This is a genomic window from Pseudomonas sp. NPDC078700 (assembly GCF_044542375.1).
In the GTDB taxonomy this organism is placed as follows: Bacteria; Pseudomonadota; Gammaproteobacteria; order Pseudomonadales; family Pseudomonadaceae; genus Aquipseudomonas.
In genome coordinates this window covers 1-461,373 of record NZ_JBITUI010000004.1, presented here as the reverse complement: position 1 = coordinate 461,373, position 461,373 = coordinate 1, and the positions used below count along the sequence as shown (strand labels likewise).

At 55.0% G+C, this 461,373-nt stretch carries 393 protein-coding genes, 1 other RNA gene, 5 pseudogenes and 1 riboswitch (1 of these 400 only partly in view); of the genes and pseudogenes, 209 read left to right on the top strand and 190 right to left on the bottom strand.

Features of this window, described 5'->3' with window-relative positions:
- Positions 1–389 carry the 5' end (the start) of an aminopeptidase gene (locus ACIGCM_RS16235; RefSeq protein WP_397503103.1) on the bottom strand. The gene continues 685 nt to the left of window position 1, outside the view, so 389 of the gene's 1,074 nt are visible here — the first part of the coding sequence; the start codon lies at positions 387–389; its stop codon lies beyond the left edge, outside the window.
- A 115-nt stretch (positions 390–504) separates the two neighbouring features.
- Between ACIGCM_RS16235 and ACIGCM_RS16230 the strand changes: the two genes are divergently transcribed.
- Entirely contained in the window at positions 505–921 is a 417-nt protein-coding gene (locus ACIGCM_RS16230) for a hypothetical protein (RefSeq protein ID WP_397503102.1), read from the top strand.
- Positions 922–973: 52 nt separating this feature from the next.
- Positions 974–1,390 (top strand): hypothetical protein, encoded by a 417-nt coding sequence (locus ACIGCM_RS16225; RefSeq protein WP_397503101.1) that lies wholly within the window; start codon positions 974–976, stop codon positions 1,388–1,390.
- Between the two features lie 29 nt (positions 1,391–1,419).
- Here ACIGCM_RS16225 and ACIGCM_RS16220 read toward each other — a convergent pair whose 3' ends face one another.
- The 5 genes from ACIGCM_RS16220 to ACIGCM_RS16200 form a co-directional block, all read right to left on the bottom strand.
- Complete coding sequence (locus tag ACIGCM_RS16220; protein ID WP_397503100.1) at positions 1,420–1,845, bottom strand: OsmC family protein; 426 nt, start codon at positions 1,843–1,845, stop codon at positions 1,420–1,422.
- Between the two features lie 107 nt (positions 1,846–1,952).
- Positions 1,953–2,948 (bottom strand): LLM class flavin-dependent oxidoreductase, encoded by a 996-nt coding sequence (locus ACIGCM_RS16215; protein ID WP_397503099.1) that lies wholly within the window; start codon positions 2,946–2,948, stop codon positions 1,953–1,955.
- Positions 2,949–3,058: 110 nt separating this feature from the next.
- Complete coding sequence (locus tag ACIGCM_RS16210) at positions 3,059–3,991, bottom strand: autotransporter domain-containing protein (protein ID WP_397503098.1); 933 nt, start codon at positions 3,989–3,991, stop codon at positions 3,059–3,061.
- Positions 3,992–4,161: 170 nt separating this feature from the next.
- Positions 4,162–4,374, bottom strand: a complete 213-nt coding sequence (locus ACIGCM_RS16205; protein WP_397503097.1) for a dodecin — start codon at positions 4,372–4,374, stop codon at positions 4,162–4,164.
- Positions 4,375–4,491: 117 nt separating this feature from the next.
- Positions 4,492–5,379, bottom strand: coding sequence for a LysR family transcriptional regulator (locus ACIGCM_RS16200; RefSeq protein ID WP_397503096.1), 888 nt, complete (start codon positions 5,377–5,379; stop codon positions 4,492–4,494).
- A 137-nt stretch (positions 5,380–5,516) separates the two neighbouring features.
- Between ACIGCM_RS16200 and trpB the strand changes: the two genes are divergently transcribed.
- The 5 genes from trpB to recD all read left to right on the top strand — a co-directional run bounded on the left by trpB (position 5,517) and on the right by recD (position 16,410).
- Positions 5,517–6,737 (top strand): tryptophan synthase subunit beta, encoded by a 1,221-nt coding sequence (trpB, locus tag ACIGCM_RS16195; protein ID WP_397503095.1) that lies wholly within the window; start codon positions 5,517–5,519, stop codon positions 6,735–6,737.
- The gene (gene trpA, locus ACIGCM_RS16190; protein WP_397503094.1) at positions 6,737–7,546 is read left to right on the top strand and encodes a tryptophan synthase subunit alpha; all 810 of its coding nucleotides are present in this window, start codon (positions 6,737–6,739) and stop codon (positions 7,544–7,546) included. The genes trpB and trpA overlap by 1 nt, the downstream gene beginning before the upstream one ends.
- Before the next feature lie 175 nt (positions 7,547–7,721).
- Positions 7,722–10,994 (top strand): exodeoxyribonuclease V subunit gamma, encoded by a 3,273-nt coding sequence (gene recC / locus ACIGCM_RS16185; RefSeq protein ID WP_397503093.1) that lies wholly within the window; start codon positions 7,722–7,724, stop codon positions 10,992–10,994.
- Positions 10,991–14,566, top strand: coding sequence for an exodeoxyribonuclease V subunit beta (gene recB, locus ACIGCM_RS16180; protein WP_397503092.1), 3,576 nt, complete (start codon positions 10,991–10,993; stop codon positions 14,564–14,566). Before recC ends, recB begins: the two co-directional genes overlap by 4 nt.
- Entirely contained in the window at positions 14,566–16,410 is a 1,845-nt protein-coding gene (recD, locus tag ACIGCM_RS16175) for an exodeoxyribonuclease V subunit alpha (protein WP_397503322.1), read from the top strand. The genes recB and recD overlap by 1 nt, the downstream gene beginning before the upstream one ends.
- 3 nt (positions 16,411–16,413) lie before the next feature.
- Here recD and ACIGCM_RS16170 read toward each other — a convergent pair whose 3' ends face one another.
- Positions 16,414–17,319 (bottom strand): AEC family transporter, encoded by a 906-nt coding sequence (locus ACIGCM_RS16170; protein WP_397503091.1) that lies wholly within the window; start codon positions 17,317–17,319, stop codon positions 16,414–16,416.
- A gap of 105 nt (positions 17,320–17,424) precedes the next feature.
- On the opposite strand from ACIGCM_RS16170, the gene ACIGCM_RS16165 reads away from it, so the two are divergent.
- Entirely contained in the window at positions 17,425–17,829 is a 405-nt protein-coding gene (locus ACIGCM_RS16165) for a GFA family protein (protein ID WP_397503090.1), read from the top strand.
- Here ACIGCM_RS16165 and ACIGCM_RS16160 read toward each other — a convergent pair.
- From ACIGCM_RS16160 to ACIGCM_RS16150, 3 genes are all read right to left on the bottom strand, one after another.
- Positions 17,826–19,778, bottom strand: a complete 1,953-nt coding sequence (locus ACIGCM_RS16160; RefSeq protein WP_397503089.1) for a DUF4105 domain-containing protein — start codon at positions 19,776–19,778, stop codon at positions 17,826–17,828. The genes ACIGCM_RS16165 and ACIGCM_RS16160 overlap by 4 nt on opposite strands.
- On the bottom strand, positions 19,775–20,095 hold the full coding sequence (locus tag ACIGCM_RS16155) for a DUF2388 domain-containing protein (protein ID WP_397503088.1): 321 nt from the start codon (positions 20,093–20,095) through the stop codon (positions 19,775–19,777). Before ACIGCM_RS16155 ends, ACIGCM_RS16160 begins: the two co-directional genes overlap by 4 nt.
- Before the next feature lie 183 nt (positions 20,096–20,278).
- Positions 20,279–20,596 (bottom strand): DUF2388 domain-containing protein, encoded by a 318-nt coding sequence (locus ACIGCM_RS16150; RefSeq protein WP_397503087.1) that lies wholly within the window; start codon positions 20,594–20,596, stop codon positions 20,279–20,281.
- A gap of 546 nt (positions 20,597–21,142) precedes the next feature.
- Between ACIGCM_RS16150 and ACIGCM_RS16145 the strand changes: the two genes are divergently transcribed.
- The 12 genes from ACIGCM_RS16145 (at position 21,143) to ACIGCM_RS16090 (ending at position 34,971) form a co-directional block, all read left to right on the top strand.
- Positions 21,143–22,582 (top strand): glycosyltransferase family 1 protein, encoded by a 1,440-nt coding sequence (locus tag ACIGCM_RS16145; protein ID WP_397503086.1) that lies wholly within the window; start codon positions 21,143–21,145, stop codon positions 22,580–22,582.
- On the top strand, positions 22,579–24,030 hold the full coding sequence (locus ACIGCM_RS16140; RefSeq protein ID WP_397503085.1) for a glycosyltransferase: 1,452 nt from the start codon (positions 22,579–22,581) through the stop codon (positions 24,028–24,030). Before ACIGCM_RS16145 ends, ACIGCM_RS16140 begins: the two co-directional genes overlap by 4 nt.
- A complete protein-coding gene (locus tag ACIGCM_RS16135) occupies positions 24,027–24,902 on the top strand; it encodes a methyltransferase domain-containing protein (RefSeq protein ID WP_397503084.1) in 876 nt (291 codons plus the stop codon). Before ACIGCM_RS16140 ends, ACIGCM_RS16135 begins: the two co-directional genes overlap by 4 nt.
- Positions 24,903–24,935: 33 nt before the next feature.
- Positions 24,936–25,793, top strand: a complete 858-nt coding sequence (locus ACIGCM_RS16130; protein ID WP_397503083.1) for a class I SAM-dependent methyltransferase — start codon at positions 24,936–24,938, stop codon at positions 25,791–25,793.
- The gene (locus ACIGCM_RS16125; RefSeq protein ID WP_397503082.1) at positions 25,790–26,701 is read left to right on the top strand and encodes a GDP-mannose 4,6-dehydratase; all 912 of its coding nucleotides are present in this window, start codon (positions 25,790–25,792) and stop codon (positions 26,699–26,701) included. Before ACIGCM_RS16130 ends, ACIGCM_RS16125 begins: the two co-directional genes overlap by 4 nt.
- Before the next feature lie 148 nt (positions 26,702–26,849).
- Positions 26,850–27,821: a GDP-mannose 4,6-dehydratase gene (gene gmd, locus ACIGCM_RS16120; RefSeq protein ID WP_397503081.1), complete on the top strand. Its 972-nt coding sequence runs from the start codon at positions 26,850–26,852 to the stop codon at positions 27,819–27,821.
- Positions 27,822–27,825: 4 nt separating this feature from the next.
- The gene (locus tag ACIGCM_RS16115; RefSeq protein WP_397503080.1) at positions 27,826–29,265 is read left to right on the top strand and encodes a mannose-1-phosphate guanylyltransferase/mannose-6-phosphate isomerase; all 1,440 of its coding nucleotides are present in this window, start codon (positions 27,826–27,828) and stop codon (positions 29,263–29,265) included.
- Positions 29,265–30,062, top strand: a complete 798-nt coding sequence (locus ACIGCM_RS16110) for an ABC transporter permease (RefSeq protein WP_397503079.1) — start codon at positions 29,265–29,267, stop codon at positions 30,060–30,062. Before ACIGCM_RS16115 ends, ACIGCM_RS16110 begins: the two co-directional genes overlap by 1 nt.
- Positions 30,062–31,315 carry an ABC transporter ATP-binding protein gene (locus tag ACIGCM_RS16105; RefSeq protein ID WP_397503078.1) on the top strand — a complete coding sequence of 418 codons (1,254 nt, stop codon included), beginning with the start codon at positions 30,062–30,064 and terminating at the stop codon, positions 31,313–31,315. Before ACIGCM_RS16110 ends, ACIGCM_RS16105 begins: the two co-directional genes overlap by 1 nt.
- Before the next feature lie 8 nt (positions 31,316–31,323).
- Complete coding sequence (locus ACIGCM_RS16100; protein WP_397503077.1) at positions 31,324–32,712, top strand: glycosyltransferase family 4 protein; 1,389 nt, start codon at positions 31,324–31,326, stop codon at positions 32,710–32,712.
- Positions 32,690–33,832: a glycosyltransferase family 4 protein gene (locus tag ACIGCM_RS16095; RefSeq protein WP_397503076.1), complete on the top strand. Its 1,143-nt coding sequence runs from the start codon at positions 32,690–32,692 to the stop codon at positions 33,830–33,832. Before ACIGCM_RS16100 ends, ACIGCM_RS16095 begins: the two co-directional genes overlap by 23 nt.
- The gene (locus ACIGCM_RS16090; protein WP_397503075.1) at positions 33,832–34,971 is read left to right on the top strand and encodes a glycosyltransferase family 4 protein; all 1,140 of its coding nucleotides are present in this window, start codon (positions 33,832–33,834) and stop codon (positions 34,969–34,971) included. Before ACIGCM_RS16095 ends, ACIGCM_RS16090 begins: the two co-directional genes overlap by 1 nt.
- Before the next feature lie 91 nt (positions 34,972–35,062).
- Here the strand turns inward: ACIGCM_RS16090 and ACIGCM_RS16085 are convergent, their stop codons facing one another.
- On the bottom strand, positions 35,063–35,278 hold the full coding sequence (locus ACIGCM_RS16085) for a DUF1127 domain-containing protein (protein ID WP_397503074.1): 216 nt from the start codon (positions 35,276–35,278) through the stop codon (positions 35,063–35,065).
- A 561-nt stretch (positions 35,279–35,839) separates the two neighbouring features.
- Between ACIGCM_RS16085 and ACIGCM_RS16080 the strand changes: the two genes are divergently transcribed.
- Complete coding sequence (locus ACIGCM_RS16080) at positions 35,840–36,391, top strand: cytochrome P460 family protein (RefSeq protein WP_397503073.1); 552 nt, start codon at positions 35,840–35,842, stop codon at positions 36,389–36,391.
- A gap of 141 nt (positions 36,392–36,532) precedes the next feature.
- Here ACIGCM_RS16080 and ACIGCM_RS16075 read toward each other — a convergent pair whose 3' ends face one another.
- On the bottom strand, positions 36,533–36,934 hold the full coding sequence (locus tag ACIGCM_RS16075) for an acyl-CoA thioesterase (protein WP_087518792.1): 402 nt from the start codon (positions 36,932–36,934) through the stop codon (positions 36,533–36,535).
- Between the two features lie 268 nt (positions 36,935–37,202).
- Here ACIGCM_RS16075 and ACIGCM_RS16070 point away from each other — a divergent pair, with 268 nt between their 5' ends.
- The 6 genes from ACIGCM_RS16070 (at position 37,203) to ACIGCM_RS16045 (ending at position 45,353) form a co-directional block, all read left to right on the top strand.
- Positions 37,203–38,171 (top strand): phosphate ABC transporter substrate-binding protein PstS family protein, encoded by a 969-nt coding sequence (locus ACIGCM_RS16070; protein WP_397503072.1) that lies wholly within the window; start codon positions 37,203–37,205, stop codon positions 38,169–38,171.
- Positions 38,172–38,328: 157 nt separating this feature from the next.
- Complete coding sequence (locus ACIGCM_RS16065; protein WP_397503071.1) at positions 38,329–40,614, top strand: phosphate ABC transporter permease; 2,286 nt, start codon at positions 38,329–38,331, stop codon at positions 40,612–40,614.
- Positions 40,615–40,641: 27 nt separating this feature from the next.
- Positions 40,642–42,312, top strand: a complete 1,671-nt coding sequence (gene pstA / locus ACIGCM_RS16060) for a phosphate ABC transporter permease PstA (RefSeq protein ID WP_397503321.1) — start codon at positions 40,642–40,644, stop codon at positions 42,310–42,312.
- Between the two features lie 211 nt (positions 42,313–42,523).
- Positions 42,524–43,357 (top strand): phosphate ABC transporter ATP-binding protein PstB, encoded by an 834-nt coding sequence (gene pstB / locus ACIGCM_RS16055; protein ID WP_397503070.1) that lies wholly within the window; start codon positions 42,524–42,526, stop codon positions 43,355–43,357.
- A 235-nt stretch (positions 43,358–43,592) separates the two neighbouring features.
- The gene (gene phoU, locus ACIGCM_RS16050; protein ID WP_087518788.1) at positions 43,593–44,324 is read left to right on the top strand and encodes a phosphate signaling complex protein PhoU; all 732 of its coding nucleotides are present in this window, start codon (positions 43,593–43,595) and stop codon (positions 44,322–44,324) included.
- 135 nt (positions 44,325–44,459) lie between these two features.
- A complete protein-coding gene (locus ACIGCM_RS16045) occupies positions 44,460–45,353 on the top strand; it encodes a response regulator (protein ID WP_397503069.1) in 894 nt (297 codons plus the stop codon).
- A gap of 39 nt (positions 45,354–45,392) precedes the next feature.
- Here ACIGCM_RS16045 and ACIGCM_RS16040 read toward each other — a convergent pair whose 3' ends face one another.
- A complete protein-coding gene (locus tag ACIGCM_RS16040; RefSeq protein ID WP_397503320.1) occupies positions 45,393–46,886 on the bottom strand; it encodes an acetyl-CoA hydrolase/transferase family protein in 1,494 nt (497 codons plus the stop codon).
- A gap of 226 nt (positions 46,887–47,112) precedes the next feature.
- On the opposite strand from ACIGCM_RS16040, the gene ACIGCM_RS16035 reads away from it, so the two are divergent.
- Complete coding sequence (locus ACIGCM_RS16035) at positions 47,113–48,009, top strand: peptidoglycan DD-metalloendopeptidase family protein (protein ID WP_397503068.1); 897 nt, start codon at positions 47,113–47,115, stop codon at positions 48,007–48,009.
- 15 nt (positions 48,010–48,024) lie between these two features.
- On the opposite strand, the gene ACIGCM_RS16030 is transcribed toward ACIGCM_RS16035, so the two are convergent.
- From ACIGCM_RS16030 to glcC, 6 genes are all read right to left on the bottom strand, one after another.
- Positions 48,025–49,377 carry a hemolysin family protein gene (locus ACIGCM_RS16030; protein ID WP_397503067.1) on the bottom strand — a complete coding sequence of 451 codons (1,353 nt, stop codon included), beginning with the start codon at positions 49,375–49,377 and terminating at the stop codon, positions 48,025–48,027.
- A gap of 117 nt (positions 49,378–49,494) precedes the next feature.
- Complete coding sequence (gene phoR, locus ACIGCM_RS16025) at positions 49,495–50,802, bottom strand: phosphate regulon sensor histidine kinase PhoR (RefSeq protein WP_397503066.1); 1,308 nt, start codon at positions 50,800–50,802, stop codon at positions 49,495–49,497.
- An 84-nt stretch (positions 50,803–50,886) separates the two neighbouring features.
- Positions 50,887–51,576 carry a phosphate regulon transcriptional regulator PhoB gene (gene phoB / locus ACIGCM_RS16020; RefSeq protein ID WP_087519238.1) on the bottom strand — a complete coding sequence of 230 codons (690 nt, stop codon included), beginning with the start codon at positions 51,574–51,576 and terminating at the stop codon, positions 50,887–50,889.
- A gap of 116 nt (positions 51,577–51,692) precedes the next feature.
- Positions 51,693–52,601 (bottom strand): 4-hydroxybenzoate octaprenyltransferase, encoded by a 909-nt coding sequence (gene ubiA / locus ACIGCM_RS16015; protein WP_397503065.1) that lies wholly within the window; start codon positions 52,599–52,601, stop codon positions 51,693–51,695.
- Positions 52,602–52,654: 53 nt separating this feature from the next.
- A complete protein-coding gene (locus ACIGCM_RS16010; protein ID WP_397503064.1) occupies positions 52,655–53,224 on the bottom strand; it encodes a chorismate--pyruvate lyase family protein in 570 nt (189 codons plus the stop codon).
- Positions 53,225–53,276: 52 nt separating this feature from the next.
- Entirely contained in the window at positions 53,277–54,050 is a 774-nt protein-coding gene (gene glcC / locus ACIGCM_RS16005) for a transcriptional regulator GlcC (RefSeq protein ID WP_397503063.1), read from the bottom strand.
- A 261-nt stretch (positions 54,051–54,311) separates the two neighbouring features.
- Between glcC and glcD the strand changes: the two genes are divergently transcribed.
- The 11 genes from glcD to ACIGCM_RS15950 all read left to right on the top strand — a co-directional run bounded on the left by glcD (position 54,312) and on the right by ACIGCM_RS15950 (position 66,498).
- The gene (glcD, locus tag ACIGCM_RS16000; protein WP_397503062.1) at positions 54,312–55,811 is read left to right on the top strand and encodes a glycolate oxidase subunit GlcD; all 1,500 of its coding nucleotides are present in this window, start codon (positions 54,312–54,314) and stop codon (positions 55,809–55,811) included.
- Positions 55,811–56,875, top strand: a complete 1,065-nt coding sequence (glcE, locus tag ACIGCM_RS15995) for a glycolate oxidase subunit GlcE (RefSeq protein WP_397503061.1) — start codon at positions 55,811–55,813, stop codon at positions 56,873–56,875. Before glcD ends, glcE begins: the two co-directional genes overlap by 1 nt.
- Positions 56,876–56,878: 3 nt before the next feature.
- Positions 56,879–58,096, top strand: coding sequence for a glycolate oxidase subunit GlcF (gene glcF, locus ACIGCM_RS15990; RefSeq protein ID WP_397503060.1), 1,218 nt, complete (start codon positions 56,879–56,881; stop codon positions 58,094–58,096).
- A gap of 10 nt (positions 58,097–58,106) precedes the next feature.
- Entirely contained in the window at positions 58,107–58,508 is a 402-nt protein-coding gene (locus ACIGCM_RS15985; RefSeq protein ID WP_397503059.1) for a heme-binding protein, read from the top strand.
- 59 nt (positions 58,509–58,567) lie between these two features.
- Positions 58,568–60,733 (top strand): malate synthase G, encoded by a 2,166-nt coding sequence (locus tag ACIGCM_RS15980; RefSeq protein ID WP_397503058.1) that lies wholly within the window; start codon positions 58,568–58,570, stop codon positions 60,731–60,733.
- Positions 60,734–60,920: 187 nt separating this feature from the next.
- Positions 60,921–62,621 (top strand): L-lactate permease, encoded by a 1,701-nt coding sequence (locus ACIGCM_RS15975; RefSeq protein WP_397503057.1) that lies wholly within the window; start codon positions 60,921–60,923, stop codon positions 62,619–62,621.
- Between the two features lie 225 nt (positions 62,622–62,846).
- A complete protein-coding gene (locus tag ACIGCM_RS15970; RefSeq protein ID WP_397503056.1) occupies positions 62,847–63,014 on the top strand; it encodes a rubredoxin in 168 nt (55 codons plus the stop codon).
- A gap of 286 nt (positions 63,015–63,300) precedes the next feature.
- Positions 63,301–64,449: an NAD(P)/FAD-dependent oxidoreductase gene (locus ACIGCM_RS15965; protein ID WP_397503055.1), complete on the top strand. Its 1,149-nt coding sequence runs from the start codon at positions 63,301–63,303 to the stop codon at positions 64,447–64,449.
- Between the two features lie 185 nt (positions 64,450–64,634).
- The gene (locus ACIGCM_RS15960; RefSeq protein WP_010487690.1) at positions 64,635–64,907 is read left to right on the top strand and encodes an HU family DNA-binding protein; all 273 of its coding nucleotides are present in this window, start codon (positions 64,635–64,637) and stop codon (positions 64,905–64,907) included.
- Positions 64,908–65,247: 340 nt separating this feature from the next.
- Positions 65,248–65,640, top strand: a complete 393-nt coding sequence (locus tag ACIGCM_RS15955) for a helicase (protein WP_397503054.1) — start codon at positions 65,248–65,250, stop codon at positions 65,638–65,640.
- 120 nt (positions 65,641–65,760) lie between these two features.
- Entirely contained in the window at positions 65,761–66,498 is a 738-nt protein-coding gene (locus ACIGCM_RS15950) for a hypothetical protein (RefSeq protein ID WP_397503053.1), read from the top strand.
- Positions 66,499–66,626: 128 nt separating this feature from the next.
- Here ACIGCM_RS15950 and ACIGCM_RS15945 read toward each other — a convergent pair whose 3' ends face one another.
- From ACIGCM_RS15945 to ACIGCM_RS15935, 3 genes are all read right to left on the bottom strand, one after another.
- Positions 66,627–68,033 carry an HDOD domain-containing protein gene (locus ACIGCM_RS15945; RefSeq protein WP_397503052.1) on the bottom strand — a complete coding sequence of 469 codons (1,407 nt, stop codon included), beginning with the start codon at positions 68,031–68,033 and terminating at the stop codon, positions 66,627–66,629.
- Positions 68,034–68,158: 125 nt separating this feature from the next.
- On the bottom strand, positions 68,159–70,234 hold the full coding sequence (gene recG, locus ACIGCM_RS15940; protein WP_397503051.1) for an ATP-dependent DNA helicase RecG: 2,076 nt from the start codon (positions 70,232–70,234) through the stop codon (positions 68,159–68,161).
- 8 nt (positions 70,235–70,242) lie between these two features.
- Complete coding sequence (locus ACIGCM_RS15935) at positions 70,243–71,169, bottom strand: LysR substrate-binding domain-containing protein (RefSeq protein WP_397503050.1); 927 nt, start codon at positions 71,167–71,169, stop codon at positions 70,243–70,245.
- A gap of 98 nt (positions 71,170–71,267) precedes the next feature.
- Between ACIGCM_RS15935 and ACIGCM_RS15930 the strand changes: the two genes are divergently transcribed.
- Positions 71,268–72,131, top strand: a complete 864-nt coding sequence (locus ACIGCM_RS15930) for an SDR family oxidoreductase (protein WP_397503049.1) — start codon at positions 71,268–71,270, stop codon at positions 72,129–72,131.
- A gap of 57 nt (positions 72,132–72,188) precedes the next feature.
- Here the strand turns inward: ACIGCM_RS15930 and ACIGCM_RS15925 are convergent, their stop codons facing one another.
- The 5 genes from ACIGCM_RS15925 to ACIGCM_RS15905 form a co-directional block, all read right to left on the bottom strand.
- Complete coding sequence (locus ACIGCM_RS15925) at positions 72,189–72,569, bottom strand: RidA family protein (protein WP_397503048.1); 381 nt, start codon at positions 72,567–72,569, stop codon at positions 72,189–72,191.
- A gap of 65 nt (positions 72,570–72,634) precedes the next feature.
- Complete coding sequence (gene spoT / locus ACIGCM_RS15920; protein WP_397503047.1) at positions 72,635–74,743, bottom strand: bifunctional GTP diphosphokinase/guanosine-3',5'-bis pyrophosphate 3'-pyrophosphohydrolase; 2,109 nt, start codon at positions 74,741–74,743, stop codon at positions 72,635–72,637.
- Positions 74,744–74,803: 60 nt separating this feature from the next.
- Positions 74,804–75,067, bottom strand: coding sequence for a DNA-directed RNA polymerase subunit omega (gene rpoZ / locus ACIGCM_RS15915; RefSeq protein ID WP_010489179.1), 264 nt, complete (start codon positions 75,065–75,067; stop codon positions 74,804–74,806).
- 117 nt (positions 75,068–75,184) lie between these two features.
- On the bottom strand, positions 75,185–75,805 hold the full coding sequence (gmk, locus tag ACIGCM_RS15910) for a guanylate kinase (protein ID WP_397503046.1): 621 nt from the start codon (positions 75,803–75,805) through the stop codon (positions 75,185–75,187).
- A gap of 87 nt (positions 75,806–75,892) precedes the next feature.
- The gene (locus tag ACIGCM_RS15905; protein WP_397503045.1) at positions 75,893–76,756 is read right to left on the bottom strand and encodes a YicC/YloC family endoribonuclease; all 864 of its coding nucleotides are present in this window, start codon (positions 76,754–76,756) and stop codon (positions 75,893–75,895) included.
- 141 nt (positions 76,757–76,897) lie between these two features.
- On the opposite strand from ACIGCM_RS15905, the gene rph reads away from it, so the two are divergent.
- Both rph and ACIGCM_RS15895 read left to right on the top strand, forming a co-directional pair.
- Complete coding sequence (rph, locus tag ACIGCM_RS15900) at positions 76,898–77,620, top strand: ribonuclease PH (RefSeq protein WP_397503044.1); 723 nt, start codon at positions 76,898–76,900, stop codon at positions 77,618–77,620.
- A gap of 20 nt (positions 77,621–77,640) precedes the next feature.
- The gene (locus tag ACIGCM_RS15895) at positions 77,641–78,006 is read left to right on the top strand and encodes a DUF4870 domain-containing protein (protein ID WP_397503043.1); all 366 of its coding nucleotides are present in this window, start codon (positions 77,641–77,643) and stop codon (positions 78,004–78,006) included.
- 57 nt (positions 78,007–78,063) lie between these two features.
- On the opposite strand, the gene ACIGCM_RS15890 is transcribed toward ACIGCM_RS15895, so the two are convergent.
- Positions 78,064–78,843 (bottom strand): exodeoxyribonuclease III, encoded by a 780-nt coding sequence (locus ACIGCM_RS15890; protein WP_397503042.1) that lies wholly within the window; start codon positions 78,841–78,843, stop codon positions 78,064–78,066.
- 92 nt (positions 78,844–78,935) lie between these two features.
- On the opposite strand from ACIGCM_RS15890, the gene pyrE reads away from it, so the two are divergent.
- Complete coding sequence (gene pyrE / locus ACIGCM_RS15885) at positions 78,936–79,577, top strand: orotate phosphoribosyltransferase (RefSeq protein ID WP_397503041.1); 642 nt, start codon at positions 78,936–78,938, stop codon at positions 79,575–79,577.
- Positions 79,578–79,600: 23 nt separating this feature from the next.
- The gene (locus tag ACIGCM_RS15880) at positions 79,601–80,191 is read left to right on the top strand and encodes a DUF4124 domain-containing protein (protein ID WP_397503040.1); all 591 of its coding nucleotides are present in this window, start codon (positions 79,601–79,603) and stop codon (positions 80,189–80,191) included.
- Positions 80,192–80,371: 180 nt separating this feature from the next.
- Here the strand turns inward: ACIGCM_RS15880 and argB are convergent, their stop codons facing one another.
- From argB to coaBC, 4 genes are all read right to left on the bottom strand, one after another.
- A complete protein-coding gene (argB, locus tag ACIGCM_RS15875; protein ID WP_339513758.1) occupies positions 80,372–81,277 on the bottom strand; it encodes an acetylglutamate kinase in 906 nt (301 codons plus the stop codon).
- Positions 81,278–81,293: 16 nt separating this feature from the next.
- Complete coding sequence (gene algC / locus ACIGCM_RS15870; protein ID WP_397503319.1) at positions 81,294–82,688, bottom strand: phosphomannomutase/phosphoglucomutase; 1,395 nt, start codon at positions 82,686–82,688, stop codon at positions 81,294–81,296.
- Between the two features lie 1,307 nt (positions 82,689–83,995).
- Positions 83,996–84,451 (bottom strand): dUTP diphosphatase, encoded by a 456-nt coding sequence (gene dut, locus ACIGCM_RS15865; protein ID WP_397503039.1) that lies wholly within the window; start codon positions 84,449–84,451, stop codon positions 83,996–83,998.
- Between the two features lie 28 nt (positions 84,452–84,479).
- A complete protein-coding gene (gene coaBC, locus ACIGCM_RS15860) occupies positions 84,480–85,688 on the bottom strand; it encodes a bifunctional phosphopantothenoylcysteine decarboxylase/phosphopantothenate--cysteine ligase CoaBC (protein ID WP_397503038.1) in 1,209 nt (402 codons plus the stop codon).
- Positions 85,689–85,847: 159 nt separating this feature from the next.
- Between coaBC and radC the strand changes: the two genes are divergently transcribed.
- Positions 85,848–86,522, top strand: coding sequence for a DNA repair protein RadC (radC, locus tag ACIGCM_RS15855; RefSeq protein WP_397503037.1), 675 nt, complete (start codon positions 85,848–85,850; stop codon positions 86,520–86,522).
- Positions 86,523–86,570: 48 nt separating this feature from the next.
- Here the strand turns inward: radC and ACIGCM_RS15850 are convergent, their stop codons facing one another.
- Positions 86,571–88,160: an ABC transporter substrate-binding protein gene (locus ACIGCM_RS15850; RefSeq protein WP_397503036.1), complete on the bottom strand. Its 1,590-nt coding sequence runs from the start codon at positions 88,158–88,160 to the stop codon at positions 86,571–86,573.
- Positions 88,161–88,525: 365 nt separating this feature from the next.
- On the opposite strand from ACIGCM_RS15850, the gene rpmB reads away from it, so the two are divergent.
- Together rpmB and rpmG are read left to right on the top strand one after the other, a co-directional pair.
- A complete protein-coding gene (rpmB, locus tag ACIGCM_RS15845; RefSeq protein ID WP_010489195.1) occupies positions 88,526–88,762 on the top strand; it encodes a 50S ribosomal protein L28 in 237 nt (78 codons plus the stop codon).
- Between the two features lie 11 nt (positions 88,763–88,773).
- Entirely contained in the window at positions 88,774–88,929 is a 156-nt protein-coding gene (gene rpmG / locus ACIGCM_RS15840) for a 50S ribosomal protein L33 (protein ID WP_002551515.1), read from the top strand.
- A 156-nt stretch (positions 88,930–89,085) separates the two neighbouring features.
- On the opposite strand, the gene ACIGCM_RS15835 is transcribed toward rpmG, so the two are convergent.
- Positions 89,086–89,451 carry a cupin domain-containing protein gene (locus tag ACIGCM_RS15835; protein WP_397503035.1) on the bottom strand — a complete coding sequence of 122 codons (366 nt, stop codon included), beginning with the start codon at positions 89,449–89,451 and terminating at the stop codon, positions 89,086–89,088.
- Positions 89,452–89,694: 243 nt separating this feature from the next.
- Here ACIGCM_RS15835 and ACIGCM_RS15830 point away from each other — a divergent pair, with 243 nt between their 5' ends.
- Positions 89,695–91,188 carry an aldehyde dehydrogenase gene (locus tag ACIGCM_RS15830; protein WP_397503034.1) on the top strand — a complete coding sequence of 498 codons (1,494 nt, stop codon included), beginning with the start codon at positions 89,695–89,697 and terminating at the stop codon, positions 91,186–91,188.
- A 164-nt stretch (positions 91,189–91,352) separates the two neighbouring features.
- Complete coding sequence (locus ACIGCM_RS15825; protein WP_397503033.1) at positions 91,353–92,495, top strand: MFS transporter; 1,143 nt, start codon at positions 91,353–91,355, stop codon at positions 92,493–92,495.
- A gap of 20 nt (positions 92,496–92,515) precedes the next feature.
- Here the strand turns inward: ACIGCM_RS15825 and ACIGCM_RS15820 are convergent, their stop codons facing one another.
- Positions 92,516–93,937 (bottom strand): PLP-dependent aminotransferase family protein, encoded by a 1,422-nt coding sequence (locus tag ACIGCM_RS15820; protein WP_397503032.1) that lies wholly within the window; start codon positions 93,935–93,937, stop codon positions 92,516–92,518.
- Positions 93,938–94,129: 192 nt separating this feature from the next.
- Here ACIGCM_RS15820 and ACIGCM_RS15815 point away from each other — a divergent pair, with 192 nt between their 5' ends.
- Positions 94,130–94,369: a DUF1127 domain-containing protein gene (locus ACIGCM_RS15815; RefSeq protein WP_397503031.1), complete on the top strand. Its 240-nt coding sequence runs from the start codon at positions 94,130–94,132 to the stop codon at positions 94,367–94,369.
- 24 nt (positions 94,370–94,393) lie between these two features.
- Positions 94,394–95,008 carry a DJ-1/PfpI family protein gene (locus ACIGCM_RS15810; RefSeq protein ID WP_397503030.1) on the top strand — a complete coding sequence of 205 codons (615 nt, stop codon included), beginning with the start codon at positions 94,394–94,396 and terminating at the stop codon, positions 95,006–95,008.
- A 47-nt stretch (positions 95,009–95,055) separates the two neighbouring features.
- Here ACIGCM_RS15810 and ACIGCM_RS15805 read toward each other — a convergent pair whose 3' ends face one another.
- Entirely contained in the window at positions 95,056–96,369 is a 1,314-nt protein-coding gene (locus tag ACIGCM_RS15805) for an NAD(P)/FAD-dependent oxidoreductase (RefSeq protein ID WP_397503029.1), read from the bottom strand.
- A gap of 161 nt (positions 96,370–96,530) precedes the next feature.
- Between ACIGCM_RS15805 and ACIGCM_RS15800 the strand changes: the two genes are divergently transcribed.
- Positions 96,531–96,884: a YkgJ family cysteine cluster protein gene (locus ACIGCM_RS15800; RefSeq protein WP_397503028.1), complete on the top strand. Its 354-nt coding sequence runs from the start codon at positions 96,531–96,533 to the stop codon at positions 96,882–96,884.
- A 5-nt stretch (positions 96,885–96,889) separates the two neighbouring features.
- Here ACIGCM_RS15800 and ACIGCM_RS15795 read toward each other — a convergent pair whose 3' ends face one another.
- On the bottom strand, positions 96,890–97,378 hold the full coding sequence (locus ACIGCM_RS15795) for an Lrp/AsnC ligand binding domain-containing protein (protein WP_339488959.1): 489 nt from the start codon (positions 97,376–97,378) through the stop codon (positions 96,890–96,892).
- A gap of 156 nt (positions 97,379–97,534) precedes the next feature.
- Here ACIGCM_RS15795 and dadA point away from each other — a divergent pair, with 156 nt between their 5' ends.
- From dadA to ACIGCM_RS15765, 6 genes are all read left to right on the top strand, one after another.
- Positions 97,535–98,833, top strand: coding sequence for a D-amino acid dehydrogenase (gene dadA / locus ACIGCM_RS15790; protein ID WP_397503318.1), 1,299 nt, complete (start codon positions 97,535–97,537; stop codon positions 98,831–98,833).
- Positions 98,808–99,161 (top strand): RidA family protein, encoded by a 354-nt coding sequence (locus tag ACIGCM_RS15785; protein ID WP_397503027.1) that lies wholly within the window; start codon positions 98,808–98,810, stop codon positions 99,159–99,161. The genes dadA and ACIGCM_RS15785 overlap by 26 nt, the downstream gene beginning before the upstream one ends.
- A 97-nt stretch (positions 99,162–99,258) precedes the next feature.
- Positions 99,259–100,332, top strand: a complete 1,074-nt coding sequence (gene alr, locus ACIGCM_RS15780; protein ID WP_397503026.1) for an alanine racemase — start codon at positions 99,259–99,261, stop codon at positions 100,330–100,332.
- 125 nt (positions 100,333–100,457) lie between these two features.
- Entirely contained in the window at positions 100,458–101,006 is a 549-nt protein-coding gene (locus tag ACIGCM_RS15775; RefSeq protein WP_397503025.1) for a cupin domain-containing protein, read from the top strand.
- A gap of 227 nt (positions 101,007–101,233) precedes the next feature.
- On the top strand, positions 101,234–101,656 hold the full coding sequence (locus ACIGCM_RS15770; protein ID WP_397503024.1) for a c-type cytochrome: 423 nt from the start codon (positions 101,234–101,236) through the stop codon (positions 101,654–101,656).
- Between the two features lie 124 nt (positions 101,657–101,780).
- Positions 101,781–103,916, top strand: coding sequence for an acetyl-CoA hydrolase/transferase C-terminal domain-containing protein (locus ACIGCM_RS15765; RefSeq protein ID WP_397503023.1), 2,136 nt, complete (start codon positions 101,781–101,783; stop codon positions 103,914–103,916).
- A 42-nt stretch (positions 103,917–103,958) separates the two neighbouring features.
- Here ACIGCM_RS15765 and ACIGCM_RS15760 read toward each other — a convergent pair whose 3' ends face one another.
- Both ACIGCM_RS15760 and rep read right to left on the bottom strand, forming a co-directional pair.
- On the bottom strand, positions 103,959–104,531 hold the full coding sequence (locus ACIGCM_RS15760; protein ID WP_397503022.1) for a xanthine phosphoribosyltransferase: 573 nt from the start codon (positions 104,529–104,531) through the stop codon (positions 103,959–103,961).
- Positions 104,532–104,770: 239 nt separating this feature from the next.
- Positions 104,771–106,780 carry a DNA helicase Rep gene (gene rep, locus ACIGCM_RS15755; RefSeq protein ID WP_397503021.1) on the bottom strand — a complete coding sequence of 670 codons (2,010 nt, stop codon included), beginning with the start codon at positions 106,778–106,780 and terminating at the stop codon, positions 104,771–104,773.
- A gap of 369 nt (positions 106,781–107,149) precedes the next feature.
- On the opposite strand from rep, the gene ACIGCM_RS15750 reads away from it, so the two are divergent.
- The 3 genes from ACIGCM_RS15750 to ACIGCM_RS15740 all read left to right on the top strand — a co-directional run bounded on the left by ACIGCM_RS15750 (position 107,150) and on the right by ACIGCM_RS15740 (position 110,758).
- On the top strand, positions 107,150–108,826 hold the full coding sequence (locus ACIGCM_RS15750) for a putative bifunctional diguanylate cyclase/phosphodiesterase (RefSeq protein ID WP_397503020.1): 1,677 nt from the start codon (positions 107,150–107,152) through the stop codon (positions 108,824–108,826).
- A 140-nt stretch (positions 108,827–108,966) separates the two neighbouring features.
- Positions 108,967–109,797 carry an oxidoreductase gene (locus ACIGCM_RS15745; RefSeq protein WP_397503019.1) on the top strand — a complete coding sequence of 277 codons (831 nt, stop codon included), beginning with the start codon at positions 108,967–108,969 and terminating at the stop codon, positions 109,795–109,797.
- A gap of 22 nt (positions 109,798–109,819) precedes the next feature.
- Complete coding sequence (locus ACIGCM_RS15740; protein ID WP_397503018.1) at positions 109,820–110,758, top strand: AraC family transcriptional regulator N-terminal domain-containing protein; 939 nt, start codon at positions 109,820–109,822, stop codon at positions 110,756–110,758.
- Positions 110,759–110,831: 73 nt separating this feature from the next.
- Here the strand turns inward: ACIGCM_RS15740 and ACIGCM_RS15735 are convergent, their stop codons facing one another.
- Both ACIGCM_RS15735 and ACIGCM_RS15730 read right to left on the bottom strand, forming a co-directional pair.
- Positions 110,832–112,220 (bottom strand): NorM family multidrug efflux MATE transporter, encoded by a 1,389-nt coding sequence (locus tag ACIGCM_RS15735; protein WP_397503017.1) that lies wholly within the window; start codon positions 112,218–112,220, stop codon positions 110,832–110,834.
- A gap of 11 nt (positions 112,221–112,231) precedes the next feature.
- Positions 112,232–113,560, bottom strand: a complete 1,329-nt coding sequence (locus tag ACIGCM_RS15730) for an NAD(P)/FAD-dependent oxidoreductase (protein WP_397503016.1) — start codon at positions 113,558–113,560, stop codon at positions 112,232–112,234.
- Between the two features lie 100 nt (positions 113,561–113,660).
- Here ACIGCM_RS15730 and ACIGCM_RS15725 point away from each other — a divergent pair, with 100 nt between their 5' ends.
- The 3 genes and pseudogenes from ACIGCM_RS15725 (at position 113,661) to ACIGCM_RS15715 (ending at position 116,666) form a co-directional block, all read left to right on the top strand.
- Positions 113,661–114,581 carry a LysR substrate-binding domain-containing protein gene (locus tag ACIGCM_RS15725; RefSeq protein WP_397503015.1) on the top strand — a complete coding sequence of 307 codons (921 nt, stop codon included), beginning with the start codon at positions 113,661–113,663 and terminating at the stop codon, positions 114,579–114,581.
- A gap of 108 nt (positions 114,582–114,689) precedes the next feature.
- A pseudogene (locus tag ACIGCM_RS15720) lies at positions 114,690–115,808 on the top strand (Cache 3/Cache 2 fusion domain-containing protein); the annotation flags it as partial.
- Positions 115,806–116,666 (top strand): methyl-accepting chemotaxis protein, encoded by an 861-nt coding sequence (locus ACIGCM_RS15715; RefSeq protein ID WP_397503317.1) that lies wholly within the window; start codon positions 115,806–115,808, stop codon positions 116,664–116,666. The pseudogene ACIGCM_RS15720 and the gene ACIGCM_RS15715, both read left to right, overlap by 3 nt.
- Positions 116,667–116,680: 14 nt before the next feature.
- On the opposite strand, the gene ACIGCM_RS15710 is transcribed toward ACIGCM_RS15715, so the two are convergent.
- The 3 genes from ACIGCM_RS15710 to ACIGCM_RS15700 all read right to left on the bottom strand — a co-directional run bounded on the left by ACIGCM_RS15710 (position 116,681) and on the right by ACIGCM_RS15700 (position 122,540).
- On the bottom strand, positions 116,681–118,177 hold the full coding sequence (locus tag ACIGCM_RS15710; protein WP_397503014.1) for a YifB family Mg chelatase-like AAA ATPase: 1,497 nt from the start codon (positions 118,175–118,177) through the stop codon (positions 116,681–116,683).
- 157 nt (positions 118,178–118,334) lie between these two features.
- Positions 118,335–121,946, bottom strand: coding sequence for an autotransporter outer membrane beta-barrel domain-containing protein (locus ACIGCM_RS15705; RefSeq protein WP_397503013.1), 3,612 nt, complete (start codon positions 121,944–121,946; stop codon positions 118,335–118,337).
- 318 nt (positions 121,947–122,264) lie between these two features.
- Positions 122,265–122,540 carry an accessory factor UbiK family protein gene (locus tag ACIGCM_RS15700; protein ID WP_397503012.1) on the bottom strand — a complete coding sequence of 92 codons (276 nt, stop codon included), beginning with the start codon at positions 122,538–122,540 and terminating at the stop codon, positions 122,265–122,267.
- 397 nt (positions 122,541–122,937) lie between these two features.
- On the opposite strand from ACIGCM_RS15700, the gene glnK reads away from it, so the two are divergent.
- The 4 genes from glnK (at position 122,938) to sutA (ending at position 126,668) form a co-directional block, all read left to right on the top strand.
- Positions 122,938–123,276, top strand: a complete 339-nt coding sequence (glnK, locus tag ACIGCM_RS15695) for a P-II family nitrogen regulator (RefSeq protein WP_003096476.1) — start codon at positions 122,938–122,940, stop codon at positions 123,274–123,276.
- 37 nt (positions 123,277–123,313) lie between these two features.
- Positions 123,314–124,630, top strand: a complete 1,317-nt coding sequence (locus ACIGCM_RS15690) for an ammonium transporter (protein ID WP_397503011.1) — start codon at positions 123,314–123,316, stop codon at positions 124,628–124,630.
- An 83-nt stretch (positions 124,631–124,713) separates the two neighbouring features.
- On the top strand, positions 124,714–125,964 hold the full coding sequence (locus tag ACIGCM_RS15685; protein WP_397503010.1) for an ammonium transporter: 1,251 nt from the start codon (positions 124,714–124,716) through the stop codon (positions 125,962–125,964).
- A 365-nt stretch (positions 125,965–126,329) separates the two neighbouring features.
- Positions 126,330–126,668: a transcriptional regulator SutA gene (gene sutA, locus ACIGCM_RS15680; protein WP_397503009.1), complete on the top strand. Its 339-nt coding sequence runs from the start codon at positions 126,330–126,332 to the stop codon at positions 126,666–126,668.
- 67 nt (positions 126,669–126,735) lie between these two features.
- Here sutA and ACIGCM_RS15675 read toward each other — a convergent pair whose 3' ends face one another.
- The 6 genes from ACIGCM_RS15675 to ACIGCM_RS15650 are packed head-to-tail and all read right to left on the bottom strand — an operon-like array spanning position 126,736 to position 131,293.
- Positions 126,736–127,437 carry an HAD family hydrolase gene (locus ACIGCM_RS15675; protein ID WP_397503008.1) on the bottom strand — a complete coding sequence of 234 codons (702 nt, stop codon included), beginning with the start codon at positions 127,435–127,437 and terminating at the stop codon, positions 126,736–126,738.
- Positions 127,434–128,330, bottom strand: a complete 897-nt coding sequence (xerC, locus tag ACIGCM_RS15670; RefSeq protein WP_397503007.1) for a tyrosine recombinase XerC — start codon at positions 128,328–128,330, stop codon at positions 127,434–127,436. Before xerC ends, ACIGCM_RS15675 begins: the two co-directional genes overlap by 4 nt.
- A gap of 49 nt (positions 128,331–128,379) precedes the next feature.
- Positions 128,380–129,078 (bottom strand): DUF484 family protein, encoded by a 699-nt coding sequence (locus ACIGCM_RS15665; protein WP_397503006.1) that lies wholly within the window; start codon positions 129,076–129,078, stop codon positions 128,380–128,382.
- Positions 129,075–129,905, bottom strand: coding sequence for a diaminopimelate epimerase (dapF, locus tag ACIGCM_RS15660; protein ID WP_397503005.1), 831 nt, complete (start codon positions 129,903–129,905; stop codon positions 129,075–129,077). Before dapF ends, ACIGCM_RS15665 begins: the two co-directional genes overlap by 4 nt.
- 5 nt (positions 129,906–129,910) lie before the next feature.
- On the bottom strand, positions 129,911–131,158 hold the full coding sequence (lysA, locus tag ACIGCM_RS15655; protein WP_397503004.1) for a diaminopimelate decarboxylase: 1,248 nt from the start codon (positions 131,156–131,158) through the stop codon (positions 129,911–129,913).
- Positions 131,159–131,167: 9 nt separating this feature from the next.
- A complete protein-coding gene (locus ACIGCM_RS15650) occupies positions 131,168–131,293 on the bottom strand; it encodes a lipoprotein (RefSeq protein ID WP_397503003.1) in 126 nt (41 codons plus the stop codon).
- Positions 131,294–131,593: 300 nt separating this feature from the next.
- Between ACIGCM_RS15650 and ACIGCM_RS15645 the strand changes: the two genes are divergently transcribed.
- The 4 genes from ACIGCM_RS15645 to rnk all read left to right on the top strand — a co-directional run bounded on the left by ACIGCM_RS15645 (position 131,594) and on the right by rnk (position 134,035).
- Positions 131,594–132,631 (top strand): AraC family transcriptional regulator, encoded by a 1,038-nt coding sequence (locus tag ACIGCM_RS15645; RefSeq protein ID WP_397503002.1) that lies wholly within the window; start codon positions 131,594–131,596, stop codon positions 132,629–132,631.
- Between the two features lie 186 nt (positions 132,632–132,817).
- Positions 132,818–133,150 carry an iron donor protein CyaY gene (gene cyaY, locus ACIGCM_RS15640; RefSeq protein ID WP_339488917.1) on the top strand — a complete coding sequence of 111 codons (333 nt, stop codon included), beginning with the start codon at positions 132,818–132,820 and terminating at the stop codon, positions 133,148–133,150.
- Complete coding sequence (locus ACIGCM_RS15635) at positions 133,074–133,340, top strand: DUF1289 domain-containing protein (RefSeq protein WP_397503001.1); 267 nt, start codon at positions 133,074–133,076, stop codon at positions 133,338–133,340. The genes cyaY and ACIGCM_RS15635 overlap by 77 nt, the downstream gene beginning before the upstream one ends.
- A 287-nt stretch (positions 133,341–133,627) precedes the next feature.
- On the top strand, positions 133,628–134,035 hold the full coding sequence (rnk, locus tag ACIGCM_RS15630; protein WP_397503000.1) for a nucleoside diphosphate kinase regulator: 408 nt from the start codon (positions 133,628–133,630) through the stop codon (positions 134,033–134,035).
- A gap of 66 nt (positions 134,036–134,101) precedes the next feature.
- Here the strand turns inward: rnk and ACIGCM_RS15625 are convergent, their stop codons facing one another.
- The 5 genes from ACIGCM_RS15625 to ACIGCM_RS15605 form a co-directional block, all read right to left on the bottom strand.
- Positions 134,102–136,954: a class I adenylate cyclase gene (locus ACIGCM_RS15625; protein WP_397502999.1), complete on the bottom strand. Its 2,853-nt coding sequence runs from the start codon at positions 136,952–136,954 to the stop codon at positions 134,102–134,104.
- A 127-nt stretch (positions 136,955–137,081) separates the two neighbouring features.
- Positions 137,082–139,100, bottom strand: coding sequence for an EAL domain-containing protein (locus tag ACIGCM_RS15620; RefSeq protein ID WP_397502998.1), 2,019 nt, complete (start codon positions 139,098–139,100; stop codon positions 137,082–137,084).
- Between the two features lie 438 nt (positions 139,101–139,538).
- Positions 139,539–139,784, bottom strand: a complete 246-nt coding sequence (locus tag ACIGCM_RS15615; protein ID WP_397502997.1) for a TIGR02647 family protein — start codon at positions 139,782–139,784, stop codon at positions 139,539–139,541.
- Between the two features lie 166 nt (positions 139,785–139,950).
- Positions 139,951–140,709: a substrate-binding periplasmic protein gene (locus tag ACIGCM_RS15610; RefSeq protein WP_397502996.1), complete on the bottom strand. Its 759-nt coding sequence runs from the start codon at positions 140,707–140,709 to the stop codon at positions 139,951–139,953.
- Between the two features lie 99 nt (positions 140,710–140,808).
- Positions 140,809–141,078 (bottom strand): hypothetical protein, encoded by a 270-nt coding sequence (locus ACIGCM_RS15605; RefSeq protein WP_397502995.1) that lies wholly within the window; start codon positions 141,076–141,078, stop codon positions 140,809–140,811.
- 136 nt (positions 141,079–141,214) lie between these two features.
- Here ACIGCM_RS15605 and ACIGCM_RS15600 point away from each other — a divergent pair, with 136 nt between their 5' ends.
- Entirely contained in the window at positions 141,215–141,889 is a 675-nt protein-coding gene (locus ACIGCM_RS15600; protein ID WP_397502994.1) for a glutathione S-transferase family protein, read from the top strand.
- Between the two features lie 48 nt (positions 141,890–141,937).
- On the opposite strand, the gene argH is transcribed toward ACIGCM_RS15600, so the two are convergent.
- On the bottom strand, positions 141,938–143,332 hold the full coding sequence (gene argH / locus ACIGCM_RS15595; RefSeq protein WP_397502993.1) for an argininosuccinate lyase: 1,395 nt from the start codon (positions 143,330–143,332) through the stop codon (positions 141,938–141,940).
- Positions 143,333–143,647: 315 nt separating this feature from the next.
- Between argH and ACIGCM_RS15590 the strand changes: the two genes are divergently transcribed.
- From ACIGCM_RS15590 to ACIGCM_RS15550, 9 genes and pseudogenes are all read left to right on the top strand, one after another.
- Entirely contained in the window at positions 143,648–144,730 is a 1,083-nt protein-coding gene (locus tag ACIGCM_RS15590) for a sensor histidine kinase (RefSeq protein ID WP_397502992.1), read from the top strand.
- Positions 144,727–145,473 (top strand): LytR/AlgR family response regulator transcription factor, encoded by a 747-nt coding sequence (locus ACIGCM_RS15585; RefSeq protein WP_397502991.1) that lies wholly within the window; start codon positions 144,727–144,729, stop codon positions 145,471–145,473. The genes ACIGCM_RS15590 and ACIGCM_RS15585 overlap by 4 nt, the downstream gene beginning before the upstream one ends.
- 105 nt (positions 145,474–145,578) lie before the next feature.
- Positions 145,579–146,517, top strand: a complete 939-nt coding sequence (hemC, locus tag ACIGCM_RS15580; RefSeq protein WP_397502990.1) for a hydroxymethylbilane synthase — start codon at positions 145,579–145,581, stop codon at positions 146,515–146,517.
- Positions 146,514–147,266: pseudogene (locus tag ACIGCM_RS15575) on the top strand (uroporphyrinogen-III synthase); the annotation flags it as partial. The gene hemC and the pseudogene ACIGCM_RS15575, both read left to right, overlap by 4 nt.
- 36 nt (positions 147,267–147,302) lie before the next feature.
- A complete protein-coding gene (locus ACIGCM_RS15570; protein ID WP_397503316.1) occupies positions 147,303–148,442 on the top strand; it encodes a uroporphyrinogen-III C-methyltransferase in 1,140 nt (379 codons plus the stop codon).
- A complete protein-coding gene (locus ACIGCM_RS15565) occupies positions 148,439–149,686 on the top strand; it encodes a heme biosynthesis HemY N-terminal domain-containing protein (protein WP_397502989.1) in 1,248 nt (415 codons plus the stop codon). The genes ACIGCM_RS15570 and ACIGCM_RS15565 overlap by 4 nt, the downstream gene beginning before the upstream one ends.
- Before the next feature lie 201 nt (positions 149,687–149,887).
- The gene (locus tag ACIGCM_RS15560; RefSeq protein WP_397502988.1) at positions 149,888–150,379 is read left to right on the top strand and encodes a disulfide bond formation protein B; all 492 of its coding nucleotides are present in this window, start codon (positions 149,888–149,890) and stop codon (positions 150,377–150,379) included.
- A gap of 299 nt (positions 150,380–150,678) precedes the next feature.
- Complete coding sequence (rsd, locus tag ACIGCM_RS15555; protein WP_397502987.1) at positions 150,679–151,152, top strand: sigma D regulator; 474 nt, start codon at positions 150,679–150,681, stop codon at positions 151,150–151,152.
- A gap of 364 nt (positions 151,153–151,516) precedes the next feature.
- Positions 151,517–152,776 carry an AlgP family protein gene (locus tag ACIGCM_RS15550; protein WP_397502986.1) on the top strand — a complete coding sequence of 420 codons (1,260 nt, stop codon included), beginning with the start codon at positions 151,517–151,519 and terminating at the stop codon, positions 152,774–152,776.
- 4 nt (positions 152,777–152,780) lie between these two features.
- Here the strand turns inward: ACIGCM_RS15550 and ACIGCM_RS15545 are convergent, their stop codons facing one another.
- Positions 152,781–153,245 carry a TIGR02444 family protein gene (locus ACIGCM_RS15545; protein WP_397502985.1) on the bottom strand — a complete coding sequence of 155 codons (465 nt, stop codon included), beginning with the start codon at positions 153,243–153,245 and terminating at the stop codon, positions 152,781–152,783.
- 50 nt (positions 153,246–153,295) lie between these two features.
- On the opposite strand from ACIGCM_RS15545, the gene ACIGCM_RS15540 reads away from it, so the two are divergent.
- The 5 genes from ACIGCM_RS15540 to ACIGCM_RS15520 all read left to right on the top strand — a co-directional run bounded on the left by ACIGCM_RS15540 (position 153,296) and on the right by ACIGCM_RS15520 (position 159,101).
- Positions 153,296–155,212 (top strand): ATP-binding cassette domain-containing protein, encoded by a 1,917-nt coding sequence (locus ACIGCM_RS15540; RefSeq protein ID WP_397502984.1) that lies wholly within the window; start codon positions 153,296–153,298, stop codon positions 155,210–155,212.
- A 103-nt stretch (positions 155,213–155,315) separates the two neighbouring features.
- Positions 155,316–155,948 carry a homoserine/homoserine lactone efflux protein gene (gene rhtB, locus ACIGCM_RS15535; protein WP_397502983.1) on the top strand — a complete coding sequence of 211 codons (633 nt, stop codon included), beginning with the start codon at positions 155,316–155,318 and terminating at the stop codon, positions 155,946–155,948.
- Between the two features lie 81 nt (positions 155,949–156,029).
- Positions 156,030–156,371, top strand: a complete 342-nt coding sequence (locus ACIGCM_RS15530; RefSeq protein ID WP_397502982.1) for an enhanced serine sensitivity protein SseB C-terminal domain-containing protein — start codon at positions 156,030–156,032, stop codon at positions 156,369–156,371.
- Between the two features lie 297 nt (positions 156,372–156,668).
- Positions 156,669–158,570 (top strand): FTR1 family protein, encoded by a 1,902-nt coding sequence (locus tag ACIGCM_RS15525; protein ID WP_397502981.1) that lies wholly within the window; start codon positions 156,669–156,671, stop codon positions 158,568–158,570.
- Between the two features lie 75 nt (positions 158,571–158,645).
- Positions 158,646–159,101, top strand: a complete 456-nt coding sequence (locus ACIGCM_RS15520; RefSeq protein WP_397502980.1) for a YaiI/YqxD family protein — start codon at positions 158,646–158,648, stop codon at positions 159,099–159,101.
- Positions 159,102–159,198: 97 nt separating this feature from the next.
- On the opposite strand, the gene ACIGCM_RS15515 is transcribed toward ACIGCM_RS15520, so the two are convergent.
- Positions 159,199–159,669, bottom strand: coding sequence for a thioesterase family protein (locus tag ACIGCM_RS15515; RefSeq protein WP_397502979.1), 471 nt, complete (start codon positions 159,667–159,669; stop codon positions 159,199–159,201).
- Positions 159,670–159,799: 130 nt separating this feature from the next.
- The gene (gene elbB / locus ACIGCM_RS15510; protein WP_397502978.1) at positions 159,800–160,471 is read right to left on the bottom strand and encodes an isoprenoid biosynthesis glyoxalase ElbB; all 672 of its coding nucleotides are present in this window, start codon (positions 160,469–160,471) and stop codon (positions 159,800–159,802) included.
- A gap of 316 nt (positions 160,472–160,787) precedes the next feature.
- Here elbB and ACIGCM_RS15505 point away from each other — a divergent pair, with 316 nt between their 5' ends.
- Entirely contained in the window at positions 160,788–162,023 is a 1,236-nt protein-coding gene (locus ACIGCM_RS15505; protein ID WP_397502977.1) for a sterol desaturase family protein, read from the top strand.
- 15 nt (positions 162,024–162,038) lie between these two features.
- On the opposite strand, the gene ACIGCM_RS15500 is transcribed toward ACIGCM_RS15505, so the two are convergent.
- Entirely contained in the window at positions 162,039–162,638 is a 600-nt protein-coding gene (locus ACIGCM_RS15500) for a DedA family protein (protein ID WP_397502976.1), read from the bottom strand.
- A gap of 271 nt (positions 162,639–162,909) precedes the next feature.
- On the opposite strand from ACIGCM_RS15500, the gene hemB reads away from it, so the two are divergent.
- Complete coding sequence (gene hemB, locus ACIGCM_RS15495) at positions 162,910–163,923, top strand: porphobilinogen synthase (protein WP_397502975.1); 1,014 nt, start codon at positions 162,910–162,912, stop codon at positions 163,921–163,923.
- 18 nt (positions 163,924–163,941) lie between these two features.
- The gene (gene ppk1 / locus ACIGCM_RS15490) at positions 163,942–166,152 is read left to right on the top strand and encodes a polyphosphate kinase 1 (protein ID WP_397502974.1); all 2,211 of its coding nucleotides are present in this window, start codon (positions 163,942–163,944) and stop codon (positions 166,150–166,152) included.
- Here ppk1 and ppx read toward each other — a convergent pair.
- Positions 166,139–167,641, bottom strand: a complete 1,503-nt coding sequence (gene ppx / locus ACIGCM_RS15485; RefSeq protein ID WP_397503315.1) for an exopolyphosphatase — start codon at positions 167,639–167,641, stop codon at positions 166,139–166,141. The genes ppk1 and ppx overlap by 14 nt on opposite strands.
- 518 nt (positions 167,642–168,159) lie before the next feature.
- On the opposite strand from ppx, the gene trxA reads away from it, so the two are divergent.
- The 4 genes from trxA to ACIGCM_RS15465 all read left to right on the top strand — a co-directional run bounded on the left by trxA (position 168,160) and on the right by ACIGCM_RS15465 (position 172,750).
- Positions 168,160–168,486, top strand: coding sequence for a thioredoxin TrxA (gene trxA / locus ACIGCM_RS15480; RefSeq protein ID WP_339488867.1), 327 nt, complete (start codon positions 168,160–168,162; stop codon positions 168,484–168,486).
- A 235-nt stretch (positions 168,487–168,721) separates the two neighbouring features.
- A complete protein-coding gene (rho, locus tag ACIGCM_RS15475) occupies positions 168,722–169,981 on the top strand; it encodes a transcription termination factor Rho (protein WP_397502973.1) in 1,260 nt (419 codons plus the stop codon).
- A gap of 308 nt (positions 169,982–170,289) precedes the next feature.
- Positions 170,290–171,756 (top strand): 4-hydroxy-3-polyprenylbenzoate decarboxylase, encoded by a 1,467-nt coding sequence (ubiD, locus tag ACIGCM_RS15470; RefSeq protein WP_397502972.1) that lies wholly within the window; start codon positions 170,290–170,292, stop codon positions 171,754–171,756.
- 25 nt (positions 171,757–171,781) lie between these two features.
- Positions 171,782–172,750, top strand: coding sequence for a CDP-6-deoxy-delta-3,4-glucoseen reductase (locus tag ACIGCM_RS15465; protein ID WP_397502971.1), 969 nt, complete (start codon positions 171,782–171,784; stop codon positions 172,748–172,750).
- A 63-nt stretch (positions 172,751–172,813) separates the two neighbouring features.
- Here the strand turns inward: ACIGCM_RS15465 and ACIGCM_RS15460 are convergent, their stop codons facing one another.
- Positions 172,814–173,791 carry an NADPH:quinone oxidoreductase family protein gene (locus ACIGCM_RS15460; RefSeq protein WP_397502970.1) on the bottom strand — a complete coding sequence of 326 codons (978 nt, stop codon included), beginning with the start codon at positions 173,789–173,791 and terminating at the stop codon, positions 172,814–172,816.
- 194 nt (positions 173,792–173,985) lie between these two features.
- On the opposite strand from ACIGCM_RS15460, the gene ACIGCM_RS15455 reads away from it, so the two are divergent.
- Complete coding sequence (locus tag ACIGCM_RS15455; protein ID WP_397503314.1) at positions 173,986–174,363, top strand: flagellar basal body-associated protein FliL; 378 nt, start codon at positions 173,986–173,988, stop codon at positions 174,361–174,363.
- Positions 174,364–174,386: 23 nt separating this feature from the next.
- Here the strand turns inward: ACIGCM_RS15455 and ACIGCM_RS15450 are convergent, their stop codons facing one another.
- Together ACIGCM_RS15450 and ACIGCM_RS15445 are read right to left on the bottom strand one after the other, a co-directional pair.
- The gene (locus ACIGCM_RS15450; protein ID WP_397502969.1) at positions 174,387–176,228 is read right to left on the bottom strand and encodes a diguanylate cyclase; all 1,842 of its coding nucleotides are present in this window, start codon (positions 176,226–176,228) and stop codon (positions 174,387–174,389) included.
- A 26-nt stretch (positions 176,229–176,254) separates the two neighbouring features.
- Complete coding sequence (locus tag ACIGCM_RS15445) at positions 176,255–176,704, bottom strand: EVE domain-containing protein (RefSeq protein WP_397502968.1); 450 nt, start codon at positions 176,702–176,704, stop codon at positions 176,255–176,257.
- 225 nt (positions 176,705–176,929) lie between these two features.
- Between ACIGCM_RS15445 and ACIGCM_RS15440 the strand changes: the two genes are divergently transcribed.
- Complete coding sequence (locus tag ACIGCM_RS15440; protein WP_397502967.1) at positions 176,930–177,061, top strand: hypothetical protein; 132 nt, start codon at positions 176,930–176,932, stop codon at positions 177,059–177,061.
- 43 nt (positions 177,062–177,104) lie between these two features.
- Here the strand turns inward: ACIGCM_RS15440 and ACIGCM_RS15435 are convergent, their stop codons facing one another.
- The 4 genes from ACIGCM_RS15435 to ACIGCM_RS15420 all read right to left on the bottom strand — a co-directional run bounded on the left by ACIGCM_RS15435 (position 177,105) and on the right by ACIGCM_RS15420 (position 178,487).
- The gene (locus ACIGCM_RS15435; protein WP_397502966.1) at positions 177,105–177,701 is read right to left on the bottom strand and encodes a 5-formyltetrahydrofolate cyclo-ligase; all 597 of its coding nucleotides are present in this window, start codon (positions 177,699–177,701) and stop codon (positions 177,105–177,107) included.
- Between the two features lie 55 nt (positions 177,702–177,756).
- Positions 177,757–177,935, bottom strand: a non-coding RNA gene (gene ssrS / locus ACIGCM_RS15430) — 6S RNA.
- Between the two features lie 31 nt (positions 177,936–177,966).
- The gene (locus ACIGCM_RS15425) at positions 177,967–178,281 is read right to left on the bottom strand and encodes a cell division protein ZapA (RefSeq protein WP_397502965.1); all 315 of its coding nucleotides are present in this window, start codon (positions 178,279–178,281) and stop codon (positions 177,967–177,969) included.
- On the bottom strand, positions 178,278–178,487 hold the full coding sequence (locus tag ACIGCM_RS15420) for a TIGR02449 family protein (RefSeq protein ID WP_397502964.1): 210 nt from the start codon (positions 178,485–178,487) through the stop codon (positions 178,278–178,280). The genes ACIGCM_RS15425 and ACIGCM_RS15420 overlap by 4 nt, the downstream gene beginning before the upstream one ends.
- A gap of 296 nt (positions 178,488–178,783) precedes the next feature.
- On the opposite strand from ACIGCM_RS15420, the gene ACIGCM_RS15415 reads away from it, so the two are divergent.
- From ACIGCM_RS15415 to gcvP, 10 genes are all read left to right on the top strand, one after another.
- Positions 178,784–179,338, top strand: a complete 555-nt coding sequence (locus ACIGCM_RS15415) for a YecA family protein (protein ID WP_397502963.1) — start codon at positions 178,784–178,786, stop codon at positions 179,336–179,338.
- Positions 179,339–179,370: 32 nt separating this feature from the next.
- Positions 179,371–180,702, top strand: a complete 1,332-nt coding sequence (pepP, locus tag ACIGCM_RS15410) for a Xaa-Pro aminopeptidase (protein ID WP_397502962.1) — start codon at positions 179,371–179,373, stop codon at positions 180,700–180,702.
- Entirely contained in the window at positions 180,695–181,894 is a 1,200-nt protein-coding gene (gene ubiH / locus ACIGCM_RS15405; RefSeq protein WP_397502961.1) for a 2-octaprenyl-6-methoxyphenyl hydroxylase, read from the top strand. Before pepP ends, ubiH begins: the two co-directional genes overlap by 8 nt.
- Positions 181,891–182,379, top strand: a complete 489-nt coding sequence (locus tag ACIGCM_RS15400; protein WP_397502960.1) for a DUF4442 domain-containing protein — start codon at positions 181,891–181,893, stop codon at positions 182,377–182,379. Before ubiH ends, ACIGCM_RS15400 begins: the two co-directional genes overlap by 4 nt.
- Positions 182,380–182,388: 9 nt before the next feature.
- Complete coding sequence (locus tag ACIGCM_RS15395; RefSeq protein WP_397502959.1) at positions 182,389–183,609, top strand: 2-octaprenyl-3-methyl-6-methoxy-1,4-benzoquinol hydroxylase; 1,221 nt, start codon at positions 182,389–182,391, stop codon at positions 183,607–183,609.
- A 145-nt stretch (positions 183,610–183,754) separates the two neighbouring features.
- Complete coding sequence (locus ACIGCM_RS15390) at positions 183,755–184,756, top strand: extracellular solute-binding protein (RefSeq protein WP_397502958.1); 1,002 nt, start codon at positions 183,755–183,757, stop codon at positions 184,754–184,756.
- Positions 184,757–184,833: 77 nt separating this feature from the next.
- Positions 184,834–186,453 (top strand): ABC transporter permease, encoded by a 1,620-nt coding sequence (locus ACIGCM_RS15385; protein ID WP_397502957.1) that lies wholly within the window; start codon positions 184,834–184,836, stop codon positions 186,451–186,453.
- Between the two features lie 215 nt (positions 186,454–186,668).
- The gene (gcvT, locus tag ACIGCM_RS15380; RefSeq protein WP_397502956.1) at positions 186,669–187,751 is read left to right on the top strand and encodes a glycine cleavage system aminomethyltransferase GcvT; all 1,083 of its coding nucleotides are present in this window, start codon (positions 186,669–186,671) and stop codon (positions 187,749–187,751) included.
- Between the two features lie 139 nt (positions 187,752–187,890).
- Positions 187,891–188,274 carry a glycine cleavage system protein GcvH gene (gene gcvH, locus ACIGCM_RS15375; protein ID WP_397502955.1) on the top strand — a complete coding sequence of 128 codons (384 nt, stop codon included), beginning with the start codon at positions 187,891–187,893 and terminating at the stop codon, positions 188,272–188,274.
- Between the two features lie 170 nt (positions 188,275–188,444).
- Positions 188,445–191,321 carry an aminomethyl-transferring glycine dehydrogenase gene (gene gcvP, locus ACIGCM_RS15370; RefSeq protein ID WP_397503313.1) on the top strand — a complete coding sequence of 959 codons (2,877 nt, stop codon included), beginning with the start codon at positions 188,445–188,447 and terminating at the stop codon, positions 191,319–191,321.
- A gap of 40 nt (positions 191,322–191,361) precedes the next feature.
- Here the strand turns inward: gcvP and ACIGCM_RS15365 are convergent, their stop codons facing one another.
- From ACIGCM_RS15365 to ACIGCM_RS15350, 4 genes are all read right to left on the bottom strand, one after another.
- Positions 191,362–191,811 carry an NfeD family protein gene (locus tag ACIGCM_RS15365; RefSeq protein WP_397502954.1) on the bottom strand — a complete coding sequence of 150 codons (450 nt, stop codon included), beginning with the start codon at positions 191,809–191,811 and terminating at the stop codon, positions 191,362–191,364.
- A complete protein-coding gene (locus ACIGCM_RS15360; RefSeq protein ID WP_397502953.1) occupies positions 191,811–192,734 on the bottom strand; it encodes an SPFH domain-containing protein in 924 nt (307 codons plus the stop codon). Before ACIGCM_RS15360 ends, ACIGCM_RS15365 begins: the two co-directional genes overlap by 1 nt.
- Positions 192,735–192,884: 150 nt before the next feature.
- Complete coding sequence (locus tag ACIGCM_RS15355) at positions 192,885–194,669, bottom strand: GspE/PulE family protein (protein ID WP_397502952.1); 1,785 nt, start codon at positions 194,667–194,669, stop codon at positions 192,885–192,887.
- Positions 194,670–194,923: 254 nt separating this feature from the next.
- The gene (locus ACIGCM_RS15350; protein WP_397502951.1) at positions 194,924–196,288 is read right to left on the bottom strand and encodes an inorganic triphosphatase; all 1,365 of its coding nucleotides are present in this window, start codon (positions 196,286–196,288) and stop codon (positions 194,924–194,926) included.
- Between the two features lie 110 nt (positions 196,289–196,398).
- Between ACIGCM_RS15350 and ACIGCM_RS15345 the strand changes: the two genes are divergently transcribed.
- The 4 genes from ACIGCM_RS15345 to argA all read left to right on the top strand — a co-directional run bounded on the left by ACIGCM_RS15345 (position 196,399) and on the right by argA (position 201,266).
- The gene (locus ACIGCM_RS15345; RefSeq protein ID WP_397502950.1) at positions 196,399–197,076 is read left to right on the top strand and encodes a TIGR00153 family protein; all 678 of its coding nucleotides are present in this window, start codon (positions 196,399–196,401) and stop codon (positions 197,074–197,076) included.
- 38 nt (positions 197,077–197,114) lie between these two features.
- On the top strand, positions 197,115–198,383 hold the full coding sequence (locus tag ACIGCM_RS15340) for an inorganic phosphate transporter (RefSeq protein ID WP_397502949.1): 1,269 nt from the start codon (positions 197,115–197,117) through the stop codon (positions 198,381–198,383).
- A 270-nt stretch (positions 198,384–198,653) separates the two neighbouring features.
- Positions 198,654–199,820: an acetylornithine deacetylase gene (argE, locus tag ACIGCM_RS15335; protein ID WP_397502948.1), complete on the top strand. Its 1,167-nt coding sequence runs from the start codon at positions 198,654–198,656 to the stop codon at positions 199,818–199,820.
- A 147-nt stretch (positions 199,821–199,967) separates the two neighbouring features.
- A complete protein-coding gene (gene argA / locus ACIGCM_RS15330) occupies positions 199,968–201,266 on the top strand; it encodes an amino-acid N-acetyltransferase (protein ID WP_397502947.1) in 1,299 nt (432 codons plus the stop codon).
- Positions 201,267–201,926: 660 nt separating this feature from the next.
- Here argA and ACIGCM_RS15325 read toward each other — a convergent pair.
- From ACIGCM_RS15325 to ACIGCM_RS15295, 7 genes are all read right to left on the bottom strand, one after another.
- Entirely contained in the window at positions 201,927–203,315 is a 1,389-nt protein-coding gene (locus ACIGCM_RS15325) for a nucleobase:cation symporter-2 family protein (protein ID WP_397502946.1), read from the bottom strand.
- Between the two features lie 162 nt (positions 203,316–203,477).
- A complete protein-coding gene (gene ilvD, locus ACIGCM_RS15320) occupies positions 203,478–205,325 on the bottom strand; it encodes a dihydroxy-acid dehydratase (protein ID WP_397502945.1) in 1,848 nt (615 codons plus the stop codon).
- 314 nt (positions 205,326–205,639) lie between these two features.
- Positions 205,640–206,491: an ABC transporter permease gene (locus tag ACIGCM_RS15315; RefSeq protein WP_397502944.1), complete on the bottom strand. Its 852-nt coding sequence runs from the start codon at positions 206,489–206,491 to the stop codon at positions 205,640–205,642.
- A 3-nt stretch (positions 206,492–206,494) separates the two neighbouring features.
- Positions 206,495–207,727 carry an ABC transporter permease gene (locus tag ACIGCM_RS15310; RefSeq protein WP_397502943.1) on the bottom strand — a complete coding sequence of 411 codons (1,233 nt, stop codon included), beginning with the start codon at positions 207,725–207,727 and terminating at the stop codon, positions 206,495–206,497.
- 73 nt (positions 207,728–207,800) lie between these two features.
- Positions 207,801–208,874 carry an ABC transporter substrate-binding protein gene (locus ACIGCM_RS15305; RefSeq protein ID WP_397502942.1) on the bottom strand — a complete coding sequence of 358 codons (1,074 nt, stop codon included), beginning with the start codon at positions 208,872–208,874 and terminating at the stop codon, positions 207,801–207,803.
- 66 nt (positions 208,875–208,940) lie between these two features.
- Positions 208,941–210,074, bottom strand: a complete 1,134-nt coding sequence (locus ACIGCM_RS15300; protein ID WP_397502941.1) for an ABC transporter ATP-binding protein — start codon at positions 210,072–210,074, stop codon at positions 208,941–208,943.
- 354 nt (positions 210,075–210,428) lie between these two features.
- Positions 210,429–211,625 carry a class I SAM-dependent rRNA methyltransferase gene (locus ACIGCM_RS15295; protein ID WP_397502940.1) on the bottom strand — a complete coding sequence of 399 codons (1,197 nt, stop codon included), beginning with the start codon at positions 211,623–211,625 and terminating at the stop codon, positions 210,429–210,431.
- Between the two features lie 195 nt (positions 211,626–211,820).
- Between ACIGCM_RS15295 and mutM the strand changes: the two genes are divergently transcribed.
- Positions 211,821–212,633 carry a bifunctional DNA-formamidopyrimidine glycosylase/DNA-(apurinic or apyrimidinic site) lyase gene (gene mutM, locus ACIGCM_RS15290; protein ID WP_397502939.1) on the top strand — a complete coding sequence of 271 codons (813 nt, stop codon included), beginning with the start codon at positions 211,821–211,823 and terminating at the stop codon, positions 212,631–212,633.
- Between the two features lie 194 nt (positions 212,634–212,827).
- Positions 212,828–213,175, top strand: coding sequence for a multidrug transporter (locus tag ACIGCM_RS15285; protein WP_397502938.1), 348 nt, complete (start codon positions 212,828–212,830; stop codon positions 213,173–213,175).
- Positions 213,176–213,648: 473 nt separating this feature from the next.
- Here ACIGCM_RS15285 and ACIGCM_RS15280 read toward each other — a convergent pair whose 3' ends face one another.
- From ACIGCM_RS15280 to doeA, 9 genes are all read right to left on the bottom strand, one after another.
- Positions 213,649–214,419 carry an aspartate/glutamate racemase family protein gene (locus ACIGCM_RS15280; RefSeq protein ID WP_397502937.1) on the bottom strand — a complete coding sequence of 257 codons (771 nt, stop codon included), beginning with the start codon at positions 214,417–214,419 and terminating at the stop codon, positions 213,649–213,651.
- Position 214,420: 1 nt separating this feature from the next.
- Positions 214,421–215,365, bottom strand: coding sequence for a cyclodeaminase (locus tag ACIGCM_RS15275; protein ID WP_397502936.1), 945 nt, complete (start codon positions 215,363–215,365; stop codon positions 214,421–214,423).
- On the bottom strand, positions 215,352–216,347 hold the full coding sequence (gene eutB, locus ACIGCM_RS15270; protein WP_397502935.1) for a hydroxyectoine utilization dehydratase EutB: 996 nt from the start codon (positions 216,345–216,347) through the stop codon (positions 215,352–215,354). The genes ACIGCM_RS15275 and eutB overlap by 14 nt, the downstream gene beginning before the upstream one ends.
- A 55-nt stretch (positions 216,348–216,402) precedes the next feature.
- The gene (locus ACIGCM_RS15265; RefSeq protein ID WP_397502934.1) at positions 216,403–217,809 is read right to left on the bottom strand and encodes an aspartate aminotransferase family protein; all 1,407 of its coding nucleotides are present in this window, start codon (positions 217,807–217,809) and stop codon (positions 216,403–216,405) included.
- A gap of 47 nt (positions 217,810–217,856) precedes the next feature.
- Positions 217,857–219,329 carry an NAD-dependent succinate-semialdehyde dehydrogenase gene (locus tag ACIGCM_RS15260; RefSeq protein WP_397502933.1) on the bottom strand — a complete coding sequence of 491 codons (1,473 nt, stop codon included), beginning with the start codon at positions 219,327–219,329 and terminating at the stop codon, positions 217,857–217,859.
- A gap of 197 nt (positions 219,330–219,526) precedes the next feature.
- Positions 219,527–220,003 (bottom strand): Lrp/AsnC family transcriptional regulator, encoded by a 477-nt coding sequence (locus tag ACIGCM_RS15255; RefSeq protein WP_397502932.1) that lies wholly within the window; start codon positions 220,001–220,003, stop codon positions 219,527–219,529.
- A 76-nt stretch (positions 220,004–220,079) separates the two neighbouring features.
- Positions 220,080–221,114 carry a DctP family TRAP transporter solute-binding subunit gene (locus tag ACIGCM_RS15250; protein ID WP_397502931.1) on the bottom strand — a complete coding sequence of 345 codons (1,035 nt, stop codon included), beginning with the start codon at positions 221,112–221,114 and terminating at the stop codon, positions 220,080–220,082.
- A 38-nt stretch (positions 221,115–221,152) separates the two neighbouring features.
- Complete coding sequence (doeB, locus tag ACIGCM_RS15245) at positions 221,153–222,220, bottom strand: N(2)-acetyl-L-2,4-diaminobutanoate deacetylase DoeB (RefSeq protein WP_397502930.1); 1,068 nt, start codon at positions 222,218–222,220, stop codon at positions 221,153–221,155.
- Position 222,221: 1 nt separating this feature from the next.
- Positions 222,222–223,409, bottom strand: coding sequence for an ectoine hydrolase DoeA (gene doeA, locus ACIGCM_RS15240; protein WP_397502929.1), 1,188 nt, complete (start codon positions 223,407–223,409; stop codon positions 222,222–222,224).
- A 270-nt stretch (positions 223,410–223,679) separates the two neighbouring features.
- Between doeA and ACIGCM_RS15235 the strand changes: the two genes are divergently transcribed.
- From ACIGCM_RS15235 to ACIGCM_RS15225, 3 genes are all read left to right on the top strand, one after another.
- Positions 223,680–225,080: a PLP-dependent aminotransferase family protein gene (locus ACIGCM_RS15235; protein WP_397502928.1), complete on the top strand. Its 1,401-nt coding sequence runs from the start codon at positions 223,680–223,682 to the stop codon at positions 225,078–225,080.
- Between the two features lie 146 nt (positions 225,081–225,226).
- On the top strand, positions 225,227–225,763 hold the full coding sequence (locus ACIGCM_RS15230; protein ID WP_397502927.1) for a TRAP transporter small permease: 537 nt from the start codon (positions 225,227–225,229) through the stop codon (positions 225,761–225,763).
- 16 nt (positions 225,764–225,779) lie between these two features.
- Positions 225,780–227,057, top strand: coding sequence for a TRAP transporter large permease (locus tag ACIGCM_RS15225; RefSeq protein WP_397503312.1), 1,278 nt, complete (start codon positions 225,780–225,782; stop codon positions 227,055–227,057).
- A 177-nt stretch (positions 227,058–227,234) separates the two neighbouring features.
- Here ACIGCM_RS15225 and ACIGCM_RS15220 read toward each other — a convergent pair whose 3' ends face one another.
- From ACIGCM_RS15220 to ACIGCM_RS15175, 10 genes are all read right to left on the bottom strand, one after another.
- A complete protein-coding gene (locus ACIGCM_RS15220) occupies positions 227,235–227,558 on the bottom strand; it encodes a DUF3392 domain-containing protein (protein ID WP_397502926.1) in 324 nt (107 codons plus the stop codon).
- A 37-nt stretch (positions 227,559–227,595) separates the two neighbouring features.
- Positions 227,596–228,798 carry a radical SAM family heme chaperone HemW gene (hemW, locus tag ACIGCM_RS15215; RefSeq protein WP_397502925.1) on the bottom strand — a complete coding sequence of 401 codons (1,203 nt, stop codon included), beginning with the start codon at positions 228,796–228,798 and terminating at the stop codon, positions 227,596–227,598.
- Positions 228,795–229,388: an RdgB/HAM1 family non-canonical purine NTP pyrophosphatase gene (gene rdgB / locus ACIGCM_RS15210; RefSeq protein WP_397502924.1), complete on the bottom strand. Its 594-nt coding sequence runs from the start codon at positions 229,386–229,388 to the stop codon at positions 228,795–228,797. The genes hemW and rdgB overlap by 4 nt, the downstream gene beginning before the upstream one ends.
- Positions 229,385–229,804, bottom strand: coding sequence for a DUF4426 domain-containing protein (locus ACIGCM_RS15205; RefSeq protein WP_397502923.1), 420 nt, complete (start codon positions 229,802–229,804; stop codon positions 229,385–229,387). Before ACIGCM_RS15205 ends, rdgB begins: the two co-directional genes overlap by 4 nt.
- Positions 229,805–229,835: 31 nt before the next feature.
- Positions 229,836–230,456, bottom strand: coding sequence for a methionine biosynthesis protein MetW (gene metW / locus ACIGCM_RS15200; RefSeq protein ID WP_397502922.1), 621 nt, complete (start codon positions 230,454–230,456; stop codon positions 229,836–229,838).
- 7 nt (positions 230,457–230,463) lie between these two features.
- Complete coding sequence (locus ACIGCM_RS15195) at positions 230,464–231,603, bottom strand: homoserine O-acetyltransferase (protein WP_397502921.1); 1,140 nt, start codon at positions 231,601–231,603, stop codon at positions 230,464–230,466.
- A gap of 141 nt (positions 231,604–231,744) precedes the next feature.
- Positions 231,745–233,727: a dynamin family protein gene (locus tag ACIGCM_RS15190; RefSeq protein WP_397502920.1), complete on the bottom strand. Its 1,983-nt coding sequence runs from the start codon at positions 233,725–233,727 to the stop codon at positions 231,745–231,747.
- A gap of 433 nt (positions 233,728–234,160) precedes the next feature.
- Positions 234,161–234,751, bottom strand: coding sequence for a YggT family protein (locus ACIGCM_RS15185; RefSeq protein ID WP_397502919.1), 591 nt, complete (start codon positions 234,749–234,751; stop codon positions 234,161–234,163).
- A 10-nt stretch (positions 234,752–234,761) separates the two neighbouring features.
- The gene (gene proC / locus ACIGCM_RS15180) at positions 234,762–235,580 is read right to left on the bottom strand and encodes a pyrroline-5-carboxylate reductase (protein ID WP_397502918.1); all 819 of its coding nucleotides are present in this window, start codon (positions 235,578–235,580) and stop codon (positions 234,762–234,764) included.
- Positions 235,577–236,284 (bottom strand): YggS family pyridoxal phosphate-dependent enzyme, encoded by a 708-nt coding sequence (locus tag ACIGCM_RS15175; RefSeq protein ID WP_397502917.1) that lies wholly within the window; start codon positions 236,282–236,284, stop codon positions 235,577–235,579. Before ACIGCM_RS15175 ends, proC begins: the two co-directional genes overlap by 4 nt.
- Before the next feature lie 192 nt (positions 236,285–236,476).
- Here ACIGCM_RS15175 and pilT point away from each other — a divergent pair, with 192 nt between their 5' ends.
- The 6 genes from pilT to ACIGCM_RS15145 all read left to right on the top strand — a co-directional run bounded on the left by pilT (position 236,477) and on the right by ACIGCM_RS15145 (position 242,346).
- Positions 236,477–237,511 carry a type IV pilus twitching motility protein PilT gene (gene pilT / locus ACIGCM_RS15170; RefSeq protein WP_397502916.1) on the top strand — a complete coding sequence of 345 codons (1,035 nt, stop codon included), beginning with the start codon at positions 236,477–236,479 and terminating at the stop codon, positions 237,509–237,511.
- A gap of 130 nt (positions 237,512–237,641) precedes the next feature.
- The gene (locus ACIGCM_RS15165; RefSeq protein WP_087515258.1) at positions 237,642–238,790 is read left to right on the top strand and encodes a PilT/PilU family type 4a pilus ATPase; all 1,149 of its coding nucleotides are present in this window, start codon (positions 237,642–237,644) and stop codon (positions 238,788–238,790) included.
- A 112-nt stretch (positions 238,791–238,902) separates the two neighbouring features.
- Entirely contained in the window at positions 238,903–239,301 is a 399-nt protein-coding gene (locus ACIGCM_RS15160) for an NINE protein (protein ID WP_397502915.1), read from the top strand.
- 276 nt (positions 239,302–239,577) lie between these two features.
- Positions 239,578–240,633 carry a haloacid dehalogenase-like hydrolase gene (locus ACIGCM_RS15155; RefSeq protein ID WP_397502914.1) on the top strand — a complete coding sequence of 352 codons (1,056 nt, stop codon included), beginning with the start codon at positions 239,578–239,580 and terminating at the stop codon, positions 240,631–240,633.
- Positions 240,634–241,003: 370 nt separating this feature from the next.
- On the top strand, positions 241,004–242,155 hold the full coding sequence (locus tag ACIGCM_RS15150; protein ID WP_397502913.1) for a PepSY-associated TM helix domain-containing protein: 1,152 nt from the start codon (positions 241,004–241,006) through the stop codon (positions 242,153–242,155).
- Positions 242,152–242,346: a hypothetical protein gene (locus ACIGCM_RS15145; protein WP_397502912.1), complete on the top strand. Its 195-nt coding sequence runs from the start codon at positions 242,152–242,154 to the stop codon at positions 242,344–242,346. Before ACIGCM_RS15150 ends, ACIGCM_RS15145 begins: the two co-directional genes overlap by 4 nt.
- Before the next feature lie 261 nt (positions 242,347–242,607).
- Here the strand turns inward: ACIGCM_RS15145 and ACIGCM_RS15140 are convergent, their stop codons facing one another.
- Together ACIGCM_RS15140 and nadE are read right to left on the bottom strand one after the other, a co-directional pair.
- On the bottom strand, positions 242,608–244,266 hold the full coding sequence (locus ACIGCM_RS15140) for a Na/Pi cotransporter family protein (protein ID WP_397502911.1): 1,659 nt from the start codon (positions 244,264–244,266) through the stop codon (positions 242,608–242,610).
- A gap of 273 nt (positions 244,267–244,539) precedes the next feature.
- On the bottom strand, positions 244,540–245,370 hold the full coding sequence (gene nadE, locus ACIGCM_RS15135) for an ammonia-dependent NAD(+) synthetase (RefSeq protein ID WP_397502910.1): 831 nt from the start codon (positions 245,368–245,370) through the stop codon (positions 244,540–244,542).
- A gap of 317 nt (positions 245,371–245,687) precedes the next feature.
- Here nadE and ACIGCM_RS15130 point away from each other — a divergent pair, with 317 nt between their 5' ends.
- Positions 245,688–248,042: an arylsulfatase gene (locus ACIGCM_RS15130; protein ID WP_397502909.1), complete on the top strand. Its 2,355-nt coding sequence runs from the start codon at positions 245,688–245,690 to the stop codon at positions 248,040–248,042.
- Positions 248,043–248,122: 80 nt separating this feature from the next.
- On the opposite strand, the gene egtB is transcribed toward ACIGCM_RS15130, so the two are convergent.
- The 8 genes from egtB to gshB all read right to left on the bottom strand — a co-directional run bounded on the left by egtB (position 248,123) and on the right by gshB (position 256,808).
- Positions 248,123–250,270, bottom strand: a complete 2,148-nt coding sequence (egtB, locus tag ACIGCM_RS15125; protein ID WP_397502908.1) for an ergothioneine biosynthesis protein EgtB — start codon at positions 250,268–250,270, stop codon at positions 248,123–248,125.
- Between the two features lie 374 nt (positions 250,271–250,644).
- Positions 250,645–251,916: a dihydroorotase gene (locus ACIGCM_RS15120; RefSeq protein ID WP_397502907.1), complete on the bottom strand. Its 1,272-nt coding sequence runs from the start codon at positions 251,914–251,916 to the stop codon at positions 250,645–250,647.
- A complete protein-coding gene (locus tag ACIGCM_RS15115) occupies positions 251,916–252,926 on the bottom strand; it encodes an aspartate carbamoyltransferase catalytic subunit (RefSeq protein WP_397502906.1) in 1,011 nt (336 codons plus the stop codon). Before ACIGCM_RS15115 ends, ACIGCM_RS15120 begins: the two co-directional genes overlap by 1 nt.
- A gap of 13 nt (positions 252,927–252,939) precedes the next feature.
- Positions 252,940–253,446: a bifunctional pyr operon transcriptional regulator/uracil phosphoribosyltransferase PyrR gene (gene pyrR, locus ACIGCM_RS15110; protein WP_397502905.1), complete on the bottom strand. Its 507-nt coding sequence runs from the start codon at positions 253,444–253,446 to the stop codon at positions 252,940–252,942.
- Positions 253,447–253,474: 28 nt separating this feature from the next.
- Positions 253,475–253,906, bottom strand: a complete 432-nt coding sequence (gene ruvX, locus ACIGCM_RS15105) for a Holliday junction resolvase RuvX (protein ID WP_397502904.1) — start codon at positions 253,904–253,906, stop codon at positions 253,475–253,477.
- Positions 253,906–254,475, bottom strand: a complete 570-nt coding sequence (locus ACIGCM_RS15100; RefSeq protein ID WP_397502903.1) for a YqgE/AlgH family protein — start codon at positions 254,473–254,475, stop codon at positions 253,906–253,908. The genes ruvX and ACIGCM_RS15100 overlap by 1 nt, the downstream gene beginning before the upstream one ends.
- Positions 254,476–254,569: 94 nt before the next feature.
- Positions 254,570–255,466 (bottom strand): energy transducer TonB, encoded by an 897-nt coding sequence (locus ACIGCM_RS15095; RefSeq protein ID WP_397502902.1) that lies wholly within the window; start codon positions 255,464–255,466, stop codon positions 254,570–254,572.
- Between the two features lie 382 nt (positions 255,467–255,848).
- Positions 255,849–256,808, bottom strand: a complete 960-nt coding sequence (gshB, locus tag ACIGCM_RS15090) for a glutathione synthase (protein ID WP_397502901.1) — start codon at positions 256,806–256,808, stop codon at positions 255,849–255,851.
- 392 nt (positions 256,809–257,200) lie between these two features.
- Here gshB and pilG point away from each other — a divergent pair, with 392 nt between their 5' ends.
- From pilG to ACIGCM_RS15050, 8 genes are all read left to right on the top strand, one after another.
- Positions 257,201–257,608 carry a twitching motility response regulator PilG gene (gene pilG / locus ACIGCM_RS15085; protein WP_339489693.1) on the top strand — a complete coding sequence of 136 codons (408 nt, stop codon included), beginning with the start codon at positions 257,201–257,203 and terminating at the stop codon, positions 257,606–257,608.
- Between the two features lie 47 nt (positions 257,609–257,655).
- Positions 257,656–258,021, top strand: a complete 366-nt coding sequence (gene pilH / locus ACIGCM_RS15080; RefSeq protein WP_010485677.1) for a twitching motility response regulator PilH — start codon at positions 257,656–257,658, stop codon at positions 258,019–258,021.
- Positions 258,022–258,065: 44 nt separating this feature from the next.
- Positions 258,066–258,602 carry a chemotaxis protein CheW gene (locus ACIGCM_RS15075; protein WP_397502900.1) on the top strand — a complete coding sequence of 179 codons (537 nt, stop codon included), beginning with the start codon at positions 258,066–258,068 and terminating at the stop codon, positions 258,600–258,602.
- Positions 258,603–258,687: 85 nt separating this feature from the next.
- Entirely contained in the window at positions 258,688–260,733 is a 2,046-nt protein-coding gene (locus tag ACIGCM_RS15070; RefSeq protein ID WP_397502899.1) for a methyl-accepting chemotaxis protein, read from the top strand.
- Between the two features lie 51 nt (positions 260,734–260,784).
- Positions 260,785–261,666 (top strand): protein-glutamate O-methyltransferase, encoded by an 882-nt coding sequence (locus ACIGCM_RS15065; protein ID WP_397502898.1) that lies wholly within the window; start codon positions 260,785–260,787, stop codon positions 261,664–261,666.
- Between the two features lie 11 nt (positions 261,667–261,677).
- Positions 261,678–269,225 carry an Hpt domain-containing protein gene (locus ACIGCM_RS15060; protein WP_397503311.1) on the top strand — a complete coding sequence of 2,516 codons (7,548 nt, stop codon included), beginning with the start codon at positions 261,678–261,680 and terminating at the stop codon, positions 269,223–269,225.
- A complete protein-coding gene (locus tag ACIGCM_RS15055) occupies positions 269,222–270,247 on the top strand; it encodes a chemotaxis protein CheB (protein WP_397502897.1) in 1,026 nt (341 codons plus the stop codon). Before ACIGCM_RS15060 ends, ACIGCM_RS15055 begins: the two co-directional genes overlap by 4 nt.
- Before the next feature lie 13 nt (positions 270,248–270,260).
- Entirely contained in the window at positions 270,261–270,734 is a 474-nt protein-coding gene (locus ACIGCM_RS15050; RefSeq protein ID WP_397502896.1) for a chemotaxis protein CheW, read from the top strand.
- A gap of 52 nt (positions 270,735–270,786) precedes the next feature.
- Here ACIGCM_RS15050 and ACIGCM_RS15045 read toward each other — a convergent pair whose 3' ends face one another.
- Positions 270,787–271,506 (bottom strand): 16S rRNA (uracil(1498)-N(3))-methyltransferase, encoded by a 720-nt coding sequence (locus ACIGCM_RS15045; protein ID WP_397502895.1) that lies wholly within the window; start codon positions 271,504–271,506, stop codon positions 270,787–270,789.
- 311 nt (positions 271,507–271,817) lie between these two features.
- Here ACIGCM_RS15045 and ACIGCM_RS15040 point away from each other — a divergent pair, with 311 nt between their 5' ends.
- A complete protein-coding gene (locus ACIGCM_RS15040) occupies positions 271,818–272,156 on the top strand; it encodes a hypothetical protein (protein WP_397502894.1) in 339 nt (112 codons plus the stop codon).
- Positions 272,157–272,474: 318 nt separating this feature from the next.
- A complete protein-coding gene (locus ACIGCM_RS15035) occupies positions 272,475–272,726 on the top strand; it encodes a hypothetical protein (RefSeq protein ID WP_096480655.1) in 252 nt (83 codons plus the stop codon).
- Positions 272,727–272,782: 56 nt separating this feature from the next.
- Here ACIGCM_RS15035 and ACIGCM_RS15030 read toward each other — a convergent pair whose 3' ends face one another.
- On the bottom strand, positions 272,783–273,124 hold the full coding sequence (locus tag ACIGCM_RS15030) for a helix-turn-helix domain-containing protein (RefSeq protein WP_397503310.1): 342 nt from the start codon (positions 273,122–273,124) through the stop codon (positions 272,783–272,785).
- Between the two features lie 277 nt (positions 273,125–273,401).
- Between ACIGCM_RS15030 and ACIGCM_RS15025 the strand changes: the two genes are divergently transcribed.
- From ACIGCM_RS15025 to ACIGCM_RS14990, 8 genes are all read left to right on the top strand, one after another.
- Complete coding sequence (locus ACIGCM_RS15025) at positions 273,402–273,770, top strand: hypothetical protein (protein ID WP_397502893.1); 369 nt, start codon at positions 273,402–273,404, stop codon at positions 273,768–273,770.
- A 167-nt stretch (positions 273,771–273,937) separates the two neighbouring features.
- Entirely contained in the window at positions 273,938–274,084 is a 147-nt protein-coding gene (locus ACIGCM_RS15020; RefSeq protein ID WP_397502892.1) for a hypothetical protein, read from the top strand.
- Between the two features lie 10 nt (positions 274,085–274,094).
- Entirely contained in the window at positions 274,095–274,544 is a 450-nt protein-coding gene (locus tag ACIGCM_RS15015) for a DUF2247 family protein (protein WP_397502891.1), read from the top strand.
- 287 nt (positions 274,545–274,831) lie between these two features.
- Positions 274,832–275,386: a hypothetical protein gene (locus ACIGCM_RS15010; protein ID WP_397502890.1), complete on the top strand. Its 555-nt coding sequence runs from the start codon at positions 274,832–274,834 to the stop codon at positions 275,384–275,386.
- Between the two features lie 1,341 nt (positions 275,387–276,727).
- A complete protein-coding gene (locus ACIGCM_RS15005) occupies positions 276,728–277,426 on the top strand; it encodes a transposase (RefSeq protein ID WP_397502889.1) in 699 nt (232 codons plus the stop codon).
- A gap of 451 nt (positions 277,427–277,877) precedes the next feature.
- A complete protein-coding gene (locus ACIGCM_RS15000) occupies positions 277,878–279,302 on the top strand; it encodes a YfcC family protein (protein ID WP_397502888.1) in 1,425 nt (474 codons plus the stop codon).
- A 20-nt stretch (positions 279,303–279,322) separates the two neighbouring features.
- The gene (gene argE, locus ACIGCM_RS14995) at positions 279,323–280,510 is read left to right on the top strand and encodes an acetylornithine deacetylase (protein WP_397502887.1); all 1,188 of its coding nucleotides are present in this window, start codon (positions 279,323–279,325) and stop codon (positions 280,508–280,510) included.
- A gap of 24 nt (positions 280,511–280,534) precedes the next feature.
- Entirely contained in the window at positions 280,535–281,362 is an 828-nt protein-coding gene (locus tag ACIGCM_RS14990) for a phytanoyl-CoA dioxygenase family protein (protein WP_397502886.1), read from the top strand.
- An 82-nt stretch (positions 281,363–281,444) separates the two neighbouring features.
- Here ACIGCM_RS14990 and ACIGCM_RS14985 read toward each other — a convergent pair whose 3' ends face one another.
- The 6 genes from ACIGCM_RS14985 to ACIGCM_RS14960 all read right to left on the bottom strand — a co-directional run bounded on the left by ACIGCM_RS14985 (position 281,445) and on the right by ACIGCM_RS14960 (position 286,784).
- Complete coding sequence (locus ACIGCM_RS14985; protein WP_397502885.1) at positions 281,445–281,747, bottom strand: hypothetical protein; 303 nt, start codon at positions 281,745–281,747, stop codon at positions 281,445–281,447.
- Positions 281,748–281,943: 196 nt separating this feature from the next.
- Entirely contained in the window at positions 281,944–282,633 is a 690-nt protein-coding gene (locus ACIGCM_RS14980) for a DUF899 domain-containing protein (protein ID WP_397502884.1), read from the bottom strand.
- 137 nt (positions 282,634–282,770) lie between these two features.
- Positions 282,771–284,549 (bottom strand): S8/S53 family peptidase, encoded by a 1,779-nt coding sequence (locus tag ACIGCM_RS14975; RefSeq protein ID WP_397502883.1) that lies wholly within the window; start codon positions 284,547–284,549, stop codon positions 282,771–282,773.
- Positions 284,550–284,733: 184 nt separating this feature from the next.
- The gene (locus tag ACIGCM_RS14970) at positions 284,734–285,018 is read right to left on the bottom strand and encodes a type II toxin-antitoxin system RelE/ParE family toxin (RefSeq protein WP_397502882.1); all 285 of its coding nucleotides are present in this window, start codon (positions 285,016–285,018) and stop codon (positions 284,734–284,736) included.
- Entirely contained in the window at positions 285,008–285,247 is a 240-nt protein-coding gene (locus ACIGCM_RS14965) for a CopG family ribbon-helix-helix protein (RefSeq protein ID WP_397502881.1), read from the bottom strand. Before ACIGCM_RS14965 ends, ACIGCM_RS14970 begins: the two co-directional genes overlap by 11 nt.
- Before the next feature lie 130 nt (positions 285,248–285,377).
- Complete coding sequence (locus ACIGCM_RS14960; protein ID WP_397502880.1) at positions 285,378–286,784, bottom strand: adenosylmethionine--8-amino-7-oxononanoate transaminase; 1,407 nt, start codon at positions 286,782–286,784, stop codon at positions 285,378–285,380.
- A gap of 291 nt (positions 286,785–287,075) precedes the next feature.
- Between ACIGCM_RS14960 and ACIGCM_RS14955 the strand changes: the two genes are divergently transcribed.
- Entirely contained in the window at positions 287,076–287,624 is a 549-nt protein-coding gene (locus ACIGCM_RS14955) for a cytochrome b (protein WP_397502879.1), read from the top strand.
- Positions 287,625–287,713: 89 nt separating this feature from the next.
- On the top strand, positions 287,714–288,292 hold the full coding sequence (locus ACIGCM_RS14950; protein WP_397502878.1) for a YceI family protein: 579 nt from the start codon (positions 287,714–287,716) through the stop codon (positions 288,290–288,292).
- A 142-nt stretch (positions 288,293–288,434) separates the two neighbouring features.
- On the opposite strand, the gene ACIGCM_RS14945 is transcribed toward ACIGCM_RS14950, so the two are convergent.
- The 3 genes from ACIGCM_RS14945 to ahcY all read right to left on the bottom strand — a co-directional run bounded on the left by ACIGCM_RS14945 (position 288,435) and on the right by ahcY (position 293,002).
- On the bottom strand, positions 288,435–290,330 hold the full coding sequence (locus tag ACIGCM_RS14945; protein ID WP_397502877.1) for a DEAD/DEAH box helicase: 1,896 nt from the start codon (positions 290,328–290,330) through the stop codon (positions 288,435–288,437).
- Between the two features lie 355 nt (positions 290,331–290,685).
- Positions 290,686–291,531 (bottom strand): methylenetetrahydrofolate reductase [NAD(P)H], encoded by an 846-nt coding sequence (metF, locus tag ACIGCM_RS14940; RefSeq protein ID WP_397502876.1) that lies wholly within the window; start codon positions 291,529–291,531, stop codon positions 290,686–290,688.
- A 61-nt stretch (positions 291,532–291,592) separates the two neighbouring features.
- Positions 291,593–293,002: an adenosylhomocysteinase gene (gene ahcY / locus ACIGCM_RS14935; RefSeq protein ID WP_397502875.1), complete on the bottom strand. Its 1,410-nt coding sequence runs from the start codon at positions 293,000–293,002 to the stop codon at positions 291,593–291,595.
- 23 nt (positions 293,003–293,025) lie between these two features.
- A riboswitch (S-adenosyl-L-homocysteine riboswitch) is annotated at positions 293,026–293,119 on the bottom strand.
- A gap of 140 nt (positions 293,120–293,259) precedes the next feature.
- Here ahcY and ACIGCM_RS14930 point away from each other — a divergent pair.
- Entirely contained in the window at positions 293,260–293,880 is a 621-nt protein-coding gene (locus tag ACIGCM_RS14930) for a TetR/AcrR family transcriptional regulator (protein WP_397502874.1), read from the top strand.
- A 158-nt stretch (positions 293,881–294,038) separates the two neighbouring features.
- Here ACIGCM_RS14930 and preA read toward each other — a convergent pair whose 3' ends face one another.
- The 3 genes from preA to hydA form a co-directional block, all read right to left on the bottom strand.
- Positions 294,039–295,316 (bottom strand): NAD-dependent dihydropyrimidine dehydrogenase subunit PreA, encoded by a 1,278-nt coding sequence (preA, locus tag ACIGCM_RS14925; RefSeq protein WP_397503309.1) that lies wholly within the window; start codon positions 295,314–295,316, stop codon positions 294,039–294,041.
- A complete protein-coding gene (locus tag ACIGCM_RS14920; protein WP_397502873.1) occupies positions 295,313–296,680 on the bottom strand; it encodes an NAD(P)-dependent oxidoreductase in 1,368 nt (455 codons plus the stop codon). The genes preA and ACIGCM_RS14920 overlap by 4 nt, the downstream gene beginning before the upstream one ends.
- A gap of 199 nt (positions 296,681–296,879) precedes the next feature.
- Positions 296,880–298,319, bottom strand: coding sequence for a dihydropyrimidinase (hydA, locus tag ACIGCM_RS14915; RefSeq protein WP_397502872.1), 1,440 nt, complete (start codon positions 298,317–298,319; stop codon positions 296,880–296,882).
- A gap of 617 nt (positions 298,320–298,936) precedes the next feature.
- Between hydA and ACIGCM_RS14910 the strand changes: the two genes are divergently transcribed.
- The 4 genes from ACIGCM_RS14910 (at position 298,937) to ACIGCM_RS14895 (ending at position 302,826) form a co-directional block, all read left to right on the top strand.
- Complete coding sequence (locus ACIGCM_RS14910; protein WP_397502871.1) at positions 298,937–300,427, top strand: NCS1 family nucleobase:cation symporter-1; 1,491 nt, start codon at positions 298,937–298,939, stop codon at positions 300,425–300,427.
- Positions 300,428–300,456: 29 nt separating this feature from the next.
- On the top strand, positions 300,457–301,740 hold the full coding sequence (locus tag ACIGCM_RS14905; RefSeq protein WP_397502870.1) for a Zn-dependent hydrolase: 1,284 nt from the start codon (positions 300,457–300,459) through the stop codon (positions 301,738–301,740).
- Positions 301,741–301,837: 97 nt separating this feature from the next.
- Complete coding sequence (locus ACIGCM_RS14900; RefSeq protein WP_397502869.1) at positions 301,838–302,224, top strand: MAPEG family protein; 387 nt, start codon at positions 301,838–301,840, stop codon at positions 302,222–302,224.
- A 152-nt stretch (positions 302,225–302,376) separates the two neighbouring features.
- On the top strand, positions 302,377–302,826 hold the full coding sequence (locus ACIGCM_RS14895) for a c-type cytochrome (protein ID WP_397502868.1): 450 nt from the start codon (positions 302,377–302,379) through the stop codon (positions 302,824–302,826).
- A gap of 40 nt (positions 302,827–302,866) precedes the next feature.
- Here ACIGCM_RS14895 and ACIGCM_RS14890 read toward each other — a convergent pair whose 3' ends face one another.
- The 4 genes from ACIGCM_RS14890 to ACIGCM_RS14875 form a co-directional block, all read right to left on the bottom strand.
- Positions 302,867–303,268, bottom strand: coding sequence for a DUF1090 family protein (locus tag ACIGCM_RS14890; protein WP_397502867.1), 402 nt, complete (start codon positions 303,266–303,268; stop codon positions 302,867–302,869).
- A gap of 95 nt (positions 303,269–303,363) precedes the next feature.
- On the bottom strand, positions 303,364–305,046 hold the full coding sequence (gene ligB, locus ACIGCM_RS14885; RefSeq protein WP_397502866.1) for an NAD-dependent DNA ligase LigB: 1,683 nt from the start codon (positions 305,044–305,046) through the stop codon (positions 303,364–303,366).
- A 318-nt stretch (positions 305,047–305,364) separates the two neighbouring features.
- Positions 305,365–306,555, bottom strand: coding sequence for a methionine adenosyltransferase (gene metK / locus ACIGCM_RS14880; protein WP_397502865.1), 1,191 nt, complete (start codon positions 306,553–306,555; stop codon positions 305,365–305,367).
- Positions 306,556–306,567: 12 nt separating this feature from the next.
- On the bottom strand, positions 306,568–307,605 hold the full coding sequence (locus ACIGCM_RS14875; RefSeq protein WP_397502864.1) for an ArsR/SmtB family transcription factor: 1,038 nt from the start codon (positions 307,603–307,605) through the stop codon (positions 306,568–306,570).
- Positions 307,606–307,975: 370 nt separating this feature from the next.
- On the opposite strand from ACIGCM_RS14875, the gene tkt reads away from it, so the two are divergent.
- The 9 genes from tkt (at position 307,976) to ACIGCM_RS14830 (ending at position 316,640) form a co-directional block, all read left to right on the top strand.
- Positions 307,976–309,973, top strand: a complete 1,998-nt coding sequence (tkt, locus tag ACIGCM_RS14870) for a transketolase (RefSeq protein ID WP_397502863.1) — start codon at positions 307,976–307,978, stop codon at positions 309,971–309,973.
- A gap of 75 nt (positions 309,974–310,048) precedes the next feature.
- Positions 310,049–311,107 carry an erythrose-4-phosphate dehydrogenase gene (gene epd, locus ACIGCM_RS14865; RefSeq protein WP_397502862.1) on the top strand — a complete coding sequence of 353 codons (1,059 nt, stop codon included), beginning with the start codon at positions 310,049–310,051 and terminating at the stop codon, positions 311,105–311,107.
- Positions 311,108–311,111: 4 nt separating this feature from the next.
- Positions 311,112–312,290 carry a phosphoglycerate kinase gene (locus ACIGCM_RS14860; RefSeq protein ID WP_397502861.1) on the top strand — a complete coding sequence of 393 codons (1,179 nt, stop codon included), beginning with the start codon at positions 311,112–311,114 and terminating at the stop codon, positions 312,288–312,290.
- 70 nt (positions 312,291–312,360) lie between these two features.
- Entirely contained in the window at positions 312,361–312,555 is a 195-nt protein-coding gene (locus ACIGCM_RS14855; protein WP_397502860.1) for a hypothetical protein, read from the top strand.
- A gap of 268 nt (positions 312,556–312,823) precedes the next feature.
- Positions 312,824–313,147, top strand: a complete 324-nt coding sequence (locus tag ACIGCM_RS14850) for an MliC family protein (RefSeq protein WP_397502859.1) — start codon at positions 312,824–312,826, stop codon at positions 313,145–313,147.
- Between the two features lie 72 nt (positions 313,148–313,219).
- The gene (gene fba, locus ACIGCM_RS14845; protein ID WP_397502858.1) at positions 313,220–314,284 is read left to right on the top strand and encodes a class II fructose-bisphosphate aldolase; all 1,065 of its coding nucleotides are present in this window, start codon (positions 313,220–313,222) and stop codon (positions 314,282–314,284) included.
- Positions 314,285–314,487: 203 nt separating this feature from the next.
- Positions 314,488–314,931, top strand: coding sequence for a hypothetical protein (locus tag ACIGCM_RS14840; RefSeq protein ID WP_397502857.1), 444 nt, complete (start codon positions 314,488–314,490; stop codon positions 314,929–314,931).
- A 26-nt stretch (positions 314,932–314,957) separates the two neighbouring features.
- The gene (locus tag ACIGCM_RS14835) at positions 314,958–316,088 is read left to right on the top strand and encodes a PQQ-dependent sugar dehydrogenase (protein ID WP_397502856.1); all 1,131 of its coding nucleotides are present in this window, start codon (positions 314,958–314,960) and stop codon (positions 316,086–316,088) included.
- 45 nt (positions 316,089–316,133) lie between these two features.
- Positions 316,134–316,640: a M48 family metallopeptidase gene (locus ACIGCM_RS14830; protein WP_397502855.1), complete on the top strand. Its 507-nt coding sequence runs from the start codon at positions 316,134–316,136 to the stop codon at positions 316,638–316,640.
- Positions 316,641–316,797: 157 nt separating this feature from the next.
- Here the strand turns inward: ACIGCM_RS14830 and ACIGCM_RS14825 are convergent, their stop codons facing one another.
- The 4 genes from ACIGCM_RS14825 to ACIGCM_RS14810 form a co-directional block, all read right to left on the bottom strand.
- Positions 316,798–317,421: a hypothetical protein gene (locus ACIGCM_RS14825; protein WP_397502854.1), complete on the bottom strand. Its 624-nt coding sequence runs from the start codon at positions 317,419–317,421 to the stop codon at positions 316,798–316,800.
- Complete coding sequence (locus tag ACIGCM_RS14820) at positions 317,418–318,197, bottom strand: DUF2092 domain-containing protein (RefSeq protein WP_397502853.1); 780 nt, start codon at positions 318,195–318,197, stop codon at positions 317,418–317,420. The genes ACIGCM_RS14825 and ACIGCM_RS14820 overlap by 4 nt, the downstream gene beginning before the upstream one ends.
- 88 nt (positions 318,198–318,285) lie before the next feature.
- Positions 318,286–318,519, bottom strand: a complete 234-nt coding sequence (locus tag ACIGCM_RS14815) for a DUF2789 domain-containing protein (RefSeq protein WP_397502852.1) — start codon at positions 318,517–318,519, stop codon at positions 318,286–318,288.
- Between the two features lie 81 nt (positions 318,520–318,600).
- Positions 318,601–319,083, bottom strand: a complete 483-nt coding sequence (locus ACIGCM_RS14810; protein WP_397502851.1) for a GreA/GreB family elongation factor — start codon at positions 319,081–319,083, stop codon at positions 318,601–318,603.
- Between the two features lie 169 nt (positions 319,084–319,252).
- Here ACIGCM_RS14810 and ACIGCM_RS14805 point away from each other — a divergent pair, with 169 nt between their 5' ends.
- Positions 319,253–319,483, top strand: coding sequence for a hypothetical protein (locus tag ACIGCM_RS14805; RefSeq protein WP_397502850.1), 231 nt, complete (start codon positions 319,253–319,255; stop codon positions 319,481–319,483).
- Between the two features lie 42 nt (positions 319,484–319,525).
- Here ACIGCM_RS14805 and yccS read toward each other — a convergent pair whose 3' ends face one another.
- A complete protein-coding gene (yccS, locus tag ACIGCM_RS14800; protein WP_397502849.1) occupies positions 319,526–321,706 on the bottom strand; it encodes a YccS family putative transporter in 2,181 nt (726 codons plus the stop codon).
- A gap of 218 nt (positions 321,707–321,924) precedes the next feature.
- Between yccS and ACIGCM_RS14795 the strand changes: the two genes are divergently transcribed.
- The 4 genes from ACIGCM_RS14795 to ald all read left to right on the top strand — a co-directional run bounded on the left by ACIGCM_RS14795 (position 321,925) and on the right by ald (position 325,190).
- Positions 321,925–322,458, top strand: a complete 534-nt coding sequence (locus tag ACIGCM_RS14795; protein WP_397502848.1) for a TetR/AcrR family transcriptional regulator — start codon at positions 321,925–321,927, stop codon at positions 322,456–322,458.
- A gap of 49 nt (positions 322,459–322,507) precedes the next feature.
- Positions 322,508–323,188, top strand: coding sequence for a glutathione S-transferase N-terminal domain-containing protein (locus ACIGCM_RS14790; RefSeq protein WP_397502847.1), 681 nt, complete (start codon positions 322,508–322,510; stop codon positions 323,186–323,188).
- A gap of 18 nt (positions 323,189–323,206) precedes the next feature.
- The gene (locus ACIGCM_RS14785) at positions 323,207–323,941 is read left to right on the top strand and encodes a glutathione S-transferase N-terminal domain-containing protein (RefSeq protein WP_397502846.1); all 735 of its coding nucleotides are present in this window, start codon (positions 323,207–323,209) and stop codon (positions 323,939–323,941) included.
- 127 nt (positions 323,942–324,068) lie between these two features.
- A complete protein-coding gene (gene ald, locus ACIGCM_RS14780) occupies positions 324,069–325,190 on the top strand; it encodes an alanine dehydrogenase (protein WP_397502845.1) in 1,122 nt (373 codons plus the stop codon).
- A 24-nt stretch (positions 325,191–325,214) separates the two neighbouring features.
- On the opposite strand, the gene ACIGCM_RS14775 is transcribed toward ald, so the two are convergent.
- The 9 genes from ACIGCM_RS14775 to ACIGCM_RS14735 form a co-directional block, all read right to left on the bottom strand.
- Positions 325,215–327,068: an SLC13 family permease gene (locus ACIGCM_RS14775; protein WP_397502844.1), complete on the bottom strand. Its 1,854-nt coding sequence runs from the start codon at positions 327,066–327,068 to the stop codon at positions 325,215–325,217.
- 260 nt (positions 327,069–327,328) lie between these two features.
- Positions 327,329–328,513, bottom strand: coding sequence for an NAD(P)/FAD-dependent oxidoreductase (locus ACIGCM_RS14770; RefSeq protein WP_397502843.1), 1,185 nt, complete (start codon positions 328,511–328,513; stop codon positions 327,329–327,331).
- A 97-nt stretch (positions 328,514–328,610) separates the two neighbouring features.
- A complete protein-coding gene (locus ACIGCM_RS14765) occupies positions 328,611–329,072 on the bottom strand; it encodes a DUF302 domain-containing protein (protein WP_397502842.1) in 462 nt (153 codons plus the stop codon).
- A 103-nt stretch (positions 329,073–329,175) separates the two neighbouring features.
- Complete coding sequence (gene dbpA / locus ACIGCM_RS14760; RefSeq protein WP_397502841.1) at positions 329,176–330,555, bottom strand: ATP-dependent RNA helicase DbpA; 1,380 nt, start codon at positions 330,553–330,555, stop codon at positions 329,176–329,178.
- 128 nt (positions 330,556–330,683) lie between these two features.
- Entirely contained in the window at positions 330,684–332,105 is a 1,422-nt protein-coding gene (gene mdtD, locus ACIGCM_RS14755) for a multidrug transporter subunit MdtD (RefSeq protein WP_397502840.1), read from the bottom strand.
- A 123-nt stretch (positions 332,106–332,228) separates the two neighbouring features.
- Positions 332,229–333,926, bottom strand: a complete 1,698-nt coding sequence (gene betA, locus ACIGCM_RS14750; RefSeq protein WP_397502839.1) for a choline dehydrogenase — start codon at positions 333,924–333,926, stop codon at positions 332,229–332,231.
- A 124-nt stretch (positions 333,927–334,050) separates the two neighbouring features.
- Positions 334,051–335,523, bottom strand: coding sequence for a betaine-aldehyde dehydrogenase (betB, locus tag ACIGCM_RS14745; protein ID WP_397502838.1), 1,473 nt, complete (start codon positions 335,521–335,523; stop codon positions 334,051–334,053).
- Positions 335,524–335,773: 250 nt separating this feature from the next.
- The gene (gene betI / locus ACIGCM_RS14740; protein WP_397502837.1) at positions 335,774–336,364 is read right to left on the bottom strand and encodes a transcriptional regulator BetI; all 591 of its coding nucleotides are present in this window, start codon (positions 336,362–336,364) and stop codon (positions 335,774–335,776) included.
- 131 nt (positions 336,365–336,495) lie between these two features.
- A complete protein-coding gene (locus ACIGCM_RS14735) occupies positions 336,496–336,804 on the bottom strand; it encodes a putative quinol monooxygenase (protein ID WP_397502836.1) in 309 nt (102 codons plus the stop codon).
- Positions 336,805–336,974: 170 nt separating this feature from the next.
- On the opposite strand from ACIGCM_RS14735, the gene ACIGCM_RS14730 reads away from it, so the two are divergent.
- Positions 336,975–337,565, top strand: a complete 591-nt coding sequence (locus ACIGCM_RS14730; RefSeq protein WP_397503308.1) for an NAD(P)H-dependent oxidoreductase — start codon at positions 336,975–336,977, stop codon at positions 337,563–337,565.
- 110 nt (positions 337,566–337,675) lie between these two features.
- On the opposite strand, the gene ACIGCM_RS14725 is transcribed toward ACIGCM_RS14730, so the two are convergent.
- The 3 genes from ACIGCM_RS14725 to ACIGCM_RS14715 are packed head-to-tail and all read right to left on the bottom strand — an operon-like array spanning position 337,676 to position 343,443.
- A complete protein-coding gene (locus tag ACIGCM_RS14725; protein WP_397502835.1) occupies positions 337,676–339,100 on the bottom strand; it encodes an efflux transporter outer membrane subunit in 1,425 nt (474 codons plus the stop codon).
- The gene (locus ACIGCM_RS14720) at positions 339,097–342,234 is read right to left on the bottom strand and encodes an efflux RND transporter permease subunit (protein ID WP_397502834.1); all 3,138 of its coding nucleotides are present in this window, start codon (positions 342,232–342,234) and stop codon (positions 339,097–339,099) included. Before ACIGCM_RS14720 ends, ACIGCM_RS14725 begins: the two co-directional genes overlap by 4 nt.
- A gap of 12 nt (positions 342,235–342,246) precedes the next feature.
- Entirely contained in the window at positions 342,247–343,443 is a 1,197-nt protein-coding gene (locus ACIGCM_RS14715) for an efflux RND transporter periplasmic adaptor subunit (protein WP_397502833.1), read from the bottom strand.
- 206 nt (positions 343,444–343,649) lie between these two features.
- Here ACIGCM_RS14715 and ACIGCM_RS14710 point away from each other — a divergent pair, with 206 nt between their 5' ends.
- The gene (locus ACIGCM_RS14710) at positions 343,650–344,024 is read left to right on the top strand and encodes a MarR family winged helix-turn-helix transcriptional regulator (protein ID WP_397502832.1); all 375 of its coding nucleotides are present in this window, start codon (positions 343,650–343,652) and stop codon (positions 344,022–344,024) included.
- A 134-nt stretch (positions 344,025–344,158) separates the two neighbouring features.
- Here the strand turns inward: ACIGCM_RS14710 and ACIGCM_RS14705 are convergent, their stop codons facing one another.
- The 4 genes from ACIGCM_RS14705 to ACIGCM_RS14690 form a co-directional block, all read right to left on the bottom strand.
- Positions 344,159–345,016: a glycine betaine ABC transporter substrate-binding protein gene (locus ACIGCM_RS14705; RefSeq protein WP_397502831.1), complete on the bottom strand. Its 858-nt coding sequence runs from the start codon at positions 345,014–345,016 to the stop codon at positions 344,159–344,161.
- Positions 345,017–345,220: 204 nt separating this feature from the next.
- Positions 345,221–346,165 carry a choline ABC transporter substrate-binding protein gene (locus ACIGCM_RS14700; protein WP_397502830.1) on the bottom strand — a complete coding sequence of 315 codons (945 nt, stop codon included), beginning with the start codon at positions 346,163–346,165 and terminating at the stop codon, positions 345,221–345,223.
- A 37-nt stretch (positions 346,166–346,202) separates the two neighbouring features.
- Positions 346,203–347,087 (bottom strand): ABC transporter permease, encoded by an 885-nt coding sequence (locus ACIGCM_RS14695; RefSeq protein ID WP_397502829.1) that lies wholly within the window; start codon positions 347,085–347,087, stop codon positions 346,203–346,205.
- Between the two features lie 2 nt (positions 347,088–347,089).
- Positions 347,090–348,289, bottom strand: a complete 1,200-nt coding sequence (locus tag ACIGCM_RS14690; RefSeq protein ID WP_397502828.1) for a glycine betaine/L-proline ABC transporter ATP-binding protein — start codon at positions 348,287–348,289, stop codon at positions 347,090–347,092.
- A gap of 1,031 nt (positions 348,290–349,320) precedes the next feature.
- On the opposite strand from ACIGCM_RS14690, the gene ACIGCM_RS14685 reads away from it, so the two are divergent.
- Positions 349,321–350,700 (top strand): L-serine ammonia-lyase, encoded by a 1,380-nt coding sequence (locus ACIGCM_RS14685; protein WP_397502827.1) that lies wholly within the window; start codon positions 349,321–349,323, stop codon positions 350,698–350,700.
- A 516-nt stretch (positions 350,701–351,216) separates the two neighbouring features.
- A complete protein-coding gene (locus tag ACIGCM_RS14680) occupies positions 351,217–352,320 on the top strand; it encodes a GlxA family transcriptional regulator (RefSeq protein ID WP_397502826.1) in 1,104 nt (367 codons plus the stop codon).
- A 113-nt stretch (positions 352,321–352,433) separates the two neighbouring features.
- Here the strand turns inward: ACIGCM_RS14680 and ACIGCM_RS14675 are convergent, their stop codons facing one another.
- The 8 genes from ACIGCM_RS14675 to ACIGCM_RS14640 form a co-directional block, all read right to left on the bottom strand.
- Positions 352,434–352,685 (bottom strand): hypothetical protein, encoded by a 252-nt coding sequence (locus tag ACIGCM_RS14675; protein WP_397502825.1) that lies wholly within the window; start codon positions 352,683–352,685, stop codon positions 352,434–352,436.
- A gap of 26 nt (positions 352,686–352,711) precedes the next feature.
- Entirely contained in the window at positions 352,712–353,500 is a 789-nt protein-coding gene (locus tag ACIGCM_RS14670; RefSeq protein WP_397502824.1) for an electron transfer flavoprotein subunit beta, read from the bottom strand.
- On the bottom strand, positions 353,490–354,713 hold the full coding sequence (locus tag ACIGCM_RS14665; RefSeq protein ID WP_397502823.1) for an electron transfer flavoprotein subunit alpha/FixB family protein: 1,224 nt from the start codon (positions 354,711–354,713) through the stop codon (positions 353,490–353,492). Before ACIGCM_RS14665 ends, ACIGCM_RS14670 begins: the two co-directional genes overlap by 11 nt.
- Entirely contained in the window at positions 354,710–356,659 is a 1,950-nt protein-coding gene (gene dgcB, locus ACIGCM_RS14660) for a dimethylglycine demethylation protein DgcB (RefSeq protein WP_397502822.1), read from the bottom strand. The genes ACIGCM_RS14665 and dgcB overlap by 4 nt, the downstream gene beginning before the upstream one ends.
- Before the next feature lie 221 nt (positions 356,660–356,880).
- Entirely contained in the window at positions 356,881–358,941 is a 2,061-nt protein-coding gene (gene dgcA / locus ACIGCM_RS14655; protein WP_397502821.1) for a dimethylglycine demethylation protein DgcA, read from the bottom strand.
- Positions 358,942–358,980: 39 nt separating this feature from the next.
- The gene (locus ACIGCM_RS14650) at positions 358,981–359,511 is read right to left on the bottom strand and encodes a DUF5943 domain-containing protein (RefSeq protein ID WP_397502820.1); all 531 of its coding nucleotides are present in this window, start codon (positions 359,509–359,511) and stop codon (positions 358,981–358,983) included.
- Between the two features lie 93 nt (positions 359,512–359,604).
- Positions 359,605–360,582, bottom strand: a complete 978-nt coding sequence (locus ACIGCM_RS14645; RefSeq protein WP_397502819.1) for a dipeptidase — start codon at positions 360,580–360,582, stop codon at positions 359,605–359,607.
- Positions 360,583–360,836: 254 nt separating this feature from the next.
- A complete protein-coding gene (locus ACIGCM_RS14640; RefSeq protein WP_397502818.1) occupies positions 360,837–361,778 on the bottom strand; it encodes a GlxA family transcriptional regulator in 942 nt (313 codons plus the stop codon).
- Positions 361,779–362,047: 269 nt separating this feature from the next.
- Between ACIGCM_RS14640 and choX the strand changes: the two genes are divergently transcribed.
- The 5 genes from choX (at position 362,048) to ACIGCM_RS14615 (ending at position 366,098) form a co-directional block, all read left to right on the top strand.
- The gene (choX, locus tag ACIGCM_RS14635) at positions 362,048–362,983 is read left to right on the top strand and encodes a choline ABC transporter substrate-binding protein (RefSeq protein WP_397502817.1); all 936 of its coding nucleotides are present in this window, start codon (positions 362,048–362,050) and stop codon (positions 362,981–362,983) included.
- A 76-nt stretch (positions 362,984–363,059) separates the two neighbouring features.
- A complete protein-coding gene (locus tag ACIGCM_RS14630) occupies positions 363,060–363,944 on the top strand; it encodes a 3-keto-5-aminohexanoate cleavage protein (protein WP_397502816.1) in 885 nt (294 codons plus the stop codon).
- A 38-nt stretch (positions 363,945–363,982) separates the two neighbouring features.
- Positions 363,983–364,948, top strand: a complete 966-nt coding sequence (locus ACIGCM_RS14625) for an L-carnitine dehydrogenase (protein ID WP_397502815.1) — start codon at positions 363,983–363,985, stop codon at positions 364,946–364,948.
- Positions 364,949–365,017: 69 nt separating this feature from the next.
- Positions 365,018–365,491, top strand: a complete 474-nt coding sequence (locus tag ACIGCM_RS14620; protein WP_397502814.1) for a thioesterase family protein — start codon at positions 365,018–365,020, stop codon at positions 365,489–365,491.
- Between the two features lie 376 nt (positions 365,492–365,867).
- A complete protein-coding gene (locus ACIGCM_RS14615) occupies positions 365,868–366,098 on the top strand; it encodes a DUF3079 domain-containing protein (protein WP_397502813.1) in 231 nt (76 codons plus the stop codon).
- A gap of 102 nt (positions 366,099–366,200) precedes the next feature.
- Here ACIGCM_RS14615 and gbcA read toward each other — a convergent pair whose 3' ends face one another.
- Positions 366,201–367,493, bottom strand: coding sequence for a glycine-betaine demethylase subunit GbcA (gene gbcA / locus ACIGCM_RS14610; RefSeq protein ID WP_397502812.1), 1,293 nt, complete (start codon positions 367,491–367,493; stop codon positions 366,201–366,203).
- Positions 367,494–367,857: 364 nt separating this feature from the next.
- Here gbcA and gbcB point away from each other — a divergent pair, with 364 nt between their 5' ends.
- A complete protein-coding gene (gbcB, locus tag ACIGCM_RS14605; RefSeq protein ID WP_397502811.1) occupies positions 367,858–368,961 on the top strand; it encodes a glycine-betaine demethylase subunit GbcB in 1,104 nt (367 codons plus the stop codon).
- A 23-nt stretch (positions 368,962–368,984) separates the two neighbouring features.
- On the opposite strand, the gene ACIGCM_RS14600 is transcribed toward gbcB, so the two are convergent.
- Both ACIGCM_RS14600 and ACIGCM_RS14595 read right to left on the bottom strand, forming a co-directional pair.
- Positions 368,985–369,767, bottom strand: a complete 783-nt coding sequence (locus ACIGCM_RS14600; RefSeq protein ID WP_397502810.1) for a 3-hydroxybutyrate dehydrogenase — start codon at positions 369,765–369,767, stop codon at positions 368,985–368,987.
- A 25-nt stretch (positions 369,768–369,792) separates the two neighbouring features.
- Positions 369,793–370,197, bottom strand: a complete 405-nt coding sequence (locus tag ACIGCM_RS14595) for a GFA family protein (RefSeq protein ID WP_397502809.1) — start codon at positions 370,195–370,197, stop codon at positions 369,793–369,795.
- 290 nt (positions 370,198–370,487) lie between these two features.
- On the opposite strand from ACIGCM_RS14595, the gene aspT (ACIGCM_RS14590) reads away from it, so the two are divergent.
- From aspT (ACIGCM_RS14590) to ACIGCM_RS14580, 3 genes are all read left to right on the top strand, one after another.
- Complete coding sequence (gene aspT, locus ACIGCM_RS14590) at positions 370,488–372,188, top strand: aspartate-alanine antiporter (protein WP_397502808.1); 1,701 nt, start codon at positions 370,488–370,490, stop codon at positions 372,186–372,188.
- 37 nt (positions 372,189–372,225) lie between these two features.
- Positions 372,226–373,911 carry an aspartate-alanine antiporter gene (gene aspT / locus ACIGCM_RS14585; RefSeq protein WP_397502807.1) on the top strand — a complete coding sequence of 562 codons (1,686 nt, stop codon included), beginning with the start codon at positions 372,226–372,228 and terminating at the stop codon, positions 373,909–373,911.
- Between the two features lie 81 nt (positions 373,912–373,992).
- On the top strand, positions 373,993–375,744 hold the full coding sequence (locus ACIGCM_RS14580; RefSeq protein ID WP_397502806.1) for a bifunctional aspartate transaminase/aspartate 4-decarboxylase: 1,752 nt from the start codon (positions 373,993–373,995) through the stop codon (positions 375,742–375,744).
- A 145-nt stretch (positions 375,745–375,889) separates the two neighbouring features.
- Here the strand turns inward: ACIGCM_RS14580 and ACIGCM_RS14575 are convergent.
- Positions 375,890–376,147, bottom strand: a pseudogene (locus tag ACIGCM_RS14575) (threonine aldolase); the annotation flags it as partial.
- Here ACIGCM_RS14575 and ACIGCM_RS14570 point away from each other — a divergent pair.
- Positions 376,142–376,452, top strand: a pseudogene (locus tag ACIGCM_RS14570) (2Fe-2S iron-sulfur cluster-binding protein); the annotation flags it as partial. The pseudogenes ACIGCM_RS14575 and ACIGCM_RS14570 overlap by 6 nt on opposite strands.
- A gap of 342 nt (positions 376,453–376,794) precedes the next feature.
- On the opposite strand, the gene ACIGCM_RS14565 reads toward ACIGCM_RS14570, so the two are convergent.
- The 3 genes from ACIGCM_RS14565 to ACIGCM_RS14555 form a co-directional block, all read right to left on the bottom strand.
- Positions 376,795–377,940 (bottom strand): prenyltransferase/squalene oxidase repeat-containing protein, encoded by a 1,146-nt coding sequence (locus ACIGCM_RS14565; RefSeq protein WP_397502805.1) that lies wholly within the window; start codon positions 377,938–377,940, stop codon positions 376,795–376,797.
- A gap of 918 nt (positions 377,941–378,858) precedes the next feature.
- Positions 378,859–379,905, bottom strand: a complete 1,047-nt coding sequence (locus tag ACIGCM_RS14560; protein ID WP_397502804.1) for a low specificity L-threonine aldolase — start codon at positions 379,903–379,905, stop codon at positions 378,859–378,861.
- Positions 379,906–380,100: 195 nt separating this feature from the next.
- Entirely contained in the window at positions 380,101–380,979 is an 879-nt protein-coding gene (locus tag ACIGCM_RS14555; RefSeq protein ID WP_397502803.1) for a DMT family transporter, read from the bottom strand.
- Positions 380,980–381,498: 519 nt separating this feature from the next.
- On the opposite strand from ACIGCM_RS14555, the gene glyA reads away from it, so the two are divergent.
- The 7 genes from glyA to fdhA all read left to right on the top strand — a co-directional run bounded on the left by glyA (position 381,499) and on the right by fdhA (position 390,284).
- On the top strand, positions 381,499–382,752 hold the full coding sequence (glyA, locus tag ACIGCM_RS14550; protein ID WP_397502802.1) for a serine hydroxymethyltransferase: 1,254 nt from the start codon (positions 381,499–381,501) through the stop codon (positions 382,750–382,752).
- A 39-nt stretch (positions 382,753–382,791) separates the two neighbouring features.
- Entirely contained in the window at positions 382,792–384,042 is a 1,251-nt protein-coding gene (locus ACIGCM_RS14545) for a sarcosine oxidase subunit beta family protein (protein WP_397502801.1), read from the top strand.
- A gap of 14 nt (positions 384,043–384,056) precedes the next feature.
- A complete protein-coding gene (locus ACIGCM_RS14540; RefSeq protein WP_397502800.1) occupies positions 384,057–384,383 on the top strand; it encodes a sarcosine oxidase subunit delta in 327 nt (108 codons plus the stop codon).
- Complete coding sequence (locus ACIGCM_RS14535; RefSeq protein ID WP_397502799.1) at positions 384,380–387,397, top strand: sarcosine oxidase subunit alpha; 3,018 nt, start codon at positions 384,380–384,382, stop codon at positions 387,395–387,397. Before ACIGCM_RS14540 ends, ACIGCM_RS14535 begins: the two co-directional genes overlap by 4 nt.
- Positions 387,390–388,019 (top strand): sarcosine oxidase subunit gamma, encoded by a 630-nt coding sequence (locus tag ACIGCM_RS14530; protein ID WP_397502798.1) that lies wholly within the window; start codon positions 387,390–387,392, stop codon positions 388,017–388,019. Before ACIGCM_RS14535 ends, ACIGCM_RS14530 begins: the two co-directional genes overlap by 8 nt.
- A 54-nt stretch (positions 388,020–388,073) precedes the next feature.
- Positions 388,074–388,931: a formyltetrahydrofolate deformylase gene (gene purU, locus ACIGCM_RS14525; protein WP_397502797.1), complete on the top strand. Its 858-nt coding sequence runs from the start codon at positions 388,074–388,076 to the stop codon at positions 388,929–388,931.
- 153 nt (positions 388,932–389,084) lie between these two features.
- On the top strand, positions 389,085–390,284 hold the full coding sequence (gene fdhA / locus ACIGCM_RS14520; RefSeq protein ID WP_397502796.1) for a formaldehyde dehydrogenase, glutathione-independent: 1,200 nt from the start codon (positions 389,085–389,087) through the stop codon (positions 390,282–390,284).
- A 69-nt stretch (positions 390,285–390,353) separates the two neighbouring features.
- On the opposite strand, the gene ACIGCM_RS14515 is transcribed toward fdhA, so the two are convergent.
- Positions 390,354–391,250, bottom strand: coding sequence for an acyltransferase (locus ACIGCM_RS14515; RefSeq protein ID WP_397502795.1), 897 nt, complete (start codon positions 391,248–391,250; stop codon positions 390,354–390,356).
- Between the two features lie 151 nt (positions 391,251–391,401).
- On the opposite strand from ACIGCM_RS14515, the gene ACIGCM_RS14510 reads away from it, so the two are divergent.
- The 7 genes from ACIGCM_RS14510 (at position 391,402) to ACIGCM_RS14480 (ending at position 398,964) form a co-directional block, all read left to right on the top strand.
- A complete protein-coding gene (locus tag ACIGCM_RS14510; protein WP_397502794.1) occupies positions 391,402–391,923 on the top strand; it encodes an ATP-dependent zinc protease in 522 nt (173 codons plus the stop codon).
- A 163-nt stretch (positions 391,924–392,086) separates the two neighbouring features.
- Positions 392,087–392,797, top strand: coding sequence for a hypothetical protein (locus tag ACIGCM_RS14505; protein WP_397502793.1), 711 nt, complete (start codon positions 392,087–392,089; stop codon positions 392,795–392,797).
- Between the two features lie 125 nt (positions 392,798–392,922).
- Positions 392,923–394,953 carry a methyl-accepting chemotaxis protein gene (locus ACIGCM_RS14500; protein WP_397502792.1) on the top strand — a complete coding sequence of 677 codons (2,031 nt, stop codon included), beginning with the start codon at positions 392,923–392,925 and terminating at the stop codon, positions 394,951–394,953.
- A 114-nt stretch (positions 394,954–395,067) separates the two neighbouring features.
- On the top strand, positions 395,068–395,754 hold the full coding sequence (creB, locus tag ACIGCM_RS14495; protein WP_397502791.1) for a two-component system response regulator CreB: 687 nt from the start codon (positions 395,068–395,070) through the stop codon (positions 395,752–395,754).
- A gap of 22 nt (positions 395,755–395,776) precedes the next feature.
- On the top strand, positions 395,777–397,204 hold the full coding sequence (creC, locus tag ACIGCM_RS14490; RefSeq protein ID WP_397502790.1) for a two-component system sensor histidine kinase CreC: 1,428 nt from the start codon (positions 395,777–395,779) through the stop codon (positions 397,202–397,204).
- Between the two features lie 102 nt (positions 397,205–397,306).
- Positions 397,307–398,659 carry a cell envelope integrity protein CreD gene (gene creD, locus ACIGCM_RS14485; RefSeq protein ID WP_397502789.1) on the top strand — a complete coding sequence of 451 codons (1,353 nt, stop codon included), beginning with the start codon at positions 397,307–397,309 and terminating at the stop codon, positions 398,657–398,659.
- Positions 398,660–398,661: 2 nt separating this feature from the next.
- Entirely contained in the window at positions 398,662–398,964 is a 303-nt protein-coding gene (locus ACIGCM_RS14480; RefSeq protein WP_397502788.1) for a hypothetical protein, read from the top strand.
- Positions 398,965–399,097: 133 nt separating this feature from the next.
- Here ACIGCM_RS14480 and ACIGCM_RS14475 read toward each other — a convergent pair whose 3' ends face one another.
- Complete coding sequence (locus ACIGCM_RS14475) at positions 399,098–399,727, bottom strand: glutathione S-transferase family protein (RefSeq protein WP_397502787.1); 630 nt, start codon at positions 399,725–399,727, stop codon at positions 399,098–399,100.
- 244 nt (positions 399,728–399,971) lie between these two features.
- Between ACIGCM_RS14475 and ACIGCM_RS14470 the strand changes: the two genes are divergently transcribed.
- Together ACIGCM_RS14470 and ACIGCM_RS14465 are read left to right on the top strand one after the other, a co-directional pair.
- On the top strand, positions 399,972–400,238 hold the full coding sequence (locus ACIGCM_RS14470; RefSeq protein ID WP_397502786.1) for a DUF4212 domain-containing protein: 267 nt from the start codon (positions 399,972–399,974) through the stop codon (positions 400,236–400,238).
- A gap of 10 nt (positions 400,239–400,248) precedes the next feature.
- Positions 400,249–402,015, top strand: coding sequence for a sodium:solute symporter family protein (locus ACIGCM_RS14465; protein ID WP_397502785.1), 1,767 nt, complete (start codon positions 400,249–400,251; stop codon positions 402,013–402,015).
- 180 nt (positions 402,016–402,195) lie between these two features.
- On the opposite strand, the gene ACIGCM_RS14460 is transcribed toward ACIGCM_RS14465, so the two are convergent.
- The 5 genes from ACIGCM_RS14460 to ACIGCM_RS14440 form a co-directional block, all read right to left on the bottom strand.
- Positions 402,196–402,375, bottom strand: a complete 180-nt coding sequence (locus ACIGCM_RS14460; protein ID WP_397502784.1) for a hypothetical protein — start codon at positions 402,373–402,375, stop codon at positions 402,196–402,198.
- Positions 402,372–403,502, bottom strand: a complete 1,131-nt coding sequence (locus tag ACIGCM_RS14455; protein ID WP_397502783.1) for a PepSY-associated TM helix domain-containing protein — start codon at positions 403,500–403,502, stop codon at positions 402,372–402,374. The genes ACIGCM_RS14460 and ACIGCM_RS14455 overlap by 4 nt, the downstream gene beginning before the upstream one ends.
- Before the next feature lie 52 nt (positions 403,503–403,554).
- Positions 403,555–405,957: a TonB-dependent siderophore receptor gene (locus ACIGCM_RS14450; RefSeq protein ID WP_397502782.1), complete on the bottom strand. Its 2,403-nt coding sequence runs from the start codon at positions 405,955–405,957 to the stop codon at positions 403,555–403,557.
- Positions 405,958–406,055: 98 nt separating this feature from the next.
- Positions 406,056–407,036, bottom strand: a complete 981-nt coding sequence (locus ACIGCM_RS14445) for a FecR domain-containing protein (protein WP_397502781.1) — start codon at positions 407,034–407,036, stop codon at positions 406,056–406,058.
- Positions 407,033–407,551, bottom strand: coding sequence for an RNA polymerase sigma factor (locus tag ACIGCM_RS14440; protein WP_397502780.1), 519 nt, complete (start codon positions 407,549–407,551; stop codon positions 407,033–407,035). The genes ACIGCM_RS14445 and ACIGCM_RS14440 overlap by 4 nt, the downstream gene beginning before the upstream one ends.
- 258 nt (positions 407,552–407,809) lie before the next feature.
- On the opposite strand from ACIGCM_RS14440, the gene yegQ reads away from it, so the two are divergent.
- On the top strand, positions 407,810–409,234 hold the full coding sequence (gene yegQ, locus ACIGCM_RS14435) for a tRNA 5-hydroxyuridine modification protein YegQ (protein WP_397502779.1): 1,425 nt from the start codon (positions 407,810–407,812) through the stop codon (positions 409,232–409,234).
- Here the strand turns inward: yegQ and ACIGCM_RS14430 are convergent.
- From ACIGCM_RS14430 to ACIGCM_RS14385, 10 genes are all read right to left on the bottom strand, one after another.
- The gene (locus tag ACIGCM_RS14430) at positions 409,194–409,901 is read right to left on the bottom strand and encodes a PolC-type DNA polymerase III (RefSeq protein ID WP_397502778.1); all 708 of its coding nucleotides are present in this window, start codon (positions 409,899–409,901) and stop codon (positions 409,194–409,196) included. The two genes, yegQ and ACIGCM_RS14430, sit on opposite strands and share 41 nt — an antisense overlap.
- Positions 409,898–411,826, bottom strand: coding sequence for a putative nucleotidyltransferase substrate binding domain-containing protein (locus ACIGCM_RS14425; RefSeq protein ID WP_397502777.1), 1,929 nt, complete (start codon positions 411,824–411,826; stop codon positions 409,898–409,900). Before ACIGCM_RS14425 ends, ACIGCM_RS14430 begins: the two co-directional genes overlap by 4 nt.
- A gap of 74 nt (positions 411,827–411,900) precedes the next feature.
- Positions 411,901–412,386 (bottom strand): poly-beta-1,6-N-acetyl-D-glucosamine biosynthesis protein PgaD, encoded by a 486-nt coding sequence (gene pgaD, locus ACIGCM_RS14420; protein WP_397502776.1) that lies wholly within the window; start codon positions 412,384–412,386, stop codon positions 411,901–411,903.
- Positions 412,383–413,723: a poly-beta-1,6-N-acetyl-D-glucosamine synthase gene (gene pgaC, locus ACIGCM_RS14415; protein WP_397502775.1), complete on the bottom strand. Its 1,341-nt coding sequence runs from the start codon at positions 413,721–413,723 to the stop codon at positions 412,383–412,385. Before pgaC ends, pgaD begins: the two co-directional genes overlap by 4 nt.
- Positions 413,720–415,726 carry a poly-beta-1,6-N-acetyl-D-glucosamine N-deacetylase PgaB gene (gene pgaB / locus ACIGCM_RS14410; RefSeq protein ID WP_397502774.1) on the bottom strand — a complete coding sequence of 669 codons (2,007 nt, stop codon included), beginning with the start codon at positions 415,724–415,726 and terminating at the stop codon, positions 413,720–413,722. Before pgaB ends, pgaC begins: the two co-directional genes overlap by 4 nt.
- 11 nt (positions 415,727–415,737) lie before the next feature.
- Entirely contained in the window at positions 415,738–418,230 is a 2,493-nt protein-coding gene (gene pgaA, locus ACIGCM_RS14405; protein ID WP_397502773.1) for a poly-beta-1,6 N-acetyl-D-glucosamine export porin PgaA, read from the bottom strand.
- A 429-nt stretch (positions 418,231–418,659) separates the two neighbouring features.
- Positions 418,660–419,688 (bottom strand): hypothetical protein, encoded by a 1,029-nt coding sequence (locus tag ACIGCM_RS14400; RefSeq protein ID WP_397502772.1) that lies wholly within the window; start codon positions 419,686–419,688, stop codon positions 418,660–418,662.
- 131 nt (positions 419,689–419,819) lie between these two features.
- Positions 419,820–420,602, bottom strand: coding sequence for an OmpA family protein (locus tag ACIGCM_RS14395; protein ID WP_397502771.1), 783 nt, complete (start codon positions 420,600–420,602; stop codon positions 419,820–419,822).
- Positions 420,603–420,667: 65 nt separating this feature from the next.
- A complete protein-coding gene (locus ACIGCM_RS14390; RefSeq protein ID WP_397502770.1) occupies positions 420,668–426,466 on the bottom strand; it encodes a YadA-like family protein in 5,799 nt (1,932 codons plus the stop codon).
- A gap of 1,306 nt (positions 426,467–427,772) precedes the next feature.
- Complete coding sequence (locus ACIGCM_RS14385) at positions 427,773–429,950, bottom strand: malate synthase G (RefSeq protein ID WP_397502769.1); 2,178 nt, start codon at positions 429,948–429,950, stop codon at positions 427,773–427,775.
- Between the two features lie 446 nt (positions 429,951–430,396).
- Between ACIGCM_RS14385 and ACIGCM_RS14380 the strand changes: the two genes are divergently transcribed.
- A complete protein-coding gene (locus tag ACIGCM_RS14380) occupies positions 430,397–430,849 on the top strand; it encodes a GNAT family N-acetyltransferase (RefSeq protein WP_397502768.1) in 453 nt (150 codons plus the stop codon).
- 74 nt (positions 430,850–430,923) lie between these two features.
- Entirely contained in the window at positions 430,924–431,442 is a 519-nt protein-coding gene (locus tag ACIGCM_RS14375) for a glycine cleavage system protein R (RefSeq protein WP_397502767.1), read from the top strand.
- Positions 431,443–431,808: 366 nt separating this feature from the next.
- On the opposite strand, the gene rarD is transcribed toward ACIGCM_RS14375, so the two are convergent.
- From rarD to ACIGCM_RS14350, 5 genes are all read right to left on the bottom strand, one after another.
- Positions 431,809–432,702: an EamA family transporter RarD gene (rarD, locus tag ACIGCM_RS14370; RefSeq protein WP_397502766.1), complete on the bottom strand. Its 894-nt coding sequence runs from the start codon at positions 432,700–432,702 to the stop codon at positions 431,809–431,811.
- A gap of 156 nt (positions 432,703–432,858) precedes the next feature.
- Positions 432,859–433,833 (bottom strand): serine/threonine protein kinase, encoded by a 975-nt coding sequence (locus ACIGCM_RS14365; protein WP_397502765.1) that lies wholly within the window; start codon positions 433,831–433,833, stop codon positions 432,859–432,861.
- A gap of 148 nt (positions 433,834–433,981) precedes the next feature.
- Positions 433,982–435,895, bottom strand: coding sequence for a PhoX family protein (locus ACIGCM_RS14360; protein ID WP_397502764.1), 1,914 nt, complete (start codon positions 435,893–435,895; stop codon positions 433,982–433,984).
- A gap of 94 nt (positions 435,896–435,989) precedes the next feature.
- Positions 435,990–436,754, bottom strand: coding sequence for a TOBE domain-containing protein (locus ACIGCM_RS14355; protein ID WP_397502763.1), 765 nt, complete (start codon positions 436,752–436,754; stop codon positions 435,990–435,992).
- A gap of 49 nt (positions 436,755–436,803) precedes the next feature.
- Positions 436,804–437,550: a ComF family protein gene (locus ACIGCM_RS14350; RefSeq protein ID WP_397502762.1), complete on the bottom strand. Its 747-nt coding sequence runs from the start codon at positions 437,548–437,550 to the stop codon at positions 436,804–436,806.
- A 173-nt stretch (positions 437,551–437,723) separates the two neighbouring features.
- Here ACIGCM_RS14350 and bioB point away from each other — a divergent pair, with 173 nt between their 5' ends.
- From bioB to ACIGCM_RS14315, 7 genes are all read left to right on the top strand, one after another.
- The gene (bioB, locus tag ACIGCM_RS14345) at positions 437,724–438,779 is read left to right on the top strand and encodes a biotin synthase BioB (RefSeq protein ID WP_397502761.1); all 1,056 of its coding nucleotides are present in this window, start codon (positions 437,724–437,726) and stop codon (positions 438,777–438,779) included.
- An 82-nt stretch (positions 438,780–438,861) separates the two neighbouring features.
- Positions 438,862–440,037, top strand: a complete 1,176-nt coding sequence (gene bioF, locus ACIGCM_RS14340; protein ID WP_397502760.1) for an 8-amino-7-oxononanoate synthase — start codon at positions 438,862–438,864, stop codon at positions 440,035–440,037.
- Positions 440,030–440,761, top strand: a complete 732-nt coding sequence (locus ACIGCM_RS14335; RefSeq protein WP_397502759.1) for an alpha/beta fold hydrolase — start codon at positions 440,030–440,032, stop codon at positions 440,759–440,761. Before bioF ends, ACIGCM_RS14335 begins: the two co-directional genes overlap by 8 nt.
- Positions 440,754–441,569, top strand: a complete 816-nt coding sequence (bioC, locus tag ACIGCM_RS14330) for a malonyl-ACP O-methyltransferase BioC (RefSeq protein WP_397502758.1) — start codon at positions 440,754–440,756, stop codon at positions 441,567–441,569. The genes ACIGCM_RS14335 and bioC overlap by 8 nt, the downstream gene beginning before the upstream one ends.
- Positions 441,566–442,255, top strand: coding sequence for a dethiobiotin synthase (gene bioD, locus ACIGCM_RS14325; RefSeq protein ID WP_397502757.1), 690 nt, complete (start codon positions 441,566–441,568; stop codon positions 442,253–442,255). The genes bioC and bioD overlap by 4 nt, the downstream gene beginning before the upstream one ends.
- A gap of 217 nt (positions 442,256–442,472) precedes the next feature.
- On the top strand, positions 442,473–442,757 hold the full coding sequence (locus ACIGCM_RS14320) for a hypothetical protein (RefSeq protein WP_397502756.1): 285 nt from the start codon (positions 442,473–442,475) through the stop codon (positions 442,755–442,757).
- 426 nt (positions 442,758–443,183) lie between these two features.
- Positions 443,184–444,989, top strand: coding sequence for a phenylacyl-CoA dehydrogenase (locus ACIGCM_RS14315; protein WP_397502755.1), 1,806 nt, complete (start codon positions 443,184–443,186; stop codon positions 444,987–444,989).
- Positions 444,990–445,175: 186 nt separating this feature from the next.
- Here ACIGCM_RS14315 and rmf read toward each other — a convergent pair whose 3' ends face one another.
- The 4 genes from rmf to ACIGCM_RS14295 form a co-directional block, all read right to left on the bottom strand.
- Positions 445,176–445,382, bottom strand: coding sequence for a ribosome modulation factor (gene rmf / locus ACIGCM_RS14310; RefSeq protein WP_397502754.1), 207 nt, complete (start codon positions 445,380–445,382; stop codon positions 445,176–445,178).
- Positions 445,383–445,540: 158 nt separating this feature from the next.
- The gene (gshA, locus tag ACIGCM_RS14305) at positions 445,541–447,136 is read right to left on the bottom strand and encodes a glutamate--cysteine ligase (protein ID WP_397502753.1); all 1,596 of its coding nucleotides are present in this window, start codon (positions 447,134–447,136) and stop codon (positions 445,541–445,543) included.
- Between the two features lie 193 nt (positions 447,137–447,329).
- A complete protein-coding gene (locus tag ACIGCM_RS14300; protein ID WP_397502752.1) occupies positions 447,330–447,716 on the bottom strand; it encodes a PaaI family thioesterase in 387 nt (128 codons plus the stop codon).
- A complete protein-coding gene (locus ACIGCM_RS14295) occupies positions 447,713–450,037 on the bottom strand; it encodes a Tex family protein (RefSeq protein WP_397502751.1) in 2,325 nt (774 codons plus the stop codon). The genes ACIGCM_RS14300 and ACIGCM_RS14295 overlap by 4 nt, the downstream gene beginning before the upstream one ends.
- A 339-nt stretch (positions 450,038–450,376) precedes the next feature.
- On the opposite strand from ACIGCM_RS14295, the gene ompR reads away from it, so the two are divergent.
- Positions 450,377–451,114: a two-component system response regulator OmpR gene (gene ompR, locus ACIGCM_RS14290; RefSeq protein ID WP_339489500.1), complete on the top strand. Its 738-nt coding sequence runs from the start codon at positions 450,377–450,379 to the stop codon at positions 451,112–451,114.
- A 72-nt stretch (positions 451,115–451,186) separates the two neighbouring features.
- Positions 451,187–452,500 (top strand): ATP-binding protein, encoded by a 1,314-nt coding sequence (locus ACIGCM_RS14285; RefSeq protein WP_397502750.1) that lies wholly within the window; start codon positions 451,187–451,189, stop codon positions 452,498–452,500.
- A 114-nt stretch (positions 452,501–452,614) separates the two neighbouring features.
- Here ACIGCM_RS14285 and rimK read toward each other — a convergent pair whose 3' ends face one another.
- Positions 452,615–453,520 carry a 30S ribosomal protein S6--L-glutamate ligase gene (rimK, locus tag ACIGCM_RS14280; RefSeq protein WP_397502749.1) on the bottom strand — a complete coding sequence of 302 codons (906 nt, stop codon included), beginning with the start codon at positions 453,518–453,520 and terminating at the stop codon, positions 452,615–452,617.
- Positions 453,517–453,918, bottom strand: a complete 402-nt coding sequence (locus ACIGCM_RS14275) for an ATP-dependent zinc protease (RefSeq protein ID WP_397503307.1) — start codon at positions 453,916–453,918, stop codon at positions 453,517–453,519. Before ACIGCM_RS14275 ends, rimK begins: the two co-directional genes overlap by 4 nt.
- 161 nt (positions 453,919–454,079) lie before the next feature.
- Between ACIGCM_RS14275 and ACIGCM_RS14270 the strand changes: the two genes are divergently transcribed.
- The 6 genes and pseudogenes from ACIGCM_RS14270 to ACIGCM_RS14245 form a co-directional block, all read left to right on the top strand.
- Positions 454,080–454,478: an RNA-binding S4 domain-containing protein gene (locus ACIGCM_RS14270; protein ID WP_397502748.1), complete on the top strand. Its 399-nt coding sequence runs from the start codon at positions 454,080–454,082 to the stop codon at positions 454,476–454,478.
- A 128-nt stretch (positions 454,479–454,606) separates the two neighbouring features.
- Positions 454,607–455,494 (top strand): Hsp33 family molecular chaperone HslO, encoded by an 888-nt coding sequence (hslO, locus tag ACIGCM_RS14265; RefSeq protein ID WP_397502747.1) that lies wholly within the window; start codon positions 454,607–454,609, stop codon positions 455,492–455,494.
- Between the two features lie 159 nt (positions 455,495–455,653).
- Positions 455,654–457,195, top strand: coding sequence for a phosphoenolpyruvate carboxykinase (locus ACIGCM_RS14260; protein ID WP_397502746.1), 1,542 nt, complete (start codon positions 455,654–455,656; stop codon positions 457,193–457,195).
- 213 nt (positions 457,196–457,408) lie between these two features.
- On the top strand, positions 457,409–459,208 hold the full coding sequence (locus ACIGCM_RS14255; protein WP_397502745.1) for an acyl-CoA dehydrogenase C-terminal domain-containing protein: 1,800 nt from the start codon (positions 457,409–457,411) through the stop codon (positions 459,206–459,208).
- Between the two features lie 170 nt (positions 459,209–459,378).
- Positions 459,379–461,157, top strand: a complete 1,779-nt coding sequence (locus ACIGCM_RS14250) for an acyl-CoA dehydrogenase C-terminal domain-containing protein (RefSeq protein ID WP_397502744.1) — start codon at positions 459,379–459,381, stop codon at positions 461,155–461,157.
- A 113-nt stretch (positions 461,158–461,270) separates the two neighbouring features.
- Positions 461,271–461,373 (top strand): annotated as a pseudogene (locus ACIGCM_RS14245) (IS110 family transposase); the annotation flags it as partial.

The window sequence follows — 461,373 nt, the reverse complement described above, 5'->3', positions numbered from 1 at the left end:
CCGCGATAGGCCACACAGCCGGCGATGGGGAAACAATGCAGTTCAGGTTTTAGCGAGAACTCAGGCGTGGCAAAGACATTCCAGACAACGAATGGCCGCTGCACATCGGCATAGACCCGGTAGCTTTGATTATCGGGCAGGGCCAGTTCTTGGCTGGCAAAGCTGCGCGCCTGCTGCGACAAGGCCAAGCGCTTGCGTAGTTGCGCATCGGTATTGGGGTCGCTGATGAGCTGAGAAACAGCCTGGCGACGTTGCAATACATCCACTTGGCCGTCGAGCAATTGGCTGTAGTAATCAATGCTGGAGCAACCGCTCAGCAGAGCAATGAGCAGTAATGGAACCCAGCTTGGTCGGACGCGGTCGAGTACAGAGCGATAAATAGGTGGCATGGCAGGACACTACTGCATCCGCCGGGTCGTCCGCCAGCCCCTTTATTAGAGGCATTTCAGCTTAAACCCAGCTGGTACTAATCCAGCGCTCAATAATTAGAATCGGAGCCCAAGCATGCGTGCATTATTGGCTGTCAGCAGTCTGGCTTTACTCAGTGGTTGTTCGATGCTTATGCCCAGCCACGATCCCAGCGAAGCCTGGGTAGACCTGCAAGCCGATGAAGATATTCAGCTACTTGCCAGTAAGGTCGATAGCAAAGCTCTGGAGGACGACCGCTTCTTTCAAGTCAGCCCCGGTACTCATGAGTTGCATGCACAGGTGCGTTTCAACGTGGCCGCCACCAATATGGGCGGTGATGAACCGGACTTACCGCGAAGCTGCGAGTTGACTGTTAAATACAATGACTTTGTTGCCGGGCAGACCTACCGCCTTGAGGCGGGCTACGTGGGTTTTCGGCCCTGGGCCAAACTATTTGATACAAATGATCAATTGATAGGCACCGCCCGCGAAGGCCGTTGTGGGCAAATATGAAGAAAACGGCGCTATGCTCAGTGCCTTACTCACGCATTGACGAGGTGATGTCATGCATCGAATAGCACTCACTGCCTGCACGCTTGCGCTCACCGCCTGCGCATCTGATCTACCTGCGCCATCGCCTGATCAGGCCTGGGTCGATTTGTATGCCAGCGCTGGTTACATGCTGATGGCCGATAAGCTTGATGATAAACGCCTCAATGATGGACGTTATTTCCAAGTGCCACCGGGTGCCCATGATCTGACTGCGCGATTTATGTTCGACGTACCCGGTGGCGGCAGCTCGGGCATGGCTGAGCCGATTCAGGTGACTTGCGAATTACGTTATCGCTATGACAACTTCGAAGCGGGCAAGCGCTACCAAATGCAGGCTCGCCCGTTGATGCGCGAAGCGCAAGGCTGGCTGTATGACGAGCAGCGCAATGTCGTTGCCAAAGCAGACGTCATGCGCTGCGGTACTTTCTAGCAAGCCACCCTGCGGACATCTAATCGTTGTTAGGTGTCGAGCGTTGCTTCAAGGGTGATGGTCGCATTCAGCACTTTCGAAACCGGGCAACCGGTTTTAGCGTTCTGTACCGCTTTTTCAAAAGCGGCGCGATCAGCACCTGGGATTTTTGCGTGCAAGGTCAGGTGAACAGCGGTGATCGAGAAGCCGTCACCGTCTTTATCCAGGGTCACTTCTGCTTTGGTGTCGATGCTCTCAGCGGTCATCCCTGCCTCGCCAAGCTGCAGCGACAGCGCCATAGAGAAGCAGCCAGCGTGGGCGGCACCGATCAGTTCTTCTGGGTTGGTTCCCGGCTCATTTTCGAAGCGCGTGTTAAAGCCGTAAGGTGTTTTTGACAATGCCCCGCTCTCAGTTGAGATGGTGCCTTTGCCCTGTTTGATACTGCCCTGCCAATGGGCCGATGCGGTCTTCTTCATCAAACGTCTCCTGCTTTATGGGATACCTAGTTGAGAGTGCCGCCTCGCCAACAAGTTCGTTTGTTGGCGGGGGATATCGGTTAATTAAACGCCGGTAGTACGTGTGGTTAGCGCAGGCCTGCGAGAATCTCGAACGAGCGCTTGCGGTCAGTGAAGTCATAGAGATCACTGGTGAACATCAATTCATCGGCGCCAGTTTGCTCAAGCAGTACTTCGAGTTTGGCGCGTACCTTTTCCGGGCCGCCAACCATGGCCAAACCAAAGAACTCACCCACAGCGTTACGCTCGTGAGGCAGCCACAAGCCGTCCATGCTCTCGACTGGCGCGCGCTGAACCAGGCTCTGCCCGCGAATCAGCGAAAGAATCCGCTGGTAGGCCGAAGTCACCAAATATTCAGCCTCCTCATCGCTAGGGGCGGCCACTAAGGGGACACCGAGCATCACATAAGGTTTGTCGAGAACATCCGACGGTGTGAAATGGTCGCGGTAGATACGAATGGCTTCGTGCATCATCCGTGGCGCAAAATGCGAAGCGAAGGCATAAGGTAAGCCTTTCTGTCCTGCCAATTGGGCGCTGAACAGGCTCGAGCCGAGCAGCCAGATTGGCACATTGGTGTTGCTGCCAGGCATGGCGACTACACGCTGATTAGGTGTGCGTGGGCCGAGGTAGCCTTGAAGCTCTTCAACATCGCGTGGGAAGTCATCGGCACTACCGCTGCGGTCACGGCGCAGGGCGTGGGCGGTGTACTGATCGGCACCGGGTGCGCGGCCCAAGCCCAAGTCAATCCTGTCTGGGTAAAGCGTGGCCAGTGTGCCGAACTGTTCAGCGATAACCAGCGGTGCATGGTTGGGCAGCATCACCCCGCCTGAGCCCAAGCGAATGCTTTGGGTGTTGGCCGCCAGATAGCCCAACAGTACCGAGGTCGCCGAGCTGGCGATGCCGTCCATATTATGGTGTTCGGCCACCCAAAACCGGTTAAAACCAAGTTGCTCGGCATGTTTGGCCAGTGCCAACGAGTTACTCAAGGCTTGCTTGGCATCGCCGTCGTCGCGAATAGGGGCTAGGTCGAGGATAGAAAATTTAGTGTTTGCTAAAGCGGTCATCTGCTGTGCCTATTTATCAGCTCAAATGTCCGACGCATAAATGCGCCAATACTTGAGTTTAATAGTGGGGATTAACTTATCGATTCCAACCCCTTGGGCAGTGAACGCGACTAAAAGCTAACGGCTAGCCCGAGTGACAAGCCTGAGACGTCGTCGCCGACCATATGCCGCAAAACCAGGCGGGTGCGGGTGATAAACACGTCATAAGCGCTGGAGTCGAACTCAACACCGAGACCGAATGTCGACAAACGGTCAAAACCCAAAGCGCCGCGTTGCTCGCCGAGGTATTCAGAATGAGAGAACTCCAGCACATAGCGCAGTGGCCGCTGCATCACCACCCAGCCAGTGGGGGCGCGCCAGCGTGACCAAATGTTAGCTGTTTCGGCGGTAACTTCGCCGGTAATGGCATCATCGCCCGCGATCCGCTGTAAATTCATGTAGCTGTAGCGCAATTCAATATCGGCTTCGTAATCGGGGCGTACACGTTCCCAGTCGACCATCATTGCGCCGCCGAGGCCCAGTGCAGTCATCTGCCCGTCGTCGAGAAATTTGATTTGTTTATCGGCTCTGCGGTTGATGAATATTCGCGCTGCATTGAGGTCGCTGGTCATGTAGCCCAAGCCCACACTGGCAATTGGGCGGAGCACCACTTCATCACTGATGGGGAAATCCCAGCCGATCCCGCCGGTTGCGGACACTGAGTTCCATTTAACCGGCAGGGCACGTTCCTCAGCGCCATCGGTGGCGACGAAGCGTGGGTCATACCGGCTGTAGGCCGCTGCGCCTTCCAGGTACAGCGGGAATGACTTGCTCATTGTCGCGCCGCCGCCAAGCTGAGTCATCTTGATGCTTGGGTTGCCACTGTTGCCATCTTTGATTTGCAGCGAGCTGGAGGCCAGGTCGGGCGTCATCGAGTAGGACATCAAAGACAGCACCCCATTGACGCGATCTTCCACCTCGCCACGGTCTAGCATGAGTTCAGCGTGAGCAACAGGTGCAGTGATGAGCGTGAGCAGGGTAAATCGGCAAGCGAGTTTGGCCATGGTCGAGGTTCAATAATCCATTCGCCTGAATTCTAGACGGGATTAAGCGCAGGGAGTAACTAATTACAGGCTATTGGACAGCCCAGCAGGTCAGCGCATAGCGCCATGCTAGACACATCACTCACTGAGGTGGTTTTGTGCAGGCGAGAGCCGCCTGCACCTATTGGTAGTTAGCTACTGCTCAATCGGAAGCCGACCTTTAGGGTCACTTGGTAGTGACAAACCTTGCCGTCTTCGATGTGTCCGCGGGTCTCGATCACCTCAAACCAGTCGAGGTTGCGAATCGATTTAGCGCATTCGGCAATCGCGTTATTAATCGCATCGTCGATGCTGGTTTTGGATGATCCAACAACTTCAACTTTCTTGTAGATATGATCTGACATGGTCCACTCCTTAGTGAAATCGGGGCTCAATCAGGCGGTAACTCAATCAAGCACTTATCAATACTGATGTCGCTATCACCGTAATGTTCACTTTAAGCCTAGGCAAGAACCGTCAAATCAGTTGGATAATTCTTGCTCCAACCACTGCGCCAAGCGTTCTGCGCGCTTATCTAACTGCCGCTTCGGCACCCATAAAGCCAAGCGTGCCGAGGTTTCGACAAAGCCCCAAGGTGCCAGCAAGCGCCCGGCGGCTAAGTCATCCGCTACTAACTGTTGCGGGGCGATAGCAACACCGAGTCCAGCTGCTGCGGCTTCCAGTAGATAGTACAAATGCTCAAAGCCTTGGCCCAAACGCAGGCTGGCAGGGGCGATTGCATTGCTCTGTGCCCAGCTTGGCCACGCCTGTGGGCGTGAGGTGGTGTGCAGCAGCGGCTCTTTGAGCAGGTCTTCGGCTGTGCCCTGGTTTAGGTGTTTAAACTGGCTATAGCGTGGGCTGACCACCGGACCGATTCGTTCCGCTGCCAGCTCGAAAACGCGCATATCTGCAGGCCACGGGGGCTCGGCAAACCATAGCGTGGCATCCACCGTTGCGCCGCGTGGGTCCAAATCACCTTCACTGGCCGAAAGTTGCAGGCGTAAGTCAGGAAGTTCGCGATTGAGGCGGTCGAGGCGCGGAATAAACCAACGGGCTAATAAGCTGCCGGGGCAAGCCAAGACAAAAGGTGCTTCGGTTTGGCTTTGTTTGAGTTCGGCGCAGGTCTGACGCAGTCGTCCAAAAAGCTCTGAGCTGGTGTCACGTAAACGCGTGCCTGAATCTGTGAGTTTAAGGCCGCGGCCTTCTTTGCTGAACAAAGCAAGACCCAGGTGCTCCTCCAAGGTCTTTATTTGCCGGCTCACAGCGCCATGGGTTACGTTTAGCTCATCCGCGGCAGCACTAACGCTGTTTAAACGAGCAGCGGCTTCAAAGGCGCGCAGGGCATTTAAGGGCGGAAGGTCTTGGTTCATCTGTGAGTTTTCCTAACAGGTTTCGGCAATCTTATCGCTTTTTTCCTGAGTCACACAGCCTTATCCTGTGTCCATTGTCCCAGTGGTTGCAGCATTTGCTTGCAGTCGAGGCGCTTCGATTAGTTTAAGGAGAAATCATGAGTTCATATCGCAATGGTCCTGACGCCAACGGCCTGTTTGGCGCGTTCGGCGGTCAGTACGTCGCAGAAACCTTGATGCCATTGATTCACGATCTGGCTGACGAATACGAAAAAGCCAAGCAAGACCCTGAATTTCTCAAAGAGCTGGCTTACTTTCAGCGCGACTACGTCGGTCGTCCAAGCCCGCTGTATTTCGCTGAACGCCTGACTGAGCATTGCGGCGGCGCGAAGATCTATTTCAAGCGTGAAGAGCTTAACCACACCGGCGCGCACAAGATTAACAACTGCATCGGCCAGATTCTGCTGGCGCGGCGCATGGGTAAGAAGCGCATCATCGCTGAAACCGGCGCGGGTATGCACGGCGTTGCCACTGCAACTGTCGCGGCGCGTTTCGGCCTTGAATGCGTGATTTTCATGGGCACCACTGATATTGATCGTCAGGAAGCCAACGTCTTCCGCATGCGCTTGCTTGGGGCCAAGGTGATTCCGGTGGTTGCCGGCACCGGTACGCTAAAAGATGCGATGAACGAAGCCCTTCGCGACTGGGTGACCAATGTTGACAGCACCTTCTATCTGATCGGCACTGTTGCCGGGCCGCACCCCTATCCAGAGATGGTGCGTGACTTCCAAGCGGTGATCGGCAAAGAAACCCGCGAGCAAATGCAGGCCCAAGAAGGTCGTCTGCCAGACAGTCTGGTGGCGTGCATCGGCGGCGGCTCGAATGCCATGGGCTTGTTCCACCCGTTCCTTGATGACAAGTCGGTTGAGATTATCGGCGTTGAAGCGGCCGGTCACGGCATTGAAACCGGCAAACACGCTGCCAGCCTCAATGGCGGCGTGCCGGGCGTGTTGCACGGTAACCGCACCTACTTGCTGCAAGATGACGACGGCCAGATCATCGACGCCCACTCGATCTCAGCCGGTCTCGATTACCCAGGCATCGGCCCAGAGCACGCCTGGTTGCATGAGATTGGCCGCGTGCAATACACCTCGGTCACCGACAACGAAGCACTCGATGCCTTCCATAAATGCTGCCGCCTAGAGGGCATCATTCCCGCACTGGAAAGCGCCCACGCACTGGCTGAAGTATTCAAGCGTGCGCCGAGCCTGCCAAGTGATCACCTGATGGTTATCAACCTTTCAGGTCGTGGTGACAAAGACATGCAAACTGTTATGCATCACATGGCTGATGCCGTAAATCAGCAGGAGAACAACTGATGAGCCGCCTGCAAGCTCGCTTTGCCGAACTCAAGCAACAAAACCGCGCCGCGTTGGTGACCTTCGTGACGGCGGGCGACCCGGGTTATGACACCTCGTTGGCGATCCTTAAAGGCTTGCCGAAAGCCGGTGCGGATGTCATCGAACTGGGCATGCCCTTTACCGACCCAATGGCGGACGGCCCGGCTATTCAGTTGGCCAATATTCGCGCCTTGGCTGCCAAGCAGGACTTGGCCAAAACCCTGAAAATGGTCCGTGAGTTCCGCGAAGGCGAACAAGATACCCCGCTGGTGTTGATGGGCTACTTCAACCCAATCCACAAGTACGGCGTTGAGCGTTTTATCGCCGAGGCTAAAGAGTCCGGTGTTGATGGTTTGATCGTGGTTGACCTACCGCCAGAGCACAACGTCGATCTGTGTGATCCGGCGCAAGCGGCGGGTCTCGACTTCATTCGCCTGACGACCCCAACCACCGACGACAAGCGCCTGCCGAAAGTGCTTAACGGCAGTTCGGGTTTCGTTTATTACGTCTCGGTTGCTGGGGTAACTGGCGCTGGCGCGGCCACGTTGGAGCACGTTGAACAAGCGGTGGCACGTTTGCGTCGCCACACCGATCTACCAATCAGCATTGGCTTTGGTATCCGTACGCCTGAGCACGCGGCAACTATTGCCCGCTTGGCTGACGGTGTTGTGGTGGGCTCGGCGCTGATCGATCAAATCGAAAAAGCCGACAACAGCGAGGCGGCGGTAAAAGGCGTGCTCGACCTGTGCAGTCAGTTGGCTGAAGGCGTGCGCAGCGCACGTAAATAACACTGTCGCCGTTGCTTCCTGAAAAGCCGCTAACAGGTTTCTGCTAGCGGTTTTTTGTTTATGGGTATGAAGGACTGGTTCGGTTTTGCACAAGCCAGCAAAGATTAGGGCTGTGAATCTGTTGTCAGCATGCTGAACTGGTAATCTACGATGATTGCCCTGATGTGATGTGACCATGCTGACTCTGTATCACGCGCCCGACTTAGAAACCCTTGGCGAACTGGCGACTACGCTGCTCGCTCAGCCGCTGCGTGACCCGTTCGCCGCAGTCAAGGTGGTGGTGCCGAGTCAGGGCATGGGCCGCTGGCTGACCCTTGAGCTGGCGCGCAAACAAGGCATTGCCATGCAGTTGGATGTTCAGCTGCCAGCCAAGTTTGTCTGGGATTTATCGCGTCTGGCGCTCGGTCAGTTGCCCGAGCAGTCGGCGTTTTCACCGACGACCCTGAGCTGGCGCTTGTATGACTGGCTTTGCGAGCCTGAAAACCTCATCCAAACCCCGCGTTTAGCCCACTATCTGGACGGTGGTGACGAGCGTCGTCGTTTATCCCTCGCTGCAAAGATTGCCGACGTCTTCGATCAGTACCTGCTGTACCGAGATGATTGGCTCGCCGCATGGGAGCGCAATGAGCTGCTTGATCTGGGCCCGGATGAAACGTGGCAAGCCTTGCTCTGGGGCGAGCTGACTAAAGATGGCCACCCACACCGCGCCCGTTTGCTCGATGACTTGCTCAGCCGCCTATACAGCGGTGATGAGATTGCCGATCTGCCTGAGCGCTTGCTGGTGTTCGGCATCAGCAGTTTGCCGCCGCACCATATGCGTGTACTCGACGGTCTGGCCAGGCACACCGAGGTGATCATCTTTGCGCTCAATCCCTGCCGTGAGGCGTGGGGCGAGATTCGTGATATCCGCGAGCTGGCGCGTCAGCCTGAGCTGAGTCCGGATGACTGGTATTTGGATGTTGGCCATCCCTTGTTGGCGAGTTTGGGTAAGCAGGGGCGTGATTTCTTCGACAGCTTATTCTCGCTGGCAAGCAGTGAAGGCAGCCAAGAGATTGGCTTGTATTCCGAAGACGATGCCTTGCACGACGACAGTTTGCTGCGCGCATTGCAGAACGACATTTTGCGCTTGCACACACGCACGCCAGAGCAACGCTTGCTGCTGCGGGAAGACGATCGCTCGCTCGAAGTCCACGTTGCTCATTCACCGCTGCGTGAAGTGGAAATCCTTCACGACCAACTGCTCGCGCGCTTCCAGGCAGATCCGGCGTTAAGCCCTGACCAAGTGGTGGTGCTGACGCCGGATATCGAGCGTTATGCGCCTTATATCGAAGCGGTATTCGCGCCGCGAGAAGGTGTGCCGCGCATTCCGTTCAGCCTTGCCGACCGGAGCATGCGGGCAGAAATCCCCTTAATTGAAGCCTTTATTGGCCTGCTCGGCTTACCTGACAGCCGTTTTGCCGCCGAAGAAGTGTTGAGCTGGCTTGAGCAGCCTGCAATCGCCCGCAAAGCCGGGATTGAAGCAGAAGATTTACCACTGATTCGCGACTGGCTGCACGACGCCGGGGTGCGCTGGGGGCGCGACAGCAGCCACCGCAAACAGCTTGGCTTACCGGCCGACGGCGCATTCACTTGGCGGCAAGGGCTGGACCGTTTGTTATTGGGCTTTGCTGCACCGCCGCAACTCGCGGGTTTGGCTGCGCCCTTGCTGGGTGAAAGCTGGCCGCTGGATGCGCTTGAGGGTGCGCGCGGCCAATTGCTCGGGCGTCTGGCGGGTTTTGTTGAGCGTCTTGCCGGGCTCGCACAAAACATGCAGCGCCCGCGTTCATTGAGTGACTGGGCGCAAACCTTACTTGAGTTGATCGATAGTCTGTTTGATGAGCGCGAAGCAGGCGACACTTTATTGCTGTTATCCAAGGCCTGTGCGGCTTTGGATGAGCAGGCACAAGCCTCTGGAATCGAGCGACCGCTAGAACTGGCGCTGATTCGTCAGCAACTGAGCGCGGCATTGGAACTGGGCAGTGGTGCATCAGGCTTTTTAACCGGCGCGGTGACCTTCTGCACCATGGTGCCGATGCGCAGTTTGCCATTCAAACAGGTTTGCCTGCTGGGCCTCGATGACGGTGCATTACCAAGGCGAACGCCGGCGGCTGGCTTTGATTTAATTGGCCAGAAGCCGCGACGGGGTGATCGGGCGCGGCGTTTGGATGACCGTTATTTGTTGCTCGAAACCCTGCTCAGTGCGCGCAGCGGTTTATACCTAAGCTATGTTGGACGCGACCCGCGCAGTAACGCCGAGTTACCGCCATCGGTATTGATCAGCGAGTTGCTTGAAGTGGTTGATCTGACGGCTGTGTGTGCCGGAGCGGAGCATGCTTATGCGCAAACGGCGAGCAAGCACATCGTCCTCCATCACCCATTGCAGCCTTTTGCTCCAGCCAACTTTCAGGGTGAACGCCATGCTGGCTTTGCGGCACCCTGGTTTCGCGCCGCGCAGCGTCTGGCTGAACCGGTCAATATGCGTGCTCAGCCCTTTGTAGAGCGTTTGCCAGAGCCGGATGAAGAGTGGCTGACGCTTGAACCAAGCCAGTTGGTTCATTGTTTTAAACACCCGGCGCGTTACCTGCTGGAGCAGCGTTTGGGCCTGCGTTTGGCGCAAACTGAAGATGCACTGGCGGGCGATGAACCCTTCAGCGTTGAGTGGACATCAACCCACGGCTTGCGCCAATTGGCCTTGCAGGCGATAGAGCGCAACTGGAGTGAGACCGAAGAGCGCGCGGTCGCGGCAGCGTCGGGCTGGTTGCCGGTAGGCGAGTTGGGACAGGCGTATTGGGGGCAGATTCGCGGACCGATTCGGGCCTTTGCGCCCACCTTATTTGCCGAACGTCCGGATGACGCGCCACAACCGGTGTTGGTCGATATCAAACTGGCCGGTGTGCGGGTCTATGGTTGGTTGGAGGGCGTCAGCCAGAGTGGTTTGTTTGATTATCGCTTGCGTGATCTGGGGGCGTGGGAACTGGCACCGTTTTGGTTGCGCCATTTGCTACTTAATTGCAGCAGTGACCCAAGGGTTTGCCGTGAAAGCAGGTTGTTATCCCCCAAAACCGAATGGCGTCTTGGTGCGCTTAACAATGCACCTGAGTTGCTTGAGCCTTGGTTGCAAGCTTATCGCTCGGCCCTGTGTGAGCCACTGCCAGTATTGGCCAAGTGCAGTTATGGCTTTGCCAAGAAGTGGCGCAAGCCGGGGCGCAAGGAGCCGATTGATGCCGCCCGCAGCGAGGCGCGCATTCTGTGGGCCGGGAACGACTTTATGATCGGTGATAGTCAGGACCCTTGGAATGCCTTGGCGTTTCGTGATCGGGAGGCTCTGGATGAGCGCTTTGAAGCCTTGGCCGAGCAGCTCTATGGCCCGGCGTTGGATGCCTTGCAAGGCGATGAGGATGAACAATGAGCGGCGCTAAGTTAGACCTGCTGCACGACAGCTTTAAAGGTCGCTCACTGATCGAGGCCAGTGCTGGCACCGGTAAAACCTTCACCCTGACCTTGCTCTACGCACGCCTGTTGCTGGAGAAGCAGCTATCGGTTGCACAGATTCTGGTGGTGACTTACACCTCCGCTGCCACGGCAGAGTTACGCGAACGCGTGCGTAAGCGCTTGGCTGATTTGCTGGTGGTTTACGAGCAAGGTCATGGCGATGATGCCCTGCTCAATTCACTGCACGATCAATACCCGGACCCCGCCAGCCATCGCCGTTTGTTGCTGGCAGTACATGGTTTTGATCAGGCAGCCATCTTCACTATCCATGGGTTCTGTCAGCGTGCCCTGCAAGATGCGGCGTTCGAAGCCGGTGGCGATTTTGATAACGAGCTGACCCAAGATGACCGCGAACTGCTCGATGCACTGATCGCCGATCTCTGGCGCATTGAGTTGGCCAACGCAGAACCCGAATGGGCTGCGTTTTTGGTCCAGCAAAAGATAACCCCGCAGGTGTTGCGCCAACGTTTGCGCAGCCACTTGGGCAAACCCTATTTGCGCATTGAACCTGTACCCAGCGCACCTGCTGAACTGGCAGAGCTGCGTAAGGCTTGGTTGCATGCCAAGGACTTCTGGTTGCGCCAAGGGGCAGGCTGGATTGAGCAACTGAAAGGCTTTACTGGATTTAACAAACGCAGCTTCAGTACCGAGAAATTCGATTTCTGGCAGCTTGATTTGGATGGCTATTTCAGTGATGCAGCCGGTCTGTTTGGCAAGGTCGAAGGCCTGCGCAAGTTGGCCCGCGAATCACTGATCAAGGGCACCAATAAAGGTTTTGACGCGCCCTTAGAAGCCGTCGCCGATGCGTTGCAGGGATTGTGTGATGCACTGGATGCGGCGCAGCCTGAGGCGGAACAACGGCTGATCGACTTGCAAGTGCGGATGATCGGTCAGCTCAATGAGCAACTGCCGGCCCGCAAAGCGGCGCAACGCATGTTGGCGTTTGATGATCTGCTCAATCAGCTGCAACAAGCCTTGTATGGCGAAGGCGGCGAGCACTTGGCTGCCACCTTGCGCGAACAGTATCCGCTGGCCCTGATTGACGAGTTTCAGGACACCGATCCGATTCAGTACCAGATATTCCGCCGCATCTACGCTGAGTCGACAGCTGGTGAGGTGGGGAGCGACGCTGATTTGTGTTTCGTCGGCGATCCCAAGCAGGCGATCTACGCCTTTCGCGGTGCGGATCTGGCGACCTATTTTACCGCCCGAAGTGAGGCCGCTCGACAATACAGCTTGGCCACCAACCACCGCTCGACGCCGCAATTGATTAGCGCGCTTAACCAAGTATTTGATAGGCCGCAGCCATTTGCCGTCGAGGGTCTGGATTATCCGCCAGTGGGTGCCAGCGATAAGTCGCGGGCCAAGCTGGTGCTGCCAAGCGTCGATGGACAAAGCGATGCATCCTTAGCGCTGGTGTGGCTCGGCGATGACTATTTGAGCAAAGGCGAGGCAGGCAGTTTGGTCGCCACGGATACTGCTCGTCGTATCGCCAGCTTCCTGGCCGCGAGTGGCCGGGGCGAAGCCTATTTCGAGCATGATGCGGTGCATACCCCGCTCAAAGGCGGTGACATTGCGGTACTGGTTGCCAGTCATCGGCAAGCGGCTGAAGTCGCTGCTGAACTGGCTGCACGAGGTGTGCCGAGTGTGCGACGGGGCAAAGAAAGTGTTTGGCACAGTGAAGAGGCCGAGGCCTTGGCTGCGGTGTTGGCCGCATACGCAGAGCCGGGCCGTGAAGGTGCTTTGCGTTATGCACTGGCCACGCGCTTACTGGGACGAAGTGCTGCCGACTTGGCGGCGTGTCAGGACGATGCCCGGGCTTGGGATCAGGAGCGTGAAGCCGCTGAGCGTTATCATCAACTCTGGCAGCAACAAGGGTTTATGCGTGCGTTCCGCGCTTGGCTAGATGAGCAAAACGTTGCTCAACGCTTGCTTGCAGTGGTCGATGGCGAGCGGCGTTTAACCAACCTGCTGCACCTGGCTGAACTGTTGCAAAGCGAAAGTCTGCAGCGCCCGGGGATGGAGCAATTGCTGGCGTGGTTCAATGCCCAGCGCACGGTGGATAACCACGGTGAAGAGGCATTATTACGCCTCGAAAGCGATGCTGAACGGGTGCAGATCGTCACCATTCATACCTCCAAAGGCTTGGAATACCCCTTGGTGTTTTGTCCCTATCTGTGGGACGGCGCGCTATTGCGCAAGAGCGAAGATATAAGCTGTCATGCCCAAGACGGTACGCCGCTGCTGGACCTTGGCGGAGAGCAATTTGATCAGCATCGCGAGTTGGCGCGGCAGGAGCGATTTGCTGAGCGCCTGCGCCTGACGTATGTCGCCATGACCCGCGCGGCTGTGCGCCTTTGGTTGCATTGGGGGGCAGTCGACTGCAAGCCGAAAAAAGATGGCACGCTGAGCGAAGATGGGCTGCACAGCAGTGCCTTGGCCTGGCTGTTACAAGGGCGTGAGCTACCCGGCAAGGATCCGTTGCAAGAGATGGCCACTCATCTGCAAACCCTGACGCCACAGGGTTTGCATGCAGAGCTTAAAACGCTGACCGCAAGCAGCCAAGGTCATATCGGCCTGACGCCATTGCTTGAAACAGAAGCCAGTGCTGCCGGAGAGCACCGAGCCCCGGCACCTGAACAACTCGCGCGCTTGCAACGCAACCTGCACAGCAGTTGGCGTATCGGCAGCTTCTCCGGTTTATCGGCCGGAATGCACATGGAAGCACCCGACCGTGATGGTTTGGTCATTCCAGATGCCAGCGAGCCGGGCAGCGGGTTTTATGGATTTCCTAGGGGCGCGCGAGCGGGTACCTGCTTGCACGCAATTCTTGAAGACTGGGCGCATAACAAAGCCCCGCTGGCTGAATTGGTCGAACCAGCCCTAAGCGGCCACGGGATTTCCAGCGACTGGAGCGAGGTTGCGCTCAATCATCTGCAACAAGTACTCGATACGGACTTGGACGGTAGCGGGCTGACGCTGACAACACTTGCTGGCGCTCGTCGCTTGCCAGAGCTTGGCTTTACCTTCCCGGTGACGCGCTTGGATGTGCAGCGCCTGCGGGCGATTCTGACCGACCCTGCTTATGGTCTGGCCGAGCCCATGCGTGAGGCCGCAGCGCGGCTTGAGTTCGACAGTCTGCAGGGCTTTCTGAAAGGTTTTATCGACCTGACATTCGAGTATCAAGGACGTTGGTATATCGCTGATTACAAATCCAACTGGTTGGGGCCTGATGCCAGTTTCTACAGCGGCGAACGGCTGGTGCAGGCTTTGGCCCGAGAACATTATTATTTGCAGTACCTGATTTACTTGGTCGCACTGCGACTCTTTCTGCGTCAGCGCTTGAGCGACTTTAGCAGTGAGCAAATAGGTGGCGCTTATTACTTGTTCCTGCGTGGCATGCCGAGCGCCGGGGTGTATTTCTCGCGGCCCAGTGATGAGCTGCTTGATGCGTTGGACCTGTTGTTCAGCAGCGAGGTGCCAGCATGATTGATCTGACGCAATTAGCCTTGGGGGCGCTGGAACGTGCCTTGGTGCAGAGCCTTCAGCGTTTGCAGCCCGATGCTGATCCCTGGGTGCTGGCATCTGCAGCATTGACCTGTGCTGCGCTGGAAAAGGGCGATGTCTGCATTGATCTGTCGCGCATGGCGGGCCAGCGTCCTTGGTCAGAAAACACCACGCAACTGCCTGCACTGGCTGATTGGCTGGATATTTTGCGGGTCTCGCCCTTGGTTGGCGAGGCGGGTGACTTCGCACCGTTGATTCTCGATGGCCAGCGTTTGTATTTGGCGCGTTATCAGGCTTACGAGCAGCAACTTGCCGAGCAATTGCTGAGCCGCTCTGCGGCGCTGCCAGCCGTTGATGAACAGGTGCTTGGGCAAACGCTTGAGCGTTTGTTTGCCTTTAACACCCAGCAACCTGACTGGCAGTGTCTCGCTGCCGCGCAAGCGGTGCGGCGTAATTTAGCGGTAATCTCCGGTGGGCCCGGCACCGGTAAAACCACCACTGTGGTGCGTTTGCTGGCGGCGTTATTGGAACAGCCGGATGGCGCGCAATTGGCGATCGGCCTCGGTGCACCCACCGGTAAAGCTGCAGCGCGAATGGCTGAAGCAATCCGCAACGCCAAAGCATCATTGCCGGTCAGTGATGCCGTCAAACATATGCTGCCGGAAGAAGCGCGCACCTTGCACCGCATGCTCGGCAGCCGAGGCGATAGCCCGCACGTGCGGCATACAGCGGCCAATCCTCTGCCGCTGGATGTGTTGGTGGTCGATGAAGCCTCAATGGTCGATTTGGCGCTGATGGCCAAGTTGGTCGATGCCTTGCCGCCTAAAGCCCGGCTGATTCTGCTGGGCGATAAAGATCAGTTAGCGGCGGTGGAAGCAGGCGCTGTGTTTGCTGAGTTATGCGAAGGTCGCGGATTTGATGCCCAAGCAGCAACAGATTTGCAGCGAATAACCGGTCAAAAAGTTGAGGTGCAACCGCCCCGCTCAAAACTAGGCGATGCCGTGGTGTTGTTGACCCACAGCCATCGTTTTGCCGGAGACAGCGGTATTGGCGAGTTAGCGCGGCGGATTAACAGCGGTGACGTGCCTGGCACCTTGAGTTTGCTCAGAGAATCGCGAGCGGACCTCGCGTGGCAAGCTCAGCCAACAGCGTCAGATTTGCTTGAACGATTAATGCAGGGCTACAGCGGTTATTTCGATGCAGTCAAAAGCGCTGAGCCAGAGGCGGTTTTTGCTGCCTTTAATGATTTTCGTGTGCTCACCGCCCAGCGTGAAGGCGCTTGGGGTGTTGCCGGTATCAACGAAGCCTTGGAGGCGCGTATCCGGCGTCGCCAACAAGTCGCCAGCCGCGAGCGTTGGTATGCAGGGCGTGCGGTGATGGTCCGGCAAAATGATTACGCGTTGGGCTTGTTCAATGGTGACATCGGCATCTGCTTGCCGACCGAGCATGGTTTGCGGGTGTTCTTTGAGGGCGAGCAAGGCTTCAGGCCGTTTGCACCGGCGAGGCTTCCCAGTCATGACAGTGCCTTCGCCATGACGGTGCACAAAAGCCAAGGCTCGGAGTTCAGCGAAGTGCTGTTGGTGCTGCCCGAGCAACCCAGCCCGCTGCTCACGCGCAGCCTGTTTTACACCGGTATCACCCGAGCCAAACACAAGGTCGAAATCTGGGGGCTGGCGCAGCGACTGGCCGAGGCGGTGGCGACGCGTGCTGAACGCGCCGCTGGCTTGGCTGAGCGATTGGCATGTGTGCCGACCGACAAGGTCGAGCAGATGCCGAGCCCGGAACCAGCCAGGCCAGGGAGCCAGGGCCAGCTGGATTTATTTTGAGCGCTAAGCCAGCAGCGTCAAAATAATCGGCAAGCTAGCAGCTGCGAGTAGCGTTTGCAGGGTGATTGCGCCTGCCATGAGCTGGCTGTCACCACCCAAGTGTCGAGTCAGTACATAGGCAGTGGGCGCAGTTGGCAGGGCAAAGAACAACACCAGTACTGTGGTTTCCATCGCTGGCAGCCCCAGCACCTGCGCAATCACCCAGGCCAACAGTGGCATGCCGACTAACCTGGCGACGCTGCTCCAGACCAGCGCCGGAACTTCGCCACCGAGTTCTTCTGGTTTCAATGCCGCGCCAACGCAAAGCAAGCCTAAGGGCAAGCTGGCAGCGGCGAGCATGCTAAGTAGTCGATCCGTACCGCCAGGCAGACCAATGCCACTGAGGTTGATAAGCGCGCCACCGAGGCAGGCGAGAATCAGCGGGTTCTTGAGGATTGGCAAGAGCAGGCTGCGCATATTGACGCCGCGTTCAGCGGTCAATGACCAGACCGACAGCACGTTAACTGTTGGCACCATCAGCGCCAGCATCAACGCGGCCAAGGTCAGGCCTGGTTGACCAAATAAGCTACCGACTGCAGCAAGCCCAAGGTAGGTGTTAAAGCGCAACGTGCCTTGGGTGAATACCCCAAACCGTGCGGCGGGCCAGCTGCGAAGGCGGCGCATTAGCAGCAGTGCCAACCAGCCGATGCCAAGCCCAAGCATCACCGCCAGTGCAAGCTGCTTGAGTGCAGGGTTATCTAAAGGCGCTCGGGCTAGACTGCTAAACAGCAGGGCAGGAAACAGTACGAAGTAGTTGAGGCGCTCGGCACCCGGCCAAAATGCTTCATTGGGAAAGCTCCAGCGCCGTAGGTAGAAACCCGCCACAATCAAAGCAAATAACGGCCACAAGGCCAAGAGCAGCTCAAGCACGGCAATCTCCTGCGATAGATAGGACGCTATCTTGCGCAGTGGCCGGTTAGAGTGCAAGGCTGGCGTTGTTGTTAGGGCAGGCAGCACCATTGAGCGGAGGTGACGATGAGCAATCTACACAGCGGCGGTTGCCAGTGCGGCGCTATGCGCTATCAGTTTTATGCGCCGTTGCATGACATCGCACATTGTCATTGCGCAATATGCAGGCGTTGTAGCGGCGCAATTGTGACGACCTGGATTACAGTGCCGCTGGCAAGTTTTGTCTGGCTTAAGGGCGTGGCTAAAAACTATGCGTCTTCAGCCAGTTGTACTCGTTACTTCTGTGCAGACTGTGGCGCTCAATTGGCGCTGTTAACCACGCTCAGCCCAGGTACTCTCGATGTCACCATTGCCACGCTCGATAACCCTGAGCTAGCACCGGCTGACCGACATATCTGGGTGCAAAGCCGCTTACCTTGGCTACGGCTTAATCCCGAGTTACCTGAAGAGCAACAAGAGTTTATCCCTTAAGGCAGCATTAAGCCGCCACTGGCCTTATGCATCTCGCGTAAGTGAGTGCCCAGTAGCTTGAGGTTGTTTTCAATGGTTTCCAGCTCTGCCAACCGTTCGGGTTCAAGCAGGCTGCGCACTTCATTGTCGAGCGAGCCACGCAGTTTTAACAGGTACTGTTGACGGGTACTGCTCTCTGTTTCAAGGCGCTGCCATTCGGCCTCTTGGGGCAAGCCGTAACCACTTTCGAGCATCTCAGCGGGCCTGCTTAAAAAGCCGCTATTGGCGAGGATCTGCTCCAGGGCATTACCGGCTTTGTCGAGACCGTGGTCGGGTACTTCACGGCCGCTGAGGTAGCGTTGCTTGAGTTCTTCCTGAGCAACCAGTATCTGCTTACGCTGTGCGGCTTTTTCCAGGAGCATCATTGCTGCTGTGGTGCGAATATCGGCTTGGGCAAACCACTGCTGGCGCTCTTTTGCAGGCAGTTCTAGCCACTCTTCTACGGTTTCCTGTTTGATCGGCAAGTGCTTACGCAATACATCAAACATGGCTTGGTAACGGTCACGGTAAGAGTCAAACAAATAACCCAGGCGCATGGCTTCTTTGCGGTTTTTGAGCATGCTGGAGTCAGCCAGCCCGCGACCCTCAAGGACTTCCAACAAGCCATTAGGCATGATGTTATCGAGGGTTTGAAGTTTGGGGTTATTGGTGCCGGCGCGCAGTAATTTCAAATTCTCGACGGCACAGTTGTTCGACAGGAAGTAGTAGTTGCCGTCGTAACTCCAGTGCTGCTCGATGGAGCGGGTCACGAAATCATTGATCTCTTGCCGGTCGAGAGTCATAGGCACTGAGATCAGGCTGCGCAGTTCAGTTTTAGTGTACTCATCAACTACCTGCGCCAATGGCAGAACGAACAACCGCGACGGGTAGGCGCCAATCATCGCGCCCCAGCTTGAGAGCTGCACATCGCCAATAAATGCACGGTAAGACAGTACCAGGCTCTGATCCAAGTCGAGCCGGCACGCCGGGCCACGAGGGCGGCCCGGTGCACAGATAACCAGGCGTATCATGCTGTGGCCCCAACGACTGGCGAGCTGGTCGTTGGCCTCCGCTAGCAGGTAATCGACCTCATACACGCGCTCTGGATCGATCTTGCCCAGAGGTTCCTTGGCAAAGTCATTGCCCGCATTGAGATAGGCGAGTGTCGTGTCGCAGGTGTTCTGGTCAGGGGGTGTCCAGGAAAACTGTTCGCGGTAATAGGCCGCTAATGTTGGGCGGCGACAAGCGAAGTCCGGGTCGAGCAGGAAATATTCCATATTGACCGCTACAAATTCGCGCGAGTTTTCCAGCTCATACAGGTCCGGGCTGCGGGCAACCTGATGGTTCTCTTGTTCGCGCACGCCGCGACGACCGACGTATTGAGGCCAGCCTGCTATATCCAGCAGGCGCGGATCATCGCTGAGGGTAAAGCGCCTCGCAGTTTCGCCGCGACAATTATCCGGCAAGCCAACAAGCCCGCTACTGCTGGCGCGGTTTTGACAGCGGCTCAGACGAATCCTTTCTGTCGCGGGCCACAGTTGTGCGCGGTCGTAGAGGTGAGTCAGTTCGTGAATGACCGTTGCCAGCAATTCCTTGCGGACAGTGCCATGGGGGCGGTTGGTCTTCTCGGCCTGCGCGCTGCCATCAACCAGAGATGGCAGCAGTCGGCGGTTAAGCCAGATTTGTTCGGTCTTTACCGTGCGGCCATAAACCTGATGTGGCAGTTTGTGCCAGCTGAAATTGACCTCGCGATCAAGCCGCTGCCGAAAGCTGGGGGGCAGTACTTTCAGCGCATCGTTGAGCAGCGTCTGGCTGGCAGTGAGTTCGGCAGCGTTTAAATCATCGCTGCCAACCTTCAGCCGTAACTGCGCATAGCCACTCGTTGAAGCAAGTAGCAGGCATAAAATCAGGCAGGTACGCGCCAGACTCACAGAGCGAGAATGGCTTCTGCTAGCGTCAGGTCGGAGGCATTTTCGGCTTCAGGTACGCGGCTACGGATAGTCGTTATCGCAGCTTCAAGATTGGCACCACGGATTTCACCTTGAGTGGCGACAAAGCTGGCAGCGTCATCATGGGCTTCACGCACAACTTTGGAGTCGCGGATTGAAGTGGTGGTGTCTGAGGTGAAATCAAGAGTGCGATCAAGCGCGCGGACGATGATATTACTGGTCGCAACCAGCGTCTGGGCTTGAGCAGTGCCAGCAATAAGCGCCGTAGTGGCGATGGTGGCGAACAAAATGCGACGCATAGAAATCTCCGAAATACAGTTTGATAGCGTTTGGACGAGCAATGCTCGGCCCAGTTCCGCTACACAAGCAGCAGAGTGGTATGCAGATTTTGACTCACAGAGCGGGCAGATAGCCAGTGATACGTCGCGAATGAATAACGCCACGATCAACTCGTGGCGTTATATGCAGCGTTATGGCGTTGCTTACAGGCTGATAATTGCCTGAGCAAGTTGCAAGTCGTTGGCTTGCAGGCTTGGAACGGTAGTACGGATGTGGTCCAGAGCGGCTTCTAAGTGAACACCACGAATGGCGCCATTACTGGCAACGAAACTGGCAGCATCATCGCGCGCAGCCAAAACCACTTTGTCGTCTTTGAAAGACGAGCTGACATCGGATGTCGCATCGGTTGTCGCCGCAACAGCGCCAACAATGGCATCGGTCGTGACAACAAAACTGGTGGCTGAGGCCTGTGCAGCCAGAGCCATAAGAGCGACGAAGCTAAGTGTGCGTAATGGGTTCATCCTGAAAACTCCAAGCTGTGGGTAAAAATACGGCATAAGGCACGTTGGGTAAGTATAAGCCTAGCCCGCTGATTATGCAGCGCGGGCAATGTTCGCGAATAAATATCTATAAAAATAAGCAACCACTGCTGCGCAGATTATGAACCTCGCCGCTGTATGAACTTGTATTGCTCTTAAAGTTGCGTGTCGTAAGCCTTTGGCTTTTTTTTTTCGCATTTTGTCTCGATTTCAGTCCAACCCCCGCAAACATTGGGTCAGCGCTAGGTGTCTAGCCTGCACCTTGCACAGGTTACAAAAAATTTCACATATCTATGCGGCTAGCTCTTGCAACCCTATCTAAAGACTGGTGATATTGAGGGGTAATCAAAAAAGCTGCTTGACCAAAATTGCCGCCATATTTCATGAAAAACCGCTAAAAATTGCGAATTAAGTACCTTTTAATCGTGCGGTTTTTCGGCGAAAGGTCAAGTCAGACTTAAAAATAATAACAATTTGGCTTGGTTGCTTGCAGCCAGGTATCTGACGCTAAAGGCTTGCAAGCCGTACATGATTATTCTCATCAGTTCGAAAATTACCCAGTCAAATATCCAGGCCTCCTTGGGTAAGGCGGAGTACAGCTATTTCTTTTTGCTGAAAGAATTTATGCCTGCTTTGCAAGCGTTTGCGGAGGTCATTAACGTTGAGTCGGCAGATCAGGTTGATAGCCTGTATCAGCAGTACCGCGAAACTGACGAGCAAGTTGTATTTCTTAGCGTTAGCCCGCCACAACAAACGCCTATTGGTCTTGCTTGTCCAACGATTTGTTTGTTCGCCTGGGAATTCGATAACGTCCCGGATGAGCCCTGGGAAGGTGAGCTGCGCAATGACTGGCGTTATGTCTTAAAAGGCATTGCCGGTGCCATAGCCTGCAGTCGTGAGTCTGCTGATGCCGTGCGTAAAGCAATGGGCAATGATTATCCCGTTACCGCGATCCCTGCGCCTGTTTGGTCTCGATTCCAATTGCTGATGCCAGAGGGCGGTTGGTTGCCATGCCACCCAGAGCGCTCAATGGAGTTCACGGGTCATGTCATCGACAGCCCGCTATTGGGACTTTCTGCCGATGGTTTGGTACAGCACATGCCTCGCCCAGAGCCTCCTGTGCTTATTTCTGCGACAAAGCCTGGTGCGAGCGTCGGGCGGACTCGGGCGATTTATCAAGCGTGGCGCGAAGCATTGGGCAATAGACCCAGTGCAATAGCCAGACGTGGCAAGCCCGCCGTCCCTCCGCAAAGTACCCTCGGCGCGCAACCTTTGCAGGCATGTCAAATTGAAGTGTCCGGGGTGGTTTTTACCACGGTATTGAATCCGCGGGATGGCCGGAAAAATTGGATCGATATCGTCACTGCATTCTGTTGGGCATTTTCTGAAACCACTGATGCGACGCTGGTTTTGAAGATGACACACCATGATTTGGAGCATTACCGAATCCCCCTACTGACCTTGTTGTCGCGGCTAGCACCATTCAAATGCCGGGTATTGGTACTGCACGGCTTTCTCGATGACCAGCAGTACCGCCAGTTAATTGAAGTCAGTGATTTTTATGTCAACGCATCAACCTGCGAAGGGTTATGCCTACCTTTGATGGAGTTTCTAGCTAGCGGAAAACCTGCTCTAGCTCCTCGGCACACGGCAATGCTCGATTACCTAGATGAGCAAATGGCCTATGTGGTGAAAACAACAGTCGAGCCATCATGTTGGGCGCATGATCCTTGTGGGATTTTCCGCACCCGTAAATATCGTTTGAACTGGCAATCGCTGATGGAGGGCTATCGCCATTGCTATCGGGTTGCTCGCGATGATGCTGAGCTTTACCAGCGAATGTCCCAGCATGCTTGGCAGCAATTGCGTGAGTTCTCTGATACCCCTGTGGTTGCTACGCAGTTGCAAAATTTCTTGCACGGAGTGATTGCTGGTGTTGAGCAACCCGTGGCGAGGGCGCAGGCATGAAGTTTTTGCTCTATAGCGCCATGAACGCTGAAACCGTAGTGCAAAATTTGGGTGAACCCGAATACAGCTACTTTTTTGTGCTGCGCGAGTTTTTGCCGCTATTAAAGACCCTCGGTGAAGTGGTTTTAATTGCTAATCCGACTGTTGAGGTTGATGTGCATTACTCGGCGGCTCAAGCCAAGGGCGAGGACTGTGTGTTTCTCAGCTTCACGCCACCTCATCTGACGTGTCGCGACTTAGCTTGCCCAACGATTCCTGTGTTCGCATGGGAATTCAGTAGCATGCCGGATGAAACTTGGTGGGCAGATCGACCAGAAAATGACTGGCGTAGTTGTCTCGCACAGTGCGGTACTGCAATCGTCCACTCAGCGCAAAGTGTGCGGGCAGTCCGCCAGATCATGGGTGAAGCATTTCCAGTGGTTTCTATCCCTGCGCCTGTTTGGGATCGACTTGAACCCGTGCGCAGGGCTTTGCAAGCAGCTCCAGCCGCTCGAACACAGCCATTGGCGATCGAGCGCGGGGTGGTTTTTGATAGTCATGATGCAGATTTTGCTCGCTTGCTGCCCACCGCAGAAGATATTGAGCGTGAGGTGGCTGAGTCCCGCGGCATTATTCCAATCGAGAGTCATCTTGGGTATAGACGCCGCCCGGGGACCATCGTTGGGATTACTCAATATTATTTGCGGTATTGGTATCAGCAGGTAGTGGCTCCAGCTCTACCCGCGTCGTTTATTGCTGTGTTGGACCGTTTTATCGAGAGCATTGACCCGTGGCAGGCCGGTGCACGCCAACTTGAGTTAAGTGGAGTGGTATTTACCAGTTTATTTAATCCCCAAGATGGCCGTAAAAACTGGGTGGATATGCTGACTGCCTTTTGCGCAGCCTTTAAAGATGAGCCCAATGCGACGCTGGTCTTCAAATTAGGCCACCACCGTTATGAGGATGCTGTAAGAGGAATCCTGATGGCAATGTCGCGGCTGGATCCGTTTCAGTGTCGGGTGGTGTTGGTGCATGGCTATTTGAGTGGTGATGGCTACACCCAATTGATTCAGGCCACACACTACATCGTGAATGCATCTTATGGTGAAGGCCAATGCCTGCCACTGATGGAATATTTGTCCTGTGGAAAGCCGGCCATTGCTCCTCAACATTCGGCAATGGCCGACTACATTGACGACAGCGTTGGTTTTGTTGTCGACAGCTGGGCGGATGCGACAGCCTGGCCCCATGACCCGCGTATAGCCTACCGGACACTGCGTCAGCAAATAGATTGGCAGTCCCTGAAAGAAGCCTACAGCGCAGCATATCGCTGTGCCCAAGAGCACCCGGAGCGCTATCAGCAGTTGGCGCAAAATGCGATCAACCGCATGAAAAAACATTGCTCTTACTCGGTGGCCAGCGAGCAGGTAATTGGCTTTCTTCAAGCTGAAGAGCAGGTGTCAGCATGAAGATTTTGCAAAAACTTTTTCAGCGTCTCAATTCATCGACGGCACCTGAAGTAGCTGATAGTGAGGCACAGGCAGCGACTGATTATGTCGATGCACGTGATTGCGGGTTGGTTGATGCCGTACAAAGCGGCTGGTTTCAGAACGCCACCGATGAATTGTTCACAGGGTTTGCAATCTCAGCTGAGGATGTGGTGCTTGATATAGGCTGCGGGGCTGGTGGAGCCACGCTGTTCTGCGCCAATCGCGGTGCGCACGTGGTGTTCACTGACGTAATTGCCGACAAAATTGAAGCGCTTACTGACAAGCTCGCCCAAACGCCTGCGCGAGCTGTTGAGGGCATGGTTTCTGACAGCCTGCCGCTGCCATTGGCTGATGACTACGCCACACGGATTATCGCTCTTGAGGTGCTTGAGCATGTCGAAGACCCTGCTCAGGTCTTGGGTGAACTGGTCCGTGTCGCCCGTCCGGGGGCGTTATTCCTATTGGCTGTGCCCGATCCAGTTGGCGAACACATCCAAAAAGACTGCGCGGCACCGCATTACTTCAGTCATCCCAATCACATTCACATCTTTGAACGTGAAGCTTTCGCCGAGCTGGTTAAGGGAGCCGGTCTAGTCATTGAGCGTCGCGCCTCCTATGGCTTCTTCTGGACCATGTGGATGCTGATGTATTGGACGCAACAAAAACACAGTGGTGAGCACGACTCAGGGGAAACCCATGATGTTGTGCACCCGCCTTATAGCGCGCTGGTCGAGGATTGGTCGAGCCTGTGGCGTCGCCTGATTGATATGCCGGAGTTCTCACCGGTGAAGCAGAACCTGGACAGTTTAATGCCGAAAAGCCAGGTAATTGTTGCACGCAAACCCAGCTAGCAAGCCCGCCACGAGCCAATAATAGGAATAAAAATGCTCAGTCAATTTAAGCGCTTTTTTAAAGCCGAGCCAGTTGAAAGCATCGCCCCAGTTGTGGCGGTAGTTGCTGAACCGGTAGCTGCTCCGCCACCGGTGCAAATGCCAGAAGTAGATGTTGGCTTGGCTGACAGCTATATGAGTGGCTGGATGCGTGGGGACACCGGTGAGTTAATTGAAGGGTTCGCCATTACAGCTGCAGACACACTCTTAGACATTGGCTGTGGTGATGGTGGCTATGCGGGCTTTAGTGCTCGTCAGGGTGCAGCCATTATTCTGGCGGACGTTGATGCCGAAAAAATTGAATCGGCGCGACGCCATGTTGAGGCCTCTGGCGCAAGAAGTGTTCAGGCGCTGGTGACTGATGCAAATCCGCTGCCGTTACCTGACGCTCATGTCACTCGTGTTGTCGCCATGGAAGTGCTTGAACATGTTGATGATCCAGCACAGTTTATGGCCGAGCTCGTGAGAGTTGCGGCTCCTGGTGCACTGTTTTTACTGACGGTGCCGGATGAGTTGATTGAGACAATACAAACCCATATTGCGCCGCCCATCTATTTCGAAAAGCCCAACCACATCCGTATTTTCAAACGTGGTGAGCTTGAGCAGTTGGCAAAGGATGCCGGGCTTACGATCGAGCGCACGACGCAATACGGCTTTTATCACTCAGTTTGGTGGTCGCTGTATTGGGCTTGTGAGAATCAGCCTCTTTCGCCACCTTGGCATCCATTGATTGAAAACTGGAGGCAAACCTGGTCAACCCTTTTATCTCTGCCTCAAGGCAAGCAGATTAAGTTGGCACTGGATGCCGCCATGCCGAAAAGCCAAGTCGTTATTGCGCGTAAACCCTTATGACCCGTCTTTTTGTCACGGGTCGCAGTGGCTTTGTTGGCCAGCATTTGCAGGCAGCGCTAAAGGCAATGCCATCAACTAAGTGGCAACTTATTGAGTCGGCCAAGTTTGATTTGCTTGACCCTGTATCGCTGGATGCTGCACTTGCTGAGCAGTGCCCAGATGCGGTCATCCATCTTGCCGGGCAAACTTTTGTTCCAGAGGCATTTCGTGATCCTCAGAAAACATTTGAAGTGAACCTGCTGGGCACATTGAACCTACTGCAGGCACTCAAACGGCGTGGTTTTAACGGCACCTTTTTGTACGTCAGTTCGGGCGATGTATACGGGCGGGTTGATGATTCGGACATGCCTATAACCGAGGCCCGGTTGGTGACGCCGCGTAATCCTTATGCGGTGAGCAAGGTTTCTGCTGAACTGCTGTGCCTGCAGTGGGGTTACACCGAGTCCTGGCGAGTGTTGATTGCCCGCCCGTTTAACCATATTGGCAGTGGTCAGAATGAAACCTTTTTAGTGGCTGACATGGCGCGCCAACTCGTACGTATCCAGCGTGGGCAGCAGCGGCCTGTGTTGACCGTGGGCGACGTTGATGTCACCCGTGATTTTCTCGATGTTAGCGATGTGGTGGACGCGTACTTGCTCCTGCTTGAACACGGCCAAAGTGGAGAGGTTTACAACCTGTGCTCGGGGCAGGAGCGAAAGATCCGCGACGTGATCAATCAGATGGCGCATTTGGCTGGGGTTGACGTGACGCTTGAGCAAGACCCTGCACGTTTCCGTCGAGCGGAACAGCGCAGGGTAGTTGGTTGCTCCGAGAAACTTCAACAACAGACGGGCTGGAAGGCGTGTGCAGGTTTTTCCCAGACGCTGGTCAATGTCCTCAGGGACTGGGAGGGTCGAGAGCACCATTAATATAAACCCCGATAAGGTTTGATTGGCGAGTCCAACCAAGGGTTGCAGCTAGCTCTGAAGAACAGATGAGAAGACTGGGTGTAAACCCGGCGATAACTTTCCAGAGGCCCTGCTCAGAGTCATCTCTGAGAGAAGTAAGAGAACAATAATGTATAAAAAAGCGCTTATTACAGGTTTAACCGGCCAAGACGGTGCGTACTTGGCCAAACTGCTTCTAGATAAAGGTTACGAAGTGCACGGCCTCGTTGCCCGGCGCAGTACTGATACCCGCTGGCGCTTGCGCGAGCTTGGGGTTGAGTCGCGCATTATCTATCACGATGGTGACTTGGCGGATGCATCTTCTGTGCAGCGCGCTGTGCTCAAGGCTCGTCCTGATGAGGTGTATAACCTCGGAGCACAAAGCTTTGTCGGTAGTTCGTGGGATCAACCTATTACCACAGGCATTGTGGATGGTTTGGGCGTCACCCATATGCTCGAAGCCATTCGCCAGTTCAGCCCTGAGACGCGCTTCTATCAAGCATCGACCAGCGAAATGTTCGGGTTGATACAGGCTGAGCGTCAGGATGAAAACACACCATTTTATCCGCGCAGTCCATACGGTGTGGCCAAATTGTATGGTCACTGGATCACCGTTAACTACCGCGAAAGCTACGGCTTACACGCCTCCAGCGGGATTTTGTTCAACCACGAATCGCCGTTGCGCGGTATTGAGTTTGTCACACGCAAAGTGACCGATGCGGTGGCCCGCATTAAACAAGGTAAACAGCGTGAACTGCGCTTGGGCAACATTGACGCTCAACGCGACTGGGGTTTTGCTGGCGATTACGTTGAGGCTATGTGGCTGATGCTGCAGCAAGACCGGGCGGATGACTTTGTGATTGCGACGGGCATCACCACCACGGTGCGTGAGATGTGCCGCATCGCGTTTTCGTATGTGGAGTTGAATTATCAGGATCACGTAGTGATTGATCCTGAGTTCTTCCGTCCCGCCGAAGTCGAAGTGCTATTGGGTAACCCGGCCAAAGCTGAGCGAGTGCTTGGCTGGTCCCCCAAGACCAACCTCGAAGTCTTGATTCAATCGATGGTCGAAGCTGACCTTAAGCGTGTAGCCAAGGAGTGATCTGATGATAGTTCCTGTGATTTTGTCCGGTGGTGCTGGAACACGCTTATGGCCAGTCTCGCGCGAGGGGCAGCCTAAACCCTTTATGCTTATGCCAGACGGCGAATCCTTGCTGGCCAAGACCTACCGCCGTGCTGCTGACTTGGTTGTCGATGGTGGTGAAATCGTCACGGTGACCAATCGTGATTACTACTTTCAAAGCAAGGATCACTTTTTAGCCGCAAAGCTGCGACCACGCCGTCCTCATTTTATTCTTGAGCCCGTTGGACGCAACACTGCGCCTGCGGTCGCAATTGCGGCGCTGACGCTGGCGCACAATCACGGTGACGACGTAGTGATGGTGGTGATGCCTGCTGACCACCTAATTTGCGATAGCGCGGGTTTTCAGGCCTCAGTCAAGCATGCCGAGCAACTTGCGTTGGAAGGATACTTGGTGACGTTCGGGATTCCTCCTACTGGGCCTGAAACCGGCTTCGGCTACATTGAGACCGGCGAAGCACTCAACGCTAACGGTGCCGCTCGAGTGGCACGATTCGTCGAAAAGCCAGATGCCAGTACTGCTAAAGTCTATTTAGATAGTGGCAAGTTTCTTTGGAATTCGGGGATGTTTTGCTTCACCGCAGGTACTTTTATTGCGGAGCTTGAGCGGTATGCTCCTGAGATGCTGGAGCGAGTGCGCGAATGCGTTGAGCAAAGCCCTGCGCAAGAGGTTCCAACATTGGTTCAGCGTGAGCTGGATATAAAAACCTTCTCTGAGATGCCCGATATTTCCATCGATTACGCATTGATGGAGGTCTCGGAGCGCGTGGCTGTGATACCGGCAACCTTTGACTGGAGCGATATTGGGTCGTGGAATGCCATGAGCCAGTTGGTTGAGCCGGATGCACACAATAACAGGACGACCAGCAATGCCTTGTTTATTGATAGCCACAATAATTATGTGCAGAGCGATGGTCGGATGGTCGCAACAGTCGGTTTGGATAACCTGATTGTGATTGATACCGATGATGCCTTGTTAGTCGCCCATGCAGACCGTGCCCAAGATGTCCGGCTAGTGGTGAAGCAACTCAAAGATAACAATCATGACGCCTATCGCTTGCATCGGACCGTGAGCAGGCCGTGGGGAACCTTCACCGTGCTTGAAGAGGGCCCGCGTTTCAAGATCAAGCGCATTGTGGTCAAGCCGGGGGCCTCGCTGTCGCTGCAAATGCACCATCACCGCAGTGAACACTGGATTGTGGTTAAGGGCATGGCCAAGGTTACCAACGGCGATGGTGCTCGACTGGTTAACAGCGATCAATCGACTTATATCGCTGCAGGTCACAAACACAGGTTGGAGAACCCGGGAGTTATTGAACTGGTGATGATTGAGGTGCAGAGCGGTGAGTACCTTGGTGAGGACGACATTGTGCGTTTTGAAGACCAGTACGGCAGGGTGGTCTGATGGCTTTGAGTATGGCGCGCTCGGTATGGAATTACCGCGGCTTTGTCGTCGGCAGTGTTAAGCGTGAATTTCAGACCCGCTACCAGAACTCACTATTGGGGGCTGCTTGGGCCGTGCTAAATCCGCTGTCGATGATCATCGTTTACACGGTGATTTTCTCGCAGTTAATGAAAGCACGGCTGCCCGGGGTTGATAACGGCCTCGCCTATGGGATCTATCTCTGTGCGGGGATCCTCACGTGGGGCTTTTTTGCCGAGGTCATCGGTCGTAGCCAATCAGTTTTCCTTGAGCACGCAAATCTGATCAAAAAGCTCAGTTTTCCACGAATCTGTTTACCGCTAATTGTGGTACTCAATGCCGGGGTGAACTTTGCAATCATCTTTGCCATCTTCTTGAGTTTTTTGCTCGCCACCCAGAATTTTCCCGGCTGGGTTGTGGTAGCAGTGATTCCGCTGGTGATGATTCAGGTCCTGTTCTCGATCGGTCTTGGCATCATGCTCGGCGTACTCAATGTGTTCTTTCGCGATGTCGGTCAATTCGTCGGTATATTCCTGCAGTTCTGGTTCTGGTTCACGCCTATTGTCTACCCGGCCTCAATTCTTCCAGATTGGGTTAAGCCGTTATTGGCTGCTAACCCGATGGTGCCATTGATTAGTGCCTATCAAGGCATCTTTGTTTATGGCCGTTGGCCTGAGTGGTCGTCGCTTATTCCGACGCTGATCATCGCCGGGGTTTTGTGCCTTTTGGCAATGCGCTTATTTCGAAAGCGCTCAGGTGAAATGGTGGATGAACTCTAATGGGGAGCATTCAAGTCAGCCAACTGGGCAAAGCATACAAACAATACACCTCTCGCTGGGCACGTCTGGCCGAGTGGTTTATTCCTTTTTCACCACCCAGACACCAACTTAAGTGGGTGCTTCAAGATCTGTCTTTTACTGTTAATCCGGGTGAAGCGTTGGGCATTATTGGCGTCAATGGAGCCGGTAAAAGCACCCTGTTAAAGATGATCACCGGAACGACTCAACCCAATGCCGGGCGTATTCAACTGCATGGCCGCGTCGCCGCGTTGCTGGAACTAGGTATGGGGTTTCACCCTGACTTTAGTGGTCGGCAGAATGTGTTTATGGCTGGGCAGCTACTGGGTTTAGGGATGGATGAGCTACATGAGTTGATGCCGGAGATTGAAGCATTTGCTGAAATCGGCGAGTACATCGATCATCCGGTCCGCACCTATTCCAGCGGCATGCAAATGCGCTTGGCATTCAGCGTTGCAACCGCACGCCGACCGGACGTATTGATTGTCGATGAAGCCTTATCGGTAGGTGATGCGTATTTTCAGCATAAAAGCTTTGCGCGCATTCGTGAGTTTCGCAAAGCAGGCACCACATTGTTGATTGTGTCCCATGACCGTCAGGCAATACAGAACCTCTGTGACCGGGCAATTTTGCTTGCTAACGGTAAGCTGGCGCTTGAAGGATCGCCTGAAGAGGTGATGGATTTTTACAGTGCAATGCTGGCTGAAAAAGAGCAGCAAACCGTTCGCCAAGAACGCCTTGAGAGCGGACAAGTCAGAACCATTTCTGGGACTGGTGAAGCAGGTTTTGCCGATATCGCCCTGATCAACGATCAGGGGCAGCGAGTAGAGGTTATTTCTGTCGGAGCTATGGTTACGCTTGAAGTGACCGTTGATGTTCGGGCAGACGTACCAAGATTGGTTCTGGGCTTCATGATCAAGGACCGCATGGGTCAAGCGATGTATGGCATCAATACCCATCGCCTTAACCAGCCAGTAGAAAACCTGAAGGCAGGCGAGCAAGTGGTTTATCGCTTCAGGTTTCCTGCTCGTCTTGGTAAAGGTAATTATTCAATTGCACTGTCTTTGTCACGCTTCGACTCGCACCTCGATACTAACTACGAATGGCGTGATTTTGCGCTGGTGTTCCATGTCATCAACATCAAACAGGCTGATTTTGTCGGCTGTGCCTGGCTTGATTCAGATGTGTCTATCGAGCGCAGCGAAGCTGTAGTTGCGACAACTGTCGAGGGTTAAGGATGACGATGCGATTTCTAGTTGAATGCACCTATGTATTTGAACACCCGAATGACAACTCGGGGATCCAGCGCGTTGTGCGTAATGTGATCAACCAACTGTCTGCAGTTGATGCTTCTGTAGAGTGCATCCCGATCATGATGCAGGCGGGCGAGATACACCAGGTGCTCAGTTTGGCTCCTCTGCCGACGCAGCAGCTTTCATGGAAGCATAAGCTTCAGGTCAAGCTTGAGCATTGGCGAAATCGCTTCTGGTATTTACATGCGCAGGTTGAACGACGGACGCTTTTGCGTTATTCGCATACATTGCGTCGGATCTTTTATGTGCTTTGCCGCTTGGCGGGTCTGAGTTTTAGCATTCCGATCCGATTGCTTGATAGCTTAACTAATGACAAGCCTGCGCCAGAGCGTGCGGTCGTCTTTGAGTGTCGAAAGGGTGACCAGCTATTGCTGCTCGACTCATCGTGGCATGCGGACTTCTTTCCACTGGCTGAGCGATTGAAGCGTGAAGGCGTGGGTATTATTTCGGTGATTTATGACCTTATCCCGCTAACCCATCCGCAGTTTTGTGATGCCGGCTTGGTCAAAGTATTTGATCGTTGGTTTGACTGGATCTCGCAAACCGCTGATGGGTTTATCGCAATCTCCTCTACCATCAGCGAGCAAGTTAAAGCTGAAGTGACTAGCAGAATTGGTAAGGTCGAAGCAGGAGCGCGTTGGTTCGATCATTTTCATCTGGGCTCCGAGCTTGATCTGGTAGTCGCTAATACAAAACTCGAGAGCAAGCTGCTTACTCTATTTGACGGCACTGCCCCGGTTTACCTGATGGTCAGCACCATCGAACCGCGCAAGAATCATGCGTACTTGCTTGATGCTTTTGAATTGCTATGGCAAAAGGGCTCGCCTGCGTGCCTATGCATTATCGGTAAAGTGGGTTGGAAGTGTGATGCATTGATTGAACGCATTGCGTCTCATCCTGAGCTGAACCAGCGCTTATTTATGTTTAACGAGCTGGACGATGCCGGGCTCGAATATGCCTATAACCATTCTCGGGCGTTAGTGTTTCCTTCATATGTTGAAGGCTTTGGACTGCCCTTGGTGGAAGCAATGCAGCGGGGCTTGCCAGCAATGGCCAGTGCCATCCCAGTGTTTGAGGAAATTGGTGGTGATTTTATGGCTTACTTCAAGCTTGATCAGCCCGCCTCTCTCGCTGCACTCGTCGAGACCTTCGAGCAAACTGGGCGCTTTCCGGCTTCCAATGACTTACAGCAATGGTCTTGGTTGAGCTGGAATGATTCAACTCGCCAACTGATTGGTCGTACCGTTAGCCATGTTATGCAGGCGAAATCGAGCGACAGAATATTGAGTGGGTTTGATGCCAAAACGCATAGTGCTTAACGCAGGCATTTTGCGGGCGCCACGTACTGGTATTGGTCAGTATTTGGCTGAGCTCGCCAATGAGCTGTCCAAGCAAGATGATCTCCAGTTACAGTTTTTTACTGGCTGGGGCTGGAGTGAGCAATTGCCTGATACGCCTATGCCAGGCTATTCACGTTGGAGCAATCTGATTAAACGCTGGGTACCTGGTGCTTACCCATTACGTCGTGCGTTAGAACAGCAGCGTTTTACACAAGGTTTACGCAAGCAACCCGCGAGCCTGTATCACGACCCCAGTCTTTGGCCGTTTGAGTTTGATGGGCCCATGGTGATGACCCTGCATGACCTCACGCATTTGCATTACCCGCACACGCAACCGGCTGATCGGATTATTGAAATAGAGCGTCATACTGCGAGTGCAGTGCAACGCGCCGCTAGGATCCTCGTTGATTCCGAGTTCATTGCCGCTGAAGTCATAAAGCATTACGGGCTAGCTAAAGACAAACTTGTCGTCGCGCCTTTGGGGTGTTCTGAGCGTTTTAAACCTCGTGTTGCTGAGGTTTTACTCGAACCTTTGCAATCATTCGGGTTGAGCCCAGGGCAGTATTTGCTGTGTGTCGGGACGCTTGAGCCGCGTAAGAACTTACAGCTGGCGTTGAGTGCACATCAGCGGTTACCCGAGCCGGTGCGTAAGCGCTATCCCCTCGTTATTGCTGGGATGGCTGGCTGGCTTCCTGACAGTTACTCCGAGTCTTTGCAGCAGGCATTATCGGGTGGCTATGCCCATATGTTGGGTTATCTGCCTGATGCTTTGCTTGCGCAAATCGTATCGGGCGCGAGGGTGCTGATATTCCCGTCGCTCTACGAAGGCTTTGGTTTGCCGGTGCTCGAAGCAATGAACAGTGGTGTACCTGTTGTTCTGAGTCGAAGAGCTTCATTACCGGAGGTTGCCGGTGGTGCAGGGAGCTATGTTGATGTGGACGATGCGACAGCCTGTGCAGAAATAATCACTCAATTGCTGGAGGATCAACAGCTTTGGCAGGCAAAACGCGATGCGGGGCTAAAGCGTGCTCAACAGTTTTCTTGGCAGCGCTGCGCAGCGATCACGGCTGATGCATATCGACAGGTAATGGTGGATTAATGCGTGTTTTACATTTTTTTAAAACTTACCTGCCTGAGTCTATGGGCGGTATTGAACAGGTTATCTATCAGCTATGCCAAGGCAGTGCTGCGCAAGGCATTGATAGCCATGTGCTGACATTGAGCGCCGAAAAAGAGCCCAAGGATTTTGCGTTAGGATCGCATCAAGTTCACCGTGCAAATTTGGACTTTTATCTCGCGTCTACGGGCTTTTCATACAGCGTTTTTAAGCGTTTCCGTGAGTTGGCGGCAGAGGCGGATATTATTAATTATCACTTTCCGTGGCCCTTTATGGATGTGGTGCACTTTGCGTCTTCAGTGAATAAGCCAACCGTTGTCACCTATCACTCGGACATTGTTCGTCAACAAGGCTTACTGCAGCTTTATAAGCCAGTAATGAATCGCTTTCTCAGCAGTGTCGACAGAATCATTGCGGCGTCACCTAATTACATGCACACCAGTGAGGTGCTGACACGTTTTGCTAATAAGACGCGAGTGATTCCCTACGGGCTCGATAAAGCAACCTACCCAACACCTGATCTTGAGCGTTTGGGTCATTGGCGAAAGCAGTTTGGCCCGCGTTTCTTTCTCTTTGTTGGAGTTATGCGTTATTACAAAGGGTTGCATATTTTGCTGGATGCCTTAGCGGGTACAAATTATCCAGTGGTTATTCTTGGAGCTGGCCCATTGGAGCAGGAGCTTCGCGCTCAAGCTCAACGGCTGGGCCTGAATCACGTACATTTTGTTGGCCGTTTGGGGGACGAAGATAAGGTGACATTGCTGCAGTTATGCAGTGCGATCGTATTCCCCTCTCATTTGCGCTCGGAGGCTTTTGGCATTTCTTTACTCGAAGGTGCGATGTATGGAAAGCCAATGATTTCCAGTGAAATAGGCACGGGGACCAGTTATATCAATATTCATGGAGAGACAGGTTTGGTGGTCCCGCCGAGTAACCCTCAAGCTTTTCGTGAGGCCATGCGCATGCTATGGGACAACCCCGAACTTGCTGCGCAAATGGGTGTTCGCGCATTGGAGCGTTATGAGCGAGTGTTTTCTGCCCAGCGTATGTGCGAACAAACAGCTGAGCTGTATCAAGAGTTACTCGATGCTCCACAGCAGCGAGCAGAGCCCTGCGCCTGAGTGGAAGTTTAACCGTTCAGAACGATTCAGCTTTACCCGCCCACAAAAAAACCGCCAAGCTTAGCTATGGCGGTTTTTTAATGACCTGAATTTAGCGCCAGAAAGGCTTCTTCAGCTCTGAGTGGCGCTGGCTTTCAGTAATGCCTGCGTCGGCCAGGAGACGCGCATCGAGTCGAGCCAGTTGACGTCGGCTGACGATGCGGCGCTGCCACAACAATAATGTGGCAGCCATACGCAGCGGAGCACCGCTGATAATAGAAGTTGGTTTTGCTTCAAACAACAAGTCGGAACTGAGGGTACGTTCCATGATGTGTATCCTTCCGCTTGTGGCGGTGTGAGAGAGTATTTTGCTTGGTACTAATGATCGCTGATTTACAAATTAGGCAGTAGTGACAGCTGATATGAATTGTTGTGTTAATAGATAGGATGCTTTGTAACTGTTCATGTGTTTTTTTAGAAAACTGTACTGCATAAAAGTCATTTGGCCATGTTTGCCGTGATTTGGCAGGTAATTTAACTGCTATTTCTCAGGATTACAGAATAAAGCTACCGGTACAGTTGTAAATTGATCGCGAATTATTGTTGACCTGTTTTTCAGGTTATATGGATATTCTGGCTTGTTTTAAGTGATCTGTACTGGTTCTAGGCTTTGATTGATTCGCACAGTTTGCCTGGCTTAAACCTCCACTGTTTATTCTCAGGTGATACGGCGGATTGGCAAGGCAGAGCAGCGTCACGACCCTATGCCGTATAAAGATGGCGGGTACTTGTAATAGTTGTGTCCTCTAAGCGTCTTTACTTGCAGATGCCTGTCGCGACTCTGGCCAAGGATGCGCAGGTGTGACTCAAAAAAGGTGAGGAAACAGCTGTGAACAAAATAGGTGGATTTACTGGTGCCGCACTAATTGCGTCTTGCGCAGTGCTCTCGGTGCAGGCTGACGAGAAGTTTTCAACGCAGGTTGATGCCAAGGGCACCATTGCTTTGCCTGAGGATTTCCGCGCGACAATGTCGCATTTAGGATCATGGTTTGTGCCTAGCGGTGAGGCCAGTGGCTTTCATGATGTATATCTAGACTCAGAAGCCGTCACAGCATTTCGCAAGACGGGGAAATTCCCGGATGGTGCGGTGATGGTCAAGGAGTTACGCCATGCCAAAGTTGGTAACTACACCACGGGTGCCGGGGTCAGCCACGCAACGGATATCAAACAAACCTTTGTCATGGTCAAAGACAGCACCAACCGTTATGCCGGGAAAAATCCCGCATGGGGCGAAGGTTGGGGATGGGCGCTGTTCACACCGGACAGTGCAGGTAAGAGTGTGGTGACTGACTACAGAATTGACTGCTTAGGCTGCCATGCCCCCGCCAAAGCTAAGGACTGGATTTACACTGAAGGTTATCCAACCCTGGGTGCTAAATAAGCAACTGCTTGCATAACGCTTAGCCTCTGCAGGCACAATTAAAAAGGCCCAAGCTGGAGATCAGCTTGGGCCTTTTTATGCCGCTGTTGCGCATAAGTCATGATGGGTACGCTTGGCGCTATCACCGCTTATTTACGGGGTCTAGCGCCGTGGTGGAACCGGGCGAGTTCGTCCACTGCCATCAATGGCAACGAAGACAAATACGGCTTCGGTGACCTTACGCCATTCACTGGAGAGTGGGTCGTCGCTCCAGACTTCTACCAACATCTGGATCGAGCTGCGGCCGATTTCAAGCTCTTGTGTGTAGAACGACAATTGCGCGCCAACAGCGACTGGGACCATAAAAGCCATGCGGTCTACCGCTACGGTCGCGACGCGCCCGCCAGCAACTTTGCTCGCCATGGCGGTGCCTGCGAGATCCATTTGGGATACAAGCCAGCCACCGTAAATATCGCCAAAACCATTGGTTTCACGGGGCAGCGCAGTGATTTGCAGCGCTAAATCACCTTGCGGAATCGGGTCATCCTGTTCGAAGTCATTCATAGACGTAACAGCTCGCGGCGCAGTTGTTGTTTTGGGGCGCTAAAGACAAGCGCAGGGCGAGTATACCGACTGAGTGGTCGTTGAGCGACCGCAGCCATCGATTAGCCACAATATAAGCAAAATAAGCAAATTTCAGCGTTTGGCAGCCATACAGGCAAATTAATGGCAAACGTCATCTAACTGTCACATTGTTTTCATAGATTGGTCACACGGCCTGCAGATACTTGGGCCCGTTCCATCCAACACTACCTTCTGCTAGGAGCAAGGCATGAAATTCAAGCGTTTGATGGCGGCCATGACTTTTGTCGCCGCTGGCGTTACTGCCGCTAGCGCGGTTGCCGCTATCGACCCGGCTCTGCCGACCTATGAAAAAACCTCCGGTGTATCCGGTAACCTGTCGAGCGTCGGCTCTGACACCCTGGCTAACCTGATGACGCTTTGGGCAGAGAACTACAAAAAGTTCTACCCGAACGTGAACATCCAGATTCAGGCTGCTGGTTCTTCTACTGCGCCACCTGCTTTGACTGAAGGCACTGCTAACCTCGGCCCAATGAGCCGTAAGATGAAAGATGCCGAGCTGCAAGCATTCGAAGAAAAATACGGCTACAAGCCGACTGCAGTTCCAGTGGCTATCGATGCCTTGGCTGTATTCGTACACAAAGATAACCCAATCAAGAGCCTGACCATGGCTCAGGTTGACGCGATCTTCTCGGCGACCCGTCTGTGCGGTGAAGCCAAAGAAATCAAAACCTGGGGTGACGCAGGTATGACCGGTGAGTGGGCGGGTAAGCCAATTCAGTTGTTCGGTCGTAACTCGGTATCCGGCACCTACGGTTACTTCAAAGAAGAAGCCTTGTGCAAGGGTGACTTCCGTTCAAACGTCAACGAACAACCTGGTTCGGCCTCAGTGGTTCAGTCGATCTCCAGCACTGTTAATGCCATCGGTTACTCGGGCATTGGCTACAAAACTTCCAGCGTTCGCGCTGTAGCTCTGGTCGACAAGCAAGGCAATGCTGAGGAAGCCACTGAAGCCAACGCTTTGGCAGGTAAGTACCCACTGTCGCGTTTCCTCTACGTTTACGTAAACAAGGCGCCAAACAAGCCTTTGAGCCCGCTCGATGCACAGTTCCTGAAAATGGTTCTGTCTAAGCAGGGTCAAGAGGTTGTAGTGAAAGACGGTTATATCCCGCTGCCGGCCAAAGTGTCTGAAAAAGCCATGAAGGAACTGGGTCTGTAAGCGACCCCGGTATCGCGAAAGGACAGCGCCCGCACTCAGAAACGAGCGCGGGCGTTGTCATGTCACCGAGCTGTAACCTTTCTGTCATATAAGACCGTTAGATTTGTGCCTCCGCTGACTCAAGGCGCGCGTGCAAAAACCGCCCAGAGATCCTCGTATGAACGACTTGGCCAATGAATCCATGACTGCATCCACCGACAACAGCCAAAGAATCGACTTCAATACGCCAGCTTTGCTGCGTAAGCGTCGTAACCGAGCGCTCAAAGACCGCATGGCGCGTTGGTACGTGTCGATTGGTGGCTTGGCGGTACTGGCAACCATTACCCTGATTTTCTTTTACCTCGCCTACGTGGTGATGCCGATTTTCTCCGGCGCAGATATAACTGCGCATAAAGCTCAGCAACCCGCTTGGTTGGCGGAGCAAGGCGATGCACTGATGCTCGCTGTTGAAGAACAAAACAAGGTCGCGATGCGTTTGAATCGCAACGGCCGTGTGCAGTTCTTTACCCTTAAAGATGGGGCTGCATTGACTAGCATTGATCTGCCGATTCCGTCAGGTGTCAGCATCTCCTCATTCAGTGAAGATCAACCCGGTAGCCGTCGCACCATCGTCGGTTTGTCTGACGGCACTGCGTTGGTCTTCAAGCAAAATTACAACGTCACTTACCCGAACAACGTTAAAACCATCACCCCGGTGATTCAGTACCCGTTCGGTGAAACGCCGATCAAGCTTGACCCCCAGGGGCGTCCGTTGGAGCACGTGGCGGTGAACGTCAATGGTGACAACGTGCTGTTAACCGGGTCGGTTGGGTCTGAACTGCGCGCCATGTCGATTGTGAATGAGGAAAACGAGTTCACCGGCGAATCCAGCCAAGAGCAACAAGCGCTAAACCTGCCGCAGATTGCTGAGCCGATTAAAGCGCTGCAGATTGATCCGCGCGGGCAATGGTTGTACGTGTTCAACGGCAAAGCCACTGCCGATGTTTTCGACCTGCGCAGCAAAAGCCTGAATGGCCGTTACACATTGCTTAAAGGCGATGCACAAGTGACTGCTGTGAGCCCATTGCTGGGCGGTATTTCATTGTTGATTGGTGACAGCAAGGGCGGCATTGGTCAGTGGTTCATGGTGCGTGACAACGACGGCAAGTCGGTTCTGACCCATATTCGCGGCTTCCAGATGAAGGACAGCCCGGTGACTCAGTTTATGCCTGAGGAGCGTCGCAAAGGCTTTATGGCCATGGATACCCAAGGCAATCTGGGCATATTCCACAGCACGGCGCATCGTACCTTGCTGGTTGACCCAGTGGCCAAAGGTGCCAGCATTGCCGCCTTGTCACCGCGGGCAAACCGCCTGTTGGTTGAGTCGGGCGGCCAATTGCAAACCTACACTGTTGATAACCCACACCCTGAGGTTTCTTGGAGTTCGCTGTGGGGCAAGGTTTGGTACGAAAGCTACGACGAACCTAAGTACATCTGGCAATCAACTTCAGCCAACGGCGACTTTGAACCCAAGCTGAGCTTGGCACCTTTGACCTTCGGTACGCTCAAGGCCGCGTTCTACGCCATGCTGCTGGCGGCTCCACTGGCCATCTGCGCGGCGATCTACACCGCTTATTTCATGGCCCCGGCCATGCGCGGCAAGATCAAGCCGGTTATTGAGCTGATGGAAGCATTGCCGACCGTTATTCTGGGCTTCTTCGCCGGCTTGTTCCTGGCACCATATGTCGAAGGGCATCTGCCGGGGATATTCAGTCTGCTCCTGCTTACGCCCATAGGCGTGCTGCTGGCTGCGTTTCTTTGGAGTCGTCTGCCGGAGCGCGTTCGCCTAGTGGTGCCAGATGGTTGGGAAGCGGCGCTGCTGATCCCGGTAATTCTGCTAATCGGTACTGTTTCGCTGTCGATGAGCGGGCACATGGAGAACTGGCTATTTGGCGGCGATATGCGCCTTTGGTTGAGCAATGATCTGGGTATCGCCTTCGATCAGCGCAACGCCTTGGTGGTGGGATTGGCCATGGGCTTTGCGGTTATCCCCAACATCTATTCGATTGCTGAAGATGCTGTGTTCAGTGTGCCTAAGAGTTTGACCTTTGGTTCGCTGGCACTGGGTGCAACCCCGTGGCAAACCCTGACTCGCGTTGTGATTCTGACGGCCAGCCCCGGCATTTTCTCAGCGTTGATGATCGGTATGGGCCGTGCCGTGGGTGAAACCATGATCGTGCTGATGGCCACAGGCAACACGCCGATTATGGACATGAACATCTTTGAAGGCCTGCGCACACTGGCTGCTAACGTTGCGGTTGAGATGCCGGAGTCGGAAGTGGGCAGCAGCCATTATCGAATCTTGTTCCTCTCGGCGTTAGTGCTGTTGAGCTTCACCTTCGTGATGAACACGCTGGCTGAAATCATCCGAACCCGCCTGCGTAAGAAATACGCCTCGCTCTAAGACTCAGGAAGGTAGACGTCCGTGAAGGTGAAAAAGCAAAACCTCAAATCCTGGTTCCAGAGTGGTTCACCCTGGGTCTGGTTGACCGCCAGCGGTGTATCGATCGCAGTGATCATGACCGTGGGTCTGCTCGCGGTAATCGCTACTCGCGGTCTGGCGCACTTTTGGCCAGCCGATGTAATTCAAGCCACTTATCAAGTACCGGGCGAAGCGCCGCGCTTGATGGCCGGTGAGTTAGTTCAGGCAGAACAAGTCCCCCGCGCACGTTTGGCATCTGCAGGCTTGCCTGTGGATGTGAACGGTGGCGAGTTTATGACCCGTGAGCTGTTCAAGGTCGGTAACCGTGACCTCAATGGCGCAGACTTCAGTTGGGTGGTCGATGAGTGGATGAACGGCCAGCAGACGCCCACCGACATGGTTGCCATGGAGCGCCGTGAGTGGGGCAATTTCTACGGTTATCTGGTCAACGTCAAAGAGAGTGGCAAGCTGGTTGCCGAAGGTGACGGCGCCTGGGATGAGTTGCAAAAACGCATCGCTCGTGTCGATGATCTGCACGCGAAAATTGCCAAGCTTGAGAAAAAGGACATAGGCCGCATCAACTACGGTCTGGAAGGTCTGCGTTTGAAGCAGCGTAAGCTGGAGCTGAACAAGCAACTTGATGCTACCGCTCAGGCTGACATTGATGCAGAGCGTGCACAGTGGGATGCCGAGTACAAAGTGCTGGAAGCTCAGCTGCTTGATCTGCACAACCAGTTCAACCGTGACAGCGTGACGCTCAAATCGGTAGACGGTACCGAGAAGGAAATGAGCCTGGGTACTGTGGTTCGGGCCTACATGCCCAACGCCATGGGCACCACCGAAAAGCTCGGTTTCTACTTTGCCAAAATGTGGGAGTTCGTCAGCGACGAGCCCCGTGAGGCCAACACCGAAGGCGGTATTTTTCCGGCTATATTCGGTACGGTGATGATGACCTTGATCATGGCGGTGATCGTTACGCCATTTGGTGTTCTGGCTGCGATCTACCTGCGTGAATACGCCAAACAGGGGCCGATGACCCGGGTCATTCGCATCGCGGTAAACAACCTCGCCGGTGTACCGGCAATTGTTTACGGGGTTTTTGGTCTGGGTTTCTTCGTCTACGTATTGGGCGGCTCTCTCGATAAAATATTCTTCCCTGAAGCAGCGCCAGCCCCCACTTTCGGTACGCCTGGCTTGCTCTGGGCTTCACTGACGCTGGCGATTCTGGCTGTGCCGGTGGTGATTGTCGCTACAGAGGAAGGCTTGGCGCGTATCCCACGTGCCTTGCGTGAGGGCTCGTTGGCGCTGGGTGCAACCAAAGCCGAAACCCTCTGGAAAGTGGTGCTGCCAATGGCCAGTCCGGCCATGATGACGGGTTTGATTCTGGCTGTGGCGCGCGCTGCCGGTGAAGTTGCGCCATTGATGCTGGTGGGTGTGGTTAAGTTGGCTCCAGCGTTACCGCTTGATGGCAACTACCCCTACTTGCACTTGGATCAGAAGATCATGCACTTGGGCTTCCACATCTATGACGTAGGTTTCCAGAGCCCTAACGTTGAAGCGGCGCGGCCTTTGGTCTACGCCACGGCGTTGCTGCTGGTGCTGGTAATTGCCTTGCTTAACCTCAGTGCAGTGTTTATCCGAAACCATCTGCGCGAGAAGTACAAAGCGCTGGATCATTAAGAGTTTTGGGCAGGCTGTACACAAAGTGTGCAGCGCCTGATCAACCAACTATCGGGAACCTTCTGAAACGTAGCGAGCAAAGGTAGTGCAAGGCGAAAAGATACGAGAACGCGCAGTTTAGTGGTCCTAAATGAGCATTTTGAGTAGCTTTTCAACACAGCAATACCGAGCGCAGTAGTTTTCAGTGGTTTCGTAGCGTAGGGAGCATCCCATGCAGCACAGTACACCGACCCATGGTATCGACATCTCCGCCCTTGGCCGTGAGAAGCAGAGCCTTGATCTGAGCAAAGAAACCACCGCCATCCAAGTGCCGGGCCTCAACCTGTACTACGGTGAAAAACAAGCGCTGTTCGATGTCAAAATGAACATCCCCAAGCAGCGCGTTACCGCATTTATTGGTCCGTCTGGTTGCGGTAAGTCAACCCTGCTGCGCACCTTTAACCGGATGAACGATTTGGTTGATGGTTGCCGCGTTGAAGGCGAAGTGAACCTTGATGGCACCAATATTTACCGTAAAGGTGAAGACGTTGCCGACTTGCGTCGTCGTGTCGGCATGGTGTTTCAAAAGCCAAATCCATTCCCGAAAAGTATCTACGAGAACGTGGTGTACGGCCTGCGTATTCAAGGCGTTAACCAGAAGCGTGTGCTTGATGAAACCGTTGAGTGGGCACTGAAAAGCGCCGCTTTGTGGGATGAAGTCAAAGACCGTTTGCATGAGTCGGCCTTGGGTATGTCCGGTGGTCAGCAGCAACGTCTGGTGATTGCCCGTACCGTTGCCGTTCAGCCTGAAGTGTTGCTGCTCGATGAGCCCTGCTCGGCGCTCGACCCGATTTCGACACTGAAAGTTGAAGAGCTGATCTACGAGCTGAAATCCAAATACACCATCGTCATCGTGACTCACAACATGCAACAGGCCGCGCGGGTTTCTGATTACACCGCGTTTATGTACATGGGCAAACTGATTGAGTACGGCGACACCGATACGCTGTTTACCAACCCGGACAAAAAGCAGACCGAGGATTACATTACCGGTCGCTACGGATAATTGCTTCGACCCCCGCCAAGCGCACTGAACTGCGTCGGCGGGCCTTGCCGTACAAATCGTACTGTCTATGGCCCGCCTTCTTGTTCAGCACTGCCCGGCAGGGCTCGACCGCCGAAAGATTGAATGAAGCGGTTTGTTGAATTGGCTTGATCAGGCGTCCGGTTCGCTGGGGGCGTGGCAGCAAAGATTTACAGGTTTTTGTATTTAACTAATTTCGCGTCGCAAGGGCTTGAGCATGATTAATAAAGACAGTCTTACTCATCACATTTCTCAGCAGTTCAATGCCGAGCTGGAAGAGGTGCGCAGCCATCTTTTGGCCATGGGCGGTTTGGTTGAGAAGCAAGTTAATGATGCGGTCAACTCGCTGATCGAGGCTGACTCGGGTCTGGCTCAGCAAGTGCGCGAAATTGATGACCAGATCAACCAGATGGAGCGCAATATCGACGAAGAGTGCGTACGCATTCTGGCCCGTCGTCAGCCAGCGGCTTCTGACCTGCGCTTGATCATCAGTATCTCCAAGTCGGTGATCGACCTTGAGCGTATTGGTGACGAAGCGACCAAAATCGCCAAGCGTGCCATTCTGCTGTGTGAGGAAGGTGAGGCACCTCGTGGTTACGTGGAGGTGCGCCACATCGGTGGTCAGGTGCGCAAGATGGTACAGGAGGCGTTGGATGCCTTTGCTCGCTTCGACGCTGACCTTGCGCTATCCGTAGCGCAATACGACAAGACCGTCGACCGTGAATACAAAACTGCGCTGCGAGAGCTGGTCACTTACATGATGGAAGACCCGCGTTCTATCGCACGCGTCTTGAATATCATCTGGGCTTTGCGCTCGCTGGAGCGCATTGGCGACCACGCACGCAACATCGCTGAACTGGTCATCTATCTCGTGCGCGGTACCGACGTTAAGCACATCGGTTTGAAGCGTATGCAGGAAGAAGTTGAAGGCACCGGCAAAGATAAGTAATTGGCTCGGTTTTCGCCCTCAACCCGCCTTCTGGTCGGGCGTTAAACCCTTGTGGGTTGGGTCACTGGACAATTGTCCGTTGGCCTTTAGCCACCTACCCGGACTATGCTAGTTGAGATAGAGGGGGAGTGGTTGATGAGTAAAGTCCGCGTACTGATAGTTGATGATGCAAGCTTCATTCGTGATTTGGTCAAGAAAGGTCTGCGTGATCACTTTCCCGGCGTGCAGATCGAAGAGGCCGTGAACGGCCGTAAAGCCCTGCAACTACTGACCAAGCAAAGCATCGACTTGATCCTCTGCGACTGGGAAATGCCAGAGATGTCTGGGCTTGAATTGCTCAGTTGGTGTCGTGAGCAGGACAGCCTCAAGACCACGCCATTTATCATGGTCACCAGCCGCGGTGACAAAGAAAATGTGGTGCAAGCCATTCAGGCGGGCGTATCGGACTTCATCGGCAAGCCATTCTCCAATGAGCAATTGGTCACCAAGGTCAAAAAAGCCCTGCATCGCGCTGGTAAACTTGAGGCTTTCGCCCCGAACCAAAAACCTGCCGGCAATGCCTTCGCCAATGACTCGCTTGCCGCGCTAACCGGCGGTAAAGCCGAGGTGATCAAACCGGCTGCGCCAGCGGCTCCGGTGGCAAGCTCTGCGACAACTCCTGCTGCCAGCCCTAAGCCTGCTGCAGCGCCTTCAGGGCGCGGGCAAGGCAGCTTGCGATTGCCCGGCGGCAGCATGGCCTGTGTGATCAAGGCATTGAGCCTCAAAGATGCGCAGTTGCTGGTTAAGCGTGGCCAAATGTTACCCCAGGTGTTGGAAAGTGCTGTGCTTGATTTGGAGCAGGGTGAAAGCTCAGAAGTGGCCCGGCTCAACGGTTATTTGCATGCAGTTGCAGCGTTCGAGCCAAAGCCCGACAGCGAATGGCTGCAGTTGACCTTGCGCTTTGTCGACAGTGACCCGCAAAAAATGGATTACCTGTCGCGCTTGATTGCCCGCGGCACCGCGCAAAAACACTTCACCCCCGGCGGTTAAAGCCGGCCAAGACCAAGTGGCTTGGTCTTGGCTCCGGATTTAGCTGGCGAGCATACGCCCGCATTCTTCCAAGTTGATATGCCAGCTCATGGCTTCGCGCAACAGGTGCGGTGTGTGGCCACCCTTGGCGCAGGCCCGCTCAAAGTAGTCGCGCAGCGGTGCGCGAAAATCTGGATGTACGCAGTTTTCAATGATCACTTGAGCGCGCTCACGCGGTGCTAGGCCGCGTAGATCAGCTAGACCCTGCTCGGTTACCAGAATGTCGACGTCATGTTCGGTGTGGTCAACATGGCTGACCATAGGCACCACACTAGAGATCGCCCCAGCTTTGGCAATCGATTTGGTGACGAAGATCGCCAAGTGCGCGTTGCGTGCGAAGTCGCCCGAGCCGCCAATGCCATTCATCATCTTGGTGCCGCCCACGTGAGTGGAATTGACGTTGCCGTAGATGTCGAATTCAAGCGCGGTATTGATACCGATAATCCCTAAGCGGCGAACCACTTCCGGATGATTGGATATTTCCTGCGGACGCAGCACCAGCTTGTCTTTGTACTTTTCCAAATTGCCGAATACATCAGCATTGCGCCGCCCCGACAAGGTGATCGAACTGCCGGAGGCGAAGCGCAGCTTACCTGCATCAATCAGGTCGAATGTAGAGTCCTGCAGCACTTCGGAGTACATGCTCAGGTTCTCGAACGGTGAATCAATCAGGCCACACATCACCGCATTGGCGATGCTGCCAATCCCGGCTTGCAACGGGCCTAACTCATTGGTCATGCGCCCAGCGGCGACTTCACCTTTGAAGAACTCGATCAGGTGATCGGCAATGCCTTGGGTTTCGGCATCCGGTGGCAACACGGTAGAGGGGGAATCGGGCTGGTTGGTCAGCACAATCGCGGCGATCTTGGCCGGGTCTATGGCGATGGCGTTGGCACCGATGCGTTGTTCTACGTTGACCAGCGGAATGGGGGTGCGAGTTGGCCGGTAAGTCGGAATATATATGTCATGCAGCCCCTCTAAATTGGGGTTATGCGCCATATTGATTTCGACAATTATACGCTTGGCAAATATCGCAAAACTGGCGGAGTTACCGACTGAGGTTGTCGGCACGATGTGGCCGTCTTCAGTGATGGCAACGGCTTCAATGACGGCGATATCAGGCAATTTAAGCTGGTGGTTACGCAGTTGCTCGACCGTTTCTGAAAGGTGTTGATCGATAAACATCACCTGGCCCGCATTGATTGCCTTGCGCAGGGTTGAGTCGACCTGAAACGGCATGCGCCGGGCCAGTACGCCAGCCTCGGTCAGCTGTTTGTCGAGATCGTTGCCCAGGCTTGCGCCCGTCATCAGGGTAATTTTCAGGGGTTGCACGCGGGCGCGTTCGGCCAATGCCTGTGGCACGGCCTTAGCTTCGCCTGCGCGGGTGAAGCCGCTCATGCCAACCGTCATTCCGTCCTCAATTAAGAGCGCGGCATCCTGCGCACTCATTACTTTGTCCAGTAGGGCAGGTAGGCGAACACGATTCATGCAAATCCTCAGAACAAGCCTAAATTAAGGGGCCGCAGTCTAGGCGCACACGGTATTAAAGCCTCTAGTACCAAAGTCGAATAGCGGGCTCTATCTTCGGGGTTGTGGTGACCGGTCGTCGGTTTTGGTCGAGAAATAGAGCACATCTTTGGGCAAAGCATCTCGTCGCCTGCCAGCTCGGCTGCTAGTCTGCTGATTCCGGACATTTAGAAATTATAAGATCCGAATCGATATGCTAGGGCGTTTACTACTTCTCTTCAGTTTTATGACTGTGGCCTTTAATGCTGCGGCCATGACCATCTACAAGTACACCGATGCCAATGGTGTGGTGACCTACACCGACCAAAAGGCCGCCGGTGCGCAGGTGTTTGTGTTCCGTGACCGCATGGTTGAGAGCCTCGACAGCGAGGTTAAGCTGGAAACCCTCAAGCATGCTGCCGGTGAAACCCTGCAAGTTCGTAATGACCTCTATGCGCCGGTGCAGATTGAACTGAGCGTCAATAATGCCGAAAACGTCGTGGGTGCGCCTGAGAAGCCGATCAGCTGGATTCTCGCGCCGCGCAGCAAGATCCGCCTGGCTACGCTGGCACCTATGGATGCCAGCAAGCCGCTGCGCTATAAAACCAAGTTGCGCTACGCCATGGGCGACCCTCGGTTAATTCCGACACAAAAAAACTACCCGCTGCCTTGGCGCGGTGGCCCGTTCAATTTAAGCCAAGGTGCCAATGGTAAGTACAGTCACTTTGGTCCTAAAGGCCGTTACGCCTTAGACATTGCCATGCCCGAAGGCACACCTATTGTTGCCGCGCGCGCTGGGGTCGTGGTCAAAATTGAGAATCAACAGAACGGACGGGGTAATAACCCGGCCGGTAACTTTGTGCGGATTTTGCACAAAGACGGGACCATGGGTGTGTACCTGCACTTGATGAAAGGCTCGGTCAAAGTGGCCGAAGGCACTCACGTTAAAGTGGGTACGCCACTGGCGTTGTCAGGCAATACCGGCAATAGCACCGGTCCGCACTTACACTTCGTTATTCAACGTAATGTCGGCCTGGCGCTGGAGTCGATTCCTTTCGATTTCTCACAGCCAGTCAATACCCTGCCGAACTTCGCTGTAGGCGGGGACTAAGCGCCGCTCCCGGCGCTACTCCTGCAAGTCCTTCAGCATTAGCACTTTAGCCAGGATGATCTTCGGCCCTTTCATTTTTTTGACGATGATGCGCAGGCCTTCCACTTCAAGCACTTCTTCCTCTTCCGGCATGCGCTTGAGCGTTTCGTAGATCAGTCCGGCCAGGGTTTCGGCTTCGATATGGTCAAGGTCGATGCCGAGCAAGCGTTCGACTTTGAACAGTGGTGTGTCGCCACGCACCAGCAACTTCCCGGGTTGATAAGCGAGGATGCCGCGTTCGGTTTTGCGGTGTTCGTCTTGGATATCACCCACCAAGGCTTCGAGTACGTCTTCCATGGTCAGGTAGCCGATGACCTTGGCATCTGCTTCTTCGACCAGGGCGAAGTGGGAGCCGCCCTTACGGAACTGCTCCAGCAGGTCGGAGAGCGGCATATGACGGCTGACGCGCTCGAGCGGGTGCATCAGTTCGCCAATATTCAATGCTGAAGGCAGCATTTCCAGTAATGACAAATGCAGCAGTAAATCTTTGATATGCAGTACGCCAACAAACTCGTCCTGAGTTTCATCGAATACCGGATAGCGGCTGTACTTATGGCGGCGAAATACGCTGAACACTTCGTCCAATGGCGCGTTGAGATCAATGTAGACCAGGTCTTCCCGGGAGTTTGCCCAGTCGACAACTTCCAACTCACCAAGCTCAACGGCTGAGGCCAGGACGCGCATGTCTTGATCGTTCGGATCGCTGGCGCGGCTTGAATGCAGAATGAGCTTTAGCTCGTCGCGGCTGTAATGATGTTCATGGTGTGAGCCAGGTTCGCCTTGGCCTGCAATGCGCAAAATAGCGTTGGCACTGGCGTTCAGCAAGAAGATGGCCGGGTACATCGCCCAGTAGAACAGGTACAGCGGTCCCGCTGTCCATAACGACAACAGCTCGGGTTTGCGGATGGCCCATGATTTCGGGGCCAGTTCACCGATGACAATGTGCAGGTAAGAGATGATGAAGAACGCACTGAAAAAGGCGATACCGCTCACCAGTTTCGGGGAGTCGATACCTAGATTCGCCAATAAGGGTTCGAGTAGGTGCGCAAATGCGGGCTCACCCACCCAGCCAAGCCCCAGTGAGGCGAGGGTAATGCCCAGTTGGCAGGCTGACAGGTAAGCGTCTAGCTGGTTATGCACGGTGCGTAGGATATGCCCACGCCAGCCGTTTTTGGCTGCGAGTGTTTCAACCTTGGTCGAGCGCAATTTGACCATGGCGAATTCTGCGGCAACGAAGAAACCGTTGAGCAGAACCAGAAACAAAGCGAACAGAATGAGGCCGAAGTCGGCGAAGTAGCTTGCAGCAGAATAACCAGTCGAGGGGTCCATATAGGGTTCAGGTAACGAATGACTGCTAAAGGTTGGGGGCAGACGAGCCGCTTTGCAAGTCTGCCCTTTGGCTAATTGCGTTGCAGCGTGTTAGGGCTGTAGCTGGACACCAGGGTACTAGCGGTTGCTACGCACCACCTGCATGGGTGGGAAGTTGCAGGTGAAGTTACTGCCTTTGCCCATCACACTGCTGATATCGAGCAGCGCCCGATGGCGCAGCAACACGTGTTTGACGATAGCCAGCCCAAGGCCGGTACCGCCGGTATTGCTGGCGCGGCTGGAGTCCACCCGATAAAAACGCTCAGTCAGGCGCGGTATATGTTTGGCCTCAATGCCATTGCCGGTGTCTTTCACCGATAAATGGGCACCGCTGATATCGCCCCACCAGCGGATATGAATCTCGCCTTGAGCCGGGGTGTATTTCACCGCATTGAACACCAGGTTGGAGAAGGCGCTGCGCAATTCAGCCTCGCTACCCTTGAGTTTGAGACCGGGGTCTGCCTCCAAGGTAATTCGGTGCTGACGTTCGCCAGACAGGGCCTGCGCATCACTCTTGATCGACTCCAGCATCAAATCCACGGCAACGGGCTGATTGTCTGATGGATAGTCGGTGGCTTCCAGCTTGGCCAGCAACAGCAAGTCATTGAGCAGGCTTTGCATGCGCCCACCTTGCTCCTGCATCTGTTGCAGCGCGCGGACCCAGCGTGGGTTCACGGCCTCAACGTTGTCGAGTAAGGTTTCTAGATAGCCGGCGATAACCGTCAGTGGCGTGCGCAATTCATGGGAGACGTTAGCCACGAAGTCTTTGCGCATCTGCTCAAGCTGGTGCAGACGAGTGATATCACGGACCAGCAGCAAGTGTTCTTGATTACCGTAACGGGTGATCTGAAATTGCAGACGGCGGCGATCCGTCAACGGTGAGGGCAATTCGAGGGGGTCATGAAAGTTATTGCCCTCGAAATACTCTTTAAAGCGTGGGTCACGCACAAGATTGGTGATCGGCTGGCCACTGTCTTGCGGTGTTTTCAAGCCCAGCAGGGTTTCGGCCGCGATGTTCCACCAGTCCAGATTGCCCTGGCTATCGAGCATGATCACCGCGTCTTTTAAGGCACCGGTGGACTCTTGCACTCGATCGATCACCGCTTGCAGGCGGCCACGAACCTTCTGGTCGCGGCGTTGCAGGTGATAAATACTGTCGAAGACTTCACCCCACATGCCGTAGCCATCCGGAGGTGGCTCGTCAGGTTTGTGCTCCTGCAGCCATTTGTGCAGGCGCAGCAGTTGGCTCAAGGTCCAGCCCAGGTGGCCAGCAAGGCCTATGACCAGAGCCCATGCATATTCGCCAGTCACCAGACCGACCAATAAGCATGCGCTGACCAGTAACAGCAGGCGGCGCACTACAGCGCCTTGCCAGTTTCTATTCACCTAGTGCTCATCCGCCAAGCAATCCTTTTACTTGTATCGCTAATCAGTATTTGCCAGCGACGTGGTTGATCCCGCTATCTGGGCTCAGCTTTTGGTGGAGAAACGATACCCGGTGCCACGCACGGTTTGTACTAGATTTTCGTAGACTTCGCCCAGCGCTTTGCGCAGGCGGCGGATGTGTACGTCAACAGTGCGCTCTTCAACATAGACGTTGCCGCCCCAGACTTGGTCAAGCAACTGACCGCGGGTGTAAGCGCGCTCTTGGTGAGTCATAAAGAATTGCAGCAGACGGTATTCGGTCGGGCCCATTTCTGCGGGCTTGCCGTCAATGGTTACGCGGTGACTGACCGGGTCAAGCAGCAGGCCGCCAATCTCGATCGGGCCTTCATTGTCGCTTGGCCCTGCGCGGCGCAGCACGGCCTTGAGACGAGCAACCAGTTCGCGAGGTGAAAAAGGCTTGGTGATGTAGTCATCTGCGCCGACTTCAAGGCCCTGGATCTTGTTGTCTTCTTCACCTTTGGCGGTGAGCATGATGATTGGGATATCCCCCGTCATCTCGTCACGCTTAAGGCGTCGAGCCAACTCGATACCTGATGTGCCCGGCAGCATCCAGTCGAGCAAAATCAAATCAGGTTTACGGTCAACGATGATGCTGTGGGCCTGCTGGGTATTCTCAGCTTCCAGGCATTCATAGCCGGCCATTTCCAGAGCGACCGCAATCATTTCGCGGATCGGAGCTTCGTCATCGACGATCAGGATATTCTTGCCAACCATGGTTCCTGCCTCGGTAGGTTCAACTGTCATGCGCTGCATTAGATAACGGAATTATTGCAGTCATATGACAGATAAACGCAAGGTGCCGATAAATCAGCTATTTATCGCGCTTTTACTCAGGCCGGTATTGGCGCTGCGCGCAACCCATAGTCGGCAACCAAACCGATAAAAATTGCCAGCCCGGCCCAGTGGTTGTGTAGAAACGCTTTAAAGCAGGCCATGGGCTCACGCTCGCGGGTGCTCCAAAACTGCCAAGCAAAGCAGCCGGCGGCCACCAACAACCCTAAGTGGAAATAAACCCCCAGGTGGAAGCGCGCTGCGGCCATCAGTAGGCAGAGTAAAGCCAAGCCTTGCAGCGTCAGGATGATAATGCGATCTGCATCGCCGAACAGGATGGCGGTGGATTTAACCCCGATTTTCAAATCATCGTCGCGGTCGGCCATCGCGTAATAGGTGTCATACGCCACGGTCCACAATAGATTGGCGATATACAGCAGCCAGGCTTCGGCTGGCACGCTACCGGTTTCAGCTGTGAAGGCCATCGGCATGCCCCAGGAAAACGCAGCGCCAAGCACCACCTGTGGATAAAAGGTGTAGCGCTTCATGAAGGGGTAGAACGCCGCGAGCGCAACGCCGCCGAATGACAACCAGGTGGTGGCCGCGTTTGTGAACAACACCAGAATAAAGCTCAGCGCTACCAGCACGGCAAAGAAGATCAGCGCCTCACGTGGTTTGATTGTGCCGCTGGCCAGTGGCCGTTGCTTGGTGCGCTTAACATGGCCGTCGAAGTCGCGATCAGCGTAGTCATTAATGACGCAGCCCGCAGCGCGCATCAAGATGACGCCAAGCACAAAGATAAACAGATTTTTCAGGCTAGGTACGCCTTCAGCCGCGACCCATAGCGCCCACAAGGTTGGCCAGAGCAGCAAGTAAATGCCGATTGGCTTGTCCATCCGAGTTAGCTGAATAAAGTCCCAGCAGCGCGGGTGCAGGCGATTGAGTGATTGCAGCAGGCGGCTATACATCGGGCGCTTTCTCCGTGGCAGTTGCGCGGATTATACGGAAATGCCCGAATGACTTAGCGTTCGATTTGCGTAGCCGCCCAGAAAGCCGGCAAAAATACTTCAGCGACTAAAATCGCCAGTTTGCCGCGACTAAAACAGGAGCGCCTTGCCCATAAGTGCTCTGCCTGTACATCGGCAGGCAGGCAAGCTGCAGGGTAGTGGCAAGCTTGCAACTCGCCACGATCAAAGGCTTGATCACTGAACAATAGCTCGCCCAGTGAACGTGTACCCAGTTGCGCCAGCTCCAGCCCGGAGCCTTCAAGGGCGCTGCGGGCGCTGACACTGCGGGCAAATACCCAGGGTTGACCATGGCCGCGCAAGTAAACCTCGCGAACCCAGCCTTGGCTGCCATCGGCAACATTCAATGCCGCGCACTCATCACTGCGCATCGGCTGCCAGCCTTCGCTGATGGGCGTCACACTGAAGTTGTTGGCAGACAACGCAATCAGGCGCTGTGTCAGCGAGTCCTGATTAACAAACAGCCAATCATGCACCTGAGCGCTGGGTGACGGTTGTAGTTGGCTGGCGGTAAACCAGCACTGCGCAGGGACGGGTGTGGCTTGGGGTGCGTGGTTAATGGGCACGGGGTTAATTCACGAGTGCTTTTGAGAGGCGCGAGTTTATCACGCAGCGCAGTTATGCCCAGCCTTCAAGGCGCATGGTTGCACGGACCAGGCGTTGTTCTTCAAGCTCAATATCTTGCAGGTTGTCGCGGATACTGTGGATATGCTCTCGTGCAGCGCGTTGCGCTTGTTCTGGCAGGCGTTCGATCACCGCGTGATACAGGCGCGAATGCTGACGGTCGATTTGACGCTTTTGCAGCGGGCGGTGATAGAGGTTGTTGACTGAGGCAAACACCGAATTCAGCATCAAGTCAGTCAGTGATTGCAGTGTGTGAAGCAGCACGGGATTGTGTGATGCCTCGCAAATGGCGAGGTGAAACGCATGGTCGAGCCGTGCATGCTCGCGGGCATCAATGGCACGTGTGTCGCTGTGTGCCGCGAGCATTTCTTCATAGCGCCGGGTCAGCAATACAAAGTCTGCATCGGTGCCGCGCAGGGCGGCCAAGCGCGCAGACTCAGCCTCAAGCAGGCTGCGTACCTCAAGCAGATCGAACAAGGTGCGTGGTTGTGAGCTGAACAGATGCATCAGCGGGCTGGCATCGCGCATGCCAGTCAGTTGCGCCACGCGTGAATCGCGGCCTTGCGCGGTTTCAATGATGCCGCGTCCGCGTAACACTTTTAATCCTTCACGCAGGGCTGAGCGGGAGATTCCGAGCTTCTCGCACAGGCGTCTTTCTGACGGCAGCGGCTGGCCAACCTTGAGCACGCCATCGACGATAAGGCGTTCAATTCGTTCGGCCACCACATCGCAAACCTGACGTCGGGTTGTGCTGGATTCAACAGCCATACTTCTCCTTGTTCACTGGTAGGACCAGTTTAAGCTGATTGTTGAAGTGGTCATCAATATAAACCTTATAGCCAATGATTGCGGGCTTTATAGGTTGATATCAATCAGACCAATAGCTAACAAACTGGTCGTACCAGTGGTTACGGCGCTAGACGGCCATGTGCCAGAAGCTTAAACATAGATGCCATAACTAGTCTGTGCGCTTTCTATGTATCTCGTGCACCGGCAATAACAAAATACTGCTGTTGAAATGAGCCTGCTATGAGCATTGTTTACGACGAGCGAGTTGATGGTGTACTGCCGAAGGTTGATAAGGCGGCACTATTAAATGAACTGCAAACACGTCTGCCTGATCTCGACGTATTGCACACTCAAGAAGACCTCAAGCCCTATGAGTGCGATGGCCTGTCGATGTACCGCACCACACCGATGATGGTGGTGTTGCCTGAGCACATTGAACAGGTCGAGACCTTGTTGAAAATATGCCATCAGCGTCAGGTTCCAGTTGTTGCGCGCGGCGCTGGCACTGGCTTGTCTGGCGGCGCGTTGCCCTTAGAGCAAGGCATTTTGCTGGTGATGGCGCGCTTCAATAAAATTCTCGAAATAGACCCCGCAGGACGCTCCGCCCGGGTACAGCCCGGTGTGCGTAACTTGGCCATCTCGCAAGCCGCTGCGCCCTATGATCTGTATTACGCCCCCGACCCTTCTTCGCAAATCGCCTGCTCAATTGGCGGCAACGTGGCCGAAAATGCCGGTGGCGTTCATTGTTTGAAATACGGCCTGACTGTGCACAACCTGCTCAAAGTCGAAATCCTCACTGTAGAAGGTGAGCGTATGACGCTGGGCAGTGATGCGTTGGACTCTCCTGGTTTTGATCTGCTGGCGTTATTCACCGGTTCCGAGGGCATGCTTGGAATTGTCACTGAGGTGACGGTCAAACTGTTGCCCAAGCCGCAAGTCGCCAAGGTGCTATTGGCCAGCTTCGATTCGGTTGAAAAAGCCGGTCGTGCCGTAGGCGACATTATCGCAGCCGGTATTATTCCGGGCGGTCTGGAGATGATGGATAACTTGGCAATCCGCGCCGCCGAAGACTTTATTCACGCTGGCTATCCCGTCGATGCCGAAGCCATCTTGCTCTGTGAACTTGATGGCGTTGAAGCAGATGTTCACGCTGACTGCGACCGGGTGAACCAAGTGCTTGCGGCAGCAGGTGCAACCGAAGTCCGCCTCGCCCGCGATGAAACCGAGCGCGTTAAATTCTGGGCCGGGCGCAAGAATGCATTCCCGGCTGTTGGGCGAATCTCGCCAGATTACTACTGCATGGATGGCACCATTCCACGCCGCGAACTGCCCGGCGTACTTAAAGGCATTGCCGATTTTTCCGACGAGTACGGTCTGCGCGTGGCCAATGTGTTCCACGCCGGTGATGGCAACATGCATCCGCTGATCCTGTTCGATGCCAACCAACCGGGTGAGCTTGAGCGAGCCGAGGCGTTGGGCGGTAAGATTCTTGAGTTGTGCGTGAAAGTGGGCGGCAGCATCACCGGCGAACATGGCGTTGGCCGCGAAAAAATCAATCAAATGTGCTCGCAGTTCAACAGCGATGAACTGACTTTGTTCCATGCCGTGAAAGCAGCATTTGACCCCAGTGGCTTGCTCAATCCGGGCAAGAACATTCCCACCTTGCACCGTTGCGCCGAGTTCGGCTCGATGCATGTGCACCACGGTCAATTGCCATTCCCTGAACTGGAGCGTTTTTGATGGTTGTGCGCCACGATGCAGACGCCAGCAATGCACTGCTTGAGCAAGTCAATCAGGCCCTCAACAGCGGTTCCAAGCTGCGTATTCAGGGCTCCAACAGCAAAGCCTTTCTGGGTCGCAAGAGCGAAGGCGAGGTGCTTGATACCCGTGCACATTGCGGTATTGTCAGCTACGACCCTACGGAGCTGGTGATTACTGCCCGCGCCGGTACGCCACTGCTTGATTTGCAAGCCGCATTGGATGAAGCCGGGCAGATGCTGACGTGCGAGCCGCCGCATTTTGCCGAAGGTGCAACTGTCGGTGGAATGGTCGCGGCGGGGTTGTCCGGGCCGCGCAGACCGTGGTCGGGCGCAGTGCGCGACTTAGTACTGGGCACTCGGGTGATCACCGGTTTTGGCAAGCACCTGCGTTTTGGTGGCGAAGTCATGAAAAACGTCGCCGGTTACGACGTTTCGCGGCTGATGGCTGGCAGCCTTGGTTGTCTTGGCTTGATGACTGAGGTTTCCCTCAAAGTTCTACCCAAACCTCGCGAGTGCGTCAGCCTGCGCTTTGAGGTTGATGTTGAGACGGCGCTTAAAAACTTGGCGCAATGGGGCCAGCAGCCGATCCCGATCAGCGCCGCTAGCTATCACGATAACGCGCTGCATCTGCGCCTTGAGGGCGGTGAGGGTTCTGTAGCCTCGGCACGTGAGCGATTGAGTTGTGAACTGTTGGACGGTGGTTACTGGCAGCAGCTCAATGAGCATCAGTTGCCTTTCTTTGCCGGTGATAAGCCGTTGTGGCGCATCTCAGTACCGAACAATACCGGCCCGCTTGCGCTTGAGGGTGAGCAACTGATCGATTGGGGTGGGGCGCAGCGCTGGCTGAAGTCAGACAGCGATGCCCAGTTGATTCGCCAGATTGTCAGCGAAGCCGGCGGCCATGCCACCTGCTTCACTGCGGATGCTTGCGACAGCCCGATGCCACCGCTAAGTGCGCCGCTAATGCGCTATCACCGTCAATTAAAGGCTCAGTTGGATCCGCAAGGGATCTTCAACCTGGGCCGCATGTACTCCGAGGTTTGAGCCATGCAGACAAACTTAAGTGAACAAGCCAAGCGTCTGCCGCGTGCTGAAGAAGCCGAAAGCATTTTGCGTTCCTGTGTGCATTGCGGCTTCTGCAATGCGACCTGCCCGACCTATCAATTATTGGGTGATGAACTTGATGGCCCGCGTGGGCGCATTTACCTGATCAAGCAAGTGCTTGAAGGCAATGAGGTCACGGCGAAAACCCAACAGCACCTGGATCGCTGTTTGACCTGCCGTAACTGCGAAACAACCTGTCCTTCTGGTGTTGATTATCACAACTTGCTGGATATCGGGCGCGCGGTAGTGGACGCCGCAGTGCCACGCCCCGCGGGTGATCGCATGTTGCGTGAGGGCCTGCGCTTGCTCACCCCGCATCCGGCGTTGTTTAAATCCCTGACTCAAGTGGGGCAGGTGTTCCGACCGCTGTTGCCTGAAACCCTGAAAAACAAATTACCGCGGCAGGTGCGTCCGGCCAAAGCGCGCCCTGCTGTTAGCCATGGGCGCCGGGTATTGATGCTTGAAGGCTGTGTGCAGCCCGGCTTGTCACCCAATACCAATGCCGCAGCCGCCCGAGTGCTGGATAAGCTGGGCATCAGCGTTACACCTATTCAACAAGCCGGTTGCTGTGGTGCGGTGGATTACCACCTGAATGCGCAGGAGGCCGGTCTTGATCGCGCCCGGCGCAACATTGATGCCTGGTTACCTGCAATAGAGTCTGGCGCTGAAGCGATTGTGCAAACCGCCAGCGGCTGCGGCGCGTTCGTTAAAGATTACGCGCACATGCTTAAGCACGACCCGGCATACGCTGCCAAAGCCGAACGGGTGAGCGCCCTCACCAAAGACTTGGTTGAGGTGATGCGTGATGAGCCGGTTGAGAGCCTTGGCGCGGCTTCTGAAACGCGCTTGGCCTTTCATTGCCCCTGCACGTTGCAACATGCGCAGAAGCTTGGTGGTGCCGTTGAAAATGTACTTCAACGCATTGGTTTCAACCTCACCAGCGTGCCTGATAGCCATCTTTGCTGTGGCTCGGCGGGAACCTATTCCTTGACTCAACCGCAGCTGTCGAAACAGCTGCGGGACAACAAGATGAATGCCCTTGAGAGTGGTAAGCCCGAGGTCATCGTCACCGCTAACATCGGCTGTCAGACCCATTTGGATGGTGCAGGACGCACGCCAGTTAGACACTGGATCGAACTGGTCGAAGAAGCCCTTAATTAGGATCTATGTCATGCAAAGCAAAGCTATTTTGAGTCAACAGGAAGTGAGCCAGATTATCGCAGCAGCGCGTAAGGAAGCTCAGCAAAACCAGTGGGCAGTCAGTATTGCTGTCGTCGACGATGGCGGTCACCCGCTGGCGCTGGAGCGGCTGGATGGCTGCGCGCCAATTGGTGCTTATATTGCCACTGAAAAGGCCCGCACCTCGGCGCTGGGACGACGTGAGACCAAGAGTTACGAAGACATGGTTAATGGCGGGCGCAATGCATTTCTCTCGGCCCCGCTGCTGACCACATTGGAGGGTGGGGTTCCGGTGATTATCGATGGCCAGGTTGTTGGTGCAGTTGGTGTTTCAGGGGTTAAAGCCGACCAGGACGCCCAAGTAGCCAAAGCTGGCGTACAAAGCCTGATTTAAATTGATTTTAGGGTGTGGCGCTAGAGCGCCGCCCCAGTCGCAATTAGTGGAGTTTGATGATGAGTAACCGCCTGCAAGTAGCCGCCAACCTGCAACGCTTTGTCGACGAAGAAGTGCTGCCGGGCACGGGGATTGAGTCTGTCGCGTTTTGGGCGGGTTTTGATGAGTTGGTGCATGATCTGGCGCCAATCAATCGCGAACTATTAGCCCAGCGTGATCGCTTGCAGGTCGAACTCGATGACTGGCACCGTGCCAATCCTGGCCCGGTCAGTGATATGCCAGCGTATCGCAAATTCTTAGATTCTATTGGTTACTTGCAAGCGCAGCCGGAAACGGTCAGCGTCAGTACTCGCAATGTCGACAGCGAAATCAGCAGTCAGGCAGGCCCGCAACTGGTGGTGCCGGTGATGAATGCGCGGTATGCGTTGAACGCTGCCAATGCACGCTGGGGCTCGTTGTACGACGCACTCTATGGCACTGATGCAATCTCTGAGGCTGACGGTGCCACTAAGGGCCCGGGTTACAACCAGGTGCGGGGTGCCAAGGTCATTGCTTTTGCACGTAATGTGTTGGACCAGGCTGCGCCATTAGCCAATGGCTCTCACGTTAATTCGGTACGCTACACAGTGGTCGGCGGCCAGTTGCAGGTTGGTCTTGAAGACGGTTCATCGGTTGGCTTGCAGGCGCCAGAGCAGTTTGTAGGCTTGCAGGGTTCGGCCGACTCACCGACGGCCATCCTGCTGAAAAACCATGGCCTGCACATCGAAATTCAGATTGATCCCAGCAGCCCAATCGGTAAGACCGATGCGGCTGGGGTTAAAGATTTGCTGATTGAGGCGGCGCTATCGACCATTCTTGATTGCGAAGACTCGGTGGCGGCTGTCGATGCTGACGATAAGGTGGTGATTTATCGCAATTGGCTCGGCTTGATGAAAGGTGATCTGACTGAAACCTTGGAGAAGGGTGGTAAGCAGATTGTTCGCCGACTCAACCCTGATCGTCAGTACCAGACCGGCGCAGGTGCCGAGTTGACATTGCACGGTCGCTCTCTGATGTTCGTGCGTAATGTCGGCCACTTGATGACCAATCCGGCGATTCTCGATGGCCATGGCAACGAAATTCCCGAAGGTATCCTCGACGGTGTGATGACCAGCCTGATTGCCTTGCATGACCTGCAACGCAAGGGAAACTCACGCACTGGCAGTGTCTATATCGTTAAGCCCAAGATGCATGGTCCGGCAGAAGTCGCATTTGCCGATCAGTTGTTTGGTCGTATTGAGTCCCTGTTGGGCATGGCCAAGAACACCTTGAAAATGGGCATCATGGATGAGGAACGTCGCACCAGTGTTAACCTCAAAGCCTGTATTGCTGCGGCCTCTGAGCGCGTGGCTTTCATCAACACGGGCTTCCTTGATCGCACCGGTGATGAAATGCACACGGCGATGGAAGCCGGGCCAATGTTGCGCAAGGGCGATATGAAGTCGACGCCATGGATTCAAGCCTACGAGCGTAACAATGTGCTGGTCGGCTTGGCCTGTGGCCTGCGTGGTAAAGCGCAAATCGGCAAGGGCATGTGGGCCATGCCGGATTTAATGGCCGATATGCTGGTGCAAAAAGTCGGACATCCAAAAGCCGGCGCAAATACTGCGTGGGTGCCTTCACCCACTGCCGCAGTGCTGCATGCGCTGCATTACCACCAAATTGATGTACAAGCGGTGCAGCGTGAGTTGGAGTTGATCGACCTTAATGCGCAACGCGACAGCCTGCTTAAAGACTTGCTCAGCGTGCCGGTGGCGGTTGAGCCAAGCTGGACTGAAACCGACATTCAGCAAGAATTGGACAATAACTGCCAAGGCATATTGGGTTACGTCGTGCGCTGGGTTGAACAGGGCGTTGGTTGCTCGAAAGTGCCGGATATTCATAACGTGGGCTTGATGGAAGATCGCGCTACTTTGCGTATCTCCAGCCAACACATTGCTAACTGGCTGCGCCACGGGATTGTCAGCCCACAGCAAGTTGAAGCGAGCTTGCAGCGCATGGCGGCAGTGGTTGACCAGCAAAATGCTGGCGATCCACTCTACCAGCCGATGGCACCTGATTTTGCCACGTCGGCAGCGTATTTAGCCGCCAGTGATCTAGTGTTTAAAGGTCGCGAGCAACCCAGCGGTTACACCGAACCTTTGCTGCATGCATGGCGTCAGCGTTTCAAGCTGAAACATGCCTGAGAAACAACCGTAATACCTGGCCCCGACCGTTTTTAGCGATCGGGGCTTTTGAGCATTGGCGTCGCCTTCGGTTATACGCTGGAGTTGGCGTCATCTAGTCTTGGGTAGACCACCCAAGACTGAGTGCGTGGCGCCGGGTAAGACCCGGAAAATATGTGGTTCACAAAAAGAACAAGGAACCAAGCTAATGAGTCAAACACTGTTGTCCATATTGGCCTTTGTGCCATTGATACTCGCGGGCGTATTACTGATTGGCTTTCGTTGGCCAGCCAAGTACGCGATGCCCGTGGTCTTTATCCTTACCGCAATTATCGGTCTTTCGGCGTGGGATATGTCCCTGGTCCGGGTTGTTGCCTCAAGCTTGCAGGGGTTGATTCTGACTGCTGCAATCTTGTGGATCATCTTCGGCGCAATTCTGCTGCTAAACACCCTGAAGCATTCGGGTGGTATCAGCGCGATTCGCCGCGGCTTCTCGGGCATTAGCCCAGATCGTCGGGTGCAGGCGCTGATTGTTGCTTGGCTGTTTGGTTGCTTTATCGAAGGTGCATCGGGTTTCGGTACACCAGCAGCTGTGGCAGCTCCCTTGCTGGTCGCACTAGGCTTCCCGGCATTGGCAGCAGTGGTTTTGGGCATGATGGTGCAGTCGACACCAGTATCCTTCGGTGCAGTGGGTACGCCGATGCTGGTGGGTGTTGTCGGTGGTCTGGACAAAACCGGTATGACTGAGCAACTGGCCGCAGTGGGCAGCAGCTGGGACATCTTCTTTCAGATGATCGTTTCTCGTGTGGTTATCATGCACGGCCTGATCGGGATTCTGATGCCGCTGTTTATGCTGGCAATCATGACGCGCTTTTTCGGCAAGAACCAATCGTGGAAAGAAGGCCTGCAAATGGCTCCATTCGCGATCTTTACCGGTTTAGCCTTCTCGCTGCCCTACATGGCTGCAGGCGTTTTCCTCGGGCCAGAGTTCCCCTCGATGATCGGTGCGCTGGTCGGCTTGGCAATTGTGATTCCAGCTGCAAAAGCAGGCTTCTTGCTGCCTAAGCAAACCTGGGACTTTGCCGATGCCAAAGACTGGCCAGCCGAGTGGATGGGCAAGATCGAGATGAAAATCGACGATATTGCCGGCAAAGCCCCGATTTCAGTACCTATGGCTTGGGCGCCTTACTTGCTGTTGGCGGTGTTTCTCGTGGCTTCACGGGTATTCCCTGAGCTTAAAGCAGCGCTCAGTGCAGTCAGCTTTGGCTGGACTGATATTCTCGGTGAAACAGGTGTTTCGGGCTCCATTCAACCCTTGTTTCTGCCAGGCGGCATTCTGTGTATCGTCGTGCTGGTGACTTTCTTCCTGCACCGTATGCGCCTCTCCGAATTGGGCGCTGCTATCAGTGAGTCGAGTCGCACCTTGCTCGGCGCTGGTTTTGTGTTGATCTTCACTATTCCGATGGTGCGAATTTTGATCAACTCAGGCGTCAATGGCTCAGACCTGGTGTCGATGCCAGTGGCAATGGCGCAGCTTGTAGCGGATAGCGTGGGCGGGATTTATCCGCTGTTCGCGCCTGCTGTAGGTGGTCTAGGGGCCTTTATTGCGGGTTCTAACACCGTTTCCAACCTGATGCTGTCGCAGTTCCAGTACAACGCGGCTGGCTTGCTTGGGGTTTCCGGGGCGATGATGGTGGCTGCGCAATCCGTCGGTGCTGCTGCCGGTAACATGATCGCCATTCACAACGTCGTGGCTGCATCGGCGACCGTCGGCTTGCTGGGTCGTGAAGGCATCACCTTGCGCAAAACCATGTTGCCGACGCTTTATTACCTCTTGGCAGCCGGTAGCTTGGCGCTGATTGCGATGTACGGCATGAACATCAGTGACCCATTGCATGTTACTGGCTAAAACCTGAAGCAGACCTGCTATTGCCCGTCTTGCGGCGGGCGATACTCATTTTAAAACCTAGAGGCTGTTGATGTTTCTCGAGTCTCATCTCGCGCCAGAGCAGGCTCCGGCGCGACTGTGGACGAAACATCAGCAGTCCCGAGTATTCGTCGTTAGATGGCTTGGCGCACGGGCACAATTACGGTAGCGTTCCGCGCATAACCGTGAGATTCACCTGAGGTTGATATGAAGAAGTGGCAGTGCGTGGTATGTGGTCTTATTTACGATGAGCGCTTGGGCTGGCCAGATGACGGCATTGCGCCGGGAACGCTATGGCAAGATGTACCAGAAGACTGGTTGTGCCCAGACTGTGGCGTAGGAAAGATGGATTTCGAGATGATTGAAATCGGTTAATCTGCCGCTCACGTGGAACAACCTTGTTGGTTATACACTGGCCAGGTTTTATCAAAACGGTGACCCTTTCGGTCGCCGTTTTTTATGGCAATTTTTAGGCACTGCTGGGTTTGATTTGGCGCATGAAGAATAATTGGTTAAGGTCGTTTGGCATTAATCCTTTGCGCACCTCATCTGTAAACGCTATGCGCAATTGGCAATTTGTTGCCTGCAGCCTTTTCATCACCCAGCTGCAACCCGCTGTGGCGCCAGTGCGCGACAGGCATCTACTCAAAGGAAACAACGTATGAGCGCACCTGTAGTCATCGTCGGTACTGGTTTGGCCGGCTACAACCTGGCCCGTGAATTTCGTAAGCTCGACAGCGAAACACCGTTACTGCTGATTACTGCCGATGACGGGCGTTCGTACTCAAAACCGATGCTGTCGACCGGTTTTGCAAAGAATAAAGATGCCGATGGCTTGAGCATGGCGGAGCCAGGGGCGATGGCTGATCAGCTCAAGGCAGAAGTGCGTACCCATACCCGTATTACTGGGATTGATGCGGGTCACAAGCAATTGTGGGTCGGTGAAGAAGCGGTTCCCTATCGCGACCTGATTCTGGCGTGCGGTGCACAGGTGATTCGGGTACCGGTTGAGGGTGACGCCCAGGATGCGATTTTCCCGATCAACGATCTTGAAGATTATGCAAAGTTTCGCAGCGCCTCTGTGGGTAAGAAGCGTGTGCTGTTAATGGGTGTGGGTTTGATTGGCTGTGAGTTTGCCAATGACCTGACGCTGGGCGGTTATCAGGTTGAATTGGTCGCACCCTGTGAACAAGTGATGCCAGCTTTACTGCATCCCGCAGCTGCCACAGCCGTACAGACTGCGCTTGAAGGCTTGGGCGCACGTTTTCACTTAGGCCCGGTACTGGCTAGTCTCAACCACAAGGGGGAGGCACTTGAGGCGCATTTATCCGATGGTACGGTCATCGAGTGTGATCTGGTGCTTTCCGCAATCGGCCTGCGTCCGCGAACCGAGCTAGCAACTGCCGCTGGGTTGCAGGTTAATCGCGGGGTCATGGTTGACCGCCAGTTGGCTACCTCTCACGCCAATATCTATGCCTTGGGTGATTGCGCTGAAGTCGATGGCCTGAACTTGCTCTACGTCATGCCACTGATGACCTGCGCCCGTGCATTGGCCCAGACGCTGGCTGGCAATCCGACAAGTGTCAGTTACGGTGCCATGCCCGTGACCGTTAAAACCCCGGCTTGCCCATTGGTGGTTTCACCACCTCCGCTTGGTCAGCATGGTGAGTGGACAGTTGTAGGCAGTGGGTCTGACATCAAGGCACTCTGTCATGATGGCTCTGGCGCACTACTGGGTTACGCGCTAACAGGTACGGCCGTCCAAGAAAAACTCGCTCTAAATAAGGCACTTCCAGCCCTGTTGGCGTAAATAGCAGTTGATCTGTCGGTTACGCCACAAAATTGCCTGACTTAACTGCCGATCAGTACTGGCGCTGCACCTAATCGCGTGCCATTCTCCTTCAGTCTGCCGCAGCGCAGAGCTGTTGCGGCGCCTTGGGCGTTGCTCTTGGAGCAGCACGGACACAACAAAAACAAACCGTCAAAGGGGCAATTATGCGTAAACCAGAACTCGCCGCCGCAATCGCGGAAAAAGCTGATCTGAGTAAAGATCAGGCAAATCGTGTACTAAACGCCGTACTGGAAGAAATCACGGGTGCACTCAATCGTAAAGACAGTGTGACCCTGGTTGGCTTCGGTACTTTCATACAGCGCCATCGCGGTGCTCGTACGGGTAAGAACCCACAAACCGGTGAACCAGTAAAAATTAAAGCCAGCAACACAGTGGCGTTCAAACCGGGCAAGTCCCTGAAAGACGCGGTGAACTGAGTCGTAATCGTTTCACTTTATGTGGATAGATTCTGAAAAGCCCCGTACTCCGGGGCTTTTTGGTTTTTGCTGAAAAGCATTTCCCTCTGGCACCTGTAGCAAGGCCGCCCGATCCGTTATTGAAGCCTTAGCTGCGCCTAGACTGAGCGGTTATGGCGCTGTATGGGGCTGCTCAGAAAGCCCTGTCCACTTGAGCTGATTTTGTCGAGGTTCTCCGTACCCGCGCCTCTTATTGGCGGCAATAGGCACCTGTTCTCACAACGCTTTAGGCTGGATGTAGTCCTTGCGTCAAACCGCTACAATGCGCCGCCGTATCCTATTCTCTGTCGAGGCTGTGCACATGAAGTTCCGTTTTCTCCTGTGGATGTTGGGCCGTCTGATGGCTAAGGCGAGCCGTGAAAATCCCAAGTTTCAAGAACAGCTTGTTGACCGCGACATGGTCTTTCAACTGCATACCCTTGACGGCAAAATTGCGCGCCACTTCATTGTTAAGGATCAGCGCATCAGCAGTAAACGTGGCCCAGCGGTAGAGCCTGCATTTGCTCTCGGTTTCAAAGATGGTGCCTACGGCTTCGCAACCATGAATGCCAAGAACAAGCAGTTGGCCTTTATGCAAGGTATTCAGAACAAAGACATTCAGATTCAAGGCAACCCAGCGTTGGTGATCTGGTTTCAAGGTCTGACTAAATACCTGGTGCCGAAGAAATCAGGTAGCGCAAAAAAGGCAGCTTAGCGCGCATTTGTCGGTGCTGAGACTGTTCGGCACTGGCAACATTGGGTAGTGTGCAGGCATTGTTTTCAAGTCACCAAGCCTTCGCTTGAGCTTTAAACCTGTACTCTCGGAAGCTGATTAATGCGTATTTTGCTGACTTTGCTGATCTTGGCTATTGCCCCTTTGACTCAGGCCGCATCTTCCAAGGTTGAGGACTTCGCTGCTGTATTTGAGTTGTCTGGCGTGTGTTTGCTCTGTGATCAAACATTGCCTTTGGTACAGCGAGGGCTGGATGACCAGCAGCGCGCCCAAGTCGACAAGCTATTTGCTGGGGACAAGCTCTGCAGCGATCTGGCCAAAGCGCTTGCACCGCAGATTGATCAGGCCCAGTTAGAGCAGGCGCGGCAGCTGCTGAGCAGCCCATTGGCGCAACATTTCACCCTGGCTGAGCGGGCAGTTGCGGGCGATGGTGCGCAGCAGCTTACAAGCTATCGCAAGCAGCTTGCGGATCGGCCGCCTAGAAAAAGTCGGCAGGAGTTGGTGCAGCGCCTTGATAAAGCCGCCCGGACCACACAGATGGCGACCTTGCTACGGTATGAGTCGGGTAAGACGCAGGCGCTGATGGCGCTGAAGTCACGCGGAGAAACACTCGATGAGCAGGCCTTGAGCGCCAAAACGGTTGAACATCAGCAAGCGCTGCATGATTCAAGTCAGCAAGCAGTCGAGAGTTATATGCTGTTTGCCTATCGGCGCATTCCCAGTGACCAACTTATTGAATACGCCGCTTTGTATGAGCAACCGTCAGTCAAGCAGTTGCTCGACCTTAGCTTACAGGCATTGCCTGCGCTATTTGCTGAGCGCAGAGCGCAGCTGCCTTGAAAACCCTGTTTGTCCCACAGCCATAGATCAAGCAGCGATGGGCTGGTGAGTCAATAGATGGGCATGTGTCGCCATTAGTGGTGGCTGAAAAAGCGTCAGCCACCCGACGAGACCTTGGACCGAGCCGCTTAATGAGTTGGGTGGATCAATGATGCCAATTCGCGCAACGCCACTTCGGCGGCGAGTACTTCGCTGACCACAGCTTCAGCTTTATCGCGATTAATCTGCAGGGAGTCGAGCAGGCTCTGCGGTACATCGGAACATGGCCCGGAGCCTATTCCGCGGTTGCGCAGCAAGTGAACGGCAAGGTTGACTAACCTTGGATACGCCGCATTCACGTCGTTGTAGTCAGGGTCATTCTGAAAGCGCAGCGCGTTTGCCAATTCTTCTGGCATGTCCCATGAGCGCATCAGCCATGCACCGATTTGATCACTGCTGATGCCCAGCAGGTGATGCTCGATGTAGTTGTGCGTCAGGTGTGGGTTGGCCTCAATGTGCCGGCAAATCAGCGACAGGTGCGGAGGGAAAACGTGGGCCAAAACCAAGTAACCGAAGTTATGCAGCAAGCCTGCAAGGTAGGTCAAGCCTGCTTCTGGACGCTCCGCGCGAGGCATGCTGCGGGTCAGTCCCTCAATTACTGCGGCGGTATAAATTGCTTGGTGCCAGTAAGGTGTTGATTGCTGTGGCTGATCTTTGGGTAGGCTCAGGGTTTTGCCCATGGCCAGGCCCAGCGCTAGGTTTATCACCAGGTCAAAGCCAAGCACGCGGACAATGGCATCTTCAACTGAGCGGATCTTGCCGGGTGCTGCGTAATAGGGAGATGCAGCCCAGCTGATCACTTGTGCGGCGAGTGCCGGGTCTGTTTCGACAACGCCGGTGATGTCGTCGATTGTGGCATTGGGGTCAACACGCAATTTGATGATTTTTTGCGCGGACTCAGGCAGCGGTGGAATCTCGATGGCTTCTTCAAGGCGTTGTTGGATACGCCTTGCGGTAAAGGCTTGTACGGCGTGAGTGATTTCACGGCGGTCATCGTCTGGGCGATCGAGGTTAAGCTTGATGTTCTTAAGCGGCTCACCGAGTAAGGCTGCGCTGGACTTGTTCAGCAGTACCTGGAAATCGGCACTGGCGATTTCCAGCAGGAGACCACTTTGTCCCGACTCAATGAACACTGAGGGCGCTTTGAGTAAGCGGTCATCATAAAGGCATGGTGAGTTGAGCAAGGGAGGCAGAGCAGGCAACTCTGATAGGTCGTGCTTGCTGAGCATGCGTTGCTGGCGTTCTGCTGTGACCGTAACCAGCTTGCGCCCTGTCAGGTCTGCAAGGCGGTTCAGGTCAAGTAGCTGGTCTTGGCTGAACAGTACCAGCAGCGGCCCGACAGCATCTTCAAGCATCACCGCTTGCACACATTGCGCCGCAGGCAGGTTGTTGTGTTTACGGCGAACGCTGAATGTCACCCCAAGCTTTTGCAGAAATTGCCCAATAACCAAAGGCGGTTGCAGTGGGTTTTCAAGTGCGGTGTTGGCTTCATTCATTAGAAAATCCGACGTTAATGCGCGAGTAAAAACAACAAACCTAGTTCAAAAAAGTTAATGCGGGTTGCTGACGGCGTCTAGGGCCATTGTATCGGCCGCATAACAACAAGCTATACCGCTGGTCGTCAAACCTGGCCGTATTGCTGACCATGACGAAGCCAGCGGTGCAGGAGTGGGCTGACATGATCCGGCCAATCTTGCAGCAATTGTTGGGCAGCATCTCTGACCGCAGGCAATAAATCTGCATCTCGCATTAGGTCGGCAACCTTGAATTGCAGCAAGCCAGTCTGACGAGTGCCGAGCATTTCACCTGGGCCGCGTAATTCCAAGTCTTTTTCGGCGATTATAAAGCCATCGCTGGTCTCTCGCATGATGCCCAAGCGCTGGCGACCAATCTGCGACAGGGGCGGATGATAAAGTAGTACGCAATGACTTGCCGCGCTGCCGCGCCCGACCCGGCCACGCAGTTGGTGCAATTGAGCAAGGCCAAGGCGTTCGGGGTTCTCGATAATCATCAAGCTTGCGTTGGGCACATCGACGCCGACTTCAATCACTGTTGTGGCGACCAGTAACTGTAATTGGCCCTGTTTGAAGCGGTCCATCACCGCAGCCTTTTCTGCGGGCTTCATACGGCCGTGAATCAAGCCAACATGCAAGCCGCCGAGTGCTGCGCTCAGGTCTTCAAAGGTGGTTTCTGCGGCCTGACAGGTCAGTTCCTCTGATTCCTCAATCAAGGTGCAAACCCAGTAGGCTTGGCGACCTTCATTGCAGGCTGAGCGAACCCTGTCGACCACTTCAAGGCGGCGGCTATCGGCCACCAACACGGTATTGACCGGTGTTCTCCCTGGCGGTAATTCGTCCAGGATAGAGGTGTCGAGGTCAGCGTAGGCGCTCATAGCCAGCGTGCGGGGGATGGGCGTTGCGGTCATGATCAATTGATGCGGGCACATGCGCCCGCCAACACCTTTTTGACGCAAGGCCAAGCGTTGCTGTACGCCAAAACGGTGCTGTTCGTCGATGATCACCAATGCCAGGCGAGCGAATTTCACTTCATCCTGAAACAGTGCGTGTGTGCCGACTACCATGGGCACGCCACCGGCTATTTGCTCCAGCGCTGCGGCTCGGGTTTTGCCCTTGAGCTTACCGGCCAGCCAGGCGACATCAAGGCCCAGCGGTGCAAGCCATTTGCTGAAGTTAATGAAGTGTTGCTCGGCTAGAATTTCGGTCGGCGCCATCAGTGCAACTTGATAACCCGCCTCTAATGCTTGCAGCGCAGCAAAGGCGGCGACCACGGTCTTACCCGCCCCGACATCGCCCTGAACCAGCCGTAGCATCGGTTCAGGTTGGGCCAGATCATAGGCCACCTCCGCGCCTACGCGACGCTGAGCACCTGTCGGTTGAAAGCCCAGGTGATCGAGAAACAGTGCGGGCAAGCGAGATGCGACGGGTAATTCGGGCGCTTTTTGAGCGCGCAGACTTTCGCGCAGACGTTGCAGAGATAATTGGTGGGTCAGCAGTTCTTCAAATGCCAAACGGTGTTGCGCCCAGTGTCGGCCTTCAGCAAGTTCCTCAAGGTCGGCATCTGGCGGTGGCCGGTGCAAGTAGCGGATTGCTTGATCCAATGGCTGGAGCTGATATTCCTCGGCGAGTGCTGCCGGCAACCAATCGGGCAGGCTGTGTGGGCCAAGGCGAGCAAGGGTTTGCTCACTGAGTTGGCGCAGGCGTTGTTGAGTCAGCCCCTCAGTCGTCGGGTAGATGGGCGTTAGGGTTTGCTCGACAGCAATAGGCTCTGTGCCGGAGGTGGCGCGGTATTCCGGGTGGTAAATTTCCAGCCCTGATGAGCCTGGGCGGACTTCGCCGTAGCAGCGCACGTGAGTACCGCGCTTGAGGCCTTCTTTCTGCGCTTGGCTGAAATGGTAGAAGCGCAGGCTTAAGGTTCCGCTGCCATCTTGTAGACGGACAAGCAAACTGCGCCGACGGCCCATGACGATATCGGCGCCCGCTACAACGCCTTCAACTACGGCATCCTGACCGGGACGCAATGCACCAATTGGCACGATGCGAGTACGGTCTTGGTAGCGCAGGGGCAGGTGGAACAAGACATCTTGGAGCGTTTCCAGTCCGACTTTTGCCAGCTTCTCAGCCAACGCCGCGCCAACGCCTTTCAGCGCGGTGACTGAAACCGCTGCTAACTCCGTCATGCCAATCCTTAATCGTTTGGCGTCTGTGGTTTTACCACTGAGCAAAGCCGAATCGAGTCTGCCAGAATTTCAATCGCTTTTGGCCGTGGAAAACTGGCGCGCCAGGCAATTGCAACCGTGCGAAATGGCGTGGGAGCTGTCAACGGTCGTACTTCAATCACACCCGGTGCGTAATGATGGCTGTTGACTGCCGAGAGCGGCAAGATCGACACACCCAGGCCGGATGCAACCATGTGGCGGATGGTTTCCAGCGAGCTGGATTCAACCGTGGTGTGCTTGGCGTTGTTGTCGCCACCCTTGCGCAGGGCGGGGCATGCTTCCAGCACTTGGTCACGGAAGCAGTGGCCTTCGCCCAGCAGCAACAGGCTCTTGTCGTTAAGCAACTTGCTGTCGATGCTTTTCAGCTCAGTCCAGGGGTGCCCAGCTGGGAGAAGCGCATAAAAGGGTTCATCGTAGAGCGGCAGCGTCAGTACATCCGCCTCCTGGAAAGGCAGCGCGATAATGACGGCATCCAACTCCCCGGTGCGCAGTTTATCGCGCAGCACATGGGTGAAGTTTTCTTCGATGTACAAAGGCATCTGCGGTGCAACGCGATGCAATTGCGGGATAAGGTGCGGGAACAGGTAAGGTCCGACGGTGTAGATGGCACCAATTTTCAACGGCGCGGCCAGTTGGTTTTTACCGGCTTGGGCCAGCTCACGGATGCCTTGAGCCTGTTCAAGCACCTTTTGCGCTTGGGTCACAATGCCTTCTCCGACAGGGGTCAGGCGCACTGCACTTTTACTGCGCTCGAATATCAGAACGCCGAGCTCATCTTCAAGTTTCTTTACGCCAACCGACAGTGTTGGCTGGCTGACGTGGCAGCGTTCAGCCGCACGGCCGAAATGCTGTTCATGAGCCAAGGTGACTATGTAGCGCAGTTCAGTCAGAGTCATAGTATTTATCCATTGAGTTGCGGCTAAGCATAGCCTTTGCAATGCGTGGAACCAACAGCGCTAAACTGTAAGGCAAATAAATAGTGGGGGTTTTGGTGATGACAGGGTCACAGGTATTGATTGCTGGCTGCGGTGATGTCGGCACGCGGCTGGGCCTACAACTGGCTAACGAGGGCTGGACAGTCTACGGTCTACGCCGTTCGGTGCAGGAGCTTCCGGTCGCTATAACCCCCGTCGCCGGTGATTTGAGTGCCTCCCAATGCCCTGCGGACTGGCCACAGGGGTCGCTTGATTATGTGGTGTACAGCGCTGCGGCCACTGTGCACGATGAGGCCGGGTATCGCACTGCCTATTTGGATGGCCTGCGTCATGTTTTGGCATGGTTGGTTCAACACGGGCAAACCCCCAAGCGCCTGCTGTTTGTGTCGAGCAGTGGGGTGTATGGCCAGCAAGAGGGTAATTGGATAGATGAAACCTCTGCTGCAGAGGCGACAAGTTTTTCCGGCAGGATCATGCGAGAAGCTGAGCAGTTGGCGCTGAACTCGGGTTTTGGCGCAACGGTGGTGCGTCTAACTGGAATCTATGGACCGGGCCGTGAATGGTTACTCAATCAGGTACGCCAAGGCTACCGCGTTGCCAGCGAGCCACCCCTGTATGGCAACCGTATACATGTTGATGATGCTGCTGGTTTGCTTGCGTTTCTATTGCAGGCCGACGCTAAGGGTGTGGCACTGCAGGATTGTTATATCGGTGTTGATGATGCACCTGCACCGTTGCATGAAGTGGTGGCATGGTTGCGTGAGCAGCTTGGGGTTAGCCATTGGGACGAAGCGTCAACGGTACGTCGGGCGGGGAGCAAGCGTTGCAGTAATGCACGCGCTAAAAAGCTGGGCTGGACCCCCAAATACGCAAGTTATCAACAGGGCTATGGGGCGATACTGCAGGGCGTGGCTAAGAACTGATCAGCTGAGGCGCTACTTATGGCCAGCGCGATTGCTGGCCATAAGTTGGCGTTGGACTTATTCGATAACCAGAATCGCGTCCATTTCTACCTGCGAGCCTTTTGGCAGCGCGGCAACACCAATCGCTGCACGAGCCGGGTAAGGTTGTTCAAAATAACGGCCCATCACTTCGTTCACTGTGGCGAAGTGCGACAGGTCGGTGAGGAAGATGTTGAGCTTGACGATGTCTTTAAATGAGCCGCCAGCGGCTTCGGCAACAGACTTCAGGTTCTCGAACACCTGAACGGTCTGGGCTTCGAAGCCTTCAACCAATTCCATGGTTTTAGGGTCGAGTGGGATCTGGCCGGACATATACACGGTGTTACCCGCTTTGATCGCCTGCGAGTAAGTGCCGATGGCTGCTGGTGCTTTGTCGCTGGTGATTACGCTTTTGCTCATGGAATGCTCCTTGTGAGTGAAAGGCAGGCTGGTGCCTCTCAGAGTTAGCTATTTGCGAGCTGCGCTTAGGCCTTGACGCGGGTGATGCGCATCACACCTTTGAGTGCGCGCAGCTTTTTAATGACGCGGGCCAGGTGCACGCGGTCATGCACGCTGACCACAAGCTGTACCACGCTGATACGACCGTCGCGTTCGTCCATGCTGATCTTCTCGATATTGCCGTCAGCGCCATTAACACTGCTCGCCAGCAAGGCAATCAGGCCGCGTTGATGCTCAAGCTCAACACGCAGTTCAACATTGAATTCGCCGGTGACATCTTTGGCCCACGACAACTGAATGCATTTTTCCGGATTGTTGCGCACATCGCCGATATTACGGCAGGTTTCGAGGTGCACAACCATGCCTTTACCGGCTGAAAGATGGCCGACAATTGGATCGCCTGGAATCGGTGTGCAGCACTTGGCATAGCTCAACACCAAGCCTTCAGTGCCGCGAATCGCCAGCGGGCTTTCAGTATTGGGCAGCTCTTCGCCTTCAGTGGCCAGCAAGCGGCGCGCGACCACGTAGGCCATGCGATTGCCCAGGCCGATGTCTTCGAGCAGGTCTTCAATAATTTCCAGCTTGTACTCATTGAGTGCATGCTGAATACGCTCGGCCGGGATCTTCTCCAGGCTAAATTCGAAGCTGGCCAGTACTTTATTGAGCAAGCGCTCGCCAAGGTTGATCGACTCGGAGCGGCGTTGCTGCTTGAGGGCGTGACGAATATGGGTCCGGGCTTTGCCCGTGACCACAAAATTAAGCCATGCCGGGTTCGGGCGTGCACCAGGGGCGCTGACGATCTCTACCGTCGAGCCACTTTCAAGCGCCTGAGACAAGGGTGCGAGGCGGCGATTGATACGGCAGGCAATACAGGTATTGCCGACGTCAGTATGCACCGCATAAGCGAAATCGACCGCGGTGGAGCCTTTTGGCAGCTCCATGATGCGACCTTTAGGGGTGAAGACGTAGACCTCATCCGGGAACAGGTCGATCTTCACGCTCTCGATAAATTCCAGCGAGTTGCCCGCACGCTGCTGCATTTCCAGTACGCCTTTAACCCACTGGCGAGCACGTGCATGCGTACCTTTGGGTTGTTCGTCGTCATTGGATTTGTACAGCCAGTGAGCTGCAATCCCGTTATTGGCCATCTCTTCCATTTCGCGGGTGCGGATCTGGATTTCGATGGGCACGCCGTGCATACCGAACAAGGTAGTGTGCAGCGATTGGTAGCCGTTGGCCTTGGGGATCGCGATGTAGTCTTTGAAGCGTCCGGGCAAAGGCTTATATAAGTTATGCACGGCGCCGAGCACGCGATAGCAAGTATCGACTTTATCCACCACGATCCGGAACGCATAAACGTCCATGATTTCGTTGAAGGCTCGGCGTTTGCCGCGCATTTTCTGATAAATGCCGTAAAGGTGCTTCTCGCGCCCAAGCACACCGCCTTCGAGGCCTTCGCGCTCGAGGCAGTGAACCAGCGACTCTTCAATCTTGTTAACAATCTCTTTGCGGTTGCCGCGCGCGCGTCTTACGGAGGCGCGAATCAGCTCAGAGCGCATCGGGTGCATGGCTTTAAAGCCAAGATCCTCAAACTCCACGCGCATGCTGTGCATGCCGAGACGGTTGGCAATGGGGGCGTAAATTTCCAGGGTTTCTTTGGCGATGCGTCGGCGTTTTTCGCCACTCAACACTTCAAGCGTGCGCATGTTGTGCAAGCGGTCGGCGAGCTTGACCAAAATCACGCGAATATCGCGGGCCATGGCCATGGCCATTTTCTGGAAGTTTTCAGCCTGAGCTTCAGCTTTGGTCTCGAAGTTCATCTGGGTCAATTTGCTGACCCCGTCGACCAGTTCCGCTACGGACTCGCCAAACTGCGCTTGCAGGGCTTCCTTAGCGATACCGGTGTCTTCGATGACGTCATGCAGCATCGCGGCCATCAGGCTTTGATGGTCCATGTGCATTTCAGCAAGGATGCAGGCGACTGCCAGCGGGTGCGTGACGTAGGCTTCGCCACTGCGGCGGCGTTGACCGTCGTGGGCTTGCTCAGCGTAGAAATAGGCTCGGCGGACCAAGTTGACTTGGTCGGGGCCGAGGTAGGTCGAAAGTCGCTCGGCGAGGGCGTCTAGGCTCGGCATGAGATTTTCTCCTGCTGAGCGTTGTGACCCTGCGCCTTGCGACGTCGACCCGGCATAGGCTTACTGAGACTCGTTAGCCTCGTCCTCGAAGGCGGCAAATAGCGGCTCTTCTTCGACGATCTCGTCTTGGGCAATAACGTCGTAATCAACCAGGCCAGCAGCAATTTCACGCAGCGCAACTACGGTTGGCTTGTCGTTTTCCCAAGCCAGTTTTGGCTCTTTGCCGCCAGTGGCGAGTTGACGCGAACGCTTGGTGGCCAGCATGACCAGCTCAAAGCGGTTATCAACGTTGTCCAGGCAATCTTCAACGGTAACGCGGGCCATGGTGTTCCTCGTAACAAATGCAAGTAAAGCTGGGCCCGAAAATGGGCAAGCGGACTCAATAGTCTAAAAAATCACCAGCATTAAGGGAAGCTTTAGTTTTGTTGAGCGCTGTATGGCTCAAGCCAGCAGTTCACTGAGCAGGCCAGCGTGGCGCTGCTGTTGTGAATTCTGCTGGAGCTGATTGGCGCGGAAAATCGCTTTCAGGTCGCTCAGCGCATGGGCAAAGTCATCGTTGATGATCAGAAAGTCATACTCAACATAGTGGCTCATCTCGCTCACGGCTTCACGCATGCGCTGTTCAATAATCTCACCGCTGTCCTGGCCGCGATTGGTCAGGCGATGACGCAACGCTTCTTGAGTCGGCGGCAGAATGAAAATTGAACGCGAGTCGGGCATCAACTTGCGGACTTGCTGTGCGCCTTGCCAATCGATTTCAAGGATCAGGTCGTAGCCTTCGGCCAGGGTTTTCTCAACCCAGGTCTGCGAGGTGCCGTAGAGATTGCCAAACACTTCGGCGTGCTCAAGGAATTCATTTTTGTCGAGCATGGCGTGGAACTGCTTGCGATCGACAAAGTGGTAGTTCTCCCCGTGAGTTTCGCCTGGTCGCATCGTCCGGGTGGTGTGCGAGACCGAGACACGAATCATCGCCTCGCTGTCGATCAGCGCCTTGACCAAACTGGTCTTGCCGGCGCCGGATGGGGCGGAAATGATGTAAAGGGTGCCGGTGGTAAGGCTCATGATTGCATCCTAAAAAAGCGGTTTGCCAAGCGTAGCAGCGTCTGGCGGCACATTATAAATATGTTGCCAGCGCCTGTATCCGCCACGTCACTCAATGTTTTGTACCTGTTCACGCATCTGCTCAATCAGCACCTTAAGGTTAACCGCGGCCTGTGTGCTGCGCGCATCGAATGCCTTGGAGCCAAGTGTATTGGCTTCACGGTTAAGCTCTTGCATTAGAAAATCTAGACGCCGACCGGCTGCGCCTGGCGTTTTCAGGACCCGGCGCACTTCTGTCACGTGGGTGCTGAGGCGGTCGAGCTCTTCGGCTACATCACTTTTTTGCGCGAGTAGCACCATTTCCTGTTCCAGGCGCTGCGGGTCCAGTTCGGCTTGCATCTCTTTGCAGCGGTCAAGGATCTTCTGCCGCTGAGTGCTTAGCATCAACGGGACCAATTCGCGCAGCGCTTCGACCTCACTGGTGATGCCGTCCAAGCGGTCGCTGAGCAACTTGGCCAGCTCTTCGCCTTCGCGTGCGCGGCCTTGTTTCAGTTCATCAAGGGCCTGCTTGAAGCTGCTCATGGCTGCTTTATTGAGCGCCTGCGGATCTGCCGAGTCAGCAACCAATACGCCTGGCCAGCCAAGCACTTCAAGAGGGTTGAGGGGGGCCGGTTGTTTGATCAGCCCGGCGACCGTCTCGGCGGCAGCAATCAATTGTGCGGCGCGCGCCTGGTCCAGCTGCAGGGGTTTGCCGCTGCTTTCCTCGGTAAAACGCAAGGTGCATTCCAGTTTGCCGCGCGAAAGCCCTTGGCGCAGCGATTCACGCACGGCGCCTTCAAGGTCGCGAAACGCTTCCGGGAGCCTCAAGTGCGGCTCAAGGTAACGGTGATTGACCGAGCGAAGCTCCCAGCTGAGGGTTCCATGGGCCGTCACCTGTTCGGTGCGGGCGAAGGCAGTCATGCTGTGGATCATGCGCGAACCTCTAAATGAGTTGGGCTGGAAAGGTGCGAGATTGTAGCGCAGTGCGTCGATCCGACCCAATTGGTCATGTCGTCGTAGCCCCTGGCGTCTTATACTGTCGGACAGATTTCAATACAGAGCAGGTATTCCTTGATGAAACGTCCAAGTGGCCGCGCCGCTGATCAACTCCGTGCAGTCCGTATCACCCGTAACTACACCAAGCACGCGGAGGGTTCCGTGTTGGTTGAGTTTGGTGATACCAAAGTGATTTGTACGGTCAGCGTCGAGTCTGGCGTACCGCGCTTCCTCAAAGGTCAGGGCCAAGGTTGGTTGACGGCTGAATACGGCATGCTGCCGCGCGCCACTGGGGATCGCAATCAGCGTGAAGCCAGTCGTGGCAAGCAGGGTGGTCGCACCTTGGAAATTCAGCGCCTGATCGGCCGTTCGCTGCGGGCTGCGCTGGATATGTCCAAGTTGGGCGAGTTCACCTTGTATGTCGATTGCGACGTGATTCAGGCCGATGGCGGGACTCGCACGGCTTCGATCACAGGCTCCATGGTCGCTTTGATTGATGCGCTGAAGATGATCAAGAAACGTGGCGGCCTTAAAAACGGCGACCCACTCAAGCAAATGATTGCGGCGGTGTCGGTTGGCATGTATCAGGGTGAACCTGTGCTCGACCTCGATTACCCTGAAGATTCAGCCGCCGAGACTGATCTGAACGTGGTCATGACCAACGCTGGCGGCTTTATTGAAGTGCAAGGTACCGCTGAAGGTGCACCATTCCAGCCGCAGGAACTCAATGCCATGCTCGAATTGGCGCAAAAGGGTATGAACGAGCTGTTTGCTATTCAGCAAGCGGCGTTGGCTGACTAAACTCAAGCGCGGAGGCCATGATGGAAGAGCACGCACCCGTACCGACTCCAAGCCAGGACGCGCGTCAGTGGGCTATGTTTTGTCACTTCGCAGCCTTTCTTGGTTTCGTTTTCCCGTTCGGTAATCTGATCGGCCCGTTAGTGGTCTGGCAGATCAAAAAGGACCTTGATCCTTTTGTGGATGAGCAGGGCAAAGAAGCGCTGAATTTTCAGATCAGTATCAGCATCGCGTTTGTGATCAGCATGTTGTTGATGCTGGTGGTGATTGGCTTTGTGTTGACCACGCTGGTGGCAATTGTTGGTTTTGTGCTGGCGGTCATCGCCGGGGTCAAGGCGAACGAAGGCCAGTCATACCGCTACCCCTTCTGCTGGCGCATCGTTAAATAGGCGTCAGTCAGGCACAAAAAAACCGGCATTAAGCCGGTTTTTTTGTACCTGATGGTGTTACACGCTGAGAATCCAGTCGTAATCAACCATCAGTGGCGCGTGCTGCGAAAAGCGTGGTTGACGCGGCAGGCGGGCACTGCGAACGGTGCGGCGCATGCCAGATGTCAGCAGTTGATAGTCGAAGCGGTAGCCCAGGTTAAGCATTTCAGCTTGCTCGCTGTCAGGCCACCAACTGAACTGCTCACCCTCACGGCTAACCTCACGCAGGGCATCGACATAGCCCATGGTGTTGGTTATTTCGTCCATCCACGCTCGCTCAGGCGCCATAAACCCCGGCGACTGTTGGCAGTCGCGCCAGTTTTTGGCGTCGAGCTTCTGATGCGCCACATACAGCGAGCCACAATAAATGTACTCGCGGCGCTTGCGACGCTGCTTGTCTAGGTAACTGGTAAATTCGTCCATGAACTTGAATTTTTGATTCAAGCTCTCGTCCCCGTTGAGCCCCGATGGCAACAACAAGGTGGCGATACTTACTTTGTCGAAATCTGCTTGCAGGTAGCGCCCATAACGATCGGCTGCTTCAAAGCCTAAACCGCTAATCACCGCCTTGGGTTGTAACCGCGAATACAGCGCCACACCACCTTGGTCTGGAACTTCTGCGTCGCATGCATAGAGGAAATAGCCATCCAATTGGAAGGCTTGGTCGTCCAGCTCAAAGGCGGAGGCGCGGGTATCCTGCAGGCAAATCACGTCGGCATTCTGTGCTTGCAGCCAACTGAGCAAACCGCGCTCGACTGCAGCATGAATACCATTCACGTTCACACTGATGATCCGCATAAATGGCCCCCAAAAACACGTGGGTGTATGATACCCGAGGTCGCCATTTTTAGCTAAATTACTAGCCTCATCTGTGTATTTCAGGACAATTAATGCAAGCCTACCAGCGCGATTTTATTCGTTTTGCCATTGAGCGCGGTGTTCTGCGCTTTGGGTCGTACACCCTTAAATCGGGGCGTACAAGCCCATATTTCTTCAACGCGGGCTTATTTGACAGCGGTTTGGCGCTGGCTCAGTTGGGGCGTTTTTATGCCGCAGCCGTAGTGGATAGTGGCATCGATTTTGACGTGATTTTTGGCCCGGCTTACAAAGGAATCCCTCTGGCAGCCACAACGGCGGTCGCCTTGGCCGAGCATCATCAGCTTGATAAACCCTGGTGCTTCAACCGCAAAGAGGCAAAAGACCACGGCGAAGGGGGGACTTTGGTTGGTGCCCCGCTGGCTGGCAAAGCACTGATTATTGATGATGTGATTACGGCCGGTACGGCGATCCGTGAAGTCATGCAAATCATTAAATCGCAGAACGCACACTGTGCTGGCGTATTGATTGCATTGAATCGCCAAGAGCGCGGCCAAGGTGAGCTTTCGGCCATTCAAGAAGTTGAGCGAGACTTTGCAATGCCTGTGGTCAGTATTGTTTCGCTGGAGCAGGTACTTGAGTATCTGGCAGAAGATGCTGAACTTAAACAGCACCTGCCTGCGGTAGAAGCCTACCGTGCTCAATACGGAATCTAAGACCAATAATTAAGGACGTGATTGTGCTGAAACCGGTTTTGCGTTGCTGTTCGCTATTTCTATGCTTACTGCTATCGGTTGCGGCCAATGCAGGCGATTTACTGTATCGCTACACCGATAGCCAGGGTGGCGTGGTTATAAGCCGTCAGGGCGTGCCGCCGGAATCTATTGGTCGGGGTTATGAAGTCCTTAATGATCAGGGCCGCGTGGTGCAGGTGATTGCACCTGCGCCAACCCTTGAAGAGCGCCAGCGGCTGCTCAAGGAAAAGGCGCGGGCCAGTTCTGACGCCCAGCTAAAACGGCTCTACAGTACGCCTGAAGATATTGATCGCGCGCGTGATCGTAAGCTGGCCGAGCTTGATGGAGTCATTAGCGTGGCCCGCAGCAATCTGCAATCCGTGCGGACTCAGCAGGCTAACTATCAAGCGCAGGCCGCTGATTTCGAGCGCAGTGGGCGCGATGTCCCTGAAAGTTTGCTGGTGCAGATCAATAACCAAAAGGTCGAGCAAAAGCGTTTGATTAGCGATATCAAGCGCTATGAAACCGTTCGTAAGCAGTCTGAAGCCAGCTTCAATGCAGACCGTGCGCGGTTCGCGGAGATTATGTCACGCTGATAGGCATGGCGCTGAGTCGGGTGGGCGGTTGACTCGTTTCAGGCCTGGTATTCCAGCGGGCGGACACGCTTCGCGGAGTCCAGCCTGGTAAGCCACTTTGGCAAAAAACGTCTTTTATCGCCCTAAAGTGTCAATTGCGCAGCCGATCAGCACAAGCAGTGCTGACCGGCTGGCATGCCTTTAATGGCGTTTGCGGTTGCAAATCTGGGTGCCGACACCGCTGTCGGTGAAAATTTCCAGCAGCACTGCATTGGGTACGCGGCCATCGATGATGTGCGCGCTGGTTACACCGCCTTGCACCGCTTCCAGTGCGCAACGAATCTTCGGCAGCATGCCACCATAGATGGTGCCATCGGCAATCAGCTCATCCACTTGCTCGGTGGTCAGGCCTGTCAGCACTTCACCCTGCTTGTTCATCAGGCCAGCGATGTTGGTCAGCAGCATCAACTTTTCAGCTTTGAGTGCTTCGGCCACTTTACCGGCCACAAGGTCAGCGTTGATGTTGTATGACTCGCCATCGGCACCCACGCCGATTGGGGCAATTACCGGAATAAAGTCACCTTTGACCAGCATGTTGAGCAGGTCAGTGTTGATCCCCGTAACTTCACCAACGTGGCCGATATCAATGATTTCAGGCTTGGTCATTTCCGGGGTCTTGCGTTCAACGGTGAGCTTTTTCGCACGGATTAACTCAGCATCTTTACCGGTCAGGCCAATAGCGCTGCCGCCATGACGGTTGATCAGGTTGACGATGTCTTTGTTCACCTGACCGCCGAGCACCATTTCAACCACGTCCATGGTCTGGGCATCGGTGACTCGCATGCCATCGACAAAGTGGCTTTCAATCGACAGGCGCTTGAGTAAGTCACCAATCTGCGGGCCACCACCATGCACCACCACCGGGTTAATACCCACGGCCTTCATCAGCACGATATCGCGAGCAAAGTTGGTTTTTAACTCGTCGCTTTCCATGGCGTTACCGCCATATTTCACCACGAGGGTCTTGCCGACAAAGCGGCGAATGTACGGCAGTGCTTCAGAAAGTACTTTTGCCACTTGGGTAGCGGCATCACGCTCAAAGGTCATGCGGGACTCCATCGCGTTAAAACGGCAATTTGATGTCGGGAGCGAGTGCAGTCATTTGCTCGCGGAAAACCACTTTAATGCGCTCCAGCTCGGCTTCGGTCTCTGCTTCGAAACGCAGTACCAAAACCGGTGTGGTATTGGAGGCGCGCACCAAGCCCCAACCTTTCGGATAATCAACACGTACACCGTCGAGTGTGGTGATGTTGGCATCACCCCATGAGCCTTCACGCTGCAGGCGCTCGATGATCTCGAACTTGTTCTCTTCGGTAACCTGAATATTGATTTCCGGAGTTGAGACGTCGCTTGGGAATGCAGAGAACACATGTTCGGCATCACGTTTGTCCTGGCTGAGGATTTCCAGCAGGCGTGCGGCGCTGTAGATGCCGTCGTCAAAACCGAACCAGCGCTCTTTAAAGAAGATGTGGCCGCTCATTTCACCGGCCAGCAGGGCACCGGTTTCCTTCATCTTTTTCTTGATCAGCGAGTGGCCGGTTTTCCACATTACCGGGCGACCGCCATATCCGCTGATCAGCGGGGTTAAGCGTCGTGTGCACTTAACGTCGAAGATGATATCGGCGCCCGGGTTGCGCGAGACAACATCCTTGGCAAACAGCATCAACAGGCGATCCGGGTAGACCATGGTGCCGGTATTGGTCACAACACCCACGCGGTCGCCATCGCCGTCAAAGGCCAGACCAAGGTCGGCGTTCTCGGATTTAACCTTGGCGATCAGGTCGACCAGGTTCTCTGGCTTGCCTGGATCAGGGTGGTGGTTAGGGAAGTTACCATCGACGTCGCAGAATAGCGGGATAACGGTACAGCCGAGGGCTTCGATCAGTTGCGGGGCGATGACCCCTGCTGCGCCGTTGCCGCAATCAACCACTACTTTGAGGGGCTTGGCGAGGGCGATGTCGTCGCGAATCTGCTTGAAATAGCGATCCAGGACATCAACTTGCTCAACGCTGCCAACACCGCTGGTGAGGTTATTGGTGTCGATACGGGTTTTCAGCGCCAGAATTTGCTCATTGGCCAGAGTATCCCCGGCGATCACAATCTTGAAACCGTTGTAATCAGGTGGATTGTGGCTGCCAGTCAGCATCACTGCGGATTTACCGCTGAGGATATTGGCGGCGTAATACACCACAGGCGTTGGCACCATGCCGACATCGCTCACCGTACAGCCGCTGTCGACCAAGCCTTGAATCAACTGCTCGACCAATTCAGGGCCAGACAGACGGCCATCACGGCCTACCGCGACATCTGGCTCGCCCTTGGCGAGGCTTTCAGAGCCAACCGCGCGGCCAACCCAATAAGCGGTTTCTGCGGTGAGGGTGCGACCGACAACGCCACGGATGTCATAGGCGCGGAAGATATCAGCAGGAAGTTTAGGTGCGGCTTGGGAAGTGCTCATAAAAGGTGACTGCTCCAATCCCAGGAGATCCTGGTCTTCATCGAGAATGTCGATATCGAGAATATCGGTGTCTTGAAATAGCGGGTCGACAAATGTTGCCGGGTTTTCTGCCGCACTTTTGGCCTTCTCAGGCTTGCCGGGCATTGCAGCCGCAACCTTATCAGTTGCACTGCTTTCAGCACGGCGTGGCATTCTGGCCAATGTTTTTGCCAGATTATTCAGGGCTGGCAGGCTCAGGCTAAAGGCTTTGACGCTTTTGCCCGCCGAGAGTTCTTTGACCAGTTGCTCGAGCTGGTCAATATCGCCTTCAAGGTGGTTGTTAAAGCTGCGATGAACCAGGTAAAAACCGATCAAGGCCCCGGCGAGTGCCAATAGCCCAGCCAGCGCCAGGAGCAGCGGAGAGAATGCTGCGCCGTTAAGTGCGGGGCCTGGGGTGAAGCTCAGTTTCCAGTTGGGATTACCACTATTGAGCTGTTGTGGGTTGCCCTGCGCCGTGCCGTGTTGAGCCAATACTTGTGCGCCAGCCGTACCAAATTGCTGGCTGAGTTGGATTGCTCCGACCTCAGCAGGCAGTGGCGGCAGGCTGGCCAGCAAGCGGTTCAGGTCAAACGCTAGCAGCAGCGTGCCTTGCACCGGCTGATCTTTGCCTGGGCGCAAGGGGGCAACGCTGTAAGCCAGCCACTGCTGCCCAACCTTGTAGGCTTCAACGGCGGGTGTCTGGCCATTTTCTACCCGGCGCAATAAGTCCAGTGCAGCAAAGTTCATCGGCGCGGTGCGGCCCATGTCTTGTACCGCTTGGCCGCGCAAATTGATTTGCGCATCGGTTACGCCGTTCCAGTAACTCAATGAACGTTCAGTTGCCCGTACCTGGGTAATATCCGCACTTTGCAGCGCCGCCAAGAGCGCTGGGTTTTGTGCTGCCGCCTGGGTGTCGGCGGCAAGTTGCTTCAAGGCTTGTTGCAGCGCTGTCGCCTGGCTTTCGCCCCAAGCCTTGCTCAACGCTTGCTGTTGCTGTTGTTGGGCGCTGCTGAGCATGCCGAACCAGAGCACGCACCCAGCCAGAACTAAGCCGATGACGGTGGCCACCAAGCCGGGTTTAAGTGCTTCTAGTGTGTTTTGCTTATTGCTCGATGCCTTGGCCGCCGCCTGTTTGATCATCTCATTGGACAACTCGTCCTTGGCGGCGCGTTTGAACAACTTCATCGAACATCTCCCTGACCCGTTATTCTTAGTATTAGCACCTACCTGCGTTACAAAATCGCGCGGGTAGGTTCAAGGTAGTGCAAAAAAAGCTGCAGCACTGCCGCTTAGTTGGTCCCCGAGTGACCAAAGCCGCCGGCCCCACGCTGGCTTTCATCAAAATCTTCAACCATCTCGAAATGTGCTTGCACAACCGGTACCAGAACCAATTGTGCAATGCGCTCGCCAATGCTGATGGTGAAAGCGCTTTGGCCGCGGTTCCAGCAAGAGACCATCAGTTCGCCTTGGTAGTCCGAGTCGATCAGTCCAACCAGATTGCCAAGCACGATGCCGTGCTTATGGCCGAGCCCTGAGCGCGGCAAAATCATTGCAGCCAGACCTGGGTCGCCAATGTAGATCGACAATCCAGTTGGAATCAGTACGGTCTGGCCAGGCTCAAGGGTCAGCTCTTGCTTGAGCATTGCGCGCAGGTCAAGGCCTGCGGAGCCAGGGGTGGCGTACTGTGGCAATGGAAATTCGTTGCCCAGGCGTGGGTCTAGGATCTTGGCTTGTAAGGCGTGCATGTCAGGTTTGGTTATCCATCAATAAAGTTCAGGTGCGATTCATGCGTTGAGCGATGACATCGATCAATTGGCGGGCAATTTTACCCTTGCTGGTTTGAGCGAAGCTGCTTTGCTGCAATTCACGGTCAATGATGGTGATTGCGTTCTCTTCACTATTGAAGCCGATAGTGGGGTTGGCCACATCATTGGCGACGATAAGGTCGAGGTTTTTATCTTTGAGCTTGCGTGACGCGTATTCCAGCAGGTTTTCGGTTTCTGCGGCAAAGCCGACACTGAATGGCCGGTCTTCACGGGTCGCCAGAGTGGCGAGGATGTCCGGGTTGCGGACCATCTGCAGCAGCATGCCTTCGCCGCTGGTAGGGTCTTTTTTCAGCTTATGCTGGGCAATCACCTCAGGGCGGTAGTCGGCGACAGCTGCGGCGGCAATCAAGAGGTCGCAAGGCATTGCCGCCTCACAGGCCGCCAGCATGTCCCGAGCGCTGACCACATCAATACGGGTAACGCGCTCTGGCGTGGGTAGATGCACAGGTCCGCTGATCAGGGTGACTTTAGCGCCAGCCTCCGCTGCCGCTTCGGCAAGTGCAAAACCCATTTTCCCCGAGCTATGGTTGGTGATGTAGCGCACCGGATCGATATTTTCTTGGGTTGGGCCTGCGGTAATCAGTACATGTACGCCGCTCAGGCTTTTGCGTTCAAAGCAGTCAGCAGCCAGTTGGGCGAGGTCGTCAGCTTCCAGCATGCGCCCCAAGCCCACGTCACCACAGGCTTGGCTGCCGGATGCCGGGCCAAATATAAGCAAGCCGCGCTGGCTGAGAATCTGTGCGTTAGCCTGAGTGGCTGGATCGCGCCACATGGCTTGGTTCATCGCAGGGGCCAAGGCAACTGGCGCGTCGGTGGCCAGCACCAGTGTCGTCAGCAGGTCGTTGGCAACACCTTGGGCGAGGCGCGCCATCAGATCGGCCGTGGCGGGTGCGATCAGGACCAAGTCTGCCCAGCGTGCCAGCTCGATATGGCCCATGGCGGCCTCGGCGGCTGGGTCGAGTAGTTCTTGGTGAACAGGGTTGCCGGAAAGCGCCTGTAAGGTCAGAGGAGTAATAAATTCGCGGCCACCGTGGGTCATAACCACACGGACTTCGGCGCCTTGATCCTTCAGTCGGCGTACCAGTTCTGCGCTTTTATAGGCTGCAATACCGCCGCCCACGCCAAGAATGATGCGTTTCCGATAAAGACGCTGCATAGGCCTGCCTTGCTCAAGGTGAATGTACGACGCGGTGATGACGCCTCCCCAGGCCGGTCACCACGAAAAAAGGTAGGCTACGATAGCACAGAGGCAGCTACGGAACAGCGGCCTTGAGCCCGCTTGCGCAGCTTTCAAGCATGACAGGGAGGTGTGGGTATGAGCATTCGCGATTGGCCGGCAGCGGAACGCCCGCGAGAAAAGCTATTGGCCAGCGGGGCTGAAGCCCTGACGGACGCCGAATTACTGGCGATATTCCTGCGAACAGGGGTCGCTGGGCGCAGCGCGGTGGATCTGGCGCGTCACCTGTTGGTCGATTTTGGCAGCTTGCGTTGTCTATTGCAGGCCGATCTTGCGGCGTTTAGCCAGCACCTAGGCTTAGGCCCGGCCAAGTTTGCGCAATTGCAGGCTGTATTGGAAATGGGTCGCCGACACTTGGCTGAAGAGTTGCACCGAGACTGCGCGCTGGAAAGCCCCAAAGCGGTTCGCGATTATTTAAAAGCCGTGTTGCGCCATGAGCCGCATGAGGTGTTCGGTTGTTTATTTCTGGATGCCAAACACCGGGTGTTGGCCTACGAGTCGCTGTTTAGCGGGTCAATCGACAGCGCCAGTGTTTATCCCAGGCAAGTGGTTAAGCGTGCGCTGGCGCACAACGCGGCAGCACTTATTTTGGCGCACAATCATCCCTCTGGGGTCGCCGAGCCGAGTCAGGCCGATAAGGTGCTGACCCAGCGATTGAAGGCTGCGCTGGAGCTGGTTGAGGTGCGTGTGCTGGATCACTTCATCGTCGGCGAGGGCGAGCCGTTGTCGATGGCGGAATATGGCTGGATGTAGCCGAGCTGCTGAGCAGGCACTGGGTCTTGTGCCTGCTCAGCATTGCGCTTATTTGCTGACACTGACCTTGGAGAAATCCTGGCGGCCAAACGGGCTGACCTTATAACCGCTAACCGTGCTACGCGTCAGGGCGGTGGCAGTTGGGTGTGCCAGCGGCACCCACAGCGCCTGCTGCTCAATAATGGCTTGGGCCTTGTGGTAGATCTCGCTGCGTGCAGCTTGATCACTCACGGTTTTGCCGTCGCTGATCAGTTTATCCAGTTGCGGGTCGCAGTAGCGCGCAAAATTCAGCCCCGACTCAACGGAGGCGCAGGAAAACTGCGGCGTCAGGAAGTTATCCGGGTCGCCATTGTCGCCGGCCCAGCCCATAAACAGCAGGTCGTGCTCGCCCGCTTTGGCGCGGCGGATCAGCTCGCCCCACTCAATCACTTTGATTTCTGCAGTGATGCCAATTTTGGCCAGATCAGCTTGCAACAGCTGTGCGCCCAGTTTGGGGTTTGGATTGAGCAGGCTGCCGCTTGGGCGGGTCCAGATCGTGGTTTTGAAACCATCAGCAAGGCCGGCTGCTTTGAGCTTGGCTTTTGCTTGTTCTGGGTCATAGGCATAGCCGGGCAGGTCTTTGGCGTAGCTCCAGGTGTTGGGTGGATACACCCCATTGGCCGCTTCAGCGCTGTCTTCAAACACGGCCTTGAGGTACGTGGCTTTATCGAAAGCCAGATTTATCGCCTGGCGTACTTCCGGCTTGTCCAGCGGTGGGTGCTGGCTGTTGATGCCGATAAAGGCGGTCATAAAGGCGTTGGTCTTGACCACTTTCAGGGCGGGGTCTTTGACTGCAACTGTGACATCAACCGGTTTTGGCGACAGGGTGATCTGGCACTCGTTATTACGCAGTTTTTGCAGGCGTACGTTGGCGTCCGGGGTGATGGCGAAGATCAACTTGTCGACCTCGGGCTTACCTGCGAAGTAGTCCGGGTTGGCGCTGTAGCGGATCACCGCGTCTTTCTGGAAGCGCTTGAAGACAAAGGGGCCGGTGCCGATCGGCTGGCTGTTAAGGTTGTTCTGTTTGCCCGCTTTAAGCAGTTGGTCAGCATATTCGGCTGAGTAAATGGAGGCGAAGCCCATGCTCAACGTTGCTAAAAAGGTCGCATTTGGTTGATTGAGATTGAAGCGCACAGTATTGGCGTCAGGTGCTTCAATGTTTTTGATCAGGCCGGGTAGCTGCATCGATTGCGCGTGCGGGTAGCCACTCTGGGCGAATGCATGCCAAGGGTGCTTGGGGTCAAGCATGCGCTCAAAGCTAAACACCACGTCGTCAGCATTCATGCTGCGGCTGGGCTTGAAGTAGTCTGTGCTATGAAAGCTGACATCGGGGCGCAGTTTGAAGGTATAACTAAGGCCATCGTCGCTGACTGTCCAGCTCTGGGCTAGGCTGGGAACGACTTTGCCGCTGTCGGCATCAAAGTCTACGAGGCGGTTCATTAGTACATCTGCTGAGGCGTTGGTGGTGGTCAGCGAGTTGTATTGCACGACGTCAAAACCATCGGGGCTGGCTTCAGTGCATACGCTTAGCGTCGATGCGTGCGCTAACACTGGGCTTAGCAGCGGTAATAAAAATAGCGATAACACTTTACGGCGCATGGGCATATTCCTTGACTGTGGCGTGTCGCGCATCCATCGGCGCGTAGCAATGACTTACCCTAGTTCATAATGCTGCTGTAAAACAATCAGTCTTGGCGACGAGCGGTAAATCGTCATTAAGCCCCACAGCGCAAGCCTAACGCGGTAGAATGCGGGGTTCAGCGTTGTAGCAGAAAGTACGTTTAGTGTTGTTGTACGATAGCCTTTCTGGTATAAAGCAGCGCTCTTTTCTAGGGGCCCGGTTGTTGCGCTATTTGGTGTGGCCGGTAAGACCCTCGAGAAACGCGGCGCATTGCGCCATTGGACACTGAATTTAAGCGGCCAACCCATGCCGGGTTGGGCATGTGGTTTTAGAGGGCTGAGGCATGTCAAGAGTCTGTCAAGTTACCGGTAAGGGTCCGGTAACCGGGAACAATGTTTCCCACGCACACAACAAAACCCGTCGTCGTTTCCTGCCAAACCTGCAGCATCACCGCTTCTGGGTTGAGTCTGAGAATCGCTTTGTACGTCTGCGCGTATCTGCCAAAGGCATGCGTTGCATCGACAAGCGTGGTATTGATGTAGTGTTGTCCGAGCTTCGTGCTCGTGGCGAAAAGGTTTAAGGAGCTAAATCATGCGTGAATTGATCCGTTTGGTGTCGAGCGCCGGTACTGGCCACTTCTACACCACCGACAAGAACAAACGCACTACTCCGGACAAAATCGAAATTAAAAAATTCGATCCGGTTGTGCGCAAGCACGTGATCTACAAGGAAGGCAAGATCAAGTAATTGATCAAGCATCCTTGCAGCACAAGCTTGTTGAAAAAGCCCGCTATTATGGCGGGCTTTTTCTTGCCCCGAGTTTTGTTTAGGCCGGCCTCGGGCGTTGGACAATAAAAAACCGCACGTAGCGGTTTTTTGCATTGTGATTCGCTGCGCTGGGCGTTACTCGCCCGCTTGCTCGAAGATCACATAAACCTTGCGGCAGGCTTCGAGCACTTCCCAGGTGCCGGAGAAACCTGCCGGGATGACGAAACGGTCTCCTGCGCGCAAGGTTTTCGCATTGCCATCTTGGTCACGTAGGACTGAAACACCTTGCAGGATTTCGCAGTATTCGTGCTCGCTGTAATTGACAGTCCACTGGCCGACGGCACCTTCCCAGATACCTGTGTTGAACTGACCGCAAGGGCTGGCGTAGTGATTACGTACGCTTTGCGCAGGGTCGCCCTTGAGGATTTTTTCAGGGGCTGGGTGATAGTTTTCTAAGGGGGTGTTGGCTTGGGCGAAGTCGACAATCTGCTCAATTTTCATCTTTGGCATCTCTGCGTATTGGCTTGTTGTGCGTGTCAGGCGCGGCGAACGCCGGGAGAAGAGTCTATGTTTAATAAAACGAACATGACAAGGCCGTTTACGGCTAATTTGTCAAATATATTGAAAATGTAGAGCCCTCTGGTTTAGTGTTGCGGGCAGGATATGGCCGTTGTTGGCCTCGCAGAATTATTGACAGTGCGCGCACAAAATGTGCGGCACTCTTTACCGATAGAGGATGCTTGCATGACTAGCCTGACTCGCGCCGACTGGGAACAGCGCGCCAAGACGTTGAAGATTGAGACTCGTGCGTTTGTACATGGTGAGTACTGCTCGTCCGAGTCGGGTGAAACCTTTGAATGCATCAGTCCAGTAGACGGCCGCTTGCTGGGCAACGTTGCCAGCTGCGACCTTGCTGATGCCGAACGCGCTGTACGTGATGCGCGCGCCACCTTTAATTCGGGTGTGTGGTCGCGCATGGCCCCAGCCAAGCGTAAGAAGATCATGATTCGCTTCGCTGATCTGATCCAGGCGAATGCTGAAGAGCTGGCGCTGCTGGAAACCCTCGACATGGGCAAGCCAATCAGCGATTCGCTTAATATCGACATGTCGGCTGCAGCCGGTGCGATTCGCTGGAATGGCGAAGCCATCGACAAGATTTATGATGAAGTTGCGGCTACGGCGCACAACGAGCTGGGTCTGGTGACTCGCGAGCCAATTGGTGTTGTAGCGGCTATCGTGCCGTGGAACTTCCCATTGCTGATGAGCTGCTGGAAGCTTGGCCCAGCGTTGGCTACGGGTAACTCGATCATCCTCAAACCGTCTGAAAAGTCACCGCTGACCGGCATTCGTGTTGCGCAACTGGCTGTTGAGGCCGGTATTCCGGCGGGCGTATTCAACGTACTGCCAGGTTTTGGCCACACTGTGGGCAAGGCGCTGGCCCTGCATATGGACGTCGACACACTGGTGTTTACCGGTTCGACCAAGATCGCCAAGCAGCTGATGATTTACGCTGGCGAGTCGAACATGAAGCGCGTTTGGCTGGAAGCGGGCGGCAAGAGCCCGAACATCGTCTTCGCTGATGCCCCGGATCTGCAAGCGGCTGCTGAGTCGGCTGCTGGCGCAATCGCGTTCAACCAAGGTGAAGTGTGCACCGCAGGCTCACGTTTGCTGGTTGAGCGTTCGATCAAAGATCAATTCTTGCCGCTGGTGGTTGAAGCCATCAAGGGCTGGAAGGCAGGCAACCCACTGGACCCGGAAACCAATGTGGGTGCACTGGTTGATACCCAGCAAATGAACAACGTGCTGCGTTACATCGATGCCGGCCATAAAGACGGTGCCAAGTTGGTTGCCGGTGGTAAGCGAGTGATGGAAGAGTCGGGTGGCACCTACGTTGAGCCGACCATCTTCGATGGTGTGAACAACGCAATGACTATCGCCCAAGAGGAAATCTTTGGTCCAGTGCTGTCGGTTATCGCCTTTGATGATGCCGAGGAGGCGATTGCTATCGCCAACGACACTATCTACGGCCTGGCCGCAGCCGTGTGGACCAGCAATCTGTCTAAGGCCCACCTGACGGCCAAGGCGCTGCGCGCCGGTAGCGTTTGGGTTAACCAGTACGATGGCGGTGATATGACTGCGCCATTCGGTGGTTTCAAACAGTCGGGTAATGGTCGCGACAAGTCGCTGCACGCATTCGACAAGTACACCGAACTGAAAGCTACTTGGATCAAGTTATAAGCTGACGCAGGGCGTTCGCGCACTGCTTAAGGTCCGTCCTTTATCTAAGGGCCGGCTCGGATGAGCCAAACCTGCGGCCGGGTTTCCCAGAGACGTTTTTGCTCTGGGAGCCTGGCCGTTTTGCTTTTTGCCGCGCAAACAAGATAAAAACAGGGAGTTTGGTAATGCGTTGGGGTACCTATTTCGCCGTTTCCATGGCGGTGATCAGCATCGGCTTGGCGCTGGGTGTCACTATGCCATTGGTGTCGCTGCGTCTTGAAAGCTGGGGTTATGGAACATTCGCCATTGGTGTAATGGCTGCCACTCCGGCTGTGGGCGTACTGCTGGGTGCTTCACTTGCTGGGCGTCTCGCAGGGCGACTGGGTACCACGGTGTTAATGCAGACCTGTCTACTGGTCGGTGCGCTTTCGGTGGCAATGCTGGCCTTGGTGCAAAGTTATGCTGTTTGGGTGGTGCTGAGGTTACTGCTGGGTGTGGCACTGACCATGGTGTTTATTCTCGGCGAAAGCTGGATTAATCAGCTTGCAGTGGAAAAGTGGCGTGGACGTCTCGTTGCGCTTTATGGCACGGGTTACGCGCTGAGTCAGTTATCCGGGCCTTTGTTGTTGCATGCGCTGGGCACCGATGGGGGTCGAGCATTTTGGACGGGTACCGGGCTGTTGATAGGCGGTTCGCTCATTTTGCTGGGGCGCACCGGGGCACCCAAGGTTGATGGCCATAGTGCTTCGTCAAAGGGTTTGTCGGTGTTTTGTCGCAAGATGCCAGCGATTGCTTGGGCGGTCGCGCTATTCGCTGCTTTTGAATCGATGATGCTGACGCTATTGCCGATTTACAGTTTGCGACAGGGCTTCACTCAGGACGTTGCGCTGTTCATGGTCAGCGTGGTGGTGGTCGGTGACGCCGCTTTGCAGCTTCCCATTGGCTGGCTGGCGGACATGATGTCACGGCGCAACTTGTTCCGTGGTTGCGGTGTGGTGTTGCTGTGCTCAAGTCTGGGGATTCCGCTGTTGCTGCATACGCCTGCGATCTGGCCGGTGCTAGTGCTGTTTGGTGCCAGTGCGGGCGGTTTATTTACCCTGTCGCTGATTCAGATTGGCGAGCGCTACCGTGACGATGAATTGGTGCGCGCCAACGCGCATGTTTCGCAGTTGTGGGGCATTGGCTGCCTGCTTGGGCCATTGCTCACGGGGGCAGCCAGCCAGTGGGTCAGCGGCCACGCCTTGCCAATGCTGATGGCCCTCGGGGCGGCAGGCTTCGTGGTGCTGGCCTGGCGTCCAGAGCCGCAGGAACTCGCCGTCACGCCCTGAGGTGCGAGTGCCGAGCCGCACTAAGTGGGCGTGCTAAGCAACCGCGCAACGGTTTCGCCAACCGTGCGTACTGCATTTTCAATCTCGGCACTGGCTTTGCTGGCGTAATTCAGGCGCAGGCAATTACGGTACTTGCCCGTGGCTGAGAAGATGCTGCCTGGCGCAATCTGGATCGCGTGAGGCAGCAGGGCGCGGTTAAGGCTTTGGCTGTCGAATTGGCGGTCAAGCTCGATCCACAACATAAAGCCGCCCTCGGGGCGACTCACGCGCGTACCCGGTGGGAAGTAGCGGCTCACCCAATCCGTCATCAGATCACGATTTCGCGCATATTGGCTGCGCATGCGGCGCAGATGAGGCTCGTAATGGCCTGCGCTTATGTATTCAGCCAAGGCCAGTTGTGGCAGTTGTGCAGCCATGCCGGTGCCGATGTATTTCAGGTGGAGAATTTTCTGTAGGTAACGACCGGGCGCGATCCAGCCGATACGCAGGCCTGGGGCAAGGGTTTTAGAGAACGAACTGCAAAGCAGCACCCGGCCGTCTTCGTCGTAGGACTTGATTGTGCGTGGGCGTGGGTAGCTGTAAGCCAGCTCACCGTAAACGTCATCCTCAATTATCGCGACGTCATAACGCTGGGCAAGAGCGATGAGCGCGCGTTTGTTGGCCTCCGGCATGATGTATCCGAGCGGGTTGTTGCAGGTCGGGGTCAGCTGGATAGCCTTGATGGGCCATTGCTCAAGCGCCAACTCCAGTGCTTCAAGGTTGATGCCGGTGAGTGGGTCTGTGGGCAACTCCAGTGCCTTCATGCCAAAGCCTTTGAGTGCCTGCATCACGCCATGAAAGCTGGGTGAGTCGACGGCAACTACATCGCCAGGTTTGCAGGTCGCGCAGATCGCTGTGGATAACGCCTCGTGGCAACCCGTGGTGGTGACGATGTCTTGTGCGGGGATCTGGCAGCCGGAGTCCAGCATCAACCGCGAAATTTGTTCGCGCAGGGCCGGGTCGCCATTGATGCAGCCATAACTCAGCTCTTGCACGCTCTGGCGGCGACTCAGTCGCGACATCGAACGCAGCAGCGGTTTTAGCGTCGGGCTGCTGATGTCAGGCATGCCGCGACCCAATTGCAGGATTTTGCTACCGGGAGCAATGCTGATCAGCTCAAACACGTTGTCCCACTGTGAAACGTCAAGAGGGCGCTGTGCAGCACGGTTGACGATGGGTAGCTCAGGTTTTTTGCGGCTTGGCGGTACGAAGTAGCCTGATTTTGGGCGCGGCGTCGCCATGCCCTGATCTTCTAGGTGGCGATATGCCTGCTGTACGGTGCTCAGGCTGACGCCATGTTCACTGCTCAATGCGCGCACCGAAGGCAAGCGGTCGCCGGGTCGATACAGGCCTTGTTCGATACGTAAGCTGATCATGCTGGCGAGATCAATATAAAGGGACATAGGTACTCTCGCTGGGCGTGGGTCGGTGTCGATTGGTGAGTTAAAACCAGTACAGTTGCCGGTGAATTTTATAATTCAGTGGCCAGTTTGGGTTATCTGTATGGATTTAATATGCATTTTTTGAGTCTGTCATGCTCTTTTCGTTCACGTCATTATTTGCTCTCGAAATGATTAATCTTCAGGAGCAAGGAGATGAATGGTTTAAGCGATGTGCGGTTGACTCTCGGTCAGCAAGAGCTGCAAGACACTGCATTGCAGCGCCCTTTAGCTGATGCTGTGTATGGTCCGCCAGCGTCACGCTGGACGCTGCTGTTGCGCCGAATGACGACCCGACGGGCATTATTGAAGCTTAATGATCAGCAGTTGGCTGATATTGGGTTGACTCGGGCCCAGGCTCATCGCGAAGCTAATTTGCCGTTTTGGAAGCTCTGAACTCGCAGTCAGGAGGCATGCAGCATGAATATCGCAATTTTGACTTTCCAAGGTTTTAACGAGCTGGATTCTTTCATTGCTGCAGGTCTGTTGAATCGAATGAAAGGCCAGGGTTGGAACGTGCAGATTACTTGCCCCGAGGATCATGTGACGTCAATGAATGGGGTGACTATTGCCGCGCAACAACCTTTGGAGTTTGCCAACACTGCCGATGTAGTGCTGGTGGGCAGTGGTATCTACACCCGCGATATTGCCAAGGATAGAGCCCTACTTGGTCGGCTCAATTTGGATCCGGCAAGGCAGTTGGTGTGCGCACAGTGTTCAGGCACGTTGTTGCTGTCTGTATTGGGTATATTGAATGGTCTGCCAGCCTGCACTGATTTAACCACCAAGCCTTGGGTGGTGGAGGCGGGGGTTGAAGTACTGAATCAGCCATTTTTTGCCGAGGGCAATGTCGCCACGGCGGGTGGCTGTATGGCTTCGCAGTATCTGGCGACCTGGATTATCGCCAAGTTGGCAGGCACAGATGCCGCAGCAGCGGCTGTTCATTATGTTGCGCCGGTGGGCGAAAAAGACGACGCGGTTGCCCATAGCCTTTCAGTCGTTCAGCCCTATATTGAGCAGCAAGCGCTCATTTAGGCCAAAAATTGCGGGGTGATCGTTACGAGAACCTCGCGGATGCAGGTTTAGAGAACCTCTTTCATGCGGTGCCAGAGCATTCCCAGTGCGAGCAAGGGGGAGCGTAGATATTTCCCGCCTGGGAAAGTCATGTGTGGCACTTTGTCGAACAGGTCAAACCCTGTGCTGGATTGTCCGGCAATTGCTTCAGCAAGCAACTTGCCCGCTAAGTGGGTCGCGTTAACCCCATGGCCGGAATAGGCTTGAGCATAAAACACATTGTTCTGGCCTTTGAGGCGGCCAATTTGTGGCAGGCGGTTAGCGCCAATGCCAATCATGCCGCCCCATTGGAAGTCGATTTTGGTGTCTTTGAGGTGCGGGAATACTTCCAGCATTTTAGGTCGCATATAGCCGCTGATATCTTCAGGATCACGGCCTGAATAGTGGCAAGCACCGCCAAACAGTAAGCGGTTGTCTGCAGAGAGGCGGTAATAATCCAGTGCCACGCGCTGATCACACAGCGCCATGTTCTGCGGAATGATTGCGTGTGCCTGTTCGGCACTCAATGGCTCTGTGGCAATGATGTAGCTGCCTGCCGGAAGCACTTTGCCGCCAAGGTTGCTGTTCAACTCGCCAAGATATGCGTTGCACGCCAATACCAGGTTGCTGGCACGAACGACACCTTGCGCCGTATGCACCTTTACCTCGGCACCATACTCGATGCGGGTGACAGCTGAATCTTCAAAGATCTGCACGCCCAAGGTCTGGGCTGCAGCCGCTTCACCCAAGGCGAGGTTGAGTGGGTGCAGGTGACCGGAACCCATATCGATCAAGCCGCCAACATAACGGTCGGAACCGACCACTTCGCGCATTTCGTTCGATTGCAATAAACGCAGTTCATGCCGGTAGCCAAGGCTTTTGAGCTCTTGCGCATCTTCAATGAAGCCATCGAGGTCCCGTGGCTTGTTGGCCAGGTCGCAATAGCCCCACGTCAGGTCGCAGTCAATATTGAACTGCTCAACGCGCTTACGCACAATTTCAACGGCTTCCAAGCCCATCAGTTTCAGTTCGCGCACACCCTCGGCACCAATCACCGATTCAAACTGTTCGACGCCGTGGCCGACGCCGCGGATTAACTGGCCGCCATTGCGGCCACTCGCACCCCAGCCCACCTTGCGGGCTTCGAGCAGTACGACGCTAAGGCCTTTTTGTGCCAGTTCAATTGCTGTGTTCAGGCCCGAGAAACCACCACCGACAATGCACACATCAGCGCTCAGCTCACCCCCCAAAGGTTGGAACGCAATCGCGCGATTAGCGCTGGCGGCGTAGTAGGAGGCTGCATGCTTGTTAGTGTGAACCGGTTGGTGAACGCGGGCGTTCATGTGCGAAATCCTGTTTATTGTGTTTGGAAAATTTTACGAAGAATAAGCGCCAACTTCCTTGATCGCCAAGCGCCATACACAAAAAATGATAATTGATTTGCTAACCCAGGGTTATTCAGCGCTAAACAGTTACCATGAGTGACCCAACGCCGAGGCACGTTATGAGTTGTACCAGCCGTAAAATTGACCACCTGCGCCTGCATATTCCGCGCTTTGACTGTATTCCCGGCTGTCATGACTGCTGCGGGCCGGTAACCGCCTCATCTGAAGAAATGTCGCGCCTGCCGCACAAGAGTGATGCTGAGCATGAAGCGGCTCTGGATGAGCTGAACTGTGTACACCTGGGGCCACAAGGCTGCCAAGTGTACGACCAGCGTCCGTTGATTTGCCGACTGTTCGGCACCACGCCGCGCTTGCCGTGCCCCCACGGGCGTGGCCCACAAGAGCCGATAGACCCTCAGGTTGAGCGACAGGTGCATAACTTGATCGCAACCACACGCCAGGTGTTGGTTTAGTCGGGTTATTCGGGAATCGGCAAGGTGAGGCTTTCCTTGACCTCTTCCATGACGATATAGCTCTTGGATTCGCGAACGTGCGGCAGCTTGAGGAGGATGTCCCCCAATAACTTGCGGTACGACGCCATCTCATTAATCCGTGCTTTAACCAGGTAATCGAAGTCCCCCGACACTAGATGGCACTCCAAGACGTGCGGCAGCTTGAGCACCGCGCGGCGAAACTCCTCGAAGGTGTCACCCGACTTGTAGTCCAGGCTGATCTCGACAAACACCAGCAGACTGGCCTTGAGGTTTTGCGGGTTCAGGCGCGCATGGTAGCCCATGATGATGCCTTCACGTTCAAGTCGCCGTACCCGCTCGGTGCAGGGCGTGGTCGATAGACCCACTCGTTCGCCGAGCTCGGTAAAGGAGATACGCCCATCCTCTTGCAGGATGCGCAGGATGTTGCGGTCAATCTTGTCTAGATCGCGGCGGGATTGATGCTGAGTGCGCATAAGAAATACTCCTCCGTCTAAGCGGTTTTTTCCGAGAGTTATTACTAAATATAGGCTGATGTTTAGTTAATTGCACTGCTCGATGATTCATATACTAGCCGCAACTACTCTCATGACAAAAAACGCCAGTGCATAGTCTCGGCGAGGAGAAAAATGATGCGGGTTCTGGTTCTCGGTAGCGGTGTGATTGGCACTGTCAGCGCTTATTATTTGGCACGTCAGGGTTTTGAGGTGGTCGTCGTCGATCGCCAAGATGGCCCTGCGCTGGAAACCAGTTTCGCCAACGCTGGCCAGGTTTCACCTGGCTACGCCTCTCCTTGGGCTGCACCGGGCGTTCCGCTCAAAGCCATCAAGTGGTTGTTGCAAAAGCACGCGCCACTGGCTATCAAGGCCACTGCTGACGTTGACCAGTATTTGTGGATGGCGCAGATGCTGCGCAATTGCACGGCCAGCCGCTATGCGGTGAACAAAGAGCGCATGGTGCGCTTGTCTGAATACAGCCGTGATTGCCTCGATGAATTGCGTGCCGAAACCGGCATTGCCTACGAAGGCCGCAGTCTTGGCACCACTCAGCTGTTCCGCACCCAGGCGCAACTCGATAACGCCGCTAAAGACATCGCCGTTCTCAAGCAGTCGGGCGTGCCCTATGAGTTGCTTGACCGCGATGGTATTGCGCGCGTTGAGCCAGCACTGGCAGGCGTTACCGACAAGCTGGCGGGTGCTCTTCGCTTGCCGAATGACCAAACTGGCGACTGCCAGATGTTCACCACCAAGTTGGCCGAGATGGCGCGCAACATGGGTGTTGAGTTCCGCTTTGGCCAAAATATTCAGCGTATCGAAGCGCTGGGTGACCGAATCAACGGTGTGTGGATCGACGGTAAGCTGGAAACCGCTGACCGCTACGTGCTTGCCTTGGGTAGCTTCAGCCCGCAATTGCTTAAGCCGCTTGGCATTCGTGCGCCAGTCTATCCGCTCAAAGGTTACTCACTGACCGTGCCTATCGTGAATCCGGATATGGCGCCCATGTCGACCATTCTTGATGAAACCTACAAGGTGGCGATTACCCGTTTCGACCAGCGCATTCGGGTCGGCGGTATGGCTGAAATTGCCGGTTTTGACATGACTTTGAACCCGCGCCGGCGTGAAACCTTGGAAATGATCGTGGGTGATCTTTATCCACAAGGTGGTGATCTGGCCCAGGCTGATTTCTGGACGGGCTTGCGCCCTGCGACTCCAGACGGCACGCCGATTGTTGGCGGCACCCGGTTTAGCAATCTGTTTCTGAATACCGGTCACGGTACATTGGGTTGGACCATGGCCTGTGGCTCAGGCCGTTTCCTGGCTGACACCATGGCGTCCAAGCGCCCACAGATCAGTGCTGAAGGCCTGGACATTTCTCGTTATAGCCGTTCCAAGGAAGCTGAAAAACATGGCTCTACAGCGCCTGCGCACTGAAACCCGTCACAGCGAAATAGTTATCCACAATGGCACAGTCTATCTGGCTGGCCAGTTGGCGGATGACTACAGCGGTGACGTGGTTGAGCAAACTAAACAAACCTTGGCCAATATCGATTTGATGTTGGGCGAGGCGGGCACAGACAAAAGTCAGATTTTGTCAGTGACCATTTATCTCAAAGACATGGCACGCGATTACGTTGGCCTTAACCAAGTATGGGATGCATGGGTCGAACCCGGCACTGCGCCAGCGCGCGCGGCAGTCGAAGCCACTATGTACACCCCAGATGTGTTGGTTGAGATGACCGTAATTGCTGCCCTGCCATAAATTGGCGAAGTGTCTTCAACCGTCATGTTTCACCTCCTAGCCCAGCACTGCTGGGCTTTTTTTAACCCATTCAGTCCTCTGCCAAGAAGCTCAACTTATGCGTCCAGCCCGTGCTCTGATTGATCTAAATGCTTTGCGTCATAACTACCGTTTGGCCCGCGAAATATCGGGAACCAAAGCCTTGGCCGTGGTTAAGGCCAATGCCTATGGGCATGGCGCTGTACGCTGTGCGCAGGCGCTGGCTGAGGACGTTAACGGGTTTGCGGTGGCCTGCATTGAAGAAGCCTTGGAGCTGCGCGAGGCGGGTATTGACCAGCCAATTTTGTTACTTGAAGGCTTTTTTGAAGCGCAAGAGTTGGCGTTGATTGAGCAACACCAACTTTGGTGTGTGGTGCACTCCATGTGGCAACTGGAGGCGCTTGAGCGTGCGAACATCAGTCTGCCACTGACCATTTGGCTCAAGCTGGATTCGGGCATGCACCGCGTTGGCTTGCATCCGGAAGAGTACGCCGCGGCTTACCAGCGCCTCGCAAGCTGTCCGAACGTTAACAACATTGTATTGATGAGCCACTTTGCCCGTGCGGATGAACTGAGCTGTACCGGCGTTGCCGATCAAGCCGCGGTATTCGCCCAAGCGCGTAAAGAAATCAATGTCGAGGTCAGTATGGGCAATTCGCCGGCCATACTGGGTTGGCCAGACTTACACAGCGACTGGGTGCGCCCGGGCATCATGCTGTATGGCGCGAGCCCTTTCGAGCAGGCGCATGAGATGGCCGCGAAACTGCAGCCTGTCATGACCCTTGAGTCGAAAATTATCAGTGTGCGTGAGCTGCCTGTTGGCGAACCTATTGGCTATGGCGCGCGGTTTATCACCGAGCGGCCAACGCGGGTTGGCGTGGTTGCGATGGGCTATGCCGACGGTTATCCACGGCATGCACCAACCGGTACACCAGTGATGATTGACGGCAAAATGAGCCGTTTGATTGGTCGTGTATCGATGGACATGCTCACAGTCGACCTGACTGACTTGCCGGACGCGGGGCTTGGCAGCCATGTCGAACTATGGGGAAAACAGGTGCTTGCCAGTGATGTTGCTGCACATGCAGAGACGATTCCTTATCAACTGTTCTGCAATCTGCGCCGTGTGCCACTGCTCTATCTTGAGGGTTAAAATGGTAATAGCACTGCGCTAATCATTCAGCTGGGCAATATTTAGGCACAAACTGTTGTAAATACTGAACGCTATTGCCATGATACGGCCACATTTTCCGTATCTTCCCGAGGGGGACGCAAGCATTGGACGTCGGTGTACGACTGCAATCCATCCGTAAGTTGAAAGGCCTTTCCCAGCGTGAACTCGCAAAGCGTGCGGGCGTCACTAACAGCACCATTTCGATGATTGAGAAGAACAGCGTAAGCCCCTCAATCAGTTCGTTGAAAAAGGTGTTGGCGGGTATCCCAATGTCGCTAGTGGAGTTTTTCTCCCTCGATGCCGATCAGGACAGCAACACTCAGGTCGTTTACAAAGCGAATGAGTTGATTGATATATCTGATGGGGCCGTGACCATGAAGCTGGTCGGCAAGGCTCATCCCAGCCGTGCCATTGCCTTTCTCTCAGAGACGTATCCACCAGGTGCAGATACAGGCGACGAGATGCTCAATCACGAAGGTGAGGAAGCTGGGATCTTGGTCGAAGGTCGGCTGGAACTGGTGGTCGGTACCGAAACCTACACCCTCGAAAAGGGCGATAGCTACTACTTTGAGAGCAGTAAGCCACATCGTTTTCGTAATCCCTTCGATGAGCCAGCCAAGCTTATCAGTGCGACAACCCCAGCCAACTTCTAAGTAATGGCTGAAAGGATTGCGTGGAGTTTCAGTAAATTTTCAGGGCTTGTGGTGGTTAAACTGGCGAAAATGCAGCCTTTGTAAGGCTGTTCGCATCGTTCAGTTACAGGCTTGGCTGAAGCTGCGGCATTTTGATGTGTTTCAGCTTGTTGGGCTTCTCGTTATACTTAGCGCCCGCTCGCGTAACCGTGGCCGCGGGCGAACCAAGCCACGATGAGGGTGTAAGCGTGAATATGATTAAAAAAATGCTGGTTGCTCCTGCAGCCGTGTTAGCTATCTGGGCAGCCTCTGCTCATGCAGCGACTGATGATGCTATTGCTGCACGTTTGAAACCAGTAGGTGAAGTTTGCGTTCAGGGTGAAGAGTGCAAGGGGATTGAGGTTGCAGCTTCTGCTGCAGGCGGCGGTGCCAAAACTCCGGATGACATCATTGCTGGGCATTGTGGCGCTTGCCACTCTACAGGCGTATTGGGTGCACCAAAAATCGGTGACACCGCTGCCTGGAAAAAACGTGCTGACGAGCAGGGCGGTATAGACGGCTTGCTGGCTAAGGCCATTACAGGTATCAATGCCATGCCGCCGAAAGGCACCTGTGGCGATTGCTCTGATGACGAGCTCAAAGCGACCATTGAGAAGATGTCTGGCCTGTAAGCCGGTAACTTCTAAAAACAAAAGAACCGCCTAAAGGCGGTTTTTTTGTTTTTATCCCTCGGGGCGTAATTCTGATGCGGGTATAGTCAAACCGGAGTGATCTGCAAAGCGCAAGGAGTGCTTGATGCCGCAATTGTGTTCGATTGATGACGCTGTAGAGCGAGTTCTAGAAGAGATCGAAGGGCCAATACACCTCGGTCTCCCGCTGGGGCTAGGCAAGCCCAATAGCTGGGTCAATGCGCTGTATCAGCGTTGCAAAGCGCTGCCAGAGCGCGAGCTGAATATCTACACCGCTTTGTGCTTGGGGCGTCCGCATGCGGATCAGGGTTTGCAGCAACGCTTTTTGCAGCCGTTCGTAGAGCGTGTGTTTGCGGATTATCCGGAGTTGGACTTCTTGATCGACCTGCGCCGTGGCGAGTTACCGGCCAATGTACGAGTTGAACAGTTCTTTATGCAGCCTGGCAGCTTGCTGCACAGCGACGTGGCCCAGCAAAACTATGTCAGCAGCAACTACAGCCATGCCGCCCGCGATATCAATGCGCGGGGTCTCAATGTCCTCGCTCAACTCGTCGCCAGTGATCCGCAACGGCCTGAGCACTTCAGTCTGAGCTGCAACCCGGATATCACCCTTGATATCTTGCCGATGCTGGATAAGCGTCGGGCCAACGGCGAGAAAATCCTTTATCTGGCTCAGGTCCACAGCGCGCTGCCGTATATGGCGGGTGATGCCGAGATTGCCTGTGAGCGTTTTGATATTCAGCTGCAAGCGCCTGATACAACGACCTTGTTCTCAACGCCCAATATGCCGATCAGCCTACAAGACCATTGCATTGGTCTACACGCCAGCACCTTGGTGCGTGATGGTGGCACCCTGCAAATTGGTATTGGTTCGATGGGCGATGCATTAACGGCCGCTCTATTGGCGCGTGACAGCAATAATAGCGAGTATAACGCTCTGCTTGATGCACTGAGTTGCCCAGCCGACTGGCGTCAGTGGGTGGAAAAGGTTGGCGGCACTGAGGGGTTTAGTCAGGGCCTATACGGCTGCAGTGAAATGTTCGTCAACGGCATGCTGTTACTGGCTGACGCGGGCATTATCCGTCGTGCGGTTTATCCGGATTTGCTGGTGCAGCAGTTGGCTTCTGCCGGTGCACTGGATAGCAACGGTCAGCTGCTAAGCATCCAGCTGTTGCTGGATGCGGGGCTGGCATCCAAGCTTGATGATCAAGGCTTGGCTGAGCTCCAGGCGTACGGCTTGCTTGCAGAAGGCATCAACTGGCTTGAGGGGCAGTTAAATTTACCCTGCGGACGTCAAGTGCCGGCCGATCTGGCTGACCCGCAAACCCAACAAGCCTTGACACCGTATTTGCGCCCGGCCAGCAACTCAGTGGTGGTGCATGGCGGTTTCTTTCTTGGGCCACGGTCATTCTACGACCGTTTGAACGCGCTGAGCTTCGAGCAGCGTAAGCGCTACGCCATGACCGGTATCTGCTTTATCAATGAGCTCTACGGGCAGGAAGAGTTAAAGCGTTTGCAGCGCCGGGATGCACGGTTTATCAACACGGCGTTTACCGTGACCTTGATGGGCGCTGCAGTTTCTGACCAGTTGGAAAATGGCCGCGTGCTTAGCGGTGTCGGCGGTCAATACAACTTTGTCGCTCAAGGCCATGCATTGGAGGGTGCGCGTTCGATATTGCTGCTGCGCAGTTGGCGCGAGGCTGACGGTGAGGTGCGTTCCAATATCGTCTGGGAGTATGGCCACACCACGATTCCCCGGCACTTGCGCGACATTGTTGTCAGCGAATACGGCGTCGCAGACTTACGCGGCAAGAGTGACTCACAGGTGATTGAGGCGCTGCTCAATATCAGCGATTCGCGTTTTCAGGATGAGTTAATCAGCCAGGCGCAAGAAAACGGCAAGCTGGATAAGGGTTTCCAGCTCGACAGCCGTTACAGCAATAACCTGCCCGAGCGCCTTGAGGCATTACAGGCAGAGCACAGCGGCATGTTCGATGAGTTTGCCTTGGGTTGCGACTTCACCTCAGAGGAGCGCGACCTGCTGCGTGCTCTGACGTGGCTTAAGCGCAAATTCAAGCTCTCGGAGATATTGCGTCTGGGCAAGGCAACCCTTGATGCACCTGAACCAGAGGCATTTATGCCGCATCTGCAGCGCATGGCCTTGGCTGAGCCGGACGGCTTGCGCGAAGAGTTGTATCAGCGGCTGGTGCTGGCGGGTTTGCAAGCTACGCAAACCGCTTAATCAACCGCGCACTGGATGTGCGCCGTTGATTAAACCCAAGGCTTACTCCAGGAAGCTGACTTTGCCATCTGCCAGTGAGCTGATGCGTGCCAAGGATTCAACGCGGAAACCTTGATCATCCAGCTCGCTGCGGCCAACCTGAAACGACTTTTCGATGACAACGCCAATCCCGGCGATGCTCGCGCCAGCTTGCTGAATTACATCGATCAGCGCTTTTGCTGCCCGCCCATTCGCCAGGAAGTCATCAATGACCAGTACATGGTCATCGGCCGTCAGGTGTTTAGCTGACACCGCGATGGTGCTCTCGGTCTGCTTGGTGAAGGAGTAAACCTTCGAGGTCAGCAGGTTGTCTTTGAGCGTCAACGATTGATACTTACGGGCAAAAATAACTGGAACCCCGAGCTCAAGGCCCGCCATCACTGCAGGCGCGATGCCGGAGGCTTCGATGGTGACGATCTTGGTAATGTTCTGGTCGCGAAAGCGAACCGCAAACTCATGGCCAATCTGTTGCATCAGCTTAGGGTCAATCTGATGGTTCAAAAAGGCATCGACCTTGAGTACTTGCTCTGAGAGGACAATGCCTTCTTCGCGAATTTTTTGTTTCAGCGCTTCCACGCAACAGCCCTCATATAGTGTGAAACCCCAATTTTTCAGGCAGTGTGAAAACTACTACGCTCGGCAATACTGCGTTATAAACAGGCGAAAAATGCTCATTTAGAACACCTAAACTGCGCTTTTTCGCCTGTTAAAGCCTTGTCTTGCCTTTGCTCGTGACGTTTTCACACATCCTGCTTTGCTGGGGGCTTTGTCAGTCGCTGGGCAAAAATGCCAACAACTGAGCGATAGTTAACCGTCTATTTTTTCAGCATTGCCCTTAGGTCCGCTAGTGCCGCATTGCCACGGGCTGCTTTTACTTCAACGGGAGCCTCTTCCAAGCCTTCCCATTGCAAGTCCTCTGGCGGCAATTCATCGAGAAAGCGACTAGGCGTACAGTCGATTATCTCACCGTATTGCTTGCGCTTGGCTGCGAAGGTAAAGGCCAGTGTTTCGCGCGCGCGGGTAATTCCAACGTAGGCTAAGCGACGCTCTTCTTCAATGGTGTCCGCTTCAATACTGGAGCGGTGCGGTAGAATTTCTTCTTCCATGCCGATGATAAATACATAGGGAAACTCCAAGCCTTTGGAGGCGTGCAAGGTCAGCATCTGCACGCCGTCGGCACCTTCTTCTTCCTCTTGCTGGCGTTCCAGCATGTCTCGCAATACCAGCTTGCCGATCGCGTCTTCGATGGTCATGTCGCCGTCTTCATCGCGCTCCAAGGTGTTTTTCAACGCCTCAATCAGGAACCAGACGTTGCCCATGCGCGCATCGGCGACTTTATCGTTGGACGCGTTCTGGCGTAGCCAGTTTTCGTAATCAATATCCATGACCATGCTGCGCAGCGCTGCAATGGGGTCATTTTGCGCGCATTGTTGGCGAACGCCATCCATCCAGCGAGTAAAACGCGCTAAACGGTCGGTGAATCGGCTATCCAGGTGTTCGCCAAGGCCCAATTCGCCTGCAGCCTGGTACATGCTGATTTTACGGTCGGTGGCGTAGTTGCCCAGCTTTTCAAGGGTGGCCGAACCGATCTCTCGGCGCGGTACGTTGATCACTCGTAGAAAGGCATTGTCGTCATCTGGATTGACCAGCAGACGGAAGTAAGACATCAAATCCTTAACTTCCTGCCGAGCAAAGAAGCTGGTGCCACCGCTGAGGCGGTAAGGAATCTGGTGATGCTGGAGCTTGAGCTCCATCAACTTGGCCTGATAGTTACCCCGGTAAAGAATCGCGAAATCGTTGTAGGGACGGTCAGTGCGCAAGTGCAGCGTGAGGATCTCCATCGCCACGCGTTCGCACTCGGCATCTTCATTGCGGCAGCGGATCACGCGGATCTCATCGCCGTGGCCCATTTCACTCCAGAGCTGTTTCTCGAAGGCGTGCGGGTTATTGGAAATCAGGGTGTTGGCGCACTTGAGGATGCGGCTGGTGGAGCGGTAGTTCTGCTCCAGCATGACAATCTTCAGCGAAGGGTAGTCTTCCTTGAGCAGCATCAGATTTTCTGGCCGCGCACCGCGCCACGCATAAATCGACTGGTCATCGTCACCGACCACGGTGAACTGGTTACGTGTGCCCACCAGCAGTTTCACCAGCAAATACTGGCTGGCGTTGGTGTCTTGGTATTCGTCGACCAGCAGGTAGCGAATGCGGTTTTGCCACTTTTCCAGAATGTCCGCATGTTCCTGGAACAGCTTGACCGGCATCAGGATCAAGTCATCGAAGTCGACTGCGTTATAGGCTTTTAAGGTGCGCTGGTAATGCAAGTAGACGATGGCGGCGGTTTGCTCTTTAGGGTTGCGCGACTCGGCCAGGGCTTGATCGGGCAGGATCAGGTCGTTCTTCCACGAGCCGATGTAGTTCTTAATTTCATCAATGCCATCATCGCCGGCATATTCTTTTTGCATGATGTCGCTGAGCAGGGCCTTGATGTCACCTTCATCGAAAATCGAGAAGCCCGGCTTATAACCGAGACGCGCGTATTCCTTGCGGATGATATTCATGCCCAGATTGTGGAAGGTCGACACGGTCAAGCCCCGAGCTTCGGCCCCTTTGAGCAGGGTACCGACCCGCTCTTTCATCTCGCGAGCAGCCTTGTTGGTAAAGGTCATGGCGACAATGTGCTGAGCGCGTATGCCGCAGTTCTTCACCAGATGGGCAATCTTGCGGGTGATTACGCTGGTCTTGCCGGAGCCAGCACCGGCGAGCACCAAAAGAGGGCCGCCGACGTAGTTCACGGCTTCCTGCTGCCGAGGGTTCAGTCGGGACATTACAGTTATCACATGGAGAGTGGGCGCGCATTTTAGCAGGCTCAGCGCTTTATGCCTTGACCATCTGGAAGTGTGTGTTGGTGCACGTAGTTAGACAAGGCAGGCTTGGTTATTTGACGAATTACAGTAATCTCAGATGCCATTTCATACATCGGATAGTGGCAAAAAGCCTCTTTGTATGAAATGAGCCGTTGATTAGAATCAATTGAGAGCGGCGGATAAGCCGTTAGCCTGATAAGTACGGCACTTGTCGAAGGCTCGACTTTAGAGCAGGATGCGTCAGCGCAGCAGGGATGTGCAGATTAGACGCCGATAACGGCGCATTTGGCGGAGGAACCGCCGCATCATTTTTGTTTTTGGGGAGGTTGTTTGTCTGCGTTCGTCGAGCCCTTAACGCTGATCCTGCTTGCCGAGGACTCTGCCTGGCCTGCGTTGTTGCATGAATGCCTTAAGCCTATGGATGGGGCGTACTCGCTTGTATCCGCACCCTCATGGGACATTGCGCGCAACCTATTTGCTAGCCACATTAACGCTGTATTGCTGACCACACGCAGTCACCAGCCAGCGCTTGGCGCTTGCCCATTACCGATTATTTTGTTGCTTGAGCAAGAGCCTGACGATGAACCGCAAGGCATTAACGATTGGCTGGTCCGCTCACAACTAACCCAAGACGTGTTGCGCCGCTGCCTGCGCTACGCACGTGAGCAAGGCTCGCTCAAGCACACCCTTAACCGGTTGGCCGAACAAGATGCCTTGACTGGCATTGCCAATCGCCAAGGTTTTCAGACCCTGCTTTCCGCACGTTTGGCAGCCGCCGAAAGCCGCGGCTTGGCGCTCGGTCACCTGGACTTGGATAACTTTCGCCACGTTAACGACGCTTTGGGCTTTCAGGCGGGTGATAATTTAATCCTGCAGGTGGTTGCGCGGCTTAAGTCGATTCTGCAGTCGGGCGATCAACTGGCTCGCTTAGGCAGCGATGAGTTTGCACTGCTGCTTGATACCCGGCGTGATGTGCTGCGAGCTGAGCGTTTCGCTGAGCGCTTGACCGAAGTCTTGGCCGAGCCTTACTGGGTCGATGGCGAGAGCCTGATGCTCGGCTGTAGCCTTGGGATTGCCCATGCTCGCGCCAATGCTGGGCCTGACCCTTTGATGTGGCATGCACACATTGCCATGCAACAGGCTAAGAATCATCAGGGCTGCACGTCGTACATCTATGATGAGCGGATCAATCACAATGCGCGCAGCCAAGCAGACCTCGAAAGTGAACTGCGGCGGGCACTGCGTCGCGATGAGCTGGAATTGCATTATCAGCCGCGTTTGTGCCTGAAAACCGGCTCGATTGTTGGGATCGAGGCGTTGGTGCGTTGGCGTCACGCAACCCGCGGCTTGCTCTCGCCCAATGAGTTTGTACCGCTGGCCGAAGAAAGCGGCCTAATCGTTCCACTGGGTTACTGGGTCATTTCCCGCGCGCTGCGGGACATGCAATGGTTAAGAGGGCGGGGGCTTGAGCCGCTGCACATGGCGGTCAATCTGTCCTTCCGGCAGTTCCAGGACAGCCAGCTATTGCCAACGCTCAAGCGTTTAATTGATGAGCGTGGGATTGATGCGCAGTGGCTGGAGTTTGAACTGACCGAGACCGCTATCATGCGTCGTAGCGACCATGTGCGTCAGACTATGCTGGCGCTGGGTGAGCTCGGCGTGCGCTTCTCGCTGGATGACTTTGGCACAGGGTTTTCGTCATTCGTGCACCTCAATAGCCTGCCGATCACGTTGTTGAAGATCGATAAAAGCTTTGTCGGTGGCATGTGCGATCGCGCAGAGAACCGCTTATTGGTGCGGGCAATGATCAATTTGGCGCACAACCTCAATTTGCAGGTGGTCGCCGAGGGGGTTGAAAACACCGAGCAGCTGGCAATGTTACGCCAGTTCGGGTGTGACCAAGCCCAAGGCTTTTTGATCAGCAAGGCGATTCCACTGAGTGAGCTGGCGAAGTTTCTGGTTTACGGTGTGCGGAATGTTCTGCCAGGCATTAGTCAGAAAAAATAAACAACAGGCCCTTCCGCGGCAGTCAGTGAATGCCCCCTCTTGGGCGTGATAGGAATAGGCAATCCTCGCAGATTATCCGGCATTGGTCGGCGTGGTCTGGCTTATTACCATGGTCGCCTGTCAACCGAGAGGACACGCGCATGAGCAACCCTAAAACCTTGTTTATCACGGGCATCAGTAGTGGTTTCGGCAAAGCGCTTGCAGCTGAGGCGCTGGCTGATGGACACCGGGTCGTGGGTACGGTTCGTGATGCTGCTGCACTGCATGCTTTCGAGGCGCTTTCAGCCGATGCCCACGGCGTCATCCTCGATGTCACCGACTTTGACCGGATCGACGCCGTGGTCGCTGAGGTCGAGGCGCAATATGGCCCGGTGGATGTTCTGGTGAACAACGCAGGCTACGGCCATGAGGGTATATTCGAAGAGTCGCCACTGGACGAAATGCGACACCAGTTCGACGTTAATCTGTTTGGCGCAGTAGCGGTTACCAAGGCATTTGTGCCTTACTTTCGTCAGCGCCGCAGTGGGCATATCATCAATATCACCTCCATGGGCGGCACCATCACCATGCCCGGTATCGCCTATTATTGTGCAAGCAAATTCGCACTTGAGGGCGTCTCCGATACGTTGAGCAAAGAGCTCAAGCCTTTCAATATCTTCGTCACTGCTGTAGCACCAGGCTCGTTTCGCACCGATTGGGCGGGCCGCTCGATGCAGCGCACCCCGCGCAGTATTGCCGACTACGATGAAAGCTTTGACCCGGTGCGCAAAGCGCGTGAAGAGAAAAGCGGCAAACAATTAGGCGACCCGCAAAAGGCTGCGCGAGCCATGCTGCAACTGATCGCCAGTGCCTCTCCACCCGCCCACTTGCTGCTCGGCAGCGATGCGCTGAACCTGGTGCGCGACGCGCTTGTACAGCGTCTGGGTGATATCGAACACTGGGAAACACTGGCCCGCTCTACAGATGGTTGAGCTTCGCTAGAAGGGGTTGCATATGAGTCATGGTGCATCGCGTACTCGGCGCATGGTGCAACTGATGGAGCAGTTGGCGCCGCTGGAAGGTTACAACTTGAGTCCGCTGGAAGACATACGCTTCCTGCGCTCTAATCGGCCCCTGAATCGCACGCCAGTGCTCTATGATCCAGGCATTGTCATCCTGTGCCAGGGCTGCAAGAGAGGCTACCTGGGTGACGATGTCTATGTGTACGACGCCCAGCACTATCTTGTGGTGTCCGTACCTGTGCCTTTTACCATGGAGACAGACGCCAGTGAGCTGGAGCCGATGCTTGCGGTGTATATGCGCTTGGATTTCAAGCTCGCCGGCGAGTTGATTCTGGAAATTGACGAGACATTTGGTCCTACACAGGCGCAGCCAAAAGGCATGTATTCATCGCCAATGGATGACATGTTGCGCGACTCAACACTGCGTTTTCTCGAGGCGATGAACCATCCGGTCGAGGCACAGATCCTTGGTCCATCGTTGGTGCGGGAAATCTACTACCGCATAATTGCGGGTGAGCAAGGCGGCTCGATGCGAGCGGCGTTGAGCAGGCAGGGGCATTTCGCAAAAGTGACTCGAGCCATTCGCAAGATACACAGCTGCTACCAGCAACGGCTGGATGTCGAGGCCCTGGCGCAGGAGGCCAGTATGAGTATTGCCAGTTTCCATCTGCATTTCAGAGCCGTCACCGACTCCTCGCCCATGCAATACCTGAAATCGACACGCTTGCATCAGGCTCGGTTGTTGATGCTGCGTAACGATATGTCCGCGGCATCGGCGGCCTTCGACGTGGGGTACGAAAGTCCGTCGCAGTTCAGTCGGGAATTTAAGCGTTTTTTCGGGCGCACGCCCCATGCAGAGGTCGAGTGGATGAAGGCAGCGTATGCGCTGCCTGCACCTGTCATGCCTTCTATCTACGTGTCTTCACACTAGTTTTGCCTTGCCGCTGGTATTGGCTGAAGCCCTCGTTCCATGTTGCAGTCGTTGGCCGCGATGAGCGAACGGGCTAAACCGGCTTACTGCAGGCGGCTTGCAAACTGTCTCGTTCCAGCATCCGTGCGGTTTTCCATTCAAAGCCCAGGCTCAGGCCAATCGCCGCACAGGCAAGGCCGCTGGCCAGTCCCCACCACACCCCTGCTGCCCCCCAGTTGAAGACGAATGTCAGTGTCCAGGCCATGGGTGCACCAATTAGCCAATAACAAACAAGGCCGGTGTAAAAGGTGGTTTTGGCATCTTTTAGGCCACGGATCGCGCCCATGGCGATGGTTTGAATACCATCAAACAGTTCAAACCAGGCGGCAATGGCCAACAGGCTTATGGCGAGCGCGATAATCGACTGGAACGCGGGGTCATGGCGGTCGAGAAACAAGCCAATGACCCATTGTGGTGCCAGCCAAAACAGCAAGGCGAAGCCGAGCATGCAGGTGGCACCGAACATCAGGCCCAGCCGACCACTGCGCCGCGCCTCAAGTAAGCGCCCTGCGCCATAATGCTGGCCTATCCGAAAGGTGACCGCATATGAAATGCCGACCGGTACCATAAACGCGACATACACCGATTGCAGGGCAATTTGATGCGCGGCCATCTGCGTGCTGCCCAGCGCACCCATGCACAGCGCAGCAAAGGCAAATAATCCTGACTCAACCGCATAGGTGCCGCCGATGGGTAAGCCAAGACGGATCAGCTCTTTGAGTTCTTGCCAGTCGGGCTGCCACAAGCCGCGTTGCAATGGATAGGCACCGTAGGCACTGTGGTGCATCACATGCCTGGCCAGCAGCAAGGCCATGGCACTCATCACAATCGCGGTGACCAGGCCAATACCAGCTAAACCCATGGGTGGCAGACCAAACCAGCCTTTGATCAAGGCGTAGTTGAGGATAAAGTTCGCCAGCGCGCCCCCAATACTGATGGCCATGACCGGTCCAGGCCGACCGATTGCACTGGTAAAGCCGCGCAGCGCCATAAAGGTCATGTAGCCGGGCAGGGCAAATACCACGGTCGAGAGAAAATGCATGGCGCGCTCAACGTTCTCTGGTGTTTGTTGAGCGTGTTCCAAGGCGGGTTCAAGGTTCCACAGAATAAGCCCCGCGATTAAGGCCAGGCCCCAGCCCATCCATAAGCCGTTTTGAGTCAAGCGAGTAACGCCAGCTGCATCCGCAGAACCATGACGGATGGCGACAAGGTTACCGACTGCGCCAATCGCGCCGACGCAGAAAATCGAGACAAATGAGTAGCACGCCGCGCCGAGCCCACCACCCGCCAGCTCTTCCGGGCCAAGCAGGCCCATCATTACGGTGTCGGTAAATACCATTAAAACATGCGCCAACTGGGCAGCGATAAGCGGGCCAGATAGACGCAGGATAGCCAACAGTTCAATACGGTTAGGGCTCGACATGCGCGGGTTCTTTAGAAAAGTGAGTAAGGTTTGCCTGCGCTGCCGTCAGCAAAGCGACTGCTGCGAAACGCGCTTAGATCCAGGGCAGTAGCGCCTTGTGTCAGCCATTGCGTCATCAATTGCCCAACAATCGGCCCCATGGCGAAGCCGTGACCGCAAAAGCCGGTGGCAATCAGCAAGCCGGGTATGTGGCTAGGCGCATCAAGTACGGGTATGCCATCGGGCAATACGTCGATAAATCCGGCCCAGCTTTCGATCACGCGCACCTCGTGCAATGCCGGAAAGGCTCGTGCCAGGGCTTTTTCAGCCGTGCGTATACGACTGGTCTCGGGTCTGGCGTGCGGGTCGCGCTCGCCGAGGGCGTTATTTTCGCCGCGCAGACGCAATTTTAGGTCGTGCAACAGCGCCCCGTTGAGGTGGAAGCGAAAGCTACTATGGTGCTCTGGCAGCAGCGGTAAGTACCAAGAGGCACCCCGCAAGAAGTCCAGGCTCAGGTCGATATCTGCCTGGGCTTCATCCGCAAGATTCAAGCTGCCATCCATGCGTTGCCGAATGCCAATGCCATGGCCGATAAAACTGCAGCCACCAATATCTGGAACCGCGCTAGTGCGCGATACAGTGCTGCGCAGCGCCTGCTGTGGGATCTCCAGCCCAAGCGGTGCCAGCAAGCGCCAACTGCTGGCACCTGCAGCAATCAGTACGCGTGAGGTTTTTACATAGCCGCGTTCAGTTTGTACGCCACAGATGGCACCGCCTGCCCGCTCCACTGCGGTGACGCCGCAGCCTTCGGCAAATACGACGCCTGCCTCGGCAGCGCGCAATGCATAGCCTGGGGCGACCCGACGCGGCTCTGCCTGACCGTCGCTGGCGGTGAATAATCCACCTTTTGCTGGGTTAGCCAGGCTCGGCAGCTTGGCGGCGACCTCACGACTACTGAGCAACTGGGTGTCGAGACCATGGCTGGCTGCAACATCGAGCCAGTCATGGTACTGGTTCAGATGCTGATCATTTTCGGCCAGATACATACAGCCGTCTTGTCGCCATTCCAAAGGTAACTGCAACTCATGCTCAAGCTGTTTCCACAGTTCAATCGAGGCCATCATCAAGGGCACTTCGGCCGGATCGCGCGCTTGCTGACGAACAAAGCCCCAAGCCCGGGTAGACTGCTGGCTGGCCAACCCTGCTTTGTCGCAGACCAGCACCGACAAGCCTTTCTGACGCAGATAGTACGCGCTTGCACAGCCCATAATGCCAGAGCCAGCTATGACAATATCGACTTCGCGCGGCAACGCCGCAGCGTGGCTAATAGCTGGATGGAGGGGGTAGCTGCCATGTGACATAAAAGGTGCCAGATTAAGTATTCAGGCTTTCAGTATGGGAAATTGCAGCCGCTTACTGCAAAATGAAAATACCCCTGCTTAGTATGAGTTTTAGTTATCCATGAGCCGAAAGTTAGCGCCCTTATACGCACTGCGTGCCTTTGAGGCTGCTGCGCGCCACTGCTCATTTACTCAGGCGGGCGAAGAACTTGCTATCACCCAAAGTGCGGTCAGCCGACATGTCCGTACGCTTGAGGAGTATTTCGACTGCCGTCTATTTGAGCGCAGCGGGCGTAGCCTTAAGCTGACAGAACCCGGTCGGACCTTGCTCCCCGGCTTGCGCGAGGGTTTTGATGCCCTTGAGCGATCATGTGCCCCCCTGCAGGCCGATGATGGAATATTGCGTTTAAAGGCGCCGTCGACCCTGACCATGCGTTGGTTACTCGCTCGGCTTTCGCGGTTCCGCGCGCAAAGTGATGACATCGAGGTGCAATTGACCAGCGCTTGGATGGATGTCGATAAAGTTGACTTCCTGCATGAGCCTTTCGATTGTGCCGTACTGCTGAGCAACGGAAACTTTGCCGATGACTGGGAAAGTGAATTGCTATTTGCCGAGTGGCTGATCCCCGTATGCGCCCCTGATGCTGCGCGCAACGGTGTTTGGGACTTGGCGCAACTGCAACATGCAGAGTTGTTGCATCCGACCCCGGACCGCCGCGATTGGCGTCAGTGGTTGCAGGCGATGAATCTAATTGAGCAAGTCCCCCTGCGCGGCGGCCAGGTGTTTGACACGCTGGAGTTGGGGATGGTGGCGGCTGCGCGCGGTTATGGTGTTTCAATTGGCGACCTGGTGATGGTCGCTGAGGATGTCGAACAAGAGCGTCTTGGTTTGCCTTGGCCGACAGCTGTACCGAGTGGCTTTAGCTACTACCTTGTATGGCCCAAGGCGCGGCGAAACCAAGAGCGGTTTAAACGCTTGCGTGACTACCTTGTCAGCGAAGTTTCCGCCATGCGTCTACCGCAGGTCGAATGGATTAAGTAATCGGCTAAGCAGTACTTAAGTTCTGTAACACCGGGCCGATGAAGCCGATACAGCGATGTTGACTCCGATGGTTTGGGGCGCATCAGTGTTCGTATTCTCGGAGCTTTTATGAATCCATCCCGTTCCTCGATCACTCGACAACTTGCGTTGGCCTTGGCGATTATCCTGACTGTATTGATTAGTCTCAGCACAGTATTTGCTTTGCGCTCCTTGAGTGATGCCAACGTGGCGATTCGTGAGGAGCACTTGGCCAGCGAGTCGCGCTTGATGGCCGATCAGTTGAACACGTTCAACACCAGTTTGCTTGAGAGTACCCAGCGTCTGGCAGGGCTATTCGAGAAACGCTTTGACTCGGGGATAGTCATCAAACCCGAGGAGCGAGTCGATGTGGTTGGCGTGCAGACGCCAGCGTTATATGCCGGTGATGAGCGGCTCAATAATGCCTTTGAGCGGGTCGATGAGTTTAAAAATCTCACCGCTGGCGTGGCCACGGTGTTTGTCCGTGACGGCACTGAGTTCGTGCGGGTGACCACATCGCTCACTAAGCAGGATGGCAGTCGTGCCATTGGCACTGCGCTGGATCACAACCACCCGGCTTATCAGCGCCTGTTGCAAAACCAGAGCTATGTGGGCCGGGCACTGCTGTTTGATCGCGCTTACATGACCCAGTACACGCCAGTCACTGATGGCCAGGGTCAGGTGATTGCTGTGCTGTTCGTCGGCTTTGATTACACCGATACGCAAAACAGTCAGTTTGCTGCTCTGCAGGATTTCCGTATCGGTAAGTCTGGATCCCTGGCGATTTTCGATGCAAGCGGCAAATGGCTGGTTGCCCCCTTCGCCGCCAAAAACTCGGATTCGGCGCCGGCGAAATTGATTGAGCGCGCATCAACCCCTAGCCAGGGCATGATCTGGAATGACGGCCAGCAAGATTTTTACAGCGTCACAGCCCCGTTTGCTGCTGGCGGTTGGCAAGTGGTTGCAAGCATGCCGATGGCTGAGATTCAGGCAGTGACTTGGTCCCTTGGCTGGCAATTGGCGATTGGTAGCCTGATCGCCTTGGTTTTGGCTGTTGCTGCGGTGATCTGGCTCCTGCAGCGTAAATTGCAGCCACTGGGTCAACTGGTTAAACAGGCCCAGGCGCTGGGTGCTGGCGATTTAAGTGCGCGCTCGACGATCAAGGGCAATGATGAAATCACTGACCTTGCGAGCAGCTTCAACCAAATGGGTGAGGCACTGGCGAGCATGGTCGAGCGTATTCGCAGTTCAGCTCAGGCAGTAAGCAGCCGCGCCCAAGCGCTCTCGGGGCTTTCCAGCGGTGCCTATGAGGGCATTGAGCAGCAGTCAGGCGAGATCAGCAGCATGGCAGGTGCAGTTGAGGAATTCAGCGCAACCTCCTTGGACATCGCCGACAATATGCGTCATACCGAGCGCCTCGCCAATGACAACGCCAAGCAGACCGGCATTGGGCGCAGCTCGATGGATGAAGCATCAAAGGCTCTTGAGCAAATTGCTGGCTCGCTGGACGGGACATCGACGGTTATCAATAGCCTAGGCAAGCGCTCGCAGGAGATTGGCGGCATTGTCAGCGTGATCACCTCCATTGCCGAACAAACCAATCTGCTGGCCTTGAATGCGGCAATTGAAGCTGCACGGGCCGGTGAGCAAGGCCGAGGCTTTGCTGTGGTTGCTGACGAAGTTCGCAGTCTGGCCGGGCGAACCCGCGATGCGACGACTGAAATATCGAGCATGATTGGCAGCATTCAAACCGAAACAGCCAGTGCTATCAGCACCATGGAGCAAGGTCAGTTACTGATGAGCGAAGGCTTACTGCTTAACACCCGGGTGGTTGAGGCGTTGGCGCAAATTGCTGAACAAACGCGTATGGCGGGGGATCAGTTTGCGTCAATTACCACTGCAACTTCAGAGCAAAGCAGCACCGCGACAGCCTTGAGCAGCAACTTGCAAAGTATTGCCCTGGCCAACAGCGAGCAGCATCAAGTCATCGCCAACTTGGCAGAGACTGCCCGCGAGCTCGACAGCTTGGCAGGTGAGTTGCGCAATGAAGTTGGACGCTTTCAATAATTCGGATGGTGGTATCAGTTCTGGCTATGTCCGCGGTACTGCATCGCTTCAGCCAGATGCAGGCGGCTGATGTCAGTATTGTCCTCAAGGTCGGCCAAGGTTCGTGCGACCTTGAGCACCCGATGAGCAGCGCGTAGCGATAAGGCTAAACGCTCACATGCATTCTCCAGCCAGCGCTGATCATCTTCTGGCAATGGGCAGTGCTGGCGTAGACCGGCTAGATCAAGGAAGGCATTGGCGCAGCCTTGACGCTGCATTTGCCGCCGGCGGGCGCTGGCTACATGGGCGGCGCTGATTGCGGTTTCACTGCCAGTGCTCTCTGGTACGTGCAGGGCCGTCGCCTCCCGGGCTACTGTGACTTGCAAATCAATACGATCAAGTAGCGGCCCGGATAGCTTTGCCCGATAGCGTTGTATCTGTTCACTGCTGCAGCGACAGCGTCCGCTTGGATCGCCGAGAAACCCGCATGGACAAGGGTTCATGGCTGCCACCAGTTGAAAGCGCGCAGGGAAGCGCACCTTGTCGCGGGCCCGGGCAATCACAATATGGCCACTTTCTAGAGGCTCGCGCAGTACCTCAAGCACCTTGCGGTCAAACTCAGGCAGCTCATCAAGAAACAACACCCCATGGTGGGCCAGGGTAATCTCTCCTGGCTGCGGGCGTGAGCCTCCACCGACCAAGGCCGGGCCGGATGCGCTGTGGTGCGGCGTTCGAAAAGGTCTTTGTGGCCATGCCGTTAGCGGGGTATGGCTGGCAACGGAATGAATCGCCGCCACCTCCAGCGCTTCTTGTTCATTCAAGCTTGGCAATAATCCGGGAAGGCGGCTGGCGAGTAAGGTCTTGCCGGTTCCAGGTGGTCCACTAAACAAAAGATTATGTGAACCGGCCGCCGCCACTACCAGTGCCCGTTTAGCGGCTAATTGGCCCTGTACTTCGGATAAGTCCGGGTAAGGTTGGCTATGGCGGAGCAGGCCTTGGGATTGATAGGGTTCAATCACTTCCAAGCCATTAAAATGTGCCGCCAATTGCAATAAATGATTCGCTGCAATCACCTTCAGTCCGGAGGCGAGACTGGCTTCTTCGGCATTTAGGCTGGGCACTACCAAGGTGCGTCCACTGCCACGTGCCGCCAGTGCCGCTGGCAATACACCTTGTATTGAGCGAATTTCGCCCGACAATGCCAACTCGCCTAGGCATTCAATGTGCTCAAGTGACGTCGCCGGGATTTGCCCACTCGCGGCCAAGATGCCTAGCGCGATGGCTAAATCAAAACGACCGCCGTCTTTAGGTAGGTCAGCGGGTGCTAGGTTGAGCGTAATGCGCCGAGCAGGGAATTCAAAAGCACAGTTGAGGATGGCGCTGCGTACCCGGTCTTTACTTTCCTTGACCGCTGTTTCTGGCAAGCCGACTAGGGCCAGCGATGGCAAGCCATTGGCCAGATGCGCTTCGACGGTGACGGCTGGGGCATCAACCCCCACTTGGGCGCGACTGTGAACTATGGCCAGCGACATTCTTCGTTCCTTGTATTCAACTCATCGCTTCCTGCGATTTCATCAGAGTAACAGCATCGTTTGAGGGGGTTGGCAATCGCTAGTTGTGTCATGCCCTGTTAGGGGCAATAAAAAACGGAGCCACAAGGCTCCGCATTCGAGTCAGCCCGTGCGCGAATCAGAACTTCACGCGCACCCCGACCGTGCCATTTACAGCGGTGCTGTCACCGAAGTTATTAACTGATGAGTCCACCGACACTTCGCCGTAGAGTGAAAGTTTATCTTCATTCCAGTTATAGCTACCGCCGACACCAAGCCCTGTCCAGAGTCGTTCTGGACGATTTTTGAATTTAACGTCGGCCACATCCACTTGAGTGCCGTCAAGGAACTCGTAGTAGAGGTTGCTGATTGCATAGACGTGGCTGCGCCGGATTTTGTTGGTGTCATCCAGCCAGCGGCTGTCATGATCCAAAGCAAGACCAACTCGCGAGCGCAAGCTGTCGGCATCATCCAGTGAAGCGCGGGTGTTGAAGGCATCGGTAAAGCTGTCGAAATCTACTTTTGAGTAAATCAACTGCGCTTGAGGCGTCAGGGTCAGGCTGTCGTTGAGTTCAATTTGTTTGCCGCTTTCCACCGAGAAGGCGTAGCCAAATCCGTTGTTATCGGTGGCCAGTTGGCGATCGGTTGCGTCAGAGTCGATATCTGTTTTGTACCAAGTCGCCGAGGCTTGAGAATCAATATAGACGCCATTTTCCTGCAGCCAGGTTAGGGTCAAACCGACGCCATAGCCGCGGCTGTCGATGTTGCCGTCACCGAAAAATGAATCAACCTGTGATGCTGATGTACCGTAGTGCGCTGTCACGCCGCCAATCAGCTTATTGCCCTGTTGGTCCTCGTTTAACAACGCGTCGAGTCCGGCCTGCATTTTCCAGCGGTTGGTGACTGCGTCGGTATCAATGGTCCCTGCATTGCTGCGGCTACGTTGATAGGTGCCTTCAACCCGGGCCCAACCTGCACCGTTCTCGATGTAGGTTTGCTCGCCGTCAATTGTCGATGTGGTGCTGCTTTGAGTCGCGCCGCTGGCGGCATTCCAGTAGCGGTTGCCGACGCGTTGCTGCATGGTTGGCAAGCTGTTCATGTCGAGCAATGCCTGGCCATATTGCTGATAGAGCGGGGCAGCAGGGCTGTAGCGCGGCGACGACGGTGCTATTGGAGCTGTGGGTTCGCGTGGGGATAGAGGTGTTGCGTCCTCAATTGTCGAGTTTAGGTACCAATCGCCGTCTGCTGCTTGGTTCAGCGTATAGGCATAGGCACCGGCAACAATTGCTTGGCGATTGTCCTTGGTCTGAATGTCCCCATTTAGCGAGAAGGTGCCAGCAGAGTTGCCGTCCACTTGCACCAGATTGATGCCGGTGTCCGTCAGGGCACCGGTGCCACCAAGGTTGTTGATGCGGATGTCTGTATTGCCTGTGGCGTTGCCTTGAATCACTAGCTTATCGGTTGGCGAATTATCATCGTCGAGCACGCTGTCGATTTTCAGGCCGGCATTGTCCCCATAATAATTGCCGGATGCGCCGTCAGGGTTGGTCGCGACAACAAACCGGTCGGTAGCGCTGTCGTTCTGAAGGTCGATGTCGCCGTGGTTGTTAACGTCGCCGGTGACTACAAAGTTTGCCTGGCTGGTATGCACAGCCGCGCCCTGACTGATCACCAAACCGCGCTCCATTGCATCATCGCTACCGCCTACCCTGAGGCCTGTACCGCTAAATCTGATGTGAGTGCCGGGGTCGAGCACGACTTTTTCCCAGTTTTGCAGGCTTTCGGCTGCTACCGCTTGATTGCTAGCGGTAAAGGTCAGGATATCGCCGCCACCTTGGAGGTTGTCATATACAGTGCCGCCACCATCCAGCAGATTGATCCCGGTAATATCTGCGTTGGCATCAATTATTGCCCGGTCGGCACCCATGCCCAGCAGAACCTCGCCGCGGGTGGTGCTGCCAGATAACAATTGCAAACGGTCATTCCCGCCGTTGGTCTGGATATCGCCGATTATGTTGCCGGCACTGGTGATCTGGCTGTCGCCATTGCCATCGATAATTGCAACGCCTGAGGCCGCACTTACAGTGGCGGTTGCCGCGAGGTCAACCGTGCCATTGGCTTCAGTACTGGTTCGAATACCGGCCCCTTGGCCGCTACCGCCACGCAACTGGCCGGCGACATTAATGCTGTAGCGTTGTTCGGCTGAGACGGCTTGGGCAACCAGTGCCGAAGCATCCTCACCGTCTGCCCGAGCGCTTGCCATAGGACCTTGATTTACCTGGACATCACCACTAATTGAGTAACCATAGAGGCCGTGACTGCTATTGCCTGTTGTCGTCACAGTGCCGCCTGACTGATTGATCAGACTATTACCCGATCCTGTCGCCTCTGCCAGAATACCGTGGCTTAGCTGCTGAAAGTCCCCGGTGCCGCTGGTGCTAATAGAGCCGCCGGACTGATTAATAGTGACGTTGCCTTTACTCAGTTCATCGCTCTGAGCGAGTAAGCCGACGGCACTGTTGCCGAGGGTGGTGACGCTACCGCCGCTGAAATTGATGATGCTGTTGTTATCTATGCGGCTAGGGCGAAAGTTACTGGCCTGAACTGCGATGCCTTCAGCCTCTTCTGCAAACGTGGTGATGCTGCCGCCACTCACGTCAATTTGAGCAACACCCTGGCCGCCGCGAACCAAAGCGAATGCGCCTTCTGAATCAAAACCGCTGTTGGCCGTGCCAGTACTGATTGTGCCGCCAGCAATAGTGATGCGTGCATCCCCTCTGCTGTTCTGTACTCGCAATGCATCAGACCTGTCGCCAAGGGTGGTCAAGGATGCCTCGGGGTTGTTGAACACAATGGTTGAGTTTGCGCCGTTGCGGGTATTGCCACCTGCCGGGTCGATAATCACATCGGCGCCATTGCCGACGAAAATACCTTCGTTGTTGTCCCCGCTAACGCTGATAGCAACTTGCTGGCCGGTGATAATCACAGCGTTATCCTGACCGGTGGCAACAATGCCAAAGCCCGCTGAGTTGCTGATGAGGTTATTCAACTCAATGTTTGAACCGGCGGTGCCATTAGCTTCGATTGCACGGCTGATTGTCTCGAGCATGGTAGTGCCTTGGACTTCGATGGTTGCTCCATTGCTTGCCCGTAAACCCCGCTCAAGCTTAACCGCTGGGTTATTGCTGGTGCCTGCTGGGCCGCGGGAGACAGCATCTAGGTTGCCTTTAAGCAAAATGCTGCCGCGATTGGCGTCCAGGCCTATGGCATTTGTTTGTGTCGTGACCAGGCGCGTATTACCGCCAACAATAATTGAGCCAGCGCCTGTGCCTGTACTCACCGCGCGCAGGAGTTGACCGGTTTCGGTGCCGCGCGCGCCATTCAATATGCTGGTCAGGTTACCCTCAATACTCAACGCGGCATTGCGGGCATATACCACTTCGCGGTTGCCGTTGGGTGTGCTCGGTAATACTTCGGCAGTGACGTTGGGCGCTGTCAGCGTTAGTGAACTGTTGGCGTTGCTGCGAATCGGTACATTGATTGTGTTTGAGGCAAAGTTGCTGTCTGCGCTGGTACAAACTGAACCTTCAATAGCGCCCACGCCATTGCGGGTAACGCAAGCTGCTTGTGCCTTGTTGGCACCGCTAATGGTAAGCACTAAGAGTGCAGTGAATGAGAGGCTTTGTAGTTGCCATCCTGCTCGCAGGGGAAAGGCTGGAATGGAGGATGGGCTTTGCTTGATCCACTTCATGATCGACGTCCTTTGTCGTATATCTTCGAGGCGCATCGGGGCCGCAGGAATCCGTCTGCTTGGAAGGCCTGATGTTGCTGCTAGGATTTTATCCCTGGGAATCGTGCTCAAAGACACCTGCAAGAATTGTTTAGATTCTTAGGGCGTAGAGCTTTGTGCTGGCATCAGCTAGGTGGTTGGGCTGGCGGCTCGTTAGGCGAGCGCAGGCTGTCGACGTGCTGTTTTAGCCGTCGATCGGATGCCCTTAAGTGGGTTGGTTGATATGTGGGTACTGGGTTGCGGTCACCTTTGTGACCGCGGTCCTAGACTGCGGGCCTGTTACTGGCCGGGCTCTGTGGCGGGTGCTGGCTGGTTATGAGCTTCAAGTTCAAGGACTTTGGCTTCGAGTGCCTCCAAACGTGCACGTGTGCGCGCTAAAACAACCATCTGGCTATCGAATTCTTCGCGGCTCACCAGATCCAACTTGCTGAATCCGCTTTGCATCAGTGCTTTGAACTGCGCCTCAAATTCAGCGCGGGGCAGCGGTGTATCACCGTTGAACAGGCGTGAAGCACCGGCGGTGAGGGCGTCGAGCAGAATTTTTGGTGGCAACATAACAAGCTTCCAATAGCGATAGGCCCAAAGTGTAACACGCAGCGTCGAGCGTACTGGCTGTGAGGTCTGCACGATAATTGCGCGCTGCGCACGATGGCGATGCACCGTTGTTGTGCATTAAATCCTGGCAAACGCGCTTGATACCTTGGCTCTAGCGCCTAAGTGCATGAAATAAAGCGGCTTTACGATGTTTGGCAAGGTTTCTGCTTAGGTCAAAGTGAGACAGGCACTGATGCCGTTAGACGGGGCACAGGAGTGTTCCGTCAGGAGCGGTGGGTGGGTATTGGAATTGCTAAGTTAGAGCAGCCAATGCATTACAAAAGCCAGACACTGCGCTTAGACTTGACCTGGGTTTGCAATTCCTGGGGCAAGTCCACCTTACACGGGAGAGAGTTACATGAAGCTAGTTACTGCCATCATCAAGCCGTTCAAGTTGGACGATGTCCGTGAGTCACTGTCGGAGATCGGCGTGCAGGGCATCACTGTTACTGAAGTCAAAGGCTTCGGTCGTCAGAAGGGCCACACCGAGCTGTACCGTGGTGCTGAATACGTAGTCGACTTTTTGCCAAAAGTGAAAATCGACGTGGCCATCGCTGACGATCAACTGGATCGTGTCATCGAGGCCATCACTAAAGCTGCTAACACCGGCAAGATTGGTGATGGCAAAATTTTCGTAGTCAACCTGGAACAGGCGATTCGTATCCGTACCGGCGAAACCGATACCGACGCGATTTAAGCCACCCAAAACCAAACCCCGCCCCAGGAGTTAAACCATGACTCTGCGAAAGATCGCAGGGCTAGGAGCCCTTTTGTCCCTTGTTTTGCCTAGCGTTGCTATGGCTGACGAGGTTGTACTGAACAGCGGCGATACCGCGTGGATGATTGTTGCCACCGCATTCGTGCTGTTTATGACTATTCCAGGCCTGGCACTTTTCTATGGCGGCATGGTGCGTTCCAAGAACGTACTGTCCGTAATGATGCAGTGCTTTGCGGTTACCTGTTTGGTCAGTCTGCTGTGGGTTATTTATGGCTACAGCATGGCGTTTGACACCACTGGTATGGAAGAAGGTGTTGTTAACTTCAACTCCTTTGTGGGCGGCTTGTCTAGAGCATTCCTCAGCGGTTTGGGGACTGACAGCCTGGTAGCAGCGGTTCCTGAAAGCGTGTTCATCACGTTTCAGATGACCTTTGCGATCATCACTCCTGCACTCATTGTCGGCGCCTTCGCTGAGCGCATGAAGTTCTCCTCAATGCTGGTCTTCATCACTGCCTGGTTCACCTTGGTCTATGCACCAATGGCGCACATGGTCTGGGGTGGCGTGGGCGGCTTGTTGTGGGATTGGGGTGTACTTGATTTCGCAGGCGGTACTGTCGTGCACATCAACGCCGGTGTGGCCGGTCTGGTGGCGTGCTTGGTACTGGGCAAGCGTAAGGGTTATCCAACCGCAGCAATGGCTCCGCACAACTTGGGTTACACCTTGATTGGCGCGGCAATGCTTTGGGTCGGCTGGTTTGGTTTTAACGCGGGTTCAGCAGTGGCGGCGAACGGCACGGCGGGCATGGCCATGTTGGTCACCCAAATTGCCACGGCTGCTGCGGCACTGGGCTGGATGTTTGCTGAGTGGCTGACACACGGCAAGCCAAGTGCACTGGGGATTGCCTCCGGTGTGGTTGCTGGTCTGGTGGCAATTACTCCAGCTGCGGGAACTGCAGGCCCAATGGGCGGGCTAATCATCGGTCTGGCCGCAGGCGTAATTTGCTTCTTCTGCGCAACTAGCTTGAAACGCAAACTCGGTTACGACGATTCACTGGACGCTTTCGGCGTACATGGTATCGGCGGCATCGTTGGTGCATTGCTCACGGGTGTCTTTGCAGCACCTGCACTGGGCGGTTTCGGTGAAGTTGAAAACATCGCAGCGCAACTCTGGATCCAGTTTGAAGGCGTGATCTTCACCGTGATCTACACCGCAGTTGTGACCTTTGTGATTCTCAAAGTGATCGACGTGGTGATGGGTCTGCGGGTCAGTGAAGAGGAAGAGACTGTCGGTCTCGATCTCGCCCTGCATAACGAGCGTGGCTACAACCTGTAAGCACACAGAGTGCGCCCGGATCCAACACCCGGGCGCCTTAACCGAATAGCGCTATTGATAAAGCGCACGGCACGAGGTGACATATGGACAACACAGCATTGACAGCATTGACGTACGGGTTTGATACCTTCTACTTCTTGATATGTGGCGCATTGGTAATGTGGATGGCAGCGGGTTTTGCCATGCTCGAATCCGGTCTGGTACGCGCCAAGAACACCACTGAAATTTTGACTAAGAACATCGCGCTGTATGCAATTGCGAGCGTTATGTATCTGGTCATCGGTTACCACATCATGTACTCCAGCCCTGAAGGCGGCATTCTGCCGAGCTTCGGCTTCCTGATTGGTAGCGAGCACACTCCTGAGGCCGTTCTGGCTGGTGGAGATGACGCCCCTTATTACTCGCTGCGTTCGGACTTCTTCTTCCAGGTGGTGTTCGCTGCTACCTGTATGTCGATTGTTTCCGGTGCAGTAGCTGAGCGCATGAAGCTGTGGGCTTTCCTGGCCTTCGCCGTGGTGATGACAGGTTTCATTTACCCCGTTCAAGGTTTCTGGAAATGGGGCGCAGGCTTCCTTAACTCTGCTGGTTTCCTCGACTTCGCAGGTTCTGGCGTTGTGCACATGGCGGGTGCTGCTGCAGCTCTGGCGGGTGTTCTGCTGCTGGGTGCTCGGAAAGGCAAATACGGCGCGAACGGCCAAATCAACCCGATTCCTGGTGCTAACTTGCCAATGGCAACGCTGGGTACATTCATCCTGTGGATGGGCTGGTTTGGTTTCAACGGTGGCTCGCAGTTGAAGATGAGCACCATTGAAGATGCCAACGCTGTGGCTCAGGTGTTTGTGAACACCAACATGGCCGCTGCCGGTGGTTTGATTGCTGCGTTGCTGGTTGCTCGCATTCTGTTCGGTAAGGCTGACCTGACGATGGCCCTTAACGGTGCCTTGGCCGGTCTGGTTGCTATCACTGCTGAGCCGCTGACCCCTGGTGCCCTGCAGGCCACTCTGATCGGTGGTGTGGGTGGCGTACTGGTGGTGTTCGCCATCATCGGCCTCGACAAGCTCAAGCTTGATGATCCTGTCGGTGCCATCTCGGTACACGGCGTATGCGGCATATGGGGTCTGCTGGCAGTCTGCTTGACCAACCCTGATGCATCACTGGGTGCTCAGTTGCTGGGTATAGCTTCGATCTTCGCTTGGGTATTCATTGCCAGCCTTATCGTTTGGGCCATCATCAAAGCCGTCATGGGCCTGCGTGTTAGCGAAGAAGAAGAGTACGAAGGTGTAGATATCGCTGAATGCGGTATGGAAGCCTACCCAGAATTTACTAAGTCTTAATTTTCTGGAAAACCTGAGCGCCATTGCAGGTTGAATAATAACGGCGCTTGCTTCACCCGTAACACCACAGCCCAGCTAGCGAATCTACTTTGGTAGATAGCGCAGTTGGGTTTTTTTCCAGTTTTTTAGCAGGGTTGTTAAATCAGCGATAACTGCTACTTTTACTTTGTTTTTTCTGGAGTCACGCTAGAATGCGCGCCGTTGAGCACAGTGTTTTGGCAGTGACTGGGCTCGGCCCGAGCGAGCTGAGGTAAGACGCGTAGGCGACTTGATCAGGCAAGGGCATTTGAATTTTTGCTGGTGGTGTACGAAATTCACACCGCTGGGCTATAACTAATCTGCTTTCGCATTTCATGAGGTTGAACATGAGCGACGAAGATCTCGAACAAGAAGAGTTGGATGGAGCTGACGAGGACGATGGTGAGGATCTTGCTGCGTCTGACGATGGTGACCCAAGTGTTGACGACGATAGCGATGACGACGTTGCCAGCCCTTCCAGCAAAAGCAAAGGCAAAAAAGCTAAAGCTGCCGTAGATCCTGAAGATCTTCCGAGCGTCGAGGCTAAACAAAAAGATCGTGATTCTCTGGCGCAAGCCATGGAAGAATTTCTGGCACGGGGCGGTAAAGTGCAAGAAGTTGAACCAAATGTGGTTTCTGATCCGCCGAAAAAGCCTGACAGCAAATACGGTAGCCGTCCTATTTAATCGGGCGTGCCAGCAAAAAAAACCTGCCGAGTGCAGGTTTTTTTGTGGTCGAACGTCCCGTAGAAACTTAGCGTGCTGGCCAACTGCTCAGCAGATCGGGTAACTGCGCCAAGCTGCTGACTTCACCGTCAGGCGGCGCTTGGTCAGGCCATGTCCGGTTGAGTGGGTTAAACCAAATCGCACGCATGCCAGCCGCTTGCGCACCGGCGATATCATCACTTGGGTGGTCGCCGATATGCACCGCATGCTCGGCACTGACATTTGCGTGCCTAAGGGCTTCTTGGAAAGGTTTAGGGTCAGGCTTACCAATTCCCAGGTCTTCGGCGCACAAGGCAAACTGAAAGTAATCGGCCAAACCCAGGCGGCGGACATCCGCATTGCCATTGGTGATTACGCCGAGCTGGAACCGAGTGGCCAGGGCTTCAAGCGTTGGATGCACCTCAGCAAATAGTTCGACTTGATGGCGAGCCGCCAAAAACACCTGAAATCCGGCCTCAGCCAGCGCTGACGCTTCTTTCTCGACATAACCGGCACCTTGTAGGGCCGTTAGCAAAATGCGTCGACGTAGCTCGCTTAGGCGATGTTTAAGCGCAGGCTCTTGCTCAAGTAGCTGATTACGAATTTGCCAAAGATGTTCGACCGGCACCGCGCCTAACTTGGGCGCATACATGGTTAACCAGTTACGCAAGGCGGCTTCGGCGTCTTGCATCACCGGGGTCACATCCCAGAGGGTGTCATCGAGGTCAAACGTGATCAGCTTGATGGTCATTCACTACTGCCTTTGCGTTTAGCCCGTGGGTGGGCGCTGTCGTACACCGTGGCCAAGTGTTGGAAGTCTAGATGGGTATAGATCTGTGTTGTGGCAATATCGGCGTGGCCCAGTAGCTCTTGGACCGCACGCAGGTCTTGCGACGACTCCAGCATATGACTGGCAAACGAGTGCCTGAGCATGTGCGGGTGAAGGTTCTGGCCGAGCTCACGAACCCCGGCTTGTCGTACGCGCAATTGCACGGCGCGGGCACCAATGCGCTTGCCCTTTTGACTGACAAACACCGCGCCATCCGCTGGCGCGCTCAATGCACGCATTGGCAGCCAGTTCTCCAGTGCTTGGCGGGCCATGCGTCCGACTGGCAACTCGCGGGTCTTGTTGCCTTTGCCCTGCACCCGAACCAATCCGTCAGCTAAATCAAGGCCGTCCAAGTTGAGGCCGACCAGTTCCGATAAACGCAGGCCTGAAGAGTAAAACAGTTCGAGCATGGCTTGGTCGCGCAGGGCAATAAAGTCGTCTTCTACCGCACCGTCTAGCAGTTGTCCGGTACGGTCTGCATCCAAGGTTTTGGGCAGGCGACGCTCACCTTTAGGCGGCATTAAACCACTGGCGGGGTCGTGCTGGCAGTGGCCTTCGCGAATCAAGTAACGATAGAGCCCGCGAGTTGCCGAAAGCAGGCGTGCCAGGCTGCGGCTGGACTGACCTTGCATGTGCAGATGGGCCACCAGCCTGCGCAATCGCGAGGTGTCGAGTTGGTTCCAGTCACTTAAATGCTCACGCTCACTGAAAGCGAGCAGTTTGCTCAAGTCGCGACTGTAACCGTCAAGCGTGTGGGCCGAAACCTGACGTTCGCTGCGCAGATGTTCGAGGTAGGCGTCGATGCGAGTTTGCATGGTGACTCCTGATGCGCCGAAGCACCCTGCGGCTGCAGCCGCAGGTCAGTTAGCGAACCGAACGTAGCGGGGTGGCGAAGCGTGGCAGCACGCGCGCAAGCACTTCGGCAATGTAGCCGAGGAATAACGTACCCAGCGAGCTTTTGTAATGCTGCGGATCGCTGCTGCCAATGGCCAACACGCCGTGGGTGCCTTGATGGGTGATCGACACCACTGCGGCCGAGCCGACATTGCCGGCTTCACTCTTGCCGAACAAGAATGCCAGCTCGTGTTCACGCAATACACCGCAAATGGTTTTACCCCCGGCAAGCAGGCCGCCAATGGCTTGATGCGCTTCAGAGCTGCTCATCGACCGACCGACCGGTAGCGGGTTGTCGCTGAACAGGATGAGGCTGACAAACGGCACCTGAAACTCACTGCGTAAGCTGTCTTCAACACAGCTGACAAGCTCTTCAAGACTGGCCGCATCAAGCATGTCGAGGACCAGACGGCGCGTCTTTTCGAACAAACGGTCATTGTCACGAGCCACGTCCATCAGTTGTGACAGGCGGTGGCGCATGTCGATATTGCGCTCACGCAGCAGGTTTACCTGACGCTCGACCAAAGACACGGTGTCGCCCCGTTGGTGCGGAATGCGCAGCTCTGGAATCAAATCATCGTGGTCGATGAAGAACTCCGGGTGCAGGCGCAGGTAAGCGGCCACAGTGGCTGAATCGAGGGTTTTCGGTGAATCCTGCTGGTCACTCATAAGCGAACTTGTCCTTCGTATACGCGTACGGCGGGCCCGGTCATCATAACGGGCTGGCCAGTACCTGCCCATTCAATTAACAACTTGCCGCCAGGCAGTTCTAGTTGCACTGGTGAATCCATCCAGCCTTGGCTGATCGCAGCCACTGCGGCCGCGCAAGCCCCGGTACCGCAGGCTTGGGTTTCGCCTGCACCACGCTCCCAAACACGCAATTTACCGCGTTGGCGGTCAATCACCTGAAGGAAACCGACGTTAACCTTTTGCGGAAAGCGTGGGTGGTGCTCGAGTTTCGGGCCTAAGCCGTGAACTGCAGCGGTCTCAACGTTATCTACGCGCAGTACCGCATGGGGGTTGCCCATCGACACCGCAGCCAGCTCGACGGTTTCACCATCGACCTCAACTGGGTAGCTTAATGCTTGTGAGTCGGCCACAAATGGGATCTGTTCAGGAGCCAGGCGCGGCGGGCCCATGTCGACGGTGATCTGCCCATCGTTGCGCACGTTAAGCTCAATGATGCCGCCTTTGGTCTCGACCCGAATCTGCTTTTTAGCCGTCAGACGTTTATCCAGCACAAAACGCGCAAAGCAGCGTGCACCGTTGCCGCATTGTTCAACTTCGCTGCCGTCTGAGTTGAAGATGCGGTAGCGGAAATCAACATCGGGGTTGCTCGGCGGTTCAACCAACAGCAGCTGATCAAAACCTACACCAGTGAAGCGGTCGCCCCATTGCTTGGCGTTTTTGGGCTGAATATGCGCATGCTGGCTGACTAGGTCGAGGACCATGAAGTCATTACCGAGGCCGTGCATTTTGGTAAAACGCAATAACATTGAGGTTACTCCGGCAGACGGCTTTCGCCCGCATAGAGTTCGCTGAATGTCTCACGGGCACGCACTTCAACCGCGCGCTGATGATCCACCATAATCTCGGCAGCACGACCACGGGTGTTGTAGTTGGAACTCATCACAAAGCCATAGGCACCCGCGGAGCAAACGGCGAGCAAATCACCCTCGGCCAGATTCAGTTGGCGATCTTTAGCGAGAAAATCACCCGTTTCACAGATCGGACCGACGATGTCGTAGTTACGGCTTTGACCTTCACGCGGTTTAACCGGGACAACATCCATCCAGGCTTGATAAAGCGCTGGGCGGATCAAGTCATTCATCGCTGCATCGACGATGGCGAAATCTTTGTGCTCGGTATGCTTGAGGTATTCGACCTGAGTCAGCAATACGCCTGCGTTTGCAACAATCGACCGGCCTGGCTCAAATACCAACGCCAAATCACGCCCGGCAATGCGCTCGCGTACCGCGCTGATGTAGTCGCCCGCCAGTGGCGGTTCTTCGTCGCGGTATTGCACGCCAAGGCCACCACCCAGATCCAAGTGCTTGAGGCTAATGCCGCGCTCGGCAAGCCGATCAACCAGTACCAGCAGGCGGTCTAGCGCGTCGAGGAATGGCGGCAGCGTGGTCAACTGGGAACCGATATGGCAGTCGACCCCAATAATCTGCAGGTTTTCTAACTCGGCTGCGCGGGCATAAACGGCCTCGGCGTCAGCGATGGCGATACCAAACTTGTTTTCTTTGAGGCCTGTGGAAATGTACGGGTGAGTACCCGCGTCCACATCTGGGTTCACCCGTAAAGAAATGGGCGCAGTCACATTCATCTGCGCGGCGACTTCTTGTAGGCGCTCTAATTCATCGGTGGACTCAACGTTGAAGCAATGCACGCCAACGCTCAGGGCGCGGTGCATGTCTTCACGGGTCTTGCCGACGCCGGAGAACACGATTTTCTCGGGGCTGCCGCCCGCTGCCAGAACCCGCTCCAGTTCGCCACGCGAGACGATGTCAAAGCCTGAGCCCATACGTGCCAAGACGTTCAGCACGCCCAGGTTGGAGTTGGCTTTCACCGCGAAACAGACCAAATGCTCCATGCCTTCTAAGGCATCGGCATAGGCTTTGTATTGCGCTTCAATGTGCGCGCGGGAGTAGACGTAGGTCGGCGTACCGAAACGTTCGGCAATGGCGGACAGCGCCACGCCTTCCGCGAACAGTTCACCGTCGCGGTAGTTGAAGGCGTTCATAGAGCGTCCTTATTGAGTTTGCGCTGAAGGTTCTTGGGTGTCGTCTGGCAGGTAAAGAGGGCCCTTTTGGCCACAACCTGAAAGCACAGAACTGACAGCGACAATCGCGATAAGGGCAGTAATCAGCCGCTTCATGTGGAAATCCTTGTAAAAAAACACTATTGAACAGGAGTATACCGGCCCCCCGGCGGCTTGCCTATGCGCTAAAAATGCCATCAGAAAACGTCACAAGCGAAGGCAAGACAAGGCTTTAACAGGCGAAACAGCGGAGTAGAGGTGTTCTAACTGAACATTTTCCGTCTGTTTATAACGCTGTATTTTCGAGCGCAGTAGTGTTCATGTGCTCTGAAATGGGCTTGCCTAGTTGGGGTAATAGGCTTGGTCAACGCCAAGCCAATGGGCTTAGGCTGCTTTCGTTCAGCCACAGGAGTCATAATGGAAACCCTCGCAACGCTCAGCAGTTCCGTGTCCGTTGCCTATTTGCAGGGGCTGCTGGATTACCTTGAACGCCAAGGTCAGCCTGTGGATAAGTTGCTTAAGCAACTTAAGCTGAACCCGCAGATACTGGCCCAACGCGACCAGCGGATTGATGCGCAACTCTATCTCGAACTCCTTGATTCTGGCGTTAATGCGACCGGCGATGACTGCCTTGGTCTGCACCTCGGTGAATCGGTTCGCCCCGGCTATTATGGGGTTTTGGGCTACTTGATCATGAGTTGTGCGACTTTGGCCGACGCCCTGCACCGACAAGCGCGGTATGCCTCGTTGGTGGGCAGCCTGGGACAAGTTGACCTCGCTGATGAGCCGCCGCGCGCAGGCCTGGAGGCCCAGGTTGCTCACAGCTGGCAACCGCTGTTTAAGCAGCAGTCACGGCAGCTGAGTGAGGAAACACTGGCGGGTTGGATGACTTTTGGCCACTGGATCAGCGGTTTACAGATTCCTCCGACCGAAGTGCGATTTCAGCACAGTGCGCCGGCTGATACCCAAGAACATCAACGAATTTTCCGATGCCCGGTCTTGTTTGATCAGGCGGATAACGCACTGGTATTCCCCAAGCGTTTGCTCAATACGCCATTGAGCCAGGCTGATGTTCAAGTGCGCAGTATGTTTGATGCCTACGCGGATCGGTTACTGACAGACCTTAGGCAAGGTAATAGTGTGCTCGATCAAGCACGTTTACAGTTGGTCAGGCAGTTGCCGCAAGGCACGCCTGAACTGGCCCAGATTGCCGAACAACTGGCCATGAGTCCGCGTACTTTGCAACGGCGACTGAGCGATGCAGGGTTGTCGTTTAACCAATTGCTTGAGCACACACGGAAGCATTTGGTGTTGCAGTATTTGGCTGATCCGCGGCTGGAGCTTAGCGAAATAGCCTATCTGGTTGGGTTTAGTGAGGCGGGATCACTGGCACGAGCATTTCGCCGCTGGATGGGCCTTAGTCCCCATGAATATCGAGCAGCCCTCAACAAATGAAGCGCGTAATGTGCCGGCATTGCTGACAGGCATACAAAACTGGCAGAACACACCGTACACTTGAATGTCTTAAATAATTGCAGCGCCAGATTCAGCGAAGCCGGTTCGACATGCAGGACGCACGTTACGTCGAATTTTCCACCGTAGTTCGTTCTGCACGCTCCGAATTTACTGAGGTAATTTGCAATGAGTTTGACCGAAGCCCGCTTTCACGACTTGGTTGATGCCACGCAGCAAGCGGTGGAAGATATTTTTGATGACAGCGACCTGGACATTGATCTGGAAAACTCCGCTGGTGTCCTGACCGTACGTTTTGAAAATGGCAGCCAGTTGATCTTGAGCCGCCAGGAACCGATCCGTCAGTTGTGGGTAGCGGCTAAATCGGGTGGCTTCCACTTTGACTACGACCAGCCTAGCGAGCGTTGGATTTGCGACACCAGTGATGAGCTGCTTGGCGAGATGTTGGTGCGTATTACTCAAGAGCAGTCTGGCGCAGACCTCGAGTTCGATGAGCTCTGAGATCAGATCACCTACGCCTGTGCGAGTGGAGTCGCCCTGTCAGCGCCGTTGCTGTCTGGATGCTGACGATACCTGTGTAGGCTGTGGTCGGAATTTGGATGAGATTCTTTCCTGGAATGAGGCTGATGCATCACAGCGATTGGCCATTTGTCAGCGCGCCAGCCAGCGTTTGATAGCGCGAAATAACTGACTCAGGCTGTGTAAAACAGTCTCGAGCGAAGGCAAGACAAGGCAAAACAGGCTGCAAAGTGTGTACAGATGTTCGAAATGGGCATTTCCCCCTGTTTCCAACGCCATATTGCCGAGAGCAGTCGTGTTTACATAGTCTGTTGGAGGTCTTGTTTATTTAAATGGCTGTGTTACGTTCAGCTTCAGCACTTGTTAAAAACCCCGTCTTTCTGGCGGGGTTTTTGCTTTTTTAGCCATAGTCCCAACGACTCATTTACGATCCGTATTTCAAGGAGAACTGCCTTCACCATGAGCAGCGCACCGGCAATCACCATTACCCGCCTCGATATGCAGCGTCTTGAACGCCTGCTCGACGACCTCGACGACTTTGGCCCAGGTGCTGTCGCGTTGCAGGCTGAACTTGACCGTGCCGAAGTAATTGGTCACGACGAAGCACCTGCGGGTTTAGTTACCATGAATTCGCGTGTGCACTGCCGTGAAGAAAGCAGTGGCAAAGATTACCACCTGACATTGGTGTATCCGCAGGATGCGGGCGGTGAAGGCAAGGTTTCGATTCTTGCCCCAGTGGGCAGCGCCTTGCTGGGCCTCAGTGTCGGCCAGCACATCGATTGGGCCGGCCCTAACGGTAAGGTGCTTAAACTGACGTTATTGGCCGTTGAGTATCAGCCCGAAGCCGCAGGGGAATATACGCGCTAAACGCTGCTTTGGCGCTTGAAGAAAACACTGAGGCTTGTTGAGCGAAGTCTCGGTGCTCTCTGTGCTTCAAGCGTTTTGCAGGGCCATGTTCAAGGCCGCTTCCAAGGTGGTTTTGTAGCGCAAATAGTGCAGGGTCTGAATCTTCTCTTCGGCGACAATCGCCGATAAATCAATATCAGTGATGTAGCACGGGTAGCGCTCACTGCCGCGCCGATGAGCAAGAATATGTTGCGCTACGGCTGCATATAAATCGCCAGCATATTGCAGCTGAGAAAACTCCTGATGGTTGCAGTAAAGCGTCACATGCACCCGCTTGCCCCCTGCCGGGGTGATAATTGCCTGAACGTCATAAAACGGATGGTTGATCGGTGACTGCGGTGCCTCGCATGTGATCAAGGATTTGGCGTTGCCGGGGGCGTCAGGCAGCACTTGGTAATAAAGTATCTCAGGCAGGGTTTGCAGCTGCTCAGCCATGACCAGCAGCGCATTGCGACGATACAACAAGGATTGTAAAAACCGCTGCATGGGGGTTAGCAGGCAGTGCTCGTCGGTAAAGGCTAGACGCTGGCGCCAAAGCGCATTGCGTTCATCTAAGACGCTGAGTTCAGCCTCTGCACCATTGTTGAAAATGCGGTAAAACACTTGGATGCAATCGGCCTTTGCCGCTGGCAAAATCAGGCTCAGGTCGTCGTTTTGCAAAGCGCTTCGGTCAACATGCAATGTGCTGGCCCGGCCTTGGGAATTACCCAGGTGCTCGACCAACTGTTCTGTGCCGCTCAAGGTCGTGTGGCTAACCGGGTTCGAGCCTAATTCAAGGACGTGGTAAAGCTGCTTGGTTTGTATGACATAGCGCTGGTCCAGCGGTGCTGCGTGGATGCTTTGTACCTGGTTGAATAGTTCCTCTACGCGCTCGGCGATTGTCATTGCCCTGTTACGGCAATAACAACGTATTTGCAGGTCTGGAGCCGGTGCGTCTTTGGGCAAGCGATTGAGGTAATCGCGCAGGCAGTCAATCAGTGCGCTCTGCCCGCTATAGCGATGTACGCTTAGTTCGTTCCAACTGTTGAGGCTCACTTGATCAATGCTCTGCACCAAGTTTTCCCGTACGCCTGAATAACCCAGCGCATCGATACGCTCGGTGGTCATATGTACGTTCATTTGGCTGTGCTGCTTGAGCGGGTCGAGACCTACGTTTATTAACAGCAAAACGGTGCTCGGGTAGCTATTTTTACGCAGAGTCGCCTCACCAACGGGAAGCAGTGGCAAGCTTACCGATTGCCGCAGGCCGAGCAGCAGGTTGGACAGTTCAAACTCAGTCAGATCCGTGTTGCCAGGATGCAGAGATATTCGCGTGCCGCTGTCGATCACCCCATTGAAATGACTCCACGCAAGGAGCTCGATTAATTCTCGGGTGCGTTTGAGGGGGGCAAAGTTTGACCAGTGTTGGGCACTCAGGCTGCCGCTAAAGATGGCCCACTGTTGTTCATCGGGTGCCTCAGGGCTCGGCGAATTGACGAGAGTGATGGTGTCTTCACCCAGGTCGGGGGCGATACCGGGATTAATAAATTCAATCTTGGCTGCTTTGCGTTCGAAGGCGGCATACAGGCGTCTGCCAAGAATGGCCAGGTCCTGCTGGCTTACCGTACTTGCGCCGCGTAGGTTGCGGCTGAACTGCACAAGGAAGCGGTAACTGTAAGTCAGTTCATTGACCAACATATGGCGCTCGCTCTTGACCTGGCGCACTTTCCACTGGCTGCGACTGTCAAGGAGCACCAGCTTGCGCCGATCCCATTGCCACTCGCCACACAGGCGTTCGAGCAGCTTGCGCTGCCAGCTTTTGATCCCGCTGCGAGGAGGACGACTGAGCTTTTTATTGGCCTTTAGGTACACGCAGCGCCGAATCAGCTCAAGGCGTTGATGCTCGTTACGCTCCAGCAGGTACTCTTCAATGCGCCGGTATACCACGATGTACGGGTCAAGCTCATCGAGCTCTAGTTTGTTGGCAAACACCGCATATTTGAAGCGCAGAGACAAGCATTCAACCCGTGGATGTTCGCTGGCGTAGACCTCCGTCAGAAGCAGTTTAAGCACAGATTTGTAGGGTGATTTTATGCCCTTATAGAGCTGCCACATGCCCGCGCCAATAAACTCCCCCGGGGGGATGTGTGCCAGGCTGCCAAGGTCCAAGACTTCTTCGCTGCGGACAAAGCGCTTGTCGAGCAGCGTCTGTGCATAGACTTGGTAGCGTGACTCTTCGAATGCAGGCACCAGCCACCACATTGGCGTACGCCCGCCGAGCCATATGGCGGTGCGATAAAACTCATCGAGCAACAAGTAATGTTGGGTCGTGCCGCAATCATCAGAGGTTAATTGCGAGTCGCGTTCGCCGAGGCGGAACCGCGCAGGGTTGATCAGAAAGAAGTGCACCTCGCTGCCTTGGGTTGCCGCCCAGCTTTCCAGTAGTGCGCACTTCTTGCGCAACTCTGTCAGAGATTGTTCAGCAAGGTCCGGGGCGTGGCACAGCCATAAATCCATATCACTCTGGTCGGCTTGTGCCAGCGTGCCAAGGCTGCCCATCAAGAACAATCCATGCAGCGGTAATTGCTGTTTGCCGCGCTGTGCTTTGTAGGTGAATGAGCGGGTCAGGCGCTGCGCCTCAGCGAGCACAGCCTCTTCAGGCTCAAAACCACAAAGCCCCGCAGGTGTGGAGCTGGAGACAAAACCGGGCAGTAGGGGATGATTTACATGAAGCAGCAGCGGCAGCAGTTTCAGAACGAACTGTTGGCGGCTTGAAAGGGCTTGGTTGGCACGCAACAGGCGGCCTTGATTGACCCGGATAAAGCGTTTACGCAGCTGTGTAAGTGCTTTGCGGTCGATGCCGTCGTCAAGGTCAGGGCGAATTTCTTGATTTGCGGGCATGCTGTCAGTCTGCGATAAGGGTTGCGATCACTGGCAAAAGCTCGCAAGCACTATTTTAGCTTGTATCGGCGATACCGATGTTTTCTTGAGCCTGCTGCGGCTGAATTATCTGCCTGTTGGATCAAGGCTATGGATTATCTGCATGGTGAAGTGAAAACGCTTTGGCTTCGGCGGCAGGCAATGCTTTGGCGTATAACCAGCCTTGGACATATTGCACGCCTGCAGCTTTTACAAACGCGGCTTGTTCAGCGGTTTCAACGCCTTCGGCAATTAGATTAAAACCCAGGCTGCGACACAGGTAGCAGGTCTGCCGGTAGAGAATGCGACCTTTGTGCTCATTGGCATTTTCCAGGATGCTGCGGTCAAGCTTAATGCCGTCAACGCTGATGCGGCTCAACAGGCTAAGGCTGGAAAACCCAGTACCAAAGTCATCTAGCAAGAAGCTAAAGCCCAGGCTTTTTAATCGACCCATGCAGCTTTCGACTTGGTTGAGTTCGAGCATAAAAGCAGACTCAAGGATCTCAATTTCAATGCGTGGCCCGTAGCTGCCAAGACGGTCAATCAGTGTGCTTAGTAATTGCGGGTCGGTCATGTTGTTGGGGTCAAGATTGATGCTGACCTTGGGGGTAAAACCCTCCAACTCCCACCTGGCGATGTCTTCTGCCACGGTGTCGATGACGAAGCGGTCGATGATGTGTGAATAGCCTGCGCGTTGGAAGGCATCGACAAAATAAGGACCTTTAAGCACCCCGGTTTCGTCGATGATGCGCAGCAGCGCTTCGAAGCCAACAACCTGATTGGTTTCGAGTGACAACTTGGGCTGGTAATGAAGTTGTAAGTCACCCGCGAGCACGTCTTTGATGGTTTTCTCTAGGTCCATCTCAGCCCGCAACGACTCAGACTGCTTTTGCGCATATTTTTGCTCGATGCTACGGCCGATATCATCGTTGAGCTGTACGCGTTTGACCAACTCCTTATCAAAGTCATGGCGTTCAGACGCCAGCGAGAGGCGTTTGACGAAAGGTAAATAGATACAGGTGCCGAGCGCAATTAAGGCGACCTGAAGCAAGGTGCTGGCGATGTGGCCGCTGGCGATGTAAGCATTGATAAGCGGCGGCGTGATCCAGGGGAATGTGTGGCCGTTGAAACTAAAATAGCCGGTTGATATTGCCGCATAGGCAATAAGTAAATTGATCAGGGGTACGGCAATAAATGGCACCAGTAGGCGCGGGTTAAAGACGATGGGCAGGCCATAAATCAAGAGTTCGTTAATATTAAACACGGCAAAGGGTGCGGCAATTTTTGCCAGGCGGCGTGACGTTGGGTCATGCGTACCAATAAGAATCGCAATGATCAGTGACAGGGTTGCGCCGCTGCCACCGAAGATAATGAATAAGTTTACAAACTGGCCCACGCTCAGCTCGGGTGCGATGAGCCTGGCGTCACTCTCGGCGCCGGTTAACAACAAATAAGCATTGTCGCCATGGACACCTATCGCCCAGAGCAGATGGGTTAACAAGGTGCGCATAAATAGCTGCAGGCTTACATCGGCCTTGATAAAGATGTCGAGCAGTGGGTTTAGCAACCCGTGCGCCATGAGTGTGAGCAGTGAGCCAGCAGCAAACAGCAATGCAAAGCAAAAGAGGGTGGGCAAGAAACTATTGAGGTGCTGTTTTAAATAACTGCTTAACAGTTTTCCCCTGACCAGTTGCAAGGCTTTTATGGCGATTAACGGCCTTAATAAATAGGCAGCAAGAATAGGCAGAATAACGGCGCGTGGGTCACCGAGAACACTTGCTACATAACTCAGGTTGGCCCCTTCAGTCAGGGCCGGTATATGCAGCGCCAGTAAGCAACTGAACGCCAGTGTGCAGACCACTATCGCCGAAAGGTGTAAGTGTTTGGCGAAGTGAAACGACAGTGAAATAAGCGCGAGCAGCGGGAACAGTTGCTCAAGTTGATAGCTGAATACCGACAACCAGTGGGCGGTTTGGCTAATAAGCGGGTAAGTAAGGGGAAGTGCGTCAGTTAATGCAAGCGTCAGTGAAATGAGCGACTTTGCCAGAATAAATGGCAAGAGTGCGATAAAGGACTCTCTAATTGAGATAAGAAAGCTGCTACCCAGCGGCTTACGGAAGTAGGACATTGTTATTATTAGCCATGTCTCGGTGCAGGTTCGCAGTCTAACCCATACTTTGGATAGCGCATAATGTGATTGTAGAGCGGTTTCACAAACCGCTTAATAAGCCAAAGAGCGGTGTGCAGACACGGCAATCCGGGTGAAGGGATACCCGTACAAAGTTGCCCAGAGCTGCGACGCAGAACACTGGGTCGTGCTCGATTAGGGAACCTCTGAAAAAGGTAGCGAGCGAAGATAGGACAAGGCAAAAAACTGCGAAAAAGCGACCGGGGTCGCGCTCGACTTTAGTTGACCTAAATGAGCATTTTGAGCCGTTTTTAACGCAGTAATATCTAGCGCAGTAGTTTTTCAGAGGTTCCTTAGCGAGGGGTTAATGAGTTCAAACTGGCCGTGTGCAGGCGATGCGGCCATGGTGGTGACCGTCCCGCCTGCTTGGCGTCGTGATCAAGCAGGCTGTGGCTCGGAGAGAATGCCTAACAGCACTTGCGTGTGTTCGACCGCATCCAGCCCAAGGCTGGTCAGGTAGCCACCGTCATCGAGCGAAATCAAGCCTTTTGCATGCAGGCGCTGAGCAGCCGCTATCGCTGCTGGCGATGCGGTGTGGTGCACTTTGAGCCCTTCTTTAGTGTTACCCAGGTTGTACATCGATAGGATTTCGAGTTCGGCAATAAGATCGGGGGTAAAGGCCATAAGTACTCCAGCTATTATTTTGGGGAACTGCTGAAAACTACTGCGTTAACATTCCGAGGCCGCGCTTGCGGCGTATGACAGATGTGCATGTGTTTGCACTGGTTTGCCTTTGCTACTGTGACAGAGATTGCGTGCTCAGTGTGAACTCAGTGTAGCCAAGGGTTTTTCAGTCTGCTGCGACCTGATGATGCCAATGGTCGAGTATCTGTTGATATTTGCCGTTGCTGTGGATGGTTTGCATGCCTTGATCAAAACGGTTGATCAGGTCTTGGGCGCGCGAGTCCCTGCGGGTGAAGCTTAGGAATAGCTGTGCATGGGTCAATGTGGCAACGGGTGTGAATGCATTTTTAAACTCAGGTCGTTCGGCAAACAACGCCTCAGCTGTCCCCCGGTAGGCGGCGGCGTAGGTAACCCGGCCACGCTGTAACATCAGGAAGCCATTGAGGTCGCGCCTTACCGGCACCCGATGCATGCCCGCCAAACCATCGAACTCGGGCCCGTACTCATAGCCGATAGTCACGGCAACCGATTGCTCGGCAAGCTCAGAAAGATCGAGTAATGGTTTAGCCGTTTTGCTATTAGCCCACAAGAGGATGTCATCCTTGAACAGTGGGTAGGTCGGCAACAGGTATTGGTCGGTAATCTGCTTATTCGGTAAGGTGTTGAAGCAGGCCATGACTTCACCGCGCAGGGCTGTGTCCATACAGCGCGAGTATGGGTAGGGCATCAGTTCTATATCGGTGTGGCTGGCGGCAAATGCTGCGCGGACGATATCCACCGACATGCCCTGGATTTTGCCGTTACGCAGTGCGGTGTAGGGAAACCAATCGTCTTCAGCGCCTATGCGAAACGTCTCTGCTTGCACCGGGTTCTGGCCGAGGCAGAGCAGTAAGCATAGCGTTGCGATGGGTAGCCTATAGCTCACTCGATTGCTACCTCCTGGGCTTGATCATGAATGCTGCCGGCACTGGCCAATTCAACTGTAAATCACCCCGCTGATCGCAACAACCATGGCGCACAGGCTTTACTCAGGTAGCTCTGGCAGCGCTCTTAATGCCAACTCATAGTGTTGTAGGTTAAACGGCTGGTCAGTTTCGAGCATGTCGTTGATTTCAAATGCCAGCACCTGAGCCATCAACTGCAAGATCTCCCCGCGCTCATATCCCACCAGTGTCAATTTGTTCAGGGTCGCAAGAGCCGCTGCAGGTTCACCGGCCGCAATCTGATTTTCGACAGCCTCTATCAAGCGCTCTTCGGCAAATGTTTCATCTTGATTGTCTTCAATATCGCTCATGTCAGTCTAGTCCGCAGGTTGAGTTTGCAGTGTGCCAGTGTGCTGAGGCTTTCGCCATTCACTGCTCTGATAAGGCTGGCAGCTCGTGCGGTGCAGGTCTATAACTTTTGCTTGGAAAACTTGTGAGCCTGCCGAAATGCTGAAACTTTATGGATTCGCCGTTAGTAATTATTACAACATGGTCAAGTTTGCCCTGCTGGAAAAAGGCATGGCGTTCGAAGAAGTGATGTTTCACCCTGACCAGAGTGAGCAGAGCCTGACGATTAGCCCGCGCGGCAAGGTTCCGGCGCTGGGCACTGAGCAGGGTTACATGAGTGAAACCAGCGCTATCCTCGAATATATCGAAGAGATCGAAAGCGCAAAGCCGTTATTACCCAGCGAGCCGTTTGCGCGGGCCCAGGTTCGTGCATTGATGCGCGAGATCGAGTTGTACATCGAGTTGCCAGCGCGATTGGGTTATCCACAGGCATTTTTCGGCATGCAGATTGCGCCGCAGCTGAAAGAAAAATGCAAAGTCGAGTTATTGGCAGGGGTTGCCACGCTAAAGCGTCACGGTAAGTTTGCGCCGTTCGTGGCTGGTGACAGCCTGACCTTGGCTGATGTGTATTTCTTGTACAGTTTCGATCTGGCTTGCGCAGTTGCTGCCAAGCTGTTCGATCTGGATTTGCTGGCTGATTTCCCGCAAGCGGGCAAATTGCTCGCACAGCTTAATGAGCTGGAGCACGTGCAGAAAATTGCGGCGGATAAAGACGCCAACATGCCAGTGTTTATGGAAATGATTAAGGCCCGCGCACTGGCGGCAGCCAATTAGATGAGCGGCATTCAGGCGATGGGCAAAGCCATCGCCTGAATTCAGATTTTAGCGGCTGGCCAGCAAGGCTTGGCCCCGCTTAACAGCTGCCCTTACTTGCGCAGGTGCGGTGCCACCAATGTGATCACGGGCGTTGACTGAGCCTTCCAGCGTCAGCACATCAAATACGTCGGCGTCGATCTGGTCGCTGAACGTGCGCAATTCTTCCAAGGTCATTTCGGCGAGGTCTTTGCCGCTATCAACACCGAATTTAACCGCATGGCCAACAATTTCGTGGCAGTCACGGAATGGCAGGCCCTTGCGCACCAAGTAGTCAGCCAGGTCGGTGGCCGTGGAGAAACCGCGCAAGGCCGCTTCACGCATGATTGCATGCTTGGGTTTAATGGCCGGGATCATGTCGGCAAAGGCGCGCAAGCTGTCGCGCAGAGTATCGGCGGCGTCGAATAACGGTTCTTTGTCTTCCTGATTGTCCTTGTTGTAAGCCAGCGGCTGGCCCTTCATCAAGGTCAGCAGGCCGGTCAACGCGCCAAACACGCGGCCAGTTTTGCCGCGCACCAGTTCTGGAACATCCGGGTTTTTCTTTTGCGGCATGATTGAGCTGCCGGTGCAGAAGCGGTCTGGCAGTTCAATGAATTGGAACTGCGCACTGGTCCACAGCACTAACTCCTCCGAGAAGCGCGACAGGTGCATCATTGCAATGCTCGCTGCTGCGCAGAACTCGATGGCAAAGTCGCGATCGGACACGCCGTCCAGTGAATTGCCGCCAACGCTATCAAAGCCCAGCAGTTCGGCCGTTACTTCACGCTGAATCGGGTAGGTGGTGCCAGCCAGGGCAGCGGAACCCAGCGGCATGCGGTTGGTGCGCTTGCGGCAATCCACCAGACGCTCATGGTCACGTGAAAGCATTTCAAACCAGGCCAGCAAGTGGTGGCCGAAGGTCACCGGTTGTGCAGTTTGCAAGTGGGTGAAACCTGGCATGATGGTTTCGGCTTCGCGCTCAGCTTGCTCAAGCAGGCCCTGCTGCAAGCGTGAGATTTCGCCGAGGATGATATCGATCTCATCACGCAGCCACAGACGAATGTCGGTGGCGACCTGATCGTTGCGGCTACGACCGGTGTGCAGTTTTTTACCGGTGATGCCGATTAGATCGGTCAGGCGTGCTTCGATGTTCATGTGCACGTCTTCGCGCTCGATGCTCCAGTCGAACTGGCCTGCTTCGATTTCGTGCTGAACCTTGGCCAGCCCCTCGATAATGGTGTCACGCTCTGCTTCACTGAGCACACCCACTTTAGCGAGCATGGTCGCATGGGCAATAGAGCCCATAATGTCGTGACGGTACAGGCGCTTGTCGAATTCGACAGAAGCGGTAAAACGGGCGACGAAGGCGTCGACTGGCTCGCTGAAGCGGCCGCCCCAGGATTGGTTGGTCTGTTCAGTGCTCATGAGTTCGCTCGGCTGGTGCGCTAGTTCGGCCAGAGCGCGGCCACACATGCTCAATGTCTTTAACAGGCAGCTTGAAGGCACCTGAAAGCAGCTTGAAACAGCGGGTCGCGACCGGCGTGACGGAATACTTGGGCCGATAATAACAGGGCTGACCGGCAAAATCCCCGGCGGCGGATATCGTTGAGTATTGATTGTGCGTCCCTGGACAATGTCGCCCGGATCACAGTTTGCAGGGTTAGCCGGCTTTTCGAGGCACTATTTCAACCGTATGGAGCATGCCCACTTGCTGAGTCCTCGCGCCACACGGAAACTGCGATGATGCGAAAAATATCCTTTAATACAGAAGCAAAACGGGCACCGGTCGATGATTTTTTCGTCCCCGAGCTCTGCCAGCCAGAAGCCTTGCTGAGTATTGTCCTGCTCGCAGAATTATTGGTGCTGGTATTGGTCTTAGCTGAACCCATGCTGCCCGGTTTCAACTGGGTGCGCTTGGCGCTCACTTCATTGTTTGTGCAATGGATTGTATTGCTCTCAGCCGCACTGCTATGCCGTTTGCGGCCATTAATGGCGCGCTGGCGAGCTGAAGTGGCAGGGCTGTTTTGCTGCGCTATTGTGGTGGCACTGACGATGATTTGCACAGGTGTTGCCGATTTTTACGACCTGGGTGGTCAGTTGCCACGGGCCGGAGAGGTCAATCTTTATCTACGACATGCATTAATCAGCATGATTATGTCGGCACTGCTGCTACGCTATTTTTATCTGCAGAGCCAATGGCGCAGACAAGAGCAGGCCGAGTTGCGTGCGCGTATTGAGTCTTTGCAGGCGCGCATCCGGCCACATTTTTTGTTTAACAGTTTGAATAGCATTGCCAGTTTGGTAGTGATTGACCCGAACAAGGCTGAGCAGGCGGTACTGGATTTATCGGATTTGTTTCGCGCCAGTCTTGCCAAGCCCGGTAGCTTGGTGGCCTGGAGTGATGAGTTGGCGCTGGCACAACGATATTTATCGATTGAGCACTATCGTCTTGGCGAGCGTCTACAGTTGCAGTGGGAGGTTGCAGATGTACCTGAGGATCTACCCATTCCTCAATTGACCCTGCAGCCACTTTTGGAGAACGCCCTGATCTACGGTATCCAGCCATTGGTACAGGGCGGCTTGGTTTGCGTCGAGGCACATTACCTCGAAGGAGTGTTTCAACTGACTGTGAGCAATCCTTATGTTGAGCAAGACATGCCGCCTTCGCGTGGGACTCACCTCGCCTTGGAAAATATCGATGCACGTCTTGCGGCACTTTTTGGGTCTAAAGCCAGTCTCAGCGTGGAGCGCCGTGACGGCCGCCATTACACCCGTCTACGCTATCCTTGTGCGAGACTCACGCAGGAAGCCAGAGCAATATGAATGTTCTTATCGTCGATGACGAACCCTTAGCTCGAGAGCGCCTAAGCCGAATGGTTGGCGAACTCGATGGTTACCGTGTCCTTGAACCAGCTGCTAGCAATGGTGAGGAGGCACTAAGCCTGATTGACAGCCTGAAACCAGATGTTGTGCTGTTGGATATCCGCATGCCCGGCCTGGATGGATTGCAGGTCGCAGCGAAGCTGTGCGAGCGTGAAGCGCCGCCTGCGGTGATTTTTTGTACCGCCCATGACGAATTTGCCATAGAGGCATTCCAAGTGAGCGCCGTGGGCTATTTGGTTAAACCGGTGCGCAGTGAGCACCTTGCTCAAGCCCTGAAAAAGGCTGAGCGGCCAAACCGTGTACAACTTGCCGCGCTTACCCGTCCGGCAGTTGAAACGGGTGGCGGTCCACGCAGTCACATCAGTGCGCGCACGCGTAAAGGCATCGAATTAATTCCGTTGGAGCACGTGGTCTACTTCATTGCCGATCACAAATACGTAACCCTGCGCCATGAGCAGGGCGAAGTATTGCTCGACGAGCCACTGAAGGCGCTTGAAGATGAGTTCGGTGACCGGTTTGTGCGGATTCACCGCAATGCACTGGTCGCACGTGACCGCATTGAGCGGCTACAACGTACGCCATTGGGGCACTTTCAACTGTTTCTCAAGGGGCTTGATGGTGATGCGCTGGTCGTCAGTCGACGGCATGTGGCCGGAGTGCGCAAGCTAATGAGCAACCTTTAGGACTGCTGGACCGCCCGGTCAAAAGTAGGGCTGCAATCCGTGCCGGGAGGCTCGCAACGCCGTAGCCTGTTATTATCTAGGGTAGTTCGTACTTTGGAATTGCCCATGCCCCGTGAAATTCGCATCGCCACCCGTAAAAGTGCTCTAGCCTTGTGGCAAGCCGAGCACGTCAAGGCTCGACTTGAGCAGGCCCATCCTGGCTTGATTGTCACTTTGGTCCCCATGGTTAGCCGGGGTGACAAACTACTGGATGCGCCGCTGGCTAAAATCGGCGGTAAGGGCTTGTTCGTTAAAGAACTTGAAACCGCAATGCTGGAAAACCAGGCGGATATCGCCGTTCATTCAATGAAAGACGTGCCGATGGATTTTCCAGATGGCCTTGGTCTCTATTGCATTTGTGAGCGAGAAGACCCGCGCGATGCTTTCGTTTCAAACACTTTTGAAAGTCTTGATGCCTTGCCGCTTGGCAGTATTGTGGGTACCTCAAGCCTGCGTCGTCAGGCACAACTGCTGGCGCGTCGTCCTGATCTGACCATTAATTTCCTGCGCGGTAACGTCAATACCCGTCTGGCCAAGCTTGATGCGGGTGAGTACGACGCAATTATTCTTGCTGCTGCGGGCCTGATTCGTCTCGGCTTTGCTGCGCGGATTCGCAGTTCGATCAGTGTTGAGGACAGTCTTCCAGCAGGTGGGCAGGGCGCAGTCGGTATTGAATGCCGCACGGCTGATGCCGAGATTCACGCGCTGCTTGAGCCCTTGAATCACCGTGAAACGGCGTTGCGAGTGACGGCTGAACGGGCGCTGAACAAGCGTCTTAACGGCGGTTGTCAGGTGCCCATTGCGTGTTATGCCATTATCGAGGGTGAGCAACTCTGGCTGCGCGGTTTAGTTGGACAGCCTGATGGCGACTTGCTTTTGAGTGCAGAGAGTCGTGCGCCATTGGCTGAGGCTGAAGCGCTCGGCGTTGCCGTTGCTGAAGATTTGCTGGCGCAAGGCGCTCAGGCCATTCTCAATGCAGTCTATGGCGAGGCTGGCCACGCGTGAATCAATGGCGACTGCTGTTGACCCGCCCGCAGGATGAATGTGAGCTGCTGGCTGCGACCTTGGCCGAGCACGGGGTCTTCAGCAGCAGTATGCCGCTGCTGAATATTGTTGCGTTGGATCAAACCGCAGAACAACGCGACACACTTGCGCAGCTTGATCGTTATTGCGCGGTTATCGTTGTCAGCAAGCCTGCTGCGCGCTTGGCGTTGCAGTCGCTTGATCACAACCAGGTTCAAGTCCCCGCAGCGCAGCCTTGGTTCAGCGTGGGCTCGGCCACTGGTGAAGTCCTGGCTAAATATGGTTTGCAAGCGCATTGGCCAGAGCAGGGTGATGACAGTGAAGCATTGCTGGCTTTGCCCCTGCTCAAGCAGGCGTTAAGCCTGGATTCCGAGCCTCGTGTACTGATCATCCGCGGTGAAGAAGGCCGTGAAATGCTTGCCGACAGTTTGCGCAGTCAGGGCGTAGTGGTGGATTATCTAAGCCTGTACCGCCGCGAACTGCCGCACTATCCTGCAGGAACCCTGCAGGCAATTTTGAACTCAAATCAGCTTAACGGCGTGCTGGTGAGCAGTGGTCAAGGGTTTAAACACTTGTTACAAATGGCCGGTGAGCACTGGCCTGCATTAAGCAAGCTAACCTTATTTGTGCCGAGCTCGCGGGTAGCTGAGCAAGCCCGTGCAGCGGGTCGTAACCGTGTAGTGAATTGTCGTGGTGCTAATGCCGCGGCGTTGTTGGTGGCATTGCAGGCTGAATCTGCCCCGCCCTCTTATACAAAGGATGGATATGTGAGCGAAGCGACTTCCCCCAAAGAGCAGCCTGTGCAGGATGCACCTAAGCCAATGCCTAAAGCGCCAACGCCGGCTAAATCCTCAAGTGCCAATGGCCTCGCGTTAATTGCCCTGTTGCTGGGTGCAGCTGGCATTGCTGTCGGTGGCTGGAGTGCCTGGCAGCTGCGCATGCTGCAAGCCAATGAGCAGCAGCAAGTGAGCCAGCTTGAGCAAACCCAAGCTCAGGCCGCGGTTCTTTCACAGCAAGCAAAGAGTCTCGACAGCCGATTGCAGTCGTTGCCGCCACCGGAAGAGCTGGATGAGCGCCGACGTCTAGTGTTGCAGCTGCAAGGCGACCAGCAGTTGCTCAACAAACGCCTAGAAACCGTGCTGGGTGCGAGCCGTCAGGAATGGCGATTGGCTGAAGCCGAGCACTTGTTACGCTTGGCCAGTCTGCGCTTGTCGGCATTGCAGGATATCAACAGCGCGACGGCCTTGGTCCGCACCGCTGATGAAATCGTTCGCGACCAGGATGATCCCGCTGCATATGCCGTTCGTGAGCAGTTGGCGAAAAGTCTTGAGGCGCTGCTGACGACTCATAATCCGGACCGTACCGGACTGTTCTTGCAGCTGGGCGCATTGCGCGATCAAGGCATGCAGCTCAATGCGCTGAATCCGTCGTTCAAAGATGATGGTGGCGCACTCGGTCAGCTGGCCGAAGAAAATTATGGCGAAGGCTGGTGGGCAGGTGTTTTAGAAACTGCTGGCCAGTACGTGCGGCTGGATTTTCATGCTGACCAAAATGTTCGTCCGCTATTAGCCGGCCAGAGCCTGACCCAGGTTCGCTTGGCCTTGAGCTTGGCTCTTGAGCAAGCCCAGTGGGCGGCGTTGCATGGTCAGACTGCAGTGTATAAGCAGGCACTTACTCAGGCCGCTGACGTGCTCGACGGCAACTTCAATAAAGACAACCCAAGCAGCCGTGCCTTGCGCGCGCGCGTGGGCGAATTGATTGATCAAACCATCGAAGTCAAAGCGCCGGATCTGACCAACTCGATAAATGCCATGCAGGCGTATATCGAGCAAAAGCAATCGGCCCGTGAACGCCTGAAAAATGCGCCGGTTGCAGACAAGCCTGCGGCGGAGGAGGCGGCTCAATGAAACGCGCTTCTGTGCTGATAATTGTTCTGCTGGTTGCTGGTGCCTTAGCATTGCTCGGTTACTCAATTGCGGAGCATAAAGGCTATGTACTCCTGGCTTACAAGAGCTTCCGCTACGAGTCCAGCCTATGGATTTTCCTCGCGTTGATCGTTGCGCTCTGGCTGATTATTTACCTGTTACGGCTGTTGTTACGGTTGCTGGTGACCTCCGGGCGCTTGGTGAATCCATGGTCAGGCCTGCACCATAAACGCCGTGTACGCTTGGCCTCGGAGCAAGGGTTTGTCGACTTGGTAGAGGGGCGTTGGTCCGCTGCCCTACGTCATTTGCGCAAAGCTGCTGAAGCCGAGCCGCTGCCGTTGATGCACTACCTTGGCGCTGCCCGCGCTGCGCACGAGTTAGGCCAAAAAGAAGAGTGCGATGCGCTGCTTGAGCGTGCACTTGAGCGTCAGCCGCAAGCGGAACTGGCTGTAGCGCTGAGCCATGCTGAGTTTCAGCAAGCACGTGGTGAAGTGGATGCGGCCTTGGAAACGCTGCGGGTTATGCATGAGCGTCACCCGAATAATCAACAGGTGCTTAAGCATTTGCAGCAACTGTATGTGCGCAACCAAGACTGGTCGGCGTTGCTGGGTATTCTGTCTACGGTACGCAAAGAAAAAATGCTCAGCGGTGAGGCCCTTGCCGAACTTGAGCTGAAAGCTTGGCGTGGCCGTTTGGCTGCAGCGGCATTCAGTGAAGAGGGTAACCAAGAGGGCGCGCTGGAGAATCTGAATACTGCCTGGAAACAGCTGTCTTCGGCTCAGCAGCAAGAGCCTATGCTCGTGGCGACTTATGCCGAGCAGCTACGTCGACTTGGCCGGGAGGATGACGCCGAGACGCTGCTGCGTGCGGCGCTAAAGCGTAACTATGACAGCCGTCTGGTTCGGCTTTATGGTTTGCTGCGTAGCAACGATGGTGCGCGGCAGTTACAGACTGCCGAGGGTTGGTTGAAAGATCACCCCACCGATGCTGACCTGCTTCTCACACTGGGGCGCATCTGTGAGCACAATCAGCTGTGGGGCAAGGCCAAAGAGTATTTTGATGCCAGCCTGCGCTTCCAGCGACACCCCGAGACATGTGCCGAGCTGGCACGTTTACTGGCGCAGCTGGGCGATGTTGAGCGCAGCAACCAATTGTTCCAAGAGGGCTTGGGCCTGCTCGACCAGCGACTGAGCGCTTTACCTGTGGTGACGAGCGCCAACAGTTAACTGCGTACCAAGTTAGAAGCCCTTGCATGCAAGGGCTTTTGCTGGCGAGTAAGTCGTTGTCCTGCTGTTTAGCTTGAGCCTTGGCCGACGCGCGGTTGCTGTCAAGGGACAGTCAGTTGCGCTATAGCACGCTTTTACCTTGAAACGTCTGGGTGCTTTCTACTACCGTAGGCGCCTTTGTCATGATCCTTCGGAGCCACCATGTACTTGGCTAGCCCTCGTAGTCTGTTTTTGCTCGCCTTCCTGGGTTGTGTCGCCTTGATGGGCGGTGCGCTTTACCTTGAGCATGTTGTTGGCTTAGAACCTTGCCCGTTATGCATCTTGCAGCGCATTGCAGTCATTATTTTTGCTGTGGTCTGCTTAATTGCAGCGATCCACGGCCCGGGGCGTATCGGGCGGCGGGTCTATGCAAGCCTGGCTATGCTCAGCGCGTTGATCGGTGCAGGTACTGCGGCTCGTCAGATCTGGCTGCAAAGTGTTCCGGCTGATCAGTTACCAGCATGCTTGCCAAGCCTTGAGTACATGATGGACGCGCTGCCGTTCCAGGAAATTATCCGGGTGGTATTGCACGGCTCTGCCGACTGCGCCGAGGTCAACTGGACGCTGTTTGGCATGAGCATTCCTGAATGGAGTTTGCTGGCATTCATCGCCATGATCATTTTTACCCTGCTGCAATTGTTTCGCCGCAACTAAGACTCTTTGAGGGCATGCTGAGCTGGAAATGCTGTTCAGCTCAGCGGCTGTGCGCCGGCCTATACCCTATTCTGAAGCTGTAACCCCTATTCTGCGTGGGGCACAGATTAAACGCTCGTATGAAATTTTCTCGATAGAGTGCCTTGCTGGCAATTGGCGGGGAGCATACTCTGGCTTTTACAAGAACAGTTGGCACCCGCCATACAGGGTTCCAGTCGTACATTGAACAAGCCGATTGTTAGAAAAATGTCTCGAATCGGGCGTATAACAGAGAAACCGATAAGGGGAGTGAGGTCATCATGCTCGATAGTTGTCAGAACGCTCAGGAACGATGGGGTGGGGTCCACCTGCTGATTGATCGTTGGCTAAAGGAACGCGAGGAATTGGTTTTGGCTTATACAGCTGCCAACGCGCCTACTACTGCTGTCAGTAGCAACGAACCTGCTGTGCAAAAGTTCTGCGAGGTTTTGGTCGATTACGTTTCAGCCGGCCACTTTGAAGTCTATGAGCAGCTCACCAGCGAAGCCAAAGCATTTGGTGATGAGCGCGGCCTTGAGTTGGCCAAGCAGATCTGGCCACGCATTGATTCAATCACTGAGGTTGCACTGTCGTTTAACGACCGTTGTGACAATGGTGATTGCCGCGATAACGCTTCATTGGTGAACGAGCTCAATCGCCTCGGTGAATTACTTCACGAGCGTTTCGAACTCGAGGACTGCCTGATTGAAGTGTTGCATAACTCACATCAAGAGCAATCGACCGCTGCCGTTTAAGCACCTTGGCTAATGAATAGTTTGGGCCTGCTTTTGGTAGGCATGGCACAGATTTAAAGCGCTGCATTTCTTCGTAGCTTTCAGCGAGATGACAGGTGTTTTGTAAGCCCAGCACGGGCTGCCCGTGCTGGGCTTTTTGCTGTCTGTGATATCGCTTGGTCACGACTTGCGTGGTGATAGGGCACATTCTGCTGAATTATGGGTCTGAAGAATTCAGGTCCTATTATTGGCGACGTGAGTGCTCAAAATTGATGAGCGCCTGTGCAAATATTTTCGCCAATAATTCAACAAATGAGCGGATCACTAGCGACTGATGAGTCAGGCGTCTAGTATGGGCTCATCAATAACCGCCAGGAGGCGAGCCATGTCGGCGAAAAAGAGCGCAAACAAAAAATCGGTTTCGACCCCGTTGCACTTACTTCAGCAACTCTCCGGTAGCTTAATGGAGCTCCTGGAAGATGCATGCAGCAAGGCTTTGGTTGACGCAGAAAAACTGCTCGCCAAGCTAGAAACTCAGCGTGGCAATGCTCAAGAAAAATTGCATAAGGCACGTGGCAAATTAGAAGCTGCTGCCAGCGCCGGCAAAAGTAAAGCGCAGAAGAAAGCCAAGTCCAGTGTTGCTGAACTTGAGGAGTTGCTGGACGCGGTGAAAGAACGCCAGACGGAAACCCGTGGTTATATCGTCAAGCTAAAGCGTGATGCACAGGAAAGCCTGAAGCTGGCACAAGGTGTGGGCAAAGTTAAAGAGGCAGCCAGTAAGGCTATTGCCAATCGCGATGCTAAGCCCGTCGTTGTCAAAGCTGCTCCAGCCAAGCCAGCGGCAAAGACCACCGCTGCTAAACCTGCAGCTAAGAAGCCAGTAGCGCGCAAGCCGGCTGCTGCTGCAAAAACAGCTGCGGCCAAAGCCCCTGCTGCGAAGGCCCCTGCCAAACCAGCTGCGCGTAAGCCTGCAGCCGCTAAGCCGGCACCTGCCCGTGCCGCTGCGGCCAAGCCAGCAGCGAAGCCCGCAGTTAAAGCAGCAGCCAAACCTGCAGCTAAGCCCGCAGTTAAAGCAGCGGCCAAACCAGCAGCTAAGCCCGCAGTTAAAGCAGCGGCCAAACCTGCAGCTAAGCCAGCGGTTAAAGCAGTGGCCAAATCTGCAGCGAAGCCCGCAGTTAAAGCAGCAGCCAAACCTGCAGCAAAGCCAGCGGCTAAAGCAGCAGCCAAGCCTGCAGCGAAGCCAGCGGCCAAACCAGCGGCCAAACCTGCAGCAAAGCCAGCGGTTAAAGCAGCGGCCAAACCAGCAGCGAAGCCCGCAGTTAAAGCAGCAGCCAAACCTGCAGCGAAGCCAGCGGTTAAAGCAGCAGCCAAACCTGCGGCTAAGCCAGCGGCTAAGCCAGCGGTTAAAGCAGCGGCCAAACCTGCAGCTAAACCAGTGACCAAGCCAGCAGCTGCAAAGCCTGCGACCCAGGCTCCAGCATCGCACCCCATTACGGACATCCCTGCTGCTAAGCCGATTGCCCGTATGCCAGCAGCGGCGCGTAAGTCAGTCGCTAAACCAGCAGCGAATGGTGCGTCTCCAGCAGCCCCAGCAGCCCCGTCACAGGTAACGCCCGCTAATAACTCTGGCTCTACTGAGTCTTAAGTCGTTAGCGGTATTGGGCCGCGATGTGCAGTTGTTCCAGCGCGTCGCGGCCTACTTCATTGAGCACGGGTGCCATGCCTTGCAGCCATGCCATCAAGGTGTCTTCAGGGCCATCTATCCAGCCAGCCGTCAATGCGGCTAAACGCTGAAGCTCTATCCGTTCTGCCTCAATCTCCAGGCGCTTAACCTGCTCCCGTAGCAATGCCAGCTCACTGTCGTGGTTAGCCGCTGTGCGCCAATCCTGCCGCACCTGACGCAAAGCAGTTACAACACCATGTTGCCAGGGGCGAGCGAGTAAGCGCATTTTCTCAGCATGCTCCGGGTTATAGATCACGCCGCGCTTTCCTAGCCATGCTGCGCATAGCAGCAAGCACACATCGCTGCCCAAACCTTGTAACGTCAGGCAGGCCTGTTCGACTTCTGGGCGTTGATAAAAGCGTTCGGCGAATCGCCATAGATCAGAGGACATAGTGCTTTCCGGGATTGTCGCGAAGGACTCTGATAGACTCCGCCGCCATTATGATTCGACTCTTGAACCTTACATTACAACGCGGCCCTCAACGTCTGCTAGAAGACGCTGAGATGACCCTGCACGCCGGTCACAAAGCCGGTTTGATCGGAGCCAATGGCGCCGGTAAATCCAGCCTGTTTGCCTTGCTGCGTGGCGAGCTTAGCGCTGATGCCGGTGACTGTTTGCTGCCAGCTGACTGGCGTATCGCCCATATGCGCCAAGAGGTCGACGTTCTTGAGCGCGTTGCGGTCGATTATGTCCTAGACGGTGACGTACATCTGCGTCAGGTGCAAGCTGAGTTGGCCAAGGCCGAAGCTGAACACGACGGCGCAGCGGTTGCGCGTCTGCACACCGCGCTCGATAGCCTGGACGGTTACACCGCTGAAGCGCGCGCGCGCAAATTGCTCGCCGGTTTAGGTTTTGACAATGCGCAGATGGATCGCCAGGTTGGCGATTTTTCCGGCGGTTGGCGGATGCGCCTGAACCTCGCGCAGGCGTTGATGTGCCCCTCCGATCTGTTACTGCTCGATGAGCCCACCAACCACTTGGACCTGGATGCAATTCTTTGGCTCGAGGGCTGGTTGAAAAGTTATCCGGGCACGATGTTATTGATTTCCCACGATCGCGATTTCCTTGATGCTGTAGTTGATCACGTTGCCCACCTCGATCAACAAAAGCTCACGCTCTATCGTGGTGGCTATTCTGCATTCGAACGCACCCGTGCTGAACGCCTGGCTCAGCAGCAACAAGCGTTTGAGAAGCAGCAAGCGCAGCGTGCGCACATGGAAAAATACATTGCGCGCTTTAAGGCGCAAGCCACCAAGGCACGCCAGGCGCAGAGCCGGATCAAGGCCCTCGAGCGCCTTGAAGAACTTGCCCCTGCCCACGTTGACTCGCCTTTTGACTTCAGCTTTCGTGAAGCCGATAAGATTTCCAGCCCGCTGCTGGACCTCGATGATGCGTCTCTAGGCTATGGCCAGACGGTCATTCTGCAGAAGGTCAAGCTCAACCTCGCACCTGGCGCGCGTATTGGTTTGCTCGGCCCAAACGGTGCCGGTAAGTCGACCCTGATAAAAAACTTGGCCAACGAATTACAGCCCATTTCTGGCCACTTGCAGCGCGGTGAAAACCTGGTGGTGGGCTACTTCGCCCAGCACCAGTTGGATGCGTTGGATGATAAAGCCAGCCCGCTATTACATTTTCAGCGTTTAGCACCCACCGAGCGTGAGCAGACCTTGCGCGACTTTCTCGGTGGTTTTGACTTCAGAGGCCCGCGCTGTGACGAGCCGGTAAAGAACTTCTCGGGTGGCGAAAAGGCCCGCTTGGCACTGGCACTCATCGCCTGGGGCAAGCCCAACTTGCTGTTGCTCGATGAGCCAACCAACCACCTCGACTTGGAAATGCGCCTTGCGCTGACCATGGCGCTACAAGAGTTCTCTGGCGCGGTGGTGGTGGTATCCCATGACCGCCACTTACTGAAAAGTACCACCGATGAGTTCTTGTTGGTGGCTGATGGCGGTATGCGCGTCTTTGATGGCGACCTTGAGGATTACACCCGCTGGTTGGTTGATTTCCGCGCACGCCAGGCGCCAGCAACCGCTGTGCGTAACGACGCTGGTGTTGACCGTACTGACAAGCGTGCACAACGCCAGGCCGCCGCTGCATTGCGCCAACAATTAGCGCCGCATAAACGTGAATCTGACTCGCTGGAAAAGCAATTGGGCCAGTTGCACGACAAGCTTGCGCGAATCGAAGGCTCGCTGGGTGATGCGGCAATTTATGAGGCCGCGCGCAAAGATGAGCTGCGCGAATTGCTCGCAGAGCAAGCCAAGCTGAAAACGCTTGAGGCCGACCTGGAAGAGCGCTGGATGGAAGCTTTGGAGGCGCTGGAGTCGTTGCAAAAACAGCTCGAAGACGCCTCCTAGGCCTCAAGGCTAATTTAGCTTTAGTGCGATATGCTGGGCGGTTTTTAACGAAAGGGGTAGGCTAGCGTTTATCCTTTTTTAGTCTGTATTCGGAGAGATGGTCATGGCACTTGAAACCTGGCTGGCATTTTTTGTGGCGTGTTGGATTATCAGCCTTTCGCCTGGTGCAGGTGCTATCGCTTCGATGTCCGCTGGCCTGCAATATGGCTTTTGGCGTGGCTACTGGAACGCACTGGGATTGCAGATCGGCCTGGCCCTACAAATCGTCATTGTTGCTGCTGGTGTTGGCGCTATCCTCGCGACTTCGGCGTTGGCCTTCAGCCTGATCAAATGGTTCGGTGTGTTCTATCTGGTCTACCTTGCGTACCGGCAATGGCGAGCGCTGCCAAGCGACCTGAATGCTGAGTCCTCAGAGCGTCCGATTGGACGGCCTTTAACTTTGGTCTTGCGGGGCTTTCTGGTCAACTTCAGCAACCCTAAAGCCATTGTCTTTATGCTCGCGGTGCTACCTCAGTTCCTAAACCCCCATCAGCCGCTGGTTGGCCAATATGCAGTGATGGGCGTGACCATGATTTGCGTCGACCTGATCGTAATGGCTGGGTATACCGGGTTGGCTTCAAAGGTTCTGCGCATGTTGCGCTCGCCACGCCAGCAACGGTTGATGAACCGTAGCTTTGCGGTGCTTTTTGTGGGAGCAGCGAGCTTGTTAGCAACTGTTCGTCGCGCGGCTGTTTGATGTGGTACGCTCGTGCTTTAACGCAGTGGTGTAATAGCCACTGAAAGACTTTAGTCTGTATTTTTTTGGCTGAGTAACAGCATGTCGTCGACATTCATCGAGTCCGGTTTTACGGAAGAAAAGCTGCGTCCCTCTGTTGTTACATTGAATTTGCCACCCTTAGAAAAAGCCCTGATTCCGATCTGCGCGGAGTTAGCGATTACCCAGGCTTATTTCGTGGCATTGCGCAGTCAGGGCGATGCAAGGACACCGCGTTTGATGTTGGCTATTGGTCCCGCCACGACTGCAGTGCAACGTCGCTTGGCGGCGGCAGTCTCCGAGATGTTGCCGGAAGATATGGAGCTGGATTTGATAGAACTTTCGGCTGACGCGTTTTCAGACTCGGTTCGTCAATCCTGCAAGCCATTTTATCGCTGCGATTAACCTCTCACATCAGGCCCTTGCCAGTGCGGGTTTCCCTGGGCATAGGGTTCGCAATCGCGCCGCTCATGGGTTTTCATCAAGCTGCTCACCGTTGGGCATCGTTAAGCGCACTGCAACCCTTGTGCTGTAGGCATCATCTGTCTAAGGCTTTGGCACTTTCTTATAACGGAGTGGGTACTCGGCTGCTGGCGATTTGCGACAAATCGTCGCCCGCCAGCCTGCATTCAGTGGTTGAGGAAAATCCCTAGGGCAATAACAATATAACGACACACATTCGTATTTGATATTGAGTCCCATATGCACGTTCGACGCAGTATTTATACTTGGCTTTTGTTGCCGTTGATTGCACTTTGCAGCCTGACGGCCCTAGCCGAGTCAGCCGAAGGAACGGCTCAGGCGCTTCATATGCTGGGCTATTTGGGTGCCGATTACCCAGCCACCGTCGCCAATGGTGAAGTGGTTGATGCGGGCGAGTACCGCGAACAGCTGGAGTTTCTAGGCGTGCTCCAAGGTCTGATCGTGGCATTGCCCGCCAATGATAATCGCGACCAGCTGGAAAAAGGTGTTTCCAGTTTACGTAAACATGTTGAGCAACGTGACGATGGTGCTGTGGTAGCGCTGCAAGCGCGGCAATTGGCTGCATTGCTGGCCAGCAGCTATGAAGTGAGTCAGGCACCTTCGATCACTCCTGATCCTGCACGCGGCGCTCCGCTGTTCGCGCAGAACTGCGCTGTGTGCCACGGCGCTACAGGCGCGGGTGATGGTCCTGCAGGTGTTGGTCTTGAGCCGCCACCGGCAAATTTACGTAATGGCGCACGCCTTGATCACCTGAGCCTCTACGACATCTATAACACCATCGGTTTGGGTGTCGAAGGCACTGATATGGTGGCATTTGCTGATCAGCTGGATGAGCGCCAGCGCTGGGATCTGGCCAGTTATATTGCCAGCTTTACCGCTGACTTATCGCTCAAAGGCGAGTCGTTCGGTATCGCCAGTCTGGCCGGACAAACCCCGGCCGAGATTGAGTCTGCCCAAGGCAAAGATGCGGCTGCATTGTTCCGTGCGCAACGTGCTGCTCCACCGGTTGAGCAGCGTGGCGCATCGCAATTGATTGGCCACACTGAATTGACCCTGAGAAAGAGCCTGAAGGCCTATCGCGATGGCGATAAAGAACAGGCTTACGATCTCTCGGTTGGCGCTTACCTCGAAGGTTTCGAGTTGGTTGAGAGCGCTCTGGACAACATTGACTCGGTGCAGCGTAAAACCACTGAGCAGGCGCTGATGGCTTATCGTCAAGCATTGCAGGACAACCTGCCCGTCGCTGAAGCGGCGCAACGCCTTGACCACGCTAAGGCTGAGCTGGATAAGTCCGCTGCACTGCTCGACAGTGGCGCGGGAATGTCAGCATCCCTGACGTTTATTTCCAGCCTGTTGATTTTGCTCCGTGAAGGGCTTGAGGCGATTTTGGTTCTCGCCGCGATTCTGGCTTTTTTGCGCAACACTGGCCAAGAAAAAGCGGTGCGCAGTGTCCACGTTGGTTGGGGGCTGGCTATTTTGGCCGGCGTTGGCACCTGGGCATTGGCGGCTTATTTGATTGATGTCAGCGGTGCCCAGCGTGAGTTGCTTGAAGGCGCAACGGCCTTGTTCGCCAGTGTTATGGTGTTGTGGCTGGGCGTGTGGATGCACGACCGTCGGCATGCAGCCGCTTGGCAGAGTTACATCAATAGCAGCCTGGTGGGCGGTGGAGGGCGTTTCGGCTTTGCTCTGTTGGCCTTCTTCTCGGTTTACCGCGAGCTATTTGAAGTGATTCTGTTTTACGAGACCTTGTGGCTGCAGGCTGGGCCTGCAGGTCACAATATGGTGTTCGCGGGTGCAGCCGTAGCCTTGGTGCTTTTGCTAGGCGTTGCTTGGATTATTCTGCGAGGCTCGCGCAAGCTGCCATTGGCGACCTTCTTTACCGTCAATGCGATACTTCTCTGCGTGCTCTCGGTGGTTTTTGCAGGTCACGGCATAGCAGCCTTGCAGGAAGCTGGAGTGATTGGTACGCGTCCGGTGCGCTTCTTTGAGTTTGATTGGCTGGGTATACACCCAGACGCCTACAGTCTCAGTGCGCAGGCGCTGGCATTGGTTGCAATCACGCTACTCTATGGCCGCAGTTGGCTAACTGAACGCCGCCGTGCGGCGGTTAGTGCCGAATAACATGGTTGCAAAATACCGCGCCCGGCGTGCCATTGACGGTGCCGGGTTTACCCCTCTTTCTAAAGGAATCGCTACATGGCTCGTGTGTGGATAGATGCCGACGCATGCCCGCGAGCTGCGCGAGATCAAGTGGTGAAGTTCGCACTGAAGCGCGGCTTTGAAGTGGTGCTGGTTGCAGGGCAAGCGCAGCCTCGCCCCAATTTTGCCTGTGTGCGCTTAATTGTGGTGCCGAGCGGGCCGGATGCCGCCGATGACTATCTGGTTGAGTATGCGGTTCCTGGTGAGTTGGTGATTTGCAGTGACGTGCCGCTGGCTGACCGTCTGGTGAAGAAGGGTGTGGCAGCGCTCGACCCGCGTGGCAAAGAGTTCGATGAGCGCAACATGGGCGAACGTCTGGCGGTGCGTAATTTGTTCACTGACTTGCGCGAGCAAGGCCAGGTGGGTGGCGGACAAGGGGCATACTCAGACAAAGACCGTCAGCAGTTTGCCAACAGCCTGGATCGCATCCTTACCCGTTTAAACCGCACCTAAAGTTGTACAGCGTCAAGGCCAGACTGCGCATGAACGGATATAGGCAGCTCGATAGATTAGTCAGTATCAGCATAGGCCTGAGCTCACTTCAGCACTGCTAGCCACACAAATAGGTGCCGGTACCCACAGCGACCAGCGTGCCATCGTCGCTGTGCAGTTCGCTGCGCACCACAGCGACCTTATTGCCGGAGCGCAACAATACGGCGCTGGCAACAAAGCGCTGGCCACGCCCCGGGCGTAAATAGTCTACCCGAAGATCGATGGTACCCAGCTTGGAAAGCCGCGCCATACGCTCACTGCTTGAAAGGTGTTGGTGGCGTTCAAATGCGCCGATCAATGCCATTGCGCCGCCAGCGACATCCAGCACCGAAGAGATAACGCCGCCATGCAAAATGCCGTGAATAAAGTTGCCGATCAATTCATCTTTCATGGCAAAGCTCATAAGCACTTGCTCACAAGAGAGCTGATCAATCTCAATGCCGATCACGTTGTTGAACGGAATTCGCTGAAAAAAACTTTTGACCGCTTGCTCTAGCTCATCGGTCAGTTCGAAGGGTTGCGGGGGCATTGGCAGCTCACATAAGCAAAGTATTGGTTACGCTGCCCCACTCTATTGGCCCTGACTAGAGGCGCGGCAGGAGTGCCGCGCTCATTGGCCGGATAACCCGACAAATAGCTCTCCAACACCGGGTTTTACATCACTTGATGGGCTCTTTATGCGTCATCTCAAGCACTCGGTCGACCAGTTTATAGATGCCTGATGCAGCTTCGCTGATGGATTGGGCGAGCATATAAGCGGGAGTCGTCACCAGTTTGCGGTTCTGGTCTACAAATATCTCACTGACCTCACAATCGTGATGGACTGCGCCCATGGCCGTGAGTGCGCTGGCGGTATCTGGGTCGTTGCCGATGGTGCAATTGACGCCCTCGCCGAAAAAACGCGCTGCCATGGCTGGAGCAATACACATCAATCCCACGGGTTTATTGGCTGTGACAAAGCTTTGCACAGCCTTTAGCACGTCAGGTTGCACCGTGCAGTTGGCACCTGTGACAGCAAAGTCAGAGAGGTTTTTCGCAGCGCCAAAGCCGCCCGGCATGATGAGTGCGTCGAAGTTATCAGCGCTCAGCTCTTGGACATTTTTGACTTCGCCGCGGGCGATACGCGCCGACTCGACTAAAACGTTGCGCTTTTCACCGGTTTCATCGCCAGTTAAATGGTCAACCACATGCAGTTGGTCGATGTCTGGCGCGAAGCATTGAACTTGGGCTCCGCGCTGGTCTAAACGCAATAAGGTAATCACACTTTCCTGGACCTCGGCGCCGTCATACACACCGCAACCGGATAGAATCACCGCTACTTTTTTATGCATTGCGTACTCCTAATTGCGCTAGGCCGGCTGGCACTCTGGACCTTAGGTCTGAATGTGATCCGGCACCCCAACAAGTGTGTGGCAGGTCGTGCGGCGCGAAGTAAGCGCGCTATGAAAGCTTCGACTCTTAATTTCTCGGGATGTTGCATATGGCCATGTCTGTCTTTGCTCGCTATACCTTGCCAAGAGAGAGCTGTTGAGGACAACATAACTGTCGTCAAATGCCACTGAATTTGGCTTGTTCAGCCGCGAACGAGCGGCACGGCTGAACTATGCTTTTAGAGTCAAAATAATAATAGTCATTAGCGGCTTAGATATGAATTACATCCTCTATGCAGTGCCATTTTTCTTTCTGCTGATCGCCCTTGAACTCATTGCGGATCGCTGGCGAGGCGTGAGCACTTACAACCTGTCCGACTCGATCAACAGTATGAGCGCTGGCGTATTGTCGACCACGGTTGGTTTGGTGACAAAAGTCATTGGTTTGCTCACCTATACCATTGCCTGGGAGCATTTCGGCCAGTTTGAGTTGGCTGCAGACAGCCTTTGGGTATGGGTATTTGCCTTTGTTTTCTATGATTTTTGTTATTACTGGAATCATCGTTTAGGCCATGAGCGCAGTGTGCTTTGGGCCGCGCATTCTGTGCATCACCAAAGCGAGGAGTACAACCTCACCACCGCGTTGCGTCAGACCAGCACGGGTTTTATCTTTGGTTGGATTTTCTATCTGCCGATGGCACTAATTGGGGTGCCACCTTTGGTATTTCTGGCGGTGGCATCGCTGAATTTACTGTATCAATTCTGGGTTCATACCCGTCATATCCCTAAGCTGGGCTTGTTTGAGTGGGTCTTTATCACGCCATCCAACCACCGGGTGCATCACGCGCAAAACCAGATCTATATGGACCGTAACTACGGTGGCGTCTTTATCCTCTGGGATCGTTTGTTTGGCTCCTTCCAAGAAGAGCTCGACGAACACCCTGTGGTATTTGGCGTAACCACGCCATTGGCCAGCTGGAATCCTCTGTGGGCCAATTTGCAGGTCTATGCGGCGCTGTGGGAAGACGCCAAGCGTACGTCATCAACCTGGGACAAACTGCGGATATGGTTTATGCGTACGGGCTGGCGTCCGGCAGATGTTGCGGCAGCCTATCCTCAAGCCAAGCCCGACCTCAGCCAGTTTGTGAAGTTTGACGTGCCGCTGAGCCTCTACCGTAAAGTCTACGCAACGGTTCAATTTGGTGTATATGTGCTGGGCGGTAGTTACTTTATGGCTAACGCTGGGCAACTGAGTGTGCTGGCTCTCTTGGCTGGTTGTCTCTGGGTCGGGTTTGGCCTGTACAGCATTGGCATGTGGCTGGAGAACCGTGACTGGGCAATGCGCCTTGAGCTGTTGCGGCTTGCGCTTAATCTGCCATTGCTGTGGCTGGCAGATCTTCAGGGTGTGGTCGCCATGGGCGGGTTGGCTTGGCTTCTGTTGGCGGTCTACAGTGCCTTGAGTTGTCTTGCCTTGCTGGCAGAGCGGCGTCATGACCACGCCGTTGCCGCCTGAGTTGGGTTGCGCTGACTAGTTGGATGAGTGGTCGGGAGCGTCAGCAGCCTGTAACGCTGCAGATTGTTTGCGCGCCTTACGCAGCCTGTATAACCACAGGCTCAAGCCGATCACGGCAAGGCTGCCTAGCAGATAGAACTCATAGTGGCGAAGATCGCCAAGTACTGACTGCAAGGCACTGCCGAGGTGATACGCGGCGTAGCTAATGCCTATCGACCAGACGGCTACGGCAATGCTGTCTAGCACTAGGTAGCGGCGCCATGAGTAGCCGGATAAGCCTATCGCGACTGGCATGACCATGCGCATGCCATAAATAAACCGGAAGCTCAGAACCCATAGGTCGGTATTGCGCCGCAGGTGATGCAGAGCCTTGTCGCCAGCTTTTTGCCATTTAGGCTTTTTCGCCAGTAATCTGCGGCCATGGCGTCTGCCTAGGAAGTACCACCATTGATCGGTCGCCAGGGTCCCGCAGAATGCAAAAAACGCCACCCACTCAATCTTTAAATAGCCTTGCAAGGCCAAGTATGCGCCGAGCAATACCGAGGCTTCGCCCTCAATAAATGTGCCCAATACCAGCGCCAAATAGCCGAACTGATGAAGGAAATTCTCAAGCATTAAGGTGCCTCGATCGTGAAGGCGCCTAGATTACTCCTTCCGCTGCTCGGGAAGTACTCGGCTATGCTCGACGGCACCGGGCTGGATGGTCACAATAACTCGATTAATTTGTGCCCAAGTCCCTGCCTGCTTGGTCTGATAGGTTGAGCGCAGCTGTTTTGAGCCGAGATGCGACGCGCAGTCGCACTGAGCGGAAGGCTGTCATTAATTGGTCATAATGTTCGTTTATAACTGTCACACTCGCCCGTCGCTACGGGCTATGGAGTCTGTCGTGAGTTTTACCCCCGCCAACCGTCTGTTTCCTGCCACACGCCTGCGCCGTAACCGTCGTGATGATTTTTCCAGGCGTCTGGTGCGCGAGAACCGCCTGAGTGTTGATGACCTTATTCTGCCGGTGTTCGTGCTTGATGGTGAAAATCGCCGTGAGCAAATCCCATCAATGCCAGGGGTCGAGCGCCTAAGCATCGACTTGTTGCTGCAAGAGGCTGAGAAGTGGGTCGGGCTGGGTATTCCCGCCCTGGCTTTATTTCCGGTCACCCCGCTTGAGAAAAAAACCTTAGATGGCTGCGAAGCCTGGAACCCTGAAGGCATTGCTCAGCGCGCTATCCGTGCCTTGCGTGAGCGCTTCCCAGAGCTTGGCGTAATCAGCGACGTCGCATTGGACCCATTCACCACCCATGGTCAGGACGGCATCCTTGACGCCGACGGCTATGTGCAGAATGACATCACTGTTGATGCGCTGGTCAAGCAAGCGCTGTCCCATGCCGATGCCGGTGCCCAGGTTGTGGCACCTTCAGACATGATGGATGGACGTATTCAGGCCATCCGTGAAGCATTGGAGCTGGCTGACCACAGCAACGTGCGGATCATGGCGTACTCTGCTAAATACGCCAGCGCCTACTACGGGCCATTCCGTGACGCCGTGGGCTCAGCAGCTAATTTGGGTAAAGGCAGCAAAAATACGTACCAGATGGATCCGGCCAATGGCGATGAGGCGCTGCATGAAGTGGCGGCTGATCTGGCTGAAGGCGCGGATATGGTCATGGTTAAACCAGGCATGCCGTATCTTGATATCGTTTGGCGCGTTAAACAGGAATTTAAGGTGCCTACGTTTGTCTATCAAGTCAGCGGCGAATACGCCATGCACATGGCGGCTATCCAGAATGGCTGGCTCAGCGAGGCGGTGATTCTTGAGTCGTTGACTGGCTTCAAACGAGCAGGTGCTGACGGTATTCTGACTTACTTTGCCGTGCGTGCGGCCGAACTGTTAAAACAAGGGCAATAGCCCTCGGGAACCCCGCGAATGAACACCGAAGGATTGACTGAATTGCAAACTGAAACGCCGGCTGCTGTTGAGGTTCCGGTAGACGTTACCGAGACGCCACCTGCTGCGCCTGTTGTTGCGGAGGTGCATCCGGCACCGCCAATGGTGGTGCCGAGCCTGGATGACAGTAGCCTGTATATCCACCGTGAGCTGTCGCAGCTGCAATTCAACATCCGCGTGCTTGAGCAGGCGCTGGACGAGTCATATCCTTTGCTGGAGCGTCTGAAGTTCTTGCTGATCTTCTCCAGCAATTTGGACGAGTTCTTCGAGATTCGCGTCGCGGGCCTGAAAAAGCAGATCACCTTCGCCCGAGAGCAAGCGGCTGCCGATGGCTTGCAGCCGCATCAGGCGTTGGCGCGTATTTCTGAGCTGGTGCATGAGCAGGTCACGCGTCAGTACAGCATTTTGAATGACACCCTGTTGCCAGCCCTTGAAAAGCACAACGTGCGCTTTATCCGCCGGCGGCATTGGAACACCAAGATCAAGGCTTGGGTGCGGCGTTTTTTTCGCGACGAAATCGCGCCGATCATTACCCCTATCGGGCTTGATCCAACGCACCCATTTCCACTGTTGGTGAACAAAAGCCTGAACTTCATCGTTGAGCTTGAGGGTGTTGATGCTTTTGGTCGCGACTCAGGTTTGGCGATTATCCCCGCGCCACGCTTGCTGCCGCGGATTATCCGCGTGCCGGAAGAAGTCGGCGGTGCAGGGGACAACTACGTATTCCTTTCATCAATGATCCACGCCCATGCGGATGACTTATTCGTCGGCATGAAGGTCAAGGGCTGTTATCAATTCCGGCTGACCCGAAACGCCGACTTGTCGGTGGATACCGAGGATGTTGAAGATCTGGCGCGCGCCTTGCGCGGCGAGCTGTTCTCGCGTCGCTACGGTGACGCAGTGCGCCTTGAAGTGGTGGACACCTGCCCAACTAATCTCAGCGATTACTTGCTCAAGCAATTCGGTTTGGCCGAGAGCGAGCTTTACCGTGTTGGCGGCCCGGTAAACCTGACGCGATTGTTCAGCGTCACCGGCTTGGAAAGCCACCCGGAGCTGCAGTACACCCCGTTTACGCCGGTTATTCCGAAGCTGCTGCAAAACAGCGACAACATTTTTAACGTTGTCAGCAAGCAAGACATCCTCTTGCTGCACCCTTTTGAATCATTTACGCCGGTTGTCGATTTCCTTCGTCAGGCCGCTAAAGATCCGCACGTTCTGGCGATCAAGCAAACGCTGTATCGCTCGGGCGCGAATTCGGAGATCGTTGATGCGCTGGTTGAAGCAGCGCGCAACGGTAAAGAGGTTACGGCGGTCATCGAGCTGCGTGCACGTTTTGACGAAGAGTCCAACCTGCAGCTAGCCAGTCGCTTGCAGGCTGCGGGTGCCGTGGTTATTTACGGTGTTGTCGGCTTTAAAACCCACGCCAAAATGATGCTGATTCTGCGCCGCGAAAGTGGCGACATTGTCCGTTATGCACACTTGGGCACAGGTAACTATCACGCTGGTAACGCTCGTCTTTACACGGATTACAGTTTACTGACGGCAGACGTTGCGCTCTGTGAAGACGTCTCGAAAATGTTTAGCCAGTTGATCGGCATGGGTAAAACCCTGCGCATGAAAAAGTTACTGCATGCGCCGTTTACCTTGAAGAAAACCTTGCTCGACATGATTGCCAAGGAAACCTTGCTGGCCACTGAAGGCAAGCCTGCGCACATCATGGCCAAGTTCAATTCGTTGACTGATCCCAAGATCATCCGGGCCTTGTACAAAGCCAGCCAGAGTGGGGTCAAGATTGATTTGGTCGTGCGCGGCATGTGTTGCCTGCGCCCGGGCATTCCTGGCGTCTCGCACAACATTCAGGTGCGTTCGATTATTGGCCGCTTCCTCGAGCACACGCGGGTTTTCTACTTCCTCAATGAAGGCGAGGAGAAAATTTACCTGTCGAGTGCTGACTGGATGGAGCGCAACCTCGATAAGCGGGTTGAAACTGCGTTCCCGGTTGAGGGCAAGAAGTTGATTATGCGGGTCAAGAAAGAGCTGGAAATGTACCTCAGCGACAACACCCACAGCTGGGTCTTGCAGCCTGATGGGCGTTACCTGCAAAGCAGCCCAACGGGCAACCAGAACCCGCGCAGTGCGCAGGCCGGGTTGCTTGATAAGCTAACGGTGCCGCTGGTTAGCGCACGCTAAGCTCGATGCCCACGCGCTTGAGCCATTCCGCTTCCTGGGTGAAGTCAGCCTGAGTGAGCGGGTTGGCCTCTAGCCAGCCATCCGGGAAACGGTACTCAAGGCTTTGGCCTGAGGCTTTTAGCTCGACTTTGGGCATGTCTTGAGTGCTGCGGATGTGGTGGAACAAAATCGCAAAGCGCAGCAGCACGCACAGGCGAATCAACTTGATGCCTTCTTTGCCAAACTCGGCGAGTTTGTCTTTGGGAATATTGCGCCGGTGGCCGCGTATCAGCAACGCCAGCATTTGTTGGTCAATGCGTGAGAAGCCCGCAAGGTCGGAGTGCTCGACCAAGTACGCACCATGCTTGTGGTATTGGTAATGGGCGATATCTAAACCCAGCTCGTGGACCCGCGCTGCCCAGACCAGCAGTTCTTTATGCCAATCCTCTCTCAGTGACCAGGCCTTTTCGACCTGGTTGAGGGCTTCCAGCGCTTTTGATTCAACGCGAGCAGCTTGATCAAGGTCAACGTGATAGCGCTCCATCAAAGCGCTGAGGGTGCGTTCACGGACATCCTCATGGTGGTGGCGACCCAGCAAGTCATAGAGTACACCTTCACGCAGAGCGCCTTCCGAATGCGACATGCTAGTGAGATCGCAGGCATCGAAGATGGCTTCCATGATCGCTAGGCCCGCGGGGAAAATGCCGCGCCGATCCACTTTAATCCCGTCGAGATCGAGTTTGTCTATCTCGCCAATCTTCAGCACTTTGCGCTTGAGCCAGGCCAGCCCTTCGCTGTTCACTTCGCCCTTACCCAAGCCAGCCGCCTGGATGGTCAGGCCGATCGCTTTGATGGTGCCGGAAGCGCCAACGGCTTCCTCCCAGCCCAAGCGCCGCAATGCATGCTCGATGCCCATTATCTCAAGGCGTGCAGCGGTGTAGGCCTGCGCATAACGGGCTTGAGTAATCTTGCCGTCTTTGAAGAAGCGCTGGGTGTAACTGACGCAGCCCATCTGCAGGCTTTCGCGCAGCAACGGCTCAAAACGCTGACCGATGATGAACTCGGTACTGCCGCCGCCGATGTCGGCGACCAGACGCTTACCCGGCGTGTCGGCAATGCTGTGGGAGACGCCCAGATAAATAAGTCGCGCCTCTTCACGGCCGGAAATCACTTCAACCGGATGGCCAAGTACGGCTTCAGCCCGCTGAATAAACTCCGCGCGATTGCGTGCCTCACGCAAGGCATTGGTGCCGACGATGCGTACCGCGCCTTGGGGCAGGCTGGCGGTGAGTTGAGCAAACCGACGCAGGCAGTCAATGCCGCGCTGCATCGCCTCTTCGTTGAGAAGCCGCTCATCATTGATACCGGCGGCGAGTTGGACCTTGTCGCCGAGACGTTCAAGGATGCGAATCTCGCCATGATCGGCTTTGGCTAACACCATATGAAAGCTGTTAGAACCAAGGTCGATAGCGGCAATCAATGGGAATGACTCATTAGCATTTTCTGGCATGGCATGTGATATCTCGATGCTTAACTCGCTCATCGTGCCACGATCAACTGATCACGCCAACGCCTAGCACTTCGCAAGCAGGTCTTTTTACGGGGCATAAGGCCTGATAGCGCCTGTCCAACTGATGCACATGGCCTTGCGATCGAGTGATATTGATTTCCATCGACACATTTTGCAGGCCAGAGGTAATCAATCCATGCTCGGGATTGTCAGGTCTAGCGCTGATATTGTCCTTGAACGTCAGGCGTTGCCCCGAACGATGGAAACCTAGAAGGAACCTACTAAGATTTTTAAAGCGCTTGGGCGGCGTGCAAAAAAGGCCGACGCAGAAGGCGATGCAGCCGCCTGTACGCGCTGCTGCATTGCGCGCCGGTATCGCTTTTGTCACGCTCGGAGACTAGTGTGATATGGAAATTGTATTGAGTTATTAATAAACGCAATTGTGCTTTTCTAGCTGTGACGGAAAAGCCGCGTTATGATGTCTGCCAATTTTGTTGCTTCCGAACACGGAGATTTCCATGAGCGAATTCATCACCAACGTCAGCGACGCAAGCTTTGACCAAGAAGTTATCCAAGCCGAAGGCGCTATTCTGGTCGACTACTGGGCTGAGTGGTGTGGCCCGTGCAAAATGATTGCACCAGTTTTGGACGAGATTGCCCAGACTTACCAAGGCAAACTTAAGGTCTGCAAGCTGAACATCGACGAGAACCAAGACACGCCACCGAAGTACGGCGTGCGTGGTATTCCTACACTGATGCTGTTCAAGAACGGCAACGTTGAGGCGACCAAGGTTGGCGCACTGTCGAAATCGCAACTGACTGCGTTCCTAGATAGCAATATCTAAGCGGTTATGCGCAAAAGCCCCGAAAAAATCGGGGCTTTTTTGTATTTAAAGGCTAGACGTGCGCATTTGCACGATGTTACATTCGGCCTCGCTGTATTTCCTATACAGCCCCCTGCATAGCCGTCGCCGACGCATTCCTTTTCGAATCATTTCGCGATCCAGTCGCCTTCAAGTGCGGCGCGGCCTCCCAAGCTAATAGCTTATTTTCCCTCCTCACAATGATTACGTCATTCCTATGAATCTGACCGAACTCAAGCAAAAGCCGATCACTGAACTGCTCGAAATGGCCGAACAGATGGGCATCGATAACATGGCCCGCTCGCGCAAGCAGGATGTGATCTTTTCGTTACTGAAACGACACTCCAAAGGCGGCGAAGAAATTTCCGGTGATGGTGTACTGGAAATTCTGCAGGACGGTTTCGGCTTCCTCCGTTCCGCTGATGCCTCGTATCTCGCGGGCCCAGACGATATTTACGTCTCGCCAAGCCAGATCCGCCGCTTCAACCTGCGTACTGGCGATACCATCGTTGGTAAAATCCGCCCGCCTAAAGAAGGCGAGCGTTACTTCGCACTGCTCAAGGTCGACACGATCAACTACGACCGTCCTGAGAACGCGAAGAATAAAATTCTTTTCGAAAACTTGACGCCGTTGTTTCCAAACAAGCGCCTGGTTATGGAAGCTGGTAACGGCTCCACGGAAGACATTACCGGTCGTGTTATCGACCTGTGTGCGCCGATTGGTAAAGGTCAGCGTGGTCTGATTGTCGCCCCGCCAAAAGCGGGCAAGACCATCATGCTGCAGAACATTGCCAGCAACATCACACGTAACAATCCTGAGTGCCATTTGATCGTTCTGCTGATCGATGAGCGCCCGGAAGAAGTGACTGAAATGCAGCGCACAGTGCGCGGCGAAGTGGTTGCTTCGACCTTCGATGAGCCACCAAGCCGCCACGTGCAGGTTGCTGAAATGGTGATCGAAAAAGCTAAGCGTCTGGTTGAGCACAAGAAAGACGTGGTCATTCTGCTCGACTCAATCACGCGTCTGGCACGGGCCTACAACACTGTGATCCCAAGCTCCGGCAAGGTGTTGACCGGTGGTGTTGATGCTCACGCTCTGGAGAAGCCAAAGCGTTTCTTCGGTGCCGCCCGGAACATCGAAGAAGGCGGCTCGCTGACCATTCTGGCGACTGCGTTGGTTGAAACCGGCTCGAAGATGGACGAAGTGATTTACGAAGAATTCAAAGGTACCGGTAACATGGAACTGCCTTTGGATCGTCGTATCGCTGAAAAGCGCGTTTTCCCTGCGATCAACATCAACCGTTCCGGTACCCGCCGTGAAGAGTTGCTGACAGCAGAAGACGAGCTGCAGCGCATATGGATTCTGCGTAAGTTGCTGCACCCGATGGATGAGATTGCTGCCATTGAATTCTTGATCGACAAGCTTAAAGCGACCAAGACTAATGAAGAGTTCTTCATGTCCATGAAGCGTAAGTAATTGGCTTGCGGCCGTGTGTGCTGCGGTGATGCCGCGTTAGAAATTACCTCGGCGTGCTTATGTACTACTCGTACACTGCGCGGCCTCGGTAATTTCTGCCTTGCCTGACCTTTGCACACGCAGCCTCGGTTTGCGGTGAGTCGTGTTTAGATCAAGTGACTTGTTGCGCTGTAAGATTCGCAAAAGCCGGGTAATCAGTACTGATCCCGGCTTTTGTGTTTGTGTGAATTGGCTTTTGGCCTTCTGAATAACCGAGCGGGGCGTTAAACTTTACGCTTCGATGGCTCTGCCTGACACGAGGCTCCTGCATGCAGTATCGCGACCTGCGCGACTTTATCAGCGGCTTGGAAAAGCGCGGCGAACTCAAGCGTATCCAAACCCCGGTTTCTCCGGTGCTGGAGATGACTGAAATTTGTGACCGTACTCTGCGCAAGGCAGGGCCTGCGTTGCTGTTCGAGAATCCGACTGGGTTTGATATGCCAGTGCTCGGCAATTTGTTTGGCACGCCGCAGCGTGTGGCCTTGGGCATGGGCGCAGAAGCGGTCAGTGAGCTGCGTGAAATTGGCAAGCTGTTGGCGTTCCTCAAGGAACCTGAGCCGCCTAAAGGCCTGAAAGATGCCTGGGACAAGCTGCCGATTTACCGCAAAGTGTTGTCTATGGCCCCCAAGGTGCTGAAGGACGCACCTTGTCAGGAGGTGATTGAGGAGGGCGACGATGTCGACTTGACCAAGTTGCCAGTGCAAACCTGCTGGCCTGGTGATGTCGGCCCGCTGATCACGTGGGGGCTGACCATTACCAAGGGGCCGAATAAAGAGCGGCAGAACCTGGGAATTTACCGTCAGCAGGTGATTGGTCGCAATAAAGTCATCATGCGCTGGCTCAGCCACCGCGGTGGTGCCTTGGATTTCCGCGAGTGGTGCCAGAAGTACCCTGATCGTCCTTATCCGGTGGCGGTCGCCTTGGGCGCTGACCCGGCGACGATTCTAGGTGCAGTCACACCCGTGCCAGACAGCTTGTCTGAGTATGCTTTTGCGGGTTTGCTGCGGGGTAACAAAACCGAGCTGATCAAAGCCCGAGGCAGTGACCTGCAGGTGCCAGCCAGTGCTGAAATCGTCCTCGAAGGGGTGATTCATCCGGGTGAGATGGCCGATGAAGGCCCCTATGGCGACCACACCGGCTACTACAACGAAGTGGACAGCTTTCCGGTCTTTACGGTTGAGCGTATTACGCGTCGGCAGAAGCCGATTTATCACAGCACCTACACTGGCCGTCCACCGGATGAGCCCGCGATTTTAGGTGTGGCGCTCAATGAAGTCTTTGTACCGATTCTGCAAAAGCAGTTTCCGGAAATAACTGATTTCTACCTGCCGCCAGAAGGATGCTCCTATCGCATGGCGGTGGTGACCATGAAGAAGCAGTATCCAGGTCACGCCAAGCGCGTGATGCTCGGCGTCTGGTCCTTCCTGCGGCAGTTTATGTACACCAAGTTTGTCATCGTTACTGACGATGACGTCAATGCGCGTGATTGGAATGATGTGATCTGGGCGATCACCACGCGTATGGATCCGGCGCGTGACACCGTGATGATCGAGAATACCCCGATTGATTACCTCGACTTTGCCTCGCCAGTTTCTGGCCTGGGTTCAAAAATGGGCCTTGATGCAACCAATAAGTGGCCGGGCGAAACCACCCGCGAATGGGGTCGGGCAATTGTTCAGGATGATGCCGTCAAGCGTAAGGTTGATGAGATGTGGGCTGAGTTAGGGATCGATTGATGCTGCTCTTGAGTTGGAAGGCGTTATGAAAGTCATCTTGCAACCTTCGGGTGCTGAAGTTGAAGTGCTGCCAGGTGAACGTATTCTTGATGCTGCACGGCGTCAGGGGTTTGATTGTCCGCAAAGCTGTCGCAACGGCAACTGCCATATCTGTGCGGCGTTGTTAGTTGAAGGCCGGGTTAGTCAGAGTGGCGCGGAGATTGATCACGGCGAGCTGTTCACCTGTCTGGCCGAGCCGCTGGAGGATTGCATACTGCATTGGGATGGTGTGCTGGCACCGGGCGAGTTGCCTGTGCGCCAATTGTCATGTCAGGTGGTTAGCTGTGAAGAGGTCGGGGGCGATGTTTATCGCCTCTGCCTGCGTGCGCCTGCGGGCAAATTGCCGCGTTATCATGCGGGTCAGTATTTACTCTTGCAGCGTGCGGAAGATGACTTTGCGGCCTTCTCGCTGGCTTCAGCGCCCCATGCAGGGCGAGACCTTGAATTACATATTTTGGCCCGTGACGAGAGCACTCTGGCGCTGATCCGGCAGTTGCAGCAGCAAGACTTTGTGCGCGTGCAACTGCCATTTGGTGATACCCATTTGGCCGAGCTGCCTGAAGGGCCTTTGGTGTTGATCGCCGCAGGCACCGGTATGGCGCAGATGCACAGCTTAATTGAGCATTGTCGCGAAACGGGCTTCAAATACCCGGTGCATTTGTACTGGGGGGCTCGTAGCCCGGATGACTTCTATGATTTGCCGCATTGGGCCGACTGGCAGCGACTGGAAAATCTGACCCTGCACAAGGTGGTCAGTGATCAGTGTGGTTGGCAGGGGCGGTGTGGCTTGTTGCATGAGGCAGTCAGCGAGGATTTTAGCGATCTTAAATCGCTGCACGTCTATGCTAGCGGGTCGCCACCGATGGTTTACGGCACACTCGATGCGCTCGTTGAGGCGGGTATGGACGCGCACCAGATGCGCGCTGATGTGTTTGCTTACGCACCACGTGACTAGTGGCGCTGCACTGATGTGTTAGCACGCGCAGCCTCGGCTTTGAGCCCAAGGCTGCGCGAGTCATTAGCGGACCTGAACCACGACTTTACCCACAGCCTTGCGCTGGCCGAGCAGGTCAATTGCGTCGGCAGCTTTCTCCAGTGGGAATGTTTCGGAAACCAGTGGCTTGAGCTTACCTTCAGTGTGCCAGGCGAAAAGTTGCTGGAAGTTGGCCAGATTGTCCTGCGGCTGACGCTGGGCGAATGAGCCCCAGAATACGCCGACCACCGATGCACCTTTGAGCAGCATTAGGTTAACCGCTACTTCGGGGATACGGCCGCTGGCAAAGCCCACCACCAGCAAGCGACCATTCCAGGCAATGCTGCGCACGGCCAGGTCAAACAGATCACCGCCGACCGGATCGTAGATCACGTCTGCGCCTTGCCCGCCGGTAATACGTTTAACTTCTTCTTTGAGATTGCTTTCGCTGTAGTTGATCAGCTCATCCGCGCCGGCCGCCTTAGCCACTGCAAGTTTTTCAGCGCTACTGGCAGCGGCAATGACCTTGGCGCCCATTGCCTTGCCGATCTCAACCGCTGCCAGGCCGACGCCACCTGATGCACCGAGAACCAGCAAGGTTTCACCCGGCTGGATATTGGCGCGCTGTTTGAGCGCGTGCATCGACGTGCCATAGGTCATGCCGAACGCAGCTGCGCTGGGAAAATCCATCGACTTGGGGACTGGCATGACGTTGTAGCTGGGCACTGCGACCTGCTCGGCAAAGCTGCCCCAGCCGGTCAGTGCCATGACCCGATCACCGACCTTGAGGTGGCTGACTTTTTCTCCAACAGCGCTGACAACGCCGGAGGCCTCACCACCCGGAGAGAACGGGAAGGGTGGCTTGAACTGGTATTTGCCTTCGATGATCAGCGTGTCAGGGAAGTTGACGCCAGCACAGTGAACGTCGATAACCACTTCGTTTTTCTTCGCTTCAGGGTTAGCGGTTTCTTCTACAACCAGCGTTTGCGCTGGGCCAAAGGCTTTGCATAACACGGCTTTCATCGGGCGCATCCTTATTCAAGTTATGAGGCGCAGTGTAGAGTGCTGGTAAGTCGGGTCAACAAGCATGGCTGCCTGTAATGGTGCAGCATAAGCATTGTGCTTGGGGGCTGGCGTTGTAGTCGCTATGCTTGGCGCAACCGATACGGAGATTGAGTCCTGTGAAAGTCATACTCGCATTATTGATTGCCTTGTCCATGCCCCTGCATGCCATGGCCGAAGAAGCTGAAGCCGAAGGCGAGGCCGCAACGCCGAAAGTTGCCTATATAAACCTGACGCCGGCGCTTGTGGGTAACTTTGGTTCAGGGCCCAAGTTGAAGTTTTACAAGGCGGATGTTTCGCTGCGGGTTGCCGGGCCGGAGGCTGAGGCCAAAGTCACGCATCATGAACCTTTGATACGCAATCAACTGGTGATGCTGTTTTCTCAGCAAACCGAAGAGGGCTTGAGCGCGCCTGAAGCCAAAGAAAAATTGCGTGAAGAAGCCTTGAAGCAAGTCCAGCAGGTGCTGACTCAGGAGGAGGGTGAGCCCTTAGTCGAAGACTTGCTGTTCAATAACCTTATCTTGCAGCAATAGCCCAGATAGTTTCGCTAAGCGGCTTATGCCGGACGGGCTATGCAGGTGCGATTACGCCCTTCGTGCTTGGCTTGGTAGAGCGCCTGGTCGCTGCGCTCTATAAGGCTGTCAGGCAGGTCTTCGTTGCCAGCGGCGGTGCTGGCAATGCCAATGCTCAGGGTCAGTCTGCCAAATGGGCTGCTGAGATGTTTTATCCGCGCCTCATCCAGCTGCTGATGAAGTTGGGCGGCAATGTGGCTGGCGCCCTCGGCATCAGTATTGGCCAGGATAATCGCGAACTCTTCTCCGCCATAACGGTAGGCTGAGTCGCCTTCACGTTGCAGGCTGTTGTTCATGATCTTGGCGACATGGCGTAAGGCATCATCGCCGGCCAGGTGCCCGCGCTGATCGTTATAGGCTTTGAAGTAGTCAATATCGAGCATCATCAAGGTCAAGGGCGAGCCCGTTCGCTGCATGCGTCGCCATTCGCTCGCCAATTGACTGTCAAAATAGCGCCGGTTGAACAGCCCGGTTAAGCCATCTTGTTGCGACAAGGTTTGCAGTTGCGCCTCAAATTTCAGGCGTTCACTGTTATCGCGCGATACACAGATTAAATATTCGTGCTCATTGATCACCACGAGCTGGGCGCTGATTTCCGCCGGCTGCAGGCTGCCGTCGCGCCTGCGCAGCAGGTGCTGGGTCATTTGCGAGGTGTTTTCTTCTTGGGATTTGCGCACCTCACTGAGCCAATTGGCGAAATTAGGCAGTACGCGCTCGGGGTTCTCTTTGAATAATCCGGTGAACTCTTCCGCGCTGTAGCCTAGCGAGCGATAGGTGGCGCGATTTATATAGAGGATTTCGCGGCTATGCGGATTGACGATAAACAAGCCGTCTCGGCTTGCATCAGTCATGTCGATCACGAGCTGCAAGCGCTCGCGGCTTTCAATGAGCACATTTTCAACATACTCACGTTGAGATATTTCTTTATTCAGGCGTTTATTGCTGCTTTGTAAGTCGTTGGCCCGTTGATGGCTTTGCAAGGCCAGAGCCAAAGCCGCGACCAACAATGTACTGATGATCAAGCTGGCCATCAGAACAACGCTTGGCAGGGGGGTGCTCAGCTCATCGAGTAGCTTTTGGCTGGGTTTCAGGGTGATCGCGAAACTTTGGTTGTTGAGCAGGTGCAGGGCAATGACCTGTTCGAATTTACTCTTGGTGTTGGGTTGCTCGCGGCTGTAAATCGGCGTGTCGTTTTCCAACAGGTAGGCGCTGAAGTAATCACGATCAACTTCTGATAGCAGTTGGTCCATCAGTTGCTCGACTTTGAATACGCCTTGCAAAAAGCCATCGAAGACCCGCTGGCCTTGGTCATTATTGATATACAGCGGGGTGTACAGGACAAAGCCGCGTCCGCCCTGGACTAAGGCAAAACTATTGGAAAATTGCGAGGTGCCAGTGTTTCGTGCGCGCATGGCCACTGAATAGTTAGGGTGTTCGGGCTTGAGTACAAAGCTGAGCGCCGCTTCATTGCCGGTAATGGGCATGACCCAGCGCATGTGCAAATCAGGGCCGAGCCACTGAATGGATTGGTAAGCTTTGAAGTGCTCCAGGGAATACTGACTTTCAAGCTGCCATTCATCCCTCGGAATGCGCCCGCGATGGCTCCAGAGTTGGGCAATGCGGTACAGGTCGTCAACCTGATCGTGCAGGCTGCTTTGCAATCGTCTGGCAAGGTCTTTGGCTTGGAAACTAACCCGCTCAGCGATGGATTGCTGTTGGTCCTGAACCATCTGCCGCCAAATGGTCAGGCTGGCAAAATACAGCCCGATCAGAAGTACGGCTAAAGCAATTCGAGCTATCCATGTCTGTGGCAGGCGTTGCGCCATATAGCTGAGTCCGTTGTTATTGTGGGTTAACGCATTTGGAGAATTGCTTGCCAGTGGCTTTCCGATACTGGCATTACCGACAGGCGGCTGCCTTTTTGTACAAGGGGCAACTCCAGCAGTGCATGCTGTGCCTTCAGGTCACTGAGGCTAATCACCTGTTTGAAGGCTTCTACGAATTCGACATCAACTGCACTCCATGGGTTCTTCTCTGCAGTGGCTTTAGCATCGAAGTAATGGCTTTTTTTATCCAGTGCAGTCGGATCAGGATAGGCTTCGCGACTGATGCGGGCGATCCCGGCAATACCGGGCTCTGGGCAACTTGAGTGATAGAAAAACATCAAGTCTCCGGTTTTCATACTACGCATAAAGTTGCGTGCCTGATAATTACGCACCCCATCCCAGCGTGCAACCGTTAAGCGCTGCAGGTCATGAATTGAAAATTCATCGGGTTCGGATTTCATTAGCCAATTAGGCATGAACTTTGCTCCATCAATTGTGTCCTTAGGTCCATAAGGATACCTGCACAGAGGCAAATTGCAGGAACTGTCCAACAGTTGACCGTTGGGCACTTGCAATTGCCGAGCGCTCAACACAAGCAGACAATGCCAGCGCTTTTGTGGGTTTTAGCCTTTCGTAGTGATTTATATAAAAATGCCGCCGGATACACCGTGCGCAGATTGCCTCAAAGGGGGAGGCATTCAATGAGACGTAAACCAGATTTGTTGTGGGTGTTAGTGATTCTGTTTGGTTTGGGCGTGGTGACAACGGGGTATACCCAGAGTCTTTGGGACCGTCAGGCTGATACTTCCGTGAGTGAGTCGCAGCAGTCGTAGTCTCGGTATCGAACGGCGCTGCAGGATGCGGCGCAACTTGACTCTAGTGCCAGCCTTGATCCGTGACAGTCGCGTTCAGCGGCACATCCCAACTGGCCATGGCCAGCTTTTTGACCTGCTGGCATTCATGTGCAAGACCCAGAAGTGTCGGCTTGTGACAATTCTTGCGCCGTGCTCGGTAAGCCAGGCTGCGATCATAGAAGCCACCACCCATCCCGAGGCGTCCACCCTCGCGGTCAAAGCCGACCAGCGGTAGCAAAATTAAATCCAGGGCCCAGACTTTACGTTGGCGCGCAGGATTAGCCCGTGGCTCGGCAATGCCAAAACGGTTAGGGCGCAGTACATCCGTCGGCCGGATGCGCTGAAACACCATTTTGCTTCGTGGCCAGGCATTGAGCACTGGCAGGTAGGTCGCTTTGCCGCGTCGCTGTGCCGCACGCAACAGTAAGTGCGGGTCAATCTCACCATCATTGGGTAAATACAGGGCAATGTGTTTGGCGCGGCGGAATACCGGGTGCTGGGCAAGTTGTCTGTATAGGCCCTGTGCAGCACGGCGTTGTGCTGCAGGTGAGAGCGCGCGGCGAGCCTGACGTAATGTGCGGCGCAATTGTTTGCGGCTGAGAAGGGCTGGATCGAGCATGAGTAACGTCTGCTAGATCGCTTGGCGCCAAGGCTGGCAACAAGCGTCGAAATAGTGACTCCCCGACGTGCCGCTGTCGGTGTAGCCCTTGAACCCGAAAGTTCAAGGTGGAGGTTGAAGGAGGCGTTCAGGCTTTCCGTCGAGCGGACATGCACACCGGCCCCAACTTGCAACCCCCGGGGTTGTGCGTATCGGCTCAGGGACATGACCAACTGGCGCACACTCCAGGGAGCAGGAGCGAGTATACCTGAAAGCTTCGCGTTGATCAGCCCGGTTGGCCACCAACGTCATCAGCGAGCGCATTATCGACCCGTTGTAACAAGTCGCGTACGTGCTCGCGGGTCGATGAGGTCTGCTGATCCAGGTCGTTTTGCTTATGCAGCAATTCGTGGGTGATATTCAGTGCGGCCATCACCGCTACACGGTCGGCACCAATGACTTTGCCGCTGCTGCGAATCTCGCGCATTTTGGCATCCAGGTAGCGCGCAGCGCCCTCTAAATTGGCGCGTTCGTCCTGCGGACAGTTGATGCAATACTCTTTATCGAGGATCTGAACGTTTACGGTATTCGACTGTGTCATGAGTCCTGCTCCAGGGCTTTAAGGCGCGAAATCATTGATTCGACCTTATGCCGGGCCAATTCGTTCTTTTCAATCAGATGAGCGCGCTCCTCGCGCCACGTTTGCTCGTGTGCAATCAGTACTCGGTTCTGAGCCTTGAGCTGTTCGACGCGCTGGACAAGGAGTTCCAGTTTGCTCATCAGGGCTTGCAGATCGGCGTCTTCCATTGGGTCTCGCTAAGGCAAAGATTGATCGGGGGTAAGTCTGCATAAGCGTTTTCGTAACCCTAGGATATAGGCGTGATGCCGTTCGGGGTCAAACCGCACGTGCCAATATATGACCGGCTGGACATCCTGAGGGGCATGGCCAACTGTTGCAACACTCATCAGGCAAGCACCTTGATTACGCTAATCAGCAATTTGATCGCCGACTCAGCGTAGCGTTGATGGTCTTGGTGTACCTGCCAATGCTAGGATACTAAGCCTCTATTCTAGTGATTGCGCTGTCTAGCGCCTAGTAATCTATGCCAACTTCTAGCTCCCCTTATTCTGCATTCTCCGCGTTGCTGTCGAGCAACGGCTTTTCTATTTCGCCTGCCGAGCTGCAAGGCTTGCTGCTGGGCCGCAGTTGTGCGGGCGCGGGCTTCGAGGTCGACAGCTGGCTGGTCGATGCCGCTGAGTTGCTCGGTGCGGCCCCCGTTGATAACGTCCGACAGGCGCTGATTGGCCTGCAAGAAATGGTTAAAACCGAACTGACCGGTAGCGAAGTCACCGTGGTTTTGTTGCTGCCATCGGATGAGGCGCCGCTCAGTGAACGTGCTGCTGCGCTGGGTCAATGGTGTCAGGGTTTCCTTGGCGGCTTTGGTTTGGTCGCCGGTGATACCGCACTGAGCACCGAAGCGATGGAAGTGTTGCAAGACCTGTCGGCAATCGCCCAGGTACAGAACGCCTTGGAAGAATCCGAGGACGGTGAAAATGACTATATGGAAGTCATGGAATACCTGCGTGTAGCGCCGTTACTGTTATTTAGCGAGTTTGCCAAACCTGAAGCGCCAGCACCGAAGCCGTCGCTGCATTGAATTTAAGCCTCAACTAGCGGAATCCGTCAGCCATGATCAGCATCCCAAAGTCGGAATATGCCCGTCGGCGCAAGGCGCTGATGGCGCAGATGGAACCCAACAGCATCGCAATTTTGCCTGCTGCGCCGGTTTATATCCGTAACCGTGACGTCGAACACATCTTCCGTCAGGACAGCGACTTCCAATACCTTTCAGGTTTTCCTGAGCCTGAGGCGGTTATCGCGCTGATCCCCGGGCGCGAGCACGGCGAGTATGTATTGTTCTGCCGCGAGCGTGATCCTGAGCGTGAATTGTGGGATGGCCTGCGCGCTGGCCAGGACGGTGCGGTAAGCCGTTTTGGCGCGGATGACGCATTCCCAATCGGTGATATCGACGACATCCTGCCGGGGTTGATTGAGGGCCGAGAGCGGGTTTATTACTCGATGGGTACCAATCAAGAATTTGACCGTCACTTGATGGACTGGATCAATGTGATCCGTTCTAAAGCGCGCCAGGGTGCCCAGCCGCCCAATGAGTTTGTCGCGCTTAATCACTTGCTTCATGACATGCGCCTGTATAAGAGCGCAAATGAGGTCAAGGTGATGCGCGAAGCGGCGCAGATCTCGTCACGGGCTCATGTGCAGGCCATGCGCGTCAGTCGCCCAGGTTTATTTGAGTTTCACCTCGAAGCCGAACTGGATTACGAGTTCCGCAAGGGTGGGGCAAAAATGCCGGCCTACGGTTCTATCGTCGCGACAGGCAAGAATGCCTGTATTTTGCACTACCACGAGAACGATGCGCCGTTGAAGGACGGCGATCTGGTGCTGATTGATGCGGGTTGTGAGATCGACTGCTACGCCAGCGATATCACCCGCACATTTCCGGCTAATGGCAAGTTCTCTCCTGAGCAAAAGGCCATCTACGAGTTAGTGCTGGCTTCACAGGAAGCCGCATTCCTGGAGATTGGTCCAGGTAAACACTGGAATCAGGCGCACGAAGCCACCGTTCAAGTGATTACTGCAGGCTTGGTTGAGCTGGGGTTACTGGAAGGCGATGTTGATGAGTTGATCGCCAGCGAAGCCTACAAAGCTTTCTACATGCACCGTGCCGGTCACTGGCTGGGCATGGATGTGCACGATGTTGGCGACTACAAAGTCGGCGGCGAATGGCGTGTGCTGGAGGTTGGCATGGCAATGACGGTCGAGCCAGGCATCTACATTTCGCCGGACAATCAACAGGTCGCGAAAAAATGGCGTGGTATCGGCGTGCGTATTGAAGATGACGTCGTTGTCACCAAGTCAGGCTGTGAAATCCTCACCACAGGCGTGCCTAAAACAGTCGCTGAAATCGAGGCGCTGATGGCTGGCGCGCACCAAGTTGCCTGAGCCAACGCAGCGCGTCGAGCTGGCAATTATTGGCGGCGGCCTGGTCGGCGCAAGCTTGGCCCTGGCGTTGCAAGGTGCTGCGAAAGCGCGCGGCTGGCAGATTTGCCTGATTGAACCCTTTACGCCGGGTTCGGGTTATCAGCCCAGTTATGACGCCCGCTCCACCGCGCTGTCATTTGGATCGCAGCAAATCTATCAGCGTTTGGGTATCTGGCAGCAGATTGCCCGGCATGCTGAGCCGATTCAACACATCCATGTGTCTGACCGTGGGCGCTTTGCCGCTGCCCGCTTGAATGCCAAGGATGAGGGTGTACCTGCACTGGGCTACGTGGTTGAGAACGCCTGGATCGGCGAGTGCCTGTGGCAAGCGCTTGATCAGTCGGTTGTGAGCTGGCGCAGTCCAGCGCAAGTTACCCGCCTGGACGCGCTGGGTGATGGTTACCGGCTCACCCTGCAAGATGACTCGATACTCGATTGCGACCTGGCCATTCTGGCCGAGGGGGGGCGCTCCGGTTTGCGCGAGCAACTGGGCATCAACGTCAAGCAGACCCCCTATGACCAGAGTGCTTTGATTGCCAATGTGAGTACTCGTGATGCCCATGAAGGGCAAGCATTTGAACGTTTCACCGATGACGGCCCAATGGCGATGTTGCCGCTGGCAGGCAATCGCAGTGCGCTGGTCTGGACTCGGGAGACCGCTGATGCAGAGCGTTTGCTGAATTTGCCTGACGCTGCCTTTATTGCTGAGTTGCAGTCGGCCTTTGGTTATCGCCTTGGTGCAATCACTCAGGTTGGCGAGCGGCATTTGTATCCGCTGGCGCTGGTGGAAGCGCAAGAGCAAATTCGTCCGCACCTTGTTGTGCTTGGCAATGCCGCACACAGCCTGCACCCCATTGCCGGGCAGGGCTACAACCTGTCCTTGCGTGACACCATTGCTTTGGCTGATTGCCTGCTTGGCAGCGCAGCGCCCTTGGGTGATTTCACCACCTTGCAGGGCTATCTGCGCAGTCAGCAGCTTGATCAGCAGTTAACCGTGGGCTTCTCCGACCAAGTGACGCGGCTGTTCAGTTCTGGCGAGCCTTTGCGTGTGGCCGGTCGTAATCTAGGCCTGCTTGGGCTGGACCTGTTGCCACCGGCTAAACGCTGGTTTGCCCGTCAGGCCATGGGTATCGGTACGCGATCACAATCATGAGCCCAAATCCGAAAAAGCTAGCGCGCAAGGCGCGTTTTCTGCGCTGGGCCTTGAATTTCTATCCACCGTATCTGGGTGCGGGCATTCGTGTGCGGGCTATCGGGGCTGACTTCAAACATGTTCAGGTGAAGATGGGGTTGGGCTGGTATAACCGTAACTACGTCGGCACCCAGTTTGGTGGCAGTTTGTATTCGATGACAGATCCCTTCTATATGCTGATGCTGATGGAAAACCTCGGCAGGGAGTACATCGTTTGGGATAAAGCGGCGAATATCGATTTTATTGCGCCGGGCAAAGGTCCGGTATTTGCTGAGTTCAGCATTGATGATGGCCTGCTTGAAGACATTCGTGCGCGCACTGCAAGCGGTGATAAGTACTTGCCCGTGTTGCAGGTTGAGGTGCGTGACGGAGCAGGCACTTTGGTCGCCAAGGTGGACAAAACCTTGTACGTGCGGCTCAAGCCTCGCGCCAGAAAGGCTGCTTAAGGAATGAATATGCATGCGGATATGATCATTGTCGGTGCCGGCATGGTTGGCAGTACGCTGGCTCTGGCGATGCAGTCGAGTGGCCTGGAAATTCTGGTCGTCGACGGCAGCCCGATGAGCCTTGAACCATTCGATGCACATGCGCCGTTTGAGGCGCGTGTCAGTGCATTGTCCATGGCCAGTCAGCGGGTGCTTGAGCGCCTCAATGTGTGGCCGGGTATCGAGGCGCGCCGCAGCAGTGCCTATCGCGACATGCATGTTTGGGATGGTGCTGGCACCGGCAATATTCATTTCAGTGCGGCAAGTGTCCACGCTGAATCCCTTGGCCATATCGTCGAGAACCGCGTGGTCCAAGATGCGCTGCTCGAGCAGTTGCATGAAAGTGAGATCGGCCTCTTGGCTAATGCCAAGTTGGAGCAGCTGCGCCGCTCTGGTCATGAGTGGTTGCTGACGCTTGAGGATGGTCGTGAACTGCGCGCCCCCTTGTTGATAGCCGCAGATGGCGCGAACTCTGCGGTGCGCCGTTTAGTCGGCAGCGCGACGCGCGAATGGGATTACCTGCATCACGCCATCGTCACCAGCGTGCGCACTGAAAAACCGCATCAAGCCACAGCATGGCAACGTTTCACCGATGATGGTCCGCTGGCATTTCTGCCTTTGGCCTCTGATAAGCCAGATGAGCATTGGTCTTCGATTGTTTGGTCGGCAGTGCCTGCTGAGGTCGAACGTCTGATGGCTTTGGATGACGCGCAGTTTTGCATTGAACTGAGCAAAGCCTTCGAACAGCGCTTGGGTGCGGTGTTGCACTGCGATCGTCGGGTCGCTATCCCGCTGCGCCAGCGGCATGCCAAGCGTTATGTGGAGCAAGGTTTGGCGCTGATCGGTGATGCCGCGCACAGCATTCATCCGCTGGCCGGGCAAGGCGTTAACCTCGGCTTTCTCGATGCCGCCGTGTTGGCCGATGTGTTGCTGCATGCTCTGGCTCGTGGTGAGTCGCCTGCCGATGAGCGCGTCCTAAGCCGTTATGAGCGCCGACGGATGCCACACAATCTTGCCATGATGGCCGCGATGGAAGGCTTTGAGCGTTTGTTCCAGGCTGACCCGTTACCCGTGCGCTGGCTGCGCAACGCCGGGCTCAACTGGGTGGATGGTTTACCCGAAGCGAAGGCGTTATTTATGCGCCAGGCCCTGGGTTTAAGTGGCGACCTGCCAACCCTGGCCAAACCCTGACGTGCTTGTAAAGCCCGCCCGTACTGGGCGGCTGTAGCTGAGTAATGCGCCGTAACATCTGCTGGGCAGTCGTTTGTTGAGATGCTAAATGCTATTCAATATCATTTGCGCAATAACTTAACGACATGACCAAGAGGCAACGCCCATGCAGCCAAGCAAGCGATTACTCGCCGCGTTCACCCTGACAGCTTTAGCTGGGGGCGCTCAAGCCGCCGATGAAGTGGTGGTTTACTCTTCGCGGATCGACGAGCTGATCAAGCCTGTGTTTGATGCATACACTGCCAAAACCGGTGTGCCGATTAAGTTCATCACCGATAAGGAAGCGCCGCTGATTGCGCGGCTTAAAGCTGAAGGCGCTAACACCCCAGCCGACATGTTGATCACCGTGGATGCGGGCAACTTATGGCAAGCCGAGCAAGCCGGGGTGCTGCAACCCTTTAAGTCAGCGATCATCGACGCCAATATCCCTGCTCAGTATCGCTCCAGCACCGACAGCTGGACCGGTTTGTCGCTGCGCGCTCGGACCATCTTCTACTCAACCGATCGGGTCAAACCGAGTGAATTGTCGACCTACGAAGCCCTGGCCGACAAAAACTGGGAAGGTCGCCTATGCCTGCGCACCAGCAAGAAGGTGTACAACCAGTCACTGACTGCAACGCTGATTGAAACCCACGGCGAGAAGAAAACCGAAGAAATCATCAAAGGTTGGGTCGCTAACCTGGCCACTGATGTATTCCCTGATGACACCGCACTGCTGCAGGCCATTGATGCGGGTCAGTGTGATGTCGGTATTACCAATACCTATTACTACGGTCGCCTGCACAAGACCAACCCAGAGTTGAAGGTCAAACCGTTCTGGCCAAATCAGCAAGACCGCGGCGTACACGTCAACCTTGCGGGGGCTGGTATCACCAAGAATGCCCCCCATGCAGAGGCCGCCCAAAAGTTGCTGGAGTGGATGACGTCTGAAGAGGCTCAGGGCTTGTTCGCTGGCCTGAACCAGGAGTTCCCGGCGAACCCGAAAGTCGCCGCATCTGAAGAGGTTCAGGCGTGGGGGCCGTTCAAAGCGGATGCGATTCCGGTTGAAGTTGCCGGTAAGCGTCAAGCCCAAGCCATTATGTTGATGGACCGTGCAGGCTGGAACTAATTGAGGTTTCAGTAAGGCGATTGCTCGACGCCCCGGCACAGTCCGGGGCGTTGTTCTTTCTGATTTAAGGTTGTTCCGTGACCCATCCTGCCCAGTTTCGCTGGTATCCCATAACCTTTGTGATTGCCCTGTTGGTGCTGTTGCCGCTGACAGTGATGCTGCTCAGTTGGCATGAAATTGACCGCGAAATCTGGTCGCACCTGTGGCAAACGCAACTGCCACGGCTGATCAGCAACACTGTGGTGCTGGTGGTCGGCGTGGCGATAGGGGTCACCGTTTTGGGCGTGAGCCTGGCCTGGTTAACCAGCTTGTGTGAGTTTCCGGGGCGGCGCTGGTTGGACTGGGCGTTGATGCTGCCGTTTGCAATTCCTGCGTATGTTTTGGCTTTTGTTTTTGTCGGCCTGCTGGATTTTTCAGGGCCGGTACAAACCCTGCTTCGTGAGTGGTTTGGCAATGACTTACGCATTGCGCGTGTGCGCTCCACCGGCGGTGTGATTATCGTTCTGGTGCTGGTGTTTTATCCCTACGTTTACCTGCTGGCACGTAACGCCTTCCTCGCACAGGGTAAGGGCTTGATGGAGGCGGCGCGAGTGCTTGGGCATAGTCCATGGCGGGCATTCTGGCGGGTGGCCTTGCCGATGGCGCGTCCGGCAATTGGTGCTGGCTTGGCGCTGGCGATCATGGAAACCCTGGCCGATTTTGGCGCCGTTTCGGTGTTTAATTTCGATACCTTTACCACGGCAATTTATAAGACTTGGTACGGTTTCTACAGCTTGACCAGTGCCACCCAACTGGCCAGTTTGCTATTGCTGATGGTGATGCTGGTGCTCTATGGCGAGCGCCGTGCGCGCGGTGCAGTACGCCCCACCAATGAGCGCCCGCGAAGAGAAGCGCTGTATCGCCTTACAGGGATCAAGGCTTTGGCTGCAAGCGGATGGTGCTTGTTGGTCTTTGCCTGTGCGTTTGTGATTCCGCTGCTGCAGTTGTTGGTTTGGTTCTGGCAGCGCGGGCGCTTTGATCTTGATGAGCGTTACACGGGGTTGATCCTGCATACGCTCTATCTCGGCTCCTTGGCAGCCTTGGTGACTGTGAGCGTCGCTCTACTGCTGGCCTTTGCCCGTCGTTTGACCCCCACTCGGCTGATGCGCTCAACGGTAAGTCTGGCCAACTTGGGTTATGCCTTGCCGGGCTCGATGTTGGCGGTGGTGATCATGCTGGCGTTTAGTTACCTCGACAATGAACTGGTGATCCCGCTTTCAAAGCTTCTTGGCGGAGCAGGTAAACCGATGCTGTTAGGCAGTTTGGCCGCGTTGGTCTTGGCCTATCTCATTCGCTTTATGGCGGTGGCTTACGGGCCACTGGAAAACAGCCTGGGGCGTATTCGACCTTCATTGCCCGAGGCATCGCGTAGTTTGGGTGTTGGCGGGGTGAGGCTGTTCTTCCGGGTTTACCTACCTTTGTTATTGCCAGGTGCGTTATCTGCGGCGCTGTTGGTATTTGTTGATGTACTCAAGGAAATGCCCGCTACGCTGTTGATGCGCCCGTTCGGTTGGGACACTTTAGCGGTGCGAATTTTTGAGATGACCAGTGAAGGTGAGTGGGCACGCGCGGCATTGCCAGCGCTGACATTGGTCGCGGTAGGCTTGCTACCAGTGGTCGGTTTGATTCGTCGTTCTGCTCAGTCTCGCGGCGGATGATTAGGCTATTACAGGTGGTCGCGGTCAGTTAGGCCGCCCGCCCGACTGGCTGATATACACGGTCAAGATGACCTGCTCGCACCTTGTGGATACAATGCACGCCATTCGCTGCAGCCAACCTCATTAGAATGGGTGTTTGCATGTCGGCACCACACCTTGTCGTGTGGGCTCGCAAACAGTGCTGCAGTTTTGCCAAAGCCCGGAAGGAGAACCCCATGGGGCAGCGCACACCTCTTTATGACTTGCACCTTGCTTTGGGTGCCAAGATGGTCGACTTCGGTGGCTGGGATATGCCGCTGCATTACGGTTCGCAAGTTGAAGAGCATCATGAGGTACGCCGAGATTGTGGCGTGTTTGATGTCTCACACATGACCGTGGTGGATGTTCACGGCGACCAGGCAAAAATATACATGCAGCGCTTGCTGGCCAATGACGTTGAGCGTTTGCAGGGCCCGGGCCGGGCACTCTATAGCAGCATGCTCAACACCGAAGGCGGTGTAGTCGATGACCTCATGGTCTACCGCACCGATTTTGGTTACCGGGTGGTGGTTAATGCCGCAACGCGTGACAAGGATCTGGCCTGGATGAACCAGCAAGCCGAGCATTTTGCCGTGCAGTTGATCGAGCGCAGCGACCTTGCGATGTTTGCGATTCAGGGCCCCCATGCCCGTGAAAAAACCTGTGAGCAAGTCAGTCAGGCCTGCGCTGCGCTGATTCAGGAGTTGGTACCTTTTCAGGGCCTGCCTGAAGGTGACTGGTTTATCGCGCGCTCGGGTTATACCGGCGAAGATGGTTTGGAGATCATGTTACCCAGCGATCAGGCCGTAGCGTTTTTCAATGACCTGGTCGGTGCAGGGATCTCGCCAATTGGTTTGGGGGCCCGTGACACCCTGCGTCTTGAGGCGGGGATGAACCTGTACGGCCAGGACATGGATGAAAGTGTTACCCCTCTAGCCTCGAACTTGGCTTGGAGTGTAGCGTGGGAGCCTGCTAATCGTGATTTTGTCGGGCGTAATGCCTTGCAGCAGCAGTTGCAGCAAGGTGTTCCGACAAAACTGGTTGGTTTGGTCTTGGAGGAGCGCGGTGTATTGCGTGCTCACCAAGTGGTACGTGTTGATGGCGTCGGTGAGGGTGAAATCACCAGCGGAAGTTTTTCCCCGACCCTCAACAAGTCGATTGCCCTGGCGCGTTTGCCCGTTGCAACCTGTGAACGTGCCGAAGTTGAGATTCGCGGTAAGTGGTATCCGGTTCGAGTGGTCAAACCGGCCTTCGTCCGCCATGGCAAAGCATTGATTTAATCAGTATTGAGCAGCGCTGAAATTTCCTTCGGCGCTATTTTGCATGACCAACGGTTTGGCTGAAAGCTGTCGAAATTGCCAAGCCCTGCTAAATTTTCCTGACGGCGCGGTCGCCGTCATGCCTTATGAGGAATCCGACATGAGTAATATCCCCGCCGATCTGCGTTACGCCTCCAGCCACGAATGGGCTCGTCTAGAAGCCGACGGCAGTGTAACCGTGGGCATTTCTGACCACGCTCAAGAAGCCTTGGGCGATGTTGTCTTCATCGAGCTGCCCGAAGTCGGCAAAACCCTGGCTGCCGGTCAGGAAGCGGGTGTGGTTGAGTCGGTAAAAGCGGCATCGGATATCTACGCACCGATTGGCGGCGAAGTGATCGCGATTAATGATTCCTTGGCTGACAGCCCGGAAAACGTCAACACTGATCCTTACGCCAACTGGTTCTTCAAGCTTCAGCCAAGCGATGTAAGCGAGTTGGACAAACTGCTCGACGCAGATGCCTATAAGGCTGCGGCTGACGCCTAAAAAATCTGCCGCATCATGCTCAGGGTTTAAACCTTGATAGAGATAAATGCGTGCAGATAGTTGAGAGTTTTCTAAGCTAATAAGGCCTCGTCCTGTAGCGTTTGAACATCTGCTTGGATGATTCAGATGTGCGCAGTGGCGAGGTCTTGTTATTTCTAGAGGTTCTCAACATGCCTGCAATGCCGTCTTTGTCGCAACTCAAGCAGCCAGATGCATTTCTACGACGCCACATCGGTCCTGATGCCGCCGAGCAGCAAGCCATGTTGGCCGTACTCCAGGTGGCTAGCCGGGCTGCGTTAATTGAGCAGACTGTGCCGCCTTCGATCCGCTTGAATGGCCCCTTGGCATTGCCTGCTGCCCTAGATGAGCAAGCGGCGTTGACCAAGTTACGTGGCTATGCCGAGCAAAATCAGGTATGGACCAGCCTGATCGGCATGGGCTATCACGGCACCCTTACACCAACGGTAATAGTGCGCAATGTGCTGGAAAATCCAGGCTGGTATACCGCGTACACGCCGTATCAGCCTGAAATCGCCCAAGGCCGTCTTGAAGCCCTGCTGAATTTTCAGCAGTTAACCATCGACCTGACCGGACTTGAACTGGCCAGTGCATCGTTACTGGATGAAGCCACGGCGGCGGCTGAAGCCATGGCGCTGGCCAAGCGGGTTGCCAAGTCCAAAAGCAATCTGTTCTTTGTTGATCACAACTGCCACCCCCAGACTATATCTGTGGTGCAGACCCGTGCCGAAGGCTTTGGCTTTGAGCTGATCATTGCTGATGTCGCGACTCTCGGTGAGCACCAGGTATTCGGTGCGCTGCTGCAATACCCGGATACCCACGGCGAGATCCGCGACCTGCAGCCATTAATCAGCCAACTACATGCCCAGCAGGCGCTGGCCTGCGTCGCGGCGGACCTGATGAGTTTGTTGTTGCTGACCCCGCCCGGTGAGTTGGGTGCCGATGTGGTGTTGGGCTCGGCCCAGCGCTTTGGCGTACCCATGGGCTACGGCGGCCCCCACGCTGCGTTTTTTGCCACGCGCGATGCCTTCAAGCGAGCCATGCCCGGGCGCATTATCGGCGTCTCCAAAGACGCGCGTGGCAACATGGCCTTACGTATGGCGCTGCAAACGCGTGAGCAGCATATTCGCCGTGAGAAAGCCAATTCGAACATCTGCACCGCACAGGTCTTGCTGGCAAACATCGCCAGTTTCTATGCGGTGTATCACGGCCCACAAGGACTTAAGAGCATTGCTCAGCGCATCCACCGGCTCACTTCAATTTTGGCCGCAGGCCTGAAAAGCAAAGGCATAACGCGCGATAACCAGCACTTTTTTGACACCTTGACCTTGGACGTTGGCGGCAGTCAGACGGCGATTATTGAGTCGGCCCATGAAGCCCGGATCAACCTGCGCATATTGGGCCGCGGCAAGTTGGGCGTCAGCCTTGATGAGAGCTGTGATGAGCACACCGTTGAGCGTTTGTTTGCGCTGTTTTTAGGCGCTGATCATGGTTTGAGTGTTGAAGCGCTCGATGCCGGAGAGGTCGCCGAAGGCATTCCAGCTAACCTGCAGCGCAGCTCAAGCTATCTGACGCATCCGGTGTTCAACACCCACCACAGCGAAACCGAAATGCTGCGGTATATCAAGCAGCTTGAGAACAAAGACCTGGCGCTCAATCAGGCGATGATTGCGCTGGGCTCGTGCACCATGAAGCTCAATGCAACCAGCGAGATGATCCCGATCACGTGGCCTGAGTTTGCCAATCTGCACCCCTTTGCCCCTCTCGACCAGGCACAGGGCTATGCCTTGATGATCAATGAACTGGAAGAGTGGTTGCGCGCTATTACCGGCTTTGATGCGATCTGCATGCAGCCCAACTCGGGTGCCCAAGGCGAATACGCAGGCTTATTGGCGATCAGTAAATATCACCAAAGCCGGGGTGATACGCAGCGCAATATCTGTCTGATTCCGGCGTCGGCCCACGGCACCAATCCCGCGTCAGCGCAGATGGCCAGCATGCGTGTGGTGATTGTAGAGTGCGACGCTGAAGGCAACGTCGATCTTGGCGACCTCAAGCTCAAGGCGACCGAAGCGGGTGATCAGCTGGCCTGTTTGATGGCGACTTATCCTTCAACCCACGGTGTCTACGAGGAGGGCATTGTTGAAATTTGCGAAGTCATCCATGCCCAGGGCGGCCAGGTCTATATGGACGGAGCCAACCTCAACGCCCAGGTTGGGCTGGCGCGTCCGGCGGATATCGGTGCTGATGTTTCACACATGAATCTGCACAAAACCTTTTGTATTCCACATGGCGGCGGTGGCCCTGGTATGGGCCCTATCGGTGTTCGCGCGCATTTAGCGCCCTTTGTCGCCAATCACCCGGTGATAGAGCTCAAAGGCCCTAATCCTGAAAATACGGCGGTGTCTGCGGCGCCTTGGGGCAGTGCAAGTATTTTGCCGATCAGTTGGATGTACATCGCCATGATGGGCCCGCAATTAACCGACGCCACTGAGGTGGCGATACTCAGCGCGAACTACCTGGCGCATCAACTCAAAGATGCATTCCCCATACTATTCAGCGGCCGTAATGGCCGCGTCGCCCATGAATGCATTATTGATTTACGCCCACTCAAAGCGCAGACCGGCGTCAGTGAGGAAGACGTTGCCAAGCGTCTGATCGACTATGGTTTCCATGCGCCAACCATGTCATTTCCGGTGCCCGGCACGCTGATGATTGAGCCGACAGAGAGTGAATCCAAGCACGAGTTGGATCGCTTTATCGAGGCCATGCTGTGCATTCGTGCGGAAATCGCCAAGGTGCACAACGGTGACTGGCCAGAGGACGACAACCCGCTAGGTCGTGCACCGCACACGCTGGCGGATATGGTTGGAATCTGGGAGCGGCCTTACAGCATCGCCCAGGCCGTGACGCCGAGTGAGCACACGCGCGCGCACAAATATTGGCCAGCGGTGAATCGCGTCGACAATGTGTATGGCGACCGGAATCTGTTTTGCGCTTGTGTGCCATTAGATGCCTACCGTGAATAACCGGTAAGTTTGGAGCGCCGTGGCGGGCGCTACGAACGGGTTACGGGCTGGGTTCAACCAACAATAGGACGCCGTTTTGGCCTGTGACCCGCACCGTACTGCCCGCTGGCAGGTCGGGGCCGCTGACCAGCCATAGGGTGTCGCCGGCTTTGATTTTGCCGCGACCACTGTTGATGGCTTCATGCAGGGTGAACTGACGGCCAAGTAACTCGCTGCCACGGTCATTCAAACCTGGCTGATCAGAGGTATTTGCCGCCGTGCGTTGGCGTTGCCACCACAGCACGGCAGTCAACACTGAGAGCACGGCGAACAATACAAATTGCAGTGCCCACGGCAGGTCTGGAATGACATAGGTGATGACTCCCACCGCTGCCGCGGCAACGCCAATCCACAACAGGTAACCGCCAGCGCCGAAGACTTCTAGGATCAACAGCAGGGTGCCAAGCGCTAACCAGTCCCAGAATGTCAGGTGTTGCAGAAAATTGAGCATTACTGAGCCTGCTTGTCGCCGAACGTGGCTTTGATGATTTCGCCAATACCGCCGACCGAGCCGATGATCTGGCTGGCTTCAAGCGGCATTAACACCACTTTACTGTTATCGGCACTGGCCAGTTTGCCTAAGGCATCGACATATTTTTGCGCAACGAAATAGTTAACAGCCTGAACATTACCGTTGGCGATGGCCTCGGACACCATTCGCGTTGCTTCGGCCTCGGCAGCGGCCGCTCGCTCACGGGCTTCCGCTTCGAGAAAAGCCGCCTGACGTTCACCTTCAGCTTCCAGGATCTGCGCCTGTTTTTTACCTTCGGCGGTCAGGATCGCCGCTGAACGCGAACCCTCAGCTTCGAGGATCTGCGCACGCTTCAAACGCTCGGCTTTCATCTGACTGGCCATGGCGTTGACCAAATCGGCAGGCGGGGTAATGTCTTTAATCTCGATGCGGGTGATCTTGATACCCCAAGGCGCTGTGGCTTCATCGACGGTGCGCAACAGGCGCTCGTTGATTGCGTCACGCTGGCTGAGCATTGCATCGAGTTCCAGCGAACCCAGCACCGTACGGATGTTGGTCATCACCAAATTGCGGATAGCATGGTCGAGGTTGTTGACCTCATAAGCGGCTTGCGCGGCGTTGATCACCTGCGAGAAACACACTGCATCGATTTGCACGATGGCGTTGTCGGCGCTGATCACTTCTTGCGGCGGAATATCGAGCACGGTTTCCATCACGCTGAGCTTGCGGCCAATGCGGTCAACCAGCGGCACAATGATGTTCAACCCCGGCTTCAGGGTGTTGGTATAGCGACCGAAGCGTTCAACCGTCCATTGTGAACCTTGCGGCACAACCTTGAAGCCCATGAATACGATGGCGACTGCGAGGCCGACAAAAAGAAAGATGACGCTGCCGATTTCCATATGATCCATCCTTAAACTGGTTTGGCGTTGTGAGCCGCTCATCTAAGCACGGTTGAGTTTTTAATGTCGCCAAGTGGCTCTCAGCAGCGGCATGGCAACCCCAAAAAATCTTCTGGTTTCAGCTTTATAGCGCTGCCGACAGTGCCTGCGCTAGCGTTGTTCGCTTTGCGGGGTGACGCGCAGCACTTCTTCAATGGTAGTCAGGCCGGCGGCAACTTTTTGCGCGCCAGACAACCGTAGGCTGCGCATTCCTTCCTTAAAGGACTGGCGGCGCAGTGCAATAAGATCGGTCTCGGCGCTGAGCAGCGATTTAATCCCATCGTTAAGCAGCATGATTTCGTAAACCCCGGCGCGGCCGCGGTAACCGGTGTCACGACACTCCAGGCAACCCACAGCTTTATGCGCGCCAGTTGGCAACGGTGCATTCCAGGGCTTGGTCAGGCTTTGCCAATCGTCTTCATCCAGTTCGTGTGGGGTTTTGCAGTGTGGGCAAAGGGTACGCACCAAACGTTGGGCCATGACCCCCAGCAATGTTGCTTTAAGCAGATAGTGCGGCACGCCCAGCTCTAGCAAACGGGTAATGGCGCTAGGTGCATCGTTGGTGTGCAGGGTGGAGAGCACCAAGTGGCCGGTCAGCGCTGCCTGAATTGCCATTTCAGCGGTTTCCAGGTCTCGGATCTCGCCGACCATGATGATGTCGGGGTCCTGACGCATTAATGAGCGCACACCGCTGGCAAATGTCAGGTCAATATTGCTTTGCACCTGCATTTGGTTGAAGGCCGGCTCGATCATTTCGATGGGATCTTCAATGGTGCAGACGTTGACCTCATCGGTCGCCAGCTGTTTCAGGGTGGTGTACAGCGTGGTGGTTTTACCCGAGCCGGTCGGGCCGGTGACCAGAATGATGCCGTTGGGCTGGCCGGTCATGCCTGTCCAGCGTTTGAGGTCGTCTGCAGAAAACCCCAGTTGGTCAAAACTTTTTAACAGCACCTCGGGGTCGAAAATCCGCATCACCAGTTTTTCACCGAAGGCCGTCGGCATGGTCGACAGGCGCAATTCGACTTCGCCGCCGTCCGGGGTCTTGGTCTTGATCCGGCCGTCCTGGGGTTTGCGCTTTTCAGCAACGTTCATTCGGCCCAGGCTCTTCAAGCGACTGACAACCGCCATGGTCACCTGCGGCGGGAATTGATAAACCGTGTGCAGCACGCCATCGATCCGAAACCGTACGCTGCCTTGTTCGCGGCGCGGTTCGATGTGGATATCACTGGCGCGCTGTTGGTAAGCGTACTGGAACAGCCAGTCGACGATATTGACGATATGCGCATCGTTGGCGTCAGGCTCTTGGTCTTGCGCGCCCAAGTTGAGCAGTTGCTCGAAGTTGCCAGTGCCGCTGACCTTCATATCAACCGCAGTAGCACCCGTGACCGACTTGGCCAGCCGGTAAAATTCCACGGTGAAGCGCTGGATATCGACCGGATTGGCGACGACGCGCTTGATGGGCCGCTTGAGTACGTGGCGCAGGTCATCCTCCCAGCTGCGCATTAGCGGCTGGGCACTGGCGATGGTGACCGCTTCCTGATTCACCGCTACAGCCAGGATTTTGTGGCGCTGGGCAAAGGCGTAGGACATCAGCGGGGTTATGGAGGCCACATCAATTTTCAACGGGTCGATGCGCATATAAGGTTGGCCGGCATATTCGGCCAGCCAAACGGTCAGGCTTTCCAGATCGAGCTTCTTGCCTGGGCGGGCCAAGTCGTCGAGCTGCTGCGCGGCCAGAAACTCAAGTGGGTGCTGTTGGTTCTTGATTGCACTTCGCCGGATCGCCAAACACTGCTCGGCGCTGTCTTGATCAGCCCGGCCTTGCGTCACCAACTCACGCAATAGATCGCCGAGGTCAAGTACGCGGTCGGGTGTGGACGAAGTCAATACGGACATTGGGTTTCCTGCAGTCATTGCGTGATTGGCCTAGCTTGCAGCCAAGTGATCGACTTGTCAGCTAGTAGCGGCTGAATCTGTAGATTAGTCGGCTGCGCCAGAGTTCGGACTCAATTGATTATCCTCAGGCGGGGCGGTTCTGTGGGGTGCTGCGCTATGGCGTTCAGAGCGGGCGAAAACCCGATAAGCATTTTAGGCGATTATCGCCGCCGCGCCCCTTGCAGGCGCGACTTTAGAGGGTTTCTTTGCCGCGCTTACTTGACCAGTTGACGCCAAGACCTGAGGCTGGCAACGGCTATGGCTTGAGCTTTGCGAGCGCTCAGGCATTCGTCATCGATTTCCCGATGCGCCAATTCGCTGAGTTTGATCATCTCGCCGTACAGACGATCAACTTCGGCGACATCCAAGGTGCTGCGTGCCAGACGTAACCAAGCCAGTAAACGCTCAATGCGCGGCAGTTGCTCGGCAAGGTCCTCCGGCTGCTGTTGATAACGTTTGAGTTGCAGGCTTGCGCCTTCTTCGGCGATCAGGGTCGGCAACCAGTTGGCAAGCGGTGCGGCACCTTGGCGATTGCCTCGGTTGTTGCGCGCAACAGTCCAGCTACGGGCCAGCAACCAGCGCGACAGATTCAGTGAAAACTGCCCCCAACGCGTGTTGTTTAACTCTTCGGCGAACTGCGCAGGGGCACTTGCGCGCGCCGCTTCGTCCCACTGGCCGGCAAGCAGGCGTGGACGCCAGTCGTTCAGTAGATCGTCAAGTATCTGTCGCAGCTCGCTGCTGCTTGAGCGTGGGGCGGCTTGACCAAGGCTGCCGAGCAGGGCGCGCAGGTCAACCAGTTGCTCAAGCCAGTCGTTGAGCAAACGCCAGTGACCGTTGAAACGGTATTGTTCAGCCAGGCGCTGGCTGCTTCCCAGCAAGTGCCAGGCAATCGCTGTGAAGCTGTCATCAAGGCTTAGCTCGCCGTTCAGCGCTGGTGCTGGCAGGCTCAATGAATAGCTATTGGCGTCGAACAGGCGATAGCCGCGCTCGGCTTTACTGATGTCGCATGGCATCAACGGCAGATCAGCCGCGAGTTCTGCCGCCAATTCGAGCAGTGCTTCGGGTTCGCCCTGACGGAGTTCGAGCTCTAACTCGCAGATTTCTTCCTCTTTACCGTCGGCAATGACTTTGCCGAGGTCTAGCGCTGCCTCGATGACCACCTTGCTTTTGCCCCGGCCCCAAGCGATATCAGCCTTCAAGCGAGTAAAGTCAGTGGTGAAAATGGGTTTCAGCTGTTTTTTGTCGAGCCCGGCTAATGCGTCCGGCCAGCAGCTGTCATCAAGCTTCTTCACATCGAGCTTGGGTTTGGCCAAGTGCCAATCCCACTCATTGCGCTCTGACAGACCGGCTACACTTTGGCCACGGCTTTTCAGGGTTTGAATAAACGCGTCACCGTCGCGACGCAGGCGCAAAGCGACTTTTGCTTGAGCCAGATCACGACCGGGGGTATCAAAATATTGATTTAATAGCTCATGTTGCTCCCAGCCTACTTTGCTGCGTTTCTTCAGCAAAGGGTGAGCCCGCAAGGCTTCTAGGGTTTCACGGCTGATGCGTAACTTAATTTCTGTTTCTTTGAGCATGATGATGCGCTTTTACGCCTACTATAATTTGTGACAGTCCGATGACCGTGCTGGCGAGCACAAGGAGCGATCCGTATACTTGCCGCCTTCTTTAATCAGGGGTCCACCCTATGCCAATCAATCCGTTTGTAAGCCTGTTCGGTCGTTCACCCATCGGCCCTATGCAACAACACATCGCCAAAGCCCACGAGTGCGCGGCGAACCTCGTGCCATTTTTCGAAGCCGTTATGGCTGAAGACTGGGACAAGGTAGAACAGGTACAACAGGAAATGGCGCGGCTTGAAAACGAAGCCGACAAGCTCAAAAAGAGCGTGCGCTTACACTTGCCGAAGAACTTATTCCTGCCTGTGCCCCGTTCGGATCTGCTTGAACTGCTCAGTGTACAGGACAAAATCGCTAACCGTGCCAAGGACATTGCAGGTCTGATGCTTGGCCGGCGTATGACCATTGCTGCCACGTTGCAGCCGGAGATGCGCATTTATGTGCGTCGCTGTGTCGATGCCAGTGCTCAAGCGCTGAAAGCGATGAAAGAGCTCGATTCGTTGCTGGAGGCCGGCTTCGGTGGCCGCGAGGCGACGCTGGTTGAGTCGATGGTAATGGAGCTTGAAGAAATTGAGCGTGAAACCGACGTGATGCAAGTGTCGGTTCGTCGTGCGCTGTTCAAACTGGAAAAGGATCTTCCTGCAGTCGATGTAATGTTTCTCTACAAGGTCATTGAATGGCTTGGCGATGTCGCCGACCGCGCTGAGCGTGTAGGTAACCGACTGGAACAATTGCTGGCGCGCTAAGCGTCAGTGTTCTTTCTGGGAATGACGGAAATTATTTTATGTCTTTGATTGCGGACTACGGCTTCGTGCTCCTTGTCCTTGCCTGCCTTTTCGGTTTTTTCATGGCCTGGGGCGTCGGCGCTAACGATGTTGCTAATGCGATGGGCACCTCGGTCGGTTCACGGGCCCTGACCATTAAACAAGCGATCTTCGTTGCCATGATCTTTGAGTTTGCCGGTGCTTATCTGGCTGGCGGACAGGTGACTGAAACCATCAAGAGCGGGATTGTTGATGCGTCGATGATCAGCCCGGGCTTGATGGTACTTGGCATGATGTCGGCATTATTGGCCGCAGGAACCTGGCTGTTAGTCGCGTCTACCAAGGGCTGGCCGGTTTCGACCACTCACTCTATTGTCGGTGCGGTGATTGGTTTTGCTGCGGTTGGCGTGTCGTTTGATGCGGTGCATTGGTCGGGTGTAATGCCGATTGTGGCAAGCTGGGTCGTTTCTCCAGTGTTGTCAGGTTTGGTCGCATTTGGCGTGTTTATGAGCGTGCAGAAGCTGATCATCGATACCGATGAACCCTTCGTTAACGCTAAGCGTTATGTTCCGCTGTACATGTTCGCCACCGGTTTTATGGTCTCGATCATGACCATGACTAAAGGTCTCAAGCACATCGGGCTGGATCTCACCGGCGGTGAAGGCTTTATGCTTTCGGTCGCGGTCGGCGCTGTGATCATGATCCTGGGCATCATCTTGCTGAGCCGGATCAAGATTGACCTTGAAGCCGACAAAGACTTTCACTTCGCCAGTGTTGAGAAGGTTTTTGCGGTTTTGATGATTTTCACTGCCTGTTCGATGGCGTTCGCCCACGGTTCCAACGATGTCGCTAACGCTGTCGGTCCATTGGCCGCAATCGTCGGGGTGATCAACTCCGGTGGTGAAATGGTCGGTGCCAAAGCTGCGCTGCCAAGCTGGGTATTGCTGCTGGGTGCGGTGGGTATCGTGATCGGTTTGGCGACTTACGGTTACAAAGTGATTGCCACCATTGGCAAGGAAATCACTGAGCTGACCCCAAGCCGCGGCTTCGCTGCTGAGTTGGCGACGGCGACCACTGTGGTTGGTGCTTCGGCGATTGGCTTGCCCGTTTCGACGACCCACACACTGGTCGGCGCAGTCCTGGGTGTCGGCATCGCCCGGGGTATTGGTGCATTGAATCTGGGCGTGATCGGTAAGATCTTCATGTCTTGGCTGATCACCTTGCCGATTGGTGCAGCGCTGTCGATTTTCTTCTTCTTTATCTTGCGCGCGATTTTCGGCGGAGCCTGATAAAGCGGAAGTTTTGCCAACTCCGAATGGTGGCCGTTGTAGCGTGGTCAACGTAAAGCTTGGCCACCATGAGTTTCGAATATTCGCAGCTATTTATGACCGTTAATGGTGGCTGAAAAAAGCGTCAGCCACCCTGCAAGAGCGGCAGCCACCGACCGGGGACAGCGTTTTTAGCCTCGCAAACTCTGGGCTGGCAGTGGTAAATGAATTTGAGGGTTTAATCTCGGTAAGCCTTGCCTCTATGATGGGGTCTCGCAAGCGGAGACAGCCATGACCCTGCCCAGCTTTAAAGAACAATTCGCCGCGCTGATCGCAGCGCCATCGGTGAGTTGCACCCAAGCCCATTGGGATCAGACCAATCGCCCGGTTATCGACCTGCTGACCAGTTGGTTGGAGGACCTTGGGTTTGCTTGCGAAATACAGGAAATCACACCGGGTAAGTTCAACTTGCTCGCCAGTTATGGTTCCGGCCCTGGTGGGTTAGTGCTGGCTGGGCACAGCGATACCGTGCCTTTTGATGCCGCTCTGTGGCAAACCGATCCACTCAAGTTGACTGAAGTCGATGGCCGCTGGCTGGGGCTTGGTAGTTGCGACATGAAGGGCTTTTTCGCGTTGATTATCGAGGCTGTGCAGCCCTTGCTCGATCAGCCGTTCAAGCAGCCGTTGCTGATTTTGGCCACCTGCGATGAAGAAAGCTCGATGTCAGGTGCCCGTGCGCTGGCGGAGGCTGGCCGCCCACTGGGGCGTGCCGCTGTGATTGGTGAGCCGACAGGCTTGAAGCCGATCCGCATGCACAAAGGCATCATGATGGAGCGCATTGATATTCTCGGCCAAAGCGGTCATTCATCTGACCCAAGCCTCGGTCACAGCGCCCTTGAAGCCATGCAAGCGGTCATGGGCGAATTACAGCAACTGCGCAAGCAATGGCAGGCTGAGTTCAACAATCCGCAATTCAGCGTGCCGCAGCCCACCCTTAATTTGGGTTGTATTCATGGCGGCGACAACCCCAACCGGATTTGTGGCCAGTGCGCCCTTGAGTTTGACTTACGCCCGCTACCCGGCATGCAGCCCGAGATGCTGCGCAGCGCAATCAAGCAACGACTCAAGCCCTTGGCTGAGCAGCATCAAGTGAAGATTGATTACGCGCCGCTGTTTCCCAGCGTACCGCCGTTTGAGCAAGCCGCAGATGCCGAATTGGTGCGTTTGGCCGAGCGTTTAACCGGGCACCAGGCCGCTGCAGTGGCCTTTGGCACCGAAGCCCCTTATTTCCAGCAACTGGGTTGTGAGACGCTGGTGCTCGGCCCGGGTGATATTGATTGCGCTCACCAACCGGGTGAATTCTTGGAAATGTCACGTCTTGAGCCGACGGTGCGTCTGTTACGTGAACTGATTAAAAGCTATTGTTTAAACCCTGCAACCGAGCAACCCAAGCCTTAGGGCAATTACCTGGAGGAGTCCACGCGTGACGAAGTCTCAACTGCGACGATAAAACGGCATGGCTTTGCTATTTCATCTGTCTGGCGTCTTTAACATTTCTAAAGTGCCGTGTTCTGCGTCATGTACTCGACTCACAGGTTTTTTTGAATGCACGATTACGTAAATTGGTTGCGTCACGCTTCGCCTTACATCAACGCCCACCGGGACTGCACATTCGTTGTGATGTTGCCCGGCGACGGCGTTGCCCATGCTAACTTCGGCAATATCGTCCACGACCTTGTGCTGCTGCACAGTCTTGGTGTGCGCTTGGTGCTGGTCCACGGTTCGCGCCCGCAAATTGAAGCACGGCTGAATGCGCGTGGCCTGACGCCGCACTTTCATCGCGACATGCGCATCACTGACAGCCCAACGCTGGAGTGTGTGATTGATGCGGTTGGCCAGTTGCGTATCGCTATCGAGGCGCGCCTGTCGATGGACATGGCCGCCTCGCCGATGCAGGGCGCTCGCTTACGCATTGCCAGCGGTAACTTCGTCACCGCGCGGCCGATTGGTGTGCTCGATGGTGTCGATTATCACCACACAGGTGAAGTGCGGCGTATTGATCGCAAAGGCATTGGCCGTTTGCTGGATGAGCGCAGCATCGTCTTACTCTCGTCTTTGGGCTATTCGCCGACCGGCGAGATTTTCAATCTTGCCTGTGAAGACGTCGCCACCCGCGCAGCCATTGACCTGTCGGCGGATAAGCTGATTCTGTACAGCCCAGAGCTTGGCCTGCTCGATGAAAATGGCAACTTGGTGCGTGAACTGCTGCCGCAACAAGTGCCTGCATACGTGCAGCGCCTGGGCAGTGATTATCAGGCTGAATTACTCGATGCTGCTGCCCAAGCCTGCCGTGATGGCGTGCGCCGCACCCATATTGTCAGCTATATCGAAGACGGTGCGCTGCTCAATGAACTCTTCACCCGCACCGGTAACGGCACACTGGTGGCGCAGGAGCAGTTTGAGTCGATCCGTGAGGCGACCATTGAAGATGTCGGTGGCTTGATTGAGCTGATCAGTCCGCTGGAGGATCAAGGCATTCTGGTGCGCCGCTCAAGAGAAGTGCTTGAACGTGAGATCGAGCAGTTCAGTATCGTTGAGCGCGAAGGCATGATCATCGCTTGCGCCGCGTTGTATCCCATCGCAGATTCCGATTACGGCGAGCTGGCATGTTTGGCGGTTAATCCGGCTTATCGCCATGGTGGGCGCGGCGATGAGCTGCTTGAGCGTATCGAAGAACGTGCCCGGGCCATGGGCCTGAAAAACCTGATGGTGCTCACCACCCGGACCGCCCACTGGTTCCGCGAGCGCGGCTTTAGCCCAAGCGGCGTCGAGCGTCTGCCAGCTGCCAGGGCATCGCTGTATAACTTCCAGCGTAATTCCAAGGTGTTTGAGAAGCCGCTGTAAGGTGGAGCTTGAACGGCGTTATGTGCGGCGGAGCGAAAGGTTGGGGCAAAGGCTCGGGTTTAGCGGCGTCAATGGTGGCTGAAAACAGCGTCAACCACCCTACAAAAGCATCAACCATCCTGCGCGCATGACCGGCCGCCGATGTTGGCTTTTGTAGGGTGCGGCAACGCGAAGCTTGCCCACCATGGATCAGGCCACGCGGGGCTTGAGGTGGGGCAAAGGCTCGGGTTTTGCGGTGTAAATGGTGGCTGAAAACAGCGTCAACCACCCTACAAAAGCATCAACCACCCTGCGCGCACGACCGGCCGCCGATGTTGGCTTTTGTAGGGTGCGGCAACGCGAAGCTTGCCCACCATGGATCAGGCCGCGCGGGGCTTGAGGTGGGGGTAAGGGCTCGAGTTTAGCGGCGTCAATAGTGGCTGAAAACAGCGTCAACCACCCTACAAAAGCATCAACCACCCTACAAAAGCGTCAATCACGCTGCGCGCATGAGCGACTGCCGATGTTGGCTTTTGTAGGGTGCGGCAACGCGAAGCTTGCCCACCATGGATCAGGCCGCGCGGGGCTTGAGGTTGGCTAAAGGCTCGAGTTTAGCGGCGTCAATGGTGGCTGAAAACAGCGTCAACCACCCTACAAAAGCGTCACCACCCTACAGAAGCGTCAAGCGCCCGGGGATTGTTTTGGTTGTTCTGGCAAGAACCAGTTCAGCACCAATGCGCTGATGCCGCCGGTTGCGACGCCAGACTCCAGCACGTTGCGCAATGCCGCTGGCATATGGGCCAGGAATTCCGGTACCTGAGAAACGCCCAAGCCCAAGGCCAGCGACACCGAAATAATCAGCAGGGCGCGGCGGTCCAGTTGAATGCTGGCGAGAATATTGATGCCCGAAGCGGCAACCGCACCAAACATCACCAGAGCCGCGCCACCTAGCACTGGCTCAGGCACAGCCTGGATAATCCCGGCAACACTGGGGAACAGGCCGAGCAATACCAGCATGGCGGCAATCCACAGGCCGACATGGCGGCTGGCAACGCCGGTCAGTTGGATCACCCCGTTGTTTTGCGCAAATACCGAGCTTGGGAAGGTGTTAAAAACACCTGCCAGCAGCGAGTTAGCGCCATTGACCAGCACGCCACCTTTGATCCGTTGCATCCACTGCAGGCCGTCCACCGGTTTGCCGGAGATTTTGCTGGTGGCGGTAATGTCGCCAATGGCTTCCAATGAAGTGACCAGATAAATCACCAGCATTGGGATAAATAACGACCAGGAAAACCCGAGGCCGAAATGCAGCGGCACCGGCACCTGAAACACTGCTGCCTGATGCATGCCGGTGAAGTCCAGGCGACCCATGTAGGCGGCCATTGCGTAGCCTGCGGCCAAGGCGATAACAATCGCGCAACTGCGCATCCACACCACCGGAATGCGGTTAAGCAGCACAATGATCGCCAGTACAGTACCCGAAAGCATCAGGTTTTCGGAATTGGCGAAGGTGCCGTTGCCCATAGCCGAGAAGCCACCGCCCATGCTGATCAGGCCTACTTTAATCAGCGTCAGGCCAATCATCAGCACCACGATACCGGTGACCAGTGGAGTAATCAGGCGTTTCACAAAGGGCAGGATACGCGAGACGCCCATTTCAACAAATGAGCCGGCGATGACCACGCCGAAAATCGCCGCCATCACTGCCTCTACCGGCGTGCCTTGTTTGACCATCAGCGCGCCGCCCGCAATCAGCGGGCCGACAAAGTTGAAACTGGTGCCTTGAACGATCAGCAGTCCCGCGCCGAAAGGCCCGAACCGCTTGCACTGAACAAAGGTGGCGATGCCGGAAATCACCAGGGACATCGACACAATCAGGTTGGTGTCGGGGGCAGACACGCCCAGTGCCTGACAAATCAGCAGGCCCGGAGTGACGATAGGGACGATGATCGCCAGCAAGTGCTGCAGCGCTGCAACCAAGGCAACAAAGGGCTTTGGCCGCGCATCGGGGCCGTAGACCAATTCGCTCTGAGTGGGTGCTGAGCTAGGGGAGTCTGCCTGAGAAGTCATAGGACCGTCCGCAAAAAAGCCGCGATTCTACAGAACTGCGGCTGATAGGACGATAGCGAGCTGACCTGAGGCGCGGCGTGCGCTTGAACGTGCACTATTTGCCTGCGGATAAAACGACAGAAGCCGCTAAATAGCGGCTTCTGTCAGTGCAGGGGTTGTTGCTTACTCGACCAATTTATCCAGCAATGCCTTGTCGCGCACTGCGCCTTTGTCGGCGCTGGTGGCGAGCAGGGCGTAGGCCTTGAGTGCTGTGGTCACCTTGCGGGTGCGCGGCGCTGCTGGCTTCCAGCCTTTTTTGTCTTGTTCGGCGCGGCGTGCTGCCATTTCCTCATCGCTGATCAACAAGTTGATGCTGCGCTGGTGAATGTCGATCAGCACCTTGTCGCCTTCCTGTACCAGACCAATCGCACCACCGGCGGCAGCTTCTGGCGAAGCGTGGCCGATAGACAGACCCGAGGTGCCACCGGAGAAACGACCGTCGGTGAGCAAGGCGCAGGCTTTGCCCAGACCCTTGGATTTCAGGTAGCTGGTTGGGTAGAGCATTTCCTGCATGCCCGGGCCGCCTTTAGGGCCTTCGTAGCGGATGATGACGATATCGCCTTCTTTGACTTCGTCATTGAGGATGCCTTTAACCGCGCTGTCCTGACTTTCGAAGATTTTGGCGCTGCCTTCAAATACGTGGATCGATTCATCGACGCCCGCGGTTTTAACTACGCAGCCATCGAGTGCGATGTTGCCGTACAGCACAGCCAGGCCGCCTTCTTGCGAGTAGGCGTTGGCAACGCTGCGGATACAACCGTTTTCGCGATCGTCATCGACTGTGTCCCAACGGGTCGACTGGCTGAAAGCAGTCTGCGTCGGGATGCCAGCGGGGCCTGCGCGGAAGAAGGTGTGTACCGCTTCATCTTTAGTCTGGGTGATATCCCACTGGGCGATCGCCTCAGCCATGTTCGGGCTGTGAATGGTCGATACATCAGTGTGCAGCAAGCCGCCACGGGCCAGTTCGCCAAGGATCGAGAAAATCCCGCCAGCACGGTGCACATCTTCCATATGGTATTTCTGGATGTTCGGCGCCACTTTGCACAGTTGCGGGACTTTGCGTGACAGGCGATCAATATCGCGCAGGTCAAAGGCGATTTCGCCTTCTTGCGCAGCGGCCAGCAAGTGCAAAATGGTGTTGGTCGAGCCACCCATGGCGATGTCCATCGTCATGGCATTCTCGAATGCCTTGAAGTTGGCCACATTGCGCGGCAGTACCGAGTCGTCGTTTTCGCCGTAATAACGTTGGCACAGCTCAACGACCAGACGCCCGGCACGCAGGAATAGTTGCTCGCGGTCAGCGTGGGTGGCCAGTGTCGAGCCGTTGCCCGGCAGCGCCAAACCCAGTGCTTCCATCAGGCAGTTCATCGAGTTGGCGGTGAACATGCCCGAGCAGCTGCCGCACGTTGGGCAGGCGCTGCGCTCGTATTCGGCGACTTTTTCATCGGATGCGCTTTCGTCAGCCGCAATCACCATGGCGTCAACCAGATCCAAACCGTGGCTGGCGAGCTTGGTTTTACCGGCTTCCATTGGGCCGCCGGAGACGAATACCACGGGAATGTTCAGGCGCAAGGCAGCCATCAACATACCGGGGGTGATTTTGTCGCAGTTGGAGATGCAGACAATGGCGTCAGCGCAGTGGGCGTTGACCATGTACTCAACTGAGTCGGCGATGATTTCACGGCTTGGCAGCGAATACAGCATGCCGTCGTGGCCCATGGCGATGCCGTCATCGACTGCGATGGTGTTGAATTCTTTAGCCACGCCGCCGGCTTTTTCGATTTCGCGGGCAACGAGCTGGCCCATGTCCTTGAGGTGGACGTGGCCAGGTACGAACTGGGTGAAAGAGTTGGCGACGGCAATAATCGGCTTCTTGAAATCCTCATCCTTCATGCCAGTGGCACGCCAAAGGGCACGGGCACCAGCCATGTTGCGGCCGTGGGTGGAGGTTTTCGAGCGATAATCAGGCATGACGGGTTCCTGCAGCTAATAACGGTTGGCGGGAGCCTGTAAAAACAACTGGGGCGGGTAATGCAGTGGTTTTTACAAGCGCCCTTAAATACGTAGGGTGAGCCGGGTTCAGGCACAACGCAAACGGAAATATCCGGGTGTCGGTCTGAGGTCGTCAGTGACGCAGGGTGGGCGTGGGACGACCAGCTCCGCCAAGGTGTGGCAGGAGAGCTCTGATTCTAATCCCTGCAAGCGGTTTAGCGAAAGGGTTGCGGCGACTGATGGACGGGTAGTTCACTTGCCAGGCATAGCCTGGCGGTGAAGTAAGGCGCTGACTAAGCCTCGACGCCTCGTAATCGAGCCGAGCGTCTGCGTAGCAACTCGATGGTCACCAGCATGATGATCGAGAGGATGATCAAGAGCGTGGCAATCGCCAGAATGCTCGGGTTGATCTGCTCACGAAGGCCTGAAAACATTTGCCGGGGAATGGTGCGTTGCTGCGGCCCGGCCATAAACAGAATCACCACCACTTCATCGAATGAGGTGATAAAGGCGAACAGCGCACCAGAAATAATGCCGGGGCGAATCAGCGGCATGATGATGTCCCAGAACACCCGCACTGGCCGTGCGCCGAGGTTTAATCCGGCGCGCACCAGGGAGTAGTCGAAGCCTGCCAAGGTCGCCGTTACGGTGATGATGACAAAGGGCGTCCCGAGGGCGGCGTGGGCCAGAATCACGCCAAGGTAGTTACCCGCCAAACCCAGGTCTGAGTAGAAGAAGAACATGCCAGCGGCGGTGATGATCAACGGCACAATCATCGGTGACAGCAGCAAGGCAGTGATCAGGCGTCGCGCGGGCATGTCATCCCGGGCCAGCCCTACCGCAGCGCAGGTGCCTAAGGCGGTGGCGATGAGGGTCGCGCAAATGCCAATAAAGAAGCTGTTCTTGATTGCCAGAATCCATTTGGGATCGCTGAAAATCGCGCTGTACCAACGCAGCGAGTACGCCTCAGGTTGAAACGTCAGCATGCCCTTGGTGAAGCTAAAGAAAGGCTCGACGTTAAACGACAGCGGAATAATCACCAGAATCGGCATGATCAGGAAAAACAGCACCAACCAGGATGTGCTCTTCAGCAGCCAGTTGCCGAGCCGATACCAGAAACCGAAATATGCAGGGGCCTTGGCCATGGTCTAACCCAACTTAATATTGCTGGCGCCGACGAACCGGTCGTACACCCAGTAGAGCAACAGAATCAGCGCGAGCAGCAACGAGCCCAGCGCAGCGGCTAGCTCCCAGTTGTTCGAGCGCTGCATGTGGAAGGCGATGATGTTGCTGATCATTTGGCCATCGGTACCGCCGACCAGTGCCGGGGTAATGTAGTAGCCGACCGAGATGATAAACACCAATAGGGCTCCTGCGCTGAGGCCGGGCAGGGTCATGGGGAAGTAAATCTTGGTAAACGCCGGGATAGGTTTATCACCCAGCGACAAGGCGGCGCGCATGTAGCTGGGGTCAATGCCGCGCATCACGCTGTACAGCGGCAAAATCATAAAGGGCAGCAGAATGTGGGTCATCGCTACCACCGTGGCAAACGAGGTGTAGAGCATCTCAAACGGCTCATTGGTCAAACCGATGCCCATCAGAAACGAGTTAATCACCCCGTTGGTCTGCAACAAGGCTATCCATGCGGTGGTTCGCACCAGCAGTGATGTCCAGAACGGCAGCAGGACCAACACCAGCAACAAGTTGGCACGGTTCTCAGACAAACTGGCCAAGTAATAAGACAGCGGGTAGCCCAATGCGGCGCAGAGCAGGGTGATGACCAACGCCATGGTCAGGGTTTTACTGTAAAGCTGCAGGTAAATCTGGGTTTCTTCGCGAACCTGAAGGCCGGTGTCGGGTTTGAGTTCGAGGTCGAGTGCGGTCAGGTAATAGTCGTAAGTGTACTTCTCACCTGCGCGCTGTATTGCATACCAGAGGTCGGTGCGTTGCCACTTTGGGCTGGCGGCGAGCAAGGTTGTGGCACCTTTGTCACTGAGGTCATCGCCCTTGAGTTTGCCCACCTTACGCGCAGTCGATTTCACTACGCTGGACATGCCGGTGTAGGCACGGTTTATCTCTTCTGCGAGCTTGCCTGAGAGGCGCTCTTTGGCCAGGCCATTAAGCTCGACAGCAAAAATTTGCAGGGTGTGTGGGTTGGGTACTTCTTTGCCGTCCCAGTCTTTTAGGGCATTGAGGGTATGCGGAATCAGCTCGGCCACAGTTGGGTGATGCACGCTACGCCAGAGCATGCTGGCGATGGGCGCAACGAAGGTCAGCAAAATAAACACCAGCAGTGGCACCACGAACATAAACGCGGTGATGCGTTTTTTGCGCTGTGCGCTGGCTGCTTGCCTGGCTTCAGTGGAGGTTAACGATGACAAGCCTGAACTCCGTCGATAAGTCGTAAATCCAGCCGGGCGGTTAAGCTCGCCCAGCTGGCTTTTTTCAGGTTAATTACTTGAGCAACCACTCGTTGAATTTCTCACCGAGTGACTCGCCGTAGTCAGCCCAGAACTCAGAGCCGGCACGGATGCCTTGATCCAGGTGCGCTGTCGGCAGGTGCGGCGCTGCGGCTGGGTCCATCATCGGTGTCGAGGATTTACGGGTTGGGCCGTACGCCACGTCACTCATGCCCGCCAGCGGCTTGGATTGGGTGGCGTAGGCGATGAACTTGAAGGCCAGGTCTTTTTTCGGTGAGCCCTTGAGCACGGCCCAGGCGTCGAGGTCATAGACGTGACCATCCCAGACGATTACGAAAGGTTTGCCTTCTTTGCGGATTGAGTCGTAGAAGCGACCGTTAGCCGACTGCACCAGTACGGCACCGCCATCGTTGAGCAGTTGTGGCGCTTGCGACCAGGAGTCGAACCAGACAATGTCTTTTTTAATGGTGTCGAGTTTTTTGAAGGCGCGCTCCTGGCCTTCAGGGGTCGCCAACACTTCATAGACATCTTTAGGTGCAACGCCGTCCGCTAACAGTGCCCATTCCATGTTGACCTGTGGGCGCTTACGCATGGCGCGCTTGCCAGGTATTTTTGCGGTGTCGAAGAAATCACCAATGCTGGTCGCTTTGGTGTCGCCGATGGTCTTTTCGTTGTAGGCGAAGACCACCGACCAGACGATGTTGCCGATGGCGCATTCGTTGGAGAGTGCATCGGGGATGAAGTCTTTTTCTGCCGGTGTGCCATCTACCCCAGCAGGCAGAATGTCATGGGGAATGGTTTCGAGTAGTCCCTCGGAACAGGCGCGCTCAAGGTCGATAACCTCAACGTCGACCACATCCCACTGAATATTGCCGGACTCAACCTGAGCCTTCATCTCGGCAACGCCGCCGGAGTAGTCCTCGAACAGTACCTTGACCCCAGTGTCTTTCTGGAACGGGTCAATCATGTGGGTTTTCTGCGCTGCGCCATAAGCGCCACCCCATGAAACAACAGTCAAGCTGTCTTCGCCGTGGGCACCAAACGACGCCAAACCCATGGCAGCCGTAAGGGCGAAAGCGGAAATACTGGTGCTTAGTGATCTAGCCATATCAGTGCTCCATTACCTGTTTTTATGTGTTGGAAAACTACTGTTCTAGAGATTGCCTTTGGGTGCTCAATTTACTGCTGCTGCGCGGGTCGCCTGTATTTCCGGGCGATCAAGCGCTTGACTGTCTATCGCAAGCCAGGCCAGAGAGACTTCTTCCTGAGCGCTGAACTGCGGAGCTGAACTGTCGTTGAGATTCTTGACTACCAACTCGGTGCTATCTGCGGTTTCGAACTGGTAGCGAATGTACTCACCGACATAGTGGCGCGCGACAAAGCGCGCCTTGATCTGATTGCCAGTACTGCCGAGGCGGTCGGTAAAGGTGAGTTTCTCTGGGCGTACAGAAATGGTGGTGGGTGCGCCGACTTCCGTGCAGTTGGCCTTCAGGCAGCTCACTTGCGCGCCGTCTTCCAGGCGTACGGTGACGGTTTCATCCTCGACTGAGGCGATGGTGCCCTTGAGCTTATTGCTCTCGCCGATAAAGTCAGCAACGAAGAGGTTGGCCGGGCGCTCATACAAGACGTGTGGCGCAGCGCATTGCTGGACGATGCCATTGTTGAATACGGCAATGCGGTCACTCATGGTCAGCGCTTCGGTCTGATCATGGGTCACGTAGATGACGGTAAAGCCCAACTGCGCATGCAGGCGTTTGATCTCAAACTGCATTTGCTCACGCAGCTTTTTGTCGAGTGCACCGAGTGGTTCATCCATCAGCACGATATCCGGGGCGAAAATCAGTGCGCGGGCCAACGCTACACGCTGGCGTTGGCCGCCGGAAAGCTGCCCCGGGTGGCGGTTGCCAAAGTCTTGCAATTCAACCAGCGCCAAGTACTCATCGACCTTGGCATTGATTTCAGCTTTACCCATTTTGCGAACTTTCAATGGGTAGGCGAGGTTTTCACGCAGGGTCATATGGGGGAACAGGGCGTATTGCTGGAAAACCATGCCGATATTGCGCTGGTAGGGCGCGATGCTAGTCACTGAGCGGCCATTGATCAAAATCTCGCCGCTGGTGACGTCTTCAAATCCGGCGAGCATCATTAAGCAGGTGGTTTTGCCTGAGCCTGATGGGCCAAGCAGGGTAATAAATTCGCCCTTGGCTACATCGAGGTTGAAGTCTTTGACCACCAAGCTCTTGTGGTCATAGGTTTTTTTAACATTAGTGAATTGCAGGAACGGTTTGTCCCCAGCTTGCTCAGCCATACATCTCCCCGCCCGAACCCAAAACAAGCCTGGTTTTGCAGCCAGAACCTGTGTGTTTTATCAGCAGTAGCGCCGCTCATCTGCGATCTGCTGTTGTTAATGAAGCAACAACAAAGCAATTACTACGCCAAGCAAAACAGATGGCCCAGCTCAAGCCCTGCGGTGCAAGTACAGACTAGTTGGCTCTGGGCTTTTGGCCACTATGGTGTGGGGAGGGGTAACAGTCGCCGACAAGCAAGTGTCGACCGTACTCGCACGTTATTGGTGCGTCTGCTTCGGTTTGTCGTGGGGCGGGGAGGCGTTGCGGGTGAAAACCCGCCAGATGGCTATGCATCTGGCGGATTTTAATCAGGCTTAGCTGTTTGGCAGCAACCGGCAGGTCAGGCTCTTGATGTAGCGGGTTTCAGCAATGGCCGGGTGTACCGGATGATCCGGGCCTTGGGCACCGCGCTCCAGCAACTGGATATTGCGGTCCAGATGACGTGCGCTGGTCAGCAGGATGTTTTGCAAATCATCTTCTGGCAGGTGCATGGAGCAGGATGCGCTGACCAAGATCCCGTCTTTATTCAGCAGGCGCATGGCCTGTTCATTAAGGCGGCGGTAAGCGGCCTCACCGTTTTTCATGTCCTTTTTGCGTTTGATGAAAGCCGGTGGATCGACAATCACCACATCGAAGCGCTCTTCAGCAGACTTCAACTCTTTCAGTGCAGCGAAAGCGTCGCCTTCAACGCACACCACTTGCTCGGACAAACCATTAAGGGTGGCATTACGCTCTACGCCGTCCAAGGCAAAGCTTGAAGCGTCGACACACATGACTTCGGTTGCGCCGAATGCTGCGGCTTGCACGCCCCAGCCACCGATATAGCTGAACAGGTCCAGCACGCGCTTGCCTTGGACGTAGGGGGCCAAGCGAGCGCGGTTCATGCGGTGATCGTAGAACCAGCCTGTTTTCTGACCTTCGATGACCGGCGCTTCGAATTTAACCCCGTTCTCTTCCAGCGCGACCCATTCAGGCACCACGCCGAAAGCGGTGTCGACATATCGCTCAAGGCCTTCAGCGTCACGGGCGGCAGAATCGTTTTTGAGCAAAATACCACTTGGCTTAACAACTTGAATCAGCGCTGCGAGCACGTCATCTTTGTGCCGCTCCATGGTCGCTGAGGCCAGTTGCACGACCAAAATGTCGAAGAAACGATCAACCACCAAACCTGGCAGCAGATCAGAGTCGCCATAAACAAGGCGATAGCAAGGCTTGTCGAACAGGCGATCACGCAGGCTCAAGGCGACGTTGATGCGATGCACCAGTAAGGACTTATCCAGCACGTGCTTAACGTCTCGCGACAGCAAGCGCGCGCAGATCAGGTTGTTCGGGCTGAGCGCGACGATGCCAAGTGGCTTACCGCCTGCCGCTTCAAGAATGGCTTGGTCACCCGCGGCAAAACCGTTGAGCGGGGTAGCGGCAACGTCAATTTCGTTGCTGTATACCCAAAGATGGCCGGCGCGCAGGCGTCGGTCGGCATTGGCTTTCAGGCGCAGGCTGGGCAGGGACATTGGCTACTCTCCGGGAAAAGAGCGGAATTATAGCGCAGCAGCGATCCTTCGTGTCTCCTGCCTTGCCTCGCGCTAAAGCAGGCCCCGGCGCGGCCGTGAACGAAACGGCACAGACCCTAGTGCCTGCCCTGGCTGGTTTTAGCACTGGGATAATGTGAAAATTAGCGGCTGAAATACTGACCGAATTGGCCGCCCATGCCCGAATTACCTGAAGTCGAAACCACCCGTCGCGGAATTGCGCCGCATCTCGTTGGCCAGCGTATCAGCCGGGTAATAGTGCGTGACCGGCGTTTGCGTTGGCCGATTCCTGAGGATCTGGATATTTTGGTTTCCGGTCAGTTGATCGAAAGCGTTGAGCGGCGCGCCAAATACCTGCTGATCAAACTTGAGACCGGCAGTTTGATCAGCCATTTGGGCATGTCCGGCAATTTGCGTTTAGTGCCCTGCGGTACGCCTGCGGCTAAACATGAGCATGTCGATATTGAACTGGAGTCGGGCATGGCGCTGCGCTACACCGACCCACGACGTTTCGGTGCGTTGCTCTGGAGCAATACCCCCTTGGAGCATGTACTGCTGAGTAAGTTGGGGCCAGAGCCGCTGACCGATGCGTTTGCCGGTGAGCGTTTGTATGAGATGTCGCGTGGCCGCTCAATGGCGGTTAAGCCCTTTATCATGGACAACGCGGTGGTGGTCGGAGTCGGTAATATTTATGCAACTGAGGCGTTGTTTGCCGCTGGGATTGATCCACGCCGGGAGGCCGGGACCATTTCCAAGGCGCGCTACGTCAAGCTGGCGGTAGAGATCAAGCGCATCCTGGCCCATGCCATTGAACGGGGCGGTACCACCTTGCGCGATTTTATCGGCGGTGACGGCCAGCCCGGCTACTTCCAGCAGGAGCTGTTTGCCTACGGCCGTGGCGGTGAGTTCTGTAAAGTCTGCGGCACTACTTTGCGCGAGCTGAAACTCGGCCAGCGTGCCAGTGTTTATTGCCCGCGTTGCCAGCGTTAAGCAGCTTATAAACGGTCGTTCGCGGTTTTTCCGCAGGCCCGAATTTGGCTAAAGAGTGATGCAGTCTGCGTTATCAAGGCAAAAAGCCATTTGAGCTACGCTTGTGGGTGGATATTGAAGTTAATCACGCTGACAATTGGCGCAGCGCTGATATAGTTATAAGCACTGACTCTGTATCGTTGAAGGATTATTCCATGAATCTGTTTCGCTCGATCGCTGTTGTCCTGGCGCTTTCCACTGGCCTGCTGGCACTACCGGCGTCGGCTGAAGTGGTTCAGGAAGATGTCAATACAAGTGGCGACCCGATCTACACCGCCAATGCCCCTAAGGCATATTCAATGATTGGCGACCTGCTCATCGCACGTCCCCTGCTGATTGGTGCGACCATCATCGGGACTGCTGCATTCATCGTCAGCCTGCCATTTACTGCCTTGGGCGGTAACATTGATGAAGCGGCGACTGCATTGATCCAAGAGCCGGGCCGCGAAGCATTCCAGCGTTGCCTGGGTTGCACCAGCGTAGGCTACAAAGGCGGCAACTGAGTTTCTACTCAGGCTTAAAAAACCGGCGAGCGCCGGTTTTTTTTGTGCTTATCTTTTGTTAAACAGGCATCGCTTTGCAGGTCACGGGCGGACAACGCCTTTTTGTCGGCCATCTTCAAGTTTACATATCCGGGTTAATCGGCGGTTTTTGGTGGACAAACTTCCTTTGTCACACGGATTGGACTGTTGGCTAATTGCATGGATATTGGGTTATCGGCTTTTGACTCACGTAGGGTGGTTGACGCTTTTTTCAGCCACCATTTGCGCGACCGGATATTGGGATAACTGGCTGTAAATGGTGGCCAAGCTTCGCGTTGACCACCCTTGGATTGGACCATTTACGCCGCTGGATAGCCCATAGGCGGACAGCACGTTTTTTGTCCGCCATTCTCTGGCGCAAATATTCGGATAAACCGCTCAACCTTGGTGGACAAGCTGCGCTTGTCACGCCCTACGGAAATACCTTGGCTGTTTTAACGCAGCAAACTGCCAAATCCCTGCGGGCGATGATTACAGTTTGTCAGCTGCAGTGCGTGCCACAGCATCGCTTGATTGCTGGAAATAACCGGTATACCTAAGCGTCGCTCTAGCTCATCAAGCAGACCTAAGGTGCGCAGGTTGGTGCAGGACAAGAACAGCGCGTCAGCCTTGTTACCTTGCAACAACTGCTCAGCAGCACGGACAATCGCATCCTCTGGAATCCGTGGAATCAACTCGTCATCCAGCACAGAGAAGGTGCCGAACGCGCTGACCTGCAAGCCTGCCTGCTGCAAGCCAAGGCAGATCGGGAAATTGACTTCGCCAATATAGGGTGTCAGCACCGCAATCTTTCTTGCATTCAATTCACGGAGTGCTGCTTTGACTGCGCTCCATGGGTTGGTTACCGGGATACCTGGATGCGCAAGATTTATCAGGCGGCTGACTTCCTGTTCGCCAATCAGGATGCTGCCCGATGTGCAGCCGAATGCCAGAACATCGAGGGGCATTCCCGGTACTAACAACGCACTGGATTGGGTCAGGCTCTGGGCCATGCTGCGCAAACCATCTGGGGTAACGGTGGGGCTACTGGGCGTGCGTGTGCTGTATAGCTCAACCCGTTCGCCGAGCAGTTGGCGCCATTCATTCTCAAGCGTGAAATCAGTGGCCAGTTGCACTAAACCAATTCGTACATGGCCATCGTCACACCTGCTTTGATGCTCGAAGTGCTGTTGCAGGGCTTGAAACTCGGTGAAGGTTTCGATCATCTCAGGCGTCCTCAAGCAGGCGGGCAGCGTAGTTGGCGATCGCGGTGTCCTGCACGCCGGTGCCAGTCAGGTCGCAGACCGTGATTTGCCGCTCATCTGTGCGGGCGCTTTGTGGATTGTTGATTAAGCTGCCAAGCTCGAATATTTCGCGTTGTAAGGCGGGCGCGTGATGCAATTCGCCAAGAGCGCGCGACTGGCTGAGACGATCAACCACCAACACATCGGCGCTGGCCAGAATTGTGGGTTGCAGTTCGTTCTTGTGCGGGTTATCCGAGCCCATGGCTGTGACGTGAATACCTTTGGGTAGATCTGCCCAACGAAGAACTGGCTCGCGCGCTGGGGTGGTGGTCACCACAATATCAGCCTGAGCACAGGCACTGGCTGCGCTGTCATGAATGCTCACATTCAGGCCGTATTGTTGCTGCATGCGCGCGGCATAGGCCTGTGCCTTGCTTGGGTCACGGGTGTGCACATGCACCTCGCGGATATCACGCACCAAGCGTAACGCCACGACTTGAAGTTCGGCTTGTAAGCCCGCGCCAATCACTGCCACTCGCTGTGAGTTGCTACGCGACAGGTGCTTGGCGGCAATCGCCCCAGCCAGAGCGGTGCGAATATCGGTCAGATAACCTTCGTCAAACAACACCGCATCAACTAAGCCGGTCTTGGCTGAGAACAGCAGCATCAAACCGTTCAGGCTCGGCAGGCCGAGTGCCGGGTTATCGAAAAAACCGGGGCTGATCTTGATCGCAAAACGTGGCCAGCCGCGAATGTGCGCGGTTTTAACATCCACTTCACCGTTATTCTCGGCAATATTCATGCTCAGGATCGGCGGCATCTCAACTTCGCCACGGCCCAGTGCGGCGAAGCCCGACTCAACAGCTTCAAGGGCTGCGCAGTCCAGCTTAACCAACTGCGCAATCTGCTCACGGTTATAGATGTGCATAGTTTGACTCCCCAGCGAGCTTGCAGGCTTGGGCAAAGGTGGTGTTGGAGAGATTCTGGCCGCTGATCACCAGCGCCACATGCCGACCGCGCAGGTCTATTTGATGTTGTTCAACTGCGGCAATGCCAACCGCTGCTGCACCTTCGACTATCAGTCGCTCATGGTTGAATAGATGCAGCATGGCGCGGGCAATCTGCTGTTCATCAACCCGATAACCTCGGTCCATATAGCGCTGGGTCATGACGAAGGTCCAGGCGTTTTCAAGGCCAATCCCACCACCCAGGCTATCCGCCAGAGAGGCGACCTCTTGCACTTGCACCGGATGACCCGCGGCCAGGCTCTCGAGCATTGCCGCACCTTGATTCATGCTCACACCAATAACTTCAGCCTGAGGGTTGATGGACTTAACAGCCAAGCCCACCCCGGCGATCAGGCCGCCACCCGACAACCCCGCGAAGACCGTGTCGATCAGCGGTTGCTGTTGCATGATTTCCAGCCCGCAGGTGCCTTGCCCGGCAATTACCAGTGGGTCATCAAAGGGCGAAATATAGGCCAGGCCTTGTTCGTGCTGCAGACGCCGCGCTTCGATATCGGCATGGTCCTGAGTATCGCCAACAATCACCACCTGAGCGCCGCTTTCGCGCAAGGCCGCTACTTTGTTGTCCGGTACCAGTTTGGAAATGCACACCGTGACTGCAATCTGCAAATGTCTTCCGGCGTAAGCCAGTGCGCGACCAAAATTGCCGGTCGACATGGTCACTACACCGCGCTTGCGTTGTGCGTCACTCAGACCAAGCAACGCGTTGACCGCTCCGCGTAACTTAAATGCGCCAGTGGGTTGCAGGTTATCGAGCTTAAGCCAGACATCGCAGTTCCAGCGTTTGGATAATTCTTCGCTGCGCAGCAATGGGCTGCGTTCGGCCAACACGGCAATGCGTTGTTGGGCCAGATAAATGTCTTTGAGGGTGAGTTCGGTTTGCATCTTATGCAATCCTTAACAAAGCCGGAGGCTCACATGAGCCTCCGGCGGGGCGGGCTTACTTGGCTTGCCAGTCGCCGCTGGTAACCAGCTTGTCGGTGACTTTATTCACCGCACGTTCGGCGCGGGCAACGATGTCATCCACCTCGTCGCGGCTGACAATCAGCGGCGGGGCGAAACCGAGAATGTCGCCGTGCGGCATGGCCCGTGCGATCAAACCTTCTTCCAGGCAGGCGGCAGAAATCTGTGCGCCAACTTTCAGGTTCGGGTCGAAGTGCTGGCGCTTGCTGCGGTCGCTGGAAAACTCCAACGCTGCCAGAAGACCAATACCACGCGCTTCGCCCACCAATGGGTGCTCGGCAAAGGTTTGCTGCATGCGCTGTTGCAGATATGCGCCGGTGTCGCGGGCGTTGGCGGTGAGGTTTTCGCGGTCAATGATGTTCAGGTTGGCGATGGCCGAAGCGATCCCCATTGGGTGGCCGGAGTAAGTGTAACCATGGCCGATGGCACCGTAGGTATCGGTGCCTTGTTCAAGCACTTGCCAGACTCGCTCGCCAACAATCACCCCGGACAGTGGCTGATACGCAGAGGTCAAGCCTTTGGCCACGGTGATCAGGTCGGGTTTCATCTCGTAGTACTGCGAGCCGAAATCCATGCCCAAACGACCAAAGCCGCAGACCACTTCATCGGCAATCAGCAGGATGTCGTATTTATCCAGTACCTTGCGGATCTCCGTCCAGTAGCCTTTAGGCGGTGGCACGATACCGCCGGTGCCGAGGACGGGCTCACCGATCATTGCGGCAACGGTATCCGGGCCTTCGGCGAGGATCATTTCTTCGAGTTTTTGCGCGCAGTAAACCGAGAACTCTTGCTCGCTCATCGCGTCATCTTCGCGGCGATAATAAACCGGTGCGACGGTGTGCTTGATGCGCTCAAGCGGTAGGTCGAAGTGCGCGTGGAAGACCGCCAGCCCGGTCATTGAGCCCGACGCGATACTCGAGCCGTGGTAGCCGCGGTCGCGGGAAATAACTTTCTTTTTGTCTTTGCGCCCGAGAATATTGTTGTAGTACCAAACCAGCTTGAGCTGGGTTTCGTTGGCGTCCGAACCGGACATGCCGTAATAAACTTTGCTCATGCCTTGGCCGGCGAGTTTGACGATGCGCTCTGATAGATGCGCCATGCCTTCGGTCGTATGGCCAACATAGGTGTGGTAATAGGCCAGCTGCTTGGCCTGCTCGTAAATGGCTTCGGCCATCTCAGTTCGACCGTAGCCAATGTTTACGCAGTACAGCCCGGCAAAGCCGTCGATAAATTCGTTGCCGAGTGAGTCCTGAATGCGAATGCCTTGGGCGCCGGTGATGATCCGCGCTGGGCTTTCACCGTGGGCATGCTGCTTGAGGTGAGTTGAGGCGTGGAAAACGTTTTGGCGATCAATCTCGATGATTTTCTGGGTGTCGAGGGTCATGATGATGTCCTTGGTTAATGGGGTGATGCGCCGGTACTGAAGCGCAATTAACAGCCGCTGACACTGGGTAAGTTACCCAGGCAGTAGTATTTGATTTGGGTGTACTCATCCAAGCCGTGGCTTGAACCTTCGCGCCCCAGACCTGATTGCTTAACTCCGCCAAAAGGCACAGGCGGGCCGGTCATCTTCACTGAGTTGACGCTGACCATGCCGAACTCCAGACCGCGCATCAGTTGCCAAATCTGGCGTATGTCGTAGCCGTAAACGTAGGCGGCGAGACCGTATTCGGTGTCATTGGCTTGGTTGATGAGTTCGTCAATGTTGTCCCAAGGCAACACACCGGCAATGGGGGCAAAGTTCTCTTCGCGGTACACGCGCATTTCAGGGGTTACCTCGGCCAGCAGGGTCGGCACAAAGAAGTTGCGCCCCGGCGCCTGCTCCTGCTCGCCAACCAGCAGCCGTGCGCCTTTGGCCACTGCGTCGTCAACGAGCTCTTGGGCCTTGGTGACGGCTTTTTGGTTAATCAGCGGGCCTTGGTTGACCCCACGAATCAGGCCGTTGCCCAGGGTCAATTCGCTCATGCGCCGGGCAAATGCTTCAAGGAAGGACGGGTACAGTGAGCGGTGCACGAAGATTCGGTTAGCGGCCAAACAATCTTGGCCGGTGGTCTGGAATTTGGCGTCGACTGCAGCTTGCGCGGCCTGCTCTACATCCATATCAGGCAGGACGATAAAAGGCGCATTGCCGCCCAGTTCCATCGAACACTTCTTCACCGTCGCAGCGGATTGTTCCAGCAGCAGGCGACCGACGCGGGTCGAACCGGTGAACGACAAGGCTTTGACCTTATCGCTGGCACAGATCACCCGTGAGACCATTTCTGGTTCGCCGACAATGACGTTGAATACACCCGCTGGAAATCCAGCCCGTTCAGCCAGCTCGGCCAAGGCCAAGGCTGAGAAGGGTGTTTCACCGGCAGGTTTAACCAGCACCGTGCAGCCTGCGGCTAACGCGGCCGCAGCTTTGCGAGTGATCATCGCGCAGGGGAAATTCCACGGCGTAATTAATGCTGCCACCCCGATAGGCTCGCGCATGCTGCCGAGTTGCGCGTTGTTGATATGGCTTGGAATGGTGTCGCCATAGGCGCGGCGTGCCTCTTCGGCAAACCAGCTGATAAAGGACGCGGCGTAGTCAATTTCGCCCAGTGCTTCAAACAGGGGCTTGCCTTGCTCCAGTGTCATAAGCCGCGCAAGGTCTTGTTTATTCTCCAGCAGCAGGTCGTGCCACTTCTTGAGAGTCTCGCCACGTGCTTCCAGTGACATGGCCCGCCAAGCCGGAAAGGCTGCATTGGCTGCATCAATGGCCTGAACAATTTGCGGCTCATCAAGTTGGGTGCAGCGGCCAATGATTTCCTCGGTTGCGGGGTTGATTACCGCTTCATCGCGCCCGCAAGTGCCAGCGGTCCATTTGCCATTGATGTACGCCAGTTGGCGAACTAAGCGTGGATCTTGGAAATTGTGCATGCAATGCATCCTCTCTACGGGCCTGCTCTGGAACAATTCAGCACAGGACGTGGTGCGTATTTATGGCTTCCACTCTAGAAGGGATTGGGTGTGGGTTTTTTCTCTTCGGGCTGCTTGGGATCTGTGTTTTTTTGCTTTACGGGCGTTTAATCGGGTGTTTTTTTTGCTGGCCAATACCCGCATTTCTGTGCGGCTAATCAGGCCGGCTCACTGTCTATTTCCAGCGGTGGCTCACAGTGCTTGATGGTTTTTGTGACGATGTAGGTGAAGTACCTTTCAATGCCCAGGTCGGCCATCAGCCAACGGTCGATCAAGCGTTGGTACTGATCAATATCCTGGGCCATGACCTTGATGATGTAGTCGATGCCGCCGCCGGTGGCATAGCACTCGGTGACTTCAGGGCATTCATTGATGGCGCGCTCGAAACGCTGAAAAGCTTCACGGTTGTGCTGTTTGAGACTGATCTCGACCATGACCGAAGCACGCTTGATCAGCACTTCCGGGTTTAATTGTGCGCCGTAGCCGCGAATAACGCCGGCTTCTTCAAGGCGTTTAACGCGCTCCCAGCAGGGGCTGATAGACAGGTTGATCGCCTCGGCCAAACTGGATTTTGTGATGCGGCCATTGTGCTGAAGAATTTGCAGAATCTTCAGGTCGTAACTGTCCAGACGCATAGCTGTGCCCCGGCGCAGACCACCGCGCCCTGATGTGAAAAACCGGCGAGAGGGCTCGCCGGCCAGTGGGCTGTACTTACTTGTTCTCTAAGTCAGCAATTTCTTTTTCGAGGGATTTAAGCGCAGTACCCGCTTCAGGGCCCGCCAGCTCAACTAACTTCTCGCGCAAGGGCATGCTCGCTTTGCGGAAAACGTCTTTCTCTTCTGGGGTCAGGTGAACAATCTTGATGTCCGGCTTGGCTTTTTTGATCTTCTCCAAGCGGGTTTTGCTGTACTGTTCCTGCGTGTCGAAGATGTAGGGGCCGAGCTCGGCTACCGTTTCATCAATAATCTTTTTCTGGTCATCGGGCAGGCCCTGATACCAGGATTCGCTCGACAGCACAGCGACGGTGAACTGCTGCTGACCCGACCAGGTCAGCACGTCGTTGACTTCATAGAACTTCATTTCTTCGATGGCGAAGATCGGGTTTTCCTGGCCGTCGACCATCTTCAACTGCAGTGCGCCATAAACCTCGGAGTACGGCAGCGGCGTTGGCACCGCACCGAAGGCTTTGTAAGCTTCCACCAACATGGGGGAGGCCATTACGCGCATTTTTACGTTTTCGAAATCTGCTGGTTTGTGGATTTCTTTGTTGGTCGTCCACACCATCTCACCTTCCGGGTACATGGTCAGAAGACGCAGGTTGCGGTCTTTTAGTTTATCGGCCATTGGGCCATAGATGGTCGGGCTTTCGGTCAGCACTTTGAGATTGACCTTGTTGTCTTGTGACAACAGGTACGGCACTGAGAACACCTGCATTGACGGGGCGGTGGAGCCGAGAATCCCTGTGGAACCGTGGGTGAATTGAATCACGCCGTTGGCGACCAACTCCGTCAGGTCTTCCGACTCGCCCAATGAGCCATAGGGGTAAACCGTAACGGTGATTTTACCGGCGCTCTTTTCTTCAACCAGTTGTTTGAATTTTTGCGCATAGGCGTCTTGCACACTGCCGCTGATTTCTTCGAGTGCAAACTTCCATTCTTCTGCCGCTGCCAGGCCCGCCTGACCTGCCAGAACCAAACCCATAGCCGCAGCTAACGCGGCTTTTTTCAAAGTGCTGAACTTTCTCATGGTGCTGTCTCCATTTTTCTTTTAAGTGCAGGGTTTTGTTAGTTATCCACTATGTCGGCAATCACTGCGAGGGTATCGCCAATGTCCACTAATGCTGGAAAGCGTCTGGCAACCAGCAAACCATCGCGTTCGGCACGGTATTCAACAGCCGGTGTGCCTGTACGTTCAAAGGCATGCACCCGTGCGACCAGGTCGCCGCAGGTAACCCGGTCGCCAACGCTTAAATTGAGTTCGAGAATGCCGCGATGCAGGCTTTGCACGTAGCAACTGGCATCGGGCATATCCAATTGGATAAGCGGCTCATCCGCTGGCTCCAGTTGACCTTGGGTAATGCCGGCAAATTTCAGAAAGTTGCGCACCCCTCGGTCTGCCAGGGCCATGGTTTGGGGCGTGCTGGTGCCGCCCCCGCCTAACTCGGTTGTGACGAACACCTTGCCCTGGGACTCGACCGCCGTGTCGTACAAGGAGGCGGCATCCAATTCAAATAGAATCATGCTCGCAGCAGTGCCAAAGGCTTTGGCGCCTTCAATACACTTAGCTTCTTGCTCAGGCTCGGGCAAACGATGAGCCGCTGCAAAAGGCATGATGTCCAAGGTTTTACCACCCGAATGAATATCCAGTGCGTAGTCGCATAGCGGGATCAGGGTGCGCTGAAAGTAGTCGGCAATTCGTTCGGTCATGCCACCGTATGGGTTGCCGGGAAACGAGCGGTTCATGTTGCCTTTATCGATCGGCGAGGTACGGCTGCCATTTTGTACGGCTGGATAGTTCATTGCCGGGATGATGATCACTCGACCCTGCACATCGTCTGCACGCAGTTCATTGGCCAGCTTTAGAAGTGCGGTGATGCCCTCGTACTCATCGCCATGGTTGCCACCCGTCATCAGGGCGGTCGGCCCGTTCCCGTTTTTCACCACAGTGATGGGGATCATAATGCAGCCCCAGGCTGATAGATCATGGGAGTAGGGCAGTTTCAGAAAGCCGTGCTGCACGCCGTCTTGAGCAAAATCAACGGTTACACTCATGGTGCTCGCGGCGAGCGCACTGGCATGGTTAGCCAGTTGGTGTTCAGCCTCTGGAGAAATGTTGGTTGCTGCAATACTCATCTCAAGCCTTCACAAACAGTTGACGCGAATAATCGCAAAGGGTGTCAGCGCCGGTTTCAGTAATCAGGATGCTCTCTGTTGTCTCCAGCCCCCAATCGTCCAGCCATAGACCGGGCATAAAGTGAAAGGTCATGCCCGGTTGCAACACCGTGGTGTCGCTTTCACGCAAGCTCATGGTGCGTTCGCCCCAGTCAGGCGGGTAGCTCAGACCGATTGGGTAGCCGCAACGGTTATCGCCCCGGTCATAGCCGTAACGGCGTAATGTGCTGTTGAGTTCACGGGCAATATCGCCACAGGTATTGCCGGGTTTAGCCTTCGCGAGACCTGCTTCCAGGCCTGCGTTAATGGCTTCTTCGGCTTTGCGAAATGCCGCCGATGGCTCGCCCAGGTAAACGGTGCGTGACAACGGGCAGTGGTAGCGTTTGTGGCAGCCGGCTATTTCAAAGAAGGTACCTTCGCCCTGTTTGAAGGGGCGGTCGTCCCATGTCAGGTGCGGGGCCGAGGCATCTTTGCCTGACGGCAGCATGGGTACGATTGCCGGATAATCGCCAAACTTGCCCTCATGTCCGGTGCAGGCAACGCGGTAGATTTCAGCCACCAAAAGGTTTTTCGGCAGGCCCGGCTCGATCATCTCGAGAATGGCGCGGTGCATATTTTCAACAATGCGTGCGGCCACGCTCATGTATTCGATTTCTTGGTTGGATTTAATCGCCCGGCACCAGTTAACCAGCCCCGTGCTGTCGAACAGTTCAGCCTTTGGCAGGCCTCGCAGCAGCGCCTGATGAGACGTGGCGCTGTAATAATAGTTGTCCATTTCGACGCCGATCACCCCCGAGGTCCAGCCACGGGCGGGAAGCACGTGCTCACACAGGTAATCGAGTGCGTGATGCGGCGGGTTCATCACATAGTTGTCGCTGTATGAGCTGATATTTTCTTCAGCTAGGTAAACCGTGCGTCGGGCACCGTTGGCATCGATGCCACGGCCGAACCACAGCGGCTCACCCTGTTCACCTACTACCACGCATTGCGGTGTATAGAACGACCAGCCGTCATAGCCGGTAAGCCAAGCCATGTTGGATGGATCGTGAACAATCAGAGTTGTGATCCCTTTTTCAACCATGGCAGCACGCACCTTGGTCAAACGTTGGGCGAACTCTTCACGGCTGAAATTCAACGCAATTTCACTCATGACAGCATCTCGATAACGAACGCAATAGAACGTTCAGAACTCAATCAGCCCGCTGGCAACGCCAAACGGACGCCTGTGCTGCAATCCATCGATATACGCCTGAGCGCCACTCAATGGCCCCTCCGTGGGTGCTCCGTTTGGAATACTTGTGAGCACTCAGTGGAGAAATTGTACTGAAGCCTGCTAAAATGACCGGGACAAATACAGGTCAATACCTTTCGAGTTCAATATCATGATCATTACAATTATCGTCAAGGAATTTATTGACCTATGACAATTGACCTGAAGCCGTTTATACGCAGCGGCCAGCCTAAATACCTAGCCATCGGCAATGCGTTGACTGAGGCCATTACCACCGGTGCGCTGGTGCCGGGCAGCAAGTTGCCCACTCATCGCGAGCTGGCTGAAACCCTGGGTGTCAGCGTGCAAACCGTAAGCAATGCCTATGCCCACGCTGAAAAACAGGGCTCAGTTTATGCTCAGGTGGGTAGCGGTACCTTTGTCCGTAGCCGACATGTCAGCCATGAGTCGGATTACTTATCGACTGACGAACACGAAGATCCGAGCCGCGGCATTGATCTGTCCACCGCGCATCCGGTGTGCACCCCGCGGCATGTGAAGCTCTATCGTGAAAGCCTTGAGCGATTGGCACGTGAAGGGCGTGATGACTTCATCACATCATTCCACCCGACCCAGGGGCTGACCCAGCACCGTGAGGTGGTCTGTGACTGGCTGGCAGGGCAGAAACTACCGGCTGATCCGGACAATATGCTGTTCTGCAATGGCGCCGCACATGCCCTGACCATTGCCATGGCAACGGTGCTCAAGCCCGGTGATACCGTGCTTTGTGAGCAAGAAACCTGCATGTTGTTGATGGCGCTGGCGCATACGCTGCACTTCAAGCTTAAGGGGCTGGCTGCCGATGATCAGGGGCTATTGCCTGAAGCGCTGGAGGCTGCGTGCAAACAGGGTGGGGCGCGTGTGCTGTTCTGCACGCCAACGATGAACAACCCAACCACCGATACCATGGGCCTTGAGCGACGGCAGTCGATTGCTGATCTGGCCCGTAAATACGACCTCACCGTGGTTGAGGATGATGTCTACGGTGCGCTGCAGCCTGATCGCCACCCGCCGTTATCGGCGTTTATTCCTGAGCGCAGTTTCTATGCCACCAGCCTGACCAAAATATCCCTGCCGGGGATGCGTGCGGGTTACCTGGTGACCCCGCCAAATATGGTTCAGCAGGCAATTGGCCGGTTGCGCAGCACGACGTGGATGGCGACCTTGATGCCTTTCGAGATCGCCAGCTGGTGGATGCAGGATGGCACCTTGGACCGCATGGTGAGCTTCCAGCAGCAGGAGTTTGCGGTGCGCCAGGCGATGGCCCGCGAACATCTGACTGCTTGTCAATTCAAGGCGGACCCCAACGGCATGCACATTTGGGCAGAGCTGCCAGGGCATTGGTCGCCAGAAAAGTTCGCCCGCCGTGCGCGTCAGGAAGGTGTAATGATTTTCCCGGCGGAGCCTTTTCTTGCAGCAGTAGACCGCGCTAATCAGCGCGTTCGTATTAGTTTGGGCGCTGAACAAAGTCGTTCACGGGTCGTTACCGGTCTGAATACCTTGAATGAGTTGATGGTAGAAACTCCGCCACCCATGCATTTTGTGTTCTAAAACGGCGCAAAATCATTACATGCGCCCAATTATTGAGCATTTGTAATGATTCAAATATTTAATTGACATGATTTTTTCTCGGCGATAAGGTTTGGCCTCCACAACAAGAACAGTGTCCGCTCATTTGAGCAGGGCCGGAGGTAGCTATGTCTTGGCTGCGCAAGTTGGATCGGATGCTGGAGAAGCTTGAAGCCTTCATCCTCGCGAGCGGCATTTTGCTCATGGCGCTGAATTCGGTTGGCAACGTGTTTGGACGTTACCTGTTCAATCAGAGCATCTACTTCTCTGAAGAGCTCAATCAGTTTTTATTGATTTTTGTGACCTTCGTTGGCTGTAGCTATGCGGCCCGTAACAGCCGGCATATCAGCATGAATGCATTTATTGAGCATCTCACCGGCAAGCCCGCAGCGATCACCTTGCTGACCATCAATGCACTCACTGCCGCGCTAATGTTTTGGCTGACTTGGGCGTCTGTGGCGTATGTCGAGTCCGCTGCTAGGGTTGGTCGCTCCTCGCCCGCGCTCCAAGTGCAGTTGCATTACATCTATCTGGTGATTCCTTTTGGGTTGGGCATGACGGGGCTGCAATTTACCCGTCACGCCTTTATCCAGTTGCAGGTGTTGCTGGGGCGTCGTGAGGCTCCCTCACTGCACGTCGACGCCACCATTCCTTCGCAACACTGAGCCCGCCCCCATGGATATGACCACCACGCTGTTAATCATCATGCTGGTGCTGCTGCTTAGCGGTTTCCCAATGATGACCACTTTGCTGGCTGCTTCGGCGGCAGGCTTTACCCTGTTTTTCACCATGGGCCCTGAGTTCATCATCCAGCAGATGATTGCCGGTATTCGCCCAGCCGCGCTGGTGGCGGTGCCAATGTTCATTCTGGCTGCGGATATCATCACCCGTGGTGCTACGGCGAATCGTTTGCTTGATGTGGCAATGGCCTTTGTGGGTCATGTGCGTGGCGGCATGGCGGTGACCACCGCGTTGAGTTGCGCGCTATTCGGTGCGCTGTCGGGTTCGACTCAGGCAACTGTGGTCGGGGTTGGCAGCATCATGCGCCCTAAAATGTTGCAGCAGGGCTACAAAGATAGTTTTGCCATGGCATTGATCATCAATGCATCAGACATCGCCCTGCTGATTCCACCCAGCATCGGCATGATTATTTATGGCGTGGTCTCCGGGACTTCGGTTGCCGAGTTGTTTATCGCAGGTATCGGCCCGGGCCTGCTGTTGATGGTTTTACTTTGCGGCTATTGCTATATCTATGCCCGTATTACCGGTATCCCATCTGGTGAGAAATTCACCTGGGCACAGCGTCTGCTGACTTGTCGCCGGGCAATATTGCCGTTGCTGCTCCCCGTGATGACCATCGGCGGTATTTATACCGGCGTGTTCAGCCCAACCGAGGCGGCTGCCGTTTCGGTGCTCTATGCACTGATTCTTGAGGTTGTGATTTTTCGGCGAGTCAAACTCAGTGAGCTGTCATCGATTGCGCTGTCGACAGGCTTGATCACAGCGGTCGTATTTATATTGGTGGCGGCGGGGTCGGCGTTTTCCTGGGTGATCTCGTTTGCTCAGATCCCGCAGCAGATCCTCAGCGGGATTGGCATCATGAGTGCGTCGCCGACTGAGTTGCTGGTGATCATTTCGGTGGCATTTTTTATCGGCTGCATGTTTGTCGATCCGATTGTGGTAATGCTGATTCTGGTGCCCATCTTCGCCCCAGCGGTGCGGGTGTCGGGTCTCGATCCCGTACTGGTCGGGACGATCATCACCTTGCAGGCTGCCATCGGCTCGGCAACGCCGCCCTTTGGTTGTGACATCTTTACCGCCATTGCGGTATTTAGAAGGCCTTACTTTGAGGTGATTCGTGGCAGCTTGCCGTTCTTTGCCATTTTGATGCTGATGTCGGTGTTGCTGATCATGTTCCCACCGATCACCTTGTTCTTGCGCGATCTGGCGTTCCGGTGAACTGCCCCCGGTGGTCGACGCTCTTTTCGGCCACCATTAACGGCCACAAATATCCACGAACGTTCCATCGCAAGGTGGGCACGCTTGGCGTTGCCGCAGCCTACGAATATGGACCCGGTAGGACGGACAGCGTTTTTCTGTCCGCCATTGGTGGCCAAGGGATGTGTGGTGCTTTTGTTAGCTGCGGTCAGCCAATACGCCAATCAGGAAGAACACCAGCAACAGCACAGGCGCGAGCGTGTAGTTGTTGAACTGGCCAAGACCGGCGCTGAGGTAGGGCGTTAGGAATACGATGGCCAAGCCATACACCACGGCGCATACAACGACGAAAATCAGGGTGCGAAAGACAAAGTTCAGTCCGCCAATGCTGCGCTGAACCCATGCGTTGATAGCGGGACCGAAAAGTACAAACAAGGTCGCCATGATCGCCAGTGAAATGTCGTACAGGTGGCTGCGGCTCCAGCGTGACAAAGTGGCGGTTAGGTCAAGTAGCAAGTCCATACGGTGTCCTTAGAGCAAAAGGCTCATCAACTGCCTATCAAGGCAAAAACTGTTGCAGTAAGTCGTTCAAAAACAGCTGACCCTCAGCTGTTGCAGTGAGACGATCTGGATTGTTTTCGAGTAGCCCGCGCTGCTGTGCCTGTGTGCGTGCTTCGCTCAGCAGGCTAAGCGGCAGTCCGGTGCGCTGGGTAAAGAGTTCGCTGGCAGCCCCTTCTGTCAGGCGCAGTACATTCATCAAAAATTCAAACGGCAACTCATCCTGCCCGAGAATGCGCTCGCCTGCACTAAATCGCTTGTTCGGGTCGAGGTAGTCTTTGGGCAGACGGGTTTTCCAGGTGCGACGGATAATGCCATCAGGGCTGCTGAGTTTGCCGTGAGCGCCCGCACCAATCCCGATGAAATCGCCAAAACTCCAGTAATTCAGATTATGCCGTGCCGCCTTGCCGGATTGGGCGTAAGCCGATACTTCATATTGGGCGTAACCGTGGGCGGCAAGCAGTGCCTGGCCGGCTTCCTGAATGTCCCACAGCGTATCGTCTTCAGGCAGTACAGGTGGTTGATTCCAGAACACAGTGTTGGGCTCAAGCGTCAGTTGATACCAAGACAAATGCGTCGGTTGTTGCGCTATCGCGGTTCGCAGGTCAGTCAGTGCATCGTCAATCGACTGATCCGGCAAGCCATGCATCAGGTCGAGGTTGAAGTTATCGAAGCCGGCGGCGCGGGCCATATCAGCCGCACGCACAGCTTCATCGCCATCGTGAATTCGGCCGAGCGCTTGCAGCTTGGCTGACTGGAAGCTTTGCACGCCAATCGACAGCCGATTGATTCCCAACTTGCGATAAGCCGAGAACTTAGCTTGTTCAAAGGTGCCCGGATTGGCTTCGAGGGTTATTTCAATGTCGTCGACAAATTTGATGCGTTGCTCAACGCCCGCCAGCAGACGCCCGAGCGCCTTGGCTGAAAACAGACTTGGAGTACCGCCGCCAAAGAAAATCGATGTCAGCTCACGCCCGTGGACTGCAGGTAAGTCGGCGTCGAGATCTGCCAACAACGCATCAACGTATTCTTCCTCTGGCAAGGTTGGAGCTGCCGCGTGCGAGTTGAAGTCGCAATAAGGGCACTTCTTAACGCACCAGGGAATATGGATATATAACGCCAGCGGCGGCAATACAAAACCTTCAACCACATGATGGTTGCGGTCGCTGGCGATGGTTGCGCCAGCGCTCGACGCTGTAGTCATAGGCCCAGCCGTTGCTTGAACAGAGCCATGGCGCGGGCGCGGTGGCTGAGCTGGTTCTTCTCGGCAGGGCTTAATTCGGCACTGGAACAGTCCCGCTCAGGCACCCAGAACAAGGGGTCATATCCAAACCCATGGGCACCTTGCGCAGCGGGTAAAATGCGTCCATGCCACAGGCCTTCACAGATGATCGGCAATGGGTCATCAGCATGACGAACCAAGGCCAGGCAGCAGACAAACTGAGCACCACGTTGTCCGGGGGCGACATCTTTCAGCGCTTCAAGCAGCTTGGCGTTGTTGGCAGCATCGCCTTGGCCATCAGCGTAACGCGCTGAGTAGATCCCAGGGGCTCCGCCGAGATGGTCTACGGCTAAGCCCGAGTCATCGGCAAGTGCTGGCAAGCCTGATACGCGTGCAGCATTGCGCGCCTTGAGGATGGCATTTTCAACGAAGGATAAACCGGTTTCCTCAGGCTCAATGTTGCTGAATTCTCCCACCGAGCGCACGCGAATAGCATCGCCAAGCATGGCCTGAAGTTCTTTGAGTTTGCCTGCGTTGTGGCTGGCGAGTACGAGTTCAGTGAGCTGGATCATTCGTCTGGGAAAAATTCCTGGTTGAAGTTGAAGCTGTGCGCCTGGCCATCGCCCGCAGTGACGTTGATGGTAAAGCGCAAGACTTCGCGCTGCTCGAAAGGGAACTGCGCAAGGTAGTAAATGGCACCTGTTTCGCTGACCTGCTTAAAGCTCAGCGGATAGTCTGTGCCCAGCAGGTTTTTCACCGTGCCGGTGACGTTAGCTGGGCTGGCCTTGCCGGCTTTGAGCACGGCAATATTAACCACACCTTGAGTTTTGCTGCGCACTAAACCATTGGCTGCGGCGATATCGGGCTGCAGAAACCCTGAGTTGAACGCGTTGTAATGAACGTCCAGGTCACCATATGTCTGCTTGCGCTCAGCGAAGGCTGGCAGGCTCAGACACAGGGCCATTAGTAATACGGCAAGGCGGCGCATGGTGGGTCTCCTGTAAAATGGTCGGCTGAGCTCAGTCGCTAACGCTCGGGTTCATGGCGGTATAACCACTGACTCTATAAATGCCTATCTCACCCAATAGGTTAGGCAAGGTTTTGCTGGCCCAGCCGTGCCGGTGGTCGCGATCTACAGCCAGGCGCTCAAGGATGGTTGCCTGTTGTTCAAGGCAAAGGCGCTCGAAGTCTTCAAATGTGCAAAAGTGAATGTTCGGCGTGTTGTACCAGGTGTAAGGCAAAAAGTCGGAAACCGGCATCCGCCCCTTGGTGGCCAGGTACCAGCGGCAACGCCAGTGGCCAAAGTTCGGGAAGGTGATGACGCAGGTTTTGCCGACGCGCAGCATTTCTTTAAGGATTCGATCTGGGAAATGCACCGCTTGCAGCGCTTGGGTCATCACGACGACGTCGAAGCTGCCGTCGGCAAAGTTACCCAGGCCTTTGTCGAGGTCTTGCTCAATGACGTTAACGCCCTTGATCACGCACTCGGCAATGTTGTCCGGGTCGATCTCCAGGCCATAACCAAATACCTGTTTGTTATCGCGTAGCCAGGCCAGTAGTTCGCCGTTACCGCAGCCAAGGTCGAGTACGCGGCTGCCTGCGGGAATCCAGTCTTGGATAATGTCCAGATCGGCTCTCATGCCTGCCTCATAAGGTAATTCGGTTCATATAGCTGCTAAATGCCTGCAAATAGCGTGGGATCGGGATCAAAAAAGCATCGTGACCCTGAGGTGCGTCGATTTCCAGGTAGCACACGTTTTTCCGCGCAGAGGTCAGCGCATCAACGATCTCGCGAGAGCGTTCAGGGGAGAAGCGCCAGTCGGTGGTGAATGAGATCACGCAGAAGTCGGCTTTCGCTGTCGCCAGGGTTTGCGCCAAGTCGCCGTCATTTGCTGCTGCCGGATCAAAATAATCCAGCGCTTTAGTCATCAACAGGTAGGTGTTGGCGTCAAAGCGGCCAGAGAATTCTTCGCCTTGGTAGCGCAGGTAACTTTCGACCTGAAACTCAACACTGTGGAAGTCATAGTTGAGTTTTTCGCTTTTTAAGCCGCGGCCGAATTTCTCGCCCATGGCGTCATCAGACAGGTAGGTGATGTGACCCACCATGCGCGCCAGCATCAAGCCGCGCTTAGGGATAACCCCTTGCTCCTGAAAGTGGCCACCGTGGAAGTCCGGGTCAGTCAAAATCGCCTGACGGGCAACTTCATTGAATGCGATGTTCTGCGCGGACAGTTTCGGGGCTGAAGCAATAGCAACGCAATGGCGCACGCGTTCTGGATAGCTGATTGTCCATTGCATGGCTTGCATGCCGCCTAGGCTGCCGCCAACCACTGCGGCCCATTGCTCGATACCCAAGGCATCTGCCAGCCTGGCTTGGCTATGAACCCAGCACTCGACGGTTACCACCGGGAAGTCGGCACCGAAGGCTTTGCCAGTCTCAGGGTTGATGCTCGATGGCCCGGTTGAACCGTTGCAGCCGCCGAGATTATTCAGGCTGACGACAAAGAACCGATTGGTATCAATGGCTTTTCCGGGACCAATGCAGCTGTCCCACCAACCGGGTTTACGGTCGTCAGCGCTGTGAAAACCAGCAGCGTGGTGATGCCCGGAAAGGGCGTGGCAAATCAATACGGCGTTACTGCGCGCAGCGTTGAGCTCGCCGTAGGTTTCATAAACCAGGTCATAGTTGGCAAGGGTGCGCCCGGAAGCCAGCGATAAGGGCTCGGCAAAGTGCAGTACTTGGGGTGTGACCAAGCCAACAGAATCTTGTGGAAAGGCAGTCGACATCGACCCTGCTCGCAAAGTTGAGAGTTGAAAAAGAAAGTCATGCAGTCTAAAGAGCGCCGCCCCATGCGGCAAGCGATGGGGCGGTGCGATGAGCTTTTGAGTAAAGCCCGGATACAAAAGTGGAGCCGTTTGAGCGCAGGGTTATTCGTTTGCACTCATGCTGCGTGTCGCAACCGGCAGGTTCACCACCTTGTTGTGACGCTGGATCGGCGCAGGGCGGCGCAAGTTGCGCAGCATATCCGCAGCGTGACTCAATTGGGTACTCAGCTCTTCGCGGTAGCGCGCGAGCTGTTGAGTGCGCTGGCGTGTTTGCTGGGTTTCCTGGGCCAGTGCCTTGAGCCGCAGCATGTGGGTTTCGAGTAGCTGCTTATGCTCCAGGGTGTGCTGCATTAAAGGCATCAAGGCGTCATTGGCCCATTGATCGACATCCTGACGCAGGCGTTGATGCATGCCGATGACCTCTTGCGCGAGGGTGGCAAAAAAACGCTTGGCCAGGCTTTTCTGTTCGGTAAGCAGGGATTTCAACTGCAAACGGAACTGGTCAGCTTTGATTTGCAGTTGGTTGAGTTCGCGCGAATAGCGCTCAACATCAAACTGCGGCGCATCAACCCCATTGAGAGGGTTTTCCTGATTGTGCCTGCGGTAAACCGCCGCAACCATGACATTAGCGCTTTCCGCTTCATAGCTAAGACTGTGCAGGTCGTTTTTGACTGAACCAAAGAAATGCACGATTGCCTGGTTAATGCCCAGGGTTGTCCAGCAACTGGTGAGCTCTTTGCGCGCACGCTCCATGTGTTTGTCGAGTTGCTCAGGACGGACTGCCGCCCGAAGAAAATCACCTTGGCGCTTGAGTAAGCGCTGATTGGTCTTCAGGCCCAACAAGCGTTTGTGATGTTGGCTGTGGTCTTCTTTGGTCTTGGCCGTTAGTTCGAAAAGTAACTGGCCGTTATCTTGCTGATGAGTATTGAGCAGCGCCTGTTGTTGATTGACTTGCTCAAGGCGCAAATTCAGCGCGTGCTGACTGTTTTGCAGCAAGCCAAGCACTTGGTTAACCACGTGATCTTCGATCAAGCGTTCTTTTTGCCTGACGATGCGCTCGCAGAGCAGTGTTTCCAGGTTGTACAGCTGGCTGCGTTCGAGCAGGTCTGAGTCTTTGCGCACTTTCGCCAGCAGCGCTTGTTTGGCCGAAAGCGGCAGCACATCGTCCGGTCTGATTCCAAGCTGCTTGGCGGTGATGGTTTGGATCTGGCGAATACTGTTCTGCACGAATGCCTCGCCGGCCAAGTCATCCCAAAGCACATCAATTTTGTTCAAGATGGCAAACAGATTGGCGTGGCTTTCTTCTTCAAGCGGATGAATATGTTGTTGCCAGGCGGCCATATCGCTTGCCGTTACGCCCGTGTCAGCGGACAGCAGGAATAAAATAGCCTGTGCGCTGGGCAGCATCGACAGGGTCAGTTCAGGCTCGCAGCCCAACGCATTGAGGCCGGGAGTGTCGAGAATACGCAGGCCTTGGCGCAGTAACGGGTGGTCGAAGTTGACCAACGCGTGACGCCATGCTGGAACCATGACCATGCCAGATTTGCCGCTACTTTCCAGCGTATCAGGATGAAAGCCCAGTTGAATTGCGTCTTCAACCTTCATCGGTTTGGTTTTTGACACTTGCTTGAAGGCTTCAACCATGTTGGCTGGATCACTGATATCCAGTGGGATATTGATCCAGTGCCTAGGGGCACGTTTGAACTGGGCAACACTGGCCTCTGAGGCGCGTGTTTCAACAGGCAGCAGGCGAATATACGAGTGCTCGGAGCGTGGGTCGAAGAACAACTCGGTTGGGCACATGGTTGTGCGCCCGGCGCGTGACGGCAGCATGCGCTGACCATAAGCAGAGAAGAACAGGCTATTGATAAGCTCGGTTTTACCGCGCGAGAACTCGCCGACGAACGCCAGTGTGATGTGATCGGTACGCAAAATCCGTAGCGCCCGCTCAAGCTTTGAAGAAACGCTGTCCGAGTTTAAGCGGTTGGTTTCTAACCAACTGCGGTAACGGGTGATTTCACGCATAATTTCACGCTTCCACGTGACATACGCATCAATCTGTTGGTTGAGACGTTCCATGCTCATTAGATTCATCCTTTCGCGGGTTGAAGCATCTAGCGCGTCCTGCACTGCCTGTAGTCACAACTATTGGTTGGTTATGACTATATTTATAGCGCAAATAGAGCATTTCCAGCGGCTCTGTGATGACTGCCTCAGTTACACGTTATTGCTTGTGATAATGGCATTATGCCTAGGATGGGCTGTTCGTCAATTGGCCGTGTATCTAAACGGTAGGGATCTGTGCCCAATCGGTGCAATCAGGCTGCAAAAATGCGGACTGAGTACAGTTTGACTTACCCTGATCCTTGTTTGACCGAGTGGTGATGAGGCGCTTTTTAGAGGTGTTGCAGCGATGGCGGGGTAAAGGAGGGCTAGCTGTTGAACTGATCTTTTGTTGGGTTTGTGGAGCAGTACGGCGGCGAGGCTTATTCCTCTCCGCCGCCAGGATTACAACCGACTAAATCGCCAAGCTGAGACCTGAGAGCATACCGGTCATAACCGCTAGGTTGCGGATCACCAGCATGTCGATCAGGTTGAGCACCAAAAAGGCCAGAATCGGCGAAAGATCTAGGCCGCCAAGGTTGGGCAGGATGCGTCGGAACGGTGCCAGCAACGGCTCGCAAATCTGATTCACCAACTCAACCGCAGGGTTATGGCTGCCTTGGGCAACCCAGGACAGAATCACGCTGATGATCAAGGCGAAGAAAAACACCTTGAGGAACAGGGCCGTGACGCCAATGATCGACCAAACCAACACCAGCAGCGGCGCAGCAAAGCCATAGCCCATCAACATCAGGGTGAGCTCCATCAGCACGAACTGGACGATCAGCGCGAGTATTAATGAAGAAGTATCGAGGCCGAAAATGCTCGGGATCACTTTGCGCATAGGCTTGAGCAATGGCTGAGTCGCCCGCACGATAAACTGGCTGAGTGGGTTGTAGAAATCAGCGCGGACCAATTGCAGGATAAATCGCAGCAGCACAATCAACAGGTAAAAGCTGCCGATAGTTTGCAGGATATAGACGCCTGCAGTGTTCAATCCAATCATCATTTGCTCCTTATTTGCCTAGCTGTTCGGCCAGCTCCGCCGAGCGGCGAGCAGCGGCGTGTAATGCGTCGTCAACCAGAACCTCAAAACGGCCAGCCTGGAAGGTTTTGATTGCAGCTTCAGTGGTGCCCGCGGGTGACGTGACTCGGCGGCGCAGCTCGCCAGCGTCTACATCGCTGGCGACGGCCATGTGCGCGGCACCCAGGGCCGTTTGTAGTGTTAGTTGAGCGGCGGTTTCGCGCGGTAAGCCAAGTTTTTCGCCTGCGGCGGTCATGGCTTCGATCAACAGAAAGAAGTACGCAGGACCACTGCCGGAAACGGCGGTGACTGCATCAATTTGTTGTTCTTGCTCCAGCCAAATTGTCGTGCCGACAGCCTTGAGCAGTTGCTCGGCCTGGTCTTTTTGTTCAGGGCTTACCTGGGCGTTAGCGTACAAGCCGCTGACGCCTTGTCGCAGTAGGGCCGGGGTATTCGGCATGCAGCGCACGATAGGGCGCTCTCCCAGCCAGTTTTCCAGGCTGGTGCAGTTAATGCCAGCGGCGATAGAAACGACTACCTGGCCAGGCTTTAAGTGCTGGGCCAGGTCAAGGCAAACCTCTTTCATCACTTGCGGTTTAATCGAGAGCACGATGACATCAGCGCCTTCAATTGCCTCAGCGTTACTGGCGAAAGTGCTGATGCCGTGTTCCGCAGAAATTTTCGCACGTTGTTCTTCGCCGCGGTCGCTGGCACGGATGGAACTGGCGTCAAAGCCTTGCGCACGCATGCCACCGATGAGGCTGGCAGCCATGTTGCCTGCGCCGATAAAGGCGATGCGAGGAGAAGTCATAGCGAAGGTTCCTGTGTTGATTCAGAGCCATAGTTGCGGGCACCAAAAAGTGCCGTACCAATTCGAACCCACGTCGCGCCTTGGGCAATAGCCGCTTCAAGATCGTGACTCATGCCCATAGACAAGGTGTCGAGGTCGAGATTCAAGTGTTGTTGCAACTCACGCAGCGAAGCAAAGGCTGCATTTTGTTCTGCAGGGTCGTCACTTGGCTCTGGAATTGCCATCAAACCCCTCAGCTTCACGTTGGGTAATTGATTTACAGCCGCCGCCAGAGCGGGCAATTGCTCAGGGCTGCAGCCTGATTTGCTGGCTTCATGGCTGACATTGACCTGTAAGCAGATATTCAACGCGGGTAAATGCGCAGGGCGCTGTGCAGACAAACGTTCAGCCACTTTGAGACGATCGACAGAGTGGACCCAAGCAAAGTTTTCGGCGATGGCACGGGTCTTATTTGACTGAATGGGGCCGATGAAATGCCAAATCAATGGCAAATCAGACAATTCGTGCTGTTTATCTAGCGCTTCTTGTAGATAATTTTCACCAAAGTCATGTAGACCAGCTGCATAAGCTTGGCGAACGGCTGAGGCTGGTTTGGTTTTGCTTACCGCAAGCAAACCAATTGTTTCGGATTGACGAGCACAGGCTTGCGCCGCCTCACGGATCCGATCTCCGACCTTTGCAATATTCTCTGCTATCGTGGACATTACTTACGCTCTGTGGCCCGTTCGCTCTGCGTGTGGGGCATTCTAACGTCAATGACCGCTAGTTGAGAAAAACTAACGTGACATGACGCGTCATCCCGCATGTTCAGTTGCATGTGCGTTGAGCTGATTGAATTGATTTAACCGCCGCACAATCGATGCGATGGTTATTTAAGCAGCCTGTTGGGGAGTTACATGGATATCACAGAACTGCTGGCGTTTAGTGCCAAGCAAGGTGCTTCAGACTTACACCTTTCTTCGGGGCTGCCGCCGATGATTCGTGTTGATGGTGATGTGCGTCGCATCAACTTGCCTGCGCTGGACCATAAACAGGTGCATGCGCTGATTTACGACATCATGAATGACAAGCAGCGTAAGGACTTTGAAGAGTTCCTGGAGACTGACTTCTCGTTTGAAGTGCCGGGTGTAGCGCGTTTCCGGGTTAACGCCTTTAACCAGAATCGCGGTGCTGGTGCGGTATTCCGGACCATTCCTTCCAAGGTGTTGACCATGGAAGATTTGGGCATGGGCGAAGTGTTCCGCAAAATTACTGATGTGCCGCGCGGCTTGGTGCTGGTGACGGGCCCGACAGGTTCGGGTAAGTCGACGACTCTGGCGGCGATGCTTGATTACCTTAATGCCACCAAGTATCACCATATCCTGACCATCGAAGACCCTATCGAATTCGTTCACGAATCGAAGAAATGCCTGGTCAACCAACGTGAAGTCCACCGCGACACCTTGGGTTTCTCTGAAGCATTGCGTTCGGCGCTGCGTGAAGACCCGGATATCATTCTCGTGGGTGAGATGCGTGACCTTGAAACCATCCGTTTGGCGCTGACCGCAGCGGAAACCGGTCACTTGGTCTTTGGCACCTTGCACACCACTTCAGCGGCTAAAACCATCGACCGGGTGGTTGACGTGTTCCCGGCGGAAGAAAAATCCATGGTTCGCTCGATGTTGTCGGAGTCCCTGACGGCGGTTATTTCCCAGACCCTGCTGAAGAAAATCGGCGGTGGTCGGGTTGCGGCGCACGAAATCATGATCGGCACCCCTGCGATTCGTAACCTCATCCGTGAAGACAAAGTGGCGCAGATGTATTCGTCGATCCAGACCGGTGGTTCGCTGGGCATGCAAACCCTCGATGCCTGCCTCAAAGGGTTGGTGGCAAAGGGGCTGGTTAGCCGCGAAAGCGCCCGTGAGAAATCCAAGAACCCTGAGAACTTTTAATCAGCACACAAGCTCCCCCCAAATGCTCGATTTGCGCCTAGTGTGCAGAAGAGCTAAGGCACCGATGGCACACGCGCATCGGTGTCATTTAACAGTGGTTTGCGCGTGACTGCGACGGTGAGATAGAACGATGGACTTTGAAAAGCTGCTACGCCTGATGGTCGAAAAAGGGGGTTCTGACCTTTTCATTACAGCGGGCGTACCACCGTCGATGAAGGTTAACGGCAAGATCATGCCGATCACCAAAACCGCCATGTCACCTGAGCAGACCCGTGAAACCGTACACTCGGTGATGAACGAGCAGCAGCGCCGTGACTTTACTGAAAACCACGAATGCAACTTCGCCATCAGTGCCCGTGGTGTGGGTCGTTTCCGGGTCAGTGCGTTTTATCAGCGCAACCTCGCCGGTATGGTGTTACGCCGGATTGAAACCAACATCCCAACCCTTGATGATCTACAACTACCGGAAATTCTCAAAAAACTCGCGCTGACCAAGCGTGGCCTCGTGCTATTTGTGGGCGCGACGGGTACGGGTAAATCCACCTCGCTGGCGGCAATGATTGGCTATCGCAACAAGAACAGCAGCGGTCATATCATCTCCATCGAAGACCCGATCGAATATATCCACCAACACCAAAACTGCATCGTGACTCAGCGTGAAGTGGGGATCGACACCGAGTCTTTCGAAGTGGCGTTGAAAAATACCCTGCGTCAGGCTCCAGATGTGATCTTGATTGGTGAGGTGCGAACCCGTGAAACCATGGACCACGCGGTCGCCTTCGCGGAAACCGGTCACCTGTGCCTTGCCACTTTGCACGCCAACAACGCCAACCAGGCGCTGGACCGGATCATCAACTTCTTCCCGGCTGACCGGCAGAATCAGGTGTGGATGGATTTGTCGCTCAACCTCAAAGCCATCGTCGCCCAACAGTTGATCCCAACCCCGGACGGCAAAGGGCGTCGCGCAGTCATTGAAGTGTTGATCAATACCCCGCTGGCCGCTGACTTGATTCGCAAAGGCGATGTGCATGAACTCAAAGCCCTGATGAAACGCTCAACAGAGCAGGGCATGCAGACCTTCGACCAAGCGCTGTACAACCTCTACAGCCAAGGCGAAATCACCTATGAAGACGCCCTGCTCTATGCAGACTCGGCAAACGATTTGCGTCTGATGATCAAGCTCGGCTCCGAAACTGACGGCGATCACCTGACGAGCATGTCGCAGGGCCTCTCATTGGAAGTCAGCAACGACGATAACCCAGGGCGCAGTTTCCGCTAGGGCCGCAGTGGCTAATAACGGTTGCGCAGCAAGCAGCTGCTCGATTGTTTTCGTATACGCCATTCTCGGGTAGATTGTTGCTTTAGACTAAGCCTGCAAGCAGGAGGCAGACATGCAGCAACAAGACACCCACAGCAAGACAATCGGATACCTGTTGTGGATTTTCGGTTTTCTCGGGGCGCACCGTTTTTATTACGGCAAGCCGGTCACCGGAACCATTTGGTTTTTCACCCTGGGCTTGTTCTTTATCGGCTGGATCATCGACTTGTTCCTGATTCCATCGATGGATAAAGAAGCAGATTTGCGCTTCACCGCTGGCGAAACCGATTACAACGTCGCTTGGATTCTCCTGACCTTCCTTGGCGCTTTCGGTGTACATCGCATGTACCAGGGCAAGTGGATCACTGGGATCATCTACCTGTGCACCGGCGGTTTGTTCTTTATCGGCGTGTTATATGACTTTTGGACACTCAACACCCAGGTTTCATTGAAGAACGCTTCACGCGCCTGATCATCAGCTAGACGGGAAGCCCGCAAATTGCGGGCTTTTTTGTGCTCATTTTCCAGTGCGTATAACGCGGGCGCGAGGTGTAACACCACGTCATGTTTCAACGGGCAAGTAATTCAGGAATATACAGCTGTGCGCTTTGCGCGGATGACGGTTACTCATCTGCAATCGATTTCACGTCCAGATGACGCCAGCAGCATTCGCAGAGTCGCAAGCGTCCAAAATCCGCTGTGTTTTTTTGTTACGGTTAAGTCTCCAACTAAAAAGAGAGAGACTCTTATGAAGCTCGCGCCAAAATTACTCGCCGCTGCACTTTGTCTGGGGCTGGCGGGACAGGCTTTATCCACCGAGCTCAAACACTGGCCTGAACCTGCAGCCAAACAACTTAATGCAATGATCGCGGCGAATGCCAATAAAGGTAATTTCGCGGTCTTCGACATGGACAACACCAGCTACCGCAACGACTTGGAAGAGTCACTGCTGCCGTTCATGGAAAACAAGGGGCTGATCACCCGTGAAAAGCTGGATCCCTCACTCAAGTTGATCCCATTCAAGGACACGGCCGGGCACAAGGAAAGCCTATTTAGCTATTACTACCGCCTGTGCGAAGTTGACGACATGGTCTGCTACCCATGGGTTGCACAGGTGTTTTCCGGTTTTACCCTCAAGGAACTCAAAGGTTATGTCGACGAGTTGATGGCCTCGGGCAAGCCGGTGCCCAGCACCTATTACGACGGTGACCAAGTCAAAACCATCGAGGTTCAGCCGCCGAGGGTCTTTGCAGGCCAAGCCGAGCTGTACAACAAGCTGATGGAAAATGGCATCGAAGTCTATGTGGTGAGCGCTGCATCAGAGGAGCTGGTGCGTATGGTCGCCTCTGATCCCAAGTACGGTTACAACGTCAAACCGCAGAACGTGATTGGCGTTAGCATGCTGCTGAAAAATCGTCAGACCCATGAACTGACAACCGCACGCAAGCAGATCAGCGCAGGAACATACGACGAGAAGGCCAATCTAGACCTTGAGCTAACCCCCTACCTATGGACCCCCGCAACTTGGATGGCAGGCAAGCAGGCCGCAATTCTGACCTATATCGATCAATGGAAGAAACCAGTTCTGGTGGGCGGTGACACCCCAACCAGCGACGGCTACATGCTGTTCCATGGCGTCGATGTCAAAAAGGGCGGGGTTCACCTGTGGATCAACCGCAAAGACAAATACATGACCCAACTCAATGGCATGATCAAGAGCAACGCCCAGGCGCAAGCCAAACTGGGTTTGCCGGTGACGGCGGATAAGAACTGGGTAATGGTCAAGCCTGACGATATCCAGTAATAACCCCGCTTTAAAGGCTCGATTTACTTTCTGATCCTGTTACAAGCCTCCATGGAGGGCAGCGCAAGGCTGTCCTCCTTAGATCACCTGACCTCTCGACGTATGAGCCGCCCCGGCTGATTAAGCGATGTGCTGCGCTGTAAAGCATTAATCGTGAACAGATACTGTGCGAATACTTCTCATATGCATTATCCTGTTGGGCATCATGCTTTAGAAGCAGCTGTCTTGTGATCCGCTAGAGGCTATAGCTGCCCGTTGAACCCTGAAAACCAAATCTGAAGCGCCGCACTCGCAGTGCGCAGAGCACTTGCTCCTGTTGCACGTCGCCCAGCACGGCCCGCTGAATAACCGTAGAGCCGAGAACAAAAACATGAACACCCGAACCCTGCGCAATTGGTATCTGGTGCACAAGTGGACCAGTCTGATCTCTACGGTCTTTCTGCTGATGCTGTGCCTGACAGGTTTGCCGCTGATCTTCCACGAAGAGATTGAGCACTACTTCGAGCCGCACCCGGACCTGAAACCGATCACTGCCGCATCGCCACAGATCAACTATGACGATGTAATGGCTCGCGCTCTAGCCGCACGGCCCGGTGAGGTGGGCCGCTTTGTGTTCTTCGAGAAGGATGAGCCGATAGGTGCGGTGCTCACCGCGCCAACACTGATACCACCGCCGGAGAATGGTCACATCCAGCCGTTTGATGCGCGCACAGGTGAGTTTTTCGACCCGCTGCCACCCCCTGGCGGCTTTATGTACATCATGCTCAAACTGCACACCGACATGTTTATGGGCCTGCCGGGCTACCTGTTCCTCGGTTTCATGGGCCTGCTGTTGGTTGCTTCACTGGTTTCTGGGGTGGTGGTCTATACGCCATTTATGCGCAAGTTGGACTTCGCCACTGTGCGCAGTAAACGCAGTACCCGCCTCAAATGGTTGGATCTGCACAATGTATTGGGCATTGTCACCCTGATGTGGGTATTGGTGGTCGGGTTGACCGGTGTCATCAACACCCTGTCGATACCGATTTTGGGGTTGTGGCAGGCGGGCCAATTGGCAGAGATGACCGCGCCATACAAGGACCAACCACCGCTAAAATCACCGGGTTCGTTGCATGCGGCGCTGGAGACAGCGCGCAATGCTGCGCCGGATATGGACGTCAGCATTGTGGCTTTCCCGGGTACTCAATTCAGTAGCCAGCATCACTATGCAGTGTTCATGCGTGGTGCTACGCCGGTGACGGAACGCCTGCTCAAGCCTGCCTTGGTGGATGCGCAAACTGGTGAGTTAACCGATATGCGTGAAATGCCGTGGTACGTGAAAACCCTGCTGCTCTCGCAACCTCTGCATTTTGGTGACTACGGTGGCCTGCCATTGAAAATTATCTGGACCCTGCTGGATTTGATCTCCATCGTCATTCTGGGGAGCGGCCTGTATCTCTGGCTGGGTCGACGTAAATCTCCGCTGGAAAAACGCTTGGCCGAGCTTGATGCCGGTGGCTTGGTTGCGGAGGGCAAGGCATGAGGCGTGGGTTATGGATGATCTTCCGTTGGCCACTGCTGCTGGCCGTGCTCAGCCTCTGCGGCTTGATCTCTGCACTGGTCGGGGATAAGGGCTATGACCTGTTCTCCTGGCTTAGCCTGGGTATACCGCTGGTGCTGGTTGGCTGGGTTTGCTGGCGCCTGTCGCGTCGAGGCGACAATAATTTTTCCTAATGGTCGACTGCTGGAGCGCTGTATGTATTTCATGGGTCGTCATTAGGCGTTTATGCTCTTGGCTTTAGTTTGAAGATGAGCGGTGATGCACGACAACTGTTCATCGGGCCAAGTATCAAAGTACCCATTCTGGCTAATAAGCGACGCCTCGGTCCGGCATGCTGATACCTAATAGCCACGGCGGCTTAGCGTCGAGGCTGGCAGCGGCGAGGGGGGTGCCGGGCTGCCTTGGGCTCATTTTGATAAGCCTGAGCCCAGCCTTCAGGTTGAGTGTTTGATCTGCGCTAAATCATCCACTACCAGTGCGCCAGTATCTGAGGTTTCCAGCACGGCATAGGCGCTGCTGCAAAACAGCGAGTTCAATCGTTTCATATCGGCGATGAGTTCAAGGTGTAATGAGCTGGTTTCGATGCTCTGCACGATCTTGCGTTGCAATCTGCTGACATGGGCGTGTGCCAAGCGGCGTTCTTGGGCGCGAAAGCGGCGCTTTTCACGCAGTAGTTGGCGGGCACTTTCCTTGTCTGAACTCAGAAAGACCGACAGGCCCAAGCGGAGGTTGGATATTAGCTGGCTGTGCAGTCCTGCCAATTCCTCCAAGCCTGTTTCTGAGAACGACCGTCGTTGCGAGGTCTTTTGTTGCTGAACCTTGCGCAGCATGCGTTCTATCAGATCGCTGGCAAGTTTGAGGTTGATCGCCAGTTCAATGGTCTCGGCCCATCGCCGACTGTCCTGATCGCTCAAGTCTTCCCGTGGCATTTGCGCCAGATACAACTTGATTGCGCTGTAGAGCGCCTCGACATCATCGGTGAGGCGGCGAATTTCCTGGCTTACCGCTGCTTGTTTGCTGCCGAGTACATCGCGCATGGTTTCAAGCATGCTGTCGATCAAGTCGCCGATGCGCAGGGTTTCTCGCGCCGCATTGGCTAATGCCAGGCTGGGGGTGACGAGCGCCGTCGGGTCGAGATGCCGCGCTTTCGCCGCGCCATTGATTTCCGGTTTTTCTGGGAGCAACCAAGCGCAGAGTTTGGCCATAGGCCCAATGCTGGGCAGCAGGATCAAGCAGCGCACAGTGTTGTACAACAGGTGGAAACCAATAACGATTTCCTGATGGCTGAAGTTCAGCGTGTTTATCCACTCAACCAGCGGGTTAAGCACTGGAATGATCAACAGCAGGCCAATCAACTTGTATAGCAGGCTGCCGAGTGCAACCTGCCGCCCCGCCGAGTTCTGCATGCTGGTGCTGAGGAATGCCAGCACGCCGCTGCCGATGTTAGCGCCAATTACCAAGCCAATCGCCACCGGCAGGCCTATCAAACCAGCACCTGCCAGCGTTGCCGTCAGCAGGACCGCAGCAAGGCTGGAGTAAGAAATCATCGCGAACAGCGCACCCACCAACGCGTCCAGCAGGATGTCGCCGGTCAGCGAAGCAAAAATGACTTTCACACCTTGGGCTTGGGTGATAGGTGCAGCGGATTCGACGATCAATTGCAGCGCCAAAATGATCAGCCCCAGGCCAATACTGACCCTGCCCATTTGTCCAAGACGCGTTTGCTTGCGCGAAAGGAAGAAAATCACGCCGATAAAAATCAACAGCGGCGACAGCCAGGACAGGTCGAATGTCAGCACTCGCGCCATTAAAGCGGTGCCCACATCGGCACCGAGCATGGTTGCCAGTGCCGGGGTCAATGACATCAGCCCTTGACCGACAAAGGAGGTGACCAGCATTGCTGTAGCGTTACTGCTCTGCACCAGCGCTGTCACGCCAATCCCGGCGATAAATGCCATCCAGCGCTTGGACATGCTCTGGCTGATTACGCGGCGCAGGTTCGAGCCGTACACCCGCAGGATGCCCGTTCTGACGATGTGTGTGCCCCAAATCAACAAGGCCACGGCAGATAACAAATTAAGCAGGGTGAGCATTGAGGTCCCCTGTAGTTATGACGCCTTGAACAGGCACATTGGTAGTGCCGTTCGCGCTCTACTTTCCTTAAGCTGTAGTTGGCTAACGGCCTCAACGCCAGCATCGCACAGCTAAATAGAAGATTGAAACAAAACTGTCATAAAGTCTGAGTGGGCATTGGCGCAGGCCAAAGCAGTCGTTAGGCAGTGATTGGAGAAATCGCCAAGCGAGAGGACTCAAAGCCCAAATGGTCTGGGCTTTGAGACTGTAGTTTTTGCCTGCGAGGCTGAGCCTCAGCTCGGAATGATGGGCAGCTCGCGCTTATGCGCAGTTTTGAGGTAAGCGCCCTCGATGATTGCGGCTGCAGCTTCGCTCACGTCACCGCCGAGCAGGTAGTTGTCGATATCACTGTAGGTGCAGCCGTAAGCCACTTCATCGAGTTTGCCCGGTGCCAGTTCTTCCAAGTCCGCCGTTGGCGCTTTGTGCACCAAAGATTCTGGCGCGCCGAGATGTGTGGCGAGCAATCGAACCTGGCTTTTGGTCAGGCCTGACAGTGGTGCCAGGTCGCAAGCACCATCACCGAACTTGGTAAAGAACCCCATCACCGCTTCTGCTGCGTGGTCGGTGCCAACCACCAAGCCACCCACGAAGTTGGCGATGGCGTACTGCGCAACCATGCGGGTGCGTGCCTTGACGTTGCCTTTGGCAAAGTCGTGCAGGGTTGGGCTCGGCTCAATGCCTTCAATTTTAATGCTGTTCATCAGGCCATCAACCGCGTCAGCAATGTTAACGGCGGTCGAAATGTCGGGCTGGATAAAAGCCAGCGCGGCTTGAGCATCATGTTCGTCCGCTTGAGTTTTGTACGGCAGGCGCACGGCGACGAATTTGACTTCATGGCCCTCATCGCGCATTTGGCTGACCGCAAGTTGGCACAGGCGACCTGCAGTTGAGGAATCGACGCCGCCACTAATGCCCAAGACCAAGGCTTTGGCACCAGATGTGTGCAGAACGCCTTTGATGAACTCGATGCGTCGGGTGATTTCGGCGTGAGTGCTGCTTGCATCGCTGATGCCCTTGTCAATGGCCAAGGCTGCCTGGATCTCTGATCGCAAAGTTGGGTTCATTACACATTCACCTCTAAGGGTTTGTTTCAGTGATGCCCACAGCACCTGCGGCTGGGTGACAGGACGCTCAGTTCGTGACAGGCATTTGTTGGCTACTTTACCACTGCTGATGCCTTGGCCTATGCCAGAACATCCAGCAAATATCATTCCTGACTGAGTTTAGGGTGTGGCGCACTTTGGTAAATTTTTGGCAGCTTATGTCGTGCTGTGACCCTGAGGGTTGGTGACGATAGGCGATTCAAATATGAGCCTATCGCTCGCGCCCAGGTGCTGTGTTTGCCGGGTTCTAATTACAATAATTACACCGGGATACTCCAATGGATTTATACCGACTGATTCGCACTGCCGCGACCAGCCTACTGCCAGTGCTGCTGGTGCCCCACGTGTTTGCCGCCGACGGTGATTATCTGCCGCGCCCCGATCCGGTGTTCAAGGGTAATGTTGGCAGCACTTTCCAAGATTCCGACCCCGCTAAATTTCCTCAGCCAGTCAAGGCAGCCGAAGGGGCCCCCAACGTTCTGCTGATCTTGCTTGATGATGTTGGCTTTGGTCAGTTCGATGTCACCGGCGGCGCGGTGCCGTCACCGGCGATGGATAAGCTCGCCAGCCAAGGGCTTTTGTATAACCGTTTTCACACCACGGCGCTGTGCTCGCCAACCCGTGCGGCGTTATTGACTGGGCACACGCCGCAAATGGCCGGTTCAGGGATTATCACTGAGCTGGCAACCGGTTATGACGGATACACCGGAATTATTCCCCGCGACACTGCAACCATTGGCCGAATCCTCAGTGAGAATGGCTATAACACCGGCTGGTTTGGTAAAAACCACAACACACCGATCTGGGAAACCAGCGCCAATGGTCCGTTTAACCACTGGCCAACGGGTATGGGGTTTAACTACTTTTACGGCTTTAACGCGGGTGATGTTTCGCAGTGGCAGCCGACGCTGTTTGAGAACACCAACCCTGTACCTGCTTCGAAGGACCCTGACTATCACTTGTCCACAGACCTTGCTGATAAAACTATCGAATGGATTCATCGCTCCAAGGAAATCGAACCCAATAAGCCGTTTTTTGCCTATGTAGCGCCGGGTGCAACCCATGCACCACACCATGCGCCGAAAGCCTGGATCGATAAGTTCAAAGGCAAGTTCGACATGGGCTGGGATGCTTATCGCGAGATGACGTTTGAGCGTCAGAAAAAGCTCGGGGTTATCCCTCAGGATGCAGTGTTAACGCCGCGTCCAGATAGCTTGCCCGCCTGGGACAGCGTATCGCCTGAAGATAAGAAGTTGTTTTCCCGCATGATGGAAGTCTTCGCCGCCTACGGTGCGCATGTGGACTACCAGATGGGCCGCATCATCGATGATGTGCGCAGCATGCCTGGTGGTGACAACACCTTGATTATCTATGTGGTTGGTGACAACGGTGCCTCTGCCGAAGGTGGGCTGGCCGGGACCTTAAACGAGAACAGCATCTTCAACGGCGTCAGTGAAACGGCTGATCAAATTCGTCCCTATGCCGATGAGTTGGGCGGGCCAAAGCATTTCAACCACTTCCCGGCGATGTGGGCGCATGCCATGAGCACGCCTTTCCAGTGGACCAAGCAGGTGGCCTCGCACTTCGGTGGCATTCGTAATCCGCTGATCATTTCGTGGCCAGCGAAAATCAAAGCCAAGGGCGAGATCCGTAGCCAATTTCATTATATTTCCGACATTTTCCCGACCATCCTTGAAGCTGCAGGCATTCAGGCTCCGCTGTCGGTTGATGGGATAAAGCAGAAGCCGGTCGAAGGCATCAGCATGGAATACAGCTTCGACGACGCCAAGGCGAAAGATCACCGCCATTCCCAGGTGTTTGAGATGTTCGTCAATCGCGGTATGTACAAAGATGGTTGGTTTGCGTCCTCGCGCTCATTTACCCCATGGCAGCCCAATCGCGGTGAATTCAATCCGCATACGGCCAAGTGGGAGCTGTACAACATTGATAAGGACTTTACCCAGAGCAAAGACTTGGCCGAGGAAAACCCTGAAAAGCTCAAGCAGCTTGAAGATCTGTGGTGGTCTGAGGCGGCACGTCACAACATTCTGCCGCTGGATTGGCGCGGCGCGGCGCGGTTCTCTGGGCAGCTTACGGGTAAGCCGAGCCTGGCCGCAGGGCGTGATAGTTTCGTTTATAGCTCGCGCTTAACCCACTTGCCGGAAGCGGCTGCCCCTGATTTGAAGAACAAGTCGTTCTCCCTGACGGCGGATGTTGAGCTCAAAGACAGCGACCAAGGCATGCTCTTCACCCAGGGTGGTTTCACTGGTGGATGGGCCTTTATGGTGCAAGATGGCAAGTTGGTGTTGGTCCATAACTACTTGGATATCAAGCGCTTTCGGGTTGAGTCAGATAAGCCATTGCCGACCGGTAAGGTCGAACTGACCGCACGCTTTACCTACGCGGGCAATCAGCAGATGGGCAAAGGTGGCAAGGTAGCGCTGCTGGCCAACGGGCAAGTCATTGGCAGCGGTGAAATAGAGCAAACGGTGCCGTTTATCTATGCGCTGAGCGAAACCCAGGACATTGGAAGTGACATCGGCACGCCGGTGGATTACTCGTACCAGCCACCCTTTAGCTTCAGCGGCAAGCTCAACAGCCTGTCGGTTAAGCTAGGTGACAAATCTCAATGATTCTGGCTTGAGCAGCACTGCTGCTGGTTAACAAAACGCCCGATGTTTTGCATCGGGCGTTTTGCGTTGCAGTTAAGTCCTTATTGGGTTTTCTGGCTCAGTCTGAACAAGCCAACCTCTGGCGCTTGACTGACCCAATGCTGAGCCACCTGCCAGCCTGCTTCGGCGGCCATGGCCGTGAAGGAGTCAACGCTGAACTTGTGTGAGTTTTCGGTATGCAAACTCTCGCCTTCAGCGAAGGTGAAGCGTTGGCCGGCAATTGTCACCGTTTGGGCGATCAAACTGAGCAGGTGCATTTCCATGCGCTGCTTGATCGGGTTCCAAATCGCTTGGTGAGCAAAATTACTCAGGTCAAAGTCAGCACCCAGTTCGCGGTTGATCCGCACCAGCAGGTTCTTATTGAAGTTGGCGGTCACGCCCGCCGCGTCGTCATACGCAGTTTCAAGGGTGGCGACGGGCTTAACCATATCGACGCCGACAATGAATTGCGCCTCGCTGCCTAAGATGGTCTTCGCCGACTTAAGAAAGGCCACCGCTTGCTGGTGGTCGAAATTGCCAATGGTCGAGCCGGGGAAGAAGCCAATACGTGGGCGCTGGCTAATTGCCGCAGGCAGTGCCAGTGTGCGAGTGAAGTCGCCAGTTTGAGGAATCACACTCAGGGCTGGGTAGCGTTCGCTCAAGCGCTGCGCCGCTTGTTGCAGAGCATCTGGGCAGATGTCGATAGGCACATAAGCGCCAAGTTGCGGCGCAGCATCGAGCAGCAGGCAGGTTTTATCGCTGGCACCGCTGCCGAACTCAACCAGTGCGCTGCCGGGTGCGAAGGTGGCCGCTATTTGGCTGGCCACATCGCTGAGCAGGCGGGCCTCGGCGCGGGTTGGGTAGTATTCAGGGGTTTTACAGATTGCTTCAAATAACTCAGAGCCAACGGCATCGTAGAAGTATTTCGGCGGAATGCTTTTATGGTCTGCAGCCAAGCCGCTCAGCACATCACGTCGAAAGGAACTGTGCTCGTCAGTGATGCTTTTGTGACTGTCGCGTGCCAGTCGCAATCCGCTCATCACCCAGCGCTTTTCAGGGTGGAAGAAGTTGCGATAGCTCAAGCGCGTATGGCCCGGGCTGGTGAAACTGGCACCACCGCGCAAAACCATCTGATTGATCATAAATTTGCCGTTGTACTCGCCAACGGCACCGGGGGCAGGGCGGAAACCCGGATAAGGGCTATAAGGGCTCTGGGTCCACTGCCAGGCAACATCATCGATCTGCTGCAAGTGGCCCGACTGGGCTGCGGCTTCCCATTCAGCTTCGGTCGGCAAGCGGGCGTTAGCCCAGCAGGCAAAGGCTGCTGCTTCGTAATAACTGATATGGGTAACCGGTGCATCAAGGTCTACTGGCTCCAAGCCGCGTAAACTCATGTGGCTCCAGCCTTGGTCAGGCTGCCAATAAAAGGGTGAGTGCCAGTCCTGGCTGCGTACGATATCCCAGCCTTCAGCCAGCCACAGTTCCGGGCGTGAATAGCCACCATCCTCCATAAAAGCCAACCATTGTGCATTGGTTACCAGACGGTCGCAGATTTCAAATGGCTGCAAATAGGTGGTGTGCCGCGGGCTTTCGTTGTCGAAGGCGAACCCTTCCCCCTGATGACCAATCTCAACCAGCCCCCCTGCATGCGCCTTGAATTGGCCTTTGCGGCCGCTGGCCAGCTTAGGCCAGCGGCGGTCATAGACAGGTTTGAGTGACGAGGTGCTGAACAGATGAAGAATGTCCATCAGCAATAACTCTTGGTGCTGCTCCTCATGGGCGAGCCCCAGTTCGATCAATTTGGCCTGGGCCGAACTGGGCTGTACCCGCAGCAGTTCGCTCATGTGCTGATCCACATGTTTGCGGTAGGCGAGTACTTGATTGGCGCTGGGACGGGTCATGAGTCCGCGCTCTGGGCGGGGGTGACGTGGGCCGACGGCTTCGTAATAGGAGTTAAACAGATAGCCGAAGCTCGGGTCGAAGGCGTTGTAATCGGCGAGATTTGGAGCGAGCAGAAAGGTTTCAAAAAACCAGCTGGTGTGCGCTATATGCCATTTGGCTGGACTGGCATCGGGCATTGATTGCACCACCATGTCTTCCGCGCTCAGTGGCGCGATCAACGCCTCGGTGCGGCCCCTGACATCGAGGTAGCGATCAAGCAGTTCGTTATTGGCGTGCTTTGGCTTTAAGGCTCTTAATGTGCTGCTCATCAACTCTCGTCTCCGCTCTGGGCTAGTCATTGTTGAGGCTGGCTGGTGCATATCGTTACACGCTGAAGTTCATGGCCGCACGTGGATAAACAGTCTTGGGCGCGGGCTGATTGAGCTTAAGCCTGGGTGTGCGACAAATTGATGTCGCCAGTTTTGTCGATCCCTGAATAGTTGTTCTTCAATTGCTGACCCTTGAATAACTAGGAGTCGCATATTTGATTAAGGTTTCAGCTTAGACCGCTCTCGACGTTGCGCTGATAAAAACAAAACCCGCCAGGCGGCGGGTTTTGTCGAGTAGCAATGAATTTTGTTGCTGTTTAGTGGTGGGTGGAAAAGCCTACCGTCTGCACGCATCAACCGGGGTGATTGACTGACTACACCTGATAGCAGATATGCCCATCAACCAAGGTGTAGCGCACTGCGCTCGGCAGGCAGTGGCCGATAAACGGGCTGTTGCTGCCTTTCGAGAACCAGGTTTCACCGGCCAGAGTTGAGGCTTCTGGATCAAACAGCAGGATGTCTGCTGCTTGGCCCGCCGCCAGCTTGCCTGCAGGCAACCGCAAAGCGCTGGCCGGGCCCGTGGTTAAGCGTTGGAGCAGGGTCGGCAGGTCGATCAAACCCTCCTGAACCAAGGTCATGGCCAGTGGCAGTAACAACTGAACACTGCTGATCCCCGGTTCTGTCGCGCCAAAGGGTGCCAGCTTGGCATCGGCTTCGTGGGGCTGATGATGGCTGCTGATGGCTTGAATCACGCCGCTCTTAACTGCCTGGCGCAGGCCTTCGCGATCTTTTGGCGTACGCAGCGGTGGCTGCACGTGATAACGGCTGGAAAAGCCTTGCAGGGATTCATCGGTGAGAATCAACTGATAGAGGGCAACGTCAGCGCTGACCTTCAGGCCGCGTGCTTGCGCCTCGGCAATTAATTCAGCGCCGCGTGCGCTGGTTAGCTGACTGAAGTGAGCACGCACGCCGGTTTGTTCAACCAGCAGCAGGTTGCGAGCCAGGGCGACGGTTTCAGCTGTCTCAGGGATTCCGGGCAAACCAAGGAAGCTAGCTGTAGCGCCTTCGTGGGCCAGACCACCTTCAGCAAGGTCGTGATCTTGAGAGTGAAAGATCACCGTCAGGTCGAAGGTGGCAGCATATTCCATGGCGCGACGCAGGGTGCGGCTGTTGCGAAAGCAATCCAGACCATTGCTGAATGCCACGCAGCCCGCATCACGCAGGGCAACCAGTTCAGCGAGTTGCTCGCCCTCCAGGCCCTTGCTCAGCGCACCGATAGGGAAGACCTTGGTGTGCCCGGCTTCGCGAGCACGGTCGAGAATCATCTCTGCGACGGCCGGTGTGTCGAGTATTGGCTTAGTGAACGGCGGGCAGCACAGGCTGGTCACGCCGCCCGCGGCAGCTGCCAGGGTTTCAGTGGCAATGCTGCCTTTACGGCTGTAGCCCGGCTCGCGCAGGGCAACACTCAGGTCAACAAGCCCGGGTGCGGCGACCAAACCTTTGGCATCGAGGGTGGTTTCAGCATTGAAGTCAGCAGGTGCCTGGCCAATGGCGGCAATCAATCCGCCCTCGATATACAGGTCGGTAACACGGTCAAGGCCGCTGCTTGGGTCAATTACGCGGGCGCCGAGGATATGGGTACGCATCAGTTTTGCTCCTCGGATTCCTGATTAAGTTGGCGCTGGGTGTTTTGCCCGCTCATGGCCATCGATAGCACGGCCATGCGAATGGCGATGCCATAAGTCACTTGGTTGAGAATCACCGATTGCGGGCCATCAGCCACAGCTGACTCGATTTCTACACCGCGATTGATCGGCCCCGGGTGCATGACCAGCGCATCGGGCTTGGCCAGCTTCAGGCGCTGCTCGGTCAAGCCGAACAAACGGTAGAACTCACCTTCGCTGGGCAGCAATCCGCCCTGCATGCGTTCACGTTGCAGGCGCAGCATGATGACTACGTCGACATCTTTAAGCCCGGCGTCCATATCGCTGTAAGTGGTGACGCCGAATTGCTCGATGCCGACAGGGAGCAAGGTTTTCGGCGCGATGACGCGAATGTCCGGGCAGCCCAGTGTTTTTAGGGCGATCATATTGGAGCGGGCGACACGCGAGTGCAGAATGTCGCCGACAATCGCGACTGAGAGGTTCTCGAAGCTGCCTTTATGCCGACGAATGGTGAGCATGTCGAGCATGCCTTGCGTCGGGTGCGAGTGACGGCCGTCGCCACCGTTGATGATCGCCACATCAGGGCATACATGTTCGGCGATAAAGTGCGCGGCACCGGAATCACCGTGGCGCACAACGAACATATCCGCCGCCATGGCTTCAAGGTTGCGCAACGTGTCGAACAGCGACTCGCCTTTGCTGGTCGAGGAAGTCGATACGTTAAGGGTAATCACGTCAGCAGACAGACGCTGGGCCGCCAGCTCGAAGGTGGTGCGGGTCCGTGTTGAGTTCTCGAAAAACACATTGCACACGGTTTTGCCGCGCAGCAGCGGGACTTTTTTCACCGCCCGGGCACCGACTTCGAGGAATGAGTCAGCGGTGTCGAGAATTTCGGTCAGCAGTTCACGGGGCAAACCATCGAGCGAAAGGAAATGGCGCAACTGACCTTGGTCATTGAGTTGCAGAGGTCGCTTGGCTTCTGTCGGCGTCATCGCGGTATGGGTCTCAGTTTGTGAGCGTTTGCAGCTCAAGAGTGAGCGGAGTCGGGCCAGATAATTTTACCCGCTGCTCGGCAGGCAGCGATAAGGTTGCGCCGACCACGTCTGGGCGAATCGGCAGGTCGCGAGCATCAAGATCGAGCAGGCTGACCAGGCTGATGCTGGCTGGGCGGCCGTAATCGAACAGCTCATTCATGGCGGCGCGGATGGTCCGTCCGCTCATCAGTACATCGTCGATTAACACGATATGCTGACCTTCGATCTCAAACGGTAGTTCAGAAGGCTGCACTTGTGGGTGCAAGCCGTTCTGGGTGAAGTCGTCTCGGTAAAATGAAACATCGAGAATGCCCAGCGGCTCTTGATTGCCAAGTGTCTCCAGCAGCGCCTGTGCGACCCATACGCCCCCGGTACGGATACCAATAAAGCGCGGCGTACTGATTTGCCGTTTGTTCAGGTGGCTAATGAGCGCGCTGGCCATTTCTGGCAGCAGCTCGGCAGGGTTGGGTAGGTTCATCAGAAGCTCCTTGGGCATTGAGCTGGGCTCAGCCTGAAATATGTTCTTCTAGCCATCCTTCGAGCAGCAGTGCGGCAGCCAGTGCATCCACTGGGCGTTCGCGATAGCCGCTATTTTGGCCTTGCTGTAAGCGTTCGCCTTTTGCCGCATAGGTGGTCAGGCGTTCGTCATGTGTATGCACCGGCAGATTAAAGCGACCATTGAGACGGCGCGCGAACTTCTCTGCTCGCTCGCTCATGTCGCTCGGGCTGCCGTCCATGTTCAGTGGCAAGCCGACGACGATTGCATCGGGTTGCCATTCGCGAATCAGTGCTTCAACTTTTTGCCAGTCAGGCACGCCATTTTGTGCTTTAAGCACGCAGAGTTCCCGCGCCTGGCCGGTAATCACCTGACCAACAGCGACGCCAATCTGCTTGGTGCCGTAATCGAAGCCGAGCAATAAACGCAGGGGCTTGTCCATCAGGCGTGCCCTGCCTGCGAGGTCAGCAAGCTTAAATTAATGCCAAGCTGCGATGCGGCGGCGTTGAGGCGCTGGTCAAAGGGCAAATCGAAGAGGATGTCCTGTGTCGCCGGACAGGTCAGCCAAGCGTTATTGCTAATCTCGGCTTCTAGTTGGCCTGCATCCCACCCTGCGTAACCCAGGGTAATCAGGTATTTGTCAGGGCCGGTACCGGCGGCAATTGCAAACAACACATCTTGCGAGGTGGTTAAGCCCAGTTCGCCAAGCTCAAGGGTGGCTTGGTAACTGTCGCCTGCAGGATGCAGGACAAAGCCGCGATCGGTCTGCACAGGGCCACCGGAAAAAATCGGCAAGCTCTCGCAGATAATTGGCGGCTCGCTTTCTTCGCTGAGCTGCTCAAGTACGTCTGCAAGGTTAAGACCGCTTGGGCGGTTGATAACCAAGCCCATGGCGCCTTGATCGTTATGTTCAACGATGTAGGTGACGGTTTGCGCGAAATGCTCATCGTCCATGTGTGGCATGGCAATCAGCAGTTGGTGTTTGAGGTAGCTAGGGCTGGCATCTTTCATGGGCGCTAGCTTAAAGCCTGCGACACGAGCCGGGAAGCCAAAACACGGTTTTCCTCGATGGGCTTGCTACAAAAAAACGCGGGAAGGCGTGAGACTAGTTGCTCGACAGGCGATCGCCGCGCTCAAAGCGCCAGGTGCGGATGATTTCCAGACGGTCGGCATCTGCCAGGTCACCACTAAAGGGGGCGTAAGGCGCGGCGAGGCGAACAATACGCAGTGCTGCTTTGTCGAGCATCGGTTGGCCGGATGATTCCAGGACCAATACCTCATGCAGGCTGCCGTCACGGTTAATGGACACCAGCATGCGCAGGCTGCCGTAGATTTGTTTGCGGCGTGCGTCATCTGGGTAATTGAGGTTGCCGATGCGCTCTACTTTCTTGCGCCACTCATCTTTATACCAGGCACCCTTGTCACGCATGGTTGAGGCTGCATTAAGCCGGACAATCTTGGGTCGTTTGGCGTATTGCTGAACATCCTGGGCAAGCTCTGCTTCGAGGCTGGCGATTTCAGTGCTCAGTTGCTCGCGGTCGAAGGTCGGTGCGTCACGGGTTGGCTCGACTTGTTTGACCTTCTCTTGCTTGGCCTGAACCTTTTGCGGTTGTGGTTTTTTTGTGGCAACGACTTTTTTCGGCGCTTGCTTCGGCACGGGTGGCGGCTGCGGCGCAGCCGGTGGCGTCACATGCTTGACCTGAGTGTCCTGGAACGGTGCCTGCTCTGTGGTTTTCGGCGCCGCTTTGTGCTCCAGCGTGCCGCTGCCTTGTTGATTGTCCTGGGCGAGGAAGTCTGCCTCTTTGGGCTTTTCTTCGCTCTTGAAGGTCGACAGGGTGATTTCCAGGGTTTTGCTGATGGTCACGGGGTCAGCCAGAGTGAAACTCAAGCCAAGTATCAGCGCGACGTGCAAAACGGCTGCAAGAAACAGGGTAAAGCCCAGTCTGTCCGCAGGTTTGACGCCAGAAGATGCTGTGATTGTGGTCTTGGCTGTTGGTTTCATCTGTATAAGGTTCAGCTCAGAATGCCGCGCAGTCTGCCGACTAGAGGCCATGGCCTGCAAGTTTCAAGTTCAAAGCTGCTACCTGCTTCAAACTTGTTGGGGGTTATTTCAGCCACCATCGGTACCCGCACATTGGATTATTGGCTGAAGCTTGGTGGCCAAGCTTCGCGTTGACCACCCTACGAGTCACGCCCGTATCGGGTGGCTGATGCTCTTGTAGGGTGGTTGATGCTTTTTTCAGCCACCATTTGTGCCTGCCTATTCGAGTGTGGGTTGAACTCTGGTGGCCAAGCTTCGCGTTGACCACCCTACGAATCACGCCCGTCCCGGGTGGCTGACGCTCTTGTAGGGTGGTTGATGCTTTTTTCAGCCACCATTTGTGCTAGCCCTGTTTGGCAGCGAGTTTTTCGGCAATTACATCCATCAATCGCTCGGCGATCTTGGTGTCATAGGCGGCATCAATTTCGCGGATGCAGGTTGGGCTGGTGACGTTGATTTCGGTCAGGTTATCGCCGATCACGTCGAGGCCAACGAACAGCAAACCTTTCTCGCGCAGTGTTGGGCCAATGCCATGAGCGATTTCCAGGTCGCGCTCGCTCAGTGGCCGAGCTTCACCGCGCCCGCCGGCTGCGAGGTTGCCACGGGTTTCGCCCGCCGCCGGAATTCGTGCCAGGCAATAAGGTACAGGTTCGCCGTCAATCATCAGAATGCGCTTGTCGCCATCAATAATGGCTGGCAGATAGCCTTGCGCCATTATCTGCTGGGTGCCATGGGCGGTAAGGGTTTCCAGGATTACCGAGAGGTTAGGGTCACCTTGGCGATGGCGGAAAATCATCGAGCCACCCATGCCGTCGAGGGGCTTTAGGATGATGTCACCTTGCTCTTTAGCAAATTCACGCAAAATATCGGCGCGACGGCTGACAATGGTCTCGGGGGTGTACTGCGGGAATTGAGTGGCAAACAGCTTCTCGTTACAGTCGCGCAGGCTTTGCGGGCGGTTGACTACCAATGTGCCAGCGTTCTCGGCTTGTTCAAGCAGGTAGGTCGCGTAGACAAACTCATTGTCGAATGGCGGGTCCTTGCGCATCAGGATCACGTCAAGATCAGACAGCAGCATGTCCGTCTCGGTGCCTAGTTCAAACCAGTGCTCAGGGTCATAAAACACCTCAAGCGGGCAGACGCGCGCACGAGCATGGCCTTTGGCCTGGTATAAATCTTTGACTTCCATATAAAACAGCGACCAGCCGCGTGCCTGGGCTGCGAGGAGCATGGCCAGGGAACTGTCCTTCTTGAAGGATATCTGCGCGATGGGGTCCATGACTATGCCGACACGAACGGTCATGTGTTTTTCTCCGTAAAGTCAAAATGTGAACTGTAAATAAGGTGTTGGAGACTATCACGAGCCCTTTAATAGCTGCTGATTGTGTAGTCGTTCAAGGAAAAAACCTTAGCCATCGGTAGCTTATAGCTTGCATGTAGAGACTGTGTTAAAAAGGCCAGATGATCAGGGTAACAATCTATTGGCGTCAGATGTAAGCCGCTAATGTTATGGAGCCTGCTCAAAGGCTGAGTCCGCAATGCTCACACGCAATAATAAGGTCAGTGGCGCAGTATTTAATGCTGCGGGTTGGCGGTGAATTATTGGGATATGACGCGACATCATTAGATGGGCGGTCGAGCTTAACTGGCTCCGGCAGAAAAATAACGACTCACCGAGGCGATGGTAGGGCAAACATGGAACAGCATTCCGAGGGTTTGAGAGTAATGGTCATTGACGATTCGAAAACGATTCGTCGAACCGCAGAAACCCTGCTCAAAAAAGTGGGTTGCGATGTAATTACTGCAGTAGATGGTTTTGATGCTTTGGCAAAAATTGCCGATACTCATCCGAACATTATTTTTGTAGACATCATGATGCCGCGTCTTGATGGTTATCAGACCTGTGCTCTGATCAAAAATAACAGCGCATTCAAATCCACGCCGGTGATCATGCTGTCCTCAAAGGATGGGCTGTTCGATAAAGCCAAAGGGCGCATCGTGGGTTCTGATCAGTACTTGACCAAACCCTTCAGTAAAGAAGAGTTGCTCGGTGCGATCAAAACGCATGTGCCTGACTTTATGCCGGTGGAACAAGCATCCTGACATCTGCCTGCTTTTGTGCAGATGTCCATTAAGTAGTGGGAAACACCATGGCTCGAATTCTGATTGTTGATGACTCTCCGACCGAGATGTACAAGCTGACCGCAATGCTGGAAAAGCACGGTCATGAAGTCTTGAAGGCGGAAAATGGCGCTGATGGCGTCGCTCTGGCTCGTCAGGAAAAACCTGATGCAGTCTTGATGGATATTGTGATGCCGGGGCTTAACGGCTTCCAGGCAACGCGTCAGTTGACTAAAGATGCGGACACCAATCACATTCCTGTGATTATTGTGACCACTAAAGATCAGGAAACTGACAAGGTCTGGGGTAAGCGCCAAGGTGCTAAAGACTACCTGACCAAGCCAATTGACGAAGACACACTGCTGAAAACGCTGAATGCTGTGCTGGCCGGTTAATTCCAAAGCCGTAGGAAAACTCTAACCATAAGGCTGCAGTGGGCATGTCTGACGTACAAACACCCTTCGCAAAACTTCTTGAAATCGACCAGCGTTGTCGTGCTCTTGCGGCTGGCTTGCCTATGCAGCAAGCCGCACAGCAGACATGGAGTGGTATCGGCTTTCGGATGGGGGAGCGTTTGTTCGTAGCACCGATGGGTGAGGTCGGTGAAGTGCTGCATGAGCCACGTTACACCTTGTTGCCAGGCGTTAAGAGCTGGGTCAAGGGTGTGGCTAATGTGCGGGGTCGTTTGCTTCCAGTCATGGATTTGTGCGGCTTTTTGGGCAATGAACTGTCGCCACTGCGCAAGCAGCGGCGGGTATTGGTGGTGGACCATCAAGAGATTTTTGCCGGCCTCACGGTCGATGAAGTCTTTGGTATGCAGCACTTTTCAGTGGATACATTTTCTGAACAGTTACCACCCCTGGAGACATCGGTAGAACCGTTTATCCATGGCGTATTTCAACGTGAGCAAGCCTGGTTGGTGTTCAGCCCTTTTGCGCTGGCACAGAATCCAGATTTTCTAGCGGTAGCATTTTAATAAGATTTTCGGTTGGGTCGGCTTTGCCGGCCTTTTGGCGTTATATGGGAACCGTAGTGCGGTCGGTCCAGGCGGGGGCCAGATAATGAAAAAACTAAATGCAGGCAATTTATTCGCGAGTACGCGTAGCAGTACGCTGATTTTGGGGCTGTTCATCGTCCTGATTGTGTCAGTTGTGTTGTTGTTCGTTAACTTCGCTTATATCAACACCCAGTCTAACTACGACACTGAGTACATTGGTCACTCCGGTGAGCTTCGTGTTCTGTCTCAGCGTATTGCTAAAAACGCCACGGAAGCTGCAACAGGTACGCCTGAAGCCTTTGGTTTGTTGCGTGATGCACGCAACGACTTCCAGAAACGTTGGGCAATTTTGACCGATGGCAACGCTGAAACCGGTCTGCCGCCAGCCCCTGATTTGGTGCAGCCGCAAATGGCGGCTGTGCAAAAGGACTGGGACAGCCTGCGTAAAAACACTGACTCCATTTTGGCCAGTGAGCAAACCGTTCTGTCGCTGCACCAGGTAGCGGCAACATTGGCTGAAACCATTCCGCAGTTGCAGGTCGAGTACGAAGAAGTCGTCGACATCCTGCTGGAAAGCGGTGCGCCAGCGGCTCAGGTATCGGTTGCCCAGCGTCAGTCGCTGTTGGCTGAACGTATTCTGGGTTCGGTGAACAAGGTACTGGCCGGTGATACTGACTCGGTACAGGCAGCTGACACCTTCGGCCGTGATGCCAGCCTTTTCGGTCGCGTATTGAGCGCGATGCTGGAAGGCAACACCGCCATGGAAATTACCAAGGTCGAAGACAAAGAGGCGCTTGATCGTCTCGGTGAGATTTCTGAGCTGTTCGAATTCGTATCGGGTTCGGTAGACGAGATCCTTGAAACGTCGCCTGAATTGTTCCAGGTTCGTGAGTCGGCTAACTCGATCTTTACAGTTTCGCAAACCCTGCTCGATAAAGCGTCTGATTTATCAACAGGCTTTGATGGCCTCGCTGACAGTCGTCAGGTCAACACCCTGATTGGTTATGTACTGGGCTTGCTGGTACTGGCCTCGATCATCCTGATCGGTATCGTGATGGTGCGTTCGACTAACCGTCGACTGGCTGAAACGGCTGAGAAAAATGACCGTAACCAAACGGCCATTTTGCGACTGCTCGATGAAATTGCCGACCTCGCGGACGGTGACTTGACGGTAGCGGCGACGGTAACCGAGGACTTCACCGGTGCCATTGCTGACTCCATCAACTACTCCATCGACCAACTGCGTGACTTGGTTGCAACCATTAACTTGACCGCCGTGCAGGTGGCAGGTGCTGCGCAAGAAACGCAGGCAACGGCGATGCATCTGGCCGAGGCCTCTGAGCACCAAGCGCAAGAAATTGCCGGTGCGTCTGCGGCGATCAACGAAATGGCGGTGTCGATTGACCAGGTATCGGCTAACGCCTCTGAGTCCTCTGCGGTGGCAGAGCGATCGGTAGCGATCGCCAACAAGGGCAACGAAGTCGTACACAACACCATCACCGGCATGGATAACATCCGTGAGCAGATCCAGGACACCTCGAAGCGGATCAAGCGCCTCGGTGAGTCGTCACAGGAGATTGGTGACATCGTTAGTTTGATTAACGACATTGCCGACCAAACCAACATTCTCGCCCTTAACGCTGCAATTCAGGCCTCCATGGCCGGTGATGCGGGTCGAGGCTTCGCCGTGGTAGCGGACGAAGTACAGCGCCTTGCTGAACGTTCCTCAGCTGCAACCAAGCAGATTGAGGCACTGGTTAAGACGATTCAGACTGACACCAACGAAGCGGTAATTTCGATGGAACAGACCACCTCTGAAGTGGTGCGCGGTGCACGACTGGCGCAAGACGCCGGGGTTGCACTGGAAGAGATTGAGAAAGTATCCAAGACCCTCGCGGCCTTGATCCAGAACATCTCCAACGCTGCTCGCCAACAGGCGTCGTCTGCCGGTCATATCTCCAACACCATGAACGTGATTCAAGAGATCACCTCGCAAACCTCGTCCGGTACAACCGCAACCGCCAAGAGCATTGGTAACTTGGCGAAAATGGCCAGTGAGATGCGTAAGTCGGTATCCGGCTTTACCTTGCCGGAAGGGGAGCAGGCTTAATCGATGGCTGTGCAGCGCCTTGCAAAGGTCGCTGCCCGGAGCCCTGGGACTATGACCGAACGTCACGACAACTCGCCAGGTGCATGGGCCTTGCAGCCAGTTATGGATATGTCCAAAGACGAATTCCATCGCTGGCAGACTTTGCTCGAAGACCGCACTGGCGTCGTGATTCAGGAGCAGCGCAAGGCGTTTTTACAGACTAACCTGAGTTCGCGCATGCGTGAATTGGGTGTCAGTGAATACGCCGACTATTATCGTCAGGTTACAGATGGACCGCGTGGTGCGGTTGAGTGGTCGCTGTTACTGGATAGGTTGACGGTCCAAGAAACTCGATTTTTCCGGCACCCTGCTTCATTTGCTGTGCTTGAGGCTTACCTGCAATCAAGGTTGCAGCAGCCCCTGGCTAAGCCGTGGGAACTCTGGAGTGTTGGCTGCTCCAGTGGTGAGGAGCCCTATTCATTGGCTATCACTGCTGCCCAAGTGCTTGAGAAGGCCGGGCTGCCTGCACATTTTGCAGTCACCGGTACTGACATCAGCCTTAATGCGTTAAGTAAGGCCCGTGAAGGACGTTATGCAGCACGTAAGCTCGAACAATTAGAGGCCGGCATTGCCCAGCGCTATTTTTCCGCTGAAGCCGATGGCAGCCTCAAAGTATTACCGGAACTGGCGTCGCAAGTGTGTTGCGCCAAGCTCAATGTGCTGGAGTTGGCCAAAGCGCCAATGGCCGGTATGGACGTTATTTTTTGTCAGAACTTGTTGATCTATTTTCGTCGCTGGCGTCGCCGAGAGATCCTCAATTGCCTGGCAGAGCGCCTTGCACCGGGTGGTCTGCTGGTTATTGGGGTCGGTGAAGTAGCGGGTTGGCAGCATCCGGATTTGATACCGGTTGCAGACGAACGAGTTCTGGCGTTTACCCGTAAGGGCAAGTTATGAGCGGAGTGACTATGGGTGATCGGCACGACTATGTCGCCCTGGAGTGGGTCAAAGGCGAAGTAGCAGAAACCCTGAAACAGGCACGTCAGGCGCTTGAGTCGTTCGTTGAGAACCCTCAAGACCCTACGCGCATGCGTTTCTGCTTGACCTACGTGCACCAGGTGCACGGTACCTTGCAGATGGTTGAGTTCCACGGCGCGGCATTGCTCGCGGAAGAGATGGAGCAGCTCTCGCAAGCGTTGATGGAAGGCCGCGTCGGTAATCAGGGCGAAGCACTGGAAGTGCTGATGCAGGCGATTCTGCAGATGCCGGTTTACCTGGACCGTATCCAAACTGCGCGTCGCGACCTGCCAATGGTCGTGTTGCCGTTACTTAATGACCTGCGCTCGGCACGCGGCGAAAAGCTGCTCTCAGAGACCAGCTTATTTGCCCCGGATATGTCCTCGCTGGCACCCGCCTTATCCAGTGAATCTCTGGCGCAGCGGCACAACCCTGAACTGCCAGGCTTACTGCGTAAACTGCGGCAAATGTTGCAGATGGCTTTGGTCGGTGTGTTACGTAACCAGGATCTGCCAACCAATTTGGGCTATATGGCGCGGGTCTTTGCCCGTCTGGAATCGCTGTGCAAAGACACGCCACTCGGCGCGCTATGGCAGATTTCCTCGGCTATTATCGAAGGCTTGGCCAGTGGCAGCATCGCCAACGGCAGCTCGGTGCGCGGGCTGCTGCGTGAAGTCGACAAAGAACTCAAGCGCCTGATGATTCAGGGGGCGGAAGGCTTTAATCAGCCAGCGCCGGATGAATTGATCAAGAACCTGTTGTTCTACGTCGCTAAAGCCAGCAATACCACGCCACGCATTGCTGCGGTGAAAGCACAATACCGTCTGGATGATGCATTGCCAGACGATGAAACCGTTGACGCTGAGCGCGCCAGCCTTGCCGGCCCAGACCGCAATGCCATGCGTTCTGTGGTCGGCGCACTGTGTGAAGAATTAGTCCGGGTTAAAGACAGCCTTGATTTGTTTGTGCGCAGTGACCGTGTGCAAATTGCCGAGCTCGAATCATTGCTCGCACCGCTTAAGCAAATTTCTGACACCCTGGCGGTGCTGGGTTTCGCCCAGCCGCGTAAAGTAATCATTGACCAACTTGCCGTGGTTCAAGGCTTGGCCCAAGGCCAGCGTGAGCCTAGCGATGCCGTGTTGATGGATGTGGCAGGTGCGTTGCTCTATGTCGAGGCGACACTGGCAGGAATGGTGGGGCCTTCGGAAGACGGTAGCAGCGAAGAAAGCCATCTGCCGACGACCGATGTGGCGCAGATTCACCAGTTGGTCATCAAAGAAGCACGCACCGGTCTCGAACAAGCTAAAGATGCGATTATCGAGTTCATTGCTTCGCAGTGGAATCACGATCACCTGGCCCGTGTGCCTGAACTGCTGACGCAAGTGCGCGGCGGTTTGGCGATGATCCCGTTGGATCGCGCTGCACAGCTGCTCAATGCGTGTAATCGTTATATCCAGGAACAATTGCTGGCCCGCAAGGCAGTGCCTAACTGGCAGAGTCTCGATACCCTGGCGGATGCCATCACCAGCGTTGAGTATTACCTCGAACGCCTCGGTGATGATCACGCCAGCCAAGGCAATCTGATCCTCGATGTAGCTGAAGAAAGCCTCGAAAGTCTGGGTTACCCGCTGCAAGAGAAACCCTCGATTCTTGATGAGCCAGCGACCGGTCCTGCACCGCTAGATGAAGCGTCAGCCCTTGAGTCGCAGTTCGACGAACCCGTCGCTCTGAGCGAGTTTGACCTGGATCTTAGTGCCGACGATATCGAGCCTTTGGCGAATCCACTGGACGATATCGAGGTCATTAGCGATGAATCAATTGCTGAGCCTGAGCCAAGCCTGAGTGTTGATCTATCGAGCGACAACTTTGATGCCGCGTTAGAACAGCAGCTTGATGCTGAAACAGCACATGATGAGCGTACAACTGAGCCAAGTTTGCCGCAGCCCGAAGAGCCTGTGGACTTTACTGCGCTGGACGACTTGAGCGATGAGTTCAGCGATCTGCAGCCCAGCCGCGAGGAAACCGTTAATTTTGACTTGGCCGAGATCACGCCAGTCGAGAGCAATATTGAAAACGATATCGAACTGGTCGACTTTGACTTTGCAGAATTCGAGTTTGAGCCAGAAGATACCTCGTTGGATCAACAGCTGCCGACTTTGCAGCTCGATGAAACCTCTGCGTTTTCATTAGATGACCCGGACTTGCAGCTCGAGGCCTTCAGCCTTGACACCTTAGAGCCGCAAGCCAGCTGGAATGAAGAAGATATTGCTGCGCTGGGCCTGCCAGATGTTGAACTGCCAAGCCGCAGCGAGCCGACACCCACAGCGCTAGACGAGGCAGAAAAGCCACTGTCGATGGCTGATGTCATGGCCGCTCCCGTGCAACTGGTAAATCCGCCAGCGCACGATGTGCCGCCGAGCTTGTTGCCGCCGCCAGCAGATGAAGAACCTTTTGATGATGAGCTGGCTGAAGTCTTTATTGAAGAAGCCGGTGAAGTCCTCGAAACCATTGCCCAGTACTATCCACTGTGGTGCGCAGATACCCAGAACAAAGATGCCCTGATTGAAGTCCGTCGGGCATTCCACACCCTCAAGGGCAGTGGTCGGATGGTCCGTGCGCTGGTTATTGGTGAACTGGCGTGGTCCATTGAAAACCTGCTTAACCGCGTGCTTGATCGCAGTATCGAAGCGGATGCAGATGTGCAGCAGGTGATCACTGATGTCATTAATCTGATACCTGAGCTGGTCAGCGAATATGCTGACAAAGCGCAACGTCAGCGCGATGACGTTGATCGGCTGGCGATGATTGCCCATGCCTTGGCCAAAGGTCAGCGTATAACTGCGCCTGTGGTCACCGAAGCTGTTGAGCCCTCTGTTGAAGAAGCCACTCAGTCGAGCGAGCGCGATGACATGCTCGACCCGCAGTTGCTGGATATTTTCCGCAGCGAAGCTGAAACCCATCTCGACACCCTGCTGCGCTTCTTGGCCGATTGCGAGCGCGAGTTGCCACAGCCGGTAACCGACGATTTGCAGCGTGCATTGCACACGCTCAAAGGCAGCGCCTACATGGCGGGTATTTTGCCGGTTGCCGAGATTGCTGCGCCGCTGGAAAAACTGGTCAAGGAATTCAAAACCAACTTGATCGCCTTGGATATGTCCGAGGCTGATCTGTTGCGCCGCGCTGAGCAGTTGTTCCGCCACGCACTTGAGCAGCTTGAAGACAACCCTTTAGGCACTCTGCCGGGTGCGCAAGCGTTTCTCGACGATGTGCAAACCTTGCATCAGGAACGCCTCGACTCGGCTGAAAACAGCCGCAAGAGCGAACTGGGCGAGGTGCGTGATCCGCAGCTGATCAGCATCTTCCTCGCGGAAGGTATGGATATTCTGCTGGATGCTGAAAAGCTCCTGCGCAATTGGCGTGAACACCCCTTCGAGCGTCAGGAACTCAGTGCACTGCTCGATGAGTTGACCATGCTGGGGCGTGGCGCAGACATGGCTGAGCTGCCGCAAATCGATGAGCTTTGCGAGGCCTTGCTGGATCTCTATGGCGCCGTAGAAGAAGGCAGGCTTGCCGTGAGTGAGCGCTTCTTCACTGAGGCTGAACTGGCCCACGAAGCGCTTATCGGGATGATGGATCAAGTCGCCGCAGGTTTGCAGGTTAGCGCCGAGCCGCAGCGCGTTGAAGCTTTACGGGTTTTACTGGGTGAGGCCCTTGATCCCGCCAAGCTGGCGTTGTTGTCGAATCCTGATGATAACGGCATCGAAATTGTTGAGCTCGATGCGGCCACTGCGGCGTTACAGGCACAGTTAGAGGCTGACTCGGAAGATGAAGCGCTAACACAAGAGCCGGGCAGTGAGTCGATTGCAGAACCAGTCGAGCCTGAACTGGATCAGCCGCTGGAGTCAGCCGAACAGGCCTATACCGAGCACGCGTTAAGCGCCGATGCCTACGAGGCATTGGACAGTGAAATGGTTGAGATCTTCCTTGAGGAAGCCGTCGACTTGCTCGATAGCGCCAGTATTTCACTCGATCAGTGGCTGGCTAACCCGCAAGATAAGGCCCCGCTCAACGCGTTGTATCGCGATCTGCACACCCTCAAGGGTGGTGCACGGATGGCGAACATCCAGCCGGTTGGTGATCTCGGCCACGAGCTGGAAACCTTGTATGAGCGTTTGCTCGATGGTCGCCTTAAAGCGGCGCCTGAGTTGAACGGTTTGCTTCAGCAAAGTCACGACCGCTTGGCCATGCAAGTTGAGCAGATGCAGGCTCGGGCCAACATGACCCTGGCTGATGATTTGATCGCAGCCATTGACGCCTTTATTCGTGGCGAGCAGCCTGCTGCTGAGGATCAACAGGAAGCAGAGACCGCCATACTCGACGTAGCTGAAGGCGTTATTGAGCCTGAAATCGAGCAAGACCTGCCCCTGGCAGAGCTTGACGATGAGCCTGCCGAGCTTGAGCAGCCTGTCGATACTCTTGATCCAGAACCAGAACCAGAAGCTGAAAGCGCAGGGTCTGAGCTGTTAGATGAGCCCGACGTTGCCGATCAACAACAGGATCTTGAACCGCTAGACCTAAGCGCGAACAACGATTTTGACTTGCCCGTAATCGTGGAAAGTGGCGAGACCGATTCGACTGAGCCGCTACTTGATCTCGATATGGCAGGCTCATCAGATGCGGCGCAACCCTTTGTGGCTGAGCCTGCTCAAGAGCGTGACCAGGAGTTGGTCGATATTTTCCTTGAGGAAGGTTTCGATATTCTTGAAAGCTCGGCTGCGGCCTTGCAGCGCTGGATCAACGATGTTGATAACAGCCTTGAGCTGGAGGCGTTGCTACGCGATTTGCACACCCTCAAAGGGGGGGCGCGCATGTCGGAGATCGCAGAGGTTGGCGATCTGGCCCATGAGCTCGAGTTTCTTTACGAAGGTTTGAGTGATGGCCGCCTGCGTGCGAGCCCTGAGCTGTTCAGCTTATTGCAACGTTGTCACGACAGTCTGGCTGCAATGCTTGAAGCCGTGCGTGATCAGCGCCCGGTGCCAAAAGGTGATGAGCTGATCGAGGCCATCAAGCAGTTCCGCCGCAATCCAGGCCAGCAGTTGAGCATGCCGTCCAGCGTGCACTTGCAAGCTGCCGATACTGTTGAGGGCGCTGAAGAGTCAGATATCCTCGATATCTTCCTTGAGGAAGCAGATGAACTGCTTGAGTCAATGGAAGTGGCGGTCGGTCGCTGGGACGTAAACCGTGATGACGCCGCTGCGGTTGATGACATCTTGCGCGTTCTGCACACCCTCAAAGGCGGTGCGCGGCTGGCGGGTCAGAGGCGTCTTGGCGATCTGACGCATGACCTTGAACAGCACCTCAGTGAAGCGCAACAGCAGCCTGCGCCATGGCCAGAAAGCATTTATCTCGATGTGCAATCAGGTTACGAAGGGCTGGTCAACGAAGTAGAGCTGTTGCGTGAGCGACTGGCCAATGAACCTTTAGATGCACCTGTTGAAGTCGCACCACAAGCGCCTACTGCAGATTATCAGGCAAACCTGTCTGCGCCGATTGTTGCTGCCAGCGCCATGCCCGCGCAGGAACTTGTAAACAAGGTTCTGCCCTTTGTTCGCCGGGCTCAAGAGGCGGCGCAAGAAGCGGCTTCGCGCAGAGCTCCGCAAGAACTGGTGAAAGTGCCTGCTGAGTTGCTTGAAGGTTTGGTCAACTTGGCCGGTGAGACTTCGATCTTCCGTGGTCGGGTTGAGCAGCAGGTCAGTGACTTTGGCTTCACCCTCAGCGAGATGGAGTCGACCATCGACCGGGTTCGAGATCAATTACGTCGTCTCGACACTGAAACCCAAGCGCAGATTCTCAGCAGCTATCAAGCAGAAGCTGAGCGCTCAGGCTACGAAGACTTTGACCCGCTGGAAATGGACCGCCACTCGCAACTGCAAACCTTGTCGCGTGCGCTGTTTGAGTCGGCATCCGACTTGCTGGATCTAAAAGAAACCTTGGCCGCACGTAACCGCGATGCGGAAACGTTGCTGCTGCAACAAGCGCGGGTTAACACTGAACTGCAAGAAGGGCTGATGCGTACGCGCATGGTGCCATTCGAGCGTCTGGTGCCGCGTCTGCGCCGAATAGTCCGCCAAGTAGCGGGTGAGCTGGGCAAGCAGGTTGAGTTCGTTGTCGGCAATGCCGATGGTGAGATGGACCGTACCGTTCTTGAGCGTATCGTTGCACCCCTTGAGCACATGCTGCGTAACGCAGTGGACCATGGTATCGAGTCCGCTGAAACACGTCGCGCTGCCGGTAAGCCCGCGCAGGGCACCATCCGCCTGAGCCTTGGCCGTGAAGGGGGGGATATCGCCCTGACGTTGACCGATGATGGTGGTGGTATCAACCGTGATGCGGTGCGCCGTAAAGCGATTGAGCGTGGCTTGATGGATGCCGATTCGGACCTCAGCGACTACGAGGTTTTGCAATTCATTCTTGAGGCCGGTTTCTCCACTGCCGAAAAGGTTACGCAGATTTCAGGGCGTGGCGTTGGCATGGATGTGGTGCACTCGGAGGTCAAACAGCTCGGTGGCTCGATGAGCATCGACTCCACCCCGGGCGTTGGCACCAGCTTTCTGATTCGACTGCCGTTTACCGTATCGGTCAACCGTGCATTGATGGTGTATTCGGGGGAAGACCTCTACGCCATTCCACTCAATACCATTGAAGGTATTGTGCGCGTTTCGCCATACGAGCTTGAAGCCTATTACGCACCGGATGCACCGCGTTTCGAATACGCCGGTCAGGCCTATGAGTTGCGTTATCTCGGTGACCTGCTCAATAACGGCCAGCAACCTAAGCTGGTTGGCCAGAGCTTGCCGTTGCCGGTGATTCTGGTGCGTTCAAGCGAGCATACCGTTGCGGTTCAAGTGGACTCGCTGGCGGGTTCCCGTGAGATCGTGGTGAAAAGCCTTGGCCCACAGTTTGCCGGTGTTCACGGTATTTCCGGGGCGACCATTTTGGGTGACGGCCGGGTGGTGGTGATTCTCGACTTGCTGGCAACCATTCGGGTCCTGCACGCGCATTTGCTTAACCAATTGCAGCCGCGTTTGGTTAACCAGCGAGCCACTGAAGCCGAGATTGAAGCCGATCGTCCAACATTGGTAATGGTTGTGGATGACTCGGTGACCGTGCGCAAAGTAACCAGCCGCTTGCTTGAGCGTAACGGCATGAACGTACTGACGGCAAAAGACGGGGTCGATGCCATCTCGTTGCTGCAAGAGCACAAGCCGGACATCATGCTGCTGGATATCGAAATGCCGCGCATGGATGGCTTTGAAGTGGCGACGCTGGTCCGTCACGATTCACGCTTGAAAGACCTGCCGATTATCATGATCACCTCGCGTACAGGTGAAAAACACCGTGAGCGAGCCCTGAGCATCGGGGTCAACGAGTACTTGGGCAAGCCCTACCAAGAGTCGCTCTTGCTTGAGAGCATTGATCAGTTGGTTAAACGCACATGACCGCTCGCATCGCCGTAATCGCGGATACTTCCCTGCAGCGCCACGTGCTGCAGCAGGCGTTGGCGGGCAGTGGCTATGAAGTGGTCATGAATAGTGATCCGGCGCGTCTTGATGAAGAAGCGTTGCAGGCTTGCGAGGCGGATTTATGGCTGGTGGATTTGGCTCAGTCAGAAGATTCGCCATTAGTGGATAACCTGCTGGAGACAACCTCAGCCCCAGTGCTATTTGGTGAAGGTCACGCGCCAGAGCGCCATTCCGAGAACTACCCGCGCTGGGAACGTAGCCTGTTTGCCAAGTTAAAAAAACTGGTGGGTGATCCATCCAAAGCGGTTGGTCCAACCCTGGAAGCGTTACTGGCTGACGCCCAACGGCCTAACCGGTTAGAACTCCCGCAGGTGTTGGCTGACACCCAGCTTGTGGTTGGTGAACCGGCCCAGCAGGTTTGGTTGCTGGCAGCGTCAATGGGCGGCCCGGCAGCGGTAAAAGCCTTTTTGGATGCACTGCCCGGTGGCTTGCCGGTGGGGTTTATCTACGCCCAACATATCGACGCCAGCTTTGAGTCCGTATTGCCGCAAGCGGTTGGCCGGCACAGCCAGTGGCACGTAAACCCGGCGCGCGAGGGTGACAGGGTGCGTTGCGGAGAGGTCGTCGTCGTGCCGATTGCCCGTGAACTTGAGTTCGCCAGCGACGGTGCCATGCACATAACGGAGCGTGTTTGGCCTGAGCCTTACAGCCCATCAATTGACCAGATGATGTTGAATCTCGCGCAGCATTTCGGCAATCAGTGCGGGGTCATAATGTTTAGCGGCATGGGCAGTGACGGTAGCGCCGCTGCTGCCTATGTTAAACGCCAGAATGCCCTTGTTTGGACCCAGCGCGGCGACACCTGCGTATGCCCAAGTATGCCCGACAGCTTGCGTGAAGGTGGCTACAGTGATTTCACCGCTGACCCCCGTGAGCTGGCACTTGGATTGGTTAATTATCTGGCAGAGCAGTGCCGTAAATCTGCATCGAACGCCTGATTAGGATTTTCAAATGAGCCAAGCAATAACCAGCGAAAACAGCGTCACCAGCCTCACATGTCTGGCCATTCCGCTGGCTGATCGCACCCTGCTGTTGCCCAACGTGGTCGTTGCCGAATTGATCCCTTACCGCGCACCGCAGACCAGTTCGGGAATGCCTGCTTGGTTTCTGGGGCAGATTAACTGGCGCGATCTGCGTTTGCCGTTGCTGTCATTTGAGGCCGCCAGTGATGGCCAGGCGCAAATCGGTGGCAATGCGCGGGTGGCTGTTATCAATGCCGCAGGTGGCCGTGAAAAGGTCAAATTCATTGCATTGTTAGTGCAGGGCATTCCGCGTTCAGTAAAGGTCGCTACTGACCTGGCCTCAGCACCTGACGCCACGCTGGCACCGTTGGAGCTGGAGGCGGTGCAAGTGAATGATGATGTGGTGAAAATCCCGGACCTGATTGCCCTTGAACAATTGCTAGAGGACGCAGGGCTGGTCTAAGCCCAAGCGCCATCGAAAGCTGGCGTTTTGCGTTATGGCTGGGCTGGCGCGCTTAAAAGTCGCCCCATAGTTGCTGTGCAACACTCAAGGCCACCACGGGCGCTGTCTCAGTCCGCAACACCCGGGGGCCTAGGCGCGCAGCATGAAATCCCTGAGCTTTAGCCTGTTCGACTTCAGCTTCATTTAAACCGCCTTCAGGGCCAATCAAAAAAGCCAGCGACTGGGGTTTTGCGTGGCTCTCCAGGGGCTGTGCAACGGGGTGTAGCACCAGTTTCAACTCGCTGTCTATCTGCGTTAGCCAATCACTCAGGCTAATCGGCGGATGGATAACCGGCACCACTGAGCGGCCGCATTGCTCGCAGGCACTTATCGCAACCTGACGCCAATGGCTCATGCGCTTGTCAGCACGATCATCTTTGAGCCTGACCTCGCAACGCTCACTGACAATTGGGCTGATCTCAGTTGCGCCTAACTCGGTGGCCTTTTGAATCGCCCAATCCATACGCTCGCCACGGGACAAACCTTGGCCCAGATGAATGCTCAAGGGCGACTCTGGTTGCCCGGCGATGCACTCGCGCAGCTCGACCATGACGGTCTTTTTACCCACCTCAATCAACTCACCAAGGTACTCGTTGCCACTGCCATCAAACAGTTGCACCGCATCACCAACGCTATGGCGCAGCACACGGCTGATGTAATGCGCATGAGCCTCTGGCAAAGCATGTTGGCCAATGGAGAGCGGAGCATCGATAAAAAAACGAGATAGGCGCATGGATAAACAATTAACTGAACGCTGGGAGGCGCAGTTTAGCTTGTTTGGCGGGAGGAGGTGGCAACCGCGTGGCTGTCATCTCTTATCTATTGGGGGGGCAGTGAATAATCCGTAAGTTGTTGGATATTGGCTGAACACCTTTCAGGGCACAACTTTTGGTTGGTGTTGTGACTTCAGCGAGACAATTAGTTCTCATCTCATTAAGCCTGTCACATATTTGGACTTGTGGCCTGAAGGCATATTCGCTCCATGGTAGGCTCACACTCATTACGCAATGATGGCGTTTTGCCTTTATTCAAGGGATTGAATGCATGTACCCTGCTGTACGCTACTTTTGTTTCTTTGGTCTGCTCAGTGCTTCAGCCACTTATGCCCAGACCCCGCAAGCCCCGGGTGACCGAGACCTGATACGCGACCGTCAGCAGCGCCTGCTCGACGAGCAACAACAACGCCTTGAGACCCTTCAGCAACTGCCGGGCAAAGTCGATGCGCCCACGCCTCAAGCTGTTGACCCAGATGCGCAATGTTTTGATATCAAACGCATCGAACTTCAGGGGGCCGAACACCTGAGCACCTCACAACGCACGCAGTTGCTTGCTGGCGATAACGTTATTAGGGGACAGACCACGTTTTTGGGATATTTCGATTAAACGTGGTCTGTCCCCTATTGTTCCCGCAAGATAGTGTTTCGAACACCTTCAAAGATGGCCAAACTCTTCAGTCAACAATTGACGGGCTGAAGTCAGGGAAAATCTCTCCAGATGACTTACCTCCTATCCGGGTATTTGAGAAGGACGGAGTGGTTTACAGTTTGGATAATAGACGATTGCTTGCAGCGTCTGAGGCGGGCGTTCCAATCAAAGTTGTTCCCGCTACGCCAGCGGAGGTTGCTAGGGAGGGATGGAAAATGACTACGCCCAATAATGGTTCGATTATCTGTGTTCGAGGCGTTTGTAAGTGAGGGTCGTATGAGTTTTGAACGAGTTAGAGATATACAGACAAAAGAAGATCTTGCGGATTTTGTTGGAGAGTTCCGAGAGGGGTTGGTGCTTAATCCCGATGACTGGGAAAATCCGGACTTAGAGAGGTTTCTAGCTGCAATGGAAGCCTGGATTCGGTCAATAGATATGTATGCAAAAAACTCTGGTGATAGTGATGTTACTAGCCCTAGCTGGAGTACTTTTGCAAAGATATTGTGTGCGTCGAAAGTTTATGAGTAGTTGTTCTGCATAGCCTTCACTCAACACCGGCCTCGTGCCGGTGTTGTTTTATCCGCTTACTGCAAAATCTCCCTTCCTTCACTGTTCGCCTTGGTCGTGGCCTGAGCGATCAGGGCATCGAGCATATGCGCAACGAATTTCTGTTGGCTCTTAGGTAGCTGGTCGATGGCTTCCAGTTGCTGTTGCCATTTCGGAGCCGGGCCACGCTTACGCACAGTGGTTTCCTGCTGCTGACCAAACAGCTCTTCGAGTGTGGTCGAAAGCAGCCGGGCCAGCTCTGGCAACGCCGCTACCTGGATACGCCGCTTACCGGACTCATAGGCTTGGATAGTCTGCTGGGACACGCCCAGCCGTTCGGCCAGTTGAGTTTGAGTGATGCCGTCGTTATTAGGGGACAGACCACGTTTTTGGGATATTTCGATTAAACGTGGTCTGTCCCCTATTGTTAGGTTGGAAGCCCTCTCAGACCGACGGCGGCCCCCTCAAATATGTTGACGAGAATGGCATTCCGCGTGTGACAATCAAACAAGGCAGTTCGCGCGCGCCAGGAAGTTCTGATCCACATGTTGAGTTCAAAGATGCAACAGGCCAAAGAACCGATGCCTTTGGTAATCCGGTAACTAGAAAGAGTCCGGATAATCACACCTCAATTGACTTTGACCTGTGAGAGCCTATATGAATTATTACGAAATTTTACCGCTCTCAAATTTTTATCTCGAAGATAGCTACGTTTTATCAATTATTGAGGTCGCAGGGGCACTGATTTTTGAGCTGGAGGCTGTTCTTACTAAGAGTCATCCACAATATGAAGAACCTAAAAAAGGAGAACAATATTGCTATCGCAAAGTATCGTTGCGTTTTTTTAACGTGGACTCTATCGAGTGGTTTGATAGGCGATTCATAGGGTTTGAAGATAGTGCAGGTGAGCTAGATTATGGGAATATAGACAGCTTTGTTGTAGGCGATGGTTCTTATACTCTGTCTGGCGATTGGGGGATGGTAATAATTCGGGGGGGCGGGGTAGAGGCGGTTATCACTGATTAGTTGGTGCAAAAGCAATTGATAACTCGGTCATAGGCAAGCCAAGAACCGGGAGCGCAAATAAACTTCCTGATGGTCAGCACGGGTTCAATGACATAATTGATAATTATGCTGGTGATGCAGCTAAATTTGAGATACCAACCAAAGGGCCAGGTGGCGAGGTGGTAAGGGTGTCCGAGTTAAGACAAATTGAAGGCAGTAATAATGGAGTAGGTGGGGTTTTTGAGTGGATTGTTGATGAAGGCAGCGTAACTCATCGACGATTTATTTCAGGTGGTCAAGTAACTGGCCTGCCCAACCAGATTCCGAAAAAATAAGGAAAGGGTAATGTCTCCATTTGGTATATTATTCGGTTTGGGTTTGGCTTGCTGGTCAACTATTTTTTTGGGATATAAAAAGGGCTGGATAAGTCGAGGAGATATTTTTGAATATGCCATAAATCAGCTTCTAAATGGTTGCGACAGCGAAAGCGTTGCCATCATTGCTGGAGGCGAATATTTAAGCGATGAAGAGCTTCTTGAAATTATCTCAAAACAAATGGAAGCGACGAATTGTGTTGCTGAAATGGATAAGTGGCGTTTGGCTTTTCTGCTTTGCATTGACGGGTCGAATGACAGTGACGAAAATAAAATAAAACGACTTCAGGAAATCTATGCGGACTTTGATTATCCGGAAGACATGGCTTCGTGCAGCGTTTATTCTCAAGACGGTGTTGGCCCGCTTGTAGCTATGAGCCAAGTTTTGAAGGGGCTAAGAGAGAGGCTTTTACTCCGATAACTTGATGGTGCAAAAGCAACAGCTATCGAATTTCTACCGAAAGCAACTCGAAATAGTGCAGGACAAATTGAGGCTAACATTACTCAGAGCAGCGCTATAAAATTGCTCGAGTCTAGTGGATATAAGAAGACGGTTTCTCAGGATGGCACAGTAACTGTGTTGACAGGTGGCAAGAAGGTATATCGTTTCTATCCATCTTCAACTTCCACTGGGCAGCCGTCAGCTTCATTGACTATTGAAGGCATAAAAAAGCCAGTCACTAAAATTAGATTTTCAGGAGAGTAACGATGGCTGTGCTAAAGGTGAGTCCGGATGAGCTATCTTGCTTACTTAGTAAGTTATCCGGTGTTCTTGATTTTAATAAAGACCTGCCTTTAAACGTGTTTGTTGATGGTGATTTTTTATTTTGGTTCTTTGAGAGGCCGATTTTATCTTTTTTTGACGTTATTTGTGGATTGATCACAGTAAGTATTTCTAGCTTCAAGTCCGACGTGTTTATAAAATTCTCAGGAGGCGAGCTTTTGGTTGACTCCTGCTTTTCCGTCAATGGCAGTGATGTTGAAAACGACTTAATATGGATAGGTAAGAGATCTGAGGATTTTTTTGGTGGGGCGGTTGGTTATCCAATTATTTTGTTTAATAGGACACATGATTGGATTGCTTTTGAGAGTGCGCATGAGGAGTTTGGCGTAATTGCTGTGAGAGAGTCTGCTCTTCAGGAGGTATTTGTTGAGTATTTAGACTCAAACCTAATTTCTAGCGGTGAAATTACTGCGTTGGCGTCTGGCACCTCGGCCGAGAGTAAAATTGCAAGGGCTTTTATTTCATCATTCATTAGTTAATTGGTGCAAAAGCTACTGGTGGCGCTGCTGGAAAGGTAGATGATCTTGCCTCTACTGGGACACCTGTTCGTCCCACACCCCAAAAATCTGAGATTGATGTCGGCGCTGATCTTGGTACTGGAGCTCGCCCACAAGTCAGTTATAAAAATGGGCAAGAAGTCCCTTACGGCACCTCGCGTTATTAGGGGACAGACCATGTTTTTGGGATATTTCGATTAAACGTGGTCTGTCCCCTATTGTTCTTCTGTTGAGGCTGCAAGAAAAATGACTAATGCTTTGTCCGTTTCGGGTGCATGGTCAAAAATAGTTGAGAATAGTGAGATTTTTAGGGAGTGATCTTGACTTGTTAAGAGATAAGTACTTTTTAGTGATGGTGGCATTTATATTGCCCGTATTTATAGCTCTGAATGCGGAAAGGTTTTATGGCATGTGGAGTGATTTTTATACAGTGATTTTTTGTCAGGCTTGGTTTGGGCATGCATTTTATTCATTCCTTAGCGGTAGATATATTTACTTTTCTGGGGGGGGGAATGTCGGGGAGAATGAAAATATATGGCTTAGAAGATTTACTGGGTGGCTGGGTTTTATAATATATGTTTCTTTTTTCTTTTATAAAAGGTGAGGGCCGTGAAGGCCCGTCTGAGTATTCAGAAGGCGTTGTTAGGGAAAGTTTCAGTATTAGGGGACAGACCACGTTTTTGGGATATTTCGATTAAATGTGGTCTGTCCCCTATTGTTCAGTTGGGGGGAGTAATCAGGTGTTGTTTCCGAAAGATTTCAAAATTGATACTTCTTGGATAAAGCAATGAATGAGTGTAATTGGGAAGTTATAGAGGGATTTTCATCTCCTAGGGAGTATGAACGGTTTTCTGCCTGGATCACCGAACAGATTAAATCTGGGATAACAGAGCAGACTCCTGTTCAGGACAGCTATGCGGGGCCAGGATTTGAAGAAAAGTGGTTCAAGTGCATAGTGTCAAATGAAACGTGGAGATTGGTGTCCCCTCAAGCTCCTTTTCAAGGATATTGGGGGCCAGTTTGAGAGGCCGAGAAAAGGGGACACCCATTAGCCGACCCAGCGTCAAGACTCAAAGCAACCCTGCTCTGCTTTTAACAGCAAAGTTTTCCAACGCCAAACCTGGTTAGTTGACCGGTCGAACCCGTTTCCGCGAGTTATTAGGGGACACGAGTTACGAGTTATTAGGCGAGTTATTAGGGGACAGACCACGGTTTTCTAGATGAGATGGTAATAGTTCAGTCCTTGATTTACGTTTGGCTTTAGTATCGATTTACTCTAGCCACAAGCCGTTGCGAGTGGTGCGAATGGAAAAGGAGTTTCCAATGCCACGTCGAGCAAGATTATTGTTGCCTGGAATGGCGCTGCATCTTATTCAGCGGGGGAACAACCGTTCAGCTTGTTTCTATAGTGATGAAGATTGCCAATTCTATCTTGAGCATTTGGCTGATCAGGCGCAGAAGCATGGTTGTGCTGTTCATGCATGGTGCTTGATGACTAACCATGTGCACTTGCTCTTAACCCCAAGCACAGCCGAAAGCGTTGGGATGTTGATGAAGGGGCTTGGGCAGCGTTATGTACAGTATATTAATCGGACGTATCGTCGTAGTGGCACACTCTGGGAAGGTCGTTTCCGCTCGTGTCTGCTAAACGAGGAAAGCTATGTGCTTGCCTGCTATCGGTATATTGAGATGAACCCTGTCCGCGCGGGGATAGTTGAGCATCCTGCTGAGTATCGATGGTCGAGTTACCGAGCAAACGCGCAAGGTGAGTACTCCGCATTGCTCAGGCCGCATCCTTTGTTCCGTGCGTTGAGCAAGGATGATAAGCAGAGGGCTGCTGCTTACCGTGAGCTTTTCCGATATCAGTTGGACGCAGGTTTGGTCGATGAAATCCGCTCAGCAACGAATAGTAATTATGCACTAGGAAGCTCAAGATTTACTGCGGAAGTAGAGACCGCTTTGGGGCGCAGAGTGGTAGCAGGGAAGCCTGGGAGGCCAAAGCGGACTAACGATTTAGATTAAATCGTGGTCTGTCCCCTATTGGGCACCGTCTTGACCGCTAAATGTATATACATAAATACCTTTAAGCTCCTTCCCAATCGATAAACCCTGAATCCTTCCCGCAATCACAGCTTGACAGCTACCTGTCAGGCGCTAGTGTCAAATTTCATTGTATATACAAAAAGATATCCGCGTTGAAAACGACATGCGTTAATGCTGGGGCCGTACAACCTTTCTCGTTCAGGCCAAGCGCTTACGGCTCTCGGTTTCGATCAAGACACAGGTTTACAGTTTTGCTGTTGCCTCAGTGCAGACGTAGGAATGCTCTGTGTTAAGCGGTCTTGAGGATGAATTCGGCACAGCTGGTCTGCCAGTGTGCTTGAGACGGGTGCAATCGGTTTGGCTTGCCATTAACATAGCCTGCTAACGATTCACTGCCAGCCAGCAATGGCCAACCCCACTGGTGATAACAATGTCAAACACCACCATGGCAAGCGATATCAGCTTGAGATCACCCAGCCCAAAAGCTATTCCCCATGCTTTTGTCATTCTATTCGTCTTGGCCGTACTCGCCGCGTTGATTACCTGGGTTATCCCCAGTGGCAGTTATGAGCGGGTGGTCAATGAGGACGGTCGTTCGGTGATTGTTGCCGGGACCTATCACTTGGTCGAACATCAGGCCATTGGCCCTCTGGCCTTTTTCAATGCCTTCTTTGAGGGCATGAAAAGCGGCTCGTCGATTATTTTCTTCCTGGTGATTGTCGGTGGCACCTTTGGCGTTATGCGCCGTAGCCAGGCGTTGGAGGGGCTGGTCAATTTATTACTGTTGCGGCTGGCCGGGCGTGAAATCCTGATCATTCCGTTGATGATGACCTTCTTTGCATTGTGCTCTGCGACTTACGGCATGATTGAAGGGAGTATCGTCTACATCTTTATCCTGCTGCCGTTGGCCAGGCGTGCCGGTTACGATGCTGTGGTTGCTGCTGCGATCCCTCTTATTGGTACGGCCATTGGTTATACCGGCTCCTTTCTCAACCCGTTCAATGTTGGTGTAGCGCAATCGATCGCCGAGCTGCCGCTGTTCTCTGGCATGGGTTATCGCATGTTTTGCTGGCTGTTGTTTGTTGCCCTAAGCGCGGGTTATGTCATGTTCTATGCGCAGCGGGTTAAGCGCGACCCGAGCCGTAGTGTAATTGCCGACTTGGCCGTGCCCGAGCAGGACATAGCTCAGTCCGATCTGGCGAAGTTAGAACCTCGTCACCTGGGGATATTGGCCGCTTTCGGTGTGGCCTTGGCGGTGATTATTATCGGGGTCAGCAGTTGGGGGTGGTACCTCAAGGAAATGGCTGGGATATTCCTGATTCTGGGCATCGCCAGTGGCATCATCGCCCGCATGCCCGCTAATGACATTGCCCTGACCTTCTCGGATGGCTGCAAAGATATGGTCGATGGGGCTCTGGCCGTGGGCATGGCTTTCACGATTGTGGTTATCGTGCAGCAGAGCATGACCATCGATACCATCATTCATAGCCTCGTATCCGTGGTCGGCGACAGTTCTTCGAACCTGGCGGCGCTGGGCATGTATGCATCGCAAAGCCTGATGAATTTCGTGGTCACCTCTGGCAGTGGTCAGGCCGCGCTGACCATGCCCATCATGACGCCGTTGGCCGACCTTGCCGGAGTGGATCGTCAGGTCGCCGTGCTGGCCTTTCAATTTGGTGACGGTATCTCCAATGCGTTCACGCCGACCGCGGGCTGGTTGATTGCAGGTCTCACCATTGCCGGTGTGCCATGGGCGCGCTGGATGCGTTTTATGCTGCCGCTGATCCTGATGCTCTACAGCCTCGGCGTTGTATTGGTCGTGGTGGCCAACACCTTTATATGGACCGGAGCCTGAACGTGGCTGGAGAGCTGACAATGCAAGAACCCCTTTCGCGCGATGCATTGGAGTTGATCGAGCGCTTGGTCGCCTTCGATACCACCAGTTCACGCAGCAATCTGGAGATGATTAACTTCGTTGCACAGTGGCTGCAAGCGCATGATATTCCGGTCACCCTGATTCATGACGCTGATGGTAACAAGGCTAACTTGATCGCGGAGTTCGGCCCCAAGGATGCGCCCGCGCTTCTGGTTTCCGGGCATAGTGACGTGGTTCCGGCGGACCCTGCAGACTGGAGCGTTACGCAACCTTTTGTCCCTCGTCGCCATCAAGGCCGGCTGTACGGGCGCGGCAGCGCGGATATGAAAGGCTTCATCGGCATCGCCTTGAACAGCCTGATCAAGGCTAAGCACCGCTTCCAGCGCAATGCCGTGGTTCTGGCTCTGTCATTTGATGAAGAGCTTGGTTGCTTGGGGGCACCCTTGATGCTGCCGCACTTGCGTCTTCAGGCTCACCGCTTGCGAGGTGCCATTATTGGCGAACCCACCTCGATGCGTATCGGCAATGCACACAAGGGCCACGTGGCCATGCGCGCCACTGTTCATGGTGTTGGCGGGCACTCTGGTTATCCAGAGCGTGGTGTTAATGCGATTGACGTCGCAGCGGGGCTGATTCTGGAAATTCGTCGTCTGGCCGAGGAAAAGCGCCTGACTACGCCGCCCGATCATCGCTTCGACCCGCCTTGGTCGACCGTTCACACCGGCCTGATCCAAGGTGGCAGTGCCCTGAACAAAATTCCCGAGCGCTGCCAGCTGGACTTCGAGATGCGTACCCTGCCAGGTCAGGACAGCGAAGAGGTTCTGCGGCGTTTGTCGGCGGCTTATCCACAGGCCATGCCGACTGAAATACAGGCGCTGGCCGAACAGGCGCGGTTGGAGCTGGAGTGTGTCGGCCAATACCCCCAGCTCGATGAACAACGGCTGAGTTACATCAACTGGCTCGCGACGTTGGCCCAATGCGACAGCAACCCCGTGGCCTTGGGGTTCGGCTGTGAAGCTGGGCTTCTCGCCAGTCTGGGTATTCCGGCGCTTATCTGCGGCCCCGGCAGTATCCATCAGGCGCACCTGCCAGACGAATACATTGAATTTGACCAACTCGAACGCTGCGAACAGTTTTTCGGCCGTCTAATCGATGCGCTGGATGACGATTTGCCGATCTTCGACTGATTGCCCGACAAGGAGCTGCTTGCCATGCACACGACTGCTTCACTTGATGTACTTATCGACCAGGACACCATTGATGCTTTTCAGCGCGACGGCGCGATCTGTATTCGCGGCTTATTCGATCAGGCGCTAATCAGTGGGCTTGCCGCCGGTATCGAGCACAACCTGCGTAACCCCAGCCCCAGAGCCAAGGTCGCCAGCCAGCCAGACGATCCGGGTTGGTTCTTCGAAGATTTTTGCAATTGGCAGGAAAACCCCGCTTACCGCGACTTTATCTTCACCTCACCACTCGCCGAAGCGGGCCGCCGTCTGATGGGTAGCCAGCAGGTTCGGTTGTACCACGATCATTTGTTGGTCAAGGAGCCGGGCACCCGTCAGCGCACCCCGTGGCATCAGGACCAGCCTTACTACAACGTTGAGGGTCAGCAGAACATCAGCATGTGGATGCCGATTGATCCGGTCTCTCGGGAAGCGACTCTAGAGTTTATTGCCGGCTCTCATAAAGGCCCCTGGCTGATGCCGCGAACCTTTCTTGATAACCAGGCGAAATGGTTTCCAGAGGGTTCACTGGGCGAGTTACCGGATGTGGAGGCACAGCGCGATAACTTTCCGATACTAGGGTGGGAGCTTGAACCCGGCGATGCGGTGTTCTTCAATATGTTGACGCTGCACGCCTCAGGTGGCGTAAGCGGGCAGAACCGACGCCGGGCTTTCTCCGTACGCCTGCTTGGCGACGACATGACCCACGCTCCGCGCAACTGGACAACGTCACCCCCGTTCCCGGGGTTGGATAAGGAGTTGCCAGCTGGCGTACCGATGGATCATCCGTTGTTTCCATTGATGAACCTTGCCTGAGCATCTTGGATGCTTCAGGCAATATCGCCGATAGGCTGTAGCTAAAAGCTTGGGGCGCTCAGTCGGCGCTCCCTTGCTGTAGTCAGATCTGGTACGACTCGAAACCCCGTGGGAGGCGATCATACGGACGCACGCTATGGCACATGGCAGCCCATTCATGCTTCCAGTCGTAGGTTTCGCTTGGCGTAGATTTTTTCTTGGGTTGTTTCTTGGCCTGTTTCTTGGCTTTCTTCTGCAGTTTTGCAACGCCGGGGATGTCCTGCATCACATGGGAGCCCAGGCAGGTTTTACAGGTCACTTTTTTGGGTTTACTGGTGGAGTCCAAATTTTCGGCATCTCTGCCGCATGCGAGTTGGCCATCGGTCGTTTCGTAGTGCATTACCATATTGAAAACCTCACAAATTAGAGTTGTTTTTCTAAGGCTTGGAACTCGAAGCGCAATCCAGCAAATCTCTTTTGGCGGTGGTAACAATCGGTTTAACTAAAGCGTCGCTGGTGATTTATAGACCGCCCCTTCAACCGTGCGTTCAATGACAATTAGGGCGTAGGCAAGGGTTTACTAGTCGGCATGCGGCTGAGTTTTAAAGGTCGTACTCATCATGGCGACGGTTCCAGCCGTAGGGTTCGGTTTGTGGCCAGCCTTCTGGGGATTTTTCCCAGGTTTCTTGGCGGCCAAAGGGGGTTAAGTCCAGATAACTCCATAAAGAGCCTAGGTATTCAACACCACGAGCGCCTGTGTAGTAGGTTCGGTAAATAGTCTCACCCTCTCGGATAAACACACTCGCACCATGTCGTTCGCCATCCTGTGTGGTGGCCTCGAAATCGTAGTTGAACTCGCTTTCGTACGATGAATACCAAGGGATGGCATCCGTCCACCCCATGCGCGCTCTGTACATGTCGAGCTTTTCCAGCGGGGCGCGAGAGATCATGACCAATGACGTATCACGGGCATGCAGATGAGCCGGATGGGTCATGGCATCGGCCACCCACGAGCAGCCGCTACAACCCGCATTCCATTCGGGGGCAAACATGAAGTGGTAAACGATCAGTTGCCGACGTCCCTCGAACAGGTCAAGCAGTGAGGCGGTCCCCGCTGGCCCTTTGAAGGAGTAGGATTTTTCCACTTTTACCATCGGTAGCTTTCTGCGTTCGGCACTCAGCGCATCGCGTGCTCGCGTGAGTTCTTTTTCTTTTTTTAGCAGCTCGGCCAGTGCGGCTTGCCACTCGTCCAAGGAAACGCAGGGCGGTAGCGGTTGCTTCGTTGAAGACATGGTTAGGCCTCAGTTAGGTTCTGAGTCAGTGCTCGTTCAAACGGATGCCCAAGCGCTGGCTGATTGAGAACAGCGCGAAGACTTATAACGATAGCACTTGGATTTCTGGGCACTGGCTCAGGCCGATCGCCTGAGCGTTATCGCACCCGGTCCAAGCTTTGCACTGTCAGGTCCAAGGCCTTGTACATGTCCAGTCGAGCAGAGTGACCGACATCCGGGTTGTTGAGCTCATTGGCTCGCTCGGAGGGCAAAATGGGGGCGGTCAGATCGTCGCCTTCGGTGGGTTCAAAATCATATTCTTCACCGATGGTCATAGCGCTACGGCGCAGCAACATGCGAAGTTGATCCGGCTTCAAGTCAGGGTTGATCGACAGCATAGCGGCCAGCAAACCGGCGACCAGAGGCGTGGCGTAAGAGGTTCCGCAATGCACTTCAGCTTTCGCGTCAGCCTTGGCAGTTGAACCGTGCACGCAAGCAGCGGCGGTGATATCCACGCGCATGTCGATGTTGGACGCTTTGCGCTTGGTGGCGTACTGCGCATCCTTGACCGGTACGTCCTTATCGCTGCGCTCATGGCCGCCGACCACGAACAACTGATCCGTGACGAAGGATGAGGGTAGCCGATACTCGTCACGGCCGGAGAAAGACGAACCATTACCCGCCGAGTTGACCACCACCACACCTGGATGCTCTTCACGGAGCCAGAGGAAAAATTCTTCGAGTAACTCTTCGTAGCCGCTCATGGCAATACCTGAGCGCACCAGTGAATCAATGGGGTCGCCTTTTACGTCAACCGCCCCGACGCGGTGAATACCCCAGCTCCAGTTGAGCACGCGAACGCCGTCTTCTACCAGATTGACGGACGCTGCAACGTTGGCAGTGATACCCGCATCGGAATCACGCGCCACAATCACATCAAAGCCGGGGCCTACTTCATCCAGTCCGCGCAGAAAACCGCTGTTGCCACCCTTGTCCCATGCCGCCGCCAATATGCCGCTCACCGTGGTGCCATGGCCGCTCGGTTTATCGGCATCGCGCGCGTAGAGGCAAGTACGCTTGCGGTCGGTGCGGCAATCGCCACCGTTATAGTCGGCAAAATCAGGCGCATCAAAATCAACATCGCGCTCGATCACGCCGATACGCACAGGATGGGTCTCAAGCCCGCCGTCCTGACGCTGCAAACGCCGCTGATAAAAATTAACTGCATCAAGAAAGCGATTCGAGGCCCACTCCTGATTGTCAGCTGGTGGCACCTTTTGGGTATCGTGCTCGATGGCCTTCTCTGCGCCTGACTCTTCAATCACCACAGCATCGACACTGACCTCTCCGCCAAGACGCAGTACCGTTGCATCGCGTTCATCTAGGTTTTTTGCCGGCAGGCGCAGTTGATACGTGTTCAGCGGTGGAATCATCCCGACTACTTTTGCACCGTATTTATCAGCCAGGCGTTTGGCTTCCTCGGCACCCTTGAAGTCCTCTTCGATCACGACGCTGATCAGGTCAACATAGGAGGTCAGTCCATCCATGTTCTTGGCCACTTCATCCGCGTTGGCCGCCACTACATGACTGCTGCCCAGCGACAACCAGACGGGGTTGCTCTGTTTGCCCTGCTGTTCAATCACCAGCGGGCCGCTGTGCTTGTTGTCGGTATCAAGTTGCAGTTGCAGCGTGTCGCCTTTGCCGCTCAGTTGCTTGGCATTCAGGGGGTTCCCGTTGAGACGTACTTGCCGTTCACCGGACTGCAACCCCTTAACCCGCAGGCAGAATGTCTGCTTTCTGGTCTCCAGCAAATCACCGCAGCGCTGCAATTGTTGTATGCGAATGGGGGCTGGATCTGCCGCTGTCACGTTCAGCGGCAGTGCTGCAATCAGCAATGCAGGCAGTGGCCTGCAGAGGGTAAAAAAGCGGTTCCTCATTGATTACTCCAGCTTCGGCTGTCAGCTTGCGCCATCGGAGTTCCCGCGGCGCTTGATGATCTTCCGACCGCTAGATCGTGGAATGTTTCAATAGGAATACTTGGAGCAGTTCCGTTAACGATATGGAATAGCGCGCTCTGATTTCAATTGATTCATCGAGGATTTGCACTTGTACGGGGCGGAGTTACCAGTTACGGGGAGGTAATCGGCGGGTATGGAAGATGCGCAATACTTGAAGGCGGCCCCCGCGGATGCGGTAGGGGATCAGGTAGGGGTGATCGGGCATGGCCCATTCGCGTGTACCCGCTATGCGGCCTTCGCGGCCAAGGGCGGGGTGGCTTGCCAGGTGGTTGAGGTCGGTCAATACAGCTTGGACGAAGGTTATTGCGGCCTTGGGATTGCGTTCGGCAAGGTAGGTCGCTTCGTCGTCTAGGTTTTTTAGAGTGCGGCGCAGCCACTCAATGCGCATTAGCGCTCCACTTATTTAACGTGGTGCTGAGTTCTTCCTCGCTGGCGAAATCGCCGGCATCTGCTTCGGCAATGGCGTGCTGGATTTCATTGATCTGCCAAGCTTCGCGAGCTAAATACTCTCGCAGCGCATCAAGGGCAAGATAAGACTTGCTTCGGCCTGTAGCGCTCGCCAGATTGGCTAGAGAATCGGACAGTTCGTCGGGTAAACGCAGGGACATGACGGGCATGTTGCACCTCAAGGCGTAGTAGATTCACTGCAACATACTACAGCGCACTACAATTCAAGGCAAAACACTTATATAGGGCCGGTCGAGGCAGATTTGCTCATTCTGCCCAGTAGCCCTGCTGTCTCGGTTCTTAACCCGGATCACGGAAGCCAGGATAGTTGCTGTTGCCCTGAGCTACGCTGACTGAGGTGCGGGTGGCGATATCAATGCCTTCGCTCGCCACTTCAGCGAGAAAGTCGATCTGCTCTGGGGTGATCACATAAGGGGGCAGGAAGTACACCACACTGCCCAGTGGGCGTAGCAGGGCACCCCGTTCCAGTGAGTGCTGATATACCTTCAAGCCGCGGCGTTCTTGCCAGGGATAGGCCGTTTTACTGGCTTTGTCTGCAACCATCTCGATTGCCAGGGCCATACCGGTCTGGCGAACTTCAGCGACGTGCGGGTGATCCACCAAGTGAGCGGTGGCGTAATGCATGCGTTTGCTCAGTGCACGGTTGGCTTCGATGACATTGTCTTGCTCGAAGATATCCAGCGTGGCCAGCGCGGCGGCACAGGCCAGTGGGTTGCCGGTGTAGCTGTGTGAGTGCAAAAACGCACGCAAGGTTGAATAGTCGTCGTAAAAGGCTTGGTAAATCGTGTCGGTGGTCAAGCAGGCTGCCAGCGGCAAGTAGCCGCCGGTGAGGGCTTTTGACAGGCACAGAAAATCTGGACGAATCCCCGCTTGCTCGCAGGCAAACATAGTGCCGGTGCGGCCGAAGCCGACGGCAATTTCATCGAGAATCAAGTGGACGCCGTAGCGGTCGCACGCTTCGCGCAGTAGGGTCAGGTATACCGGGTGGTACATGCGCATACCGCCAGCGCCTTGGATCAGCGGCTCGACGATGACAGCTGAAACTTCATGGTGATGCTCGGCGAGGGTCTGCTCCATGTGGGTGAACATCAACCGTGAATGCTCCTCCCAACTGACGCCTTCAGGACGGTTGTAGCAGTCCGGGCTCGGCACTTTAAGGGTGTCGAGCAGCAGGGCTTTATAGGTGTCGGTGAACAGGGCGACATCGCCAACCGACATCGCGGCAACGGTTTCGCCGTGGTAGCTGTTGCTCAAGGTGACGAAGCGTTTCTTCTCAGGCTTGCCGATGTTGAGCCAGTAGTGAAAGCTCATCTTCAGCGCGATCTCGATGCACGATGAGCCATTGTCTGCGTAAAAAACCCGATCCAGGCCATGGGGCGTCAACTTAACCAAGCGCTCTGAAAGCTCAATCACAGGTTGGTGGCTGCAACCTGCGAGAATGACGTGCTCAAGTTGATCGACCTGATCCTTGATTCGTTGGTTGATTCGCGGATTGCAGTGGCCGAAGACATTGACCCACCATGAGCTGACCGCATCCAGATAGCGCTTGCCGTCGAAGTCTTCAAGCCAAACGCCTTCGCCACGTTTGATGGGGATGAGCGGCAGTTGCTCGTGGTCCTTCATTTGCGTGCAAGGGTGCCAAACTACGGCGAGGTCACGCTGCATCCACTGATCGTTCAAGCTCATGGGGCCTCCAAATCTTTAAGCACAGCCTATCAGATGCACTTGCTGGTCTTTTGGGTGATTCGCTATGTGGCTGCAAATCAACAGGTTTGTGGCGGTGTGAGACGACAGTGTTTCGCCATGAGGTCACGACTTTGTTCTGTTGCAGGAGCACGACTGTGGAGGTGCAGCTGTTCGGTTATCGGTTAGTTATCGTATTTCCCGATATTTCAAAGCGAAAATTTACGCTTTATATCGATAGTTTTGTTGCTAATCTTGCTTAACTCAACAGCCTTCGTTTTACGGAACATATTGATGCAATGGCGCAACTCTCCATCACGCTATGGCGTGGTTAGTATTTTGATGCACTGGCTGATGGCCGTTGTAGTGTTTGGTTTATTTGCACTTGGCTTCTGGATGGTCGGCCTCGATTACTACAGCAGTTGGTACACCGATGCGCCGGATATCCATAAGAGCATTGGCATTTTGTTGTTTATTGCCATGCTATTGCGTGTTTGCTGGCGTTGGCTCAACCCGCCACCGGGGCACTTGCAAAGCCACGGACGCATGACTCAGTTGGCGACCAAATGGGGCCACGGGTTTTTGTATATTGGGCTGTTTGTATTGATGATTTCCGGTTACCTGATTTCAACCGCTGATGGCCGGGGAATTGGTGTTTTTGGCTGGTTTGAAGTGCCTGCATCCCTGACCAGTATTCCTGATCAGGAAGATGTTGCGGGTTTAGTCCATGAGTACCTGGCTTGGGCAATTGTCATCTTTGCCGGTCTGCATGGTCTGGCAGCACTCAAGCACCATTTTATCGATCGTGACAGCACGCTCAAACGCATGCTCGGTCGTGAATAAGTTTAGTTGTTGAATCGCGCGGACGGCTCTGCGCATCCCTTTAAACATTGCAATATGACTTTGCAAGATCACCTCGAAAGGAAGATTCCATGTTGAAGAAAACCCTCGCGGCACTGGCCCTAGGTACAGCTTTGATCGGCGCAGGACAAGCTTCGGCTGCTGACTATGCTATCGACACAAAAGGCCAGCACGCCTTTGTCAATTTCAAGATCAACCACCTGGGTTACAGCTGGTTGTACGGTACTTTCAAAGAGTTCGACGGTACCTTCAGCTACGACGCTAAAACGCCTGAAGCCAGTAAGGTTAAAATTACCCTGAAGACTGAAAGCGTTGATACCAACCATGCTGAGCGCGATAAGCACATCCGCAGCGGTGACTTCCTCAATGTCAGCAAAAACCCAACGGCAACCTTCGAATCGACTTCGGTTAAGTCGACAGGTGAGGGGGCTGCTGATGTGATGGGTAACCTGACACTCAACGGCGTAACCAAGCCAGTGGTCGTTAAAGCCAAGTTTGTCGGTGAAGGCGATGATCCGTGGGGCGGCCACCGTGCGGGTTTTGAAGGCACCACCACAATCAAGATGAAAGACTTCAACATCGAAAAAGACCTCGGCCCTGCTTCGCAAGAAGTTGAGCTGATCATCTCGTTTGAAGGTGTTCGTCAGTAATCCCTGCTTGATCAAAAAACGCCGGCTATCCACTGCAGTGTGGGGTCGGCGTTTTTTATGGGCGTCTGGTCATTAATGGCTGACATACAGATGCAACAACGCCGGCACTGGGCCGGCGTTGTTGTGTACAGCAGTTGCTGAATTACTCGTCGCGATTACGCGTCAGCAATGCTGGTTTTTCACCGCGTGGACGGCTGCTTGGTAGCTGGTCAAGTTGCTCCGGCGTCGGGAAGCGGTCAAGACGCGAGCTTTTATGCATGATGACGGGTTGCTTGTCCGTCGTCGACTTAGCCGCTTTTTCGCTACGTGGCAGCTCATCACGATTTAGTGATGTGGTGCGCTCACGGTCGCGGGGTGGACGTGAACGGTTTGCGCCGGAACCATTACGGCCCTGTGCACCCTGGCCACCACCTTGACGTTTACCTTGACCGCCACTGCGAGGCTTTTGCGCGCCGTCACCCGTGCCGTTGCGTGGGCCGCGGCCCTGATTGCGTGGCGGGTTTGAGCCTGGCTGGGCGGGCGCTTGGGAAGGACGACGGCCACGGTTTTGCGGCTTGTTCTGGGTCGGGCTGACGTAGTCGGCACGGTTACCAAAGTTATCAATTTCGTCGTCGCGGAATTCGTCCGGGGCGCGATCAGGTGGCAGCACAGGGATAGCGGCTGCCTGAGCCGGACGATTACTGCGCTCGCCACGTGGCTTCGGCTTGCGGCCACCGCTATCACGGCCGCCTTCACGGCTGCCAGCGGGTTTGGCTGCGCGACCGGTGTCTTTGCCTTTGTCTTTACGGCCACCGCCATGGCGCTCACCGTCTGCTGTCGCTGGGCGCGGTGCACGCTGTTGGCGCGGTTGACGAGGTTCACGAACCTCTGGGCGCTCAGCTTCAACAGTGCTGGCATCGAAGCCCATGACGTCGCCATCAGCAATTTTCTGCTTGGTCATGCGTTCAATGCCGCGCAGCAGCTTCTCTTCGTCTGGGGCTACCAGTGAGATCGCTTCACCGCTACGACCGGCACGGCCAGTACGGCCGATGCGGTGCACGTAGTCTTCTTCAACGTTGGGCAGTTCAAAGTTGACCACGTGCGGCAGTTGATCGATATCCAGACCGCGTGCAGCAATGTCGGTGGCAACCAGGATGCGCACTTTGTTGGCTTTAAAATCAGCCAAGGCTTTTGTGCGAGCGTTCTGGCTCTTGTTGCCGTGAATCGCAACTGCTGGCAAGCCGCGCTTGTCGAGGTATTCAGCCAAGCGATTAGCACCATGCTTGGTGCGGGTGAAGACCAATACTTGTTCCCATGCGCCGGCGGTGACCAAGTGAGCCAGCAGGGCCCGCTTGTGGCTGGCTTGCAGGCGGAATACCCGTTGTTCGATACGCTCTACCGTGGTGTTCGGTGGCGTGACCTCGATGCGTTCCGGGTTGTGCAGCAATTTGCCAGCAAGGTCGGTGATGTCCTTGGAGAACGTCGCTGAGAACAGCAGATTCTGGCGCTTGGCCGGAAGGCGGGCGAGGACCTTTTTAACGTCATGGATAAAGCCCATGTCGAGCATGCGGTCAGCTTCGTCTAGCACTAAGATCTCGACGTGCGAGAGGTCAATGCTGCCTTGGCCAGCAAGGTCTAGCAAGCGTCCCGGGCAGGCGACGAGTACGTCAACGCCCTTGGAGAGTGCCTGAACCTGTGGGTTCATGCCAACGCCGCCAAAGATGCAGGCGCTGACGAATTTCAAATCTCGTGCGTACAGCTTGAAGCTGTCGTGCACCTGGGCGGCCAGCTCACGAGTTGGTGTCAGCACCAGAACGCGTGGTTGTTTTGGGCCGTGGCGCTGTTCGCGGTCCGGGTGACCGTTAGGGAACAAACGTTCAAGGATTGGTAGGGCGAAACCGCCTGTTTTACCTGTGCCAGTCTGTGCCGCTACCATCAGGTCGCGACCTTGCAACGCGGCGGGAATAGCCCGCTGTTGCACCGGAGTTGGCTGGGTGTAGCCGGCGGACTCGACCGCACGAACCAAAGCCTCGGAGAGACCGAGGGAAGCAAAGGACATGTGAAATCCTGTCTAGTGAGGGCGTTGCCCTATGGTGTATTGCCTGGCTTGAATCGCACGTGGGGCGCGCAATCCCGTCCGGTACTGCTGCCTCTGGGAGGGGCTAGCATCCGGGCGCAAGCCTGGCGGGAAGTCCCGAGTATAACAGAGCTTGGCCGTTGCGCAGTAGTTGCCTGCTTAATGGCGCTTAGATTTGTCTATCCGGAGTTCAATTAATAGCATTGCCTTGGTCAAGCGCGGTGAAGATTAGTTCGCACAACCGCGCTGTTTTTGTGCTGTTTTCATACGTAAAGGTCAACGCAGTTGCGCAGACCTGCCACTCAACAGCCAATAAGAACGACGCTACAAGCACCGATTAGCGCGGCAACTTGAGGTTGTTCCAGATCGCCAAGCTTGGTTCAGACTGGTTCAGGGTATAGAAGTGCAGACCCGGAGCGCCACCTTGTAGCAGTTGCTCGCACATTTCTGTAATCACTTGCTCACCGAAGCTCTGAATGCTTTCGATGTCATCCCCGTAAGCCTCAAGTTGCTTGCGCACCCAGCGTGGGATCTCAGCGCCACAGGCATCCGAGAAACGTGCCAGCTTGCTGTAGTTGGTGATCGGCATAATGCCCGGCACGATCGGAATATCGACACCCATTTTGCGTACGCGCTCGACAAAATAGAGGTAGCTGTCGGCATTGAAGAAATACTGGGTGATCGCACTGTCGGCACCGGCCTTGGCCTTGCGCACGAAGTTAGCCAGATCATCCTCAAAGTTGCGTGCCTGCGGATGCATTTCCGGGTAAGCAGCAATTTCGATATGGAAGTGATCACCGGTTTCTTCGCGAATAAACGCGACGAGTTCGTTGGCAAAGCGCAGTTCACCGCTGGCCATGCCCATGCCCGATGGCAAGTCACCACGCAGGGCCACGATGCGTTTGATGCCATTGCTTTTGTACAGGTTCAGCAACTCTCGCAACTCTGCCTTACTGTCACCGACGCAGGAAAGGTGCGGCGCGGTCGAAACCTTGACCTCGCTGTCGAGCTGCAAAACTGTATTGACAGTGCGGTCGCGGGTAGAGCCGCCTGCGCCATAGGTGCAGGAGAAAAAATCCGGGTTATACGTCGCTAACTGGCGCGCATTGGCCATCAGCTTTTCGTGTCCAGCTTCAGTTTTGGTTGGGAAAAACTCGAAGCTGTAACGGCGTTCTTGACTCATGACGATGTCCTTGTGAGCACTGGCCGCACGCTTGCGGGCAAGCGTGCGGCCAGTTGGCTACTTAGTAGCGGTAAGCATCCGGCTTGAAAGGGCCTTCAACGGTTACGCCGATGTAATCAGCTTGGGTCTTGGTCAGGCGAGTTACGACGCCGCCAAAGCCTTTAACCATTTCCAGTGCCACTTCTTCGTCGAGTTTCTTCGGCAATACTTCAACGGTCAGACGCTCAGCTTTTTGCTCGGCAGTCAGATCCGCGTACTTCTGTGCGAACAAGAAAATCTGAGCCAGAACCTGGTTAGCGAACGAGCCATCCATGATGCGGCTAGGGTGGCCAGTGGCGTTGCCCAGGTTAACCAAACGGCCTTCGGCCAAGAGGATCAGGTAGTCGTCATTTTGTGCATCGAAGCTGCCGGTGCCGGTACGGTGGATCTTGTGAACCTGCGGCTTAACTTCTTCCCATGCCCAGTTCTTGCGCATGAAAGCGGTGTCGATTTCGTTGTCAAAGTGGCCGATGTTGCAGACAACAGCGCGCTTTTTCAGCGCTTTGAGCATGCCAGCGTCGCAGACGTCGGCGTTGCCAGTGGTGGTAACGATCAGGTCGATCTTGCCCAACAGCGCTTTGTCGATGCAGGCGTCGGTGCCGTCATTCAGGCCGTCGATGTACGGCGAAACCAGTTCAAAACCGTCCATGCAGGCTTGCATGGCGCAGATTGGATCGATCTCGGAAACCTTAACGATCATGCCTTCCTGGCGCAGCGACTGCGAGGAACCTTTGCCCACATCACCGTAGCCGATAACCAGTGCTTGCTTGCCCGACAGCAGGTGGTCGGTGCCGCGCTTGATGGCGTCGTTGAGGCTGTGACGGCAACCGTATTTGTTGTCGTTCTTGCTCTTGGTGACTGAGTCGTTGACGTTGATGGCCGGGATTTTCAGTTCGCCCTTGGCCAGCATATCCAGCAGGCGGTGTACGCCAGTGGTGGTTTCTTCAGTCACGCCGTGGATTTTTTCCAGCATGGCCGGGTATTTCTTGTGCAGGATCTCGGTGAGGTCACCGCCGTCGTCGAGGATCATGTTGGCATCCCAAGGCTGGCCATCTTTAAGGATGGTTTGCTCGATGCACCACTCGTACTCTTCTTCAGTTTCGCCTTTCCAGGCAAATACCGGGATACCCGCGGCAGCGATAGCGGCAGCGGCCTGGTCTTGAGTCGAGAATATGTTGCACGATGACCAGCGCACTTCTGCACCCAATGCGATCAGCGTTTCGATCAGCACGGCGGTCTGGATGGTCATGTGAATGCAGCCGATGATCTTGGCGCCTTTAAGCGGCTGAAGACCCGCATATTTGCTGCGCAGGCCCATCAGAGCAGGCATTTCAGATTCGGCGATGATGGTTTCGCGGCGGCCCCAGGCAGCCAGGGAAATATCTGCAACTTTAAAGTCGGTAAAACCTTCAGGCGTCATAACAGCGCTCATAAAATGAGTCTCCATTCGTTGTCTGCGAATGGGCGCCGTTGATGCGTATGGTTAACGCCCCATCCGAGCCTGACAAACCACTGGGATTCAGGGTCTGCTGCAGCGCCCCTCGGACGGGTGGCGGGCGTGACCGAAGCGGTGTCGGTCACGTGTAGCCGGGCGATTATAGCGAGACAGACGGTTTTGCCCAAGGCTTTCCGTCGCCCTGCGTGCAACTCAGTGGTAGCCTTGGGTAATCCCGCAGTATTGGACCCCGTATGGGTAATCACAAAATCGAGATCCGCCGGCGCAACATAGAGAAAATCCTCTTTTGTGCAGAAAAGGTTTTTGCCGAAAAGGGCTACGGCAGTACGTCTATGGGCGATATCGCTGAAGAAGCCGGCTTGCCGCGTTCCAACCTGCATTATTACTTCAACACCAAAGACGACCTGTACCAGGCGGTATTGCTCGACCTGCTCGACGTCTGGAAGCAAGACGCCCTGTGTTTTGAGATGTTCGATGATCCGCGCGTGGTGTTAAGCAGCTATATCCGCGCCAAGATGAATCACTCGCGCACCCGCCCACACGGCTCGAAAGTCTGGGCCAATGAAATCATCCACGGCGCACCGATGCTCGGTGAAACGCTCGATGACAGCTTATACAGCTGGGCAAAGATGAAAGAGGCGAAGATCAGGCAATGGGTTGAAGACCAGCGCATTTTGCCGGTTGAACCCTCAAGCTTGCTGTATATGATTTGGGCGTCCACCCAGCATTACGCCGATTTCAGTCATCAGGTTAAGGTCCTCAATGACCATCAGGCGCTCAGCGATATGCAATTTGAGAAAGCTGTGCAGACCGTTACCAGCGTTATCTTGCGTGGAATCGGCCTGGAGCCCTGAAACTCGGTATAGAGCTGCTGCGTTGAAAGCCGCCTCGCCTGACCTGCACTCGCGACGCTCTAAGCCGAATTTGATCATTAGATTGTCAGGTCAAGGGCTTGGTGAACGACAAAAGCGCTCCAGAGTGTTTCTCCAAACCCTTGGCGTAAGTGGTTCTTTTAGCTTGCTGCGCGGTACGGGTTTCTTGGGTCTTCATTCCAGTTTAAATACGGCTTGCCGGTGTCTTGCACGACCATCTCGATGCAGTCTGCAACCGGGCATGTGATCTGGCACAGATTGCAACCGACGCACTCGTCATCGATGACTTCATATTTATGGGTGCCATCGGCTTGCTTGAGGCTGGCGATGGCTTGGTGAGATGTGTCTTCGCAGGCGATGTGGCATCTGCCGCAGCCGATGCAGGCGTCTTGATCGATTTTGGCGATCACCTGATAGTTGATGTCCAGATACTTCCAGTCGGTGGTGTTGCTCACTGCGCGGCCAGAGAAGTCATCAAGGCTGGTGTAGCCTTTTGAGTCCATCCAGCGTGACAAGCCATCTTTCATGTCTTCGACAATTCGAAAGCCATGGAGCATGGCGGCCGTGCAAACCTGTACTGCTCCGCAGCCGAGGGCGACAAACTCCGCCGCGTCACGCCAGTTGCCGATACCGCCAATACCGCAGATCGGCAGGCCTTGGGTTTCAAGGTCGCGGGCAATCTCGGCGACCATATTCAGGGCGATGGGTTTGACCGCCGCGCCACAATAGCCGCCGTGAGTACTTTGCGTACCCACGATCGGGTGCGCGACCATGTTGTCGAGGTCGATGCTGGTGATGGAGTTGATAGTGTTGATCAGCGACACCGCATCAGCGCCACCGCGGTGAGCGGCGCGGGCCGATAAGCGCACGTCGGTGATATTGGGGGTTAGCTTTACGATAACCGGCAACGAACTGTAGGTCTTGCACCAGCGCGTCACCATCTCAACGTATTCTGGCACCTGGCCGACAGCCGCTCCCATGCCGCGCTCGGGCATGCCGTGCGGGCAACCGAAATTCAGTTCTATACCGTCGGCACCCGTCGCTTCAACCAGTGGCAGGATGTATTTCCATGACTCTTCAACGCAGGGCACCATCAGCGACACAATCAACGCGCGGTCTGGCCAATCCTTTTTCACCTGAGTGATTTCACGCAGGTTGATTTCCAGTGAGCGGTCGGTGATCAGCTCAATATTATTGATACCCATGACTTCGCGATTTGGCCCGTACAGTGCCGAATAACGCGACGAGACGTTGACCGCTGCCGGGTCTTCGCCAAGGGTTTTCCAGACCACGCCGCCCCAGCCAGCTTCATAGGCGCGAACCACGTTATAGGCTTTGTCTGTCGGTGGCGCAGAGGCCAGCCAGAACGGGTTGGGCGCTTTGATGCCAGCAAACACAATCGAGAGATCGGCCATTATGCTGCCTCCACTTTCAGGGTGAGGGTTGAGTGAATGGCCTCGGCAGCCAGTTTGCCGTGTTGTACGGCTTGCACGGTCAGGTCTTGATCAAGCGAGGTGCAGTCGCCACCGGCATAAATGCCTGGGATGCTGGTACACAGGTTGTCATCAACCCAGATGCGTTCGCCCTGGCGCTTCAACTCAGCCGCCAGCGGGTCACTCAGGGCACTCCCCTCGAAAGCTTGGCCGATGGCCTTAAAGATTGCATCGGCTGGCAATTCAAAGGTCTCGCCGGTTGCTATGAGTTTTCCGTTGTCGAGACGGGTTTTAGCGAAACGCATGCCGCGCACCTTGCCACTGTCATCTAAAAGCACGGCCTCTGGTTGAGCCCAGGTCAACAGCCGAACCTGGTTAGTTTTGGCGATTTCCTGCTCGTGGCCAGTTGCACCCATATCGCTCAGGCCACGGCGATACACCAGGTTGACCTCTTGTGCGCCCAGCTTGGCCATCTGCACCGCCATGTCGATAGCGGTGTTTCCCGCACCGAGCACAATGCAGCGATTCGCTAGCGGTAACTGGCTAAGGTCATCGCTTTGGCGCAGCTCCCGGATGTAATCAGTCGCGGCGAGCAAGCCGGGGGCATCTTCATTGGCCAAACCCAATTGCTTGCTGGCGGCCAAGCCCAGGCCGAGGAATACTGAATCAAATTGCTGGTGCAGCTCGCTCAAGTTCAGGTTGTCGCCAAGTTTCTGGCCGTGACGGACTTCGATACCGCCGATTTGCATGAGAAATTCGACTTCTTTCTGGGCGAAGTCCTCGACCAGTTTGTACTTGGCGATCCCGTATTCATTTAGGCCGCCGGATTTTTCCCGTGCTTCGAAAATTACCACGTCATGGCCGTGCATCGCCAGACGGTGTGCGCAGGAAAGTCCCGCAGGGCCTGCGCCGACCACTGCCACTCGCTTACCACTGGATGTGGAACGTTTGAATGGGTGCTCGCTGAATTGCGCGTTATCAATGGCATAGCGTTGCAACAGGCCGATCAATACGGGCGCGCACTCTTGCGCGTTATTGCGTACGCAGGCTTGCTGGCAGAGAATTTCGGTCGGGCAAACCCGGGCGCAGCTTCCGCCGAGAATATTGGCGGACAAGATGGTCTGCGCCGCACCGGTCACGTTGTCATGGCTGATGCTGCCAATAAACGCTGGAATGTCGATATCGCTGGGGCAGGCATTGATGCAGGGCGCGTCGTAGCAGTACAGGCAACGTGCGCTTTCCAGCGCCGCTTGGCGGGCGTTGAGCGGGGGTGCCAAGTCACTAAAATTGGCCGCCAACTCGGCGGCGTCGGCATCTGGATGGGGTAAATGGCTGAGTGTATCTATCACGGGTAAATGCCTCACGGTTTTGTGATTGTTATCAAGGCTGCTGACTGGCCTTTGAGGGGCTAAATCCTCGGCGTTAGCGTCAGCAATCTTGTGGGCAGTTAAATCGTTAAGATGCTTGCGCTCGGCCTCTTTGAGCCGGTGCGCAGAATGCTTTTATTGCTGTTTTATGGACGCTTGCGCAGTGGTGCTCATACGTTTCCTAGCGTTTTACGGCCGTTGGCCGCTGCTGCTCGGCGCGTTTGCTGAGTAAGTCGAACACCGCTGGATAAGTGGGGCGCTCAACATAGCGGCCAGCACCGCGTTCGGCGCGCAGGTCGCCATCTGCCCAGACTAAGCGGCCCTGACTGATGGTGTGGCTGGGCACGCCGCGCACGGTCTTGCCTTCAAAAATATTGAAGTCGACTTTCTGGTGATGGGTTTTGGCAGAAATAGTGCGGGTGCCTTGCGGGTCCCAGAGCACTAGATCGGCATCAGCACCGACGCGAATCGCACCCTTGCGTGGGAATAAATTGAAGATCTTCGCGGTATTGGTTGAGGTCAGCGCGACAAAGTCGTGCATCGACAATTTGCCGCTGTTGACCCCTTCATCCCAGAGCACGGCCATGCGGTCTTCAATGCCTGCGGTGCCATTGGGGATTAGACTGAAGTCATCACGGCCAGCGGCTTTTTGTTCGGCGCAGAAGCAGCAGTGATCGGTCGCAGTGGTGTGCAGGTTGCCGGACTGCAAGCCTTTCCACAGTGCCTCTTGGTGACCTTGTGGGCGAAACGGCGGACTCATTACATAGCCGGCAGCGGTCTGCCAGTCTGGGTTGCGATAGACGCTGTCATCCAAGAGCAAATGACCCGCAAGTACTTCACCGTACACAGGCTGACCTTTGGCGCGGGCGTAGGTGATTTCGTCTAATGCTTCACGGGTCGAGACATGCACCAGATACAGCGGAGTGCCCAGGGTTTCGGCAATCCGAATGGCGCGGCTTGCAGCTTCACCTTCAACCTGTGATGGCCGCGATAGCGGATGCGCTTCAGGGCCAGTCAGGCCTTGAGCGAGTAGTTTTTTCTGCAGGTGATAGACCAGCTCGCCGTTCTCAGCATGGACGGTTGGTACTGCCCCGAGCGATAAGCAGCGTTCAAAGCTGGCAACCAAGGTGTCATCAGCCGCCATGATGGCATTTTTGTACGCCATGAAGTGTTTGAAGCTGTTGACCCCGTGCTTGCTGACAAGCTCTTCCATCTCGGCGCTGACCTGTTCGCTCCACCAGGTCACTGCGACGTGGAAGCCATAGTCCGAGGCTGATTTTTCTGCCCAGCCGCGCCATTGATGAAAGGCCTCTAGCAGTGATTGTTGAGGGTTGGGAATCACAAAGTCGATGATCGAAGTCGTGCCGCCCGCCAGTCCGGCTGCAGTGCCGCTGTAAAAATCCTCACTGGCAACCGTGCCCATAAACGGCAGTTGCATATGAGTGTGTGGATCAATGCCGCCGGGCATCAGGTATTGGCCGCTGCCGTCGAGTATTTCGCAACCGGCTGGAGCGTCCAGGTCCTTGCCGACTGCCTGGATAATGCCATCAGCACAGAGCACGTCGGCGCTGTAGCTCTCTTCATGGGTCACCACTGTGGCACCACGGATCATTAAAGCCATACCAGTTTCCTCTCAGGCTGACCGGTGCTTGCCGGTTCTATAATTTTTTTTGATGTTGCCTGGCAGCGATGAGTTTTTAATCCTGTCATTGCTGTCAGGAATAGAAGTTAGTACCACTCTGTCGAATGATCAAGATTATTTTGCTATTACCATACTTTTGGATAAGTATTTGATTTAAAACAATAAAATTTGCAAATCACCAAAATGGTGAGGGCTTTCACCATTTTGACGCACTTGACAGGATCTAAAAATGAGCGAAATTTCTTATGCAAAATCAGCCGTTTAAACCTGATGAGTGACGAGCTTTAGTGGTTAGAAAAAAATTGCACTGCACCAGATTGAGTCCTGACTGAGCAGACAACATTGGCAAAATTAGCTGTGGCAGGTTGTCTGAAGGCCAAATGGTTCATTGCGTTATTTTTAAAGGTTATTTAAATCAATAGCTTGCAGCTGTATTGAATTGCATGTGGTTGGCTGCATGGACGTTTAGGCACGGTTATTGAGTGCTGCTGCCTCCATGTTCGTCGGTCATAATGTGCCACTGGCACGGTTCGAAGAACTCCAGCCATCGTTTTAGCCCGGTGCGCTAACAATCAAAAAAATAATTGGAGAAACCCATGCAGCAGAACAGATCGGAAGTAACCGAACGCAATGGCCTGTTCGAACTAGAGGCTGGCACCGATGTTCTGGAAAGTCCGCGTTATAACCACGATATAGCGCCGACCAAGGTGCATGAGCGAACCTGGAACAAATGGCATATCACTGCGCTGTGGGTGGGGATGTCGATCTGCGTGCCCACTTACACATTGGGTGGCGTGTTAACCGCCTACTTTGGGCTGTCGGTGGGTGAGGCTCTGCTCGCAATCCTTTTTGCCAACATCGTGGTGTTGATTCCGCTGACCCTCAACGCATTTCCCGGGACCAAGTACGGTGTGCCGTTCCCGGTGTTGCTGCGCTCATCGTTTGGCATCATCGGCTCTAACGTGCCTTGTCTGATTCGCGCAGTGGTGGCCTGCGGTTGGTTTGGGATTCAGACCATGTTTGGTGGCTTGGCCATTCACCTGTTTCTTGGCTCGATCTTTGAGGGTTGGAAGGCCTTGGGCGGCACAGGTGAAGTGATCGGATTTATGATCTTCTGGGTGCTCAACCTGTGGGTTGTATTGCGCGGCGCTGAGTCGATCAAATGGCTGGAAACCTTGTCGGCACCATTACTGGTACTGGTTGGTGCGGGCCTGTTGGTGTGGGCGCTGCCGAATGTGTCGATGACTGAGTTGATGTCGCAACCCGCTAAACGTCCTGAAGGCGCTAGTGTCGTTGGTTATTTCCTGGCCGGTCTCACTGCGATGGTGGGTTTCTGGGCGACATTATCCTTGAATATCCCGGATTTCAGCCGCTACGCAAAAAGTCAGAAAGACCAGATTGTCGGGCAGATTATTGGCTTGCCACTGACCATGTTTTTGTTCGCGGCGCTGGGTGTGGTGATGACTGCCGCATCGGCTTCCCTGGTCGGTGAAACAGTCTCTGACCCGGTCAGTTTGATTGGCCATATTCAGAGCCCGGGCTGGGTGGCTGTGGCCATGGCGCTGATTATTGTGGCGACACTCTCAACCAATACCGCGGCCAACATTGTCTCGCCAACCAACGATTTTCAGAACATCGCACCCAAGCTGATCAATCGCACAAAGGCGGTATTGATCACGGGGTTTGTTGGCTTGGGTTTAATGGGACACGAATTGCTGAAAAAGCTCGGCTGGATTGTGTCTGATGTCAGTCTTGAGAGCGTTTATTCCAACTGGCTGTTGGGGTATTCGAGTCTGCTGGGGCCTATCGCTGGGATCATGGTTGTTGATTATTTCTTGATCAAAAAACAGCGCTTGGATCTTCCCGGTTTGTACCTTGATAGCGTTTATCCCGCATGGAACTGGATAGGCTTCGTCGCCTTTGTATTGCCGGTGGCGTTGACTGTTATGTCGCTCAGCAGCAGCGCATTTAGCTGGTTCTACGACTACGGCTGGTTCACCGGCTCGGCGCTGGGCGGGCTGATTTATTTTGCCCTGTGCAGCATGAGCAGTCCGCGCGCCGCTGTTGCTGCAAAGCCAATGCTTTAGACCCATAAGAGATGCCTGAGGAGGTAAACATGACTGCTAGCCAAGCTGTTTTGCAATCCACTGATCAGCACATCAACGGTGATCGCCTGTGGCAATCACTGATGGAGTTAGCCCAGCTCGGGGCTACGGTAAAGGGTGGTGTGTGTCGTTTGGCACTGACCGATCTTGATCGCCAGGCGCGTGATTTATTCGTTAAGTGGTGCCAGGCCGCTGGGTGCAGCGTAACCATCGATGGCGTAGGTAATATTTTTGCCCGCCGCCCTGGGCGTAACCCGGATTTGCCGCCGGTAATGACCGGCAGTCATATTGACACCCAACCGACTGGCGGCAAGTTTGATGGCTGTTTTGGCGTGCTGGCAGGGGTTGAAGTTCTACGCACCCTCAATGATTTGGGCATTGAGACTGAAGCGCCGCTGGAAGTGGTGGTGTGGACCAACGAGGAAGGTTCACGTTTTGCTCCTTGCATGATGGGGTCCGGGGTCTTTGCCAGTAAATTTACCCTCGAAGAAACCCTTGCCAAAGTTGATGCCGATGGCGTGACCGTAGGTGAAGCCCTTAATGAAATTGGCTACGCCGGCAGTCGTGCGGTAACGGGCCATGCGGTGGGCGCCTATTTTGAGGCGCACATTGAACAAGGGCCGATTCTTGAAGATGAAGAAAAAACCATCGGTGTAGTGTTGGGGGCTTTGGGCCAGAAGTGGTTTGATTTGACTCTGCGCGGTGTTGAGGCCCATGCCGGACCCACGCCGATGCATTTGCGTAAAGATGCCTTGGTTGGCGCGGCAGCTGTGGTTGCTGCGGTCAATCGCGTTGCCCTAGAGCATCAGCCCCATGCGTGCGGCACTGTCGGTTGTTTGCAAGCCTATCCCGGCTCGCGCAACGTGATTCCTGGTGAAGTGCGCATGACCCTGGATTTTCGTCACCTTGAGCCCGAGCGGCTGGATTCGATGATCAATGAGGTGCGAAAAGTAATCGAAACCACTAGCGCGAAGCATGGGCTGACAGTTGATTTGACACCGACCGCCGATTTCCCACCGCTGTATTTCGACAAGGTCTGTGTAGATGCGGTGCGCAGTGCCGCTCAGGGCTTGGGTATGTCGCATATGGATATTGTCAGTGGCGCCGGGCATGACGCCATCTTTCTTGCCGAGCTAGGTCCGGCCGGGATGATTTTTGTGCCCTGTGAAGGCGGCATTAGCCATAACGAGATTGAGAATGCTGCGCCCGGTGATCTGGCTGCAGGTTGCGCGGTGCTGCTGCGGGCAATGCTGCAAGCATCGGCAGCCTTGGCCAGCGGTAAACTGGCGGCATGATTGTCTGAAACGCCCGCAAGTTGGCAGATTTGCTGATAGACGATTAACGCCCTACAGCTCAAGCTGTAGGGCCTATTTGACCTACAGCGGAGCTGTTATGACCATTGCCTTCTGGTGCGTGCTGATTGCGATTTTCCTGCCTTATGTATCGACCGTTTTCGCCAAGGCCCTGGGTCGTGGTTTTACCCCGCGAAGTAACCATGATCCCAGGGCTCATCTTGCGACTGTCGAAGGCGCCGCTCGCCGAGCCAATAATGCCCAGCTCAATGGTTTCGAAGTCACTCCAGCCTTTGCGGCTGCCGTCATCATCGCTCACCTGGCCGGTGGCGCTCAGCAAAGCGTGATTGATCAACTGGCCATCGCTTTTATCATCAGCCGGATTCTCTACACTGCTTGTTACCTTGCCGATTTAGCGCCTGTGCGTTCGCTAATGTGGTTTATCAATATGGGTTTGATCATCAGCCTGTTTGTGGTTGCAGCCTGATTCTGCGCGCCCTGCAGCTGAGTCAGGGAGCTGGCGCTGAATGAAAAGCACAATTGGATTTGTCGCATGCGGCAAATTACCGCGCTTGGCCGGTGCCGCAGGAGCATGGATACTGTCGCGCTTGTTGAGCCTGATTGCGGCGCGAAGGTGTTATGAAGCTAAGAAACCTATTAGTTGTTCTGCTGGCCAGCCTGACGCTGGCTGGCTGTGGCGGTGTCGATCCTAATTCACCGCTGGGGCAGCGCCAGACCATCTTTAAGCAAATGCTCAAAACCAGCGAAGACCTGGGCGGCATGCTGCGCGGGCGTATTGTGTTTGATGGCCCGCGTTTTGTTGAGGGCGCGGCCAAGCTGGATGCGTTGTCCAAAACCCCTTGGCAGCACTTTCCGCAGGTCAAGGAAGAAGACCATACGAACGCCCGTGACGATGTTTGGAAGCGTCAGGCGCGGTTTAAGCAGTTGGCTGATGAGCTTGAGGTCAACACTGCGGCCTTGGTTGTCGCTACCACGGCTAAACCCCTTAAAAGTGCAGAGCTTGCTGCCCCGATGAAGGCGGTTGAAGACAGCTGCAAGGCCTGCCACCAAGAATTCCGTAATCACTAAGCTCGCGCGATGGGCCTGCCCATCGCGTCTGTAATAAGCCCTAGCTACGTGACACTTGAGCGGCTACCGACTCAAGTATTTTGCGTGCTTTGCTGAGTTGTCTTTGATTCTCGGCGATGCTGTTGGCATCTCCAGCACCTAGAGCGGCGATCAGGTTCTTTTTGCTGGCACTGACATTGAGTTGTGCCTGAGACACTTGAGCGCCTTGGTCTGAGTTCAGGCCCAATTTTGCGCAGCCGTTATCGACTTTATCCAGTTCATGCTGGATGGCTGACAGTCGGGCTGTACCGCCAAGCTTGCCAACTTCTTCAATTTTATCGCTGAGCTCTTGGCGTTTGCTGATGCAGTCTTTGAGCGGGTCACTGTTTTGGGCGGCGATGACGGCGCTCGTGAGTAGCGCGCTGCCACTGAGTAGGAAAATAAGTGCCGATCTTTTCAGCATGATTCGCTCCTTTTTTTATTTTTGCGAAAAATCTTTGACTGCGTGATTGCGGCAGAGTTTTGCGGCTGGCTGAATTTTCGACCCTTGTGATTGAGCTAGAAGCCATCTATGCGGGCAGCTTGCAGCTTTTGTCGAAGTTCGATGACCTGCGGATGGGCAAAGAAGGCTTGCAGCTGGTTGGCGCGGCCCTTGCCAATTCCCGGTTGTTGTCGCCACTGCCGTGCGTTGCGCCCCGCTAAACGCTGCCAGTCATCGTCGGGCTGTGACTGCAGCCCGGGTGGAGCGCCGAGTGCGATCAACCAAGTATCAAATGACTGTTGGCGGGCGGCATCGAAACGCTGGCGCAGCAGTGTAGCGCTGCGAACTGATAAGCCAGATGCTTGTTGCAGTTGTTCAGGGGTCAAGTCGAGCCAGTCCAGTAACCCGCTAATGAGTTGGGCATCTATGAGTCTGCGCCATGTGCCTGGGCCAACACCGGGCATGTTCAAACCGTTTTTGCTGCTAAGCCAGCTCAGTCGGGCGATAAATTGCTCTGAGCAACCTGTTGAAAACCGCCAGCAGCTCAAGCGGTCATACGCCTCGGCATTTGGAATGGAAACTGGCTGGCGAGTGCTGCTACGGATGATCACGCGTTCAAGGGTTGGAATGGTCAACCCCGACAGTTTAATCGCCACATGGTCACCGGGGCGGATATCCATCGCTTGCCAGCGCTGCAAGGATGCGACGCTGACATGCTTAATGGTGCGGTCATCGAGTTGTGTCGGTTCGAGCTTCAGTACCGGCGTTATGCGTCCGCTGCGGCCTATCTTGAATTTAACCTCGCGTACTTGCGCCAAGGTTTGGCTAAGTGGGTATTTCCACGCCACTGCCCACTGCGGTGGCTTGGCTTGCCACATCCGCGCGGCTTGGCGAGTACTCTGGCGTATGACGATACCGTCGGTAGCGAAGGGTAGGGCGCTGCTGTACCAGGTTTGTCGCCACTTCTGGACTTGCTGAGCGTTGTTGATTGGCTGGCTGAAGCGCTTGCTGTCGCTGAAACCCAACTGATCTAAGGTGTGCAGCCGTTCGCGCATGCTGGTTGGGCCTTGTGGCCAGTCCCAGATAAACAGCCCCAAGGCATTGGCCAGCTCTGCGCTGAGCTGTTTACGGGCGAGTAACCCGGCAACTTTACTGCGTGCGCCGACGCCTCCGGACTCCGTCTGAACATGAGCATCCAATCGCCAGTAGAGTTCGCCTTGGAGGATTAGCGGTTGCTGGTATTCGAGATGCTTGGGGATTGCTGTTATCAGCAGGGCTTGTGCTGTCCAGTCCTGGCCGCTATGACCATCGCCACGGCTTATCATGTGCTTTAGCTGGCCGTTGTCATAGATCAGGCTGACCGCTACGCCATCGACTTTTGGTTGCACCCATATGTTCTCACGAGTGCTGAGCCAGGTTTCCAGTTGTTCGATGTTGGCCAGTTTGTTCAGGCCGGTTTGGGCTATCGGATGCTTTAATTGGCCGCGACTACTGGCTAGGGGTTGGGTAGGGTTCTGTGTCGCAGAAGGGAAACAGCTTTGCCATTGTTGCTGCCTAGCGAGGGCTTGATCATAAAGTTGGTCGGCGATCAGTGAGATGCCCTGGCGGTGGTAGGCATCGTCCCATTCGGCGATTTGTTTGCTCAGGCTGTTGATTTCAGATTGAGCGCGCTGAGCAGGCCATGCCGGGCAGTCAGCGTGGCTGTGCAGGCTAATGGGTGTAATCGCCAGGAAAAGTAGCAGGGGATTGATAATTCGCATCCCTCAGCCTAGGGGTTGAGCCCGTATGTGGCTGCCCGACTTTTAGTGAGCCTAGGCGGTGAAGGCGCCCGGTTTGTCCCTCTTGGGTAAGCGGCAACACGCTCAAGATTGAGCTAATAAACGGACTCTTTTGTGGTGCCACGTCATCCCCCCGTCGAGTACAGTGGCCAAGGCAAAGCTTGCCCACGAGGTTTTGCGATTAACCGGAATATGCGCGGGTGGCAAAGGGTGGATGGAATAGCGCCAGCCACGTTTACTAAACTCCAGGCATGAAAAACCCCGCGCGAGGCGGGGTTTCAGCGTTGTAGCGGGCTTGTATTACAAGCCGGCAGCAGCGCGCAGGTCAGCAGCCTTGTCGGTACGTTCCCAGGTGAATGCTGTGAAGGTGTCGCCTTCATAAGTCATTTCATATGGGTCGCGACCGAAGTGGCCGTAGGCTGCAGTCGGTTGGTACATCGGGTGCAACAGGTCAAGCATTTTGGTGATTGCGTATGGGCGCAGGTCAAAGTGCTCGCGAACCAGCTGGATGATTTTGTCATCGCTGATTTTGCCAGTGCCAAAGGTGTTCAGGGAGATAGAGGTCGGTTGTGCCACGCCGATGGCGTAGGACACTTGGATCTCGCAACGCTCAGCCAAGCCAGCTGCCACGATGTTTTTGGCAACATAACGGCCCGCATAAGCAGCCGAACGGTCAACTTTGGATGGGTCCTTGCCGGAGAAAGCACCGCCGCCGTGACGAGCCATGCCGCCGTAGGTGTCAACGATGATCTTGCGCCCCGTCAGGCCGCAGTCACCCACTGGGCCACCGATGACAAAGTTACCGGTTGGGTTGATGTGGAACTGAGTGTCTTTGTGCAGCAATTCAGCCGGCAGCACGTGCTTGACGATCAATTCCATCACGCCTTCGCGCAGGTCGTTGTAGCTGACTTCAGGGTTGTGCTGAGTCGACAATACGATCGCGTCGATACCGACAACTTTGCCATTGTCATAACGGCAGGTCACTTGTGATTTCGCGTCTGGACGCAGCCAAGGCAGCAGGCCGGACTTGCGTGCTTCAGCCTGACGCTCAACCAAGCGGTGAGAGAAGCAGATCGGGGCAGGCATCAGTACGTCGGTTTCATTGCTGGCATAGCCAAACATCAGGCCTTGGTCGCCCGCGCCTTGATCTTCTGGCTTGCTGCGATCAACGCCTTGGTTGATGTCGACCGACTGCTTGCCGATGATGTTCAGAACACCGCAGGTAGCGCCGTCGAAACCTACGGTGGAGCTGTCGTAGCCAATGTCGATAATGACTTTACGAACCAAGTCTTCAAGGTCAACCCAGGCCGAAGTGCTGACTTCGCCGGCGATGATCGCAACGCCGGTTTTAACCATGGTTTCACAGGCTACGCGGGCGTGTTTGTCTTTGCTGATGATTGCATCGAGCACTGCATCGGAAATCTGGTCAGCAATTTTGTCAGGGTGCCCTTCAGACACAGACTCGGATGTAAACAGGGAGTATTCGCTCATCTATCGGTCTTCCTAATTAATACCGGTGGGTGAGATCGGCTGTGAGCGGAAATTCGCTCCCAAGCCTGTGTATTCATCGGGTTTGGCGAAGTGCCGTACCTGAATTTGAAATCCATTGCGTAGGCCAACATACAGGCTTTCACCTGGTGTTAACCCTGCGGCGATAGCCCAATGGGCTAGGTCGTCCTGCTCAAAACCTAGCCAGAGATCGCCGCAGGCCTGCCTGGCCCAACTCTGGTTATGGCTGCACAACTCGGTTACTAACAAGCTGCCGCCGGGGTTAACCTGTGCGGCCAGTTGTTTCAGCGCTTCTGCCGGGGCTGCAAAATGGTGAAGTACCATGTTCAGCACCAGGCAATCGGCACTTGGGTATTGATCATTTAACGCATCAGCGAGCAACAGTCGTACATTGCTCAAGCTGCTTTTGTCGCAGGTCAGTCGGGCTATTTCGAGCATTGCCTGGCTGTTGTCCAGCGCCGTGACCTGGCTGAACCGGCTGGCCAGTGCAGGCAAAAAACCGCCGTCGCCCGGGCCTATTTCAATCACGCTGGCATTGGCTGAAAAGCCTAACCTGTCGAGTACTGCCAGCACGCTGTCGCGATACTGAGGCAAGCCTGCAATCAAATCCTGCTGGGCCTGAAAGTTATCAGCCATGCGTGCAAAAAAATCTTCGCTGGCACTTGCTCGCTGGGTATGAACCTCTGCGATACGTGCCTGTACCTCGGGCGGTAACTCTAGCCCATCCACTTCATCGAGCAAGGCGCTGTGGAGTTTGCCGCCCGAACGTTTGTTGTCGGCAAAGGCGCGACGGTAAAAGATCGCATTGCCTTCGCGGCGTGTCGCCACCAACTTTGCCTGGGCCAGCACCTTTAAGTGGTGGCTCATACCGGATTGGCCAATGGCAAATATCTGCGCCAGCTCTAGCACGCCGAAAGAGTCGTTACTCAGCGCCCGCAAAACATTCAAGCGCAAAGGATCTCCGCCAGCTTTACATAAGGCGGCCAATTCATCGGCAGGCTCAAAACGGAGCTGGGGTACACGCATGTTCATAGGGGCAGCAGTCTAAGCGGTCAATTTTCATACAGCAACAGCAATATCAAAATATTTTGATATTGCTGTTGCTGGGTGTGATTAAGCCACTCTATGTATGGGGCTGGCCGAGTGTTACCGGGTGTTTTTGTACTCCTGTTGTTGATAGGGCGGTGGTGCGCGTCGGCGAGGTGTTTGCTCTGATCGGCAACGATGGGCATTGTCGAGCGCTGATAAGCGCGACAAATTCTCGGGTTCTGGGCCAGAAAATCGACAAGATTGCAGCTTTTGCTCAAGTAATCGCGGCTGTACGACTATCTGTCATTGCCCCGCACCGCCTTGGTGGGCGAAAATGGGTGCCTTTTCCAATTTGTCCCTCAGGAGATCAGCGATGCCCAGCCGTCGTGAATGTGCCAATGCCATCCGTGCTTTGAGTATGGATGCCGTGCAGAAAGCCAACAGCGGCCACCCGGGTGCCCCGATGGGTATGGCCGATATCGCTGAAGTATTGTGGCGCGATTACCTCAAGCACAACCCAAGCAACCCTGAGTTTGCTGACCGTGACCGTTTTGTACTGTCCAATGGTCATGGCTCGATGCTGATTTATTCGCTGCTGCACCTGACTGGCTATGACTTGGGTATCGAAGATATCAAGCAATTCCGTCAGATGGGCAGCCGCACGCCGGGCCATCCTGAGTATGGCTACACCCCTGGTGTTGAAACCACCACCGGCCCATTGGGCCAGGGGATTGCCAACGCAGTAGGTTTTGCCATTGCCGAGAAAGTCTTGGGCGCGCAATTCAACCGCGACGGCCACAAGATTGTTGACCATTACACCTACGCCTTCATGGGCGACGGTTGCATGATGGAAGGCATCTCCCACGAAGTCTGCTCGCTGGCAGGCACTTTGGGTCTGGGCAAGCTGATTGCTTTCTATGATGACAACGGTATTTCCATCGACGGTGAAGTTGAAGGCTGGTTCAGCGACGACACGCCGAAGCGTTTTGAAGCCTATGGCTGGCAAGTGATCCGCAATGTTGATGGCCACGACGCCGAAGAAATCAAAATTGCTATCGAAACCGCCCGCAAGAGCGAACAGCCAACGCTGATCTGCTGCAAAACCATCATTGGTTTTGGTTCGCCTAACAAGCAAGGCAAGGAAGACTGCCACGGCGCGGCACTGGGTAACGACGAGATCGCGCTGACCCGTGCGGCCCTTGAGTGGAAGCACGCTCCATTTGAAATCCCCGCGGACATTTATGCCGAGTGGGATGCCAAGCAGGCCGGTGCCGCTGTTGAGTCTGAGTGGGATCAACGCTTTGCTGCCTATGCCGCGGCGCATCCTGAGTTGGCTAGCGAATTTAAACGGCGCATGGCCGGTGAGTTGCCTGCTGATTTCTCCGAGAAAGCAGCAGCATACGTCAGCGAAGTTGCGGCCAAGGGCGAGACCATTGCCAGCCGTAAGGCGAGCCAGAACAGCCTCAATGCATTCGGTCCATTGCTACCTGAGATGCTGGGCGGCTCGGCTGACTTGGCCGGTTCCAACCTGACGCTGTGGAAAGGCTGCAAGGGCGTATCTGCTGAAGATGCCTCCGGCAATTACATGTACTACGGCGTTCGCGAATTCGGCATGAGCGCGATCATGAACGGCATCGCCTTGCACGGCGGTTTCGTGCCTTACGGCGCAACCTTCCTGATCTTCATGGAATACGCGCGCAATGCAGTGCGTATGTCGGCTTTGATGAAGAAGCGTGTGCTCTATGTGTTCACCCACGACTCCATCGGTCTCGGTGAAGACGGCCCGACTCACCAGCCAGTCGAGCAGCTGACTACCTTGCGCTCTACACCGAATCTTGACACGTGGCGTCCAGCCGATGCAGTTGAGTCGGCTGTAGCTTGGAAATACGCCATTGAGCGCAACGATGGCCCATCGGCACTGATCTTCTCGCGTCAGAACCTGCCGCACCAAAGCCGTGATGATGGCCAGTTGAGTGATATCGCTCGCGGCGGCTATGTGCTCAAAGATTGTGCAGGTGAGCCGGAGTTGATTCTGATCGCCACTGGCTCGGAAATCGGTTTGGCGGTTGAAGCCTACGAAAAACTGACTGCCCAAGGCAAAAATGTACGTGTGGTTTCGATGCCATGCACCAGCGTTTTTGATGCCCAGGATGCAGGCTACAAGCAGGCCGTATTGCCGGTTCAGGTTGGCGCGCGCATTGCCATCGAAGCGGCTCACGCTGACTTCTGGTACAAGTACGTCGGCCTTGAAGGTCAGGTTATCGGCATGACCACCTTTGGTGAGTCCGCACCGGCACCTGCGCTGTTCGAGCACTTTGGTTTCACAGTTGAAAACATTCTGGAAACTGCTGCCGATATGCTTGAAGGCTAACGGACTCTGTTCGCGCAAGTTGGCCAGCGTTGCTGGCTGACTTGCAGTCCACCCTTGTCGAGAGCTGAACTGCGCATGTCCAAGCGTCCTTACAGAATCGCACTCAATGGTTACGGCCGTATTGGTCGTTGTGTACTGCGCGCTTTGCATGAGCGCGGAGCAGGTGCAGGCATTGAGATTGTTGCACTCAACGACTTGGCTGATCAGTCGAGCATTGAATACCTGACCCGCTTTGACTCAACCCACGGGCGTTTCCCCGGCGAGGTTCGGGTTGACGGTGACTGTCTGCATATCAACGGTGATTGCGTAAAAGTGCTGCGCGGGGAAACCCCGGAAAGCATCAACTGGGCTGCGTTGGATATCGACTTACTGTTCGAGTGCTCGGGGCAATACACCACCCGAATTGAGGCGCAGCGCTTTATCAATGCCGGTGCTCCACGGGTGTTGATGTCACAGCCGATGGCCAGTGAAGCGGACATTGATGCAACAATCGTATTTGGCGTTAACCAGCATGCATTGACCGGTGCTGAGCGCTTGGTATCCAATGCTTCGTGCACCACCAACTGTGGCGTGCCCTTATTGAAAGTGCTGAATGAGGCCGTGGGGATTGAATATGTATCGATCACCACGATTCACTCGGCCATGAATGATCAGCCGGTGATAGATGCCTATCACCACGAAGATTTACGCCGCACCCGTTCTGCGTTTCAGTCAGTGATTCCGGTGTCTACAGGCCTGGCCCGTGGCATTGAACGATTGATGCCGGAACTTGCTGGGCGGATTCAGGCCAAAGCTATACGCGTGCCCACGGTAAACGTGTCTTGCTTGGATATCACTATTCAAACAAGCCGAGACACCAGTCCCGAAGAAATTAATCGGGTGCTGCGTGAAGCCTCTGAGGCTGGGCCGCTCCGCGGTTTGTTGGCCTACACTGAATTGCCGCATGCCAGTTGTGATTTCAACCACGACCCGCATTCAGCGATTGTCGATGGTAGCCAGACGCGGGTCTCCGGCCCGCGCTTGGTGAATATACTGACGTGGTTCGACAACGAATGGGGCTTTGCCAATCGCATGCTCGACGTTGCTGAACACTATTTGAATGTTTCTACCCAAACAGCCCCTATGAAGGACTGAATACATGGCTTCTGCTTTTAAACCCGTAGTTAAAATGACCGACCTTGACCTGCAAGGTAAACGCGTACTGATTCGCGAAGATCTCAACGTGCCGGTAAAAGACGGTGTGGTAAAAAGCGACGCCCGCATTCTGGCTTCATTGCCAACCATCAAGCTGGCGCTGGAAAAAGGCGCTGCAGTGATGATCTGTTCGCACCTTGGCCGTCCGACTGAAGGCCAGTACTCCGAAGAAGACAGCCTCAAGCCAGTGGCTGACTACCTGAGCAAGGCCCTTGGTCGTGAAGTCCCGTTGATCAAGGATTACCTCGGCGGTGTAGAGCTGGCGGCAGGTGATGTGGTGCTGCTGGAAAACGTGCGTTTCAACGCCGGCGAGAAGAAGAACACTGATGAGCTGGCCCAGCAGTATGCCGCCCTGTGTGATGTGTTCGTGATGGATGCTTTTGGCACGGCGCACCGTGCTCAAGGCTCAACCCACGGTGTTGCTAAGTTCGCTAAAGTTGCCGCCGCTGGCCCATTGTTGGCTGCTGAGTTGGATGCGCTGGGCAAAGCCTTGGGCAATCCAGCCAAGCCAATGGCAGCCATTGTCGCGGGCTCCAAAGTTTCGACCAAGCTCGATGTACTCAACAGCCTCAGCGAGATTTGCGATCAACTGATCGTCGGTGGCGGTATTGCCAATACCTTCCTGGCCGCAGCAGGCTTCCCAGTGGGCAAGTCGCTGTATGAAGCCGACCTGGTAGACACCGCAAAGGCCATCGCGGCCAAGGTCAGCGTGCCGTTGCCTGTTGATGTGGTAGTGGCTAAGGAGTTCGCTGAATCTGCGACGGCTACGGTTAAGTTGGTCGCTGATGTGGCGGAAGATGACATGATTCTCGACATCGGCCCGCAAACCGCTGCACAGTTTGCTGAACTGCTCAAGTCATCCAAGACTATCCTGTGGAATGGGCCTGTGGGTGTGTTCGAGTTTGACCAGTTTGGCCAAGGTACTAAAACGCTGGCATTAGCCATTGCGCAAAGCCCGGCATTTTCCATTGCCGGTGGTGGCGACACCTTGGCTGCAATCGATAAATACGCGGTTGCCGATCAAATCTCCTACATCTCAACGGGCGGCGGTGCCTTCCTTGAGTTTGTTGAGGGTAAAGTATTACCAGCAGTAGAAATGCTCGAACAGCGCGCCAAAGGCTGAGCTTAGCTCTAGGGTGCATGGATGTTGGCTGCGCAGCGGCGCAGCCGAAATGGATAAGGAGTGGGTTGCGATGCGAAATCTTATGCTGATGTTGGCGTCAGCCATTGTGCTGGCAGGTTGCATGAATGAAGCGCGCCATGAGCGTGCGTGCAAAATATTCAGTCCCGCTACCATTGAAACACCGGCTGGCAATCAGGATATGCGTCTCGACAAACAAAGCACCGGCGATCCGACAGGCACGCCTGAAGAAGAAACCAACTGCTAGTAGTTTGATCCGCTCGGTTGGCTGTAACAGAAGGCGTGTGACATTGAAGTCTTTAGGTACTCTAGTTGTATTGGCGCTAAGCGTCGCAGGCTGCAGCTCAGCTGCAGTTGACCCTGATCAGGGTTGTGAACGGGTATTTTTGCAGCCTGGGCAGCCGGCGGTGACCTACCAGCGTTATGGGCCAGACGGTGTTACCCGGCATGTATTACAGCATGAAGTGCCAGCGGCAGGGCCAGAGTTAATGAATGATTGCTAATGGGGCAATGCGATGAAGGTTAAAGCGCTCTGCGCTGCGGTTGTATTGTCAGCGCTGGTCAGTGGGTGTGCGACCGAGCAGCCGACAGACACTTGGACTCGCTGGGTGTGTGACAGTCAGGCTGAAGTGCTTTGGCGCTTTGCCGATTCGTCTCAGGAGGCAGTCGATGTACGTGTGGGCGGTAGTGATATTGTTCACCGTCTAAAGCGCGAGCCTGCGGGTTCTGGCGCGATGTATAGCGATGCAATGTTGACCTTTCATACCAAAGGCAACGAAGGTTTGATTTACCGTACAGCCACTGATGATTTGATTGGTCGTGGCTGTAAAGCACCTTAAGCACTATTAAAGTAAGCCTGCCCGTGTAGCAGGCTTTAATGATTAATGAGCCCAATCGGGAGACAGGAAAATATGGCACTTATCAGCATGCGCCAGATGCTCGACCACGCAGCCGAGTTTGGTTACGGCGTTCCAGCATTCAACGTTAACAACCTTGAGCAGATGCGCGCCATCATGGAAGCTGCTGACAAGACCGATTCACCGGTCATCGTTCAGGCTTCAGCAGGTGCACGCAAATACGCGGGTGCACCGTTCTTGCGTCACCTGATTCTCGCGGCAATCGAAGAGTTCCCGCATATTCCTGTGTGCATGCACCAGGATCACGGCACCAGCCCTGGCGTCTGCCAGCGTTCGATTCAACTGGGCTTCAGCTCGGTGATGATGGACGGTTCGCTGAAAGAAGATGGCAAAACGCCGGCTGACTACGACTATAACGTCCGTGTTACCCAAGAAACCGTCGCCATGGCTCACGCCTGCGGTGTTTCGGTTGAAGGCGAGCTGGGTTGCCTGGGCAGCCTGGAAACGGGTCAAGCCGGTGAAGAAGACGGCATTGGCGCTGAAGGCATTCTTGATCACAGCCAAATGCTGACTGATCCAGAAGAAGCCGCTGATTTCGTTAAGCGCACCCAAGTTGATGCCTTGGCCATCGCTATCGGTACCAGCCATGGTGCTTACAAGTTCACCAAGCCACCGACTGGCGACATTCTGGCGATTGACCGGATCAAGGCAATCCACCAGCGCATTCCCAACACCCACTTGGTTATGCATGGTTCCTCGTCGGTTCCGCAAGAGTGGTTGGCGATCATCAACCAGTATGGTGGTGACATCAAAGAAACCTACGGCGTGCCGGTTGAAGAAATCGTTGAAGGCATCAAGCACGGCGTGCGTAAGGTCAACATTGATACCGACCTGCGTCTGGCATCGACCGGTGCAATGCGCCGCATGATGGCTGAGCAGCCAAGCGAGTTTGATCCGCGTAAATTCTTCGGCAAAACCGTAGAAGCCATGCGCGATATCTGCATTGCTCGCTACGAAGCGTTCGGCACTGCGGGTAATGCATCGAAGATCAAGCCTATTTCGCTTGAAGCAATGTTTCAGCGTTATGCAAAGGGTGAGCTGGCCGCTAAGGTCAACTAAACCCTCTGAATCATCAAAGAAGCCCGCTACTGCGGGCTTTTTTGTGCCTGATGCTTAAAAAAACCGGTCCTCAGGGTGGCTGTTTAACTGTGTATTTTATGGCCGCCAAGGCGGTTACGAAAAACCATGTAAAACTCCTAACAACCCTCTTGCGCGGGTCTGGCTCATACTTGCCGGACTATTCGCTCAGGATGTCCTCATTTATGCCCAACAACTCGCGAGTCTTGCTGCAGTTTGTCCTCGCTGTGTTGGTGACGACGCTGGTTGGAAGCATTCTCCAAACGCAGTACAACCTCGCGCAGCTGCAAGCGCTGGGTGCACCGATGCCAATCGATGTGCGTATGGAGACGACTTGCTTGGATGTCCTAGGCTTCAGCCCGGTATTTGCCATTTTAGTGGTGTTGGGGTTTGCCTGCGCATTACCAGCCGCCGCGTGGCTAAGTGACAAAGTGCCGAGCGCCCGATGGATGCTGTTTGCCCTCGCCGGTGCATTGGCGATTCTGCTCGCTCTGACCCTGGCTAATGCTGCACTGCCTATGCCGACATTTATCGGCGCTAATCGCACCTTTATTGGCACATTAGGGTTGATGGCGAGTGGCAGCGTCGGCGCATTGTTTTTTGCCATCCGCTGCCGAGCTGCAAAGTAGTTTTGCGCCGACTAGAAGGGATTACCATGATCAATAAAGCGCGTAGCCAAATCGCCAAGCCGTTTTATGGCGTTGCAGTCCTGCTCGCCAGCTTTTGGCTGAGTCCTGCGTCCGCTACCACTGACTACCGTATCGAAACCTTTACCGAGGGTCTTGAGCACCCATGGTCAATGGCATTTTTACCTGATGGGCGAGCACTGGTCACTGAGCGTCCGGGACGCTTGCGGATCATTGCGGCTGATGGGACGTTGCAAGAACAAGCGGTGGGTGGCTTGCCCGAGATATTTTCCACCTCTCAGGCTGGCTTGCTGGAAGTCGCGTTGGACCCTGAATTCAGTGACAACCAGCGAATCTTCTTGAGTTATGCCTATGGCGATCGCAGCGCCAACAACACGCGCCTTGCCAGTGCACGGTTGGTTAATGGGCAGTTGCAGGATGTCAAAACCATATTTACCGCGCTGCCAGCCAAAGCAGGCAGTGCTCACTATGGTGGGCGAATCGCTTTTTTGCCGGATAACAGCCTGGTGTTGACCCTTGGCGATGGTTTTGACTACCGCGAAGAGGCACAGAACCTAAATAACCATCTGGGTAAAATTATCCGTATTAACCGCGACGGCAGTGTGCCGGCGGATAACCCCTTTGTTGATAATAAAGATGCGGCCCCGGAGATATACAGCTACGGCCATCGCAATGTGCAAGGCATTATCTATGTGCCGAAACTCAAGCGCCTTTACAGTCACGAGCATGGCCCCAGAGGCGGCGATGAGCTGAACATGATCAAGCCTGGGGTCAATTACGGCTGGCCGCTGATCACTTTCGGGGTTGATTACAACGGCGCGCAAATTTCGCCTTACACTGAGCTTCCTGGGCTGGAGCAGCCACTGTTGCACTGGACGCCGTCGGTCGCACCCTCTGGGTTGATGGTCTATAACGGCTCGCGCTTCAAGTATTGGCAGGGCGATTTCTTTGCGTCGACCCTGGCTGAAAAAAGCGTCAGGCGTATCCGCATGAAGGACGGCATGCTGGCAGGACAGGAAGTGCTGTTCGAAGAGCTCGATGAGCGCATTCGTGCTGTCTATTGCGGCCCGGATGGTTACATCTACCTGCTTACCGACAGCGCAGAAGGGCGAGTGTTAAAGGTCATACCGACTGAGTGAGGCATTGCGGCATAATAGCCGCTTCCCGCGCTGAAAACTTTACCCATGACGCCGCTTAAATACCTGCAAGCTTATCCCGTCGCGCTTCAAGATCAGGTGCGTCAATTGATCGATCAAGGTCGCCTTGGGGATTACCTGGCCCAGCGTTACAGCGGCAAACACAATGTGCAGAATGATAAAGCGCTGTATGCCTACACGGTCGGGCTGAAACAGGAGCACCTGCGCAACGCACCGAGCATCGACAAGGTGCTATTTGATAATCGCCTCGACCTGACGCACCGTGCGCTGGGTTTACATACGGCTATTTCACGGGTGCAGGGGGGCAAACTCAAAGCCAAAAAAGAGATTCGCGTGGCCGCGCTGTTTAAAGAGGCTGCCCCGGAGTTTTTGCACATGATCGTGGTGCACGAGCTTGCACACTTGAAAGAGTCTGAGCACAACAAAGCCTTCTACAAACTCTGTGAGTACATGCTGCCGGACTACCAGCAAATTGAGTTCGACTTGCGGGTTTACCTGACCTGGCAAGAGCTCAATCGCCCGCCGCAAAGCTAGTCTTGGTCGGGTGTGGCAACGCGAAGCTTGCCCACACAGAGTTCAAACAATACAAGTTTTAAGCCAGTAGCCCGCTTGGCGCTGACGCTGCGCTGTATGAAAAAAGCGTCATACAGCCTAGGCGTCGACGTTGCCTATCAGTGCGGCAACGGCCGGTTTACGGGTTATCGACCACCACATAAACCACGGTGTTGTTGTTCCACTGTGGCTGGTAGTACTGGTTATTGCAGTAGTAGTACTCGTTACCGTAGCGATACACCTGTTGGCAGTTGGGCGGTAGGGTATTGATCATCGAGCCGATGGCCAGAACCGTGCCGGTGACAATGGCTGCAGTGGCAACTGGGTGGCGGTGGTCGACATCGACGTCAATATCCCAATCGCCCCGGCCATTATGGTCAACGTCGATGTCCACATCGTCATTCCAGCCCCAACCGTGATGGTCGACATCAATATCAACATCGCGATTTTGATTGTAGTGGTCTCGGTTGACGTTGATGTTGTTATTAATATTGACGTTGTTATTGTTGTTCACCCGATTATTGTTGGCCTTGGGTTTGATGTCTCGGCTTGGGCTGCGCTGCACATTATTATTGACGGGGCGACTCACGTTACGAGATGGCTGAACCCGAGGTTGGCTCGCCGCTCGGGCATGACTTACCGAACTGTGTGCTCTGACCCCACCCCCGCCGCCGTGGCCAGCCAGGCGAGCGGCATCCGCCAAAGGCGCGGCCAGAATGAGCAGTGACAGGGTCGCGCCGCCAAGGCACTTGACTGTGATCATGGCTGTGGCTCCTTCTTCGGTGCTGCACGATCAGTGGTGAAAGGGATGCGGGTGGCATCCTTGTCGGCAACGAAGGTGAAGTGATCGGCGGCAAATGTGGTGTCTGTCTTCCACTTCATGGTTGCCTGATATTGCGGATCACCCAAGGTGTAGCGTGTGGTGATCACCAGCTTGCAGGGTAAGGCCTGCTGGCCTTGGCTGACCCAAAGTTGCCAGTCGACGGACGCCTCGCGAAATGCCAAGTGATCGCAGGTTTGCCCGTCAATCTGCTCACTGCCGACAAGCAAGCCGCGCTTAACCCCATCAAGAAGCTGGTCTTGCAGGCTTTGGCTGAGAAAGTCGGTCAGGGGGATTTCGACATCATGCTCAATAAGCCCGCTCACCACTTGGCTCAACGTCGAGGGAGCGGGGGTCTGCGCGTAATAGCCCTCTGCGGGGCTGGATAAGGTCAGGGTTTTGCCGTCGTAGACAATGAGTCGCGGTGATTCACCGTCAATCTGCGCGCGCAAGTGCATGGGCGGTTGCACATCAAGGGTGGCCTGGGCGTTGTGTTGGAGCTTGTAGCCGTAGTCGAGGACTTCATCCTGGCTTGACTGCACATTGACGGAGTACTGCTTGAGCGCGCGCAAGCTATCACGCATGCGCTCATAAACCGCGCGGGCTTCAGCTGTTACAGCCGGTTCGGTGGGGGCTTGGCTTTCGGCTGCCAGCGCCAGCGGGCCAAACATCGCCAAGCACAAGGCCAAGCACAGTCGCGTTCGACGTGGGACGTTCATACAGGCTCCAGCGATCAAAGTGGATAGCTGTATGAGCGTAGCCCAGCATTGCTTTAGCTGTTGTTGGTCGTGGTGGTAATTTGCAGGGCTAGCCGCGAAGCATCAAGTTCAGTTGATCAACGACTTCGGCCCAGTCGGCGTCTTCACGTATCTCTTCACGTAGAAAGGCCGCTTGGGCTTTGTTCCAAAAACTCGCCTCGGCCAGCACGCAGTCTTCTGGTAGGGGGGAGTGGGTGCTGATAAAAGCGTCAATGCTCGCCGGGTCATTGTCCAAACCCAGTTGGGCAAACAGTGATGGAAGATCGTGAACAGGCTGTTCCATGATGTTCTCCGGTAATAAATAGGGGCGCTGCACTGAGACAAATGCGGCAGTTCACATAAGGCTGCCTAAAAGGTGGAATAGTTATTCGACCCACATAATCTCGAAGTGTTGCGTGCTATTGGCAATTTTCAAGCTGACGTCGTCCCCGACCGTTTTGCCAAACATGGCTTTACCGAGCGGTGCATCTTGGCTTATGACCTGAATGGCCTGCCCATCATGCAGCAGTTTCATGCTTGCGCCGTTAGGGCCTAGCAGCAGTAGCTGTTCATGACCTTGTTCATCCGCCAGACAAATAAGTGCGCCGAGTGCGATAGCGGATTCTTCAGCAAAAGGGCGAAGCTGCAATTGCCGCCAGTTCGCAATAGTTTGGCGGATGTCTGCAACCCTGCGTGCTTGGCCCGTGGCCAAATAGGCCGCTTCAAGGCCCAGCGTATCGTATTTATTTTCGGCAATATTCTCTTCATGGGTCGCGGTTTCATGGGCCACTTGTGCTGCATGCACCGCCGTCTGCAAATCTGCCTCAAGGCGCGCTAGCACCTGGTGTTGCAGCAATGATTTATCCATAAGGTTTGGCTACTAAATAAAGGGCTTGGAACAGTCGCTCAGGGTAACGGAAATACGGCATCTTGAACCAAGGTCTAGTGCTGGGGCTGTTCCTCCAGCCCCAGGCTTATGTCATCGTGACTCACCGCATAAAAGACTGCGCTGGAGATGCCCAGCCGGAGGATGTTTGATGGATCTGTTACGTGCAATAGGTTTTTGTTTTTTAGGTGTAGTGGTGCCGTTGGGCGCACTGCTGGCGAGCAACCCTTCAGCAATCGCGCAGTGGTTGTCTGAATTGTTCGGCACAGATGTTACCCGCGCTGCACTGGGTATTGGCTTTTTAGCCTTGGCAGCCATTTGCTTAAAAATCGATCTGACCATTCGCCGTCGTGCGCAGGCGTCCAAAGCAAGGCTCGCCTAGCTTTTGTGAGTGGCGCTATACGCAGATAACGGCCGTGCAGGCTTAGCTTGGGGTTTTAACGCCTTTGAGCAGGTGCGCTGACGCGGTGCGAATTGGCCCCAGTTGTCGGCAAATGAGTGCGAGCTGGGTTTGGACCAACCGCTGCTGGTCGTCCAACTCCTCGGGGATCTGTTCGAGCTCAAGGGCAAGTTGCTCTTCGGCGTCGCTATGGATCGCTACCCCGGTTTTCTCAATCAACCCTTTGGCAATTTCATCGAGACTGGCCGCCAGTTGCTCGGCACTGGTGAGTAGGTAGTGTTGGTTTTCATTGAGCTGAATTTCGCCGCGGTGTGCGCCTAAACCCGAGAGATAGCTGAGCAGGGTGTGCGACAGCACCAAAAAGCGAAAGCCCATATCAGACTCTTTGCGAAAGTGCCCCGGCTCCATCAGCATGTTAGCCAGAGTGGTCGACAGCACCGCATCGGCATTGTGCGCGTTGCGTCGCGCCAGCCGGTAACTCAGGTCATCACGCTTGCCTTGGGCATACTGCTGGATAATCTGGCGTAGATAAGTGCTGTTGCAACTCAGCGTGGTTGCGACCATGCGGTTGAGGCTGCGGCCTTGCCAATCCGGCAGAATCAAAAATACCGCCAAACCGGCGATTAGACTGCCGAGCAAGGTGTCCACCAAGCGCGGAATAAACAGCCCATAGCTGTTGCCCACCTGATTGAAACAAAACAGCACCAGCAGGGTGATAGCAGCGGTTGCCAAGGTATAACGGCTGGTCCGGGTGGCGAAGAAGGCAACACCGGCTGCCACGGCAAACAGCGATTGGATCAGGGGACTTGGGAACAGATCAAACAGTGCCCAGCCAATCAACAAACCGAGCACCGTGCCGCCAATCCGTTGCACCAGCTTGCGCCGCGTGGCCCCATAGTTGGGTTGGCAGACAAACACCGTGGTCAGCAAGATCCAGTAGCCTTGAGCAGGGTGAATCCAGTTGAGCACGCCATAGCCCACCGTCAGCGCAATCGCCAGGCGTAAGGCGTGACGAAAGAGGAAAGAGTTAAGCGTGAGCTGAGCGCGAAAGCGGTTGAGCACTTCTTTGAATGACTGCGGTTCACGGTCAAGCAAACTGCTGTCTTGCTCGTCAGCCAGTGCATCTGGGTTGCTGGCATTACTGAACAAATTGTCCAGGGTGCCGAGATTATTGGCCAGTGCATTGAGCGAACGTAGTAAATGACGCCGTGCTGGATTGGCTTGTTGTTGCAGGTACTCAAGCGAATCATGCAAATCGCTCAGGGCTTGGCTGCACAGCTCGCGAAACAGAAATGGCTGGCGCAGCTCGACCGCTTCAGCCAGCCGCTCGCAGGCCTCGCCGTGCAGGCGCAACAGGCGTTGGCAGCGAAACATCACATCGCTGTGAAAGAAGGCCTCGGCCAGCTCGTTGTAGGGATAGTGCGAGGAGCTGGCGCGTTCATGAATGTCTTGGGCGAGAAAGTAGAGTTTTAAGTAGCGGCTGACTTTGCGTCCTGGGCGGCCATTACCCACTCTGTGCAAGATTATTTCTTTGGTGGCATTGAGTGCGGCGACGACTTGACCGTTTTGTTTGGCCAGCGCCAACCTTCGCGCCTCTACATCAAGCTGACGCAATGGCTCGAATAACGCTGACTTAAGCTTCAGGTAGCGGCTCAGCTCACGAAATAACCTGGCCAAGCTCACTTGCACCGGTTGATTGGAAAATATCGCGTGCCAAATCACCGAGAGCAAACCGTACCAGGCGGCACCGGCAACCAAGAGTAAAGGCTGCAGGATAGAACCGCTGGCACCACCGCGTTGCTCCACGCCGATCATGCTGTAAACCGCCAGAATCAAGGTGGCGGAGCCGAGGGTTGCATAGCGTTCACCCAAGGCACCGAGCATGGTCAGCGAGAAGGCGGAGGCGGCCAGTGCTGCAGCGAATAACCAGGGGTAGGGGAAGACCCACTCAACCGTAAGCGCGGCTGCGCTGAAGCAACACAGGGTGACCAGCAGTGCGGTCAGTCGGCCTTGCCAGCTGTCATCGGTCTCAGCCAAGGCGCTGGCGATAACCCCAAGAAACAGTGGGATGAGTGCATGCATTTGGTCTTGCGACCAGCACAGGATGAGGATCCCGCTCAGTGCGATAAAAACGCGCAGGCTGTAGCTAAATTTGTCCAATGCCCAAAGGCGGCGCAAAGATTGGCGTACTGAAGGGCGAGTCATCGGCTGGCCTTGCTGCATAAGTGGTTGCAGATTAACGGATCACTAATGACGAGTGCTATGGGCTAAGCGATACAAGTATCGCATTCTGGGTGCTCCATGGCGCAATCAACAGGCTGAAACGAGCTGGACTTGAAATTTAGAACCGATCGGTTCTAAATACGCAAATGAATCGTGGACGCCCTAAATCTTTTTGCCCCGAGCAAGCCCTTGAACGTGCCATGCAAGTGTTTTGGCAGCGCGGCTATGAAGCCACATCGCTGCAGGACTTGCTCAGTGCAACCGGCTTGTCGAAAAGTAGCTTTTATCAAACCTACCCCAGCAAGCAGGCATGGTTTGAAGCTGCATTCGCCTATTACTGCCACAACCGCCAGGCGCTGCTGCTTGAGTTGCTTGAGCAGTCGGCCTCGCCGCTTGAGTACATTCGCGCTCGCCTGATCGGCGTGCTTGATGACGATGGTCTGGATGGCATCCCCCGCGGTTGCATGCTGGTTAATGTGGCCAATGAGTTTTCACTGAATCAGCCCACTGTTGTTCACCAGGTGAAAAGGGCCACTGAAGGCTTTTCACAGGTGTTAACCATTGCGCTTAAGCGGGCTCAGGCTCAGGGCGATTTGAGTGCCCAGGCCGACACCGAAGCCTTGGGGTTTTTCCTGCAATGTGTCATCAGTGGTTTGCGTACGCAGGTGAAGTCAGGCCTGTCGGCCCAGCAAATTGAATCAACCGTCGATAACGTCATGGGCACATTGCGCTAATTTTTTTGCAAAAATATGGACTGAGTGGTCCTTAAATAAGGAGCTGGGCATGTTGGAATTATTCGAGCTACGAGGTGCTGATTCAGAGGTTTTATTCTCGCCATATTGTTGGCGAGTACGCCTGGCATTGGCGCATAAAGGTCTGCCATTTAGCGGTAGCGCGCTGCGTTTTATCGACAAAGAGCCGCTGGCGTGCTCGGGTCAAAAACTTGTGCCGGTCATCCGTGATGGTGAAAAAGTGGTGAACGACAGTGTGGCCATCTTTGAGTATCTGGACGCCACTTACCCTGAGAAAACCCTATTGGGTGACAGCCTGGCTGCTAACCGCGCGCGCTTGTTGGAGAAGCTCATTTTCACGGCCGTGCGCATGCCGCTGTTGAAGATCTTGGTGCCACGGGTATTCGCGGCAATTGATGAGGCAGATAAAGACTACTTTCGCAGCAGCCGTGAACAAGCCCTTGGCATGACCTTGGAAGCCTTTGCCGACAGGCAGGCCGGTATTGATGCGTTTGTTCCGGCAGTTGCCCCCCTTGAGGCTTGGCTTGAAAAGCAGCCATATCTGGATGGTGACCAGCCAGCAGGTACTGACTACTTAACCGCGGGTTTGTTCTTTTGGGCCTGGTGCCTAGGTGAGCAGCCATGGCCAGCGGGCTCTGCTGTTGATGCCTGGTTTCAGCGCATTCTGAAGCAGTATGAAGCCCAGTTCGGCCCCGTAAAACGCGCCGTTTAGACTGATAGGAGTTAACCCATGATCGACCTGTACTACTGGACCACACCTAATGGTCACAAAGTCAGTATCTTCCTTGAAGAGACGGGTCTGAAGTATCAGGTCCGACCGGTGCATATTGGCAAAGGCGAGCAGTTTGCGCCTGATTTTTTAAAAATTGCGCCCAATAATCGTATCCCGGCCATTGTCGATCATGATCCTGCCGATGCGGGTGAGCCGCTGGCATTGTTTGAGTCGGGTGCGATCCTTGAATACCTTGGAGATAAGACGGGCCAGTTTTTGCCGCGCACACTGCGTGAACGTACCGAGGTCTTGCAGTGGTTGCACTGGCAGATGGGCGGCCTCGGCCCAATGGCCGGGCAGAACCACCATTTCAATCGCTATGCGCCTGAGCCGATCCCCTATGCCATCGAGCGCTATGTAAAAGAGACAGCGCGGCTCTATGGTGTGCTTGATCGCCAGCTTGAGGGGCGTGATTACGTTGCCGCCGAATACTCCATTGCCGATATGGCCATCTACCCCTGGGCGAAAGCCTGGGAAGGGCAAAAGCAAGAGATTGCTGACTTTCCTAATATGGCCGCTTGGCTTGAGCGTATGGCCGGGCGGCCGGCTGTACAGCGTGCTTATGCCTTGGTTGAAGAGGTCAACCCTGATCCGGATGCGCTGCTCTCGGCGCAGGCGCGCAAGTTGTTGTTCGGTCAGGACAGCGCGGTGGAGTCGCGCAGCTTGCCAGAGGGCTCTGACAAAGCTGATTAGTGTGGAATTAACCCAGCTTTCAGGCGTTTTAACTGAAATCAGCGGCTAATTCAGATGGTTGGGTGCGTCAGGTTTTCTAAACTAAATAGGACACCCTACTGACTCACCCGACCTGCTGGAGGTGGCTATGCGCATTGGCGTACCCAAAGAAATCAAAAACCATGAATACCGTGTTGGCCTTACACCCCATTCGGTTGCCGAATTAACCGGCTTGGGCCATGAACTCTTGGTGGAAACCCAAGCTGGCGCTGCGATTGGATTTAGCGATGAGGATTATGTCGCCGCGGGTGCGCAGATACTGGCCAGTGTTGATCAACTGTTTGCTGATTCGCAGATGATCGTAAAGGTTAAGGAGCCACTGGCAGTTGAGCGTGCTCGGCTTCGGCCCGAACACACCTTATTTACCTATCTGCATCTTGCCCCGGACCGCCCGCAAACTGACGATCTGATGGCCAGTGGGGCCACTTGTATTGCCTACGAGACCGTAACCGATAGCTTGGGTCGTCTGCCGTTGCTGGCGCCCATGTCTGAAGTTGCCGGGCGCATGTCGATACAGGCCGGCGCAAACTGCCTTGAGAAAGCCAGGGGTGGGCGTGGTGTCTTGCTTGGTGGCGTACCGGGCGTTGCGCCAGGCAAAGTTGTAATCCTCGGCGGTGGCGTGGTCGGCAGTCATGCCTTGGCGATGGCGGTGGGTCTTGGTGCAGATGTCACGGTGCTGGATAAAAGCGTCGATGCCTTGCGCCGGCTTGACTCGCAATACGGTAACCGCATCACCACCTTGTATTCGACAGGTTCCACTTTGCGCGAGCAAATACTGGCAGCTGATTTGGTGATTGGTGGGGTGCTGATTCCTGGTGCCGCAGCGCCTAAGCTGATCACTGCTGAAATGGTCAGGCAGATGCAGCCAGGCGCTGTGCTGGTGGATGTCGCCATTGACCAAGGCGGTTGCGCGCAGACCTCGAAAGCCACAACCCACGCAGACCCGACCTATGTTGTTGATGATGTGGTGCACTACTGCGTCGCTAATATGCCCGGCGCTGTTGCCCGTACTTCGACACTGGCACTGAACAATGCGACCCTGCCATTCGTGATCGAGCTTGCGCAAAAAGGCGCACGTCGTGCCCTCGAAGAAAACCCCCATCTGTGCAACGGCCTGAATGTCGCCAAAGGCATGATCACCTGCGCCAGTGTGGCCGAGGCGCTTGGCCTGGAGCATCACTCAGCCGCCAGCGTGCTTGAGCACCTTTGATTCTGGTGTTCTTGGGCTTGGCCGTTACAGCGGCCAAGCCCAAAGCAGCATCGGTACACTGACCAGCACCACGACAATTTCCAGCGGCAAGCCGAGACGCCAGTAATCACCGAAGCGAAAGCCGCCGGGGCTGAGAATCAAGGTGTTGTTCTGGTGACCAATGGGTGTGAGGAATGAGCAGGATGCGCCAATGGCTACCGCCATCAGTAACGCGTCTGAGTTAACGCCAAGCTGATTCGCCAAACTCAGTGCAATTGGGCACATCACCGCGGCGGTGGCTGCGTTGTTCATAAAGTCTGACAACGTCATGGTGACGATTAGCAGCACAGTTAACACCACAATGGGCTGCCCTTGGGCGATGTGTTCCATTAACAGGCGGGCCAGTAAGTCAGCAGCACCCGTCGAAGACATCGCTCCAGCCACCGGAATCAAGGCACCGAGTAGCACAATCACCGGCCAGTCGATTGACTCGTAGAATGAGCGCAACGGCACAACGCGCATCACCATATACACCAGCACACCACAGGCAAAGGCCACTGCAGCGGATAATATGCCGAAGGCGGACAGGGCTATTGCGCAGATCATTACGCCAATGGCTAATCCGGCCTGGCCTGGGTTGGGAATGCTGATGGCGCGATCGGCCAAAGGTACGCAGCCATAGTCTGCGGCAAATTCGGCAATGTCTTCTGGCAAGCCTTGCATGAGCAGCACATCAGCGCTCTGGATTTGAGTTGAGCGAAGACGTTTTATCGAGCGATGGCTTTGTCTGGAGATTGCCAACAGGTTAATTGAGTAACGACTGCGCAGCCTTGTGCCGCTGGCTGTATGACCGATCAGTTGCGCATCCGGCCTGACCAGCAACTCTTGAAGGACACTGGCTTCGCCATTGTCCTTTTTCTCAGGCTCTGCATTCTCTGCTTCGTTTTTGTCTTTTTCGGTGCTGGGTTCGCGCTCGTTTTTGGGGTCTGCTTCTTTGTTCTTTTTGGCCGTATCGCTGGCCTCCAGAGTCAACCCAAGGTTGCTCAACACGCTGCCCAGTGCCTCGGGCTCGGCCTCAATGACCAAGACATCATCTATCTCAAGCACCCGTCGTGGGTTAGGGGCTGACAGGCGCATTTTGTTGCGCACCATTGCCACCACCTGCGCGTCGACTTCCTCCAGTGATTGCTCAACTTCACGAATGGTTTGACCAATGGCTTTGCCGCCCTTGAGGACACGGGCTTCTGTGAGGTAAGTGCCGGTTTCAAAGCTGGCTGCGTTGCCGACCTGACGCTTTGGTACCAGCCGCCAGCCAATCAGCACAATAAAGGCTATGCCGCTTATCGCAACGGCAACGCCGACCGGACTAAAGTCAAACATGGCAAATGGGCCTGCATCGGTTTTCGCGCGGAAGCTGGAAACGATCAGGTTAGGCGGTGTACCAATTAGAGTGGTCATGCCGCCAAGGATGGTGCCAAAGGCCAGTGGCATCAGCACCCTGCCTGGAGGAATGGATTGTTTATTGGAAACCTGTAAGGCGATCGGCATCAGCAAGGCGAGCGCGCCAACGTTGTTCATAAAGGCAGAAAGCATCGCGCCTAAGCATGTGAGTGCTGCCATCGTTGTAATCGGCCCGGCTTTACTGGGGATTACCCGCTGCGCCAAGGCATCAACCGCACCGGTGATTTGCAGGCCGTAGCTCAGCACCAGTACGCAGGCAACAGTGATTACCGCGGGGTGGCCGAAACCGGCAAAGGCGTCTTTGTCCGGCACCAAACCGCAGATAACACAGGCTAACAACGCACCCAGAGAGACAATGTCGTGCCGCCAGCGACCCCAGATAAATAAGCCCATGGTTAGGGCGAGAATGGCGAAGATCAGTCCTTGGTCTTGGGTCATGTAGCGATCAATCCTGTGCAGGTCGGACAGCAGTCAGCGAGACACTCTTGCTACAAATACGCTATGGCGCTTCTTCAACAGGTAACAAACGACGGGAGTACCAAGCCTTGAGTCGCAATTGAGCGCAGTATCAACGGCTCCGTATTACCTGGCGCAATGGCTTTTAAGATGTTCTTCCGTCTACTACAGCAGATTGCGCAACATGACCGCAGTTCCGCGGCGCATCACTTATTTGAAACGAAATTGCTTAAGGAGCCTCGTCAGACGTATTGCGCGGCTGCGTAGCCAGAGGCCCAAGCCCACTGAAAGTTAAAGCCGCCCAGATGGCCGGTGACGTCCAATACTTCGCCGATGAAATACAGATTAGGCGACTTCAGTGATTCAAGCGTCTTCGATGAAACCTCGCGCGTGTCGACGCCACCCAAGGTAACCTCCGCCGTGCGGTAACCTTCAGTGCCAGCGGGCACAAGCTGCCAGTCGGACAGCGCCGCCGCAATGTGCTTAAGCTCGCCAGGGGTGTATTGCTTCATTGGTTTAGAGGCAAACCAGCCATCGGCAAGCAAACCGGCCATTTTTTTAGTGAACAGCTCAGCCAGTAAGGTTTTTAATTCGCTATTGGGGCGCTCGCGTTGTTGGGTGGCGAGCCATTCAGGCAGGTCGATATGCGGTAATAAGTCGATGCTGATGCTGTCGCCGGGTTGCCAGTATGAGGATATCTGTAAAATCGCCGGGCCACTCAGGCCACGATGGGTAAACAGGATATTCTCCTTAAAGCTGGTGCCATTGCAGCTCACTACACAGTCTTCAACCGAGGTGCCGGACAGCTCGGTGCACAGCGTTTTCAGCTGTGGATCGGTGATGGTGAATGGCACCAACCCGGCTCGGGTTGGCAGTAGCTCATGGCCAAATTGTTTGGCAACCTGATAGCCAAAGCCGCTGGCACCCAAGGTGGGAATGGAAAGCCCACCAGTGGCAATGACCAAGGACTCGCATTGCACGGGACCGAGCGAGGTTTGCAGGCTATAGCCATTTGCCTGCTTGCTGATGGTTTGGACTGATGTGTCGAGGCGCAGATCGACGCTGACGGCTTCGCATTCAGCCAAGAGCATCTGCAGAATGTCGCTGGATTTGTTGTCGCAAAACAGCTGGCCGAGTTTCTTCTCGTGATAAGGCACGCCATGCTTGGCAACCAAGCCGATAAAGTCCCATTGGCTGTAGCGCGCCAAGGCAGATTTACAGAAGTGCGGATTGCCGGAAAGAAAGTTGCTCGGCTCGCAATACATATTGGTGAAGTTGCAGCGCCCGCCGCCTGACATGAGGATTTTCTTGCCGGCTTTGTTGGCGTGGTCCAGTAGCAATACGCTGCGCCCCCGGCCAGCAGCAGTCAGGGCGCACATTAGACCGGCAGCACCGGCACCGATGATGACAACATTTGCAGCGAGCACAGCAGCTTCCTCAACCTAAACTTCGCGCCAAGCAGTGGCGCACAATTCGCGCATATTACCCGAAGGCGCTATGCGCGTATCGCGAGGTTGAGATCGACTACTGTGCTTTAAGTGCGATTGACTCGTGTGCCACTGCCTGCAACACAGCTTGCAGCTTGGCAACTACGGGGCACTGGCTGGCGTCATGGCGTTTGGCGAGATAGGCCTGGTCGTTGTAACCGAGCCACACCTGACCTGCCTGATCTTGCCAGACCAGTATTTTAAGCGGCAGATCAATGCCTGACGTCTGCGCGCAGAGCATCAGTGGCGTGCCGCCTTTGGGGTTACCAAAAATCAACAACAGGGTTGGCCGCAGGGTTGTGCCTATCTTGGCGGCCCCGGCGCTGTGGTCAATTTTGGCAAAGACAGTCAGCTCGCGTGCGCTAACAGCCTGCTCAACGCGCTGCATCGTTTCGCTGGGGTTGTAAGGGCTTTTGAGGCTGATTAGGCCCTCGGCTGCAACGCTTATGGAGCTAAGCGTCAGCAGGACTAAAGCGGTCATAAGTTTAAACGGGTGCATTGGCTGCTCCTTCCTGATCGGATGGGTATAGAGTGAGCAGCCTAGGCTTTGTTTCAAGCTTGCAAGTAAGGCAGGTTGGGCCTGAGATTAAGAACCAACTGGCTCAGAGTGCGCGAACGCGCAGCGAGCGGCCTTTGATTTTGCCATCGTTGAGGCGCTTAAGTGCCTGCTTGGCCAGGCTGCGTTCGACGGCTACATAGGCCTGGAAGTCGAAAATCGCGATCTTGCCGACCTGAGTGCCGGGAATACCTGCATCCCCTGTCAGCGCGCCGAGAATATCACCGGGGCGCAGCTTATCTTTACGGCCCGCCCCAATGCACAGGGTTATCATCGGCGGCTGCAGCGGTTCTCCACCCAGTGCTTTCAGGCTGCTCAGCGGTTGCCAGTTCAGTGCGCCTTGCTGGAGTTTTTCAATAGCCTGGGCGCGGTGTGCTTCAGGCGGTGCAACCAGGCTTACGGCAACGCCTTTGGCTCCGGCGCGACCTGTACGGCCGACGCGGTGGATATGGGTTTCAGAATCGCGGGCCAGTTCGACATTGATCACCATGTCGAGGGCGTCAATGTCCAAGCCACGGGCTGCCACGTCGGTGGCCACCAGAACGCTCAAGCTACGGTTGGCAAACATCGCCAGCACTTGGTCGCGGTCACGTTGCTCCAGATCGCCATTCAGGGCACCTGCGGAGATGCCAGCGGCGGTCAAGTGATCGACCACTTCTTGGCATTGCTGCTTGGTGAAGCAAAAGGCAACGGCAGATTCAGGGCGGGCACTGGCCAGCACCTTAACCACTGCGTCCATGCGCTCTTCGGGGGAGATCTCATAGAAGCGCTGCTCAATTTGCGTGTCATCGTGCAGGGCTTCAGCTTTGACCCGTTGAGGGTCGCGCATGAATGCCGCAGACAATTGTTTGATCGCGCTCGGGTAAGTGGCCGAGAACAGCAGCGTTTGGCGGCGATCAGGGGTGTGGCCGATGATTTCGGCGATGCTGTCGTAGAAGCCCATGTCGAGCATACGGTCGGCTTCATCGAGAATCAGGGTATTGAGGCCGTCGAGCTTCAATGTCCCTTTGGCCAAGTGCTGTTGAATGCGCCCCGGAGTGCCGACGATGATCTGCGCGCCGTGCTCCAGCGAGCCAATTTGTGGGCCGAAAGGCACGCCGCCGCACAAGGTCAGCACTTTGATGTTATCTGCACCACGGGCCAAGCGGCGAATCTCTTTGGCCACTTGGTCGGCCAGCTCACGCGTTGGGCACATGACCAGTGCCTGGCAGCCAAAGAAGCGCGGGTTAAGTGGGTTGAGCAAGCCAATGCCGAAGGCGGCGGTTTTACCACTGCCGGTTTTAGCCTGGGCAATCAGGTCCATACCCTTGAGAATCACCGGCAGGCTCTGCGCTTGAATCGGGGTCATCTGGGCATAGCCGAGCGACTCGAGATTCGCCAGCATGGCGGCAGAGAGCGGTAGCGATGAAAAGGCGGTGTTAGTCACGGTACAGACCTGCAAAAACGAAATGTCGCGCAGTGTAACAGGTGCGGGCCCCAGCGCTGTTGCTGGACCGACCGAAGTACCTGAAATAGTCAGTTGCCAGTGAAGTTTTTAAAAGTGCGCCTTAGGACTTAGTCATTCTGGTCCAGCTCTGGATTAGCCCGTCTTGGGCTGCGGCCCTCGGCTGGAGCCAGTTGAAGGAAAATCGCAGCGGCAAACATCGACAGTAAACCGATGCACAAGTAAGTGGCTTTGAATGCCCAGATAACCCCGTCGGGATTGCCCTTGTTCTCCGCTGTAAAACCGCTCAATAGCGCCGCTGCTGCTGCAATCCCGATACTCATCGACAGTTGCACCACAACCGAGAGCAGGCCATTGCCACTGCTTGCCTCGTCATCTCGCAAGTCGATCAGGGTTACGGTATTCATCGCAGTGAATTGTAGGGAGTTGAAAGCACCTATAAGTGACAGTTGAATGATTAATTGCAGCGGTGAGCTATCACCGTCAACCAAGGCCATGCTGGCGATGAGTGCACCGAGCAGCAGGGTATTGCCGGTGAGAATGCGCCGGTAGCCCAATCGGTCAATCAGGGGTTTGGCCAGGGGTTTCATGATCATCGCGGCGAGCGCCAGCGGGATCATGCTCATGCCCGCTTGCGAGGGCGAATAGCCCATGGCCAATTGCAACAGCAGTGGTGTTAGAAACGGCAATGAACCGCTGCCCAAGCGAGCGAACATATTTCCTAAAATACCGACTGCGAAGGTGCGGGTATTGAATAGCTTGGGTGAGAACAGGGCGTTCTCGGTGCGACCAGCGCGTAACCAATAAGCGGCTAAACACGCCAAGCCCCCCAATAACAACAGTAGCACCCGCACATGGGCCATGCCCAGCTCACCCAAGCCTTCAAGGGCGATGGTGATCAGCACCATCGATGCGCCGAACAAGGTAAAGCCAATAGCGTCAAAGCGTGTGCGTTCAGGGCCGCGCAAATCCGGCATTAAGGTGAATGCAGCCCAGCAACCGACCGCACCGACGGGTAGATTGATTAAAAATATCCAGTGCCAACTGGTGTACTCAACTAACCAGCCGCCCAATGTTGGGCCTATCAACGGGCCGAGCAGGCCGGGCAAGGTGATGAAGCTCATGATCCTGACCAAGTCGCTGCGTGGGTATGCGCGCAGCACCACCAAGCGTCCGACAGGCATCATCAGCGCGCCTCCAAGTCCTTGGATAACACGAGCGCCGATCAGCATGTTGAGCGATTGCGAAAGCGCGCAAAGCAGTGAGCCGAGGCTGAACAGCAAGATGGCCCCAAAGAAAATCCGCCGGGTTCCAAAACGATCGGCAATCCAACCTGATGCCGGAATCAACAAGGCCACAGTGAGCATGTAGGCGATGACCACAGACTGCATGCGCAGCGGGTCCTCAGCTAAATCATGGGCCATGCTCGGTAGAGCAGTATTGAGAATGGTGCCATCGAGCGTTTGCATAAAAAACGCAATGGCAACAATCCAGGGCAACAGGCGGGCAGTGCGGGCGTCAAGCGGCAACATAATCGACCTCAGTCACAGCAATGGCTACAACTGTAATTCAATATTGCCTGTGGTGCTGGCAATGCTGCGCGATTATTCAATCACTGATTGGCATGCAGAGCGCCTGCTCGGGTGTGGTCCGCGCTACCGGGCTGATGCTGCGCGCATGGCAGGCCCACGTACTGCTGCGCCATTGGCGACAAAGTAGGGCGCATTGCTACGGGGCAAGGGCGTTCGTCCACGAATCTTATCGGCGATCTTCTCGGCCATCATGATGGTTGGGGCATTGAGGTTGCCGGTGGTGATCAACGGCATGATTGAGGCATCGATTACGCGCAAGCCCTGCAGGCCATGTACCCGGCCCTGACCGTCAACCACCGCCATGTCGTCTTCGCCCATCTTGCAGGAGCATGACGGGTGAAATGCAGTCTCGGCGTGCTCGCGGATAAAGGCATCAAGTTGCTCGTCACTGGTGACATCTACGCCCGGACTGATTTCGCGGCCACGGTATGGGTCTAGCGCAACCTGCGCCATGATCTCGCGGGTAATGCGGATACCGTCGCGGAACTCCTGCCAATCCTGTTCATGCGCCATATAGTTAAAGAGGATACTCGGATGTTGGCGCGGGTCTTTTGACTTGGCGCGCACCCGGCCACGGCTTGGTGAGCGCATGGAGCCGACATGGGCCTGGAAACCGTGCTCATTGACGGCATTGCTGCCGTTGTAATTAATTGCCACCGGCAGGAAGTGGTACTGAATGTTAGGCCACTCGAATTCTTCCCGCGAACGAATAAAACCGCCCGCCTCAAACTGGTTGCTGGCGCCGATACCGCTCCCCATAAACATCCATTTGGCACCAATCATCGGCTGGTTCCACAGCTGTAGGGCAGGGTAGAGGGATACCGGCTGCTTGCAGCTGTATTGCAAGTACATCTCCAGATGGTCTTGCAGGTTTTCGCCGACGCCGGGCAGGTCGTGAACGACAGGAATATCCAGCTCTTTGAGCAACTCGGCCGGACCAACCCCGGAGCGCTGCAGAATTTGCGGTGAGGCGATCGCGCCGCTGCACAGCAGCACTTCCCGGCGCGCCCTAACCGTAACCGGGGTATTGCTGTCGCCCTGTAAATAGGCAACGCCCGTTGCGCGTTTGTCGCTGAACATAATTCGATCGGTCAGGGCGTGGGTGACAATCGTCAGGTTGCTGCGCGCACGGGCTTGATCAAGATAACCCCGTGCAGTGCTGGCGCGACGCCCTTTGGGGGTTACCGTGCGATCCATTGGCCCAAAGCCTTCTTGCTGGAAGCCATTGAGGTCATCGGTACGTGGATAACCCGCTTGCACGCCCGCCTCAATCATTGCGTTGAATAATGGGTTGTTGCCGGTTTTTGGGGTGCATACGCTGACCGGGCCTTCGCCACCGTGATAAGCATTCGCGCCGATATCGCGGGTTTCTGCCTTGCGGAAATACGGCAGGCAGTCAAGGTAGCTCCAGTCTTCGAGGCCAGTATTTTTCGCCCAGCCGTCATAATCCATGGCGTTACCGCGGATATAGCACATGCCGTTGATCAGCGATGAGCCGCCTAAGCCTTTGCCGCGGCCACATTCCATGCGGCGGTTGTTCATATGGGGCTCAGGGTCGGTTTCATAGGCCCAGTTGTAACGTCGCCCTTGCAGTGGAAAGGCCAGCGCAGCAGGCATTTGGGTACGAAAATCCAGGCGGTAGTCCGGGCCGCCCGCTTCCAGCAGAAGCACGCTGACATCGCTGTCCTCAGTCAGGCGGGTGGCTAAGACGTTGCCGGCAGAGCCAGCGCCAATGATGATGTAGTCAAATTCTTGATTCATGATCTGTACCTGCGGTGCGACGGTTGCTATGACGCTGAAATGCACAGGCTGTGCAGCTTTCAGAGTCGTTCTAAGTGGCGGTTGCGGGCCATTGAGTACGGCAAATGACCCTTGTTTATGGCACTTAGAAAACTGAGGCGTAGTCGCCCAACTCAACTTGAACCGACTTGATGCGCGTGTAATGAGTCAGGGTGCTCAGACCGTTCTCGCGGCCAACCCCAGACTGCTTGTAGCCGCCGACCGGCATTTCGGCGGCAGATTCGCCCCAGGTATTGATCCAGCAAATACCGGCTTCAAGCTTGTGGATAACGCGGTGAGCACGGTTGAGGTCGCGGGTGACGATGCCCGCGGCCAGGCCGTAATCGGTGGCATTGGCACGGCGCACCACTTCATCTTCGGTGTCGTAAACCAGAATGCTCATGACCGGGCCGAAGATTTCTTCGCGGGCGATGGTCATGTCATCGCTGCAATCGGTGAAAACAGTCGGGGCTACGTAGGTTCCTTTGGCAAACTCGCCGTCGGTTACACGTTCGCCGCCGCACAGTAAACGAGCGCCCTGCGCCTTACCGGTTTCGATATAACGCAGCACGTTGTCCATGTGAGCTGTGCTCACCAACGGCCCGAAGTTGGTGTTTTCGTCTTGCGGGTCGCCCAAGCGAATGCGCTTAACGCGTTCGACAATTTTGTTCTCAAAACGCGATTGCAGCATGCGCGGGACAAACACCCGCGTGCCATTGGTGCACACCTGACCGGAGCTGTAGAAGTTAGCCATCATGGCAATGTCGGCGGCGCGATCGAGGTCAGCATCTTCAAAAATGATCAGCGGTGATTTGCCGCCGAGCTCCATGGTTACGTCTTTCAGCGAAGAGCTGGAGGCGCTGGCCATGACCTTCTTGCCGGTGGTCGTGCCGCCGGTGAAGGACACTTTGGCGATGCCCGGGTGCTCGGTTAGCATTTGCCCAACTGTACTGCCGCTGCCAGTGAGCACGTTGAATACACCGTCAGGAACCCCGGCTTCGGTGTAGATCTCAGCCAGTTTTACTGCGCTCAGGGAGGTGACTTCACTGGGTTTGAAAATCATTGCGTTGCCGGCAGCCAAGGCCGGTGCAGATTTCCACATCGCAATTTGGATCGGGTAGTTCCAGGCGCCGATACCGGCAACTACGCCCAGGGGTTCGCGGCGGGTGTAAACGAATGAAGTGTCGCGCAGCGGAATTTGCTCGCCTTCAATGGCTGGGATCAACCCGGCGTAGTACTCCAGCACATCGGCACCGGTGACGATATCGACAAAACGGGTTTCAGACAGCGGCTTGCCGGTGTCGAGGGTTTCCAGTTCGGCCAGTTCATCGTTGCGCTCACGCAGAATATCGACAGCGCGGCGCAGGATTCTTGAGCGCTGCATTGCAGTCATCGCAGCCCAGACTTTTTGCCCCTCTGTCGCGCTGGCAACGGCGTTGTCCACATCCTGTTGATTGGCGTGTTGAATATTGGCGAGCACTTCACCTGTGGCGGGGTTGATGCTTTCGAATGTTGAAGCGCTACTGGCGTTTACGTAACGGCCGCCAATATAGAGTTTCTGGTCTTCGAATCGAGCCATGGGAAATCCTCTTTATTCTGTTCTGTTCTGTGCAAGGCAGGCTGATGGCGTGAAGCGCCATGGCCAGAGATGTCGGCGCTGTAGCAGTAGTGGTTTAACTGCGCAGATTGAGCCGAAAAAGATGAAACTAGGCTACGTTATTTTTATTGAACGTTCAATCAATAAAAAGCCTGGAGGCGACCGAAACTGCTCTGTTAGCGACAGCAATTACGGGGCTTGCAGGGGGATTCAGGCGATGTTTGGGTGCCGGTTAGACAGCTTCACCGAGTTGCATATCGAGATAGTCGTAGGCGATGTTAAGCGCTTGCTGGGTGTCAAAACCCTCGCCGGATAACGCACCGCGTAACCATAAACCATCGATCAGTGAGGCCAGGCCACGAGCAGAAGTGCGGGCCTGATCTTGCGGTAAAACCCGGCGAAACTGGCCACACAGATTTGAGTACAAACGATGATCGTTGACCCGCTGCAAACGCTGTAAAGAGGGTTGATGCATGCTGCTGGCCCAAAAAGCCAGCCAGGTTTTCATGGCTGGACCGTTGACCTGGCTGTCATCAAAGTTACCGTCGATGATTGCCCGCAGGTTCTCTCTCGGGCTGTTGTCCTTGAGGGCGCTGCGACGTGAACGCACGGCGTCGCTCAACGCCAGCATCAAGTGGCGCATGGTGGCTTCTAGCAAGCCATTCTTGTCTTTGAAGTAATGGCTGATGATGCCGTTGGAAACCCCAGCCAACTTGGCAATATAGGCAATGCTGGCGTCGCTCATGCCGACTTGATCAACAGCTTCAAGGGTTGCGGCAATGAGCTGTGAACGACGGATCGGCTGCATTCCGACCTTGGGCATTTGAAACTCCAGCAGGTGCTTATAAGGATTTGCAGTCTAGGGCTGTTTTTGTTGATCGATCAATCAATATTAGTGTTGTTGAGCGACTTGATTGGCATTTTGACAACAGCGCTGTTGCTCCACCGTCGCGGTTAAACAGGCTGTGCGATCACCGGTTCGATCATGCGTACCTCGAGCTCGCGACTCAGGTAATTCATTCGTTGTTCATGGAATTGGCGCATATGGGGCAGGGCTACATGACTGTCGAATGCGGCTTGATCCTGCCAGACCTCGTAGAAGCTAAAGCGTGTTGGATCTTGCGGGTCACGAAGCATGTGGTATTCAACGCAGCCACTTTCAGCACGGCTGGGGGCGATATAACCCCTGAATAACTCAGCAAAAGCTTCGGACTGGTCAGGGCGAGTGTAGGCGTCAAGGATAAAGGCGTATGGCTTGCTCATAAAGAGGCGCTCAATCAAGGGATGATTGCTGAACTTTAAAGCAGTAAATCGGGTTTTATTCGTGATTTTTAGTCAAATGCTATTTGCTTCTGGGCCTATTTTTCAATAGGCGAGGGCTCTCTAAACTGGGCGCAACTAAAACTTACGGAGTCTTTTTTATGACGAGCCCAATGAAAAAAGTATTGTTACTCGACGGGGGTAAAACCTTTGCTCACTCAGCTGGGCGTTACAACAGCACCCTGCACGAAACTGCGCTACAGGTACTTGATCATGCTGGTTTTGAGCTTAAAACCACACGTATTGATGACGGTTACGATATTCAAACCGAGGTTGAGAAGTTTCTCTGGGCCGATGTGATCATCTATCAAATGCCAGGCTGGTGGATGGGTGCACCCTGGATTGTAAAGAAGTACATCGATGAAGTGTTCACGCAGGGGCATGGCAGCTTGTACGCCAATGATGGCCGTACCCGCTCAGACAGTTCTCAGAAATACGGCAGCGGCGGCTTGCTCCAAGGCAAGCAATACATGCTGTCCTTGACCTGGAACGCGCCAACCCAAGCATTTGATGACCCGACTGACTTTTTCTCCGGCAAGGGTGTTGATGCCGTGTATTTGCCTTTCCATAAAGCTAACGAATTTCTGGGGTTGAGTGGCTTGCCAACATTCATCTGCAACGATGTGATGAAGGCCCCTGCCATCGACCAAGACAGTGCGCGTTATGCAGCGCACTTGGCTAAGGTTTTTCAACTGGCTGCTTAACCCTTGAGAGTCGCTTTGACTGAGGCCCAGCCAGCGAAATGCTCAAAGAGCGGCGGGTACACGGACTTTCTCTGCGACAAAGGGTGGATGAAAAAAACGTCATCCACCCGTTATGAGCCCTCAGCCATTTCGCTGCCCGGTTGCCAGCCGCCACCCAAGGCCTTGTACAGGTTAACTTCGCTGCTGAGCTGAGCGAGGCGGTCGCTGATCAGGTCCTGGCGAACCTGAAACAGCAAGCGCTGGGCATCAAGGAAAATCAGATAACTGTCGACCCCACCACGGTAGCGCTGTTGCGCCAAATCGAAGTACTGCTGGGTGCTATTGAGTAGTTGCTGTTGTGCAGCGAGCTGCTCTTTGTAGGTCAGTCGCGCAGTCAAACCATCAGATACTTCCTGAAAGGCCAGTTGAATGGCTTTTTCATATTGCGCAATCTGGCTGTTTTTCTCGATCTCGGCTACATCCAGTGAGGCGCGAAGACGGCCTGCATTGAAGATGGGTAGATTGATTTCGGGTTGAAATAACCAGGTGCCAGAGCCGCCGCTGAACAAATCAGACAATGATGAACTCATGGTTCCGGCATTGGCAGTCAGACTGATACTTGGGAAAAAGGCCGCGCGCGCCGCACCTATGTTGGCGTTTGCCGCTTTAAGCAGATGCTCCGACTGTAGAATGTCGGGGCGTCGTTGCAGCAACTGCGAGGGCAAACCTGCGGGTACTTCGGTGAGCAGGTTGTCGTTCAGTTTCGGGCTGGCAGGCAGGTCCTGTGGTAAGGCACTGCCGAGCAGCAGCACGAGCGCATTCTGGTCTTGCGCAACTTGACGCCGATACTGCGCCAACACCACGTTGGCACCATCCAGTGCAGTTTTCGCCTGGCTTAACACAATCGCCGACACAGCACCTGCATTCAGGCTGCGCTGAGTCAGGTCGTAGCTGTCTTGGTAGGTCTTGGCCGTTTGCTCGGTAAGTGCCAGCAGCTGGCGGTCGGCCTGCAAGGTGAACCAAGCATTGGCAACACTCGCAATCAGGCTGATGCGTACACTTTGTTGCGCTTCGATCGTGGCGAAATACTGTTCCAGCGCTGCTTGATTAAGGCTGCGGATGCGCCCGAAGAAATCCAGCTCCCAGGCACTGACGCCCAAGGTGGCGCTGTATTGACTGTTGATACTCGATTCGCCGCTCTGGTTGACCCCTTCAGGTAGACGCTGGCGGGTGCCAGTGCCGTTGGCATTGACCTCAGGGAAAAGCTCAGCACGCGTAATACGGTATTGAGCCTGATACGCCTCGACATTTAAGGCCGCGACGCGCAGGTCGCGGTTGTTATTGATTGACTGCTCGATCAGCTTGATCAGCGCCGGATCTTTAAAAAAGCTGCGCCACTCTTGCAACTGCGTCGCGTCGTTCGAACCCAGTGCCGGGTATGCGTCGGCGCTCGGATACGCTGCTTCAACAGGTGCCGGTGGCTGCTGGTACTCAGGGTTCATCGAGCAACCCCCGAGTAGCGTCAGGGTGATAACGCTCAGGGCGAATTTGTTCATGGCTGCACCTCGTCTTTGGCAGTTGGCGCAACTTTTTTCGGTTTAAACCACGAGCTGATCAAGACAAAGAATAACGGCACCCAGAATATAGCCAGCAGAGTGGCGCTGAGCATACCGCCGATAACCCCAGTGCCGATGGCATGCTGGCTACCTGCACCTGCGCCACTGGATATGGTGAGTGGCACTACGCCGAGGATAAACGCCAGCGAGGTCATGATGATCGGCCGCAAGCGCATGCGGCAGGCTTCAAGCGCAGCCTCGGTGAGGCTTTTGCCGCTGTCGTATAGTTCTTTGGCGAACTCGATGATCAGGATGGCGTTTTTTGCCGCCAAACCAATGGTCGTGAGCAGGCCAACTTGGAAGAACACATCATTCGACAGCCCGCGCAAACTGGTGGCAAGCAGCGCGCCGACTATGCCCAGTGGCACCACCAGCAGGACTGCCAGCGGAATGGTCCAGCTCTCATAAAGCGCTGCCAGACACAGGAACACGAAGACCATCGACAGTACATAAAGCGCCGGTGCTTGAGAGCCAGACAAGCGCTCTTCATAAGAAATACCCGTCCAGGAGTAACCCACGCCGACAGGGAGTTTGCCGGCCATTTCCTCCATGGCTCGCATGGCATCGCCGGTGCTGTACCCCTCGGCCGGAGCCCCGAGAATTTCCAAGGCTGAAACGCCATTGTAGCGCTGCAATTTCGGTGAGCCGGTTATCCATTTGCCGCCCGCAAAGGCACTGAAGGGCACCATTTTCCCTTCACTGTTGCGCACGTACCATTTGTTCAAATCTTCGGGAACCATGCGCGCTGCTGACTCGCCTTGCAGGTATACCTTTTTCACCCGGCCTTTATCGATGAAGTCGTTGACGTAGCTGGAGCCCCAGGCAATCGACAAGGTATTGTTGATGTCGCTGAGGCTCAGCCCCAACGCTCGGGCACGTTCATCATCGATTTCCAGCTGGTATTGCGCCTCATCTTTCAGGCCGTTGGCCCGCACGCCTGTTAACACCGGATTGTCGCGCGCCATCTTGAGTAACTGATCACGGGCCTCGCTCAGCGCTTCATGGCCGACCCCGGCGCGGTCTTGCAAGAACATGTCAAAGCCGCTGGAGTTACCCAGTTCTCGAATAGACGGTGGGGCAAAGGCAAAGACCATGGCGTCGGTGATTGAGTGAAAGCGTGCCTGGCCGCGTTTTACCAGACTGAAAACACTGTTTTCCTCACCAGGACGCTCTTCCCAAGGTTTGAGGGTCACGAACGCCATACCAGAACTTTGCCCGCGACCCGCGAAGTTGAAGCCACTGATACTGAACACCGACTCGACAATATTGCTTTCGTCGTTCAGCAGGTAATCGCGTACCTCATCCATGACCTCTTTGGTCCGTGCCATGCTGGAGCCCGAAGGGGTTTGCACTTGGGCATAGAACGAGCCTTGGTCTTCCTCTGGCAGGAAGGCGGTGGGGATGCGTGAAAACATCCACGCGATGATGCACAGAATCAATGCGTAGAGAATTAGATACGGCAGTTTGCGTTTAAGGATGCTGCTGACACTGCGCTCATAGCCGCTTACGCCACGCTCGAAGGTCCTGTTGAACCAGCCGAAGAAGCCCCGCTTGCTGTGGACTTCGCCGTCTTTGATCGGCTTGAGCAGGGTGGCGCACAGGGCCGGGGTGAAAATAAGTGCAACCAACACCGATAGGCTCATGGCCGCAACAATGGTAATTGAGAACTGCCGGTAGATAACCCCGGTAGAGCCACCGAAGAACGCCATCGGCAGGAACACAGCAGACAGCACCAGGGCAATACCGACCAAGGCACCCTGAATCTGGCCCATGGATTTGCGCGTGGCTTCGAGCGGCGAGAGCTTGTCCTCGGCCATCACCCGTTCCACGTTCTCCACCACCACGATGGCGTCATCCACCAGCAAACCGATTGCCAGCACCATGCCGAACATGGTCAAGGTGTTAATGCTGAAGCCGAATGCATCGAGCACCGCAAAGGTGCCAAGCAAGACCACCGGTACTGCCAGGGTCGGAATCAAGGTGGCGCGGAAGTTCTGCAAGAACAGGTACATCACACAAAACACCAACAGCACGGCTTCCATCAGGGTGAATATCACCTCTTTGATCGAGCCCGCAATGACTGGGGTGGTGTCGTTGGGGTAAACAATTTCAAGACCCTTGGGGAAGAACGGCTTGAGGTCTTCGAGGGTGCTGCGAATAGCGGCCGAGGTCTCCAGGGCGTTGGCATCCGTGGCGAGTTTTATCGCCATGCCGGCCGCTTGTTTGCCGTTATATTCTGCTGAGGTGTTGTAGTTTTCTCCGCCCAACTCAACCTTGGCGATATCGCCGAGGCGAACCTGAGAGCCATCAGCGTTGACCTTGATCAGGATATTTTCGAATTGCTCCGGGGTTTGCAGGCGGGTCTTGCCCACAATGGTCGCATTTAGCTGCTGGCCATTCTGGGCGGGCAGTTCACCGAACTGGCCCGAGGAAATTTGCACGTTCTGCGCTTGAATAGCGGTTTTGACGTCGATTGGTGTCAGTTGATAATTGTTGAGCTTTTCCGGGTTAAGCCAGATGCGCATGGCGTATTGCGCACCAAAAATCTGGAAGTCACCCACGCCCTTGGCGCGTAGCAGCGGGTCTTGGATATTGGAGACGATGTAATCGGCAAGGTCGTCGCGGTCCATGCTGCCATCGGTGGACACCACACCCACGATCATCAGGAAGTTTCGCACGGCCTTGGTGACCCTGATCCCTTGTTGCTGCACTTCTTGCGGGAGCAGCGGGGTCGCCAGTTGTAGCTTGTTCTGCACTTGCACCTGAGCCGTATCCGCATCGGTGCCTTGGTCGAACGTCACCGTAATGGTCATGGTGCCGTCGGAGTTACTTTCCGAGGAAATGTAGCGCAGGTTATCGAGGCCGTTGAGTTGCTGCTCGATCACCTGAGCCACAGTGTCTTGTACAGTTTGTGCCGAGGCACCGGGGTAGGTGACTCTGATGCCAATGGCGGGTGCCGCGATGCTGGGGTACTGGTTGATCGGCAAGTTGAGGATAGCCAAGCTGCCGACCAGCATGATCATCAGCGCAATTACCCAGGCAAAGATCGGCCGGTCGATGAAAAAACGAGACATGCGTGCCGCTCCTTATTGAGGGTCGACGGCAGGTGCCGGAATGGTCGAGGGGTCTGCTTCTGTTTCTATCTCGGCTTCCGGCACGGCATCAGCATCGGCATCGGCATCGGCTTTTATATTCTGGGCAGCAACCGGCTTGACCGTATCGCCCGGCAAGACGTACTGCAGGCCTTCGGTGATCAGTCGGTCGCCATCCTTTAGCCCTGCAGTAATCAGCCAGTTGCTGCCGGACGTACTGTGGGTCGTGACCGGGCGCAGCACCACTTTGTTGTCGGCATCCACCAACATCGCCACCGGTTGGCCTTTGTGGTCGCGACTAATGCCTTGCTGTGGCGCGAGGATGGCTTGTTTGCGCACACCGCTAATCAACTTGGTGTGCACAAACATGCCGGGCAGAAGGAGATGGTCGGGGTTAGGGAAAACTGCGCGCAGGGTGACCGAGCCGGTCGTTTCATCCACCGACACTTCGGAAAACTGCAGGGTGCCGGTGTGCTGGTAATGGCTGCCGTCAGGAAGGATTAGCTTGGCTTGTGCCTGATTCTTACCAGCTTTGTCGAGCTCGCCTGCGGCGATCGCCTTGCGCAGCGCCAGTTGCTCTTGGACTGACTGGGTAACGTCGACGTAAATCGGGTCGTACTGTTTGATCGTGGCCAAGGCTGTGCTTTGGCCATTGGTTACCAGCGCGCCTTCGGTAAATGCCGAGCGCCCGATGCGGCCGCTGATAGGGGCCGTGATCTTGCTGTAGCGCAGGTTGATCCGGGCTTGATCTGTGGCGGCTTCCGCTTCAAGGCTGGCGGCGCGGGCGGCTTCGTAATCCTGCTGGCTAACGGCCTGGCTGGAGACCAGTAACTGATAACGCTTGGCTTTGGCTTTAGCGGACGCCAGTGTCGCTTCAGCGCTCTTTAATGTGGCTTGGTAGGTGGCTGGGTCAATCTGGTAGAGCACTTGCCCGGCTTTGACATCATGGCCTTCTTCAAACAGACGCTTGAGGATAATGCCGTCGACCTGAGGTCGAACCTCGGCGGTGCGTAATGCTGTGGTACGGCCTGGCAAATCTACCGTTTGCTCGTAGGGCTTGGCTTTGAGGGTGATGATGCCAACTTGTTGTGGCTGTTTTTCTTTTGTGGCACTGGGTTCATCGCAGCCAGTTAACAAGAGACTCAATGCAACCATCGAGCTAATTATTAGGGGTCTAAGGTTGCCTTGCATGCCCAGCTCTCCGTTACGACCTACCGATACCCCGCGCTGCTGTATTGAGCAGGCAAGTTCAGTAAAAAAGGCGATATAGTTGATGGGGTCAACATTCTCGCGATATGGTTGACTGAGTCAACATTGTTTACAGAATCCTTACTTCAGAGTGTTTCACCTTGACCAACCAAGCGTTATCTCGCACCCTGCGTCGGCTGATTATGGGTATGAAGCACCAGGTTCTACGCGACATGCGAGAGGCCAGTCTTGCGCTTAATCCACCCGATGTTTTGTTGCTTGAGCAGTTGGCGTTGCAGCCGGGCCTGAACCCACTGGCACTGACCAAACTCAACGGCTGTGACAAAGCGTTGATTACCCGAAGGGTGCGTAGCCTTGAGGCGCGCGGATGGATAAAGCGTGAACCCGACCCGCAGGATCAACGCAGCGTGCAGTTGAGCCTGACTGCCCAAGGCGATCAAGTTAAAGAGCAGGCCTTGGATATTTTCTATGCGGCTGAAACGGCTGCATTTGCACCGCTCACCGATGCCGAACGTGAGACGTTACTGGCGCTGCTCAATAAGTGCCTGCCTGCTGAGGGATAGCAAGAATGCACAGCCGGTTCTGGATAATTTGTCCACCGGGTGCCTCAGGCCCATAAAAAAAGCGGACCGAGGTCCGCTTTTTTACAGCTGAAAGGGTGGATGGTAAAGACATCATCCCCCTACGAGATGTCAGCTTATTTTAGCCACTCAGCTACGCGATCAGGATTTGCCGCAATCCATTTTTTCGCCGCATCTTTAGGGTCAGCGCCCTCGCGGATAGCCAGCATTACCGCCCCCACTTCTTCACCATTCCAGGAGATTTTCTTCAAGAATGCGGCTGCTTCAGGTGCTTTGGTCGCCAGTGCCGGGTTAGCCACTGTGTCTACGTGCTCTGCATCACCGAAAACTTTCTTCGGATCTTCCAGGAAGCGCAATTTCCACTTGGCAAACATCCAGTGTGGAATCCAACCTGTCACCACGATTGCCTTTTTGTCTTTCTCCGCACGGGTCAGGGCTGTAGCCATACCTGGGCCAGAGCTTGGCATCAGTTTGACGTCTAGGTTGTACTGTTTGATTGCATCTTCTGTGCGGCGCATAACACCCGCACCGGCATCAATACCGGTAATTTTACCGTCGATGTCTTTGCTGTACTTGTTCAGGTCTTCGATGCTTTTAGCCGCGAAGTAATCAGGCACGATCAGGCCGATTTTTGCACCTTCATAGTTAGTACCGAGCACTTCAACCTTGTCTTTGAAACGCTTGTAGTATTCGCCGTGTGTTACCGGCAGCCAAGCAGACAGGGTGGCGTCAAGGTCACCACGGGCTACGCCTTGCCACATGATTGCAGGCTCTACGGCTTGCAACTTGACGCTGTAACCAAGTTTGCTTTCAAGTATTTCAGCTGCAACGTTACTAACTGCGACGCTGTCGTCCCAGCCGTTTACGAAACCGATTTTCAGCTCTGGCTTGTCAGCTGCCATTGCTGAGGACATGCCAAGCGCCAAGGCAGCAACGCCGAGACTTTGCAGGCACAGTGATTTGAATTTACGCATAGGGTTTTGCTCCGTCAGTGTGAGTGGCAGTTGTTATAGGTTTACTGGCTCGTTCTGATTGCGGGCCTTGGGCTGCACCCTTGTGGTCCACAGGGACGTTCAATCTAAATTGAGTCGCCCGGTAAGCGAGCAAACAATGTCTGCCCGCTTTATCAAGCGTTCGCGCTGTGGCAGCCAGGAACGCATTGATCGTCATTGGCAATTTTACAGGCCGACGAATTTCTTAACGGCAGCAGCGCCGTCTTCACCATCAATAGTGGTTACACCTGCAAGCCACTTATCCAGAGACTCTGGATGGGCCTTGATCCACTCTTTTGCCACTTCGGTTGGGTTCTGCTTATCGAGAACTTTTTCCATCAACTGGCTTTCGATTTCGACCGAGAACTGCAGGTTATTGAGTAGCTTGCCAACGTTGGGGCATTGCTCTTCATAGCCAGGGGAAACCACGGTGTAGACCTTGGCTGCGCCGTAATCCGGGCCGAATACATCGTCACCGCCGGATAGGTAGGTCAGGTCAAACTGGGTGTTCATCGGGTGAGGGGCCCAGCCGAGGAAAACCACCGGTTCTTTCTTCTTCACAGCGCGCTGAACCTGGACCAGCATGCCCGCTTCACTGGATTCAACCATGCGGAAATCGCCGAGACCATATTGGTCGCCCTTGATCATTTTCTCGATCAACAGGTTGCCGTCGTTGCCGGGCTCAATGCCGTAGATTTTGCCACCCAGCTGGTCTTTGAACTTGGCAATATCCTGGAAGCTTTTCAGGCCAGCTTCTGCCGCGTAGGTCGGTACTGCCAAGGTGTATTTGGCACCTTCAAGGTTGGCTTTAGGCAGCACCTTGACCCCACCGTCCTTGAGAAATGGCTCAATGACTGCATCCATTGAGGGAGCCCAGTAGCCCAGGAATACATCAATTTGCTTCTTTTTTACCCCGGTAAACGCGATAGGCACTGAGGCGAGAATCTTGCGTGGCTGATAGCCCAGACCCTCAGTCAGGGTCATCGCAACGCCGGTTGTTGCGGAAATATCAGCCCAGCCAATTTCAGCAAATTTAACCTGCTTACAACTTGCTGGCTCTGCCGCCCATGCGCCTTGCATCATTGCGCAAGTCAGCAGGCCAATTCCTGCAAGTGTCTTAATCGTGTTCATCGGCAACTCCCTAGTCTTTTTAGAATGAAACGCTTAATTATTGGCGTTGTAATTTTTCACTCAGCCACGTAACAACGCTGCTGCGACTATTCTCTTGCTTAGGTGTGCCGAAGCTTTCAGTAATGCGGTCAAGGATGATTGCCAGCAACACCACGGCCATGCCGCTTTCAAAGCCTAGACCGATATCCAGGCGTTGGATGCTCGCGAGTACGTCGTTACCCAGGCCACCGGCACCCACCATCGAGGCAATAATGACCATCGACAAGGCCATCATGATGGTCTGGTTAACGCCCGCCATGATTGATGGCATTGCGTTTGGCAGTTGCACCTTGAACAGTAACTGACGGCCGTTACAGCCGAACGACTGGCCAGCCTCAACAATTTCTTTGTTGACCTGACGAATACCCAAGCTGGTTAAACGTACCGCGGGTGGCATTGCAAAGATCACCGTAGCGATAATGCCGGGTACACGACCGAGACCAAAGAGCATGGCAGCAGGGATCAGGTAGACGAACGCTGGCATGGTCTGCATGAAGTCGAGGATAGGCCGGATAATCATCGCCACTCGTTCGCTTTTAGCCGCCCAGATACCCAGCGGAATGCCCAGAATCAAACTGATCAGCGTTGCCGAGAAGGTAAGCCCGAGGGTCACCACCGTTTGCTCCCAGAAGCCGGTCATGACGATGAGCACGAAAGCGACAGCGGTGAAAATCGCGAAGCGCAAGCCGATACGCCAGATGCCCAGCGCAACGAAAATAGCAATCAGCAGCCACGCTGGCGGGTACATCAGCACCGCTTCAATGGCTTCAGAGAAACCACTGACAACCTGACCGATGCTGTCGAATGCGCCGCTGTAGTTATCCAGCAAGTGCTGGACAACATCATTTACCCAGCTGCCGAGGTCGAGTTTTTTATCGCTCATTATTAGTCTCCCTGCTGCATGCGGGTCAGAAGACGACCCTTGCTGATTGCGCCGCTGTAACGACCGTTTTCATCCTTCACCGGGATAGGACCTTCGTTATCAACCAAGCGCTCAATCACTTCATTGAGCGGCAGGTCTTCTGGGGCGCACTCAATCTGCTTGAGCACTTCAGCATCCAAGGCGTGGGGTTGGCCGTCTTCGACCAGCAGGGCAATCTTTTCAAGGCTGATAGAGCCTTGGAACACATTGTCCTGGTCGACGATAAAGGCGTAATGCTTGTCCATATCCTGCAGCTTCTGGCAGACCATTTGCGCGTCTGGTGCACTGCCGTTGTGAACGAACAGCGGTACGCTGTCAGCCTTGAGCTGGCCGGCGGTCAGGTAGCGATTGGTGTCGACAGTGTCGAAGAAGTTACGCACATAATCGTTGGCTGGATTATCGACCAGCTCTTGCGGTGTACCGACCTGAATCAGTTTGCCGCCTTCCATGATGCCGATGCGGTTACCGATGCGCATGGCCTCTTCAATATCGTGGGATACGAAGATAATGGTGCGTCGATGGGTTTTTTGCAGCTCAAGCAGCACGTCTTGCATTTCCCGGCGCTTGAGTGGGTCGAGGGCCGAGAAGGCTTCGTCCATGATGATCATCGAGGGGTCAACTGCCAGTGCGCGGGCCAGGCCAACGCGCTGCTGCATACCACCTGACAGCTCATGGGGATGTTTTTGCGCAAAGGTGTCGAGGCCCACTTGAGTGAGCACTTTCATCGCACGTTCTTCGCGTTCTTTGCGGCTGACGCCAGCCACTTCGAGACCGAACGCCGCGTTGTCCAGGACGGTGCGAGAAGGCATCAACGCGAAGGACTGAAAGACCATGCTCATGTCACGACGACGCAGGTCGATCAATTGCGACTTAGGCAGCTTTGCAACGTTCTGCCCATCAATGAAAACATCACCAGCACTTGGTTCAACCAAACGGTTGATCAGTCGAATAAGGGTTGATTTGCCCGAGCCTGACAGGCCCATCAATACAAATATCTCGCCTTCTTCGACACTAAAGGAGACATCGCTGACTCCGATTACTGAGCCTTTTTCTGCAAGGATTTTGTCCTTGCTCCAACCTTCTTTAAGCAGGTCGATTGCTTCTTGTTCATTTTGGCCAAAAACCTTGTACAGGTTTTTTACGACGATTTTTCCAGACTGCATGGGATTTGTTCCCCTTCAGAAGACATCCAGATCAGTTACGCGGAACTCTACTCGTTGGCAGAGTGATGCCGACTGTTCGTGTCTGTGTGGGTTTACGTGGTTCCAGGATATGGTTGGCCAATTGCTACGCGACTCACTGGGTTTATTCAGGCACCACCAAAGCGTCGCCCCATGTGCCGTTAAGGCGGTGGGCGATTTAGTGGTGTGATTGTGATCAAACCTTGCTTTGCCGTGTTGCAAACTGCGTTCCAAACCCTCTGGCAGTGTTTTGAAGCCCAATCCCTTGGGTGAACACATCTCAACCTGAGATGCGCGTACATCCGAATTTTTTTGTTGGGCTGGCGCCCACTTGGGGGTTGGCCAGCACGTTTTTTTACTTCGGTCCGAGGCTTTGGGCCTCGGTCTGTTTGCTCGGTTTCAAGCAACAGCGACGAAATCGGCTGACTCAACGATATAGGCTTCTAGTGGCGACAATTGTCGATTAGCGACCCTGACGTGTTGGGCGACGACATTGCGCATACCTATTAAAACCATAACAGACTTTTTACCCTCAAGGCCAAGGCTGAAAGCCGCGCCGCTCGTGGTTTTCAGCGCTTCAGTCGGACGTAGCCGCCGTAGGCCGGGGGCTGCGGCGCAATGAAAAAAAACTGAAAAAAATCGGTTTTTTGAGGAATTTTACTGCTCAAGTGTAGTTTTTATTGCACGTTTTTGCTGTTGAGGTGCGGCTGGGATTGTTGTTTTTTTTGCGCTTATCCGGCGTTGCTTTTGCGTATTTTTTTATAGGGATTTCATTGATTTGGACCGTTCATGAACGAGGGTATTTGGTCATTAATTACGCGATGTTTTGCTGCTGCCTGTGTTGTTGAAAAACAGCACCCAGGGATTTAATAGCGCTCGGTTTTGCCTCAGCAAATAGGCATTTAGGGTTAAGTGTTGACGGGTTTGGGTATGAGCAAGTCGGTGCTGGGCGTCAGCCCTTTGCCGAAATATTGATGATGGCGCGAAACAACGATTCCTTTGGGGAAACTGTCGTGGCTATCAGTGTATTTGACCTGTTTAAAATTGGCATTGGCCCTTCCAGCTCGCACACCGTCGGGCCAATGCGCGCTGCCGCGCTGTTTTTAGCTGCGCTAAAGGAGGCGCAATCGCTGGCTCAAGTCGAGCGTATTGAGGTCCGGCTGTATGGTTCGCTTGCAGCGACAGGGGTTGGTCATGGCAGTGACAACGCAGTATTGATCGGTTTGATGGGCGAGTTGCCAGATAGTGTTGACCCCAGTCAGGTGCTGCCTAGAATCGAGACACTGAAAGCCACAGCCCAGCTGAAGTTAGGGGGTGGGCCGTTAATTCGCTTCGATTGGCCGCGCGATATGCTGTTACTCGAAGAGAACCTGCCGTATCACCCCAATGCACTCACATTGACGGCTTTTGATGCACAGCAATGCCAGGTGCTTAGTAACACCTACTATTCCGTGGGTGGTGGTTTTGTTGTGGATGAAGAGCAAGCCGCGACCGGCAAGCTGGATCAAGATGAAACCCGCTTGCCCTATGATTTTTCCAGTGCTGTGCAGTTGCTGGACCTGTGTCAGCAGCACCATTTGCGGGTTAGCGAATTGATGATGGCTAACGAGCAAGCGTGGCGAACTGAAGCGCAGATACGCAGCGGCCTGCTAACGCTCTGGCAAGCGATGCGCGATTGTGTCGAGCACGGCTTGCGTCACGAAGGTATTTTGCCAGGCGGTTTGCATGTCCAGCGCCGCGCCGCCAAGTTGCATCGTAGTCTGCAAGAACTGGGTAAGCCTAATGTGATCGGCTCAACCCTATCCGCCATGGAGTGGGTGAATCTATTTGCATTGGCAGTCAATGAAGAGAATGCGGCGGGAGGGCGGATGGTCACCGCACCCACCAATGGTGCGGCAGGGATTATTCCCGCAGTGTTGCATTACTACATGAAGTTCAACCCGGACGCTTGCGACGATGATGTGGTCAATTATCTGCTCAGCGCTGCGGCTATTGGCATCCTGTGTAAAAAGAACGCTTCCATCTCAGGTGCCGAAGTCGGCTGTCAGGGCGAGGTCGGTTCTGCCTGCGCGATGGCTGCTGCTGGGCTGGCTGAAATTCTTGGGGCAACCCCTGAGCAACTGGAAAATGCAGCGGAAATTGGCCTGGAGCATAATCTCGGCCTGACCTGTGACCCCGTAGGCGGACTGGTTCAGGTGCCCTGTATCGAGCGTAATGCCATTGCCGCAGTCAAGGCCATCAATGCCGCGCAAATGGCGTTGCGTGGGGACGGAAAGCATTTTATTTCACTTGATCGCGTCATCCGCACCATGCGTGATACCGGTGCTGACATGCAGGATAAATATAAGGAAACCTCTCGCGGTGGTTTGGCTGTAAGCGCCATCGAATGTTGAGGTTTTGAACGTTCACAGGTCAGTGAACGGACCAGCGCCTAATTTTGGTGCGTGTCCAGCTTGGCTGTATTGCTATCGATCCGTCCACCGCCCAAGCAGATGACTACCGTTGGTCTGTTACTGCGCCTCTGGCAATTTGAGGCGGGGTTACAAACAGCTGTTTGAAAGCTGCTACTAAAATGCTCAACCCCCCGTTGTAGCTGGCTCAAAGGTCGTTTTCCGAATGCTTTTGTCGTAACTGTGAATGCGGGTATGGCGTGGGCTGCAGCTATGGACTATTTTTTATTGAACGGCTGATCAATTTAGGCATGGCCTTTGCGTTGCATTCACAGCCTGTCTGGGGCTGCCGTAAGCCAGACGTTGCGTGCTTGATTACGATTACGCAGTGCTGATGCTGCGTTATTAACAGCGACTGAAACTGTTAATAACCTGCCTGAACTTCGCGCTGAGCTTCGTAGACCTATTCCAAGAAGAGCTGTTAAAGCTCAACCATGTGCTTGTGTGAGGGTTTGCTTAATGTCGCAGTCCACCAGCGGGGCTCAGCCTCCGAACCAGTTGCCTCAAACAATCGGCTTTTTGCTTCTGGATAACTTCACCCTGATTTCTCTGGCCTCGGCAATCGAGCCGCTGCGCATGGCCAATCAGCTGTCTGGCAAAGAGCTGTATCGCTGGTACACCATTAGCCTGAACGGGGCACAGGTTTCGGCGAGCGACGGGCTTAATATCAGCCCTGACGCATCCATCAGCAGCGTCCCCAAGCTGGACTCAATCATTGTCTGTGGTGGTGTCGATATCCAGCGAAGCGTGACGCGCGAGCACTTGCAATGGCTTCAGCAAATGGCGCGTCAGGGGCGTCATATGGGGGCTGTATGCACCGGTAGCTGGGCTTTGGCTAAAGCAGGTCTGCTTGATGGCTACGACTGCAGTGTGCACTGGGAATGCTTGGCGTCGATGCAGGAAGCCTTTCCGCGTGCGGCAATCACCACGCGCCTGTTCTCCATTGACCGCAACCGTAATACCTCGTCTGGCGGCACCGCTCCGATGGACATGATGCTGCACAAAATCGGCCGCGAACACGGTCGTGAATTGGCGGCGGCAATTTCCGAGATGTTTATCTACGAACGCATTCGTAACGAGCAAGATCACCAGCGAGTTCCGCTCAAACACATGCTCGGCACTAATCAGCCGAAGCTGCAGGAAATCGTTGCCCTGATGGAAGCCAATCTTGAGGAGCCTATCGACCTCGACGAACTCGCTTGCTATGTCGATGTTTCGCGGCGTCAATTGGAGCGGCTATTTCAGAAGTACCTGCACTGCTCACCATCACGCTATTACCTGAAGCTGCGCCTGATCCGTGCGCGTCAGTTGCTTAAGCAAACATCGATGTCGATTATTGAAGTCGCTTCGGTCTGTGGCTTTGTTTCGACCCCGCATTTTTCCAAGTGCTACCGCGAGTATTTTGGCATTCCACCGCGTGATGAGCGCGCCGGAAACAGCCTGTCGAAAATCGTCTCGTTGGTGCCAGTGACCGAAGACTTGATGCGGCCTTCGTCATCGAGTGCCATGGCAGCGCTGACCCGTGCGCAGGGTGAGTCGACCTTTGCCAGCGTGCGAATTTAACCCGTGCGTAGAGCGGGCAACACAAGGCTTGCCCGATCAACCCGAATATCGACAGTCGCTGATGGCGGATGAAAAAAGCGTCATCGGCCCTACGAAATAGATTCAATTCGGGTTTATTTCGGTTGAGGAACCAGTGCCGGCAACAGCGTGCGTGAAATCGCTTCACGCACAGCAGGCAACAGGGTAGCGCTGCCCCCCAATAACTCCTCCACGACTCGGCGTAACGCCAAGGCGCGGTCTGGGCTCAGGCCGCTAACGGCTTGGGCGCAGGCTTGTTCTGCGCTTGCTCCCGCGGGTATCGCCAAGCCTATGGCATTGAGGCGTTCGCGCAGGTCTTCCTGGTCGATCAAGTCAGCGTGCATCATGGTAAACCCTCTGCGAATGGCTGCGCTTAGCGCAATACACCTTCATCAATAAGTAATTTGAAGATAGCCTCGGCGGCTTCAGTTGGCGAGCAATCCTTGAGCACTTGACCGCCACCTCCAGATGACTTGGCTGTAGCTGCTTTCATGCGCTCTGCGCCGGTTTTGGCTTTGATGACTTTAAGCCGTTTAGGCCGTGGTCGTGCGGGCTGCAATTGCGCTTCGGTGAATAAAGGATCCGGGCAGACATTTGCGGCTGTAATCTTTAGCTCACCGCGTCGTGCCGGGCCAAAGGCACTTTGCCTGGCTGAGGGCGCAGCGTTATCGACGCTGGCGATAAATGGCATCTGCACGTGCAGACGTCTGCGTTGGCCGCGCGGGAGTGCTTGCAATACGTGGGCAACGCCTTGGTCGATACGCTCAACTTCGGCCAGCCCCACGACAATCGGCCAACCGAGTTGTTCGGCGAGCAAATAGGGAAGCATGCCTGAGCCTTCACCGGTTTCTGCCTGGCTGCCAGTTAGAATGAGTTGGGCATCGCTGTCAGATAAGTAGTCGCTCAATGCATGAATGACATCTGCATGCGGTGGCTGCTCAAGCACCTGCAATTGTTTGATCCCCATGCCTAAATAGCCGCGCAAGGCTTCCTGTTGCGCATCCCCTGCGTGCACGACCTCTAAGGTCTGGCCCGCGAGACGCAAGCCGAGCTCGACTGCACGGGCATCTTGTTCGGCGCGCCTTGGCCTGCCGGATGTTGGATGGGCGCCGATTGAAACCAGCGCCACAATCTTGAGCGCTGCTGCGGTATCAGGCTGCATCACGAATACCTCCCTGACGATGGGCGTCGATGCGTGTAATCAATGCCTGAAGGATGGCTGCTGAGTCGCCAATGACTGACAAATCAGCACGTTTGACCATGTCGCAATTGGCATCCATATTCACCGCGACGACTTTGTCGCAGGCACCAATCCCCTGCAGGTGTTGGATCGCGCCGGAAATACCTACGGCCAGATAGACCCGTGCTGTAACCCAGGTGCCGGTTGCGCCGACCTGGCGGTTGCGCGGCATAAAGCCGTCATCGACGGCCACCCGCGAGGCACCCTCAGTGGCTCCCAGGGTTTCGGCTGCTTGATGAAACAACGACCAGTCCTTGACACCGTTGCCGCCGGACAAAATAAATTCAGCCTCGGCCATTGGAATCAACGCCGGGTCTACAGCCACCGCGCCAAGGTCTTCAATGTGGGATTTACCCGTGATGATCGCATCTTGGAGCTGCATGGCTTGTGCTTGATGCCGGGTTTCGCTGATCGGTTCGGCACATTCAGCCATGGCCAAAATTAACCGTGGAGCTGGTCGCTGAAGGTCTTCACGACCAGCGCCTGCGCGACCAATACTCTGTTCGTCGGCAACCTGCCAAACTCGGGTTGCCGGGCGCTCAGACAGTTTCGCGCCCAGCCTGCGGCCCAACTCTGCGCCACCATTGCGGCTGTCAGGCAACAGCCAGTGACGCGGGGCAAGCTGATTTTCAACCCGGACTAATGCACGCACACGTTGTTCAGGCGAGTAGCCATCAAACACTGCGTCTGTGAAGTGCAGGATACGGTCAACACCCGCGGTGTCGAATGCGCTTTCCTTGTGTTCGGCAAATATCACCGCCACCACTGCGCCCTCGGTGCCAGCGAGCTTGTTGGCGAGGCCCAGCAGGTCTTTGTCATGACTGCTCAAGCGGCCGCCGACCATATCGGGTACCACGCAAATATAGAACGCCGGTTGTTCGACAATATGCAGGGGTAGCTGGACAGCGGTAGGCGCGGTGCTGCGTTTGGTCGTGCTGGTGTGTTGCGCGCCGGAACGGTCGATGCGTTTGATCCCGTTGGGCCCAATAAAGCCAAGCGCATGCGGGTTTTTACGCGGTACGCCAGCAGCGCTTAGCCAGCTTGCAACGCTGACTTGCAGGCTTGCATGCAGTGGGTGCAGGCGATTGCGCGCTATCCACTCGGCCCGCGGGTCGCGGCGAATAATCTCACTCATACGGCCTCCACAACTTCACGCTGGGCAGGACGAACCGGCGCGGCTTCGATTAGCATCTCAGCAACCAGTTCGGCGATATCCTTGATCTGTGGGCGCGGTTCAACCACACCCTCAAGCATGACGGTGCATTGTGGGCATCCCACCGCGACAATCTCAGCGCCGGTCTCATTGATATCGACCATGCGCATGTCCGGAATCCGCTGTTTGCCGGGTATGTCGGTTATGGGGGCACCACCGCCGCCGCCACAGCAACGCGAACGAAAGCCCGAGCGCTGCATTTCCTTGACCTCAATACCAATGGCATTAAGCACCTTGCGCGGCGCTTCATATTCGCCGTTGTATCGGCCCAGGTAGCAGGGGTCGTGATAGGTGACTGAGGCATTCTGGTGCTTGCTTAGATTGAGTTTGCCAGCACTGATCAACTGCTCAATATAGGTGCTGTGATGCAGCACGCTGTAGTGACCGCCCAATGCACCGTACTCATTTTTCAACACATGGAAACTGTGTGGGTCGGCGCTGATGATGGTCTTGAAGCGGTATTGGGCCAAGGTGTCGATGTTGCGTTTTGCCAGCTGTTGAAAGGTGGCTTCATCGCCTAGCCGTCTCGCTACATCGCCACTGTCGCGCTCTTCCAGCCCAAGCACGGCGAAGTCGACGTTAGCGGCTTTAAGGACTTTGACCAGAGCGCGCAAGGTGCGTTGATTGCGCATGTCAAAGGCACCGTCGCCGACCCAGAACAGTACATCGGCCTGTTGTTTCTCGCGCATCAGGGGCAGGTCGAGATCGGCCGCCCAGTTCAATCGGCCACCGGGTGCGAAACCGCCCGGGTTGTCGGTGGCGATTAGGTTTTCCAGTACCTCTGCGCCTTTATTCGGCGTTGCGCCTTTTTCCAATGTCAGATGGCGACGCATGTCGACGATGGCGTCAACGTGCTCAATCATCATCGGGCATTCTTCAACGCAAGCCCGGCAAGTGGTGCATGACCACAGGGTTTCGGCATCGACCAGTGCCTTGCCATCAAGCGCGACTATCGGCAAGTGCGGCCCACCGCTGTGTTCGCCGATGTTCTTGCCCGGGTAGGGCGAACCGGCAAATTTAGCGTCGGTGCCCCCAGCCAAACCGACGACCATGTCTTGAATGAGCTTTTTCGGATTCAGCGGCTGGCCAGCAGCAAAGGCCGGGCAGGCGGCTTCGCATTTGCCGCATTGAACGCAGGCATCAAAGCCAAGCAATTGGTTCCAGGTGAAATCGCTGGGTTTTTCGACGCCAAGCGGAGCTTGCGGATCGTTCAAGTCGAGGGCTTTTAGCCCGCTGGAGCGCCCGCCGCCGAAGCGTTCAGCGCGGCGGTGCCAGGCCAGGTGCAGGGCACCGGCAAAGGCATGTTTCATCGGCCCGCCCCAGGTCATGCCGAAGAATAACTCGCTGACACCCCAGGCTATACCCACCAGCAAAATTGCAGCCAGAAGCCAGCCACCAAAGCCTACAGGCACAATCCCGGCCACGGGCAAGGTGGCGATAAACAGGCTGGCGGAGAACATCAGCAGGCTTTTCGGCAAGCGCATCCACGGGCCTTTCGACAGCCGTGAGGGTGGGTTGAGGCGGCGTTTCGCGACAAACAGCGCACCGATAAACATCAATACTGTTGCGGCCAAAAGGGTGAAACCTAGGATTCGGCTGTGCAGGCCAAATCCATGCACCACAATTGCCAGAACCGCCGCCAAAACGAAGCCGCCAGCAGTTGCAACGTGGGTATTAGCAATGTATTTGTCGCGGGCTACGACATGGTGCAGATCGACCATATAGCGGCGCGGCATGGCCAGCAGCCCGCCAATCCAGTCAACCTGTGCAGGCCGTCCACGCCGCCACATGGCAAAGCGTTTCAGCGCGCCCACGACTGCCAACGCCAGCGCGACGAACAGCAGGATGGGCAAAACAGTATTCAACATCTCGGGTCTCCCTAGCGGGACCGCATAATTCAGGTCGAGTTGGCATGGGCTGACTCGACCGCTTGTGCTCTCAAACAAAGACCTTCGCTCTTGCCCTTGCCCTTACCAATCTACGAGTCACCCGATCGAGTCACTGAGTGTGCTGAGCAAGGCGTTCACCGCAGCCAATAGTGGTTCTATTGGCAAGGGGAACAACGCCGCACAGCGCGCTCAGGGGCCGATCAGAAGTCCTTACACAATCTAAGGGCGTCGTAGATGGCGGCGTGGGTATTTCGCTGGGCTACGCAGTCGCCGATGCGGAACAGCAAGTAGCCATCGCCACTCTCGCTCAGGCAAGGCTGTGGCTGAATCGCAAACAGCGCTTCAACATCCATCTGGCCTTTGTTGCGCGAGGCTTCTTTCAGCGCGTAGTACAGGCGCTCATCCGGGCGCACACCGTTCTCTACCACCACTTGGTCGATGACCCGCTCTTCATGGGCACCGGTGTATTCGTTCTCCAGTACCGCAACCAGTTTGTCGCCTTCGCGATAAACCTTTTCCAGCATCAGGTCACCGGTCATGATCACTTCCTTTGGATACATGCTGCGGTAGTAAGTCGGGAACGATGTGCCGCCAATCGCCACGCCAGGCTTGATGTCGTCGGTGACGATCTCAACCTGCGAGCCTTTATCGGCGAGAAAGTCAGCCACCGACATGCCGGTGAATTCGCAAATGGTGTCGTAGACCAGCACATTTTTACCCGGTGCTACTGTGCCATCGAGAATGTCCCAGCTACTGACGATCAAGCCTTCTTCTGCGCCCCATTGCGGGTTTTGTTCAACAAATGGATGGCCGCCGTTGGCCAGCACCACAATGTCTGGGCGCAAGTCGAGAATGGTCGCTTCGTCGGCGCCAGTGCCGAGACGCAAATCCACATTCAAGCGTGCCAGTTCGAGCTGGAACCAGCGGGTGATACCGGCAATCTGGTCGCGCTGTGGCGCTTTCGATGCGGTGGTGATTTGCCCGCCGAGCTGGTCTTTTTTCTCGAAAAGCGTCACGTCATGGCCGCGCTCTGCAGCTACCCGCGCCGCTTCCATACCCGCTGGGCCGCCACCGACAATCACCACTTTGCGCTTAACGCCGGTGGTTTTCTCGATGATATGCGGCACGCCCATGTATTCACGGGAGGTGGCTGCATTCTGAATGCACAATACATCCAGGCCCTGGTACTGGCGGTCGATGCAGTAGTTGGCTCCCACGCACTGTTTGATCTGATCAATCTGGCCCATCTTTATCTTGGCGATCAGGTGCGGGTCAGCGATGTGCGCGCGGGTCATGCCGACCATATCGACATAACCGCCTTCCAGAATCCGCGTGGCTTGGTTCGGGTCCTTGATGTTCTGCGCATGCAGCACCGGCACCTTGACCACTTCCTTGATGCCCGCCGCCAAATGCAGGAATGGCTCAGGCGGGTAGCTCATGTTCGGGATTACGTTGGCCAGCGTGTTGTGGGTGTCGCAACCAGAGCCCACTACACCGATAAAATCGAGCATGCCAGTGTCGTCGTAATACTTGGCAATTTGCTTCATGTCTTCGTGGGTGAGGCCATCCGGGTGGAATTCGTCACCACAGATGCGCATGCCTACACAGAAGTCATCGCCAACTTCTGCGCGCACTGCTTTGAGCACTTCCAAGCCAAAACGCATGCGTTTTTCAAAGCTGCCGCCCCATTCGTCTTCACGCTTGTTCACCCGTGGTGACCAGAACTGATCAATCATGTGCTGGTGCACGGCCGACAACTCAACACCGTCCAGGCCACCTGCTTTAGCGCGGCGGGCAGCTTGTGCGTAGTTGCCGATGACCCGCCAGATTTCTTCCGGCTCGATGGTTTTACAGGTGGCGCGATGCACCGGTTCGCGGATGCCCGATGGCGACATCAATGTTGGCCAGTGGAAACCGTCCCAACGCGAGCGACGGCCCATGTGGGTAATCTGGATCATGATTTTGGCGCCGTGCTTGTGCATGGCGTCGGCCAGGTTCTGGAAGTGCGGAATGATGCGATCGGTCGCCAGGTTGACCGAACTCCACCATTGCTGCGGGCTGTCGATGGCAACGACTGATGAACCACCGCAAATTGCCAGGCCGATGCCGCCCTTGGCCTTTTCTTCGTAATACTGGACGTAACGTTCGGTGGTCATACCGCCGTCAGTGGCATACACCTCGGCGTGCGCCGTGCTGATTACACGGTTGCGGACAGTCAGTTTGCCGATCTGAATCGGCTGGAACATTGCCTCGAAAGCCATTTCTTACTCCTCAGCTGGCGGCGCTTTACAACGGCTGGGTCAAATAGGTTTAACAACAAAGAGGCCATGCTCGTGGCCTTCTTCGGACGCGCCGAACTCTTGCTCGGCGACGGTGCGCAAATTGCTACCGCTGGCTTCGAGGATTTGGTCCATGGCACCGGCAAACCAACCGGTAAACATGTAATCGACCTTGCGCCCGCATTTGCCGTATACGTAGACAAAGGCTGAGTGTTCCAGGCGCACTTCAGCGGTGCCTTTTTCAAGGTTGATATGTTCAATCTTGAACAAACCCCAACCGCGCTGAGACAAGCGCTTCATGTAGTGCTCAAAGACAGCAACACCTTGCATGCCGTGGCATTCAGCTTCCTTCTCACACCAGTGCCAAGCCGACTTGTAGCCCGCTTTGTAAAGGATCTCGGCATAAGCCTCTGCGCCCAGAACCTCTTCAATGCCCTTGTGGTTATTGACGAAAAAATGGCGTGGGACATAGAGCATTGGCAGGGCATCGGTGGTCCAAACCCCGGTCTCATCGTCGACTTGGATTGGCATTTCAGGCGCGTGTGTGGACATGGTCTAACTCCAGAATTCATGGGGCTGCAAGGCGTCGGCTTTGCTTATAAATAGAGTTGTGGCGCTCAGGCACTCATTACCGAACTGCGGCGATTACTCGCCCCAAACGTCGGCCAGCACACGTACCCAGTTATCGCCCATGACCTTGCGCACCACGCGCTCGGACATGCCACGCTTGAGCAGGGTTTCGGTGAGGTTGGGGAATTCACCCACGGTACGGATGCCCAGCGGGTTAACGATCTTGCCGAAGCTGGTCAGACGTCGTGCATAGCCTTTGTCATGGGTCAGCCACTCAAAGAAGTCCTGGCCGTGACCTTGGGTGAAGTCGGTGCCGATACCAATTGCATCTTCACCGACGATATTCATCACGTACTCGATGGCTTCGGCGTAATCGTCGATGGTCGAGTCGATGCCTTTGGCGAGGAAAGGCGCAAACATGGTTACGCCGACAAAACCGCCGTGGTCGGCAATAAACTTAAGCTCTTCATCGGATTTGTTGCGCGGGTGATCTTTGAGCCCGGATGGCAGGCAATGCGAATAGCACACCGGCTTTTTCGATTCGAGAATCACTTCTTCACTGGTTTTAGACCCTACGTGAGACAAGTCGCACATGATGCCGACCCGGTTCATCTCGGCCACGATCTCCCGACCGAAACCGGAAAGCCCGCCGTCGCGTTCGTAGCAGCCGGTGCCAACCAGGTTTTGCGTGTTGTAGCACATCTGCACAATGCCAACGCCGAGTTGTTTGAACACCTCAACGTAGGCAATTTGATCTTCAAAGGCGTGGGCATTTTGGAAGCCAAAGATGATGCCGGTTTTGCCCTGCTCTTTAGCTGCGCGGATATCCGCCGTGGTACGCACCGGAATCACCAGGTCGCTGTTTTCACGAATGAGTTTCTGGCTGGCACCGATGTTATTCACCGTGGCTTGGAAACCTTCCCAGACCGACACGGTGCAGTTGGCTGCCGTCAGGCCACCTTTGCGCATGTCTTCAAAGAGTTCACGGTTCCATTTAGCGATGATCAGCCCGTCAATAACGATGCTGTCGGCGTGCAATTCGGCTGGGCTCATCAGGCTGTCCCCTCAGGTTCTTGCGTCACATCTGTTGATGACGCTTTGAGGTGAGCATATCCCCGAGGGGTGAAGTAGCCCGGTGTAAAAACGACTGAGGGATTGCCGAAAGCGTCAACAGCAGGTCGCAAATTGATAAGCTGTCGCGCACATAGGCAGGGTGGGTGATGCTTGTTAACCCACCTTTTGTCGGCGTGGATACCTGTGCATTGGCTCGTGTTGTTCACGCTATGCACGGTCGCGCAGGTGTCGCGTTAACTGTGCTCGTGGCGATCTTGACTGGGGCTGGTTTGGAAACGTTTGCGGTAGCGTCGGGAAAAATACGATGAGGATTCAAAACCGCAGGCTAGGGCGACTTCCAGCACGCTCATGTCGCTTTGGCGGAGCAATTGCCGGGCTTTATCCAAACGCAGGTTGAGGTAGAAGTTGGCGGGTGTGTCATTCAAATGCTGACGAAACAAGCGTTCCAGTTGGCGCGGGGTAATCTGCACCAAGTCGGCCAACTGTTGTGGTGACAGCGGGTTTTCGCTGCGCCGCTCTATTTCGGCGATCACCTGGCTGAGCTTTTTGTTATGCACCCCGTAACGGCTGGTGACCTGCATGCGTTGATGGTCTTGGCGCGAACGGATACGGCCCAGTACAAACTGCTCAGATACTTTTACCGCCATGGGTTCACCGTGATCACGGGCGATCAAGGTGAGCATCATGTCGATGGTTGAGGTGCCGCCAGCAGTGGTGATGCGTTTGCCGTCGATCTCGAACAGTTCCTGAGTGACCTTCAGGTTGGGGTAACGCTCCTGGAAGGCATTAATGGCTTCCCAATGCAGGGTGATGCGTTGTCTATCCAGCATCTTGGCTTCGGCCAGAATAAAACTACCGGTGTCGATAGCGCCCAGTACCACGCCCTCACGATCCAACCGGTGCAGCCAGGCCGACAATGACTGGCTGTAACTACCCAGAGGTTCAAAGCCACTGATCACAAACACCGTGTGCGGCAATTCATTGTGTTCGAGTGCGCTTCCAACATTGAGTGACATGCCATTACTGGCTTCCACCGGCCCGCCATCTAAGCTGATCAGACGCCAATCATAGAGTTCGCCTTTGAATCGGTTGGCGACGCGCAGGGGCTCAGTGGCGGACATCAAGCCCATCATCGAAAAGCCTGGCAGCAGCAGAAACCAAAAGGTTGTGGGCATTGCCTTGATTCACCTCTATGTGGCGGATTTAGGGAGCGCTCGGGCAGCAGCGTTGCAGCCGTGGTGCAGTCGCTATAGTTCCATAAATAGTCGTTAAAGTGCGCTTTATCCAGCGCGCTCTTGGGTATTGTGGCTACATCGGGCGTTATCAAGCCCGAACACGGAGGGGCCGTCAGGCCTCTACAGAACAAAATCCGGGGCTCGTTGCAGGCGGTTTTGCTGCACGTACAGATCCTGGATATAAACCGTAAAGTGAGGGAGCAAAAACCATGAAACGTCTTAATTTAATCGCCGGTGGCTGTGTACTCGCCCTGTGCAGCTCGTCGTTGTTGGCTGCGGATCAAGCAAGCTGTAAAAACGTGCGTGTCGGTGCAGTCGGTTGGACGGATGTAGTTGCAACCAGCGCTGTGGCCTCCACTTTGCTTGAAGGCCTGGGTTATGAAACAAAGCAGACTCAGGCATCGCAGCAAATTATTTTCGCCGGCATCCAGAAAGATCAGATTGATGTGTTCCTCGGTTACTGGAAACCGATCATGGATGACAACATCCAGCCCTTCCTTGAGAAAAAGGCGGTCAAGGTGATGGACACCCCATCACTGAGCGATGCTGTAGCAGCGCCTGCGGTACTGACCTCCAGTGCTGATAAAGGCCTGAAAACCATGGCTGACATCGCCAAGTTCAAAGACCAGCTTGACGGCAAAATCTACGGTATCGATGCGGGCTCAGGCGCTAACACCGCGATCCAGAAGATGATTGATACCAACCAATTTGGTTTGGGTGGGTTTAAGCTGATTGAATCCAGCGAAGCGGGCATGCTCGCGGCCGTGAACCGCGCAGCACGCAGCAACAAGCCCATTGTGTTCTTCGGCTGGAAGCCGCACCCGATGAATCTGCAGCACCCAATCACCTACCTCACCGGCACTGAAGATGTGTTCGGCCCTAATGATGGTGCGGCCACGGTTTCGACCGTTACCTCACCGGATTACGCCGAGCGCTGCCCGAATGTGAACCAACTGCTGAGCAATATGCGCTTTACCAGCGAGCAGGAAAGCCAGTTGATGGCCCCGATCATGGATCGCAAAGATCCAAAAGACGTTGCCCGCAAGTGGATCAAAGCCAATCCGCAAATCGTTAATGGCTGGCTCAAAGGCGTCACCACCTTCGATGGTAAGCCTGCTGACAGCGTTATTGCCTCACTGAAGTAATCCAACCTTGATAAACCCCTGATGCGCGACGTGATTGCGCACGGGGGTCTGTTGCCTGAAATAAGGAGTCACAGCCATGAATTATGAAGTCATTGTCACCTGCGCGGTCACCGGTGCCGGCGATACAGTCGGTCGGCACCCGGCAATCCCTGTGACGCCTAAGCAGATTGCCGACGCCGCAATTGAAGCCGCTAAGGCCGGGGCGACGGTTGCCCATTGTCATGTCCGCGACCCCGAAACCGGCAAGCCAAGCCGCGATGTTGAGCTCTATCGTGAAGTGGTTGAGCGCATTCGTGAGAGCGACACCGATGTGATCATCAACCTCACCGCAGGCATGGGCGGTGACCTGGAGATCGGCCCCGGCGAGCAGCCGCTGGCGTTCGGTGCAGGTACTGATTTGGTCGGCCCAATGGAGCGTCTCAAGCACATTGAAGCGCTGCGCCCGGAAATCTGCACCCTGGACTGCGGCACCCTTAATTTTGGTGATGGTGACTACATCTATGTTTCCACACCGGCGCAGCTGCGTGCTGGGGCGAAACGAATCACTGAACTGGGCGTTAAAGCTGAGCTGGAGATTTTTGATACCGGTCACCTCTGGTTCGCCAAGCAAATGCTTAAAGAAGGCTTGCTTGAAGACCCGTTGTTCCAGCTGTGCCTGGGCATTCCATGGGGCGCTCCGGCAGACACCGTAAGTATGAAAGCCATGGTCGATAACCTTCCAGCGGGTGCGACCTGGGCAGGCTTTGGTATTGGCCGCACGCAAATGCCAATGGCCGCGCAGGCCATGTTACTCGGTGGCCATGTACGGGTCGGCCTTGAAGACAATATCTGGCTGGACCGCGGCGTTCACGCCACCAATGGCCAACTGGTCGAGCGCGTTATCGAAATCATCCAACGCCTTGGCGGTCGCGCACTGACGCCGGCTGAGGGCCGGGCAAAGATGAAGCTCAGAACCCCTTAATCCATGCCTCGTATTCGCTTTGAATCAATGGAGCCGCTATGAAATTTACGACTGATGTAAAAACCTTCGCCGCCATTTGCACCGGTGTCATTGGCAGTGGCTGGGTTGCCCGCGCATTGGCCCATGGTCTGGATGTAGTCGCCTGGGACCCTGCTCCGGGGGCTGAGGCAACGCTGCGTAAGCGTGTTGCTAACGCCTGGCCAGCACTTGAGCAGCAAGGCCTGGCTGAGGGTGCAGCGCAGACGCGTTTGCGCTTTGCCCAGAGCATCGAAGACTGTGTGCGTGATGCAGACTTTATTCAGGAAAGCGCTCCCGAAGTGCTGGCACTGAAGCTCGACCTGCACGCCAAAATCAGTGCGGCGGCGCGCCCTGATGTGTTGATCGGTTCCAGCACCTCGGGGCTTTTGCCCAGCGAGTTCTACGCTGACTCGCAGCATCCAGAGCGCTGCGTGGTGGGGCATCCATTTAATCCGGTTTACCTGTTGCCATTAGTCGAAGTGGTTGGCGGCGAGAAGACGGCACCTGAGGCTGTCGAAGCGGCAATGCAGGTCTATACCGCGATTGGCATGCGTGCCTTGCATGTGCGCAAAGAAGTGCCTGGCTTTATTGCAGACCGCCTGCTTGAAGCCTTGTGGCGTGAAGCGCTGCACCTGATCAATGATGGCGTTGCCACCACGGGTGAGATTGACGATGCGATTCGTTTCGGCGCTGGCTTGCGTTGGTCGTTTATGGGCACGTTCCTCACTTACACCTTGGCCGGTGGCGATGCGGGGATGCGCCACTTTATGAATCAATTCGGCCCGGCCTTAAAACTGCCTTGGACCTACCTCGAAGCCCCGGAACTGACCGAAGGTTTGATCGACAGCGTGGTTGAAGGCACTAGCGCGCAACAGGGTGAGCGCAGTATTGCCGAGCTTGAGCGTTACCGCGATGACTGCCTGATTGCTGTTCAAGAAGCGATCAAGCAAACCAAAGCCAAGCATGGGTTTGCTTTTACCGATTGATGAAAACGGGAACTACCGAGCGTGGTTCACTTTCTACCACGCTCGGTGTAACCATTACAGAGGGCTGTCATGACGCGGCTAACCAGCTACAAAACCGAGGTGTTGCCTGAGTGGGTTGATTACAACCAGCACCTGCGCGATGCGTTTTATCTGCTGATATTCAGTTATGCCACTGACTCGTTGATGGACCATATCGGCCTTGATGAAGCGGGCAGGGCGAGCACGGGGCATACCTTGTACACCCTTGAGTGCCACCTCAACTACCTCAACGAAGTGCGTTTGGGTGCCCAGGTCGAAGTGCGCACGCAAGTGCTTGCCCATGATCAAAAGCGGATTCATATTCACCACAGTCTGCATTTGTCAGGGGCTGAAGCTGCGCTGGCCGAAAGCGAACAAATGTTGATGAATATCGATGTAAACACTGGGCGCTCAGCGGTCTTTGCCGATGCTGTGCAGGCGCGGTTGGATACCTTGGCCGCAGCCCATCAAAACTTGCCAGCACCGGTGTATATCGGCCGGGTGATTGGCTTGCCTAAGCGTTGAACGAAGCTTGCCCACCGCGACGTGGATAATTCGCAGATAATTGTGACTGTAAATGGTGGCCGAAAAAAGCGTCGACCACCCTACCGCTCATTCGCTCTTTGTCGGGTGCGACAACGCGAAGCTTGTCCACCATGGACCATGCCGCTCAGGTTAAAGGCCTGTTGCTATTCAATCGATCGCAGCCGTCGGTGTATATCGCTCGTGGTATTGCTGCCTAAGCGTTGATCTGCGTCAGTAAGCGCCTAAGCAGTAGGGCGTAATGTTATTGGTAGGGCGAACAACAGGACGTTTGTCCGCCGGAGTTAATGCAATCGCCTGAGTGTACGCAGCCATTTATGGCGGATTAAAGGCGTTATCCGCCCAGCGGAGGCCAACGATGAACAAGGCCGTTAAAAAATTCCCAATGCATCCTAAGCACCCAGAACGCATTTGCTGGGGCTGTGATCTGTACTGCCCAGCCCATTCATTGGCCTGTGGTAATGGCGCAGACCGCACCATGCATCCCGCCGAAATGCTTGGCGATGATTGGTATGCCTACGGCGACTGGGGGTTTAATGCCGCTGAAATCAAGGCGGCGAATGAGCAGTTGATCATTCGCCAGCGCTGATCTTCACGTTAGCCTGCATCGCTGCGTTGGCCAGTACGCATTGCCGTTAGGGCATAAATCATCAGGGCAATGAGTGCCAGCAAACTTAGTGACATCGGCGCTTTACTCCGTCACGACTTGGCGCAGCTGGGGTATCGGTTGGGCTCCAAGGTTATTGAGCAGGCGCTCGCTGTACCAGTCGATAAAGTTAACCACGGCGAACTCGTAGGTATGCGAGTACGGACCGGGTTGGTAAGCGCTGGAATTGATGCCGCGCTGGTTTTCCTCGGCTAGGCGGCGGTCCTGATTGTTGGTTGCATCCCAGACTTGGGTCAGGCGAGCCGGATCGTAATCCACCCCTTCAACTGCATCTTTGTGCACCAGCCATTTGGTGGTGACAATGGTTTCTTGAGCGCTGATTGGCCACACCGTGAAAACAATCAAGTGATCGCCCATGCAGTGGTTCCAAGAGTGGGGCAGGTGCAGGATGCGCATTGAGCCCAGTTCCGGGTTTTGAATCCGTCCCATGAGTTTTTGGCAGCCGCGCTTGCCGTCCATGGTCATCGACTCAGTACCCTTTAGCAGCGGCATGCGCACGATACGGTTACGCAGGCCAAAGCTGGCGTGGGCAAAGGGGATTTTCTCAGCCTCCCACTTGGCCGCAGACTCAGCGACGTGGTCCTTAAATGCCTGATCGGCCCGTGGGTCGGTCACATCATCCCACTCCAGCAGGCTTTTTAGCAGTTCCGGGTGAGCGCCGCCGCAGTGATAACACTCACGGTTATTCTCCAGCACCAGCTTCCAGTTGGCTTTTTCAACCAGGGTGGTTTGCACCGCCACCTTGGTATTTTCCATGTCATAAGGCTCCATGTAATGGGCCAATGTTTGCAGGAAGTCATCCACCGCTGGTGGATTTTCTGCCAGCGAGATAAAAATGTAGCCGCCAGCAGTTTTACAGTTCACCGGCTTGAGGCCGTACTGCTTCATGTCGAAGTCAGCGCCCATTTCGGTGCCGGCAAAGATCAAGCGACCGTCGAGTTCGTAGGTCCACTGATGGTAGTGGCACACCAGCTTGGCAACCTTGCCTTTCTCGCTGGTGCACAGGCGAGAGCCACGGTGGCGACAGACGTTATGAAAGGCATGAATCACGCCTTCGGCGCCGCGAATCACAATGATCGGGTTGTCACCCAGTTGCAGGGTCAGGTAATTGCCTTTGGTTGGGATTTCGCAGGTCATGCCGGCAATCAACCATTCTTTATGAAAGATTTCCTGCATATCAATCTGAAACAGACGCTCGTCGTTATAAAACGGCTGCGGTAATGAAAAGGTGCGTTCGCGGCTGTGCAGCATCTCGGCTGTGGCCTTGCGTGCCGGTTCAAGTGGATCGCCCAGGCTCAGGGTCGAAGTGACGTCCATCATTAACTCCTCAATGGCGGAGTGTGCCGCCGTAAAAGTGGTTGTATCTGCAATCGCAAGGCGAACCTACAGGTCTGTTTCGCCAGCCGAAAGGCGGTTTGGCTGAGTCACTGCAAGCGGGTTTGAGCACAGACCTTAAGTGCGGGACATTGTGTTTCGGCTAAGGGCGAGTGTGGCTGGGAGTGCTTTGTGATCCATATCCATGGGCGACACGGCCGAATCAGTTTCCGACGCGCAATTGCCCGTGTCATCGGGCAGGTCGCGATAAGTATGTGAATGTCGCTGACAGGTAAATGGTGACAAAGCACGTTAAGCACAATCCGCCCATCTAGGCCGATATCCGGCCGCGCGCGGAGACACGTGCATGACCACAAGTGATTTTCTAAACCCGGTTACCACCCAGACCTGGAGTAACGGGCGGCACTTAGTACGCTGCGTTAAGGTGATTCAGGAAACCTGGGATGTACGTACCTTCTGTTTTATGGCGGATCAGCCGGTGTTGTACTTCTTCAAGCCGGGGCAATTTGTCACCTTGGAGCTTGAGATCGAGGGCGTGCCGATCATGCGCTCCTACACCATCTCCAGTGCGCCATCGGTGCCCTATAGCTTCTCCATCACAATCAAACGCGTGCCGGGCGGCAAGGTATCTAACTGGCTGCACGACAACCTGCAAGAAGGGCAGGATCTGGCGGTGCACGGCCCGGTGGGTAACTTCAATGTGATTGATTTTCCCGCGGATAAGGTGCTGTTCCTCAGCGGTGGCGTGGGTATCACTCCGGTGATGTCGATGGCGCGTTGGTATTACGACACCAATGCCAATGTCGACATGGTTTTTGTACACAGCGCCCGCTCGCCAAAGGACATCATTTATCACCGCGAGCTTGAGCACATGGCCGCGCGGATCAATAACTTCAGCCTGCATGTGATTTGTGAAAAACACGGGCTGGGCGAAGCTTGGGCAGGTTATCGCGGCTACCTGAATCAGCCGATGCTGGAGCTGATTGCTCCGGATTATCTCGACCGGGAAATATTCTGCTGCGGGCCAACGCCTTATATGGCCGCGGTCAAGCGGTTGCTGCAAGCCAACAATTACGACATGGAGCGTTATCACGAAGAGGCCTTTGGCCCAACACCGCCTGAGGTTCGTGCCGATGTCAAAGAGCTGGCCGCTGAGGCTGCAGATGCAGCTGAAGTGCCTGCAACGGATTTGCGTCAGGTTGAATTTGTGCTGACCGGCAAAAGTATTCGAGTTGCGCCGGGTGAAACAGTGCATTCTGCGGCTGCACAGTTAGGGCTGCACATTCCAAAAGCCTGCGGTATGGGCATTTGCGGCACTTGTAAAGTGTTGAAAACTGCAGGCGAAGTGAGCATGGAACACAACGGTGGTATCACCGATGAAGATGTTGCAGAGGGCTATATTTTGTCCTGCTGCAGTGTGCCCCAAGGCGATGTGGCGATTGAGTTTTAGTACCGCCCCTAATGTGCGACGCCTTATTCCATGCTCCAGCCGTGGCTGACCGTCAGCGACTGACCGGTAAGGGCGTTGCTCGGAAATGCAGCAAAGAGCAGGGCAACGCGGGCGACATCTTCGGTGCTGGTGAACTCACCGTCGACGGTGTCTTTGAGCATCACTTTGCTGATGACCTCATCCTCGCTGATGCCTAACTCCTTGGCCTGCTCGGGAATTTGTTTATCAACCAGTGGCGTGCGGACGAAACCCGGGCAAATCACATTGGCGTGTATGCCCGCAGGCCCACCTTCTTTGGCCACGGTTTTGGCCAGCCCAAGTAAACCGTGTTTGGCTGTTACATAAGGCGCTTTGAGTTTGGAGGCCTCTTTTGAGTGAACCGAGCCCATATAGATAATGCTGCCGCCACGCCCTTGGGCGTACATATGTTTGAGACAGGCCTTGGTGGTCAGAAAAGCACCGTCGAGGTGAATCGCCAGCATCTTTTTCCAGTCGGCATAGCTTAAGTCCTGTACCGGCTGAATGATTTGAATCCCGGCATTGCTGACCAGAATATCAATGCCACCAAATGTCTTAACTGCCAATTCAACCCCTGCATTGACTTGATCCTCATTGGTCACATCAACTTCTACTGCCAAGGTTTTGCCGCGGCTGACCGAGAGCTCTTCAGCGGTTTGCTGAGCCGCTTTGAAATTGAGGTCGGCAATGACGACGCTGGCACCTTCGGCCGCAAAGACTGCTGCGATTTGTTTGCCAATGCCGCTCGCAGCCCCAGTTATAAAGGCGACTTTGCCTTGCAGTTGCATGGTTTTACTCCTTGGGTTGTGGTGCTTATTTGCGACCCGGCTGCCACTCTGGATAGCGCGGTACCTGGCTGTCACCAAGTGCCAGCCAAGGTTTGTCATGGGAGCACCAGATATGATGTGCCGGGCGGCTGCCCGGATCTTCATTCAGCGTCGCCACCCGCACAATGACATGCCCTTGAGCGGGGCGCTGGGCTATCAGTTGAGAACCACAAACAGAACAAAAGTGCCTGAACTTGCCCGGTGAGGATTCATAGGCGTTGAGTTTGTCCTCACCCTTTAACCAGCGAAAATGCTCGCGCATCACACCCGCCGTGGTGGCGAATGCAGCTGAGTGAGCCTTACGGCAAGTGTCGCAATGACAATGCCCGATGGGCATATCTAGCTGCTCGATCTGGTATTCAATCGCACCGCATAAACAACTTCCACGCATGGCTGCACCTGTTTTGTTAATGGGGTTGGAGGCTTCAAGTATAGAAGCCTTACGCGTCAGCGAGAGGCTCTAGTGCAATACCTTTGTTGGATCTGCCGATCATTTCAGGGGCACAAGGAAAATGCCATCCGGTATTGCTTAGGATTATCCGGTGACCGTCTGTCGGGTTCTCGGTTCCCTAACTTTTGATCTGCTATCCCTGATAACAGGCTTTTGCGTCGGGGTCTCTAAAAGCGCTCGCTCTAACCCACACATACCCCTTAAAAGAGACCTGTTAAAAGGGATATTTAATGGTCGGTGATCTGATCACTTTTTTTGTGCAGGCGTTGCAGAACGTCCCGGGCCTGGCCATCTTTCTGGCACTGAGCATCGGCTATGCCATCGGGCAAATCCGCTTGGGGCCGATCCAGTTGGGCGGTGTCTGCGGCACCTTAATCGCCGCGCTGGTCATCGGCCAGTTGGGCATTGCGGTGGATGCTGGCATCAAGAATGTTTTCTTTATGTTGTTTATCTTTGCCCTCGGCTACAGCGGCGGTCCGCAGTTTTTCTCCAGCCTCAATGCCAAAGGCATCCAGTTGGGTATGTTCTGCCTGATTGAAGTCGTGGTGGTCCTGGGCATGGTCTTGGCAGCTACCAGCATAATGAACTTAGACCCCGGTACAGCAGCAGGCATGATGGCGGGTGCCGCGACTGAATCGGCGGTGGTAGGGACCGCCACGGATGCCATTTCGCGTCTTCCCCTGCCTGATGCTGAAATCGTCCGCCTGCAGGGCAATGTGGTCACCGCATACTCCATTACCTACATCTGCGGCTTGATCACCATTGTCATAATCACCAGTCAGATATTCCCATTGTTATTGCGCATCAACTTGCGTGAAGAGGCTGAAAAGCTCTGGGTGGAAATGGGCGGCAGTGTCGACACCGATGGGGTGGACGCAGCGCCAAACGTGATCGGGCGTGCTTACCGCGTGGATGCAGGGACAGGCCATAGCGTTGCCGACATTCAACAGCGTTTGGGTCAGCAAAGCAGCATTGTCCGCGTGCAGCGTAAGGGGCATATGGTGGCGATGTCACCTTCACTTAAGTTGCGCCGTGGCGATCACGTTCTACTCGTGGGGTACCGCGGGTCTCTGATTGAAGTGGCGTCTTCACTTGGTCCTGAACTGGCCGATGCCCGGTCACTGACGCTCGCCCTGGAGACTTATGACGTGGTGGTGCTTGCCGACGGTTTGGTAAACCAGCCATTGCAAGCTCTGGACCTCCCTACAGGTGTCCATGTTTCGGCCATTCGACGCGGTGATGTCATTGTTCCAGCATTGCCTGCGACCCGGCTGCAGCGTCAAGACGTGCTGCAGATTTACGATGCCAAAGCCCACGGTCGCCGCGCCGCGGACTCGCTGCTCAATCGCATCGGCAAACAATTGCCCGATAAGCTGACCAGCAACATTGGCATTGTCGGAATCGGTATTGCTTTGGGCACTTGGTTGGGAAGCTTTTCGCTGAACATTGGTGGCGTTGATTTCTCGGCCGGAACCGGCGGCGGTGTACTGGTGACCGGGCTGGTGTTGGGGTGGTATCACGCCCGCCGGGCAGACTTGCATACGGTCAATAGCGATGCACTGGGCTTGCTCAAGGATTTGGGGCTAGCAGGTTTTATCGCCGGAGTGGGCTTAGCTTCCGGACCCCAGGCGATCGAACTTATTAAGCAGTATGGCTTTACCTTGCCTATGCTGGGTGTAGCCATTGCTGTAGTCCCTGCCACTGTGTCACTGCTCGCGGGCTATTTTGTGCTCAAACTCAGCGCTCCAGTACTGCTCGGCGCGATTGCCGGGCAACAGTGCAGCACCCCGGCACTCAGCGCCATACAAAACGCTTGTGGCAACTCCACACCGTTGCTCGGCTACACCATTACCTATGCCATTTCCAATGTCGTGTTGCCTCTGATGGGGCCCCTAATTGTCGGTCTAACCAGTTCTATGCAGTCCGGTTAGCTGTCAGAAACTTTATCCACTGATCCGAGGTGAACTCATGAGTTGGTTACACGAGTTATTCAACAGGTCGCCGGAAATTGCGTTGTTTTTGTCGATTGCGGTGGGCTACTACATCGGCAAGATCAAGTTCGGCAAGTTCCAGCTTGGCGGCGTTGCCGGCTCTCTATTGGTGGCGGTAGTGGTCAGCCAAGTCGGCGTTCAAATTGATGACGGGGTCAAGGCGGTCATGTTCGCCCTGTTCATCTACGCCGTGGGCTATGAAAGCGGGCCGGACTTTTTCCGTTCTCTGGGTATGCAGTCCATCAAGGAAATTATCCTCGCAGCAGTGCTCGCCATCAGTGGCCTGCTCACCGTGGTGGTGTTGGCTAAGTGGTTTGGTTTGGATAAGGGCCTGGCCGCTGGTGTTGCTGCGGGCGCACTGACTCAGTCAGCGATTATCGGAACCGCCGGTGATGCCATCGCACGCCTGGGGCTTGCTGCCGACGAGGTCCAGCGCTTGCAGGGCAACGTCGCCATTGGTTATGCGGTGACTTATGTATTTGGCTCATTTGGCGCCATTCTGGTGTGCGTTAACTTGCTGCCAAGATTTATGGGTCGCTCAATCAAAGACGATGCACTGAAGGCCGAGACGAGCGCGCAAACCGGGGTGCAGGTCTATGGGCCGGGCCAGGAGTCGGCTGCGCCTGATCTGGTCGGGCGAATTTTCCAATTGCCTGCCAACACCGCAACCAGCATTGAAGCCCTAGAGCAGAGCACTGAGATTCCGATCACCATCGAGCGTGTCAAACGCGACAAGCAAATCCTCCAGCCGAGCCCTGAAATGCTGCTGCAGCCGGACGATATTGTGCTGGTGGTTGGGCGTCGTCCTGCCGTGGTGAGCATCATTTCAAGGTTAGGCACAGAGCTGCATAACGTCGAAGGCATGGAGCTGGTGATGCAGCGCCGCGACGTTGTCATCACTAATCCTGAGTATGACAAGCGTAAGTTTGGCGAGATCCGCGCCGAGGTTTCCCAGGACGTGCGTCACGGTGTGTACGTCTCGCAAATTTCACGTCAGGGCAAACTTCTGCCGATGGAGCCAGACACCAGTCTGATGTTGGGTGATGTGGTCAGCGTATTTGGTGCCGAACAGGATGTTAATCGGGTGGTCGAGCAAGTCGGGCATGCCATCGTTCCGAGCGCTAAAACCGACTTCGTCTACATGGGCGCAGGTTTGGTGGTGGGTCTGTTGATTGGCTTGCTTACCGCGCGTATTGGCTCCATTCCACTAACCTTAGGCAGTGGCGGCGGTGCCTTGCTGTCCGGTTTGTTGTTCGGCTGGTTCCGTTCGCGCCGGCAGACATTCGGCGAGATGCCCAGCGGTGCGGTGCAGATTCTCAAAGACTTGGGTTTGGCGGGATTTGTGGTCGTGGTCGGGATTTCCTCTGGGCTGCAAGCGGTGCACACCGTAATGGATCAAGGGTTGTTGATCTTTGGTATTGGCATCGTGGTGACGGTGCTGCCATTGATCCTGACCATGCTGTTTGGCCGCTACATTCTGCGCTACGACAACGTCGCCATTTTTGCCGGCGCACTCAGTGGTTCGCGCAGTGCTAACCCGGCCTTTGGTGAAGTTCTGGATAAAGCCGAAAACACCGTGCCGACTGTGCCGTTCGCAATCACCTATGCGCTGGCTAATGTGTTTTTGACCTTGCTGGGCCCACTGATAGTGGCCTTTGTTTGAACAACTGCTGTTTGGTTGCCAGCCTGTGCCTGAGCACAGCTGGCAGTTTGCTTAGTCATTGATGCGGTAAGGAGAAGCAAGATGGATTTTAGCGACCCGGACAAAATCGCGCTGTTGAGCCCTTTCGAATTGAAAGACGCGCTGATGCAGAGAGCGGTGCAAAGTAATCAATTGATGTTGAACGCTGGGCGGGGAAACCCGAACTTTCTGGCGACCACGCCTCGCCATGGTTTTTTCCAATTTGGTCTGTTTGCCATGACCGAAGCCGAGCGCTCATACATGTACATGGAGCATGTCGGCGGTTTTCCCAAGCGCGAAGGGATTGAGGCGCGTTTTGAGCTGTTTGCCAAGCAGCATGAAAACGCTCCCGGCGTTCGTTTCATCGAAGCGGCCGTGTCTTACGTAAGCGACCAACTGGGTCTGAATGTCGGCGACTTTATCTATGAGATGTGCGAGGCAATCCTGGGCTGCAACTACCCGGTGCCCGACCGCATGTTGGTGATGAGCGAGTTCATTGTCGGCAAGTACATCTACGAGGAAATGATCGGTAATTATCCCTTTGTCGGCAAGTTCGATATGTACGCCTTGGAAGGCGGCACCGCTGCCATGACGTATTTATTTGCCAGCCTGAAATCCAACCATGTGATTAACGCAGGCGATACCATTGCGCTGGGCATGCCGATCTTTACGCCCTACATCGAGATTCCGGAACTGAGCGATTACAACCTCATATCGCTGTCGGTTGATGCGCCGCAATCGAACAAATGGCAATTCACCCATAAAGAACTCGACAAGCTGCTCGACCCTAAGGTCAAAGCCTTCTTCCTGGTCAACCCAAGTAACCCGCCATCGGTAAAAATTGATGACGAGACGCTGCTCTACATCGCTGAAATCGTCAAGAAACGGCCTGATCTGATCATCCTCACCGATGATGTCTATGCCACTTTTGCCGACAACTTTGTCTCGTTGTTCGCCGTTTGCCCGTACAACACCATCCTGGTCTACTCGTTCTCCAAGTACTTTGGCGCAACCGGCTGGCGCATGGGTGTCGTTGCGACCCATGAAGACAACATTATCGACGCCAAGATTGCCGCCTTACCCAAGGCCAAACGCGATCAACTGCATCACCGCTACAGTTCGATTACCACGACGCCTGAAAACCTTAAATTCATCGACCGCCTAGTGGCTGACAGCCGCACCGTGGCCTTGAATCACACCGCCGGTTTGTCGACACCGGTGCAGGCGCAGATGACCTTGTTCTCCTTGTTCTGCCTGATGGATGAGCCGGGTGCTTACAAAGCTGAAATGAAGCGCATTGTGTTGCGCCGGAAAGAGGCTCTGTATCGCGAACTCGGCCTGCCTATGCCTCATGATCCTAACTCCGTGCGCTACTACCACTTGATTGACTTGGAAGAGTTGGCGGCAGAAATGTACGGCGACAAGTTCGTTGTCTGGATGTTGGCTCGGCTTAAGCCGAACGAGGCGCTGTTCCGTCTTGCCGAAGAAACCGGGGTGATCCTGCTACCGGGCAAGGGCTTTGGTACCACACACCCTTCCTGGCGTGTCTCGCTGGCTAACCTTAATGAGTACGACTACGCCAATATCGGCAAGGCCATACGCCGCTTGGCTGAGGAGTACTACCAGCTATTCGTTGATAGCACGAGTGCAAAAGCGCCTAGCCCAGCGGCCAAGGCAGTGGACAATGCGGCAGTCAAGGCAGGTGCGAAAAAATCCGCCAAGCCTGTGGCTAAATCAGCCGCCAAGCCGGCTGCTAAACCCGCTGCAAAACCGGCAGCAAAAAAGGCCACAAAACCGAGGACTACCAAGAAGTGAGTAAGCGCTGACTTAGTGGGATTTAACTATCATTGGCGCAGGTGTTGGCCAATGATGGTTAAACACTAAGCGTTTATGCGTTTGGGTTTATATTGTTTGCGAGCCTGCCATGGGTTATTCCATGAGCAGGCTTTTCAATTCAGGATCAGGCGTTACCCATGGCTGAACGGATATCAGCCGCCAGTTCGCGCACCCTCTCTTTTTCGGTATCCCATGAGCACATAAAACGTGCGCCACCGGCACCAATAAAGGTGTAGAAACGCCAGCCCTTGTTGCGCAGGGTTTCGAGTGCAGGTTCAGACATTTGCAGGAACACGCCGTTGGCCTGAACGGGAAACATCAGGCTTACGCCGGGCACGTCGCTGACCAACTCTGCAAGCAAGCGTGCGCAGCTATTGGCGTGCTGGCCGCCGAGGCAGCAGATGCGACTGAAGTGCCAGCCCCTGATTTGCGTCAGGTTGAGTTTGTGTTGACCGGTAAAAGTATTCGTGTAGCAGCGGGGAAACAGTGCACTCTGCTGCAACGCAATTGGGCCTGAATATCCCTAAAGCCTGTGGCATGGGAATTTGCGGCACCTGCAAAGTGCTGAAAACCTCAGGCGAGGAGAGCATGGAACACAACGGCGAGATCACCGACGAAGATGTTACCGAAGGATATGTCTTGTCGTGCTGCAGTGTGCCGCAAGGTGATGTGGTAATCGATTTTTAATCCGGTTCTTTCAGTGGACAAATACGGCTAGCTATAACCCCATAATTAGGTCGCAACACTGCAGACGATTTTAGCTCACCTTGTCTAGGTGTATTGCAACACCCATGAAAGAATGGCCGGTTTACTTTCAGAAGCTTAAGCCTGAAATTGATAACACGTTTATACCTGATAACTGTCAGTCATCAGTTATGCAAAAATGGCTATGGCGAAGTGTACGACGGTTGCAGAAGTCAGAAATAAAGTTTTGATTTAGATGGCAGATTGGAAATAGCCATCGCGATAGGCTCTCGATGGCTAATTTTCAGGCGCTGATGTACGGGATACTTTCAGCTTATTTCTGGCTTAGTATGGCCATCCTTCACTAGCCATAAGAGCACGTACTGACCACACAGTCGCCTCATCAGACATGAAGTAATAAGGCTGGCTGGATGGATCGCGCACTTTATTGATACTCAGTTTGACCCAAGAACCATCAGGCTGTTGATTGCGGCGTAACCAGTCGAGCGCATCAGCAACAGGCTGATCTGTAGGTTTCATGCCTGAGCGCATTAGAGTATAGGCGATCAACCCTGTAGCCAGTCCGTCCGGACCTTTGGCTCCGGGCGAGAGTTTGCGAGCTTCTTTTCGTGGCTTTACGCCATCGTACGTCCAGTCATTGAGTGAGAACAGTGCCCAACTACCTTTGTCATCACCACTCTTGGCCTGTTTGGCAATTAGTTTCTTAATAACGGCGTTTTTCTCTTCTCGAGTCAATAATCCATCAAGGGTCAAAGAGGCTTGCAGTAGCCATGTTTCTGACCAAAGGTTTTCAGGGTTGCGAGTTGTTGTGAGGTAGTCTCGCAAGCTCTTGATATGGGCTTTTATCGTCCCATCGTTTTTTTCCATTTCGAGATAGCCAGGTGCTCTGCCTACGGCAATAGCAGCCATCGACGCAAGAACTGGTCGTGCTTCCAAAGTGGCATAGGGTTCCAATTTAAAATCGAACGTATCCCAGCCGCCATTAGCTTTCTGATGGTGCCACAGGCGTTCGAATGCGCTGACAGCAAGTGGGGAAGTCTTCTTCAAACCATTCGCTTCGTCGCTCAGGGCCAGCGTATAGGCATTTAAGATACCTTCACTACCGTAGGATTCGGTCACACGCCCTGCTGGCTCAACGTCCCAAGGTTCTGCGCTTTGGCCTGCAATGATACGGCGTCGAATGTTATCGAGTACCTGATCTGCACTGCCACCGCTCTTCTCGAGGTGCGGTCGGGTAACGGTATAGTTCGAAGTGGTGTGGCAGGCTATGCATGAAGCAGAACGGTGCCCCTCCATTTTGGATTTTTCCCTAGCATAAGGAAAGTTCAGCCATGCTTGGGCGCGCTTATCCAGCCACTCGGTTGCCTTGGTTTTATTCCAAGACTCAGCAGCAACTGCCTGCGCCGAGCCCATGAAACTAAGAATTGATGTGCTGACGCACAGGGCAATAATAAGTTTGTTTTTACTCATGTTTCTAACCTCAAGTGCAGTATGTTTTTCGGGGGGTAGTTTATGCGGCGACTGGCTTAATAAACCTCATGGCTTTAGTGGATTAAGCGGTGTTAATGCTAAGTTGATATATATGTTAGCTAAGCGGGTGTTAGCAGAAACCATACTTTTGTATAAATACTGGTCGCGGGATAAAGTATTAAGATGCTGTTGCTGGTTAAGCGTGTGTCATTAAAATGTAATATATAAATTAGCTAAAAAATTTTGGCTAAGATACATTGAATATATAGGGGGTTATATTTGTTGGATGTAGGGTATTTCCTGTAGAGCTGACAGGTGTTGCTTTTATTTTTTTATGAGCAAGGCGACGAATTTATTTTTTGCGGCTGGACTAGGGTGGTTCGAAATAGTCCGGTATTTTCTGCTGTTTTTAGAAACGGAAAACCAGTAAAAATGCTCAGCACTCGTCTATTTCCGAGTTCCTAGCTATCAAGAACTCCTCGCGGCGGCCATTCTCCGTATTACAAACGCGTCTCTCTGCATTCGTCAGTAAATATCGGCGTGTCGCCTAGCTGTTCGGCGGGGGAGCAGCGTGACCAGCTGTCATTCGTTCTTTAGGAGCAGGGCTTGACCTTTGCGCAGTTGGGCGTGGCTTTGTAGGGTCGTGACTTCGTCAGGGATTGCGCTCGAGGCTCAGCCCCGCAAACCGGCGCAGAATGGGGGGGGCGCACAACATGGTCAGGCTCAGCCTGAACTACCTGTCCTGAAATCGCTGCACAGAGGAGGTTGTTGAGCTGAAGCTGCCCTACTTTGCGCTGCGCAACATCTGCAAGAAATGGAGGATGCACAATTCGTGGCTAGAGGGTAGCGCCGACAGGCTTTACGATCAGCTAAGAAGGCAGGCTGCCACAGTAGTAACACCTGCCCCAGCTACACAAGTTACTGCACATCCCCCATGGCTGCACGGATATCAGCCGCCAGTTCGCGCACCCTCTCTTTTTCGGTATCCCACGAGCACATAAAACGTGCGCCACCGGCACCAATAAAGGTGTAGAAGCGCCAGCCCTTGTTGCGCAGGGTTTCCAGCGCAGGTTCTGACATCTGCAGGAACACGCCATTGGCTTGCACCGGGAACATCAGGCTGACGCCCGGAACATCGCTGACCAACTCTGCAAGCAAGCGTGCGCAGCTATTGGCGTGCTGGGCGTAATGCAGCCAGGCATCATTTTGCAAAATACCCACCCACGGCGCTGACAGGTAGCGCATTTTCGAGGCGAGCTGGCCCGCCTGTTTGCAACGGTAGTCGAAGTCTTCGGCCAGATCCTTGTTGAAGAACAAGATGGCTTCACCCACCGCCATGCCGTTCTTGGTGCCGCCAAAACAGAGTACATCCACACCGGCTTTCCACGTCAGTTCGGCGGGTGTGCAGCCGAGAAATGCACAGGCATTGGAGAAGCGTGCGCCGTCCATATGCAGGTTCAGGCCCAGCTCATGGCAAGTGTCACTGATTGCGCGGATTTCTTCCGGGGTGTAGACGGTACCAACTTCGGTGGCTTGAGTGAGGGTCACAACCCGGGGTTTGGGGTAGTGGATATCCTGGCGTTTGAGGGCCACTTCGCGGATTGATTGCGGGGTCATTTTGCCGCTTTCGCTGCTGGCGACCAGCAGTTTCGAACCATTGGAGAAGAACTCAGGCGCGCCGCATTCGTCTGTTTCGACATGGGCGGTTTCGGAGCAGATCACGCTGTGGTAACTCTGGCACAGCGCTGCCAAAGCCAGTGAGTTGGCGGCAGTACCGTTAAAGGCAAAGAATACTTCGCAGTCAGTCTCAAACAACTTACGGAAGTGATCGGCGGCGCGAGCGGTCCATTGGTCATCACCATAAGCCCGGTCGTGGCCGTGATTAGCTTCAGCCATGGCTGCCCATGCTTCAGGGCAGATACCGGAATAGTTGTCGCTGGCGAACTGTTGCGTTTGGTCGGTCATCTTGGGTCCTTCTGGCCGTTGCCTGAACGCCCCTCGTGAGGGCAGGCGGATATGCTCGCATTTTACGCGAGGTTGAGCCCACAGCCCAAGCATTCACGCATCCAGCCGATGCTTGTCTCCCAATACCGGGTAATGGGCGCTGTTACTTGCGGAAAAAAGGGTGGGCAATAAAGGGTTGCCCACCGGAAAGAATGCTTAGGTTTGTGTTGTGCGTGGCAGCACTTTGGGCTGGCGAAATACCAAGCCCAGCCCTAGCAAAATCGCCAACATGCCTAAGAGGCTCAACCCTGAAAGCACATTGCCGAGAAACAGGTAATCCATCACGGCGGTGACCACGGGTACCAGATAGAACAAGCTGGTGACGTTGACCAAGTTGCCGGCGCGGATTAACCGGTACAGCAAGAGTTGCGCGACCACTGAAATCACTAAGCCCAACCACAGCAGTGGAATCAAAAAGCTAATAGAGTGTTCAAAATGGATTGGCTGGGTCGGTGCTACAGCCAGGCACAGCAACAGGCTGACTGCATATTGCAGTGGCAGCACTTGGGCAGGGGCTTGCTGAATGCTTTTTTGCGCAATTGCACCGCCGGTGACGCTGACCAGTGCGCCGAGGGCAAAAGCGATGCCGACGAGGGAGAAGTTGGCTTTCAGCAGGCTTTGCAGCACCACTAAAACCAAACCTGCCAACGCCAGCGTCAGACCCAGCAAGCGTCTTGCTGGAAAGCTGCGCTCTAGCAGCAGTAACGTCAGGATGGGTTGCACCCCTAATAATGTTGCAAGTACGCCGGGTGTAATGCCGTTATCGAGTGCCATCAGGTAGCACACGGAGTAGCCGCCAATCATCACTAGACCTGTGGCTGCAACACGCTTGCGCGTGCCCCGCTCGGGCAACAAGCGTTTGCGATAAAGACCAATGAGCACCAGTGCGCCAAGGGCGAGCATAAAGCGCAGCAGTAGAAAGGCGAATGCTGATGAGTGTTCAAGCCCCCATTTGGCGAATATTGCGCCGCTGCTCCAAAGCAACACAAATACTGTGGTGGCGGCATAAGCCCCCAGTGCGTGAGTCGATTTCATTGGGTGATTCCTGTCGTAAAGCCATAGGCCCCAAGCACAGGCTGATTAACAGCAATGGCGTGCAGGATTTGAATCGGGGCCTGAAAGAAATGTCGGTGTTAGGCGAACGCTTATGGCGCCGGCGGCGGGCAAACGCCGCGAGGCTGTGTTGCGACAGGTGGTGGAGCGATGGCGAAAGGCAGCGGGCGTGCGAACTCAGCGGTCAAAGAAACCGTGCAGACCTGAGTTGATGCATGCGCGAAAGTCATGAGTGCTTCAGCCATTTTGATTGAAAGGCAGCGGGGCAAACCTGCTGTGCGACGACTATAGCACGGACTTTTCTGTCAGGTCAGGGCGAAGCATGGCGCTTTTCAGACGCGCGGCTGAGTTCACTGTGCGCAGTTACTGATTTGCGACACCGTCATGTCGTAAACGAATTTCCCCATGACGTACATAGGCATCTGGCTGCCTGATCCGAGTCATACCATCGCTGCAAACGGCAACACACCGTGCCTAACAAAGTGCCGCAGGAGATCAGCGATGTTCAGCAAGCATGACCAGATTCAGGGATATGACGACGCCTTACTCAGCGCCATTAATGAGGAAGAGCAGCGTCAGGAGCACCACATCGAGCTGATCGCCTCGGAAAACTACACCAGCAAGCGGGTGATGGAAGCCCAGGGCAGCGGGTTGACCAATAAGTATGCCGAGGGTTATCCGGGCAAACGCTATTACGGTGGCTGTGAGTTTGTCGATAAGGTTGAGCAGTTGGCAATCGATCGCGCCAAGCAATTGTTCGGTGCTGATTACGCCAACGTCCAGCCTCACTCGGGCTCCTCAGCTAACTCGGCGGTGTACTTGGCGTTGCTGCAAGCGGGCGACACGATTTTGGGCATGAGCCTGGCCCACGGTGGTCACCTGACTCATGGCGCTAAAGTCAGCTCATCGGGCAAGCTGTACAACGCCGTGCAATACGGTATCGACACCAGCACCGGTTTGATTGACTACGACGAAGTCGAGCGTCTGGCCCTTGAGCACAAACCTAAGATGATTGTGGCTGGGTTCTCTGCTTACTCGAAAACCCTCGATTTCGCCAGATTCCGCGAAATTGCCGACAAAGTTGGCGCTTATTTGTTTGTGGATATGGCCCACGTTGCCGGTTTGGTTGCGGCGGGCCTGTACCCAAATCCATTGCCATTTGCCGATGTTGTCACCACCACGACTCACAAAACCCTGCGCGGTCCGCGTGGTGGCTTGATTCTGGCTAAAAGCAACGAAGAGATTGAGAAGAAGCTCAACTCTGCGGTATTCCCTGGCGCTCAGGGCGGGCCATTGATGCATGTGATCGCGGGCAAGGCAGTGTGTTTCAAAGAAGCGCTGGAACCAAGCTTTGTGGCGTATCAGGCCCAAGTTATCAACAACGCTCAAGCCATGGCTCAGGTGTTTATCGAGCGCGGTTATGACGTGGTTTCCGGCGGCACCGATAACCATCTGTTTTTGGTCAGTCTGATCAAACAAGGCATCACCGGCAAAGACGCTGACGCTGCCTTGGGCCGCGCCGGGATCACCGTCAACAAGAACGCTGTGCCCAATGACCCGCAATCACCGTTCGTGACTTCAGGCCTGCGCATCGGCACCCCGGCGGTGACCACGCGAGGTTTCAAAGAAGCCCAGTGCATTGCCTTGGCAGGCTGGATTTGCGACATCCTCGATCGCCTCGGTGATGCCGATGTTGAAGCGCAAGTCGCGGCGCTGGCTGGCGGTCTCTGCGCGGATTATCCCGTTTACCCTTGAATGGCTGCGTCATGGCGGGTTAAATTTTAGGAGCATCACATGCAACGATATTCTGGCTTTGGCCTGTTCAAACATGCCTTCAGTCATCATGAGAACTGGCAGCGCATGTGGCGCAACCCAACCCCGAAACCGGTCTATGACGTGATTATCGTCGGCGGTGGCGGGCATGGCCTGGCAACCGCGTATTACCTCGCCAAAGTCTTTGGGGTGAAGAACGTCGCGGTGGTCGAGAAGGGCTGGCTGGGCGGCGGTAATACCGCACGTAACACCACCATCGTGCGCTCTAATTACTTGTGGGATGAGTCGGCGCAGCTCTACGAGCACGCGATGAAGCTGTGGGAAGGCTTGTCCCAAGACCTCAATTACAACGTCATGTTTTCCCAGCGTGGCGTCTACAACCTGTGCCACACCTTGCAAGACATGCGCGACTCTGAGCGTCGCGTCAGTGCCAACCGCCTCAATGGCGTAGATGGCGAACTGCTCGATGCGCGACAGGTTGCCGATGAAATCCCCTACCTTGATTGCAGCAAAAACACCCGCTATCCGATTATGGGTTCGACGGTGCAACGGCGCGGTGGGGTAGCCCGTCACGATGCGGTGGCCTGGGGTTATGCACGGGCAGCGGATGCTTTGGGTGTCGACCTGCTGCAACAGACTGAAGTGACCGGCTTTCGCAAAGAAAACGGCGTGGTAATTGGCGTTGAAACCAATCGCGGATTTATTGGCGGCAAACGCGTAGGTGTGGTGACTGCGGGTAATTCCGGGCATATGGCCAAACTCGCCGGATTCCGCCTGCCGCTGGAGTCACACCCGTTGCAAGCCTTGGTTTCGGAGCCAATCAAGCCGGTGATCGACAGCGTGATTATGTCCAACGCGGTACATGGCTACATCAGTCAATCAGACAAAGGTGACTTGGTCATCGGTGCCGGTATCGATGGTTGGAATGGCTACGGTCAGCGTGGTTCTTACCCAACCATCGAGCACACTTTGCAAGCCATCGTTGAGATGTTCCCGGTGCTTTCGCGAGTGCGCATGAACCGTCAGTGGGGCGGTATCGTCGACACCAGCCCGGATGCTTGCCCGATCATTTCGAAAACCCCGGTGCCTAATCTGCTCTTCAACTGCGGTTGGGGTACTGGCGGTTTCAAGGCAACACCAGGCTCTGGTCACGTGTTTGCCGCGAGTCTGGCCAAAGGTGAAATGCATCCCCTGGCTCAACCATTTTCCATGGACCGTTTCCACACCGGCGCATTGATCGACGAGCACGGCGCTGCTGCCGTGGCTCACTAAGAGGGCTTAAAACCATGCTCAACATTTTTTGCCCTCATTGCGAAGAGATGCGCTCTGAAGAAGAGTTTCATGCTCACGGTCAGGCCCACATTGAGCGCCCCGAAGACCCCGGCGCATGCAGTGATGTGGAGTGGGGCGATTACATCTTCTTCCGCGATAACCCCCGGGGCATCCACCATGAATTGTGGGTGCATTCGGCCGGTTGCCGTAAGTTTTTCAATGCCACGCGACACACAGTGACCTACGAAATTCTTGAAACCTACAAGATCGGCGAGAAGCCAAGCGTTACTGAGGCCAGCGTCGCAGCCGCAAAAGCCCGCGCTGAAGGAGTCACGGCATGAGCCAGATCAATCGTCTAGCGAGTGGTGGCCGGGTTAACCGCAGCCAGCCCCTTAGCTTCAGTTTTAACGGTGAGTCCTACCAAGGCTTCGAAGGCGACTCGTTAGCCGCTGCATTGTTGGCCAATGGTGTTGATGTCGTTGGGCGCAGCTTCAAATACTCGCGGCCGCGCGGGATTGTCGCGGCCGGTAGCGAGGAGCCAAACGCGGTACTGCAAATCGGCTCTACCGAAGCGGCGCAAATTCCTAACGTGCGTGCTACGCAGCAAGCGTTGTATGCCGGTCTGGTGGCTAACAGCACCAACGGCTGGCCGAGTGTAAACACCGACATGATGGGGATACTCGGTAAAGTCGGTGGCAAGATGATGCCGCCCGGCTTCTACTACAAAACCTTTATGTACCCGCAGAACCTGTGGCTGACCTACGAAAAGTACATTCGCAAGGCGGCAGGTCTTGGTCGTGCGCCGACTGAAGTCGATCCGGACAGTTACGACTACCTCAATCAGCATTGCGATGTTCTGGTGGTTGGTGCAGGTCCAGCCGGTTTGGCCGCTGCATTGGCCGCTGGGCGCAGCGGTGCCCGAGTGATTCTGGCGGATGAACAGGAAGAGTTTGGCGGTAGCCTGCTCGATACTCGCGAACTGCTTGATGGCAAGCCTGCTGCTGAGTGGGTAGAAACAGCATTGGCAGAGTTGCAGGGCATGGCTGAGGTCACGCTATTGCCGCGCTCAACCGTTAACGGGTATCACGACCACAACTTCCTGACCATTCATCAGCGCATGACTGATCACCTCGGTGAGCTGGCCCCAATGGGTAGCGTGCGCCAACGTATGCACCGTGTGCGTGCCAAGCGGGTGGTGTTGGCAACCGGTGCCCATGAGCGGCCGCTGGTTTATGCCAATAATGATGTGCCGGGTAATATGCTTGCTGGCGCAGTCTCTACCTACGTGCGCCGCTATGCTGTATTGCCTGGCCGCAAGCTGGTGCTTTCAACTAACAACGATTATGCCTACCGCGTCGTGCTCGACTGGCTGGATGCGGGTCAGCAGGTGGTGGCCGTTGCGGATGTGCGGGCTAATCCTCGCGGGGCTTGGGTAGAAGAAGCGCGCGCCCGTGGTGTGCGGATTCTAACCGGTAGCGCCGTGGTCGAGGCCCGTGGCAGTAAGCGGGTCAATGGGGCGCGAATCTGCGCGATTGATGTCGCCACATTCAAGGTCACCAGCCCGGGTGAAGTGCTCGATTGCGATCTTATTGTCAGCTCCGGTGGCTATAGCCCGGTGGTTCACCTTGCATCTCATCTGGGTGGCCGGCCAACGTGGCAAGAAAACCTGCTGGCATTTGTCCCGGGCGAAGGCTTACAAAAGCGGGTGTGCGCGGGCGCAGTCAAGGGTGTATTTGCCTTGGGTGATACCTTGGCAGACGGCTTTGAAGCGGGTGTTTTAGCCGCGTCTGAATCCGGTTTCAACGCCACTGTTGGTACCTTGCCAAGCGCTGAAGCGCGTAAGGAAGACGCCACTGTTGCACTGTTTCAGGTGCCGCACGATAAGCCAACCGCGCGAGCGCCGAAGCAGTTTGTCGACTTTCAGAATGATGTGACTGCAGCCGGTATCGAGCTGGCCACCCGTGAAGGGTTTGAGTCGGTCGAGCACGTCAAACGCTACACCGCGCTAGGCTTTGGTACGGATCAGGGCAAGCTCGGCAATATCAACGGTCTGGCCATTGCAGCGCGTTCGCTGGGTATCAGCATCGAGCAGATGGGCACCACCATGTTCCGGCCTAACTACACACCCGTGACATTCGGTGCTGTGGCTGGCCGTCACTGCGGTGCGCTGTTTGAACCTAATCGCTATACCGCCATGCACGCTTGGCATGTAGCTAACGGCGCTGAGTTTGAAGATGTTGGCCAGTGGAAGCGGCCTTGGTATTTCCCAAAAAACGGTGAAGACCTGCACGCCGCCGTGGCTCGCGAGTGTCTGGCCGTGCGCAATGCGGTGGGTATTTTGGATGCCTCCACCTTGGGCAAGATTGATATCCAGGGCCCGGATGCCCGTGAGTTCTTAAACCGCGTGTATACCAATGCCTGGACCAAACTGGATGTCGGCAAGGCGCGGTATGGCCTGATGTGCAAAGAAGACGGCATGGTCTTCGATGATGGCGTCACTGCGTGTTTGGCAGACAACCACTTCCTGATGACCACCACCACCGGTGGTGCGGCTCGGGTACTGGACTGGTTGGAGATCTATCACCAGACCGAGTGGCCAGAGTTGAAGGTGTACTTCACGTCAGTCACCGACCACTGGGCGACCATGACATTGTCTGGCCCCAACAGCCGTAAGTTGCTGGCAGAAGTGACGGACATCGACCTCGACAAAGACGCTTTCCCGTTTATGACCTGGAAAGAAGGCGAGGTCGGTGGTGTTCCGGCGCGGGTATTCCGGATCTCTTTCACCGGCGAGCTGAGTTATGAAGTCAACGTGCAGGCGGACTACGCCATGGGCGTTTGGGCAAAAATCATTGAGGCGGGCAAGAAGCACGGTTTGACCCCTTATGGCACCGAAACCATGCACGTGCTGCGGGCCGAGAAGGGCTTCATCATTATCGGCCAGGACACCGATGGTTCGGTGACCCCAGATGACCTGAACATGGGCTGGTGTGTCGGCCGTACTAAGCCGTTTTCATGGATCGGCTGGCGTGGCATGAACCGGGAAGATTGTGTGCGTGAGCAGCGCAAACAGTTGGTTGGGCTCAAGCCGGTTAACCCGAATCAAGTGCTGCCCGAAGGTGCGCAACTGGTGTTCGATCCTAAGCAATCGATCCCCATGACCATGGTTGGCCACGTCACCTCCAGCTACATGAGCGCGGCCTTGGGTTATTCGTTTGCCATGGCCGTGGTCAAAGGTGGTCTGCAACGCATCGGCGAACGGGTGTTCGCGCCATTGGTTGATGGCAGCGTGATTGAAGCCGAAATCGTCAGTTCAGTGTTCTATGACCCGAAAGGGGATCGCCAGAATGTCTAAGGTTAATGTTTATCAGCAGCGCCCTGAAGCTGCCAATGCCGAGTCACCGCTGTTCCACGCCAGCCTGCATGAGCTGGTTGGCAAAGGGGCAAGTAACAGCGGCGTGACACTGCGCGAGAAAAAACTGCTGGGCCATTTGACCTTGCGCGGTGATGCCAAGGATCCGGTATTTGTCAGCGGTGTACACAGCGCATTAGGCCTTGAGCTGCCAGTAACTATGACGTTGGCAAGTAGCGGTGACACTTCACTGCAATGGTTATCGCCTGACGAGTGGCTACTGATAGTGCCAAGTGGCGAAGAGTTTGCTGTTGAACAAAAACTGCGTGAGGCCTTGTCCGGTCAGCATATCTCGATCGTCAATGTTAGTGGCGGACAAACCTTGCTGGAGCTAAGTGGCAGCAAGGTACGCGAGGTGTTGATGAAGTCGACCTCTTACGACGTGCACCCAAGCAACTTCCCGGTCGGCAAGGCTGTTGCGACGCATTTTGCAAAGGCGCAGCTGGTCATTCGCCACACGGCTGAAGACACCTGGGAGCTGGTCATTCGGCGTAGTTTTTCCGATTACTTCTGGCTTTGGTTGCAAGATGCCAGCGCCGAATTCGGGCTGAAAATTACTGAGTAGTCTGGTCAGGCAGCGCGGCTTAACGGGCAGTGCTGCAATTGCAGGGAGAGAGTCATGAGCCGTACCCCAGATACCTGGATTTTGACAGCACAATGCCCCAGCGTACTGGGCACTGTTGATGCGTTGACTCGGTTCTTGTTCGAACAGCGCTGCTATGTCACTGAGCATCATTCGTTTGATGATCGGCTGTCGTCTAGATTTTTTATTCGCATAGAGTTTCGTCAGCCAGACGGTTTCGACGAGCAGGCATTTCGTGAAGAGCTGGACCAGCGTAGCGCCGTGTTTGAGATGCAAACCGAACTGACTCCACCGGGCTATCGGCCCAAGGTGGTGTTGATGGTGTCTAAGTCGGATCACTGCCTGAACGATTTGCTCTATCGCCAACGAATTGGTCATCTGCCGATGGACGTGGTTGCGGTCATCTCCAACCATCCGGACCTTGAGCCATTGGCTCGCTGGCACGAAATTCCTTATTACCACTTCGCCCTCGATCCCAACGACAAGCCGTCGCAAGAGCGCAAAGTACTGCAAGTGATTGAGGAAACCGGTGCAGAGTTGGTCGTGCTTGCCCGTTACATGCAGGTTCTGTCGCCGGAGTTGTGCCGCAAGCTCGACGGCTGGGCGATCAATATTCATCACTCATTGTTGCCGGGTTTCAAGGGTGCAAAACCCTATCATCAGGCTTATCAGAAGGGCGTGAAGTTGGTCGGGGCGACTGCGCACTACATCAATAATGACCTCGATGAAGGGCCGATTATTGCGCAGGCGGTTGAACCTGTTGATCACAGTCATTATCCCGAAGACTTAATTGCCAAAGGCCGTGACATAGAGTGCCTGACCTTGGCCAAAGCCATTGGTTATCACCTCGAGCGACGGGTCTTTTTAAACGCTAATCGCACGGTTGTGCTCTAACTGAATCACCCCCGTTGAAGCCGGTCTTTCACGTTGCCCCAAGGGGCTTGAAATGATCTTGGTTCGAAGGCTTCAACAGCTTTAAATGCTCCAGTGCAAAGCCGCGTGGCCTTGGCTGCGCTTTTGTTTCGACAACAAGAAGGAGAGCAAACAATGTCTGATAATCGTGGTGTGGTGTATCTCGGTTCCGGCAAGGTCGAGGTGCAAAGCATCGACTACCCGAAAATGCAGGATCCACGCGGCAAAAAGATCGAGCACGGCGTCATTCTCAAGGTTGTCTCAACCAATATTTGTGGCTCTGACCAACACATGGTGCGAGGCCGTACCACGGCGCAAGTGGGTTTGGTGTTGGGCCATGAAATCACCGGCGAGGTCATTGAGAAAGGCCGCGATGTTGAACACCTGAAAATAGGTGACTTGGTTTCGGTGCCGTTCAACGTGGCCTGTGGCCGTTGCCGCAGCTGTAAAGAACAGCACACTGGCGTTTGCCTGACGGTGAACCCGGCGCGTGCAGGCGGTGCTTACGGCTATGTCGACATGGGCGACTGGACCGGCGGCCAAGCCGATTACGTGCTGGTGCCTTACGCCGACTTCAACCTGCTGAAATTGCCTGACCGTGATAAGGCCATGGAAAAAATTCGCGACCTGACCTGCCTTTCCGACATCCTGCCGACGGGGTATCACGGGGCGGTCACCGCAGGTGTAGGTCCCGGCAGCACGGTGTACGTGGCCGGTGCTGGCCCAGTAGGACTGGCGGCAGCAGCCTCGGCACGGCTATTGGGTGCGGCGGTGGTGATTGTCGGTGATGTTAACCCGGTGCGACTGGCCCACGCCAAGTCTCAAGGCTTTGAGATTGCCGACTTGTCCAAAGACACGCCACTGCACGAGCAAATTGCTGACCTGCTGGGTGAGCCAGAGGTCGATTGTGCTGTCGATGCGGTGGGCTTTGAGGCGCGTGGCCATGGTCATGCCGGGGCGCAACATGAAGCGCCCGCCACGGTGCTTAACTCGCTGATGGGGGTGGTGCGCGTGGCCGGTAAAATTGGTATTCCGGGGCTCTATGTGACTGAAGATCCGGGGGCGGTGGACGCTGCGGCGAAGATCGGCAGCCTGAGCATTCGCTTTGGTCTGGGCTGGGCTAAATCACACAGCTTCCATACCGGGCAAACGCCGGTAATGAAATACAACCGTCAACTGATGCAGGCGATTATGTGGGATCGGATCAACATTGCTGAAGTGGTCGGCGTGCAAGTGATCAGCCTTGACCAAGCGCCACAGGGTTACGGTGAGTTTGATGCGGGTGTGCCGAAGAAATTCGTCATCGATCCACATCGTTCGTTCAGCGCTGGCTGATTCCACCGTCGTGCGTCAATCAAGCTCGTCACTTAATTGAGTGACGAGCTTTTTATTGCCTGAGCACGCTCAACTCAGGTTGAATTCGCTGCGGATCTGCGCGATACGCGCATCTTTGCGCTGCCACATCTCGCTCACCCAATTCTGAACCTGAAGGCGAAACTGCTCATCATTCTGGTAGTCGCCTTGGTGCAGAGCCGGTTCGAGCTCAAGGGTTTGAATATCAATGACAACCTTGGGCACCTGACCACTGATCAAGTCCCAAAAGCCTGGAATCTGCGGGCTCGGGTAAACCACTGTGACATCCAGCACCGTATCAAGCTGCTCGCCCAATGCGGCCAATACGAACGCTACGCCACCTGCCTTGGGTTTCAATAGGTGGCGATAAGGCGATTGTTGCTGTGCCTGCTTAGCCGGAGTGCAGCGTGTGCCTTCAAGGTAGTTGACCACCGTAACCGGTAGGTCCTTGAATTTTTCACAAGCGCGTTTGGTGATCTCTAAATCCTCGCCGCGGCGCTCCGGATGTTTGGCCAGAAATGCCTTGGAATAGCGCCGCATAAAGGGGTAATCCAAGGCCCAAAAGGCCAAGCCGAGAAACGGCACCCAGATCAGTTGTTGCTTGAGGAAGAACTTGAAGTAAGGCGTTTTACGGTTGAACGCTTGCACCAGCGCCGGAATATCAACCCAGGATTGATGGTTGCTGATCACCAGGTAAGAGGTGCTCTTGTGCAGTTGTGCGTTACCGCGAATATCCCAGACCGTTGGCAGCAAGCTTGCGAAGATCAATTTGTTGATTTCAGCCCAGGTTTCGGCCACCCACATGACGCCGCGCGAACAACTCGCTTTCAGCGGCTTACCCGGCAGGATAAATTTACCCAAGGCAATCAACAGCAGTGGGCCGATTAGAATCAGGGTGTTTAGCAGCAACAGCAGGGTGACGCTCAGGCCAGTGAGCAGACGGCGCATGGCAGCTCCTTGATATTCACAGTCGCCTACATCATAGGCATGACGCACGCTCAGTACCACGCCAGGGTGCGACATCTTGTGTTGCACACTGCGCAGAACCTCTATCGATGATAAGGGTCAGAGACTCCAGACTTTTACGGAGAACTGACGTTTGAAGATTGTGATTGCGCTAACTGCCTTACTGGCCCTGCCCGTTATGGCCGCTGACAAACCTGCTTCCGAGCTGAACACCTACGGTCGTTATGAGATGGTCACACTGCCGCAAATTGGCCAAACCTTGAAAGCCAAGATGGACACAGGCGCCATGACAGCCTCATTGTCAGCCAAGGACATTGAGCGGTTTAAGCGCGATGGCGGTGAGTGGGTACGCTTCCGTTTGGCGGTTAAAGATGCTGACGACACGCTGTACGAGCAGCCGCTGGCACGCATTACAGAAATCAAGAATCGTGCAGAAGAAGGTAAGAATGTCACCGCGAGCAGCCCTTCAACCACTGAGCGCCCGGTGGTCAATCTTGAGGTTTGCGTGGGGCATCAATCGCGCACTGTTGAAGTTAACCTCACCGACCGCACCCATTTTGACTACCCGCTATTGATTGGTGCCAGTGCCATTCGGGAGTTGGATGCAGCCATCAACCCGGCAGAGCGTTACACCGTCGAGCGCCCTGAATGCTAAGTGTGAGCCCAATGAGAGGCGATTCGCGGCATCTGTAGTTTGAGGCTTGCAGACGAGTGTTCTATGGTTGTCGCTATGGCAGTATTGGATTAGCGCATACAAGGATGACTCAAATGCAATTGCACGGCTTTAAACTACTGCCCCTGGGCAGGCTTGTGTTCTAGTGCCCCTGGCTTTAGGTATCAGGCGCATGGGTTGCGGCGTTATACGTAGTGCCGTGCTGGCTGTGCTGAGTATCAATCTGTTCGCATGCAGCGGTGAACCGCTGAAGCTGCGCAATGTCGCCAAGACCGATATCGACATGGTTGTCGACATGCACTGGCGCACCATCGACCAGAGCCTGATTGTGCTGATGGGTAAGCTCTACGAGCGCAATCCCGACGAGCTGCACAAAACCCCTAACGCCACGATTCTTTCCCGTCAGCAGCAACTGTGGGCGACGCCGCTTAACCAACAAACGGCTTATCTCGGCAAAAGCGAGTTGTCGACCATGGATGTTGCCCTCGATGTGCATTTTCAGGGCGATCGGGTGTACGCCGTGATGGCTGGGCTGCGCGGCATGCTCAGCCGCTCTTATGGTTACATTGATGACTTCTACCTGTTTGATACGCCTGACCAGCAGGCGCTCTACAACAGTGCGCGTAATGTTGAAATTCTGGTCTGGCGCTTGAAGCACCGAGTGGAAGCCAATGGCACACGCCTCGTCTTTACCAATGGATTCGACAAACCGCCGTATAACCTCAGTTTCGAGCGTTTATTTGGCAAGATCATCGCCTATCAAGACATGATGGCAACCATCACCTCTGAGCGCTCACAGCGCAGCATAAATTATGCGACACATAGCATATTGAGAATGGCTTTCCTGCCGATATAGCCTTTAGTCGAGTGTTTCAGTCACTTAAGTAGATAGTGGCTCTTTGGCATCGGCGTGTTTCTTGCTTGGACATTACCTTGCTGCGCTTGCCACTGAGCGCGCATTAAGTGTTTTGAGGTGTCGTCATGACTGTAGTACTCAAGCCGGGCGTAAGTTTGCTCGAGCGTTTTAGTTTTGCCCGTAAATTCCAGATCCTCGCTATCTTGTTCATATTGCCGCTGACCTATGCCCTGTGGGCGATCTGGTCAGAGCATGTGGCTGGCCAACGCCTGATAGATAACCAGCTCAAAGGCCTCCACGATATCCATGCGTTGGCGCAAGTTCAGCGCGAAGTGCTTGAGCAACGCACTTTATTGGCGCGTTGGAAAGGCACTGATGAAGCGGCCCAAGCGCTCTTGCGAAACCGCGAAGCTAAGCTTGATGAGGCCTTGAAACAGGCGACTGAGCAGTTGTCGAGCGCTGCTATGTCCAGCCAGGCAACTGAGCTGATGCAAGCATTGCAGGCCGACCGCAGTCGTTTGGCCGTTTCTGAGCTCGGTAGCATTGCGTTACCTGATGCGCTGGAGCGTTACCAAATGAATCTTCAGCACATCACCGCGTTACGTGAGCAGATTGCCACCGACAGCGGGATGATTCTTGATCCTCATCTGGACACCTACCTGATGATGGAGCAACTGACCTTCACGTTGCCGCGCTTGCTTGAGAACCTCGCCAGCTTTGCCAGCCGTGGTTACGGTGCAGTGGTTTCCGAGCATTTCACCTTGCAAAGCCGTGTGGGTATTCGTGATCTGCGGCGCAGCATTGATGAGTCCAGCGCGCAGTTGCTCAAAGCGCACAATACTCTAGAGCGCACGGCACCTGACTCGATGAAAATCCTCGAAGCGCCCTTCAAGACCGCCGAGCAGGGTATTGATCTGTTCTTGAAAGAAATTGACCGGGACATGTTCGACGCCAACCCGATGACGTTGACGCCGGCGCAGTTCATTCAGCGGATTGAAGCGTTGCAGCAGCACTTGCTCAGCCTTCAGCAGGCAGAAACACAGCAGTTTGAGCAAAGCCAAAAGGGCTACCAGCAGGCAGCGCAGATGCGCATGCTGAATGTTGTCCTGGTTTTCGCCTTGTTAACGCTGACTGCACTTTATGGGTTGGTCTGCCTTAACTGGTCGATTCGTCGCAGTGCCAGTGAGATTATTGCTGCCGCACAAGGGCTGCGTGACGGTGATTTGCGCGTGCAAATGCAGGTTTACGGGAAAGATGAGCTGTCGCAGATCGCTTCGGCGCTCAATACGTCCGTGGTCCAGCTTCGCGGCTCGTTGCAAGGCGTTAATCATGAAAGTGAAGGCTTGGGTGGCACCGTTCAAGTATTGAGTCGTCAGGCGCAAAATGCCTTGCAGGCGGTCGAACGCCAGCAAGGGCAGATGAGCCAGATTGCCGCTGCGGCCACGCAAATGGCGGCCACTGCGCAAAGTGTTGCCCAGAGTTGTGAAGAGGCCGCTGTCGAGGCGGTGCAAACTCAAGAAGTGGCCAACCAAAGTAACCAGCGCAGCGAACGAACCAGCTCCAGCATGCGCCAGCTAAGTGCGCGTTTAGGCGACAGTTCGGCAACCTTGAAGCAACTGCAGCAACAAACCGAGCAAATCACCCGCGTGGTGGATGTGATCAAGGGGATTGCTGAACAGACCAACTTACTGGCGCTTAATGCGGCAATCGAGGCGGCGCGAGCGGGTGAACAAGGGCGTGGTTTTGCCGTTGTTGCCGATGAAGTCCGCAGCTTGTCCCAGCGCACGCAAAACTCCACCGCAGAAATTGCCCAAACCGTTGCCGATCTGCATAAGGTAGTGGGGGAGTCGGTCAGTATGATGGACCAGGCCGTGGCCCAGGCCGAGGGTGATGTCAGCAGTGTGCTGGCGATGAGTGATGATCTGAGCGGCATTGTCGAGTCGGTACAACGTGTCAGCGATCGCCTGGCGCAAATCGCCACTGCTGCCGAGGAGCAGGCTGCCACGGCGGATGAAGTCAGCGGTAATATCCAGCAGGTTGACCAAGACGCCAGTACTTTGCTTGATGGCGCGCAGGCCGTCAGCCAAGCCTCTGAGCAGTTGCGCCTGGGTAGCCAGGAACTCGCTCAGAATACCGGGCGCTTTCGTTTAGGTTAGTAAAGCGTTGTGTATCTGTAGTCGGCTTGTTTGCCGGCTACAGATACGCCGACTTGACGCTGCCCAGCGCCTGTCGCAGTCTTCCTGCCGGGACCGCTCATACGCAGGACGCTCATGCACATTCTGATTGTCGAAGACGAAGCCGCGATTGCTGATACGCTGATTTATGCCCTGCAATCCGAGGGTTTCACCACCACCTGGCTGGCATTGGGGCAAGCTGCGCTTGAGTCAGTCCGGCAGGCTGAGCCGGATCTTTTAATCCTGGATGTTGGCTTGCCTGATATCAGCGGGTTTGAGGTGTGCAAACAACTGCGACGGTTTTCTGAAGTGCCGGTGATTTTCCTTACCGCGCGCGATGGTGAAATTGACCGGGTGGTGGGGCTGGAAATTGGGGCCGACGATTATGTGGTTAAGCCGTTCAGTCCACGTGAAGTCGCTGCCCGGGTGAAAGTCATCCTCAAGCGTGTGGCCCCGCGAGACGTTAGCAACAGTGCAGCGGTACTGCGCTACTTCGGCTTCGAGTTGGATCCTAAGCGTGTTCAGGTGCATTACCTCGGGCAGCCGTTGAGCCTGACCCGTCATGAGTTTAAGTTGCTCAATGTGTTGCTGGATCAGCCAGAGCGGGTGTTCTCTCGCGAGCAATTGCTTGATGGTCTGGGGATCGCAGCCGACGCGGGCTATGAGCGCAACATTGATAGCCACATCAAAAGTCTGCGGGCCAAGCTACGCCAGATCAATGCCAGCCATGACCCTATCCAGACCCATCGCGGCTTAGGCTACAGCCTTAAGTGTGGCCGTTGATGATGAGCAAGGGTTAAGGCTGATGCCCATCGCGATTCGCATCTTTCTGGTGTATTTCCTGTTTGTCGGGCTTTCCGGGTGGTTTGTGTTGAGCACGGTGATGGATGAAATCCGCCCCGGTGTGCGCCAGTCCACCGAAGAAACTTTGGTCGATACTGCCAACCTGCTGGCCGAGGTGCTGCGCGATGATCTGCAGTCTGGAAAGCTGAATCAAAGCCGTTGGCCAGAACTGCTTAAAGCCTACGGCGTGCGTTCGCCAAGTGCTGATATCTGGGGCGTGCAGAAAACCCAGGTTAACCATCGCATTTATGTCACCGATGCCAAGGGTATTGTCTTGCTCGATTCCACCGGGCAAGCGGTGGGTCAGGATTACTCGCGCTGGAATGATGTCTACCGCACCTTGCGTGGCGAGTACGGCGCACGCTCCACCCGCGAAGACCCCAATGACCCCGAAAGCTCGGTGATGTATGTCGCGGCACCGATTAAGAACGGTCCGCGCATTATCGGCGTGGTGACTGTGGCCAAACCCAATCAGACCTTGCAACCCTATATCGAACGTTCGCAGCGACGCTTGTCATGGCTGGGCTACGGCTTGATTGCCCTTGGCTTGCTGGTGGGGGCCTTGCTGAGCTGGTGGTTGAGTTCATCGCTGCGCCAACTGACGCGCTACGCGCAAGCTGTCAGTGAGGGCCAGCGTGCTGAACTGCCGCGCATGCCGGGCGGTGAGATGACTCAACTGGCTCTGGCGGTTGAGCACATGCGCACCGAACTTGAGGGTAAAGCCTACGTCGAGCGCTATGTGCATACCCTGACGCACGAGCTAAAGAGCCCGCTGGCAGCGATTCACGGGGCGGCTGAGTTACTGGATGAAGAGTTGCCAGATGCTTCGCGTAAGCGCTTCATCGCCAATATCAGTCAGGAAAGCACGCGCTTGCAGCAGCTAATAGAGCGGTTGTTGCGCCTGGCTCAAGTCGAGCAAATGCAACGATTGGAGGAGCGCGTTAAGGTGCCGCTTGCTGAGCTGCTGGACTCACTTATTCAGGCACAGGCGCCAGCGATTGAACAGGCCAAGTTGAGTGTCGAACTGCAGTGCGCAGCGGAGCTTTCCTTGCTGGGTGACCGCTTTTTGTTGCGCCAGGCATTGGCCAATGTTCTTGATAACGCGTTGGCGTTTGTTCCTGGGCGTGGACAGATCACTCTCCAGGCTGAGCGTTGTGGGCAGGCTGTGGTTATTCGCTTTTTCAATCAGGGTGAGGCGATTCCAGACTACGCACTTGAACGGCTGACAGAGCGCTTTTACTCGTTACCCCGACCCCGCACCGGGCGTAAAAGTACTGGGCTGGGCTTGAATTTTGTGGCGCAAGTCATAGAGTTGCATGAAGGGCAACTGCATATCGTCAATGTTGAAGATGGGGTTGAGGTCATGGTGACGCTACCGCTTGCTGGCTAAGCTCGCGCACAAACTCCACAGAGTCTCCACACAGGCTCCATAAACCCGCTATATCCGTGGCGCACAGTTCTCTGCATTAACCCATGCATGGAGAGCTGCACCATGAACCGTCCTTTGTATTTCAAACTGGGTGCTATTGCCCTGTTGGTAGTTTTGCTCGTTATACCACTGCTGATGATCGGCAACCTGGTCAGTGACAGGCAGTCTCAGCGTGACGAGGTGGTGCAAGACATCGCCCGCAGCTCAAGTTTTGCTCAGCAACTGACCGGTCCGATTTTGGTCGTGCCCTATACCCAAGCCAAACGTGGCTGGAAAACCAACAAAAAAACCGGCGAACGCTACTGGGATGAATGGCGAGTGCGAGGTCGCCTGTATTTTTTGCCTGACCAGTTCAGCCTGAATGGGACCATGCGCACTGAGTTGCGTAGTCGTGGGATCTATCAAGCGCGCTTGTATCACAGCGATAACCGCATCACGGGATCGATGAGTCTCCCGGCTAACTATGATGTCAGTGACAAGATCGAAGATTACAGCTTTGAGCAGCCGTTTCTCTCGGTGGGTATCAGTGATATTCGCGGTATCAACAATGATCTCAAGCTTGAACTCAACGGCCAGCGCCTGAGCTTTCAGCCCGGCAGTGGCGAGCCGATACTTGGCAGTGGCGTGCATGTTCCTCTGCCGGTGTTGAATATTGATAAAGCCCAGACGCTTAATTTTGCCTTTGACCTCAAACTGCAAGGCACTGGCAGCCTGCAGGTAACGCCGATTGGCCGTGACAGCGTGGTGGAGTTGTCGTCGGATTGGCCGCACCCAAGCTTTAGCGGCCTGTATTTACCGACAGAACGCTCAGTAAGTGCTCAGGGCTTTAAGGCCAAATGGCACACGAGTTTCTTTGCCACCAACATGGCAGAGGTCCTGGCTAACTGTGGTTCGGGCGGGGACTGCCAGGCACTCAAGTCACGCAGCATGGGCGTGAGCTTTATCGACCCGGTGGATCAGTACCTCAAGGCTGAGCGCTCGATAAAATACGCCTTACTGTTTATCGCCCTGACATTCGCCGCGTTCTTCCTTTTTGAAGTGCTTAAGCGCATGGCTGTTCACCCGATGCAGTACGCCTTGGTTGGCTTGGCGCTGGCGTTATTTTACCTCTTGCTGATCTCACTCTCTGAACACATTGGTTTCGCCGTGGCGTACGCAATATCAGCCGGTTCCTGTGTGGCCCTGATCAGTTTTTATGTGAGCTACGTATTGCGCAGCGCCGCGAGAGGGATTGGCTTTGGCCTGTTGCTCGGCATGCTCTATGCCATGCTGTATGGCCTGCTCAGCGCCGAAGATTACGCACTGTTGATGGGCTCGGTATTGGTCTTCGCCGTACTCGGCAGCTTTATGGTGCTGACCCGGAATCTCGACTGGTATGGCGTGGGTAAAAGCGCAGTAGCCGCCCAGGAGAGCTGAACATGCGAACTTTTATGCGTTTTAGCCTGTGCTGTTTTCTGGGTGCCGTACTGAGCATTGTGCTGCTGATTGGTTTGATGTTTGTGGGCCGGTTTGACCTTATCCAGAGCCTGGCGATGACCGGCATACCGCTGAGTTGGCTGAGTTTGAACATGCTGCCCGCTGAGTTTTGGCAGGCTCTTACCGGCGTTGCTAATGCGGCAGATAACGCCTCGCTGCATTCATTTATGCAGCTTTGCGCCGCGCTGGGACAATTAGCCCTGGTGCTGGGTGGTGGCTTTTATTACTACTGGTATCGCGCATGAGCGGGCATATAGGGTTGCGAGAGGACACCCGCCAAGGGGCCAAGTTGGCACGCCAAATTGCCCGCCTGTTCAGGCCCGTGCCCAGGCGAGCCCTGCACGGCTGTAATGAACGCCATGCAGGGCAGCCGTCACCTTAGGCCGGAGGCTGGCTGTTGAGCATCGACTCGCGCTGACTCGCATCTGCGTACCAACTGGCTAAGCGTGCATAACGCTCACGCCAGCCCAGTTGCGGTTGGCGAAAGTCCAGATAGCCCAGGGCGCAGGCAATACCTATCGAGGCGATATCAAAGCGTTGCAACTGTCCGGTATCGGCTTGGGTTTCGAACTCAGCCAATGCGCGTTCGATTTTTTCCTGCTGAGCGCCTAACCAGGTTTGCCAATGCAGTTCTTCCGGGCGCAGAAAGGTCTCATAACGGATCAATACGCCTGCATCCAGAATCGCATCCGCCAGGGAGGCCAGTGTCAGGCGTTGCCAGCGACTGGGGCCCTCACGGGGAATCAAGGGTTCGCCGCTGTGTTGGTGATCGAGATAGTCAAGAATCACGCGGCTGTCGTGCAAGGTTTCGCCATTGGCCAATTCCAGTGCGGGAATCTTCCCGGATGGATTTCGCGCAATGACTTCACCGCTCGGTGAAACCGGGCTGAGCTTCACATCGAAGAGTTCGACTGTCGGCAGTTGTCCTGTCTCTTGCAGAAGCACAATTACCTTGCGGGCGAAGGGTGAGGCAGGCGAATAAAACAGGGTCATGTTCTTGCTGGGCATGGGCCTAATTCCAACATTTTGAGGGGTGCGTCACGTTAACTGCTTATTTCAATATGCCGAGCAGTATACGACCTTGGTCGTGTGTATGTAGGGCGTTGGAAGTGGGGCAGTGCTGCATGCCCTATAAACATTGAGGTGCAGTGCACAGCCTGATTGCACTCGACCAAAGTCTGACTGGCGCTTGCGCCATGGACTGCTAAGTTGCAGGAGTCAAAACAACAAAAACAATTGAGGAGAACCTCACATGTCTGCGTCTAAGCAAGAGGCTGCAAAAGCCTATTGGAAAGACAATCTACGGCTGATGTTATGGCTGTTGGTTGTCTGGTTTGTAGTCTCATTTGGCTGCGGTATTTTGTTCGTTGATGAACTCAATGCCATTCAATTCTTCGGCTTCCCTCTGGGCTTCTGGTTTGCCCAGCAAGGATCCATCTACGTATTTGTGCTGATGATTTTCTTCTATGTCTGGAAGATGAATCAATACGACCGCAAACACGACGTCCACGAAGAATAAGGCGCCGACAATGGATACCCAAACTCTGATCTATCTATTTGTCGGTGCAACCTTTGCGTTGTATATCGGCATCGCGATCTGGACCCGTGCCGGGTCTACCAGCGAATACTACGTCGCCAGTAAAGGCGTTCACCCTGTCCTCAACGGTATGGCCACAGGTGCTGACTGGATGTCAGCCGCTTCGTTTATTTCGATGGCGGGGATTATCTCCTTCACCGGCTTCGACGGTAGCGTTTACTTGATGGGTTGGACTGGTGGTTACGTGCTCCTGGCCATGTGCCTGGCTCCGTACCTGCGTAAGTTCGGCAAATTCACCGTGCCTGAGTTTATCGGCGAGCGTTACTACTCGCAGACTGCTCGTGTGGTGGCGGTTATTTGCGTGATCTTCATCTCCTTCACTTACGTTGCCGGCCAAATGCGCGGCGTTGGTATCGTCTTCTCGCGCTACTTGGAAGTCGACATCAACACCGGCGTAATCATCGGCATGTGCATTGTGTTCTTCTACTCCGTACTTGGCGGTATGAAGGGCATCACCTACACCCAGGTGGCGCAATACTGCGTGATGATCTTCGCCTACATGGTGCCAGCGATTTACATTTCGATGCTGATCACCGGTAACCCGATCCCGCAACTGGGCTTCGGCAGTGAAGTAACCGGCACAGGCCAATCGGTTCTGGAGCGTCTAAACGGTCTGGGTACTGAACTGGGCTTTGGCGTCTACACCGATGGCAGCAAGTCGACTATCGATGTGTTCTTCATCACCATGGCATTGATGGTGGGTACTGCGGGTCTGCCGCACGTAATTGTGCGCTTCTTCACCACCCCAACCGTACGTGCTGCGCGCCAGTCTGCTGGTTATGCGTTGCTGTTCATTGCCATTCTGTACACCACGGCGCCAGCTGTTGCTGCGTTTGCGCGTACCAACCTGCTGACAACCATTCCAGGTGTTGAATACGCCAATGCGCCAGAGTGGGTGAAAAACTGGGAGAAATCCGGTCTGATCGCCTGGCTCGATAAAAACGGCGACGGCAAGATTCAGTACGGCCCAGGTGCTCCGTTTGCTGGCGCGCCAACCTTCTCGGCTGAAGCCGGTGCGCATGGCGAGCGTCAGGTGACCAATGCACCAACCGATGTTGCGACTGAACTCTATGTTGACCGCGACATCATGGTATTGGCTAACCCGGAAATTGCTAACCTGCCTGGCTGGGTCATCGCGTTGATCGCTGCGGGTGGCCTGGCTGCTGCGTTGTCCACGGCTGCTGGTTTGCTGTTGGTTATCTCAACCTCGATTTCCCATGACTTGCTGAAAAGTAACATCATGCCGAACATCAGCGAGAAGAACGAACTGTTGGCTGCTCGTTTTGCTGCGGGGGTTGCAGTGGTTGTGGCTGGCTTGTTCGGGATCTATCCACCGGCCTTTGTGGCGCAAGTGGTGGCCTTTGCCTTCGGCCTTGCTGCCGCGTCGTTCTTCCCAGCCATCGTTATGGGGATTTTCTCCAAGAAGATGAACAAGGAAGGTGCGATCGCCGGTATGGTCGTGGGCCTGGTCTTCACCTTCAGCTACATCGTTTACTACAAGTTCATTGATCCAACTGCGGGTGCTGATCAATGGTGGTTTGGTATCTCGCCAGAGGGCATCGGTACCTTGGGTATGATCTTTAACTTCGTGGTCGCAGTAGCCGTTGCTTCTGTAACCAGCGCACCACCAGAGCGTATCCAACACTTGATCGAAGACATCCGTATCCCACGTGGTGCGGGCGCAGCAATCGATCACTAAGTTGTAAACGCGCTGTAAACAAAAAAATCCGACACCTGCAAAGGTGTCGGATTTTTTTATATCTGATGCGTGGGTGAAAAGGCACCTAGTGTGCGACAAGCGCAGCTTGTCCATCGAGGGTCGATGAATTTGCTGGGGATATGTGTTGGTTGGTGGTGGACAAAAAAGGCGCTGTCCACCCTATCGGGCTTTTCGTGGGCGAAATACTAGCGGCCAGCAGCCGAGTACTGCCGGGATGCCTAAGCCGAGCCATGCGACCCAGTCCCACATGCCATCGCCCAGCAGTGCGCAAAACAAGCCGAGTACGCTGAGCAGGCCAATGACCAGCGGCAGGGCAAAGGTTGATTGCCGCCAATTCATGTGAGCGCCTCTTTACTGGCCGTGCGTGATGCTGAGCCATAGCGGCGCACCCACCATAAATACAAGCCACTGATCAGCACGATAATGGTCAGCACATCCAGTACTGCCCAGAGGATTTGCATGGGCCGTCCGCCGTAATCACCAAAATGCAGGGGTTGCGACATCGACAGCGCATTCATATACCACGGGCGCTGCGCCACAGCGGTAACCTCAAGGGTGCGTGCATCAATCAATACGGGTGTCCACAGGTGGGCAGTGAGGTGGGTGGTGCCCTTCATGAATACGCTGTAATGGTGCTCACTGGAGAAGCGTGTACCGGGGAATGCAATGAAATCAGGCTGCATGCCCGGAGCGGCTTGTTGGGCAACGCTGAGCAGGTTATCAGCGGATGCGCGATCAGTTAATGGTGGTGCATCGCGATAAGGTTCTACCAGCGCGCTCAAGGCGTCATTGCGCCAAGCACTGATTAGAATATCGGCGCAGGCGCTGATGACCCCTGTGGTACCCACCACAATGGCCCACGTCAGAGTGACGATGCCAATCAGGTTATGCAGGTCAAGCCAGCGCGCGCGGGTGGAGCGCTGATGACGCACGGTGGCGAAGTCGAGACGGCGCATAAAGGGGGCGTAAAGCACGGCTCCAGACACGCACGCGACGACAAACAACAGCCCCATAAAGGCCAGTAACAGCTTGCCAGGCAGCCCTGCAAACATGTCTACATGCAAGCGCAGGATAAACATTAACACGCCGCCATTGGCTGCGGGCATGGCCACGGCTTCACCGGTGCGCGCATCGAGCATAAAGGTGTGTGATGAGTTGGGTTCAGTGCCTGCTGTGGCTGCAGTGATCGCAATCACGCCATTGGCGTCATCTTCGTCGTAACCGATGTATTGGATGACTTCGCCGGGGCGGCTCTTTTCGGCTTTATCAACCAGCTGTTGCAAGTTGAGCTGTGGCGTATCAGCTGGCATTTGGCGTAACTCGGGGGCTTCGCCAAGCAGGTGTTCCAGCTCATGGTGGAATATCAGCGGTAGGCCGGTGAGGGCCAGCAGCAGCAGAAAGGCCGTGCAGATCAGACTGGTCCAGGTATGGATTTGTGACCAGCGTTTAATGGTGGTGCTACGCATAACAGGGGTCCATCGAAAAGGGCGGCCAGTGGGGCGCTGGCCGCCACTCGGTTCAGAATTCGAGCTGAGCCGAGAAGGTCAAGGTGCGTGGTGCTCCAAGGTAATAGCTGCTCAGCCAGTATTCTTTATCTGCCAAGTTACTGACATTGGCACGCAGCGTCAGGTTGCTATCGTTGGATACGGCTGTGCGATAACGCATACCAGCATCAAATGTGGTCACTGAAGGCAAGCTGTGATTGTTGGCTTCGTCGGTGTAGATCTTGCCCGTGTAATAGGCACCACCGGTTAATGCCACACCTGGTAATCCGTTGAGCTCATATTCGTTGTAGAGCTTGGCGAATTGGCTGGCGACGTTAGTCGGCTTTTGTCCTTCGCTGTCAGCATTGCTTGAGTCTTTAACCTTTGGATCAAGCAGAGTGAGACCGCCAACAACGGTCCACTGCGGGAGCACCTTGCCGGTAATGCCGAATTCGGCACCGCGGTTTTCTTGTTGGCCGTCATCGCTGTATATGCCTTGGCTATTGGTGTAGCTGTTAGGTTTTTCAATATTGAACAGCGCCATGGTCAGCAGGGTTTCACCTACTGTCGCCTTAACGCCCAGTTCGTATTGTTCACTGACCTGCGGTGCCATGGCCTGACCGGCGTTAAGCGCAGTGCTTGGTGCGATTCCACCCGCTTCCAGGCCTTCAATGTAGCTGGCATAGGTGGTCAGCCAAGGCAGAGGTTTGTAGATCAGCGAGATATTTGGGGTGGTTTCACTTTCTTTGTAGGTGGTTGCCGTCTCGGCATAGCCAAACGCCTCAGCCCAGACGAAGTCATTGCTGTAGGTTTCGATGGTGCTGTGAGTCAGCCCAAGGATGGTCGACCACTGCTCGTTAAAGGTGATGATGTCACCGATTAGCCAGTTGTCGCTCTGGGTCCGGCTCGACAGGCGTTGATCGCCATTACCGATGCTGTAGCTGGGTTTATCAACCTGTGGTTGCTGATTGAATGGCAGGTCTGGAGTCACTGATACGTACTGTGGGCCCGGGTAAGGAATGTAATCTTCATAGTTACGTTCACGGGACACATTACCTTGATAGCCCATTGTCACCTTGTGGCCAATGTTGCCGGTGTTAAAGACTGAGTCGAGGTACAGGTAGCCCGAGGTTTCTTCGGTTTCAACTGGGGCAAAGGCATACAGCGGCTGACTGTAGACGTTGGCGCTGTAAACCGTTGGGCCGGTGTAGGTGTACTCGTTTTCATACTGGGTATAACCCAGAGCTCCACGCATGGTGAAGATGTCGTTGAGACGCCAGTTAAAACGGCTACCAATACGGTCGTGTTCGCTGTCTGAGAATGCCCAGCGCTGGCTGTAGAGTTTGTCATTGTCCAGCTTATCGGCATCAGGACGCAGGGCTTGGTCACCAAAGTACCAGTAGCTGGTCAGGCCGCGGGTTTCGCTTTTCTTGTGCGAAGCATCGAACTGGATCAGCAGGTCGTCGCTGACGTTCCAGTCCAGCGCCAGAGAGACCATCTCACGGCGGTCTTTCTGCATGTCTATCGCGGTTTCACCATCTTGCGCCAAGACATTGAGGCGGTAAGCAAAGACGCCAGCGTCATCGATGGTGCCACCGAAATCACCATGTAAATAATAGTTCTCGCCGCCCGCATTGCCGAGGGTGACGCTGTTGTAGCGCTCATAAGTCGGGCGTTTGAGCACATAGTTGACCAATCCGCCTGGGCTGGCAGGGCCATAGAGGAAGCCACTGAGGCCAGTGAGGATTTCCAGCTGTTCCATTTCTTCAACATAGTTGCCGCTGTCATAGCCGTTGCTGAAACGAAGGCCATCGTTGGCCAAACTTAAGTTACCCGAGCTACTGAAACCACGCATGCTCACCGAGCTGGCGTAGCCTGCGGAGTTTGGAGAGGTGAACTGCGTCGATGGGTTGAGCTTGTAGACGTCATCCATCGAAGTGGCTTGGATATTCTTCAGCAGATCACTGCTGATCACGTTGACCGAGTAAGGCGTGTCACGCAAAGGCATACCGCCAAGTGCACCAACGTTCTGCACTGCCTCACTGCGGTAGCCACTGGCTTCGCTGCCGTTGCTGAGCTGGGTGCCGATAACTGTGGCGTCCGGTAAGGCTGCGGCAGATGAGTCGCTGACAACGGGTTTTAGGCTGTAACTACCTGCGCTGTTGCGCTCCAACTGCAAGCCACTTCCTTGCAAGGCAGCTTCAAGTGCCTGGGTCGCCTCGTACTCACCTTGAACCGGTTGCGACATCTTGTTGGCGGTCAATTTCGGGTCAATGCTCAGGGCTATTCCCGACTGCGCTGCAATGTTGTTGAGCGTACTGGCCAGTGGTGCTGAAGGCAGCTGGTAGGTTTCAGCTTGGGCCACGGTTGCGGCGCTGCTCAGGGTGATTGCTGCCAGCAACAAATTTGGGCGCAAACGTAAAGGGAAAAGCGGCATTGTGAATAGCTCCCAAAGGGTAATATGTCTCATTACCTTATTTGCCGAAGCAGATTCAAAAAGTGTTAGGGCTTAAAAGATTTATTTTTTCCAGCCGCTTATTTCGCGTCAGTTGCTTGCGGTTTGTCTGCTGGCACAACGCGAACCCACCATTTGCTGTGTTGCTCGATGCGCACCGGCAAGCTTGGCGGCAAGGTGGCAAGCGCTAAATCGCTGTTGTTCAATGGGAAGCTGCCGCTGATGCGCATATCGGCAACCTCGGGTGCTACGCTCAAGTAGCCACTGCGATATTGCGCGAGCGTGGTTACCAGATCGGCTAAACGCTGATTTTCAACCACCAGCATGCCGTGAACCCAGGCATCGGCGGCCATCGGTGCCGTATCTGTCTGGCTGAGGCCTTGTTCGGTGATCAGCACCTGCTGGCCAGCATTGATGATGCGTCGATCCGAACCCTGTGTTGGCTGAGCTGCAACTGCCGACTTCAATACGATCAGACGCGTGCTGTGATTTGACTCGCGCACCAGAAAGCGTGTGCCAAGGGCTTGCAGGCGACCTTGCTCGGTCTCAACAATGAATGGGCGTTTATCGCCGTGAGCGGTTTCAACCAGAATCTCACCGCTGTGGAGGACCAAGCGGCGCTCGTTGGCTGTGAATTTGATATCAACCGCTGAGCGACTGTTGAGGCGCAGCAGGCTGTTGTCGTCCAACCGCACTTGCAACTGCTCGCCGCTCGCGGTCACCTGATCGGCAAACCAGTCGCTGAGAGGGCGTTGGTGATTAGCCAAGCCCAAGGCCAAGGCTGCGAGTAGGGCAATACTCAGTAGCGACTTGGTCATTCTGTTCGTTTTAGCGGGCACTATTGGCTTGTCTTTAATCAATGTCGCCCGCAACAGCGGTGATGCATCACGGCTTATATCTTGCTCTATCTGTTCCAGGCGTGACCATGCCTCTGTATGTTCGGGGGTCGCGTGTAGCCATGCCTGAAAGGCCAAGTGTTGAGCCGGGTCCTGATCTGTCGAATCCAGCTTCAGGCGCCAACTGATCGCTTTATCCAGGACGGCGCGGCTGATATCAGTCACTGCGGTGCACCGAAGCGGGCGATGTAGCATTGGCGCAAGGCCTGAGCGAGATACTGACGCACGCGTGAAACCGACACTCCAAGTTTTTGCGCGATTTCTTGCTGCTTGAGGCCGTCGACTTGGCTGTAGAGAAACGCCGCGCGTGCATTAGCGGAGAGTTCGCCGAGCAACTGGTCGATTCTCACCAGCGCTTCGAGGGCTATTTGCTGCTGCTCGGGGTTTGGTTGCAGCGGCTCTGGTAGTTGGGCGAGCTCAGCCAGATACGCCTGCTCAAGGCGACTGCGTCGATGCTGGTCAATCAGCAGACCTTTGGCGATGGTGGTTAGCAGTGCACGGGGCTCATTCGGCGTGAGTAAGTCGGAGCGGCCGAGCAGGCGGACAAAAGTATCTTGGCTGATGTCTTCCGCGCGTTGGGTGCAATTGAGGCTTTTGCGCAACCAGCCAAATAACCAGTCACGGTGGTCACGATAAAGCACGCCCACCTGTTGATGGTTAATTGAATTTGCCGAGGTCACACGAATGGCTCTGTCAGGTAAATAGAAAATACATCGAGAATTATTCGCATATATTCGCAAGAATCTTGTGTCTCGCGCAATCTACTCTGAGCAAATGGCAGATCAGTGGTCATGTTGCGGCGTTTTCAGGTAACGCGTCTAAAACTGACTGCCTGGGGTATTTCGTTTTTCGGACGTGACACTCTATAGATGCAGGTCAATAAGCACTGTGTACGCATGCTTTAAAGTTCAGCTTTGCCCATTCTTGCGTACAGAACTATGACTTTTCCCCACAAAACTGAGCTGCTTTCACCCGCTGGCAGCCTGAAGAATATGCGTTACGCCTTCGCCTATGGCGCTGATGCCGTTTATGCCGGGCAACCGCGCTACAGCTTGCGAGTGCGCAATAACGAGTTCGACCATGAGCACTTGGCACTGGGAATTAAAGAGGCGCATTCGCTGGGTAAGCAGTTTTATGTGGTGGTCAACATTGCCCCGCATAACGCTAAGTTGAAGACTTTTATCAAAGACTTACAGCCGGTGATTGAGATGGGCCCGGATGCGCTGATCATGTCTGATCCGGGGCTGATCATGCTGGTGCGTGAAACCTTCCCACAGATGCCGGTGCATTTGTCGGTGCAAGCCAATGCGGTGAATTGGGCAAGTGTAAAGTTCTGGCAGACAATGGGGTTGAGCCGCGTGATCTTGTCACGTGAGTTATCACTGCAGGAAGTCGCTGAAATTCGTCATCAGGTTCCGGACATGGAGCTTGAGGTGTTCGTACATGGTGCGTTGTGCATGGCGTACTCGGGGCGCTGCTTACTGTCGGGCTACATGAACAAGCGCGACCCCAACCAAGGCGCTTGCACCAACGCCTGCCGCTGGCAATACAAAGCGGTGGAGGGCGCTGAGAACGAGCTGGGCAATATTGTCGCCCCAGCCACAAAGCCATGCTGTGGCAATGATGGCGTTGAGCCAACCCTTGGTCTGGGAGCGCCGACAGACAAGGTGTTTGTGCTTGAGGAGAAGACTCGCCCAGGTGAAAGCATGTCAGCTTTTGAAGACGAGCATGGCACTTACATCATGAACTCCAAAGATTTGCGTGCCATCCAGCATGTCGAGCAATTAGTTGGCTTGGGCGTGCATTCGCTGAAGATTGAAGGACGCACTAAATCGCATTTTTACTGCGCGCGAACTGCGCAAGCCTACCGTCAAGCCATTGATGATGCCGCTGCCGGAAAACCGTTCGATATGGGCTTGATGGATAACCTGGAGTCGCTGGCCCATCGCGGCTATACCGAAGGCTTCCTGCGCCGTCATGTTCACGACCACTATCAAAATTATGAGCGAGGCTCTTCGGTATCCGAGCACCAACAGTTTGTCGGCGAATTTACGGGTAAACGGCTCTCAGGTTTGGCCGAGGTCAAGGTGAAGAATCGCTTCAGTGTTGGCGATGGCCTTGAGCTGATGACGCCTCAAGGCAATGTGCGCTTCACCCTGACTGAAATGCATGGCAAATCTGGTCAGGCCCTTGAGGTCGCACCCGGCGATGGTCATGTCGTCTACTTAAATGTACCTGAGGATATCGAGTTGGATTACGCACTGTTACTGCGCGATCTTGAGAGTCCTTCGGTAATCATCCAATCAGATATTCGCACCCCTGCTAAAGCGAATGCTTACGCGGTCGGCGGCTCCATTGGTTAAGGCGTTGCTGCAACGCTAACAGGTTATCGAGTTGTTGCTGGCGCGCTTTGCTGAGCATGATCAAGCCCAGCTCAGCGGTGGCTAATGCATCGGCACTGGCGTTATGGCGTTGTTGTACCTGCAAGCCAAAATGTTTGACCCAGTCATCCAGCCCTGCGCGTTCCAGTGAGGCATCCGGACACAACATGGGTGCAAGTTCTGCGATGTCAAAGAAGTTGTGCTGCAAGCGGTAGCCGAGGCTTTGTTTCAACGCTCGGCTGAGCATGCGTTGGTCAAAACTTGCATGGAAGGCCAGCAGTGGGCTGTCACCCACAAAGGCCATGAAATCCAGCAGCGCCTCAGCCGGTTCGACTCCAGCGGCAATTACGCTAGGTGCCAAGCCGTGGATCAACACACTGGCGCTGACTTTGTGGTTTTCGCGCATTAAGGTGCATTCAAACTGTTGAGCGAGGTCGATAGCACCGCTCTCGATGACGACAGCTCCAATGGCGAGTAATTCGTCGCGTTTAACGTCCAAGCCGCTGGTTTCCACATCCACAACCACCATTCGCTGTTGGCCGAGCGCAGTGTTACCGAGCGGTGCGGCTGCAGGTAATTGCGCCAGTCGCTGTTGCTGGTCGGCGTTTAACTGTGTTGTGCGGCCGGTCAGCCAAGTTAATCCATTCATAGTTGATAGCGTAGTGCCAGGCTGGTTTGCAGGCGCTTGGCCTGACGAAATGATTCACGCAAGATGCGCCGGTCGAGATGGTTGAGGGTGTCTGGATCAATCCGGTTTGAGTAGGGCAAACCCTGTTTGGCCTGCTGCTGATGGTGCTGCATGCGGGTTTGCTGAATGAAATGGTAGGCCTCTTCATAGGCCGCGCCGTCCTGTACTTCAATCACGCCTTTGTCGATCAGCGCTTGCAGCCGCTCTAAGGTATTGCAGCTTTCAATGCCGTTGGCCAGCGCCAGGACCCGGGCGCCATCGACAAAGGGGGTCAAACCTTGAACTTTAAGGTCCAGGGTATCTTTCTCGGCACCTTTGCGAGCCACCACAAAATCTCGGAAGTGGCCGACTGGCGGACGCTGGCGTAGGGCATTCTCGGCCAGCATGCGTTGGCTCAAGGTGTTCTTGGCGAATTTTTCCAGTAGTTCACTACGCAGTTCCGCACAGCCTTGTGGATCTCCCCACACCACCCGTAAATCAAAGTAGATACTTGAGCTGAGCAGGTTCTCTGGGGTGGCATCGCTTATGAAACTGTTGAAACGCCGTGACCACTCCTGTTGCGACAGGCACAGCTCGGGATTACCGGCCATTATATTGCCTTTGCACAGGGTAAAACCGCACTCTGCCAGATGCAGGTTGATGGCATGTGCAAGCGGCAGCAACAATTGACGCGTGGCCTCGGCCTCGCCAGGGTTCTGCGCCGTAAACATGATGCCGTTGTCTTGATCCGTCAGTAGAGTCTGTTCTCGACGTCCTTCGCTGCCAAAGCATAGCCAGGTAAATTCGACGCCTGGGTCTCCTAGCTCCTCTAGTGTCAACTCAATGACCCGGCAAACCGTATGGTCGTTGAGCTGGGTGATCAGTTGAGTGATCTGGGTTGAACTCGCGCCGTGTGCCAGCATTCGGTCAACCAACTGCAAAATGTTGTCACGCAAGCCGATTAACGTGTCCAACTTGCCGGCATTGCGGATACTGCGCGCAAGGTACACAAGGTCAACACGTTGCAGCGAGAATAGATCGCGCTCTGAGACCACACCGCTAAGCTGACCGTGTTCTACCACGCAGACATGGGCGATGTTGTGCTCGGTCATTGCAATCGCTGCATCAAAGGTGCTGGCGCTTGCGGGTAAGTGGAAGGGCTTGGCGGTCATGAACTGTTCAATAGGCAACTCAAGGGAGTTGCCATCGGCGATCACCCGACGCAAGTCACGCAGGGTAAATATGCCGAGTGGTTGCAGGCGTGGGCTGACGATAACAATGCTGCCGACATGCTGCTCATGCATCAGTTTTACTGCTTCGCGAACACAGGTCTGCGGCGCGCAGCTGACTGGTGTTCGCATCAGCCGCTCACTCAGTTTGCTATCGAGCGAGTATTGCGCGCCAAGACTTTCTGTTGCACGCAGTTGGACTTGCTGGTTGACCTGATCGAGCAAACTGCTAACGCCTCGCAAGGCAAAGTCGCGCAGCGGTGCCGAGAGTTCAAACAACTTCACAAAGGCTGCCTTGCGCAATAACAAGCAAAAGCTGTCCTCAGCGGCGAAGTGTTCGGTGCGGGTTGCGCGCTCACCGATCAAGGCAGACAGCGGGAAGCATTCCCCGGTGGTGATCTCAAAGGTGGTTTCGTCGTCGTTCTGTGCTGCATATGGCCGGGCACCGCGCACGCGTCCTTGCTTGACGATATAAAAAAAGTCGACCGGGCCGTCGCTGGGTTTGAGGATGCTGTCGCCCTGGCTGTAAAAGCGCAGTTGGCAGTGTTCAACCAGGTAGATTAAGTGGCTCGGGTCCATCTGCTTGAAGGGCGGGAATTTTTGCAGGAACTCAACGGTGCCGTGGATGTTCTGCGACACCGCGGTTTTCCCAGCCTGTTCGAATGCGTCCTCGGCCATGCTTGTGTCCTGTTTTTTTGCATGGTGCTATGGCGGGCGCAATGCGCCCATTGGACGTAAGTCTAGTCGAGCAATTACACGCTCTGGAGTGCTGCGCCATTCCTTAGACTGTGCACTCGGGGCCTTACTACTGCCGGGTCTTCGATCCAGCTCAGGTCACCATGCTCTGTGTTGTGCAGGATAAGTATTTGCTTGTAGCGCAAAATTTTCAGGTCAGCCAAGGTCACAAAGAAGCTTGCGCAAATGCGCTTATCGCACAGGTTTGGAATATTCTGGCGACGGCTGTAACGCGAGGCGCGCAGCTCATTGTATTTGGCCCAGATTAGCAATACTGCACCCAGCAGAGCGCCCCAGGCCAGGAAGTCTGCAAGTTGCTCTATAAGCGGCATAAAGGCGCGATAGAGCACGCTCTGAAATTGCTCAGGATGAACAATCAATTGCTCAATAAAGGGCACTGCGCCGTTTGTGATCAGGTACAAAAAGCCTGCCCACGCCGCTAGAGTCAGTCCGGCGTCGATGCTTTTCGGCAACCAGTTTTGTTCAGTTCTGATGATGCTCATGGTTCATTCCTTTTGATCCCACGGTCGGGGCTTGTCCAGCGCGCCCGTTTTCCTCGAGTGCTAATCATTACTTTGGGGAAGCTGACTAATGTCGTAAAAAACGTCAGCAGCCAGAAGGCAAGTGGGTACCAAATGGTCCAAAACAATGCCTTGCCCAAACCTTTCTCATACTTGCGTTCAATGACCAGGCTCAGGGCAAATTGCACCAAGCACACCGACGCCAAAAGAACACCTGTGAAACCTGGGGGTAACATGTCGCGAACCTGGTAGTTCGGCGGCAAGTCAACGAAGTGGCCTAAGCTCCAGAGCAGCAAGGACAGCGCCAAGGCGAATGACCAGGTTGCCGACAGAGCGAACTCCAGTAGCAATGGCCACATGTAGCGATAGCGCCACGACCAGATAGTGCCGACGTTTTTCAGCAGCACTTCGGCGCCACCCTGAGCCCAGCGCTTGCGTTGTTTCCACAGCCCCGCCAGGGTTTCAGGCATCAGAATCCAGCACAGCGCGCGGGGTTCATAGAAGATTGTCCAGTGGTCGAGTTGCAGCTTCCAACTGACATCGATGTCTTCGGTGATCATGTCATGGCTCCAGTAGTTGATGCGGTCCAGCGCACTGCGGCGAAAGCTGGCAACAACCCCAGAAATAGTGAATACACGGCCGTAGACCCGTTGGGTACGTTTGATCAAACCAATGATTGAAGAAAACTCACCCACCTGAATGCGCCCAACGAGGGTCGAGCGAGTCCGAATCCTTGGGTTACCGGTGACCGCCCCCACGCGAGGGTTTTCCAGCAGTGGTTTGACCAGAAACGCAGCGGTGTCACGGCTCAAGAGTGCATCGCCATCAATGCACACAAGGTATTCACTTTTTGCCGCGACAGCGCCCATCCGCAACGCCACTGCCTTACCCTGATTTTTCGCCAGGTGCATGACTCGCAGGCGGGGTTCCCTGGCAGCAATTTGATTGAGGACTTCGCCAGTATTGTCATTTGAACCGTCGTTGACGGCGATAACCTCGATATTCTGATAGCGCTGGCTCAGTGCGGCGCGGATGGTTTCATGGGCGTTATCGCCTTCGTTATAGCAAGGGATAATGATTGATATCAGTGGATCTTCGGCTACTTCTGGAGGGCTATTGTCGCCATCATGGGACCAGTTCCAATGGCGCTCCCAGTGCATCCAGAAATACATGCCGCCGACGATCCACAGCATCGACATCAGCAATGGGTAGAAGAAGATAAAGTTGAGCAGTACTGCTGCGCTGATGCCTTCTGCGAGACCAAAAGGAATTCCCAGAATAATGGCCAGAACGAGTAGGGCTAAAAGTCGATCTCTCATTGCGGCGGCGTCCATGCGTTAGAAAATTCAGGTCGTATTTGCTCCACTTCGGGCTGGTTGCTGACAAAGTCGTCGGGGTAATAGCCGTAATTCACGACCCCTTTCCATTGCAGGCGTGTCATCCACTGGGCGATTTGCTTGGCGGCAATTGGCGGCGAGCCAGGCTTGCTCCAATCCCGTGCTTGCAGTTCGAAAACCGTGCGTTTGAGTGCCCCCGGCCGCTGGCCGATGATGTCGACCATCTGCTCAAGCCAAGCGTTGGAATGCTCAAGCTTGATGCCCTCCATCAGCGGCATGGCCATGGGCGCGGTCCAGTCATAGCTGGCGAGAAAGTTATCGAGGTTTTGCGCGTACCAGGTCTCACTGGCAGGGTTCATGATTGGCTGCGCATAGATATTGCGCGCGGTTAGAACCTGCGGGCCACGGATGTCCTTAACCTGCTTGGCCAACTCCAGGGTGAAATCGGTGAGGTAGCGGGTTTTGAATTGAGTCCACTGTTTCAGTGTTTCAGGGTCGTCACGCAGCGCTGAGATGGTTTGGGGTAAGCCCGCTTTGCCGTAGGCCGCCAGCGCATCCGGACTCACATCCTCAAAGTCGGAGAGCAGGGCGTCATCATGAAACAGCAAACCATCGAAATTGCTGTAACGGGCCAAGTCCTTGTAGATATCGGTGATCTGTTTGCGGGCTTCAGCATTAAACGGCGACAAGCGTTGATACTGTTTTGGGTCAACAGAACTGGCGTCAGTTTCGGGGTCCCAACGCTGCACCCGAGGTAGCGTTTTGTCCAGGGCGAAACTAAGCACCGGCATCCATGCGTAGACTTTGACCTGCGCCCGGGTTTGTAACTGCCATGACGTGCGATTGAAAAGGTCGGCGCGCATTGGCAGGCGGCTGTTAGGAAAATAGGTTTGTCGAACAGTGCCATCACCTTCAGGGTCGGCAAATGCTTGTAGAAAAACTGTGTTGATGCCCAAGTCATGAATGCGTTGAACCAAGGTGCCGATGTTTTTATCCATCTGCACTGGGTCTGAGTCGTATACGTAGTCCAGGTCTACGTGGGCGACACGCATCGAGTTGGTTTCACGGATGTTGAGGATTGATGATACAAACTGGCCAATCTCGGGGTCGCCACTGACTAAAAGACGGGGTCCCTGCTTGATGGTTGAAAGGCTACTCATGCCATCGTTCAGCGTCAGTGCAATGCTGTAGCCGTTATCTGCAGCAATCTTGAGAACCTCGCCATTTTGCTGACCATAGGGCCACACCCAAACGCGGGGTTTACGGCCGGTTGCTTGTTCTATCTTGGCGCTGATCTGGACAATGTCTTGGCGCCAGCGAGTCTGTGCTTGCTCATCGTTTTCATAGCTCTTTTGCACCGGGTCGTAATGGCGGTTTGCGGCCGATGGCTCCAGGTTACCTTGCGGGTTTGCCAAGGCCCCGGTGTGCATGTTGTTGGTGTGCGCGGCTATTTCAACCAAGGGGTTGTTGGCCATTCGCTTGATCTGCTCCCAGGTCGCGAATTTATGGCGATCTGTGGGTATTCCTGCGAAATCGACCGGGCTGTCTAGGGGGGTGCTAACCCAGGCACCTACAGGTGCAAATACAGCAGGCCAATTGTAGGCCTCAAGCAGCGGCATCACACGGTCATAAAAGCTGCTGTAGCCATCATCAAATGTCAGCAAAATCGCTTTTTCGGGCAGGGGTTTAGTGCCTAACCTGGCCGCGAGAACCTGATCAATCGATACGGCTTGGTAGCCGTTGTCATGCAGCCAGTTAAGCTGGGCGATCAGGTTAGCCGTGCGCACAGAGACATAATTCTGATCGGCCTCTTGATCCTCAATGTCGTGATAGCAAATTGCTAAGACTTTACCCTCAGGCCAAGGCGCTTCGCTGGTCGGCAGTGCGCGACTAAGTGGTGGTACAAAAGGTGGGGCCTCAGAAGCACAGGCGCTGAGGAGAATCAGGCTTAATGCCCAAAAAGTGAAGCTATAAAGAAAACGCATGGGAGTACTCATCAAAAACGGTACGAAAGGTCAAACACGAGCCGGTACTCGGTCTCACGCTCACCGTCGTAGGGGCGGCTAAGTGCTGAGACGGTTGCGCCAAAGTTGAGCTGGTCATCCATGTTCACGCGCTGGCCGTAGCTGATGAAACCGATGGGGGCGGTGCCGTAGTTGCGTTGGTTGTAACTGCCTAGGCCGAACTGTGCTTGTTGGCTCCATGTCCGTTCGTATCGCTCATACAGCGAGTGCGTAAGGCGTAGGCTTGGCAGGATGCTCAAGTCATTTTCAGGGCTGAAATACGGGCCTTCGCCGGGTTGGCTGTTATGGCTAGCCCCGATGTCGAGCAAGACATCGGCAATCAGTTTTGGCGATGTGTAAGCCCGCTCCTCACCTGATATCGAGCCGCTAATGCGGTTGTTGCCATCATCAAAGCGCTGTGGCGAGAGTGATAACCGCCATCTGCGGCGTTCGTTCTGCTGCCACAGCAGGTAGCCGGAGAAACTGTCGGAGGTGACGTCACTGTTTAGCGCTCGCAACGGCGTTTCACGCGACAGCCAATCCAGTGACCAGCCGTACTGCCAGTTATCGTTGAGGTCGTGGCTGGCGCTGAGTCGCCCTCCCTGCTTGTTGCCATGGCCATAGTTTTGATTGTTAATCTCGGCCTCAATGCTGTGATTGCGGCTGCGCCATTCAACCCCGCCGCGTTGATAGCGGTTGTGACCTTTACCCTCTTGAAACTTACCTTGGTTGTAACCAACGCCACCGAATACGCGCCAGTTGTAATTAATAGGCGAGCTGTACAGGACGGTATCGAGCCCAAAGTCGCCAGTGCCTGTGGCTGTATTGTCAGGGCTAATCCCGCCATTGCTGGAAATGCGCAGTTCAGCCATGTTGTGTAGCGTGTGAGCGCGATCTAAACGCTGGGCCGAGAGCCTTTCCGGGTAGCGAGAAATGACATCTGTGGCATATAGCTCGAACTGCCGCCACTCTTGCAGGGCTTGGGCGGTATAGCCCTGACTGATTTCAACATCGATAGAGCGCGGCGAAATATTTTCAGCCTCTTTAAGCTCGGCTTCAGAGCGGCGAGACCAGCCCCGCGCAGAATAAATATCAGCACGCATCGTGCGCAGTTCCGTATTGCCCGGCGCACTGTTAGCAAGTGTTTGAATTTTTTCCTCAGCGCCTTTTAAGTCGTTACTCGATTGGGCGGCACTGACCTCCATGACCTTGCCGGCTAACCAGTCGGGATTGGCTTTACCCCTGGGTAAGCCTTTTTGATAGACCCGTCTCGGTTGATCGGCGATTACAGGCACCAGTTTGGCGGCTGCTGCGCTTTGTTGGCTCTCATTGAGGGCATAGTAGAGCGCTTGCTGATCCGACAGGCGAGCGGGAGATTTCGTATCCCCACTGGCCAGAATCTGCTTATAGAGCTTGGCGGCGTGTTCTGGTTGCCGCAAATACAGATAGGCACCGGCGACCCAATGCAATGCATAATCTGGAAGTTGTACGCCCTGTGCGTTGAAGTGTTGGTATTCATCCAGCACTTTTTGCATGTAGAAGCGGTTGTACAGCGCACCCATTCGGTCAATCCGCAGGACTTTGGCATCGTCTTTCGCCTGGGCAATGGGCGCCCAGGCGGTCAGCAACTTGTCGGCTTCGAATAGGGCCTTGTCAGCCAGCTTGAAACGTTCACTTTCTTTAGCTGTTGGCAGATCTGACATGCGTACGTATTCCGCCACTCTTGCTCTTTGCAAAGTGCGTAACTCATAGTCATTGAGCAGACCGGGAGTTTGCTCGGAAAGTTTGAGTGCTTTGAAGCTCAAGCCCGAGCGTTGCAAAGCCAAGAGGTATTCGCGTTTTACACTTTTGTTTTCGGGCGCCAATCTGAACGCCTCGGCCATTTCCTGCAACGCGCTGTATTGCTGCTGGTTGCGCATATAGGCATAAGCGAGGGCCAAACGACGCTCGATATTCTTTGGTTGTTTGGCTATTAGTGACTGCGCCCGGCGCACTGCTTCAGCTTGTTTGCCTGAGTCGGCTAAGGTCATGACACGGCCGACAAGGGCGCCATTGTCGGTTGGTCTTAGTTGCAGCTCCTGAGCGTAAGCCGCCAGCGCCTGTGGCCACTGCTGCAAGTTGCGATATGCTCGTGCAACAGTGGCCAATACATCGGCGTTGGCTGTTAAAAAATCGCGGCTGTTTTCATACTGGCCGACAACTTCTTTATCCAGCCCAGCCCAGCCTGCAATGAGTATGTAGTCATTGGCATAAAGCTGTGAGTGCTGAGTTTTATTCGCATCACGCAAGAAATTAAGGGCGGGCGCAAAGTTGCCATTGCGCGCACCAATCACAAGTTGGTCGTAGTTTGATGCTTGTGCTGCCACAACGGTGCTTGAACACACCACCGCCACGAAACAGAGAGGGCGGGCAGTGAGCACGAGGATGTGGGCCCTTTTGCGCAAATGCAGTAAGGGTGAATTAAGATTTCGTATCACGTTAGCCATCTTTTGAAAGGGTGAGCGGCCTATGAGTTAAAACTCATTGGAAGGCGCTGCTCTGGGAGCCCGTACGATGGCATTAACCGCAATTACCAGCTTTATGGTAGCGGCGAATACTGATGCCAAACTGAACTAATCTAAGTTGGTTTGTACGGTTCTTGTCAGTGCTTATTGGGCTGAGCATTGAATAGTCGGGTAGCACCGATATTGAGTCGTCAGCTCATAAAGAGAAGTACTTGTGGTTTACAAGTATTTCTCTCAGCGGATTATTTCAGCGCTGTTTGGAGAGAAGGGAAATCGAAAAGAATTTTTCAGATTTGTTGCCACTGGCCGTTTGGCAAGACGCCAGCGTTTGGTCGAAGTTACCCGCGCCAAGCGCCTGAGCAAACGACACCCTGCTAGACAAACGCCTCGCAGGGTGTCGGAATGCTGGGTTTATTGTTTGTCCGGAGCCAGCAAGGCGTTGACCGAAGTATCGAAATAAGCCACCTGCAACGGGTAGTCCCGGCCCAGCAACTTGCCTTGGCCGTACCAGAAGATGCCATTTTGCCGAAGTATTAAGCCGTCAGGGCCGAACTCAAACAAAGTGCCTGTCGAGGCACTAAAAACAAATTGCTCGGCGTCCGCTCGCAGCAGGTTATAGCGTGTTCCGGCAGCGGGCAGCTGCTGCTTGATGCGCTTTAAATATACCGGTGCAAGTTTGGCGAATAGTTGGGTGCTCAACTGATAGTATTGATCAATTGACAGTCCAGGCCGGCGCTGCAACTCGCTGGCAATCAAGGCAAATACATCGGCATTTGCTCGTGCAACTGCGAGTTTGATTGGCAATGTTACCGCCAGGCTTTTCTGATCAATGTGCAGCTCTGCTTTGGTCTCTGGTTTGGCAGCAACTTGTGGCAGGTCGGTTTTTTCTTTTGAGCCCTGCTCGGCAGGTGGAGTGGGGGCTTGAGGTTTTACCTCGCTCCAGACCATAAATTCCTTAGAATCTACCGAAGAAAGAACGCCTGTTGCGAGGTAAGCCGCGCAGGCGGTGCTTTGCCCTGCTTGGTCGCCATTGACCAGCAGAGATAGCGGATTTCCTTGTTTTGGCACAGTGCCTGGTTCAACTTTGTTCTGTTGAAGAAATGCATTCACTTGGTCCTGGCCAAGGTCGCCCCGGGCCAAGCCACAAATCTGTATCATCAGCCCGGATTCGTTCTGCTTATCCAGATTAAGCTTTAGCGAAAACACCCCTTCTTGAATGATTGGCAGCGCCGGAATGCTTAGCCAATTGCGCTTAGACGAAGCTGAGGGTGTGTTGGGCTGGTTGTAACCCAGCGCCTCTTTAATGGCAGGCAGCACAGGGGTGTCTAGCAAACTGCGCTCAGCGGAGGTTGCCTGTTCAGTCGGGGTATTGGACTGATCACAACCTGTTAGCACCAATAGCCCAACCAAGGAAACTGCAGTAAGAGAACGGAACGCCATGGCGCTACCTCACAATATTTAATGATGACCCCGGATCAAAACTGACAGCGGCAACTTGGCAGATAAACTTGATCTCTTATGGAGCAATTGGCGATACCTTGTGGGCGGCACTACGCCGTCCGATGTGAGTTTTACTTTGAGTGAATAGTGATAGTAGTGCGTCGGTTAGGTGCCAGGCACTCAATAACTTGAGCAGTCTTAGCGCCAGAGCACGCCACCAAAGGCTCGTCAGCGCCACGACCTTCTGCGCTGATCAGCGATTGAGGGATGCCCTTGCCGAGCAAGTAATCTCGCACTGCACTTGCCCGCGCGGTCGACAGTGAATCATTGTAGGTGAGACTACCAAAGCGATCGGTATGACCTATCACTTCAATCTGATCCACCTGCACCATGTCAATTTCATTGGCCAGTTTGTCCAGGCTTGCGCGCCCCTGTGAACTCAAGGTTGGGCTACCAAAACCAAAGGTCGCATCGGCAGACAAATCCACGCTTTTCACGGCTGGTGCTTCTGGTGTGGGCGTCATGCAGTCGGCAGGGGAAAAGAAGAACGACTGCGCCAGCACGTCCTTGTCAAACAGCACCTTGTACTGACAGACCTTGTCCGCTCCATCAGGCTGGCGGAACTTAAAGATATAGTCCCACTCACGTACGCCAAACATACCTTCATTGAATTGTGGGTGACCGATCAAAGCCATGATCTGCTTCTTGGTCATGCCCGCACGAATGCTGGCCAGGTTATCCTGGTTGACGTAATAACCCTCGGGCATGCTTGCATCGCTTATCTTGGGGAAGACCGGCTGGTCAGTCTTGCCGGCATCATCGACATTGCTAACGGTGCTGCAAGCCGCCAGTGTGGCGAGCGTGGTGGCAGCCAGTGCCAGTCGTAAACCGCTGTGGATAAATTGCTTATACATCTTAAACACCTCTAAATCTGCGCAAAGGTAAGCCCGGTCGAAACCGGGCTCGCTGACTGAGTCGTTTACCACTGGTAACCGACGCCCACTGACACACCGAACTCGCCTTGTGAATCAGCGGTGCCCGCCAATTTGCTTACCCATTTGCCGTTATCCGAGATGGTCGAAACCCCCACTGCTAGGGAGCCTTGACCGCGGTAGTTACCCACACCGGCCGAGACCATGCTTGCACCTGGAGAGTAAGGCTGTGGCAATGCGGCTGCAGCCATGGCACCGGCGATACCCGCGCTCAGCGTGTCGTCCTGATCCTTCAGGTCGCGTCTGAGTGAGTTGTAGGCGTTATCGATCCGGTTGTTGATATCACCAGTCGACTGTTTGAGCTGCGAGACATTGACCGCGTCGGTATCAGCTGTACCGGCTGCCACGTTGGTGATCTGCCGCTCATTACCCGCGGTACCGACCGAGACACTGTTGTTACGACTGGCAACCGAGTTGCTACCCAGTGCGACCGAGTTGCTGGTGGTCGCCTTGGCGTTATTACCGATCGCCACGCTGCTCGCAGCCGCTGCTTGCGCACCGTCGCCCACCGCTACTGCTGAACTCCCAGCAGCCGAAGCATTGGTACCCGCGGCAATGGCGTTGTTACCCGTTGCGCCATCGTTGTTGTAGTTAGCCGATTGCTTGCCGCCATCATTGACGCTGTAGTAGCGGGTCTTGCTGGCTTCGATCTCGTCACTGGTGGCCGCACCGGCTGCCTTGAGTTGAGCCACATTGACCGCATCGCTGTCTTCGCTACCGGCGGCGACACCGGCAATCTGGCGGAACTGGCCGTTGGCGGCATCACCGACGCTGACCGCACCTTGAGTGCTGGTAGTCGCAGCAATTGCAGCTTGTTGTGTGTCGCTGGCGCTGGCGGGAACATAACCTGCTGCACCTGCTGCGCGATCAGCCACCGAACCACCGCCCAGCGCTACACCACCTTCAGCACTGGCATTAGCACCATTACCCACAGCTACGCTGTTGCCAGCGCTGGCTTGTGCTTCATGACCCGCTGCCACCGCCGCCTCGCCTGCGGCAGTTGCGGCGATACCTGCAGCCATGGCGTTGGTGCCAGTAGCGCCGGTGTTGTCGTAGTTGGCCCTTTGGGTGCCGTTATCGTTAAGGCTGTAGTAGTGAGCACCTGAAGTCCCGATCGCTTGGGAGACCACGCCTTTCAACTGGGCCACGTTGACTGCATCACTGTCTGCGGTACCTGCAGCTACGCCGGTGATCTGGCGGAACTGACCGTTGGCAACATCACCGACACTGACTGCACCCAAGGTGCTGGTGGTGGCGTTGATCGCCGCGCGTTGCAGGACATTAGCGTCACTTGGGATATACCCGGCAAGACCTGCCCCGGTGAGGGCAACTGAGTCACTACCCAGTGCGACGCCGCCTGCTACGTTCACACTGGCGTTATTGCCGATAACCATGGCATCAGCGACGTTGACTGTATTGTTATTGCCGATAATCCGGCTGCCGTCAGCGTCTACGCCCAGTACGTTGTTGTTGCCAAATACACCGGATTCGTCGGCATCAATAGTGTTGTCATTACCGACGGAATAGGACCCCGCACCGGTAATAGTAGTTGGGTCGCCAATAGCACCGCTGCTGGCGCCGTCGACTATGTTGCCGCTACCGATGCTGATGCTGTTGGTGCCATTAGCCTGAGCACCATCACCGATGGCCACGCTGGAATTGCCGGTGGCCGATGCATTGGTTCCCGACGCAATCGCATTGATGCCGGACGCTCCATCGTTAGCGTAGTTACCGCTTTGAACGCCATTGTCGTTGACGCTGTAATAGTGGGTCTGGCCAGCTTCGGCCGCAACACTGACTGCCTGTAGCTGGGCAACGTTGACCGCATCGCTGTCTTCGGTACCGGCGGCCACGCCATTGATCTGACGGAAGATGCCAGTCGAGGCGTTGCCAAGGCTGAGTGCTCCACGGGTGCTGGTCGTGGCGGTGATCGCAGTCTGTTGGGCTGCATTGGCACCGGTTGGCACGTAACCGGCAATACCGGCGACTGTATTGGCTACCGCACCGCTACCTAACGCGATACCTCTATCAGCGTTGACAACTGCACTGGTACCGAATGCCAATCCATCATTGGCATTGGAAACCGCTTGCACACCAAAGGCAATTGCGCGTTGGGCATTGCTGCGGGCCTCGGTACCTATGGCAATGCCATGAGTTTGCGCAGCAGCAGCGGTGGCGCCGATCGCGATTGTGCTGTCACCCTGTCCTCGTGCGCCGGGGCCGATTGCTACGCTCAGGTTACCGGCCGCATTGGCCTGCTGGCCTAATGCGGTGCTGATACGGCCCGAAGCAATAGCAGCACTGCCCAAAGCGGATGATTGGTCACCGCTGGCGCGCGAGTCCAAGCCTACTGCGGTGCCTGCAACACCAGCGGCTGACGAATTGATACCAATGGCGGTAGCCTGGTTGCCAGTCGCACCGTCGTTGTTGAAATTGGTACCCGGAAGGCCGTTATCGTTAACGCTGAAATAATGAGTCTGGCCCGCCACTACCGTGTCATTTAGTGCGCTCAACTGGGCAACGTTGACCGCATCGCTGTCTGCTGTACCTGCAGCTACACCGGTAATTTGGCGGAACTGGCCGTTGTCAGCATCACCTACGCTTACGGCACCCAGGGTGCTGGTAGTGGCGGTGATTGCGGTTTGTTGTGAGGTCGAGGCATTGATGGGCACGAAACCCGCTACGCCACCTGCGGTGCTGGCCACCGAACTGCTGCCCAGAGCCACGCCACCGGCTACGGTTACATCTGCGTTGTTGCCGATGACCATCGCGTTGGCGACATCCACATTGTTGTTGTTGCCGATAATGCGGCTGTTGTCGGCATCGATGCCCAGCACGCTGTTGTTGCCAAACACGCCCGCTTCGTCGGCATCAATGGTGTTGTCATTGCCGAGCGAGTAGGAACCGGCACCGTTGATGGTGGTTGGGTCGCCGATGGCGCCACTGCTGGCACCGTTGACGATATTGCCGGTACCGATGCTGATGCTGTTGAGAGCGTTGGCCTTGGCACCTTTACCCAACGCAACGCTGGTGACACCAGTAGCCGCGGCACTCGTGCCAATGGCGATCGACTGTACATTGCTGGCATTGGAATGGTTGCCCAATGCTAATCCCTGGCCCCCATTCGCCACAGCCCGAAATCCAATGGCCGTCGACTCTGCGGTTGAAGCGGTCGCCCGGCTACCAATGGCGACCGAGGCTCCACCAGAGCCCGAAGCGGCGTTACCGACCGATACGTTGTCCGAGGTCGTGGCGTTATTGCCCGCTCTAGTACCAATCGCCGTGTTGTCCGAGCCAGAAATATTATTGCCGGAGTTATTGCCCAACGCCACATTGCCGACTGTCTGCGTACCGGTCAGGTTACTACCGCTGTTCTGGCCGATGGCGACGTTACCCCAGCCGTTGGCAATATTACTGCCGGTCGATTTGTTGCCAATAGCGACGTTGCCATAACCATTGATGTTGTTGCCCACATTGCTGCCCAAAGCAACGTTTCCACCTTCTTCAGTGGGAATGCCTAACTGTATGCCTCCGGTGGTGTTGCGGCCGGAAGATACACCTACAGTCACGTTCGGTGTGGTTACGTCATTGGTAAAGGCAATACTGGTACCTGAGTTCTGGCCGATGGTCACTGACGCTCCGTTGAGGGCGTTCGCGTCGGTGCCGATCGCTATGGCACCATCTCCCGTCGCCGCAGCACCAACGCCAGCCGCCAGCGCATTAACACCAGTAGCACCATCATTATCGTAATTGCTGCCCTGCACGCCGTTATCGTTAACGCTGAAATAATGAGTCTGGCCCGCCACTACCGTGTCATTTAGTGCGCTCAACTGGGCAACGTTGACCGCATCGCTGTCTTCGCTACCAGCGGCCACACCATTGATCTGGCGGAACTGGCCGTTGTCAGCATCACCTACGCTTACGGCACCCAGGGTGCTGGTAGTGGCGGTGATTGCGGTTTGTTGTGAGGCCGAGGCATTGATGGGCACGAAACCCGCTACGCCACCTGCGGTGCTGGCCACCGAACTGCTGCCCAGAGCCACGCCACCGGCCACGGTTACATCTGCGTTGTTGCCGATGACCATCGCGTTGGCGACATCCACATTGTTGTTGTTGCCGATAATGCGGCTGTTGTCGGCATCGATGCCCAGCACGCTGTTGTTGCCAAACACGCCCGCTTCGTCGGCATCAATGGTGTTGTCATTGCCGAGCGAGTAGGAACCGGCACCGTTGATGGTGGTTGGGTCGCCGATGGCGCCACTGCCGGCACCGTTGACGATATTGCCGGTACCGATGCTCAGGCTGTTGACGCCGTTGGCTTGGCCACCGGTACCGATAGCCACGGCATTAGTGCCCGCAGCCACCGCATTGCGGCCCATCGCGATGGCTTGGGCGGTCGAGGCCTTGGCGGTGTCACCCACCGCAATCGCTGAACGACCGGTCGAGGCGGCGTTGGAGCCTACAGCTATAGCCGAAGTGGAGTTGTCAGCGACCGAAGACTGGAAGCCCAAGGCCACGCTGGAGCCACTGCCAACGCCGGTATTGGCTCGCGGGCCAATCGCCGTAGAGAAGTCGTTCTGGGCTCGCGCCTGCCAGCCGAACGAAGCCGAAAACGTCGAAGCCTCGGCACCTAGGCCCACCGCAGTGGCACCGCCACCACTGGCCCTGCTTTGTTCACCCAAGGCCATGCTGCTATCGCCACTGGCGATGGCGTTCTTGCCCAGGGCAATGGCATCAGAAGCAGTCGCAGCAGTGCCATTTCCACCGATGGCAATCGCATAACCGGCGCTGGCATTGGTCCTATTGCCGATGGATACCGCGTTGGCTCCTGCGGCCACAGTGCCGCTGCCGACAGCCACACCGTTAATACCGTCTGTGGTGACCGTGGCGTCACGTCCAAGCGCTACAGCGCCCGTCGCTTGTACGTTGGTGTTGTAACCAATGGCGGCGCTGTAACCTGAGTCAGTACCGCTGATGCTGGCGTTCTGGCCTATTGCAATCCCGCTGGCCGCGTCAGCACTAGTATTGGCAGCCGTACCGATGGCTATCGAATTGCCACCTGCGCTGGCGGCCTGGTTACCTAGGGATAAATCACCTTGACCTGCCGCGACCGAACCAAAGCCCAGCGCGCTGCTGTTGATGCCGCTGGCTTGAGATGAGTGGCCCAGCGCACTGCTGCTGATGCCACTTGCACTGGCGCCGGTGCCAATGGCCACTGTATTGCTGCTCGTGGCGCGGGTTGAGTCAGCTGCGGTAGCGGCAGTTGTGCCATCACCACCCGCGCCGCCAATGGCTACCGAATTGAGTCCGGTCGCGGTCGCGCCAAAACCCAGCGCAGTAGCAGCAGTACCACTGGCCTGCGATTCCAGGCCAACAGCAGTACCCCATTTGCCGGCACTGCTCAGGAAGCCCACGGCGCTACCACCGTCTCCGGTCACATCACTGAAAGCACCAAAAACCGAGGCACCCAATACGTTACTACCATCCGCATTGCAGCCTGCAACGGTTGAAAACGTGCCAGAGCCATCGATGGGCGCTGCAGAAGTGTTGCCAGGCGCGACGCGCCCCGGCGCACTTTGACCGCTTCCGCCGGACACACATGAGTCGTTGTATGGAAGCGTGTTGGCATTGACTGGCCCCGCCAATGCCAGAGCGCCCAGCAGGCAGCCCAACGTCACAGTGGCTGCGCTTACCGTTTTGGACTTACTGCGGCGCGTGGCAAGTTCAGAGGTAACAACATAGCGGCCAAGTTTATGGCTCCAAATGATGTTGTATATCTTGTTCATGATGCCTCATTCAGCGCACTTGGCGCCTGCATTGTTGTGAGTTAAAAATATTTTCTTAAGCGTAGGCGCAGAAATGCGGAATTCTTTTGTTTTTAAGAATTTTAGTTCGTGCAAATAAACTTATTAATTAGTCATTAAGTTGTCGCCGTGCGACAACTTGGCCAAACGGCTTGTTTAAGTAGAAATCAGGTTAAAGCTGTGTGTTGATATAGCTAAAACAACTAATGGTTGTCTGAAACAACAGCCATTTCTTGAATGGCCTCAGTTTCTACCGACTTTTCAATGGGGCCAATCAATCCGTAAGGTTCAGATCAGCCACCTGTCCCTACTATGTAGCTACGCGAGGACCTCGCAGCAGCCATTCTCTTCTTCGGTAGGGCAAGTTTATGAGCCATATTCTTCTCTAACTGGCTCAATAAGCACTGTCGGTGAGTTACAAACAGCCGCTTATGGATTCGATTATTTCAGTGTTGATGACGTAAGTGGGAAATCTGCAAGAATTTTTCAGATTTATGGCTATTTGCTATCCGGCCTTTCGATTGGACCAGTCAGAGGGGGCTTGCTGATTAGGCGAGAGGCATGGGGCGGCGCTGGCCGCAGTATTGCGCTAGACGATCTGTGGCTTGTAGAGGGGGTAGGGCAAAATAGGCTGGATTGAGGGCGCAATCGTATCGTTCGCTGCGAGAGCGTTTGGCAGAAAAAAGCTTTTGGTTGAATTTGATATCGGTTGCTGCCAGTTGCTTGGGCCAAGGTTATACGCAAAGTAAAACCACCTGCGTGACTAGGCTCTCGCAAGGTATTGAAGTCAGGGTTTTATTTAAGATTAAGGCAGGCTGGTTTATTAACCATGCAGTAAGTAAGTCATTAATGGCTGGCTCGGTCTATTTGAAGGTCCGTCTCCGCGCTGTTTATAATTTAAATAATATTGTTGTGGGTGTGGGGTTAATAGCGCGTTGGCCGACGTATCGAAATAAGCCCGCTGCAAGAGGGCGCCCAGGCCCGGCAACTTTCCTTGGTCATACTAGGCGATGCTATTTTGCAGAAGTATTCAGCATTCCTCTCCGAATTCAAATAAAGAGCCCGTCGAGGTGCCAAAAGCTAATGGCTCAGTGTCTGCTCGCAACAGGTTATAACGAGTTTCGGCGATTGGCAGTTACGGCTTGATGTGCTTTAAATAAATTGACGCCAGTTTATTGTCAATATTTAAGGTTGCGTAACATCTTTAGGGTAATGTGGCTGCAACACACAAAATGTGTAGTCTTAAACAAAAAAACCGCCCATTGGGCGGTTTTTTTAGTCGCTAGGTTTAGAGGCCATTCTTGGCCTTGAACTCGCGACGGCGACGATGCAGAACCGGCTCGGTATAGCCATTCGGCTGCTTGGCACCTTCAACGACCAACTCTAACGCCGCCTGGAAGGCGATGTTGTTGTCGAAGTCGGGCGCCAGTGGGCGATACGTCGGGTCGTTGGCGTTCTGACGGTCAACCACAGGAGCCATGCGCTTGAGGCTTGCAATAATCTGCTCCTCGGTAGCGATGCCGTGACGCAGCCAGTTGGCCAGCAGTTGGCTGGAAATGCGCAGGGTCGCGCGGTCTTCCATTAAGCCAACATCGCAGATGTCAGGCACTTTCGAACAGCCTACGCCTGAGTCGATCCAGCGCACCACATAACCGAGGATGCCCTGTGAGTTATTGTCCAACTCGTTCTGAATTTCTTCAGCCGACCAATTAGTGTTGCTGGCCAGAGGGATGGTCAGAATGTCATCAACCGACGCAGGTGTGCGGCTCTTCAGCTCTTCCTGACGGGCGAACACATCAACCTTATGGTAATGCAGCGCATGCAGCGTCGCAGCCGTTGGCGATGGAACCCACGCGGTGTTGGCACCCGACATCGGATGACCAATCTTCTGCTCAAGCATAGCGGCCATCAGGTCAGGCATGGCCCACATGCCTTTGCCGATTTGCGCACGGCCTTGCAGGCCTGTGGCCAAGCCAGCGTCGACGTTGTTGTTTTCGTAAGCGCCAATCCACTTCTCGGCTTTCATGGCGGCTTTACGCACGACAGCGCCAGCTTCCATCGAGGTGTGGATTTCGTCACCAGTGCGATCAAGGAAGCCTGTGTTGATGAACACCACACGTTCGCTTGCAGCTTTGATGCACGCCTTGAGGTTAACGGTCGTGCGACGCTCTTCGTCCATGATGCCGACTTTCAGCGTGTTAGTCGCCAGGTTCAGGGCGTTTTCAATGCGGCCGAATAATTCGCTGGTGAAGGCGACTTCTTCTGGTCCGTGCATTTTTGGCTTAACGATGTAAATCGAGCCGGTGCGCGTGTTCTTACGGCTGGTGTTGCCGTTGAGGTTGTGCATGGCGATCATGCTGGTGAGCAATCCGTCAAGGATGCCTTCTGGTACTTCAAAGCCATCTTTGTCGATGATTGCGTCGATGGTCATCAGATGACCCACGTTACGCACGAACAACAGCGAGCGGCCATGCAGGCTCAGTTCGCCACCGTTGGTCTTGGTGTAGACGCGATCCGGATTCATGGTACGGGTGAAGGTGCTGCCGCCTTTGCTGACTTCTTCAGACAGGTCGCCCTTCATCAGGCCCAACCAGTTGCGGTAGATCACCACTTTGTCGTCAGCATCAACAGCTGCAACCGAATCTTCGCAGTCCATGATGGTGGTCAGCGCCGCTTCCATCAGTACGTCTTTAACGCCCGCAGCGTCGGTGCTGCCAACCGGGGTGTTCGCGTCGATCTGAATTTCAAAATGCAGGCCGTTGTGTTTGAGCAACACCGCAATTGGCGCGTTCGCGTCGCCTTGGAAACCCACTAGCTGCGCATCGTCCTGCAAACCGGTGTTGCTGCCGCCTTTAAGGCCGACAACCAGCTTGCCATCGACAATTTTGTAGCTCGTCGAGTCGGCGTGGGAGGCTGCTGCCAAGGGGGCTGCCTCATCAAGGAAAGCGCGAGCGAAGGCAATGACCTTGTCACCGCGAACCTTGTTGTAGCCCTTACCTTTTTCCGCACCACCTTCTTCACTGATAACGTCAGTGCCGTAGAGCGCGTCATACAATGAGCCCCAGCGGGCGTTGGATGCGTTCAGGGCGAAGCGCGCATTCATGACAGGCACAACCAACTGCGGGCCGGCCAAGCGCGCGATTTCTTCATCGACGTTGGTGGTGGTGGCTTGAAAGTCAGCCGGCTCAGGGAGCAGGTAGCCGATCTCTTCAAGGAATGCTTTGTAGGCAGCGGCATCATGGGCCTGACCGGCGCGAGCCTGGTGCCAGCTATCAATCTGTGCCTGGATTTCATCGCGCTTGACCAGCAAAGCACGGTTTTTCGGTGCGAGTTCGTTAATTACAGCCTCGGCGCCGGCCCAGAATTTTTCGCTGGAAATACCCGTACCACCAATGGCTTCGTTGTTAACGAAGTCGAACAGCACTTTGGCGACCTGCAGGCCACCGACTTGAACGCGTTCAGTCATCACTTGCCTCACTCTGCTCAGCTCTACTTAATAGCCGCTTCGGACTCGGGGACTCAGTCTTGTAGTCCAAGCCGCGGCATACTACATCAAGATCTATGGAAAATCAGTGGGGGCGCGTCGTTATGCGACCCAGAATCGCTTAGCAGTCACGGCTGGAACGTTGTGCATGCAAAACCAAGCAATATTGTTTCATAAAACAGATAAAACGGTACACGATTTGTTGCGATGATCTTCTTTGCCGTTTTTGGCCGGGAGAACCTTAGGCGACCTATACTGCTGGGGAACCTCTGAAAAACTACTGCGCTAGGTATTACGGCGTTAAAAATCTGCTCAAAATGCTCATTTAGGACAACTAAACTGCGCTTTTTCGCATCTTTTTGCCTTGTACTCCCGTCGCTCGCTACCTTTTTCAGAGGATCCCAGGCAGGCCTTTTGGAACGTTCAACATGCATATTATCCAGGCAAGTAGAGACGATCTTGAGCCGTTGAGTCGGTTATTCACTGATTACCTAACTTTTTATCAGGTTGAGAAATCGATCAGTGAGGCCCGCAAGTTTCTGGCGGCGCGGATTGAGGAGGGCAGCTCGACCTTATTCCTTGCGCGCGACGATGCAGGTCAAGCGCAAGGCTTTGTTCAGTTGTACCCGTTGTACGCATCGCTGGCATTGGCGCCGATGTGGTTACTCAGCGATTTATATGTGAACCCCACAGCCCGCCGACAGGGCATCGCTGAGGCCCTGATGAATGCTGCGCGTGATCATGCCCAAGCCGCCGGAGCCTGTGGTTTGCAGCTCGAAACTGCAAAGAATAATTACCCGGGACAAGCGCTTTACCAGCGACTGGGGTATGTTCGGGATGAAGCGTTTTACACCTACTGGCTGGCATTGCCTGATCAGTAGTCGGAACGGCAGCGGCCTGCCTAACCACGCCGCTTCTATTTCGTTTTTGGGTTGATAACAAAGAGAGGCATGTAATGGATCATCTGGTATTAACCGTTATTGCTCAGGATCAGCCGGGGCTGGTTGAGCGCATTGCCCAATGTGTCGCTAATCATGGTGGCAACTGGCTAGAGAGCCGCATGTCCCGAATGGCCGGGCAGTTTGCCGGAATATTGCGGGTGGCTGTGCCCGCTGAGTCCCATGCTGAGTTGGTCAGTGCGCTGCAAGAACTCAATGCACATGGCATTCGTGTACTGCTGGCAGAAAGTGGCGCAGAGCCTTCGTGCTCATGGAAGCCGATCATGCTGGATCTGGTTGGCAATGATCGCCCCGGTATCGTGCGCGACATCACGCGCTTGCTAACCGAGCTTGGGGTCAACGTCGAGAGCCTGCAAACGGAGGTGATGCCTGCACCGATGAGCAGCGAGCCCTTATTTCACGCAGAATCGATGCTCGCAGTGCCACTAGGGCTTTCGCTGGATGAACTCAAGGCTCAGTTGGAAACCCTGGCCGACGACTTGATGGTTGAGCTCAACATCAGGACCGACAACTAAAATAGCAGGCTTGCAACATATCCACGGTCTGTGTGCGTAGGGCTGTGGATAACCTGAGGTTAGTTGCCTGCCCCGCTAGTGCTGCATTGTTATCCGCGATATGGTTAAAAAACCAACAGATTCAATGCCTTGTGCACAAAGGCCGGGGATGGTTCTGTGGATAACGTTGGGATGACTGGCTGCAAGCCACGGCCGACTAGGTATAGCGCGAACTGATCGTTTTTTGAACGATTTTCAGGCGACCCGCAGGGCATGCAACGCTGCTCGTGACGAAGTGGCAACAGACCCTAGCGCATCTTGGTAAACGCACTGATGCCCGGTGGACAAGCTGCGCTTGTCGCACCTCTTGCATCTACAGCGGCACCGCTAGCGGACCCTTGTGCGACGAATGGTCATCCAAGCATCGATGCTGTAAATCACCAAGCCGGCCCAGATGCAGATAAAGGCCAGCAACTTACTTGAGTCGAACGTCTCGCCAAACAAGAAGACCGCTTGCAACAACACCAGCGTGGGCGCTAAGTACTGCAGAAAGCCTAATGTGGTGTAGGGCAAATGCCGCGCTGCTGCGTTAAAGCAGACCAAAGGCACCAAGGTGATGGGCCCGGCAACGATTAGCCAGAACGCCTCAGAGGTTGTCCAGAACTCGGCATGGCTGCTCACTGCGTTTGGGTTGAGCACAATCCACACAATCGCCAGTGGTAACAGAATCCAGGTTTCGACCACTAGTCCCGGCAAGGCTTTGACCGGTGCTTGTTTGCGGATCAAGCCATAAAAACCGAAGGAGAACGCCAATACCAGTGACACCCACGGAATGCTGCCGACCTGCCACAGTTGTTGCAGTACCCCCACTGCAGCCAAGCCTACGGCAATCCATTGCAAGCGGCGTAAGCGCTCGCCAAGGATGACCAAGCCAAGCAAGACGTTAATCAGTGGATTGATGTAGTAACCCAGGCTGGCCTCAAGCATGCGCCCATGGTTAACCGCCCACACATAAACCATCCAGTTACTGGCGATCAATACACCGCTAAAACCCAGAACCGCAAATTGCCTCGGGTTGTCGCGTAACTCGCGCCACCATCCCGGGTGTTTCCAGACCAGTAACAACAGGGCACCAAATATCGCGGACCAGATTGCGCGGTGGACGACAATTTCCAGCGCGGGCACTTGCGCGATGGCTTTGAAATACAGCGGGAATAAGCCCCAGATGATGTAGGCGCTGAGGCCTAAAATGTACCCGCGTTGTGGGTTGGCGGTGGACATGGAAATCCTTGCTTAGGGAACTAACGAAAGACCGCTAATTCTAGTCGCCTGCTAGACTATTTGTCTGTGTGCTCAGGTTTTAATTGTTGGTTTTCTGATGGATAAGCGTAAGGCTTTTGTTACATCGACGTGGCCTAACGCTTGCCTTGCCGACGATTAAAACAGTTTGAGCGGCTCTTCATCCAAGGCCGACAACTGTTCGCGCAGCATCAGTATTTGTTCACCCCAGTAGCGCTCGCTGCCGAACCAAGGAAAGCTGTGCGGAAACGCCGGGTCATCCCAGCGACGCGCCAGCCATGCGCTGTAGTGCATCAAGCGCAAAGAGCGCAGGCCTTCGATCAATGGCAACTCACGGGGATTGAAGTCGTGAAACTCCTGATAGCCATCCATTAACTCCGAGAGCTGACCCAAACGCTCATGACGCTCACCGGCAAGCATCATCCACAGGTCTTGCACGGCGGGGCCCATGCGGCAGTCATCGAGATCGACCATGTGGAAGGTTTCATCGCGGCACAGCAGGTTACCGGGATGGCAGTCGCCGTGTAGACGAATGGCTTGCACTGGGTTATTCGCAAACAGGTTGTCGAGTCGCTTGAGTAAATCGCGGGCAACTGATTCGTAAGCAGGCAACAGGCTCTTTGGAATAAAGTTACCGTCGAGCAGCGTGTTTAATGACGCATGGCCATAATTTTCGACTTTCAGGCTTTCCCGATGACTGAAAGGTTTGGTTGCGCCGACAGCGTGCATACGGCCAAGCAATTGTCCCAGACGGTAGAGTTGGTCGAGATTGCCCGGCTCAGGCGCACGGCCTCCGCGGCGGGGGAATAACGTGAAACGAAAGCCGGCATGCTCAAATAAAGTCTCACCGTCACGACGCATCGGCGCAACCACGGGGACATCGCACTCGGCCAGTTCAAAAGTAAAGCTGTGCTCTTCACGAATCGCTTCATCAGTCCAGCGATCTGGACGATAAAACTTGGCGATGATCGGCGTCTCATCCTCGATACCAACCTGGTATACCCGGTTTTCGTAGCTGTTTAGGGCTAATACCCGCGCATCGCTGAGAAAGCCGATACTTTCGACGGCGTCGATAACCAAGTCTGGGGTTAGTGCTGCAAAGGGATGGGACATGAAATCTCCTGCGCGCAGCAGGCCGCCGCGTTCGACCGGTCATGGTAACGCAGGTGGGCGGACTTAGGGTTATGCGTTAAGGGTGGCTGGCATCTTTATCAGCCACCCATCGCCTGCGGGTAATTGATTATTGACTGGTTACAAGCGGTTAACTGCCAATAACGCCGCCATCATCGCGTGTAATGACCATCACCGATGAGCGTGGTTTGCCATTCGGCAGATGCTCAGGGAAGGTTGAACCACCGTTTTCGCCGGGATGCTGAATACCTACGAACATTGTGCGTTGATCCGGCGCGAAGGCGATGCCCGTTACTTCGCAGCCTACGGGCCCCACCATAAACCGGCGAATTTCACCGCTCTGCGGGTCAGCGCAAAGCATCTGGTTGTTGCCCATGCCCGCATATTCCCCCGTATTGCTGCTGTCGCCATCGGTCAGGATCCACAGGCGACCGGCATCATCAAAACTCATGCCGTCTGGGCTATTGAACATGTTTTGCGGCGTGATGTTGCTTGAGCCTGCCGTGGCAAGACCCGCGTGCACGACAGGGTTGCCGGCGACCACAAACAGGTCCCAGGAAAAGCTGGTTGAGGCATGGTCGTCATTGGCTTCGCGCCAGCGCAGGATCTGCCCGTAAAGGTTTTTCTCGCGTGGATTGGGACCGTTGACCGGTTGGCCCGCGTCGCCGCGCTTGATGTTGTTGGTCAGGGTGCAGTAGACCTTGCCGTCTTTAGGACTGACTACGATCCATTCCGGGCGATCCATCCGCGTTGCGGCGACCACGCTGGCGGCTAAGCGTGCGTGGATAAGCACCTGCGCTTGGCTGTTGAAGCCATTGCTGGCATCGAGGCCGTTTTTACCGAAGGTGAGCTCGAGCCATTTACCGTGACCTTTAGGTCGGTCCGGGTTTTTGTCGCCGGCATCAAAACGCGCTACGTAGAGTGTGCCCTGATCAAGAATATGCTGGTTGAGCTTGGCATCATCCTGACCATTGCCGCGCTTTATTTTATCTTTGCTGATGAACTTGTAGATGAATTCACCGCGTTCATCGTCGCCCATGTACACCACGGCGCGCCCGTCTTTTGTCTCCGCTAACGCCGCATTTTCGTGCTTGAAGCGGCCCAGTGCAGTGCGTTTGATCGGGGTTGACTCTGTATCGAACGGGTCAATCTCGACGATCCAGCCGTGGCGGTTGAACTCGTTAGGGTGCTTGGCCATGTCGAAGCGCGAGTTGTGCAGATGCCAGTCGTTGCCGTCGCCGCTGAGGCTTGCGCCGTAACGTAGTTGAGCGTCATCGAATTGCTGCGCTGGGTCAGTGCTGCCAAAGCAATCGTCGAAGTTTTCTTCGCAGGTCAGGTAAGTGCCCCATGGGGTTTTACCGTTAGCGCAGTTCTGGAACGTGCCGAGAACATGCTTGCCGGTTTTATCTGCTGCGGTTTTCAACCAGTCGTGACCAGCCGCCGGCCCACTGACGGTGATGGGCGTGTTGCCGTGAATGCGGCGGTTATATTTTGAGCCCTGAACAAATTGCCATCCGCCAGATACTCTTTCCACTTCGATCACCGACAGGCCTTCGCTGGCGAGCGCCTTGTGAACCTCTTCGGCGGATTTCGGCGTGCTGCCGTGGTCGAGCAAATACCGGTAGTTGGTGTACTCGTTATTGATTGCCATCAACGCACGGTTTTTATCGTCGGCAAAGGGAAAGAAACTCATGCCATCGTTGTTGTCGCCGAACTGCTGCTCGTGAGCGTCGGCGGAGTCTTTGCTGGTTGGGTCAAAAGCCGGTCCGTTAGCAGCCAGGGGCTGACCCCAGCTGATCAACACAGAAGACTTATACCCAGCAGGAAGCGTGATTTTGTCTGCGGTTGAGATTGCGATGCTGTCAAAGCCGAGTAATGCACTATTGGCACTGCTGACACTGGCAGCCATTACGCTGCGGCTGAGTAAGTTACCGCCCAAAAACATGGCTGCACCACACAAGGCACCCGCGCTGATAAAACGGCGGCGGCTGATGCCAGTCATTTGTTCAAGGTCAGTCAGTTGGTTGTCTTCTAAACGCTTCATCACAGTAAGGCTCCGTGCCAAGAATGGCTGTACCTTAATCAGCGACCGTGACGAAATTGTTGCAGCTAGAAGAATTGCCCATCATCGCAGATGGCTATAGCGGTGTACCTAGTAATACCTGAGAGGGCGCAAATTGCACCTGCACAGCACTGCCAATTGTCAGTTGCAACTCATCAAGCTGCAGCGGTTGGGCAAGTGCGCACAGGGTTTGGCCGCTAGGCAGAATGATTTTGACCTCAGTTGGGCCATCAGTTGCACTTAGCAATTCTTCGACCCGGCCTTGCATGCAGTTATAGCCGGGCGTGCACAGATGTTGCGGTGCCAACAGCTCTAGCCAGCCCGCCTTAATCAAGGCGATCACTTGGCTGCCGATTTCCAGTTCAAGGGTCTGGGTGCTGTCGTGGGTAATTTGCGCTGTCAGATGCTGACCGCCTGCCAGTTCGAGGCGTATTTCATCATTGCGACCTTGGCCGTTGATCGCAACTACCTGGCCATGCAGTTGGTTGCGCGCACTGGTTCGCATCATCAAGCGACTGAGCAGGTCCAGGTCGCTGATCTCCTCAGTGGCTTCCAAAACTTGGGCTTGCAGTGCTTGCAGGCGTTGGTAAAGGCGCAGGACCCGCTCGCCCTCCATGGATAGGCGCGCGCCGCCGCCCCCTTTGCCGCCCACGCTGCGCTCAACCAACGGCTTTTGCGCCAAATTGTTCAACTCATCAATCGCATCCCATGCCGCTTTATAGCTGAGTCCGGCGCTTTTCGCGGCGCGGGTGATCGAGCCTTGGTCCGCAATGTGCTGGAGCAGGGCGATGCGCTGTGGGCGACGAACAATATATTGGGCAAGAACAGAGGTCAGCGACATATCGGCTTAATGCATGAATAGATAATGTTGAACGGTGGCGATTTGCTCATTACAAGTCAAGCTGGGTTCCGGGTTTGGGTGTTCGGGCCAGGCAATACACATCAACGCGCGATGCGCCTGCTTTTAATAGTTGGCGACTCAGGCTTTGGGCAGTGGCACCTGTGGTCAAGACATCATCCACCAGTGCCAAATGCAGGCCTTTAACCGCGGCGTGTGGTGCGACCTGAAACGCTTTGCACAGGTTCTTTTTACGGGTGACGGCATCTAGTGCTTGCTGGGCGGGAGCCTCGATGATACGACTCAAGCAATGATTCTTCACTGGAATGTGCAGGTGCTGGCTCAAACTGCTGGCCAGCATTTGCGCCTGATTAAAGCCGCGCTGGCGGTGACGCCGCTCAGTGAGTGGAACGGGCAATAATAAATCAGCGCGGGCCAAACCCTGATCGAAGCTGTGTTGAACATGATGGCCAAGTAAGTCACCGAGCAATCGTCCCAGTGGCCATTGGGCATGGTGTTTGAAGCGAATAATCATGCTGTCGATAGGGAAACTGTAAAGCCAAGGCACCACCACTTTCTCAAACAACGGTGGTTGCCTCTGGCAGTCTCCACAGATCAAACCTGTACCCGGCAATGGCAGCGCGCAAACAGTGCAGTGCCCACGCAACCACGGCAGTTCGCTTTCACAGTCGGTGCAAATCGGCAGTTGCTTGCTTTCCGTTGTCTCGTCGCACAATAAGCACTTCAAGTAGGGTTGAAGTGCGCTTAGGTGCTGTTTGAGCCTGTGCAATATAGCCATAACGCTCTTCCTTGAGGTTTTGAGTTGGTGTTCAATATTTGATCAGATGTAAACCTGTGTCTTGTCTGTAGTTGACAGCGTCGAAACACAACTTATGATGCTGTAAGCCTGATTCGCGGCGTTTGCCCGCAAACCTGACATCAGACGCAGTTGAGCGTCGAAGGAACTCTTTAATGAATGCCACCGCATCCATCGCAACTCGCCATAACTGGTCGCTAGCCGAAGTTAAGGCCCTGTTCGAGCAACCGTTCAACGATTTGCTGTTCGACGCGCAAACCGTTCATCGCGCGAATTTCGATCAAAATCGGGTGCAGGTCTCCACGCTGTTGTCGATAAAAACCGGCGCATGCCCGGAAGATTGCAAATATTGCCCGCAGTCCGGTCACTACAACACCGGGCTGGAGAAGCAGAAACTGCTGGAAGTTCAGAAGGTGCTTCAAGCGGCTGCTGATGCCAAGGCAATCGGCTCGACGCGCTTTTGCATGGGCGCGGCATGGAAGCATCCGTCAGCCAAAGACATGCCTTATGTGCTGGAGATGGTTAAAGGTGTGAAAGCGCTGGGCCTGGAAACCTGCATGACGCTGGGCAAGCTGGATAAAGAGCAAACCGCTTCACTGGCTGAGGCTGGGCTGGATTACTACAACCACAACCTCGACACCTCGCCAGAGTTCTACGGCAATATCATCACCACCCGCACCTACGCCGACCGTTTGGAGACGCTTTCCCATGTGCGCGATGCGGGGATGAAAATTTGCTCGGGCGGCATTCTGGGTCTGGGTGAGTCGTTGGATGACCGCGCGGGATTGTTAATTCAGCTGGCCAATCTGCCTGAGCATCCCGAGTCGGTGCCAATTAACATGTTGGTCAAGGTTAAAGGCACGCCGCTGGCAGATGAGAAGGATGTCGATCCGTTCGACTTTATCCGCACGCTGGCAGTTGCCCGGATCATGATGCCTAAATCCCACGTGCGCCTGTCTGCGGGCCGTGAGGCGATGAACGATCAAATGCAGGCGCTGGCCTTCTTCGCGGGCGCCAACTCGATTTTCTATGGCGAGAAGTTACTGACCACGGTCAACCCGCAGGCGAACAAGGACATGGAGCTGTTTGCGCGTTTGGGAATCAAGCCCGAAGAACGTGAAGAACATGCCGATGAAGTTCATCAGGCAGCTATCGAGCAAGCCCTGGTTGAGCAGAAAAGCAGCGAGCAGTTCTATAACGCTGCGGTCTGATCTGTTCGCTGGCAGTCCTTGATTCAGGTCCTGAAACCATGCCCATGCGTGGTTTCAGCGGCTGCTTAAATGGATGATTACTATGTCTTTTGACCTCGCCAGTCGTTTAGCTGAGCGGCGTGCCGCACAGCTCTATCGGCAGCGCCCGCTGCTTGAGTCGCCACAAGGGCCGCACATTGTGGTGGATGGCCGCGAATTGCTGGCGTTTTGTTCCAACGATTACCTGGGGTTAGCCAATCATCCTCAGGTGATCGAAGCCTGGCAGGCTGGCGCTTCGCGTTGGGGTGTCGGCGGTGGTGCTTCACATTTAGTCATTGGCCACAGCACGCCCCATCATGAGCTGGAAGAGGCGCTTGCCGAGTTTACGGGGCGTCCGCGAGCCTTGCTGTTCACCACCGGTTATATGGCTAACCTTGGCGCTGTGACAGCCTTGGTCGGGCAGGGCGACACGGTACTTGAGGATCGTCTCAATCATGCCTCTTTGCTTGATGCAGGCTTGCTCAGTAATGCGCGCTTTTCGCGGTATCTGCACAACGATGCAAGTAGCCTCGCCAGTCGCCTTAACAAGGCTGTGGGCAACACCTTAGTGGTGACCGATGGCGTGTTCAGCATGGATGGCGATCAAGCCGATTTGCCAGCGATTTGTGCTGAGGCGAAAGCGCGCAATGCCTGGGTGATGGTTGATGATGCTCACGGTTTTGGTCCGTTGGGGGCAACCGGTGGCGGCATCGTCGAGGCGCAAGGTCTGGGTATTGATGATGTGCAAGTATTGGTCGGTACGCTGGGTAAGTCCTTCGGGACATCCGGGGCGTTTGTAGCGGGCAGTGAGGCGTTGATCGAAACCCTGGTGCAATTTGCCCGACCCTATATTTACACTACCAGTCAGCCGCCCGCGCTGGCCTGCGCCACTTTAAAAAGTCTTGAGCTATTGCGTACAGAAAGTTGGCGTCGTGAGCACCTCGATGCCCTGATCAAGCAGTTCCGGGCCGGCGCACAAGCCTTGGGTCTGCAGTTGATGGACAGCACTACGCCAATTCAGCCTATCGTTATTGGTGACGCCGGCCGTGCCATGCAAATGTCGCAGATGCTCCGTGAACGGGGCATTTTGGTGACGGCGATTAGGCCGCCGACCGTACCCGCAGGCAGTGCTCGTTTGCGCGTCACCTTGTCGGCAGCCCATAGCGCGGAACAAGTGGATTTATTACTGGCAGCACTGGCTGAGTGTCATACGGCCAATAAGGAGCAAGCCCATGCGTAATCGCTTGATTCTATTGCCTGGCTGGGGGTTGGGCACTGCGCCTCTCGAACCCTTGGCTGAAGCATTGCGGGGGCTTGATCCTCATCTGTATGTGCAGGTTGAACCTCTGCCGTTGCTGGCCAGCAGTGAGCTGGCCGAGTGGATGGATGAGCTCGATAGCAATTTGCCTGAGGATGCATGGTTGGGTGGCTGGTCGCTGGGCGGAATGCTTGCTGCTGAGCTGGCCGGCCTGCGTGCCGAAAAATGTCCAGGATTGGTGACCCTGGCGAGCAATAGCAACTTTGTCGCCAGCGCTGACTGGCCCCATGCGATGGCAGAAGAGGCTTTTGATCTGTTCCGTCAAGGCTGCGCCAAAAATCCATCGATGACGCTGAAACGCTTCGCCTCCTTGTGTGCACAGGGCGCGGCTGATCAGCGAGGCATGTCAAGATTAATGCTTGGCGGCGCGCCCCATGAGAGTGGTGAGTTGCTGCTGGCCAGTTTGGATCTGCTTGCCAGCCTTGATACCCGCGATGCCTTGCAGGGTTTTGTCGGCCCGCAATTGCATTTGTATGCCGGTCAGGACTCTTTAGTCCCGGCAGAAGTGGCAGGCGATATGTTGGCTCTGCTAGGTGATGTTGAGGTGGGTTTGATTGATCGAGTCAGTCATGCATTCTCACTTGAATGCCCCCATGAGCTTGCCGCTGCGATTCAAGGCTTTTTGCACGAGGCTGGCGATGACTGATTTCGCTCATGTTGAGCATTCGAGCCTGCCGGACAAACGACAGGTAGCGGCTTCGTTCTCCCGAGCTGCCGCCAGCTATGACAGCGTTGCGGCTTTGCAGCGCGCAGTTGGCAACCAGCTTTTGCAACGCATTCCTACTTCTGTGAGCACTGAGCGCTGGGTTGATCTGGGGAGCGGCACGGGCTACTTCAGCCGAGCCCTGAATCGCCGATTTCCTGAAGCGCAAGGCGTTGCATTGGATATCGCCGAAGGCATGTTGCAACATGCCAGGCCTCAGGGCGGCGCTGAGCAGTTTATTGCCGGTGATGCTGAGCGCTTGCCGTTGCGGACAGAGTCTTGCGAGCTGATGTTTTCCAGCCTTGCCCTGCAGTGGTGTGAGTCTTTCAGCTCGGTATTGGCTGAGGCGCAGCGTGTATTACGCCCTGGCGGCATCCTCGCGTTCAGCAGTTTGTGTGTCGGCACGCTGCAAGAGCTGCGCGAGAGCTGGAGGACGGTGGATGGTTTCGTTCACGTTAATCGCTTTCGTCACTTTGAGGACTATCAACGGCTGTGCGCGGACAGTGGCTTTGAGGTGGTGTCACTGGATACTCAGCCAGAAGTCTTGTTCTACCCCGATCTACGCAGCCTGACCCATGAGCTCAAAGCCCTGGGCGCGCATAATCTGAATTCAGGTCGGCCTAATGGCCTGACGGGTCGAGCACGCATGCGTGCTTTGGTGGATGCTTATGAACGTGAGCGCCGGGAGCAGGGCCTGCCTGCAACCTACCAAGTGGTCTACGGTGTTTTGCAGAAAAGGACATCACCATGAGCAAGGTTTTTTTTGTCACGGGTACTGATACTGAGATCGGTAAGACCACCATCGCTGCAGGTTTGCTGTACGCCGCGCGCGAGGCGGGTTTGTCGACCGCAGCGGCCAAACCGGTTGCTTCTGGTTGTGAAAAGACGCCGCAGGGTTTGCGCAACGAAGACGCGCTGGCGCTGCTTGAGCAATGTTCAATCACATTGAGCTATGACGAGGTCAACCCGCTGGCGTTTGCTCCTGCAATAGCGCCACACTTGGCCGCTCGTGAGGCTGGCGTGGTGCTGGATGTTGAATGTCTGCGTGAACCTGTGCAGCGGGTCATCAACAAAGCCGCTGACTTCACCGTGGTTGAGGGGGCGGGAGGCTGGCGCGTGCCGCTTGCAGGTCAGGCTTCGATGTCTGATTTGGTGGTGAGCCTTAAGTTGCCAGTCATTTTGGTGGTCGGTGTACGTCTGGGCTGTATTAACCATGCAGTACTCAGCGCAGAGGCCATTGCCGCTGATGGCTTGGAGTTAGCGGGGTGGGTGGCGAACGTGGTTGACCCGAAAACCTCACGCCTAGAGGAAAATCTCGCCACCTTAGCCGAGCGTCTTCCAGCGCCATGTCTGGGCTATGTGCCACGGTTAAAGTCGGCTGGCGCGGCGGCAGTGGCAGCCTGTTTGGATATTAGTTTGCTTGGAATTGAAGGCTAGGGTTCATGCGGGGTTGTCGTAGGGCGCGACACCGCGAAGCGTGTCCAGCGCAATAGCGAGTAAATCGAGTATGGGTGTTTGCAATAAATGCTGGACGAAAGAAGCGCCGACCACCTTACAGAAGCCTGTTTTGTAAGTTGTGGCAAAAAGCCATTATCGGGCGGCGATATTTCTGCTTTAATGCAGTTTCCCTGCAACCCTGAACTGGAGCGAATTGATGAATGCCATATCGGGCAGCGCCTTTAACGCAGGTCTTGCGACCATCCAGTCGGGTCAGCAGCGCGTCGATCAAGCCGCCCAAGGCATTGCCAGCGGTGCGGGCACCCAGCCAATCCGTCCATCAGAGCAGCCCACAGACATAGATGTGGCACAGTCGGGAACACCTGACGTTACCAATAAGCTGATTGAACTGCGCCTTGGCCAGTATCAAGCCCAGGCTGGTGCTCGTGTACTTGAAACCGCAGACGAAGTACTCGGCACCCTGATCGATACGCGCGCCTGATTCCTCTCTCTAGGGTAAATCCCCGCCCCCTGAAATTCCGCTGGCTACGCCATCCCACAGCCAGTGCTGTCATATTCTGGGTGCCTAATGCTCCTAGGGCGTGTTCTCTATTGAGGTAAATCACTTCGCCTATGCACCTGTCGCCGTGAGCGATTCTGACCGACGGTATAAATCCGCCTGGTTTCAAGGTGTTTCGGTTTTTCCCGGAAATTTCCCGAAGGCTCAACCTCGCGGGTTTGTAGTGCTGATTGAGCGGTTGGCAGCGTTTGTCGTTAGCGCAACACAGGCTTGACAACCCGTAGGCGTAAACGTATGTTTCAAACACCTGTTTGATTGTTGCTTTGAAGCCACGGTCGAACATTCGGGATTAGCCCGATTCAAACAACTATTCGGTCACCTATACCGACCCCGCAGAGGTTATTAGCTATGCCTGACTACAAGGCCCCCTTGCGTGATATTCGTTTCGTACGTGACGAGTTGCTCGGCTACGAAGCGCATTATCAGAGCCTGCCTGGCTGCGAAGATGCAACACCAGACATGGTCAATGCCATTCTTGAAGAAGGTGCCAAGTTTTGTGAGCAGGTACTTTCTCCGCTGAACCGTGTAGGTGACACCGAAGGCTGTACTTGGAGCGAAGCTGGCGTTAAGACGCCAACTGGCTTTAAAGAAGCCTACAAGCAATACGTTGAAGGTGGCTGGCCAAGCCTGTCACACGACGTTGACCATGGCGGTCAGGGTCTGCCTGAGTCGCTGGGTCTGGCTGTGAGTGAAATGGTTGGTACTTCCAACTGGTCGTGGGGCATGTACCCAGGTTTGTCGCACGGCGCGATGAACACTATTTCTGAGCACGGCACTGAAGAGCAGCAGCACACTTACCTGACCAAGTTGGTAACCGGCGAATGGACAGGCACCATGTGCTTGACTGAACCGCATTGCGGTACTGACCTTGGCATGCTGCGCACCAAGGCTGAGCCACAGGCTGATGGCTCTTACAAAGTGTCTGGCACCAAGATCTTCATCTCTGCTGGCGAACACGATATGGCCGATAACATCGTCCACATCGTCCTTGCACGCCTGCCAGATGCCCCTGCCGGCACCAAAGGTATTTCGCTGTTTATCGTGCCTAAGTTCATGCCAAACGCTGACGGCGGTGTGGGTGAGCGCAACGCAGTGAGCTGTGGTTCGCTGGAGCACAAGATGGGCATCCACGGTAACGCGACCTGTGTGATGAACTTCGATGGCGCCACTGGTTACCTGATTGGCCCGGCGAACAAAGGTCTGAACTGCATGTTCACCTTTATGAACACAGCGCGTCTGGGTACTGCTCTGCAGGGCTTGGCGCACGCTGAAGCAGGTTTCCAAGGTGGTTTGAAGTACGCCCGTGAGCGTCTGCAAATGCGCGCCCTGACGGGTCCGAAAGCACCAGATAAAGCCGCTGACCCGATCATCGTTCACCCTGATGTGCGTCGTATGTTGTTGACCATGAAAGCGTTCGCCGAAGGCAACCGTGCAATGGTCTACTTCACTGCCAAGCAAGTCGACATTGTCAAATACAGCCAAGATGCTGAAGAGAAGAAGCAAGCCGACGCGCTGCTGGCTTTCCTGACTCCAATTGCTAAAGCATTCATGACGGAAGTTGGCTTCGAATCGGCCAACCACGGCGTGCAGATCTACGGTGGCCACGGCTTTATCGCTGAATGGGGCATGGAGCAGAACGTCCGCGACAGCCGTATCTCGATGCTGTACGAAGGCACCACCGGCATTCAGGCGCTTGACCTGCTGGGCCGTAAAGTTCTGATGACTCAGGGCGAAGCACTCAAGGGCTTCACCAAGATCGTGCATAAGTTCTGCCAGGCTAACGAAGGCAACGAAGCGATCAATGAGTTCGTTGCACCGCTGGCTAAGCTGAACAAAGAGTGGGCTGATGTGACCATGAAGGTTGGCATGGCCGCGATGAAAGACCGCGAAGAAGTCGGTGCAGCCTCGGTTGATTACCTGATGTACAGCGGTTACGCCTGCTTGGCTTACTTCTGGGCTGATATTGCGCGTCTGGCCGCTGAGAAGCTGGCAGCTGGCACCAGCGAAGAGGCGTTCTACAAGGCTAAGTTGCAAACCGCGCGTTTCTACTTCGCCCGTATTCTGCCGCGTACTCGCACTCACGTAGAAACCATGCTGTCAGGTGCTAACAACCTGATGGACATGGAAGAAGAGAACTTTGCTCTGGGTTACTAAGTAGCCCGAGCAATAGCGCTCGACATCGATCGCCCTGCTTTTAGCCCTAGCGGCTAATAAGTTAGGCACTCAACACCCTGCGCAGGCTTCGCTTTCGCAGGGTGTTTTGTTTTCAGCGAGATTGATAGGCGCAGGCTAGCGGGCTTGTGACTTAGGGTAAGTATTCGCGGTGCGGTGGGAGCAGGGTTATGCGGACTCGCGTTTAACTAATTCATACTGCTCGTGGCCATCATCCCAACCCGCTTCCCAGGCAGCAGTCAGCACTTCCGCCGTTTGCTTTCGCGGGGCATTGGGTTGTCCGGTTAGACCGGCCATATAACCTTGTTGGTAAGCCTTGTTTAGATTTTCAAGGCTCCAATCTTGGTTTTGCTCGATCTGCGGGTCTGACGCCATGGCAATTGCCCAGTTAAGTTAACTAGTGCTTATGCTAGCTGGCTTGAGCGCTGATAAATGAGCCGCCGGTCTCGCCTTTTGCCCCGCTGGTTATATTTGTGACGTGCGCCTCTATCTGCGGGCAGATCCAGTTGCCGCGCAGACGGGCAGGTCACTGTTTAGCTGGGGAGTGGCTCGTCGTGGCCAAGAATACTGGCTTGGTAGGCAGCGACAAAAGTGTCGAAGTCGCCCTGTTGATTGCGCTCAATTTCTGCCTGATCAAGCAGTGATTGTGCGCTTGCCTGTTCAAGCTCTGTATTCTGCTCAGCGCTCAGGGGCTGACTGTTGAAGTAATCAGCATGTAGCTTGCTTTGGCGTAGCGAGAACTGGGCAAAGCTTTCGCCTTTTTGCAGTTGTTCCAGCACTTGCGCAGATGGCGTCAGGCTGACATCGGCAACTTTTTCCCGTTGGGCTTGCAGGGCTTGGCTGTGGGCATCGTCACCGTTGCTGCGGTCAAGCAGATCGGCCATTTGCTGGATCTCGTCGAGCAATTGCTCGGCCCAGGCTTTGAGTTCGATCTGTTTGCCTGCACGTTGTAAGTGCAGGTTAGGGCGGCGACCTTCTTTGACCACTTTAAGGAAGTTGTCAGTGCAGGCCGTGCACTCATTGCTCTCAAGCGCTGGGCTGTCTTGAAGGGCGCAATAGAGCAAAAATGCATCGAGAAACTGGGCTTGCTTGAGGTCGATACCCGTTGGTAGGAAAGGGTTGATGTCCAGGCAACGCACTTCAATGTATTGCACGCCACGGGCAACCAATGCCTGAATCGGCCGTTCGCCACTGTGAGTCACACGTTTTGGACGAATGCTTGAGTAGTATTCGTTTTCGATCTGCAAAATGTTGGTGTTGAGTTGTAACCAATCACCGCTGGCGCTACGTGTGCCGATCTCCACATAGGGTAGATACGGTGTGCCGACCGCTTGGCGAAGACTGTCAGTATAACTGGTGAGGTCGTTGTAGCAGGGCGTCAGGGCTGCCTGAGCATTGCTTTGATAACCCAGGTCGCTCATGCGCAAGCTGGTTGCGTAGGGCAGGTAAAGGGTGTCTGCATCAAGTTGCTGCAGTTTGTGCGGATTGCCGCGCATAAAGCCGGCATCGAGGGCTGGTGAGGCACCAAAGAGGTACATCAGCAACCAGCTGTAGCGGCGGAAGTTGCGAATCATCGCGATGTAGCTGACAGACTGATAATCGCGCGCGCATTGGTTGTTTGGATCAAGGCTTTGCAGCAGCGGCCAAAGCTGATCTGGCAAAGAGAAGTTGTAGTGAATACCAGCGATGCATTGCATCGTTTTGCCATAACGCAGGGCCAAACCCTGGCGGTAGACATACTTCAGCTTGCCGATATGCGAGTTGCCATATTGAGCAATCGGGATAACCTCTTCAGCCGGTAATGCGCAGGGCATTGACGGGCTCCACAGGTACTCGCCTTCAAGCTTGCTATAGGTATAACGATGGGTTTGTTCCAGGCTTGCCAAGGTGCTCGCCGGATTGGCTAATGCCGGGGTGATGAACTCCAGCAGTGCCTCGGAATAATCGGTTGTGATCTGCGGATGAGTCAACGCAGAGCCAAGCGCTTTGGGGTGCGGTGTAAGTGCAAGCTGACCATCGCTATCAACCCGCAGGCATTCGCGCTCAATGCCATGCAGGCACTGAGTCAGCAGCGAGAGGTTGTTTGGCTCGCCAAGCAGTGCCACGCGGCGGGATAACAAATTGCTCAAAGTCGAATTCCTTCACCCATCAGTCGAGCCAATATGGGGGCACACTGAACAGTCTGCAAGGGGGCGCTGGCAATTTTCCTGGCCACAGCAGCGCGTTAAATCAAACTGCAGGTTGCTCGCGCAGTGAGGCAAAGAAGCGTCACTGCGGCAAGCATCAGCCAGGTTGTTTATATAACAGCATAGCCCACAGGCTTTACACGCGAGCGAAGGTACCTTGCGCCTTAGCGACGAGTTTGTCGCCTTGATGGGCCTCGGCTTCCACCACTAAAGTCCGGCGGCCAGCGTGCACCACCTTGGCGACGCAAATCACCGAGCCTTCGTCGATTGCGCGGATGTAATTGATCTTGCACTCAAGCGTTACGCTGCCCTGATCAAAGCCGTGGGCGCTGGAACACGCCAGCCCCATGGCAATGTCGACCAGTGAAAACAGTGCGCCGCCATGCAGTTTTTTGTGCCTGTTACGCAGTGGGTCGGTGAGGTTCAGGCGCACCCGGGCCTCACCATCAGCCACGCTTAGCGGTTCTATGCCAAGCAGTTGGCTGAATGCGCTAGAGGTGAACTCCTCCGGTAGGTCGGTCATTTCTTCTTCAACTGTTTGGCGTTGGCGAACAGCGATGCCATGGCATTGTTGACGGGTGCTGGTTTGTTTTCTGGGCGTGGGGTCGGGGTATTGCTGCGTGCGCTATTGCCTCGGTTGCCGCCATTGTTGCGCGGGCCTTCGACCTTCTCGCCAGGGGTATCGCTCATGCGCATGCTCAGGGCAATACGATTGCGTGGGATGTCGACTTCCATGACTTTGACCTTAACCACTTCGCCCGCTTTGACGGCTTCATGAGGGTCCTTGATGAACTTCTCGGATAGCGCAGAGATGTGCACCAAGCCATCTTGATGCACGCCGATATCGACGAAGGCACCGAAGTTGGTCACGTTGGTGACTACGCCTTCAAGAATCATCCCCAACTGCAAGTCTTTGAGGGTTTCGACGCCTTCCTGAAACTCAGCAGTTTTAAATTCAGGGCGTGGGTCGCGACCCGGTTTTTCAAGCTCTTGGAGGATGTCGCCAATGGTCAGCAAACCAAAGGTTTCGTCGGTGTACTGCTTGGGATCAAGGCGTTTGAGGAAGCTGCTATCACCAATCAACGAGCGAATATCGCGGCTGGTGTCTTTGGCGATGCGCTGTACCAATGGGTAGGTTTCCGGGTGAACGGCAGAGGCGTCCAGCGGGTTTTCACCATTCATGATGCGCAAAAAGCCTGCGGCTTGCTCGAAGGTTTTATCACCCAGGCGCGGCACTTTTTTCAGCTCGTCACGGGATTTGAAAGCGCCATTGGCATCACGGTGGGCAACAATATTCTGTGCCAAGGTGCTGTTGAGGCCGGAGATGCGAGCGAGAAGGGCGCTGGATGCTGTGTTTACATCAACACCGACTGCGTTCACACAGTCTTCAACCACGGCGTCCAGGCCACGTGCAAGTTTCAACTGGGAGACATCGTGCTGGTATTGGCCAACACCGATGGATTTCGGGTCGATTTTCACCAGCTCAGCCAGCGGGTCTTGCAGGCGACGGGCAATGGACACCGCGCCACGAATGGTCACGTCTAGATCCGGGAATTCCTTGGCCGCCAATTCAGATGCCGAGTAGACAGATGCGCCTGCTTCGGAAACCATCACCTTGGTGGCTTTGAGTGCCGGGTATTTTTTGATCAGCTCAATGGCCAGCTTGTCGCTTTCACGGCTTGCGGTGCCATTGCCAATGGCAATCAGGTCAACTGAGTGCTTGGCGCACATCGCTGCCAGCACTGAGATAGTTTGGTCCCACTGATTTTTCGGCGCGTGTGGATAAACCGTGGCGCTGTCGAGCAGCTTGCCCGTGGCATCGACAACAGCGATTTTGCAGCCGGTACGCAAGCCCGGGTCGAGGCCAAGTGTTGCCCGTGGACCCGCCGGAGCGGCGAGCAGCAGGTCGTTAAGGTTGCGTGCGAATACCGATATCGCCTCGTTTTCAGCGCTCTCGCGCAGGTCGCCCAGCAGGTCGGTTTCAAGGTGGGTATAGAGCTTGACCTTCCAGGTCCAGCGCACCACTTCGCCCAGCCATTTGTCAGCCGGGCGGCCTTGGTTGCTGATGCCAAAACGTTCGCCAATCATGCCTTCGCATGGGTGCATGGTCCCCGGTAACTCGTCGCCTACTTTCAGGCTGGAGCTGAGAATGCCCTCGTTGCGGCCACGGAAAATCGCCAGCGCGCGGTGTGAAGGCATGCCTTTGAGCTTTTCATCGTGCTCAAAGTAATCGCGGAATTTTGCCCCTTCAGTTTCTTTTCCTGCAACGAGGCGGGCACTGATGATGGCGTTGTCACTCATGAAACTGCGCAAGCGGGTAAGTAAGGCAGCGTCTTCGGCGAAGCGCTCCATAAGAATATATTTAGCCCCTTCGAGCACAGCCTTGCTGTCGGCGAAGCCTTTTTCTGCATCAATAAAGCGTGCCGCTTCAGTCTCGGGAGTCAGGCTCGGGTCGTTGAACAGCGCGTCAGCCAGCTCGCCAATGCCGGCTTCCAAGGCGATCTGGCCCTTGGTGCGGCGTTTTTGCTTGTACGGCAGGTATAAGTCTTCGAGACGGGTTTTGCTGTCGGCGAGGTTAATTTCGCGCTGCAACTCCGGGGTTAATTTGCCTTGTTCTTCGATACTGGCAAGGATGCTGGCGCGGCGATCATCCAGCTCGCGCAGGTAGCGCAGGCGCTCTTCCAGGTTGCGCAGCTGAGTGTCATCTAGACTGCCAGTGAGCTCTTTACGGTAGCGGGCGATGAAGGGGACGGTCGAGCCTTCATCGAGCAGCGCCACGGCGGCGGCAACCTGTTGTGGGCGTACGCCCAGTTCTTCGGCGATGCGGTTGTTGATGCTATCCATATATAAAAAACTACCCACACTGGATCGAAAAACCAGCCGCGCAATTAATCGGGCTACTGAAAATATCGCTCTACTGGCCGGGTTTGCGGCCTGATTTTTTCAAATGCACCTTGCGGGCTAGACACTAAAGCGGCGCATTATAAACACCGTAAAGCGGTGAGCTGAGACCGTTCGGGGAAAAATCTGCTAACAATGGCTCTCAGCAGAGGGCATGGCACATGCGCCATAATGCTTGTATTGGAGACTATTCAGCGATTGTGACAACTGTAAATAACGCCTCTGCTCGTTATTATATGGGGTATACATAGCTGGGTCAGGTTCTCAGTCTAGGAGTTATACATGAGCGGCACTGCACCTGTGGTTGAAGGCGAAAAAATTCTGATTGTCGATGACGACGCACGTCTTCGACGCTTGCTTGAGCGCTTCTTTGAAGAGCAAGGCTATCGCGTGCGCGCGGTTGAAAATGTCGAACAAATGGACCGGGTCCTGGCCCGTGAGCTATTTAGCTTGCTGGTGCTTGACCTGATGTTGCCAGGCGAAGACGGTCTTTCTGCATGCCGCCGTTTGCGCGAGTCAAACAATCAAATGCCAATCATCATGCTCACCGCCAAAGGTGACGAAGCCAGCCGTATTCAAGGCTTGGAGCTAGGCGCTGATGATTATCTGGCTAAACCCTTTAACCCGCGCGAATTGCTTGCCCGGGTTAAAGCCGTATTGCGTCGCCAGGCCCCAGTTGTTCCAGGTGCACCGGGAAGCGAAGAGGCGAGCGTCACCTTTGGCGATTATGAGTTGTCTCTGGCAACCCGTGAGCTGAAAAAGGGCGATGAAGTCCACATGCTGACCACCGGTGAATTTGCAGTGCTCAAAGCGCTGGTCCAGCACGCCCGTGAGCCATTGACCCGCGACAAGCTGATGAATCTGGCGCGTGGCCGTGAATGGGATGCGCTGGAGCGCTCGATTGACGTACAGATTTCACGCTTGCGCCGCCTGATCGAACCTGACCCCTCCAAACCACGTTACATCCAGACGGTCTGGGGCGTCGGTTATGTGTTTGTGCCGGACGGCAATAAGTCCTAACCGGGGCTGAATCGGTATAAAGGCTGGGCGCTTCGGCGCCCGGTTGTTTTTCACCTAGCTTAAAAGTGACTGATGAAAGCACCGCTGTGGTTCCCACAAAGTTTCTTCGCGCGCACCTTGTGGCTGGTGTTGATCGTCGTACTGTTTTCCAAAGCCTTGACCCTGGTTTATCTGCTGATGAACGAGGATATGTTGGTCGATCGCCAATACAGTCACGGTGCGGCGCTTACTCTGCGCGCTTATTGGGCTGCAGACCCAGAGGATCGTGATCGCATTGCCCAGGCCGCCGACCTCAAGCAAGTGCCGCGTACAGTGGTGCCAGCCAGTGAGCAACATTGGCCTTACAGCGAGATATTCCAGCGGCAAATGCAATCAGAGCTCGGCCCTGAAACCGAAGTGCGGGTGCGTGCGAAAAGCCCCCCTGCTTTATGGGTGCATGCGCCAACACTGGGCGAAGGTTGGATTCGCGTGCCATTGTATCCGCACCCATTGCGCAGTCAGCAAATCTGGAGCGTGTTGGGTTGGTTCTTGGGTATTGGCCTGCTATCTACCGCTGCCGCATGGATTTTCGTCCGTCAACTCAGTGCGCCGCTCAAAGGCTTGGTCTTTGCGGCGCGTCAGTTGGGTAAAGGGCGCAGCGTGCGCTTGCCGGTCAGTGATACACCCAATGAGATGATGGAGGTGTACCGCGCCTTCAATCAGATGGCCGAAGATGTCGAGCAAGCTGCCCGCGAGCGCGAATTGATGCTCGCCGGGGTCTCCCATGACCTGCGCACACCCTTGACGCGGCTGCGTCTGTCACTGGAGTTTCTGCAGAATGACTCTGAGCTGACCGACGATATGGTCCGCGACATTGAAGACATGGATGCCATTCTCGACCAGTTCCTCGCCTTTATCCGTGACGGTCGTGATGAGCCTGTTGAAGCGCTTGACCTGCTGGGGCTGGTGCGTGAAGTGGTGACGCCTTATAACCAGCATCAGGAGCGGGTTGTATTGAACCTTAAGCCTGTGCCGGTATTTCCATTGCGGCGCATTTCGATCAAGCGGTTGCTGACTAACTTGATCGAAAACGCCCTGCGATACGGTGGCGATACTGCCGAGGTTGAGGTGTCGATGTCGGGGGACACGAGTGCCCCATACGTGGTCTTGAGTGTGCTTGATCGTGGCGTCGGTATTGACCCTGCCGAACTCAACAGCATCACCAACCCGTTTATTCGTGGTGACCGTGCGCGCGGCGGTCAGGGCGCAGGACTGGGCCTGGCAATCGTCAAGCGTATTGCTGCGTTGCACGGCGGCAGTGTTGAGTTGCGCAACCGCACGGGCGGTGGGCTTGAGGCGCGGGTTTGTCTGCCGTTGGGGTTGTTGTTGCCTCGGGATGCGGCTTAAAAAGCGCTGGATGCTTTGGGTTGTCTGAAGCTCTTGTCCAAGGCAGAGGCTGGGGGAGAAGCGCGTTGCCCACCCGACTAAGGGCGTGACAACGCGATGTTTGTCCGCCCGCTATCAGCCTTTGCCTTTGGTGCGGGTCAGGCGCGGGCTGCTGTTCTTTTCCAGGTATTGGATAATGATGCCGGCAACATCCTTGCCGGTGGTTGACTCAATCCCTTCAAGCCCTGGTGATGAATTGACTTCCATCACCAGCGGGCCGTGATTCGAACGCAGAATATCCACGCCAGCAACGCTAAGACCCATGACTTTTGCAGCGCGAATCGCGGTCATGCGCTCCTCAGGGGTGATTTTAATTAAGCTGGCAGAGCCGCCGCGATGAAGGTTGGAGCGGAACTCTCCTGGCTTGGCCTGACGCTTCATTGCGGCAATCACCTTGTCACCGACCACAAAGCAGCGGATATCTGCACCGCCTGCTTCTTTGATGTACTCCTGGACCATGATGTCTTGCTTGAGGCTCATAAACGCCTCAATCACTGACTCTGCAGCTTTCTCTGTTTCGCACAGCACCACGCCGATGCCTTGGGTGCCTTCCAGTACTTTAATCACCAGCGGCGCGCCGTTGACCATCTGGATCAAGTCGGGGATGTCATCTGGCGAGTGGGCAAAACCGGTGACGGGCAGGCCAATGCCGCGGCGTGAAAGTAACTGCAGTGAGCGCAGTTTGTCCCGTGAGCGGGCAATCGCTACCGATTCATTCAGGGGGACCACGCCCATCATTTCGAACTGGCGCAGCACCGCGCAGCCGTAAAAGGTCACCGAAGCACCGATCCGCGGGATAACCGCATCAAAACCTTCGAGTGGTGCGCCACGGTAGTGGATCTGCGGCTTATGGCTGGCGATGTTCATATAGGCCCGCAGGGTGTCGATGACCACCATTTCGTGGCCTCGCTGCTGACCGGCCTCGACCATGCGACGGGTTGAATAAAGTCGCGGATTGCGCGACAACACAGCAATTTTCATTGAACACCCGAGAGGTCGTTAAGCGAAGGTTTGTCTTGTACGTAGGTTTGCGCCGGGTTAACCACTAACTGGCCTGCAATCAGCGCTTTGGAGCCAAGGAGTACGCGGTAACGCATGGTTTTGCGGCAAGCGAGGGTGAATTCTATTGGCCACACCCGGTCACCGAGTGAAAGATTGGTACGAATGACATAGCGGTTTTGCGCCTGACCATTAGAGCTTTTAATCTTTTTCACTGTCACCAGTGGCGCTTCACAGCGATGCCGGCTCTGGATCAGCGTACCAATATGTGCGGTGAACCGAACCCATTCTTCACCGTTACGCTCGAAAGGTTGAATATCCGAGGCGTGCAGGCATGAGGTGCTGGCTCCTGTATCGATTTTCGCGCGAATACCGATCATTCCCAGGTCAGGGAGGTTGATCCATTCACGCAAACCGATCACGTTTAATTGGTCAAATGTCTTCAATAGGGTACGCCCGCAATAATTCCCGGCATTCTAGTAGTGCTGTGTGACAACTGCATCAGGCAATATTCACAAGTTAAGGCTGTTTTGAGTAAATAATGAACGATAAAGATGACGATAAAGTCCGTTTGGACAAATGGCTCTGGGCCGCGCGGTTCTTTAAGACCCGGGCACTGGCAAAAGCAGCCATCGAAGGTGGCAAAGTTCATCACCGCGGAGAGCGTTGCAAACCGTCCAAAGAGCCTAAAATTGGCGATGAATTGGTTATCCGCAGCGGCTTTGATGAACGCACAATTGTAGTTCATGCCTTGTCGGTCGTGCGTCGCGGCGCGCCTGAAGCGCAAACGCTGTATAGCGAAACCCCAGAGAGCATTGAGCGCCGTGAAAACGCTGCTGCACAACGTAAAGCGGGTGCTTTAGGCATGCAGACTGACGGTCGGCCGAGCAAAAAACAGCGTCGTCAGATTCATCAGTTTCGTGACAATCAGGACGATTGAAGCGCCAAAAGATATCGGTTCGTGATGATGAATAGTCTTTTTTATCGGCATCGATAGATAAGAGGCCCTTGGTCGGCTGGCGATTTGCGCCTAAAATCCACGGCCCGGTCACTTTTTGTGAATTAGGCATGTCAGATTCTACCCAACGTTTTTTGTTCGACGACACCGATATACGCGGTGAAATGGTCAGCCTGACTGACACCTACAGCCACGTATTGGCCAAGCACCCGTACCCGCAGCCTGTCGCTCAGCTGCTGGGTGAGCTGCTGGCTGCTGCATCGCTGCTAATTGGCACCTTGAAGTTCGACGGCTTGCTTATTCTGCAGGCGCGTTCTTCAGGCGCTGTGCCGTTATTGATGGTTGAATGCTCCAGCGCTGGCGAGTTGCGGGGTATTGCCCGCTACGATGAAGCCCAGATAACGGCCGATGCCGGACTGCGTGAGTTGATGCCTGAAGGTATGCTGGCGATGACGATCGATCCAACCAAAGGCCAGCGTTATCAAGGCATCGTCGGCCTGGAAGGCGATACCCTTGCCGATTGCTTTTCGAACTACTTTGCGACGTCTGAGCAGTTGCCGACCCGTTTCTGGCTCAGTGCCGATGGTCAGCGCGCTCGCGGCCTGCTGTTGCAACAATTGCCGGCGGACCGGATCAAGGATGCCGAAGGCCGTGAAGCCAGTTGGCAGCACATCTCGACATTGGCCAATACCCTCAAGACCGAAGAACTACTGGGCCTGGACAATGAAACCGTGTTGCATCGCCTGTATCACGAAGAGCCTTTGCGCGTGTTTGAGCCGCGCGCCTTGCAGTTCCGTTGCAGCTGCTCCCGTGAACGCTCAGCCAATGCGCTGGTCAGTTTAGGCCAGGAAGACGCCGTTCAGTTGCTTGATGAGCACAACGGCAGTGTGGTGATTGACTGTCAATTCTGCAATCAGCGTTATTCATTTGACGCAGCAGATGTTGCTCAACTGTTTGCCGGTGGCGGAAGTCAGTCGCCATCAAACACCCGCCACTAGGGCGGATGCGCTAATAAAGCGCTGGCATGGTCTGATCAGAGGCTGCACATTACAGTTTCTTTTCTGGCATAATCCGGCGCACTTTTTTCTATGTAGTAGTGTGTATGCCCTACTACAAAACGCACGAAGGAATCGGCCAGCCGGCCGACGGGGACTCACATGACGCAAGCCAATAACGCCGTGTACACCGACATCAGCGCCGCCCAACTGGTTGAAGAGGCTCTGCGTCGCAGTGAAGGCGAATTAGCCGATAACGGTTCACTTGTGGTCCGCACGGGTCACCGTACCGGCCGTTCGCCTGCTGATCGTTATATCGTTCAGGAGCCAACCACTGAGTCGAAAATCGCCTGGGGCGCCATCAACCGCCCATTCCCGGCGGATAAGTTCGACGCGTTGTGGGATCGCGTACAAGCCTTCTCTGATGCTCAAGACAGTTTCGTCTCGCACGTTCACGTAGGTTCGGCTGATGCCCACTACCTGGCCGTTAAGATGACTACCCAGACTGCTTGGCAGAACCTGTTTGGTCGTTGCCTGTTCATCAACACTGAACAGTACAACCCAGCCGGTCGCGATGAGTGGCAAGTGCTTAACGTCGCTAACTTCGAGTGCGTGCCAGAGCGTGATGGCACTAACTCTGATGGCTGCGTGATCATCAATTTCGCGGCTAAGAAAGTACTGATTGCTGGTATGCGTTACGCCGGTGAAATGAAGAAAGCCATGTTCTCGGTGCAGAACTTCCTGCTGCCAGAAGCTGATGTGCTGCCTATGCACTGCGCGGCAAACATCGGTGAAGAAGGCGATGTAACCTTGTTCTTTGGTTTGTCTGGCACTGGTAAAACCACCTTGTCGGCAGACGAAAGCCGTTACCTGATTGGTGACGACGAACACGGCTGGGGCAAAGGCGTTGTGTTCAACATCGAAGGCGGTTGCTATGCCAAGTGCATCGACCTGTCGGAGAAGAACGAGCCGGTCATCTGGAAAGCCATTCAGTTTGGCGCCGTACTGGAAAACGTCGTACTCGACGAAAACCGTACCCCTGACTACGCCGATGACAGCCTGACGCAGAACAGCCGTGCTGCCTACCCGCTGGAACTGATCGAGAAACGTTCCGAGAAGAACCTCGGTGGCGAGCCAAATGCTGTGATCTTCCTGACGTGCGACCTGACGGGTGTATTGCCGCCGGTGTCGATCCTTAACGAAGAACAAGCGGCTTACCACTTCCTGTCGGGTTACACCGCGCTGGTCGGTTCGACTGAAATGGGCTCCGGCGGCGGCATCAAGTCGACCTTCTCAACCTGCTTCGGCGCGCCGTTCTTCCCGCGTCCAGCCGGCGAGTACGCTGAGCTGCTGATCAAGCGCATTCAGGGTTTCGGCTCCAAGGTTTACCTGGTTAACACCGGTTGGACTGGCGGCGGCTACGGCGTTGGCAAGCGTTTCAACATCCCGACAACCCGTGGTGTTATTGCCGCCATTCAAAGTGGCGCGCTGATCGGCACCGAAACCGAGCATTTGCCAATCATCAACCTGAGCGTGCCGAAATCTGTACCAGGCGTCGAAACCAACTTGCTCAACCCACGTAACACCTGGGCTGATCAAAGCGCTTACGATGAAGCCGCGAAAGGCTTGGCTAAGCTGTTCGTCGACAACTTCACCAAGTTTGAAGTGTCCGATGCAATCCGCAATGCGGGCCCTCAGCTCTAAGGCTGCCTGACACCGCCTTAGGGCGGAGATGCTCCCCAAACACCCCGCGTTAGCCAAGCTAGCGCGGGGTGTTTTGTTTTGGGCCATGCGCTTTTGACAGGCTAATTTATGGCAGCGCATTCATCGAGGTGAGGTTGATTGCTCAGAGAAGCATGTCGCAGTAGCGTGAATTAATTATTACGCGCCCTGCGCGCCTGCTGATGGAGAGCGAACATGCCTGAATACAAAGCGCCAATGCGCGACATGCGTTTTTTGGTCGATGAAGTTTTTGATTTCCATGGGAGCTACGCAGCATTTGGCGCGACCGATGCCTCGCCGGATATGGTCAGCGCGATTCTTGAAGAAGGCGCGAAATTTTGCGAACAGGTGTTGGCGCCGATCAACCGCTCGGGGGATGAGCAAGAATGTCAGTTCGACAATGGGGTCGTGACCACCCCAGAAGGCTTTAAAGAAGCCTTTGCGCTCTATGTTGAAGGCGGTTGGAATGGTCTGGCGGCAGACCCCGCGTACGGCGGACAGGGCTTGCCACACTCTTTGGGGCTGATGATCAGCGAAATGATTGGTGCCAGTAACACGTCGTGGGGTATGTATCCTGGGCTGACTCATGGCGCTATGTCTGCCATTCATGCCCACGGCAGTGAAGAACAAAAGCAGGCTTACCTGACCAAACTTACCGAGGGCGCATGGACCGGCACCATGTGCCTGACCGAAGCACATTGCGGTACTGACCTGGGCATCATCAAAACCCGTGCGGTGCCGCAAGCTGACGGCAGTTACTCATTAACTGGCAGCAAGATTTTCATCTCTGCTGGTGAGCACGACATGAGTGAGAACATTGTTCACCTGGTGCTGGCCAAGCTACCGGATGCGCCGGCAGGTACCAAAGGTATTTCACTGTTTATCGTACCCAAGTTCCTCCCTGACCCAGACACGGGGGAGGCGGGTGAGCGCAACGGTGTGTCGTGCGGCTCAATTGAGCACAAGATGGGCATTAAGGCTTCGGCCACCTGCGTGATCAATTTTGATAACGCCCGGGGCTTTTTGATCGGCGAGCAGAACAAAGGCCTTAACTGCATGTTCACCATGATGAACCATGCGCGCTTGGGCACAGGCATGCAGGGCCTTTGCTTGGGTGAAGCGAGTTTTCAGGGGGCAATCAAATACGCCAATGATCGTCTGCAGATGCGTTCGCTGACCGGGCCCAAGGCCCCTGAAAAAGCAGCCGACCCCATCATCGTTCATCCTGATGTGCGGCGTATGTTATTGACCATGAAGGCCTTTAACCAAGGCAATCGGGCATTGGCTTATTTCTGTGCGCAACTGCTCGATCAGGCGCACCGTAGTGACAGCGCAGAGGCCCGGGAAGAAGCTGAAAACCTATTGGCCTTCCTGACGCCAATCTGCAAAGCCTTTATGACTGAGACCGGTCTGGAGGTTACTAACCATGGCATGCAGATATTCGGTGGCCACGGTTTCATTCGTGAGTGGGGTATGGAGCAATTGGTGCGTGATTGTCGTATTGCGCCCATCTATGAAGGGACTAACGGCATTCAAGCGCTGGATCTGCTCGGGCGTAAAGTCTTGGGTAGCCAAGGCAAGCTGCTGCGCGGCTTTACCAAGGTGGTGCATAAATTCTGCGAGTCCCAAGCAAATAACCCTGAGTTCAATTCCTACGTCAGCCAGTTGGCTGGACTGAACAAACAATGGGGTGAGTTGACCCAACAGATCGGCTTGGCTGCGATGAAGAATCCTGATGAGGTCGGTGCGGCTTCGGTGGATTACCTGATGTTCTCGGGCTATGTGATTTTGGCGTATCTGTGGTTGCGCATGGCTGTCGTCGCCTCTGAAAAACTCGCTGCCGGCAGTGACGATGCTGAGTTCTATCAGGCTAAGCTCGCCACCTGCGAGTTCTACTTCAAACGTCTGTTGCCGCGCACTGCCAGTCACCTCGCCGCCGCGCAGGCAGGCAGCGATTGCATGATGAATATGAGCGCCGAAAGCCTGGCGTTCTGACCAATGGTCTAGTCGCTCAAGGCCCTCCAAATGGAGGGCCTTTTCATTTCAATGCGCTACACACTTTTTGTGGATGTATGGTCATAACTCGACCCTATGTGTCGCCAAAGTTGTTCGGGTACACTCGAAAGTCTGTTACGAATCTGTATTCAAGTTTTGAGGAATGATCCATGGCGGACTACAAAGCCCCCCTGCGCGATATGCGTTTTGTGCTTAACGAAGTATTTGAAGTATCCAAGCTGTGGGCTGAGTTGCCGGCTTTGGCTGAAGTGGTTGATGAAGAAACCGCCAACGCAATTCTTGAAGAAGCTGGCAAAGTTACTGCCGGTATTATTGCCCCGCTTAATCGCAGTGGCGACGAAGAGGGCTGCACATGGACCAACGGCGCGGTGAAAACCCCGGATGGCTTCCCGCAGGCTTATAAGGCCTACGCTGAAGGCGGCTGGGTCGGTGTAGGTGGCGATGCCATGTTCGGCGGCATGGGCATGCCGAAAGTGATCTCGGCGCAGGTTGAAGAAATGGTCAACTCGGCCAACTTGTCGTTTGGCCTGTATCCAATGCTCACCGCAGGCGCTTGCTTGTCGATCAACGCTCACGCCAGCGAAGAACTCAAAGAGAAGTACCTGCCAAATATGTATGCAGGTACTTGGGCGGGTTCCATGTGTTTGACCGAGCCACATGCCGGTACTGACCTGGGCATCATTCGCACCAAGGCTGAGCCCCAGGCGGACGGCAGCTACAAAGTCAGCGGCACCAAGATTTTCATCACCGGTGGTGAGCACGACCTGACCGAGAACATTATCCATCTGGTGCTGGCCAAGTTGCCTGATGCGCCTGCTGGTCCAAAAGGCATCTCGCTGTTTCTCGTGCCGAAGTTCATGGTTAATCCAGACGGTTCGCTGGGCGAGGCCAACAGCCTCTCTTGTGGCTCGATCGAGCACAAGATGGGGATCAAGGGCTCCGCTACTTGCGTCATGAATTTTGACGGTGCGACCGGTTACATCATTGATGCGCCGAACCGTGGTTTGGCGGCTATGTTCACCATGATGAACTACGAGCGCCTGGGTGTAGGCATTCAGGGTTTGTCAACGGGCGAGCGCTCTTATCAAAGCGCCATTGAATATGCTCGCGAGCGTATTCAGAGCCGCGCACCGACTGGCCCGGTTGCGACCGATAAAGCCGCTGACCCGATCATCGTGCACCCGGATGTGCGTCGCATGCTGCTGACCATGAAATCGCTGAATGAAGGCGGTCGTGCGTTCTCCAGTTACGTGGCCATGCAACTCGACACTGCCAAGTTCAGTGAAGAGCCTGCTACGCGCAAGCGTGCAGAAGAACTGGTTGCGTTGCTGACGCCAGTGGCTAAAGCCTTCCTCACTGACATAGGCTTGGAGACCACTATCCATGGCCAGCAGATTTTTGGTGGTCACGGCTTCATTCGTGAGTGGGGCCAAGAGCAACTGGTTCGCGACTGCCGCATCACCCAGATCTACGAAGGCACCAACGGTATTCAGGCGCTCGACTTGGTAGGCCGCAAGGTGATTGGCAGCGGCGGTGCTTTCTACAAGCACTTCGCTGACGAGATCAAAGCCTTTACCGATTCAGCTGACGCCTCACTGGCCGAGTTCGTCGAGCCGCTTAAAGGTGCAATCAGCATCCTTGAGCAAATGACTGCCGACTTGCTGGAACGGGCCAAAGTCAATCCGAATGAGATCGGAGCAGCTTCGGTTGAGTACCTGCATGCATTTGGCTACACCGCATACGCTTACATGTGGGCGTTGATGGCGCGCACTGCTTTGAACAAGCAGGGTGAAGATGACTTCTACGCCAGCAAGCTGGGCACTGCGCGCTTCTATTTCGCACGTATCCTGCCGCGTATTCACTCGTTGAGTGCTTCGGTTAAGGCCGGTAGCGAAAGCCTGTACCTACTCGACGCTGATCAGTTCTAAGTAGCTGATTGTGCTAGATAAAAACCCGCTTCGGCGGGTTAATGAGATGGTCACCCCGACACCTTGCGAGGGCTACGCTTTCGCAGGGTGTTTTATTTTCGGAGACCATCACCATGAGCGATTTAGCATTGGTCGGTATCGACCTCGGCAAACACACCTTTCACCTGCACGGCCAGGATAAGCCCGGCCGAGAGTTGTTTCGCAAGAAGCTCTCAC

Excerpts from the sequence above, each read along its gene's own strand:
- ACIGCM_RS15465 (WP_397502971.1), top strand. The coding sequence starts at position 171,782 with ATGAAAGTCATCTTGCAACCTTCGGGTGCTGAAGTTGAAGTGCTGCCA.
- ACIGCM_RS15460 (WP_397502970.1), bottom strand. The coding sequence starts at position 173,791 with ATGAAAGCCGTGTTATGCAAAGCCTTTGGCCCAGCGCAAACGCTGGTT.
- elbB (WP_397502978.1), bottom strand. The coding sequence starts at position 160,471 with ATGCATAAAAAAGTAGCGGTGATTCTATCCGGTTGCGGTGTGTATGAC.
- pyrR (WP_397502905.1), bottom strand. The coding sequence starts at position 253,446 with ATGAACCTACCCAACCCTGCCGAGCTGCTGCCAGAAATGGCCAGCGCG.
- ACIGCM_RS14620 (WP_397502814.1), top strand. The coding sequence starts at position 365,018 with ATGACGCGGCTAACCAGCTACAAAACCGAGGTGTTGCCTGAGTGGGTT.
- purU (WP_397502797.1), top strand. The coding sequence starts at position 388,074 with ATGAGCCGTACCCCAGATACCTGGATTTTGACAGCACAATGCCCCAGC.
- ACIGCM_RS14960 (WP_397502880.1), bottom strand. The coding sequence starts at position 286,784 with ATGAGCTTGAACGATCAGTGGATGCAGCGTGACCTCGCCGTAGTTTGG.
- pilT (WP_397502916.1), top strand. The coding sequence starts at position 236,477 with ATGGATATCACAGAACTGCTGGCGTTTAGTGCCAAGCAAGGTGCTTCA.
- ACIGCM_RS14320 (WP_397502756.1), top strand. The coding sequence starts at position 442,473 with ATGAATGCCATATCGGGCAGCGCCTTTAACGCAGGTCTTGCGACCATC.
- ACIGCM_RS15830 (WP_397503034.1), top strand. The coding sequence starts at position 89,695 with ATGACTAGCCTGACTCGCGCCGACTGGGAACAGCGCGCCAAGACGTTG.
- ACIGCM_RS15235 (WP_397502928.1), top strand. The coding sequence starts at position 223,680 with ATGACAATTGACCTGAAGCCGTTTATACGCAGCGGCCAGCCTAAATAC.
- ACIGCM_RS14460 (WP_397502784.1), bottom strand. The coding sequence starts at position 402,375 with ATGAATTGGCGGCAATCAACCTTTGCCCTGCCGCTGGTCATTGGCCTG.
- gmd (WP_397503081.1), top strand. The coding sequence starts at position 26,850 with ATGTATAAAAAAGCGCTTATTACAGGTTTAACCGGCCAAGACGGTGCG.
- metF (WP_397502876.1), bottom strand. The coding sequence starts at position 291,531 with ATGAGTCAAGAACGCCGTTACAGCTTCGAGTTTTTCCCAACCAAAACT.
- rho (WP_397502973.1), top strand. The coding sequence starts at position 168,722 with ATGAATCTGACCGAACTCAAGCAAAAGCCGATCACTGAACTGCTCGAA.
- glcE (WP_397503061.1), top strand. The coding sequence starts at position 55,811 with ATGGTTGTGCGCCACGATGCAGACGCCAGCAATGCACTGCTTGAGCAA.
- bioF (WP_397502760.1), top strand. The coding sequence starts at position 438,862 with ATGTCTTTTGACCTCGCCAGTCGTTTAGCTGAGCGGCGTGCCGCACAG.
- ACIGCM_RS15895 (WP_397503043.1), top strand. The coding sequence starts at position 77,641 with ATGGAAGAGCACGCACCCGTACCGACTCCAAGCCAGGACGCGCGTCAG.
- ACIGCM_RS14705 (WP_397502831.1), bottom strand. The coding sequence starts at position 345,016 with ATGCGTAAATTCAAATCACTGTGCCTGCAAAGTCTCGGCGTTGCTGCC.
- argA (WP_397502947.1), top strand. The coding sequence starts at position 199,968 with ATGCACGATTACGTAAATTGGTTGCGTCACGCTTCGCCTTACATCAAC.
- ruvX (WP_397502904.1), bottom strand. The coding sequence starts at position 253,906 with ATGGACAAGCCCCTGCGTTTATTGCTCGGCTTCGATTACGGCACCAAG.
- rmf (WP_397502754.1), bottom strand. The coding sequence starts at position 445,382 with ATGGCGTCAGACCCGCAGATCGAGCAAAACCAAGATTGGAGCCTTGAA.
- gbcB (WP_397502811.1), top strand. The coding sequence starts at position 367,858 with ATGACCACAAGTGATTTTCTAAACCCGGTTACCACCCAGACCTGGAGT.
- metW (WP_397502922.1), bottom strand. The coding sequence starts at position 230,456 with ATGAGAGCCGATCTGGACATTATCCAAGACTGGATTCCCGCAGGCAGC.
- ACIGCM_RS15390 (WP_397502958.1), top strand. The coding sequence starts at position 183,755 with ATGCAGCCAAGCAAGCGATTACTCGCCGCGTTCACCCTGACAGCTTTA.
- ACIGCM_RS15325 (WP_397502946.1), bottom strand. The coding sequence starts at position 203,315 with ATGACTTCTCAGGCAGACTCCCCTAGCTCAGCACCCACTCAGAGCGAA.
- creC (WP_397502790.1), top strand. The coding sequence starts at position 395,777 with ATGCCCATCGCGATTCGCATCTTTCTGGTGTATTTCCTGTTTGTCGGG.
- ACIGCM_RS14710 (WP_397502832.1), top strand. The coding sequence starts at position 343,650 with ATGAAGCACCAGGTTCTACGCGACATGCGAGAGGCCAGTCTTGCGCTT.
- ACIGCM_RS16205 (WP_397503097.1), bottom strand. The coding sequence starts at position 4,374 with ATGTCAGATCATATCTACAAGAAAGTTGAAGTTGTTGGATCATCCAAA.
- hemC (WP_397502990.1), top strand. The coding sequence starts at position 145,579 with ATGCCCCGTGAAATTCGCATCGCCACCCGTAAAAGTGCTCTAGCCTTG.
- ACIGCM_RS14855 (WP_397502860.1), top strand. The coding sequence starts at position 312,361 with ATGCGAAATCTTATGCTGATGTTGGCGTCAGCCATTGTGCTGGCAGGT.
- alr (WP_397503026.1), top strand. The coding sequence starts at position 99,259 with ATGCGTCCAGCCCGTGCTCTGATTGATCTAAATGCTTTGCGTCATAAC.
- ACIGCM_RS14650 (WP_397502820.1), bottom strand. The coding sequence starts at position 359,511 with ATGTCCACACACGCGCCTGAAATGCCAATCCAAGTCGACGATGAGACC.
- ACIGCM_RS16035 (WP_397503068.1), top strand. The coding sequence starts at position 47,113 with ATGCTAGGGCGTTTACTACTTCTCTTCAGTTTTATGACTGTGGCCTTT.
- ACIGCM_RS14990 (WP_397502886.1), top strand. The coding sequence starts at position 280,535 with ATGCACACGACTGCTTCACTTGATGTACTTATCGACCAGGACACCATT.
- ACIGCM_RS16140 (WP_397503085.1), top strand. The coding sequence starts at position 22,579 with ATGAAGTTTTTGCTCTATAGCGCCATGAACGCTGAAACCGTAGTGCAA.
- phoU (WP_087518788.1), top strand. The coding sequence starts at position 43,593 with ATGATTAATAAAGACAGTCTTACTCATCACATTTCTCAGCAGTTCAAT.
- gmk (WP_397503046.1), bottom strand. The coding sequence starts at position 75,805 with ATGAGCCTTACCACCGGCACCCTTTACATCATTTCCGCCCCATCCGGC.
- ACIGCM_RS15450 (WP_397502969.1), bottom strand. The coding sequence starts at position 176,228 with ATGGCGCAACGCCTGCCACAGACATGGATAGCTCGAATTGCTTTAGCC.
- ACIGCM_RS16200 (WP_397503096.1), bottom strand. The coding sequence starts at position 5,379 with ATGAACCAAGACCTTCCGCCCTTAAATGCCCTGCGCGCCTTTGAAGCC.
- ompR (WP_339489500.1), top strand. The coding sequence starts at position 450,377 with ATGAGCGGCACTGCACCTGTGGTTGAAGGCGAAAAAATTCTGATTGTC.
- pgaB (WP_397502774.1), bottom strand. The coding sequence starts at position 415,726 with ATGCGTTTTCTTTATAGCTTCACTTTTTGGGCATTAAGCCTGATTCTC.
- ACIGCM_RS14595 (WP_397502809.1), bottom strand. The coding sequence starts at position 370,197 with ATGCGTGGAAGTTGTTTATGCGGTGCGATTGAATACCAGATCGAGCAG.
- ACIGCM_RS14360 (WP_397502764.1), bottom strand. The coding sequence starts at position 435,895 with ATGAAGCGTTTAGAAGACAACCAACTGACTGACCTTGAACAAATGACT.
- betA (WP_397502839.1), bottom strand. The coding sequence starts at position 333,926 with ATGAATCAAGAATTTGACTACATCATCATTGGCGCTGGCTCTGCCGGC.
- ACIGCM_RS15705 (WP_397503013.1), bottom strand. The coding sequence starts at position 121,946 with ATGAAGTGGATCAAGCAAAGCCCATCCTCCATTCCAGCCTTTCCCCTG.
- cyaY (WP_339488917.1), top strand. The coding sequence starts at position 132,818 with ATGAGTTTGACCGAAGCCCGCTTTCACGACTTGGTTGATGCCACGCAG.
- rpmG (WP_002551515.1), top strand. The coding sequence starts at position 88,774 with ATGCGTGAATTGATCCGTTTGGTGTCGAGCGCCGGTACTGGCCACTTC.
- ACIGCM_RS16090 (WP_397503075.1), top strand. The coding sequence starts at position 33,832 with ATGCGTGTTTTACATTTTTTTAAAACTTACCTGCCTGAGTCTATGGGC.
- sutA (WP_397503009.1), top strand. The coding sequence starts at position 126,330 with ATGAGCGACGAAGATCTCGAACAAGAAGAGTTGGATGGAGCTGACGAG.
- ACIGCM_RS16150 (WP_397503087.1), bottom strand. The coding sequence starts at position 20,596 with ATGAACCCATTACGCACACTTAGCTTCGTCGCTCTTATGGCTCTGGCT.
- rep (WP_397503021.1), bottom strand. The coding sequence starts at position 106,780 with ATGTCCCGACTGAACCCTCGGCAGCAGGAAGCCGTGAACTACGTCGGC.
- aspT (WP_397502807.1), top strand. The coding sequence starts at position 372,226 with ATGAGTTGGTTACACGAGTTATTCAACAGGTCGCCGGAAATTGCGTTG.
- egtB (WP_397502908.1), bottom strand. The coding sequence starts at position 250,270 with ATGAGCAGCACATTAAGAGCCTTAAAGCCAAAGCACGCCAATAACGAA.
- ACIGCM_RS15035 (WP_096480655.1), top strand. The coding sequence starts at position 272,475 with ATGAGTTTTGAACGAGTTAGAGATATACAGACAAAAGAAGATCTTGCG.
- rsd (WP_397502987.1), top strand. The coding sequence starts at position 150,679 with ATGCTCGATAGTTGTCAGAACGCTCAGGAACGATGGGGTGGGGTCCAC.
- ACIGCM_RS15985 (WP_397503059.1), top strand. The coding sequence starts at position 58,107 with ATGCAAAGCAAAGCTATTTTGAGTCAACAGGAAGTGAGCCAGATTATC.
- ACIGCM_RS15130 (WP_397502909.1), top strand. The coding sequence starts at position 245,688 with ATGGATTTATACCGACTGATTCGCACTGCCGCGACCAGCCTACTGCCA.
- ACIGCM_RS15590 (WP_397502992.1), top strand. The coding sequence starts at position 143,648 with ATGATGCGAAAAATATCCTTTAATACAGAAGCAAAACGGGCACCGGTC.
- ACIGCM_RS14830 (WP_397502855.1), top strand. The coding sequence starts at position 316,134 with ATGACGCCGCTTAAATACCTGCAAGCTTATCCCGTCGCGCTTCAAGAT.
- ACIGCM_RS16045 (WP_397503069.1), top strand. The coding sequence starts at position 44,460 with ATGAGTAAAGTCCGCGTACTGATAGTTGATGATGCAAGCTTCATTCGT.
- ACIGCM_RS14670 (WP_397502824.1), bottom strand. The coding sequence starts at position 353,500 with ATGCAGCCTGATACCGCAGCAGCGCTCAAGATTGTGGCGCTGGTTTCA.
- ACIGCM_RS15905 (WP_397503045.1), bottom strand. The coding sequence starts at position 76,756 with ATGATCCACAGCATGACTGCCTTCGCCCGCACCGAACAGGTGACGGCC.
- ACIGCM_RS15765 (WP_397503023.1), top strand. The coding sequence starts at position 101,781 with ATGCCGCAATTGTGTTCGATTGATGACGCTGTAGAGCGAGTTCTAGAA.
- ACIGCM_RS15000 (WP_397502888.1), top strand. The coding sequence starts at position 277,878 with ATGTCAAACACCACCATGGCAAGCGATATCAGCTTGAGATCACCCAGC.
- ACIGCM_RS15005 (WP_397502889.1), top strand. The coding sequence starts at position 276,728 with ATGCCACGTCGAGCAAGATTATTGTTGCCTGGAATGGCGCTGCATCTT.
- argH (WP_397502993.1), bottom strand. The coding sequence starts at position 143,332 with ATGAGCACTGAACAGACCAACCAATCCTGGGGCGGCCGCTTCAGCGAG.
- creD (WP_397502789.1), top strand. The coding sequence starts at position 397,307 with ATGAACCGTCCTTTGTATTTCAAACTGGGTGCTATTGCCCTGTTGGTA.
- ACIGCM_RS15420 (WP_397502964.1), bottom strand. The coding sequence starts at position 178,487 with ATGGAAGACGCCGATCTGCAAGCCCTGATGAGCAAACTGGAACTCCTT.
- pilH (WP_010485677.1), top strand. The coding sequence starts at position 257,656 with ATGGCTCGAATTCTGATTGTTGATGACTCTCCGACCGAGATGTACAAG.
- fdhA (WP_397502796.1), top strand. The coding sequence starts at position 389,085 with ATGTCTGATAATCGTGGTGTGGTGTATCTCGGTTCCGGCAAGGTCGAG.
- ACIGCM_RS15735 (WP_397503017.1), bottom strand. The coding sequence starts at position 112,220 with ATGTCGAGCCCTAACCGTATTGAACTGTTGGCTATCCTGCGTCTATCT.
- ACIGCM_RS15425 (WP_397502965.1), bottom strand. The coding sequence starts at position 178,281 with ATGACACAGTCGAATACCGTAAACGTTCAGATCCTCGATAAAGAGTAT.
- ACIGCM_RS15255 (WP_397502932.1), bottom strand. The coding sequence starts at position 220,003 with ATGCGTCTGGACAGTTACGACCTGAAGATTCTGCAAATTCTTCAGCAC.
- ACIGCM_RS15675 (WP_397503008.1), bottom strand. The coding sequence starts at position 127,437 with ATGACCATCAAGCTGATCACGTTTGACCTCGATGACACCCTCTGGGAT.
- ACIGCM_RS15365 (WP_397502954.1), bottom strand. The coding sequence starts at position 191,811 with ATGCTCAATTTTCTGCAACACCTGACATTCTGGGACTGGTTAGCGCTT.
- ACIGCM_RS14715 (WP_397502833.1), bottom strand. The coding sequence starts at position 343,443 with ATGCAAGGCAACCTTAGACCCCTAATAATTAGCTCGATGGTTGCATTG.
- ACIGCM_RS16070 (WP_397503072.1), top strand. The coding sequence starts at position 37,203 with ATGAAATTCAAGCGTTTGATGGCGGCCATGACTTTTGTCGCCGCTGGC.
- ACIGCM_RS15540 (WP_397502984.1), top strand. The coding sequence starts at position 153,296 with ATGATTCGACTCTTGAACCTTACATTACAACGCGGCCCTCAACGTCTG.
- ACIGCM_RS15250 (WP_397502931.1), bottom strand. The coding sequence starts at position 221,114 with ATGAGAAAGTTCAGCACTTTGAAAAAAGCCGCGTTAGCTGCGGCTATG.
- pgaD (WP_397502776.1), bottom strand. The coding sequence starts at position 412,386 with ATGAGCATCATCAGAACTGAACAAAACTGGTTGCCGAAAAGCATCGAC.
- ACIGCM_RS14785 (WP_397502846.1), top strand. The coding sequence starts at position 323,207 with ATGATCGACCTGTACTACTGGACCACACCTAATGGTCACAAAGTCAGT.
- ACIGCM_RS14540 (WP_397502800.1), top strand. The coding sequence starts at position 384,057 with ATGCTCAACATTTTTTGCCCTCATTGCGAAGAGATGCGCTCTGAAGAA.
- ACIGCM_RS15650 (WP_397503003.1), bottom strand. The coding sequence starts at position 131,293 with ATGAAGCGGCTGATTACTGCCCTTATCGCGATTGTCGCTGTCAGTTCT.
- ACIGCM_RS16085 (WP_397503074.1), bottom strand. The coding sequence starts at position 35,278 with ATGGAACGTACCCTCAGTTCCGACTTGTTGTTTGAAGCAAAACCAACT.
- ACIGCM_RS14825 (WP_397502854.1), bottom strand. The coding sequence starts at position 317,421 with ATGATCACAGTCAAGTGCCTTGGCGGCGCGACCCTGTCACTGCTCATT.
- ACIGCM_RS15095 (WP_397502902.1), bottom strand. The coding sequence starts at position 255,466 with ATGAAACCAACAGCCAAGACCACAATCACAGCATCTTCTGGCGTCAAA.
- ACIGCM_RS15925 (WP_397503048.1), bottom strand. The coding sequence starts at position 72,569 with ATGAGCAAAAGCGTAATCACCAGCGACAAAGCACCAGCAGCCATCGGC.
- ACIGCM_RS14465 (WP_397502785.1), top strand. The coding sequence starts at position 400,249 with ATGGATACCCAAACTCTGATCTATCTATTTGTCGGTGCAACCTTTGCG.
- ACIGCM_RS15545 (WP_397502985.1), bottom strand. The coding sequence starts at position 153,245 with ATGTCCTCTGATCTATGGCGATTCGCCGAACGCTTTTATCAACGCCCA.
- ACIGCM_RS15665 (WP_397503006.1), bottom strand. The coding sequence starts at position 129,078 with ATGAGTGACCAGCAGGATTCACCGAAAACCCTCGATTCAGCCACTGTG.
- ACIGCM_RS14790 (WP_397502847.1), top strand. The coding sequence starts at position 322,508 with ATGTTGGAATTATTCGAGCTACGAGGTGCTGATTCAGAGGTTTTATTC.
- ACIGCM_RS14930 (WP_397502874.1), top strand. The coding sequence starts at position 293,260 with ATGGGTAATCACAAAATCGAGATCCGCCGGCGCAACATAGAGAAAATC.
- pgaC (WP_397502775.1), bottom strand. The coding sequence starts at position 413,723 with ATGAGAGATCGACTTTTAGCCCTACTCGTTCTGGCCATTATTCTGGGA.
- ACIGCM_RS15740 (WP_397503018.1), top strand. The coding sequence starts at position 109,820 with ATGAGTCATGGTGCATCGCGTACTCGGCGCATGGTGCAACTGATGGAG.
- ACIGCM_RS14985 (WP_397502885.1), bottom strand. The coding sequence starts at position 281,747 with ATGGTAATGCACTACGAAACGACCGATGGCCAACTCGCATGCGGCAGA.
- glcF (WP_397503060.1), top strand. The coding sequence starts at position 56,879 with ATGCAGACAAACTTAAGTGAACAAGCCAAGCGTCTGCCGCGTGCTGAA.
- spoT (WP_397503047.1), bottom strand. The coding sequence starts at position 74,743 with ATGCCGAGCCTAGACGCCCTCGCCGAGCGACTTTCGACCTACCTCGGC.
- ACIGCM_RS16210 (WP_397503098.1), bottom strand. The coding sequence starts at position 3,991 with ATGGCCAAACTCGCTTGCCGATTTACCCTGCTCACGCTCATCACTGCA.
- ACIGCM_RS15615 (WP_397502997.1), bottom strand. The coding sequence starts at position 139,784 with ATGGCCTTTACCCCCGATCTTATTGCCGAACTCGAAATCCTATCGATG.
- ACIGCM_RS14640 (WP_397502818.1), bottom strand. The coding sequence starts at position 361,778 with ATGCCCACAACCTTTTGGTTTCTGCTGCTGCCAGGCTTTTCGATGATG.
- ACIGCM_RS15415 (WP_397502963.1), top strand. The coding sequence starts at position 178,784 with ATGCCAACTTCTAGCTCCCCTTATTCTGCATTCTCCGCGTTGCTGTCG.
- dadA (WP_397503318.1), top strand. The coding sequence starts at position 97,535 with ATGCGGGTTCTGGTTCTCGGTAGCGGTGTGATTGGCACTGTCAGCGCT.
- ACIGCM_RS15795 (WP_339488959.1), bottom strand. The coding sequence starts at position 97,378 with ATGCGCACTCAGCATCAATCCCGCCGCGATCTAGACAAGATTGACCGC.
- pepP (WP_397502962.1), top strand. The coding sequence starts at position 179,371 with ATGATCAGCATCCCAAAGTCGGAATATGCCCGTCGGCGCAAGGCGCTG.
- ACIGCM_RS16215 (WP_397503099.1), bottom strand. The coding sequence starts at position 2,948 with ATGACCGCTTTAGCAAACACTAAATTTTCTATCCTCGACCTAGCCCCT.
- ACIGCM_RS15145 (WP_397502912.1), top strand. The coding sequence starts at position 242,152 with ATGAGGCGTGGGTTATGGATGATCTTCCGTTGGCCACTGCTGCTGGCC.
- ACIGCM_RS14735 (WP_397502836.1), bottom strand. The coding sequence starts at position 336,804 with ATGAGCAAGCCATACGCCTTTATCCTTGACGCCTACACTCGCCCTGAC.
- ACIGCM_RS15055 (WP_397502897.1), top strand. The coding sequence starts at position 269,222 with ATGACCGCTCGCATCGCCGTAATCGCGGATACTTCCCTGCAGCGCCAC.
- ACIGCM_RS14350 (WP_397502762.1), bottom strand. The coding sequence starts at position 437,550 with ATGGCTATATTGCACAGGCTCAAACAGCACCTAAGCGCACTTCAACCC.
- ACIGCM_RS15505 (WP_397502977.1), top strand. The coding sequence starts at position 160,788 with ATGAATTACATCCTCTATGCAGTGCCATTTTTCTTTCTGCTGATCGCC.
- ACIGCM_RS14515 (WP_397502795.1), bottom strand. The coding sequence starts at position 391,250 with ATGCGCCGTCTGCTCACTGGCCTGAGCGTCACCCTGCTGTTGCTGCTA.
- ACIGCM_RS15185 (WP_397502919.1), bottom strand. The coding sequence starts at position 234,751 with ATGATTGGATTGAACACTGCAGGCGTCTATATCCTGCAAACTATCGGC.
- ACIGCM_RS14840 (WP_397502857.1), top strand. The coding sequence starts at position 314,488 with ATGCCCAACAACTCGCGAGTCTTGCTGCAGTTTGTCCTCGCTGTGTTG.
- ACIGCM_RS14815 (WP_397502852.1), bottom strand. The coding sequence starts at position 318,519 with ATGGAACAGCCTGTTCACGATCTTCCATCACTGTTTGCCCAACTGGGT.
- bioC (WP_397502758.1), top strand. The coding sequence starts at position 440,754 with ATGACTGATTTCGCTCATGTTGAGCATTCGAGCCTGCCGGACAAACGA.
- ACIGCM_RS15295 (WP_397502940.1), bottom strand. The coding sequence starts at position 211,625 with ATGTCCCTGCCCAGCCTGCGCCTGAAAGCCAATGCCGACCGACGCCTG.
- bioB (WP_397502761.1), top strand. The coding sequence starts at position 437,724 with ATGAATGCCACCGCATCCATCGCAACTCGCCATAACTGGTCGCTAGCC.
- ACIGCM_RS14665 (WP_397502823.1), bottom strand. The coding sequence starts at position 354,713 with ATGAGTGAGATTATTCGCCGCGACCCGCGGGCCGAGTGGATAGCGCGC.
- ACIGCM_RS15195 (WP_397502921.1), bottom strand. The coding sequence starts at position 231,603 with ATGTCGACTGCCTTTCCACAAGATTCTGTTGGCTTGGTCACACCCCAA.
- ACIGCM_RS14645 (WP_397502819.1), bottom strand. The coding sequence starts at position 360,582 with ATGAGCCCAGCCGAATTGCACGCCGACAGCATCGTTATTGACGGGCTG.
- ACIGCM_RS16165 (WP_397503090.1), top strand. The coding sequence starts at position 17,425 with ATGAGCAATCTACACAGCGGCGGTTGCCAGTGCGGCGCTATGCGCTAT.
- ACIGCM_RS14250 (WP_397502744.1), top strand. The coding sequence starts at position 459,379 with ATGGCGGACTACAAAGCCCCCCTGCGCGATATGCGTTTTGTGCTTAAC.
- ACIGCM_RS15190 (WP_397502920.1), bottom strand. The coding sequence starts at position 233,727 with ATGAGCATGGAACGTCTCAACCAACAGATTGATGCGTATGTCACGTGG.
- ACIGCM_RS15070 (WP_397502899.1), top strand. The coding sequence starts at position 258,688 with ATGAAAAAACTAAATGCAGGCAATTTATTCGCGAGTACGCGTAGCAGT.
- ACIGCM_RS16105 (WP_397503078.1), top strand. The coding sequence starts at position 30,062 with ATGGGGAGCATTCAAGTCAGCCAACTGGGCAAAGCATACAAACAATAC.
- ald (WP_397502845.1), top strand. The coding sequence starts at position 324,069 with ATGCGCATTGGCGTACCCAAAGAAATCAAAAACCATGAATACCGTGTT.
- argE (WP_397502948.1), top strand. The coding sequence starts at position 198,654 with ATGACCCTGCCCAGCTTTAAAGAACAATTCGCCGCGCTGATCGCAGCG.
- recG (WP_397503051.1), bottom strand. The coding sequence starts at position 70,234 with ATGACGGAGTTAGCAGCGGTTTCAGTCACCGCGCTGAAAGGCGTTGGC.
- ACIGCM_RS15350 (WP_397502951.1), bottom strand. The coding sequence starts at position 196,288 with ATGCTCAAAGAAACAGAAATTAAGTTACGCATCAGCCGTGAAACCCTA.
- ilvD (WP_397502945.1), bottom strand. The coding sequence starts at position 205,325 with ATGCCTGATTATCGCTCGAAAACCTCCACCCACGGCCGCAACATGGCT.
- ACIGCM_RS15140 (WP_397502911.1), bottom strand. The coding sequence starts at position 244,266 with ATGCTCACCCTGCTTAATTTGTTATCTGCCGTGGCCTTGTTGATTTGG.
- ACIGCM_RS14910 (WP_397502871.1), top strand. The coding sequence starts at position 298,937 with ATGCAGCAGAACAGATCGGAAGTAACCGAACGCAATGGCCTGTTCGAA.
- ACIGCM_RS14900 (WP_397502869.1), top strand. The coding sequence starts at position 301,838 with ATGACCATTGCCTTCTGGTGCGTGCTGATTGCGATTTTCCTGCCTTAT.
- trxA (WP_339488867.1), top strand. The coding sequence starts at position 168,160 with ATGAGCGAATTCATCACCAACGTCAGCGACGCAAGCTTTGACCAAGAA.
- ACIGCM_RS15275 (WP_397502936.1), bottom strand. The coding sequence starts at position 215,365 with ATGCACATCTATAACCGTGAGCAGATTGCGCAGTTGGTTAAGCTGGAC.
- ACIGCM_RS15930 (WP_397503049.1), top strand. The coding sequence starts at position 71,268 with ATGACAGGGTCACAGGTATTGATTGCTGGCTGCGGTGATGTCGGCACG.
- trpA (WP_397503094.1), top strand. The coding sequence starts at position 6,737 with ATGAGCCGCCTGCAAGCTCGCTTTGCCGAACTCAAGCAACAAAACCGC.
- ACIGCM_RS16130 (WP_397503083.1), top strand. The coding sequence starts at position 24,936 with ATGCTCAGTCAATTTAAGCGCTTTTTTAAAGCCGAGCCAGTTGAAAGC.
- ACIGCM_RS15835 (WP_397503035.1), bottom strand. The coding sequence starts at position 89,451 with ATGAAAATTGAGCAGATTGTCGACTTCGCCCAAGCCAACACCCCCTTA.
- gcvH (WP_397502955.1), top strand. The coding sequence starts at position 187,891 with ATGAGTAATATCCCCGCCGATCTGCGTTACGCCTCCAGCCACGAATGG.
- ACIGCM_RS14600 (WP_397502810.1), bottom strand. The coding sequence starts at position 369,767 with ATGCAACTGCAAGGCAAAGTCGCCTTTATAACTGGGGCTGCGAGCGGC.
- ACIGCM_RS15355 (WP_397502952.1), bottom strand. The coding sequence starts at position 194,669 with ATGTCCGTATTGACTTCGTCCACACCCGACCGCGTACTTGACCTCGGC.
- ACIGCM_RS14850 (WP_397502859.1), top strand. The coding sequence starts at position 312,824 with ATGAAGGTTAAAGCGCTCTGCGCTGCGGTTGTATTGTCAGCGCTGGTC.
- hslO (WP_397502747.1), top strand. The coding sequence starts at position 454,607 with ATGTCAGATTCTACCCAACGTTTTTTGTTCGACGACACCGATATACGC.
- rhtB (WP_397502983.1), top strand. The coding sequence starts at position 155,316 with ATGGCACTTGAAACCTGGCTGGCATTTTTTGTGGCGTGTTGGATTATC.
- doeA (WP_397502929.1), bottom strand. The coding sequence starts at position 223,409 with ATGAGTGAAATTGCGTTGAATTTCAGCCGTGAAGAGTTCGCCCAACGT.
- ACIGCM_RS15605 (WP_397502995.1), bottom strand. The coding sequence starts at position 141,078 with ATGAGCGATATTGAAGACAATCAAGATGAAACATTTGCCGAAGAGCGC.
- ACIGCM_RS15265 (WP_397502934.1), bottom strand. The coding sequence starts at position 217,809 with ATGACCCTCGACACCCAGAAAATCATCGAGATTGATCGCCAAAACGTT.
- ACIGCM_RS15800 (WP_397503028.1), top strand. The coding sequence starts at position 96,531 with ATGAGTTGTACCAGCCGTAAAATTGACCACCTGCGCCTGCATATTCCG.
- ACIGCM_RS16100 (WP_397503077.1), top strand. The coding sequence starts at position 31,324 with ATGCGATTTCTAGTTGAATGCACCTATGTATTTGAACACCCGAATGAC.
- ACIGCM_RS14425 (WP_397502777.1), bottom strand. The coding sequence starts at position 411,826 with ATGGCCGAGGACGCATTCGAACAGGCTGGGAAAACCGCGGTGTCGCAG.
- ACIGCM_RS14805 (WP_397502850.1), top strand. The coding sequence starts at position 319,253 with ATGGATCTGTTACGTGCAATAGGTTTTTGTTTTTTAGGTGTAGTGGTG.
- ACIGCM_RS14980 (WP_397502884.1), bottom strand. The coding sequence starts at position 282,633 with ATGTCTTCAACGAAGCAACCGCTACCGCCCTGCGTTTCCTTGGACGAG.
- ACIGCM_RS15815 (WP_397503031.1), top strand. The coding sequence starts at position 94,130 with ATGAATGGTTTAAGCGATGTGCGGTTGACTCTCGGTCAGCAAGAGCTG.
- ACIGCM_RS15165 (WP_087515258.1), top strand. The coding sequence starts at position 237,642 with ATGGACTTTGAAAAGCTGCTACGCCTGATGGTCGAAAAAGGGGGTTCT.
- ACIGCM_RS14895 (WP_397502868.1), top strand. The coding sequence starts at position 302,377 with ATGAAGCTAAGAAACCTATTAGTTGTTCTGCTGGCCAGCCTGACGCTG.
- ACIGCM_RS14695 (WP_397502829.1), bottom strand. The coding sequence starts at position 347,087 with ATGAGCGATAAAAAACTCGACCTCGGCAGCTGGGTAAATGATGTTGTC.
- rpmB (WP_010489195.1), top strand. The coding sequence starts at position 88,526 with ATGTCAAGAGTCTGTCAAGTTACCGGTAAGGGTCCGGTAACCGGGAAC.
- ACIGCM_RS14295 (WP_397502751.1), bottom strand. The coding sequence starts at position 450,037 with ATGGATAGCATCAACAACCGCATCGCCGAAGAACTGGGCGTACGCCCA.
- ACIGCM_RS16155 (WP_397503088.1), bottom strand. The coding sequence starts at position 20,095 with ATGCGTCGCATTTTGTTCGCCACCATCGCCACTACGGCGCTTATTGCT.
- ACIGCM_RS15300 (WP_397502941.1), bottom strand. The coding sequence starts at position 210,074 with ATGGCTGAGCAAGCTGGGGACAAACCGTTCCTGCAATTCACTAATGTT.
- ACIGCM_RS14680 (WP_397502826.1), top strand. The coding sequence starts at position 351,217 with ATGTCGCAGTCCACCAGCGGGGCTCAGCCTCCGAACCAGTTGCCTCAA.
- recB (WP_397503092.1), top strand. The coding sequence starts at position 10,991 with ATGAGCGGCGCTAAGTTAGACCTGCTGCACGACAGCTTTAAAGGTCGC.
- ACIGCM_RS16095 (WP_397503076.1), top strand. The coding sequence starts at position 32,690 with ATGCCAAAACGCATAGTGCTTAACGCAGGCATTTTGCGGGCGCCACGT.
- ACIGCM_RS14875 (WP_397502864.1), bottom strand. The coding sequence starts at position 307,605 with ATGAACATGCGTGTACCCCAGCTCCGTTTTGAGCCTGCCGATGAATTG.
- ACIGCM_RS14430 (WP_397502778.1), bottom strand. The coding sequence starts at position 409,901 with ATGAATGGATTAACTTGGCTGACCGGCCGCACAACACAGTTAAACGCC.
- ACIGCM_RS14975 (WP_397502883.1), bottom strand. The coding sequence starts at position 284,549 with ATGAGGAACCGCTTTTTTACCCTCTGCAGGCCACTGCCTGCATTGCTG.
- yegQ (WP_397502779.1), top strand. The coding sequence starts at position 407,810 with ATGACTTTTCCCCACAAAACTGAGCTGCTTTCACCCGCTGGCAGCCTG.
- argE (WP_397502887.1), top strand. The coding sequence starts at position 279,323 with ATGCAAGAACCCCTTTCGCGCGATGCATTGGAGTTGATCGAGCGCTTG.
- ACIGCM_RS14270 (WP_397502748.1), top strand. The coding sequence starts at position 454,080 with ATGAACGATAAAGATGACGATAAAGTCCGTTTGGACAAATGGCTCTGG.
- ACIGCM_RS15980 (WP_397503058.1), top strand. The coding sequence starts at position 58,568 with ATGAGTAACCGCCTGCAAGTAGCCGCCAACCTGCAACGCTTTGTCGAC.
- trpB (WP_397503095.1), top strand. The coding sequence starts at position 5,517 with ATGAGTTCATATCGCAATGGTCCTGACGCCAACGGCCTGTTTGGCGCG.
- ACIGCM_RS14385 (WP_397502769.1), bottom strand. The coding sequence starts at position 429,950 with ATGACTGAACGCGTTCAAGTCGGTGGCCTGCAGGTCGCCAAAGTGCTG.
- ACIGCM_RS15960 (WP_010487690.1), top strand. The coding sequence starts at position 64,635 with ATGCGTAAACCAGAACTCGCCGCCGCAATCGCGGAAAAAGCTGATCTG.
- ACIGCM_RS14475 (WP_397502787.1), bottom strand. The coding sequence starts at position 399,727 with ATGCCCAGCAAGAACATGACCCTGTTTTATTCGCCTGCCTCACCCTTC.
- ACIGCM_RS15075 (WP_397502900.1), top strand. The coding sequence starts at position 258,066 with ATGTCTGACGTACAAACACCCTTCGCAAAACTTCTTGAAATCGACCAG.
- ACIGCM_RS15225 (WP_397503312.1), top strand. The coding sequence starts at position 225,780 with ATGACCACCACGCTGTTAATCATCATGCTGGTGCTGCTGCTTAGCGGT.
- pyrE (WP_397503041.1), top strand. The coding sequence starts at position 78,936 with ATGCAAGCCTACCAGCGCGATTTTATTCGTTTTGCCATTGAGCGCGGT.
- ACIGCM_RS14390 (WP_397502770.1), bottom strand. The coding sequence starts at position 426,466 with ATGAACAAGATATACAACATCATTTGGAGCCATAAACTTGGCCGCTAT.
- ACIGCM_RS15040 (WP_397502894.1), top strand. The coding sequence starts at position 271,818 with ATGTACCCTGCTGTACGCTACTTTTGTTTCTTTGGTCTGCTCAGTGCT.
- tkt (WP_397502863.1), top strand. The coding sequence starts at position 307,976 with ATGCCCAGCCGTCGTGAATGTGCCAATGCCATCCGTGCTTTGAGTATG.
- ACIGCM_RS15315 (WP_397502944.1), bottom strand. The coding sequence starts at position 206,491 with ATGGCCAAGGCCCCTGCATATTTCGGTTTCTGGTATCGGCTCGGCAAC.
- rpoZ (WP_010489179.1), bottom strand. The coding sequence starts at position 75,067 with ATGGCCCGCGTTACCGTTGAAGATTGCCTGGACAACGTTGATAACCGC.
- betI (WP_397502837.1), bottom strand. The coding sequence starts at position 336,364 with ATGCCCAAGGTCGGAATGCAGCCGATCCGTCGTTCACAGCTCATTGCC.
- pgaA (WP_397502773.1), bottom strand. The coding sequence starts at position 418,230 with ATGGCTAACGTGATACGAAATCTTAATTCACCCTTACTGCATTTGCGC.
- ACIGCM_RS15635 (WP_397503001.1), top strand. The coding sequence starts at position 133,074 with ATGAGCTGCTTGGCGAGATGTTGGTGCGTATTACTCAAGAGCAGTCTG.
- ACIGCM_RS14795 (WP_397502848.1), top strand. The coding sequence starts at position 321,925 with ATGCAAGTGTTTTGGCAGCGCGGCTATGAAGCCACATCGCTGCAGGAC.
- ACIGCM_RS14630 (WP_397502816.1), top strand. The coding sequence starts at position 363,060 with ATGAATTATGAAGTCATTGTCACCTGCGCGGTCACCGGTGCCGGCGAT.
- ACIGCM_RS15120 (WP_397502907.1), bottom strand. The coding sequence starts at position 251,916 with ATGCGTACCCATATCCTCGGCGCCCGCGTAATTGACCCAAGCAGCGGC.
- ACIGCM_RS15560 (WP_397502988.1), top strand. The coding sequence starts at position 149,888 with ATGTACTTGGCTAGCCCTCGTAGTCTGTTTTTGCTCGCCTTCCTGGGT.
- radC (WP_397503037.1), top strand. The coding sequence starts at position 85,848 with ATGAGCATTCGCGATTGGCCGGCAGCGGAACGCCCGCGAGAAAAGCTA.
- ACIGCM_RS14720 (WP_397502834.1), bottom strand. The coding sequence starts at position 342,234 with ATGTCTCGTTTTTTCATCGACCGGCCGATCTTTGCCTGGGTAATTGCG.
- glcC (WP_397503063.1), bottom strand. The coding sequence starts at position 54,050 with ATGGCTGTTGAATCCAGCACAACCCGACGTCAGGTTTGCGATGTGGTG.
- rdgB (WP_397502924.1), bottom strand. The coding sequence starts at position 229,388 with ATGATCCAGCTCACTGAACTCGTACTCGCCAGCCACAACGCAGGCAAA.
- xerC (WP_397503007.1), bottom strand. The coding sequence starts at position 128,330 with ATGCAAACTCGCATCGACGCCTACCTCGAACATCTGCGCAGCGAACGT.
- ACIGCM_RS15160 (WP_397502915.1), top strand. The coding sequence starts at position 238,903 with ATGCAGCAACAAGACACCCACAGCAAGACAATCGGATACCTGTTGTGG.
- ACIGCM_RS14545 (WP_397502801.1), top strand. The coding sequence starts at position 382,792 with ATGCAACGATATTCTGGCTTTGGCCTGTTCAAACATGCCTTCAGTCAT.
- ACIGCM_RS16125 (WP_397503082.1), top strand. The coding sequence starts at position 25,790 with ATGACCCGTCTTTTTGTCACGGGTCGCAGTGGCTTTGTTGGCCAGCAT.
- eutB (WP_397502935.1), bottom strand. The coding sequence starts at position 216,347 with ATGCAAACCGAACTCACCCTCAAAGACATTTATCTGGCCCAACAACGC.
- gcvP (WP_397503313.1), top strand. The coding sequence starts at position 188,445 with ATGCCTGCAATGCCGTCTTTGTCGCAACTCAAGCAGCCAGATGCATTT.
- ACIGCM_RS15685 (WP_397503010.1), top strand. The coding sequence starts at position 124,714 with ATGGACAACACAGCATTGACAGCATTGACGTACGGGTTTGATACCTTC.
- ACIGCM_RS15395 (WP_397502959.1), top strand. The coding sequence starts at position 182,389 with ATGCATGCGGATATGATCATTGTCGGTGCCGGCATGGTTGGCAGTACG.
- choX (WP_397502817.1), top strand. The coding sequence starts at position 362,048 with ATGAAACGTCTTAATTTAATCGCCGGTGGCTGTGTACTCGCCCTGTGC.
- ACIGCM_RS15565 (WP_397502989.1), top strand. The coding sequence starts at position 148,439 with ATGAAACGCGCTTCTGTGCTGATAATTGTTCTGCTGGTTGCTGGTGCC.
- ACIGCM_RS15360 (WP_397502953.1), bottom strand. The coding sequence starts at position 192,734 with ATGGAAATCGGCAGCGTCATCTTTCTTTTTGTCGGCCTCGCAGTCGCC.
- ACIGCM_RS16220 (WP_397503100.1), bottom strand. The coding sequence starts at position 1,845 with ATGAAGAAGACCGCATCGGCCCATTGGCAGGGCAGTATCAAACAGGGC.
- ACIGCM_RS15525 (WP_397502981.1), top strand. The coding sequence starts at position 156,669 with ATGCACGTTCGACGCAGTATTTATACTTGGCTTTTGTTGCCGTTGATT.
- ligB (WP_397502866.1), bottom strand. The coding sequence starts at position 305,046 with ATGCGAATTATCAATCCCCTGCTACTTTTCCTGGCGATTACACCCATT.
- pilG (WP_339489693.1), top strand. The coding sequence starts at position 257,201 with ATGGAACAGCATTCCGAGGGTTTGAGAGTAATGGTCATTGACGATTCG.
- ACIGCM_RS15500 (WP_397502976.1), bottom strand. The coding sequence starts at position 162,638 with ATGCTTGAGAATTTCCTTCATCAGTTCGGCTATTTGGCGCTGGTATTG.
- ACIGCM_RS14765 (WP_397502842.1), bottom strand. The coding sequence starts at position 329,072 with ATGCACCCGTTTAAACTTATGACCGCTTTAGTCCTGCTGACGCTTAGC.
- argB (WP_339513758.1), bottom strand. The coding sequence starts at position 81,277 with ATGACCTTTGAGCGTGATGCCGCTACCCAAGTGGCAAAAGTACTTTCT.
- bioD (WP_397502757.1), top strand. The coding sequence starts at position 441,566 with ATGAGCAAGGTTTTTTTTGTCACGGGTACTGATACTGAGATCGGTAAG.
- rnk (WP_397503000.1), top strand. The coding sequence starts at position 133,628 with ATGAGCAGCGCACCGGCAATCACCATTACCCGCCTCGATATGCAGCGT.
- ACIGCM_RS15810 (WP_397503030.1), top strand. The coding sequence starts at position 94,394 with ATGAATATCGCAATTTTGACTTTCCAAGGTTTTAACGAGCTGGATTCT.
- ACIGCM_RS15220 (WP_397502926.1), bottom strand. The coding sequence starts at position 227,558 with ATGGACTTGCTACTTGACCTAACCGCCACTTTGTCACGCTGGAGCCGC.
- rph (WP_397503044.1), top strand. The coding sequence starts at position 76,898 with ATGAAACGTCCAAGTGGCCGCGCCGCTGATCAACTCCGTGCAGTCCGT.
- hydA (WP_397502872.1), bottom strand. The coding sequence starts at position 298,319 with ATGGCTTTAATGATCCGTGGTGCCACAGTGGTGACCCATGAAGAGAGC.
- ACIGCM_RS15045 (WP_397502895.1), bottom strand. The coding sequence starts at position 271,506 with ATGCGCCTATCTCGTTTTTTTATCGATGCTCCGCTCTCCATTGGCCAA.
- ACIGCM_RS14675 (WP_397502825.1), bottom strand. The coding sequence starts at position 352,685 with ATGATGCACGCTGACTTGATCGACCAGGAAGACCTGCGCGAACGCCTC.
- ACIGCM_RS15205 (WP_397502923.1), bottom strand. The coding sequence starts at position 229,804 with ATGCGCCGCCTTGCCGTATTACTAATGGCCCTGTGTCTGAGCCTGCCA.
- ACIGCM_RS15285 (WP_397502938.1), top strand. The coding sequence starts at position 212,828 with ATGAATCTGTTTCGCTCGATCGCTGTTGTCCTGGCGCTTTCCACTGGC.
- ACIGCM_RS14500 (WP_397502792.1), top strand. The coding sequence starts at position 392,923 with ATGACTGTAGTACTCAAGCCGGGCGTAAGTTTGCTCGAGCGTTTTAGT.
- ACIGCM_RS14395 (WP_397502771.1), bottom strand. The coding sequence starts at position 420,602 with ATGTATAAGCAATTTATCCACAGCGGTTTACGACTGGCACTGGCTGCC.
- metK (WP_397502865.1), bottom strand. The coding sequence starts at position 306,555 with ATGAGCGAATACTCCCTGTTTACATCCGAGTCTGTGTCTGAAGGGCAC.
- ACIGCM_RS15690 (WP_397503011.1), top strand. The coding sequence starts at position 123,314 with ATGACTCTGCGAAAGATCGCAGGGCTAGGAGCCCTTTTGTCCCTTGTT.
- ACIGCM_RS15975 (WP_397503057.1), top strand. The coding sequence starts at position 60,921 with ATGAGTCAAACACTGTTGTCCATATTGGCCTTTGTGCCATTGATACTC.
- ACIGCM_RS16110 (WP_397503079.1), top strand. The coding sequence starts at position 29,265 with ATGGCTTTGAGTATGGCGCGCTCGGTATGGAATTACCGCGGCTTTGTC.
- ACIGCM_RS15600 (WP_397502994.1), top strand. The coding sequence starts at position 141,215 with ATGCTGAAACTTTATGGATTCGCCGTTAGTAATTATTACAACATGGTC.
- ppx (WP_397503315.1), bottom strand. The coding sequence starts at position 167,641 with ATGCCAGAAAATGCTAATGAGTCATTCCCATTGATTGCCGCTATCGAC.
- ACIGCM_RS14555 (WP_397502803.1), bottom strand. The coding sequence starts at position 380,979 with ATGAAATCGACTCACGCACTGGGGGCTTATGCCGCCACCACAGTATTT.
- ACIGCM_RS14950 (WP_397502878.1), top strand. The coding sequence starts at position 287,714 with ATGTTGAAGAAAACCCTCGCGGCACTGGCCCTAGGTACAGCTTTGATC.
- ACIGCM_RS14315 (WP_397502755.1), top strand. The coding sequence starts at position 443,184 with ATGCCTGACTACAAGGCCCCCTTGCGTGATATTCGTTTCGTACGTGAC.
- doeB (WP_397502930.1), bottom strand. The coding sequence starts at position 222,220 with ATGAGTATTGCAGCAACCAACATTTCTCCAGAGGCTGAACACCAACTG.
- ACIGCM_RS16075 (WP_087518792.1), bottom strand. The coding sequence starts at position 36,934 with ATGAATGACTTCGAACAGGATGACCCGATTCCGCAAGGTGATTTAGCG.
- ACIGCM_RS15340 (WP_397502949.1), top strand. The coding sequence starts at position 197,115 with ATGTCTTTGATTGCGGACTACGGCTTCGTGCTCCTTGTCCTTGCCTGC.
- ACIGCM_RS14625 (WP_397502815.1), top strand. The coding sequence starts at position 363,983 with ATGAAATTTACGACTGATGTAAAAACCTTCGCCGCCATTTGCACCGGT.
- ACIGCM_RS15950 (WP_397503053.1), top strand. The coding sequence starts at position 65,761 with ATGCGTATTTTGCTGACTTTGCTGATCTTGGCTATTGCCCCTTTGACT.
- ACIGCM_RS14730 (WP_397503308.1), top strand. The coding sequence starts at position 336,975 with ATGAAAAAAGTATTGTTACTCGACGGGGGTAAAACCTTTGCTCACTCA.
- dapF (WP_397503005.1), bottom strand. The coding sequence starts at position 129,905 with ATGTTATTGCGTTTTACCAAAATGCACGGCCTCGGTAATGACTTCATG.
- ACIGCM_RS15625 (WP_397502999.1), bottom strand. The coding sequence starts at position 136,954 with ATGCCCGCAAATCAAGAAATTCGCCCTGACCTTGACGACGGCATCGAC.
- gcvT (WP_397502956.1), top strand. The coding sequence starts at position 186,669 with ATGGGGCAGCGCACACCTCTTTATGACTTGCACCTTGCTTTGGGTGCC.
- glcD (WP_397503062.1), top strand. The coding sequence starts at position 54,312 with ATGAGCATTGTTTACGACGAGCGAGTTGATGGTGTACTGCCGAAGGTT.
- ACIGCM_RS15015 (WP_397502891.1), top strand. The coding sequence starts at position 274,095 with ATGTCTCCATTTGGTATATTATTCGGTTTGGGTTTGGCTTGCTGGTCA.
- ACIGCM_RS14615 (WP_397502813.1), top strand. The coding sequence starts at position 365,868 with ATGAACAAGGCCGTTAAAAAATTCCCAATGCATCCTAAGCACCCAGAA.
- ACIGCM_RS15955 (WP_397503054.1), top strand. The coding sequence starts at position 65,248 with ATGAAGTTCCGTTTTCTCCTGTGGATGTTGGGCCGTCTGATGGCTAAG.
- ppk1 (WP_397502974.1), top strand. The coding sequence starts at position 163,942 with ATGAACACCGAAGGATTGACTGAATTGCAAACTGAAACGCCGGCTGCT.
- ACIGCM_RS14580 (WP_397502806.1), top strand. The coding sequence starts at position 373,993 with ATGGATTTTAGCGACCCGGACAAAATCGCGCTGTTGAGCCCTTTCGAA.
- mdtD (WP_397502840.1), bottom strand. The coding sequence starts at position 332,105 with ATGTTGCCGCTTGACGCCCGCACTGCCCGCCTGTTGCCCTGGATTGTT.
- ACIGCM_RS14375 (WP_397502767.1), top strand. The coding sequence starts at position 430,924 with ATGGATCATCTGGTATTAACCGTTATTGCTCAGGATCAGCCGGGGCTG.
- ACIGCM_RS15965 (WP_397503055.1), top strand. The coding sequence starts at position 63,301 with ATGAGCGCACCTGTAGTCATCGTCGGTACTGGTTTGGCCGGCTACAAC.
- ACIGCM_RS15945 (WP_397503052.1), bottom strand. The coding sequence starts at position 68,033 with ATGAATGAAGCCAACACCGCACTTGAAAACCCACTGCAACCGCCTTTG.
- ACIGCM_RS16225 (WP_397503101.1), top strand. The coding sequence starts at position 974 with ATGCATCGAATAGCACTCACTGCCTGCACGCTTGCGCTCACCGCCTGC.
- ACIGCM_RS14945 (WP_397502877.1), bottom strand. The coding sequence starts at position 290,330 with ATGTCCTTTGCTTCCCTCGGTCTCTCCGAGGCTTTGGTTCGTGCGGTC.
- ACIGCM_RS16135 (WP_397503084.1), top strand. The coding sequence starts at position 24,027 with ATGAAGATTTTGCAAAAACTTTTTCAGCGTCTCAATTCATCGACGGCA.
- nadE (WP_397502910.1), bottom strand. The coding sequence starts at position 245,370 with ATGAACCCAACTTTGCGATCAGAGATCCAGGCAGCCTTGGCCATTGAC.
- lysA (WP_397503004.1), bottom strand. The coding sequence starts at position 131,158 with ATGAACGCCTTCAACTACCGCGACGGTGAACTGTTCGCGGAAGGCGTG.
- coaBC (WP_397503038.1), bottom strand. The coding sequence starts at position 85,688 with ATGCAGCGTCTTTATCGGAAACGCATCATTCTTGGCGTGGGCGGCGGT.
- ACIGCM_RS14775 (WP_397502844.1), bottom strand. The coding sequence starts at position 327,068 with ATGACCCAAGACCAAGGACTGATCTTCGCCATTCTCGCCCTAACCATG.
- ACIGCM_RS15010 (WP_397502890.1), top strand. The coding sequence starts at position 274,832 with ATGGCTGTGCTAAAGGTGAGTCCGGATGAGCTATCTTGCTTACTTAGT.
- ACIGCM_RS15155 (WP_397502914.1), top strand. The coding sequence starts at position 239,578 with ATGAAGCTCGCGCCAAAATTACTCGCCGCTGCACTTTGTCTGGGGCTG.
- ACIGCM_RS15850 (WP_397503036.1), bottom strand. The coding sequence starts at position 88,160 with ATGCGCCGTAAAGTGTTATCGCTATTTTTATTACCGCTGCTAAGCCCA.
- ACIGCM_RS14810 (WP_397502851.1), bottom strand. The coding sequence starts at position 319,083 with ATGGATAAATCATTGCTGCAACACCAGGTGCTAGCGCGCCTTGAGGCA.
- ubiA (WP_397503065.1), bottom strand. The coding sequence starts at position 52,601 with ATGTATAGCCGCCTGCTGCAATCACTCAATCGCCTGCACCCGCGCTGC.
- ACIGCM_RS15745 (WP_397503019.1), top strand. The coding sequence starts at position 108,967 with ATGAGCAACCCTAAAACCTTGTTTATCACGGGCATCAGTAGTGGTTTC.
- gbcA (WP_397502812.1), bottom strand. The coding sequence starts at position 367,493 with ATGGACGTCACTTCGACCCTGAGCCTGGGCGATCCACTTGAACCGGCA.
- epd (WP_397502862.1), top strand. The coding sequence starts at position 310,049 with ATGTCCAAGCGTCCTTACAGAATCGCACTCAATGGTTACGGCCGTATT.
- ACIGCM_RS15785 (WP_397503027.1), top strand. The coding sequence starts at position 98,808 with ATGGCTCTACAGCGCCTGCGCACTGAAACCCGTCACAGCGAAATAGTT.
- ACIGCM_RS15820 (WP_397503032.1), bottom strand. The coding sequence starts at position 93,937 with ATGTCCCTTTATATTGATCTCGCCAGCATGATCAGCTTACGTATCGAA.
- ACIGCM_RS14560 (WP_397502804.1), bottom strand. The coding sequence starts at position 379,905 with ATGACCGACCAAACGCAACAGTTCGCCAGCGACAACTATTCCGGTATC.
- ACIGCM_RS14820 (WP_397502853.1), bottom strand. The coding sequence starts at position 318,197 with ATGAACGTCCCACGTCGAACGCGACTGTGCTTGGCCTTGTGCTTGGCG.
- gshB (WP_397502901.1), bottom strand. The coding sequence starts at position 256,808 with ATGACCGTTCGTGTCGGCATAGTCATGGACCCCATCGCGCAGATATCC.
- ACIGCM_RS15260 (WP_397502933.1), bottom strand. The coding sequence starts at position 219,329 with ATGCACAATTTCCAAGATCCACGCTTAGTTCGCCAACTGGCGTACATC.
- ACIGCM_RS16230 (WP_397503102.1), top strand. The coding sequence starts at position 505 with ATGCGTGCATTATTGGCTGTCAGCAGTCTGGCTTTACTCAGTGGTTGT.
- ACIGCM_RS15445 (WP_397502968.1), bottom strand. The coding sequence starts at position 176,704 with ATGCCTAATTGGCTAATGAAATCCGAACCCGATGAATTTTCAATTCAT.
- ACIGCM_RS14860 (WP_397502861.1), top strand. The coding sequence starts at position 311,112 with ATGGCTTCTGCTTTTAAACCCGTAGTTAAAATGACCGACCTTGACCTG.
- yccS (WP_397502849.1), bottom strand. The coding sequence starts at position 321,706 with ATGACTCGCCCTTCAGTACGCCAATCTTTGCGCCGCCTTTGGGCATTG.
- ACIGCM_RS14970 (WP_397502882.1), bottom strand. The coding sequence starts at position 285,018 with ATGCGCATTGAGTGGCTGCGCCGCACTCTAAAAAACCTAGACGACGAA.
- ACIGCM_RS15515 (WP_397502979.1), bottom strand. The coding sequence starts at position 159,669 with ATGCCCCCGCAACCCTTCGAACTGACCGATGAGCTAGAGCAAGCGGTC.
- ACIGCM_RS15700 (WP_397503012.1), bottom strand. The coding sequence starts at position 122,540 with ATGTTGCCACCAAAAATTCTGCTCGACGCCCTCACCGCCGGTGCTTCA.
- ACIGCM_RS15970 (WP_397503056.1), top strand. The coding sequence starts at position 62,847 with ATGAAGAAGTGGCAGTGCGTGGTATGTGGTCTTATTTACGATGAGCGC.
- mutM (WP_397502939.1), top strand. The coding sequence starts at position 211,821 with ATGCCCGAATTACCTGAAGTCGAAACCACCCGTCGCGGAATTGCGCCG.
- ACIGCM_RS14455 (WP_397502783.1), bottom strand. The coding sequence starts at position 403,502 with ATGCGTAGCACCACCATTAAACGCTGGTCACAAATCCATACCTGGACC.
- ACIGCM_RS15345 (WP_397502950.1), top strand. The coding sequence starts at position 196,399 with ATGCCAATCAATCCGTTTGTAAGCCTGTTCGGTCGTTCACCCATCGGC.
- phoB (WP_087519238.1), bottom strand. The coding sequence starts at position 51,576 with ATGGTTGGCAAGAATATCCTGATCGTCGATGACGAAGCTCCGATCCGC.
- ACIGCM_RS15440 (WP_397502967.1), top strand. The coding sequence starts at position 176,930 with ATGAGACGTAAACCAGATTTGTTGTGGGTGTTAGTGATTCTGTTTGGT.
- ACIGCM_RS15150 (WP_397502913.1), top strand. The coding sequence starts at position 241,004 with ATGAACACCCGAACCCTGCGCAATTGGTATCTGGTGCACAAGTGGACC.
- ACIGCM_RS14565 (WP_397502805.1), bottom strand. The coding sequence starts at position 377,940 with ATGAGTAAAAACAAACTTATTATTGCCCTGTGCGTCAGCACATCAATT.
- ACIGCM_RS14725 (WP_397502835.1), bottom strand. The coding sequence starts at position 339,100 with ATGAACAAATTCGCCCTGAGCGTTATCACCCTGACGCTACTCGGGGGT.
- ACIGCM_RS15455 (WP_397503314.1), top strand. The coding sequence starts at position 173,986 with ATGCCCCTGCATGCCATGGCCGAAGAAGCTGAAGCCGAAGGCGAGGCC.
- ACIGCM_RS15435 (WP_397502966.1), bottom strand. The coding sequence starts at position 177,701 with ATGCTCGATCCAGCCCTTCTCAGCCGCAAACAATTGCGCCGCACATTA.
- recC (WP_397503093.1), top strand. The coding sequence starts at position 7,722 with ATGCTGACTCTGTATCACGCGCCCGACTTAGAAACCCTTGGCGAACTG.
- ACIGCM_RS15585 (WP_397502991.1), top strand. The coding sequence starts at position 144,727 with ATGAATGTTCTTATCGTCGATGACGAACCCTTAGCTCGAGAGCGCCTA.
- ACIGCM_RS14470 (WP_397502786.1), top strand. The coding sequence starts at position 399,972 with ATGTCTGCGTCTAAGCAAGAGGCTGCAAAAGCCTATTGGAAAGACAAT.
- ACIGCM_RS14905 (WP_397502870.1), top strand. The coding sequence starts at position 300,457 with ATGACTGCTAGCCAAGCTGTTTTGCAATCCACTGATCAGCACATCAAC.
- ACIGCM_RS16115 (WP_397503080.1), top strand. The coding sequence starts at position 27,826 with ATGATAGTTCCTGTGATTTTGTCCGGTGGTGCTGGAACACGCTTATGG.
- ACIGCM_RS14890 (WP_397502867.1), bottom strand. The coding sequence starts at position 303,268 with ATGCTGAAAAGATCGGCACTTATTTTCCTACTCAGTGGCAGCGCGCTA.
- ACIGCM_RS15710 (WP_397503014.1), bottom strand. The coding sequence starts at position 118,177 with ATGTCGCTGGCCATAGTTCACAGTCGCGCCCAAGTGGGGGTTGATGCC.
- ACIGCM_RS14535 (WP_397502799.1), top strand. The coding sequence starts at position 384,380 with ATGAGCCAGATCAATCGTCTAGCGAGTGGTGGCCGGGTTAACCGCAGC.
- ubiD (WP_397502972.1), top strand. The coding sequence starts at position 170,290 with ATGCAGTATCGCGACCTGCGCGACTTTATCAGCGGCTTGGAAAAGCGC.
- ACIGCM_RS15100 (WP_397502903.1), bottom strand. The coding sequence starts at position 254,475 with ATGAAAGATGCCAGCCCTAGCTACCTCAAACACCAACTGCTGATTGCC.
- ACIGCM_RS14700 (WP_397502830.1), bottom strand. The coding sequence starts at position 346,165 with ATGAACACGATTAAGACACTTGCAGGAATTGGCCTGCTGACTTGCGCA.
- ACIGCM_RS15400 (WP_397502960.1), top strand. The coding sequence starts at position 181,891 with ATGAGCCCAAATCCGAAAAAGCTAGCGCGCAAGGCGCGTTTTCTGCGC.
- ACIGCM_RS16030 (WP_397503067.1), bottom strand. The coding sequence starts at position 49,377 with ATGGACCCCTCGACTGGTTATTCTGCTGCAAGCTACTTCGCCGACTTC.
- ACIGCM_RS14285 (WP_397502750.1), top strand. The coding sequence starts at position 451,187 with ATGAAAGCACCGCTGTGGTTCCCACAAAGTTTCTTCGCGCGCACCTTG.
- ACIGCM_RS14835 (WP_397502856.1), top strand. The coding sequence starts at position 314,958 with ATGATCAATAAAGCGCGTAGCCAAATCGCCAAGCCGTTTTATGGCGTT.
- ACIGCM_RS15175 (WP_397502917.1), bottom strand. The coding sequence starts at position 236,284 with ATGTCCACGATAGCAGAGAATATTGCAAAGGTCGGAGATCGGATCCGT.
- ahcY (WP_397502875.1), bottom strand. The coding sequence starts at position 293,002 with ATGAGCGCTGTTATGACGCCTGAAGGTTTTACCGACTTTAAAGTTGCA.
- pstB (WP_397503070.1), top strand. The coding sequence starts at position 42,524 with ATGCAGCACAGTACACCGACCCATGGTATCGACATCTCCGCCCTTGGC.
- ACIGCM_RS15520 (WP_397502980.1), top strand. The coding sequence starts at position 158,646 with ATGGCTCGTGTGTGGATAGATGCCGACGCATGCCCGCGAGCTGCGCGA.
- ACIGCM_RS15065 (WP_397502898.1), top strand. The coding sequence starts at position 260,785 with ATGACCGAACGTCACGACAACTCGCCAGGTGCATGGGCCTTGCAGCCA.
- ACIGCM_RS15115 (WP_397502906.1), bottom strand. The coding sequence starts at position 252,926 with ATGACGCCGACAGAAGCCAAGCGACCTCTGCAACTCAATGACCAAGGT.
- ACIGCM_RS15230 (WP_397502927.1), top strand. The coding sequence starts at position 225,227 with ATGTCTTGGCTGCGCAAGTTGGATCGGATGCTGGAGAAGCTTGAAGCC.
- ACIGCM_RS15725 (WP_397503015.1), top strand. The coding sequence starts at position 113,661 with ATGAGCCGAAAGTTAGCGCCCTTATACGCACTGCGTGCCTTTGAGGCT.
- ACIGCM_RS14255 (WP_397502745.1), top strand. The coding sequence starts at position 457,409 with ATGCCTGAATACAAAGCGCCAATGCGCGACATGCGTTTTTTGGTCGAT.
- ACIGCM_RS14335 (WP_397502759.1), top strand. The coding sequence starts at position 440,030 with ATGCGTAATCGCTTGATTCTATTGCCTGGCTGGGGGTTGGGCACTGCG.
- ACIGCM_RS14690 (WP_397502828.1), bottom strand. The coding sequence starts at position 348,289 with ATGCAGTCTGGAAAAATCGTCGTAAAAAACCTGTACAAGGTTTTTGGC.
- ACIGCM_RS15280 (WP_397502937.1), bottom strand. The coding sequence starts at position 214,419 with ATGATCGAAACCTTCACCGAGTTTCAAGCCCTGCAACAGCACTTCGAG.
- ACIGCM_RS14400 (WP_397502772.1), bottom strand. The coding sequence starts at position 419,688 with ATGGCGTTCCGTTCTCTTACTGCAGTTTCCTTGGTTGGGCTATTGGTG.
- ACIGCM_RS14355 (WP_397502763.1), bottom strand. The coding sequence starts at position 436,754 with ATGTCGCTGACCTCTGTTCTTGCCCAATATATTGTTCGTCGCCCACAG.
- rarD (WP_397502766.1), bottom strand. The coding sequence starts at position 432,702 with ATGTCCACCGCCAACCCACAACGCGGGTACATTTTAGGCCTCAGCGCC.
- proC (WP_397502918.1), bottom strand. The coding sequence starts at position 235,580 with ATGACTTCTCCTCGCATCGCCTTTATCGGCGCAGGCAACATGGCTGCC.
- ACIGCM_RS15060 (WP_397503311.1), top strand. The coding sequence starts at position 261,678 with ATGGGTGATCGGCACGACTATGTCGCCCTGGAGTGGGTCAAAGGCGAA.
- rimK (WP_397502749.1), bottom strand. The coding sequence starts at position 453,520 with ATGAAAATTGCTGTGTTGTCGCGCAATCCGCGACTTTATTCAACCCGT.
- dgcB (WP_397502822.1), bottom strand. The coding sequence starts at position 356,659 with ATGTTGAATACTGTTTTGCCCATCCTGCTGTTCGTCGCGCTGGCGTTG.
- ACIGCM_RS15935 (WP_397503050.1), bottom strand. The coding sequence starts at position 71,169 with ATGACTCTGACTGAACTGCGCTACATAGTCACCTTGGCTCATGAACAG.
- ACIGCM_RS16065 (WP_397503071.1), top strand. The coding sequence starts at position 38,329 with ATGAACGACTTGGCCAATGAATCCATGACTGCATCCACCGACAACAGC.
- betB (WP_397502838.1), bottom strand. The coding sequence starts at position 335,523 with ATGGCTCGATTCGAAGACCAGAAACTCTATATTGGCGGCCGTTACGTA.
- ACIGCM_RS14965 (WP_397502881.1), bottom strand. The coding sequence starts at position 285,247 with ATGCCCGTCATGTCCCTGCGTTTACCCGACGAACTGTCCGATTCTCTA.
- ACIGCM_RS14275 (WP_397503307.1), bottom strand. The coding sequence starts at position 453,918 with ATGATCGGTATTCGCGCGAAAATCGATACAGGAGCCAGCACCTCATGC.
- ACIGCM_RS14480 (WP_397502788.1), top strand. The coding sequence starts at position 398,662 with ATGCGAACTTTTATGCGTTTTAGCCTGTGCTGTTTTCTGGGTGCCGTA.
- ACIGCM_RS14260 (WP_397502746.1), top strand. The coding sequence starts at position 455,654 with ATGACGCAAGCCAATAACGCCGTGTACACCGACATCAGCGCCGCCCAA.
- ACIGCM_RS15550 (WP_397502986.1), top strand. The coding sequence starts at position 151,517 with ATGTCGGCGAAAAAGAGCGCAAACAAAAAATCGGTTTCGACCCCGTTG.
- ACIGCM_RS15825 (WP_397503033.1), top strand. The coding sequence starts at position 91,353 with ATGCGTTGGGGTACCTATTTCGCCGTTTCCATGGCGGTGATCAGCATC.
- ACIGCM_RS15645 (WP_397503002.1), top strand. The coding sequence starts at position 131,594 with ATGGAAACCCTCGCAACGCTCAGCAGTTCCGTGTCCGTTGCCTATTTG.
- ACIGCM_RS14365 (WP_397502765.1), bottom strand. The coding sequence starts at position 433,833 with ATGTCCCATCCCTTTGCAGCACTAACCCCAGACTTGGTTATCGACGCC.
- aspT (WP_397502808.1), top strand. The coding sequence starts at position 370,488 with ATGGTCGGTGATCTGATCACTTTTTTTGTGCAGGCGTTGCAGAACGTC.
- ACIGCM_RS14955 (WP_397502879.1), top strand. The coding sequence starts at position 287,076 with ATGCAATGGCGCAACTCTCCATCACGCTATGGCGTGGTTAGTATTTTG.
- ACIGCM_RS15620 (WP_397502998.1), bottom strand. The coding sequence starts at position 139,100 with ATGTCCTACTTCCGTAAGCCGCTGGGTAGCAGCTTTCTTATCTCAATT.
- ACIGCM_RS14380 (WP_397502768.1), top strand. The coding sequence starts at position 430,397 with ATGCATATTATCCAGGCAAGTAGAGACGATCTTGAGCCGTTGAGTCGG.
- ACIGCM_RS14530 (WP_397502798.1), top strand. The coding sequence starts at position 387,390 with ATGTCTAAGGTTAATGTTTATCAGCAGCGCCCTGAAGCTGCCAATGCC.
- glyA (WP_397502802.1), top strand. The coding sequence starts at position 381,499 with ATGTTCAGCAAGCATGACCAGATTCAGGGATATGACGACGCCTTACTC.
- ACIGCM_RS14450 (WP_397502782.1), bottom strand. The coding sequence starts at position 405,957 with ATGCCGCTTTTCCCTTTACGTTTGCGCCCAAATTTGTTGCTGGCAGCA.
- ACIGCM_RS15715 (WP_397503317.1), top strand. The coding sequence starts at position 115,806 with ATGGGTGAGGCACTGGCGAGCATGGTCGAGCGTATTCGCAGTTCAGCT.
- ACIGCM_RS15050 (WP_397502896.1), top strand. The coding sequence starts at position 270,261 with ATGAGCCAAGCAATAACCAGCGAAAACAGCGTCACCAGCCTCACATGT.
- algC (WP_397503319.1), bottom strand. The coding sequence starts at position 82,688 with ATGAGCACTTCCCAAGCCGCACCTAAACTTCCTGCTGATATCTTCCGC.
- creB (WP_397502791.1), top strand. The coding sequence starts at position 395,068 with ATGCACATTCTGATTGTCGAAGACGAAGCCGCGATTGCTGATACGCTG.
- ACIGCM_RS15890 (WP_397503042.1), bottom strand. The coding sequence starts at position 78,843 with ATGCGGATCATCAGTGTGAACGTGAATGGTATTCATGCTGCAGTCGAG.
- fba (WP_397502858.1), top strand. The coding sequence starts at position 313,220 with ATGGCACTTATCAGCATGCGCCAGATGCTCGACCACGCAGCCGAGTTT.
- ACIGCM_RS16145 (WP_397503086.1), top strand. The coding sequence starts at position 21,143 with ATGATTATTCTCATCAGTTCGAAAATTACCCAGTCAAATATCCAGGCC.
- ACIGCM_RS15025 (WP_397502893.1), top strand. The coding sequence starts at position 273,402 with ATGAATTATTACGAAATTTTACCGCTCTCAAATTTTTATCTCGAAGAT.
- ACIGCM_RS15730 (WP_397503016.1), bottom strand. The coding sequence starts at position 113,560 with ATGTCACATGGCAGCTACCCCCTCCATCCAGCTATTAGCCACGCTGCG.
- glnK (WP_003096476.1), top strand. The coding sequence starts at position 122,938 with ATGAAGCTAGTTACTGCCATCATCAAGCCGTTCAAGTTGGACGATGTC.
- ACIGCM_RS15805 (WP_397503029.1), bottom strand. The coding sequence starts at position 96,369 with ATGAACGCCCGCGTTCACCAACCGGTTCACACTAACAAGCATGCAGCC.
- ACIGCM_RS15530 (WP_397502982.1), top strand. The coding sequence starts at position 156,030 with ATGTCGTCGACATTCATCGAGTCCGGTTTTACGGAAGAAAAGCTGCGT.
- dut (WP_397503039.1), bottom strand. The coding sequence starts at position 84,451 with ATGCACGCCTTACAAGCCAAGATCCTAGACCCACGCCTGGGCAACGAA.
- ACIGCM_RS15305 (WP_397502942.1), bottom strand. The coding sequence starts at position 208,874 with ATGGCTAGATCACTAAGCACCAGTATTTCCGCTTTCGCCCTTACGGCT.
- dgcA (WP_397502821.1), bottom strand. The coding sequence starts at position 358,941 with ATGGCTTTCGAGGCAATGTTCCAGCCGATTCAGATCGGCAAACTGACT.
- hemW (WP_397502925.1), bottom strand. The coding sequence starts at position 228,798 with ATGACTACAGCGTCGAGCGCTGGCGCAACCATCGCCAGCGACCGCAAC.
- ACIGCM_RS14300 (WP_397502752.1), bottom strand. The coding sequence starts at position 447,716 with ATGACCGACCTACCGGAGGAGTTCACCTCTAGCGCATTCAGCCAACTG.